Origin of the sequence: Pseudomonas sp. WS 5146, assembly GCF_012985495.1 — a bacterium.
Taxonomy (GTDB): domain Bacteria; phylum Pseudomonadota; class Gammaproteobacteria; order Pseudomonadales; family Pseudomonadaceae; genus Aquipseudomonas; species Aquipseudomonas edaphica.
The window spans coordinates 1-461,373 of record NZ_JAAQWL010000001.1; the positions used below are offsets into that span (position 1 = coordinate 1).

Annotated in this window: 394 protein-coding genes, 1 tRNA gene, 1 other RNA gene, 3 pseudogenes and 1 riboswitch (1 of these 400 only partly in view); of the genes and pseudogenes, 160 read left to right on the plus strand and 239 right to left on the minus strand. The window is 60.0% G+C overall.

Annotated elements, in window-relative coordinates; genetic code table 11:
- Positions 1-56: 56 nt before the first annotated feature.
- Positions 57-161, plus strand: a pseudogene (locus HBO41_RS29430) (Mg chelatase-like protein); the annotation flags it as partial.
- Positions 162-176: 15 nt separating this feature from the next.
- Here the strand turns inward: HBO41_RS29430 and HBO41_RS00005 are convergent.
- Together HBO41_RS00005 and HBO41_RS00010 are read right to left on the minus strand one after the other, a co-directional pair.
- Positions 177-1,391, minus strand: coding sequence for an aldose 1-epimerase family protein (locus HBO41_RS00005; protein ID WP_169984693.1), 1,215 nt, complete (start codon positions 1,389-1,391; stop codon positions 177-179).
- 217 nt (positions 1,392-1,608) lie between these two features.
- Positions 1,609-2,316 (minus strand): endonuclease NucS domain-containing protein, encoded by a 708-nt coding sequence (locus HBO41_RS00010; protein WP_169984695.1) that lies wholly within the window; start codon positions 2,314-2,316, stop codon positions 1,609-1,611.
- 252 nt (positions 2,317-2,568) lie between these two features.
- Between HBO41_RS00010 and HBO41_RS00015 the strand changes: the two are divergent.
- Positions 2,569-2,750 (plus strand): annotated as a pseudogene (locus HBO41_RS00015) (IS5/IS1182 family transposase); the annotation flags it as partial.
- Positions 2,751-2,790: 40 nt separating this feature from the next.
- On the opposite strand, the gene HBO41_RS00020 reads toward HBO41_RS00015, so the two are convergent.
- The 3 genes from HBO41_RS00020 to HBO41_RS00030 form a co-directional block, all read right to left on the minus strand.
- Positions 2,791-4,434 carry an SIR2 family protein gene (locus tag HBO41_RS00020; protein WP_169984697.1) on the minus strand — a complete coding sequence of 548 codons (1,644 nt, stop codon included), beginning with the start codon at positions 4,432-4,434 and terminating at the stop codon, positions 2,791-2,793.
- A 536-nt stretch (positions 4,435-4,970) separates the two neighbouring features.
- Complete coding sequence (locus tag HBO41_RS00025; RefSeq protein ID WP_169985248.1) at positions 4,971-6,191, minus strand: alginate lyase family protein; 1,221 nt, start codon at positions 6,189-6,191, stop codon at positions 4,971-4,973.
- 114 nt (positions 6,192-6,305) lie between these two features.
- Complete coding sequence (locus tag HBO41_RS00030; protein ID WP_169984699.1) at positions 6,306-7,118, minus strand: MipA/OmpV family protein; 813 nt, start codon at positions 7,116-7,118, stop codon at positions 6,306-6,308.
- Between the two features lie 218 nt (positions 7,119-7,336).
- Here HBO41_RS00030 and HBO41_RS00035 point away from each other — a divergent pair, with 218 nt between their 5' ends.
- A complete protein-coding gene (locus HBO41_RS00035; RefSeq protein WP_169984701.1) occupies positions 7,337-8,026 on the plus strand; it encodes a response regulator in 690 nt (229 codons plus the stop codon).
- Between the two features lie 5 nt (positions 8,027-8,031).
- Positions 8,032-9,207: a cell wall metabolism sensor histidine kinase WalK gene (locus HBO41_RS00040; protein WP_169984703.1), complete on the plus strand. Its 1,176-nt coding sequence runs from the start codon at positions 8,032-8,034 to the stop codon at positions 9,205-9,207.
- Positions 9,208-9,737: 530 nt separating this feature from the next.
- Here HBO41_RS00040 and HBO41_RS00045 read toward each other — a convergent pair.
- The gene (locus HBO41_RS00045; RefSeq protein WP_169984705.1) at positions 9,738-10,478 is read right to left on the minus strand and encodes a BPL-N domain-containing protein; all 741 of its coding nucleotides are present in this window, start codon (positions 10,476-10,478) and stop codon (positions 9,738-9,740) included.
- Between the two features lie 125 nt (positions 10,479-10,603).
- Here HBO41_RS00045 and HBO41_RS00050 point away from each other — a divergent pair, with 125 nt between their 5' ends.
- From HBO41_RS00050 to solA, 6 genes are all read left to right on the plus strand, one after another.
- Positions 10,604-11,059 (plus strand): VOC family protein, encoded by a 456-nt coding sequence (locus tag HBO41_RS00050; protein WP_099548977.1) that lies wholly within the window; start codon positions 10,604-10,606, stop codon positions 11,057-11,059.
- 67 nt (positions 11,060-11,126) lie between these two features.
- Positions 11,127-11,753: a LysE family translocator gene (locus HBO41_RS00055; RefSeq protein ID WP_099548976.1), complete on the plus strand. Its 627-nt coding sequence runs from the start codon at positions 11,127-11,129 to the stop codon at positions 11,751-11,753.
- Between the two features lie 9 nt (positions 11,754-11,762).
- Positions 11,763-12,173 (plus strand): hypothetical protein, encoded by a 411-nt coding sequence (locus HBO41_RS00060; RefSeq protein WP_169984707.1) that lies wholly within the window; start codon positions 11,763-11,765, stop codon positions 12,171-12,173.
- 92 nt (positions 12,174-12,265) lie between these two features.
- Positions 12,266-12,616, plus strand: a complete 351-nt coding sequence (locus HBO41_RS00065) for a hypothetical protein (protein WP_169984709.1) — start codon at positions 12,266-12,268, stop codon at positions 12,614-12,616.
- Between the two features lie 173 nt (positions 12,617-12,789).
- Positions 12,790-13,062: a hypothetical protein gene (locus tag HBO41_RS00070; protein ID WP_169984688.1), complete on the plus strand. Its 273-nt coding sequence runs from the start codon at positions 12,790-12,792 to the stop codon at positions 13,060-13,062.
- Between the two features lie 255 nt (positions 13,063-13,317).
- Positions 13,318-14,487, plus strand: coding sequence for an N-methyl-L-tryptophan oxidase (solA, locus tag HBO41_RS00075; RefSeq protein ID WP_169984711.1), 1,170 nt, complete (start codon positions 13,318-13,320; stop codon positions 14,485-14,487).
- 75 nt (positions 14,488-14,562) lie between these two features.
- On the opposite strand, the gene HBO41_RS00080 is transcribed toward solA, so the two are convergent.
- From HBO41_RS00080 to HBO41_RS00110, 7 genes are all read right to left on the minus strand, one after another.
- Positions 14,563-15,189 (minus strand): glutathione S-transferase family protein, encoded by a 627-nt coding sequence (locus tag HBO41_RS00080; RefSeq protein WP_017136952.1) that lies wholly within the window; start codon positions 15,187-15,189, stop codon positions 14,563-14,565.
- A gap of 118 nt (positions 15,190-15,307) precedes the next feature.
- Positions 15,308-21,262, minus strand: a complete 5,955-nt coding sequence (locus tag HBO41_RS00085) for a membrane-targeted effector domain-containing toxin (RefSeq protein WP_169984713.1) — start codon at positions 21,260-21,262, stop codon at positions 15,308-15,310.
- Positions 21,263-21,352: 90 nt separating this feature from the next.
- Positions 21,353-23,410, minus strand: coding sequence for a methyl-accepting chemotaxis protein (locus HBO41_RS00090; RefSeq protein ID WP_169984715.1), 2,058 nt, complete (start codon positions 23,408-23,410; stop codon positions 21,353-21,355).
- A gap of 229 nt (positions 23,411-23,639) precedes the next feature.
- Positions 23,640-23,939, minus strand: coding sequence for a DUF3144 domain-containing protein (locus HBO41_RS00095; RefSeq protein ID WP_017136956.1), 300 nt, complete (start codon positions 23,937-23,939; stop codon positions 23,640-23,642).
- A gap of 93 nt (positions 23,940-24,032) precedes the next feature.
- A complete protein-coding gene (locus tag HBO41_RS00100) occupies positions 24,033-24,578 on the minus strand; it encodes an ATP phosphoribosyltransferase regulatory subunit (protein ID WP_026013702.1) in 546 nt (181 codons plus the stop codon).
- A 292-nt stretch (positions 24,579-24,870) separates the two neighbouring features.
- On the minus strand, positions 24,871-25,566 hold the full coding sequence (locus HBO41_RS00105; RefSeq protein WP_169984717.1) for a tRNA (adenine(22)-N(1))-methyltransferase TrmK: 696 nt from the start codon (positions 25,564-25,566) through the stop codon (positions 24,871-24,873).
- 13 nt (positions 25,567-25,579) lie between these two features.
- Positions 25,580-26,290 (minus strand): FadR/GntR family transcriptional regulator, encoded by a 711-nt coding sequence (locus tag HBO41_RS00110; RefSeq protein ID WP_099548970.1) that lies wholly within the window; start codon positions 26,288-26,290, stop codon positions 25,580-25,582.
- A 350-nt stretch (positions 26,291-26,640) separates the two neighbouring features.
- Between HBO41_RS00110 and HBO41_RS00115 the strand changes: the two genes are divergently transcribed.
- Together HBO41_RS00115 and gudD are read left to right on the plus strand one after the other, a co-directional pair.
- Positions 26,641-28,002: an MFS transporter gene (locus tag HBO41_RS00115; protein WP_017136960.1), complete on the plus strand. Its 1,362-nt coding sequence runs from the start codon at positions 26,641-26,643 to the stop codon at positions 28,000-28,002.
- Positions 28,003-28,020: 18 nt separating this feature from the next.
- Complete coding sequence (gudD, locus tag HBO41_RS00120) at positions 28,021-29,346, plus strand: glucarate dehydratase (RefSeq protein WP_138451478.1); 1,326 nt, start codon at positions 28,021-28,023, stop codon at positions 29,344-29,346.
- Here the strand turns inward: gudD and HBO41_RS00125 are convergent.
- The 4 genes from HBO41_RS00125 to HBO41_RS00140 all read right to left on the minus strand — a co-directional run bounded on the left by HBO41_RS00125 (position 29,315) and on the right by HBO41_RS00140 (position 32,141).
- On the minus strand, positions 29,315-30,265 hold the full coding sequence (locus tag HBO41_RS00125) for a DHH family protein (RefSeq protein ID WP_169984719.1): 951 nt from the start codon (positions 30,263-30,265) through the stop codon (positions 29,315-29,317). The genes gudD and HBO41_RS00125 overlap by 32 nt on opposite strands.
- 134 nt (positions 30,266-30,399) lie before the next feature.
- On the minus strand, positions 30,400-30,774 hold the full coding sequence (locus tag HBO41_RS00130; RefSeq protein ID WP_138451474.1) for an addiction module antidote protein: 375 nt from the start codon (positions 30,772-30,774) through the stop codon (positions 30,400-30,402).
- A gap of 1 nt (position 30,775) precedes the next feature.
- Entirely contained in the window at positions 30,776-31,078 is a 303-nt protein-coding gene (locus tag HBO41_RS00135; RefSeq protein WP_169984721.1) for a type II toxin-antitoxin system RelE/ParE family toxin, read from the minus strand.
- Positions 31,079-31,217: 139 nt separating this feature from the next.
- Positions 31,218-32,141, minus strand: a complete 924-nt coding sequence (locus HBO41_RS00140; protein ID WP_169984723.1) for an ABC transporter substrate-binding protein — start codon at positions 32,139-32,141, stop codon at positions 31,218-31,220.
- Positions 32,142-32,413: 272 nt separating this feature from the next.
- Here HBO41_RS00140 and HBO41_RS00145 point away from each other — a divergent pair, with 272 nt between their 5' ends.
- The gene (locus HBO41_RS00145; protein WP_169984725.1) at positions 32,414-33,655 is read left to right on the plus strand and encodes an acyl-CoA dehydrogenase family protein; all 1,242 of its coding nucleotides are present in this window, start codon (positions 32,414-32,416) and stop codon (positions 33,653-33,655) included.
- 621 nt (positions 33,656-34,276) lie between these two features.
- Positions 34,277-34,600 (plus strand): DUF6124 family protein, encoded by a 324-nt coding sequence (locus HBO41_RS00150; RefSeq protein ID WP_138451181.1) that lies wholly within the window; start codon positions 34,277-34,279, stop codon positions 34,598-34,600.
- A 164-nt stretch (positions 34,601-34,764) separates the two neighbouring features.
- Here HBO41_RS00150 and msrA read toward each other — a convergent pair whose 3' ends face one another.
- From msrA to HBO41_RS00165, 3 genes are all read right to left on the minus strand, one after another.
- Positions 34,765-35,271, minus strand: coding sequence for a peptide-methionine (S)-S-oxide reductase MsrA (msrA, locus tag HBO41_RS00155; protein WP_169984727.1), 507 nt, complete (start codon positions 35,269-35,271; stop codon positions 34,765-34,767).
- 109 nt (positions 35,272-35,380) lie between these two features.
- On the minus strand, positions 35,381-36,715 hold the full coding sequence (locus HBO41_RS00160) for a hypothetical protein (RefSeq protein WP_169984729.1): 1,335 nt from the start codon (positions 36,713-36,715) through the stop codon (positions 35,381-35,383).
- A gap of 94 nt (positions 36,716-36,809) precedes the next feature.
- A complete protein-coding gene (locus HBO41_RS00165) occupies positions 36,810-37,307 on the minus strand; it encodes a hypothetical protein (protein WP_169984731.1) in 498 nt (165 codons plus the stop codon).
- Positions 37,308-37,562: 255 nt separating this feature from the next.
- Between HBO41_RS00165 and HBO41_RS00170 the strand changes: the two genes are divergently transcribed.
- Positions 37,563-38,624 (plus strand): alpha/beta fold hydrolase, encoded by a 1,062-nt coding sequence (locus HBO41_RS00170; protein WP_169984733.1) that lies wholly within the window; start codon positions 37,563-37,565, stop codon positions 38,622-38,624.
- A 132-nt stretch (positions 38,625-38,756) separates the two neighbouring features.
- Here HBO41_RS00170 and cynS read toward each other — a convergent pair whose 3' ends face one another.
- On the minus strand, positions 38,757-39,227 hold the full coding sequence (gene cynS / locus HBO41_RS00175; RefSeq protein ID WP_169984735.1) for a cyanase: 471 nt from the start codon (positions 39,225-39,227) through the stop codon (positions 38,757-38,759).
- Between the two features lie 31 nt (positions 39,228-39,258).
- A complete protein-coding gene (locus tag HBO41_RS00180) occupies positions 39,259-39,900 on the minus strand; it encodes a carbonic anhydrase (protein ID WP_017136973.1) in 642 nt (213 codons plus the stop codon).
- A gap of 111 nt (positions 39,901-40,011) precedes the next feature.
- Here HBO41_RS00180 and cynR point away from each other — a divergent pair, with 111 nt between their 5' ends.
- The gene (gene cynR, locus HBO41_RS00185) at positions 40,012-40,905 is read left to right on the plus strand and encodes a transcriptional regulator CynR (protein ID WP_169985250.1); all 894 of its coding nucleotides are present in this window, start codon (positions 40,012-40,014) and stop codon (positions 40,903-40,905) included.
- Positions 40,906-41,021: 116 nt separating this feature from the next.
- On the opposite strand, the gene HBO41_RS00190 is transcribed toward cynR, so the two are convergent.
- Positions 41,022-41,645, minus strand: a complete 624-nt coding sequence (locus HBO41_RS00190) for a metalloregulator ArsR/SmtB family transcription factor (RefSeq protein WP_205894401.1) — start codon at positions 41,643-41,645, stop codon at positions 41,022-41,024.
- A 95-nt stretch (positions 41,646-41,740) separates the two neighbouring features.
- Here HBO41_RS00190 and HBO41_RS00195 point away from each other — a divergent pair, with 95 nt between their 5' ends.
- On the plus strand, positions 41,741-43,168 hold the full coding sequence (locus HBO41_RS00195; RefSeq protein WP_169984739.1) for an MFS transporter: 1,428 nt from the start codon (positions 41,741-41,743) through the stop codon (positions 43,166-43,168).
- 7 nt (positions 43,169-43,175) lie between these two features.
- On the opposite strand, the gene HBO41_RS00200 is transcribed toward HBO41_RS00195, so the two are convergent.
- Positions 43,176-44,408 (minus strand): NADH:flavin oxidoreductase/NADH oxidase family protein, encoded by a 1,233-nt coding sequence (locus tag HBO41_RS00200; RefSeq protein WP_169984741.1) that lies wholly within the window; start codon positions 44,406-44,408, stop codon positions 43,176-43,178.
- Between the two features lie 72 nt (positions 44,409-44,480).
- On the minus strand, positions 44,481-44,903 hold the full coding sequence (locus HBO41_RS00205; protein WP_017136978.1) for a MerR family transcriptional regulator: 423 nt from the start codon (positions 44,901-44,903) through the stop codon (positions 44,481-44,483).
- A gap of 159 nt (positions 44,904-45,062) precedes the next feature.
- On the opposite strand from HBO41_RS00205, the gene HBO41_RS00210 reads away from it, so the two are divergent.
- Entirely contained in the window at positions 45,063-45,893 is an 831-nt protein-coding gene (locus HBO41_RS00210; protein WP_017136979.1) for an alpha/beta fold hydrolase, read from the plus strand.
- Positions 45,894-46,598: 705 nt separating this feature from the next.
- Here HBO41_RS00210 and HBO41_RS00215 read toward each other — a convergent pair.
- Genes HBO41_RS00215 through HBO41_RS00225 form a run of 3 tightly spaced genes read right to left on the minus strand, consistent with a single transcriptional unit; the run spans position 46,599 to position 49,213 of the window.
- Complete coding sequence (locus HBO41_RS00215; protein WP_017136981.1) at positions 46,599-47,114, minus strand: flavin reductase family protein; 516 nt, start codon at positions 47,112-47,114, stop codon at positions 46,599-46,601.
- A gap of 51 nt (positions 47,115-47,165) precedes the next feature.
- Positions 47,166-48,200, minus strand: a complete 1,035-nt coding sequence (locus tag HBO41_RS00220; RefSeq protein ID WP_169984743.1) for a methionine synthase — start codon at positions 48,198-48,200, stop codon at positions 47,166-47,168.
- Between the two features lie 29 nt (positions 48,201-48,229).
- Positions 48,230-49,213, minus strand: coding sequence for a DUF1852 domain-containing protein (locus tag HBO41_RS00225; protein WP_169984745.1), 984 nt, complete (start codon positions 49,211-49,213; stop codon positions 48,230-48,232).
- A gap of 299 nt (positions 49,214-49,512) precedes the next feature.
- On the opposite strand from HBO41_RS00225, the gene HBO41_RS00230 reads away from it, so the two are divergent.
- On the plus strand, positions 49,513-50,889 hold the full coding sequence (locus HBO41_RS00230) for a PLP-dependent aminotransferase family protein (protein WP_169984747.1): 1,377 nt from the start codon (positions 49,513-49,515) through the stop codon (positions 50,887-50,889).
- On the opposite strand, the gene panB is transcribed toward HBO41_RS00230, so the two are convergent.
- Positions 50,877-51,692 (minus strand): 3-methyl-2-oxobutanoate hydroxymethyltransferase, encoded by an 816-nt coding sequence (gene panB / locus HBO41_RS00235; RefSeq protein WP_017136985.1) that lies wholly within the window; start codon positions 51,690-51,692, stop codon positions 50,877-50,879. The two genes, HBO41_RS00230 and panB, sit on opposite strands and share 13 nt — an antisense overlap.
- A gap of 140 nt (positions 51,693-51,832) precedes the next feature.
- Here panB and HBO41_RS00240 point away from each other — a divergent pair, with 140 nt between their 5' ends.
- A complete protein-coding gene (locus HBO41_RS00240) occupies positions 51,833-52,000 on the plus strand; it encodes a DUF2986 domain-containing protein (protein ID WP_017136986.1) in 168 nt (55 codons plus the stop codon).
- Here HBO41_RS00240 and HBO41_RS00245 read toward each other — a convergent pair.
- From HBO41_RS00245 to HBO41_RS00265, 5 genes are all read right to left on the minus strand, one after another.
- Positions 51,971-52,954 carry a GlxA family transcriptional regulator gene (locus HBO41_RS00245; protein WP_017136987.1) on the minus strand — a complete coding sequence of 328 codons (984 nt, stop codon included), beginning with the start codon at positions 52,952-52,954 and terminating at the stop codon, positions 51,971-51,973. The genes HBO41_RS00240 and HBO41_RS00245 overlap by 30 nt on opposite strands.
- A 4-nt stretch (positions 52,955-52,958) precedes the next feature.
- Positions 52,959-53,501 carry a cysteine hydrolase family protein gene (locus tag HBO41_RS00250; RefSeq protein WP_099548952.1) on the minus strand — a complete coding sequence of 181 codons (543 nt, stop codon included), beginning with the start codon at positions 53,499-53,501 and terminating at the stop codon, positions 52,959-52,961.
- 157 nt (positions 53,502-53,658) lie between these two features.
- Positions 53,659-54,084, minus strand: a complete 426-nt coding sequence (locus HBO41_RS00255) for a VOC family protein (RefSeq protein WP_169984749.1) — start codon at positions 54,082-54,084, stop codon at positions 53,659-53,661.
- Between the two features lie 111 nt (positions 54,085-54,195).
- Positions 54,196-55,071, minus strand: coding sequence for a LysR family transcriptional regulator (locus HBO41_RS00260; protein WP_169984752.1), 876 nt, complete (start codon positions 55,069-55,071; stop codon positions 54,196-54,198).
- Between the two features lie 26 nt (positions 55,072-55,097).
- The gene (locus HBO41_RS00265) at positions 55,098-56,309 is read right to left on the minus strand and encodes a YeeE/YedE family protein (RefSeq protein ID WP_017136992.1); all 1,212 of its coding nucleotides are present in this window, start codon (positions 56,307-56,309) and stop codon (positions 55,098-55,100) included.
- Between the two features lie 239 nt (positions 56,310-56,548).
- Between HBO41_RS00265 and HBO41_RS00270 the strand changes: the two genes are divergently transcribed.
- The 5 genes from HBO41_RS00270 to HBO41_RS00290 are packed head-to-tail and all read left to right on the plus strand — an operon-like array spanning position 56,549 to position 61,533.
- The gene (locus tag HBO41_RS00270) at positions 56,549-57,097 is read left to right on the plus strand and encodes a hypothetical protein (RefSeq protein WP_017136993.1); all 549 of its coding nucleotides are present in this window, start codon (positions 56,549-56,551) and stop codon (positions 57,095-57,097) included.
- Positions 57,084-58,289, plus strand: coding sequence for a DUF6421 family protein (locus tag HBO41_RS00275; RefSeq protein ID WP_169984754.1), 1,206 nt, complete (start codon positions 57,084-57,086; stop codon positions 58,287-58,289). Before HBO41_RS00270 ends, HBO41_RS00275 begins: the two co-directional genes overlap by 14 nt.
- Positions 58,286-59,233: a DMT family transporter gene (locus HBO41_RS00280; RefSeq protein ID WP_169984756.1), complete on the plus strand. Its 948-nt coding sequence runs from the start codon at positions 58,286-58,288 to the stop codon at positions 59,231-59,233. Before HBO41_RS00275 ends, HBO41_RS00280 begins: the two co-directional genes overlap by 4 nt.
- Positions 59,230-60,480: an ATP-grasp domain-containing protein gene (locus HBO41_RS00285; protein ID WP_169984758.1), complete on the plus strand. Its 1,251-nt coding sequence runs from the start codon at positions 59,230-59,232 to the stop codon at positions 60,478-60,480. Before HBO41_RS00280 ends, HBO41_RS00285 begins: the two co-directional genes overlap by 4 nt.
- A gap of 33 nt (positions 60,481-60,513) precedes the next feature.
- Positions 60,514-61,533, plus strand: a complete 1,020-nt coding sequence (locus HBO41_RS00290; RefSeq protein WP_017136997.1) for a branched-chain amino acid aminotransferase — start codon at positions 60,514-60,516, stop codon at positions 61,531-61,533.
- A gap of 85 nt (positions 61,534-61,618) precedes the next feature.
- On the opposite strand, the gene HBO41_RS00295 is transcribed toward HBO41_RS00290, so the two are convergent.
- Together HBO41_RS00295 and HBO41_RS00300 are read right to left on the minus strand one after the other, a co-directional pair.
- Complete coding sequence (locus HBO41_RS00295; protein WP_169984760.1) at positions 61,619-62,485, minus strand: DNA/RNA non-specific endonuclease; 867 nt, start codon at positions 62,483-62,485, stop codon at positions 61,619-61,621.
- A 204-nt stretch (positions 62,486-62,689) separates the two neighbouring features.
- Positions 62,690-63,907: an MFS transporter gene (locus HBO41_RS00300; RefSeq protein ID WP_169984762.1), complete on the minus strand. Its 1,218-nt coding sequence runs from the start codon at positions 63,905-63,907 to the stop codon at positions 62,690-62,692.
- Between the two features lie 121 nt (positions 63,908-64,028).
- Here HBO41_RS00300 and HBO41_RS00305 point away from each other — a divergent pair, with 121 nt between their 5' ends.
- The 5 genes from HBO41_RS00305 to phnX all read left to right on the plus strand — a co-directional run bounded on the left by HBO41_RS00305 (position 64,029) and on the right by phnX (position 69,086).
- Positions 64,029-64,673 carry a TetR/AcrR family transcriptional regulator gene (locus HBO41_RS00305; RefSeq protein ID WP_169984764.1) on the plus strand — a complete coding sequence of 215 codons (645 nt, stop codon included), beginning with the start codon at positions 64,029-64,031 and terminating at the stop codon, positions 64,671-64,673.
- A gap of 112 nt (positions 64,674-64,785) precedes the next feature.
- The gene (psrA, locus tag HBO41_RS00310) at positions 64,786-65,877 is read left to right on the plus strand and encodes an iron-containing alcohol dehydrogenase PsrA (RefSeq protein ID WP_026013707.1); all 1,092 of its coding nucleotides are present in this window, start codon (positions 64,786-64,788) and stop codon (positions 65,875-65,877) included.
- A 103-nt stretch (positions 65,878-65,980) separates the two neighbouring features.
- Positions 65,981-67,276, plus strand: a complete 1,296-nt coding sequence (locus tag HBO41_RS00315; protein WP_017137002.1) for an MFS transporter — start codon at positions 65,981-65,983, stop codon at positions 67,274-67,276.
- Between the two features lie 20 nt (positions 67,277-67,296).
- Positions 67,297-68,169, plus strand: coding sequence for a LysR substrate-binding domain-containing protein (locus tag HBO41_RS00320; protein ID WP_017137003.1), 873 nt, complete (start codon positions 67,297-67,299; stop codon positions 68,167-68,169).
- 89 nt (positions 68,170-68,258) lie between these two features.
- Entirely contained in the window at positions 68,259-69,086 is an 828-nt protein-coding gene (gene phnX, locus HBO41_RS00325; protein ID WP_017137004.1) for a phosphonoacetaldehyde hydrolase, read from the plus strand.
- A gap of 22 nt (positions 69,087-69,108) precedes the next feature.
- Here phnX and HBO41_RS00330 read toward each other — a convergent pair whose 3' ends face one another.
- Positions 69,109-70,032, minus strand: coding sequence for a LysR family transcriptional regulator (locus HBO41_RS00330; protein WP_099548945.1), 924 nt, complete (start codon positions 70,030-70,032; stop codon positions 69,109-69,111).
- A gap of 108 nt (positions 70,033-70,140) precedes the next feature.
- The gene (locus HBO41_RS00335; protein WP_169984766.1) at positions 70,141-71,196 is read right to left on the minus strand and encodes a D-isomer specific 2-hydroxyacid dehydrogenase family protein; all 1,056 of its coding nucleotides are present in this window, start codon (positions 71,194-71,196) and stop codon (positions 70,141-70,143) included.
- A gap of 183 nt (positions 71,197-71,379) precedes the next feature.
- On the opposite strand from HBO41_RS00335, the gene HBO41_RS00340 reads away from it, so the two are divergent.
- Positions 71,380-71,532: a hypothetical protein gene (locus tag HBO41_RS00340; RefSeq protein ID WP_017137007.1), complete on the plus strand. Its 153-nt coding sequence runs from the start codon at positions 71,380-71,382 to the stop codon at positions 71,530-71,532.
- 129 nt (positions 71,533-71,661) lie between these two features.
- Here the strand turns inward: HBO41_RS00340 and HBO41_RS00345 are convergent, their stop codons facing one another.
- From HBO41_RS00345 to HBO41_RS00380, 8 genes are all read right to left on the minus strand, one after another.
- The gene (locus HBO41_RS00345) at positions 71,662-74,496 is read right to left on the minus strand and encodes a TonB-dependent receptor (protein WP_169984768.1); all 2,835 of its coding nucleotides are present in this window, start codon (positions 74,494-74,496) and stop codon (positions 71,662-71,664) included.
- A 96-nt stretch (positions 74,497-74,592) separates the two neighbouring features.
- Positions 74,593-75,558, minus strand: coding sequence for a FecR domain-containing protein (locus HBO41_RS00350; RefSeq protein ID WP_169984770.1), 966 nt, complete (start codon positions 75,556-75,558; stop codon positions 74,593-74,595).
- Positions 75,555-76,061, minus strand: coding sequence for a sigma-70 family RNA polymerase sigma factor (locus HBO41_RS00355; protein WP_017137010.1), 507 nt, complete (start codon positions 76,059-76,061; stop codon positions 75,555-75,557). Before HBO41_RS00355 ends, HBO41_RS00350 begins: the two co-directional genes overlap by 4 nt.
- A gap of 294 nt (positions 76,062-76,355) precedes the next feature.
- Positions 76,356-76,589 carry a hypothetical protein gene (locus HBO41_RS00360; RefSeq protein ID WP_099548941.1) on the minus strand — a complete coding sequence of 78 codons (234 nt, stop codon included), beginning with the start codon at positions 76,587-76,589 and terminating at the stop codon, positions 76,356-76,358.
- A complete protein-coding gene (locus HBO41_RS00365) occupies positions 76,576-91,263 on the minus strand; it encodes a filamentous hemagglutinin N-terminal domain-containing protein (RefSeq protein WP_169984772.1) in 14,688 nt (4,895 codons plus the stop codon). The genes HBO41_RS00360 and HBO41_RS00365 overlap by 14 nt, the downstream gene beginning before the upstream one ends.
- Positions 91,264-91,296: 33 nt before the next feature.
- Positions 91,297-93,018, minus strand: coding sequence for a ShlB/FhaC/HecB family hemolysin secretion/activation protein (locus HBO41_RS00370; protein WP_169984774.1), 1,722 nt, complete (start codon positions 93,016-93,018; stop codon positions 91,297-91,299).
- Positions 93,019-93,232: 214 nt separating this feature from the next.
- Positions 93,233-93,308: transfer RNA gene (locus tag HBO41_RS00375), tRNA-Asn, on the minus strand.
- Between the two features lie 86 nt (positions 93,309-93,394).
- Positions 93,395-94,279, minus strand: a complete 885-nt coding sequence (locus HBO41_RS00380) for a LysR family transcriptional regulator (RefSeq protein ID WP_099548938.1) — start codon at positions 94,277-94,279, stop codon at positions 93,395-93,397.
- A gap of 101 nt (positions 94,280-94,380) precedes the next feature.
- Here HBO41_RS00380 and lldD point away from each other — a divergent pair, with 101 nt between their 5' ends.
- Together lldD and HBO41_RS00390 are read left to right on the plus strand one after the other, a co-directional pair.
- Entirely contained in the window at positions 94,381-95,523 is a 1,143-nt protein-coding gene (lldD, locus tag HBO41_RS00385) for an FMN-dependent L-lactate dehydrogenase LldD (protein ID WP_017137790.1), read from the plus strand.
- Positions 95,524-95,805: 282 nt separating this feature from the next.
- Complete coding sequence (locus tag HBO41_RS00390; RefSeq protein WP_017137791.1) at positions 95,806-96,732, plus strand: GGDEF domain-containing protein; 927 nt, start codon at positions 95,806-95,808, stop codon at positions 96,730-96,732.
- Between the two features lie 21 nt (positions 96,733-96,753).
- On the opposite strand, the gene HBO41_RS00395 is transcribed toward HBO41_RS00390, so the two are convergent.
- The 7 genes from HBO41_RS00395 to HBO41_RS00425 all read right to left on the minus strand — a co-directional run bounded on the left by HBO41_RS00395 (position 96,754) and on the right by HBO41_RS00425 (position 104,615).
- Positions 96,754-97,560 (minus strand): TenA family transcriptional regulator, encoded by an 807-nt coding sequence (locus HBO41_RS00395; RefSeq protein WP_017137792.1) that lies wholly within the window; start codon positions 97,558-97,560, stop codon positions 96,754-96,756.
- Between the two features lie 45 nt (positions 97,561-97,605).
- Positions 97,606-100,080, minus strand: a complete 2,475-nt coding sequence (locus HBO41_RS00400; protein WP_099548937.1) for an EAL domain-containing protein — start codon at positions 100,078-100,080, stop codon at positions 97,606-97,608.
- Positions 100,081-100,145: 65 nt separating this feature from the next.
- Positions 100,146-101,948, minus strand: a complete 1,803-nt coding sequence (locus tag HBO41_RS00405) for an ABC transporter ATP-binding protein (protein WP_017137794.1) — start codon at positions 101,946-101,948, stop codon at positions 100,146-100,148.
- On the minus strand, positions 101,938-102,576 hold the full coding sequence (locus tag HBO41_RS00410) for a DsbA family protein (RefSeq protein ID WP_017137795.1): 639 nt from the start codon (positions 102,574-102,576) through the stop codon (positions 101,938-101,940). Before HBO41_RS00410 ends, HBO41_RS00405 begins: the two co-directional genes overlap by 11 nt.
- A 3-nt stretch (positions 102,577-102,579) precedes the next feature.
- Positions 102,580-103,521 (minus strand): rhodanese-related sulfurtransferase, encoded by a 942-nt coding sequence (locus HBO41_RS00415; protein ID WP_065931357.1) that lies wholly within the window; start codon positions 103,519-103,521, stop codon positions 102,580-102,582.
- Positions 103,522-103,796: 275 nt separating this feature from the next.
- A complete protein-coding gene (locus HBO41_RS00420; RefSeq protein ID WP_099548936.1) occupies positions 103,797-104,090 on the minus strand; it encodes a BolA family transcriptional regulator in 294 nt (97 codons plus the stop codon).
- A 6-nt stretch (positions 104,091-104,096) separates the two neighbouring features.
- Positions 104,097-104,615, minus strand: a complete 519-nt coding sequence (locus HBO41_RS00425) for a DUF2059 domain-containing protein (protein ID WP_017137798.1) — start codon at positions 104,613-104,615, stop codon at positions 104,097-104,099.
- A 320-nt stretch (positions 104,616-104,935) separates the two neighbouring features.
- Here HBO41_RS00425 and HBO41_RS00430 point away from each other — a divergent pair, with 320 nt between their 5' ends.
- Positions 104,936-106,324, plus strand: a complete 1,389-nt coding sequence (locus HBO41_RS00430; protein ID WP_017137799.1) for a class II fumarate hydratase — start codon at positions 104,936-104,938, stop codon at positions 106,322-106,324.
- Positions 106,325-106,432: 108 nt separating this feature from the next.
- On the opposite strand, the gene HBO41_RS00435 is transcribed toward HBO41_RS00430, so the two are convergent.
- The 14 genes from HBO41_RS00435 to HBO41_RS00500 form a co-directional block, all read right to left on the minus strand.
- A complete protein-coding gene (locus tag HBO41_RS00435) occupies positions 106,433-107,389 on the minus strand; it encodes a DMT family transporter (RefSeq protein WP_169984776.1) in 957 nt (318 codons plus the stop codon).
- A gap of 80 nt (positions 107,390-107,469) precedes the next feature.
- Positions 107,470-108,426 carry a fimbrial protein gene (locus tag HBO41_RS00440; RefSeq protein ID WP_017137801.1) on the minus strand — a complete coding sequence of 319 codons (957 nt, stop codon included), beginning with the start codon at positions 108,424-108,426 and terminating at the stop codon, positions 107,470-107,472.
- Between the two features lie 116 nt (positions 108,427-108,542).
- The gene (locus tag HBO41_RS00445) at positions 108,543-109,514 is read right to left on the minus strand and encodes a fimbrial protein (RefSeq protein WP_169984778.1); all 972 of its coding nucleotides are present in this window, start codon (positions 109,512-109,514) and stop codon (positions 108,543-108,545) included.
- A gap of 80 nt (positions 109,515-109,594) precedes the next feature.
- Complete coding sequence (locus tag HBO41_RS00450; protein ID WP_099548934.1) at positions 109,595-110,131, minus strand: fimbrial protein; 537 nt, start codon at positions 110,129-110,131, stop codon at positions 109,595-109,597.
- 11 nt (positions 110,132-110,142) lie between these two features.
- Positions 110,143-110,622: a fimbrial protein gene (locus tag HBO41_RS00455; RefSeq protein ID WP_099548933.1), complete on the minus strand. Its 480-nt coding sequence runs from the start codon at positions 110,620-110,622 to the stop codon at positions 110,143-110,145.
- Positions 110,623-110,635: 13 nt separating this feature from the next.
- Positions 110,636-111,130, minus strand: a complete 495-nt coding sequence (locus HBO41_RS00460) for a fimbrial protein (RefSeq protein ID WP_017137805.1) — start codon at positions 111,128-111,130, stop codon at positions 110,636-110,638.
- A gap of 10 nt (positions 111,131-111,140) precedes the next feature.
- On the minus strand, positions 111,141-111,725 hold the full coding sequence (locus HBO41_RS00465) for a fimbrial protein (protein WP_026013763.1): 585 nt from the start codon (positions 111,723-111,725) through the stop codon (positions 111,141-111,143).
- 21 nt (positions 111,726-111,746) lie between these two features.
- Entirely contained in the window at positions 111,747-112,505 is a 759-nt protein-coding gene (locus HBO41_RS00470) for a fimbria/pilus periplasmic chaperone (RefSeq protein WP_099548932.1), read from the minus strand.
- The gene (locus HBO41_RS00475) at positions 112,502-115,105 is read right to left on the minus strand and encodes an outer membrane usher protein (protein ID WP_169984780.1); all 2,604 of its coding nucleotides are present in this window, start codon (positions 115,103-115,105) and stop codon (positions 112,502-112,504) included. Before HBO41_RS00475 ends, HBO41_RS00470 begins: the two co-directional genes overlap by 4 nt.
- A 20-nt stretch (positions 115,106-115,125) precedes the next feature.
- A complete protein-coding gene (locus tag HBO41_RS00480; RefSeq protein WP_017137809.1) occupies positions 115,126-115,686 on the minus strand; it encodes a fimbrial protein in 561 nt (186 codons plus the stop codon).
- Positions 115,687-115,738: 52 nt separating this feature from the next.
- Entirely contained in the window at positions 115,739-116,260 is a 522-nt protein-coding gene (locus HBO41_RS00485) for a fimbrial protein (RefSeq protein WP_099548931.1), read from the minus strand.
- A gap of 492 nt (positions 116,261-116,752) precedes the next feature.
- Positions 116,753-117,937, minus strand: coding sequence for a thiolase family protein (locus tag HBO41_RS00490; RefSeq protein WP_169984782.1), 1,185 nt, complete (start codon positions 117,935-117,937; stop codon positions 116,753-116,755).
- Between the two features lie 297 nt (positions 117,938-118,234).
- Positions 118,235-119,749: a polyphosphate:AMP phosphotransferase gene (gene pap / locus HBO41_RS00495; RefSeq protein WP_099548929.1), complete on the minus strand. Its 1,515-nt coding sequence runs from the start codon at positions 119,747-119,749 to the stop codon at positions 118,235-118,237.
- Between the two features lie 102 nt (positions 119,750-119,851).
- A complete protein-coding gene (locus HBO41_RS00500) occupies positions 119,852-124,696 on the minus strand; it encodes an NEL-type E3 ubiquitin ligase domain-containing protein (RefSeq protein WP_169984783.1) in 4,845 nt (1,614 codons plus the stop codon).
- 210 nt (positions 124,697-124,906) lie between these two features.
- On the opposite strand from HBO41_RS00500, the gene mnmC reads away from it, so the two are divergent.
- The 5 genes from mnmC (at position 124,907) to HBO41_RS00525 (ending at position 132,249) form a co-directional block, all read left to right on the plus strand.
- Entirely contained in the window at positions 124,907-126,895 is a 1,989-nt protein-coding gene (gene mnmC / locus HBO41_RS00505; RefSeq protein ID WP_099548927.1) for a bifunctional tRNA (5-methylaminomethyl-2-thiouridine)(34)-methyltransferase MnmD/FAD-dependent 5-carboxymethylaminomethyl-2-thiouridine(34) oxidoreductase MnmC, read from the plus strand.
- Between the two features lie 164 nt (positions 126,896-127,059).
- Positions 127,060-128,832 (plus strand): N-acetylglutaminylglutamine amidotransferase, encoded by a 1,773-nt coding sequence (locus tag HBO41_RS00510; RefSeq protein WP_169984785.1) that lies wholly within the window; start codon positions 127,060-127,062, stop codon positions 128,830-128,832.
- Between the two features lie 3 nt (positions 128,833-128,835).
- Positions 128,836-130,581 carry an N-acetylglutaminylglutamine synthetase gene (gene ngg, locus HBO41_RS00515; RefSeq protein WP_017137816.1) on the plus strand — a complete coding sequence of 582 codons (1,746 nt, stop codon included), beginning with the start codon at positions 128,836-128,838 and terminating at the stop codon, positions 130,579-130,581.
- Positions 130,582-130,746: 165 nt separating this feature from the next.
- Positions 130,747-131,931, plus strand: coding sequence for an osmoprotectant NAGGN system M42 family peptidase (locus tag HBO41_RS00520; RefSeq protein WP_017137817.1), 1,185 nt, complete (start codon positions 130,747-130,749; stop codon positions 131,929-131,931).
- 90 nt (positions 131,932-132,021) lie between these two features.
- Positions 132,022-132,249 (plus strand): YheU family protein, encoded by a 228-nt coding sequence (locus tag HBO41_RS00525; RefSeq protein ID WP_003192759.1) that lies wholly within the window; start codon positions 132,022-132,024, stop codon positions 132,247-132,249.
- Between the two features lie 7 nt (positions 132,250-132,256).
- On the opposite strand, the gene csrA is transcribed toward HBO41_RS00525, so the two are convergent.
- On the minus strand, positions 132,257-132,454 hold the full coding sequence (gene csrA, locus HBO41_RS00530; RefSeq protein ID WP_017137818.1) for a carbon storage regulator CsrA: 198 nt from the start codon (positions 132,452-132,454) through the stop codon (positions 132,257-132,259).
- A gap of 249 nt (positions 132,455-132,703) precedes the next feature.
- Entirely contained in the window at positions 132,704-133,519 is an 816-nt protein-coding gene (locus HBO41_RS00535) for an SDR family oxidoreductase (RefSeq protein WP_017137819.1), read from the minus strand.
- 329 nt (positions 133,520-133,848) lie between these two features.
- Here HBO41_RS00535 and HBO41_RS00540 point away from each other — a divergent pair, with 329 nt between their 5' ends.
- Entirely contained in the window at positions 133,849-134,001 is a 153-nt protein-coding gene (locus HBO41_RS00540; protein ID WP_015885095.1) for a DUF3309 family protein, read from the plus strand.
- 56 nt (positions 134,002-134,057) lie between these two features.
- On the opposite strand, the gene HBO41_RS00545 is transcribed toward HBO41_RS00540, so the two are convergent.
- From HBO41_RS00545 to HBO41_RS00565, 5 genes are all read right to left on the minus strand, one after another.
- On the minus strand, positions 134,058-136,145 hold the full coding sequence (locus HBO41_RS00545) for an LTA synthase family protein (RefSeq protein WP_017137820.1): 2,088 nt from the start codon (positions 136,143-136,145) through the stop codon (positions 134,058-134,060).
- Positions 136,146-136,557: 412 nt separating this feature from the next.
- The gene (locus tag HBO41_RS00550; protein WP_003172956.1) at positions 136,558-136,749 is read right to left on the minus strand and encodes a PLDc N-terminal domain-containing protein; all 192 of its coding nucleotides are present in this window, start codon (positions 136,747-136,749) and stop codon (positions 136,558-136,560) included.
- A gap of 67 nt (positions 136,750-136,816) precedes the next feature.
- Entirely contained in the window at positions 136,817-137,347 is a 531-nt protein-coding gene (locus HBO41_RS00555; protein WP_017137821.1) for a hypothetical protein, read from the minus strand.
- A gap of 41 nt (positions 137,348-137,388) precedes the next feature.
- Complete coding sequence (locus HBO41_RS00560; RefSeq protein ID WP_017137822.1) at positions 137,389-137,904, minus strand: ankyrin repeat domain-containing protein; 516 nt, start codon at positions 137,902-137,904, stop codon at positions 137,389-137,391.
- Positions 137,905-138,003: 99 nt separating this feature from the next.
- Positions 138,004-139,830: a long-chain-acyl-CoA synthetase gene (locus HBO41_RS00565; RefSeq protein ID WP_099548924.1), complete on the minus strand. Its 1,827-nt coding sequence runs from the start codon at positions 139,828-139,830 to the stop codon at positions 138,004-138,006.
- 393 nt (positions 139,831-140,223) lie between these two features.
- Between HBO41_RS00565 and HBO41_RS00570 the strand changes: the two genes are divergently transcribed.
- Complete coding sequence (locus tag HBO41_RS00570) at positions 140,224-140,502, plus strand: DUF3509 domain-containing protein (protein ID WP_016970113.1); 279 nt, start codon at positions 140,224-140,226, stop codon at positions 140,500-140,502.
- 62 nt (positions 140,503-140,564) lie between these two features.
- Here HBO41_RS00570 and HBO41_RS00575 read toward each other — a convergent pair whose 3' ends face one another.
- The 4 genes from HBO41_RS00575 to aroC form a co-directional block, all read right to left on the minus strand.
- Complete coding sequence (locus HBO41_RS00575) at positions 140,565-140,834, minus strand: response regulator transcription factor (protein ID WP_017137824.1); 270 nt, start codon at positions 140,832-140,834, stop codon at positions 140,565-140,567.
- A gap of 208 nt (positions 140,835-141,042) precedes the next feature.
- Positions 141,043-141,573 (minus strand): acireductone dioxygenase, encoded by a 531-nt coding sequence (locus HBO41_RS00580; protein ID WP_169984788.1) that lies wholly within the window; start codon positions 141,571-141,573, stop codon positions 141,043-141,045.
- Complete coding sequence (locus HBO41_RS00585; RefSeq protein WP_017137826.1) at positions 141,570-142,733, minus strand: MFS transporter; 1,164 nt, start codon at positions 142,731-142,733, stop codon at positions 141,570-141,572. The genes HBO41_RS00580 and HBO41_RS00585 overlap by 4 nt, the downstream gene beginning before the upstream one ends.
- Before the next feature lie 73 nt (positions 142,734-142,806).
- Positions 142,807-143,898: a chorismate synthase gene (gene aroC, locus HBO41_RS00590; protein WP_099548922.1), complete on the minus strand. Its 1,092-nt coding sequence runs from the start codon at positions 143,896-143,898 to the stop codon at positions 142,807-142,809.
- Positions 143,899-144,041: 143 nt separating this feature from the next.
- On the opposite strand from aroC, the gene HBO41_RS00595 reads away from it, so the two are divergent.
- On the plus strand, positions 144,042-145,004 hold the full coding sequence (locus HBO41_RS00595; RefSeq protein WP_099548921.1) for an alpha/beta hydrolase: 963 nt from the start codon (positions 144,042-144,044) through the stop codon (positions 145,002-145,004).
- Positions 145,005-145,103: 99 nt separating this feature from the next.
- Positions 145,104-145,910 (plus strand): hypothetical protein, encoded by an 807-nt coding sequence (locus HBO41_RS00600; protein WP_138452752.1) that lies wholly within the window; start codon positions 145,104-145,106, stop codon positions 145,908-145,910.
- A 77-nt stretch (positions 145,911-145,987) separates the two neighbouring features.
- Here the strand turns inward: HBO41_RS00600 and prmB are convergent, their stop codons facing one another.
- Positions 145,988-146,896, minus strand: a complete 909-nt coding sequence (gene prmB / locus HBO41_RS00605; RefSeq protein WP_058420625.1) for a 50S ribosomal protein L3 N(5)-glutamine methyltransferase — start codon at positions 146,894-146,896, stop codon at positions 145,988-145,990.
- Positions 146,897-147,135: 239 nt separating this feature from the next.
- Between prmB and HBO41_RS00610 the strand changes: the two genes are divergently transcribed.
- From HBO41_RS00610 to HBO41_RS00630, 5 genes are all read left to right on the plus strand, one after another.
- The gene (locus HBO41_RS00610) at positions 147,136-147,726 is read left to right on the plus strand and encodes a cysteine hydrolase family protein (RefSeq protein ID WP_017137831.1); all 591 of its coding nucleotides are present in this window, start codon (positions 147,136-147,138) and stop codon (positions 147,724-147,726) included.
- Positions 147,727-147,862: 136 nt separating this feature from the next.
- Entirely contained in the window at positions 147,863-148,183 is a 321-nt protein-coding gene (locus HBO41_RS00615; RefSeq protein WP_056861118.1) for a hypothetical protein, read from the plus strand.
- A 75-nt stretch (positions 148,184-148,258) separates the two neighbouring features.
- Complete coding sequence (locus tag HBO41_RS00620) at positions 148,259-148,816, plus strand: Smr/MutS family protein (protein ID WP_017137833.1); 558 nt, start codon at positions 148,259-148,261, stop codon at positions 148,814-148,816.
- 78 nt (positions 148,817-148,894) lie between these two features.
- Positions 148,895-149,440, plus strand: coding sequence for a GTP cyclohydrolase I FolE (folE, locus tag HBO41_RS00625; RefSeq protein ID WP_003442011.1), 546 nt, complete (start codon positions 148,895-148,897; stop codon positions 149,438-149,440).
- A gap of 102 nt (positions 149,441-149,542) precedes the next feature.
- Complete coding sequence (locus HBO41_RS00630) at positions 149,543-149,914, plus strand: glutathione S-transferase N-terminal domain-containing protein (protein ID WP_017137834.1); 372 nt, start codon at positions 149,543-149,545, stop codon at positions 149,912-149,914.
- 138 nt (positions 149,915-150,052) lie between these two features.
- Here HBO41_RS00630 and HBO41_RS00635 read toward each other — a convergent pair whose 3' ends face one another.
- The 3 genes from HBO41_RS00635 to HBO41_RS00645 are packed head-to-tail and all read right to left on the minus strand — an operon-like array spanning position 150,053 to position 152,980.
- On the minus strand, positions 150,053-150,367 hold the full coding sequence (locus HBO41_RS00635; protein WP_017137835.1) for a hypothetical protein: 315 nt from the start codon (positions 150,365-150,367) through the stop codon (positions 150,053-150,055).
- Complete coding sequence (locus HBO41_RS00640) at positions 150,364-151,686, minus strand: acyclic terpene utilization AtuA family protein (RefSeq protein WP_169984790.1); 1,323 nt, start codon at positions 151,684-151,686, stop codon at positions 150,364-150,366. Before HBO41_RS00640 ends, HBO41_RS00635 begins: the two co-directional genes overlap by 4 nt.
- Position 151,687: 1 nt before the next feature.
- Positions 151,688-152,980 (minus strand): CitMHS family transporter, encoded by a 1,293-nt coding sequence (locus tag HBO41_RS00645; protein WP_099548917.1) that lies wholly within the window; start codon positions 152,978-152,980, stop codon positions 151,688-151,690.
- Between the two features lie 111 nt (positions 152,981-153,091).
- Between HBO41_RS00645 and HBO41_RS00650 the strand changes: the two genes are divergently transcribed.
- Entirely contained in the window at positions 153,092-153,988 is an 897-nt protein-coding gene (locus HBO41_RS00650; protein ID WP_099548916.1) for a LysR family transcriptional regulator, read from the plus strand.
- A 65-nt stretch (positions 153,989-154,053) separates the two neighbouring features.
- On the opposite strand, the gene HBO41_RS00655 is transcribed toward HBO41_RS00650, so the two are convergent.
- Positions 154,054-154,656, minus strand: coding sequence for a glutathione S-transferase family protein (locus HBO41_RS00655; RefSeq protein WP_017137839.1), 603 nt, complete (start codon positions 154,654-154,656; stop codon positions 154,054-154,056).
- 10 nt (positions 154,657-154,666) lie between these two features.
- Positions 154,667-155,833, minus strand: a complete 1,167-nt coding sequence (locus HBO41_RS00660) for a PLP-dependent aminotransferase family protein (RefSeq protein ID WP_026013765.1) — start codon at positions 155,831-155,833, stop codon at positions 154,667-154,669.
- Between the two features lie 81 nt (positions 155,834-155,914).
- Between HBO41_RS00660 and HBO41_RS00665 the strand changes: the two genes are divergently transcribed.
- From HBO41_RS00665 to HBO41_RS00675, 3 genes are all read left to right on the plus strand, one after another.
- The gene (locus HBO41_RS00665; RefSeq protein WP_017137841.1) at positions 155,915-156,349 is read left to right on the plus strand and encodes a MarR family winged helix-turn-helix transcriptional regulator; all 435 of its coding nucleotides are present in this window, start codon (positions 155,915-155,917) and stop codon (positions 156,347-156,349) included.
- Between the two features lie 227 nt (positions 156,350-156,576).
- Positions 156,577-157,923: an NCS2 family permease gene (locus tag HBO41_RS00670; protein ID WP_017137842.1), complete on the plus strand. Its 1,347-nt coding sequence runs from the start codon at positions 156,577-156,579 to the stop codon at positions 157,921-157,923.
- Positions 157,924-157,988: 65 nt separating this feature from the next.
- Positions 157,989-158,615, plus strand: a complete 627-nt coding sequence (locus tag HBO41_RS00675) for a LysE family translocator (protein ID WP_017137843.1) — start codon at positions 157,989-157,991, stop codon at positions 158,613-158,615.
- On the opposite strand, the gene HBO41_RS00680 is transcribed toward HBO41_RS00675, so the two are convergent.
- Positions 158,605-163,839, minus strand: coding sequence for a dermonecrotic toxin domain-containing protein (locus tag HBO41_RS00680; protein ID WP_169984792.1), 5,235 nt, complete (start codon positions 163,837-163,839; stop codon positions 158,605-158,607). The two genes, HBO41_RS00675 and HBO41_RS00680, sit on opposite strands and share 11 nt — an antisense overlap.
- Positions 163,840-164,002: 163 nt before the next feature.
- Positions 164,003-164,356, minus strand: coding sequence for a hydroxyisourate hydrolase (uraH, locus tag HBO41_RS00685; RefSeq protein WP_169984794.1), 354 nt, complete (start codon positions 164,354-164,356; stop codon positions 164,003-164,005).
- Between the two features lie 390 nt (positions 164,357-164,746).
- Here uraH and puuE point away from each other — a divergent pair, with 390 nt between their 5' ends.
- The 8 genes from puuE (at position 164,747) to HBO41_RS00725 (ending at position 171,963) form a co-directional block, all read left to right on the plus strand.
- A complete protein-coding gene (puuE, locus tag HBO41_RS00690) occupies positions 164,747-165,673 on the plus strand; it encodes an allantoinase PuuE (protein WP_099548911.1) in 927 nt (308 codons plus the stop codon).
- Entirely contained in the window at positions 165,670-166,185 is a 516-nt protein-coding gene (gene uraD, locus HBO41_RS00695; protein WP_017137847.1) for a 2-oxo-4-hydroxy-4-carboxy-5-ureidoimidazoline decarboxylase, read from the plus strand. The genes puuE and uraD overlap by 4 nt, the downstream gene beginning before the upstream one ends.
- A gap of 41 nt (positions 166,186-166,226) precedes the next feature.
- A complete protein-coding gene (alc, locus tag HBO41_RS00700) occupies positions 166,227-167,222 on the plus strand; it encodes an allantoicase (protein WP_017137848.1) in 996 nt (331 codons plus the stop codon).
- 127 nt (positions 167,223-167,349) lie between these two features.
- A complete protein-coding gene (locus tag HBO41_RS00705; RefSeq protein ID WP_056861103.1) occupies positions 167,350-167,853 on the plus strand; it encodes an ureidoglycolate lyase in 504 nt (167 codons plus the stop codon).
- A gap of 51 nt (positions 167,854-167,904) precedes the next feature.
- Positions 167,905-169,203, plus strand: coding sequence for a urate hydroxylase PuuD (locus HBO41_RS00710; protein WP_017137850.1), 1,299 nt, complete (start codon positions 167,905-167,907; stop codon positions 169,201-169,203).
- A gap of 181 nt (positions 169,204-169,384) precedes the next feature.
- On the plus strand, positions 169,385-170,731 hold the full coding sequence (locus tag HBO41_RS00715; protein WP_099548910.1) for a nucleobase:cation symporter-2 family protein: 1,347 nt from the start codon (positions 169,385-169,387) through the stop codon (positions 170,729-170,731).
- Between the two features lie 53 nt (positions 170,732-170,784).
- On the plus strand, positions 170,785-171,162 hold the full coding sequence (locus HBO41_RS00720; protein WP_157786505.1) for a hypothetical protein: 378 nt from the start codon (positions 170,785-170,787) through the stop codon (positions 171,160-171,162).
- A gap of 15 nt (positions 171,163-171,177) precedes the next feature.
- Entirely contained in the window at positions 171,178-171,963 is a 786-nt protein-coding gene (locus HBO41_RS00725) for an outer membrane protein OmpK (protein WP_017137852.1), read from the plus strand.
- A gap of 109 nt (positions 171,964-172,072) precedes the next feature.
- Here the strand turns inward: HBO41_RS00725 and HBO41_RS00730 are convergent, their stop codons facing one another.
- Both HBO41_RS00730 and HBO41_RS00735 read right to left on the minus strand, forming a co-directional pair.
- Positions 172,073-173,203, minus strand: coding sequence for a patatin-like phospholipase family protein (locus HBO41_RS00730; RefSeq protein ID WP_017137853.1), 1,131 nt, complete (start codon positions 173,201-173,203; stop codon positions 172,073-172,075).
- 30 nt (positions 173,204-173,233) lie between these two features.
- The gene (locus HBO41_RS00735) at positions 173,234-174,169 is read right to left on the minus strand and encodes a lipid A biosynthesis lauroyl acyltransferase (RefSeq protein WP_017137854.1); all 936 of its coding nucleotides are present in this window, start codon (positions 174,167-174,169) and stop codon (positions 173,234-173,236) included.
- Positions 174,170-174,287: 118 nt separating this feature from the next.
- On the opposite strand from HBO41_RS00735, the gene minC reads away from it, so the two are divergent.
- The 8 genes from minC to HBO41_RS00775 all read left to right on the plus strand — a co-directional run bounded on the left by minC (position 174,288) and on the right by HBO41_RS00775 (position 182,500).
- A complete protein-coding gene (gene minC, locus HBO41_RS00740) occupies positions 174,288-175,025 on the plus strand; it encodes a septum site-determining protein MinC (RefSeq protein ID WP_017137855.1) in 738 nt (245 codons plus the stop codon).
- A 200-nt stretch (positions 175,026-175,225) separates the two neighbouring features.
- Positions 175,226-176,038 carry a septum site-determining protein MinD gene (gene minD / locus HBO41_RS00745; RefSeq protein WP_003209098.1) on the plus strand — a complete coding sequence of 271 codons (813 nt, stop codon included), beginning with the start codon at positions 175,226-175,228 and terminating at the stop codon, positions 176,036-176,038.
- Positions 176,039-176,041: 3 nt separating this feature from the next.
- Positions 176,042-176,296, plus strand: coding sequence for a cell division topological specificity factor MinE (minE, locus tag HBO41_RS00750; protein ID WP_003175252.1), 255 nt, complete (start codon positions 176,042-176,044; stop codon positions 176,294-176,296).
- A gap of 95 nt (positions 176,297-176,391) precedes the next feature.
- A complete protein-coding gene (locus tag HBO41_RS00755) occupies positions 176,392-177,027 on the plus strand; it encodes a pseudouridine synthase (RefSeq protein ID WP_017137856.1) in 636 nt (211 codons plus the stop codon).
- A 196-nt stretch (positions 177,028-177,223) separates the two neighbouring features.
- Positions 177,224-178,513: a M18 family aminopeptidase gene (locus HBO41_RS00760; protein WP_138451017.1), complete on the plus strand. Its 1,290-nt coding sequence runs from the start codon at positions 177,224-177,226 to the stop codon at positions 178,511-178,513.
- 209 nt (positions 178,514-178,722) lie between these two features.
- Positions 178,723-178,899: a hypothetical protein gene (locus HBO41_RS00765; RefSeq protein ID WP_017137858.1), complete on the plus strand. Its 177-nt coding sequence runs from the start codon at positions 178,723-178,725 to the stop codon at positions 178,897-178,899.
- A gap of 72 nt (positions 178,900-178,971) precedes the next feature.
- Positions 178,972-181,137, plus strand: a complete 2,166-nt coding sequence (locus HBO41_RS00770; RefSeq protein WP_017137859.1) for a mechanosensitive ion channel family protein — start codon at positions 178,972-178,974, stop codon at positions 181,135-181,137.
- Between the two features lie 16 nt (positions 181,138-181,153).
- On the plus strand, positions 181,154-182,500 hold the full coding sequence (locus tag HBO41_RS00775) for an amidohydrolase (protein WP_169984796.1): 1,347 nt from the start codon (positions 181,154-181,156) through the stop codon (positions 182,498-182,500).
- Between the two features lie 148 nt (positions 182,501-182,648).
- On the opposite strand, the gene HBO41_RS00780 is transcribed toward HBO41_RS00775, so the two are convergent.
- From HBO41_RS00780 to HBO41_RS00800, 5 genes are all read right to left on the minus strand, one after another.
- Complete coding sequence (locus tag HBO41_RS00780) at positions 182,649-182,873, minus strand: MbtH family protein (RefSeq protein ID WP_017137860.1); 225 nt, start codon at positions 182,871-182,873, stop codon at positions 182,649-182,651.
- A gap of 82 nt (positions 182,874-182,955) precedes the next feature.
- Complete coding sequence (locus HBO41_RS00785) at positions 182,956-184,368, minus strand: aspartate aminotransferase family protein (RefSeq protein ID WP_169984798.1); 1,413 nt, start codon at positions 184,366-184,368, stop codon at positions 182,956-182,958.
- A gap of 175 nt (positions 184,369-184,543) precedes the next feature.
- Entirely contained in the window at positions 184,544-185,311 is a 768-nt protein-coding gene (locus HBO41_RS00790; protein WP_017134989.1) for an N-acetylmuramoyl-L-alanine amidase, read from the minus strand.
- Between the two features lie 123 nt (positions 185,312-185,434).
- Positions 185,435-186,757 carry an ATP-binding protein gene (locus HBO41_RS00795; protein ID WP_169984800.1) on the minus strand — a complete coding sequence of 441 codons (1,323 nt, stop codon included), beginning with the start codon at positions 186,755-186,757 and terminating at the stop codon, positions 185,435-185,437.
- Positions 186,757-187,437, minus strand: coding sequence for a response regulator transcription factor (locus HBO41_RS00800; protein WP_017134987.1), 681 nt, complete (start codon positions 187,435-187,437; stop codon positions 186,757-186,759). Before HBO41_RS00800 ends, HBO41_RS00795 begins: the two co-directional genes overlap by 1 nt.
- Positions 187,438-187,600: 163 nt before the next feature.
- Here HBO41_RS00800 and dsbD point away from each other — a divergent pair, with 163 nt between their 5' ends.
- From dsbD to HBO41_RS00820, 4 genes and pseudogenes are all read left to right on the plus strand, one after another.
- Complete coding sequence (gene dsbD / locus HBO41_RS00805; RefSeq protein ID WP_169984801.1) at positions 187,601-189,328, plus strand: protein-disulfide reductase DsbD; 1,728 nt, start codon at positions 187,601-187,603, stop codon at positions 189,326-189,328.
- Entirely contained in the window at positions 189,328-190,179 is an 852-nt protein-coding gene (locus HBO41_RS00810) for a TlpA disulfide reductase family protein (protein ID WP_017134985.1), read from the plus strand. Before dsbD ends, HBO41_RS00810 begins: the two co-directional genes overlap by 1 nt.
- The gene (gene dsbG, locus HBO41_RS00815) at positions 190,155-190,916 is read left to right on the plus strand and encodes a thiol:disulfide interchange protein DsbG (RefSeq protein ID WP_017134984.1); all 762 of its coding nucleotides are present in this window, start codon (positions 190,155-190,157) and stop codon (positions 190,914-190,916) included. Before HBO41_RS00810 ends, dsbG begins: the two co-directional genes overlap by 25 nt.
- 309 nt (positions 190,917-191,225) lie before the next feature.
- Positions 191,226-191,306: pseudogene (locus tag HBO41_RS00820) on the plus strand (thiol:disulfide interchange protein DsbG); the annotation flags it as partial.
- Between the two features lie 117 nt (positions 191,307-191,423).
- On the opposite strand, the gene HBO41_RS00825 reads toward HBO41_RS00820, so the two are convergent.
- The gene (locus HBO41_RS00825) at positions 191,424-204,314 is read right to left on the minus strand and encodes a non-ribosomal peptide synthetase (protein WP_169984802.1); all 12,891 of its coding nucleotides are present in this window, start codon (positions 204,312-204,314) and stop codon (positions 191,424-191,426) included.
- A gap of 51 nt (positions 204,315-204,365) precedes the next feature.
- A complete protein-coding gene (locus HBO41_RS00830) occupies positions 204,366-205,118 on the minus strand; it encodes a thioesterase II family protein (protein WP_017134982.1) in 753 nt (250 codons plus the stop codon).
- Positions 205,119-205,418: 300 nt separating this feature from the next.
- Here HBO41_RS00830 and HBO41_RS00835 point away from each other — a divergent pair, with 300 nt between their 5' ends.
- A complete protein-coding gene (locus tag HBO41_RS00835; RefSeq protein WP_005789991.1) occupies positions 205,419-205,970 on the plus strand; it encodes an RNA polymerase factor sigma-70 in 552 nt (183 codons plus the stop codon).
- Between the two features lie 76 nt (positions 205,971-206,046).
- Here the strand turns inward: HBO41_RS00835 and HBO41_RS00840 are convergent, their stop codons facing one another.
- Both HBO41_RS00840 and HBO41_RS00845 read right to left on the minus strand, forming a co-directional pair.
- Positions 206,047-206,835: an ABC transporter substrate-binding protein gene (locus HBO41_RS00840; RefSeq protein WP_169984803.1), complete on the minus strand. Its 789-nt coding sequence runs from the start codon at positions 206,833-206,835 to the stop codon at positions 206,047-206,049.
- Between the two features lie 93 nt (positions 206,836-206,928).
- Positions 206,929-207,552, minus strand: coding sequence for a TetR/AcrR family transcriptional regulator (locus tag HBO41_RS00845; RefSeq protein ID WP_017134980.1), 624 nt, complete (start codon positions 207,550-207,552; stop codon positions 206,929-206,931).
- Positions 207,553-207,705: 153 nt separating this feature from the next.
- On the opposite strand from HBO41_RS00845, the gene HBO41_RS00850 reads away from it, so the two are divergent.
- From HBO41_RS00850 to HBO41_RS00885, 8 genes are all read left to right on the plus strand, one after another.
- A complete protein-coding gene (locus HBO41_RS00850) occupies positions 207,706-209,484 on the plus strand; it encodes an acyclic terpene utilization AtuA family protein (protein ID WP_169984804.1) in 1,779 nt (592 codons plus the stop codon).
- Positions 209,485-209,496: 12 nt separating this feature from the next.
- Entirely contained in the window at positions 209,497-210,369 is an 873-nt protein-coding gene (locus HBO41_RS00855; protein WP_138448964.1) for an SDR family oxidoreductase, read from the plus strand.
- Between the two features lie 3 nt (positions 210,370-210,372).
- A complete protein-coding gene (gene atuC, locus HBO41_RS00860; RefSeq protein WP_017134977.1) occupies positions 210,373-211,986 on the plus strand; it encodes a geranyl-CoA carboxylase subunit beta in 1,614 nt (537 codons plus the stop codon).
- A gap of 68 nt (positions 211,987-212,054) precedes the next feature.
- Positions 212,055-213,212, plus strand: coding sequence for a citronellyl-CoA dehydrogenase (atuD, locus tag HBO41_RS00865; RefSeq protein ID WP_017134976.1), 1,158 nt, complete (start codon positions 212,055-212,057; stop codon positions 213,210-213,212).
- Positions 213,209-213,970, plus strand: a complete 762-nt coding sequence (locus HBO41_RS00870; RefSeq protein ID WP_099548896.1) for an enoyl-CoA hydratase/isomerase family protein — start codon at positions 213,209-213,211, stop codon at positions 213,968-213,970. Before atuD ends, HBO41_RS00870 begins: the two co-directional genes overlap by 4 nt.
- 126 nt (positions 213,971-214,096) lie before the next feature.
- Positions 214,097-216,013: an acetyl/propionyl/methylcrotonyl-CoA carboxylase subunit alpha gene (locus tag HBO41_RS00875; RefSeq protein ID WP_169984805.1), complete on the plus strand. Its 1,917-nt coding sequence runs from the start codon at positions 214,097-214,099 to the stop codon at positions 216,011-216,013.
- A 74-nt stretch (positions 216,014-216,087) separates the two neighbouring features.
- Positions 216,088-216,630: an exonuclease domain-containing protein gene (locus HBO41_RS00880; protein ID WP_017134973.1), complete on the plus strand. Its 543-nt coding sequence runs from the start codon at positions 216,088-216,090 to the stop codon at positions 216,628-216,630.
- Positions 216,631-216,693: 63 nt separating this feature from the next.
- A complete protein-coding gene (locus HBO41_RS00885; RefSeq protein WP_010566373.1) occupies positions 216,694-216,978 on the plus strand; it encodes a pyrimidine/purine nucleoside phosphorylase in 285 nt (94 codons plus the stop codon).
- Positions 216,979-217,025: 47 nt separating this feature from the next.
- On the opposite strand, the gene HBO41_RS00890 is transcribed toward HBO41_RS00885, so the two are convergent.
- Together HBO41_RS00890 and HBO41_RS00895 are read right to left on the minus strand one after the other, a co-directional pair.
- Positions 217,026-217,832, minus strand: coding sequence for an MOSC domain-containing protein (locus tag HBO41_RS00890; RefSeq protein ID WP_099548894.1), 807 nt, complete (start codon positions 217,830-217,832; stop codon positions 217,026-217,028).
- Between the two features lie 165 nt (positions 217,833-217,997).
- Positions 217,998-218,933 carry a chemotaxis protein CheV gene (locus HBO41_RS00895; RefSeq protein ID WP_017134971.1) on the minus strand — a complete coding sequence of 312 codons (936 nt, stop codon included), beginning with the start codon at positions 218,931-218,933 and terminating at the stop codon, positions 217,998-218,000.
- Between the two features lie 535 nt (positions 218,934-219,468).
- On the opposite strand from HBO41_RS00895, the gene HBO41_RS00900 reads away from it, so the two are divergent.
- The 3 genes from HBO41_RS00900 to HBO41_RS00910 all read left to right on the plus strand — a co-directional run bounded on the left by HBO41_RS00900 (position 219,469) and on the right by HBO41_RS00910 (position 221,848).
- The gene (locus HBO41_RS00900) at positions 219,469-219,918 is read left to right on the plus strand and encodes a hypothetical protein (protein ID WP_169984806.1); all 450 of its coding nucleotides are present in this window, start codon (positions 219,469-219,471) and stop codon (positions 219,916-219,918) included.
- A gap of 380 nt (positions 219,919-220,298) precedes the next feature.
- Positions 220,299-221,192, plus strand: a complete 894-nt coding sequence (locus HBO41_RS00905; RefSeq protein ID WP_026013517.1) for a sensor histidine kinase — start codon at positions 220,299-220,301, stop codon at positions 221,190-221,192.
- Positions 221,189-221,848 (plus strand): response regulator transcription factor, encoded by a 660-nt coding sequence (locus HBO41_RS00910; protein ID WP_099548893.1) that lies wholly within the window; start codon positions 221,189-221,191, stop codon positions 221,846-221,848. Before HBO41_RS00905 ends, HBO41_RS00910 begins: the two co-directional genes overlap by 4 nt.
- On the opposite strand, the gene yegS is transcribed toward HBO41_RS00910, so the two are convergent.
- Positions 221,807-222,727, minus strand: coding sequence for a lipid kinase YegS (yegS, locus tag HBO41_RS00915; protein ID WP_056861072.1), 921 nt, complete (start codon positions 222,725-222,727; stop codon positions 221,807-221,809). The two genes, HBO41_RS00910 and yegS, sit on opposite strands and share 42 nt — an antisense overlap.
- Positions 222,728-222,926: 199 nt before the next feature.
- On the opposite strand from yegS, the gene soxC reads away from it, so the two are divergent.
- Complete coding sequence (gene soxC / locus HBO41_RS00920; protein ID WP_169984807.1) at positions 222,927-224,219, plus strand: sulfite dehydrogenase; 1,293 nt, start codon at positions 222,927-222,929, stop codon at positions 224,217-224,219.
- On the plus strand, positions 224,206-224,790 hold the full coding sequence (locus HBO41_RS00925; RefSeq protein WP_138448975.1) for a c-type cytochrome: 585 nt from the start codon (positions 224,206-224,208) through the stop codon (positions 224,788-224,790). The genes soxC and HBO41_RS00925 overlap by 14 nt, the downstream gene beginning before the upstream one ends.
- Positions 224,791-225,029: 239 nt before the next feature.
- Here the strand turns inward: HBO41_RS00925 and HBO41_RS00930 are convergent, their stop codons facing one another.
- The 14 genes from HBO41_RS00930 to flhA form a co-directional block, all read right to left on the minus strand.
- Positions 225,030-225,422, minus strand: a complete 393-nt coding sequence (locus HBO41_RS00930; protein WP_017134964.1) for a DUF2802 domain-containing protein — start codon at positions 225,420-225,422, stop codon at positions 225,030-225,032.
- Positions 225,423-225,905: a chemotaxis protein CheW gene (locus HBO41_RS00935; RefSeq protein WP_017134963.1), complete on the minus strand. Its 483-nt coding sequence runs from the start codon at positions 225,903-225,905 to the stop codon at positions 225,423-225,425.
- Between the two features lie 62 nt (positions 225,906-225,967).
- Complete coding sequence (locus tag HBO41_RS00940) at positions 225,968-226,753, minus strand: CheW domain-containing protein (RefSeq protein ID WP_099548890.1); 786 nt, start codon at positions 226,751-226,753, stop codon at positions 225,968-225,970.
- Positions 226,753-227,541 (minus strand): ParA family protein, encoded by a 789-nt coding sequence (locus tag HBO41_RS00945; RefSeq protein WP_017134961.1) that lies wholly within the window; start codon positions 227,539-227,541, stop codon positions 226,753-226,755. Before HBO41_RS00945 ends, HBO41_RS00940 begins: the two co-directional genes overlap by 1 nt.
- Before the next feature lie 51 nt (positions 227,542-227,592).
- A complete protein-coding gene (motD, locus tag HBO41_RS00950) occupies positions 227,593-228,480 on the minus strand; it encodes a flagellar motor protein MotD (protein ID WP_169984809.1) in 888 nt (295 codons plus the stop codon).
- Between the two features lie 238 nt (positions 228,481-228,718).
- Positions 228,719-229,459 carry a flagellar motor protein gene (locus HBO41_RS00955; RefSeq protein WP_005790033.1) on the minus strand — a complete coding sequence of 247 codons (741 nt, stop codon included), beginning with the start codon at positions 229,457-229,459 and terminating at the stop codon, positions 228,719-228,721.
- Positions 229,459-230,580 carry a chemotaxis response regulator protein-glutamate methylesterase gene (locus HBO41_RS00960; RefSeq protein WP_169984811.1) on the minus strand — a complete coding sequence of 374 codons (1,122 nt, stop codon included), beginning with the start codon at positions 230,578-230,580 and terminating at the stop codon, positions 229,459-229,461. The genes HBO41_RS00955 and HBO41_RS00960 overlap by 1 nt, the downstream gene beginning before the upstream one ends.
- A 48-nt stretch (positions 230,581-230,628) precedes the next feature.
- Positions 230,629-232,854: a chemotaxis protein CheA gene (locus HBO41_RS00965; protein WP_017134959.1), complete on the minus strand. Its 2,226-nt coding sequence runs from the start codon at positions 232,852-232,854 to the stop codon at positions 230,629-230,631.
- An 11-nt stretch (positions 232,855-232,865) separates the two neighbouring features.
- Positions 232,866-233,654, minus strand: a complete 789-nt coding sequence (locus tag HBO41_RS00970; protein WP_099548887.1) for a protein phosphatase CheZ — start codon at positions 233,652-233,654, stop codon at positions 232,866-232,868.
- An 18-nt stretch (positions 233,655-233,672) separates the two neighbouring features.
- Positions 233,673-234,047, minus strand: a complete 375-nt coding sequence (locus HBO41_RS00975; protein WP_003192908.1) for a chemotaxis response regulator CheY — start codon at positions 234,045-234,047, stop codon at positions 233,673-233,675.
- Positions 234,048-234,215: 168 nt separating this feature from the next.
- Positions 234,216-234,956, minus strand: coding sequence for an RNA polymerase sigma factor FliA (gene fliA / locus HBO41_RS00980; RefSeq protein WP_017134957.1), 741 nt, complete (start codon positions 234,954-234,956; stop codon positions 234,216-234,218).
- Positions 234,953-235,786, minus strand: coding sequence for a flagellar synthesis regulator FleN (fleN, locus tag HBO41_RS00985; RefSeq protein WP_003192912.1), 834 nt, complete (start codon positions 235,784-235,786; stop codon positions 234,953-234,955). The genes fliA and fleN overlap by 4 nt, the downstream gene beginning before the upstream one ends.
- Before the next feature lie 105 nt (positions 235,787-235,891).
- The gene (gene flhF, locus HBO41_RS00990; RefSeq protein ID WP_017134956.1) at positions 235,892-237,208 is read right to left on the minus strand and encodes a flagellar biosynthesis protein FlhF; all 1,317 of its coding nucleotides are present in this window, start codon (positions 237,206-237,208) and stop codon (positions 235,892-235,894) included.
- Positions 237,209-237,219: 11 nt separating this feature from the next.
- Positions 237,220-239,334 (minus strand): flagellar biosynthesis protein FlhA, encoded by a 2,115-nt coding sequence (flhA, locus tag HBO41_RS00995; protein ID WP_032865399.1) that lies wholly within the window; start codon positions 239,332-239,334, stop codon positions 237,220-237,222.
- Positions 239,335-240,205: 871 nt separating this feature from the next.
- On the opposite strand from flhA, the gene HBO41_RS01010 reads away from it, so the two are divergent.
- Complete coding sequence (locus tag HBO41_RS01010) at positions 240,206-240,466, plus strand: DUF6124 family protein (protein WP_169984813.1); 261 nt, start codon at positions 240,206-240,208, stop codon at positions 240,464-240,466.
- Positions 240,467-240,591: 125 nt separating this feature from the next.
- Here the strand turns inward: HBO41_RS01010 and HBO41_RS01015 are convergent, their stop codons facing one another.
- The 39 genes from HBO41_RS01015 to HBO41_RS01205 form a co-directional block, all read right to left on the minus strand.
- The gene (locus HBO41_RS01015; protein WP_169984815.1) at positions 240,592-240,795 is read right to left on the minus strand and encodes a cold-shock protein; all 204 of its coding nucleotides are present in this window, start codon (positions 240,793-240,795) and stop codon (positions 240,592-240,594) included.
- Positions 240,796-241,186: 391 nt separating this feature from the next.
- Complete coding sequence (locus tag HBO41_RS01020; protein WP_017134952.1) at positions 241,187-241,348, minus strand: hypothetical protein; 162 nt, start codon at positions 241,346-241,348, stop codon at positions 241,187-241,189.
- 272 nt (positions 241,349-241,620) lie between these two features.
- Positions 241,621-242,928: a type II toxin-antitoxin system HipA family toxin gene (locus tag HBO41_RS01025; protein ID WP_169984817.1), complete on the minus strand. Its 1,308-nt coding sequence runs from the start codon at positions 242,926-242,928 to the stop codon at positions 241,621-241,623.
- Positions 242,925-243,221, minus strand: coding sequence for a helix-turn-helix domain-containing protein (locus HBO41_RS01030; protein ID WP_099548883.1), 297 nt, complete (start codon positions 243,219-243,221; stop codon positions 242,925-242,927). The genes HBO41_RS01025 and HBO41_RS01030 overlap by 4 nt, the downstream gene beginning before the upstream one ends.
- Positions 243,222-243,575: 354 nt before the next feature.
- Positions 243,576-244,712: a flagellar biosynthesis protein FlhB gene (flhB, locus tag HBO41_RS01035; RefSeq protein WP_056859763.1), complete on the minus strand. Its 1,137-nt coding sequence runs from the start codon at positions 244,710-244,712 to the stop codon at positions 243,576-243,578.
- A gap of 3 nt (positions 244,713-244,715) precedes the next feature.
- A complete protein-coding gene (fliR, locus tag HBO41_RS01040) occupies positions 244,716-245,501 on the minus strand; it encodes a flagellar biosynthetic protein FliR (RefSeq protein WP_017134949.1) in 786 nt (261 codons plus the stop codon).
- A 4-nt stretch (positions 245,502-245,505) separates the two neighbouring features.
- Positions 245,506-245,775: a flagellar biosynthesis protein FliQ gene (gene fliQ, locus HBO41_RS01045; RefSeq protein ID WP_003214552.1), complete on the minus strand. Its 270-nt coding sequence runs from the start codon at positions 245,773-245,775 to the stop codon at positions 245,506-245,508.
- Positions 245,776-245,779: 4 nt separating this feature from the next.
- A complete protein-coding gene (fliP, locus tag HBO41_RS01050) occupies positions 245,780-246,523 on the minus strand; it encodes a flagellar type III secretion system pore protein FliP (RefSeq protein WP_017134948.1) in 744 nt (247 codons plus the stop codon).
- Entirely contained in the window at positions 246,523-246,963 is a 441-nt protein-coding gene (gene fliO, locus HBO41_RS01055; protein ID WP_169984819.1) for a flagellar biosynthetic protein FliO, read from the minus strand. Before fliO ends, fliP begins: the two co-directional genes overlap by 1 nt.
- Position 246,964: 1 nt before the next feature.
- Positions 246,965-247,432 carry a flagellar motor switch protein FliN gene (fliN, locus tag HBO41_RS01060; RefSeq protein ID WP_017134946.1) on the minus strand — a complete coding sequence of 156 codons (468 nt, stop codon included), beginning with the start codon at positions 247,430-247,432 and terminating at the stop codon, positions 246,965-246,967.
- A gap of 45 nt (positions 247,433-247,477) precedes the next feature.
- Complete coding sequence (fliM, locus tag HBO41_RS01065; protein WP_010166091.1) at positions 247,478-248,446, minus strand: flagellar motor switch protein FliM; 969 nt, start codon at positions 248,444-248,446, stop codon at positions 247,478-247,480.
- 9 nt (positions 248,447-248,455) lie between these two features.
- Positions 248,456-248,959, minus strand: coding sequence for a flagellar basal body-associated protein FliL (gene fliL, locus HBO41_RS01070; protein ID WP_017134945.1), 504 nt, complete (start codon positions 248,957-248,959; stop codon positions 248,456-248,458).
- Between the two features lie 222 nt (positions 248,960-249,181).
- Positions 249,182-250,522 (minus strand): flagellar hook-length control protein FliK, encoded by a 1,341-nt coding sequence (locus HBO41_RS01075; protein ID WP_169984821.1) that lies wholly within the window; start codon positions 250,520-250,522, stop codon positions 249,182-249,184.
- Between the two features lie 218 nt (positions 250,523-250,740).
- On the minus strand, positions 250,741-251,085 hold the full coding sequence (locus HBO41_RS01080; protein ID WP_099548879.1) for an Hpt domain-containing protein: 345 nt from the start codon (positions 251,083-251,085) through the stop codon (positions 250,741-250,743).
- Positions 251,086-251,115: 30 nt separating this feature from the next.
- Positions 251,116-252,834 carry a fused response regulator/phosphatase gene (locus tag HBO41_RS01085; protein WP_169984823.1) on the minus strand — a complete coding sequence of 573 codons (1,719 nt, stop codon included), beginning with the start codon at positions 252,832-252,834 and terminating at the stop codon, positions 251,116-251,118.
- Complete coding sequence (locus HBO41_RS01090) at positions 252,831-253,136, minus strand: STAS domain-containing protein (protein WP_017134941.1); 306 nt, start codon at positions 253,134-253,136, stop codon at positions 252,831-252,833. The genes HBO41_RS01085 and HBO41_RS01090 overlap by 4 nt, the downstream gene beginning before the upstream one ends.
- Before the next feature lie 183 nt (positions 253,137-253,319).
- Complete coding sequence (gene fliJ / locus HBO41_RS01095) at positions 253,320-253,769, minus strand: flagellar export protein FliJ (RefSeq protein WP_169984826.1); 450 nt, start codon at positions 253,767-253,769, stop codon at positions 253,320-253,322.
- 3 nt (positions 253,770-253,772) lie between these two features.
- A complete protein-coding gene (fliI, locus tag HBO41_RS01100) occupies positions 253,773-255,131 on the minus strand; it encodes a flagellar protein export ATPase FliI (RefSeq protein WP_017134940.1) in 1,359 nt (452 codons plus the stop codon).
- Positions 255,121-255,885: a flagellar assembly protein FliH gene (fliH, locus tag HBO41_RS01105; protein ID WP_017134939.1), complete on the minus strand. Its 765-nt coding sequence runs from the start codon at positions 255,883-255,885 to the stop codon at positions 255,121-255,123. Before fliH ends, fliI begins: the two co-directional genes overlap by 11 nt.
- 10 nt (positions 255,886-255,895) lie before the next feature.
- Complete coding sequence (gene fliG, locus HBO41_RS01110; protein ID WP_010208743.1) at positions 255,896-256,915, minus strand: flagellar motor switch protein FliG; 1,020 nt, start codon at positions 256,913-256,915, stop codon at positions 255,896-255,898.
- The gene (gene fliF / locus HBO41_RS01115; RefSeq protein WP_017134938.1) at positions 256,908-258,683 is read right to left on the minus strand and encodes a flagellar basal-body MS-ring/collar protein FliF; all 1,776 of its coding nucleotides are present in this window, start codon (positions 258,681-258,683) and stop codon (positions 256,908-256,910) included. The genes fliG and fliF overlap by 8 nt, the downstream gene beginning before the upstream one ends.
- 16 nt (positions 258,684-258,699) lie before the next feature.
- Entirely contained in the window at positions 258,700-259,029 is a 330-nt protein-coding gene (fliE, locus tag HBO41_RS01120; protein WP_017134937.1) for a flagellar hook-basal body complex protein FliE, read from the minus strand.
- A 131-nt stretch (positions 259,030-259,160) separates the two neighbouring features.
- On the minus strand, positions 259,161-260,540 hold the full coding sequence (locus HBO41_RS01125; protein ID WP_099548873.1) for a sigma-54 dependent transcriptional regulator: 1,380 nt from the start codon (positions 260,538-260,540) through the stop codon (positions 259,161-259,163).
- Positions 260,541-260,547: 7 nt separating this feature from the next.
- The gene (locus HBO41_RS01130) at positions 260,548-261,759 is read right to left on the minus strand and encodes a PAS domain-containing sensor histidine kinase (RefSeq protein WP_026013516.1); all 1,212 of its coding nucleotides are present in this window, start codon (positions 261,757-261,759) and stop codon (positions 260,548-260,550) included.
- A 110-nt stretch (positions 261,760-261,869) separates the two neighbouring features.
- Positions 261,870-263,345 carry a sigma-54 dependent transcriptional regulator gene (locus tag HBO41_RS01135; RefSeq protein ID WP_017134934.1) on the minus strand — a complete coding sequence of 492 codons (1,476 nt, stop codon included), beginning with the start codon at positions 263,343-263,345 and terminating at the stop codon, positions 261,870-261,872.
- A 169-nt stretch (positions 263,346-263,514) separates the two neighbouring features.
- Positions 263,515-263,811: a flagellar protein FliT gene (gene fliT, locus HBO41_RS01140; RefSeq protein ID WP_017134933.1), complete on the minus strand. Its 297-nt coding sequence runs from the start codon at positions 263,809-263,811 to the stop codon at positions 263,515-263,517.
- A 23-nt stretch (positions 263,812-263,834) separates the two neighbouring features.
- Positions 263,835-264,224 carry a flagellar export chaperone FliS gene (gene fliS / locus HBO41_RS01145; protein WP_017134932.1) on the minus strand — a complete coding sequence of 130 codons (390 nt, stop codon included), beginning with the start codon at positions 264,222-264,224 and terminating at the stop codon, positions 263,835-263,837.
- Positions 264,225-264,362: 138 nt separating this feature from the next.
- Positions 264,363-265,763: a flagellar filament capping protein FliD gene (gene fliD, locus HBO41_RS01150; protein ID WP_017134931.1), complete on the minus strand. Its 1,401-nt coding sequence runs from the start codon at positions 265,761-265,763 to the stop codon at positions 264,363-264,365.
- Positions 265,764-265,842: 79 nt separating this feature from the next.
- Positions 265,843-266,202 carry a flagellar protein FlaG gene (locus HBO41_RS01155; protein ID WP_017134930.1) on the minus strand — a complete coding sequence of 120 codons (360 nt, stop codon included), beginning with the start codon at positions 266,200-266,202 and terminating at the stop codon, positions 265,843-265,845.
- A gap of 75 nt (positions 266,203-266,277) precedes the next feature.
- Complete coding sequence (locus tag HBO41_RS01160; protein WP_017134929.1) at positions 266,278-267,723, minus strand: flagellin; 1,446 nt, start codon at positions 267,721-267,723, stop codon at positions 266,278-266,280.
- 308 nt (positions 267,724-268,031) lie between these two features.
- Positions 268,032-268,961, minus strand: coding sequence for a ketoacyl-ACP synthase III (locus tag HBO41_RS01165; RefSeq protein WP_017134928.1), 930 nt, complete (start codon positions 268,959-268,961; stop codon positions 268,032-268,034).
- 277 nt (positions 268,962-269,238) lie between these two features.
- A complete protein-coding gene (locus tag HBO41_RS01170; protein WP_017134927.1) occupies positions 269,239-270,822 on the minus strand; it encodes a flagellar hook-associated protein 3 in 1,584 nt (527 codons plus the stop codon).
- Positions 270,823-270,836: 14 nt separating this feature from the next.
- A complete protein-coding gene (gene flgK / locus HBO41_RS01175; RefSeq protein WP_099548870.1) occupies positions 270,837-272,873 on the minus strand; it encodes a flagellar hook-associated protein FlgK in 2,037 nt (678 codons plus the stop codon).
- A 10-nt stretch (positions 272,874-272,883) separates the two neighbouring features.
- Positions 272,884-274,155, minus strand: coding sequence for a flagellar assembly peptidoglycan hydrolase FlgJ (gene flgJ, locus HBO41_RS01180; RefSeq protein ID WP_032865398.1), 1,272 nt, complete (start codon positions 274,153-274,155; stop codon positions 272,884-272,886).
- Positions 274,156-274,159: 4 nt separating this feature from the next.
- Positions 274,160-275,248 carry a flagellar basal body P-ring protein FlgI gene (locus HBO41_RS01185; protein WP_225933067.1) on the minus strand — a complete coding sequence of 363 codons (1,089 nt, stop codon included), beginning with the start codon at positions 275,246-275,248 and terminating at the stop codon, positions 274,160-274,162.
- Positions 275,249-275,275: 27 nt separating this feature from the next.
- Positions 275,276-275,971, minus strand: a complete 696-nt coding sequence (gene flgH, locus HBO41_RS01190) for a flagellar basal body L-ring protein FlgH (protein WP_017134923.1) — start codon at positions 275,969-275,971, stop codon at positions 275,276-275,278.
- Positions 275,972-276,024: 53 nt separating this feature from the next.
- Positions 276,025-276,810, minus strand: a complete 786-nt coding sequence (gene flgG / locus HBO41_RS01195) for a flagellar basal-body rod protein FlgG (RefSeq protein ID WP_056859743.1) — start codon at positions 276,808-276,810, stop codon at positions 276,025-276,027.
- Positions 276,811-276,877: 67 nt separating this feature from the next.
- Positions 276,878-277,618 (minus strand): flagellar basal body rod protein FlgF, encoded by a 741-nt coding sequence (locus tag HBO41_RS01200; protein ID WP_017134921.1) that lies wholly within the window; start codon positions 277,616-277,618, stop codon positions 276,878-276,880.
- Between the two features lie 306 nt (positions 277,619-277,924).
- Positions 277,925-279,490 (minus strand): sigma-54-dependent phenylalanine hydroxylase transcriptional regulator PhhR, encoded by a 1,566-nt coding sequence (locus HBO41_RS01205; protein ID WP_017134920.1) that lies wholly within the window; start codon positions 279,488-279,490, stop codon positions 277,925-277,927.
- 257 nt (positions 279,491-279,747) lie between these two features.
- On the opposite strand from HBO41_RS01205, the gene phhA reads away from it, so the two are divergent.
- The 3 genes from phhA to HBO41_RS01220 all read left to right on the plus strand — a co-directional run bounded on the left by phhA (position 279,748) and on the right by HBO41_RS01220 (position 282,201).
- Positions 279,748-280,554, plus strand: coding sequence for a phenylalanine 4-monooxygenase (gene phhA / locus HBO41_RS01210; protein ID WP_017134919.1), 807 nt, complete (start codon positions 279,748-279,750; stop codon positions 280,552-280,554).
- A gap of 97 nt (positions 280,555-280,651) precedes the next feature.
- Complete coding sequence (locus HBO41_RS01215) at positions 280,652-281,008, plus strand: 4a-hydroxytetrahydrobiopterin dehydratase (RefSeq protein ID WP_017134918.1); 357 nt, start codon at positions 280,652-280,654, stop codon at positions 281,006-281,008.
- A complete protein-coding gene (locus HBO41_RS01220) occupies positions 281,008-282,201 on the plus strand; it encodes an amino acid aminotransferase (RefSeq protein ID WP_169984828.1) in 1,194 nt (397 codons plus the stop codon). Before HBO41_RS01215 ends, HBO41_RS01220 begins: the two co-directional genes overlap by 1 nt.
- Positions 282,202-282,331: 130 nt before the next feature.
- On the opposite strand, the gene HBO41_RS01225 is transcribed toward HBO41_RS01220, so the two are convergent.
- Complete coding sequence (locus HBO41_RS01225; protein WP_017134916.1) at positions 282,332-283,141, minus strand: UDP-2,3-diacylglucosamine diphosphatase; 810 nt, start codon at positions 283,139-283,141, stop codon at positions 282,332-282,334.
- 137 nt (positions 283,142-283,278) lie between these two features.
- On the opposite strand from HBO41_RS01225, the gene HBO41_RS01230 reads away from it, so the two are divergent.
- Positions 283,279-284,028, plus strand: coding sequence for an AraC family transcriptional regulator (locus HBO41_RS01230; protein WP_169984830.1), 750 nt, complete (start codon positions 283,279-283,281; stop codon positions 284,026-284,028).
- 276 nt (positions 284,029-284,304) lie between these two features.
- Positions 284,305-285,189 carry a DMT family transporter gene (locus HBO41_RS01235; protein ID WP_169984832.1) on the plus strand — a complete coding sequence of 295 codons (885 nt, stop codon included), beginning with the start codon at positions 284,305-284,307 and terminating at the stop codon, positions 285,187-285,189.
- A gap of 3 nt (positions 285,190-285,192) precedes the next feature.
- Here the strand turns inward: HBO41_RS01235 and HBO41_RS01240 are convergent, their stop codons facing one another.
- Positions 285,193-285,480, minus strand: a complete 288-nt coding sequence (locus tag HBO41_RS01240; RefSeq protein ID WP_099548866.1) for a SelT/SelW/SelH family protein — start codon at positions 285,478-285,480, stop codon at positions 285,193-285,195.
- Between the two features lie 84 nt (positions 285,481-285,564).
- Between HBO41_RS01240 and HBO41_RS01245 the strand changes: the two genes are divergently transcribed.
- Positions 285,565-287,754, plus strand: a complete 2,190-nt coding sequence (locus HBO41_RS01245; protein ID WP_099548865.1) for a patatin-like phospholipase family protein — start codon at positions 285,565-285,567, stop codon at positions 287,752-287,754.
- Between the two features lie 150 nt (positions 287,755-287,904).
- Here HBO41_RS01245 and HBO41_RS01250 read toward each other — a convergent pair whose 3' ends face one another.
- On the minus strand, positions 287,905-288,339 hold the full coding sequence (locus HBO41_RS01250; protein WP_017134911.1) for a MarR family transcriptional regulator: 435 nt from the start codon (positions 288,337-288,339) through the stop codon (positions 287,905-287,907).
- Positions 288,340-288,460: 121 nt separating this feature from the next.
- Complete coding sequence (recQ, locus tag HBO41_RS01255; protein ID WP_017134910.1) at positions 288,461-290,590, minus strand: DNA helicase RecQ; 2,130 nt, start codon at positions 290,588-290,590, stop codon at positions 288,461-288,463.
- Between the two features lie 276 nt (positions 290,591-290,866).
- Here recQ and HBO41_RS01260 point away from each other — a divergent pair, with 276 nt between their 5' ends.
- The 3 genes from HBO41_RS01260 to HBO41_RS01270 all read left to right on the plus strand — a co-directional run bounded on the left by HBO41_RS01260 (position 290,867) and on the right by HBO41_RS01270 (position 295,448).
- Complete coding sequence (locus HBO41_RS01260) at positions 290,867-291,454, plus strand: YecA family protein (protein ID WP_017134909.1); 588 nt, start codon at positions 290,867-290,869, stop codon at positions 291,452-291,454.
- Between the two features lie 11 nt (positions 291,455-291,465).
- Positions 291,466-291,858 (plus strand): YbaN family protein, encoded by a 393-nt coding sequence (locus tag HBO41_RS01265; protein WP_169984834.1) that lies wholly within the window; start codon positions 291,466-291,468, stop codon positions 291,856-291,858.
- A gap of 119 nt (positions 291,859-291,977) precedes the next feature.
- Positions 291,978-295,448 (plus strand): PAS domain-containing hybrid sensor histidine kinase/response regulator, encoded by a 3,471-nt coding sequence (locus tag HBO41_RS01270; protein ID WP_017134907.1) that lies wholly within the window; start codon positions 291,978-291,980, stop codon positions 295,446-295,448.
- Between the two features lie 35 nt (positions 295,449-295,483).
- Here the strand turns inward: HBO41_RS01270 and rmuC are convergent, their stop codons facing one another.
- Positions 295,484-296,848 carry a DNA recombination protein RmuC gene (gene rmuC / locus HBO41_RS01275; protein WP_163005473.1) on the minus strand — a complete coding sequence of 455 codons (1,365 nt, stop codon included), beginning with the start codon at positions 296,846-296,848 and terminating at the stop codon, positions 295,484-295,486.
- 175 nt (positions 296,849-297,023) lie between these two features.
- Entirely contained in the window at positions 297,024-297,347 is a 324-nt protein-coding gene (locus HBO41_RS01280) for a hypothetical protein (protein ID WP_099548863.1), read from the minus strand.
- A gap of 473 nt (positions 297,348-297,820) precedes the next feature.
- On the opposite strand from HBO41_RS01280, the gene HBO41_RS01285 reads away from it, so the two are divergent.
- From HBO41_RS01285 to HBO41_RS01300, 4 genes are all read left to right on the plus strand, one after another.
- Positions 297,821-298,126 (plus strand): hypothetical protein, encoded by a 306-nt coding sequence (locus HBO41_RS01285; protein ID WP_099548862.1) that lies wholly within the window; start codon positions 297,821-297,823, stop codon positions 298,124-298,126.
- Between the two features lie 440 nt (positions 298,127-298,566).
- Complete coding sequence (locus HBO41_RS01290) at positions 298,567-298,791, plus strand: hypothetical protein (protein WP_005790139.1); 225 nt, start codon at positions 298,567-298,569, stop codon at positions 298,789-298,791.
- A 276-nt stretch (positions 298,792-299,067) separates the two neighbouring features.
- On the plus strand, positions 299,068-299,550 hold the full coding sequence (locus HBO41_RS01295; RefSeq protein WP_169984836.1) for a hypothetical protein: 483 nt from the start codon (positions 299,068-299,070) through the stop codon (positions 299,548-299,550).
- A gap of 146 nt (positions 299,551-299,696) precedes the next feature.
- Positions 299,697-300,971, plus strand: coding sequence for an OmpP1/FadL family transporter (locus HBO41_RS01300; protein WP_017134902.1), 1,275 nt, complete (start codon positions 299,697-299,699; stop codon positions 300,969-300,971).
- Positions 300,972-301,059: 88 nt separating this feature from the next.
- Here HBO41_RS01300 and HBO41_RS01305 read toward each other — a convergent pair whose 3' ends face one another.
- The 13 genes from HBO41_RS01305 to cobO all read right to left on the minus strand — a co-directional run bounded on the left by HBO41_RS01305 (position 301,060) and on the right by cobO (position 312,469).
- Positions 301,060-301,608 (minus strand): glutathione peroxidase, encoded by a 549-nt coding sequence (locus HBO41_RS01305; RefSeq protein ID WP_017134901.1) that lies wholly within the window; start codon positions 301,606-301,608, stop codon positions 301,060-301,062.
- A gap of 149 nt (positions 301,609-301,757) precedes the next feature.
- Positions 301,758-302,957 carry an MFS transporter gene (locus HBO41_RS01310; protein WP_169985254.1) on the minus strand — a complete coding sequence of 400 codons (1,200 nt, stop codon included), beginning with the start codon at positions 302,955-302,957 and terminating at the stop codon, positions 301,758-301,760.
- A gap of 64 nt (positions 302,958-303,021) precedes the next feature.
- Positions 303,022-303,426, minus strand: coding sequence for a MarR family winged helix-turn-helix transcriptional regulator (locus HBO41_RS01315; protein WP_017134898.1), 405 nt, complete (start codon positions 303,424-303,426; stop codon positions 303,022-303,024).
- Between the two features lie 42 nt (positions 303,427-303,468).
- Positions 303,469-304,197, minus strand: a complete 729-nt coding sequence (locus HBO41_RS01320; protein ID WP_169984838.1) for an adenosylcobinamide-GDP ribazoletransferase — start codon at positions 304,195-304,197, stop codon at positions 303,469-303,471.
- A gap of 2 nt (positions 304,198-304,199) precedes the next feature.
- Positions 304,200-304,775, minus strand: coding sequence for an alpha-ribazole phosphatase family protein (gene cobC, locus HBO41_RS01325; RefSeq protein WP_169984840.1), 576 nt, complete (start codon positions 304,773-304,775; stop codon positions 304,200-304,202).
- Positions 304,772-305,827, minus strand: coding sequence for a nicotinate-nucleotide--dimethylbenzimidazole phosphoribosyltransferase (gene cobT / locus HBO41_RS01330; RefSeq protein ID WP_017134895.1), 1,056 nt, complete (start codon positions 305,825-305,827; stop codon positions 304,772-304,774). The genes cobC and cobT overlap by 4 nt, the downstream gene beginning before the upstream one ends.
- A complete protein-coding gene (gene cobU, locus HBO41_RS01335; protein WP_099548861.1) occupies positions 305,824-306,345 on the minus strand; it encodes a bifunctional adenosylcobinamide kinase/adenosylcobinamide-phosphate guanylyltransferase in 522 nt (173 codons plus the stop codon). Before cobU ends, cobT begins: the two co-directional genes overlap by 4 nt.
- Positions 306,346-306,481: 136 nt before the next feature.
- Positions 306,482-307,933: a cobyric acid synthase gene (locus tag HBO41_RS01340; RefSeq protein WP_169984842.1), complete on the minus strand. Its 1,452-nt coding sequence runs from the start codon at positions 307,931-307,933 to the stop codon at positions 306,482-306,484.
- Entirely contained in the window at positions 307,930-308,919 is a 990-nt protein-coding gene (gene cobD, locus HBO41_RS01345) for a threonine-phosphate decarboxylase CobD (RefSeq protein ID WP_017134892.1), read from the minus strand. Before cobD ends, HBO41_RS01340 begins: the two co-directional genes overlap by 4 nt.
- Positions 308,912-309,820: an adenosylcobinamide-phosphate synthase CbiB gene (cbiB, locus tag HBO41_RS01350; RefSeq protein ID WP_017134891.1), complete on the minus strand. Its 909-nt coding sequence runs from the start codon at positions 309,818-309,820 to the stop codon at positions 308,912-308,914. Before cbiB ends, cobD begins: the two co-directional genes overlap by 8 nt.
- Positions 309,817-310,467, minus strand: coding sequence for a 5,6-dimethylbenzimidazole synthase (gene bluB / locus HBO41_RS01355; RefSeq protein ID WP_169984844.1), 651 nt, complete (start codon positions 310,465-310,467; stop codon positions 309,817-309,819). The genes cbiB and bluB overlap by 4 nt, the downstream gene beginning before the upstream one ends.
- The gene (locus HBO41_RS01360) at positions 310,464-311,861 is read right to left on the minus strand and encodes a cobyrinate a,c-diamide synthase (protein WP_099548859.1); all 1,398 of its coding nucleotides are present in this window, start codon (positions 311,859-311,861) and stop codon (positions 310,464-310,466) included. The genes bluB and HBO41_RS01360 overlap by 4 nt, the downstream gene beginning before the upstream one ends.
- A complete protein-coding gene (gene cobO / locus HBO41_RS01365) occupies positions 311,858-312,469 on the minus strand; it encodes a cob(I)yrinic acid a,c-diamide adenosyltransferase (protein WP_010208674.1) in 612 nt (203 codons plus the stop codon). Before cobO ends, HBO41_RS01360 begins: the two co-directional genes overlap by 4 nt.
- A 77-nt stretch (positions 312,470-312,546) precedes the next feature.
- Positions 312,547-312,798: riboswitch (cobalamin riboswitch) on the minus strand.
- Between the two features lie 99 nt (positions 312,799-312,897).
- Between cobO and HBO41_RS01370 the strand changes: the two genes are divergently transcribed.
- Entirely contained in the window at positions 312,898-314,211 is a 1,314-nt protein-coding gene (locus tag HBO41_RS01370; protein ID WP_169984846.1) for a sorbosone dehydrogenase family protein, read from the plus strand.
- A 138-nt stretch (positions 314,212-314,349) separates the two neighbouring features.
- Here HBO41_RS01370 and HBO41_RS01375 read toward each other — a convergent pair whose 3' ends face one another.
- The 5 genes from HBO41_RS01375 to HBO41_RS01395 all read right to left on the minus strand — a co-directional run bounded on the left by HBO41_RS01375 (position 314,350) and on the right by HBO41_RS01395 (position 318,967).
- A complete protein-coding gene (locus HBO41_RS01375; protein WP_017134887.1) occupies positions 314,350-314,889 on the minus strand; it encodes a C40 family peptidase in 540 nt (179 codons plus the stop codon).
- Positions 314,890-315,033: 144 nt separating this feature from the next.
- The gene (locus HBO41_RS01380; RefSeq protein ID WP_017134885.1) at positions 315,034-315,678 is read right to left on the minus strand and encodes a C40 family peptidase; all 645 of its coding nucleotides are present in this window, start codon (positions 315,676-315,678) and stop codon (positions 315,034-315,036) included.
- Positions 315,679-315,891: 213 nt separating this feature from the next.
- On the minus strand, positions 315,892-316,596 hold the full coding sequence (gene hda, locus HBO41_RS01385; RefSeq protein ID WP_017134884.1) for a DnaA regulatory inactivator Hda: 705 nt from the start codon (positions 316,594-316,596) through the stop codon (positions 315,892-315,894).
- Between the two features lie 203 nt (positions 316,597-316,799).
- Entirely contained in the window at positions 316,800-317,873 is a 1,074-nt protein-coding gene (locus tag HBO41_RS01390; RefSeq protein ID WP_026013513.1) for an AI-2E family transporter, read from the minus strand.
- A gap of 53 nt (positions 317,874-317,926) precedes the next feature.
- Positions 317,927-318,967 (minus strand): DUF2066 domain-containing protein, encoded by a 1,041-nt coding sequence (locus HBO41_RS01395; protein WP_017134882.1) that lies wholly within the window; start codon positions 318,965-318,967, stop codon positions 317,927-317,929.
- 355 nt (positions 318,968-319,322) lie between these two features.
- Here HBO41_RS01395 and purM point away from each other — a divergent pair, with 355 nt between their 5' ends.
- The 7 genes from purM to HBO41_RS01430 all read left to right on the plus strand — a co-directional run bounded on the left by purM (position 319,323) and on the right by HBO41_RS01430 (position 327,961).
- Entirely contained in the window at positions 319,323-320,381 is a 1,059-nt protein-coding gene (gene purM, locus HBO41_RS01400) for a phosphoribosylformylglycinamidine cyclo-ligase (RefSeq protein ID WP_017134881.1), read from the plus strand.
- Positions 320,381-321,031, plus strand: coding sequence for a phosphoribosylglycinamide formyltransferase (purN, locus tag HBO41_RS01405; protein ID WP_017134880.1), 651 nt, complete (start codon positions 320,381-320,383; stop codon positions 321,029-321,031). Before purM ends, purN begins: the two co-directional genes overlap by 1 nt.
- An 8-nt stretch (positions 321,032-321,039) precedes the next feature.
- Positions 321,040-321,753, plus strand: a complete 714-nt coding sequence (locus HBO41_RS01410) for a DUF3108 domain-containing protein (RefSeq protein WP_017134879.1) — start codon at positions 321,040-321,042, stop codon at positions 321,751-321,753.
- A 376-nt stretch (positions 321,754-322,129) separates the two neighbouring features.
- Positions 322,130-322,318, plus strand: a complete 189-nt coding sequence (locus HBO41_RS01415) for a hypothetical protein (protein ID WP_017134878.1) — start codon at positions 322,130-322,132, stop codon at positions 322,316-322,318.
- A 384-nt stretch (positions 322,319-322,702) separates the two neighbouring features.
- Entirely contained in the window at positions 322,703-324,628 is a 1,926-nt protein-coding gene (locus HBO41_RS01420) for an IucA/IucC family siderophore biosynthesis protein (RefSeq protein ID WP_099548856.1), read from the plus strand.
- Entirely contained in the window at positions 324,618-325,844 is a 1,227-nt protein-coding gene (locus HBO41_RS01425; RefSeq protein WP_169984847.1) for an MFS transporter, read from the plus strand. Before HBO41_RS01420 ends, HBO41_RS01425 begins: the two co-directional genes overlap by 11 nt.
- On the plus strand, positions 325,841-327,961 hold the full coding sequence (locus HBO41_RS01430) for a TonB-dependent receptor (protein WP_099548854.1): 2,121 nt from the start codon (positions 325,841-325,843) through the stop codon (positions 327,959-327,961). Before HBO41_RS01425 ends, HBO41_RS01430 begins: the two co-directional genes overlap by 4 nt.
- Before the next feature lie 67 nt (positions 327,962-328,028).
- Here HBO41_RS01430 and HBO41_RS01435 read toward each other — a convergent pair whose 3' ends face one another.
- The 8 genes from HBO41_RS01435 to HBO41_RS01470 form a co-directional block, all read right to left on the minus strand.
- The gene (locus HBO41_RS01435) at positions 328,029-328,574 is read right to left on the minus strand and encodes a DUF2058 domain-containing protein (protein ID WP_017134874.1); all 546 of its coding nucleotides are present in this window, start codon (positions 328,572-328,574) and stop codon (positions 328,029-328,031) included.
- A 25-nt stretch (positions 328,575-328,599) separates the two neighbouring features.
- On the minus strand, positions 328,600-329,433 hold the full coding sequence (mazG, locus tag HBO41_RS01440) for a nucleoside triphosphate pyrophosphohydrolase (protein ID WP_017134873.1): 834 nt from the start codon (positions 329,431-329,433) through the stop codon (positions 328,600-328,602).
- Between the two features lie 161 nt (positions 329,434-329,594).
- The gene (gene relA, locus HBO41_RS01445; RefSeq protein WP_017134872.1) at positions 329,595-331,838 is read right to left on the minus strand and encodes a GTP diphosphokinase; all 2,244 of its coding nucleotides are present in this window, start codon (positions 331,836-331,838) and stop codon (positions 329,595-329,597) included.
- Positions 331,839-331,990: 152 nt separating this feature from the next.
- A complete protein-coding gene (rlmD, locus tag HBO41_RS01450) occupies positions 331,991-333,343 on the minus strand; it encodes a 23S rRNA (uracil(1939)-C(5))-methyltransferase RlmD (protein ID WP_169984849.1) in 1,353 nt (450 codons plus the stop codon).
- On the minus strand, positions 333,343-334,245 hold the full coding sequence (gene cysM, locus HBO41_RS01455) for a cysteine synthase CysM (protein WP_017134870.1): 903 nt from the start codon (positions 334,243-334,245) through the stop codon (positions 333,343-333,345). The genes rlmD and cysM overlap by 1 nt, the downstream gene beginning before the upstream one ends.
- A gap of 105 nt (positions 334,246-334,350) precedes the next feature.
- Positions 334,351-340,308 carry an NEL-type E3 ubiquitin ligase domain-containing protein gene (locus tag HBO41_RS01460; RefSeq protein WP_262380122.1) on the minus strand — a complete coding sequence of 1,986 codons (5,958 nt, stop codon included), beginning with the start codon at positions 340,306-340,308 and terminating at the stop codon, positions 334,351-334,353.
- A gap of 98 nt (positions 340,309-340,406) precedes the next feature.
- Positions 340,407-341,006 (minus strand): tRNA-uridine aminocarboxypropyltransferase, encoded by a 600-nt coding sequence (locus HBO41_RS01465; RefSeq protein WP_017134868.1) that lies wholly within the window; start codon positions 341,004-341,006, stop codon positions 340,407-340,409.
- Between the two features lie 6 nt (positions 341,007-341,012).
- Entirely contained in the window at positions 341,013-341,906 is an 894-nt protein-coding gene (locus HBO41_RS01470; protein ID WP_017134867.1) for a LysR family transcriptional regulator, read from the minus strand.
- A 229-nt stretch (positions 341,907-342,135) separates the two neighbouring features.
- Between HBO41_RS01470 and speB the strand changes: the two genes are divergently transcribed.
- The 4 genes from speB to HBO41_RS01490 are packed head-to-tail and all read left to right on the plus strand — an operon-like array spanning position 342,136 to position 346,540.
- Complete coding sequence (gene speB / locus HBO41_RS01475; RefSeq protein WP_017134866.1) at positions 342,136-343,086, plus strand: agmatinase; 951 nt, start codon at positions 342,136-342,138, stop codon at positions 343,084-343,086.
- A complete protein-coding gene (locus tag HBO41_RS01480) occupies positions 343,086-343,505 on the plus strand; it encodes a nuclear transport factor 2 family protein (RefSeq protein ID WP_138448988.1) in 420 nt (139 codons plus the stop codon). The genes speB and HBO41_RS01480 overlap by 1 nt, the downstream gene beginning before the upstream one ends.
- Positions 343,506-343,526: 21 nt before the next feature.
- Positions 343,527-345,128 carry a cytosine permease gene (locus HBO41_RS01485; RefSeq protein WP_169984853.1) on the plus strand — a complete coding sequence of 534 codons (1,602 nt, stop codon included), beginning with the start codon at positions 343,527-343,529 and terminating at the stop codon, positions 345,126-345,128.
- Between the two features lie 29 nt (positions 345,129-345,157).
- A complete protein-coding gene (locus HBO41_RS01490; RefSeq protein ID WP_017134863.1) occupies positions 345,158-346,540 on the plus strand; it encodes a sodium:solute symporter in 1,383 nt (460 codons plus the stop codon).
- Between the two features lie 196 nt (positions 346,541-346,736).
- Here the strand turns inward: HBO41_RS01490 and HBO41_RS29435 are convergent, their stop codons facing one another.
- The gene (locus tag HBO41_RS29435) at positions 346,737-346,859 is read right to left on the minus strand and encodes a PA1414 family protein (RefSeq protein WP_017134862.1); all 123 of its coding nucleotides are present in this window, start codon (positions 346,857-346,859) and stop codon (positions 346,737-346,739) included.
- A gap of 142 nt (positions 346,860-347,001) precedes the next feature.
- Positions 347,002-347,895, minus strand: coding sequence for a putrescine utilization regulator PtrR (gene ptrR / locus HBO41_RS01495; RefSeq protein ID WP_017134861.1), 894 nt, complete (start codon positions 347,893-347,895; stop codon positions 347,002-347,004).
- Positions 347,896-347,999: 104 nt separating this feature from the next.
- On the opposite strand from ptrR, the gene HBO41_RS01500 reads away from it, so the two are divergent.
- Positions 348,000-349,199 carry an MFS transporter gene (locus HBO41_RS01500; RefSeq protein ID WP_169984855.1) on the plus strand — a complete coding sequence of 400 codons (1,200 nt, stop codon included), beginning with the start codon at positions 348,000-348,002 and terminating at the stop codon, positions 349,197-349,199.
- On the opposite strand, the gene HBO41_RS01505 is transcribed toward HBO41_RS01500, so the two are convergent.
- From HBO41_RS01505 to HBO41_RS01515, 3 genes are all read right to left on the minus strand, one after another.
- Complete coding sequence (locus HBO41_RS01505) at positions 349,111-350,553, minus strand: NCS1 family nucleobase:cation symporter-1 (protein ID WP_169984857.1); 1,443 nt, start codon at positions 350,551-350,553, stop codon at positions 349,111-349,113. The genes HBO41_RS01500 and HBO41_RS01505 overlap by 89 nt on opposite strands.
- 198 nt (positions 350,554-350,751) lie before the next feature.
- A complete protein-coding gene (locus tag HBO41_RS01510; protein WP_099548849.1) occupies positions 350,752-351,150 on the minus strand; it encodes a DUF2177 family protein in 399 nt (132 codons plus the stop codon).
- Positions 351,151-351,202: 52 nt separating this feature from the next.
- A complete protein-coding gene (locus HBO41_RS01515) occupies positions 351,203-352,039 on the minus strand; it encodes a S1 RNA-binding domain-containing protein (protein WP_017134857.1) in 837 nt (278 codons plus the stop codon).
- A gap of 324 nt (positions 352,040-352,363) precedes the next feature.
- Here HBO41_RS01515 and HBO41_RS01520 point away from each other — a divergent pair, with 324 nt between their 5' ends.
- From HBO41_RS01520 to HBO41_RS01530, 3 genes are all read left to right on the plus strand, one after another.
- Positions 352,364-352,543 carry a hypothetical protein gene (locus HBO41_RS01520; RefSeq protein ID WP_003193095.1) on the plus strand — a complete coding sequence of 60 codons (180 nt, stop codon included), beginning with the start codon at positions 352,364-352,366 and terminating at the stop codon, positions 352,541-352,543.
- A 207-nt stretch (positions 352,544-352,750) separates the two neighbouring features.
- A complete protein-coding gene (locus tag HBO41_RS01525; RefSeq protein WP_138452598.1) occupies positions 352,751-353,473 on the plus strand; it encodes a TorF family putative porin in 723 nt (240 codons plus the stop codon).
- Between the two features lie 66 nt (positions 353,474-353,539).
- Positions 353,540-354,406 (plus strand): DUF6279 family lipoprotein, encoded by an 867-nt coding sequence (locus HBO41_RS01530; protein WP_169985256.1) that lies wholly within the window; start codon positions 353,540-353,542, stop codon positions 354,404-354,406.
- A gap of 115 nt (positions 354,407-354,521) precedes the next feature.
- Here the strand turns inward: HBO41_RS01530 and HBO41_RS01535 are convergent, their stop codons facing one another.
- Positions 354,522-354,911, minus strand: a complete 390-nt coding sequence (locus HBO41_RS01535) for a hypothetical protein (RefSeq protein ID WP_017134854.1) — start codon at positions 354,909-354,911, stop codon at positions 354,522-354,524.
- A 155-nt stretch (positions 354,912-355,066) separates the two neighbouring features.
- Here HBO41_RS01535 and HBO41_RS01540 point away from each other — a divergent pair, with 155 nt between their 5' ends.
- Positions 355,067-355,342 (plus strand): hypothetical protein, encoded by a 276-nt coding sequence (locus tag HBO41_RS01540; protein WP_099548847.1) that lies wholly within the window; start codon positions 355,067-355,069, stop codon positions 355,340-355,342.
- Between the two features lie 114 nt (positions 355,343-355,456).
- Here HBO41_RS01540 and HBO41_RS01545 read toward each other — a convergent pair whose 3' ends face one another.
- Positions 355,457-356,803: a DEAD/DEAH box helicase gene (locus HBO41_RS01545; protein ID WP_026013512.1), complete on the minus strand. Its 1,347-nt coding sequence runs from the start codon at positions 356,801-356,803 to the stop codon at positions 355,457-355,459.
- A 193-nt stretch (positions 356,804-356,996) separates the two neighbouring features.
- Between HBO41_RS01545 and HBO41_RS01550 the strand changes: the two genes are divergently transcribed.
- The gene (locus tag HBO41_RS01550) at positions 356,997-358,295 is read left to right on the plus strand and encodes a mechanosensitive ion channel family protein (RefSeq protein ID WP_138453987.1); all 1,299 of its coding nucleotides are present in this window, start codon (positions 356,997-356,999) and stop codon (positions 358,293-358,295) included.
- Positions 358,296-358,399: 104 nt separating this feature from the next.
- Here the strand turns inward: HBO41_RS01550 and HBO41_RS01555 are convergent, their stop codons facing one another.
- From HBO41_RS01555 to HBO41_RS01565, 3 genes are all read right to left on the minus strand, one after another.
- Positions 358,400-359,266 (minus strand): carboxylate/amino acid/amine transporter, encoded by an 867-nt coding sequence (locus HBO41_RS01555; protein WP_017134850.1) that lies wholly within the window; start codon positions 359,264-359,266, stop codon positions 358,400-358,402.
- A gap of 203 nt (positions 359,267-359,469) precedes the next feature.
- Complete coding sequence (locus HBO41_RS01560) at positions 359,470-360,069, minus strand: FMN-dependent NADH-azoreductase (RefSeq protein WP_017134849.1); 600 nt, start codon at positions 360,067-360,069, stop codon at positions 359,470-359,472.
- 151 nt (positions 360,070-360,220) lie between these two features.
- Positions 360,221-360,535, minus strand: a complete 315-nt coding sequence (locus HBO41_RS01565) for a 3-phosphoglycerate kinase (protein WP_169984859.1) — start codon at positions 360,533-360,535, stop codon at positions 360,221-360,223.
- Between the two features lie 49 nt (positions 360,536-360,584).
- Here HBO41_RS01565 and HBO41_RS01570 point away from each other — a divergent pair, with 49 nt between their 5' ends.
- The 5 genes from HBO41_RS01570 (at position 360,585) to aqpZ (ending at position 365,791) form a co-directional block, all read left to right on the plus strand.
- Positions 360,585-361,508, plus strand: coding sequence for a LysR family transcriptional regulator (locus HBO41_RS01570; RefSeq protein WP_017134847.1), 924 nt, complete (start codon positions 360,585-360,587; stop codon positions 361,506-361,508).
- A 14-nt stretch (positions 361,509-361,522) separates the two neighbouring features.
- Positions 361,523-362,326 carry an alpha/beta fold hydrolase gene (locus HBO41_RS01575; protein ID WP_017134846.1) on the plus strand — a complete coding sequence of 268 codons (804 nt, stop codon included), beginning with the start codon at positions 361,523-361,525 and terminating at the stop codon, positions 362,324-362,326.
- Between the two features lie 3 nt (positions 362,327-362,329).
- Positions 362,330-362,893, plus strand: a complete 564-nt coding sequence (locus HBO41_RS01580; RefSeq protein ID WP_016979352.1) for a peptidylprolyl isomerase A — start codon at positions 362,330-362,332, stop codon at positions 362,891-362,893.
- 82 nt (positions 362,894-362,975) lie between these two features.
- Entirely contained in the window at positions 362,976-364,808 is a 1,833-nt protein-coding gene (locus HBO41_RS01585) for an ABC transporter ATP-binding protein (protein ID WP_017134845.1), read from the plus strand.
- Between the two features lie 281 nt (positions 364,809-365,089).
- Entirely contained in the window at positions 365,090-365,791 is a 702-nt protein-coding gene (gene aqpZ, locus HBO41_RS01590; protein ID WP_017134844.1) for an aquaporin Z, read from the plus strand.
- Positions 365,792-365,802: 11 nt separating this feature from the next.
- Here aqpZ and HBO41_RS01595 read toward each other — a convergent pair whose 3' ends face one another.
- Entirely contained in the window at positions 365,803-366,927 is a 1,125-nt protein-coding gene (locus HBO41_RS01595; RefSeq protein ID WP_169984861.1) for a GNAT family N-acetyltransferase, read from the minus strand.
- Positions 366,928-367,209: 282 nt separating this feature from the next.
- Here HBO41_RS01595 and HBO41_RS01600 point away from each other — a divergent pair, with 282 nt between their 5' ends.
- Positions 367,210-368,532: a putative porin gene (locus HBO41_RS01600; protein ID WP_017134842.1), complete on the plus strand. Its 1,323-nt coding sequence runs from the start codon at positions 367,210-367,212 to the stop codon at positions 368,530-368,532.
- 120 nt (positions 368,533-368,652) lie between these two features.
- On the opposite strand, the gene HBO41_RS01605 is transcribed toward HBO41_RS01600, so the two are convergent.
- The 5 genes from HBO41_RS01605 to aceK form a co-directional block, all read right to left on the minus strand.
- Positions 368,653-368,886 (minus strand): anti-sigma factor, encoded by a 234-nt coding sequence (locus tag HBO41_RS01605; RefSeq protein ID WP_017134841.1) that lies wholly within the window; start codon positions 368,884-368,886, stop codon positions 368,653-368,655.
- Positions 368,880-369,494 (minus strand): RNA polymerase sigma factor, encoded by a 615-nt coding sequence (locus HBO41_RS01610; protein WP_016973332.1) that lies wholly within the window; start codon positions 369,492-369,494, stop codon positions 368,880-368,882. Before HBO41_RS01610 ends, HBO41_RS01605 begins: the two co-directional genes overlap by 7 nt.
- A gap of 124 nt (positions 369,495-369,618) precedes the next feature.
- Positions 369,619-370,740 (minus strand): beta-ketoacyl-ACP synthase III, encoded by a 1,122-nt coding sequence (locus tag HBO41_RS01615; protein ID WP_169984863.1) that lies wholly within the window; start codon positions 370,738-370,740, stop codon positions 369,619-369,621.
- Positions 370,741-370,996: 256 nt separating this feature from the next.
- A complete protein-coding gene (hrpA, locus tag HBO41_RS01620) occupies positions 370,997-374,908 on the minus strand; it encodes an ATP-dependent RNA helicase HrpA (RefSeq protein ID WP_169984865.1) in 3,912 nt (1,303 codons plus the stop codon).
- A 336-nt stretch (positions 374,909-375,244) separates the two neighbouring features.
- Positions 375,245-376,954, minus strand: a complete 1,710-nt coding sequence (aceK, locus tag HBO41_RS01625; RefSeq protein ID WP_099548841.1) for a bifunctional isocitrate dehydrogenase kinase/phosphatase — start codon at positions 376,952-376,954, stop codon at positions 375,245-375,247.
- A 450-nt stretch (positions 376,955-377,404) separates the two neighbouring features.
- On the opposite strand from aceK, the gene HBO41_RS01630 reads away from it, so the two are divergent.
- From HBO41_RS01630 to cysC, 3 genes are all read left to right on the plus strand, one after another.
- On the plus strand, positions 377,405-378,967 hold the full coding sequence (locus HBO41_RS01630; protein ID WP_371318499.1) for a methyl-accepting chemotaxis protein: 1,563 nt from the start codon (positions 377,405-377,407) through the stop codon (positions 378,965-378,967).
- A gap of 64 nt (positions 378,968-379,031) precedes the next feature.
- Positions 379,032-379,937: a DMT family transporter gene (locus HBO41_RS01635; RefSeq protein ID WP_169984867.1), complete on the plus strand. Its 906-nt coding sequence runs from the start codon at positions 379,032-379,034 to the stop codon at positions 379,935-379,937.
- Between the two features lie 327 nt (positions 379,938-380,264).
- Entirely contained in the window at positions 380,265-380,858 is a 594-nt protein-coding gene (gene cysC / locus HBO41_RS01640; protein WP_169984869.1) for an adenylyl-sulfate kinase, read from the plus strand.
- Between the two features lie 103 nt (positions 380,859-380,961).
- Here cysC and HBO41_RS01645 read toward each other — a convergent pair whose 3' ends face one another.
- The 12 genes from HBO41_RS01645 to HBO41_RS01700 form a co-directional block, all read right to left on the minus strand.
- Positions 380,962-382,017, minus strand: a complete 1,056-nt coding sequence (locus HBO41_RS01645; protein ID WP_138450076.1) for an NAD(P)-dependent oxidoreductase — start codon at positions 382,015-382,017, stop codon at positions 380,962-380,964.
- A gap of 28 nt (positions 382,018-382,045) precedes the next feature.
- Complete coding sequence (locus HBO41_RS01650; protein WP_169984871.1) at positions 382,046-383,416, minus strand: alginate O-acetyltransferase AlgX-related protein; 1,371 nt, start codon at positions 383,414-383,416, stop codon at positions 382,046-382,048.
- A 117-nt stretch (positions 383,417-383,533) separates the two neighbouring features.
- On the minus strand, positions 383,534-384,961 hold the full coding sequence (locus HBO41_RS01655; RefSeq protein WP_169984873.1) for an MBOAT family protein: 1,428 nt from the start codon (positions 384,959-384,961) through the stop codon (positions 383,534-383,536).
- A 71-nt stretch (positions 384,962-385,032) separates the two neighbouring features.
- On the minus strand, positions 385,033-386,883 hold the full coding sequence (locus HBO41_RS01660; RefSeq protein ID WP_169984875.1) for a rhamnan synthesis F family protein: 1,851 nt from the start codon (positions 386,881-386,883) through the stop codon (positions 385,033-385,035).
- A gap of 303 nt (positions 386,884-387,186) precedes the next feature.
- Complete coding sequence (locus tag HBO41_RS01665; protein ID WP_169984878.1) at positions 387,187-388,554, minus strand: sulfotransferase family protein; 1,368 nt, start codon at positions 388,552-388,554, stop codon at positions 387,187-387,189.
- Entirely contained in the window at positions 388,547-389,866 is a 1,320-nt protein-coding gene (locus HBO41_RS01670; protein ID WP_342355873.1) for an ABC transporter ATP-binding protein, read from the minus strand. The genes HBO41_RS01665 and HBO41_RS01670 overlap by 8 nt, the downstream gene beginning before the upstream one ends.
- Before the next feature lie 73 nt (positions 389,867-389,939).
- Entirely contained in the window at positions 389,940-390,812 is an 873-nt protein-coding gene (locus tag HBO41_RS01675; protein ID WP_244972991.1) for an ABC transporter permease, read from the minus strand.
- A 111-nt stretch (positions 390,813-390,923) separates the two neighbouring features.
- Entirely contained in the window at positions 390,924-391,472 is a 549-nt protein-coding gene (gene rfbC / locus HBO41_RS01680) for a dTDP-4-dehydrorhamnose 3,5-epimerase (RefSeq protein ID WP_169984880.1), read from the minus strand.
- Positions 391,473-391,666: 194 nt separating this feature from the next.
- Entirely contained in the window at positions 391,667-392,551 is an 885-nt protein-coding gene (gene rfbA, locus HBO41_RS01685) for a glucose-1-phosphate thymidylyltransferase RfbA (RefSeq protein ID WP_169984882.1), read from the minus strand.
- A 2-nt stretch (positions 392,552-392,553) separates the two neighbouring features.
- Entirely contained in the window at positions 392,554-393,450 is an 897-nt protein-coding gene (rfbD, locus tag HBO41_RS01690) for a dTDP-4-dehydrorhamnose reductase (protein WP_138450057.1), read from the minus strand.
- The gene (rfbB, locus tag HBO41_RS01695; RefSeq protein WP_138450055.1) at positions 393,447-394,517 is read right to left on the minus strand and encodes a dTDP-glucose 4,6-dehydratase; all 1,071 of its coding nucleotides are present in this window, start codon (positions 394,515-394,517) and stop codon (positions 393,447-393,449) included. Before rfbB ends, rfbD begins: the two co-directional genes overlap by 4 nt.
- 4 nt (positions 394,518-394,521) lie before the next feature.
- Complete coding sequence (locus HBO41_RS01700) at positions 394,522-395,496, minus strand: glycosyltransferase family 2 protein (RefSeq protein ID WP_169985262.1); 975 nt, start codon at positions 395,494-395,496, stop codon at positions 394,522-394,524.
- Positions 395,497-396,054: 558 nt separating this feature from the next.
- Here HBO41_RS01700 and HBO41_RS01705 point away from each other — a divergent pair.
- Positions 396,055-397,458 (plus strand): FAD/NAD(P)-binding protein, encoded by a 1,404-nt coding sequence (locus HBO41_RS01705; protein WP_169984884.1) that lies wholly within the window; start codon positions 396,055-396,057, stop codon positions 397,456-397,458.
- A gap of 67 nt (positions 397,459-397,525) precedes the next feature.
- On the opposite strand, the gene HBO41_RS01710 is transcribed toward HBO41_RS01705, so the two are convergent.
- Positions 397,526-398,386 (minus strand): DMT family transporter, encoded by an 861-nt coding sequence (locus HBO41_RS01710; protein WP_169984886.1) that lies wholly within the window; start codon positions 398,384-398,386, stop codon positions 397,526-397,528.
- Positions 398,387-398,807: 421 nt separating this feature from the next.
- On the opposite strand from HBO41_RS01710, the gene HBO41_RS01715 reads away from it, so the two are divergent.
- A complete protein-coding gene (locus HBO41_RS01715; RefSeq protein WP_026013506.1) occupies positions 398,808-399,599 on the plus strand; it encodes a CPBP family intramembrane glutamic endopeptidase in 792 nt (263 codons plus the stop codon).
- A 73-nt stretch (positions 399,600-399,672) separates the two neighbouring features.
- The gene (locus tag HBO41_RS01720) at positions 399,673-401,238 is read left to right on the plus strand and encodes a PAS domain-containing methyl-accepting chemotaxis protein (RefSeq protein ID WP_056861515.1); all 1,566 of its coding nucleotides are present in this window, start codon (positions 399,673-399,675) and stop codon (positions 401,236-401,238) included.
- A gap of 84 nt (positions 401,239-401,322) precedes the next feature.
- Here the strand turns inward: HBO41_RS01720 and HBO41_RS01725 are convergent, their stop codons facing one another.
- The gene (locus tag HBO41_RS01725; RefSeq protein WP_262380126.1) at positions 401,323-402,015 is read right to left on the minus strand and encodes an alpha/beta family hydrolase; all 693 of its coding nucleotides are present in this window, start codon (positions 402,013-402,015) and stop codon (positions 401,323-401,325) included.
- A gap of 79 nt (positions 402,016-402,094) precedes the next feature.
- Here HBO41_RS01725 and ccoN (HBO41_RS01730) point away from each other — a divergent pair, with 79 nt between their 5' ends.
- The 16 genes from ccoN (HBO41_RS01730) (at position 402,095) to hemN (ending at position 416,926) form a co-directional block, all read left to right on the plus strand.
- Positions 402,095-403,519, plus strand: coding sequence for a cytochrome-c oxidase, cbb3-type subunit I (ccoN, locus tag HBO41_RS01730; protein ID WP_099548824.1), 1,425 nt, complete (start codon positions 402,095-402,097; stop codon positions 403,517-403,519).
- A 10-nt stretch (positions 403,520-403,529) separates the two neighbouring features.
- The gene (gene ccoO, locus HBO41_RS01735; RefSeq protein WP_017134815.1) at positions 403,530-404,138 is read left to right on the plus strand and encodes a cytochrome-c oxidase, cbb3-type subunit II; all 609 of its coding nucleotides are present in this window, start codon (positions 403,530-403,532) and stop codon (positions 404,136-404,138) included.
- A 3-nt stretch (positions 404,139-404,141) separates the two neighbouring features.
- Positions 404,142-404,342, plus strand: coding sequence for a cbb3-type cytochrome c oxidase subunit 3 (locus tag HBO41_RS01740; protein WP_017134814.1), 201 nt, complete (start codon positions 404,142-404,144; stop codon positions 404,340-404,342).
- On the plus strand, positions 404,339-405,286 hold the full coding sequence (ccoP, locus tag HBO41_RS01745; protein ID WP_169984888.1) for a cytochrome-c oxidase, cbb3-type subunit III: 948 nt from the start codon (positions 404,339-404,341) through the stop codon (positions 405,284-405,286). Before HBO41_RS01740 ends, ccoP (HBO41_RS01745) begins: the two co-directional genes overlap by 4 nt.
- A 447-nt stretch (positions 405,287-405,733) precedes the next feature.
- On the plus strand, positions 405,734-407,176 hold the full coding sequence (ccoN, locus tag HBO41_RS01750) for a cytochrome-c oxidase, cbb3-type subunit I (RefSeq protein ID WP_099548822.1): 1,443 nt from the start codon (positions 405,734-405,736) through the stop codon (positions 407,174-407,176).
- A complete protein-coding gene (ccoO, locus tag HBO41_RS01755) occupies positions 407,176-407,784 on the plus strand; it encodes a cytochrome-c oxidase, cbb3-type subunit II (RefSeq protein ID WP_053257425.1) in 609 nt (202 codons plus the stop codon). Before ccoN (HBO41_RS01750) ends, ccoO (HBO41_RS01755) begins: the two co-directional genes overlap by 1 nt.
- Before the next feature lie 5 nt (positions 407,785-407,789).
- A complete protein-coding gene (locus tag HBO41_RS01760) occupies positions 407,790-407,975 on the plus strand; it encodes a CcoQ/FixQ family Cbb3-type cytochrome c oxidase assembly chaperone (RefSeq protein WP_005790274.1) in 186 nt (61 codons plus the stop codon).
- Entirely contained in the window at positions 407,972-408,949 is a 978-nt protein-coding gene (ccoP, locus tag HBO41_RS01765; RefSeq protein WP_017134812.1) for a cytochrome-c oxidase, cbb3-type subunit III, read from the plus strand. Before HBO41_RS01760 ends, ccoP (HBO41_RS01765) begins: the two co-directional genes overlap by 4 nt.
- A gap of 170 nt (positions 408,950-409,119) precedes the next feature.
- On the plus strand, positions 409,120-409,374 hold the full coding sequence (locus HBO41_RS01770) for a type II toxin-antitoxin system Phd/YefM family antitoxin (RefSeq protein ID WP_017134811.1): 255 nt from the start codon (positions 409,120-409,122) through the stop codon (positions 409,372-409,374).
- Entirely contained in the window at positions 409,374-409,784 is a 411-nt protein-coding gene (locus tag HBO41_RS01775; RefSeq protein WP_169984890.1) for a type II toxin-antitoxin system VapC family toxin, read from the plus strand. The genes HBO41_RS01770 and HBO41_RS01775 overlap by 1 nt, the downstream gene beginning before the upstream one ends.
- Positions 409,785-409,991: 207 nt before the next feature.
- Entirely contained in the window at positions 409,992-411,407 is a 1,416-nt protein-coding gene (gene ccoG, locus HBO41_RS01780; RefSeq protein ID WP_017134809.1) for a cytochrome c oxidase accessory protein CcoG, read from the plus strand.
- A 17-nt stretch (positions 411,408-411,424) separates the two neighbouring features.
- Positions 411,425-411,964, plus strand: a complete 540-nt coding sequence (locus HBO41_RS01785; protein ID WP_017134808.1) for a FixH family protein — start codon at positions 411,425-411,427, stop codon at positions 411,962-411,964.
- A 114-nt stretch (positions 411,965-412,078) separates the two neighbouring features.
- Positions 412,079-414,529, plus strand: a complete 2,451-nt coding sequence (locus HBO41_RS01790; protein WP_017134807.1) for a heavy metal translocating P-type ATPase — start codon at positions 412,079-412,081, stop codon at positions 414,527-414,529.
- 22 nt (positions 414,530-414,551) lie between these two features.
- Entirely contained in the window at positions 414,552-414,764 is a 213-nt protein-coding gene (ccoS, locus tag HBO41_RS01795) for a cbb3-type cytochrome oxidase assembly protein CcoS (RefSeq protein WP_017134806.1), read from the plus strand.
- On the plus strand, positions 414,757-415,440 hold the full coding sequence (locus HBO41_RS01800; RefSeq protein ID WP_017134805.1) for a sulfite exporter TauE/SafE family protein: 684 nt from the start codon (positions 414,757-414,759) through the stop codon (positions 415,438-415,440). Before ccoS ends, HBO41_RS01800 begins: the two co-directional genes overlap by 8 nt.
- A gap of 103 nt (positions 415,441-415,543) precedes the next feature.
- Complete coding sequence (hemN, locus tag HBO41_RS01805; protein ID WP_138452582.1) at positions 415,544-416,926, plus strand: oxygen-independent coproporphyrinogen III oxidase; 1,383 nt, start codon at positions 415,544-415,546, stop codon at positions 416,924-416,926.
- Positions 416,927-416,931: 5 nt separating this feature from the next.
- On the opposite strand, the gene HBO41_RS01810 is transcribed toward hemN, so the two are convergent.
- On the minus strand, positions 416,932-417,417 hold the full coding sequence (locus HBO41_RS01810) for a hypothetical protein (RefSeq protein ID WP_017134803.1): 486 nt from the start codon (positions 417,415-417,417) through the stop codon (positions 416,932-416,934).
- Between the two features lie 153 nt (positions 417,418-417,570).
- On the opposite strand from HBO41_RS01810, the gene fnr reads away from it, so the two are divergent.
- Together fnr and HBO41_RS01820 are read left to right on the plus strand one after the other, a co-directional pair.
- Positions 417,571-418,305 carry a fumarate/nitrate reduction transcriptional regulator Fnr gene (gene fnr, locus HBO41_RS01815; protein ID WP_056861531.1) on the plus strand — a complete coding sequence of 245 codons (735 nt, stop codon included), beginning with the start codon at positions 417,571-417,573 and terminating at the stop codon, positions 418,303-418,305.
- Between the two features lie 81 nt (positions 418,306-418,386).
- Positions 418,387-418,935 carry an adenine phosphoribosyltransferase gene (locus HBO41_RS01820; protein ID WP_017134800.1) on the plus strand — a complete coding sequence of 183 codons (549 nt, stop codon included), beginning with the start codon at positions 418,387-418,389 and terminating at the stop codon, positions 418,933-418,935.
- A 110-nt stretch (positions 418,936-419,045) separates the two neighbouring features.
- On the opposite strand, the gene HBO41_RS01825 is transcribed toward HBO41_RS01820, so the two are convergent.
- The 5 genes from HBO41_RS01825 to dnaX all read right to left on the minus strand — a co-directional run bounded on the left by HBO41_RS01825 (position 419,046) and on the right by dnaX (position 424,684).
- Complete coding sequence (locus HBO41_RS01825) at positions 419,046-420,194, minus strand: acyl-CoA dehydrogenase family protein (protein WP_169984891.1); 1,149 nt, start codon at positions 420,192-420,194, stop codon at positions 419,046-419,048.
- Between the two features lie 172 nt (positions 420,195-420,366).
- Positions 420,367-420,969 (minus strand): recombination mediator RecR, encoded by a 603-nt coding sequence (gene recR, locus HBO41_RS01830; protein ID WP_169984893.1) that lies wholly within the window; start codon positions 420,967-420,969, stop codon positions 420,367-420,369.
- A 66-nt stretch (positions 420,970-421,035) separates the two neighbouring features.
- Positions 421,036-422,070, minus strand: a complete 1,035-nt coding sequence (locus tag HBO41_RS01835) for an NADP-dependent oxidoreductase (RefSeq protein ID WP_169984895.1) — start codon at positions 422,068-422,070, stop codon at positions 421,036-421,038.
- A 132-nt stretch (positions 422,071-422,202) separates the two neighbouring features.
- Positions 422,203-422,541, minus strand: a complete 339-nt coding sequence (locus HBO41_RS01840; protein WP_003175481.1) for a YbaB/EbfC family nucleoid-associated protein — start codon at positions 422,539-422,541, stop codon at positions 422,203-422,205.
- 46 nt (positions 422,542-422,587) lie between these two features.
- Positions 422,588-424,684, minus strand: a complete 2,097-nt coding sequence (gene dnaX, locus HBO41_RS01845) for a DNA polymerase III subunit gamma/tau (protein ID WP_169984914.1) — start codon at positions 424,682-424,684, stop codon at positions 422,588-422,590.
- A 133-nt stretch (positions 424,685-424,817) separates the two neighbouring features.
- On the opposite strand from dnaX, the gene HBO41_RS01850 reads away from it, so the two are divergent.
- Entirely contained in the window at positions 424,818-425,594 is a 777-nt protein-coding gene (locus tag HBO41_RS01850) for an amino acid ABC transporter substrate-binding protein (RefSeq protein WP_099548816.1), read from the plus strand.
- A gap of 54 nt (positions 425,595-425,648) precedes the next feature.
- A complete protein-coding gene (locus HBO41_RS01855) occupies positions 425,649-426,020 on the plus strand; it encodes a VOC family protein (protein WP_169984917.1) in 372 nt (123 codons plus the stop codon).
- Here HBO41_RS01855 and HBO41_RS01860 read toward each other — a convergent pair.
- Positions 425,934-426,893 carry a DMT family transporter gene (locus tag HBO41_RS01860; protein WP_099548815.1) on the minus strand — a complete coding sequence of 320 codons (960 nt, stop codon included), beginning with the start codon at positions 426,891-426,893 and terminating at the stop codon, positions 425,934-425,936. The genes HBO41_RS01855 and HBO41_RS01860 overlap by 87 nt on opposite strands.
- A 102-nt stretch (positions 426,894-426,995) precedes the next feature.
- Here HBO41_RS01860 and HBO41_RS01865 point away from each other — a divergent pair, with 102 nt between their 5' ends.
- Positions 426,996-427,859 carry a LysR family transcriptional regulator gene (locus HBO41_RS01865; protein WP_017134792.1) on the plus strand — a complete coding sequence of 288 codons (864 nt, stop codon included), beginning with the start codon at positions 426,996-426,998 and terminating at the stop codon, positions 427,857-427,859.
- Here the strand turns inward: HBO41_RS01865 and HBO41_RS01870 are convergent.
- The 3 genes from HBO41_RS01870 to HBO41_RS01880 all read right to left on the minus strand — a co-directional run bounded on the left by HBO41_RS01870 (position 427,856) and on the right by HBO41_RS01880 (position 430,583).
- Positions 427,856-428,449 (minus strand): hypothetical protein, encoded by a 594-nt coding sequence (locus HBO41_RS01870; protein ID WP_169984919.1) that lies wholly within the window; start codon positions 428,447-428,449, stop codon positions 427,856-427,858. The genes HBO41_RS01865 and HBO41_RS01870 overlap by 4 nt on opposite strands.
- A 1-nt stretch (position 428,450) precedes the next feature.
- A complete protein-coding gene (locus HBO41_RS01875) occupies positions 428,451-429,497 on the minus strand; it encodes an N-acetylmuramidase family protein (protein WP_017134790.1) in 1,047 nt (348 codons plus the stop codon).
- Between the two features lie 156 nt (positions 429,498-429,653).
- Positions 429,654-430,583: an N-acetylmuramidase family protein gene (locus HBO41_RS01880; protein ID WP_169984921.1), complete on the minus strand. Its 930-nt coding sequence runs from the start codon at positions 430,581-430,583 to the stop codon at positions 429,654-429,656.
- Between HBO41_RS01880 and HBO41_RS01885 the strand changes: the two genes are divergently transcribed.
- Positions 430,582-430,749: a hypothetical protein gene (locus HBO41_RS01885; RefSeq protein WP_169984923.1), complete on the plus strand. Its 168-nt coding sequence runs from the start codon at positions 430,582-430,584 to the stop codon at positions 430,747-430,749. The two genes, HBO41_RS01880 and HBO41_RS01885, sit on opposite strands and share 2 nt — an antisense overlap.
- A 41-nt stretch (positions 430,750-430,790) precedes the next feature.
- On the opposite strand, the gene ffs is transcribed toward HBO41_RS01885, so the two are convergent.
- From ffs to HBO41_RS01915, 6 genes are all read right to left on the minus strand, one after another.
- Positions 430,791-430,887: signal recognition particle sRNA small type (gene ffs, locus HBO41_RS01890), an RNA gene on the minus strand.
- Positions 430,888-431,127: 240 nt separating this feature from the next.
- Positions 431,128-432,294: a putative zinc-binding metallopeptidase gene (locus HBO41_RS01895; protein WP_017134787.1), complete on the minus strand. Its 1,167-nt coding sequence runs from the start codon at positions 432,292-432,294 to the stop codon at positions 431,128-431,130.
- A gap of 161 nt (positions 432,295-432,455) precedes the next feature.
- Positions 432,456-434,813 (minus strand): NAD-dependent DNA ligase LigA, encoded by a 2,358-nt coding sequence (ligA, locus tag HBO41_RS01900; RefSeq protein WP_169984926.1) that lies wholly within the window; start codon positions 434,811-434,813, stop codon positions 432,456-432,458.
- 87 nt (positions 434,814-434,900) lie between these two features.
- Complete coding sequence (zipA, locus tag HBO41_RS01905; protein WP_017134785.1) at positions 434,901-435,770, minus strand: cell division protein ZipA; 870 nt, start codon at positions 435,768-435,770, stop codon at positions 434,901-434,903.
- Between the two features lie 284 nt (positions 435,771-436,054).
- Positions 436,055-439,543, minus strand: coding sequence for a chromosome segregation protein SMC (gene smc, locus HBO41_RS01910; protein WP_169984936.1), 3,489 nt, complete (start codon positions 439,541-439,543; stop codon positions 436,055-436,057).
- 2 nt (positions 439,544-439,545) lie between these two features.
- Positions 439,546-440,205: a GntR family transcriptional regulator gene (locus HBO41_RS01915; RefSeq protein ID WP_017134783.1), complete on the minus strand. Its 660-nt coding sequence runs from the start codon at positions 440,203-440,205 to the stop codon at positions 439,546-439,548.
- 280 nt (positions 440,206-440,485) lie between these two features.
- On the opposite strand from HBO41_RS01915, the gene xdhA reads away from it, so the two are divergent.
- The 4 genes from xdhA to guaD all read left to right on the plus strand — a co-directional run bounded on the left by xdhA (position 440,486) and on the right by guaD (position 446,594).
- The gene (gene xdhA, locus HBO41_RS01920) at positions 440,486-441,934 is read left to right on the plus strand and encodes a xanthine dehydrogenase small subunit (RefSeq protein ID WP_169984947.1); all 1,449 of its coding nucleotides are present in this window, start codon (positions 440,486-440,488) and stop codon (positions 441,932-441,934) included.
- Entirely contained in the window at positions 441,927-444,314 is a 2,388-nt protein-coding gene (gene xdhB / locus HBO41_RS01925) for a xanthine dehydrogenase molybdopterin binding subunit (protein WP_169984949.1), read from the plus strand. The genes xdhA and xdhB overlap by 8 nt, the downstream gene beginning before the upstream one ends.
- Positions 444,315-444,434: 120 nt before the next feature.
- Positions 444,435-445,274 carry a xanthine dehydrogenase accessory protein XdhC gene (gene xdhC, locus HBO41_RS01930; protein WP_017134780.1) on the plus strand — a complete coding sequence of 280 codons (840 nt, stop codon included), beginning with the start codon at positions 444,435-444,437 and terminating at the stop codon, positions 445,272-445,274.
- Between the two features lie 15 nt (positions 445,275-445,289).
- On the plus strand, positions 445,290-446,594 hold the full coding sequence (gene guaD, locus HBO41_RS01935) for a guanine deaminase (protein WP_169984950.1): 1,305 nt from the start codon (positions 445,290-445,292) through the stop codon (positions 446,592-446,594).
- 171 nt (positions 446,595-446,765) lie between these two features.
- Here the strand turns inward: guaD and HBO41_RS01940 are convergent, their stop codons facing one another.
- Entirely contained in the window at positions 446,766-447,530 is a 765-nt protein-coding gene (locus tag HBO41_RS01940; RefSeq protein ID WP_017134778.1) for a GntR family transcriptional regulator, read from the minus strand.
- Between the two features lie 215 nt (positions 447,531-447,745).
- Between HBO41_RS01940 and HBO41_RS01945 the strand changes: the two genes are divergently transcribed.
- Positions 447,746-448,936: a benzoate/H(+) symporter BenE family transporter gene (locus HBO41_RS01945; RefSeq protein WP_017134777.1), complete on the plus strand. Its 1,191-nt coding sequence runs from the start codon at positions 447,746-447,748 to the stop codon at positions 448,934-448,936.
- A 36-nt stretch (positions 448,937-448,972) separates the two neighbouring features.
- Here the strand turns inward: HBO41_RS01945 and HBO41_RS01950 are convergent, their stop codons facing one another.
- Positions 448,973-449,317 carry a YggL family protein gene (locus HBO41_RS01950; RefSeq protein ID WP_033900540.1) on the minus strand — a complete coding sequence of 115 codons (345 nt, stop codon included), beginning with the start codon at positions 449,315-449,317 and terminating at the stop codon, positions 448,973-448,975.
- Positions 449,318-449,553: 236 nt separating this feature from the next.
- Between HBO41_RS01950 and dacB the strand changes: the two genes are divergently transcribed.
- Complete coding sequence (dacB, locus tag HBO41_RS01955) at positions 449,554-451,014, plus strand: D-alanyl-D-alanine carboxypeptidase/D-alanyl-D-alanine-endopeptidase (RefSeq protein WP_017134775.1); 1,461 nt, start codon at positions 449,554-449,556, stop codon at positions 451,012-451,014.
- Between the two features lie 107 nt (positions 451,015-451,121).
- On the opposite strand, the gene HBO41_RS01960 is transcribed toward dacB, so the two are convergent.
- Positions 451,122-453,506, minus strand: coding sequence for a diguanylate cyclase (locus tag HBO41_RS01960; RefSeq protein WP_169984959.1), 2,385 nt, complete (start codon positions 453,504-453,506; stop codon positions 451,122-451,124).
- A gap of 151 nt (positions 453,507-453,657) precedes the next feature.
- A complete protein-coding gene (rlmKL, locus tag HBO41_RS01965) occupies positions 453,658-455,922 on the minus strand; it encodes a bifunctional 23S rRNA (guanine(2069)-N(7))-methyltransferase RlmK/23S rRNA (guanine(2445)-N(2))-methyltransferase RlmL (RefSeq protein ID WP_017134773.1) in 2,265 nt (754 codons plus the stop codon).
- 532 nt (positions 455,923-456,454) lie between these two features.
- Here rlmKL and rmf point away from each other — a divergent pair.
- The gene (gene rmf, locus HBO41_RS01970; protein WP_002553055.1) at positions 456,455-456,670 is read left to right on the plus strand and encodes a ribosome modulation factor; all 216 of its coding nucleotides are present in this window, start codon (positions 456,455-456,457) and stop codon (positions 456,668-456,670) included.
- A gap of 285 nt (positions 456,671-456,955) precedes the next feature.
- Here rmf and HBO41_RS01980 read toward each other — a convergent pair whose 3' ends face one another.
- The 4 genes from HBO41_RS01980 to sctC form a co-directional block, all read right to left on the minus strand.
- Entirely contained in the window at positions 456,956-457,975 is a 1,020-nt protein-coding gene (locus tag HBO41_RS01980; protein WP_017134772.1) for a quinone-dependent dihydroorotate dehydrogenase, read from the minus strand.
- Positions 457,976-458,060: 85 nt separating this feature from the next.
- Positions 458,061-458,516 carry a transglycosylase SLT domain-containing protein gene (locus HBO41_RS01985; RefSeq protein WP_099548806.1) on the minus strand — a complete coding sequence of 152 codons (456 nt, stop codon included), beginning with the start codon at positions 458,514-458,516 and terminating at the stop codon, positions 458,061-458,063.
- On the minus strand, positions 458,509-458,910 hold the full coding sequence (locus HBO41_RS01990; RefSeq protein ID WP_169984961.1) for a winged helix-turn-helix domain-containing protein: 402 nt from the start codon (positions 458,908-458,910) through the stop codon (positions 458,509-458,511). The genes HBO41_RS01985 and HBO41_RS01990 overlap by 8 nt, the downstream gene beginning before the upstream one ends.
- Positions 458,911-459,116: 206 nt before the next feature.
- Positions 459,117-460,574, minus strand: a complete 1,458-nt coding sequence (gene sctC, locus HBO41_RS01995) for a type III secretion system outer membrane ring subunit SctC (RefSeq protein ID WP_169984963.1) — start codon at positions 460,572-460,574, stop codon at positions 459,117-459,119.
- A 288-nt stretch (positions 460,575-460,862) separates the two neighbouring features.
- Here sctC and HBO41_RS02000 point away from each other — a divergent pair, with 288 nt between their 5' ends.
- Positions 460,863-461,373, plus strand: the beginning of a protein-coding gene (locus HBO41_RS02000; protein WP_017134768.1) for a CmpA/NrtA family ABC transporter substrate-binding protein. 716 nt of this gene lie beyond the right edge of the window; 511 of the gene's 1,227 nt are visible here — the first part of the coding sequence; it begins with the start codon at positions 460,863-460,865; its stop codon lies off the right edge, out of view.

Consider the following 461,373-nt stretch of genomic DNA (forward strand, 5'->3'; position numbering starts at 1 on the left):
ATATCCAGAGCATCAGTGAGCGCTGTCCGATGACATCCGCAGGGCATTGATCTATTGCTGCCAGTCGCAGGCCCAAGGTCACGCGCTCGCGGGCGGACCTTGAACAAGCCAACGGAATCAGACGCGAACACTTGGCCGAAGGGCCGCAATATCGGCCCACAATGTTCCAGCCGGCATCACTCCTTGGTCAGATCAACCAACGGCGTCTGCCGCACTTCAGTCTCCCGCCCATCCTGAATCTCACTCACCTGCTTCAAGGCCTTATCCACCGCTGCCTTATCCGCTAACAAGCTGTAGCTGATGCGGAACTGCTTGTGTTCCTTGGGCCCAATTGTCGGTACCAGGTTCAGTGGGCGCTGGTAACGGCGGTTGTAGGAAAAACTTGTCCCTGGCTCCAGCCCCGTGACATAGCCCTGGCCTTGAGTGTCGGTGTTTTTCCACAGGGAAAACACCGGCAGTGTCTGGGTATTGAAGCCGACCGCAACGCCCAGGCTGCCGGCCTTGTTATGCAACACGGTCAACGTATCGCCCTTGGCATCGGCATACGGCACCACGTTGTAAACCGTTTCGTCGTAGTCCTTGGTCGGTGCGCGGTAGGTTTGCCAGTCGGGCAGATCGCCCTTGGCCTTGTCGTTGAACGGCGACACCTGTTTCACCGGCGCGGCGAAACGAGCGCCCTGCTCCAGGAACGGGGTGCTGAAGTTGCTGTGATACAGCGCCTGGTATTCCTTCGGATAGTCGCCGTTGTTGGTCAGGGTGTCGTTGAGGGCGAACACGACGCTGCCGGGTTCGGTGACCAGTTCGGTCGCGACCGAGAAGTCGACCTTCTTGAACGCCTGTTCTTTCAATTCGCCGCGCAGGGTGATGGCGTACGGTGGTTTTTCATCGATATGCAGGGTGACTTTGTTCGCAGGAATATTGGCGGCGCGACCGTGCAGGGTCAGCAATTCGCCGTTGTCGACGCCGGGGTGGCCGACCCATTCGTAGCCGCAGCGGGCGACCAATTCATTAAAACCTTCCAACCAGCCCAGACCACCGCGGCCATTGAGTTCGATGAAGGACGGATTGACCACTTCCTTGACCGGAGAATCCCAGCCCATGCGCACATTGCCGACCGAGGCCTGCAAGACGTTCATGCCGCGAGTCGGCACTACCGAGAGCTTCATGGTGCCGTTATCGATGTCGACGATGCTGACGCCCTCCTGCCGACCGCCGTGCAAGGTGCGCAGGGTAACGCTGAAGGGCTTGTCGGTATTTATTCCGAGTTGCTGGCTGGTGATCTGCCAGCGCTGGGCGGCTTTGTCGGTGTCGAGCAGAACGTAATCCCAGGCCATGGCGTGGGAGGCAGCGGACAGAGCGCTGAGGGCAACAAGGAGTTTGAGCGGGGTCATGGCGGCAGCCTTTCTTGGAGTTGTGCCATTTTTATAAACTTGATGAAACGTTTCAGCAAGCTAAAAATGGGCTCAACGCCGACGGGGTTGGCTGCGTGCAGTGGGCGTAAGGCAAAAAACAGTAATGTCGCTGATAGCGGTTTGCTGCCCTTCGTTACAGTAGCCGTCAATTGATGGGGCTACGAAGGTTGGGGTTATTCAGTCCTCATAATTCATCTTACATTGGTCCATCTGCTTCAAGGATTTGGTTCAGGCTGAACGCTACTTCATACTCAAACAGCGAAACATTAGGCACTGCCACGATAGCGTGACGTAGGTTTGAGCTGATGGATTTCGCGACAATGACGCCCTTCACAATCTTCCCGTGCGCAAGGTTCTTCTTAATCCAGCCCATGTAGCGGCTGATTTGACCGATGGCACGATCTGCCACACGCCCACGTTTCAGTTCAAAAACCACGAACGCGTCATCTGAATCAAGTGCGAGTATGTCGATTGCCCCAACGTCCGTATGGTATTCGATTCCATCACGACCTTGAGGATCGACATAGAGGCGAAGGGATTTACCTTCTATTTTCAATGACTCGATGTTGTGGGATATGAAGTCGCGTAGCTGCCATTCTAGTTCAAAAACTGTCTCTCGATCTGAATCTGGCGTGTCTTCGTCTCCACGAGCCAGGTCTTCGTCTTCGATGGCTTGGATAGCTGCTTTAGGTATGCCGGGATGCAGGACCAGAACCTGTGTTTCAGTTTCTTCAGTGGCCCATCCAATACGAACGAATGCACGACGAAGCTGTTGAGAATTCGTGTTTGGATCGATAGGTGGCGCTTCATTCGGATTCTGACGGCACCATTCTTTCATCGGATAGAGCGTGTGCCTACCATCTAAATCTACTAAAACAACAGAGTATTTCTTGGGTGGCTGCATCTAGGGGCGTCCATGGCTGATGGCCTGAGACTGGCAGGTTAGCTGGTGGGGGGTAAGAATACCAATGTGGCAACATTGCTCGCCTATAGCCACCGGTAGCAACGCGCAACTGTCAGCTGATCATGGTTACTACTCATGCTGTTCTACGAACGAAAGTTAGTAAGCGAAGCGTCCACTTTTTGCCAGGAGTGTGGAAAACCTCTTCGCGAATCCTTGACATGATTCATCAGGATTTCATCGAAAAGATCGCCCATGAAGCGTTTCATACAAGGTGAACGTCGAGGCCAAAGCACCTTGCCCCCGAAAGTCTAGACGACTACGTCAGCGATACCAGCCCGGTGCGCATGGTCAATGTCTTCGTCAACGAACTTGGCCTGGTCAATTTGGGTTTCGCCGGTGCTGTTCCTGCTGACACTGGTCGGCCCGCCTACAATACACCGTTACCCTCAAAACAGTCGTAGAAGCCGATTTCATTTAAGTAGGGAAGCTTTTCACGATTTGGATGATCCCATCCACGATGGTTTTTGCCATTCGTTGAGATACCTCTGCATCACTCCGCGAATGGACAATGCTGTTCCTGATGTGAATCCACTCGTGCAGTCTAGGGTGCCATTCAGATTGGATAACGCCCAGGCTAACCGCATTTTTAATCATGCCCAGCAACGTCTGGTGATTTGGCCTTGACGCGCTCTCCTCATCCCTGTGGCGCATCACGCTTCGCAATTCACCCTCAAGATAGGTAATCGCCGAAACGATTGCCGCGCGATACTCCCTTACCCTCAGGAGTCGGCGGGCCTCATCCTGTTGAGAGTTACGATCTGATGGAAGCTCTCTTTCTAGGGTTGTGATGAGATCCAAAGCGAAATCTTCTGACTCAGAGGTCAGCAGATCAGGCCGATAAATCACCGTGACGTCCTCCAAAGCAAGGGGCAAGTGCTGGCCTTTCCTCATCACTACTATCAGTTTGAGCGACCTGCCCTTCTCCTTCCTTGACGCCGCTCGACTGTTCGCCATCTTCAGTTCAACCATCGTCCAGTTGGAAGACAGATCGATGACCATGGCAATCGACCGATCGATGAGTGCGTCCAGCTTCGCAATCACCATATCCCCAGGAGAAATAACGCCATCAGCCGTAATCGGGACGAGGTTAATGTCCTCCAGGGCGGGAAATACCTGGTCCTTGTAGAACGGCAGAACGTCCAATGGCAGCGAGAAGAAGCAAAGCCGCGATGGTGCTGACCGTGGAAGCGATAGCTCTTGCATCGCTCGCTCTTCAGTCGGCTTCATCACAGTGAAGGCTTCGTCCCTCAGCAGCTCTCGAAGCTCATCGAACGCGGAGGCCAAGATCTCTCCGTACTTGTCACGCGTACCTGGGAGATTTATCACCTTCACTCCGCGACGCTCGAATCGGGAAATATCAGATTGGTTAGCGCCGACGACAATAGTGTAAGCAAATCGTCTGGTACGTCCCAACCGCTGCGAGACCACATGCCATATCTGCCGGAAATCTGGATCGTCTAGGCTGTAGCCGACTAAGACCGCCGTTTTGGTGATCAGAAGATTGGCTAGGTAGGTTGCAAATAGCGGATAGTTTGTGAGAAAGCCATCGTAGTCAGCTTCGGTGACCACCATCCTTCTTGGATGGTGCAGATCACCATGTAGCTTGAGCAGATTCACCCCCGCCTTGGATGAATTCAGCGACAGCTGCTCCTCTTCAAGGATGGGGTAAACGACGTTGGGCCCGAGCCGATACTCTTGCTCCAGCAGGAAATCGAAGTTCGTTGTGCAGACGATATCGAACGGGATGGAGCAAAAGCTCTTATGCGCCGCCCCTGGCTGCGCTTCGTGTATCAGCAGCACCTGCGTGAGTTTATCCATCAACCGCGCGCGCCCCAGCTCATGCTCGTAGGCTGAGATCGCGTCCAGAGCGCCGCAGGAATTGAAGTCAATCAGATCTTCTTCGAGAAGCTTACCTAGTTCTCCCCAAAGCGGAGGTCTCTGACCTGACGTGACATGGGCATTCAAGGACATGCCCGCCCCGATTATTGGCAGCCATCTGCCGTTTACGAGATCGTCGAGGACAGGCTTGGGGAAGTACTTGAGGTATGTTGTGGTCACTGCTAGATCCCTCTTGAGCGGCGCCGGACAATATTAGTAATGGCATTTTGTCACCATGCCATCTCCTAGGCAAGTCAACGCAGATGCAGACTTTAAAAGAGATATGCCCCCTAAGCAGCCATCTGAACTGCCCCACGTCTCGTCGACGCTTCGGATCCCTTGTGCCCGGTTTCTGATTGTGCCGAACGTCCGCTTTGGGTAGATTTTTGCCCAACGTGACAGGCAGAAATCGGCCGATCTCTGCCTGTCGCGAGGTCCGAAATCCACTCAGAGCAAATACCCAGACATTCAAACCAAACGAGTAGATAATCGACTGCTGTTCCAGCCATTTCCAGTGCTTATGAACAACGAATACTCCCGAGGCAATCCACCGGCAGTACTGCATATAGCCTGTGCAGGCCCACGGCGCCCAACCCCTGTCGGTGTCTTTGTTCTTTGACGCGCCTGCTAACGTTCCTCGTTGACTACGCACCTTTGCGTATTGATAGGTAAAAACGACGCTGTGTAATGCGCAGTGCAACTTTGGTGATATATCTCTACGGCATCAATTGCATCTCCGACAAACCGTATTCCCCCAACGAATACAGCAACGTCCCATACCCCAGTTGCTCGTAGCCACCGTTGTCAGCCCCATAATCCCCGCCCCCTCCTTCCACTTGTACTTTATTTGCCATGGCCTGCACGTTCGGCGCGCTGAGGTCCTTTCGCACGGCGTAGTGGTTGTAAAGTAGTTCCCATATCGGCCGGGTGTCGCCCCGGTGTTTAGTCGAGATGGCCGCCTGTTTGAAACTGCGGCGGATCACGGGAGTAAACGGCACCTCCTGGCCCAGGTTGTACTTGGCCACATACTCGGCGGCTTGCAGCACGCGGTTGTTCTGGTAGCCGAACAGATCGTCGCCCTGGCTCCAGGCCATTTGGCAGAAACTGCCGAGCAACGCGATGTCGAGCATGGCGTGTGCCTGATCACGCCCGCTTTCCTGGACTTGACCCAGGCCACGGCCGTAGATCTTCCACACCGCGTGTTCGATGGCGCCGTTACCCCTGCCGTGCTTGAAGTAGTCGACAGCCTCGTTGTAGAGGTCGCGGCGATCGGTCAGTACGCCGATGGCCAGCATCGAGTTCATGTTGGCTAAATCCCAGCTGGCCCAATGGTGATCAGGCGGGGTGCCATCGTGGTACACCAGAAAGTCATGATTGATTGGGTAGAAGACAGTGAGCATCAGGCTTTGAAAGCGCTGGAAGTCTGCCGGCTCCCACTTCGGATAGGTGCGCAGCAGTTCGGCCGCATTGGCAAGTTGATAACCGTGCAAGCCTGCCGCCAAGGCTTTGACGGGCTTGCCTTTGGTCGCGGTGAGGGTTGAGGACAACCGGTTCAAAATGCTCACCGCCTTGTCGGCATATGCCGGGTCGTTCGAAATTTGCCAGCGCAGGGCCAGTGCATACGCGGTGGCGTTATCGCTGAACAGCACGCTGTGGTTATTCGGTTCTTCTGAAGCGCGGTAAACCACCGGCACCGGGTTGGGCTGCCATGCCAATGAGGCATGGGGGTTGGCGATCAGCTTCTGCCAACCGGCCAGCCACGGCTGGTTATAGTTGGCTAGTTTTTCGCGTATTCGTGAGAAGTCATCCTGAGTCTGGAGCAGCCCAGGATGCACGAACGCTTCGGTATGCAGGGTGGGGGAAGCTCGACTGCCGATACTCATCAATAACGCGCCGAGCAGCACGGCTCTTTTGGATAGGTGCTTCAAACGGATCATCATGTGTTAACCCGGAAGGGTAGAACCTTGCGCGGTCCGAAAAGCCATTCGCTCAGAGTCAGAATCTGCCCCTGGGATAGTTCATCTGGCGCCTGCATACCTGGGATCTTGTTGTTAGAAGGTGTAGTTGATTGCAAACAGGCCCAGGCCTGAGCTTCGGTGTCTTACCAGCGGGCTGTCGCTGGCCTGGTCGTCGTATTGAGTCACCGTAAGGCTGGCCAGCGTTGACCAGTTCGTGTCCAGGGTGTGCTGCCAGTTCAAGCTGGCGGAATAAGCATAGATCCCAGCGTCTGCGGAGTATTTGCTGTAGATCGAGCGTTGGCTCTGTGCCTGTGTGACCCCGAAGAAAGTCTGGTTGTAGCGGCTGTCGCCGGCATGGGCGTCCACGGCCAGACTCAGGGTGTCGCGGCCTGTGTGCAACAGGATGCCTTCCAGGCCAAATCGGTAACGGTTGCCACGGTGTTCGCCGGCCATGCGTATGTCGGCTTCAGCGTTGATCGACAGCCAATCAAGCAGTTGTTGACTGAGGGTAAAGTTGGCGACGGTTGCGCCGTTGATATCGCCCATACCTCTGAGCTCGTCGCCGCCGGGGCTGGTTGTGGTGTCCTTCTGCTTGCGGCCCAGGTCGTAATTGATCGCCGCGCTGGTGCCGAAACCACTGTCGGATTGAAATTGCAGGCCCACGCCGCGAGTGGTGTCGGCAAACAACGCTCCGTGCTGGATGCTGAGCATCGGAAGTACGAGCGGACGATAGCGGTCAGCGCCCATGTAGCGAGGCGTGCCCCCGATGCCAAGGCCCAGGGTAATGGTGGTTTCATCGGCTGCCGGGCTGGCGTCGGCCGAGTGAGCCTGGGGCGCGAGCGCGAAGCACATCAGCGTGGCGGCGCCCAATAGGACCTTGCGGGTAGGGGGAGCGGTGAAGTTCATGGTCAAGCCCTTTGTGCAAAAGAAGACAGCAGTGCGCCCGCCGGCGAGCGATACGGCACCTCTCCCTTATCGAGCTGTTCAGGCACGTTGATAGGCTTGGACAGCGATACAGTGGTCGGCATAGGATCGGCTCGCGAAAGCGGGCGTAGGGCAATACTGGCAGCACACTTTCAATAAACCGTTCGTAAATTATCAAGATTTCATCAAGAGGCTTCTTTGTGTCAGGAAAACGTATTCTCATCGTCGAAGACGACGCCGACAGCGCCAGCATTCTTGAAGCCTACTTGCTCCGGGATGGCTATGAGGTGGCCCTGGCCGAAGACGGCCAGCGCGGGCTCGACCTGCACAAAAGCTGGCAGCCCGACCTTATCTTGCTCGACGTGATGCTGCCGCGTTTGAGTGGTACAGAGGTGTTGTCGGCCGTGCGCCGCAGCAGTGACACGCCTGTGATCATGGTAACGGCCATGGGTGACGAACCGGAAAAGCTGGGTGCCTTGCGCTATGGCGCGGACGACTATGTGGTCAAGCCTTACAGTCCGCGCGAAGTAGTGGCGCGGGTGCACGCAGTGTTGCGGCGCACCACCGGCAACCAACCGGTGGAACACTTACTTCGCCATGAAAACCTGCGAGTGGATATTGTCGCCTTTACCGCGGCCATCGAGCAAGGCGATGAACCACCGCAATGGCTGGACCTGACCCCAACGGAGTTCAAGCTACTGGTGACGTTGCTCAAGACGCCGTCCAAGGCCTTCACCCGCGATGAGTTACTGGAAATCTGCCTGCCCGAAAGCGAAGCCCTGGCCCGCGTTGTCGACACCCACGTGCACAACCTGCGCCGCAAGCTGGAAACCCATGGCATCACCGGCGTACTGGTAACGGTGCGCTCTATCGGCTATCGATTCAGGTAACTCACATGCTTGAGCAACCGCAGGTCAACGACAAACCGATGTGGCGCTGGATCGGCCTACGCATGAGCCTGCTGGCAATTGGCGCAGTGGTAGTGATCTCTGTGTGCATGTGGATCAACGTCACACTGTCGGATTGGTATTTTGTGCAGCATCTTCCGCCGGGGCCACGCGATGAGTTGCTGGCGCTGCGTGCCGAGCCAGGGCTCAATGAGGCACGCTTGCGTCAATTGGTTGCCCAGTACTATCCGCTGGCCTATTTCCAGCCGGCTATCGCCAATCGCGACTGGTTGATACTGATCGGCCTGGTGCTGGCCGCGATCCCCACCATCATAGCCTGCGGCCTTTGGTTTTCGCGGCCATTGTCCAGCCAGTTCTCTGCGATTGCCCAGGGAGCCCGGCGGGTCGCCGGCGGTGATTTCCTTACGCGCCTGCCTGTGCACCGCGATACCCCCGACGAGCTACGACGACTGCTCAGCGACTTCAACAGCATGACCATGCGACTGGAGCGCTATGAACGCGATGTGCGTGAATCCAGCGCGGTCATTGCCCACGAATTGCGCACTCCATTGAACGCCGCCATGGGGCGCGTGCAGGGTATGCTCGATGAGGTGTTCCCCAGCGATGCCACGCAGTTGGGCATGGTCAAACGTCAGCTCGATCAACTCAGAAAACTGGTGGATGACCTGCATCTGTTATCGATGGCCCGTGCTGGCCGGATGGTGCTGGAGCGCAGCGAGTTTTCTCTGGGCGCTCTGGTGGCGGAGCGGTTGGCCTGGTTCCAGCCACAGTTGGATGAGGCTTACGTGCGAACGCAGGTCAGTATTCCCGATGGGCTTCGAATGCACGCCGATCGTGATCGCCTGGGCCAGGTGATCAACATTCTGGTCGATAACTTGCTGCGCTATGCGGCTGGGGGAGGCGAGTTGAATATGACGGCGCGCAGGGTTAACGGGTCGGTGGTGATTGAAGTCGGTGACCGAGGGCCAGGTATCGAAGCCCAGCATCTGGACAGCGTGTTCGACCGCTTCTGGCGGGCAGAACGATCCAGGGCACGTTACTCAGGGGGGAGCGGGCTAGGCTTGTCCATCGCCCGTGCGATCTGCCAGGCCCATGGCGGTACCATTACTGCCCGCAATCTGGCCGAAGGCGGTACGCTGATCAGGACGGAGGTTCCTGTGTAGGTGTTTCTTCCTTGCCTTGCAACCGGCGCTCAACGCGGTGAAGTCGTAATGATCGTAGAGCCGGAAAACTGCCAAGGCTAACAGGGCCTTGCGTGATCAGGGGTGAAGTAATTTCAACGAGAATATCTCGTTGCTGCCGACCGGCAGGAACATGCTATAGCTGGCGTCCCTGCCATTGGCGATGATGTCTCGGGAGGGTGTACTGGGCGGACACTTAGGTCGCGTCGCTTGCGGCTGGCTGTTTCGCTACAAGATCATTGGCAGCTTGGACATCCCAGCGCATGACCAAACGTCATTCGCCGGTGCTGTAGGTAGCCTGGTTGCTGACAAGGGAGAAATACGTGATCTCTCAGGTCCGATTTTCATGGACATGCTTCACATGCTGACATAGCTCGCGGGACCACTTTTGGCCGGAAGCAGTTCACCGCCTACGACGACTTTGGGCCGGTTACAGCCCATAGCGACCGGCAGCTACTGGCCGAAAGCAGCCTTTCCGACGAACATCTACCAAATAAACATAGACACACACATCATTCCCCAACCCTACCCACCAACACCCCAAACAACTCCCCCCGCGGCATCTCACTCACCGCAATCCCCGCATTCTCAAACCACTCCTTCCCCGCCTCCGGATGCGGCCCGCTCAGCACCACCACACCTTTCTCATACCGATACCGCGCCGCCGCCACATCGCCATTGCGATAAGTCGCAATCACCGTATACGGCGCGTGCCCCTTAACCTTGGGAAAGTACGGGCCATCCTGATAGAACACACTGTCCGGCTTGCCATCCCACACCACTCGTACCGCCGCGTCTTCAATCCCGCGCACTTCAAACCCCGGTCGCCCGGCTTCGGAGTCGAGGTCCTGGGGTATCAACCCGAAGTTGCTGTTATCGGCAAGATAAGCACCCATGCATAACCCCAGGTAGCGCCCGCCCTTGGCCACGTAGTCTCGAATGGCGCCCACGCGTGCATCACCGAAGCTGTCGAGCGCAGCCGGAATATCCTGCCCGCCGCCCGGCTGAACATAGAGGTCATAGCGTGCAAGGTTTTGCGGGGTGATGTCGATGGCTTCATCCGCGCCTACAAAGTCGATCTGATAGTTGGGGCTGAGCCGCAGCAAGGCGTTTTTGACGTTCTCGGAACAGTCATCACAGCCCGCCGGGCCTCGGTAGATGGCGACGTGGGTGATGGGCGTTGCGGCCTGTGCCCAGGGTGATTGCAGGGTGGCGAGTACAAAAAATGCGGCAGCGATGGCGGGCAATTTCATGGTTGAGGGCTCGGCGAACAGGGGTTAGGACTGTTCGAAGCCTATATCGAACGCGACTTTCAATTCGTTAACAGTTGTAAATCGGCTACTGTCGCCTGAATCCACACCCGCCAAGAGGGCCTGTAATGGAGCTGAAGTTCAGCCACGTCGACGTACTGGTCGAGAACCTTGAAGAAACCTGCGCTTATTACGCCAAGATCCTCAAGGCCAAAATCTCCAACACCCAGGTGTGGGAACGCGGCGGGCTGCATGTGCGATATGCGGTGGCGTTGATGGGCCTGGAGCGTTTTATGCTGGTGCAGCCGGTGGCGGGCAACTTGCGCGAGCTGTTGGACGCGCACGGTGAGGGCATGATTTATCGGCATTGCTACACCACGCCGGATATCGAGGTGGCCTATGCCGAGTTGATGGCCGAGGGTGTGCAGCCGCAGGATGAAAACGGCCGGCCCTTGAGCCTGGCGGATCTACAGTCGCCGTCCGGCACACGGATCATTTGGTTGCCTAAGCGCTTCGGGCATTTCTCTATCGAGATTCTGGAGGAGAAAGGCTTGGAGGCGTTTATGGTCGCCGCGTTTGCTTGATCGGCGTTGCATTGGCTGCCTACATGAGGATTACTGTAGGCCGCGCCCATCTGCGAGATAACCCGCCATGTTTGAATTCACTGCCCTCGTCACCTACATCGCCGTGGTGCTCGGCCTTTTCCTGATCCCCGGCCCTTCCGTGCTGCTGGTGCTCACCCGCACAATTCAAGGCGGGCGCAAGGTCGGTGTTACGACCGGGCTGGGTGTGGCGTGCGGCGATTTGATTCACACCCTGTGCGCGGCGTTGGGGCTGTCGGCGATTTTGATGACTTCGGCGGCGGCGTTTAACGCGGTGAAGTGGGCTGGCGCGGCGTATCTGATCTACCTGGGCGTGCGCGCGTTCATGGCCAAAACCGGCACGCATGCGCGATTGGAGCTACCGGCGGTGACGCCGCGCCAGGCGTTTTTCCAGGCGATTGGGGCTGAGGTGTTGAACCCGAAAACGGCGATCTTCTTCCTGGCGTTCCTGCCGCAATTTGTACACCCGGAATCGGGTTCGTCGTTGGTGCAGTTTGCCGTGCTGGGCTTGATTTTTTCGGGGCTCAGCGCGGTTTATACGAGTTTGCTGGCACTCTCGATTCGCCCGTTAAGTCGCGGGCTCAAGGGGCTATCCAAGCTGCGTCGGTGGGAAGGCAAGATCATCGGCACGCTGTTTATGGGGCTGGGGCTGAAAGTAGCGTTTCAGCAGCGATAGGCAGGCGCGATGAAATTCCATGGTTTTGCACTCGGGCATATAGAGGTTGAGGTCGAAGGACGCGCCTGTGACCTGCACAATTTCTATGTCGCCAGCGACATCCATTACGCGCTGTCTGAGCGCACGCTGTCGCTCAGGTTTACACGGCGGACCGGGGACTGGGTGCCGCCCGAAGAGCCTCGGGAGATCACCGTCACGTTCCATGGCGTGAGTTTTTTTTCGGCCGAAGGGCGCCATGACAGCCCGATTGAAGACGACACGGTGCTTCACGCCATCGGCATTGTGGCGGCCGATGCCGAGACAGAAACGTTCTACCTCTGCGATACCTTCCCCGCCGACCATCACGTGGTGGTGTGCTTCGCATCGGGTCTGACTTTGCGGCTGCACGCTGTTGAGGCGCGGTGTGACATACAGGTCTAAGGCGATTCACTTCGAACTGATAGGAACAACTGGCTAATCCGTGAATACGGGCCAGATGATGTGATGACTTTTATTGAATCTCAGGATTTTTGATGCCCCCAACCAAACGCGACACCGCCCGCCTCGAACGCCGCCTGGTCGCCACGTTGACCGACGCCTGCGAAACCGCCAAGGCTGAAATCCCGGGCTTCGAGTGGCTGACTCACACGGTCGATTACGCCGCGTTCCCGCAAAGCCTGCGGGTGATTTGGGTGTTCGATACGCGGGCCAATAAGGAGCTGGCCCTGGCAAACGGCGCGGACCAACGTATGCGCGAACTGACGGCTGTTGCGCTGCACGACGCCGAAGTGGCCTCGGTGAAAATCGAGCGCTGCGTGCGCTTTGATTGCGAAGAAGCCTGCAACCTCCAGCATGGCGGTGATTGGCGGGCACGCCTGGCCTGACGCGGCGCTAATGTAGGAGCTGGGTTGCCTGCGATAGCTATGGATATCTACACAACGTTTGAAGGCAGCCAATTTCTCCTGTGGCGAGCAGGCTTGTCGAATCGTCGCACCGCCTGCGTTAGGCTGCGAAGCAGCCCCAAACCCAGACGCTGAGTTCTTTCAGGAAAAATGCAGTGCCTTTACTGGGGCTGCTTCGCAGCCCAACGCAGGGCAAGCCTGCTCGCCACAACAGCCCACCTGCCTACGCGGCGTTCCCGCAAAGCCTGCGGGTGATTTGGGTGTTCGATACGCGGGCCAATAAGGAGCTGGCCCTGGCAAACGGCGCGGACCAACGTATGCGCGAACTGACGGCTGCGGCGCTACAAGACGCCGAGGTGGCCTCGGCGACCAGCGGGCACGCCTGGCCTGACGCGGCGCTAATGTGGGAGCTGGCTTGCCTGCGATAGCTATGGGTATCTACACAACGTTTGAAGGCAGCCAATTTCTCCTGTGGCAAGCCTGCTCGCCACAACAGCCCACCTGCCACAGACTTCGTGTTAACCGGCTATCGCAGTTCAAGCCAGCTCCCACAGGGGATTGCGGGGCGACGAAGATCAACTGTGGGTTTCCTGAACGGGGTACAGGCTACCGCCTTATCCCCCATTGTTTTTTCCCACGCCTTAGCCTCAACTACGCCCTCACCTCACACACGAGTACCCACCTTGGAACGCTATGAATCGCTGGTCATCGGCCTGGGCGCCATGGGTGCCGCCACGGTGTATCAACTGGCAAAAGCCGGTGTAAAAGTCGCCGGCATCGACCGCCACCACCCGCCCCACAGTTTTGGCTCCAGCCATGGCGATACGCGTATTACGCGGCTATCGGTGGGCGAAGGCGCGCAGTACGTGCCCATTGTGCGCCGTTCGCACGCTATCTGGCGTGAGCTTGAGGCGTTGTCGGGGCAGGCGCTGTTTGAGCAGTCGGGGTTGCTGGTGCTCACCTCTCGTGATGACTTTGACCCCAGCGATGCAACCGACTTCACCCTGCGCACCATTGGCCTGGCGCAAACCTACGGCATTGAACATGAGCGGCTGGACGCTGCGCAGATTCGCCAGCGTTTCCCGCAATTTGCCCAAGTGGCGGACAGCGCCATCGGCTATTACGAGCCTGGCGGCGGCTTTGTGCGCCCTGAGCGCTGCATTGATGTGCAACTCACCTTGGCCGAGCAACACGGCGCCACGCTGTACAAGGGCGAGACGGTGACCCACATCAGTTCGGATGTTCATGGCGTGACGGTGACCACCGACCAGCGCACGCTACAGGCCGACAAGCTGGTGGTGAGTGCGGGCAACTGGGCCGGCGAATTACTCGGCGCGCCGTTTGACCGGTTGCTGAGTGTTTATCGGCAACAGCTGTTCTGGTTCGCGCTGGAGCCTGGGGCCGACCTGGTGGGCAAATCCCCCACCTATATCCTCACGCACGAACAAGGTCAGACCCACTATGGGTTCCCGGCGTTGCCCGGCGAAGGCAGCATGAAGCTGGCCACGGCGCAGTCCCACACCACGGCCACGCCTGAAACGCTGGACCGCACGGTCTCGGCGGCGCAAGCCCAGGAGATGTACGAACAGCAGGTAAAGGGCCGTGTCACCGGCGTGTCAGCCAAGGTGCTCAAGGCGGCGGTGTGTGCCTACACCGTCACGCCGGACCACGACTTCATTATCGACGAACACCCCACGTTGCAGCACACCCTGGTGGTGTCGCCGTGCTCGGGGCATGGCTTCAAGCATTCGGCGGCGCTGGGTGAGGCATTTGCGCAGTGGTGCATGCGTGGGTCGAGTGACCTGGACCTGTCGGCGTTTTCGTTAAAGCGCTTCGAGGGCAATAGCGTTTAAGAATGGGGACACAGCCCCGTGGCGAGCGGGCTGGCCCCCCTCGCCACAAGGGGCAATTGTGCCTTCTGGCCTGACCTATTTGGCGAACGCGTATTCCCCGCCCTGCTCCACCGCCTTGCGGTACGCAGGTCGCGCCTGGAAGCGTTGCACCCAGGCCGCCAGGTTTGGATAGGCCTGCAACTTGCCCTGGGCCTTGGCGATTTCACCGATAAAGCTCATCTGAATGTCCGCGCCGCTCAGTTCGTCACCGACCAGATACGGCGTATCCGCGAGCACGTCATTCAGATAGCCCAGGTAGTTGGCCACTTCCGACTCGATACGCGGGTGCAACGGCGCACCGGCTTCACCCAGACGACCGACGTAGAGGTTGAGCATCAGCGGCAGCATGGCCGAGCCTTCGGCAAAATGCAGCCATTGCACATATTTGTCGTAGGTCGCAGAGGCAGGATCAGGTTGCAGGCGGCCTTGACCATGGCGGCGGATCAGGTAGTCGATGATGGCGGCGGATTCGATCAACACCAGGCTGCCATCTTCGATAACCGGGGATTTCCCCAGTGGGTTGATGGCCTTGAGCTCCGGGGGCGCCAGGTTGGTTTTCGGGTCGCGCTGGTAACGCTTGATCTCGTAAGGCAGGCCGAGCTCCTCAAGTAGCCAGAGGATGCGCTGTGAGCGCGAGTTGTTAAGGTGGTGGACGATGATCATGGGAAGCTCCGCAGGATAAGCGTGGGTGTCTGGCCATGAGACTACGCCAGCCCAGTGGAGTGCCCACGATTTATTGTGGCAGCCCCTTCACGAGAGGCTGCCCCTCAAGAGGCTGTGATCAGGCGACGGCGGTCAAACGCACCTCTTTTTTGAGCGCATCCACCAGGCCTTCTATCGTTGCGTACCGCTTGCCTTGCAACAGCGGCCAGCGCTCGATAGACAACTGCCCCAGCTCGTCACTTTTTATCGGGGTGGTAACAATCTCTCCAGTCCTGGAACGGTGAAGCAAACTGGCTTGGGTGGATGAAGCGTACTCGATCAGGAAGTCACCGATGTTTTTCAGGCGCACGCTCGGCAGGGTCGAAGCGGAAACGGCCGTCAACTGCACATCCGTCTTGAGTGCATGAATCAAAAAATCCAAACTTGGGTAACGCTTTGCTTGCAACTGTGGCCACCGCTCAATAAAGAACTGCCCCTTATCGTCAATTTGAACAGGCGTGGAAATGATATCTCCAGTGTTAGAACGATGGAGCACATTGGCTTGGGTCATTGAAGGCCGCTCGATCAGAAAATCGCCGACACTTCTGATCCATGTACGATCCGCTGCAACCATCGGGCGCGGCGCCGGCGTACCGGCCACACCGACATGCACCTTGAAGTCACTGCGCATGGCCGTGCCCGCGGGCGTCTTGACCCCGCGCTCCAGGATTTCCCAGCCTCCTCGGTGCAAAGGCAGTGCATGGTCGGGCGCGACATCGCGTACCGTCAAGCTGACCGCATCCTGCAATTGCGCAATGCCTGGCACACCCTGATAGATGTCGGCGTGAGCGGTGCCCATGAGTGCGACCCACTTATGCGGCCCCAGTGCCGCCTGATCAGCCTTGATCACCTCATTGGCAAAGTAACTGAACACGCTCTGGCGGGCGTTCAAGTCGTGCATGCCTTTGACGTGGTAACTGGCGGTGCAGTCGAGAGCCCGGACGCGGATGCCCGCCTTGTTCGCCGCTTTGACGACGTTGGTGTAGGTGTTTTTTCCCGTGTAACCGCTCCCCATATGGCCGAGGTCCTGCGCCCTCAGATAGCGCTTGAGATTTTCCGGCATTTTCAGCGTGTTATAAAAAACGTCCAGTTCAAGCTGGTGCAGATCGGTAAGCAGGTGTTCCAGATACAAGGTTTTCACACCCTGCTCTTTCAATAGCTTCATGTATTTAATCAGGAACTGTTTACTCGCCTTATCCGCATGCGCTTCAGCAACAATCAGTCCGCGCTTGAGTTTGTACAGTAGCTTGACGAACGCCTCTTCGCTGGCCACCGTACCCAGTTCGACGAAGGTGGACCGTGCCGGGGGCGTGTAAGTGGCAAAGGCGGCTTTGGCGGCCTTCTCCAAACGATTACGGGTGTTCTTGAACCCCTTGAACGCCGCCTCATACAGGTGCCCAATCCCAAAGCCGTAGCGAGTATCCAAGTCACGATGCGAGTGCACCATTTCATCCAGGTGCGCTTTAAACGACGCGGGCAGATCGAACTCACTGTAATGGGACGGTGCAGCGGGCGCCGGCACCGCCCTTGAAGGACCCGCGGTCGGCAACGCTTGCGATGCCGGCGCCATGGTCATCCGGTAATCACCCCGGGACAACGCGGCGGAGGCAGTATCAGGCGAGATGCCCACCGCCTGGCCCGGGGTAACATCCTCCACACGCAGGGCGATGACATTCTGCAAATCGGCCAGCCCCGGCACTTCGTCCGTGCTCCCTATGCGGGTGTGATCAACCAGGGCGATCCAACCATCATCGGGGTCGTTTTGTGAAAGGGCTTTGTGGGAATAGAAGTTCCTGAGTTTGCTGTTGCGAGGGATAAACCGCTCTTGTTCAGACAGCGCCAGCACATGCTCCATATGATAAGAACTCGAGGCGTCCACGCCGTCGATCGCGACCTTGTGCTTGTGGGCTTCAAGCATCAGTTTACGGTAGGTAAAAGGCGCGTCCGCGTCCCAGCCCAAGCCTGAGTCTACCCGCGCCAGATGGTCCTCGACCTGTTTCAAGGCATACGCCACGTCACCCTGGGTTTCGCCGTTGATAATTTTGAGTTTGGTCCGGAAAACATCGGCCGGCAGGTTTTCAACGTACACGCGCTTGAGCCCTTGCGCTTTCAAGGCTGGCAGGTTTTCGATGAGTAATTGCTTACTGGCAACGCTGGTATTGGATGCGCCAATGATCAGCCGCTTCTTGAGTGGAAACAGGGTGGCAAGCGCAGTAGATGGGCTGGAATCCGGTGCCAGCACCGGCAAGCCGCTACGGTCCGGGCGCGCTGGAGGCGAGGCATAAAACGCGTCCGCGTCTTGAGTCAGGTGTTTCATCTGATCGAGATAGCTGTCGCGTAGAGGCTTCAACTGAAGATAGGCCCCGTCACTTATGCCCTGTGCAATGGCGTCGTCCGGAGGGCTGGTAACGATGCGCACATATTCAAGATCGAGCGCGCGCCTGAAGTACTTCCCTTGCTCGGGTGCAATCTCGTAGGGCACCAGTAACTCGTCGACCTCTTCGCGCAGTAGCGTATGGCGCCCGCCTCCCGGAGTCGTGAAGCGCACCCAATGGCCATCGCTGTTCTGGTTGACCACACGTGTGGTTGACTGCATTTGCCCGGTGACTGGGTCACGGCGAAACAGCAGATGCCGCCCCAGGGAGTCCGGTGTGTTTTTGATCCAGAACTGCTCGGAATTGAACATCACAGGTTTCATTCCGGCAGCAATGCCTGGGTCTATATCGTTGATCAGCGTGGCCTGCTTCAGCGCCTTGGTCACCGGCCGCACGCGCAGTGCTTTAAGGGCCGGGCGAAAGTCAAACAGCACAGCGCCGCCCACATTGGCCAGGTAGCCAATGTAGTGTTTCAAGGCTTCGCCCGTGTCACCCTGTTGGTAGGCACTGATAGCGAGCATCGCGTCCTTGAACGCCAGCAAACCACCCAGGCCCAGGCTCAATACGGGAAAAGGGATAGTGGCGATGGCAGTGACCAATTCGACGCACGTCCAAAGAATCCCCGTGATCATCTCCGTGCGATTGACCGTGGTGGCAACTACATCGTCTATTTTGCGCTGCAACACCATGTTGTAAAAATCATTGCGCGGGTCGCTCACGGTGGTGTCCGGGGTTATCCGGTCATAGCGCGCCGGGCTTGGGGTCGTACGGTCAATCGTTTCGGGCAAGCCATTGCGGGCAGTCTTCAGAAACGCTCCGATCCGTACCTGAGATGGGACCGGCACCCGACCCTGCAGGTAGTCCGACACACCGTCGACCTTTTTCAGCCAGTAGTTGAATAGCTTCGCTTCACGAAAACCGATGCCATCGGGTGCGTTGGGGGTGTAGAGCAAAACCGGGTTGCTTGCATGGCTGAACAGGTAGCTGCCTATCACCCAATCGCCGTCAATGCTCAGGCGATGTACCTGATAAGTCGAGCGGATCGCCGCCGCTGTGTCGCCAAGGCTGTCGATCGCACGCTCCAACCAGGTCAAGTCGACTCGGGCGATATGACCGCGCAGGCAGCCATCGAGTGCGGCGTACTTCATCTGCAGTTGTGTGATCGTCAAGGTGGCGTCGCGCCGTTTGGCGTAACCGGGACTGCTCGCGCTTTGCAAGTTGGCGCGCACTTCGTCGGTGTAGCGTTGCCCGATCCATACACCCGTCACCGCCCTTGATACGTTCTGCGGGGTCAAACGGCTCAGGTCCACGCCCACCGGCCCGCTGAACGTGGCCGAAGTGGAGAATTTCGGGTCGATGAACCCGACGTTATCCGTGTAACCGTCCCTGTACAGCCGGGTATAGGAAATGGGCTTCGGCGCACCGCCCAGCAACGGCCAGGGCGCCGACACAAACACGCTATCCGGGTCGATATCATTCTGACGGCGACCAAGCAGCGTGTTCAGGCTGAGTTTGGCTTTATCGTGCAGATAGGCATTGAAGGTAATGAAGTTCGCTTCTGAATCGGGCATGGCGTTATAGACGCGCAAGGCACCTGCGGCATCTTCGGCAAGGCTGGTCAACCGGGTTCGGTCCGCCGCCTGGGCTGAGCGATACCACAGCGGGGTGCTGTATTCGTAGTCGTCCTGCGCTGCGCTTTGCCCATGCATGACCATGGCGTCCAGGCATATCGTGTGGGAGCACACAGGGCCAAATGTCACTTCCTCATGTTCCTTTGCGTCGGGCCTGAAGCCCAAGCCTTTGAGGAACGTGTGCATCTTCGGCCGAAAACGCAGCGGGCATTGCTCCAACAGGTAGTCGCTCATGGTGCGACCCTTTAACCGGGTGTTGTCATCGGCCCAACCGATGATATGCGCCTGGCATTCGAGCTCGGTGGTGAACGCCAGGAACTGTCGCTCACGTGGCGAATCGGGGGTGCACAACAGCAAGCGTCGGATTTGGCCGTTGGCATCTTCCTCGCGCAATAACCACAGGTCTTTGAGTTGCGCGCCATGCAGCAGCACGGTGCGTGCGCACAGGAGCGGGTTCGTACCGGCCCGCAACGTTTCGAACAACCTGTGGTCTGCCGGGCTCAGGTCGCCTCGCAACCGGGCGACAAAGGCAAGCAACACCAGGCGATGATCAAACAGGTCGCGAGTAGCCTGCTTGTAGCCAGTTTCGGCCTGCATTTTTTTTTGCAGCGCGGCATAGTCCAGGCGCGGTTGCAGGCCAGGTTCGCGGAGGATGTGGAGCAGGCTTTGCGCACTCAGAACGGCATGGTCACCTTGCAGTGGCGCGTCGGCATAGGTCAGGGCGGTCGTGGTCAAAAAATCAGAGCCGGGCAACTCGTCGTCGGTATGCAGCCCGTCATAGCTTAATTGCACCAGATTGCGGGTCTGCTCATAGGTGCCGACATTGGCGACGTTGCGTCGGGTGGTGATGTTCAGGTGACGCGGGTCCAGGTCGTAGATTTCCAGCGCTTCGTCCAGATACTCGGTCAACTGGAAACTTGCCAGGGCTTGAGGCGACGCAACAGGCCCCAGCAGCTCGATATAGGTAGCCCGGGCCTGATTGTAATCCTGCATGCAACGACTCAGGGTTTGCTGGTCCGTCGCAGCCGCGTTGCGATACCAATCCGGCAGGCTGTTATAGACGCTGCGCTCGAGTAGCTGTTGGCGCCTGAACGCCAAGCGTGACGACAAGTCTGGCAGCGCTGCTGTCACCGCGTTGTCCAATGCTGACTTGAGCTGCGTTGCCTCGTGCAATGGGTTGTCCAGCAGGCTCAATGCCAGTTCGATGTCCTGGCTGCGCTTGTCGATAATCGCGTTGTAGGTGTGTTCGAACAGTGGCTCGCCGTCAATGGGCAGCAATTGCAAGGGCCAGATATCGACGACATCCAGCGTTTGATAACGTACAGGCAAATGTCGGCAGAACTCCGCTCGACCCGCCGGTAGCGCCAAAGTCGCCTTGAGGCTCTGGTCGAGCTGCACCAGAGAGTCGAAGGCCTCCAGCCCCCTGTTTGGCGTGAACAACAAGACCTGGCCGAGGTTTTCTACCAACGTCAGGTTGTCCACGACTGGGCTGGACTTTCTCGTAAGAACGAAGGCCCCGGCAAATTCCACGGTTTTGTCCTGGTAGCTGAAATTGAGCGAGTACATGCCAGGGCGAAAGGCCGGGCCTCGGGAGCAGTCTTCAACCATGCGCTGTTCGGCAGGGCTTAGCAGGTAATCACGCACATCCAGTTTGGCTTGCTGCTCCAACGCGCCAAGACCAGCCGCCTGGGTGAGGTAGCTCTTGCGGCCTTGAATGCCCACCGTGCTGACTTCGTCAAGGCCTAGCAGGTGCTTGTCCAAGTCGGTTTTGAGTTGAGCAAGCAACGTCTTGCCGGCCGCTTGGGTGAGATCTGCCCCCGTCAATGCCTCGAACAAGCTGCGTGACCTCGCCAGCAGGACGTTGTTGGCGCTGATCAGGGTAGTGTTCAGTTGTTCCAGCGCATGCAGTTCGGCAGGTAATACGACAGGCTCCTGGGTTTGCGTGCGCAGGCTCGGGTCGATTTCAAGCAGGTGTGTACGAATTTCCTGAAACGTCGGTGAGGCGGATGTAGGGCTCGGCGTGCTCATGGGCACGGTCCTCATACTGATGGAATGAACCCTCAGCATGAGACGCAGCCCGAGCGTATCTGCGGTAGATATTGGTGACCTGCCCGCGCCTCAGCCCAATCGAAAGCGCGCCGTGTTATCACTCAGCGCCAGGCTGCCCTTGCGCAAGGTATCCGCCGCCTGATTCACCGCCCGTGCGCCGTCCAGCAAGCGCCCTGCCGCCTGGTCGACCTGCTGGATATTGCCGCTGACCTCATCCGCCGTTGCAGCCTGTTCTTCCACCGCTGCCGCGATCTGCGCCAGGGTGTCGGTGACGTGTTGCACCGCACCGGCAATTTCGCCCAGGCGGGTGCCCAGGCCGGTGACGGATTCGGCGTCGGTCAATGCCTGGTCGCACGCCGCGCCCATCAGGCTGACCGCCTGGCTGACAGTTGCGCGCAAACTGTCCACGGTGCCGGCGATCTGTGCGGTGGACGCCTGGGTGCGTTGCGACAGGCTGCGCACTTCATCGGCCACCACGGCAAACCCACGGCCCTGCTCGCCCGCACGCGCAGCCTCGATGGCCGCGTTGAGCGCCAGCAAGTTGGTCTGTTCGGCGATGCCGCGAATGGTGTCGACCACCGATTGAATCTGCTGGCCCTGCTGGCTGACCTGTTCCAGGGCGTTGGCGGTGTCGGTCAGGCGCTGGTTGAGCTGTTGGATGCTTGCCGTGGTGCGCAGGCTGTCGCGGCTGCTGTCTTCGGCGATGCGCCTTGTGTGCTGCGCGCTGCCCGAGGCCTGTTCGCAACTCTTGGCCACGCCCATGGAGGTGGCGGCCAATTGGGTCGCGGCGGCCGCAATCTGGCTGATTTGGTGTTGCTGGTCTTCCACCTCGGTGAGGGTGCTGCCTGACTGCGCGTTAAGTGTGAGTACGGCAGAACCGAGTTGCTGGGTTTCGTGATTGACGCCCAGCAGGCTGGTGCGCAATTGCACCACGGCAACGTTGAGCGCCCGGCTGATGGCCGCTAATTCATCACGCCCTTCTACCGCCACTTCGACGCACAGGTTACCGTCGCGCAACGACTCGGCCAGCGTGGTGATGCCACTGGCACTGCGGCGGATCGAGGCTTGCAGACAGGTAAACAAGTACAACGCGGCCAGGGCCAGCAGGCTGAACGTCGCCGCCACCGGAATAAAGTGCTGGAGCGAACGCTCGCGGTAGTCACTCAGGCGCGCATCCAGTGAGTTCAGCGACTGGCTGCGCAACGCCCCCAACGCGCCTAACATGCTGTCGACGCTGCGGTCGAAGGCGGCGGTGTCCAATTTGATGGTGCCGCCAAACACGCCTTCATCCAAGGTTTTTAGTTCGTTATCCAGAAGCAGCAGGCTGCTGTCATATTGCGCCGTCCACGGCTCGATCCCAGGATATTGCTTGGCTTTGAGCGAAGCGGCGGCCTTGGCCAATTGGTCACGTGCATCGCCAATACGGCCGCGCAGGTCGCGCATCTGCAAGCGGCTTTGCAAGGTGAACTGCCCCGAAGCGATGGACGACTGGCCGACGCTGGCCGTGCGACCGATGCGCTCGATCAGGTCCGGGGTGTGCTGGGTGGAGATCTGCATCAGCAGGTAGGTTTCCAGCCACGGATCGAGGATCAGGCCAGTATCCAGAGTGATTTGCTCGCGCAAGGTTTGCAGCGCCGTCAACGCAGCAGTGAAACGGTCGTAGCCGTCCGGCCACCAGCCCACGGTGCGCAGGGACTGGGTGTCCATGCCCTTGACCGCCGCCTGCAATGCCTCGAACCGCGCAAGCGTGTCGGCGCTGGCGTTGCGGGCTTTGAGTGCTTCACCCAAGCCTTGCAGGCTTTGCATAATCATCGGGTTGCCTGCATCCACTTTATCCATTGCTGCCTGGGCGGCAGGGGTTGGGGTGTGGAGGATATCCAATGCTTTCCAGCGCGCGGCCAGGTTGCGTTGCGCAGTCAATTGGCCATCGAGCGTGTCCAGGGCCAGCAGTTGGTGCACGCCGGACTGCTCGCTGGTAATCACGTTCAATTTGCCGCGATAGTCCGAGCCAATCATCCAGAGGCTCCCGGCCAGGGGCAGCATGAACAGGAAAAACAGCACCTGGAATTTGCGCGCAAAACCGAAACGGCCGAGCAAATGGATACCGGGTGATAAAAGAGTGTGCATGGCCGACCGCTCCCAAAAACAAGCTGGAAATGACTAGAAGCAAAATGCCATGTCATTGATTAGCTTGGTTCTAGCAAGATACGGGCCGTTGCAGGAGGGGCCGGAGATAGGCGGTGCGGCAATCAAAAAGTGCGCGGGCGTGCGCAAAAATGGGGCAAAAACACTCAATGACGAGAGTGAAACGGTAACTGTGGGCTGCCAAGCACACAGCCCCTCCCCCACCACCCTCTTAATCCGCCACTTTCACCCGCATGTACTGACTGAAATTATTGATGTGATCATCCAGGTTATCCTCAAGCATCATCCTGTACTGATCACAGAAATACTTCAGCATCGCCTCACGGGCCTCGGCCATCTCGGCGCCGGACTTGAAGTTGCGGGCGCTGGCCCAGGCATTGAAGCGCGTGGTGCCGAACATCATCGAGGCGCTGACCTCACCGAGGTTTTCACAGGTCTTGAGCTGCTCGTTCGACAGTTCGATATGCGCATCTGCGCGGTCGTAGAAGGCTTGGTCGGTGGTCTCGGCCATGGCAGGGTTCCTGGGTCAGCAAAAGAAGGCGGCTATTGGAGCATATTCGAGGCCAGCAAAGCAGGCGCCTCCCACTGGGAGACGCCTGGTGCTTCACGCCAACGCCAGCACCAACCGCTCAAGCCCGATACCGAAGCCCGCGCCTTCACGGTAAGCCCCGCCGCCCACGACTTGCTGTTGCGCACCCAATGTCGGGCAGCGCACCTCAAAGCCGTTGCCCTCCAGGTAGTAACTCAGCCCACGTTTCACGGCCAGGTTCAGCGCATAGTCGAGCCCCAGCGTGTCCAGAAACCCAGTACACAGGGCCTGGCTGCGCTGCAACGCCAACCCAGGGTCAGGGCTTAGAATCTCCAGCCCCAGTTGAGTGAACTCACGATAACGGCCGGCTTGCGGCCGCTCATAGCGATAACACCGCGCCACGTAAAAAAACATCGCCGCCGCGCGCCCCTCGAGCAAGTCGGCGTTGCGCTCCTGGAACAGCGCAGTGGCTTCCGGGATCAGGCAGCACTTGCGGCCCGCCTTGTCATCGAAGGCCCACATCTGCCCGATGATTTCACTGCCGCCGGTTTTTTCGATAAACGTGTCCTGGCCCCAAAGAGCCGGCACGATGACTTCTTCAGCGCCCGCTTCGATGAAGATAGCTCCGGAAACGGCCCTCTACTTCACGCATCGTTGCGGCTTCTTTGCCGGTGACCATTCGGGTTCCACGTAGCATTGTCATGGGTTGAATCTCCAGTGTTTGCAGGCAATAAAAAAGGCGCCATAGGCGCCTTGGGTGGGGTTCATTGAGTGATCAGTGGGTCTGGTCAATCAGTGAGCGCAAGCAACCACGGCACCTGAAGGAAGGTCCGTGGGGATGATGGCGGTTGCTTTGCGAAAATTGAGTCATGGGCAGATCCTTGCACAGGCGTAGGAAAAGTTACAAGTCACTTCACGCCAGCAGCTCGGTAATCCACCGCGCCTGCTGGGCAATTTCTTGCAGTTTTTGCTCCGGTACCGCCTGGCGTGCCTGCTCAAAACTGGCCAGGGTCTTGTGCTTCTGGCGCAGCATCCGCTGCCACTTGGCCAGGAACTCCGGGCTGCGGGCTTGCATTTGCAACGGGCCAAAGTACAGCTGCTGATCGGTATAGGTCACGGCGCCTGTGCGCTCGGCCACGATGATCTCGTAGTAAAAGCGGTTTTCCCGCAGCAACTCTTCGCTGAGGATGCGATAGCCGTTGTCCATCAGCCATTGGCGCAAGGGTTGCTCGCCACCATTGGGTTGCAGGACCAGGCGTTCCTGGCCGCTGAGGTGCACCTTGCCGTTGTCGAGGATGTCGCGGATCGTCTCGCCGCCCATGCCACAGACGCTGATCGCGGTGATCCCATCGCCCGGTTCAATCGCCGCCAAGCCATCGGCCAGGCGCACGCTGATGTGTTGCTCCAGGCCATTGTCGCGCACGGTGCGTTGGGCTGCGTAAAAGGGCGTGGTCGCCACTTCCCCCGCCACCGCTGCCGTGATCACGCCACGGCGCATCAAGGCCACCGGCAGGTAGCCGTGGTCCGAGCCGATGTCGGCCAGGCGCGCGCCAGCGGGCACGTTGGCGGCCACGCGCTCCAGGCGCATGGACAATGTGTGTTCGTTCAACGGTGGTTCCTTGTCATTCCCCGGAAAACCGGTCCCGGCTGTTGGTCAGGTGCAGCACCATGGCGGCCCGCGCCGCGTCCGGGTCCTGGCGCTTGATGGCATTGAAGATCGCCTCATGCTCAAGGTTCGCCAACTGCCCCAGCTTGGCGAAGTCGGCCCCGCCGCGTTCGACGCCCTTGACCTGGGTGCGCGGGATCATCGCACTGCCCAGGTGCAGCATGATTTCGGTAAAAAAGGTATTGCCGGTGGCCTCGGCGATCAGTTGATGAAAGCGCTTGTCCTCTTCCACACAGCTGTCGTTGCTGGCCAGCGAGGCCTGGTAATCGTCCAGCGCCTGGCGCATGTGTGCGAGCTGTTCGTCGCTCCTGCGCAGCGCGGCCAAAGCCACCGCTTGCACCTCCAGGCCCAGGCGCAGCTCGAGCATGTTACGCACGCTGGCGACCGTGTCCACATGCAAACGCAAACCTTGCTGGGCGTGCTGCACCAACACAAAGGTGCCGATGCCGTGACGCGTCTCCACCAGCCCCGACGCCTGCAGCTTGGAGATCGCCTCGCGCACCACTGTGCGGCTCACGCCATGCTCCAGCACGATGCTGGACTCGGACGGCAATTTTTCACCGGGTTTGAGCTGGCCCAGCAGGATGCGCTGGGTCAGCGCCTCGACCACACCTTGGGCGAGGTTATTGGAACGTTTACGCACAGGGTTTGCGCTTTCAATGGGCATCACTATGGGTCCACGGGGTTGGCTGAGGGGAGCTTAACACCCTGCCCCGAGTAGGCGCTGGCTTGATTCATAAAGCTCACAACTTGTATGACAACCAACCAGAATGACGCAATGCTCGCTGGCCCTTGCGGGCCGTGCGTGAAGGTAAAGATCGCGATAACTACATCGCCGATCGATCTATACACCCAACAAACGCTAGACAAATAACCAAAACACACAACCAATCAGCAGCCTTATAAGAACAAAAACAGTTGCAGGTGCATTGCGAACTCAAGAAAACCACTTGTATGATGTCTGGCAACAAAACACGCAAACCCGCATAAAAATAAATCAGGGGGAGTTTTTTAATTGTGAACAATTCAAACCACGCATCTGCCGCTCCAGAAAGTGATTCGGTCCTCACGCGCGCCGTGAGCAAAGTGAAGGGCCACGTGCTCCCACTGTTCGTGATCATGTTTATTCTCAACTACATCGACCGGGTCAATATCGGCTTCGTGCGCACACACATGGAGCATGACCTGGGTATCGGCGCGGCCGCCTACGGCTTGGGCGCCGGGTTGTTTTTCATCGGCTACGCGCTCTTTGAAGTGCCCTCCAACATGCTGCTGCAAAAGGTCGGTGCGCGCATCTGGCTGACCCGCATCATGTTCACCTGGGGCATCGTCGCCACGCTGATGGCGTTCATCCAGAACGAAACCCAGTTCTACGTCCTGCGCTTTCTGCTGGGCGTGGCCGAGGCGGGGTTTTTCCCTGGGGTGATTTACTATTTCACGCGCTGGCTGCCCGGCGTGGAGCGCGGTAAAGCCATCGCCATTTTCCTCAGTGGCTCGGCGGTTGCGTCGCTGATCTCCGGCCCGCTGTCGGGAGCACTTCTGCAGATAGAAGGGTTCGGGTTTCACGGCTGGCAATGGATGTTTGCCATCGAAGGCCTGGCTTCAGTGGCGCTGGGCTTTTTTGTGTGGTTCTGGCTCGACTCCAAACCCCACGACGCCCAATGGCTGACCCGCGAAGAACAGGACGCGCTGGTGGGCGCCATTGACCAGGAACAGCGCGAGCGTGAGGCGCTGACCACCATCAAACCGACCATTGCCAAGCTGCTCAAGGACCGCCAGATCCTGCTGTTCTGCGCCTTGTACTTCTGCATCCAGCTGACGATCTACGCCGCGACCTTCTGGCTGCCGAGCATCATCAAGAAGATGGGCGATCTGAGCGACGTGCAGGTCGGCTTCTTCAACTCGATCCCGTGGCTGATCTCGATCATCGCCATGTACGCCTTCGCCGCGCTGTCGGGCAAGTTCAAGTTCCAGCAAGCCTGGGTCGCCGCCGCGCTGTTGATTGCCGCCGCCGGCATGTTCATGTCCACCACCGGCGGGCCGATCTTCGCCTTTGTCGCGATCTGCTTTGCGGCCATCGGGTTCAAGTCCGCGTCCTCGCTGTTCTGGCCAATCCCACAGGGTTACCTGGATGTGCGCATCGCCGCTGCAGTGATCGCGCTGATCAACTCCATCGGCAACCTGGGCGGCTTCGTGGCGCCTACGACCTTCGGCTTTCTGGAGCAGACCACCGGCTCGATCCAGGGCGGCCTGTATGGCCTGGCCGGCACCTCGGTGCTGGCGGCCATCCTGGTGTTTTTTGCCAAGACTTCGCCTTCTGCCGTGCTGGCGCCGCAGAGCGTTGCAGCAACAGGCACCGCTATCAGCAAACCTCTTTAAGCTTATTAGGATCCTGCCATGACCACGCCCGTCGTCACCCATTTCCAAGTCGTTCCCGTCGCCGGCCACGACAGCATGCTGCTGAACCTGAGCGGCGCCCATGGGCCATTTTTTACCCGCAATATCGTGATCCTCAAGGACAGTTCGGGCAACACCGGTGTCGGTGAAGTGCCCGGTGGCGAGCGCATCCGCGAAACCCTGGAGGACGCCCGCAGCCTGGTGATCGGCCAACCCATCGGCCAGTACCAGCGCATCCTCAACCAGATGCGCACCACCTTTGCCTCAAGGGACGCCGCCGGCCGTGGCCTGCAAACCTTCGACCTGCGCATCACCATCCACGCCGTCACCGCCATGGAGGCCGCCCTGCTCGACCTGCTCGGGCAATTCCTCGAAGTGCCCATAGCCGCCCTGCTGGGCGAAGGCCAACAGCGTGACGCAGTAAAAATGCTCGGCTACCTGTTCTACGTCGGTGATCGCACGGCCACCGACCTGGCCTACCGCAACGAGGCGGACGCCGATGACGAGTGGTTCCGCCTGCGCCATGAAAAAGCCCTGACCAGCGAGGCCGTGGTGCGCCTGGCCGAAGCCGCCAAAGCCAAATACGGCTTCAACGACTTCAAGCTCAAAGGCGGCGTATTGAGTGGCGATGAAGAAATCGAAGCGGTGACGGCCTTGGCCGAGCGCTTCCCGGACGCACGCATCACCCTCGACCCGAACGGCGCATGGTCACTGAAAGAAGCGATCCGCCTATGCCGCGATCAACACCACGTGCTGGCCTACGCCGAAGACCCCTGTGGCGCAGAAAACGGCTACTCGGGCCGCGAGGTCATGGCCGAATTCCGCCGTGCCACCGGGCTTAAAACCGCGACCAACATGATCGCCACCGACTGGCGTGAAATGGGCCACGCGATCCAGCTGCAGTCGGTGGATATTCCCCTGGCCGACCCGCACTTCTGGACGATGCAAGGCTCGGTGCGCGTGGCGCAGATGTGCAATGAGTGGGGCCTGACCTGGGGCTCGCACTCCAATAACCACTTTGATATTTCCCTGGCGATGTTCACCCAGGTGGCCGCCGCCGCTCCGGGCGACATCACTGCGATCGACACCCACTGGATCTGGCAGGACGGCCAACGCCTGACCCGGGAACCGCTGAAAATCGAGGGCGGCTACGTCAAGGTGCCGAGCAAACCGGGCCTGGGCGTGGAGATCGATATGGACGCCGTGGCCAAGGCCCACGAACTGTACAAAGGCATGGGCCTTGGGGCGCGGGACGACAGCGTGGCGATGCAGTTTTTGATACCGGGCTGGGCCTTCAACAACAAACGGCCTTGCCTCGTACGCTGAGGTCTTCGCGTGCGGCAGCCAGGGCCAGCTTCACCAGCTCCTTGCGCTGCATCGCACGCCCAAGCACGGCCTGTGTACCTTGCCAATCAAGCGACAGCAGCAGGCTCAGCTTCGGCTGGCTGAGAGAAGGCTCGGCCAACCAATAGCTCTTGCGCTCGCGGATGCTGATAGCGTTCAACAGCCAGTCCTCACCTTGCGCCGCCAGCCATTGCTCAATGGCTGCGTGATGCCGCTGGAGCAACCCCTGCGCATCCCACACCGTCATTTGCGCAATGAGCTGCGGCAGGTTGCGCGTGGCCGTCATGTGTTTCATATCAGCCGCCAGGGCGACCTCAAGGTCGGCTTCGATCGCAGCCTGGCATTCGCTGAAATAACGCTGCGGCCAATCCGCCGTCAGCCCCGCCCGCCGCGCCAGCACCTCGTAGGCCCAGATATCCAGGGATGCGGTCATTTTTCCGGTGAAGTTCAGGGTATTGTCCAGAATCGCCGTGGCCAATAACGCAGCGCTGTGCCGGCTGATCTGCGGCAGCAGGCCGGACCTTTCCCAACGCTGGAAAACCAGCGTTGCCGCGGCACCGATTGGCCGGATATCAGCATCCGCACCCAGCTTCTGCGCCCAGTGGATTTCAAAGCCTGGATGATGGTCAATCACTTCGCACACCTGATCGAGTACCACGACCGGGTCAAAATGATGGTAGTCGGAGACATCCACCAACACGAACTCATCGTCGGCGCCGGGTTGGTAATCGTCCAGCGAGGCCTTCCAACCGAGCACACTGGCGCAAACGCTGAAATTGAGTGGCGCACTGCTGACCCCACGCGCTTGAACACCTTGGTGATTCAGCAGTTCAGCGTAGGCTATGCAACAAGCGTAAGCGTCTATATCCAGATAAGCAGAGCCTGAGGTCACGACCCTCATGATTAAATCTCCTTGAAGTACAACTCAGGCGGGGTCCGGTGCCTTGTGTTTTTTGGCTAGGGAACGTTCGCATCAGCGTGTGACAAGACCATGACTTCAAGGAGAAAGATACTGTGAAAACTGACAGTTGCTGATTATTGTCCGTTGTGCCGCGGCATTTTTTTGCTCGCGCCAGCTGCAACGGGCTGCACAGTCAGCTCAACGCCTAACGCCAGCATCAGCTTCTTGATCGTTTCAAAACGTGTTTTAGAGCCGCCCTTCAGGGTTTTATACAGACTCTCGCGATTGACCCCCGCCGCCTCGGCCACCTTGTTCACACCCTGGGCCTTGGCAACTTCAGCCAGCGCCTTCATGAGGATCTGCGGGTCCTGGGACTTCATGCTTTGTGCCAGATAAGCACTGATGATTTCCGGGCTGTCGAGGAAGCGCGAAGCTTCGTAGACGCTGGTGCCGGATGTATCAAGATCGAGGATCGGCATGTCCTCGGGTTTGAATGTCGAGTTGCTCATTTCATTTACCTCTCAGGGCATCGAGAATCTCTTTTGCCCGCTTTATGCCTCTTTTTTGGTCGGTTTTATCACTGCCCCACAGTATCAGGTAGGCCGTGATGCCCGTGCGTACAAAATAAATCCTGTAGCCAGGCCCGACGAATACACGCATTTCACTCAGGCCGTCACCGGCCGGCTCGCAATCGCCAAAATTGTTTTCTTCGGCGCGGTCCAGGCGAGTCAGCACCGCCGTTTTGCCCCATAGATCCTTCATACCGTCGAGCCATGTATCAAACTCCGGCGTCCTGCCGATCGAATTGGTCAAAGTCTCACCTGTAGCCTACTGGCTACTCCATACTGATGCTAGTGAATTTTTTGTTCCGGCGCCAACCGGAACCAAAAACCCTAGCTCAGCCCCCGTATCAACAGGCGCCCGAGACTATTAGCGCGTGTTTCGTCCGCGTTTAAAGGGCCTGATCAAACATGGGCGTCACGTCATAAGGCTGTTTGAGCATCTGCGCATCGACCAGGAAATCCGCCGTGGCCTGGGCTTCGCCGACAATGGTCGGGGAGATCGGCAGCACCTTGATCGCATCACGCTTGAACCACACCTTGGCAATCTCCGGTGCAGATTGGTTGGCCTTCGACCACGCCTGGGCATACTCATCAACGTGGCTGCTGCTCCACACCCGCGCACGGGTGAGACGCGCCACAAAATCTTTGATAATCGCGCGTTTCTGCGCCAGCGCCGGCTCATACGCAACGATGTAGGTCGGCGCGCTCATCAGGCCCTTGGCATTGCGGATCAGGGTGCTGCCCTCTTTTTCCTGCAACGACACGTAGGGTTCCCAGGTGCCGAAGGCATCGATGTCGCCCTGGCTCAGCGCCAGGCTGGCTTCGGCCGGCAGCAGGTATTTGAAGGTCACGCTGCTGCGCGGCACACCGGCCTCATCCAGAGCCTTGTAGGCCAGTTGCTGGCTCCACGAACCGTTCCAGATCGCCACCGTTTTGCCTTTGAGCTCGGCCACCGAATGGATGCCTTTGCGCGCCACAATGCCCACGCCATCGAGGCTGGTCTGGGTGCTGGCGACCACTTTCACCGGCGCGCCATTGGCGGCGAGGCTGATCACCGGCGTATCGCCGACAATGCCCACGTCCAGCGCGCCACTGGCGACCGCCGAGGCCACCGGGGAGCCGGTATTGAAGCGTTTGAAGTCGATTTGATACGGCAGGTCTTTCAGCTCGCCGGACAGCTCCAGGACGATGCGATTGGAGAAGAACTGGTCACCCACCGTCAGGGTCTGCGGCGCTGCCGCCCACACCGATGGGCCATGCAGTGTCAGCGAGGCCAGGCCCAGCACGGCAAGCAAATTACGACGATTGATCATAGGAGGAATCCACACAGTTAATGGCTGACTCAACCATCTGTGGGCGTGCAGTCTGGCAATGAGAGAAGGGTTTTGGCAGTCGCCGAGCGTGGCGCCCGTAGAAGCTAACGCAATAAAAGCGCCGGGTTTAATACTGTTGTGCACTATCGATAGAACCGCCGAACAGTGGGTTAGCTATTTTTCGTATTAAAAGTTTGCTGCCCACTGAGTTAGGGTGACGCCACCAGACCACTGGACCCCGCGCCTGAAACCCTTTCTGCAAGGTCCATTGCATGTCGACTCCCGTATTGAATATCTGGGGCACTGCGCCCTCCGCCCGTTACGAACAACTGGCCGCTCCGTTTCGCCCGCTGTTTGCGCAGATCCTGGCACACGCTGCCGAGGCGGATCAGACACGCACCAGCCTGTCGACAGTGATCCAACAGCTCAACGCTCTGGGTTTGCCACGCTGGCGATTGCCAGTCAGTTACGGCGGGCAAGGCGCGACCTTCGCTGAACTGCTTGCGCTGCTGACAGAGCTTTCCGCCGCCGACTCCAACATCACCCAGGCACTGCGTGGGCATTTTGGCTTTTGCGAAGACGTGCTATGCGCCAAAGACCGCGACTGGCGCGCCCAATGGCTCGACCGCCTCGGCCAAGGCGCCCTGCTTTCCCCAGGCAGCACCGAAGTCGGCAACCAGGCCCGTGGCGATTTCGGCACCCGCCTGCACCGCCACACCGATGGCACACTGCGCATCAGCGGCAAAAAGTTCTACACCACCGGCGCGCTCTACAGTGACCTGATCAACACCGTGGCCACCGGCGAAGACGGTGTGGTGTACAGCCTGGTGGTCGACCTCAAGGCGCCCGGTGTGCAGATCATCGACGACTGGAATGGCTTCGGCCAACGCCTCACCGCCAGCGGCACCTGCCTCTTCGACAACGCACCGGTGGTGGATGACGATGTGCGCCCCACCACCCAACGCTTCGCCTATGGCCAGTCGTTCTACCAGATCTACCACCTTGCCACCCTGGCCGGCATCGCCCGCCGCGCCGCACTCAGCGGCGCCGCCGAACTCAGCCAGCGCGCCCGCACCTTCACCACCGGCAACGCCGACACCGCAGCCCAGGATGTGCAATTGCTGCAAGTGATTGGCGAAGTCGCCAGCCAAGCCTACGCCGCACAGGCCATCACCCAGCACGCGGCGCAGCGCCTGGATCAGACGGCGCAGTATGTGATTGCGCGAGACCGGCCGCTGCAGGATGACGACTCGCAGGTTGCGTTGGCGGAATTGGAGGTGTGCCTGGCGGTCAATCCCGTGGTGGATGCAACACTGGCGGCGACCACCGGGTTGTTCGATGCATTGGGCGCCAGCGCCACGGCCAGCAACAAGGCGCTGGACCGGTTGTGGCGCAATGCGCGCACGTTGGCGAACCATAACCCGCGGGTGTACAAGTCGCGGATCGTCGGTAATTACCTGGTGAATGGGTTGCTGCCGCCCGCGCAGTGGCGAGTGGGCGTAGCCAAAGCCTAATCAACCACCCAACACAGCACCCGCATGATCGTTCCCACGCTCCGCGTGGGAATGCATCCCGTGACGCTCCGCGTCACATTGCGCAGGCCTTAAAATAGGCGTCGGCGGCTGGACGCGGAGCGTCTGAGGCGGCATTCCCACGCGGAGCATGGGAACGATCAACCCTGTGGGAGCGGGCTTGCCCGCGATGGAGGAGGATCAGTTAACTAATTTATTAACTGACACACCGTAATCGCAGGCAAGCCAGCTCCCACATTTTGTTTGGCGTAAGGCTCATGTCCTACAACGAAGCCTGAAACAGGAAAGTCCGAAGCCACAGCGCCTTGCTCCATTGCCTACGCTTGCGTCAGAATCCGCCGGCTTGTGCGCTGTGGTGGGCGTCTCTAAGGTTGCTCGGTCGCTGACAACTCAGTGATCGGGTTTAGTAGCCCTGGGGTCAATTACACTTGGTGCATGAGCTTCATCTATCAGACGTTCCTGTCTGTGCCTGATGGTGGCTGTGCGTAGGGCGCCTTCGGGCGCGCCGGCTTTGTGTAATTCCCCGGTCTACTAACCTGCGTACAGCTGCCACCCTCTTTGTGTAGTAGCGAAAGGGTGTCGGCTCCATTCAGGAATTACATGATGTTTAAAATAACGCCGAACCCTCCCAGCGAACCGGACCTGAAACTCAATCAGGCCGCGCATCGCGCAATTGATCACTACCTCAATCCAAAAGCCGACCCGGCATTGTCACCACCTTCGCTGTTCAACGTCGCGGCCGATGCCAGCAACGAAACCCTGATCACCAACAGCTACGAAACCTTTTCCTCGGTCACCGCCTTACTGCTCGACCTGTCAGAAGACTTGACCGGAAAACAGCGCGACGTGGCCCTGGCGATTCACCAGTTGAGTGAGTTGGGGGTGTTATTGATGGACAGGCTGCTGGAGCGCGAGGCCGCCGGCTAACGCTGAAGATCGCTGAGCACCAGGCAACACAAGGCTAATGTGGGAGCGGGCTTGCCCGCGATGGCGGAGGATCAGTTAACTCATTTATTGACTGACACACCGTAATCGCAGGCAAGCCAGCTCCCACATTCTGGATTGGCGCAGGGTTCACGTCATGCGAACTCTCAAGCCCGCTTCGGCAATTTCCAGTTCGGCCGAATAAAGTGGCAGGTATACCCATTCGGTATCCGCTCCAGATAATCCTGATGCTCAGGCTCCGCTTCCCAGAACGGCCCTGCCGGCTCTATTTCAGTGACCACTCGACCAGGCCACAGCTTCGACGCATCCACGTCGGCCGCCGTATCTTCGGCAATATCGCGCTGCTGCTCACTCAAGTAATAAATCGCCGACCGATAGCTTGGCCCAGTGTCATTGCCCTGGCGGTTAGGCGTGCTCGGGTCATGGATCTGGAAAAAAAACTCCAGTATCTGCCGATAACTGATCACCGCCGGGTCAAACACAATCTCGATGGCTTCGGCATGGTCGCCGTGGTTGCGATACGTGGCATTCGGCACATCGCCGCCGGTGTAGCCGACGCGCGTTTGCAGCACGCCAGGGTAGCGCCGCAACAGGTCTTGCATGCCCCAGAAGCAGCCGCCGGCAAGGATGGCGGTTTCGGTTGAGTTGGTCATGGTCTGCGCCCTCAGTGGATACGAGGGTAGTTATGGGGCTGGGTTGGCCAATACCAAGGTTAGGCGTCGATTAGTTGCCTCAAAGATTGCGAAATCTCCCGCAGCCCAATCAAGGCCGGTAATTTTGAATCAACTTGAATAGGCTGCTCAGCCAGATCGGGCGCGCATCAGGCTGATCACGATTGCCGGAGAGGGCTTCCAGAATGAAGCTGTTCGGCCTTTGACCGGCAGGTGTATCTGCGATGGAACCGCTCGGTTGCTGGACAACCGCAGTGGGATCGGCCCAGCGGGCTCTACCCGTCTGCGGGTCCAACGAATAGCCGGCAGCCCTGCCTTTTTCGGTAACGCTCCAGACACCATTGTCATTGATAACCAGAGGCTCGAAAGGTGGAAGCTTTTTGTCCTTGTGCACGGTGATCACAATATTGTCGTTGATATCAATCGATGTGTATTGAGCGAATTCATTGCCAAGCGAAGATTGTGTCGCCGCTTCATTGGAGAACTTGATCACCATCTGTTCAAGGAAGGCCATGCCACCATGATGAATAAGTGCGCCCTGCCCGGGATCAAGGAAATGGCGTAGAAAACCTTGGTCAAGACGCGTGCTGTTGATTGCAGTACCGTTCAAGATACGTGACGCGATGGCAGCATCCTTTTCCTTGAAGTTGACCGTGATCATATAGCCTTCTGAGTTGTACCCCTTTCCGTTATTGACGTTGCTAATCGTGCGACCATTGTCGTGTTCACGATAGTGGGCGAGCCAACGAGCCACATTATCAACATAGTCCAGATCAGCACCCTCCGAATCCGCATAAGCGTACATCTGGGACAGTATGTCGCGATCGTCGCGGGTGAGATATTCGTTGCGGTGCCGGTCGTTACGGTTAGTCTTAGGGTCGGCTACCTCGGGTTCTGAACCGTTGAACAGACGGGAGATCATAAGGTCGCGCCTGCTGTCGGGTGCAGGGGCGGAAGACGATGCCCGCGCATTCAGAACAGTCAAGCTATTGGCTTCTTCCCAAGCCGCGCGCCGCTCGTTGAGAGTGAAAGGACCGCCCTCGTCGAGAGCAATAAGCCTCAATTGATCGAGAGAAAGGCCTTTGAATGGGTTGCTGTCAGATCCGTTTAGGAAGTCGGTTGCCTGCTTGGCACGACTGATTAATTCCAGTGAGTCTGTCTTTGGAACTTCGGCGTCGTGCTGAGCCTTGCCCATGAAATAGCCGTCACCCGAAATCGAATCGAGATGCCCGGCCCCTCGGGTTTCAGCGCGTGCTGCCGCTTCACTTAATTGACGGGAAAGGATCGAGACATTGCTCTCACTCGCGGCGCCTGTAAAAGCGCCGGCGGCGTCGTTAGGCAAGACGGGTAATTGGCTATGAGCAGTGACGGGGTTGTCAGCCAACCGGTGGTTAAGCAACGATGTGTAAGGCGCGATATTGATCATGACTTGACCCCACATAAAACAAGCAGTGCTTGCTTTCATAGATGCAGAAGGGAGCCCTGCGACAGGATTGGTCGCAAGGCAACCCAGCCTCTCGTTAGTAGCTATAACGGTAAGTAACTGAATCGTTGCCAGCAGCATTAGCAACGGGTACGCCGGCCCCTTCAACATTATGTCTAATGGTGACACCGGCACCATTACCAAAAGGTAAGTCATTAAAATCAAGCACTACGCCCGATGAATTCGGACTAATCGCTCGGCAATTTTCTTTAACGCTGTTATAGGGGCGAAAGTAACAAAACTCAACCGACTCTCCCACAGTATCTGGATAGTAAGTAGTCGTCCATTCGATCCCCATCAACTTTTTGGGCAGCGCTGCAGTACCGGAAGGAAAGTCGACATTGAGAAGATTGAAAAAGGCGAGTCCAAATCCGCCATTCGACAACACGACAATGGCGGCGGGCTTACTACTTTTATTGATTACACTTTCTTGTGCGTAAGTAACACCCATCGCCAGCAACATCACAAAAATCAATATGCCTGACAACGCTCTACGCAAACCAACACCATACGAAACCGCAAGTAACCTTTTCATCGTTATCACCCTAGAGTTAATAATCAAGTACTCAGCCTGCCGTCGGTACACTCTTTTCCCGCAGTAGGATTCACGCCTCCAACACTGCACGAATAATCAACCGGGGTAAGCCAGCCACTTCCTAAAAACACTAAGGACCGCTCTGTCATACTTAAAAGTAGGAGTGTGTCAGTTACTTCCTAGTCCCGCCTGCCCTCTACTCAAACGGGGTTTTTCCCGTCATGATGCGCCACCTCATCAAGGACGATAAAAACAATGAAAACCGCTCTACGCGCGCTGTTCCTGCTCTGCCTGGCCGCCCCCGCTTTCTCCGACGAAAGCTCGGTCGGTTTCAAAACCACCACCCTGCACGATGCGCACAACAATCGCCCACTGGAGCTGGTGGTGTGGTACCCCGCTACCACCTCAGCCAAACCCACGCTGATCGCCGACAACGCGGTCTTCATCGGCGCCCTCGCCGTGCCCGACGCGCCGCCGGCTGCGGGCGAGCATCCGCTGGTGGTGCTGTCCCACGGTCACGGCGGCAACTGGGGCAATCAGGTGTGGCTGGCCAGTGCATTGGCGCACAAAGGTTACATCGTCGCGGCGGTCAACCACCCCGGCACCACCACCAAGGACCGCAACCCGCAAGCCGCCGCACAGCTATGGCAACGCCCGGCCGACCTGAGCCGCGCTATCGACGCCGTGCTGGCTCAACCGCAACAGTTTGGCGCGGTGGCGAACCAACACATTACTGCTGTCGGCCATTCCCTCGGCGGCTGGACCGTACTGGAAATCGCCGGCGCGCGCTTCGATCCTGACCTGTTCACCCGCGACTGCGCCGCCCACCCGAAGCTGGGCGGTTGCATCGGCTACCATGAGATGAACCCCGCCGCGACACCCGACGGCAAAGCGCGTCTGGCTGCGGACTTGAGCGACAAACGCGTCACCGCCATCGTGTCTCTGGACCTGGGCCTGTCACGCGGCATGACCGACGCCAGCCTGGCGGCATTCAAGGTGCCTGCGCTGGTTATCGCAGGTGGCGTGCCAACCGAGGATATGGACCCCAACCTGGAATCCGCCAACCTGGTCAAGCGCCTGCCAAAAGCTACGACGCAGTACGTGGAAATCAGCGACGCCACGCACTTCAGCTTTATGTCGATCTGCAAACCGGGCGCAATCGCGTTGATTGAGGAACGCTCGCCGGGCGATGGCATGATTTGCCGCGATGGCGAGGGTGGGCGGCCACGGGCGGTGATTCAGCAGCAGGTGGTGGGGTTGATTACCGGGTTTCTGGAGCGGATGGCCCCTAATGAAAAGCCAGGTCTGCACCCATAAAAAGCGCACCGTATACGATGCGCGAATGGATCAAACCCGGTAAATGCACCGCGTAGCAGGATTCAAGGCAGCGCAAATAATGTGGCTGCTACAGCCCGAACGCCTTGCAGCGCCGGGCCGTTACTCAGCTGATCAGAACGGTTTGGTCGGCAGGTACTTGCCATCCAGGGTGATCACGGCGCGGGAGCCACCGTCCGGGTCTTCAACCTTTTTGACGTCCAGCTTGAAGTTGATCGCGCTGATGATGCCGTCGCCAAACTTCTCGTGGACCAGCGCCTTGAGCGTGGTGCCATAGACCTGGATCATTTCGTAGAAGCGGTAGATGGTCGGGTCGGTCGGCACGCCGTTGCCGATGCTGCCGCGCACCGGGATGGTTTGCAGCAGGAGCACGGCATCCGCATCCAGGCCCAGGGTGTCGGCAACGGCTTGAGCGGCACTGGCCGGCAGTGGGTGCTGGCCGAGCAAGGCGGCGGTAACAAAGGCTTCGTGCAGGCCGGTGCCTGCGGCGATCTGCGCGAACGACAGGTCTTTGCGGGCTTTAGCCAAGAGGATGACGTCGGTCAGGGCAAGGCGAGTGGTCTGGCTGATTTGCGACTGGATCATGGGGTTATCTCCGTGGGTAAAAAGGAAGGTGTTAGTAGGAAACGGCACGCGCAGTCGGGTTGTCGGCAAGGGCGACGAACTGGCCGGTGCGGCCATCGAAGGCCTGAATGCACCCACTTTCGATGTCGTAGACCCAGCCGTGCAGCGTCACGCGTTTTTCTTCGAGGGCCAGGCGCACTGAAGGGTGCGTCTGGATATTGGCCAATTGCGCGATGACGTTTTCGCGCACCATGGAGGCGACTTTGGCGTGCTGGTCGACATGCTGGCGGGCCTCGTTGACCACCCGGCCGGAGTCAGCGTAGCGCAACCAGCCGGCCACGGCGGGCATGTGGTCCAGGCATTTGCAGGTGGCGATGGCGGTCATGGCGCCGCAATCGGAATGCCCGCAAATCACGATGTCGCTGACTTGCAGGGCGGCGACGGCGTACTCCACCGAGGCCGACACACCGCCCGGCTCGGGGCCGTAGGACGGCACGATATTGCCGGCGTTGCGGATCACGAACAGGTCGCCCGGCTCGCGCTGCGTGACCAACTCTGGCACCAGGCGGCTGTCGGAGCAGGAGATGAACAGCGCCCGCGGGCTCTGCTGGTTGGCCAGGTCTTTGAACAGGCCGGCACGCTCGGGGAAGGCGTTACGTTGAAACTTCAGGAAACCGTCGATGATGTCTTGCATGGGTGACTCCTTTGGTTCGCGATGCGATGAAGCAAAGGTTACGCAGCCACTTAAATAAGGTAAAAGTCTCATATATGATCAAGATCATCAGATAATCTTATGAGTACAAGCATGCTGGCGCGCCATATCCATTACTTCCTTGCTGTCGCCGAGCATCAGGGCTTTACCAAGGCAGCGACGGCCCTGCATGTCTCGCAGCCGGCGCTGTCGCAGCAAGTGCGGCAGTTGGAAGAAAACCTCGGCGCGCAGTTGTTTGACCGCTCAGGGCGCAAGACCCGTCTGACCGATGCCGGTGAGGTGTACCTGCGCTATGCGCTACGGGCAGCGCAGGAACTGCAGGAAGGCCAGCGTGCAATCCATGACGTGGGTGATTTGAGCCGTGGAACGCTGAGGATTGCAGTCACGCCCACCTTCACCACTTACCTCGTAGGGCCGCTGGTGGAAACCTTTCACCGCCGCTATCCGAACATCACGCTGAACGTGCGCGAGGTCGCCCAGGAGCAGATGGAGAACCAGTTGCTGGCTGACGAGCTGGATGTGGGCATTGCCTTTGATCAAGTGCACGCGCCCGACATCGACAGCTATCCCCTGCTGGTGGAAACCCTGGCGTTGGTGGTCGGCAACCAACACCCGCTGGCAGGCGAGGCAGCCATCGGGTTGCAGGCGCTGAACGGCGAATCGCTGATCTTGCTCAGCAAGGCGTTCGCCACCCGCGAGCAGATCGACCACTACTGCAACCAGCATGGCATCCGCCCGCGCGTGGTGATGGAGGCCAATGTGATCGGCGCACTGATCGAGGTGGTGCGCCGGACCACGCTGTCGACGCTATTGCCGGCCGCGATTGCACGGGCGCATCCCGAGTTGGTCGCGATTGAACTGGGGCCGCAGCGGCTGCAGCGCACAGCGGTGTTGATGCAGCGCAAAGGGGTGTACCAGAGTGCGGCGGCGCGGGCGTTTATCGAGGTGGCCAAGGAGGTGGCGGTCGCACTGGGAGAAGGGAGCTGACGTGCCGAATCGTCGCACCGCTGCGGTGCTACAGGCTGAACGGGCTGTTGTGGCGAGCGGGCTTGCCCCGCGTTTATCGCAGGCAAGCCAGCTCCCACATTTAATCGGCGGCGCGTTCAGTGAATCCGATAAGCACACCGCCGCGCGCCCAACTGAATATGCTCCACGCGCTCGACCTTGGCCTGTAGCACCTGCTCGAACACCTGCAATTCTGCGCGGCAAAACCCTTGGCACGCGGTCGCCGCTGCGCAGATCGGGCAGTGGTTCTCCACCAGGATCAGGGCGCCGTCCGGCTGCTCGCTGCATTGGGCCATATAACCTTCACGTGTGCGCAGTGCCGCAAGCTTTTCGACCCGCGCTTTAAGGCCGCTGACGCCTTGCATCTCACGTTCATACAACGCCAGGGTCTGGCGCTCGCGCACGTCAATCAAACGCTCAATAGCCTCTTCACCAAAGGTCTCGCGCACGGTCTGCAACAGTTGCACGGTGAGTTCGGAATGGGTATCGGGAAAGCGCGCGTGCCCCGTCGCCGTGAGCTGCCAGACCTGGGTCGGGCGCCCTACCCCGCGTACCTCGGAGCGGGCCTCGACCAACCCACTGGCAGCCAGCTTCACCAACTGCTGGCGTGCCGCTTCACCGGTGGTGCCGAGGAACTCACCGGCATCACTGGCCAATTGTGGCCCACGGGTCTTGAGCAGGTGCAGCAAACGCTCCGCCGGCGACACCGGCGAATATTCCAAGTCATCTCTTGACAAAATAAACAGCCTCGTCGCAATATTCAAAGCAATTGCTTGGCAAACTAACCCAAGCCGGACAGCGGCACAAGGAATCGTCGATGCACACCCAAGACAGCAGCTGGAGCGAGTTGCTCCGGGGCAAGAACGCCCCACGTTCTATCGCCCTTTCCGGCGGCATCGCGTTGTATGCCACCAACACTTATATCGCCACGACCATTCTGCCGTCGGTGGTCGCCGAAATCGGCGGGCTGGCGCTGTATGCGTGGAGCACCACGCTGTATGTGGTGGCTTCGATCCTCGGCTCCGCCCTCACTTCCAAGCTGCTGCAACGCACCGGGCCGCGGCTGGCGTATACCGTCGCCACGTTGATCTTTATGGTCGGTGTGCTGATCTGCGCCTTGGCGCCGAGCATGCCGGTGATGCTGGTCGGGCGCTTGATACAGGGGTTGGGCGGCGGCATGTTGCTGGCCTTGTGTTACTCGATGATCCAACTGGTGTTTGAGGAGCGCCTGTGGCCGCGAGCAATGGCGCTGGTGTCAGGCATGTGGGGCGTGGCTACCTTGGTCGGCCCGGCGGTCGGTGGCGTGTTCGCCGAGATGGATGCCTGGCGTTTCGCCTTCGGCGCCATGGTGCCGATAAGCCTTGCCTATATGGTCCTCACCCACCGCGCGCTACCGCCACGCGACGCCACGGCGAGCACGCCGACCCGCTTGCCGGTGCCACAACTGGTGCTGTTGGCTGCCGCCGTGCTGGCCGTGTGCGCAGGCAGCGTTTCGGCGCTGCCGAGCTGGAACCTGCTGGGCATCGCAGTGTGCGCCGTGCTGGTCTATGCACTGGTCCGCCACGAATCCACCGCGACCATACGGCTGCTGCCCAAGGACGCACTGAAGTTCGACGCCCCGCTGTGCGCGCTGTATGCAACCACTTGCCTGCTGGTGATCGGCATGAGCAGCGAGATTTTCATGCCGTATTTTCTGCAACACCTGCATGGTCAATCACCGCTGGTTGCCGGGTACATGGCGGCGCTGATGGCGGCCGGCTGGACCGTGTCGGAAATCCTCAGTTCCAGCTGGAGCGGCCGCAGCGCACAGCGCGCCATCCTCGCGGGGCCGCTGTTTATCGTGGCCGGGCTGGTGCTGCTAGCCGTCACCACGCCAGTGGAAAGCCTGGGTGAATGGGCGCGGCTGGCGCCGATCTGCCTCGGGCTGTTCCTGGTCGGTTTCGGCATCGGCCTGGGCTGGCCGCACCTGCTGACGCGCATCCTGCAAGTGGCGTCGGAGCAGGACAAGGACACGGCCGCCGCGTCGATCACCACCTTGCAGCTGTTCGCCATGGCCCTGGGCGCGGCATTGGCGGGAGTGATTTCCAACGTGGCGGGTATCAACGACGCCACCGGCAATGCCGGCATCGCCAACGCGGCACAGTGGTTGTTTGCCCTGTTTACCCTGGCGCCGGTGCTGGCCTGGGTGATGGCGCGGCGCGCGACGCGGGTGAAGGTTGCGGCGGCGCAACTGACCCCGTCCTGACCACCGCCTACGCGCTACGCTTGGCGATCCAGCGGCGATACTGCCGCGTGCGCAAAGCGTTGGCCAGTTGCTGCTCGATCAATGCGCGTAACGGTGATACGCCGGGATCAGGCTGCTTGCGCTGGCTGAGTTTGCGCAGCTGGAACTTGACCAGCGCCATATTGGCCAAGGAGGCGAAGGCTTTGTTTTTCCAAGTGATCGGCGGCAGTTCGGACGCTGTGTCTTTGCCTTCAAGCCACGCACGCGGCAGTTGCGGATCAATCGCCAACGCGGTGCCGATGCCCACCATGTCCACGCCGCTGTGCACCACGCTTTCAGCCACCGGGCGTCGACGGATACCGCCGGTGACCATCACCGGCATCTTGGCGACCGTCTGGATGTCGTGGGCAAACTCAACAAAATAAGCCTCACGCGCCAGGGTTCGGCCGTCACGCGCGTCCCCCTGCATGGCGGGCGCTTCGTAACTGCCACCGGACAATTCCACCAGGTCCACGCCCAAGTCGTTGAGCCACTCAACCACCTGCTTGGCGTCATCGGCGGTGAACCCGCCGCGCTGGAAATCCGCGGAGTTGAGTTTGACCGCCACCGCGAATTCCCTGCTAACCACCGCCCGTACCGCCTTGACGATATCGAGCAACAGCCGCGCGCGGTTTTCCAGGGAGCCGCCCCACGCGTCTGTGCGTTGATTGCTCAACGGTGAGAGAAACTGACTCAACAAATAACCATGCGCCGCATGAATTTCCACGCCAGTAAAACCGGCTTGTTCGCCCAGGCGAGCGGTGCGCGCAAACCGCTGGATAACCTCGGCAATCACCTCGGCGGTCATCGCCTGGGGTCGGCTGAAGTGTTTGGATAACGTGCCCAGGTCCATGGCAACCGCCGAGGGTGCCCAGGTCTGTTGCCCCAGATTGGCCTGCATCTGGCGCCCGGGATGATTGATCTGCAACCAGAATTGCGCGCCACCTGCGCGCCCCACTTGCGCCCAGCGCTTGAACTTGGCCAGTTGCTGATCATCCTGCAACACCACGCCACCGGGGCCGGTCATGGCGCGGCCGTCAACCATCACGTTGCCGGTGATGATCAGGCCGGCACCGCCATCGGCCCAGGCCTGGTAGAGACGCAGCAAATCGGCGGAAGGCGCCTGGTCGGCGTCTGCCATGTTCTCTTCCATGGCGGCTTTGGCGATGCGGTTGTTGATGGTCGAACCGTTGGGTAATAACAGGGGATCGAACAGATTCATGGAGCAGTCCTCAGTTGGCGTGGGACCACCATAAGATTAAAGCCAACTTTAAGGTCAATGGCTTTTTTCAGGTCAGTGCACGGCTTTCTCGCGCTCATCCTGCAGGCGGTTGAGCAACAACTGCGCATTGTCCGCACACGCCACGCCCTCAGGCTTGCCTTCGATGCCGTCAATCACCCGCAGCAACTGGGCCTTATTCTGCGCCAGGCGTTGCTGCAACACCTCGATTTCCTCGACCTTGCGCTTGAGCCCTCCGAGCAACGCCTCATGCTGCCAGCCGCCAGCGTTCATCGGCAGCAATTGGCGGATTTCTTCCAGGGAAAACCCTGCCGCCTGTGCGCCCGTGATCAGTTGCAACATCCCCGCTGCCTCCGGCGCATAGTCCCGATAACCGTTGGCCTTGCGCGTGACCGACTTGATCAGGCCGCTCGCTTCGTAGAAACGGATGCGCGATGGCGCCAAGCCGCTGAGTTTCGCCAGTTCGCCTATTCTCATGTTCCACTCCGCGCGCACATTGACCTTGAGGCGGACTGTAAACCTCAAGTGATCAGGCAGCCAAGCGTGGCCGCCCATCGGTTGAGCCGCACTTTGTTCAACCGGTCACGATCAACACGTTGCTGTTGATGGCCGATCAATCACTTTGGAGAGATGAACATGGGGTATGTCACTACGCAGGACGGCGTTGAGATCTTTTACAAAGACTGGGGCCCACGCGATGCCCCGGTGGTCTTCTTCCACCACGGCTGGCCACTGAGCGCCGATGACTGGGATGCGCAGATGCTGTTCTTCCTGGCTAACGGTTACCGCGTCGTCGCCCACGACCGCCGCGGCCATGGCCGCTCCAGCCAGGTCTGGGACGGCCACGACATGGACCACTACGCCGACGACGTCGCCGCCGTGGTCAACCACCTTGGTGTACAGGGCGCCGCCCATGTGGGCCACTCCACCGGCGGTGGCGAAGTCATTCACTACATTGCCCGCCACGGCGAAGACCGCGTATCCAAAGCCGCCATCATCAGCGCCGTGCCACCGTTGATGCTGCAAACACCGAGCAATCCAGGCGGCTTGCCCAAGTCGGTGTTCGACGACATGCAGGCGCAGCTCAAAGCCAACCGTGCGCAGTTCTATCGCGACGTACCATCGGGGCCTTTTTATGGCTACAACCGGCCGGGTGCCAAACCGTCGGAAGGCGTGATCCAGAACTGGTGGCGACAAGGCATGATGGGTTGCGCAATCGCCCACTACGACGGGATTGTGGCGTTTTCGCAAACGGACTTTACTGAGGCTTTGCGGCGCATCACGATCCCCGTGCTGGTGATGCACGGCGATGATGACCAGATTGTGCCGTATGAAGATTCCGGGCCGTTGTCGGCAAAACTGTTGAAGAATGGCACGTTGAAGACCTATGCAGGGTTTCCCCATGGGATGCCGACGACGAATGCGGATGTCATCAACGCGGATTTGCTTGAGTTTTTACGAAGCTAAGTCACTCGTTGCTGCGGCGCCGCACAGAGAAGTAGTGGGCGTCGTCGCGCCCGGTTAGATGGTATTTTGCTTGAGTGGATTGATCGGTTGAACACACCGGTGTTCACTCAACGCTACCCAGCCGACCAACGAACCGAGCAAAAAAACAATGAAACACCCCTCACTCGGGAGACAATTCAAAAGAATAGCGGCGTTGATATTAGTGCTTCTCGTCCTTGGGGCATGGATGTTTTACATGGGCTGGGCCTCTCGGGTTGCCAGGCAAACCATCTTGATGGCATGGATTCCTGAATGGACGACCTATGTGGTATTCGGCGTTGTGACAGGCCTCTATTGTGCGTTCAGGCCCGAACGCAATCGCCCGCCCAACAGCACTAATATGTCTTCGACTAACAAGTTTTTAGGGGGCTTCAGCCTTGGATTCGTTTTCCTCCTGAATAGTTATGCCGTGTGCGTCTACATGCTGCCTGGCGAAGTAATCCACTATAAATCCGTCTATGAAATCAGGTTTCCGGGACCGGCTTATGGGAAATATAGTCGTTGCGAGGCGGGCTTATGGATCAAGGATCTACACACTGAGCGCGATATCGAACTGTGCACAACCCGATCAGAACTTGACGATCAAATAAAACGCGGTATGACCGTTGCCTGGGTGACAGCGCGTACGAACACGCTAGGCACTTACATTATTAACCACACCTTTACCTACCCGTGAACCACGCCCTGTGCGGCGATGTTGCAATACTGCCCCTTGAAATACAGCAAGGGCTTCGCCGCAGCCGCTGCTCGCAGACTTAACGCCTTTACTTCACCAATCACGATCAGGTGGTCACCGGCGGCGTGTTCGGCGTGAATTTCGCAATCCAGCCAGTGCAGGCTGCCGGCAATGATCGGATTACCCAAAGGCGAGTGCTGCCATTGCACGCCGTGCCATTTGTCTGTGCCGCGGCGGGCGAATTGGTTGGAAATCCCGGCCTGCTCACCCGACAGGATATTGACCACGAATCGACCGGCCTGGCGAATCTTGGGGTAGCTGGCCGAATTGGACATTACGCTGAATGACACCAGCGGTGGGCTCATCGACACGCTGTAGAACGACTGACACGTGAAGCCGACCGGCTCGTCATCCAGGTGCGAGGTAATCACCGTAATACCGGATGCGTAGTGCCCAAGCGCTTCGCGAAAGCTCAGCGGCTCGACCGTCGTAGTGGGAAATGACATGGTAAATCCTGAACAGGGAGTGCAACTTGGTACACCCCTTCCGATGGTGGCTCAGCGCGCGTTGAGAAGCTCTCTTCGAACGATCTCTGCGCCTGCACTCAACGCATTCAACTTGCCCCTTGCCACGCGGCGAGGCAAGGGCGCCATGCCACAGTTGGTGCACGGATAAAGCTTGTCGGCATCAACAAACTGAAGGGCTTTACGCAGGGTATCGGCCACTTCCTCGGGCGTTTCAATGGCGCGGTTTGCCACATCAATCGCTCCAACCATCACTTTTTTGCCACGAATGAGTTCAATCAGGTCCATGGGGACATGGGAATTATGACATTCCAGCGAAATGATATCGATACTGGACTTCTGTAGCTTGGGAAAGGCTTCTTCATATTGCCGCCACTCCGACCCCAGGGTCTTTTTCCAGTCGGTGTTGGCCTTGATGCCATAGCCATAACAGATATGCACCGCCGTTTCGCATTTAAGGCCTTCAATGGCCCGTTCCAGGGTGGCGACGCCCCAGTCATTCACCTCGTCAAAGAACACGTTAAAGGCCGGTTCATCAAACTGAATAATGTCGACGCCCGCCGCTTCCAGTTCCCGGGCTTCTTCGTTGAGGATCTTGGCGAATTCCCACGCGAGTTTTTCACGGCTTTTATAGTGGTTGTCATACAGCGTATCGATCATGGTCATGGGGCCTGGCAGCGCCCATTTGATCGGCTGGTTGGTTTGCTGGCGCAAGAACCTGGCGTCTTCGACAAACACCGGCTTTTGGCGCGCAACGGCGCCTACGACCGTCGGCACGCTCGCGTCATAGCGATCACGAATCCTGACGGTTTCACGCTTCTCGAAATCAACACCGCTCAGGTGTTCAATAAACGTGGTGACAAAGTGTTGGCGGGTTTGCTCGCCATCACTGACGATATCAATCCCGGCGTCTTGCTGCTCTTGCAATGCCAAGCGCAAGGCATCTTGCTTGCCTTCAATTAATTCGTCACCTTGCAACTTCCAGGGTGACCACAGCGTCTCGGGCTCAGCAAGCCAGGCCGGTTTTGGCAAGCTGCCAGCTGTAGAAGTGGGTAATAACTTTTTCATGACAGGCACAACCTTGTAAGTTTGATGAGTCAAGCGGCGTATTGCGCGGACCACTGTTCAAGCACAGCGTGATAGGGCTTGATGAAATTTTCCTCAACAAACCTGCCCTGCTCAATCGCCAGCCGACCACGTTCTTCTCGATCATAAACAATGCGTGTTAATGAATAATCCTGATGCTTCAAACTGGGTTGGTAGCGTTTTCCGGCGACAGAATTGGCATTGTAAATTTCAGGCCGGTAAATCTTTTGAAAGGTGTCCATCGTGCTAATGGTGCTGATAAGTTCAAGCGTCGTGTAATCACTCAGCACGTCACCGAAAAAATAAAATGCCAAGGGTGCAACACTGTTGGGCGGCATAAAATAGCGCACCTTCAAGCCCATCTTCTTGAAGTACTCATCGGTCAGCGAATACTCATCCTGCTGGTATTCAACGCCCAATACCGGGTGCTGGTTTTCAGTTCGCTGATAGGTCTTGGTATTCGAAACGCTCAAGCAGATGACAGGCAACTTCTTAAAGTGCTGCCTGTACGCCGCTGAATTCACAAAGCACTTGAACAGCTTGCCATGCAAGTCGCCAAAATTATCGGGCGTGCTGAATTCAGCCTGGCCTCTGTTGTGGCCCAACAACACCACGCTAAAGTCATAGTCGCGTACATACGAAGAAAAATTATTGCCGACGATGCCCTCAAGGCGCTCATTGGTTTTGCGGTCCACAATCGTCGTTTTCAACACTTCAATCAGCGGAATGGCCTGCCCATTGCCTTCAACACCGATCTGCATTTGAGCCGAAACAATCTCGAGTTCGAGCGCATACCGATCACCGCCAGCGTTATCCCAATGCGCCAAGGCATTGAAGCGGTTATTAATCATCGTCAAGGTATTGCGCAGGTTTTCCTGACGACGCTCGCCCCTGGCCAAATTAGCAAAGTTAGTGGTGGTGCGCGTGTTTTCGGAGGGGCGATAGTGCTCGTCAAAACAAACACTCTTAATCGTAAATTCAAACGCGTTATCCATGACCACCTGACACCTTAAAAGTTGAGACAGACTTGAGTTCACTGCTTGCCTTTTAGCAACACGCCGACGTTTGACTCAAGTCTTTACAGTTTCAATAATTAAGGTGGAGTGTAGGCTGGCTATAGAGCAAGAGATAATGAAACGATTTCACTAAACCTTTAGCCCTGTTCATGATGGGTTGCCTCAAACCCAATGGGCCGAGCCATGGGCTGTTCAGCCCGAGACGCGCGCAAATAAGATCGCCTTGAGTGATACTGCCAGGCTCTCTTCCCACTCTGTTTTGCGCAGCTCAAAGGACCATGGATAAACCCAAAGACGCCGGTTTTGCCTATCAGACGGTCTACCGTTACCTCGTCGAGTTGATCGACGCCAGCCCGTCGTCAGGCGAACGCAAACTGCCGTCCCTGCGCCAATTGGCCGAGCGCCTTGGCGTATCGGTGTCGACCACCAAGTACGCCTACGCCTTGCTTGAGGATGAAGGGCGGATCTACGCGCGGCCCAAACAGGGTTATTTCACGAGGGCCATGCCTGCACGGGTAACAACTGAAACCAACCTGCTCGACCAGGTGTTTGCCAATGCCCGCCAGCCGGGAATGCTTGCCTTGAGCAGCGATGCACCGGCCATGCTGTTGTCGCTGGAAAACCCGCTGCTGATGCTTGAGCGTGAACTGACTCGCCAGCACCCACGCTCTCTCGCGCCGCTTTACTTACCCTTCGGTGAGCCCGAGTTGCGTGCCGCGTTGGCCGAGCACTACACCCAATCCGCCGACCGCTACTGGCAGGCCGACCAGGTGTATATCGGCGCGGACTTGCACAGCGTGCTGGATGCGGCACTCAATGCCCTGGACCTGTGCGGCACCGTGGCGCTGGTGGAGTCACCGTGTTCGTGGGCGATCCTGCGTCAGTTGCAAGCGGCGAAGATTCGCGTGATCGAAATGCCGCTCGATGCCCACGGGCGTTTCGACCTGGCGGCGCTGGAAGGCGTGCTGATGCGTGAGCCGATTCGCCTGGCGGTGCTGTCGTCGACGGTGAATATCCCCCAGGGCGGGGTGATGCCGGCACAGGACAAGCAGCAGATCTGCGGCTGGCTGGCGGCGCGGGATATCTGGCTGTTCGAAAACGACACTTACGGCGAGTTGTATTTCGAAGCGCAGCCGCCGCGTTATCGCGACTTCGCCGACCTGCAGAAGCTGCTGGTGTTTTCGACCTTCGATAAAGTCATCGGCTCGGAAGCGCCGTATGGCTATGTGGTGTGCCACGGGCACGCGCCGCAATTGCAGCGGGTGTTTCTGGAGCGTGGGTTTCGCCTGTCACCGATCCGGCAAAAGGCGATCGCCAAGCTGCTCACCTCCAAGCGTATCGACGCGCATTTAAAAGCGCTGCGGGCGCTGCTGCTGGAGCGCATGACCGGCATGAAAGCCTTGCTGGAGGAACATTGGCAGGTGATCGCGCCCCAAGGCGGCGCCAGCTTCTGGCTGCAAGCACCGCATGCGGTGGATATGCGTCAGGTATTTGAGCGCCTGCTGGCCCAACGCATCGTCATCGCCCCTGGCGAGCTGTTCAGCCAGCATGGCGCCTGGCCGCAACACCTGCGCCTGACCTACACCCTCGACTGGAGCAAGGATATCGCCCAGGCCGTGAAGCGATTGGCCGAGGCGATCGATCAAAGCCCGTAGCAATGCCGCGCTTCAGGGAAACGGCCATGGCGCACATCGTCGGCAAACCGCTCGCAGGCATCGCGAATCACCGCGCCTACATCTGCGTACTGTTTGACGAAGCGCGGCAGGTGTTCGCCGCCCAGGCCCAACAGGTCTTCGGTCACCAACACTTGGCCATCGCAGGCCGGTGAAGCGCCAATGCCGATGGTGGGCATCTTTGAATCCAGGGTGATCTGCCGCGCGACGCCTTCGGCCACACCTTCGAGCAACAGGCTGAAGGCGCCCGCCTCCAGATTGGCACGGGCATCTGCGGCAATCACTGCGCCGGTTTCGGCCGTGAGCCCTTGGGCCTTGAACCCACCCATCACGTTGACGAACTGCGGCATCAGCCCCACATGGGCCATCACCGGAATGCCGCGCGCCACCAGAAACTCGACGGTGCCCGCCAACGCCACGTTGGCCTCCAGCTTCAGCGCATCGCAACCAGTGCGCGCCAGCACTTGGGCGCAGTTGCGAAACGCTTGCTCGTTGGATTCCTGATAACTGCCAAAGGGCATGTCGGCAATGACGCAGGCCAGGCGCGTGCTGTCGACCACGGCGCGGGTGTGGCCGATGATTTCTTCCAGCTGCATGCTCAAGGTCGAGGCCCGGCCGTAGCCGACCATCGCCGTGGAATCACCCACCAGAATGAAGTCGACCAGCGGGTCGATCAGCTTGGCGATGGCGCTGGAGTACGCGGTGAGGGAGACGATTTTCTGCTGGCCCTTCATGGCGACCAGTTGCGGGACGGTGAGGCGTTTGGTGCGGGTGTGGAGGCTCATCGGTGTTTTCCGTTTGTGCTGAATTCACGGCCCGATTATTGGTAAAACCCCAGGGTGTTCAATGCACAGATTGACGCTAAAAAGCGACCCAGGTTTTTAACCTGATATCATCCGGGCCTTCACCCATCAGGCACCGACACATGAACCGCCAGAAAAAACTCAAGCAGCTCTTCAAGGCTAAAGCCAAGAAGGCCAGCGCCAAACTGGCGCCGAAAAGCAAAGACAAGTACATCAGCAAGGCAGACCGCGCCAAACTCGAAGCCGAGGCCGATCAAGCCTCAACCAGCGGCGCCGACACGCCCGCTTGAAGGCGTCCCCACCTCATATTTGCTCCAGATACGCCGCAGGTGCCGGGCTGACCCAAAGCCTGCGCGCTCGGCGACGGTTTCCATGTCCAGGCTCGACGCCATGAGCAGTTCACGGGCCACGGTGATACGCAGCGTGTGCAGGTAATCCAGCGGGCTGATGCCAACGTGTTCGTGGAACAGCCGCGCCAGGTGTCGGCTGCTGGTGCACGCCAGTTCGGCCATGCGTGTGACGGTCCAGGCTTCACAGGGCGCCGCGGTGATGGCGTCCTGCACACGGTGCACGGCCGGGTGCAGGTGGTTGCGACCGGTGATCCAGGCTGAGAGCTGCGGGTCGGCGCCGCTGCGACGCATGTACACCACCATGTCGCGCGCCACACTGCAGGCCAGGCGTGGCCCGGCCAACTCGGCGAGCAGGTGCAGCATCAGGTCGATGCCCGCCGTGACACCGGCGCTGCAACTGACCGGGCCGTCCGTGACATACAGCCGGTTTTCCAGCACGCGGGCCTTGGGCGCCAGGGCCTGCAATGCCTCGCACAGCGCGTGGTGGGTGGTGCACTGGCGGCCATCGAGCAACCCCGCGCGGGCGGCACTTAATGCGCCGGCGCACACGCAAACCAGCCGCTGGCCCGACGCTGCAAACACGCTTTGCAGCCATTGGGTCAAGGTGTCGCTGGCCGACTCGAACGCCTGCTGCTGCGCCTTGCTCACCTTTGACGTGGAGCCGACCAACACCACCAGCGTGCCGGGCGCCAGGCTTGGCGGCAGGGGCGCCAAGCCGGCCAGCGGCAAGCCAATCGAGGTTTGCAGGGACGGCACCGGGCTGACGTACTGCAAGTCGAAGTCGAGAGCCGCAGGGTCCTCGCTCTGCGCGGCCAGGCGCAGCACCTCGGCGGGGCCGGCCAAGTCCAGCATCAGCACATTGGGCAACAGCACGAACAGCACCGGCACGCTCACGGGTTCAACGCTCCAGCGCCTGGGCGACGGTGACGATGCGCGCAAAGCGCTCTTCCAGCACCAGTTCGGTACGCTCACGAATCTCGGCGGCGCTGTATTCGCGGCCACTGCGTGCGTGGGCCATCGGGAAGGTCAGGGTCGCCTCGCTGACAAAATCCACTGCAAAACCGCTGTCCGACGCCTGCCGGGTGGTGGTTTCGCAGCACTGTTCGGTGCGGATGCCACTGATGATCAGCGCGCTCACGCCCATCTCCGTAAGCCGTGCAGCCAAAGGCGTGCCGGCGAAGGCGCTGTGAAAGCGCTTGTGGATGATCAGGTCGGGGTTGATCGACAACTCACTCAAGGTTTTGACATTGCCCGATGCCATCGAAAAGTGCCCTTGGTCTTCAACATGGAAGACTTGTATCACCGGGATGCCCTGTTGAACACACCCATCGATCAGCGCTTGCTGTTTTTCCAGGAACAACGGCAGGTCATTTTCGGACCAGTAAGCAGAATGACGGAACGAATGCTGCACATCGATAACGATAAGGGCTTTGCGGCTCATGACGGGTCCTTGTGGCTTGCATCACAGTGGTTGATGCAGCCATGGTAAGCACCCGCGCCGATGAGCGACAGGCAGGTGCCGGACCACTTGAGGACCGATTCAGACATACCGGCTCAGCGGCGCAAATCACCCTGGGACGTTTGCGCACGGTGAGCAATTACTTAGCGAACAGCTGGCTCATGTCCTTGAACGCCTTAAACTCCAGGGCGTTGCCGCACGGGTCGAACAGGAACATGGTGGCCTGCTCGCCTACCTCACCCTTGAAGCGGATGTAGGGTTCGATCACAAACTCGGTCTCCCGCGCGCGCAGCCGATCGGCCAAGGCTTCCCACTGGTCCCACTGCAGGATGATGCCGAAATGCGGCACCGGCACAGCGTGGCCGTCCACCGGATTGGAGTGCACCGATTCCTGGGATTGCGTCTTGGGGTGCTCGTGAATCACCAGTTGGTGGCCGTAGAAATCGAAGTCGACCCATTGCGCACTGGAGCGACCTTCCGAAAGGCCAAACACATCGCCGTAGAAGTGACGCGCGGCGGCCAGGTCGTAGACGGGAATCGCTAGGTGAAAGGGAGAAAGGCTCACGGTGGCTACCTGCAGGTTCTGTTTGGTTAGAACCCGATTCTTCACCAGAAAGCCCCACGGATAAAGCGGATATCCTTCGCCCTGAGCCTCAATAATTTCGATGCTCGCGCCCTACTTCGGCGCATCCAGCACTTCGATGACGCACGCCCTGAATAATTCGAAGAGCGGCAATTGGCGCTGGGTGTACTTGGTCAGCAGCACGATTTCACGGTAGAACGTGAGCTTGTCCAATCGCAAAACCCGCACGTCACTGCCGTGTTCCAGCCACAGGCCGGCCAGGGGCACCAGCGACACGCCGAGGCCGCTGCGTACCATCTTGACGATGGCGTCCAGCTCGTCGAGTTCCAGCGCTTGCCGGGTCTGGATCTTGTGTTCCTTGAGAAACTGCGTGACCTGGCGCCCGCCGAACGAGCCACGGTCATACCGCACGAAGGGTTGCTCGCGCAGGATCTGCAGCGGGTCGTCGCCCTGCACGTCCTTGGCGGTAATCAGCACAAAGGGTTCGCGGGCGATCACTTCGATATTCAGGTCTTTGGGCAGGTTGAACGGCGGGTGGATCATGATCGCCAGGTCCAGCTCACCGGCATCCACCTGGCTGAGCAGGTTGAGCGAAACGCCGGGCACCAGGCTGACCTCGATAAACGGCGCGCGGCGTTTAAGCGCGACCAGCGCCTGGGGCAGGAGGCCGGTTTGCACACTGCCGATGGCGCCGATGCGCAGCGAGCCGTGAAAGTTGTTGGCGCTGTCGGGCGCGCCCATGCGCGAGAAAATATCGAGGATCTCCTCCGCCAGCGGCACCGCGCGCTGCCCGGCCGCATTGAGCGTGGCGGAGCGACCGGTGCGGTCGAACAGCTTGACGCCCAGGGCGTCCTCGAGGTGTTTGATCTGCGCACTCACCGCCGATTGCGTCAGCCCCACCTGCTGCCCGGCGGCGGCAAAGGTGCCACGGCGGGCAGCGCTTACGAAGGTTCTCAGTTCTCTGATCATGGGCCTGCCTTGTAGGTCGTTGGGCTTCAGCAACCGCTCAAGGCCACCTGCGGTCGCTCGCCTGCGAAGAAGAACGGCCGCAGGCGCACACCGACGCTGTTACCGATAAACGCTGCCACCAACCACACCCAGCCATGCAGGCTGCCGGAGGCGATGCCGCTGAAGTACGCGCCGATGTTGCAGCCGTAGGCCAGGCGCGAGCCATAGCCCAGCAGCAAACCACCGATCACTGCGGCCACCAGCGAGCGTGCCGGGATTTTCAGGCTTGGGGCAAAACGCCCGGCCAGGCCCGCAGCCAACAGCGCGCCGAGGACGATGCCGATGTCCATCACGCTGGTGATGTCTTCCCACACGGGCGCTGCCAGGGCTTTGGCATTGCCCGGCATTTGCCAGAACGCCCAACTGGCCACGTCCACACCCAAGCCGCTGGCCACTTTGGCGCCCCATAGCGCGAACGCCGAGGTAATGCCCCATGGCCGCCCGGCCAGCGCCAGCGTCGCATAGTTAAGCAGCGCCAAACCGATTGCCCCCCACACCAATGGCCAAGGCCCGCGCAGGAAGCGGCGCAGGCCGATGTGCTCGCTGCTCACGCCGGGTTCAAGCTGGCCGTGACGGCCCTTCTCCAAACGCACGGTGACCAGTGCGATGACCGCGAACACGGCCAGGCTCAGAATCATGGCCGGCAACACGCCGAAGCTCTTGACGATGGACACCGCCGGGAACGCCGGCAACGCGAACCACCAATCCACATGGTGCGTGGCAATCAGCGAACCGCAGATAAAAAACAGCAGCGTCACCAGCATGCGCGCATTGCCGCCGCCCACGGTGAACAGCGTGCCGGACGCACAACCGCCGCCCAACTGCATGCCGATACCAAAGATAAACGCCCCGAACACCACCGACACCCCAGCCGGTGCCACCAGCCCGACCACCGGCTGCCCGAACAACGTGCCCGCTCCCAGCGCCGGGAAGAACAGCAACACCGCCACTGCCAGCATGACCATCTGTGCGCGCAAACCGGCGCCGCGCCGATCATTGATAAATACGCGCCAGGCCGACGTGAATCCGAAAGCGGCGTGGTACAGGGTCAAGCCCAATGCGGCACCGACCACCAGCAACAGCACCTGGCGCGAGCCGACGCTGTTTTGCAGGAATACGGCACCGGCCACCAGGATGATAAAAGCCGCCAACGGCGCGATAGGCTTGCGCGCGGGGGTCAGGGAAAGGGAGGTGCTCATGGGCTTTCTCGGATTTGATCGGGGGGGAAGTTTGGCGGTGAGTATAAACCCTGACAGGGTCGGCCTTTGCAGGAATTCAGACGGCCAGGCAACGCCTGCGAAGGTGGCAACGTTTAGTTTCGCCGGGTGTATTGCTTGAACAAAAAACCTACAGTAACCTCCGCCAAGGCAGCCACCAATGGGTGGCAGGAATGGATTCTGGCCCGCTGTCCGCTGGGCTCTGACAAGGAAGTTAAAGCATGCACACGGCTATCAGTCCGACCATCTATACGCTCGGCCCCGAGGGTACCAATTGCGCCACCGCCGCGCAGTGGTGGCTTGATTCTCGTGAAGCGCGCAATGGCACGCAGCGAATTGTTCTGCATGAGACGCTTGAGCAAGCCTTTGATGAGTTGTCCGGAAAACAGGACGGCTATCTTTTAAGCTGCGCCGCGTACCCCGATTTGCATACGCTGATTTTTACCCGCCTGGGCGATATGGAGCTGTGCGACAGCTTCATCATGCCGACCCACTCCATGGTGCTTGCGAGCCGTACCAGCGCCGACCAGATAAAGAGTGTGGCAACCCATCCCGCGCCCCAATCCCTGGTGGCAAGCCACTACCGCAAAGTGTTCGCCAACAGCAATGCCGATGCCGCCGTGCTGTGCAGCACTGGCCAGGCAGATGCGTGCGTGACCACCGTGGTCGCGGCAGACCTGCATGAGCTGAACATCATTGAGGATTTCGGCCAGGTGCCGATGGCCTTTCTGGTCCATTCGCTGAAGCGAGCCGACCATGCAAAAGCCTGATCCGCTGTCGACCCTGGTCAATATCGTCGATGAAGTGCGTGCCCGCCAGGAACTGGATGGCAGCATCAAGGCGCCGAACGTAGCCGACCATGCCCTCATCAACCGCTTGATCACCGAGCTCGACCGGCACGCCGCAATCATCGACGGGCTGTCTGCGCCGCTGTTGACGGCGACCCTGGAAGACCTGGGCAACTGGCTGAAGAATGGCCTGGATCAACGGCCTCTATTCGATAAAACTCTCGCCAGTTTCAGCACCCCTGCACCCGGCGACGCCTTGTTTCTACTGGCCCCCATGCGCGCGACCAACGGCCCTGACCCCGAAGGCTTTCGGCTGGAGCTGGTCACCGGCTACCGCAGTGAAACCCCTTACCTGGCAAAGGCCGCGCAGTACACCGAGCAGTACGTGGCACCGTTTCAATGCATCAAGCTGGGAGCGGCCTCGAAGGGGTTCCTGCAAGGCAATTGCATAGTGCTGTTTCCAGAGTCCGTGGCGACGGCAGCCAAGGTCGATAAACAAACCTTCGCGCTGTTCTTCTTCAGCAAGTTTCTGCGTATCTACAACGAACAGACACTCGTCGAGGCAGACCGTCTGTTCGGGCGCCAAAGCCCGTTCCTGTTCGGCCAATTGAGCAGCCGCCAGATGTCTGAGCCAGACATGTACGACGCGCGTTGCCTGTGGGGTTATTACCATGACTATGCGCACCACACCGGGCCACGCCCATTGGACAAAAACCTGTACATAAAGCTGAACTGGTTTACCGGCCTGCTGGAAGAAACCAAGTGTGACCTGATTACGGTGCGCCTGGTGCTGGAACACCGTCCGGACTTTTGGCGTGAAATCGCCGAGTTCATTCTGCTCGAGCGCATGTTCCGCTACCCCAAGGGCTCGGACCAGCACATGACGTTCGATGCTGGCACCGGGATTTTGCTCTTTGAGATGCTGATCAATGCCAAGGCATTGGTCGAAACCGAGCACGGCCACCTCAGCTTTGACAGCGAGCGTCTTGACCAAAAGCTTGTGTCGATGATTGCCGATATCGAGGCCCTCGAAGCACTCGACGACGAGACCTACCTGGCGGGTGCCAAAGCCTATGTGCAGCAGCATCTGGGCACACCGCAAACCCCACTGGCACGTTTCAATTTCCCGGCCACGCACTACGCACGCCGCGTGCTGGCCGAGTGCCCCCAATGAATGCATTGAAGGTCCGTCTGCTGCTGTTCACCGTGGCCATTCTCGCGTTGTTCTCGATCAGTTGGCTGCTCTCGAAAAACCTGCTCGGTAGCATTTCGGTGATGCATGCCGTTGGGCTCAGGCTGTGGGCCACAACCGCCGCCTTATGGTTGATCGTGGCGTTCGGCACGCGACCGCCGCTGTCATCCAAGCCGCTGCTCGCCAGGATGCCGGGGTTTTTCATCCTGTCGATCCTGGGGTTCTCGCTCTATTTTGTCTGCAGCTTCGGCGCCTTGAAAACGCTGAAAGCCAGCGACCTGACCATGGTCCTGGCGACGATTCCGGGCATTACCTACCTGCTGGGCCTGCTGACACGCAGCCTGGGGTTTTCCTGGCTCAAACTGGCGGGTGTGGTGATCGTCAGTGTCGCGGCGCTGGCGTTCAATACCCACACCGGCGACGTTGGCGCAGTCAGCCCATCAGGCATTGCGCTGGCCCTGGTCGCGGCGCTTTCCTACGCCGTTTATGGCCTGCTGTCCAAGCGCTACCTCAAGGATTTGCCACTGATCAACTCGCTGGCCTGGGTCACGCTGATCGCCGCGGCGTGCTTTGTGCCGCTGTTCATTCTCGACCCCGCGCCCTTGTTGCGCCTGAACCTTGAGGATGCGCTCAAAGTGCTGATCCTGGGGGCTGCCTGCTCGGCGCCGGTGTATGTGTTGTACCAGAAGGTTTTGGCCGAGGGCGGCGTGCTGTATGCCAATGCGATTGGCTTGCTGGCACCGTTCGCCGTGGTCACCGGTGAGTGGTTGATCGGCTCCGGCACGACCTTGGGTGCAGTAAAAATCGTCGCGATGATTGCGGTCATGGTGGGGATCACCCTGTTATTCATGGATGCATCAGGCGCCTCGGGCTGGACGTTCAAGCGTCGTCCCCCAAACCAACCGGTTAGTGAGGAAATAAAATGAAAAAGCTGGCGTTGGTTTGCCACCGCAGTGCCAAGTTGTCCTTTGTATTTGAGGCCGCAGAAGCGGCAGGTATTGAACTGGTACTGATTTACGACACGACCGAAAGCGCCCCCGCGCACTTGCCGGCAGTCACGTCGACCTGGCAGCTGCCGGTTTTCGACGAGCCGCAGGTGGCGTTGGAAGCGTTCGCGGCCGGCGTGCAAGAGAGAGGGATTGGCGGGGTGATGACGGTTCGCGAAGAAGCGATCATCTGGACGGCACTGGCGGCGCAAAAAATCGGTACCCCTGGCATCGATCCGCATGTGGCGGCGCTGGCCCGCAACAAGTACCTGATGCGCCAGGCCTTTGCCGAGGCAGGCTTGAGGTCGCCGGGCTTTTGCTACATCGATAACCCGCACGACCTGTCGCAAACCCGCGCCCTGGGGTTGCCACTGGTGATCAAGCCGCTCTCCGGCTGGTCGAGCACCGGTGTGATGCTGGCCAAAACGGCCGAAGAGCTTCCTGCCCTCGTCAACGCGGTCTGGGAGGTCCAGAGCAAGGACCTGGCTCGTTTCTATGACCAGGACAAAGCCGCAGGCCTGGTTGTTGAACAGTATTTGCCGGGTAAAGAATTCGTTGTGGAGTGCTTTGTCGATATCGAAGGGGTGCATGTCCTGGCAGTGGGCGACAAGGGCCAACCCGAAGGGCCCTGGTTTGAAGAAACGATCTACCGCCAGCGTCGAGATATCGACGACCCTTTGATCATGGCCCTGTGTGAGACCGCGCGCGCCGGGGTCAAGGCACTGGGCATTACCATGGGCGCCGCCCATGTGGAGCTGCGCCTGGATGCCAACCAGCAAGCGTATGTGATTGAAATCGGCGCACGCATAGGGGGCTCGGGGGTCTCGCACTTTGTGGTGGAACAGAGCACCGGCGTGTCGTTCGCCGCACTGTGCATGAAGGCCGCCCTGGGTTTGCCCACCCCGGCACTGCCCGATGTGCTGCCGGCCGCCAAAGTGGCAGCAAACTACATCATTCCTCTGCGCGGCGATGGCCGTTTCAACGGTTTCAGCGGGCTGGAAAAGGTCGCGGAGCACCCTGAAACCGCCCGGATCGTGACTTTTTTCGAGGCAGGGCATCTTTCACCACCACCTCCCGCGTTTGGCGGCTACCCAGGGTTCATCTTCTCGGTACATGCCTCGGATGAGGCGGCGAGCGCTTACCACCAATGGCTTGATGCTTCCTTGAGCATCAACTGGAACCAATAAATACCACCCGTAGCCGGGTTCGGGAGTCGTGATATGGAACATCCGCAACTGGATTGGAATAACCTGGGTTTCAGCTACAGGAAAACCGACCTTCGTTACATCGCACATTGGCGTGACGGTCAGTGGCAGGAAGGTGCACTGACCGAAGATAACCAGCTGCATATCAGCGAAGGCTCAACCGCGTTGCATTATGGCCAGCAGTGTTTTGAGGGGATGAAGGCCTACCGTTGCAAGGATGGTTCGATCAACCTGTTTCGCCCCGATCAGAATGCTGCCCGTATGCAGCGCAGTTGCTCACGGCTGCTGATGCCGCCCGTCTCGACCGCGCAATTCATTGATGCCTGCAAGCAGGTGATCAAGGCCAACGAACGCTTCCTGCCGCCCTACGGAACAGGCAGCTCGCTGTATCTACGACCTTTCGTCATCGGTGTGGGCGATAACATCGGTGTGCGTACCGCGCCGGAGTTTATCTTCTGCGTGTTTTGCATCCCGGTCGGCGCGTTGTTCAAAGGCGTGTTGCAACCGAGCAACTTCATCATTTCGGACTACGACCGCGCCGCCCCCAATGGCACCGGCGCCGCCAAGGTCGGCGGAAACTACGCGGCCAGCCTGCTACCCGGTACCGAGGCACGGCAGGCGGGTTTTGCCGACTGCATTTACCTCGACCCGCTGACCCATAAAAAAATCGAAGAAGTCGGCTCGGCGAATTTCTTTGCCATCACCCATGACAACACATTTGTGACCCCGCGTTCGCCTTCAGTATTGCCTGGCATCACCCGCGCCTCGTTGATCGAGCTTGCGCAAAGCCGTCTGGGGCTCAAGGCGGTGGAAGAGGATGTGTATATCGACAACCTGGCGGCGTACAAGGAAGCCGGCGCGTGCGGCACCGCGGCGGTTATCACACCGATTGGCGGTATCCGCTACAACGATCACCTGCATGTATTCCACAGTGAACATGAAGCCGGCCCGATGACCCAACGTTTGTTCAATGAGTTGACGGGCATCCAGAACGGCGACGTTGAAGCGCCGGCAGGCTGGATCGAAAAAGTCTAAAGCCCTGAGGCGCTCGCTGTGCCGACACCCCGTGGGTGTCAGTACAACGGGCCGATCAAGCGTCAGACAGACCGGCCGAAAGGGCTCATGTCCGCCCCTCTGAACCGGTAACCGGCAAATTGCCAAGCAACTTGAGCCCGGTGCTTTTCACAAAGGTGTCGTAGTCCATCGGCTTCTGGATACGGGTTTCGGCGTTGGGCAGCACATAGGCCCAGGCACGTTTGGACGAAGCGTCGTACACCAGCTTGAACAGGCGTGTCGGCACCCACACCTTGTTGTCGCCGATGGTGCTGTAGCCGGCATCAAACAACGGGCCGGTGAACACAAACACATTACCGCCTGCACGTACCGCGAACTTGCGCACGTCGGCCTCGACCTTGCTCCAGATCTTGCGGTTATTGGTGGGGTCTTGCGGCACCATGTTCGACAAGGCGAAGGACTGCGCCATGGCATTTGCACTTGGCGCATCGGCGGCTGGGGACTGGTGGCCGCGGTCCACCGCCGGGTGCTGGCTGCGGTAGTCGCTCAGCTCGGCGCGGGCGCCTTTGGGAATGCGCGGATCGGGATAAAACTGGTTGGTGCGCTCTTCACCCTTGGCGTCTTTCAACTGTGCGGCGTTCAAACGCTCGACCACCACCAAAGGCGTCTTGCTGGTTTGCGAGTAGAGCACCGCAAAGTGATCCGAACACAGCGCCATGGGTTTCATCGAGGCGGGTACAGTGGCCGTGTTGATCGGCGTGGCGCCAGGAAACAGGTCCGCGCAGCCGTCGAAGGAGAGCTGTTTTTCTTGACGGGAATAGAGACCAAGGGCCGCGCTTTGGCTGATGGAGCTTGAGCGCGAAGTGTGTTCATGGGCCGGTGGTTTGATCAGGTCCAGCAGGCTGCGGGCCTGCGCGCCGGGCGAGAGCAGAACACACGCCGACAGGCCGACTGCAATAATGCGTAAGTGCATGTTTTATATCTTAAAGTGAGGAGCCTAATGGACCCTCACTTTAAACTTTAGTGCGACGCCTGACGGATCGAATTCCAGGCCACCTGCGCCAGGCTCCCCACCTCGTTAAAGCACGCCAGCGCTTCACGCAGGATGCTGCGCCTGCCGGAGAAGCAACTTGCCGAACTGGCAGGCGGCACCATGACCGTGAAGCTCGCTTAGCGCCTAGTGCCCCGCCACCGCAGGCCCATCGGCTGACCGCCGTCCCGGTTTGAAGCCATGGGCATGCGCCGTGCAGGCAATCACCAACGCCACCAGCAGCAACAGCGCCATTGCCCATGGAAATGAGGCGGCGCCCCACGTCTCCAGCAACACGCCACCGACCACGCCGCTGGCCGCAATGGCGCTGTTCCACGCCACCACGTTCAGCGACAGCGCCACGTCCGCGCCCTCTCCAGCGGCATCGGCCAACGCGGTTTGCAGCAGTGTCGCGGCGCCACCAAAACTCAGGCCCCACACGGCCACGCCGAGGTAGATCACCTGCGGCACGCTGCCCAAAAAGCCGAACACCAGGGTTACCGCCGCAAACGTCACCAGGCTTGCCAGCACCGTCTTACGCAACAACGGCTCGACCAGCTTGGCCGTCAACCAGATCCCCACCAACGCGGCAATGCCGAACACCAGCAAGACTAAATCCACACGTTCAGCCAAGCCTGCACGCGCCACAAACGGGGCAATGTAGGTGTACAAAATGTTGTGCGCCAACATCCAACTGATCACCACCGCCAGCACCGGCCGCACGCCGGGCGTGGTCAGCACTTGGCCCAGGGACAGCCGCTGGTGCGCAGGCTGCGGTGGATAGTCCGGGACTTTCACCAGCACCCACACGATCAGCAGCAGCGTCAGCGCCGACATCAGGCCGAACGTCGTACGCCAGCCCACCAGGCTGCCCAGCCAAGTGCCCAGCGGCACACCCAGCGACAACGCAATCGGCGTACCCACCATGGCCAGTGCCAGCGCCCGGCCCTGTTGATGCGGCGCAACCATGCGCCGGGCATAACCGGCCAGCAGGCTCCAGGCCAGCCCTGCCGCCACGCCGGCAAAGAACCGCGCCACCAGGGTTACGCCGTACTGGGACGACAGCGCGGTGATGGAGTTAAACAGCAGAAAGCCGACGATAGTCAGCAGCAACACGTTGCGCCGCCGCCAGCCACGGGTGGCAATGGTCATGGGAATCACCGCCAGCACCGACCCCAGCGCGTAGGCCGTGACCATCTGCCCGGCCATCGACGGCGAAATCGCCAGGCCGTCGCTGATCAACGGCAACAGCCCTGCGGGCAGGGTTTCGGTGACGATGCAGATAAAGCCGGTCATGGCCAGGGCGAGCAAGGCGCCAATGGGCAGACGGTCGGATACCGCGGATAGGCTGAGTGAGGGTGTCACGGGAGACTCCTTGAGATGACTTAGATACTGATCGATATAAATGTTGCGTGCACACACAGCTCGTTGTCAACGACTTATGTATCGACTAGTATTTATCTCGCTTACCCAGAGGATTCCCGACATGGCACAAATGGGCCGCCCGCGTAATTTCGACCGAGACCAGGCCGTGGAACAGGCCATGCACCTGTTTTGGCAGCACGGTTACGACGCCACCTCCCTCGCCCAGCTCAAGGCCGGGTTGGGTGGCGGTATCTCCGCGCCGAGTTTTTACGCCGCATTCGGCTCCAAAGAAGCGCTGTTCGATGAATGCGTGCAGCGTTATCTGGCCACCTACGCCCAGGTCACCGAATGCCTGTGGGATGAGGCTTTGCCCCCGTGTAAGGCCATCGAAACCGCGCTGCGCCAGTCGGCGCGCATGCAGTGTGAAGACGGGCACCCCAAAGGCTGCATGGTGGCGCTGGGCGTGATGAGCGCACCCAGCCCGGAGAATGCGCGGGTCGCGGATGCGCTGACGCAATCACGCGTGCGCACCCGGGCCGGGATTGTGGCCTGCATTGAGCGCGGGATACGTCTTGGGCAATTGCCGGGCACCACGCAGGCAGCGTCGATGGCGACGGTATTTGACAGTTTCTTGCAGGGCGTTTCGATTCTGGCGCGCGATAACGTGCCGCATGTGGCTATCGACGCGGCGATCACTCAACTCCTGCTGACATGGGATGTTGCAGCCTCAACCGTCGCACCGCGCACCCACTTCAATCACGCCTGAACCGGCCCGTTATCGGCCCAGCCGATGCACACCCGCGAATTATCGATTTGAGCCTTTGTTGAAGCGCCCCGACTATGGGGCCACTTCCAACAACAAAAACAAAGGACTCGCCATGACTGCCCGATTTCACAACCCAGTAGACACGCGTTTCGGCTGCGGCAGCCTGCTCGAGCTTGCCGACATCACCCAAGGCCAGACCGTGGCGCTGGTGACCTTTCCCGAAGCGCGTGGGCTGGGCCTGGTGGAACGCATCCAGGACCTGCTCGGCGACCGCCTGGTGTACCTCATCGAAGACGTGCAGCCCAACCCCGACGTGGCGCAACTGCGCGATACCTATGAACGTTTCTGGCAGGTAGCCGGCGACTGTGATGCGGTGATTGCCGTGGGCGGCGGCAGCGCGATCGACACGGCCAAAGCGCTGATTGTGGGCACCGAGTCCGGCCGTTTCGATGAGTTGCTGGCGTTGCTGGCCACGGGCAAACCCTTTGTGCCTGCGCGCAGCAAAATCCTGATTGCCGCGCCCACCACGGCGGGAACCGGCAGTGAAGTCACGCCTTGGGCCACCATTTGGGACTCGGCGAGCCTGAAAAAGTACTCGCTGCACCTGGCGTGTACCTGGCCGAAGGTGGCGATCATCGACCCACAATTGATGCTCACCGTGCCCGCCGGCGTCACCGTCTCCACCGGGCTGGACGCCTTGTCCCATGCGTTGGAAGCGGTATGGAACATCAATGCCAACCCCATCTCGGATACGTTCGCCATTTCGGCCATCGAAGACATCCTCGAATGCCTGCCGTTGCTGCGGCGTGACCTGGCCAATCAGGAACTGCGCTCGCGCATGGCGTTGGCGGCCCTTAAAGCCGGGTTGGCGTTCTCCAACACCAAGACCGCCCTCGCCCATTCCATCTCCTACGAAATGACCCTGCACCACGGCCTGCCGCATGGCATTGCCTGCTCGTTCACGCTGCCGCTGGTGCTGGGCCTGGCCTGGGGTCGCAACGCAGCGCGTGACCGAACCCTTCAGCGGATTTTCGGCAGCGACTTGCAGCACGCCCAACACAGGCTGCGCGACTTTCTGCACAGCCTTGAGGTGAAGACGGAGTTTGCCGACTACGGTGTAACAGCCTCCCAGGCCGAAGCCATGATCAACTTCGCCCTGCAGGGCGCACGCGGCAAAAACTTCATCGGTGCCCACGCCGCCTGAAGCCAGCCGTTTACCCCTGTAGCGACGATTTCCTGCCGCACCCTCGCAAGAGTGCGCCCACCGACACCACTCGGTGGGAACCAACAATAAAAAGGAAAAGATCATGAACCGTGCCCAAGCCTTGCCTGGCCTTACCGTGAAAACCGCCTCGTTTCGAGTCGCCCAATGGCGAATGCTGCTGGCAGCGATGTTCTGCTACCTGTTTTTCTACACTGGCCGGCAAACCTTCGGTTTTGCCATCCCCGGCATCCAGGCCGAGTTCGGCTTGACCAAGGAAACCCTCGGCTGGGCCTCTGCGGCCATGCTGTGGGCCTACGCTATCGGCCAGGCCATCAACGGCAACCTTGCCGATAAGTTTGGCGGGCGGCGCATCATGACCCTCGGCGCGGTGCTGTCGTGCGCCGCCAACTGGGTGACCAGCTTTGCCGGCGGTTTTGCCAGCCTGATCCTGCCCTGGGGCCTCAATGGCTATTTTCAGGCCCTGGGCTGGGCGCCCGGCAGCCGGCTGATCTCCAACTGGTGGAGCGCGGGCGAGCGCGGCAAGGTCTACGGCTTTTATGTCTTCGCCGCCGGTTGCGCCTCGATCCTGTCCTACGTCACATCGATTATCGTGCTTGAAGTGCTGCAACTGGAATGGCGCTGGATCTTCCGCTTGCCGGTGCTGCTGATGCTCGCCGGCGGCATCATCTTTTACCTGGTGGCCCGCGAACGCCCACAGGACATGGGTTTCGAAGCCCTTGCCGATACCGGCGTGGCCAATGCCGAAGACAAGAACCATGAGGTGGCGCACGGCGCCGTCGAAAGCTCGTTACAGCGCTACAAGGCGGTGCTGAAAAATGCCCGCCTGATCATCGCAGCCGTGTCCCTGGGGTTTCAGAACGCTGCGCGCTACGGCTTGATCGTGTGGGTGCCGGTGCACTTCCTGGGCGCCAACTGGAAAAGCGGCGACAGCCTGGTCGACCCCAAGTGGATCACCGTTGCCTTGCCCGTTGGCATGGCCATCGGCGCCTTGAGCAATGGCTGGGTGTCGGACAAGCTGTTCGGCTCAAAACGCTACCTGGCGATCATGCTGTACATGGTCCTCGGTGCCGCCACCAGCCTGTGGATGTGGAGCCTGCCGCCGCATAGCGCCATCGGCCTGGTCGCGTTGTTTCTGTGTGGCTTTTTCGTCTATGGCCCGGCGTCGAGTTTCTGGGCTCTGTGCCCGGACCTGGTCGGCGCCAAGCGCGCCGGGACCGCGACCGGTGTGATGAATTTCTCGTCCTACCTGTTTGCCGGGCTGGCGGAACCGCTGATCGGCAGTATGCTCGACAGTACCGGCAATACGTCGCTGATCTTTCTGGTGGTGACGACTGCCTGCCTGAGCAGCGCGGTGGTCGCACTGTTCATCAGACGCTGAGCCAGCCACAGGACCTTTGCATGTACCAGTACCACAAGTGGCTGCGCTCCTTTCATGCGGTGGCGAAGACCGGCAGTTTCACCCTTGCCGCCGAGTTCCTGAGTGTTGGGCAGCCGACCGTCAGCGAACAGGTGAATGCCCTGGAAAGGAAGTTCTCCGTTGAGTTGTTCCACCGGCGCGGGCGTTTTGTCGAAATGAGCGCCGCGGGCCACCAGCTGTATGCGATCACCCAGGGCCTGTTCGGGCAAGAGGATGAAGCCGTGCAATTGCTGCAGAGTTTCAAGCAACGCAAGCTCGGCATGTTACGCCTGGGGGCGGTGTCGCCGCCGATTGCGATGAACCTGACGTACGAGCTGATGCAACGTCACCCGGATATCGAGCTGGAAACCTCCTTCTCACCCGAAAAGGAAACCCTGGACCGGCTGTTCAATTTTGATATCGATGTGGCGATCCTGGCGCTGTCCGAATTCGACCAGCGCTTCGACACGCAGCTTTACCACCGTTACCCGATCATTGCCGTGGTGCGCAACGACCATCCTTGGGCCAGCCAGAAGGAGGTGCATGTGGAGCAGATCAGTCAGGAGAAATGGGTGATGCGTGAAAAAAGCTCGCGCACCCGCCAACTGGTGGAGGAAAGCTGCACACGCCTGGGTGTCTCGCTTAATTGTGTGATGCAACTCAACAGCCGCGAAGCCATCGTGCATGCGATCGCCAAGGGTATCGGTATCGGTTTTGTATCGGCGGTCGAATACGCCGAAACGCCCGGTACGACCCCGATTACCTTTGTAAATCACCCGTTTTCCATCGACTACCACCTGTGTTGCCTGGGCATCCGACGCAATCGACCCATGATCGCCGAACTGTTCGACTCAAGCCCCACACCGACCACCTGAATACCCCACACGCTTGACCCTTGAACTGGCCGCCTACCTCTCGCACGCGAAAGGGACGGCCTCCCTGTACCCGCAACTGGAGATTGACCATGCATTACCAACAACCCAAGCAACTGCAAGCTGTCGTCCTCGACTGGGCAGGCACCGTGGTGGATTTCGGCTCGTTTGCCCCCACCCAGATTTTCGTCGAAGCCTTTGCCGAGTTTGGCGTGGCGGTGTCACTGGAGGAGGCGCGCGGCCCCATGGGCATGGGCAAGTGGGACCACATCCGTACGCTGTGCAACCAGCCGCAAATTGCCGAACGCTACCGCGCCGTGTTTGATCGCCTGCCGACCGATGAGGACGTCACCGCGCTGTATGAACGCTTCATGCCCCTGCAAATCGAAAAGATTGCACTGCATTCGGCGGTGATCCCCGGCGCCCTGGAAGCCATTGCAGCCCTGCGCAGCAAAGGCCTCAAAATCGGCTCGTGCTCGGGCTACCCGGCAGTGGTCATGGCCAAAGTCGTGGAGCTGGCCCGCCAGAACGGCTACGTCGCCGACCACGTGGTGGCCACCGATGAAGTGCCCAACGGCCGCCCGTACCCGGCGCAGGCGTTGGCCAATGTGATCGCGCTGGGCATCAGCGACGTCGCGGCGTGCGTCAAGGTCGATGACACCTGGCCGGGTATTCTCGAAGGGCGCAGCGCCGGCATGTGGACGGTGGCACTCACATGCTCCGGCAATGCCCTGGGCCTGACCTACGAGCAGTTCAAGGCGCTGCCGGCGCAGAAACTTGCCGAAGAACGTACACGCATCGGCCAGCTGTTCGAAGGCGCCCGCCCGCATTACCTGATCGACACCATCGTCGATCTGGCGGCGGTGGTTGAAGACATCAACGCCCGCCTGGCACGCGGGGAAACACCCCAAGGCGTCTGACCGGTTCGGGGCACGCCTGCTGTTAAAGCGTGCCCCATTCGTCCCGACATGCCAGCAAAAAATCCACAAACGCCCGCACCCGATGCGGCACATAGCGCCCATGGGGATACAGCAAGGTGAAGGGCCGTGAACGCCCGCCAAACGGCTTCAGCACTTCAACCAGGCTGCCGTCGGCCAATTCACGCTCAACGATAAACTTGTAGGTCTGAAACAACCCCGCGCCGTGTTTGGCCAGGGTTACGCCGCCCAGCACATCATGGGCAATGCTGTAACCGGCCTCTCCGGCAAACTCCTGCTCCTGGCCTTGCAGCTGGAACAGCCAGGGGATGCGCCGGCCATTGCTGGGCAGTTCAAACTGAATGCACTCATGCAATGGCAGATCGTCCAGCGTCTGCGGTGTGCCGACGCGCTGCAAGTACGCAGGCGCAGCGATAACCACCAACTCAGCATCTTCCAGCAGCCGCGCGATCAGCGACGAATCCGGCTGGGCGCGCACGCGAATGGCCAGGTCATAACCTTCGGCAACGAAGTCGATATTGCGGTTGCTGATGTGGATATCCACAGTGACTTGCGGGTACTGCGCACGGAACCTGGGCAGCAGCGGCAGCAAGCGGTGATGCGCGTAGGTGGTCGGCACACTGATGCGCAAGCGCCCGGACGGCACCGCCTGCGCGCCCATCACCTGTTGCTGGGCCTCCACCAGTTGCGTCAGCGCCTGGCGGCACTGCTCGTAAAATGTGCGGCCGCTGTCGGTGAGGCGAATGCTGCGCGTGGTGCGCACAAACAAGCGCGAGCCCAGGCGTTCTTCCAGGCGCGAAATACTGCGGCTGACGGCGGCCGGGGTAACGCCCGCAGCCTGCGCAGCAGCGGTAAAACTGCCGGCCTCGACAGCGAGGCAGAACAGTTCGATGCTGCCCAGCTGCAAATCTTCGAAATGGCGTTTCATGATTGATTACATCGGCTCACTATCCGACGTCATTCTTACCAGCCTCTTGGCCTTTAATACAGCGCTCCGGGCGAGAATGAGTCATCGGCCTTCCTTGTGTCCGGCAGGTTAACGCACGATGGCGGCGGCACTGAATGCGTGGATCTTGTCGACGATCTGGCGTGATGCCGTCCGGATTGCCGTGGTGGTATTGCCGGCAATGTGCGGCGTCAATTGCGCATTGGCAATAGCGGTCAATGGCGAGTCGAAGCGGTCTTTCTCCAGGGCAAAGGTATCGATGGCCACCGCTTTGATATGCCTGGGAAACTCGCCCATGAAGGCGGCCAACTGGTGTTCGTCGACGATCCCGCCGCGCGCGGTATTGATGAGGATTGAGCCCTGGCGCATCTGCCGGAACTCGGCAGTGCCGAACAAGCCTCGGGTCTGCGGGGTGAGCGGTACGTGGATCGAGACGATGTCCGCCTCGGCCAGTAACGGTTCAAGACCCGCCCGTCGTTCAAGCCCAAGGCTGCGCGCCACCGCTTCGGTAAAGCGTTCGGACCCGGTGGCGATCACCTTGATGCCCAGCGCCGCAGCCTTGCGCGCCACCTGCCGGGCAATGCTGCCGGTGCCCACCAGCCCAAGCGTCAGTTCGGCGTATTCGCAGGCAGGTGCCAAGGTGCCTTTTGCCCAATGGCCGTTGTGCGTTTCGGCGTTGTAGTCATCCAGGTCGCGCGACAGATACAGCGCCTGGGCCACGACGTATTCGGCAACAGCGGCCGCGTTTGAGCCCGGCGTGTTAAGGATCGCCACGCCACACTGCTCGCACGCCAGCCGGTCAATATGATTGACCCCTGCGCCAGCCTGGGCAACGGCGCGCAGTGGCGTGGCCAACGCCGGCGAGGTGGCAGCGTGGATCAGGCCGGCGCCCAAGGGGATGTTCAGGCGCGTCTTGAACACGCTGTAGCCGCCAGCCTGACTCACGGCGGCAATAAAGCCAGGCTCGTCATGGCAGTTGATCTCGGCATAGTGAATGCGCGTGCCGTAGTGCTGCCGAATGCGCTCTTTGTCCGCGAAATAATACAGGTTGAGGGTGACACCCAGACCCAGCTCAAGAAAGCGATCGACTTCCTCAAACAGTAACGGCGGCCCGGGGGCATCCAGTATCAGGGTGGTAAATGCCATACAGTTGATTCTCCTGGAGGGTAGCGCCTGCCGATACCCAGGTTGCCCTGGGGATAGGGGTTAATTGATCGTTCCCACGCTCCGCGTGGGAATGCCGCCCCGGACGCTCTGCGTCCAGCGCTTGAAGGCGTGACGCGGAGCGTCACCGGATGCATTCCCACGCAGAGCGTGGGAACGATCACTGTGAAAAAAGCCAACACGGTGCTGATCACGCGCCACTATACCTTCACCAAGCCGGATGCCCTGTGCTCCCCGCAAGAGTTCGCGGCGATGAAGCCGGCGATTGAAGGCATGGTCAATGATTTGAAAAGCCAGATCATTGTGCAGGCGATGTAAGCTACTGAGAGCTAGGAACGGGCGCTGCCTGCCAGTGGGCGAGCGTGAACGACGAACACCGTCACTTGTGGCGAGCAGGCTTGCCACGGTGAAGGTGTCCAGCCTTAACCGATGGGCGTCGCCTGGCCCTTAGAACTTCGCCTGCACGCCCAACCGTAATGTACGCCCCGGCGCCGGCATGAAGCTTTGCGCCAGCGGGTCCAGGTAGTAGCGGTCGGTGACGTTCTGCAGCGATACATTCAGGCTCGCGTCCTCCTGCAACTTATAGTTGAGGAACAGATCCACCAGTGCCACTTCGCGGTAGTTCAGTTGCGGCGTGGTGGCGCCGGTCTGCCAAGGTTTGTCGGCGGTGACGGTGGGGCCGCTGGTGTAGGTAATACGTGTGCCGAGCGTAAGGCTTTGGTCAAAGAAGCGCAGGCCAGTGGTCAGGTTGCCAGCAAGCCGGGGTGGGTTCTGGGTGTTGGTGTAGGAACCCATGAAGCTGCCCGGCGTGCAGTTCGGGGTGTCGGCGGTTTTCTGGTAGCTGTTGCTGGTAGCACGCAGTGTGGCGGCGAAGGCCGCGTCGCAGGTTTCGGTTTTCAAGTAGTAGGTGGACGACAGGTCGGCGAACACGCGCCCGGCATCGTAGCGGGCTTGCAGTTCCAGCCCGCTGGTCTTGTAGCTGTCGGTGTTGCTGAAACGCATCTGGCCCCAGGTGCCTGGGCTTGGGTCGTAGTAGCGGGTGATGTAGTTCTTGATGGTGTTGTTGAAGTAGGCGAGCTTGATCGCCGCCGCGTCATCCTCGACCAACAGCCCTTTGCGCAACGTGCTGGCGCCGACCTCCCAGTTGCTTGAGCGCTCGGGTTTCAAGCCCTTGCCGGGCAGGGTTTGCAGCACGCCCTGGCTGGTTTCAAACAACGAGGGCATGCGAAACCCCTGGGTGTAGGAGGCATACACAAAGGTGTCCGGCAGCACTTCGATATTGATGCCCAGCGCCGGCGAAAATGCCCCGCCGCTGTTGCTGGCCTTGCCGGAATAGTCATAGCCGCTCACCACGTCACCGACCTGGGACGGGTAAACCGTCGAATCGATCACGCCAAAGTCGTTGTAGCGCACGCCTTCGAAGGGGAAGTTGGTGTTCTGGAACACGATGCCGTTGTTCAGGCGCGGATCAGTGGCGTTGGTGTACTCGCCGTTCTGGTCCGGGAACCACATCATGTTGCCGGAATTGTTGCCGTTGTAGACGCGCAGGTAGCGCAGGTCACGCTCCTCCCGTCGCGCGGTGGCATTGGCAATATGGTCTTTGCTGCGGTAGTGGGTATAACGGCCGCCACCCCATAAGGTCAGGCGGTCCACCGGCTTGTATTCGAGTTTGCCATTGAAGCTGTATTCCTGCCGCGAGCCTTCGCGCAGCATGCGGTTGGCGTTGATATCGTGCTGGGTGGTGGCGACGCCTTTTTGCGGGCGCAGTTCTTCGAGCTGGAACGAGCTGCCGAGGTCGAGCTTCAGATCACCGTAGTCGGTCGCCCAGCGTGAGGTGTTGGCCAGCCCGCCGCCGATGCGCTGGTTTGCCTGGCGGCTCCAGGCGCGGTCGGAGCGATAAGCCTGGGACGCAGGTGCGGCCACCGAGGTGAGCTGGCTGGTTTGGGCGTCGGTCATCCACAGGTCGGCGGTCAGGTCCACCAGCGGGTTGCCCGAGGGCAGGTAGTTGTAGCGAGCGGTGTAGGTGTCGATCCTGGTATGGCCCAGCGGGTACTGATAGATGCCGCCGGTGCCGAAACGGAAGATATCCGACGGCATGATCTCGCCAATGCGCCCGTCATAACGACGATAGCCCAGGTCGAAGGTATGGCCGTCCGCCGGGCGCAGGGTGGTCTTGAGCAGGAACGATTCGGTCTTCGCCGAGGAGTTGAGCACTTCTTCGCCGGCGTTGTAGGTAGTGGCGACGCTGGTGTCTTCATCGCCCCAACGGTTGTAGGTGCGGTAGCGGTCCTGGCCTTTTTTACCGGCAAAATAATTGCCCTGATTGCGCTTGGCGTAGGCCGCCACCACGTCGAAAAACTCATGGGTGTAGGCAAACGCGGCGCTGCCGGCTTCGGCCTGCGAGCCGAACAGCCCGCCGCGGCTCTGGTGCGGCTCAGCATACAGGTCCTGGGTTTTGGAGTGCGGGTCGCGGGAAGCCGGGGCGACGCCGTTGTTCCAAACATCGCCCTTGAGGCGCAGGCCGATGTTCTGGCCGTCCTTGAGGATGTCGCCAACGCCCAGGGTGCGCATCTTTACCGTGCCGCCAATGGCGCTGGAGGTCAGGCTGGGGCCTTTGTCGATGGTGATGTCGCTGATCAAGTCCGGGTCGATATAACTGCGCTGCTGAGTACCGGCATAGCCGCGATACACATCCAGCGCCTGCTGCGAACCGTCCACCGTAACCGCCACCCGGCTCTGGCCCTGGATACCACGAATATTCACATCCAAACCGCCGCCATTGCGGCTGTCGCCCACCTGCACGCCGGGCTGGCCCTTGAGCACATCACCCACCGACACCACGCCAAAACGTTGCATGTCTTCGCCGGAGATATACACCGACGAACGCGGCGCGCGGTAGACCTCCTCTTCGTCGAGATTTTCGCCCGTCACTTTTTGCGTCGGCAGCTGCACGGCCTCCTGGCGCAGGCGCAACACATAGCCACCATCGGCCTGGCGCTGATAGTCCAGGCCGGTGCCCGAGAGCACCTGGGCCAAGCCGTTCTCAGTGTTGAATTCGCCCTGCAGCCCCTGGCTTTTCCTACCCGCCGTGAGCAGCGAACTGCCCGCCATGCTGATCCCGGCTTCGGCACCAAAGCGCGACAGCACCTGGTCCAGCGGCCCGGCGCTGATGCTGTACGGGCGTTCACCGGCGGCCAACACCAGCTCACCGCACAACGGTTGCAGGCCGAGAAACAACAAGCTGAACGTATGACGACGCAAGACACTAACGGGGGAAATCATGCAAGGCTCCTAGGGATCGAAACCCACCTGTGCCGGTGGGTAATACCTAAAGGCCAAGCCAGATCGAAAAAACTATCGCGTCGGCGAAAAAAAACTTTACGCGGGCACCACCGTCACCCAATAACGGCTTCTTCGCTCGATGCGCACCGGCAAGGTTTTGGCCACCAGGGCCAGCGCGGCATCGGTGTCGTCCAACTGGAAACTGCCGGTGATGCGCAGCGCCGCCACCGCTTCACTGCAACGCAGCAAGCCTGGGCGATAGCGCGAGAGTTCGGCGAGCAATTGATCCAGGCGCATGCGTTCGGCAGGCAGGATGCCGTGCATCCAGGCCTGGGCCAGCAACAAGTCAACCGGGCTTGGGCGCCCGATTGCGTAGTCGTCAACGTTTATCTGCCAGCCAGCCTGCAACGGCACGGGCGTCGGCTGATGCCGCGCACTCACTTGCACCCGCCCGCGCAAAACAGTCACCTGCGTGCTCTGATGATCATGGCGCACCAACAGGTTGGCACCCTGGCTATAAAGCAGCGCGTTCGGGGTTTGCAGTTGTAACGAGGCAGACCCCGCTGGCGTATCGAGTGCCAGCTCGCCCTCGACCAACTGCACACTGCGTTGGCCTACGCTCACGTCCAGGTTGACCGCACTGGCGGTGTTCAGCCACAGCGAACTGCCGTCCGCCAGGGTCCAGTGTCGGCGCTCGCCGGTGCGGGTGCGATAACTCGCCAGCGCCGCGCGTACCCGCGTGGAGTCCGCACCTTGCCAGGCAACGCCGCCGAGCAGCCCCAGCGCCAACAGGCACTTGAGCACCTGACGACGGCGCTGAGGATCGGTCCCGGCCGCCTGCAATGCCTGGCGTGCCGTGACGTCGGCCAACACATTGGCGCCTGGTTGCAACAACAGCGGCAAGCTGCTGACCCGCTGCCAGGCGTACTCATGCGCGGGGTTGGCCTGGCGCCATTGCTGCAAAGCCTGATGGTCGGCGGCATTCATCAAGCCGGACTGTAAGCGCACCAGCCACTCGATGGCACTGTCGCGCACTTGCGGGTCAACCGCCACACTGCTCATTCAAACCGGCTCGCATAGCAGACACTGAATGCCTTACCCATGGCGCGCTGCACCTGGGCCACCGTCAGGCTTAATTGTTTGGCGATCTGCGGATAGGTCAGGCCATCGAGCTGCGACAAGAAGAAAATCTGCCGCACCCGCCCCGACAAACCGACCAGCAGCGAATCCAGCTGCAACAGCGTTTCGATCATCAGATGCCGCTCTTCCGGCGAAGGCTCCTCAGCCACCGACCGCGCCGCCAGCGCTTCCAGATAAGCCCGCTCGATGGCTTGGCGACGCCAACGGTTGATCAGCAAGCCGTTGGCGATGGTGGCCAGAAATGCCATGGGCTGGCGTAATTCACGCACGTCCTCTTGGGAGCGCAGCACGCGGATAAAGGTGTCATGTGCGAGGTCTTCGGCATCGGCCGTGTGCCCCAGCCGTCGATGCAACCAGCCTCGGAGCCAGCTGTGGTGATTGGCGTACAGCTGGGCGACGGGCGAGGGGGTGCTGTCGTGCTGCATTTCAGATCCACACTAATGATAATGGTTCTCATTTTATGGTCTGAGGAGAGGGGTTGTATAGAGGAAAAGTTGCGACGATCAGCCAAATCCAATGGCAAAAAAGCCTGCATTTCTGCAGGCTTTTCTCTATCTGGCTCCACGACCTGCAACGGAGCCACGAAAAACGTGCTGCAGACACTGAATCAATGCACCGCGTGACTATCAGCTATCGAGCAACCTTTATGCCTCACTTAACTTCCTGACCAACGTAGCCGCCATTAGCTTCAACGTTCTCTTGCTCACAGGCGCATCTCACTAACGCCTAAAGATGATTGATTTTGCGAAATCTGCATACTTATAAAACCAACTCAACGCAAACAAAATCGAAAATGGCATTCCCAACCATACAAATACCACATCAAATTCCACCTCAAACCCTGCGGAAATAAACAGGACTGGCAACAATGCCAGCAGGCAGCCTATGGAAAGCATTACGACTAAAATACCCGCCGCCATTATCGCCGAAGACATCAACTTACTTACCGTCACCCTTAGCCTCCTCGTAAAAGCCGTAGCCCTTATAACCCACTCCGCCGACATACACACCCAGCGCAGTACCAAATGGCGTTTTCGTACCTAACAGCGGAATGATAAAATTATTATCCATCTTCGGAACCAAAACCCCGAAGATCGAACCCTTCCTCAACCCATCCGAAGCCCCCATCACGAGAGGGACTTTCCCAAAGCCAGCACCGGCGGAAAGTAACGTATCCGCCCCTTGGTAGACCAATGGACCATAGCCACCTGGAATCAAGTCAAACGCCGACTTAACAGGGTTGTAGCTCTTAGGCTCATCCCCCCAGAAATGGTTGTACATCCCCGTGGTTCCTTCCAAGACATTACCTGCTCCAAACGCACTCATGGGAGCGCCCACGAAGCAGCCCGCAGCAGTGGCGCATAGCGTAACGCCTGCACTCACGGTCATGCCACCCAACCCCGCTGTGACTGCACTTTTTCCGACTGGGATTACATCGGACGTTGTTCCGTCAGCCAGACGATCAAAAAAACTATAGTTAAACAGCCCTTTTTCTTGCTGCACTTGCGCCCACGTAAGTTCATTACTGAGTCCAGCCATATCTGACTCCGTAAGGTATTTATTACGGTACTCTTCGCCGCCTCGTTCAAACTCCGCCCAGCATTTCGTCAGAAAACAGGTCGCTTTTTCGAGATTTTCTTTTTTGAAATCTCCTTTTTCAGTCTCTTGCTGTATAGCGTCAATTTCATCTTTATGTGCAGAACGATTGTAGAGGGTAGCATTTTTCGCAATCCATCCACCTTTCTCGATGGACTTCGCATCAGCATCTTTTTGCGAAGCTGCCGCCAGAACACCGACTATTTGAGAACTCATAGCTAGCAGATTCTTATCACCGCTAACCAACGAATCCAAGTGAACTACAGCCGCTTCGTTAATACCCGCCGCCAGCGCGCCGGTCTTGAAGTCTCCACCGGTGGCCTGGGCAAGTAACCCACCAACCATCGCATGCACCAATATCTTCGGCGGGTAGCCATCAGTCAGTTTGCCCTTGGTGTAATCCCCCACAGCATTGAAGCTTGCCGCTGCCAACGTGTTGAACAAAGCGCCTTTGAGTGCATCACCAAAGTCACCACCTTGCCCGAGCGCTTTGCTCAGCAGCGTCGACGTGCCGTTCTGCAAGGCTTGGTTCGCCGCAAACTGCCCAACGCCGGTCCAGGTGTTGAGGGCTGGCGAAGTGATAACAGCTCCCGTGCCTGGATTGGTCTGCGTGCCTGTCCAACCATCGAAAAGACCCGCCGTCAGGCCTGCCGTTACACCCGATATCACGTAGCCCTTCATTGCATCCGACGAGGTGACGTCCTTGAACACCGCCCCAAGATTGCCCCGGTTATTGATAACGCTGACGCTTGCATTAGTCGCTGCACTTGAAGCAACCGCACCCACCGCCGCTCCCGTAGCACCACCACCCGCCGCAGCCGCAGCCATCGGCCCTACGACCGCAGCCATCACGATCGCGATAATGATCTGCGACGCAGGACCAAGCCCGGAATTGCTGTATTTGAAGCTGTCGTGGATCTCCTTGACTTGATGCCAATCTACATCGCCACGCTTTTCCGCTTCCTTTATCCATGCCAATTGCGGGTCAGCTTTGACCATTGCATCAATGGACTGACTAACGGTTTGCTGATTGACCTGCGTCACATCAATTTTCAAACCATCCACCGCTTTGATCGCAATAGCGCCTGCAGCGGCCATTTGCGTTTGACGCACGGTTTCGTCGGTATTGCCTTTGCCTTTGGATGACACCCAAAAAGCGTTGTTATTGGACTTCTCGTGGCTTTCCTGATGAAGGTCCTTCACACCTTCGAACGTCACACTACCGCCACTGGCAATGGTCAGATCATTGCCACTTTCCAACTTCGCCGCCTGGTACTTCTGGTCACCCTGGCTTTGAATCGTAAGGTCGCCACCGGTTTTTATTTCACTGCCGATGTTGGTGACTTTAGTCACTTCGTCACGCTGGGTTTTCTTAGAGCCCCAACTCCCCTTCTTCTTCATGTCATACAGCGAATAATCGCTGTCTTCAGCCGACAGCAAGCCCAGGTTGCCGCCCGCGACCAGATAAGCCTCATCCCCCGCACTAATGCGGCTGGCGGTCATTAGCAGGTCCTTACCCGCACCAAGCGTTACATCCCCACCCGCATTCAGCGTGGTCGACACCTGGCTCACATGATCTTCCTGACGCTTCTCCTTTTTGCTCTTTCTAGAGGAATGTTCCTCATCCGCCGCCGAAGCCAGAATCAAATCAGCGCCTGCACTCATGCTGATATCGCGTTTCGCATCGATTTGGCTGGCAATCGCCGTGATATCCCGGCCCGCCTTCACGTTGATATCGCGCCCCGCCTCAACGCTTGAGCCATGTTGCGTGGCGCTGCTCGTTTGCAGACGCTTGCCCATGTCCATCGCGTTTTGCTCTTCGGCGGACACGAAGCTCACATCGCGCCCGGCGACGATCGTCATGTCACGACCGCTTTGCAAACCACTGCCTGCGCTGGTTACGTTTTGCCCCGCCTTGATACTCAGATCATTCGCCGCCTCAACCCGCGCAGCGCTATCCACATAATCGCGATGCTGCGAGTACCCTGCCCCTTTGTCATCCCAACCGGTCACGCTGCGTTCGTTGATCACATCGCCATTAATGGCGGTCAACGTCACATCACGCCCTTTGATGATGCCTCCGGCTTTGTTGACGATATTGTTGCCCGCCAGCAGGTCCAGGCGGTTGCCTGCTTCGATCAGCCCGCTGTTGGTCATGTCGTTGGCGGCCTTGGCCGACAGGTTGTTGGTGGCCCGCAGGGTGCCGGCGTTAACCAGGTTTTCGCCGGCAATCAGGTTCAGGTCGTTACCCGCGATCAAGGCTCCGGTGGGTGCAAGACGGTTGTTGGCCTGGGCCAGATACAGCACCGGCACCAGGACTTTTTCACCGTTCACTTCGTGCTCTTCCAGCCACACGATGTCATGCGTCAACGCCGCGACCTGTTGCGAGGTGAGGCTGACGCCCATCGACAGGTTCAGTTGCTGCTTGCTGCTGATGGCGTTGTCCATCAGGTACTTGAACAGTTTTTCGTCGGTGGTCTGGCCGTCGATAAAGCGTTGGCCGGTGCGTGCTTGCACGGCCTGCTGAATCAAGCGCTGTTCGTAGAGGCCATCGCCCAGGCGCTTCCAGCTTTCGTCCGGGTTGTAGCCCACGCCTTGCAGCAGGTAGTCCGAGCTCATGAATTGCTTGAGGTCGGTGAGTACCGGGTTGGTTTCGATCAGGTATTTGTGCGGTTGCGATACGGCACGACTTTCCGGCAGCCCCTGGACGCGGCTGATGGTTTGGCTGGCCAATGCCGTGGGTTGGCTGACCTGCGGTGGCTGTACGTTACCGACAACGGGTACGTCGTGGGCCGCCGGGGTAAGGCCCGGCAGTTGGGTATCCGGCGGTGCGATCGCAGCAACGTCTGCACTGCGCGCAACGGTCGACAAGCCCGGCACACGCAGATCAGGGAGAGCCCCGTCAGATGACGTATGCACAACCCTATCGCCTGGCGTTACGGCAGGCAGGTCGATGCCCGGCCGCGAACCATCGACCGCAGGCTGGGGGACACCCGTAGGATTGCGGGCGTCAATGCCATCGACGCGGGTGATGTCTACGCCACTGGTGCGACCCGGTGGCAGGGGCTGCACATCGGCGCTGCCCACGGCGCCGGTATCAATGGCACTGGCAACCGCGTTGACGACACCGGCTTCACGAGCAGCCACGGCAACTTGGCGCGTGTTGGTGGTCACTTGCGCCGCGCCACCCACCTGAATCACACGTTCGTGGGCGCCAGGCAGGGCTTGTTGGCGTTGGCTTGGGTCCAGGCTGGCGCTGCCCAGCGTCCAATCCTGATTACCAGCACCTGCCTGCCCCGTAGTGCCACTTTGGCCACTTAAACGAAACAATCCGTTCTGCCCGCTGGGCAAACCGAAGCCCGGCAGGGTCAAGGGGTTGACCTGCTGTTGGGCAAGGTCGGGCGGCAATTGTGCATTGAGCACTACCACCCGGGTTTTGTTGGCGCCTACGCCGGTGTCCAGCGAACGGCCATCAACCGCCAGCGCGGTCTTGATCACGTTGATGTTGTTGATGCTTTTACTGGCGGTGAGCGCAGCGTTGCCACCGGCCTGAATAATCGCCGGGGCCACCACCTGGGTGCCGCCTTGTACCGCGATGGGCTGGTTGATGCCGGGAAACAGCGACGGGCTGAACCGCGTCATCAAGGCCGCAAACGCCGCCTCATCCACCGGCGAACCCTGCGGGTGCGCACGGTTATAGGCCTGCACCGCGGCGACCATCTGGTTGTATTGGCCTTTGGAGATTTTGGTAATGCCGCCGTACTCCTGGCTCTGGGAGCCGGAACCACCGGTGGCCGCCAGGTTCAGAATGTTCTCGCCGCTGATCGACAGATCGTTAGCAGCCGACACCACGCTATAGCGGTTGGTGAAGTTCTGACCGGTAATCACCATGTTGCGCCCCGAACTGATCGTGGCGGAAGGCGAGTTCGCTTCGATCACACTCTCAACCGTGCGGCTCAGGGACACCGCCGGGCGCCGGTCGCTCCAACCGCCGCTGCAATGCTGGGTGCAACGGATGCTCACGCCCACCGAGGTCAGCTGCTGGTTGAGGGTGAATTTCTCGCGCTCGTTGACCACGTCATTGGCCGACAGTCTGAGGTCGCCCACACTCTCGATGCTGGCAGAAACGTTACGCACACTCTGCGCCAGAGTGCCAGCGGCTACGCCGGCCACCGTAAGGTTGCCCAGGCTGTAGATATCCGAATAGTTGTTGGTCAGGCTGCCGAGGTTGAAGGTCGAATCCTGGCCACTGAACAGGAAGCCACGTGCGCCGATGCCGCTGGCGGCGTGGTCGTTGAGCAGGCTTTGTGCCGTCAGCACCAGGTTCTGTGAAGCCCCCAACGTGCCGGTGTTAACGATGCTGCCGGCGTTGATGCGCAGGTCGCTGCTGGAGGTCAAACGCCCCCGGTTGAGCAGTTGGCCCCCGGTGGTCAGTTGGGAAGCGCCGCCGCCTGCCACACTGGCGGCTTCATTCACGGTTATCTGCGCGGCACTCAAGCCCAGGTTGCCCAGGCTGCTGTAGCGCCCATTGCCGCCATAACTGCCGGCCAGCGTCAGATTGGCCGTGCCGTCACTGGCGATCAGGCCATCGTTATTCCAGTTGCCGCCGTTGCCCGTCAGGCTGTCGGAGGCGAGTAACTGGCCACTGGCGGTCTGGTTCAAGGTATTGACGTTGACCGTCAGGCGCCCGGCCTGGATCACGCTGCTGTTGGTCCAGCTGTCTGCGGCCAGGGTCAGGCCACCACGGGTCACCAGGTTGCCGCCGGCATTGATCAGGTTGGCGGTGGCGATATCAAAAGTGCCGGTGCCGCCGTGCAGCAGACTGCCGCCCTGGTTCAGGAAGCTGCCGGCATTCAGGGTCAGGTCAGCGTTGGAGGTTTCCAGTCGTCCATTGCGGTTATCGAACGCACCGCCGAGCTGGAAATTGGTTTTGCCGCTACGGCCCAGCGCGCGCAGTTGCCCGCCTTGGTTGTCGACACTGGCGCCTGTCACGCTCAGGGAGCTATCGCTTTCAATCACACCGCTGCGGTTGATCAACGCGCCACCAGCGCTCAGCTCAACCGCGCGACCTGCAATTTGCCCGGCGCTGTTGTCCAGCTGTGCACCACTGACTCGCATCAAGCCGGTGGCATACACCCCGCCGTTGGCATTGGCGAAGTAGTTGGCATTGACCACTGCATCGCTGGTCTGCGCAGCGATGAAGCCGTTCTGGTTGTCGAGGCGGTTGGCAGTCAGGTTCAGGCTATGGGCCTGGAGTGTGCCACCCTGGTTATTGAGGTCACCGCTGACGCCCAGGCTCAGGCCGGTCTGGCCCTGCACCTTGCCCTTGGCGTTGTTCAATCCCACTGCGTTCAATTGCACGTCGGCGTCCTGGCTATAGATCAGGCCGTCGTTAGTGTTTTGCACGATGCCGGTGCTGGTGATCGCGACACGATCCTTACTGGCAAGGGTGCCGCCGCCACTGTTGTTCAGGCTACCGGCGAACAGCGTCAGCAGGCTTTGGCTGATGATTCTGCCCTTGGCGTCGTTGTTGACCTGCATCGCCCGCTGCAGCAGCAGTGGGCCGGAACTGGCAATGCTGCCGCCGCTGTTGTTGAGGGTGCCGAGCAGGTTGAGGGTCAGGCGACCGTTGGTGGCCAACGTGCCGCTGTTGTTGTTCAGGTCGGTGCCGGTGACGGTCATCGCTTGTTGGGCGTTGATCGTGCTTTGGTTGGTCAGTGTTACCGCCTGCAGATCCAGCGTGGTGCCGCTTTCGATCAAACCGCCATCGGCGTTGGTCAGCGCACCGGTCACGATAAGCGTTTGCCCATCGCCACTGGAAAGTACGCCTTTGCCACTGTTATCCAGGCTGGCGGCACTAACGCCCAAGCGGCCCTGGCTAACCAGCGCGCCTTCGTTGTTGTTTTGCAACGCGCCGCTCAGGCGCACATCGATTGCACCGCTGCGGCTGGAGAGCGTGCCGTTGTTACGGTTATCGAGGTTGCCACCACTGACGTTCAGACCTTGCCAGCCGGACAGCAGGCCTCTGGCGGTGTTGTTCATGGTGTCCGCGTTGACAGTCAGCACTTGGCTGCTGATCAGCTTGCCGGCGCGGTTGTCCAGGTTGCGCGCCGTCAAAGCGAAGCTTTGCAGGCTGGAGATTTCACCGCCCTGGTTATTAAGGTCGCCCAGGTTTTTCAGGGTCAGCGGGCCGTTAGTCAGCAGCAGACCGTTGCGGTTGTCCAAATCACTGTTGTTGAGGTCCAGGGTCATTCCCTGCTCACCCACAACGCGACCGCCCGCCAGGGCCAGAGCGTTGAGGCTCGCGGTCAACACACCTTTGGCCGAGACCTCACCGCCGTTGCCGGTGTCGAGGCCGGCGGCGTTGAGATTCAGGGTTTGCTTGGCACTGATCAAGCCTTGGTCCTGGTTGTTCAGCAGGCCATCACTGGTCAGTTGCAAGTCGCTGCGGCTATTCAAAGTGCCGCCTCGGTTGTCGACGGAGCCTGCGTGAGCGTCGAGGCTGGCGGCGCCGATCAGGCCTTTGAGGTTGGCCAGGGCTTGATTGACGCGCAGGGTCAGGCCCTGATTACTCAGCAGCTTGCCGTTGCTGTTATCCAGACTTTGCGCGGCCAAGGTAAAGGCTTGGGCGCTGGAGATTTCACCGTTCTGATTATTGATGCTGTTGAGGTTGTTAAGCGTCAGCGGGCCAATAGCGTTGATCAATCCGCCTTGGTTCTTCAGTTGGCCGTTGTTCAGGTCGAGACTCAAGCCAGCGTTGCTGAACAGCTTACCGCCCTGCTGATCCAGCCCGGTGACGCTGGCGGTCAGCGTCTTGGCGCTGCCGATGCTGCCGCCGTTGGTCAACTGTGCGGTGGTCAGGGCCAGGGTGTCGCCGCTGTTGAGGCGGCCGGTTTGGTTGTTCAGCTCGCCTGTGCTGACCGTGACCGGGCCTTTGCCGCTGATGATGCCTTGCTGGTTGCCAAGATTGGCGCTTTGCAGTGTCAGGCCGCCGTCGGTGACCAGTTTGCCTTCGCTGTTGTTGAGGCTGTCGGTGACGGCGACGCTCAAACCATTGGCGCTGGACAGGCTGCCTTTGCTGTTATTCAGGCTGCGGGCTTTGACGGCCAATGCGTCTTCGCTGCTAAGCACACCCTGGCTGTTATCGAAATCACCGGCGAGATCCAGCTTCAGCGATTGCTGGCTGAGCAGCTTGCCGCCGTTGTTGTCCAGCATGGAGCCGGTCAGCGTCAGGCGCTCGCCGTTGAGTTCGCCGAGGGTGCGGTTGATGACCTGATCGACTGCAAGGCTTAACGTACCGCCTGCGAACACCACACCTTTGTCGCTGTTGTTGAGCTGCTGACCGGTGACGCTGACGTCGGCGTTGCCGGTCAATTCGCCGGTGCGGTTGTCGAGCGTCTGCACGTCAAGTTTCAGCGCTTTTGTGGCGCCTACCAGACCGTTGCGGTTATCAAGGTTTGCGCCGCGCAGGTTGAGCTCGTCGGTGCTGATCAGTTTGCCGTTTTGGTTATCGAGGTTGCTGGCGCTGATCGTCGCAAGCGCCTTGCCCGCGATCTCGCCATTGCGGTTGTCCAGCGTTGCGCTGGTCAGCAACAAGGCACCGTCGGCGATCACGCTGCCGCGTTGGTTATCGAACAATTGGCTGGCGCTGAGGGTGACATCGCCACGCCCGCTGAGCACGCCTTCGGTATTGTCCAGGCGAGTGCTGCGCACATCCAGGCTGGCGGCGTTGAGATGGCCTTTGAGGTTGGCCAGCAGTTGGTCGACACGCAGGGTCAGTGCCTGGTTGCTGATCAGTTTACCGTTGCTGTTATCCAGGTTTTTTGCGACCAAGGTAAAAGCGTTCTGGCTGGAGATTTCGCCGTCGCGGTTGTTGATATTGGCGAGGTTGTTCAGTGTCAGCAGCGGTGCGTTGATCACACCCGCGTTGACCAGTGCGCCGTGGTGCAGGTCAAGGTTGAGTTGTGTGGTGCTGACCAGTTCGGCGCCGTCCAATTGCGTCAGGCCGGTGACGCTGGCATTCATTGCGCCGACGCTGGCGATATGCCCGCTGTTGGTGAGCTGGGTGGCGCTGAGGTCGAGCTTGTCGGCGCTGATCACACGGCCGTCGATGCCGTTGGTGAACTGTCCGGTGTTAACGGTTGCCAGGCCTTGGCTTTTGAGCAGGCCGTTGGTGTTATCCAGGCTGGCACTGGTCAGTGTGAGGTTTTGGGCGCTTTCGACGGTGCCGCCTTGGTTGATTAGCGCCGCTGCACTCACAAGGGTCAACGGTCCTGCGCTGGAAATTTTGCCGCTGGTGTTGTCAATACGCTGGCCTGCCAGCGCCATCGAGCCTTCGCTGGTGAGCTTGCCGCCTGTGTTGTCCAGGCCTGCCTTCAGTTGAAGCGCCAAAGCACGCTGAGCGCCAACAGTGCCATCGGTGTTATCTACTGCAGTGCCGGTAAGCCGAGCGTCCTGGGCAAAGATCAAACCTTTGGCCTGATTGATCACCTCGGCCATCGCCAATTCAAGCGCAGTGCCGGCCAACAACTTGCCTGCACTGTTATCCAGGCGTTGTCCGCTGAAATCGACACTCTGCTGGCTGGAGATTTCCCCGCTGCGATTGTCGGTGCTGCCTGCCTTGAGTTTCAGCACTTTTGTCGCGGCGAGCAAACCGCCGTTCTGGTTATCCACGGTGGCAGCGTTGAGACTCAGATTACCCTTCGCGACCAACTGACCGCCCTGCTGATTCAGCACGCCAATCGTGGCGTCCAGATCATCCTGGCTGGCGATGCGCCCTTTGGCGTTTTCAACGGTATCGAGGGCCAGGCGTACCGGGCCAATCGCGCTGGTCAGGCCGTTCTGGTTGTTCAAGGACTGGCCGTCGAGTGCCAGCGCCTGCTTGCTGTTAAGCACACCTTCACGGTTGTCGAGCTGGCCGACGTGCAGGTTCAGCCCCTGATTGGCGCGCACCGCGCCGCCACGGTTATCCAGGCTATTGCTGCGCAGGGTCAGCAGGTTCTGTCCGGACAGGCGACCGGTGCGGTTGTCCACACTCCCAGCCTGGATGTCCATCACGCCTTTGGCGAGCACGGCACCTTTGGCTTGGTTATCGAGCAGGCCGTCGACTTTCACCGTCAGGCTGCCATCGGTCGCCAGACTGCCGGACTGGCTGTTATCCAGGCTGGCCGCGGTCACGTTCAAACGCTGGCCGGCGCCCAAGGTGCCGGCCTGGTTGAACAGTGCACCGCGGGCGGTCAAGTCAAGGCTGATGTCGCCCATCACATGACCGTCGTTGCGGTTATTCAGGGTCATCGCGTTGACCACTGTGGCGCCGCCGCTGGAGACTTCGCCGTCGTCGTTATGCAGGTCAGCCGCCAACGTTAACGCGAGGTCTTTGGAACTGCTGAATACGCCGTGGGTGTTATCCAGTCGCCCAGCTTGAGCAGCCAGGCCAGCCGCAGAAATGACGCCCTTGAGGTTGATCAGCGCTTGGTCGACTTTGAGGGTCAGCGCCTGATCACTGAGCACATGGCCGTTGCTGTTATCCAGACTTTGTGCGGCCAGGGTGAAGGCACGCTCGCTGGAAATTTCGCCGTACTGGTTGGCGACCGTGGAGAGGTTTTTCAACAGCAACTGACCCGGCGCATGGATCAAGCCACCGGTGTTATCAAGAGCGCCGTGATTCATGTCCAGGCTCACGTCGCTGGTGCTGTAGAGCTGCCCACCGTTGCGTTGGTCCAGGCCCGCGAGGCTGGCGGTAAGTGCCTTGTTACTGGCGATATGGCCGTCAAAACGGTTGTCCACGTTCCCTGCCGTCAGCGCCAGGCGATCAGCACTGGTCAGGCGCCCGCCACTCTGGTTATTCAACGCGCCGGTCGTGATGCGCACAGCGCCGTCACCGATCATTTTGCCGCCGCGGTTGTCGATGCTGGCGCTGCTCACGGTCAACGCCATCGCGCTGAGCAGCTCGCCGCTGCGGTTGGTCAGTACGCCGCTGGCGGTCAGATCCAAAGCCGCACCGCTGCTGAGGCGGCCGCTGTCGTTGTTCAGTGTGGCGGTTTGCAGGGTCAGGCTCTTGTCACTGCGTACGGTGCCTTGCTGATTGTTCAGTTGGTCCAGTTTCAGGCTCAGTGCGCCGTTCGCTAAAAGTCGACCTTTGTTGCTGTTGTCGAACTGCCTGCCGTTGAACGACAGGTCGGTGAGGCTGGAGACTTCGCCGCCCTGGTTATTCAGGCTATCAACTTTCACCACCAGCGACTGGCGAGCGTTGAGCAAGCCACCCTCGCGGTTATCCAGTTGCGTGGCGCTTACCTGCATCGGCCCGGCTGCCGTTACGCTACCGCCACGGTTATCGAATTGCTCAATCGCCAAGGCCGCCTGCTGACCGCTGACAAACCGACCGCCACGGTTGATCGCGATGCCGCGGGTAGTGACGTTAAGCAAGCGGTCACCCTGCAACAGTCCCTGGCTGTTATCCAGGCTCATGCTGCTCAAGGTGGTGGTAGCACCGATGACTTCACCGTGGTGATTGTCCAGGGCAGTGTCGACGGACAGTGCCAGATCATCGCGGACGTTCAGCTTGCCTTCGGCGTTAACCAGGCTGTTTGCGTGCAGGTCCAACCCCGTGGCAGCGACCAAGCCTTGGGTGTTGTCCAGCGCACCGGCAACACGCACCACAAGGCCTTGCTCGCTGAGCAATTTGCCGCCCCGGTTATCGAGGCTGCCTGCGGTAAACGCCAGGGCCTGGGCGCTGGAAATTTCCCCGGCCTGGTTATCGACACTGCTTAAGTTGCTCAGTAGCAGCGTGCCCGGCGCGTGAATCAAGCCGCCTTGGTTATTCAGGTGGCCGTGGTTCAGGTCAAGGTTTGCACCCGCTTGGCTGTGGATATTGCCTTTGGCACTATTGTCCAGGCTTGCCGCACTCACCAGCAACGGGCCGGTTGCGCTGAACAGCCCGGCCTGGTTCAGCAGGTGCGCGCTGATCAACGCGCCAAGGCGACCGTCGCTGGTCAGCTTACCGCCACTGTTGTCCAAGCGCGTAGCGGTGATGTCCAGCGCCTGCCCGGCGAACAGCGTGCCCTGGCGATTGTCGATCAAGCCTGAGCTGTTGAGCGAGAGCATCGCGTCGCCTTGCAGCAGGCCCTCGCGGTTATCCAGCGACGCACTGTTGACCGACGCCGTGCGCGCCAATAGCTTGCCACTGCGGTTATCCAATGCTCCGTCGATCTGTGCGATCAGGCCATCACCCGCGCTGAGCGTGCCGCCTTGGTTAGTCAGGCTGGCGGCGCGTACATCCAGCGTTTTAGCCGAGATCAAGCCTTGCGTGTTATCCAGTGCGTGGGCGATACGCAGGGCCAAACCCTGCTCGCTGAGGAGCTTGGCGTGCTGGTTATTCAGGGTATCGGCGGCCAGGGTAAACGCCTGGGCGCTGGAAATTTCGCCGCCTTGGTTATCGACGCTGGCGAGGTTGCTCAGCAGTAATTGGCCAGGGGCGTTGATCGTGCCGCCCTGGTTATTCAAATGCCCATTATTGAGGTTGAGGCTTACGTCACCCTGGCCGAAGAATCGACCATCGTTGTGCTGATCAAGACCACTGATACCAGCATTCAGCATTTGGCCCGCGCTGATGCGGCCGCCCTCACTGTTATCCACTTGGCCGGCGTTCAAATTAAATGCGACGTCACCGCGCAAGGTGCCACGCTGGTTGTTCAGCGGGCCGCTTGATTGCACGGTGAGGTTACGGGCGACGAGACTGCCCTGTTGGTTATCAAGGCTACCCAGGCTGAGGCGTACATCACCTTTGGCGGCAAACAGACCGGTCTGGTTGAGCAATTGCCCGGCAATCACCGCGACCAACACGCCGTCGCTGGTGAGCGTGCCTGCGCTGTTGTCCAGGCGGGATGCATTGAGGGTAAACGTTGCACCTGCCGCCAATGTACCGCGCTGATTGGACACCACGCCGCTGCTGAGCACCAGGGAACGATCACCTTGCAGGCGGCCACTGTTGTTGTTTAATTCACCCGTGGTGGACGCCAGGTCGGTGGCCAGCAACTCGCCGCCGCGGTTGTCCAGCAGGCCTGCGGTGTTCGCCGTCAGTTGATTAAATGCGCGGAGCTTGCCGCCCTGGTTGTTCAGCCTGGCGGCGTTGACGTCGAGGTTCGACGCCGAAACCAGGCCCAACGCATTGTTCATTGCACCGGCGATACGCAGGGTCAGGCCTTGGTCACTGAGCACTTTTCCGGCGCCGCTGTCGAGGCTGTTGGCGGCCAGGAGGAATGACTGCGCGCTGGAGATTTCCCCTTGGCGGTTATCGACCGTGTTGAGGTTGTTAAGGGTCAATTGACCGCCGGCGTTGATCAGGCCGTTGCGGTTATCCCAGTGACCTTGGTTGAGGCTCAACGTCAGTGAGCCTTGGCCGTTGAGCGAGCCCTTTTGGCTGTTGTCGAGGGCGCCAGTATTAACCTGTGCCGCCTGACGCGATGCAATTCGCCCGCCCTGGTTATTGATCAGCCCCGTCGCATTCAGGCTCAGCGATTGGCCGGCCGAGACCAGGCCGGCGACGTTATCCAGTTCATTCAGTTGCAGCGTGACCTGCGCCTGGCTCGACAGCTCGCCGTTGCGGTTGATCAGTTGCCCGATACCCGCCGTGAGGTTGCCGGTGCTGGTGACCAAACCACCTTGGCTGTTGAGCAGTTGCCCGGCGGTGATCCCAAGGCTGCCTGCGCTGAGGAGGCGGCCCTGGTTCTGGTTGTCGATCTGCGTGGCCGTCAACTGTGCGTCGCGCCGGGCACTCAAGGTGCCACCCTGGTTGGCCAGTTCGCCGGTATTGACGCTGAGGTCGCGGCTGGCGATCACGGTTTTGCCGGTGTTGTCGATGGCCTGCGCGGTCAAGCGCACATCGCCCTGGGCATTGCGGCTGTTATCGGCGTTGACGCCTGCTTCGATGATCCCGTTGTTGGTCAAGCGGCCGCCGGCGTCCAGCGCGATGCTGTCCTTGGCGGCCAGGGTTTGTTGCGTGGTGAGCGCACCTTGGGTGTTTACCGACAGATCAGTACCGGCGTAGACCGCCGCCTTGGCTTGCAAGCTGGCCGCTTTGACGGCGACAGAGGTGCCTGCCGTGGTTGTGCCCATGACCACATTGCCCGCAGCATCAATCTGGATATCACCGCCGGCGACCATGTCGCCCGACAGCTTCACGCCCACACCGGCCTCGGTGCCGATCAGCTTGACCGCGCCCACATACATGCCGCCCAACGCCGACGAGTCAATCGCCAGGTCTGGCGCCTGGCTGCCATCTGCCGCCCGTGCGGTGGCATTCAAGGTGCGTGCGTCCACATCGTTGCGCCCGGCGACAATGGTGAGTTTTTTCGCCTGGATCTGCGCATTGATGGTGGTAGCGCGGGTGATGATTTCGAACTGGTCGACATTGGTCGCGTTGAGGCCCGCGCCTTCGATGGCGACGTTGCCTTGATCGACTTGATAGCGGCTGATCTGGCCGTTTTCGATCACCGCTTTACCGGTGGTCAGCGTGACTTGCGGCGTGTTGATAAAGCCGCAACCGTTGCAACTGATGCCATACGGGTTGGCGACAATCACATGGGCCGACTGCCCCGCCACTTCGGTGTAGCCGCGCAGTTGGCTGGGGCTCCCGCCGTTGACTTCGTTGAGGATGATATTGGCAGCGGTGCCGCGCAGGTTCGGGTTGCCGACGATGATGCCACCCAGTTGTGTGGCCTGGGTGCGGTCGGTCGCGTTGTTGAGGATGACGCCGTTGGCACCGACGTTATAGTCATGAAATTGGTTGTGCGAGAGGCCATTGGCATTCGGTGCGGCGATATTGACGATGGGCACGCCATTGCCCGCCTGCGCGAGGCCTGTGCCCGGTGCACTGACCACAATGCCGTCGGCCTGGGCCAGCAACGGGTGCCAGAACATCGCGTTGGCCAGGATCAACGCCAACCCGCGTTTAGGCAGCCCCAAAAAGTGGGAACGGCTTTTTACGGCAGCAGAAGGCTGGCGCGCGAGGAAAGCGAACTGGCGAACGTCCATGTTGTGTCTCGATACCCGAAGGCGGTAAAAAAATTAAAGGAAAAAATCCATACGGAAATAGATCGGCGCTTCACGCTCTGTGATAGCGGCCGGTCGTTCCAAAGAGTGGGCAAAGGTCACGCTGGCGGCGACGTTTTTGCCACGGGCAAACAGCTCCACCGAGTTGCTGCTCATGCGCCCATGCTGCTCGGCGTTGTAACGGTCGCGGCTGATCACGCCCTGGTCATAACCGAGGCTGGTGCCGTATTCGCTGAACACCGGTTGCAGCCAGGCCCAGGTCACCGGGCGGCTCCAGCGCAGGTCGTTGCGCCAGTAGCCGCCGCTGTCGCCGGACAGCATCTGGTCCTTGTAGCCACGGATCGACGACTGCCCACCCAGGCTCATGCGCTGCGGGCTGAACAGCACATCTTCGCTGTGCTGGCCGGTCATCAAACTGCTGAAGCTCAAGGACTCGCCCCACAGCTTGAACGGGTACAGGTAGCTGACGGTGGCCGTGTATTTGCGGTAGCGCGCATCGGCCTGGCCGTTCCGGGGGTGGTGATTGGCCTGGGCGTCAAAGGCACCGATGCCGTCTTGCATGCCGAGGTCGATGTTGAGAAATGCACTGCCGATACGTCGGCCGTGGTTGATGCCGAACTGGGCTTCGCTGAGGCGGTTGCTGCTCAGCGCCAGCTTGCTGTCTTCAATGAAGTTGTTGGTGCTCAGGTAGGCGACGCCGGTGCTCAGGGAGGTTTTGCTCAAGGCGTCGCGGTGAACGACACGCTCCAGGCGCAACTGGTGGCTCTGGCTGTCGCCGGTCTGCTTGAACTTGAAGTTGTTGGCCTCGGCCCGAGAGCGGTATTCGCTTTCGGTGTAGCTGTAGGTGAGGTTCCACCAGCCGAAGGGCAAGCTGTAGTTGAGCATCGAATTGCGCGAGGTTTTCTGGTGATCGCTAACCGCATCGTGGCCGCCACGCAACGAAAGTTGGTCGGCCAGGCCCAGCGGGTTGTCCCAGTCGAGGCTGGCGCCCCACTGTTGTTCGCCGGTGCTGCGCTGGCCGCCGTTGTGCCGCGACAGGCCGACACGCCAGGGCTTTTGCGGGGTGTTTTTGACCAGTACATCACTGCCGCCCACGGCCTTGCCCGGCGCCAGTTCCATCTGCGCCTGGTTCGAGGGCAAACGGTTTAGCTGATCGACCATCTGCTCGATTTCACGCAGGTTGAGCAACTCGCCTTGTTTGCCGGGAAAGCTCATCGCCAGTTGACGGTCGGTGATGCCGCTGCTTTCGGCGCCTTTCAGGCTTTCGAGTTTGCCCTCGACTACCTGGATTTTGAGGTTGCCGCTGGAAAGGTCTTGCTGTGGCAGATAAGCGCGGCTAGTGACCAGGCCCTTGGCCAGGTAGCGGTCGGTGATGACCTTGAGCACTTCGTTGAGCTGCGGCACGCCGAGGCATTGGCCGATGTAAGGTTTGATCAGCGCGTTGCGCTCGTCTACGGACAGGGCGTCGGCGCCTGCGAGCTCGATGGTTTTGATCGGGAAGCAACGGGTGTCGGCAGGCGTCGCCGGAGCTGCAGGGGCGGCGGATTTACCGGGCAGATCCTTGAGTTCTTCGAGGCGCCGCTGCTGCTCTTCGAGCAGGCGGTCCTGACGGTCGCGGATCAGGTCGGTGATGCCGGGGGTGTTCTGCGGGGCGGCGGCGTGCGCTAATCCGGCGGTGCCCAGGCAGAAAAAAACGGACAGCAGGCAAAACCTGGTCCGGCGTTCCAAACGCCACATGTCTAGATCCCTCTACATAGCGTTGTGCTATCAATGGGCGGCGATTCTAGGATGGCACTTTGATGGCGTCAATAAAATGTACAAATTTGTTTCAAAAGTGAAACAAATCAGGCTCAGCTTGAAAATTATGTTTTTTTAAAATCATGCACTTAACAAAAATTTCAAAAAATCCAAGGCAAAAAAAAGCCTGCATCTCTGCAGGCTTTTCTCTATCTGGCTCCACGACCTGGACTCGAACCAGGGACCCAATGATTAACAGTCATTTGCTCTACCAACTGAGCTATCGCGGAATGCGCCGTATGTTACTGATTAAAAAGAAGAAGTCAAGCATTGAGGAGCATTTTGACGAATTCCTGCAAATTACGGCCGCAGCCCGCTACACCGGGCTGGCCATTTCCTTGGCCAGATCCAGCCACGCACGCGCCGCCGGTGGCAGGTGTGCGCTGGCCCGCCAGGCCAGGGCGATATGCCAGTCGGTGTGTGGTTCGTCCAACGCAATCAAGGCGATACCCGCGTGTTGATGTTTTAGCGCGAGCATGCGCGGCAGAAACGCAACGCCCAGCCCGGCTGAGACCAGGTCAACGATAAAGTCGATTTGCCCGCTGCGCGCGGTCACTCGGGGCGTGACGCCTTTGCGCTCACACGCGGCGAGGATCTTGGCGTTCAGGGCGAAGCCGGCTTCGAACAAGATGAACGGTGAATCGGCCAGGTCGGTGAAGTCGATGTGTTTGCGCTGGGCCAGTGGGTGGCTGATGGGCAATACCGCCATCAGCGGTTCATTGCGCACTGGCTGGTAGTCGAAGGCTTCGTCCACCGGCAACAGCAGTGCGGCAAGGTCGACCTCCCCTGCTTCCAGACATTCGCGCAGTTTTTTGCTGCCGTATTCGGTGAGTTCGATCTCGATCTCCGGGTAGCGGCTGCGGTATGCCGCGAACATAGCGGCAAACAGCACGCCGCAGCCCACCGGCGGCAGGCCGATGCGCAGCACGCCGCGCTTGAGGCCGCGCAGGTCGTTGATCTCGGCCACCAGGTCGTTGTGCTCGGCGAGGAGTACCAGGGCGCGGCGGTAGGCAATTTCGCCGGCGGCCGTCAGCTCGTTACGGTGGCCCAGGCGATTGAGCAGCGGCGTGCCGAGCTCGTCTTCGAGGGTCTTGACCGCCTTGCTCACGGTGGATTGAGTCAGGGCCACCACCTCAGCCGCCTGGGAGAAACCGCCCTGGCGCACCACTTCGACAAAGGCCCGCACGGTTCTCAGGTTCATCGGTATTCCTATAGCGACTGGGTATTAGTAATAAAAGTTGTTTTTATCATGCCAGCTTTTTGCTTATGGTGGTGCGACCCAGCTCTGTGGAGAACCCGTTCATGATCATCTCGTCCGCCGCCGACTACCGTGCAGCCGCCAAACGCAAGCTGCCGCGCTTTCTGTTCGATTACATCGACGGCGGCGCCTACGCCGAGCACACCCTGCGCGCCAACAGTTCGGACCTGGCCGAGATCAGCCTGCGCCAGCGCATCCTGCGCAATGTCGACAACCTGAGCCTCAAGACCACGCTGTTCGGCCAGGAGCTGGCCATGCCAGTGATTCTCAGCCCCGTGGGCCTGACCGGCATGTACGCGCGACGTGGTGAGGTGCAGGCGGCCAAGGCGGCGGCCAACAAGGGCATCCCGTTCTGCCTGTCGACGGTGTCGGTGTGCCCGATTGAAGAGGTGGCGTCGCAAAGCCCGCAGTCGATCTGGTTCCAGCTCTATGTGCTCAAGGACCGCGGCTTTATGCGCAATGCGCTGGAGCGCGCCCAGGCAGCGGGCGTGACCACGCTGGTATTCACCGTCGATATGCCCACACCCGGCGCGCGTTACCGTGATGCGCATTCGGGCATGTCCGGGCCGTATGCGGCGCAGCGCCGGATGCTGCAGGCGGTGTGCAAGCCGCAATGGGCCTTCGATGTGGGCCTGATGGGCCGCCCTCATGATCTGGGCAATATCTCCAAATACCTCGGCAAGCCCACCCACCTGGAAGACTACATCGGCTGGCTGGCGAATAATTTCGACCCATCGATCAGTTGGAAAGACCTGGAGTGGATCCGTGAGTTCTGGAAAGGCCCGATGATCATCAAGGGCATCCTTGACCCCCAGGATGCCAAGGACGCGGTGAGTTTCGGTGCCGACGGCATCGTGGTCTCCAACCACGGCGGGCGCCAACTGGATGGCGTGTTGTCGACCGCCAAAGCCTTGCCGCCGATTGCCGAGGCCGTGGGCGATGATCTCACGGTGCTGGTGGACTCCGGCATTCGCTCCGGACTCGACGTAGTACGCATGCTCGCCCTGGGCGCCAAGGGTTGCCTGCTGGGACGTTCGACCGTGTATGCGCTGGCCGCCGCCGGCCAGTCCGGGGTGGAAAACCTGCTGGATATCTTCGCCAAGGAGATGCGCGTGGCCATGACCTTGACCGGCGTCACCTCGATTGACCAGATTGACCACTCCACCTTGGTTCAAACAGCCAAATAACTGACGTCACTGCACAACGACTGTGTTGAGTTTTTTAAAACAGTCGTTGATTTATAAGGCGTTTTTGTAAGTTAAACAAAGTGGCATGAATCTCGCTCTAACCCCTTTCAAGCAGGTTAAGCGATGACAAGACGTGTGGCAGGGCCCAGGGGTTATAACCCATGGCAAAGCGGTTTAAACTGTTTCCAATGTTTTACGGAACTGAAGGAACAGTAAGACGCTTGGCATTTGCCGCTCTCGTGCAGCCTGTAAGACAGTTAAGTGCTTAGAGGCCGTCAGCTTATGAAATCACCGACCCAGACCAACGCAATTGACTTCGACAGTGCCAAATTGCAACGCCTGGGGTTTGGTCAGCCGTCCCTGCTTCCACGTCGCCCCACCACACTTGCGCAACTTCGTCAGCAACTGAACCAGCAGTTGCAAACCAGCCTTGAGCCGGAGCGCATTCTGGCGCTGTTCTTTCGCGAAGTTCAGCGGCTGGTGCCGTTGGACGCGCTGCAATATCGCCATGAGGCCAGCGACTTGCGCCTGGAGTTTGGCCATCGCGGGCATCACTCGGTGAGCTACACCTTGAGCCATGAAGGCGAGCATCTGGGCGAGTTGATATTCCGGCGCAACCAGCGTTTGCTGGACGACGAGTTGGCGCAACTTGAGTCACTGCTGTCGACGTTGCTGTACCCGATGCGTAACGCCCTGCTCTACCGCGCCGCCACCCGCAGCGCCCTGCGTGACCCGCTGACCGAAACCGGCAACCGCATTGCGATGGACCAGACGCTGCAACGGGAAATCGACATGGCCCGGCGGCACCTGAGCCCGCTGTCTTTGTTGATGCTGGACATTGACCATTTCAAGAAAATCAACGACACCCACGGCCATGCAGCGGGCGACATCGTATTGCGCGCTGTCGCCGACTCGATCAAAAGCCAGTTGCGCAATGTGGACATGGTGTTTCGCTTTGGCGGGGAAGAGTTTCTGATCCTGCTGTCGAACACCGGCCGGGACGCGGCAGGTATGGTCGGCGAACGCCTGCGTCGGGCGGCAGAGGCTCAGGACTATTGGGCCGATGGCAAGCGAATTGAACTGACGGTGAGCCTGGGTTGCTCGACCCTGTTGGCCGCCGAGTCGGCAGAAAGCCTGTTGCGGCGGGCCGATAACGCCCTGTACGTGGCCAAGCGCGAAGGCCGCAACCGCTTGGCAATGGCGGGGTAAAACCCCGCCATCACGCTTACATCACGCCTCGCTGGCGGCGCGAACCTGACGTTCACGAACAACTGCTGGCGCCTTTGCTTTTTCGTTCTCCAACCGCATGCAACTTTCCAAAAACAGGTACATGTAGTCGTAGCTCTTGCACACCGCCTGACGCAGTTCTACCTGCAAGGCTTTGCTCGGGTTCATCCCGGCCAGGGTGCAGATGATTTCCAGGGCTTCCCAAGGATGGGCATCGTCGTATTGCGCGTGCATCTTCAACCACTTCATGGCGCGTTTACGGTCTTCTTCAGGGAAGGCGGCCGCATACACGCCGGTCGAACACACCACGGCAGACCACTCCCCAGTCGCCCCCTCAATCGCGTAGTTGGTCGCGGCAATCGCCACGATCAACGAATCGGCCGAGCTGGTGTGCCAGCACCAGTGACTCAGTGCGTGCAACTCCGGTGGTACGTTCTGCGCTTGCAACTCTTCCAGGCTTACACCGTGGGCGCGCGCCCAGTGCACCCAATAGTCGGCGTGGTTGAGTTCCACGCGAATATTGCGCATCAGCCACCGGCGCGCCATATCCTCCCCAGGATGACGGGCAAACTTGGTCTTGGTGAGGTTCTGTGCCATGTACAAGGCAAACTGTTCAACCACTGGCCAGCCACCGATCAGGTAGTGGCGCATGGTCTTGGCGCTGAGCGTGTTATCACGCATGCGCTGGTACAGTTCGTGTTCGACAACCCGGCGCTTGCTCTCGCTACAGTCCTGGATCAGTTGTTGCGCCCAGGCTGGGTAACTCGAGGCTTCCATAAGCGGGCCGGTTCGGTTGAAGGTGTCGATCACTGTAGGGCTCCTTTTCTAGTGTGATTGTACAGACCGTCGAATGCTTCAGCGGAATGTGCCGGGCGCCTTTAGCAACAGTGGCTGCGGCCGCACGGGTCGGCACTGCAGACTATCAAAGGTAAACAATTGCGGACGTTCGATCAGGTAGCCCTGAGCATAATCCACACCGATCTCAAGTAAAGCTTGCTCGATCAGCGGTGTTTCAACAAATTCGGCAATTGTGCGCTTACCCATGACGTGGCCGATGTGGTTGATCACTTCGACCATGGCACGGTTAATCGGGTCGTCCAGCATATCCTTTACGAAACTCCCGTCGATCTTCAGGAAGTCTACAGGTAAATGTTTAAGATAAGCGAACGAGGACATTCCGGCACAAAAGTCATCAAGTGAAAAATGGCAACCTAAGGCCTTGAGTTCATTAATAAAGCGGATTGCACTGCCCAAATTGGCAATAGCGCTGGTCTCTGTTATTTCAAAACAAATCATTTCCGGCGGAATGCTGTAAGCCTCGAATTTCTCACGTAAAAACCCGAGAAAATCATCATCGCCAATAGTTATGCCTGACAGATTAATCGCACACATAGCCATAGGACGGCCTGCACGCTCTTGCATACAACGGGCGATAATCTTAAAGACGTTTTCCACGACCCAACGATCCAGCGAAGTCATCAAACCGTAACGTTCTGCAGCCGGAATAAAACTGTCCGGCAAGATGATCCGACCCGCCTCGTCGTGCAGGCGCAGGAGTATCTCAATATGACCATTACCACCATCGGTATGGCCCAACGGCGAGATTTCCTGGGCGTAGAGGCAAAAACGATCTTCCTCCAGGGCCATGTGCAGGCGTTGTACCCAGGCCATTTCGCCAAAACGCATGGACAATTCCGAATCATCGGCATGGTAGACCTGCACCCGGTTACGGCCCTTTTCCTTGGCCATATAACAGGCCATATCAGCGGCGCGCAGCGAAGTTTCCAGGGTGGTCGGCGATTGCGAGATATGCACCAGACCAATGCTCACGGTGGTCATGAACGGCCGGCCCTTCCACACAAAATGCAGGCTTTGCACGGTATGGCGCAGGCTTTCAGCGATCTTTTCCGCCACCGCTGCCGGGCAGTTCTCCAACAGGATGCCGAATTCGTCGCCGCCCAGGCGCGCCAGGGTGTCGCCTTCGCGCAGGTCCGATTGCAGCAACGCACAGATATGCCGCAGCAGCTCATCGCCCGCCGCATGCCCGCAAGTGTCGTTGACCAGCTTGAACTGGTCGAGGTCGAGGAACATCAAGGCATGCCGCCCGCTTTGCTGGCGCGCTACCTGTTGCAGCACCTGCTCCAGCCGGAACTCGAATTCGCGGCGGTTGGCCAGGCCAGTCAAGGCATCGTGGGTCGCCTGCCACGACAGGTTGGCGATGTACTGGCGCTCCTGGGTCATGTCGTGCAACACCAGCACCGCGCCGCTGACCTTGCCGGCGTTGCGGATCGGGGCACCTACCAGGGTGACTGACACCGTGCTGCCGTCCACGCGCTGGATCAGCTTGGAATGCTCGCTGCCACCGCTGAGTTCACCCTTGATAATGTGTTCAATCAGGGCGAAGCCATCGGGCTCGGCGTTCTCATCAAGCAGGTTGAACAACGCCGCCAGCGGCAACCCTTGGGCCTGCGCGTTCTTCCAATGGGTCAGCGCCTCGGCCGCCGGGTTCATGTAGGCAATGGCGCCGTCGACATCCGTGGTGATCACGCCGTCGCCAATCGACTCCAGGGTGATCTGCGCCCGCTCCTTCTCGGCTTGCAACGCGGTGGCGAAGGCGTGGCGCTGGGTCAGCAGTTTGTGGGTACGCAGCAGTGCCAGCACGATCAACCCCAGGGCGGTGGCCAGGTTGGTGATCAGCAACAGGCGCAGGATCATCCGCGAACCTTCGCCCAAGGCATCGCTGAAGGCCTTGGCGGCTGGCGTCACGCCGTCGTTGATGGCGATGATGCGCGTCTTCCAGCCAGCAATGTCGCCAGGGCTGACCTGATCACTGCGGATCGCCCGGTGCATCGCCTGGGCCAGGTCATCCAGTTGCACCAGGTAACCATCGCCCACGGTCCACAGCTCGATGGCTTTTTCCAGGTAGCTGAAATGGCGAAAATTGAGGTACAGCCAGATCAGATTGGACACGTCATCGGGGTGGTTGCCGCCCTTGAGGATGCCCAGGCGCGCGGCCGCAAGGTCGGGCGTGGGACGGTCCAGCGCGACGCGCAGCTCATGGCCGCCCTGGGGCACCGCGATGGCTTGCCGGTATTTGAGGAACGTCGCTTCGTCGCGGTTATCGGCGTAAAGGCTCAGATAGTAGATGGCGTCTTTCTGGCCCTTGGACCACAAGCTCTCGCCTGCTACATAGCCGCGCACCGCTGACAGCATGTAGAGGCTGACGCAGCCCAGCAATGCCTGGAACAGCACGACGGCGATAAAGGGCCAGACAATGCCCAACAACCGAGGCTTGCTTAACGTCGCTGCGAGAGTACGCTTTTGCTTCATGAGATCCCTTGCACATGCACTGCTTGATACGCACGCGAGAATCCGCTCTCGATAGCTCAGCCAAATCAACGCACTTGTTGCAGATGCCCGTAGAGCTTGGCGTATAACCCTCCATCGGCAATCAACTGCTGATGGTCGCCATCTTCGGCGATATGCCCGCCATCAAACACCAGTACCCGGTCGGCCTGTTTCACCGCAGAAAGCCTGTGGGCGATGATCAGTGTAGTACGCCCACTGAGAAACCGCGCCAGCGCCTGGTGCAGGTTGTACTCGGTGGCTGCGTCCAGGGCCGAGGTGGCCTCGTCCAGTATTACCACTTTGGGCTCGGCCAGCACCATGCGTGCAATCGCCAGGCGTTGGCGTTGCCCACCGGAAAAACGCACCCCCGAGCGCCCCACCACACTGTCCAGGCCCAAGGGCAGTGCCTTGACGGTAGCATCCAACTGGGCGATTTCCAGTGCCTGCCAACAGGCTTGGTCACTGCGGGCGCGGCCCATGGTCAAGTTGGCGCGCACGGTGTCGTTGAACAGCGCCGGGTGTTGCAGCACCACTGCGACGTTTTCGCGGATGGTCGCCAGGCCGATTTCCTGCTGGGTAGCACCGCCGAAACGGATACTGCCGGCTTGTGGGGTATAGAGCCCCAACAGCAGTTGCACCAGGGTACTTTTGCCGCCGCCGCTGGCGCCGACAATCGCGACCTTCTCGCCGGGTGCGATAGCCAGGTTCAACTGGTTGAGTACCAACTCTTCGCCATAGCCGAAGTTGAGGCCGCGCACCTCGATGCCGACGGTCTCACGCCCGGTGAACGGGTCTTCGCCGCCGGCATATTGCGGCTCGTCGGCCCGCGCCAGCAGCTCGTTGATCCGCGTCAGCGCACCACCCGCCGCGTAGTAGGCATATTGCAGGTTCAGCAGCTGCTCCACCGGGCCGATCATGAACCACAGGTAGCTGAACACTGCGAGCATCTGGCCGATGGACAGGTCGGAAAACAACACCGTGAGCATCGCCGCCGCACGGAAGATGTCGATGCCGAACTGGAACAACAAGCCACTGGCGCGGCTGGAGGCATCGGTTTTCCATTGCGAATGGATCGCGTAGTCGCGCACTTCCTTGGCGCGCTGGCCCAGGCGCCCGAGGAAAAAGCCTTGGCGATTGCCGGCGCGCACTTCCTGGATGGCGTCGAGGGTTTCGGTCAGCGCCTGGGTGAAGCGCGAAGTGCTGTCGTTCTCGAGCTTCTTCAGGTGTTTGACGCGTTTGCCCAACTGCACCGTAGCGTAGATCACCAAGGGGTTGAACAACAGGATCAACAGTGCCAGTTGCCAATGCATCCACACCAGAATCGCCGAGGTGCCGACCAGCGTGAGCATGGCCACCAGGAAGCGGCTGAGAGTCTCGCCGACAAACTTGTCCAGGGTGTCCAGGTCGGTGACCAGATGCGTGGTCACCGTGCCACTGCCCAGGCTTTCGTATTCGCCCAGGGAAATCCGCTTAAGCCGTTCGATCAGGCGCACGCGGATGCGGTACACAATGTCCTTGGCCAGCCGCGCAAACAACCGCGCCTGCACCACGTTAAACACCAGCGCACCGCAGCGCAGGCATAAGGTCACCAACAGCATCAGGCCGATATAACCGGCGGCCTTCTGCCAACCCAGTGGCAACGCGTGGTTCATCACCTTGAGCGCAGCATCGCCGTGGCCCAGCAGCACTTCGTCCACCAGCAACGGCAACAGCAAAGGGATGGGCACGCTGCACAGGGTCGCCAGCACGGCAACGCCATTGGCGATCCACAGGGATTTCTTGTGACGCAGGGCCAGGCGGCGAACTTCCGCCCAAGTCAGTCGGTCGGTGCGTTTGGGCTCATCCTGCACAGGTGGCACGCTCCAGCCATCGGGCCAGCAAGGGCGACAGCTCGGATAACGGCTGATAACCGTTGGTCAGCAACGCCAGCTGGCCATTACGCTCGGCCAGCAGCGTCGGGAAACCGGCGATGCCCAAGTCCTGCACCCAGGTAAAGTCAGCCGCCGTCGCCGCATGTTGCTCGGCGCGGTCGAAGGCGCCGGCAAACTCGATGCGCGGAATGCCCGCCTGCTCGGCCAGCTCCACCAGCACGCTGGCGAGGGTCACATCGCGGCCCTCGACATAAAACGCACGCTGGATCAGCCCCAGCAGTGTCCAGGCGCAATCGGGCGCCAGGCTGCGCGCGGTGACGATGGCGCGGCACGCAGGCTCGGTGTCATAGACAAACCCGTCGGGCAACGCGCCTTCGCGCTTGAACGGCTGGCCGGTGGCGTCGGTAACGGCCTGCCAGTGCTCAAGGATATAGCGCCGCGTAGTCGGCTCGAGTGCCGCGCCGCTGCCGGTGCGCAAACCGCCCACCACCAGGTGCACATCCACGCCGGCCACCTGGGCCTGCTCAACCAGCGCCTGCGCCACCGGGGCAAAGCCCCAGCACCAGGAACACATCGGGTCCATCACATAGAGCAGGCGCGCGGGCATGGGTCAGGCCTCGGAAGGGGTTTGCTTGTAGTTGAAGCCAATCGGGTGCGGCATGTTGCGGGCCTTGGCCAGTTCGATCTGCTTTTGCCGGTCGATGGCGCTGCGACGGGTCTTCTCCGGCAGCTTATCCCAGCAATGCGGGCAACTGATGCCAGCCACATAATGCTCGGACGCGCGGTCTTCTACGCTGACCGGTGTGCGACAGGCATGACATTGATCGTAGTCGCCTTCGCTCAGGTCGTGACGCACGGTCACGCGATTGTCGAACACAAAGCAGTCGCCCTGCCATTTGGTTTCTGCCTGCGGCACCTCTTCGAGGTACTTCAGAATCCCGCCTTTAAGGTGGTAAACCTCGTCGAAACCTTCGCTGAGCATGTAGCTGGAAGCCTTCTCGCAACGAATGCCGCCGGTGCAGAACATCGCGACTTTCTTGTGCTTGGCCGGGTCGAAGTTGGCTTTGATATAGTCAGGAAATTCGCGAAAACTGGTGGTTTTCGGGTCGATTGCGCCTTCAAAGGTGCCGATCGACACTTCGTAGTCGTTGCGCGTGTCGATCAACAGCACTTCAGGGTCGCTGATCAACGCGTTCCAGTCCTGCGGGTCGACGTAGGTGCCGACCTTTTTGTTCGGGTCAACGCCTTCGACGCCCAGGGTCACGATCTCTTTTTTGAGCTTGACCTTGGTGCGGTAGAACGGCTGATCGTCGCAGTACGACTCTTTGTGGTCGATGTCGTCCATGCGTGGGTCGTTCTTGAGCCAGGCCATAAGACCATCAATGCCTTCACGGCTGCCGGAAACGGTGCCGTTGATGCCTTCTTCGGCGATCAGCAAGGTGCCTTTGATACCGTTATCGACCATTGCCTGCAGCAGTGGCTCGCGCAGGGCGACGTAATCTTCGAGGGTGACGAACTTATACAGTGCCGCCACGACAATCGGTTGAGTCATGGGTGTTCTCTCCAGGTGGCTACCCTCGTAAGGGGTGAACCGGATGCAAAAAAAACGCGCCGGCTAAGCGGCGCGTTGCGGATTCTAACAAAATTGGCGACGTTTATGGGCCGCCTCTTTACTGTGGCGAGGGAGCTTGCTCCCGCTGGGCTGCGAAGCGGCCCCGATAAGGCGATTGTGACCTTTCACAAAGATCGCAGTGATGGGCATCTGGGCTGCTGCGCAGCCCAACGGGAGCAAGCTCCCTCACCACATAACGCCCATGCGCCACAGTGTCAGTGCCCGCCGGCGCAGGTCGGCGAGGCCGGGGCTGCGTCGATTTTCGCCCATTCGTCAGGCGTGTAGGTATGCAGCGCCAACGCATGGAATTCGCTCATCAGGTCAGCCAGGGTGGCATAGACCTTCTGATGGCGCTTTACCCGGTTGAGCCCCTCGAACTGCTGGCTGACCAGCACGGCCTTGAAGTGGGTCTGCAACCCACGGCTGTGCATATGGCTTTCATCCAGCACGCTCAAGTATTCCGGGCTCAGGGCGACGAGTGCCGATTCGATACGCTGTTGCATGGTCATTCCTGTTTACTTCTTCTTGGCCGGGGCCGGGGCTTTTGGCGTCAGCTCGTTGGTCATGTCTTCGAGCAGCTTGTTCACCACAGGTACCGCGCTTTCCAGCTTGGCCTGGGTCATCTGGGCCGATTGCTGGGTCAGTTGCGGCATTTTTTCCAGGACTTTCTTGCCCAGCGGCGACTGGTAGAAGGCTACCAGGTCCTTGAGCTCGGATTCGCTGAAGTTGGTGGTGTAGAGCTTGACCATGTCCGGCTTCAGCTTCGGCCAGCCGATGGCCTGGTCCAGCGCAGCATTGGCCTTGGCCTGGTAGCTGTCGAGTACGGACTGCTTGGCGGCAGGTGCCTTGGTCTGGGCGAAACGCTGGGCAAACATTTGCTGCACTTGCATGTACACCGGGGTACCCAGCTTGTCAGCGTGGGCCAGGGTCAGGAAGGCTTCGGCACTGGCGTTATGGCTGGCGGTATCGGCAAAAACCTGGCCGCTGGCGCAAACCAGAGCAACCGCGGTACAGATGGCACGAAGACGAGTCATCGAGTTTCCTTTCTAGCAGGCGAGGTAAGACCCCAAGGGCGACCATTCTGCGCCTAAAAAACCTTGCGGCTCAACCCCAGGCCTTGTTCAGCCTGGTTTTGCGGGGGCACGGGGCTGGGATCTGCCTTTCTATGCGAGCCGGCTTGTCGAATCGTCGCACCGCTGCGATGCAAGCACCGCGGTTTATCAGTGACAACCCGTTGACGCCATCACAGGCGGCCTGAACCGCATGGGAATACCCTCGATGAAAAGTCTTTTATGGAACCCCACCAACGGATCACAGCCTAAACTGCGCAAACGAACCTGAAGGAGTGTGCCCGATGAGCCGTATCGAAACCGACAGCCTGGGAGACGTCCAAGTCCCGGATGACGCTTACTGGGGCGCCCAGACCCAACGCTCGCTGGTGAACTTCGCCATCGGCGAGCAACGCATGCCGCTGGCGGTGTTGCACGCGCTGGCCCTGATCAAGAAAGCCGCAGCACGGGTCAACGACCGCAACGGCGACTTGCCCGCCGACATCGCCCGCCTGATCGAACAGGCCGCCGATGAAGTGCTCGATGGCCAGCACGACGACCAGTTCCCGCTGGTGGTATGGCAGACCGGCAGCGGCACCCAAAGCAATATGAACGCCAATGAAGTGATCGCCGGCCGCGCCAACGAGCTGTCGGGCAAGGCCCGTGGCGGCAAAAGCCCGGTGCATCCCAATGACCATGTGAACCGCTCGCAAAGCTCCAACGACTGCTTTCCCACGGCCATGAGCATTGCGGCGGTGCAGGCGGTTCATCAACGCCTGTTCCCGGCGATCGCCACGCTTTCTGGCGGTTTGGCCGAGCTGGCTGCACGCCATATGAAACTGGTGAAAACCGGCCGCACCCATATGATGGATGCCACGCCGATCACCTTCGGCCAGGAAGTCTCGGCCTTTATCGCCCAACTCGACTACGCCGAGCGCGCCATCCGTAGCGCCCTGCCCGCTGTGTGCGAGCTGGCCCAGGGCGGCACCGCCGTGGGCACCGGGCTCAATTCGCCGCATGGCTTTGGTGAGGCGATCGCCTCCGAGCTGGCGGCCTTGTCCGGCTTGCCGTTCGTTACCGCCCCCAACAAGTTCGCCGCCCTCTCCGGCCATGAACCGCTGGTCACCCTGCACGGCGCACTGAAGACCCTGGCGGTGGCGCTGATGAAGCTCGCCAACGACCTGCGCCTGCTGGGTTCCGGCCCACGCGCAGGCCTGGCCGAGGTCAAGCTGCCAGCCAATGAGCCGGGCAGCTCGATCATGCCCGGCAAGGTCAACCCCACCCAGTGCGAAGCGCTGTCGATGCTGGCCTGCCAAGTGCTGGGCAATGACGTGACCATCGGCATCGCCGCCAGTCAAGGGCACTTGCAGCTGAACGTGTACAAGCCGGTGATCATCCACAACCTGCTCGAATCGATCCGCCTGCTGGCCGACGGCTGCAACAACTTCCAGGAGCACTGCATCGCAGGCCTTGAGCCGGATGCCGAGCAAATGGCCGAGCACCTGGAGCGCGGCTTGATGCTGGTCACGGCGCTCAACCCGCATATCGGCTACGACAAGTCGGCGCAGATTGCCAAGAAGGCGTACGCCGAAGGCTTGACGCTACGCCAGGCGGCGCTGGACCTGGGTTATCTGACTGATGAAGAGTTCGATCAGTGGGTGCGCCCGGAGAACATGCTGGAAGCCGGCCACTGAGAGAACTGGCGACTCGGTGAGTCAGTTAAAGCTGGCTGGGGCTGCTGTGCAGCCCAACGCAGGGCAAGCCTGCTCGCCACAGTGAGAGTGTTCGTCCTTAATAAGGTATTAAGATGCCATACGCACCCGCCGGGCCTTGAGCCCGGCGAGCAGCGACGGCGCCAGTGCTACCGTCGCTGAACCCAGCATCACCACCAATGCCCCTATATAGCCCACGGCATTGATCTCTTCTGCCTGCACATAGTCCGGCCACAGCCACGCCGCCACCGCCACCGCCACAAAGGTCACCAACGGCGTCAGCGCCAGAGTCGCACTGACGCGCGAGGCCTCCCAATGCGCCAGTGCTTCGGCAAACGCACCATAGGCCACCAGTGTGTTCATGCAGCACGCAAGCAGCAACCAGCCTTGCAGCGGACTCAATTGCAACGCCTCCAGCGGATGTGCCCATGGCGTGAGCAACAGGGCGCACGACAAGTAGATCACCATCATCACCTGCAGCGAATTCCACACCGTCAGCAATTGCTTCTGGCCCAGGGCATAGAACACCCAGATGGTGGTAGCCAGCAGGATCGTCAACACGCCCGCCGTGTAGGTGCCCATGGAGGTCAGCAGCTCAGCCAGGCGCTGGTTGAAGAACAGACCAAAGCCCAAGATCAGCACCACCAGCCCCATGCCCTGCCCCAGGCTGAAACGCTCCTTGAACACGAACACACTGGCGATCATCAAAAAAATCGGCCCCATCTGCACCACCAATTGCGCGGTGCCGGGGCTGAGCATTTTCAGGCCCACCAGGTACAACACGTAGTTGCCCACCAAACCACACACGGCCATCGCCACCAGCCAGCCGCCCCTGGGACCAAGCACCTTGCGACTGGGCAAGCGTTTGCTCAGCGCCAGGTAGATAAACAGGCAACTGCCGGCCACCACCAGGCGAAACCAGGTGACGGTGATCGGGTCCATCACCTGCAACACTTGCTTGAGTTTGATCGGCAGAATGCCCCAGAGAAACGCAGTCAGCAGGGTCAGGCCAAAACCATAGACCCAGCGACCGGAAGAGATGTGCATGAGCGCCCCAAAATGCCAGAGGTGGAGGAGCTGGCATTCTAGGGCGAGGCGTTGTGCTTTGGGTATCGATCATTTGGGGGTCAGGGCACCCCCATCACCAACACACCACTGCCGCTGATGGCGCCAGGCGTCGGCAGTGAACCATTGCGCCGCACCAGCGAAAACGTCACATCATCGCCGCCCACACTGTTGGTGATGCGGGTGAGGAATGAGCCGTTGACAGACACTGCAGCACCGCCGCGCAACAACGCCGTGCCCACATCGGGATTGCTCATGATCAGCAGGCGCGGGTCGAACGCGGAACGGGTGCCTTTGTAGGTAATGGTGATCGGTGTGTTGATCCCACCGTCGGGGCACGAGTAGGTCAGCCTGCGGTTACTGACGACGGAGGATGTCAACGGGTCGGAACCTATGGCGCGTTGGTGGACGTCGCCGAAGTTGATCTCGATCGGGTTGTTATTGTTGATGGTGCAGGTGGAGGGCGAGACGGTGAAGTTGTTGGCCGCCGTGTAGGTCACCGTGAGCTGTGGCCGGGTGCCGTCGTAATTGTTCGAGCTGGTCAGGCGCAACAGGCCGAGGTTGTCACCGATACGAACATCGAACGGGTTGGACGGATAATTACGCAGCAAAATGTAGGGGGTGACATTGATCGGGTAAAACACTCCGTTGTTGGGGATGTTCGCAATCCCTATGCCGGACGGCACCGGCGTGTTTCGAAAAGCGCCGTTGATGCGTAAACCGGTGCCTTCGCCGGCAAATTTTGGTCCGGGAGTCCAGGCCGTACCTGCGGCGCTTCCACTGACCCAAAAGTCCGTATGCCAAGCGGGGCCTCCGCTATAGGTAAACCGACACTCCAGCCTTGCACCTTCGAGCATGAGCCTCGTGCGATCTGCAGCCAGGGTGACCGTCACCGGCACCTGCAGGTTGGGGTTGCCATTCTGCCAAGCCCCGCCGTTAACACGGCAATCGACGGCGTGCGCGGTTGTGGTAAAACCCGCCAGGGCGAGAAGCGCCAGCGCGCCATAAAGTGATTTCATTTTGACTTCTCGTGATTTTTCTACCCAGGCGCCGTCCGAGGAATATTCAGCCCCCTGTTCGCGCCGCCCGTTAGAGTGTTGGGGTTAGTAGGGTTGGCTGCCGGCGAGCTTGGGCCTTATGGCACACCCATTACGAGCACACCACTGCCGCTTATGGCGCCTGCGGTCGGCAAGGAGCCATTGCGCCGCACCAGCGAAAAGGTCACATCGTCTGCTCCCACACTGTTAGTGATACGGGTCAGGAACGAGCCGTTCACCGGCACCGCAGTACCGGCATGCACCATGGCCGTGCCCACATCCGGGTTACTCATCATCAACAGCCGTGCATCGAAGGCCGAGCGGGTGCCTTTGTAGGTGATGGTGATGGGCGTGGTAATGCCGCCGTCCGGGCATGAGTAAGTGAGCCTGCGGTTGCTGACGACGGAAGAGGTCAACGGGTCGGTGCCGATTGCCCGCTGATGGACGGTACCGAAGTTGATCTCGATCGGATTGTTATTGTTGATGGTGCAGGTGGATGGGGAGATGGAGAAGTTGTTGGCGGCCGTGTACGTGAGCGCGAGCGTTGAGCTGCCGGAGTTATAGTTATTTGTCTGGTCCAGGTTTAACCTTCCGAGGACGTCTCCTAATCGAACGTCGATAGGATTGGTCGGATTGTTACGCACCAAAATATAAGGTGTGACATCGACCGGCACGCCGATGCCGTTGTTAGGCATGGTCGTCGTTCGGATACCATTCGGGACCGGGGTATTTTGATAGCTGCCGTTGATGCGTAAGCCGGTGCCTTGGCTGGTGAACTTCGGGCCTGGCACCCAGGCCGGCCCCACTCTTGCGGACGTAGCCCAGTAGTCCGTATACCAAGGCTGGCTACCGCCAAAACCCGAGAACCGGCACTCTAACCTTGCCCCTTCGAGCATGATACGAGTTCTGTCTGCGCTCAGTTGAACTGTGACGGGAACTTGCAGGTTTAAAGTCCCACCCGCACCTACAAATATCCAAGCCCCGCCGTTCACACGACAATCAGTTGCACTCGCAGCCGTAGTCATTCCCATCAGTACAAGAAGCACAATGGCTCCATAGCGCTGTTTCATTTTTTAATCTCTCGCGGCTTTTATCTACCCGAATGTCGCCCGCCGGGCACTCGGCTCACGTCGTGAAGAGGACGTAGCCGCTACGGATAGTCCAACGTAAAAGTAGAGGTCACCGTGTACGCACCGTGCCCAATGGTTTGATCTCTTATCGCCGTCGGCTCGCCCTGCACATAGGCCTTGAGTTCGATCACATTGTTACCATCGCTCAGCACCTGCTCATCGCTGACGGCATTCAAGGGCAACGGCTTGTCGCTCAGCGTCTCAATACCAACGCCAATCCCCGAGGCACCACTGCCACCGTCCAGCGCGAGCAAGCCTGGAAGTTCGCCATTTTCGGCACCGCCGAAGGTGATGGTCACGGTGTTGCCAATGGTGGTGTCACACTCTTCCAAGTGCAGTTGGAACCGCTTGCCCACGGTTCGCGTGTTGATATAAAGGTGCTTGCTGGTGACGTCCCAGAGCTCCAGCGTGATGGCCTCATCGCCAGGGCGGATGGTGCAGGCCTCTTCCACCAGGTTGCCCTTGAACATCAGGTTGTCCGCGCCGTGCCCCAGGGGGATCAGGCCGACGGTGAGCAATAACGCCAACCCGCCTTTTTGCACAATTTGGTCTCGCATCGACTCAACTCCTACTGGTATTCGGCCAACAACGTGGCCACCGCCGTAAACCGCGCGGGCGTCAAAATGGTGCCTGGCTGCTGCACGGGCACCACCTCCAATGTCGGCGGTGACGACAGGGTGATGTCCAGTGGCGTATTAAGTGGAAGTGGCAGGTTATTCTGGAAAATCCGAATGCCCAGTGCCGGCACACTGGTCTGTACCGCTGCACCGTCAAATGAGGTGGCTGTGCCGTTGACGCTCAATTTGAGCTCCCACGGCAGCGTGTCGGTGCCACAGTTGATGGCATAACCGACGCCCCGGCGGTATTTCACACCATCGACGCGTTTTACCCCCACATCGCCAAAATCCACCTCAATGGTGTTGCCGCCGTCAATGGTGCAGGGCGGCGGTTCATTCAGCGTGCCGCTGAACGTCAGGTTGGCCGACGCACCACTGCAAAGGCCGATGGAACACAAGGTAAGCAACACGCGTTGCTGCCAAAATGTCATTGAGCATTCCTCGTCATTGGTAATCGACCACCAGGGTTGCCACAGCATCAAATGCCCCGCCGCTCAGCGTGCTGCCCACGCGTTTGACGGGCACCGCCTGTACCGCCGGGAAGTTGGGATAGGTAAAATTCACGGCCGTATTCAACGGCCAGTCAGCGCCATTCACGAACAGCTTGACCCCAAGGTCGGCCTTGCGGGTCGACAGCACGCGGCTGTCAAACCCGGCGCCGGTGCCTTTGAGTTCCAGGGTCAGGGCGTTGCTGAACGGCGAATTACAGGTGACGGTATAGGGCACGTCACGACGGTAATTAACCCCGTCTACCCGTGACGTCTGCAGGTCATTGCCGAACGGCACATCCAGGGTTGCGCCACTGTTAATCACGCAAGGCGGCGGCGCGATGATGACCGCGCGGATGGTCAGGCTGGTGTCGGCCTGCACGCATTGGCTGACAGGCCACAGTAAACCGCCACCGATAAGAATGGCCCACGGGCCGATTGAGTTAGCCATCGCTCTGCCCTTACTCATAGTTGAGCCTGAATTCCACCACGGCCCTGAAAGCCCCACTGCTCAACGGCGCCGAGGTGCGCGTAGGCCGAACATTCCAGGTCTGGGTATTGCGGCCCACGGGCAGAATCAACGGTTCGCCCTTTGAGCCCAGCTGTACATCCCGGCCAAGGGGATCGGTCAATTGCAGGCCCATCCCGGTGATGCCCTGGACTTTGACCAACCGTGGATCATCGGCGTCGGCCGGCGCGACAAACGCCACCGACAACACCGGTTGGTAAGCACTCCATGTCAGGTTGCCCGTGCGTTCGTTGCGCACGCGACCGGCGGTGCGCATGCAGTCGGTAAAACGCAGTTGAAAAGCCTTGGCGGGCGCCTGATCACCAGGCCGTTGCAAATGGCTGGTCGACACCGCGTCCAGGTCCACCGTCTGGTGCAATGAGGTCATATCCAGACTGCAAGGCGACTCATTCATGGCCCCGAGGACATTCAACATTCCACTCATCCCTTCGATATCTTCGTCATCGTCGGCGGCGTGCGCGCCCATCGCCAAGACCCATAACAGGCAGCCCAAGACCTTCACACTTTGCGACTTCATGATGTTCTCCAGCAGCATTACTCATTTCGGCGCTGAGGCCTGCGCGTTGACCTGGCACGTATTGCCATTGCAGGTGAACGCCAGGAGTGGACGGCCGCCGTAATCATTTACATAGGCCAGATAAGGTGACGTACCCAGTGCCTTGGCACTGGGGCCCAGGGTCAGCGCGTCCTTGGGGGGAACCATCACCGGCGCAAAGCCCGGCACGGTTTTGCCGTCTTTGCTGGCACGTGCATCCACCAGGGTCACGTAGTACGGCGTCGGGTTATGGACCCGGTAGTGGTCGCCTTCGCGGGTCAGGGTCAGTTTCTGCTGCCAGGGGTTGGACAGGTCTTGCTGGCTCGGCGCAATCGCATCCGGGCGGTAGAACAACTTGATGCGGGTTTGCAGGGCAATTTGCAGGGTGTTGGATTTATCACTGCGCGGCGGGATTTCGCGCAAATTGAAGTAATAGACCGTCTCGCGGTCCTGCGGCAATGACTTGGCGGCCGGCAGCGCCTGGACTTTCACCTGGCTTTGTTTGCCGGGTTCCAGGCGCTGGACCGGCGGCAGCACGATCAAGGGTGAGTTGATTTTTTTACCGGTTTCATCCTCGATCCAACCCTGGGCCAGGTACGGCAGCTGAGTATTGTTGTTGGTGATGTTCACGCTGGTGGCATCTTTGCCGCCATCGAAAATCACCCGGGTACGATCCAGGCCAACCGCGGCGCTGGCGCCCTGGCTCAAGCCTAGGGCCAGCAGCGCGAACGCTGGGAAGGTGAGGCGCATATCAAGCTTCATGAGGCTGTGTTCTCCGTGTCGGTAAGCTCCCCGGTCAGCGTGGCTGGCTCGGGCAGGGATGGGGCAGCGGCAACTCTCTGGCAGCGCAGCTGCAGGGCGTGCGTCAAGCCATCGACGGGCAGAACGGTGGGGAGCGTGAGGATGCATTGCTCGTTGCCGCCCCAACTGACGACCATCTGCTCGCCGGCCTGCAGGCCGCTGAGGTAGACATTGCCGCCGTCATTCACGATGCCGGTGTCCTGTTGCTTGAGGTTCTTCACCGTGGCGCCAAAGGGCGGCGAACTGCCATCCGGCAGGCGCAGAATCGCCATGGCTTTTTCACCGGCAATCACGCTCAGCGAGCGATAACCAATCGCCCCTTCGGTGAGCGTCAACTGCGTGACCGATTGAGTGGCTTCGACCGTGCTCGGCAAGCGCTCCAGGTCCACGCTGGCTGCCGTACGCTGATAGCTGCTGATATCGGAAATAACCGCTTTGCCGAAGGCATTGCTACGGGTCGGCGAGCCGTAACCGCGCACCGGCACGTCGGGTACACCGCCGGTGTCGAGCATCAGGCGCGTGCCGCCGGTACTGGTGGTACGGTGCAAGGCCGCGCCATATTGCGTGACCGTGCCACCGCCACGCGCCGACACACCCAGGCTGCTGTAGCCGCCCTCTTGCGTGCTGGCGCTGACGTCGATATCGGCCTGGTCGCCCATATGGCTCAAGTAACCGCTGGCGGACGAATCGCTGGCACTGAGCTGATAGCTGTTGCGCTCATCGAGACGATCGCTGTAGCGCGTCGCAAAGTTGTTCCTGCCGGCGGTGCGGCTGGCGTCCATCGACAATGTGCCGGTGCGCCCCAGCGGCAGGCTGACCGTGACGGCCATGCCGTTGTCTTTGTAGTTGTATTCCTGGGTGCGGTACATGTTCAGGGACAGGCTCATGTTCTTGACCGTGCCCACGTTGAAGTAGCGCGACAGCGACAGGTTCCAGCGCTGGGTGTCGGGCCTATCCCAGTAGGTTTGCTTGTTGTAGCTGGCGTAGACGGTGGCGCCCAGGTCACGAAACTGCTTGTTGACCGTGACCGTGTACAGCGCCTTGCTGCCACCAATCGGCTTCCAGCCCTCATTCGGGTCACGGTAATCACCACGCCCGCCGAGTTCACCGTTCAGCCCGTAATACCGGGCATCCAGGTATTCACTCATGCTCAAGAAGTTTTTCTCGGAGAACCGGTAACCGGCGAAGGTCACCTGGCTGTCGTACTGCTCAAAGTTCTTGGAGTATTGAAGGCGGTAGGATTTACCCGAGAGCGTCTCGTTCCACACCTCGGCGTGAGACTGCGTCACATCCAGCGAGACCGCGCCGAACGCCAGCAAGTCGCGCCCCGCCCCCACGGACAACGCCCGATAGTTGTTATCGGTCATGCCGCCGCCAAATAACGACCAGCCATTGCTGATGCCCCAGGAAAACTCCCCGGTGCCGAAAAAGTCGCCGTCACCGCCATGCTGAAGGTTGGACGGGCGCCCGGATGCCAGCTTGTAACGCACTTGCCCCGGGCGGGTAAGGTAAGGAACCCCGGCCGTATCCATCTGGAAGCTGTGGACCGAGCCGTCCTGTTCTTCCACCCGCACATCGAGCTTGCCCGTCACTGCATCCTGCAAGTCTTGAATACGAAAAGGCCCCGCCGCTACCAGGGTTTCGTAAAGCACGCGGCCCTGTTGGCTGATGATGACTTTGGCATTGGTCTTGGCCACCCCGACCACTTCCGGCGCATACCCACGCAGGTTGGGCGGTAACTGGCTTTCATCCGAGTTGAGCGCGGCACCGGTAAAGCGGAAACTGTCGAACAGGTCCGAATACAGGTAGTTCTCGCCCACCACCAAACGTGCCTTCAGCGCAGGAATGGCGCGGTACGCGTAGTAGCGACTCCACTCCAGCTTTTGCGGCCCGGCCGCTTCCTGGCGGCCACGCTCGACGCGCCCCTGCCAATCGGCCCGCAACCGCCAGGCGCCGGCATTGGCGCCAACGGTGCCGTTGCCACTGAGGTTATTGCGGTTACCATCGCCGCGCTGGTAGTTGGACTGCGCCGTCAGACTGTAGTCAACCAACAACCCCGGTACCCCTTCGTCCCACCGCGAGGGCGGGTCCCAGTTGATGGCACTGTATTCGAGGTAGGCCTGGGGCAGATTGATGCTCAGCGTGGACGTGGCCAGGTCGCCACTGACCTCGGTGCCTGGCAAGCTTTGAACATCAAGGCATTCGCCGCCCTTCCACCAGGCAAGTTTGTCGGCATCCGCCGCTTTTAGCCCCAACTGTTCCACCAGGCTGCGAGATAAACACGCCTGACTGCCTTTGGGATCATTATCGGGGTGATAGAACGCCACCGATTGTTCGGCAATTGGCTGGCCGTTGATGTGCACGACCATCGAGTACGTGCCGGGCAAAATAAACCCGCTGCGCGCAAATTGAGACAAGTCAATGTTGGTGCGATCAATCAAGTCAAGAACGTCGGTATTAAACTCGATATCACCGGCACCCAATGCAGTTCCCGCCAGAGACATCAGCCCGCCAAACAGACTCGGGCGCAGCGTGTTTTTGATCTTCGCTGTATTCAACATGAAAGCCTGTCCATCAATGTTCAAAAGTATTCCAACTTGAACCGCACTGCGGCACTGTGGGCGCCCACTACCAGTGGCAATCCATTGCCAACCAGATAAAACCTGTAGTTAAGTGTCATATCGCCCTCCGACAGTGGCGTAGGCGACATTCGCTGCCCGGGAATACTCTCTTCGCCGGCCGCGTCCACAATGTGCAGGGCAACCCCCTGGGAGCCACCGAACACAGCAAAGGAAAGCCCAGCCCGGTCGGTCGGCCCATCAAACGTCACCCGCATGTGCTCCCAGTCAGGCAGGGTTGCCCCTGGGCGCGACGGGTCCGGACGTGTCAGTGAGCAGTTGACCAAACGCAACTGAAACGGGTGATCTTCTCCCCGCGTGTTGCGCAACAGCCTGCCAACTGGCTCCGACGGCATTTCGATGGTTTGATCGATACTGCTCAGCTCCAGCCCGCAGGCTGAGTCCACGACTTCTCCGCCCAACAGGACGACGCCTTCACCCTGCGAAGCGTCCTGGGCCAGAGCGTAAGGGCAGATCAACGTCGTCAATGAAGAGGCGATAGCCAAACGTAGGAATGTTTTCACCTGGATCTCCCGTCAGCGTCCCCCCGCCACACGTGGTGGCGGGGGGAAAAACTTACTGATAAGCCAAGGTAAAGTTGGTTACTGCGCTGAAATCGCCAGGAATGATCGGGTCCGTGGCGGCACCTTGCACATAAGCGCCGAACTCCAGGGTGTTGTTGCCGGTGGAGATGACTTGCGGGGTGGTAGGAACACCCAGCTCAACAGGTGCGCCACCGTGGGTCATCATGATGCCCACGCCGCCAGCGCCGCCGACCGTACCGATCGCACCTGGAACCACGCTCGACGGTGCGCCGGTGAAGGTCGTGGTCACGGTGTTATCGGTCAGGCCGGACAGGTCGCAGCCTTCCAGTTCAATCAGCACGCGGCGCGCTTCAGACTTGCCGCCCGATTCCAGTTGGTGTTTGGCAATCGCCCCCAGGCGAACGGTCTGATCCACAGAGTCAGGCTTGATGGAGCAAGCACCCGAATGCACCGACCCCAGAAACGTGACGGTCCCATCCGCTGCCTGCGCAACAGAGATCGAGCCGGCCAACAGACCGATAGACAACAGCGCAGCTTTCATTTTGGTATTCATCTACAGATTCCCACTTATTAACAAGTGTCATTAAAGAAGCCCGGCCACAGGTCGGTGCAGGGCTGATTAAACGAGCGGTTATAACCCGTGCTGTTAAGCCGATGATTCCTGAGTTTTTCCAACTTGTTGTATTGCAATCCAGGAATCAGCTCAACGCCGGGCAATTCTCCACTTCACACTTGAGCAAGTAAGCCGTCTGTTTCCGCAAACCAAGTAGCCGCAGTACGCCAAAGCGCGCAGGAAAAACATGGCTATTTGCCAAAACTTTAAAACTGGCTGAAGGAAAAGGACTACATGCAGATTAATGAGAACAATTCAAATCAGACCGTCTCTGTAAGATGGGGATTACGCGCATTAAAAAATAACCGTGTTTACGGACTTTGAGCAACTAATCAAACAAGCAGAGAAGTACCTGATTATTACCAAACAGCGAATGCGCAAAGGGGGAGCACGCTCCCCCTTTTGTATGGATAGGTGTGAGCTGTCGATTGACTAACGCACCGCCTCAAACAATCCGGTAGCGCCCATGCCACCGCCCACGCACATGGTGACGATGCCGTAGCGCAGGTTACGTCGCTGCAACTCACGCACCAGGTGCCCGACCTGCCGCGACCCGGTCATGCCGAACGGGTGGCCAATGGAGATCGAGCCACCGTTGACGTTGTATTTGCTATTGTCGATTTCCAGGCGATTGCGAGCATAGAGGCACTGCGAGGCAAACGCTTCGTTAAGCTCCCACAGGTCGATATCCGCCACCTGCAAACCCTTGGCCTTGAGCAATTTGGGTACCGAGAACACCGGGCCGATGCCCATCTCGTCCGGCTCGCAACCGGCCACGGTAAAGCCACGGAAAAACGCCTTGGGTTTGAGTCCCAATTGCAGGGCTTTTTCCAGGCTCATCACCAAGGTCATCGAAGCGCCATCGGACAACTGCGAAGAGTTGCCCGCCGTCACCGAACCGTCTTCGGCAAACACCGGCTTGAGGCCATTGAGGCTGGCCAGTGTGGTGTCCGGGCGGTTGCAGTCGTCACGGTCGACCACGCCATCGAGCACCTGCACCTCGCCGGTGTTTTTGTCTTCGACCCTGTACTTGACGGCCATCGGCACGATTTCATCGTTGAACAAGCCGTCGGCCTGGGCCTGGGCGGTACGTTGCTGGCTTTGCAGGGCGTACAGGTCCTGTTCTTCGCGGCTGACGTTATAGCGGCGCGCGACGATCTCGGCAGTCTGGCCCATGGGGAAGTAGATGCCCGGCACCTGCTCTTTGAGCAGCGGGTTGATCAGGTTATCGGTGTTGACACTTTTCATGGTCAGGCTGATGGACTCGACACCACCGGCAACGATGATATCGCTGCAACCCGAGGCGATCTGGTTGGCCGCAATCGCAATCGCCTGCAAGCCCGAGGAACAGAACCGGTTGAGGGTCATGCCCGCCGTCCCGGTGCCCAGTTGCGAGAGCACCGCCACGTTGCGCCCGATGTTGTAGCCCTGGGCACCTTCGTTGGAGCCGGCGCCGACGATGCAATCCTCGACCGTCGCCGGGTCGACGCCATTACGCGCCAGCAGCGCGTTGACGCAATGGGCCGCCATGTCATCCGGGCGCGTCTGGTTGAACTTGCCACGAAAGGACTTGGCCAGGCCGGTTCGCACGCTGTCGACGATCACTACTTCACGCATGGGCTACCTCGATCTTGTGGTTGGGAGATGGACCGAGCATAGAGGCCGGCCTGCCCAACCGCGACGATCATTCACCTGGCATATACAAAAGCATGACCGCCTGAACGAGGCTTCTGTGGCGAGCAGGCTTGCTCGCGCTGGGCTGCGCAGCGGCCCCAAAACCTGCCAAATGAGGTCTGCCTGAGAGAACGCGCTGCCTGGGTCGGGGGCTGCTGCGCAGCCCAACGCAGGGCAAGCCTGCTCGCCACAGAAGCGTCGCTCACCACGGGAGCCTCACCACAGGAGGTGCCGCCAGCTTTATTTCTTTTTCTTCTTATCGTGCTTGTCGGTCTTGTCGAACGCTTCTTCCAGCGCGCGGTTGATGGTGCGCAGCACCTTGACCCGCGCCCAGCGTTTGTCGTTGGCTTCCACCAGGGTCCAGGGCGACACTTCGGTGCTGGTGCGGTCGACCATGTCACCCACCGCCGCCCGGTAGTCATCCCACTTGTCGCGGTTGCGCCAGTCGTCTTCGGTGATTTTGAAGCGTTTGAAGGGAATTTCCTCACGGGCCTGGAAGCGCTCCAACTGTGTATCTTTGTCGATCGCCAGCCAGAACTTGACCACGATCACGCCCGCATCGCGCAGTTGCTCCTCGAAGTCATTGATCTCGCCATAGGCACGCATCCAGTCCGTCGGGGTGCAGAAGCCTTCGATGCGTTCCACCAATACGCGGCCGTACCACGAGCGGTCGAACACGGTGAACATGCCGCGAGCCGGAATCTTCTGCCAAAAGCGCCATAGATACGGCTGGGCGCGCTCGTCTTCACTCGGCGCGGCAATCGGCACGATATGGTACTGGCGCGGGTCCAGCGCTGCCGCCACGCGGCGGATCGCGCCGCCCTTGCCCGCCGCATCATTGCCTTCAAACACGGTGATCAATGCGTGCTTGCGCATGCGCTTGTCGCGCATCAAGCCAGAGAAGCGCGCCTGCTCGGTAATCAGTTGCTCTTCGTAATCATCTTTTTCCAGGCGCTGGGTCAAATCGAGGCTGTCGAGCAGGCCCTTCTTGTCCACGGAGGCAATCAAAGGCGCCGGGTTCATGCCGCTGGCCTTGCCCTTGGGCAGCTTCAAGGCGTTTTGCAGGCTTTCGAGCAGGATCTTGCCCACCGTGAGGCTGCGGTAATTCGCATCCACGCCTTCGATCACATGCCACGGCGCGTAGTCACGGCTGGTGCGGCGCAGGATGCGCTCGCCGAAATGCACAAACTTGTCGTAGGTTTTGGACTGCTGCCAGTCCAGCGGGCTGATGCGCCAGCTGTGCAGCGGGTCGTCGGCCAGCGCCTTGAGGCGTGCCTTCATCTGTTTCTTGGACAGGTGGAACCAGAACTTAAAGATCAGCGCGCCTTCATCACAGAGCATCTTTTCCAGGCGCTCGGCACCGGCGATGGCCTGGTCCAGGCGCGCGTCCTTGATCTGGCCATGCACGCGGCTTTGCAGCATCTGGCTGTACCAGTTGCCGAAAAAGATGCCCATGCGCCCCTTGGCCGGCAGCTGACGCCAATAGCGCCACGCCGGTGGGCGCGCCAGTTCTTCGTCAGTCTGCTGGTCAAAGGTGCGCACTTCGATCAGCCGTGGGTCCATCCATTCATTGAGCAGCTTGACGGTTTCGCCCTTGCCCGCGCCCTCGATGCCATTGATCAGGATGATCACCGGGAAGCGCTTCTGCTGTTGCAGTTCGTACTGTACTTCCAGCAAGGCTTCACGCAGGGCCGGCACTTCGGCGTCGTACGTGTCTTTATCGATGGCGTGACCGATTTCGGCGGATTCGAACATGGGCAGCTCCATTTCAAGATGGCTCAAGACTAGCGGATTGGGCACCACGCCACTCAAAGAATTCCAAAACAGTTGCCATGGATCAATCGCCGTCCCCTATGGCTAGTTCCCTGGCAGATGGCAAATGCCAAGGTCATGCTGCCTCAACATCTGCTGTGTGAGCCGCTCTACCACTTCGGTAATGGCCTGCCGGCGAGGCGAACGCAGGGCCTCCATTTGCTCAAGGTACTGCGCGTCGGTGAGATTCTGGCTGTTCTCAAAAAGTGCTTGCTGCTGCGTATCAAAGGGCTCTGTCGCCGACTCGAACGCACCGGAAAATTGCTGCTTGAGGTGGGTTTTCCAGAACGCCAGCTGTGAAATAAAACGCAAGAACGTGGGGGACAGCTCTGCCGTGCGCACTTGGGAGTGCGCCACCTCCAGACTGTCGCTGGTCACATTGGCAAATTCTCCATATTGAATGTGCTTGGGCTGCCCCGGTAGCTGCAGGGTTTTGGCCAACCCTACCCGGAATGCCAGGCTGACTTCCAGCGGGTCCACGGACGCGTTTTCGACAGCGTAGGTGGCCGCAATTTTCTCCAGCTCGCTGAGGCGAAACAACCCTCGGCCCAAGTTCAACAGCGCCCCGGAATTGCCTTTTACACGACCGGCCTGCTGCGTTGCCTTCTCGACCTCCTTGAGCACCTCCATCTGACTGAAAATCTGCGCGGCGTCGTCTGCGCAGTTCGCCGGATGAGCCGCCAGTTGAAAGACCTGCTCGCGCAGATCGGTACTGTCGTGGGTCGACTGCAACACGTCCCAGACCCGCCGGGTCAAGTCCTCGTGCACATGACGATTGTCGGCAGTACCGGACAGCTCAGCCAGCAAGTGGAACAACGGCGTCGAGTCCGGGTCATCCCGCAGGTTGGCCCACACGGTAGATTTGTGGGCCTCTCGGGCGGCCACCTCGTCCGGCAACCACAATGCCCTGGCCTTCAGTTCGGTCATGCGTGGCTGATCGTCCTCTACAAACCCCATGCCAATTCCCACTTCGTCACGGTAACGCGTAAGCGCGGTTATCGTGGTACTGGAGAGCGGGTTGCCGCCCAGGTCAATCGACTGGCTGAAACTGCGTGACACCGTAAACAACCACTCAGGCAACACGGTGATCACGTTATCGCGCAGGTCCACTTGCTCCAGGTGAGCCAGGCGCCCAAGCCCTGCGGGTAAGTCGACGATTTTGGTGTCCTGCAACAACAGGGTGTGCAGGTCACGCATCCGGCTGACATCCACCAACTTGTCCAGCGGGTTGTGGCTCAGATCCAGCAGGCGCAACGTATTCAGGTCTGCCAGTTTCAGTCGGGTGTATTCGGTGAGCACAAGACGGTTGCGGGGCATCGACAAACTTTCCAGGTCGAGCATTCGCGAAAATACCTCCGGCAAGCGGGTCAGGCGGTTACGCCCCAGTTTCAAATGCTGCACGCCTTTAAAGCACTTCAGGAAATAGGCGACGTCATCGCCCAGTCGCATGTTCCTGAGTGACAACTGCCGAACATGGTCGAAACGTATGTCGGCTGGCAGCGTCGGCAGTGAGCCAACGCGCATCCCATCCAGGTTCAAACTGGCAACGGACGTCTGATGCTCATCCAGAGCAAAGCTTTGACGCCGCCAACACGCTTCAATGCGCTCAGCCACCTGCTGGCGGCTAGTACGAACGTCACTCAGGCCCGGCTGTGTCTCCATGCCCTGGATATCGGTTTTCCAATGCTTGAGCAGCGCGCGCAAATGACCGAGTTCTGCCTTCAAACGTTTGACCGCCTTGGCCCGGGCCAGATGGTCAGCGCCCAACGTCATCAATAGCGAAGACACTTGAGCCTCACTGAACAATGGGTACAAACGCTTTACCTTACGCACCAGTGCGGCTGGATGAACCAACGGCCCCGTCGGCAAATCGGCCATTTCACAGCTCACCCCCTGCGACGCCGGTTCGCTGACCTGGCTGGAAAAAGCCTCGGCAGCCAGTTCCCGATCGCCTTTCGCTTGCGAGGCACTCATGTATCGCAAACGCCAAATGTTACTGGCGTCCTTCAGCGGCAATCCCAATGCCACTCGCTGGCCATCCATCAGCGTTGCATCGATCGCCTCGAACAGGCCCTCCGGCCCGGCATAAGGTCCACCGAGACTGCGGCCGTTGTCGTTGAACGCTTCAAACCCTGCGTTCGACCTGACTACTACTCGCCGCACACCAGCGTCTTTGAACGCGCCCAAGGCCAACAAGTCGCCTTGAGGCGAGTCCTGGCGCAACTCAAGCCGCAGCTCTGCCCCCCACCCCGCCAAGCGCGGCATTGTCCGAACGGCGATGAGCGCAGTATCCAGGCTGGCCAACTCTGGCTGCTCAAACCCCATCAAGGCGCGGTCCAGGCGTTGTGCCTCAAGAGGACGTTGCACTGACTCGGCCAACGCCATGGGAACCCGTTGATTATCGCGCAGGGACTCACGCTGCACGGTGGTCGTTTCGGCCATCAATTCGCGCATCAGCGTGCAGGGCAATTGCGGGTAGGTGCGCCTGAGCAACGCCCATTCCGGCGGTACGGGCCCATCATAGGTCTGATACAACTGCTCAAACAGCGGCTTGCGATCAGCCTTCAGATGCGCGAGCAACTGACGCGCCAGCACGGTGTGCGCCTGATCGGCGTCTACGCCCTCTCCCAACAAGCCGGTCTTTTGAGCGTCATCCAGCCCGGACAACAGCACTTCAAACACTTTCCCCTCACTGAGCATCGGCTCGGTGATCGTCAAACGCAGGCCTGCATCGTAAGGTTCGCTGGCAGGGTAACGCGCCTTGACACTGCGCTTTGCATCCAGCACCTCAAAATAGCGCCCGGCGGGCCACCCCGGTAACAGGGGCAAGGCATGCATCTGCAAGGTCGAGTTTTCAATGTTGGGGGAAGCACCGCTTTCCAACTGCCAGTTCAAATCGCGAATGGACTGATCGAGCCTGAAACGTTCGTACAGATCGCGAAAGCGTGCGGGAAACGGCAGACACTCCTGGGCCTGATAGACGCCCCAATCATCGGGCAAATCCATAATGGCCTTGATCTGTAGAAGTTTGCGAGGAGGGAGCGAAGAGCCGGGACCTGTCGGTTTCAACCGCGAAAAAAGATACTCCGGGTTCTCCCACTCGTCGGGCTTCTCGAACGCAAAACGCCAGCTACCTTCACCGTTATGCAGCAATTTCGGGCGATAAGCCGTCTGCCGCACCGGGTGGCTGGCCCGCCATTGATCCAGTCTCGCGTCGAACGCGATCCGGTGGATACAGTCATTGACCTTGACGTACGAATGCCCCTCCACCTTGTAGATTCCCGACGCGTCGGCAACCTGCTCGTCGCCAAGGCGCTGATCATGGACGTATTGCGTGGTATCCGGACGCCACAGCCGCTGGTTGCCCACAGCGGGGTTTATCACCTCGAATTTACGGAAAAAACCATTCAGATTAAGGCCGGTACGCTGCATGGCCGAACCGACAACCTTGCTCCCTGCCGCGAACAACACCATCGACGTGATGTTTTGCGCGATCACTGCCAACTGCTGGAACGCCTCATTCTTATCACCACGGCGCCAGTCTTCAATGCCCTCATAGAGTTCGCCGAGCATCTGGCCTACCGCCACGGCTGTCATCAATAACCCCAGCTCCGGGACGACAAACCCTGCGAGGTTGAGCACCGTCAAACCGGCGTCCAGATACGTCTGCAAGCGCTGCTCACGGACGTCCTCATCGACCTCGGCCACCGGCACCGCCAGGGCCCGTGCATCGGCTTGCAGCTTTGCGGCGTAAGTGTCGAAAAAGTGCCGCGCCAGGCTGGCCGTAATGGGGTTGGCGTCCAGCGCCCCCAGGCTCTGGGCTTGATCGAAACGGGTGAAGAACCCAACCCGGTCCCCCTGGCTCAGGTAACGCGTAAAGAAGGCACGGTACGCGGCCAGTGCAAGCTTGCGCTTGAGGTAGACCTGAAAGTCGTCAAGCGAGGCATACTCAAAGAATGGCCGTTCCGGTTCATTGGGCATGTACACCACGCAAGGCGCTTGCGGGTATTGCGCAATCGAGCGAGCGGAAAATACCAGAATGCTCCACAGGCATCCGCCCTGGGTATTGAGCCCTTGCCAAATGACCGGGCGCCCGTCGTACAGCACCCCTTCGGCCTGGGCCTGGGACGGCGTCAATTGGCGGTCCAGCAATGTGCACAACATCGCGTAGGTGCCTTGGGTAATGTCCCCTCGCATCAAGGCAATATGGGCGTCGACTTTTACGTCCAGGATTTTCATCCGGCCGATATCGGTCGCTACATTATTGAGGTAAGGCTTATCACCTGCCGGGTCGCTGTCAAGTTCAAGCACGTCACTGATGTGCTGCTGATACAAGCGGCCAAGATCCAGGGCGCGACACCCCTGCGCAAACTCGAGGGGTGTAATGCCAATGACTTCACGATCAGCAGACCCCGACTGCAACAGCGACCCGACGGGAAAGTGCTGCGCCCGGGCTTCATCCTCTGAGAAATTCTGCATCGCCACATGCAGCAGGCTGTCCTGCACCAACCTCACCGTCTTCACATACTTCAATGGCAAGACCTCTTTCTCGTATTCGTTTACAGCACGAATAAAAAGATCTTTTTTGGGGTCCACAACCCGTTGCCATCGCGTAGAGCAGTATTGCTTGAGCCGCTCACTGCAAAACTCATCCAGCGCCTGCAATGGCTTCAATCGCTCGGCGACGGCTGCCTGGGCATCTGCAACCTGCAGGGCATCTTTAGTCAATGCATCCAGCACGCCGGGCGGCGCGTTGACCATCCAGCCAGGCAGTTGCTTTTGCAGCACCTGAGCTTTGTCCAGATCGCCCGTCATTTCCAGCAAGGCCGCTTGCAGCTGGCTCTGGGTCAATTGGCTCAGTTTATTGTTCAAATCATCCTGGGTGCGCATCAGCAATATCCTTTATTGCCTATCAATCAAGGAATGACGATACCGCAGCAATCTGCCCAGGATTAGCGCTGATTGTTGATGGCTTGGAGGCTGCGCACAGCAGTTTTTTCCATGCAAAATCTATTGGGTTACCACCCGCAATCAGCCCTCTGCCCCGTGATCGGCTAGAATGGCCGCCTTGCCTTTGTCTGCTTTTTTTATGAGTCGCCCATGAACCCCATCACCCACGCCCAGCTCGATTGGGATGACCAAGGTCGACCGCACTCGCGGGTCTTCGATGATGTGTACTTCTCCGACAAGTCGGGCCTTGAAGAAACCCGCTATGTGTTCCTTGAACAGAACCGCTTGCAGGCGCGCTTTGCGGCCCTGCCGGTGGGTGGGCGACTGGTCATTGGCGAGACCGGCTTCGGCACGGGTTTGAATTTTCTCTGCGCCTGGCAACTGTTTGAACAGCACGCCGTGGCCGGTGCGCGACTGCACTTCGTCAGTGTGGAAAAGTACCCTCTGAGCCACACCGACCTGCAACGCGCCCTGGCCCTTTGGCCGGAACTCAGTGCCTTCGCCGAGCAACTGTTGGCTCAGTACATTGCGATCCATCAAGGCTTCCAGCGCCTGGTGCTGGATAACGGCCGGGTGACCCTGACGCTGTTGATCGGCGACGCCCTGGAGCAATTGCCGCAACTGGACGCGCAAATCGACGCATGGTTTCTCGACGGTTTTGCCCCGGCCAAGAACCCCGACATGTGGACCGCTGAGTTGTTCGCCGAACTGGCGCGCCTGGCGGCACCGGGTTCGACCATCAGCACCTTCACCAGCACCGGCTGGGTACGCCGGTTGATCAATGCCGCCGGGTTCAAGATGAAACGCACACCGGGCATCGGCCATAAATGGGAAATACTGCGCGGTGAGTTCCTCGGCTGGCCCGAAGATACGCCACCGCCGGCCACACCCAAACCCTGGTTTGCGCGCCCGGCAGGCATCGAAGGCGAACGCCACGCCATGGTCATCGGCGGCGGCCTGGCCGGTTGCGCCACCGCCGCCAGCCTGGCCGCTCGCGGTTGGCGCGTGAGCTTGCTGGAACGTCACGCCGCCCTGGCCCAGGAAGCATCGGGCAACCCGCAGGGCGTGCTGTACCTCAAGCTGTCGGCCCATGGCACAGCATTGTCGCAGCTGATACTCAGCGGTTTCGGCCACACCCGGCGCCTGCTGGAGCACTTGCAGCGCGGCGTTGACTGGGACGGTTGCGGTGTCCTGCAACTGGCGTTTGACGCCAAGGAAGCCCAACGCCAGGCGCAACTGGCCGAGGCCTTCGCACCGGATCTGTTGCACCTGCTGGGCCGCGATCAGGCTCAACAACAGGCCGGCATACAATTGGCCCAGGGCGGGCTGTTTTTCCCCGAAGGTGGCTGGGTGCATCCACCGGCGCTGTGCCAATGGCAAGCCACGCATCCGCTTATCAAGGTGCTTACCCATCACGAGGCGCTGGAGCTGCACCGCGTCGACGAGCAGTGGCAAGCCCGTGACGGCGATGACGTACTGGCAAGCGCCAACGTGGTAGTGCTGGCCGGTGCAGCCGAAATCAAGCGATTCCCGCATAGTGCGGGCTTGCCGCTCAAGCGCATTCGCGGGCAGATCACACGTTTGGCGCAAACTCCCGCGAGTGCGGCATTGGCCACCGTGGTGTGCGCCGAAGGTTATGTGGCACCGGCGCGCCTTGGCGAACACACATTGGGCGCCAGTTTTGATTTCAACAATGAAGACCTCACCCCCACCCTCGCCGAGCACACGGGCAACCTTGCGATGCTGCGGGAGATTTCCGAAGACCTGCTGCTGCGTCTTGGCGCTGACTCACTAAACGCCGAACACTTGCAAGGCCGCGCCGCCTTTCGTTGCACCAGCCCTGACTACCTGCCAATCGTCGGCCCCTTGGCCGAAAGCGCTGCGTTCCAACAGGCTTATGCCGTACTGGGCAAAGACGCCCGGCAAGTCCCGGATACGCCCTGCCCGTGGTTGCCGGGCCTGTATATCAACAGCGGCCACGGCTCACGCGGGCTGATCACCGCGCCCCTGTGCGGCGAACTGCTGGCCGCCTGGTTGAGCGACGAACCGCTGCCGGTGCCGGCAAGCGTGGCCGAAGCCTGCCACCCGAACCGGTTTGCCTTGCGCGCGCTGGTTCGAGGAAAACCGGCGACACGCTGATCGCGGTGAGGGAAGAAACGACGCCGTCGCGAGCATCGCGGCTATTTGCCTTATAACTTATCGGTCTAAAACTCCACGCATAGCACTGGGTCAGTTTCTGGGTACGCGCCCTGTCGGGCGTATCGAGTATTGCCCTCCCCAACGGAAAAACCGGTAAGGAATTTATGTGTGGACTAGCTGGCGAGTTACGCTTTGATCATCAACCTGCCGACCTGGCAGCCGTAGAGAGAATCACCCATCACCTTGCCCCGCGAGGCCCGGACGCCTGGGGCTTCCATGCCCAAGGGCCGATTGCCCTGGGCCACCGCCGCCTGAAGATCATGGACCTGTCGGACGGCTCCGCCCAACCGATGGTCGACGCCCAGCTGGGGCTGTCTCTGGCGTTCAATGGTGCAATCTATAATTTCCCGGAATTGCGTGAAGAGCTGGAAGCCCTGGGCTACGCCTTCTATTCCGGCGGTGACACCGAAGTGCTGCTCAAGGGCTATCACGCCTGGGGCGAAGCCTTGCTGCCCAAGCTCAATGGCATGTTTGCCTTTGCCATCTGGGAGCGTGACGCGCAGCGCCTGTTTATCGCCCGTGACCGTCTGGGTGTGAAGCCGTTGTACCTGTCGCGCACCGGCCAGCGCCTGCGTTTTGCCTCAGCGCTGCCGGCCCTGCTCAAGGGCGGCGATATCAACCCGATCCTGGATCCGGTCGCACTCAACCACTACCTCAATTTCCACGCCGTGGTGCCTGCACCGCGCACTTTGCTGGCAGGCATCGAAAAGCTGCCGCCGGCAAGCTGGATGCGCATCGACGCCAACGGCACCACCGAGCAGAAAACCTGGTGGACCCTGCCTTACGGCCCGCACGAGGATGAAAAAAACCTCAGCCTCGAAGACTGGACCGACCGCGTGCTCGACAGCACCCGCGAAGCCGTGGCGATCCGCCAACGTGCGGCCGTGGATGTCGGCGTGCTGCTCTCGGGCGGTGTCGATTCGAGCATGCTGGTGGGCCTGCTGCGGGAAGTCGGCGTGCAGGATTTGTCGACCTTCTCCATCGGTTTTGAAGACGCCGGTGGCGAACGTGGCGACGAGTTCCAGTATTCGGATTTGATCGCTAAACACTACGGCACCCGTCACCACCAGTTGCGCATCGCCGAAAGCGAAATCATCGAGCAACTGCCCGCAGCGTTCCGTGCCATGAGCGAGCCGATGGTCAGCCATGACTGCATCGCCTTCTACCTGTTGTCGCGGGAAGTGGCCAAACATTGCAAAGTGGTGCAAAGCGGCCAGGGCGCGGATGAACTGTTCGCCGGTTACCACTGGTACCCGCAGGTGGACGGCGCCAACGACCCGTATGCCGCCTACCGAGACGCATTTTTCGACCGCAGCTACGACGACTATGCCGCCACCGTCGCGCCAAAATGGCTGACCGCCAACGACGCCGCCGGTGACTTCGTGCGCGAACATTTCGCCATGCCCGGCGCGGACGCCGCCGTGGACAAGGCCTTGCGTCTGGACAGCACGGTGATGCTGGTGGACGACCCGGTCAAACGCGTCGACAACATGACCATGGCCTGGGGCCTGGAGGCGCGCACGCCGTTCCTGGACTACCGCCTGGTAGAACTGTCAGCCCGTGTACCAGGCAAATTCAAATTGCCCGATGGCGGCAAGCAGGTGCTCAAAGAAGCCGCGCGCCGAGTCATCCCCAGCGAAGTCATCGACCGCAAGAAAGGCTACTTCCCGGTGCCGGGCCTCAAGCATTTGCAGGGCGATACCTTGAACTGGGTGCGCGATTTGCTGATGGACCCAAGCCAGGATCGCGGCCTGTTCAACCCGGCCATGCTTGACCGCCTGCTGACCGACCCGCAAGGCCAACTGACGCCGCTGCGCGGCTCCAAACTATGGCAGCTGGCGGCGCTGAACCTGTGGCTCAGCGAACAAGGAATCTGATCGATGAAACCTCTTGCAGCGGCTTACAGCCAACGCTTGCTCAAGGGCCAGGCGCCGACCTACGAGCGCCTGCAGGCGCGCCTGGCTGAAGACGGCAGCCCACTGGGCGCCGAGCCGATTGCCGTGCATTGCGGCTGGGGCCGGTTATTGATCGGGCATACCTTTCCGGACCCGGCCAGCCTGGCCCAGGAACTGCTCAATGAACAGGCGGGCGAGCGCGACATCGCGCTGTACGTGGCGGCGCCCCAGCAAATCCTCGGGATTGACCCGCAGCAGTTGTTCCTCGACCCCTCCGACACCTTGCGCCTGTGGTTCAGCGATTACCGCCCCGCTACGCGGGTATTTCGCGGCTTTCGCATTCGCCGCGTGCAAACCGACGCCGATTGGCAGGCGGTCAACCAACTCTACCAAGGCCGTGGCATGTTGCCCGTCGACGCCAAGCGCCTGACACCACGCCATCAAGGCGGCCCGGTGTATTGGCTGGCCGAGGATGAAGACAGCGGCGCGGTGATCGGCAGCGTGATGGGCCTGAACCATCAAAAAGCCTTCCACGACCCGGAAAACGGTTGCAGCCTGTGGTGCCTGGCGGTCGACCCGCAGTGCACGCGCCCCGGTGTGGGCGAGGTGCTGGTGCGCCACCTGGTAGAGCACTTTATGAGCCGTGGCCTGAGCTATCTCGACCTGTCGGTGCTGCACGATAACCGTCAGGCCAAAAGCCTCTACGCCAAGCTCGGTTTTCGCGCGCTGACCACCTTTGCGATCAAGCGCAAGAACGGCATCAACCAGCCGCTGTTTCTCGGCCCCGGCCCGCAGGCAGGCTTTAACCCGTATGCGCGCATCATTGTCGAAGAAGCCCATCGACGTGGCATTGATGTGCAAGTGGATGACGCCGACGCCGGCCTGTTCACCCTCAGCCACGGCGGGCGCCGTGTGCGTTGCCGCGAGTCGTTGAGCGACCTGACCAGCGCCATCAGCATGACCCTGTGCCAGGACAAGAGCCTGACCCACAAGACGCTCAGCGCAGCGGGGTTGAAACTGCCGTCGCAACAATTGGCCGGCAGTGCCGACGACAACCTGGAGTTTCTCGACGAGCATCAGCGCATCGTGGTCAAGCCGCTCGATGGCGAACAAGGCCAAGGCGTGGCAGTGGATCTGCAGACCATCGAGGAGGTGCAAAAAGCCATCGAGACGGCGCGTCAATTCGACAGCCGTGTGCTGCTCGAAAGTTTCCACGAAGGCCTCGACCTGCGCATCCTGGTGATCGGCTTTGAGGTAGTTGCCGCTGCAATTCGGCGCCCGGCCGAGGTTACCGGTGATGGTCAGCACTCTATCGGTGCTTTGATCGAAGCCCAGAGCCGTCGCCGCCAGGCGGCCACCGATGGTGAAAGCAAAATCCCGCTGGACGCCGAAACCCAACGCACGTTGCACGCCGCCGGTTACGACTACAGCAGCATCTTGCCCCGTGGCCAAACCTTGGCGGTGCGCCGTACCGCCAACCTGCATACCGGCGGTTGCCTGGAAGACGTCACCGCGATCCTGCACCCGACATTGGTAGACGCCGCCGTGCGCGCCGCCCGTGCATTGGACATTCCCATGGTCGGCCTGGACCTGATGGTGCCCGCCGCCGACCAGCCCGAGTATGTGTTTATCGAAGCCAACGAACGCGCCGGGCTGGCTAATCACGAACCGCAACCGACAGCGGAGAAGTTTGTGGATTTGTTGTTTCCGCACAGTCAGCCGACGGCTTGAGTGATGTGTTGCCTGGACTGGCGCCATCGCGGGCAAGCCCGCTCCCACAGTTTGATCGCGTTCCAATGTGGGAGCCGGGCTTGCCCGCGATGAGGCCGGCACAGCCTATGAACCTCTCAGTACCTCATCGAAACCATCGATGCCCTCAACTCATCAGGAGTTTCCATGACCCGAACCATCCCCGAACCGGATCTCAACTACCTGCAGAAAGTGCTGCTGGAAATGCTTGCCATCCCCAGCCCCACGGGGTTCACCGACACCATCGTGCGCTACGTCGCCGAGCGCCTGGAAGAGCTGGGCATTCCCTTTGAAATGACCCGGCGCGGTACCATTCGCGCCACGCTAAAGGGCCAGAAAAACAGCCCCGACCGCGCTGTTTCCGCGCACTTGGACACCATCGGCGCCGCCGTGCGGGCGATCAAAGACAACGGCCGCTTGACGCTCGCACCGGTGGGCTGCTGGTCGAGCCGTTTTGCCGAAGGCAGCCGCGTCAGCCTGTTTACCGACAACGGCGTGATCCGTGGCAGCGTGCTGCCGTTGATGGCCTCCGGGCACGCGTTCAACACCGCCGTAGATGAAATGCCGGTGAGCTGGGACCACGTGGAACTGCGCCTGGACGCCTACTGCGCCACCCGCGCCGATTGCGACTCGTTAGGCATCAGCATCGGTGACTACGTGGCGTTCGACCCACTGCCGGAATTCACCGAGAGCGGGCATATCAGCGCCCGCCATCTGGACGATAAAGCCGGTGTGGCCGCCCTGCTTGCCGCACTCAAGGCGATTGTCGACAGCGGCGAACCGTTATTGATCGACTGCCACCCGCTGTTCACCATCACCGAAGAAACCGGCAGTGGCGCGGCCGCCGCCCTGCCCTGGGATGTCAGTGAATTTGTCGGTATCGACATCGCCCCGGTCGCGCCCGGCCAGCACTCCAGCGAACACGCGGTGAGTGTGGCGATGCAGGATTCCGGCGGGCCGTATGACTATCACCTGTCCCGTCACTTGCTGCGCCTGGCCTCGGAGAATGAACTGCCGGTGCGCCGCGACCTGTTTCGCTATTACTTCAGCGACGCCCACTCGGCAGTCACCGCCGGCCACGATATTCGCACCGCGCTGCTGGCGTTTGGCTGCGATGCGACCCATGGCTATGAGCGCACACACATTGACAGCCTGGCCGCACTCAGCCGCCTGTTGGGCGCTTATATCCTCAGCCCGCCGGTGTTCGCCAGCGACGCGCAACCGGCCCAGGGTTCGCTGGACAGGTTCAGTCATCAGATCGAGCACGAAACGCAAATGGAGAGCGACACCCGCGTGCCGTCGGTGGACAGCCTGGTCGGACAGAAGTCCTGACACTGGCAACTACTGGTAACTGATGGTAACTGCTGGTAACAAGGGCCCCCGGCGCAGTAGCATCGCCGGGTTCCTACCTCCGAGGCTTGTATGCTGATTCCCTACGACGCGCTTGAAGTCGACACCCTGACCCGCCTCATCGAAGACTTCGTCACCCGCGACGGCACCGACAATGGCGACGACACGCCCCTGGAAACCCGCGTACTGCGCGTGCGCCAAGCGCTGACCAAGGGCCAGGCCCTGATCGTGTTCGACCCGGAGAGCGAGCAATGCCAGTTGATGCTCAAGCACGACGTGCCCAAGCATCTGTTTGACTGAGCAGGGTTCAGCGGTTGGGTTCGGCGTGGGTTTCTGTGGCCTGGCGTTCGAGGATCTTGCGATACACCTCGGCCCGATGGACATTCACACCCACCGGGGCGTCGATGCCGAATTTCACTTGGGTACCGTTGAGTTCGAGGATGTGCAGGGCGATGTCATCGCCGATGGAGATGACTTCGCCCACAGCGCGGCTTAAGACCAGCATGGCGGTTGTCCTTTTGGAGTGACAGGACCTTGACCATGCGCGATTGGATTTGGCGCAGCAATGGCTTGCAGTAAAATCAGGAAAGGCCTACGTAGCCCGGTAATTTTTCTGACAGACAAGCCCCGGTTTCTGATCGTTCCCACGCTCCGCGTGGTAACGCATCCGGTGACGCTCCGCGTCACGCCTTCAAAAGCGGGACGCGGAGCGTCCGGGGCGGCATTCCCACGCGGAGCGTGGGAACGATCATCATCAGCCCTTGGTTGCCTGGGCCTTGGCGCGCATCTTGTCGGCCATCAGCGTCATCTCGTCATACAGCAACTGCGGGTTCTTTTGCTTCAACGCCCACGCCATGCGCCCCTGCTCGTGGGGCAAAATCATGAACTCCCCTTCTGCCACCCGCTGATAAATGTAATCGGCAATATCCGCCGCCGAAATCGGTGAACTCTCCAGCAACTTGCCGACCTGCGCCTTCATCGCAGGCGTCGGCCCACGGAATGAATCCAGCAGGTTGGTCTGGAAAAACGACGGGCATACCACATGCACACCGACTTCCTGCTGCTTGAGTTCCACCAGCAAACTCTCCGACAACGCCACCACACCGGCCTTGGCCACGTTGTAATTGCTCATCGCCGGCCCCTGCATCAGCGCAGCCATGGACGCGATGTTGATAATCCGCCCTTTGCTCTTTTCCAGCAGCGGCAGGAACGCCTTGCAGCCCTTGACCACGCCCATCAAGTTGATCGCAATCTGCCAGTCCCAATCTTCCAGGGACAATTCGGCAAAAAAACCACCCGAGGCCACGCCAGCGTTATTGACGATCACATCAATGCCGCCCAGCTTCACTTCGCAAGCCTGGGCAAAGGCGGTGAGCTGGCTGTAGTCACGCACGTCGCAGCGCTGGATAAAGCCATCGCCACCGGCCTCGCGCACCAGCTTCAGGGTTTCCTGCAAGCCTGGCTCGCTGACGTCCGACAAGGCCAACTGCCAACCCTCGCGTGCCCAGCGCAGCGCGATTTCGCGACCCAGGCCGGATCCGGCGCCAGTGATCATCATGCGATTTTGCATAGGTAAGTAGCCTTGTAGTTCACGGAAGAAGTGATCGGCAGTGTAGCGAAGGTTTTTCCTGCACCCACGCACCATCCAATTGATGAATGCCTCAGGCAAACCGCCAGCCAGGTAGCAGCCCGGCTTATAGCGTAAGTTCAATCTTTTTCAACTAAGTGCCCATTATTGCGAACGCATTAAAAGAAATAAGCCAGTGTGCGAAATGCTTTAAGAAACTATGGAATTTTCTCCACAACGGCACAGTCGGAGTTGTTAAGGCGTCCGTAAATAAACCCACGGGCCTGTCGTTAAACAACCGGTCTTTTCAGAAGGCCTACAAGGAAAAAAACATGAGCCTGATTCTGATCATAATTCTGATCCTGCTGCTGGTCGGCGGCCTGCCGGTGTTCCCGCACTCTCGTAACTGGGGCTATGGGCCGTCGGGTATTCTGGGTGTGGTACTGGTGGTACTGTTGGTGCTGTTGCTACTCGGCCGGATATAAAATCCGGACAAAAAAAAGAGGCCTTCTAGAAGGCCTCTTTTTTTATGCCCGGATTATTAGTCCGGCTTGCCGTCGATCACACCGGCGGTGTTATCCAACAGGCTCTTGGTGGCCGTCTGCAGGAACGACTCAAGTTTCTGTTTCAGCGCGGCTTCGTCCGGCGATTCAGGAATCACCTTACCGGTCGGGTTAGCGCCCAGTTCGTATTCCCACAGTTTCGGTGGCATCTCTTTAGGCAGTACCAGGATGCGGTCAGCAGTGACCAGGGCGACGGTCTGGTCGCTGCCCGACGGTTTGATCACGCCAAAGCCCTTGTCGCCTTCCGGCAGGTTCAACAAGTCGCGGCCCCAGCACTGGTGCAAGGTGTCGCCACCCAGGCGGCCCATGATGGTCGGCACGATGTCGATCTGGGTACCCACGGTGTGGTCACGCTCGCCGAACTTCTCCTGCATGCCCGGTGCAATCATCAGCATCGGTACGTTGAAGCGGCCCAGGTCCATCTCGGTGATCTGCTGTTCATTACCAAAACCGTGGTCACCCACGATCACGAACAGGGTTTCCTTGAAGTACGGCTCTTTACGCGCCTTTTCAAAGAACTGGCCCAAGGCCCAGTCGGAGTAACGCATGGCCGTCAAATGCTCGTTGAGGCTGCCACGGTCGGTGACTTTCTCGACCGGCAAGGGCGTCGGCAACGCATACGGCGTGTGGTTGGACAGGGTTTGCAGCAGGGCGTAGAACGGCTTGCCGCCTTCGCGGGCCTTCAATTCTTCCAGGCCACGGTTGAACATGTCCTGGTCGGACACGCCCCACGTCGGGTCGGAGAACACCGGGTTAACGAAGTCGTTGCGCCCGATGAAGTTGGTCATGCCCTGGTTGCTGAAGAAGCCCGACTGGTTGTCCCAGGCGAAATCGCCGTTGTAGACATACACGTCGTCAAACTTGCGCGCGCTGAGCAACTGCGGCAGGCCCGACAGCTTGTGGCTGCCTTCCGGGGTCTGCATCAGGTATTCGAAACCCGGCAGGTTCGGGAAGCACGCCATGGTGGCGAACATACCCTGATGGGTGTGGGTGCCGTTGGAGAAGAAACGGTCGAACAACAGGCCTTCCTTGGACAGTTTGTCGAAGTACGGCGTGATGTTGCCTGGGCGGCCCAGTGCGCCGACCGAGTGACCGGCGAAGCTTTCCATCAGGATCACCACGACGTTCTTGATCGGCAGGGTTTTCTCGGCCGGTGGCGTGTAGTCACGGCGCACGGCGGCGGTGTCGGTATCCACCAGTTTCTCTTGCGGCAACACCAGCATGTCACGCACGGTCTGGGTAGCCTGCGGCTGGTCCAGCGTGGCTTTCCAGATATTCGAGCGCTCTTCGGAGAAGCGCGACTTGGCTGCGGCGATCAACGACAGGGTGCCGTTCAAGCCCAACTGGTTGGCGAAGTTCGAGTCGGTGGTGTAGACATCACCCCAGCGCAGCGGCGGGCCTTGGCGCAGGGTGCCACGAATGGCGACCACGGCGATCAGCAGGCACACCACGAACACCGCAATGCGGCTGTACCACGGAGCAACCTGGCGAGTGCCGACGGTGCCGCCGCTGAACGGACCACGTGGGCGTGTCGCACGGTCGGCGCCCTTGAAGGCGATGCTCAGGATCAGCGTGCCTACGGCCCAGGCCAGCAGGTAGCGCACCACCGGGAAACCGTACCAGAGCATGCTCATCACGGTTTTCGGGTCTTCCTTCACGTATTGGAAGACCAGGCCGTTGAGCCGCTGGTGAAACTCGCGGTAGAAGTCCATCTCCATCAGGCCCAGGAACAGGGCAATGCTGGACGCGATGGTCAGCCAAAAACGGAAGAACCCGCGCGCCGCCATGGCCCGTACGCTGAACAAGGCCAGCAGCAGCGGAACCAGTGCGTACATCACAAAGCGGATGTCGAAGCGCGTGCCGTTGACGAAGGCTTCGAGGAAGGTCGAGGCCGGCGTGTCGAGGATCATCTCGCGGTTGTAGACCAGCAGCGCCAGGCGCAGCAGGGAGAACATCACCATCATGACCAGCGCGCAAAGCAGCGTGTATGCCAGATGGGATTTGACGGTCGGTTGCAGCAAGCGATTAGAAGCTCGCTGCTGACTCAGGGCGTCCGGGTTTGCCATGTCGTTCTAGGACCCATTGGAAGTTTAAGTTTCGAAATTATGCAGTGGCGTCCGTCCCTCGCCCAGGCTGGCTGGGGTAGGCGGTTAACGCGGTGGCGCAAATGGTGCCCGATCAATGGCATCAACGCTATTAATTACTGAACGTGCGCCGTGGCCCGGCCTTTAATGGTACGTGAGTTAGAGCCTTGGGAGAGCCGTAAAACCGCCGAATTGTCTTGGAAAAGATGTGAAAATTGTGTGCAGCGAATAGTTTCGACACACAAAATCCTGAGTACGCTGGAAACCAATGTGGGAGCGGGTTTGCCCGCGATTGCAGTGTGTCAGTCAAAACATCTGATACTGATACACCGCTATCGCGGGCAAGCCCGCTCCCACATTGACTGTGCCCACTCTAGATGGAGTGGGCGAACGATCAGATCCGCACGTTACCGCGCGGCCCGGCAATCGCCCAGATAATCAGGCCCAGTACCGGCAGCAACAGGATCAGCAGGATCCACAGCACTTTGGCGCCGGTGCTGGCGCCACTTTTGAACACGTTGATGATCGCCCAGATATCCAGCGCCAGGATGATCAGGCCGATAAGACCGTTGAAAGTGGAACCCATGGTGTCGCTCCTAAGTGAGGGCATGCACTTGTAGGATAGTCAGCGTTTGCCTGGGTTCCGTTTTATTTCAGACGTGCACAGCGACTTTCAAGGCTTCCAGTGACGGCTCGGCCTTGATCCCCACTTCGGCGCACAGTTGCAACACGCGCGGCAGGTCATTGCCGTACACCAGCACCGCCTGGATCTCGTCATCGAGCAATTGGCTGAAGTTAAGCAACACATAGCCGCCATCTTCGGGGCTCAACGCGCTCATCTGGATCTGGATGCGGTTCAGCGCGGTGAGGTCTTCGGTCTTGGCCAACTGCTTGGGCTTGAGGTTGAACGCCACGCCCGGGCCGAACGAGGCGACGATCTGCGCGAACAGATCGCCATAGGTGTCGGCCTGGAACAGCACCGTGTCCGGCAGGCTGCCAACCACTACCCACTCACCCAGAGGGATAGGGAACGTGTCGTCGTAGTTGATATCCGGGTTCGCCGCCAGAAACGCCACCGGGTCCGCGTAGGCTTGGGCGGCTTCTGTGGCGATGCGCGCCACCTCGTCCTCGCCCATGACGCCGGCGCTGATTTTGCTGATAAGTTCGACGAGGGCGGTTTGCATGGGAAGGTCCTGTGGCGGGCTGGTTTTTGAGGGCGCGTAGCCTACACCAGTTTCTGCAACCGTGCCGCCGTATCCGCCGCGCCCATGGTTTGCGCGGCAGCCAGCGCGGTCGCGCCCTGGGCATCGACGGCCTTGGGGTTGGCGCCCTGGCCGAGCAGGTAGTCGACCATTTCAACGCGGTTGAACATAGCGGCCAGCATCAGCGCTGTGCGCCCGTCCGGGGAGGTTGCATCCACCGGCGCGCCGCCGTCGATCAACGCCTTCACCACCGGCAGGTTGCCTTTGAACGCTGCACCGGCGATCGGCAGCTGATTTTTGTCGTTGGCAATCAGTGGGTCGGCTTTGAACTCGAGCAACACTTTTACCGCTTCGACATGGCCGTGGTAGGCAGCGAGCATCAATAAGGTGTCGCCGTTGTGATTACGAAAATTGGCCGGCAAGCCTTTGGCCAGCAGCGCAGCCAGCATCGCTGCATCGCCTTTGCGGGCCACATCAAAAACCTGCTCGGCGAATTCGGCGGCTTCATCGTCGGTCATTTGTTTGGGCTGGTCTGACATGCGGGGGCTCCTTGTCTGCGAATGTGTATAAGGCGCTCAGTGTCGCGAGGGAGTTCCCCGCTGTCATGGCTTTTTTGTCAAAAGCATTCATAGCCAGAATCAATAACGGAACTGCCCGCCCTGGATCTGCGCCAGTAATAGCCCGGTGACCGGTACATAACTGTCGGAGCCGGGCAGCCACGCGTACACCGGGTCGTTACCGGCCTTGTCCGGGTCGAAGGCTTCCTCCTTGAGCTTGACCTTCTGGTATTTGAAGGTGCCAGTGGTTTCCATCTTGACCTTGATGCGCAAAAACAACGGCACCGCATAGTGCGGCAACTGGCCGTGGGCAAACTGCAACAGCTCACGCATGTCCAGGGCCGCCAAGGACTCGCTTGGCGTGATGGCGACCATGCCTGCGCGGCCATTGGTGTTCTCGATCTCGACGCCATAGGCCACCACTTCGGCGATCTGCGGGTGCTGCAGCAACACGTTTTCCACTTCGGTGGTGGAGACGTTTTCGCCCTTCCAACGGTACGTATCGCCCAGTCGGTCGACAAATTGCGCATGGCCAAAGCCAATACTGCGTAGCAAGTCGCCAGTATTGAAGTAGCGGTCACCCTTCTCGAACACGTCCGTGAGCACCACCTTGCGGTTCTTTTCCGGGTCGGTGTAGCCGTCGAACGGCGACTTTTCATCGATCCTGGCCAGCAGCAAGCCCTGCCCGCCAGTTTGCACCTTACGCAGGAAACCATCGCTGCCACGCAGCGGCTCACCGGTTTCGTGGGAGTACTCCACCAGCGCCCAATGCTGCAGGCAAAAGCCGATGGTGTTATCGAAATTCAGCACATTGGTAAAACCGATGTTGCCGTCGCTGGCGGCATACAGCTCGCAGATGTGCTCGACGCCATAACGCTGCTTGAACTGCGCCCAGACACCGGGACGCAAGCCATTGCCGACCATCTTGGTGACTTTATTGTCGCGATCCTGCGCACTGGGCGGTTGGTCCAGCAGGTAGCGGCACAGTTCACCGACATACCCCAGGGTGGTTGCGTTGAATTTGCGCGCATCGTCCCAGAACTGGCTGGCGCTGAATTTACGCCGGATGGCGAAACCCGATGCGCCGATAATCGCCGAACCCCAGCACACGCACAGGCCCGTGGCGTGGTACAGCGGCAAAGTGCAATACAGAACGTCGTGCGGCCCCATGTCGAGGGCGATGCTGCCGAAACTCACCGCCGTCTTGGTCCAGCGCCCGTGCTTCATGATGCCGGCCTTGGGCAAACCGGTAGTGCCGGAGGTGTAGATATAGAAGCAGGGGTCGTTGAAGAAGATTTGTCCGCTGCTGGCAGGGTTGTCCACCGGGCTGTCAGCGCTGGCGGCCATCAGGTCGGTGTAGCCCTGCGGCACCGCGTTTGAGGACTGATCCGCCACAAACCAGCTGCGTTCGGCCGCAATCGACACTTGCTCGCGCACCGCCGCATAGGCGTCTACCAATTCTGCACCTGCCACGATCGCCGCCGGGTTCACCAGGTTCAGGCTGTGCACCAGCGCCGCCTGGGTTTGCGCGGTGTTGAGCATGGCGCAGATACCGCCCAGCTTGGCCACGGCCAGTACGCTGAGGAGCAGTTCCGGGCGATTTTCAATAAACAGCGCGACCACATCACCCTTGCCGATGCCCTGCGCTTGAAGGTAATGAGCCATGCGATTGGCGCGCTGGTTGGCTTCGCGGTAGCTGAGCACGCTGTCGCCGTACAACAACGCCGCGCCGTCGGGGTTGCGCAACGCAGCCTGTTCAAAGTGCCAACCGAGGCCGCAAGGCTGCGCGGGGTCGGTGACATTCGCGGCACGCATGCCACGCACTACGCGTGGCAAAGCTCGAACAATCGCAGGCACCTTACGTAAGAGCTTGCCCCACGTGATCATGTCGTCTTGCTGATGGCTCATGGCGGAACGTCCTTTTTCTTATTCTTCGTATGATCCAGACATAGCGGCAGCCCTGTAGGCAGATGCCGAATGCCATGCGGGAAAATACGCCTGCCATTCTTTGACTGTACATGCGGGATTTGAAAAGTTTTGTATCCCGAGTCGGCTTCCACCGAAAAGGAATTTTGCCCAACCGAGGCGGTCTTTGTCTTCGAGGCTGACCTGAAACAGCTGGCGCGAATAACGCAAAATGCAGGATGCACGATGGCCATTCATGCAAATTGCACGAAACCGAAAATCTGTAAAATTTTTAACTAATTGATTTATAACGACTTTTTCAGATATCCAATACTGGCACAATCACTGCACCTATCTCTCCATGCTTGCCAACTTGAGCCAACGGAGCTGATAGACATGAGCCTGATCCAAGATAAATTCGCTTCTGTATTCTCCCAATACGACGTCACCACTCAGCCACGTCCAGACGGCGGTATCCTGCTGACCCTGCGCAACAGCGAAGGCAAACAGGTCAAGCGTTCGATCTCGTATCAACAGCTGCACACCGCTGACCAACTGACCTGGGTGATCAGCGCGATCCGCCGCGACCTGGCCGAACAAGCCAGTGAGCTGCCACAGATTTCGATGCTGCAAAGCCAGAACCGCTTTGCCCTGCCGACCTACCACTCGGCATAAACCAGCGATAACCAAAAAGGGCCGCGACGCTTACAGGCGTCGCGGCCCTTTTTTGTGTGGCTTCAGCACAAGCCTTGTCGGCTGGCCTCATTCATCGCCTGTACGCGGTTGGTGACTTCCAGCTTGCCGTAGATATTGCGCAGATGGAATTTCACCGTGGCTTCAGAGGTTGCCCGGATCTGACTGATTTCCCAGACGGTCTTGCCTTCCGAGGCCCAGCGCAAAATTTCCAGCTCTGTCGGGGTGAGGGGCTTGCCGCCCAGGCTCAGACGTCTTCTAACGGTCATCGGCGCGTCCACCGGCGTGCGACACGACTGTTCTGGGCCACTCATTGTGCTCTCTCCTTTTGTAGTGGATGCCCTATCACCTTTCGGATTCCTGCTATTGACAGGTGATATAAACATCGAGTCTGCAGAGAGTTACATAACGAATGGATTGAAAGCACAGGGCGCAGCAGAAACAGCTACGCCTTACAGATAATCAGGCTTATTCCCACAACAACTTCCAACTTGCCTGGGTTGAACATTTAAATATCTGTGCTTAGTCGTCCAAGCCCGGGAAGCCATCGGCAATAGTATCGCCGGTGAGTTGAGGCTCACAGCCTTTAGCTGTGTTGAACAAACGCAAGGTGACAAAGTGCGGGTTCTCGCCCATGTCGAACCAATGCGGCACGCCGGCCGGAATCACCAGCAGGTCATTTTTCTCACAACGTACGGCATACACATAGTCGCCCACGTGCACGTTGAACAGGCCCTGGCCTGCGACGAAGAAACGCACTTCGTCTTCGCTGTAGCGGCGTTCACTGAGGAATTGCGCACGCAGTTCAATGTTCTGTGCCAGATCGCCCGCCGCCCTAAGCACCTCCACGGCGGCGTAGCCAAGGGCGTCGATCTGCGGCTGGTACGCGGCGATCATGTCTGCGTCGCTGGCGCCCTTCTCAATCGGCGCCGGCTGCCAGCGCGCAAAACGCACACCGTGGTCGGCCAGCGTCGAGACGATATCGTCGAAATGGGTCAGGACCTTGTTCGGGGTATCCGGTGTGGCGGCAGCGTAAACAGCGACATAACTCATTGCTCGGTTCCTGTAGTCGGTTCTTGCAATCGAAGGCCAATGATAATGGCGGCGGCCAGGGCGGCGACGCTGGCGATGCTGAAGGTCAGGGTCGGCCCCAACAGGTTCCAGCTGTAGCCGGCGTAAAGGGCGCCCAACGCGCCCCCGGTGCCGGCCAGCGCGGCATACAGCGCCTGGCCCTGGCCTTGTTGTCTGGCGCCGAAACTGCGTTGTACAAAGGCGATGGCGGCCGCATGAAAGCTGGCGAACGTGGCGGCGTGCAGCACTTGCGCCAGCAGCAATACCCAGAAGATTTCAGCGAATGACCCCAGCAGCAACCAGCGGATAGCCGCCAACACGAAACTGGCCAGCAGCACCCGCCGCACCGAAAAACGCGTCAGGATCCGGCTCATGGCCAGGAACATCAGCACCTCCGCGACCACACCCAGCGCCCACAGCATGCCGATCACGCCACGGCTATAACCCAAATGTTCAAGGTGCAGGGTCAGGAAGGTGTAATACGGGCCATGGCTCATTTGCATCAAGGCCACGCAGGCATAAAACGCCAGTACGCCGGGGCTGCGCAATTGCTTGAGGAAACCGTCACCGGCCAGGCGATTGCCCTGGACGGCGGGCTGCGCGTTCGGCACCCACAGGCTGGCGCCAATAATGCCGGCCATGATCACCACGACCACCACCGGGTAAATGTCCAGGCTCAGCCCGTCGAACAGGCGGCCCATGATCACCACGGTGAGGATAAAACCGATGGAGCCCCACAGGCGGATCTGGCTGTAGCGCGCGGTTTGCTTTTGCAGGTGCGCAAGCGTGATCACTTCAAACTGCGGCAACACCGCGTGCCAGAAGAACGCATGCAGTGCCATCACCAGGGCCAGCCAGGCGTAGGTTTTGCTGAAGAAGATCAGCGAGAAACTCGCCAGGGTACACACCGCGCCAAAACGCACGATGGCCAGGCGCCGGCCGGTGTAGTCGCCGAGCCAGCCCCACAGGTTGGGCGCCACGCAGCGCATCAGCATGGGGATGGCCACCAGCTCGCCGATACGCGCGCTGGAGAACCCCAGGTGGTCGAAGTACAGCGCCAGGAACGGCGCCGTCGCCCCGAGCAGGGCGAAGTAGAAGAGGTAGAAGCTGGAGAGGCGCCAGTATGGGAGGCTTTGCGTCATATTGTGGGGGGCTGCTGCGCAGCCCAGCGGGAGCAAGCTCCCTCGCCACAGCAAGCTCGCTCGCCACACACCGTCACAGCTGGCCCAACACCGGCGTACTCACCTGCACATCGGCGTTTTGCCCACGGTTGCGCAGCAGGTGGTCCATCAACACGATGGCCATCATCGCCTCGGCAATCGGCGTGGCGCGGATGCCCACGCACGGGTCGTGGCGGCCCTTGGTGATCACGTCCACCGGGTTGCCATGCACATCGATCGAACGGCCCGGCGTGGTGATGCTCGACGTGGCCTTGAGCGCCAGGTGCGCAACAATCGGCTGGCCGGAGGAAATACCGCCGAGGATGCCGCCCGCGTTATTGCTGAGGAAACCTTGCGGCGTCATTTCATCGCGATGCTCGGTGCCGCGCTGGGCGACACAGGCAAAACCGGCGCCGATCTCCACGCCCTTGACCGCATTGATGCTCATCAGCGCGTGGGCCAGCTCGGCGTCGAGGCGGTCGAAGATCGGCTCGCCCAGGCCCGGTTTGACGCCTTCGGCGACCACGGTAATCCTGGCACCCACCGAATCCTGATCGCGGCGCAACTGGTCCATATAGGCTTCCAGTTCCGGCACCTTGTCCGGGTCGGGGCTGAAGAAGGCGTTGTCGTCGACGCTGTCCCAGGTCTTGAACGGGATCTCAATCGGGCCCAATTGGCTCATGTAGCCACGGATCACGATGCCCTGGGTGGCCAGGTATTTCTTGGCGATGGCACCGGCGGCCACGCGCATGGCGGTTTCACGCGCCGAGCTGCGGCCACCGCCACGGTAGTCGCGCTCACCGTATTTGTGGTGGTAGGTGTAGTCGGCGTGGGCCGGGCGGAACAGGTCCTTGATCGCCGAGTAGTCCTTGGACTTCTGGTCGGTGTTGCGGATCAACAGGCCAATGGCGCAGCCGGTGGTGCGACCTTCGAACACGCCGGAAAGAATCTCGACTTCGTCGGGCTCCTGGCGCTGGGTAGTATGGCGGCTGGTGCCGGGCTTGCGGCGGTCGAGGTCACGCTGCAGGTCTTCCAGAGACAACTCGAGGCCTGGCGGGCAGCCGTCGACAATGGCGACCAACGCCGGGCCATGGCTTTCGCCCGCGGTGGTGACAGTGAACAGCTTGCCGAAGGTATTGCCGGACATGCAGGGCGCTCCGTGAAATCAGTTGAATCAACTCAACCGTAATAACTTAAGGCAGCCAGTATACGCAGGCTAACCGAGTAGTTCATCCTCGAAACCTTACCGGTAGACGTTGGTCCAACCGGCACCTTCCTGATGATGGCGTGATGATGCTGCGAGTTTTGCTTTTGACCCTTACCCTGTTTTCCAGCCTTGGCTTCGCCGCCTCCCCCGTCGTGCTGCAACGGCCGATCAGCCTGGACACCGGCAGCGGCGAGCTGTTTGGTTCGCTTCTGCTGCCAAAATCCGACAAGCCCGTGCCCGTGGTGCTGATCATCGCCGGCTCCGGCCCCACCGACCGCAACGGCAACAGCGCCGATGGTGCGCGCAACGACAGCCTCAAGCGCCTGGCCTGGGTGCTGGCGCGCAATAACATCGCCAGCGTGCGCTACGACAAACGCGGCGTGGCCGCGAGCCTGGCCGCCACCCCCGACGAACGCAACCTCACCCTGGACGCCTATGTGGCCGATGCGGTGGCCTGGGGCAAGCTGCTCAAGGCCGACAGCCGCATGGGCCAGTTGATCGTGCTGGGCCATAGCGAAGGTGCGCTGGTCGCCACCCTCGCCGCGCCGCAACTCGACCCGGCCGGGGTTATTTCGCTGTCCGGCAGCGCCCGGCCGGTGGACCAGGTGATCCGCCAGCAACTGGCCGATCATCTGCCCCCTGCCCTGTTGCTGCGCAGCAATGAAATTCTCGACCACCTTAAGGCCGGCCAAGTGGATGCCGATGTACCGCGCCCGCTGGAAGGCATTTTCCGCCCCAGTGTGCAGCCGTACCTGATCAGCCTGTTTCGTGCCGACCCGTCGGCCGCCTTCGCCAAACTGAACATGCCGGCTCTGATCATCCAGGGCACCAACGATATCCAGGTCGGCGTGGCGGATGCCCAGCAGTTGCAAGCGGCCAAGCCCGACGCGCAACTGAGCGTGATTCAAGGCATGAACCACGTGATGCGCATCGTGCCCAAGGATGTAAAGGAACAGCTTGAGTCGTACAACGACCCCAAACTGCCCCTCGCCGCCGAGCTGGGCCAACGCATCGTGCGCTTTATCGACGGACTTCAACCCCGTTAAGCGATTATTTGCCTCCAGTCCTGAATAAAACGGCCGATAAGCCCAGAGTCGACAGTAAAAAGACTGTCGGCTCGCCGGGCTTGGACAGGATCGCGCCGCATGACTACCACCGAAGCAACACCCGAATCTACCGCCGACACCCCGGCCGAAAAACCCGAGGCTGTCGAGGCCGCGGCCCTGCCGTGGGCGGACGTTCAGGCCGAACACTTCAAGATGCTGCGCCTGGCGCCCCTGGCCACTGATCGTGCCACCGGCGCACGGCCGCTGCGGTTCGTACAGTTTGGCTATACCGAACGCCATGACAAGAAACACAGCCTGTTACGCATGGTGATCCAGTTGCCCGGCCAACGTGTGCGCCGCGAGCAGAACCACCTGGATATCTGGGTCGATCACGAGACGCACCGTGTGCACTTCGGCCCGGGTAACAGCCTGGAAATTGAACCGGCCAACCGTGGCCTGGGACGCTTTCTGGTGGCACAGGCCGCCGCGTGGGCGAAAAAGAAGTGGTCACATTACCGCGTAGACGGCGTGGACCTCGCCAACAAGGATGCACTCAACGAAGCCACGCGCCTGCGTCGCGATCATTTCCTGCGCATCCAGGGTTTTGATGTGGCCTACGCCGATGTGCAGCACCTCAAAGGGAACGTGCAACCCGGCAAAGTCAGCGAAGTGCTGGACAGCTGGAACACCGAGAAGGTGCAGTACGTGGAGATCCTCGAAGCTGCGCAAATGCTGCAGCAGGCCGAGCAGAACCTGGCCGAGCAGGAAGTGAAGCTGCGCAAGGAAGAAGAAAAGGTCACCAAGTTCAAGCGCGAGGACAGTGGGCTGCGCTTTACCATTACGTGCCTGGTGGCGTTTACGGTGTTTCAGGCAGGGCTGTTGATCTGGATTGCGACACACCGCTGAAAGGTTGGAATGCATTCCAAATGTGGGAGCTGGCTTGTCGGCTCCCACACTGATCGCGTTCCTATTGCGGAATGAAGTTAAACCCGCGCCGCAAACACCGCCTGATGCGCCCGGCACTGCTCAGCCGTCAGCATGAACACACCGTGCCCGCCGCGCTGGAAGTCCAGCCAGGCAAAGTCGACTTCCGGGTACAGCGCCTCGACGTGCACTTGGCTGTTGCCGACTTCAACAATCAGCAAGCCCTTCTCGGTCAGGTGGTCGGCGGCCTCGGCCAGCATGCGTCGCACCAGGTTCAGACCATCGTCGCCGCAGGCCAGGCCCAGCTCCGGCTCGTGCTGGTACTCATCCGGCATGTCGGCGAAGTCTTCGGCATCCACGTACGGCGGGTTGGACACGATCAAGTCAAAACGCTGGCCCGGCAGGCCATCGAAGCCGTCGCCCTGCACGGTGTAGACGCGTTCATCGACACCATGACGCTCAATGTTCTGGTTAGCCACTTCCAAGGCTTCGAAGGACAAGTCGCCCAGCACCACTTCGGCGTCCTGGAACTCGTAGGCACAGGCGATGCCGATGCAACCGGAGCCGGTGCACAGGTCGAGGATGCGCGCCGGCGGCTGGGCCAGCCATGGCTCGAAGCGGTTTTCGATCAACTCGCCAATCGGTGAACGCGGGATCAACACGCGCTCATCGACGATAAACGACATGCCGCAGAACCAGGCTTCCTTCAACAGGTAGGCGGTAGGGACACGCTCGTGGATACGCTTGTGCAGCAAACGCTGCACATGGGCGACTTCCTCTTCTTCGAGGTTGCAGTCCAGGTAGCTGTCGGCAATTTCCCAAGGCAGGTGCAAGGCGCCGAGCACCAATTGCCGGGCTTCGTCCCAGGCATTGTCGGTGCCATGCCCAAAAAACAGGTCTTCCCCATGGAAACGGCTGACAGCCCAACGGATGTGGTCGCGCAACGTGCGCAGGCGGGAGGTAATCACGGGGGCAAGCTCCTGGAAAAAACGACTGGCGATTCTAACAGCCTTCGCCTGTACCGACGATGTACGAAAACCCTTCACCATCTGTCGGAAATCATTCAAATTGCCATCATTGCGCTGATCAAGCCCACCTCTTGACATGGCTGCACGTCAACAACGGCGTACCTTACGATGGTAGCGATTCACAGAACCGCTCAGCCAGTGGACAATGTGACAAAAGCCCCCCTCACAGGAGCCCCAGAATGTCCGTTCCAAAGACGATGTTTCAACTCAGCGGTCGCGGTTACGCAGCAGCCAACCTGAACCATGCGACCCTCGTGATCATCGACGCCCAGAAGGAATACCTCAGCGGCCCACTCGCCCTGTCCGGCATGGACGCGGCGGTCGACAACATCAAGCAGCTTGTGACAGCCGCGCGTAATGCCGGGCGCCCGATCGTGCATGTACGTCACCTTGGCACCGTCGGTGGCCTGTTCGACCCGCAGGGCGAGCGCGGCGAATTCATTCCTGGCCTGGAACCCCAAGGCGATGAAACCATCATCGGCAAACTGCTGCCCAGCGCGTTCCATGGCACCGGCCTGGAGAAACACCTGCAAGACCTCGGCTCCCTGGACTTGATCGTCTGCGGTTTCATGAGCCACTCCAGTGTCAGCACCAGCGTGCGCGCCGCCAAGAACCTGGGCTTTCGCTGCACCCTGGTGGAAGACGCCTGCGCCACCCGTGACCTGCCTTACAAAGGTGGCATCCTGAGCGCCGAGCACGTACAGCAAACTGAAATGGCCATCATGGCCGACAACTTCGCCACCCTCGCGTTGACCAAAGATCTGATCTGATCGCCCTTGAGATGAGCGGCGTATTTATTGCCCCGCTCATCCGCAAAGCCCTCACATTTGGCGCATTTACCGCTGCTGTCGGAACAACCTGTGTATCTTCCGGTCGAAGGGCCGATACCCTGGAGGAAAGGTCGGAATGAAGATATCCGATGGTTTTGACGCTCGTCGCTTGCGCCCCAAAGGCCCGAGCAATTGGCGTCTGCGCCTGGTAGCCGGCTTTGCCGCGTTGCTGGCCATTGTAGGTTTGCTGTTGGCCGGCGCTGGTGGCGCCGGCCTGTTTGGTCATTCGCCGGCCCTTGGCGAGTTGAATGCCAGCCCCGGCGGTTCGGCTATCCTGTTGGTGATCGGACTGCTGGTGCTGTGGTTGGGTGTGTGGTTATGGCGTCGTAGCCGTCGGAAAATGCGTCAGCCGCTGTCACTGAACATCGCTTCGCACTTGATGAAAAAGCACGACTGATGGCGCTTGGATAGCGTTTCCTGCGCCCTGGCCGCCGCGATTTAGGTAAACTGCCCGCCCTTCGCGGAGGCTGACATGCAAGACGACGATTTTTCCCTGTTCAAAAACGAGCTGCGCGGCGTCAAGCCGATCAAGCATGATCGTGCCGACACCGGTAAACCCAAGGCCGACCGGGCGCAGATCGCCAAGTTGCGCCAGGCCGCGACCGTGCGCACCGACGCCACCACGGTGGATGGCCTGTCGGACCAGTTCGTGATCGACGTAGGCCCCGAAGACGAGCTGATGTGGGCTCGCGACGGCGTGCAGGAAAGCCAGATGCGCAAGCTCAAGATCGGCCAGATCCCGTTCGAAGGCAGCCTCGACCTGCACGGCATGAACGTGGAAAAAGCCCGCGAAACCCTTTGGGCCTTCCTGGCCGAAGCGACCAAATTCGAAATCCGCTGCGTGCGCGTCACCCACGGCAAGGCCGTGCGCCTGGACGGCAAGCGTCCCATGATCAAGAGCCACGTCAATACCTGGCTGCGCCAGCATGCCCAGGTACTCGGTTTTACCTCCTGCCAGGCCCGCCACGGCGGCGCCGGTGCGGTGTATGTGATGCTCAAGCGCACCATGATGGAAGGGCGCGACGAGTAACAAGTGCCATCGTCAGGCTTGCAGCGATGTGCCCGCCACCGTAACCTTGCGCTTTGCGAAAATCCCACAGGTAGTTTCATGTCCCTGGAACAGAATTACACCGCGATCCTCGGCCAGCTCGGCGAGGACGTTTCCCGCGAGGGCCTGCTCGACACGCCAAAGCGTGCCGCCAAGGCGATGCAGTACCTTTGCCGCGGCTATGAACAGACGCTGGAAGAAGTCACCAACGGTGCCTTGTTCAGCTCCGACAACAGCGAAATGGTGCTGGTCAAGGACATCGAGTTGTACTCGCTGTGCGAACACCACCTGCTGCCGTTTATCGGCAAGGCGCATGTGGCGTATATCCCGAGCGGCAAAGTGCTGGGCCTGTCGAAGGTTGCGCGGATTGTCGACATGTATGCGCGCCGCCTGCAGATCCAGGAAAACCTCAGCCGCCAGATCGCCGATGCAGTGATGCAAGTGACTGGCGCCCTGGGCGTGGCGGTGGTGATCGAAGCCAAGCACATGTGCATGATGATGCGCGGTGTGGAGAAACAGAATTCGTCGATGATCACTTCGGTGATGCTGGGTGAGTTCCGCGAAAACGCGGCCACCCGCAGCGAATTCCTCAGCCTGATCAAGTAACAGGCTGCGTAAGGAAAAGCCGGCGTTCATCGCCGGTTTTTTTTCGCCCGCGAAATTCAGGTAAGCTGCGGCCCCTTCTTCATGGGCAAGAGGTTTTCAGCCATGTTCGTCAAAGCACTTCGAGTGGGTCTCGGCCAAATCATCATCGCGGGCGACTTCCTGACCCGCCCGCGCAAAAAGCAGCGTTCTGCCGAGCAACAGGCACAGGTCAACGCGGCGGCCAAGGAACTGACGCTGTATCAGTTTCACGCCTGCCCGTTTTGCGTGAAGACTCGCCGCACCCTGCACCGCCTGAATGTGCCGGTGGCGCTCAAGGACGCGAAAAACAACGAACAGGATCGCCAGACCCTGCTGGAGCAAGGCGGCAAGATCAAAGTGCCGTGCCTGCGTATCGAAGAGAATGGCCAGACCACCTGGATGTATGATTCCAAGGTAATCATTGATTACCTCGACAAGCGGTTTGCCGCGGTCTGACAGCCGCTGAAGAACCCAAGTGGGAGCTGGCTTGTGTGGGAGCTGGCTTGCCTGCGATGCAGGCACCTCGGTGATTCAGGTAGACTGAGTTGATGCTATCGCAGGCAAGCCAGCTCCCACATTTGTTTGGCTGTGTAATTAAGTCAGTATTACCAGATCCAATAAGGCCGACCCCAGGCACTTGCCATGGGCGTCCAGCGCCAGCGAGCGGGTCACGCCGCCGCGCAGGATCCCCGGCAGCACGAAGTTCAGCGCCTGCACGTTGGGCAATTCATAACGCCGCACCGGCGCTGCGCCCGGCTCACGCAAGCCGGCAAAAAACGTGGCGACGCGCTCGGGCGTGAGCTGTTCGCACAGCAACGGATAATCCTCGGCGCGGTAGGCGATGATCGAGATGTTCGAAGTGTCGCCCTTATCGCCGGTACGGGAATGGGCCAGTGTGTGCAGTTTCATGCTTCGATCCTCGGGTTGACCACGCTGCGGGGCAGCAATAACGACGCTACTGCCACCACCTGGCGCACACTTTTACTCGCGCCGCCGCCGCCCGACGGACCATTGGTGTAGAGGGTCTCCACTTCATTGCCAACCCGCACCGCTTCGCTGCGATTTTCACAACGGGCGGCCACGCGCAGACGCACTTCCCAGGGCTCGACGCTGCTGCGTGGGCCGTGCAATGAATCCATGCCAATCAGCTCGGCGCGTAGCTCTTGCATCTTTACGCCCATCAGTTCCAGGCGCTTGAGTACGATATCCCGCGCCAACTCAGCCCGTGCGACCGCGCCTGGGCCGCCGTAGGACATCTGCCCTTCACCGATCCATCCGTCCAGGTAACCCACGCTGACCTTTAACTGTTCAGGCCGAGCGCGACCACTGGCGTTTTGGACACGGACGCGATCCACGCCCTCCTCCACAAAGCTCACTTGAGAAAAGTCTGCCGTCACGTCCGGCGTGAGATAAGCCGCCGGGTCGTGTACTTCGTAGATCATCTGCTCGGTGCACGTCGCACGGCTGACCTGCCCGCCTGAGCCCGCCACCTTGGTGATCACAGCCTCGCCATCGGCATCGATTTCAGCCAACGGGAAACCCAGGCGTGCCAGCTCATCCACATCCTTGAAACCGGGATCGGCAAAATAACCGCCGCTGACCTGGCCCGCGCATTCCAGCAAATGCCCGACCAACGTGCCGCGCCCCAGCCGCTGCCAGTCGTCCGCAGCCCAGCCGAACTCAAACATCTGCGGTGCCAAAAACAGCGACGGGTCGGCCACGCGCCCGGTGATCACCACATCGGCATCGGCGCGCAAGGCTTCAAGGATGCCGTCGACGCCCAGGTAGGCGTTAGCGGATATCAGCCGCTCGCCCAAAGAGCCAACGGTCTGGCCGTTATCCAGGCGTTGCTCGGGCTGTAAAACATCCAGCACGTCATCGCCTACCACCGCCACGACCTTGAGGTCCTGGCCCAACTCGTTGGCAATGCGCCGCACTTCAACGGCCGCCGCCACGGGGTTGGCCGCGCCCATATTGGTAATTACCCGCAGGCGACGGTGGCCCTTCAAGCCAACAAATGGCAACACCCGGCGCATACGCTCGCTCAGCAGTGGGTCGTAACCGCCCTGCGGGTCGCTGATACGCGCCTGTTGCGCCAGGGCAATGGTGCGTTCGGCCAGGCATTCGAACACCAGGTAATCCAGGTCGCCCTGTTCGGCCAGTTCCACGGCAGGCTCGATACGGTCGCCGGAGTAGCCGGCGCCGGAACCGATGCGCAAGGTTTTCATCTCAAATCACTCCCAGGAGCAATGCGGTCAGGGTCATCAACACCGACGCAGCAAACAGAAACGGAATAGTGAAGCGCTGGTGATCGGCCAGTTCGATCTTGCACAGGCCCACCAGCAGGAAGGTCGCAGGCGTCAGCGGGCTGACCGGGAAACCGGTGGTGTGTACGCCCAGCAACGAGGCCTGGGCCACTTGCAGCGGGTCGACGCCCAGGGCTTTGCCGACCTCGGCGATCACCGGCATCACGCCGAAATAGTAGGAATCGGGGTCAAACAACATGCTCAACGGCATGGAAATAAAGCCCACCACCGCCGGGATCAACTTGCCGTGGCCGGCGGGAATCTGTGCGACCGCCACCTCGGCAATCGCCTTGAGCATGCCAGTGCCTTGCATGATGCCGGTGAACACGCCAGCGGCGAGCAGGATACTGGCCATGGTCAGGGCGGTTTTCGCATGGGCATCGATGCGCGCCCGTTGGGCATCCACATTCGGGTAGTTGATGCACAGCGCCACCACGGTGCCGAGCATAAACATCACCACCGGGTCGACCCAGCCGGCAATCATCACCACCATTACCAGCACGGTCAGCAACAGGTTGACCCAGAACAGCCGTGGGCGCCGCAGCTTGATGTCCTCGTCGCTGAGCACCCGTTGCGGTACCGCCTCCACCGAGGAACCGGCGCCCAGGCCCAGGCGTTTTTCTTCACGACGGCCCAGCCACCAGGCGCAGGCAAACACGAAGACCAGGCCGACAATCTGCACCGGGATCAGCGGCTGGAACAGGTCGGCCACCGGCACATGCAAGGCCGCCGACGAGCGCAGCACCGGGCCGGTCCACGGCAGGAAATTGACCCCGGCGGCCATGGCGCAGACACACGCGAGGATACGTTTGTCGATGCCCAACCGCGTATACAGCGGCAGCATCGCCGGCACCGTCACCAGAAACGTCACCGCCCCGGAGCCGTCCAGGTGCACCAGCAGCGCGAGGGTCGCGGTGCCGACCACAATCCGTGTAGGACGCGTGCCGACCGTGCGCAGGATGCGATCAATGATCGGGTCGAGCATACCGGCGTCGGTCATGATCCCGAAAAACAGAATCGCGAACACAAACATGCCCACCACTGGGGCGACGTTCTTGATTCCGGTAATGATAAAGGCGCTGGTTTGCAGGCCGAAACCGCCGAGCAGTGCGGCGATGATCGGCAAGGCGATCAGCGCCACCAGTGGCGACAGGCGTTTGCTCATGACGGCAGCGAGCAGGCACAGGATGGTGATGACACCCAGGGTTGCGAGCATGGGTTACTCCAGAGCGGCCTTGGTGGCCGGTTATTGTTTTCCCTGGAGTATTGGAAGCAGGTTAGTCTTTGTAAATTGGAATATTCGGCCTGGCACGTTCGGAAAAACAAAATGAAGAACAGCATCCAACATATACAAGCCTTTCTCGCCGTAGCCCGCACCGGCAGTTTCACCAAGGCCGCCAATGAGTTGCACTTGTCGCCCTCAGCCCTGACGGTACAGGTGCAACAACTCGAAGACTGGCTCGGCGTCGCGCTGCTCGATCGCAGCCCGCGCCACGTAAGCATCACCGCCGCAGGCGAAGACGCGCGCGGCCCCATGGAAAAACTGTTGCTGGACCTGGACAACATCGTCACTGGCTCGCGCGACCTCGCCGCCCTGCGCCGCGGCGTGGTCACCATCGCCGCACTGCCCTCGGTATGCGCCGGCGCCCTGCCGCCGGCCTTGCGCCTGTTTCGCGAACGCTTTGCCGGCATCGAAGTACGTTTGCATGACCTGGTCGCCCATCGCATTCATGCACAGGTGCGCGAAGGCGTGGTGGACTTTGGCATCGGCGTGCGTGCCCGGCTGAGCCACGGCCTGGAATTTTTGCCGGTGCTCAATGATCGGTTGTGTGCGTTTGTGCCACTGGGCCATCCCCTCGCCCACCATCGCCAACTGACCTTGGAGCAATTGGCGGACCAGCCGATCATCCTCACCGGGCGCGACAGCAGTGTGCGTGAGCAGGTGGACGCGTTGTTTGATCAGACACGGCTGACAATGAATGCCGGCATGGAAGCCAACTACATGTCGACGGTACTGGCGTTGGTGCGCCAGGGGCTGGGCATCAGCGTGTTGCCGGAGTCGGCGGCGGACAGCCTGGAGGGGTTGAAGCGCATCAATATTGACCATCCCGGCGTGAACCGCGAGATCGGGTTGATCAGTCGCAGCGGGATGGGCCTCAGCCCGGCGGCGCAGCGTTGCTTTGAGCTGCTGAGTGATGAGCTGTCTGGCACAACATCGAACTGAAACTGGACACTATCAATGTGGGAGCTCCCACACAAGCCAGCTCCCACATTTTTGACCGCGTGAACTCAATCAAGCATCGCTACATGTTTTGGATGGCTCGCCACCCGCGCCAGCCACGCCTGCACACCCGGATAAGCGTCCAGCTCAAACCCACCCTCCTCGGCCACATGGGTATAGGCATACAACGCCACATCGGCGATGGAGAATTGATCGCCCACCAGATACGGGGTCAGTTGCAGTTGGCGCTCCATGACCTTGAGGGCCTTGTAGCCACCTTTGTGCAGCTTCTTGTATTCCTCAAGACGGTCTGCGGGCAAGCCCAGGTAAAACTGGATAAACCGCGCCACCGCAATATACGGTTCATGGCTGTACTGCTCGAAAAACTGCCACTGCAACACTTGCGTGCGCAGGCGTGGCTCGGACGGCAAAAATTCGCTGCCATCGGCCAGGAAGTTGAGAATCGCGTTGGACTCCCACAGGCAAGTGCCGTCTTCAAGTTCCAGCACCGGGATCTTGCCATTGGGGTTCTTGGCCAGGAACTCGGCAGTCTGGGTGTCGCCCTTGAGGATGTCGACATCGATCCATTGGTACGGGATGCCCAGCAGGTTGAGCATCAATTTGACCTTGTAGCAGTTGCCCGACTTGTAATCGCCATAAACCTTGTACATGGGGCTCCCCTTATGCCGCTTGCGCGTGCTGTGCTTGACGGACCACCGCGGCCAGGCGTTTGAGACCTTCGTCCAGACGGGCCGGGTCGATATGGCTGAAATTGAGGCGCAACGAACCCAAGTGTTGATCGGGCTCGGAAAAGAACGGTTCACCGGGCATGAACGCCACGTCCTGATCCAATGCTTGCGCCAACAAGGTGCGGGTGTCGAGGGGTTGTTTCAAGGTCAGCCAGAAGAATAATCCACCTTGAGGCACTTGCCAGTCGGCCAGGTCGCCAAAGTGGCGCTCCAGAGCCGACTGAAAGGCATCGCGACGCTCGCGGTAAAAGTCGCGTAACTGCGCCAGGTGTTGCTGGTATTTTTGCGTGCCGATCCACTGCATCGCTTGCCACTGGCCGATGCGGTTGGTGTGCAGGTCGGCCGATTGCTTGAGCTTGAGCAGGTGCGGGAACAAATCCTCGCTGGCGATCAGGTAACCGACGCGCAACCCCGGCAACAGGGTCTTGGAGACAGTGCCGGTGTAGATCCAGCTGGCTTTTTTCAACCGCCCGGCGATGGGCTGCGCACTGGCGCCGTCGAATGTCAGCTCGCGGTAGGGCTCGTCTTCGATCAGGGTTACGCCGAATTCATCGAGCAAGGCGGCCACGGCTGCGCGCTTGGTCTCGCTGTAGCGCACGGCCGAGGGGTTCTGGAAGGTCGGGATGAGGTAGATGAACGCCGGGCGATGGCGTTCGAGGCTGGCGCGCAGCGCGGCCAGGTTCGGGCCGTCGGCCTCCAGTTGCACGGTGAGGCAATCGGCGCCGAACAATTGGAAAATTTGCAGTGCAGCCAGGTAGGTCGGGCCTTCCAGCAAGACTTCAGTGCCCTTGTCGATGTACAGCTTGGCCGCCAGGTCGAGGGTTTGCTGGGAACCGCTGACCACCAGCACCTGACTGGCCTGGCACGGTAAGCCCAAGGCGCGGGCCTCGGCGGCGAGCAGTTCACGCAATTGCGGCTCGCCTTCGCTCATACCGTATTGGCCGATGTTCAGTGGCAGTTCATCCCAATTCAGTACCGGCAACATGGCTTCGGCGGGCAGGCCACCGGCGAACGACATCACTTGCGGGCGCTGGGCCGCCGCAAGAATTTCACGGATCAAGGAGCTTTTGAGGCGCGTAACACGTTCAGAGAAGGCCATAGGGTCACCGGTAGCGAAGTCGGGGGCAAATACGTCAAACTGGTTGACCGAAATTACGACGACTCGCGTGGATACGTCAATATGCTTGACCTTAAAAACCAGGGCAGCCAACAACAAGCCATGGAAGCCTTTTTCTTCGGCTACCAGGCTTTTACCGCCAAGGCCGACGAAATGCTCGAGCGCCGCGGCCTGAGCCGCGTGCATCAGCGCATCGTATTTTTTATCGCGCGTTACCCCGCCTTGAGCGTGAAGCAGCTGCTGGAGTTGCTTGGGGTGAGCAAGCAGGCGCTGAACATTCCATTGCGCCAATTGCAGGAAATGCACCTGGTCGACAGCGTTGCCTCCGAGGCCGACAAGCGCAAACGCCTGCTGGAACTGACGGAAGAAGGCCAGCGTTTTGAGCAGTCGTTGCGCCGCGAACAGGTGAAGCTGTTGCAGCGTGCTTTCAGTGAAGCCGGTGAAGACGCCGTGGCAGGCTGGCTAGCCGTGAACCAGGCCCTCGCCGGCCAACCTTAACCCTATGCCACAACAAGCCGAAGAAACGCCCGCGCATCAGCCTTTCATCCCCTTTCGCAAACAAAATAGAAAACATTATTTGCTTTATTTGTATACAAAAGCATAATTCGCTTCGTGCGAGTTCCTGACCTATTGGTCAACAAAACCCGCCAGTACCTCAAAGCGCTGCTGCCCACCTCTGTGACCGGCGCTGGAAATAACAATAAAACTCTTGAGGAGTACTTGCTGTGGATAGCCAAAAAACCGAAGCCCCTACGCTGGACCTCGCCCCACCGCAAGGCGGCTGGCTGGAACGCCTGTTCAAACTGCGCTTGCATGGCACCACAGTGAGAACCGAACTGATTGCCGGCCTCACCACCTTTATCACCATGGCCTATATCATCTTCGTCAACCCCAACATCATGGCCGACGCCGGTATCGATCACGGTGCGGCGTTCGTCGCCACCTGCATCGCCGCCGCGCTGGGCTGCCTGCTGATGGGGCTGTACGCCAACTGGCCGGTAGGTTTGGCACCGGGTATGGGCCTGAATGCGTTTTTCACCTACACCGTGGTCGGCACCATGGGCTACCACTGGGAAACCGCGCTGGGCGCAGTGTTTATTTCCGGCGTGCTGTTCATGGGCCTGACACTGTCGCGCGTGCGTGAATGGCTGCTCAACAGCATCCCTGTGAGCTTGCGTCATGCCATGGGCGCAGGCGTCGGTTTGTTCCTTGGGGTGATCGGCCTGAAGACCGCCGGCATTATCGTCGACAGCCCGGCCACCTTGATCAAGCTCGGTTCGCTGCACGAGCCTGCGCCATTGCTGGCGGCCGTGTGCTTCCTGTTGATTGCGATCCTCAGCTATCACCGGGTATTCGGCGCGATCCTGATCAGCATCATCGCCGTGACCCTCGCCGGTTGGGGCCTGGGCCTGGTGCACTACAACGGCATTCTCTCAACCCCACCGAGCCTGGCGCCGACATGGATGGCCATGGACATAAAAGGTGTATTCAATGTAAGTATGATAAGCGTGGTATTTGCTTTTCTCTTTGTACACATGTTCGACACCGCGGGTACACTGATGGGCGTCGCGCAACGGGCCGGACTGGTCAACGCCGATGGCAAGATCGATAACCTGTCCCGTGCGCTGAAGGCCGACAGTGCCTCCAGCGTATTTGGCGCCATGGTCGGTGTGCCGCCGGTGACCAGCTATGTGGAAAGCGCGGCGGGTGTGGCCGCAGGTGGTCGCACCGGGCTGACCGCCGTAACCGTGGGCATCCTGTTCGTGGCCGCGATGTTTTTTGCGCCACTGGCGGGAATGATTCCGGCGTATGCCACCGCCGGTGCGCTGATTTACGTGGCGATGCTGATGATGGCGAGCATGGCCCATATCAACTGGGATGAGGCCACCGACAGCATTCCGGCGATTGTCACCGCGATCATGATGCCGTTGACCTTCTCGGTCGCCGACGGGATTGCCTTGGGCTTTATCACTTACGTGGCGCTCAAGGCAGGCACCGGCAAGTACCGTGAGATTTCTGTCAGCCTGTGGGTGCTGTGCGCGATCTTTATCGCCAAGTTCATCTTCCTGTAGTTCGGGAACGGCTGAAAAACCGCCTCACCTTCGGGTGGGGCTTTTGCATAGAGGGAGAAATGTAGATGAACCTGGATACCTGGCTGTTGTTCAGTGGTGCGGCACTGGTGGTGATCCTGATCCCCGGGCCGTTGTCGCTGTTGATGATCAGCAATAGCCTCAACTACGGCCTGCGCCGTTCGTACCCGGCGTTCCTGGGCGGAGTGTTTGCCTCGATCTGCCTGTTGAGCGCCTCGGCTCTGGGCCTGGGCGCATTGTTGCTGGCCTCCGAGCAGTTGTTCAGCGCCTTGAAAATCATCGGCGCGCTGTACCTGTTCTATCTGGCCTGGCAGAGCTGGCAGCAATCGCGGCTGCCGACCCATGGCGCGCAAGTGCCACAGACACCGGCGGTGCCGCGTTTTCGCGCGCTGTTTGGCCGGGCCTTTGTGCTGGGTGCCAGTAACCCCAAGGACATCCTGTTCTTCGCCGCCTTCCTGCCGCAGTTTCTCAGCAGCCAACAGCCGTTTCTGCCGCAACTGCTGATCATGATCGCGACCTGGACCGTACTCGACTTGCTCTGCAAGCTGGCTTACGGCCTCGGCGCCCACGGTGCCGCGCGTTACCTGCGCAGCGGCGCGGGCCAGAGCTGGTTCAATCGCGTCAGTGCCACGCTATTTGGCGGGGCGGCAACCGCAGCGCTGCTCAAGGGTTAAACGGCGCGACTTTGGCAAAATACACACTGGCGGGCTCTCCATAACGAACTTGCCACTGAATGCCTGCAACGATCCGAACCAGACGGTTTTGTGTCATGGCTTGATCAATGGCGGCAAACTCCGCCGAGAATGGCGACTGCGAACCGATACGCTCGCGAAACCAAGCCTCGGAGAGCTGCGGGGCCACCCTGGAACGCAGGCTGACGTTGCGATTATCGACCCAATTATTCAGCACAAAGTAAACCGAACTCGAATGCGGATGGGTGCAGTAAAAGTCCCTCGTACTGGCCCCGCCATGCCGCCTTGGAATGCTCCTGACGGTGAATCCATATCTTTCGAGTATCTGCCTGACAGCTGTGTGAACAGCTCGCGAACGAAGTACGCCGTTGCCGCGGCTGCGCCTGAGCAACGAGGGATCAAGGTGTAAGGGCGGCGTGAAATCCAGCCGCGTGCCTCCCGGCGCTACCCCATCGATCCCTATGTTAATGGTGAGGGCACCCGGCTCGCCCGCAGGCCGTAGCATTCTCAGCAGATCGGGCAGGCGGTCCGGGTTTCCCGGGGCCGTCCAACGGTCGAGTGTCGCCCTGATATTGAGTAAGTGCGTGGCCGTCACCCTGGGGCCGGTGTCCGCCAACTCAGTGAGCCGGTCGGCGACAAACCGCCTGCTGCCCGGGGTCATAGCAGGAAACGCCCGCCCCACCGTGACGTCCAGGCGTTCATTAAACAGCACTTGATGGGGCGTCCACAGCCCATTGGCACCCAGGGTCGCCGGTATCGGCTGCTCAGCAGCAGCCACGCCCAGCCAGCGCTCTATATCCACGGATGCCCTGAACGAAACATCCTGGTTTCTCATTATAAAGACGATGCTCGAAGACGACGCGTTTGTACCCTGGGGCAACAACCGATAGTAATCAGGCCCTAGTCGCAAGAGATCAAAAGCCGCCGCACCCGGCGTTGCAGCCACCCGGTATATATTGCGGCCCAGGGGCGGTACTTCGATCAGTGCGTCACTGCGCCGAAAACCCCACGCCTGCCAGGCACTGGTGGGCACAGGCAACGCGCGCAAGTTCGCTTCCAGGCCCGTACGCGAAGGCGGTGACCAATCCGCTGCGCTCCTGGTGGGCGCCCAAGGTTGCCATACGCCTGAACTCGGCCCGGGCACCGGTGCATCGGCCCCTAACTGCCACTCGTGGGGCTGCTCGATGTTTAAAATCAGTTCATCTTGCCCTTCTCCCTGGCTCTTTTTCAGTCGCAGTCCCCATTCGTTCTCACGCTGATATACCGGGTAAATATCTTTACCCTCACGAATAAACTGCCGGCCATCTTTCGCGTACCGCCCTTTAGCGCCCGGCCCCGCCAATTCAATGGCCCCATCCAGTCCATCAGGGGACTGGAAGTGCTCCAGCAGGTGACGTGGCTTGATCGGTGACGGTTTCAGGCCTGCGCGGGTACCGAGCGTGCCCCCTTGATGGCGATGCAAGCGGCCTAAAGCGACACGCGACACGCGCGCGCCTTTCGCGGAAGGGCCAAAGGATGTCAGCACGTCGAAGAACGCAAGCATCGTCAAGAACGCCACATCCACAGCATCATGGGCAGACCCGCTGTGATGATAGCGCCGCGCTGCAAGCAGCATTTCATACAGGCTGATGCCAACACCCAGTACCGGGACAAAGCCCAGCAGCCCGCGAATCGTCGCGTCGTGCTGCTCGCCCAAACGCTGCTCGCGGTATTGCTCCAGCGCCTGGGAAGACTGGGATTGGGCTTGGGTACGCCGTTGCAGATCGAACACCTTGGCGTGGGCCAACAACGCCATGGCATTGCCACAGGTGGTGGGCGCAGCCGCTAACCAATGTTCAGGCTGCGACTCGATTTGCTCCTTGATCAATGCCTCGATGCTTTCATTGTCCACCGCCGGTTTTTTGTGCGGGGCCAAAAAAAACTCCACAAGCATGGCAACAAAACGATATAGACCGGGTTGACCCGGCTCAAGCGAATGAGGCCTGCGGGGTTGCACCCCTGGGTCTTTATCGGGGTAGCCGGCCAGCGCCTGCGCCTCCCAGCCTGGCGCCACCTGGCGCGCCAACGCCTTCTGGTTTTCGGGGAGTGCGCCGATAAGATTCAACGCCTTTTCTGCTTCGTCCAGGCTGGCATACGCAACAATCACCCGGCTTGCCGCAGCCATGGGCCAATACACCACACAGAGCTTTGATAACCTGTCATGAATGAACAATAAGCCAGCAATGTGCCGATCATGTTCTGGGGTGGCGTCCATCAGGCGCAGAACCGCCAACTCTACGTCGAACCCATCTTTTTTCAGGTCACTTGCCGACCCAGCGGCCATCGCCAGGGTAAACAGACGCTGCGCTTTATCACTCAAACCTTGCTGGACCGCAGAGTACAGCTGCATCTGAGCGCGTTGTCGCAAAGCCCTATAGACCAAAGCCTGTGAGAGCCCAGGAGACGTGGCCGGAGTAGACGTCGGCGGATAAAATGCCTTGAGGATCCGCTTGTCGTACTCGCCCCCAAGATCGAGCGATGACAGGGTGTTGATCAGGTAACGCACGCTCAAGCGCTCTTTCCAGGCGGGGTCCAGCCAGCGTGCGCGATTCAATCGCCAGCGGGTCCAGGGTGCCTTGGGGTCGAGGTTATGCAACGCCAATTGCAGCAGGCTGAAAGTGGTGCGCTGCGAGCTGACGACCTTTTTTGTATCGCGATCGCCTATCGCGCACTGACTCGACCAGCCACACAATTGGGAGCTGACATCATCGGGCAAATCTATCAGGGGTTTGTCGATATCCAGTTGCGGGTAAAACCCGTCCCGAGTCAATCGCGCAATCAAGCCATTGCGGGCGAATGACTCCAAGTCCGGTAAGTCCCGCCACAGTTTGTTCTCCACCGCAAAGGCATTCATCAGGTAACGGCGTGACAATCGTTTGTAGTGTCTTCGACTACCGGTTGAGGCAATGCCCAACCACGAGGGGAGTTTTTTCGCCTGAGTGGCTGCCATCTGCAACAGGTTGATATTGGCCAAGGCCAGTGTGCGAGCATCATTGGCGGGTACTTGCAGGCACTCGAACAACTCCTGGGCCAGTAACATTCGGCTCAACTGCGGATCGCTCACCTCACTGAACAACCGAACACCCCTGCCCACACGTTTGTTCAACGCCGCGTAACGTTGCATTAGCTTAATGAACAAGTCTTTGAGCATCGTGCGCTTGATGGCCTCGTAACTCACTACCAATGGCGCATCCTTGGGCAACGCCTGGACCCAGCCCCGCGCAGCCACACGGTGATCACGCTCGATGCAGCGCCACAACACGGAGCCATCGCGGCTTTTCAGGCTGGCTTGAAGCCCCTTGGCGAACGCGTTCACGTTGTCAAAGGGCACAAGCCCGCCATACAGACCCGTCACGTATAACAATACTGAGTGTGGGCCACTCGGGTGAGCCAGGGCCTGGTGGGTGGTCACGAGCAGAGCCCCCAGCAGCGGGTACAACTGGCCGGACTCACTGCCGACCGTTACTTGCAATACACAGGTATCAGCAGCACTGTCGCCAGGCACCCAAGACTCACTCAATACCGTATTCAATCGCTCCAGATGCACGGAAGGCATCAGGTTCAACTGTTGCTGCATCTGGGCTTCCAGAAGCAAAGCCCGGCGCAGGGCAGTCCCCACCAATGAGCCGCGATTAGACGTGCCCAAAGGCTGTTCAAGCCAGAACGCCTTTTCAAACATGCGCTCGTGCGGGGCACGGGCCAATTGACTCACGGTGCTCACTTGTTCCTGCCATCGCTGATCGAGGTTCAAAAAGTCTTGATAGGGTGCAGTGCTTTTGCCCACATCCGTCGGATCCAGCAGGGCCATCAAGCCTTTTTCGTAACGTTTGAGTTGCGCTTCACGGGTCTTGAGGGCGAGGTCCGGCGTCAAACTTGCACACACAATCTCACCGCTGCGGCGCTGATGATCCCACTCCGGCAAGGCGTCCAGGCTGTTTCCCAGCAGGAGGCTGCATGCCAGCCGGCGACGGCCTTTTTCGATGAATTTGAGGAAGCGTTTCACCTCAGGAGCGTTGAATTGCCCCACACCTTGAACGCCCACAGCCGCAGGGTTGATTGACAATGCACAGGCCACCTCGTTATCCCACTGCGCCTCCAGCAGCTCGGTCGCACTGGCAAGCAACACGTCTTCCTGGTGTACACCCATAAGCTGAAGGGTAAACGCCTGAGGCGTAACACTGGGTGTGTTACACAGCTCATGCCAACGGCGCAGTGGCAAACACTGCCATAGCACCTGGCTCAAAGGGCCGTTGACCAGCGCAGGCAGATCACATTGCATTCGATACCAGGAACTGAACTCGTAAAACTCACGAATCAGACCCGGCAGATAAATCACATGGGGCGTGTCCCCCGCGATGTCATCACGATAAATATGCAAAGCGCCCGGAACAGGAACCAGTGCCCGATTTGTGCCAGGCCACGCCACCCTGCTCACTTGAATATTCGCCCACTCACCTGCGGCGCGACGGCGCGCATCGGCACCCGGGATCTCCATGACTTTACGGACCATGGCATAGCCGCGGTCCGAGAGCTGGTAAACGCGATGGGCCAGCAGTGCATGCTCGGCGAACAAGGATTTTCGTAACTGGACCCAACGCTGCTTGCGCGTCAGCCAGGAGCCATAGGCCAGTTGCTGCCAATAGTCTCGTTCAGCCTTCTCAACCTGACCGAGCAGCGCCAACCCCTTCACACGTACCAACGCATCCCAAGCGGTAAACGGCAACGTCCGTGCCGGTTCGTCCTTGATACGCAATGTAGTGAACTGGTTAATGTCCAGCGGCACATCCGGATCAATGAGAAGTGCCAAGCCTTTTTCGGTCAGGCTGTAGACCTTCTGGGGCAAAGGCGGCGGCCGGAACTCGGTAAACAACAGCGTATCGGGGTCCAGCGCAAAGGCCTTGCGTAATGCGCCCCGGATAATGCCCAAGACTCTCGGCGCACGCCCAATCAAGTCTTTTAGGAGTTTTACCGCCTCTCTGGCCCTGGCTTGGGCTTCGTACAGGCGATTGATTTCAAGACTGGGCTGCGTGACCGCGTTAAGCCGTCGGGTCAGGAGTGTGCGAATCGCCGCATCACGCTGCGCGTCCGAGGTTTGCGGGTCATCAAAATTAAGCGTTTGCGCCGCAGCAGCCTCAGCGGCCAACCAGGCGGTGGTGTCGGTACTCATGGCGGACTGTTCCATACAGAAAAGCCGAGCCTAGGTACCTCGACCGCCCCAGGTGCGTTACATACTTGGGCGGCCCGTGAGCCATTCAGAATAAAAAAAGCCCGCAGTGTGGGCGGGCAAAAAACCAACGAAGAGCTTTGGGGGTGTGAAGCGAGGTGACGACTCAGCTACCGCGATAGGTGGAGTAGCTGTAAGGCGAAATCAGTAAAGGCACATGGTAGTGATCCTGTTCGGCGCTGATGCCAAAACGCAGCACGACGACGTCGAGAAACGCCGGTTCCGGCAATTGCACACCACGAGCGCGGTAGTAGTCGCCGGCGCTGAATTGCAGTTGGTAAACACCACTGCGGTAGTCGTCACCTTGCAGCAGCGGCGCATCGCAACGGCCGTCGCTGTTGGTGGTGGCAGTGGCAACCCGTTCCAGCTGCGCGCCGTCGACGCGGTACAGCTCGACCTTGATATCGCTACCGGGGCAGCCGTGTGCGGCGTCCAAAACGTGTGTGGTCAAACGTCCCATGGCGTCTTCGCGCCTCCTGAAGTCAGTAAAAGAGAAACCTGCACTTTTTCAGGGCATCGAAAAAGCCGGCGATGGCTGATTAAGACACTTTTTAAAAAAATTGTACACAATAAAAATCACAAAGCTTTGGATCTTCCCGTCGGTATTGCTCGATGAGTCAATTCGTGAGTAAACCTTGCTTTTAAACGACCTTTTGTCCATTAACTGACCAGTCAGGCAAGTTTCTTGCTACAGCATCTGAACCCGGCGATGCAGAAAAAATGCAGAAATGTAGGCTTACAAAGTGACAGATAAGTTGTATACAATCACTCATCGCTGTGACGCCACCCAGTCTTTTCACTGCCCGGCCGCCACACACACTTGCTATCACGAACAAGAAGGAAGACTGCAGTGAGCGCTGACTACCCACGCGACCTGATCGGTTACGGCAGTAACCCTCCTCACCCCCACTGGCCGGGCAAGGCACGCATTGCGCTGTCGTTCGTACTCAACTACGAAGAAGGCGGTGAGCGCAACATTTTGCACGGTGATAAAGAGTCCGAAGCCTTCCTCTCGGAAATGGTCTCGGCCCAGCCGCTGCAAGGCGCCCGCAACATGAGCATGGAGTCGCTGTACGAGTACGGCAGCCGTGCGGGTGTGTGGCGCATCCTCAAGCTGTTTAAAGAATTCGATATCCCGCTGACCATCTTCGCCGTCGCCATGGCCGCCCAGCGCCACCCGGATGTGATCCGCGCAATGGTCGACGCCGGCCACGAGATCTGCAGCCACGGCTACCGCTGGATCGACTACCAGTACATGGACGAGGCCCAGGAGCGCGAGCACATGCTCGAAGCCATCCGCATCCTCACCGAACTGACCGGCGAGCGCCCATTGGGTTGGTACACCGGCCGCACTGGCCCCAATACGCGTCGGCTGGTGATGGAGGAAGGCGGTTTCCTGTACGACTGCGACACCTATGACGACGACCTGCCCTACTGGGAGCCGAACAACCCGACCGGCAAGCCGCATTTGGTGATCCCTTATACCCTGGACACCAACGACATGCGCTTCACCCAGGTGCAGGGTTTCAACAAGGGCGATGACTTTTTCGAGTACCTCAAGGACGCGTTCGACGTGTTGTATGCCGAAGGGGCCGAGGCGCCGAAGATGCTTTCCATCGGCCTGCACTGCCGCCTGATCGGCCGCCCTGCACGCCTGGCTTCGTTGAAACGGTTTATCGAATACGCCAAAGGCCATGAACAGGTGTGGTTCACCCGTCGCGTTGACATCGCCCGTCACTGGCACGAAACCCACCCGCACACGGGAGCGGCGAAATGACTGCGTTCCAGACCCTGAAGCCATCGACCCTGAGCCGCGATGAATTTGTCGCCGCTTTCGCCGATATCTACGAACACTCGCCATGGGTGGCCGAAAAGGCCTTCGACCTGGGCCAGGACAGCTCGGTCGACCAGATCGAAACCCTGCACCAGCGCATGAGCGATATCCTGTTAAGCGCCGATCATGCCAGCCAATTGGCCCTGATCAACGCTCACCCGGACCTGGCCGGCAAAGCTGCCGTCCAGGGCCAACTGACCCAAGCCAGCACCGATGAGCAAGCTGGCGCGGGGATTCACCAATGCACGGCCGAAGAGTTCTCGCGCTTCACCGAGCTGAACGATGCCTACAAGGCCAAGTTCAAGTTTCCCTTCATCATGGCGGTAAAAGGCAGCAACCGGCATCAGATCCTCGCTGCGTTCGAAACGCGCATTCACAATTCGGCAGACGCCGAGTTCAAATGCGCGCTGGCCGAGATCAACAAGATCGCGTTGTTCCGTTTACTGACCCTCTAACAGACCATCCCCAGCCACTCTATCTAAGGCAGACAAGAAGAATGAAAGCTTACGCCGTACCTTTCGAAAAGTTCGTCAACCTGGCCGATGCCCGCCTGGGCACCAAGATCATCTCGGTGACCGATGACTGGTTCGCTGACGCCAACCGCCTGTTCCAGCCGACCCCGGCCGTGTGGAAGGAGGGCGTTTTCGATGACAACGGCAAGTGGATGGACGGCTGGGAGTCACGCCGCAAGCGCTTCGAAGGCTACGACAGCGCGGTGATCCGCCTCGGCGTACCCGGCTCGATCAAGGGCGTGGACATCGACACTTCATTCTTCACCGGCAACTTCCCGCCATCGGCCTCCCTGGAAGCCTGCTTCCTGGCCTCGGGCGAGCCGGACGCCAACACCCAGTGGGTGGAAGTGCTGTCGGCCGTGGAGCTGCAAGGCAACAGCCACCACTACCACGAGATCAACAACGACCAGGCGTTCAGCCACCTGCGTTTCAACATCTACCCGGACGGCGGTGTGGCCCGTCTGCGTGTGTACGGCGTGCCGTTCCGCGACTGGTCCTCGGTGGGCGACAACGAACAGGTCGACCTGGCAGCGGCCCTCAACGGCGGTCGCGCCCTGGCGTGCTCCGACGAACACTTCGGCCGCATGAGCAACATCCTCAACCCGGGCCGTGGCATCAACATGGGCGACGGCTGGGAAACCGCCCGTCGTCGTACGCCAGGCAATGACTGGGTGATCGTCGCCCTGGGCCACCCCGGCGAGATCGAGAAAATCGTGGTCGACACCCTGCACTTCAAAGGCAACTACCCGGACACCTGCTCGATCCAGGGCGCGTTCGTGAAGGGCGGCACCGACAGCCAGATCGAAACCCAATCGCTGTTCTGGCGCGAGCTGCTGCCGGCGCAGAAACTGGAAATGCACGCTGAACACACGTTTGCCGAGCAGATCAAGGCACTGGGGCCGATTACCCACATCCGCCTGAACGTGTTCCCGGATGGTGGTGTGAGCCGCCTGCGGGTCCTCGGTAAAGTCGCTAAATAAGCGGTGAGCCCATCGCAGGCAAGCCAGCTCCCACATTTGAATGTATTCACAGATCAAAATGTGGGAGCCGGGCTTGCCCGCGATAGCAATAGAACAAACAACACAGAATCCGGATAAGAAGACAGCCATGCGCACACTAGTGATCGAACCCCTGACCAAAGAAGCCTTCGCCCCTTTCGGAGACGTTATCGAAACCGATGGCAGCGATCACTTCATGATCAATAACGGGTCGACCATGCGCTTTCACAAGCTGGCCACGGTAGAAACCGCCCAGCCTGAAGACAACGCAATCATCAGCATCTTCCGCGCCGATGCGCAGGACATGCCGCTGACCGTGTGTATGCTGGAAAGACACCCGCTGGGCAGCCAGGCCTTCATCCCGCTGCTCGGCAACCCCTTTCTGATCGTGGTCGCGCCACTTGGCGATGAACCTGTATCGGGCTTGGTCCGCGCCTTCGTCACCAACGGCAGGCAGGGCATTAATTACCATCGCGGCGTCTGGCACCACCCGGTGCTGACGATCGAAAAGCGGGATGACTTCCTGGTGGTTGATCGCAGTGGCACAGGCAATAACTGCGATGAGCATTTTTTCAAAGAGGATGAGCGGTTGATCCTCGCCCCCCACCAATAAGAGAAGGTCTGATCACCCGACAACAAGGGTGACAGGCGAGAGGTAAAGACTGTGGAAGCACATTTGATGGAATGGCTGAACCTTAGCGTGCGCTGGGTTCACATGATCACTGGCGTCGCGTGGATCGGCGCTTCCTTCTATTTTGTCTGGCTGGAAAACAACCTTAATCGCGTCAATCCCAAAGACGGCCTGGCCGGTGACTTATGGGCGATTCACGGTGGCGGTATCTACCACCTGGAAAAATACAAACTGGCCCCGCCGACCATGCCGGACAACCTGCATTGGTTCAAATGGGAAGCCTATTTCACCTGGATGTCGGGCATCGCGCTGCTGTGCGTAGTGTTCTACGCCAACCCGACCTTGTACCTGCTGGCCCCGGGCAGCAGCCTCAGTGGCCCCGAAGGCGTACTGCTGGGCATTGGCTCACTGTTCGTCGGCTGGTTCATCTATTCCTTTCTGTGCGATTCGGCGCTGGGCAAACGCCCTGCCCTGCTCGGCTTTATCCTGTTTGTACTGTTGATTGCGGCCGCTTACGGCTTCAGCAAGGTCTTCAGCGGTCGCGGTGCTTACCTGCACGTAGGTGCGGTGATCGGCACCATCATGGTCGGTAACGTATTCCGCATCATCATGCCCGCCCAGCGCGCGCTGGTAGCGGCCATCGCCGAGAACCGCACACCTGACCCGGCGCTGCCGGCCAAGGGTCTGCTGCGTTCGCGTCACAACAACTACTTCACCTTGCCGGTGCTGTTCATCATGATCAGCAACCACTTCCCGAGCACCTACGGCAGCCAATACAACTGGCTGATCCTGGCGGGTATCGCGGTGGCAGCGGTGTTGGTGCGTCACTACTTCAACACACGGCATAACAGCCAGAAGTATGCGTGGACGTTGCCGGTGGGCGCATTGGCGATGATTTGCCTGGCGTATGTGACCGGTCCTAAACCTGTTTCGACTGCGCCTGACGTGGCCAAGGCACCCGCGGCCATCGAGTACCAGCCATTGCCGGAAACCGCATTGGGCGGTGGCTTGAAACCTGCTGCGCCAGCCGCACCCGCTGCAGAACCTGCTGCGGCACCGGCCCAGGCGACGATTGATTTCGACAAGGTGCATGGCGTGATCCAGGAACGCTGCGCCGTGTGCCATTCGGCCAAGCCCACCAGCCCGCTGTTCAGCACCGCACCGGCAGGCGTGATGTTCGATACCCCGGCGCAGATTCAGCAGCAGGCGGCGCGTATTCAAGCGCAGGCCGTGGCCAGCCAGATCATGCCGCTGGGCAACATCACCCAGATGACCCAGCAGGAACGGGATTTGATTGGCACCTGGATCAACCAGGGGGCGCGCACTAACTGACAGCCTGAGTAACACAAATCCAAAATGTGGGAGCTGGCTTGCCTGCGATAGCGGTGCATCAGCCACCAGATGAGTTGCTGAGCCACCGCCATCGCAGGCAAGCCAGCTCCCACAGGGATTTGTGGTGATTTACAGAGTGCGTTCCAAACAACACAAAAATAAAAAAGATCCGAGGTGTTGCATGACCGAGTTAGTCGAACCGCAGATTCCCGCCGCACCCGCCATGGTGCGGCTGCCCCTCTTGCAACTGATTCTGGTAGGCCTGCAACACGTCTTGCTGATGTACGGCGGCGCCGTCGCCGTCCCCCTGATCATTGGCCAGGCCGCAGGCTTGAGCCGTGAAGAAATCGCCTTTCTGATCAACGCCGATCTGCTCGTGGCTGGCATTGCCACCATGGTGCAGTCATTCGGCATCGGCCCGGTGGGCATTCGCATGCCGGTGATGATGGGCGCCAGTTTCGCCGCCGTCGGCAGCATGGTGGCCATGGCCGGCATGCCTGGCATCGGCCTGCAGGGCATCTTCGGCGCGACCATCGCTGCCGGTTTTTTCGGCATGCTGATCGCGCCGTTCATGTCCAAGGTCGTGCGGTTTTTCCCGCCCTTGGTGACCGGCACCGTGATCACTGCCATCGGCCTGTCGCTGTTCCCCGTGGCCGTGAACTGGGCCGGTGGCGGCAGTGCCGCCGCCACCTTCGGCTCGCCGGTTTACCTGGCGATTGCCGCGCTGGTACTGGCCACCATCTTACTGATCAACCGTTTCATGCGCGGCTTCTGGGTAAATATCTCGGTGCTGATCGGCATGGCGCTCGGCTATGGCTTGTGCGGCCTGCTCGGCATGGTCGACCTCGGCGGCCTGTCCCAGGCACCGTGGGTGCAAGTGGTGACGCCACTGCATTTCGGCATGCCCAAGTTCGAGTTGGCACCGATCCTGTCGATGTGCCTGGTGGTGGTGATCATCTTCGTCGAGTCCACCGGGATGTTTCTTGCGCTGGGCAAAATCACCGGCCAGGAGGTCACGCCAAGGATGCTGCGCCGTGGCCTGTTGTGTGACGCTGGCGCCTCATTTTTCGCCGGTTTCTTCAATACGTTTACTCACTCCTCATTCGCCCAGAATATCGGCCTGGTGCAGATGACCGGCGTGCGTTGCCGCTCGGTGACGATCATGGCCGGGGCGTTCCTGATTGTGCTGAGCCTGCTGCCCAAAGCCGCCTTTTTGGTGGCATCGATTCCACCGGCAGTATTGGGCGGCGCCGCCATTGCCATGTTCGGCATGGTCGCGGCGACGGGCATCAAGATCCTGCAGGAGGCCGACATTGCCGACCGCCGCAACCAGTTGCTGGTGGCAGTCAGCATCGGCATGGGCCTGATCCCGGTGGTGCGCCCGGAATTCTTCGCGCAATTGCCCCTGTGGATGAGTCCGATTACCCACAGTGGAATCGCCATGGCCACCCTCAGCGCCTTGTCGCTGAACATCCTGTTCAACATCCTCGGCGGTTCGGAACGCCCCGCGGTCGCCCACACGCATTGATTTGGCCTGTTAGCAAACAACAACAAAAATAATAACCAACAGGAAATACCCACATGCACCCTATTCACCTGGGGCCGGCCACAAGCCGCGCCCCATTCTCGCCCCCTGCGCTCTCTAACAGCGCACTTGAGCCAAGGCCTGGGAGCCAGTATTCTCCGCGCCCGCTCGAATCGACTCAAAAAAAAACAGCGAATGTAAAAGCTGACTGCAGGGCCAACTTATCCTGGCCCAATGTCTGCGGCCAACGTGCAGAAAAAAACCTCCGGATTCGACTGCATCAAGTGCAGCCGAAGGCCTTTTATTGGCTTTTTAAACACCTTGGCGCAGCTCTTGCTAAAAGCATTAAAGCTGACCAAACAGACGATTTTTGCAGCGAACCAAAAGGCGCCACACCAGAGCGCCTGCGTAGAAAAACAACCATAAAACTTTGACTCGGGAGCAACCGAATGAAACCTATGTTCAAAGGCCTGATGCTGGCAGGATCCCTGCTGGCCGGCGGCCAAGCCGTGGCAGGCGATTTGTTGCAGTGGCAGAACAACAGCCTGACGTACCTGTGGGGCAAGAACTTCACCGTTAACCCGCAGATCCAGCAAACCGTCACCTTCGAGCACGCCGATGCGTGGAAGTACGGCGACAACTTCCTGTTCGTCGACCGCATCTTTTACAACGGCAAGGAAGACGGCAACGTCGGCCCAAGCACCTACTACGGCGAGTTCAGCCCACGGTTGTCGTTCGGCAAGATCTTCGACAAAGACCTCTCGTTCGGCCCGATCAAAGATGTGCTGCTGGCCTTCACTTACGAGTTCGGCGAAGGCGATAACGAGTCGTACCTGCTGGGCCCGGGCTTTGACCTGAACATCCCTGGCTTCGACTACTTCCAGTTGAACTTCTACCAGCGCCAGACCGAAGGCAACCGCCCGGGCGATGGCGTGTGGCAGATCACGCCGGTGTGGTCGTACACCATTCCCGTGGGCAACTCCAACGTGCTGATCGACGGCTTCATGGACTGGGTGGTGGACAACGACAGGAACGCCCGTGGCACTTACCACGCCAACCTGCACTTCAACCCACAGGTCAAGTACGACTTGGGCAAGGCGCTGCATTGGGGCGAGAAGCAGCTGTATGTCGGCTTCGAATATGACTACTGGAAGAACAAGTACGGGATCGAAGATTCCGGCGCGTTCAAGACTAACCAGGACACGGCGAGCTTCCTGGTCAAGTATCACTTCTGATTGAGCAACACCAATCCCCTGTGGGAGCTGGCTTGCCTGCGATAGCGATCTGTCAGCCAACATAGTTGGCACAGGAATACCGCTATCGCAGGCAAGCCAGCTCCCACATTTAGTTCACTGTCAGCCCAAGGAATTTGGACAATTCCTCGCGCTTGGCAAGTGCGTCCTTGCGCCCCAGCTCAATCAACTCGCTGCAATACCCCGCCTCGAACAACAAGTAACTCAACACCCCCGCCCCACTGGTCTTGGTCGCCCCCGGACCGCGCAAGAACAGACGCAACGCCGCCGGCAATTCCTGCCGATGCCGCGCCGCGATTTCATCGATCGGCTGGCTGGGCGCAATCACCAGCACCTCTACCGGCGCCAGCCCCGGCGCAACATGGCTGAATTGGTTCAGACGCTCCAACAGCTCAATATCGCTTTCCAGGCTGTCAATAAACGTGCTGTTAAGCATATGCCCACCAATCTGCGCCAAGGTCGGCTCCTGGCCAGTGTAAGTACGTTGCACCGAAGGTTCATTGCCACGCGGGTTGCCGCTCACGCCCACCACCAGCACCCGGCTGGCACCCAGGTGCAAGGCCGGGCTGATGGGCGCGGATTGGCGCACGGCACCGTCACCAAAATATTCCTGGTCGAGTTTGACCGGCGCAAACAGCAAGGGGATCGCGGAGCTGGCCAGCAAGTGCTCAACCGTCAGTTGGGTCGGCACACCGATGCGCCGATGGCGCAGCCAGGCATCGATCTTACCGCCGCCCTGATAGAAGGTCACCGCTTGCCCGGACTCATAACCAAAGGCCGTGACCGCGACTGCATGCAGATGCTTGTTGCGGATCGCCTCATCAATGCCGTGCAGGTGCAGTTTGTCGTTGAGCAAGTCGCGCAACGGCGCACTGTTGAGCAACGCCACCGGCACCTGGGCACCCAGGCCCAACAGGCTATGGATAAAGAAACGGCTGGCCTGGTGCACCACGCCCGGCCAATCGCTGCGCAGCACCAGATGGCTGCGAAAGCCCTGCCAGAAGGCGGTAAGGCGTTGGATGGCCGCAGTGAAATCCGTGGCGCCACTGGCCAGGCTCACCGCATTGATCGCGCCGGCGGAGGTGCCGACAATCACCGGAAAAGGATTCGGCGCCCCCGGCGGCAGCAACTCGGCAATCGCCGCCAGTACGCCCACCTGATACGCCGCTCGCGCCCCGCCACCGGAAAGAATCAAGCCTGTGACCGGTTCAGCTGGGCGCATTGCGTCACTCCATAGCGGAAAAAGTGCGGGTTACCGGCGGCGCGGTTCGTACAGCTTAGCCTCGCCGGGCGGGCGGCTCTTGAAGCGCCGGTGCGTCCACAGGTACTGCTCGGGGCATTCGCGCACCGAGGCTTCGACCCACTGGTTGATGCGCAGGCAGTCAACCTCGTCGCTCTCACCGGGGAAGTCGGTCAGCGGCGGGTGGATCACCAGGCGATAACCGCTGCCATCGGCCAGGCGCTCCTGGGTGAAGGGCATCACCAGCGCCTTGCCCAGCCGCGCAAACTTGCTGGTGGCGGTCACGGTAGCGGCCTGGATGCCGAACAGCGGAACAAAAATGCTTTGCTTGGCGCCGTAGTCTTGATCCGGCGCATACCAGATGGCGCGGCCCGAACGCAGCAGCTTGAGCATGCCGCGCACGTCGTCGCGCTCTACCGCCAGGGAATCGAGGTTGTGCCGCTCACGGCCACGGCGCTGGATGAAGTCGAACAGCGGGTTGCCGTGCTCGCGGTACATGCCATCAATGGTGTGCTTCTGCCCGAGCAGGGCCGCGCCAATTTCCAGGGTGGTGAAGTGCAACGCCATCAGGATCACACCCTTGCCATCCAGATGCGCCTGCTTCAAATGCTCAAGCCCTTCGACATGGGCCAGGCGTGCCAGGCGCGATTTGGGCCACCACCAGCTCATGGCCATCTCGAAGAAGGCGATGCCGGTGGACGCGAAGTTTTCCTTGAGCAGCCGTTTACGCTCCTTGGCGGATTTTTCCGGGAAGCACAGCTCGAGGTTGCGCGCGGCGATGCGGCGGCGATCAGCAGCCACACGGTACATGCCGGCACCAAGTAATCGACCAATGGTCAGCAATGCACGGTAGGGCAACTGGGTAATCAGCCACAGCAGGCCGAGTCCCAGCCATAACAGCCAAAAGCGCGGGTGAAAAAATACAGCTCGAAAACGCGGGCGATCCATTACAGATTCCGGTAAAGACAAGGGCCGCGCATTCTACAACGTTCGACTCGGCTTGCGGCCCGTGGTTGTTATCGTTATAAGTCTCGACACTTTTCGTGACAAGCCGCTTTTGCCGACCATGAGCCAAACCGAACCGCTAGACCAAGATCCCGTGTTCCAGCTGAAAGGCAGCATGCTCGCCATCACCGTGCTGGAACTGGCCCGCAACGACCTCGACGCCCTGGACCGCCAGCTCGCCGCCAAGGTCGCCCTGGCGCCGAACTTCTTCAACAATGCCCCGCTGGTACTGGCCCTGGACAAACTCCCGGCCGGCCAAGGCGCGATTGATTTGCCCGGCTTGATGCGCGTCTGCCGCTCCCACGGCTTGCGCACCCTGGCCATACGCGCCAGCCGTATCGAAGACATTGCCGCGGCCATCGCAATTGAACTGCCCGTATTGCCACCCTCCGGTGCCCGCGAGCGCCCGCTCGAACCGCTGGAAGGTGAAGTGAAGAAAAAACCGGAAAAACCGCCGGAACCTGCGGTCAAGCCTACAAAGATCATCACCTCCCCCGTACGCGGCGGGCAGCAGATTTACGCCCAGGGTGGCGATCTGGTGGTGATCTCCTCGGTTAGCCCCGGGGCGGAACTTCTGGCCGATGGCAACATCCATGTATACGGCCCTATGCGCGGACGTGCCCTCGCCGGCATCAAGGGCGATACCAAGGCGCGGATTTTTTGCCAGCAGTTGAGCGCTGAGCTAGTGTCCATCGCAGGCCAGTACAAGGTTTCAGAAGATTTGCGCCGTGATCCGCTGTGGGGGGCCGGGGTGCAGGTCAGCCTGTCGGGCGATGTGTTGAACATCATCCGTCTTTAACGGATACTGCCGCATTTTCCAAGCATCTCTAGACTCTGATAGCAAAGCGAAACCGGCAAGACTTGTGTAGGAATAATTGGAAGTTGGCGTTTCCCTGCGGAAATCACATCTTTTTCCTACAAAGGCTGTCCGCCTGCAGCGAGTTCCAAGAGATGTTTTTCAGGGGCTGAAAAGTCCTTTTTCCTTAGGGGTGAAACACCTTGGCCAAGATTCTCGTGGTTACATCCGGCAAGGGTGGTGTGGGTAAGACCACCACCAGCGCCGCTATCGGTACCGGCCTCGCTCTGCGCGGCCACAAAACAGTCATCGTCGACTTCGACGTCGGTTTGCGTAACCTCGACCTGATCATGGGCTGCGAACGCCGCGTGGTGTACGACTTCGTCAACGTGGTGAACGGCGAAGCCAACCTGCAACAGGCCCTGATCAAGGACAAGCGCCTTGAGAACCTGTACGTGCTGGCCGCCAGCCAGACCCGTGACAAAGACGCGCTGACCAAAGAAGGCGTAGGCAAAGTCCTGGCCGAGCTTAAAGAAACCTTCGAATACGTGGTGTGCGACTCGCCGGCCGGTATCGAAACCGGTGCTCACCTGGCGATGTACTTCGCCGATGAAGCCATCGTCGTCACCAACCCGGAAGTCTCCTCGGTACGTGACTCGGACCGCATGCTCGGCCTGTTGGCCAGCAAGTCCCAGCGTGCCGAAAAAGGTGAAGACCCGATCAAGGAGCACTTGCTGCTCACCCGTTACAACCCTGAGCGCGTCAGCAACGGCGAAATGCTCGGCGTTGAAGACGTGAAGGAAATCCTCGCAGTGACCCTGCTGGGCGTGATCCCCGAATCCCAGGCGGTCCTCAAGGCTTCCAACCAAGGTGTTCCGGTGATTCTTGATGACCAGAGCGACGCCGGCCAGGCGTACAGCGATGCAGTTGATCGCTTGCTGGGCAAGACCGTGGAACATCGCTTCCTCGATGTTAAGAAGAAGGGATTCTTCGAGCGTATCTTTGGAGGCAACTAAATAATGAAATTTCTCGACTTCTTTCGCGCCAACAAAAAGCCAAGTACCGCGTCGGTAGCGAAAGAGCGTCTACAGATCATCGTGGCGCACGAACGCGGCCAACGCAGTACCCCGGACTACCTGCCAGCCTTGCAGAAGGAACTGGTCGAGGTGATCCGCAAGTACGTCAATATCGGCAACGATGACGTGCATGTCGCCCTGGAAAACGACGGCAGCTGCTCGATTCTGGAACTCAATATCACCCTGCCTGATCGTTAATCGAAAAGGCGGCCGCCACGGCGGCTCGATCACCTTGATCCCGTTTGGGAACCGGGTGGCCGAGCCGCCGTTGGCGTTTGTTACGAGGCTGTTTAATGCCGCTGTCCACTATTCATATCCTGCATCAGGACGCCGCCGTCCTGGTGGTGAACAAGCCGACCCTGTTGCTCTCGGTGCCTGGCCGCGCCGATGACAACAAAGACTGCCTGATCACCCGCCTGCAGGAAAACGGCTACCCCGAAGCCCGCATCGTGCATCGCCTGGACTGGGAAACCTCGGGGATCATCCTGCTCGCGCGGGACGCCGACAGTCACCGCGAACTGTCGCGGCAGTTTCATGACCGCGAAACCGAAAAAGCCTACACCGCCTTGGCCTGGGGCCAGCCGGCGCTGGACAGCGGCAGCATTGACCTGCCTTTGCGCTACGACCCGCCGACCAAGCCGCGCCACGTAGTCGACTATGAGTTTGGCAAAAACGCACTGACCTTCTGGAAAGTGCTGGAGCGTTGTGGCGATTGGTGCCGCGTGGAACTCACGCCGATCACCGGGCGTTCGCACCAGTTGCGGGTGCATATGCTGTCGATCGGCCATCCGCTGCTCGGTGATGGCTTGTACGCCCATGAACAAGCCCTGGCCGCCTGGCCACGCCTGTGCCTGCATGCGAGCATGTTGAGCTTTACGCACCCGCAAAGCGGCGAGCGGCTGCGCTTTGAGTGCCCTGCACCTTTTTAAGCTGAAAATACAGTCAAATGTGGGAGCTGGCTTGCCTGCGATAGCGATCTGTCTGTGCCAAATATATTGGCTTACACACCGCTATCGCAGGCAAGCCAGCTCCCACATTGGCCTTGCAGGGTTTTCAAGCGAGTAGCTTCACTTCAAATGTGGAGCCAATACGGTAAACTCCGCGCATTGCTGTCTGGAGCTATTTATGCGCGAAGCGTTGAATCAAGGCCTGATCGACTTCCTCAAGGCCTCCCCTACTCCTTTTCATGCCACTGCCGCCCTCGCCCAGCGCCTGGAAGCGGCCGGTTACCAGCGTCTCGACGAGCGCGAAACCTGGGCCACCGAGGCCAACGGGCGCTATTACGTCACCCGTAACGATTCCTCGATCATCGCCTTCAAGCTCGGTAAGCATGCGCCGCTGCAAGACGGCATCCGTATGGTCGGCGCCCACACCGACAGCCCCTGCCTGCGGGTCAAGCCCCAGCCGGAGCTGCAACGCCAGGGCTTCTGGCAGTTGGGCGTGGAAGTCTACGGCGGCGCGCTGCTGGCGCCGTGGTTCGACCGCGACCTGTCGCTGGCCGGCCGCGTGACCTTCCGCCGCGACGGCAAGGTCGAGAGCCAACTGATCGACTTCAAGTTGCCGATTGCCATCATCCCCAACCTGGCTATTCACCTGAACCGTGAAGCCAACCAGGGCTGGGCGATCAATGCACAGACCGAGCTGCCGCCGATCCTTGCGCAGTTTGCCGGTGACGAGCGGGTGGACTTCCGCGCCGTGCTCACTGAGCAACTCGCCCGCGAACACGGCCTGAACGCCGATGTGGTGCTCGACTACGAGCTGAGTTTCTACGACACGCAAAGCGCTGCGGTGATCGGCCTCAATGGCGATTTCATCGCCGGTGCGCGCCTGGACAACCTGCTGTCGTGCTACGCCGGCCTGCAAGCCTTGCTCACCAGCGAAAACGACGAAACCTGCGTGCTGGTGTGCAACGACCACGAAGAAGTCGGCTCCTGTTCGGCCTGCGGCGCGGATGGCCCGATGCTGGAACAGACCCTGCGCCGTCTTCTACCGGAAGGTGAGGAATTCGTACGCACCATTCAGAAATCACTGTTGGTCTCGGCAGACAATGCCCACGGCGTGCACCCTAACTACGCCGAGAAACACGACGCCAACCACGGCCCCAAACTCAACGCCGGCCCGGTGATCAAGGTCAACAGCAACCAGCGCTACGCCACCAACAGCGAAACCGCCGGGTTCTTCCGCCACCTGTGCATGGCCCAGGAAGTGCCGGTGCAGAGCTTTGTAGTGCGCAGCGACATGGGCTGCGGCTCGACCATCGGCCCGATCACCGCCAGCCACCTGGGCGTGCGCACCGTGGATATCGGCTTGCCGACGTTTGCCATGCACTCGATTCGTGAGCTGTGTGGCAGCCATGATCTGGCGCACCTGGTGAAGGTGTTGGGTGCGTTTTATGCGAGCCGCGATTTGCCCTGACCTCAGGGGCTGAATGCGGTCAAAACTGTGGGAGCGGGCTTGCTCGCGAAAGCGGAGTGTCAGTCAATTCATCTGTAACTGGCACACCGCATTCGCGAGCAAGCCCGCTCCCACAGTTGGTTTTGCATAAACCTGACCCATATCACTCCAACTTCCCACAATCCGGCCTAGACTTGTCAGTATTCCCACTCCGACAAGGCCGTCGCCCCATGATCTCCATGTCTTCGTTCCACGCCATGCTCATTCCCATCATCATCGGCATGATCCTGCTCGCGACCGGCTTCAACTTTCGCGACAAGCCGGTGGGTGTGTTTGGTATGTGGGTCGGTATGCTGTTGATCCTCGGCACTGTGGTTTACAAGATCCTTGCCAAACTGGCGGAATAACAAATGCACTCGCATTGGGCATAGCGGCCTCGTACACTCGGTCAATTCGTCGTTTTCAAGGTTGACCGCCTCGTGCTTTCCCGTCTCTTTGCCCTGCCCTGCTATTTTCTGATCGCCCTGCTCACGCTGCTGCCCCTTGCGCCAGCGCAAGCCGTGAGCCTGCCCGGCCTGCTGGGCAGCACCAACAAGACCCAGCCTCAGGCCGATGTGCCGCTGGGCCAGTCGCTGGACGAGGTGATCAAGACCCTGGAAAACGACCAGCAGCGCACCCAACTGCTGAGCGACCTGAAGAAGCTGCGCGAAGCCACGCAAAAAGCCCAGCCCGCTGCCGAACAAGGCGTGCTCGGCTTGATCGGCAGCACCCTGGCCGAGCTTGAAGCCCAGTTTTCCGGGGCCGACAGCCCGTTGGGGCGCTGGTCCAACGAGATCGACCTGGCCCAGGAAGAACTCACGGCACTGATGCTGCCGGCCACCGAATGGCTGCCGATCATTTTTGGTTTTGCCGTGATCCTGGCAGTGTGGAGCCTGCTGGCCGCCGCGCTGATCTGGCTCAGCCACCGTGTGCGTGAACGTTTCGGCCTGCCCGAAGAACTGCCGCAACACCCGCGTACCTGGGACATGGTGCGCTTCGCCCTGCGTAAACTGGGGCCGTGGCTGATTGCGTTGATCATCACGGTTTACCTCAGCTATGCACTGCCTTCGTCCCTGGGCAAATCCCTGGCGATGGTGCTGGCCTATGCGCTGGTGATCGGCACCTGTTTCTCGGCAATCTGCGTGATTGCCTTCTCGGTTCTCGACGGCCCACACCGTCACCGGGCCTTGTATATCCTGCGCCACCAGGCCTTCCGTCCGCTGTGGTGGATCGGCAGTTTTGCCGCCTTCGGTGAAGCCTTGAGCGACCCAAGGCTGGTTGCGGCGCTTGGCCAGCATCTGGCCCACACCGCCGCGACCGTCGCCAATGTGATGGCCGCGCTGTCCACCGGCGTGTTTATCCTGCGCTTCCGCCGCCCGATCGCGCACCTGATCCGCAACCAACCGCTGTCGCGCCGCCTTACACGCCGTGCCCTCACCGACACGCTCTCGATCATCGGCTCCTTCTGGTACATCCCGGCGTTGTTGCTGGTGGGCATCTCGCTGTTCGCCACCTTCCTGTCGGCCGGCGACACCAGCACCGCGCTGCGCCAGTCGCTGCTGTGCACGGTATTGCTGGTGTTGTGCATGGTGATCAACGGGTTGGTGCGCCGCCATGCGCTCAAGCCGCAACGTGGGCACAAGCGCCACGCGCTGTACTCCGAGCGCCTGAAAAGCTTCGTCTACACCCTGGCCCATCTGGTGGTGTGGCTGGTATTCATCGAGCTGGGCCTGCGCGTGTGGGGCTTGTCGATGATTCGCTTCACCGAAGGTGACGGCCATGAAGTCAGCGTCAAGCTGTTCGGCCTGGGCGGCACGCTGCTGTTTGCCTGGCTGATCTGGATCCTCAGCGACACCGCGATCCACCATGCCCTCACCCGCTCGCGCAAAGGCCTGGCCAATGCGCGTGCGCAGACCATGATGCCGCTGATCCGCAACGTGCTGTTCGTGACCATTTTTATCATCGCCGCCATCGTCGCCCTGGCGAACATGGGCATGAACGTCACGCCGCTGCTGGCCGGTGCCGGTGTGATCGGTATCGCCATCGGTTTTGGCGCACAGTCGCTGGTCGCGGACTTGATCACCGGCCTGTTCATCATCATCGAAGACTCCCTGGCGATTGATGACTACGTGGATGTCGGCGGCCACCTCGGCACTGTCGAAGGCCTGACCATCCGCACCGTGCGCCTGCGCGACATCGACGGCATCGTGCACACCATCCCGTTCAGCGAAATCAAGAGCATCAAGAACTACTCGCGGGAGTTCGGCTACGCGATCTTCCGGGTGGCGATCCCCTTCAACATGGAGATCGACGACGCCATCAAGCTGATGCGTGATGTCGGCCAGAAAATGCGCAACGACCCGCTGCAACGCCGCAACATCTGGTCGCCGCTGGAGATTCAAGGTGTGGAAAGCTTTGAGTCCGGCAGCGCGATCCTGCGGGCGCGCTTCAAGACCGCGCCGATCAAGCAGTGGGAAGTGTCGCGGGCGTTCAACCTGTCACTCAAGCGTCATCTGGATGAAGCCGGGCTGGACCTGGCAACACCGCGCTTGAGCGTGCAGGTGGTGACCGCCGGTACGGTGCAGGAGAAAGATCAACAACAATAAACAAGGAGAGGTCTGTATGCGTTTAAACGGTCTGACACACCAATGGGTTTTCGGCATGCTGTGCGGGCTCGCCAGCAGCGCGGTGATTGCCGCCAGCAGCGGCCAGGATGCTGCCCGGGAAGAAATCGCCGCCCAGGCCAAAATCCTCGAACCGGCGTTGCTGGAAACCCGCCGCGATATTCACGCCCACCCCGAGTTGGGCAATACCGAAACCCGCACCGCCGAACTGGTCGCCAAACAACTGCGCGACCTGGGCCTTGACGTCAAAACCGGCGTGGCCCGCACCGGCGTGGTCGCCATCTTGAAAGGCGCGCTGCCCGGCCCGACCGTGGCCCTGCGTGCCGACATGGATGCGCTGCCGGTCAAGGAAGTCGCCGACTTGCCCTTTGCCTCCAAAGCCAAAGGCACCTACCTGGGCAAGGAAGTCGACGTGATGCACGCCTGCGGCCACGATGCTCACACGGCAATCCTACTGAGCACCGCGAAAATCCTCAGCGGCATGCGTGAGCGCCTGCCCGGCACCGTGGTGTTTTATTTCCAGCCGGCCGAAGAAGGCCCGAGCGACTTTATCCCCGACGGCAAAAACACCTGGGGCGCGAAAATGATGGTGCAGGAAGGTGTGATGAAAGCGCCCAAGCCGGACGCGGTGTTCGGCCTGCATGTCTGGGCCGGTGTGCCTGCCGGGCAGATCGCCTATCGGCCTGGCCCGACCCTGGCCAGCTCCGATGACCTGCGCATCAAGATCCTCGGCAAACAGACCCACGCCGGCCGCCCGTGGGACGGCATCGACCCGATCACCGTCGGCGCGCAGACCATTGTCGGTTTGCAGACCGTGGTGAGTCGGCGCACCGACATCTCGTCGTTTCCGTCGGTGGTGAGCATCGGCACCATCAACGGCGGCACCCGCTACAACATCATCCCCGAGTCGGTGGACATGAGCGGCACCATCCGTTCCTACGACTACGGTATTCGCCAGAAACTGCACGCGGACGTGCGCCAGACGGTGGAGAAAATCGCCGAAAGCGGTGGCGCCAAGGCCGAAGTCACGATCATCGAAAAATACGACCCGACCATCAACAACCCGGCACTCACCGAAAAAATGCTGCCAAGCCTGCGTTGGGCGGCCAAGGATGATGTGGTGCAAGGCCCACTGGTGGGCGGCGCCGAGGACTTCTCGTTTTACGCCAAGGAAGCGCCGGGGTTGTTTGTGTTTCTGGGGGTGACGCCGAGGGATCAGGACATGAGCAAAGCGGCGCCGAACCATAATCCGGGGTTCTTTGTGGATGAGTCGGCGTTGGTGGTGGGGGTGCGGACGCTGGCGTCGTTGGCGACGGATTATCTGTATACCAACACAAAGCAGTAGCGAAGCGCTTTCTGTGGCGAGCGAGCTTGCTCGCGCTGGACCGGGCTGGCGCTCCAGTGCGAAGCACTCCCGTTTTTGGGGCTGCTCCGCAGCCCAGCGGGAGCAAGCTCCCTCGCCACAGGAAGCCCGCTCACAGTGCTCCGACGTGTCAGCCAGCCAGCGCAGCGCCATCCATCTTCTGGCGCAGGCTCAACGGGCGCATGTCGGTCCAGACTTCCTCAATGTAAGCCAGGCATTCTTTCTTCAGGCCGCTCTTGCCCACGGTGCGCCAGCCTTCGGGCACCACTTTGTAGTCGGGCCAGATGGAATACTGTTCTTCGTGGTTGACCACTACCTGAAACAGGATGTCGTCGCGGTCAAATACTGAGGTCATTGCTGTTCTCCATCGCTAAAAAACTGGCTGCGCACCACGCGCAGCACTGATATCTGTAGAAACGTACCAGGCCCGCTAAAAATTAGAGGCTGGCGACGGCTGCCACCAGCGCACGCCCGAAGATCTCGGCCACGCGGTCGACTTCGGCGGCGGTGATCACCAGCGGCGGCAGGAAGCGCACCACGCTGCCGTGCCGGCCGCCCAGCTCCAGGATCAGGCCACGCTTGAGGCATTCGCGCTGCACCAGCGGTGCCAGTTGGCGATGCACCGGCGGGTGGCCCTGGATATCGGGCGTGCCGTTGGGGTCGACCAGCTCAACGCCCAGCATCAGCCCACGCCCACGAATATCGCCCAGGTGCGGGAAGTCGCGCTGCAGGATGCGCAGGTGCTCAGCCAGGCGCTCGCCCATGGCCGCCGCATGGCCGGCCAGGTCGTGTTCCTTGAGGTAGCGCATCACCGCCGAGCCCGCCGCCATCGCCATCTGGTTACCCCGGAAAGTCCCGGCATGGGCACCCGGCAGCCAGGTGTCGAGCCAGTCGCGATACACCACCACCGCCAGCGGCAAGCTGCCGCCGATGGCCTTGGACATCACCACCACGTCCGGGATGATGCCGGCGTGTTCAAAGGCAAACATCTTGCCGGTACGACCGAAACCGCTCTGGATTTCATCCACGATCAAGGCCACACCGGCCTGCTCGGTGATGCGTCGCAGGCCGCGCAACCAGTCGAGATCGGCCGGGATCACACCGCCCTCGCCCTGCACCACCTCGACAATCACCGCCGCCGGCAACAGCACGCCGGCTTCCGGGTCGTTGAGCAGGTTTTCCAGGTAATGCAGGTTGACCCGCACGCCTTCTGCGCCGCCCAGCCCGAATGGGCAGCGGTAGTCATAGGGGTACGGCAAGAATTGCACGCCATTACCCAGCAGAGCGCCCAAGGGCTTTTTCGGCCCCAGGCTGCCCATCAGGCTCAGCGCGCCCTGGCTCATGCCGTGGTAACCGCCCTGGAACGACAGCACCGTGCTGCGACCCGTGGCAGTGCGCACCAGCTTCAGCGCGGCTTCCACCGCGTCAGTGCCGGTGGGGCCGCAAAACTGAATTTTCGCTTCTTGCGCAAGCTTTGCCGGCAGCAGGCCGAACAGGTCCTGGACGAACTGGTCCTTGACCGGCGTGGTCAGGTCGAGCGTGTGCAGTGGCAGCTCGTCGCTCAGCACCTGCCGGATGGCTGCGATCACCACCGGGTGGTTGTGGCCCAATGCCAAGGTGCCAGCACCGGCTAGGCAGTCGATGAAGCTACGGCCTTCGACGTCTTCCACGTAGATGCCCTTGGCCCGCTTGAGCGCCAGCGGGATACGCCGAGGGTAGCTGCGGGCATTGGATTCCTGCTGACGCTGGCGGGCCAGCAGTGGGGTTTCTTCGAAGTGGTAGAGCGTTTCCACCGGTGCTGCGCCTGCATGCACCGGTGCGTCTTCGATACGGCTGGTAGCGACTGACATCTCTCGATCCCTCAATACGCGGGTAGGGGTGACCAAACGGGCGATCCGCGTATGTGCGGATTTCATGTTCTGGAGACGCACCAGCGCTGGGGGGATTTAGGCTTGTTGTGGTTTTTGGTCGACTGCGGGACGCAGAGCGTCCAGGGCGGCATTCCCACGCAGAGCGTGGGAAGGATCAAATCCCTCGATAGCGATCATTCAACGCATACAAAATCGCACACGTCTCCCCATCCAGCACCCCGCAATAATCGCGCGGCCGAAAGTGCATCTGAAACGCCCGCGTCCTCCATTCAAACGCCTGCCGGTTCCAGGCCGGTTTATACCCGCACCGCTGAAATGCCCGCTCCACCTCTACTTCCGGCGGCAACCCAAGACAAAACCGTCGCTGGTACATCCTGCGCGTAGTCTCATCAAACCAGGCGCCGATCCCGGCCTCGAACAAGTACCGCCAAGGCAACCGAGGCCCCGGATCACTCTTGCGCCAATACGCCACATCCGAATGCCCGAGCACATCCAGAGGCCCCACCTGCGGATAACGCCCAAGCATGTCGCGAACCAACGCGATCAACGTATCAACCTGCTCCCGGCCATATTCGGGGAAGGTAAAGACCCCGGCATCATCGCGCGCCAAATTGACGATCTCGATGCCGATCGCACGGCTGTTGAGGTTATCCAGCCCGCCCCAATGGCTAACCCCGGCATGCCAGGCCCGTTTGTCCTCGTCCACCAGGCGAAACACCCGCAGTTCGTCATAACCGGCAGCGCCATAGCTGGGCTCATCAGGGTCAGGAAGCAAATAGTGAGCGCTGACGCCACCTTGTGTCAGGGTACGCAAAGACGACGCAAAGGGCGCCGCGGTGTAATGCAGGATCACCTGCCGCACAGCCTCGCCATTGCGTTGATTAAAATCTTTAGCGGGGAAACTGCTGTCGATCACCAACATAAGAACCGTCCTTTTCAATACAGGCTGAGTCATTCAGCCCGTTCAAACGCAAAAAAATTACCGCCATCCTGAAGGGATCAATGTCAGGCGGGCGGTAATTATTCAGTGCTTGAAGAAAAGTCCTCAGCGTCGCAACGGCATCCCCAGATCGACCCGCAGGCCATCCGGTTGGCTGTCGAATTTCAGCGAGCAGGAGCAGCGCTGCACGATGGCCTGCACGATCGCCAGGCCCAAGCCACAACCCTCGCTGCTGCCATTGCGCCAGAAACGTTGGGTCAGGTATTGCAAGTCTTCGGCAGAAATCTGCTTGCCATGGTCGCGCACGCGAAATACCACGGTGTCGGCGCTGGTGAACACGCTCAGCTCAACGCGAGTGTCACCCGGCGTATGGCGCAGCGCGTTATCCAACAGGTTACGCAAGGCCGCTACCGCCAGGGCCACCGGAATTTCCACCGGCGCTTGCGTGAGGTTGTCCGCCAGGATCAGGTCGATGCGGCGGTTATCGCCGGCATTGGCATCCTGAATCGCCAGCCGCGCCACTTGTTCGGCGCTTGATTGCAAGCCATCGTCAAACGACAAGCTGCCCTCGACCCGCGCCAGCAGCAGCAATTGCTCCAGGGTGCGATGCAAGCGGTCGGCGCCCTCTTCGGCGTGGGCCAGGGACTGGTCGCGGGCGGCGCCGTCGGTCATGCGGGCCACTTGCAGGTGGGTCTTGATCGCCGTCAGCGGGCTGCGCAGTTCGTGGGCGGCATCGCCGGTGAGTCGGCGCTCGCGCTCGATGGTCTTGGCAATGCGCTGCAACAGTTGGTTCTGGGTGTCGAGCAGCGGCTTCAACTCGCTGGGCAGTGGGTGAATCTGCAGCGGTTCGAGGGAGTCGGCACTGCGGCGCATCAGGGCATCGCGCATGCGGTTAAGTGGCAACAGGCTTTGGCCGATGCCCAGCCACAGCAGGCACAGGCAGCCCAGCAGGGCTACGCCCACCGGCACCGAGGCCGCCAACAGGATCGACAGGTTCAGCGCCTCACGCTCCACCTGGCGGTCAGCGGTGGTGATCAGCAGGTCGCCACGGGACAACGTGAAGCTGCGCCAGCCCACACCGTCGATAATCTGGTCGCGAAAGCCACTTTTGCGCGACTCCAGGCCTTCATCCGGGGTCATGTGGCTGCGCGCCAGGATTTCCCCGCGCAGGGAGCTGACCTGGCAGGCCATGCCGCCTGGCACGTTCAGTTGTTCAGTGCGCAAATGCGTAGGCGCGCCGCTCACACTGGCCAGGCCCGGCATCTGCTCGGTCAGCCCGGCCACCATGCGCGCCGATGCCACCAGACGCTGGTCGAGGGAAAACATCATCTGGTTGCGCAGATCGTTGAGCATCCAGGCGGCTGCCAGAATCCAGATCAGCACAAAAGCGGCGCCCAACTTGAACGTCAGGCGCAGGCGCAAACTCATCACGACGCGTCCTCTCCCCCATCCGCCGTGCCCAGGCGATAACCCAGGCCGCGCACGGTTTCGACGATGCCGTTGCCCAATTTGCGCCGCAGGTGGTGGATGTGCACGTTGAGAGCGTTGCTTTCCAGTTCGTCGTTGAAGCCGTAGACGCTGTCTTTAAGCTGTTCGCTGGACAGCACACGGCCCTTGTTATGCAACAGGGCTTGCAACAAGGCTTGCTCGCGGCGCGACAGGTCGACCGGCTGGCCAGCCAGGAAGGTTTCGCGGCTGCTGGGGTCGTAGGCCAGTTGGCCATGTTCGATCAGGTTGACCCGGCGCCCCGCCACGCGGCGCAACAGGGTTTGCAGGCGTGCGGCAAGTTCACGCAGGTCGAAGGGTTTGAGCAGGTAGTCGTCGGCACCGGCTTGCAGGCCGTCGACACGGTTGGTGACTGAATCGCGCGCGGTAAGGATCAGCACCGGGATTTCCAGGCCCTGGCTGCGCTGTTGTTGCAACAACTTGAGGCCGTCTTCATCGGGCAGGCCGAGGTCGAGCACCATGATGTCGAACGTGGCGGCCTTGAGCATCGCGCGTGCGGCGGCGGCCGAGGCCACGCGCTCGACGGTAAAGCCCTGGGCGCCAAGCCCGGCCACGATGCCGCTGGCGATCAGTTCGTCGTCTTCACAGACCAGTACGTGCATGGTTAACCCTTCATGAAAGATGGGGGAATTAAAGGTTGGGCGGATTAAGCGCCGATTATGCCGTGAAAACCGGCAGGCTCAGTTTAGAATAGCGCCCGGTTAATCATCGGTTAATCAACGCCACACATTGTGTGCCTAACTTGCATCAAACTAAGGCTTGACCATGCGGTATCTGTTTACCTTTCTGCTGGTGTTATTCGCAGGGTTCGCCCAGGCCGCGCCGGGCAATCCATTCGAGAGCAAACCCGACTTCCTGCCGGTGGGCAAAGCGTTCACCTTTACCTCCGAGCGCCTTGAAAGCGGCGAAACCCAGCTGTATTGGCAGATTGCCGATGGTTATTACCTTTATCAGCAACGCATGAAGTTCGACGGGCTGGCGGAAAAACCCGTGCTGCCGCAAGGCGAAGCCCACAGCGATGAATTCTTCGGCGAACAGCAAGTGTACCGCCAGGGCCTGGAAGTGAAGATCCCGGCGGGCGCCACCGGCCAGCTCAAGCTCGGCTGGCAGGGCTGCGCCGATGCCGGCCTGTGCTACCCGCCGCAATCGATCACTGTAGACCTGGGCGGCAACCCGGCTGTTGCGGCGACCGCACAAGCCCAGGACCAAAGCCTGGCCAGCGGCCTCCAACAGCGCAGCCTGGGTTGGAGCCTGCTGGTGTTCTTCGGCCTGGGCCTGCTGCTGGCATTTGCCCCGTGCTCGCTGCCGATGCTGCCGATCCTCGCGGGTTTGGTGGTCGGCAGCGGCGCCAGCCCCCGCCGTGGCTTTGCCCTGGCCAGCAGCTATGTGGTGTGTATGGCGCTGGTGTATGCGGCGCTCGGCGTACTGGCCGCGCTGCTGGGCGGCAACCTTGCCGCCCTTCTGCAAACGCCGTGGATCCTTGGCAGCTTCGCCGCGCTGTTTGTGATCCTGGCCCTGCCGATGTTCGGCTTCTTTGAACTGCAACTGCCGACCTTCCTGCGTGATCGCCTGGACAACGTCAGCCGCCAGCAAAGCGGTGGCAGCCTGGTCGGCGCCGGTATTCTCGGTGCGCTGTCCGGCCTGTTGGTCGGCCCGTGCATGACCGCGCCACTGGCGGGTGCCCTGCTGTATATCGCCCAGAGCGGCAACGCGCTGCACGGCGGCCTGATCCTGTTCGCCATGGGCATCGGCATCGGTATTCCGCTGTTGCTGCTGGTGACCGTAGGCAACCGTTTCCTGCCCAAGCCGGGCACCTGGATGAACGTGCTCAAGGGCATCTTCGGCTTCCTGTTCCTCGGCACTGCCGTGCTGATGATCCGCCCGGTGGTCGGCGAAAGCCTGTGGCTCGGCCTGTGGGGCGCCTTGGCGCTGGTGATGGCCTACTGCGGCTGGACACTTGCCCGCGAATACGGGCTGGCGGCCAAGGTATTCGGCGCCGGCTCGCTGGTGCTGGGCCTGTGGGGCGCGCTGCTGGTAGTGGGCGCGGCCGGTGGCAGTGACGACCTGTGGCAACCGTTGAAGGTTTACAGCGGCTCCAAGGTTGGCGCTGCACCCAGCGCCCACGATGCGTTCATGACCATCAACGACCCAGCCGTGCTGCAAAGCCAGCTCGACAGCGCCAAGGCCCAGGGCCAGTGGGTGCTGGTGGACTACTACGCCGACTGGTGCGTGTCATGCAAGATCATGGAAAAACAAGTTTTCGGCCAACCCCAGGTGATGGACGCGCTTAAAGACGTGCGCCTGTTGCGCCTGGACGTCACCGCCGACAACGCCGCCAGCCGCGAGCTGCTCGGGCGCTACAAGGTGCCGGGGCCACCGAGCTTCGTGTGGATCGGCCCGGACGGTGAAGAACGTCGCGCCCAACGCATCACCGGCGAAGTGGATGCCGCCGCCTTCCTGCAACGCTGGACGCAAACCCGAGACGCGCGCTGATGCTGACCCTGACCATCGGTACGTTCGCCATCGCCCTGAATCACATCCTGCTGATCAGCGCGCTGATTCTCGCCACGCTGGTGGGTTGGCGCGTGGCCAAGCGTGGCGGTGAAAACCCCGAATCGGTGCTGTTCAGCCTGTTTTTGCTGGGCATGCTGGTGGCACGCTTAAGCTTTGTACTGATGTACTGGAGCGACTACAGCCACGACCCATTGCAGATAGTCGACCTGCGCGACGGCGGCTTCCTGCCCTGGCCCGGCGTGATTGCACTGGTGCTGGGCGCCGTGTTCTACGGCTGGCGCCGTCCGGCCATGCGCACACCGCTGAGTGCCGGGGTAGTCACGGGCCTGGTGTTCTGGGGCCTGACCAGTGTGTCCCTGAGCCTCTACGACAAGGGCGCACAATTGCCGGACATTACCTTGCGCAACGCCAATGGCGACGTGGTGCAACTGGCCGACTACAAAGGCGGGCCGCTGGTGATCAACCTCTGGGCCACCTGGTGCCCGCCGTGCCGCCGCGAGATGCCGGTGCTGGAGCGTGCGCAACACCAACGCCCGGACGTGACCTTCCTGTTCGTCAACCAGGCCGAAAGCATGCAAAGCGTCAGCACCTTTCTCGCCACCCAGGGCCTGACCCTCGACAACGTGCTGTTTGATGCGAGTGGCCGCCTTGGCCAGGCCGTGGGTTCGATGGCCTTGCCGACAACCCTGTTCTACCAAGCCGATGGGCGCCTGATCAACAGCCACCTGGGCGAGTTGTCCCAGGCCAGCCTGGCCCGTGCCATGGAACCCTTCGACACTGCCCCTGCTGCCACAAGGAAACCGACATGCCAAGACTCCGCCACCTGCTGACCCTGCTGCCGCTGACGCTTGCGGCCACACTGGCCCAGGCCGAAGACTGGCCGGCGCCGATCAAACAGATCGAAGCCAAGGGTGCCAAGATCCTCGGCAAGTTCGACGCGCCCAGCGGCCTCACCGGCTACGCCGCGCAATACCAGAACCGTGGCATGGCGCTGTACCTGACCGCGGACGGCAAAAGTGTGCTGGCCGGCAACCTGTACGACGCCCAGGGCAATGACCTGAGCAACGCGCCACTGGAAAAACTGGTGTACGCGCCGATGGCCAAGGAAGTCTGGGCCAAGATGGAACACAGCAACTGGATCCAGGACGGCGACAAAAACGCGCCGCGCACCGTCTACCTGTTCAGTGACCCCAACTGCCCGTACTGCAACATGTTCTGGGAACAGGCACGTCCGTGGGTCAAGGCCGGCAAGGTGCAATTGCGCCACATCATGGTCGGCATCATTCGCGAAGACAGCCCAGGCAAATCCGCCGCGCTGCTGGCCGCCAAAGACCCGCAAAAAGCCCTGGAAGAACACGAAGCCGCCGGCAAGGGCAGCAAATTGCAGGCATTGGACAAGATTCCGGCGGATATCGAAGCCAAGCTCGATGCCAACATGAAGTTGATGGAAGAGCTGGAACTGTCGGCAACGCCAGCGATTTTCTATCTGGATGACAAGGGTGGCTTGCAGCAACAGCAAGGCGCGCCGTCGCCGGACAAGCTGGTGAAGATTCTCGGGCCTAAATAGCCCATCAGATCGCTCCCTACGCTCTGCGTGGGAATGCCTCAGGTGACGCTCTGCGTCACGCTTTGGGACGCAGAGCGTCCCGGGCTGCATTCCCACGCAGAGCGTGGGAATGATCAGTGAAGGGTGGCTTGCAGCAACAGCAAGGCGCGCCGTCGCCGGACAAGCTGGTGAAGATTCTCGGGCCTAAATAGCCCATCAGATCGCTCCCTACGCTCTGCGTGGGAATGCCTCAGGTGACGCTCTGCGTCACGCTTTGGGACGCAGAGCGTCCTGGGCTGCATTCCCACGCAGAGCGTGGGAACGATCAGTCTGGATGACAAGGGTGGCTTGCAGCAACAGCAAGGCGCGCCGTCGCCGGACAAGCTGGTGAAGATTCTCGGCCCTAAATAGCCCATCAGATCGTTCCCTACGCTCTGCGTGGGAATGCCTCAGGTGACGCTCTGCGTCACGCTTTGGGACGCAGAGCGTCCTGGGCTGCATTCACACGCAGAGCGTGGGAACGATCAGTTACAAACCCTCCAGCTCCGCCATCAGATCACTCAACCGATCGACCTTCTCTGCACTGATCTCATTGGCCTCCAGGCCGTCGATATACTCGGCCAACTCCGCCACCGTGCTGCATTCGAACATCGCCCGCAGCGGCACATCCCGTTGCAGGGTTTTCTGCACCCGCGAAGCAATCTGCGTGGCCAGCAATGAATGCCCCCCCAGCTCGAAGAAGTTGTCCTGCACGCCTACCCTTTCGACCTTCAACACCTCAGCCCAAATCGCTGCCAGGGTAGCTTCCAGTTCGTTGCGTGGCGCCAGGTAATCCTGACTGTGCAACTGGCCAATCTCCAGGGCCGGCAGAGCGTTGCGGTCCAGCTTGCCGTTGGCGTTCAGCGGCAGGCGGTCAAGCCATAACCAGTGCAGCGGCACCATGTATTCCGGCAGCTCCGCGCGCAGGCGTTGCTTGATGCGGTCCAGGCGCTCGCCTGGATTCAGCGCTGCATCCGTCGCCACCAGGTAACCCACCAAATGCTTGCCGTTGACGCCTTCCTGCACACCCACCGCCGCATCCCGCACATCCGGCTGCTCATGCAGGCGCGCTTCGATTTCACCCAGTTCGATGCGGTAACCGCGAATCTTCACCTGATGGTCGATACGCCCGACATATTCCAGCACACCATCACTGCGCCGACGCGCCAGGTCGCCGGTGCGGTATAGCCGCTCGCCCGGCGCGCCGAACGGGTTCGGCACAAACACCTGGGCGGTGCGCAATGGGTCGCTGACATAACCACGCCCTACGCCCCTGCCTGCCACACACAACTCGCCCACCGCACCTTGCGGCACCAGCGCCAGCGCACCATCAAGCAGGTACAAGCGGTTGTTGTCGGTTGGCGTGCCAATCGGCAGGTACGTGCCACGGGTCGACGCCAGGTCAACGCGGAAGAACGCCACATCATCCGAGCACTCCGCCGGGCCATAAGCGTTGACCAAGCCGATCTCGGGGTAACGCAGCAACCACTGGTGCGCCAGCTCCGGCGGCATGGCTTCACCCGTCGGCAGCATCCAGCGCAAGTCGTCCAGGCTCATGCGTTCTTGAGCGAGCATGCCCTGGATCAGCGACGGCACGCTCTCCAGCACGGTAATACCTTGGGCCTGCACGTGCGCCAACAAACCCTGCGGGTCATGGGCGATGGTGTTCGGCACAATATCCACCCGCGCGCCAAACAGCGGCGCGGTGAGGAACTGCCACACAGAAATATCGAAGCTCTGCGAAGCGGTCTGCGCGATCACATCTGTCTCGCTCAGTTGCAGATACGGCACCTTGCTCAACTGGTTATTGAGCATGCCGCGCTGTTCCACCATCACACCTTTGGGCAAACCCGTGGAGCCGGAGGTGTAGATCACATAGGCGAGGTTATCCGGCGCGCTGTAGATGCCGGGGTTTTCGCCACGGCCGGGCACTTCTTCCCATACCAGCAACTGGCAGTCGGTGCCGTCCAGCAATTCAATCGCCTGCTCGCGGCACGCCTCGGTGCACACCAGCAACGGTGTGCGGCTCAGGTCGATGATGCGGTTCAGCCGCTGGCTTGGCAGGCCTGGGTCCAGCGGCAGGTAACCGGCACCAGCCTTGAAGCTGCCGATGATCATGCCGAGCAAATCCAGGTTACGCTCGGCCAGCAGCGCCACCGGCTGATCCAGCCCGACACCAGCCTCGATCAGCGCGTAGCCCAAGCCGTTGCTGCGACGGTTCAATTCATCGTAGGTCCATTGCTGGTCGAGGCAACTGGCAGCGATGCGCTGCGGATGTTGTGCCACCTGCACTTCGAACAACTCGACATAGCTGCGTTCCAGCGGGTAGTCATGCTCGCTCTGGTTACAGCCGTCGACCAGGAACGCCCGCTCCTGCTCGCCGATCAGCGGCAAGTCCGCCATGTCGCCATGGAAGCCCTGCACCAACGCCAGCAGCAGGCGCTTGAACTCGCCCAGCATGCCTTGCACGGTGGTTTCATCGAAATAACGCTGGTCGTAGGACAGGTGCAAGCCGAGGTCATCGCCCGGATAACACACGGCCGTCAGCGGGAAGTTGGTGTGGGTGCGGCCGGAGTCCGAGGTGGCATTCAGGCTTTGCGCACGGTCCAGCACCGAGACTTCCACCGGTGCGTTTTCAAACACGAACAGGCTGTCGAACAGCGGTTGGCCTTTAGGCAATTCGCTGTGTTCCTGGATAGTCACCAGCGGCAGGTATTCGTATTCGCGCAGTTGCATATTGCTGTCGAGCAAGCCGCTCAGCCACTGACGCACACCGCAAGTCTGGTCGTCTTCCGGCAGTTTCACCCGCAGCGCGATGCTGTTGATGAACAGGCCGACAGTGCGTTGCATCTCGGGCATCTCCACCGGCCGCCCGGCGACGGTGACGCCAAACAGCACATCACGATCACCGCTCAAACGCCGCAGCACCAAGGCCCACGCCGCTTGAGCGAAGGTGTTGACGGTGAGTTGATGGGCCTGGGCCAATTCGCGCAATTGCGCACCGTCGCGGGCATCCAGGCGGGTGTAGCAATCGCCTACCACCATGCCGCCGCTGTGGCCTGCGTGTTCGCGCAGGAACGGCCGGTCGCTCGGGATCGGCGTGGTGCGCTCGAACCCTTGCAGGTTCTGTTGCCACCACTGGCGCGCTTCATTGAGGTTCTGGCGTTGCAGCCAGGCGATGTAATCGCGGTAGCGCGGCGGCGTGGCCAATTGTGTATCGCGGCCCTCGCCCAAGGCCATGTAGATGTCGAAGAAATCATTCATCAGCAACGAGCGGCACCAGGCATCGATCAGGATGTGGTGGTTGCTCATCATGAACCAGTAGCGCGCCTCGCCCACGCGGATCAGCCGCAGGTGGAACGGCGCCTGGTTGAGCAGATCAAAACCGGCCTCGCGCTCGGCCTTGAGCAAGGCTTGCAGGCGCGGCTCCTGCTCGGATTCGGGGTCATGGCTCCAATCCAGATACTCAATCGGCGTGCTGCCCGGCTTGTGGATCACCTGCAGCATGTCCTCGCCGACGTTCCAGCAGAACGACGCACGCAAGGCTTCATGCCGGGCGATCACCGCCTGCCAGGCCTGGGCGAAACGCTCGGGGTCGAGGGCGCTGTTGATGCGGTAGCGGTCCTGCATGTAGTAGAGGCCGGTGCCCGGCTCCAGCAAGGTGTGCAGCAGCAGGCCTTCCTGCATTGGCGTCAGCGGGTAGACGTCTTCGATGACGTTGGCCGGCACCGGCAGGCTGTCGAGCTGCGATTGAGTCAGGTGCGCCAACGGGAAGTCAGACGGCGTAAGGCCACCCGCCTCGTCGTTGAGGCAATGCGCGATCAGGCTTTGCAGCTCGCTCAAGTACCCATCCGCCAGTTCACGGATGGTCTGTGGGTCATGGCGCTCACGGCTGAAGGTCCAGCGCAGCAGCAACTCACCGCCGTACACCTGGCTGTCGACACTCAGCTCGTTGGGCAGCGGCGCATCCGGGTCGTGGGCCAGGCCCGCCGATTCATCCAGCGGGTGGAACAGTGCATCGGCGCCGAAGCTCTGGTCGAACTGGCCGAGGTAGTTGAAGGTGATCTGCGCCGTTGGCAATGCGGCCATGGCCTGCTTGCACTGATCGTCCGCCAGGTAACGCAGCACGCCATAACCCAGGCCTTTGTGCGGCACGCCGCGCAGTTGTTCCTTGATGGCCTTGATCGAGTCGCCCTGCCCGGCTTGCGGTGTCAGGCGCAACGGGTAAGCACTGGTGAACCAGCCGACGCTGCGGGTCAGGTCGATTTCATCGAACAGGGTTTCACGGCCATGGCCTTCCAGTTGGATCAAGGTCGAGGCGTGCCCCGTCCAGCGGCACAGCACGCGGGCCAAGGCGGTCAGCAGCAGGTCGTTGACTTGGGTGCGATACGCGCTCGGCGCCTGTTGCAGCAACTGCCGCGTGTGTTCGACACCCAGGCGCACGCTGACGGTTTCAGCCTCGCGGTTGCGCAGTGAACCCTGTGGACGCTCCACCGGCAACGCCACTGCCGGACCGGCCAGTTGCTCTTGCCACAGGCTCAATTCTTCGCGCAGGGACTCGCTACCGGCATAAGCGCGCAAGCGCGCAGCCCAATCGCGCAATGCGCTGGTCTTGGCCGGCAGGCTGACGGACTGGCCGTCGCTCAACTGGCGGTAAACCGTTTGCAGGTCCTCCAGCACTACGCGCCACGACACGCCGTCTACCACCAGGTGATGAATCACGATCAGCAGGCGTTGCTGGCCTTGCGGGCCGTCCACCAGCAAGGCGCGCAACAGCGGGCCATGCTCAAGGTCGAGGCTGCGTTGGGTGTCAGTGAACAGCTCAGTGCAGGCCTGCATATCGCGCACTTGCGCCTGCATCAGCACACCGCCTTGGGGCACGGCCAGGTGCTCGGCATGCCAGTGTGCGTCGCGCGTGGAGAAGCTCAGGCGCAAGGCGTCGTGATGCTCCAGCACCGCCAGCAGTGCTTGCTCCAGGCGATGGGGCTCCAGCAATTGCAGCGGCTTGAGCAGCAATGCCTGGTTCCAGTGCTGACGGTTGGAGATCTCGGTATCAAAGAACCAATGCTGGATCGGCGTCAGGCCCGAGCTGCCGGTGAGCAGCCCCTGCTCGGCTGTCACTTGCTCGGAGCGCGTAGCCACAGCGGCCAGGGTTTGCACGGTCTGGTGCTGGAACAAATCCCGTGGGCTGAAATGAATCCCGGCCTGCCGCGCACGGCTGACCACCTGGATCGACAGGATCGAGTCACCGCCCAATTCAAAGAAGTTATCGTCCAGGCCGACTTGCTGCACGTTCAACACCGCGCACCAAATGGCCGCCAGGTTTTGCTCCAGCTCATTGCGTGGCGCCACATAGGTTTGGCGATTGGCCGCAGGATCCGGCTGCGGCAAGGCGCGGCGGTCGAGCTTGCCGTTGGCGGTCAGCGGCATGCTGTCGAGCACGATCAGGTGCGCGGGCACCATGTAGTCCGGCAGTTGCGCCTTGAGGTGCGCCTTGAGTGCATCACGCAAGGCGGCAGGGTCGGCGTCGCTGACCAGATACGCCGCCAGCTGTTTACCACTGGGTGAATCCAGCGCCAGCACCACTGCTTCGCGCACGGCTGCGTGCTCCAGCAAGCGCGTTTCGATTTCACCCAGCTCGATGCGGAAACCGCGAATCTTCACTTGATGGTCGATACGGCCCAGGTACTCCACCAACCCATCGGCGCGTTGGCGCACCAGGTCGCCGGTGCGGTACAAACGGCCGCCATCGGCAGCAAACGGATCGGCGACAAACCGCTCGGCCGTCATGCCAGGACGTTCGTGATAACCCTGGGCCAGACCGGCCCCGCCGACATACAGCTCACCGGTCGCGCCTTGGGGCACCAGCGCCAGGTCGGCGTCGAGAATATAGGCCACGCGAGCGCCGATGATGCTGCCGATCGGCACGCTGGCGGCGCCTTCTTCCAACACGTGCGGCGCCAGGCTGGCCAGCGGCATCACCACGGTTTCGGTCGGGCCATAGGCGTTGAAAAATAGCTCGGGCTGGAACACCGCACGAATCCGCTGCAAGTGTTCGCCGGTCAGCGCCTCGCCGCCGGTGATGCACATGCGCACCGGCAAAGTCTGTTGCCGGGTCGCCAGCCATTGCGCCAATTGGCTGCCGTAGCTTGGCGTGAAGCCGAGGATATTGATGCCATGGGCACGGATCAGTGCGCAGATTTCTTCGGCATCCCATTGGCCTTGGGCGCGCAACACCACCTGCGCACCGCTGAGCAGCGGCACCAGTAGACGCTCGGTGGCGGCGTCGAAGTTGATGGAGTAGAAGTGCAGCTCGCAATCATCCGCGCGCATGCCAAAGCGCTCGATCACCGCCTGGCAATGCATGGCGATTTCACCGTGGGACACCACCACGCCCTTCGGCTTGCCCGTGGAGCCGGAGGTGTAGATCAGGTACGCCTGATGTTGCGGCAGGCTGATAAAGGGCGGCTCGGCGGCAGGGTAATTGGCCAACACCGGCAAGTCATCTTCCAGGCACCAGCACGCGACCGTCGCCGGCAATTCGCCAAGGGCTTCGAACATCGCCGCATCACTGAGCAGCAGGCCGATGCCACTGTCTTCGATCATGTAGTGCAGGCGGTCGAGCGGGTATTCCGGGTCCAGCGGCACATAAGCGCCGCCAGCCTTGAGGATCGCCAGCAGGCCGATGACCATTTCCAGCGAGCGCGGCAGCGCCAGGCCGACCCGCACCTGCGGGCCAACGCCGCGCTCACGCAGCATCCAGGCCAGGCGGTTGGCGCGCTCATCCAGTTCGCGATAACTGAGCGTGACCCCGGCAAAGGTCAACGCCGCTGCATCGGGGCGGGCCAATGCTTGTTGGCTGAACAGCGGGTGAATGCACTGATCCAGGCGGTGTTCACCCGCCTCGATACCCAGGCTGCTCTGCAAGGCGCGCTGCTCAGTGGCCGTCAGCAAGGGCAACTCGCTCAGACGCTGTTGCGGGTTGGCGATCAACGCTTCCAACAGGTTTTGCCAATGTGCGGCCATCCGCGCAATACGCGGCTCGTCGAACAGATCGGTGCTGTAGGTCAGGCAGCAACCCAGCCGATGGTCGAGGTCGGTGACTTCCAGGTTGAGATCGAACTTGGTCGCCCGCGCATCGTTGACCAGGTATTCGACGGTCATGCCCGCCAGTTGGCGGCTCTGCTGGAATTCCCAGCGCTGCACGTTGCACATCACCTGGAACAGCGGGTTATATGCCGCGCTGCGCGATGGTTGCAGGGCTTCCACCAGATGATCGAATGGCAGGTCCTGGTGAGACTGGCCTTCGATCACGGTATGGCGCACCTGCTCTAACAACTCGGCCACATTCATCTGCCCATTGAGCTGGCAACGCAGCACCTGGGTGTTGAGGAATGCGCCGATCAGCCCTTCGCTTTCCGGGCGAATGCGGTTGGCCACCGGCGCGCCGATGCGCAGGTCGGTCTGGCCGCTGTAGCGGTAGAGCAGCACCGCCAGGGTGGCGGTCATGGTCATGAACAACGTCAGGCCACGTTCGGCGTTAAAGGCGCGCACGCGAGCGGCCAAGTCATCGCTCAGATCAAAACGGTACAACTCGCCCTGATGGCTTTGCACCGGTGGCCGTGGGCGGTCGGCGGGCAGTTCGAGCAAAGGATGCTCATGGCCCAGTTGCGCAGTCCAGTAGTCCAGTTGGCGTTGGCGCTCGCCAGCCTCCAGCCACTGGCGCTGCCACACGCTGTAGTCGAGGTATTGCACCGCCAGCGGCGCCAGCGGCGAGTCGCGTTCGTCGATAAACGCCTCGTACAGCGCGCCGAGCTCACGGGCGAAGATGTCCATGGCCCAGCCTTCGGTGACGATATGGTGCAGGGTCAGCACGAAGTAGTGCTCTTGCTCGCCGGCCTTGACCACGCAGGCCCGCAACAGCGGCCCGGTTTCCAGGTTGAACGGCGTGTGAGCTTCCTGATCGGCGAAATCTTGCAGGCGCTGCTGACGCTCGGTTTCATTGAGCGCCGAGAAATCCTGCCAGCCCATGCGCATACCGGTTTGCGGTGAGACCTTTTGGTACGCCACGCCATCGACGCTCGGGAAGGTGGTGCGCAGGGTTTCGTGACGCATGATCAAGGCTTGCAACGCCGCCTCAAAACGCCCCACATCCAGCACGCCGCGCAGACGCGCCATGCCGCCGACGTTGTAGGCCGGGCTGTCGGGCTCCATCTGCCAGAGGAACCACATGCGCTGCTGGGAATAAGACAGCGGCACCGGCGCGCTGCGGTCGACCCGGGCGATAGCGGTTTGCTGATTGCGTTGGCCCGAAGCCTGGATCGCGCCCACTTGCTCGGCAAACGCACCCAGCTCGCTGGCTTCGAACAAGCTGCGCAACGGCAACTCGACGTCGCAGGCCTGGCGGGTGCGGGAGATGATTTGCGTGGCCAGCAACGAGTGGCCGCCGAGGGCAAAAAAGTCGTCGCGCAGGCCGATACGTGGCAAGCCCAGCACTTCGCGCCAGATCGCGGCAATCTGCTGCTGCAGCGGCGTTGCAGGCTCAATGTGTTCACGGGTTTGCCACACCGGTTCGGGCAAGGCGCGGCGGTCGAGTTTACCGCTGGGGCTCAGGGGCATGGCGTCCAGACGCATCAGCAAGGCGGGCACCATGTACTCCGGCAGCTCAGAGGCCAAGGCGGTTTTTACCTCCTGCTCGGTAAGCTTCGCAGGCGCGGTGTAGTAGCCGATCAGTTGTGCATCACGCACCAGCACCACGGCTTGGGCGATGCCGTCCAGCGCCAGCATCCGTGCTTCGATTTCTTCAGGCTCCACACGGAACCCACGCAGTTTGACCTGTTGATCAAGGCGGCCCAGGTATTCGAGCACGCCATCTGCGCTCCAACGCACACGGTCACCGGTGCGGTACAGGCGTGTGCCGGGTGCGCCCAACGGGTCAGCCACAAAACGCTCGGCGGTCAGCCCGGCGCGGCCAAGATAACCGCGCGCCAGGCCGATGCCGCCGATGCACAGTTCGCCCGGCACACCGGCCGGTAATGGGTTGAGTTGCTCATCCAGCACGCGGCAGATCACATTGCCCAGCGGCCGGCCGATGGGCGAGCGTTCGCCATCCGCAACCTGGCAATGCCAGTGGGTCACGTTGATCGCGGTTTCAGTCGGGCCATACCGGTTGTGCAGTTGCACCGCCGGCAGCTGCGCCAATACGCGGTTACGCAGCTCGGCAGGCAAGGCTTCACCGCCGGAGAACAGACGCCGCAGGCTGGTGCATTCAGTCACCAACGGCTCATCGATAAACAGCTGCAGCAGCGGCGGCACAAAGTGCAGCGTGGTCACGCCGTGTTCCTGTACCAGCTGCGCAATGCGGTGCGGATCGCGATGTTCGCCAGGGCCGGCCAGCACCAGGCGGCAGCCGCTGATCAGTGGCCAGAAGCACTCCCACACCGACACGTCGAAACTGATCGGCGCCTTTTGCATCAGCACATCGGTGTCGTTGAGTTGATAGGTGGCCTGCATCCACTGCAAGCGCTCGGCCAGGGCCGCATGGGTATTGCCCACACCTTTGGGCTGGCCGGTGGAGCCGGAGGTGTAGATGACGTAGGCGAGGTTGTCGCCATTCAAGTGCAGGCCCGGCGCCTGGGTCGGCCAGCTGTCCAGGTGCAAGCTGTCCATGGCGATCACGCACACGCCTTCGGTGGCCGGCAGCAGTTCAAGCAGTGAGGTTTGGCTCAGCAGCAGGTGCACGCCGCTGTCCTTGAGCATGTAGGCCAGGCGGTCGGCGGGGTAATCCGGATCGAGCGGCACATAGGCGCCACCGGCCTTGATGATTGCCAGCAGACCGATCAGCAATTGCGGCGAACGCTCGGCGGCGATGGCCACGCACACATCCGGGCCGACGCCCTTGTCACGCAGGTAGTGGGCCAGGCGGTTGGCCTGGGTGTGCAGTTGGGCGAAGGTCAGGCTGCTGCCTTGCCAGACCAGTGCGGTGTGGTCCGAGGTGTGCTGGCTGAGCAGCTCGGGCAGCCACTGCCGGGCCGGGGCACACGGGGCTTCGCTCCATGGCTGCTGCTCGTCTGTGTGCATCAGCTTGAGGTCGCCGATGGCTTGCTCCGGCTGCTCGCACACCGCGTGCAGCAGGCTGATGAAGTGCTCGGCGAGGCGCTGGATGGTCGCGCTGTCGAACAGCTCATCGGCGTAGTCGAACGCCAGGCTCAAACGCCCGTTGCGGTCTTCTTCAGTGTGCAGTTGCAGGTCGAACTTGGCTTCGCGACTGTGCCATGGCAGCTCATCCGCAAGCATGCCCGGCAAGCGGCGCAAGGCGCTCAAGTCGCGCTGCTGGTGGTTGAACATAACCTGGAACAGGCCTTGTTCGCGGGCCTGGGGGAAGGCTTCCAGCAGTTGTTCGAAGGGCAGGTCCTGGTGAGCCTGGGCGCCCAGCGCAGCCTGGCGCGTGGCAGCCAACAGCTGATTGAATGGCAGGCGCCCGTCCAGCTCAACGCGCAACACCAAGGTGTTGATGAAGAAGCCAATCAGGCCTTGGGTTTCCTGGCGTGGGCGATTGGCGTTGGGCACGCCGATACGGATATCGCGCTGGCCGCTGTAGCGGTAGAGCAGGCTCTGGAACGCCGCCAGCAACAGCATGAACGGTGTGGACTCATGGGCTTGAGCGGCCTGGCGAATGGCTTCGCTGAGCGCTGCGTTCAAGCGCACGCTATGGCGCGAGGCACTGTGGGTGTGCTGCGCAGAGCGTGGATGGTCGGTGGCCAGGCTCAGGGCCGGGTGCTCATCACCCAGTTGCGCCTGCCAATAGGCCAATTGCCGCTGGCCTTCCCCTTCGGCCAGCCATTGACGCTGCCAACTGCCGTAGTCGGCGTATTGCAGGGCCAGTGGCGGCAGTTCCAGGGGTTGGCCTTGGGTTGCGGCGGCATACAGACGCGAGAATTCGTCGATCAGAATGTTCAGCGACCAACCGTCGGCGATGATGTGATGCAAGGTCACCAGCAGTTGGTGATCTTCATCGTCCAGGCGCACCAGCGTCACCCACAGCAACGGGCCTTTTTCCAGGTCGAACCGGGTGCGCGCTTCGTCTTCGCGGATCTGCTGCGCGCGGGCTTCGCGTTCGGCGCTTGGCAGGTCGCTGAGGTCGATCACTTGCAGCTCGAAACCGGTGTTGGCCTCGACGCGCTGGAAGGCTTGGCCATCGCGTTCATAGAAGCGCGTGCGCAGGGCTTCGTGGCGCTGGATCAACTGCTGGAAGCTCGTGCGCACGGCATCTTCGTCCAGCTCGCCGCGCAACCGCAGGGCGCCGGGGATGGTGTAGGCGCTGCTGTGCGGGTCCAGTTGCCAGGTGATCCACAGGCGGTTCTGTGCCAGGGATTGCGGCAAGTCTGCCTGGCGTGACAAGGCCTGGATCGCGCCTTGGGCAACGCCGCCGTCTTGCTGCAATTGCGCCACATTGGCGGCGAACGCCGAAAGCGTCGGCGCCTCGAACAGCAGGCGCAGGTTCAGCTCCAGGCCCAGGCTTTCACGCAGGCGCGCGACCACCTGGGTGGCGGTGATGGAGTTGCCGCCGAGCAGGAAGAAGTGGTCATCGGCCGCCACGGTTGCGACCTGCAACTGCTCGCACCAGATCGCTGCAATCTGCTTTTGCAGCTCGGATTCAAGCAGCGCGTCACTGGCCTGGGCTTGCAGATTCGGGAACTGCGCATAGCTGTCGAGGCTGCCATCGGCATGACGAAGCGCGCAGGCCGAACGCTGCACCTTGCCGCTGGAGGTCTTGGGCAAGGCGCCGGGGTTGAGCAGTACCACCACGCTCGGGGCTTCTTGATAGGCCTCGGCCACCGCCTGGCGAATCGCCTTGATCAAGGCCTCCGGCGGCAGGATTTTCTGCACGCTGCGGCTGATTTCTGCGGCGATGCCGATGCCTTCCAGACCTTGGTGATTCACGGCAAACGCCGCTACCCGACCCTTGCGCACCACTTCGACTTCGCGCTCGACGGTCTGCTCGATGTCCTGCGGATACAGGTTGTGGCCGCGCACGATCAGCAGGTCTTTGAGGCGACCGGTGATGTACACCTCGCCGTCGCGGATAAAGCCCAGGTCGCCGGTGCGCAGCCAGGTGCGCCCCGCGTGTTGTACAAAGGTTTTGGCGCTGGCCTCGGGGTTGCGCCAGTAGCCGTGGGCGATGCTGGGGCCGGCGGCCCAGAGTTCGCCGACACGGTTGTCGGGCAATTCGGTGAGGGTGTGCGGATCGGCGATCAGCACCGCGTGTTCCGGCTGGCTCGTGCCGCAACTCATGATCGCGCTGCCCTGCCCCGGTTCAGCGCGGTTGGCGGCCAGCGCCTGCTCATCCACACGCAACGCGGGGATGCCTTGACCACGGGTGCCACCGGCGACAAACAACGTCGCCTCGGCCAGCCCGTAGGAGGCGAAGAAATTATTCGAGGTGAAACCACAAACGGCAAACTTCTCGGCGAAACGTTCCAGGGTGTCGAGGCGGATCGGCTCGGAGCCCGAATACGCCACGCGCCATTTGCTCAAATCCAGGCGTTCCAGCGCGGTTTCACTGACCCGCTCACTGCACAGCCGATAGGCGAAATCCGGCCCGCCGCTGATGGTGCCACCGTATTCGCTGATCGCTTCCAGCCAGCGCAATGGGCGGCCGAGGAAGTACGCCGGCGACATCAACACACAGGGCACGCCACTGAAGATCGGTTGCAGCAAGCCGCCGATCAGGCCCATGTCGTGGTACAGCGGCAGCCAGCTGACGATCACATCATCCGGGTGCAGATCAATGCCGAAGCCGCGACGGATCAGCACTTCGTTGGCCACCAGGTTGCCGTGGCTGACTTGCACGCCTTTAGGCAGTGCGGTGGAGCCGGAGGTGTATTGCAGGAAGGCGATGTCGTCCGCTTGCAGCGCGGGCTCGACCCAATTGCCGGCGGTCTGCAGGGTATCGACGCTCAATACCGGCGGCGCGTTCTCGATCTGCGCCAGGCCGTCGGCGAGGCTGGCGATGGTCAGCAGCAGGCGCGGCTCGGCATCGCTGATGATCGACAGCAGCCGCTCCTGATGATGGCGCTTGGTCGACTCCGGCGGATAGGCCGGCACGGCGATGACCCCGGCGTACAGGCAACCAAAGAACGCCGCGACGTAATCCGGGCCGCTGGGGAACAACAGCACCGCACGGTCGCCCAATGCCGCATTGGCCTGCAAGGCGGCGGCGATGGTGCGGGCGCGCTGGTCTAGGTCGCGGTAACTGAGCACAACGCTGTCGGCGGCGGATTCGGCAAGGAAGCGCAGGGCCACCTGGTCCGGGGTCTGCGCGGCGCGGTGTTGAAGGGACTGGACCAGGGTGCGGGGAAGTTCGAAGGCGTCCATCATGGGGTTCCTGCCTGAAATCGGCTTACGGGAAAATCGGGAATTAGGGCCGTGCTAAACGGCAGCCAGTTGGCGCGCCGCATCATTGCGCCAGCGGGCCAAGTGCTCGTCGGCATAGCGACGCAGGCAGCGCAGCACCGCGCTTTCGTGCTGCACGAGGAAGAAGTGGTGGCCGTCGAACATATCCAGGGAGAAGCCGCTGGCGGCATCCAGTTGCCAGTCGAGCAACTGGTCGGCGCGCACACTGTCCTGCTTGCCGCCAAACACATGGATCGGCATGCCCAGTGGCGCGCGCTCGCCATAGGTGAAGCTGCCGCACAGCAGGAAGTCGGCGCGCAGAATCGGCAGCATCAACTGCATCAATTCCGGGTTGCACAGCGCCTCTTCGGCGGTGCCCTGCAGTTCGCGCAGGCGGGCGATCAGTTGTTCATCGGTCTTTTCGATGGCGTATTCGCTCACATCGCGGCGCGCCGGGCCGGCGGTACCGGAAGCAAATAACGCCAGCGGCGCAGGCAGATTGCGTGCTTTCAATGCATGCGCCAGTTCAAATGCCAGCAGGCCGCCCAGGCTGTGGCCGAACAAGGCATAGGGGCTGCCCAGGTCACGACCGATCTCGTCGGCAAGCTGCGCGGCCAAGGTTTTGATATCGCGCTGCAACGGCTCATCCATGCGCATGCCGCGACCCGGCAATTCCAGCGGGCACACCTGCAACCAGTCAGGCAGAGCCCGGCGCCAGCGTGCATAAACCATCGCGCTGGCCCCCGAATAGGGCAGGCAGAACAGGCGCAATCGCGTGGAAACGCTCATTGATCGCGGTCTCCAAACTGAAAAACGCTGCCTGCACGATAAAAACCCATTTCGCCCTCCTGCGGGTGCTGATCCTTGGCCGTTGGCTAACGGGCCTGTCACCCAGAAGAACGGACGGCCCGGGCAAATAATTAGTCGCCGGGAGCGAGGGAGGCGTAGTTCACAGCGAACAAGAAAGCATAAGATTAGTTCGTCTTCTCATTTGACAATCATTATCATTAAGAATAATTTGTTGCCCGATGTGTAGGAGGCCTCAGCAAGGACGCCCTCCCCTAACTCTTTCGCGACAAGGTGATTTCCATGACGGAACAAGTATCCACAGGCAGGTGCGACTCACCCCTTTTGCAGGCATTCGTCGACAATCGACTTATTTTGGTGAAGATCGCCGCCCGGATTACCGGTTGCCGCTCGCGCGCCGAAGACGTCGTGCAGGACGCCTACTTTCGGCTGCAATCAGCGCCGACCATCACCTCGTCGTTCAAGGCTCAATTGAGTTATCTGTTCCAGATCGTGCGCAACCTGGCGATCGACCACTACCGCAAGCAGGCCCTGGAGCTCAAATATTCGGGGACGGAAGAGGAAGGCTTGAATGTGGTCATTCACGGCGCTTCACCGGAAACTTCGCATATCAACTTCAACACCCTGGAAAACATCGCTGACGCCCTGACGGAGTTGCCCCAGCGCACCCGCTATGCGTTCGAGATGTACCGCCTGCACGGCGTGCCGCAAAAGGACATCGCCAAGGAGCTGGGCGTTTCCCCAACCCTGGTGAACTTCATGATTCGCGATGCGCTGGTGCATTGCCGCAAGGTGTCGGGCAGCCATAGCGATACGTTTGCGCGCAGGGTGTGAAGCTGTAGAGATATGTGGCGAGCAGGCTTGCCCCAACAAGCCAGGTGGCCACAACAGGCCTGCTCAACGCAGATAATCAGGGCACCGGCCTCACATCAATGCGATACGGCTCGAAGATCTTCAACATCTCCCCGCTCTCACGCAGGTGCTTGAGCAACTCGGCGAACGCCGCGCCGGTGATCGGCGCTTTGGGCCGTACCAGCGCGTAGTGGTGATACACCTGGTCAATCCGCTCCGAGACCAGGAACTGCCCGGCCATGTCCGCATTACGCACCATGAAGTCGCTCAGGTACGAACGCGTGACCAGCGCAATATCGGCACGCCCGCGCGCCACCATCAGCAGGTTGCTGTCATGGGAGTAGGTCAATGTGGCGTTGAAGTGTTCGGCCATGTTCTTGGGGTCGGGGTTGAAACCGGCAAAGGCGTAGTGATAACCGCTGAACACTGCAAGGCGCTTACCGGCGAGGTCGGTGAAATAGCTTTGGTCGCGGCCGGGCTTACGTTGGGTGACGAAGATTTCTGCATCTTCCAACCCCATGTCGACACTGGTGTGGGGAATATCCTGCCAACCCCAGTCGGGGTTTTCGAAGATGGCCATGTCGACCCGACCTTGCTCGAAATCACGAAAGCGCCGTGGAATCGAAGTCGGCACCAACACAAACTGGTAGTCGGTTTGCGCAGCGTTCAGGGCTTCGACCAGTTGCGGCAACAAACCGGTATCAGCGCCCTGCTCGGGCCGAACGGTGTAGGGCGGGAAGTGCGCGGCGCCGATCCTGACCAATTGCGCGGCCGACGCCGGCAGCCACCACGCAGTGCCCAGTGCCCATATAGTCAGTCCTGCAGCCAGCCGCCATGGCGAAAACATTGAGGCACACACCGTTTAACACTCTGATGGCAATAAGCTAGGCGTTTTTGTCAGGGGAGACAACTTTCCGTCGGCAAATTAATAGCTTGCGCCTCAATCAGCTTTAAGCACCATCAACAGCGCCTCCTCGGCCAACTGCTCGAGGGTCAGGCTGCCTTCGGCGCGAAACCAGGTGGTGGTCCAGGACAAGGCGCCGGTCAGGAAGCGTCGAGTGATAAACACATCGCCCCGGATGTAACCCGCCGCCTTGGCCTCGCCCAGCACCTGCAGCCAGATATCCTCATACACATCGCGCAACGCCAGCACCTGGGCCTGGCCCTCGGCTGACAGCGAACGCCACTCGTAGACCAACACCGCCATCGCCTCACCACTGCCGCCCATGATCGACTGCAACTCGCAGCGGATCAGCGCCAGCACGCGCTCACGCACGTTGCTGGCCTCTTCAAGTGATGCGCGCATCATCGCGGTGTTGTAGTGGATGGTTTCCTCCATCACGGCACGCAGGATCTCGTCCTTGCTCTTGAAGTGATGAAAGATACTGCCGGACTGAATACCCACGGCACTCGCTAGGTCACGCACGGTCGTGCGCTCGAAACCCTTGTTGCGAAACAGGTGAGCCGCGGTTTGCAGCAACTTGCCCCGGGCACTGTCGGGGTCGGTCAACTGGCCGCCGTCGACCATGGTGCGCATCACCCGCAGGGCTTTTTGCTCATCCATGCTGCTCTCCTTCATCTCTACTGACGTCTTGGGCGGCAATTTAGGCCGTGGCCGCCAGCCAAGCAAGCGCTTGGGCAAAACTTATATCAACCGTTTACAAACCAAGCGCTTGCTTGGTAGTCTCGACACCAGCCATCAGAGGAAGGATTTCTCATGAGCAAGACGGTTCGTATCGGCTGCGCCAGCGCCTTCTGGGGCGACACCTGCACGGCTGCCGCCCAATTGGTGCACGGCGGCGCCCTGGATTACCTGGTGTTCGACTACCTGGCGGAAGTCACCATGTCGATCCTTGCCGGTGCGCGGATGAAAGATCCCCAGGCCGGTTACGCCACGGATTTTGTCGAGGTGCTCACGCCGTTGCTGGGGGAGATCCAGCGCCAGGGCATCCGCGTGGTCAGCAACGCCGGCGGCATCCACCCGCACGCCTGCGCCGCCGCCCTGCAAGCGGCCTGCGACAAGGCCAGTGTGCCGCTGAAAATCGCCGTACTGCTGGGCGACGACCTGCAACCTCAACTCAAGCAATTGCACAACATTACCGATATGTTCAACGGCGCGCCCCTGCCGCCGATGTGCGTTTCGGCCAACGCCTACCTCGGCGCACCCGGCATTGCTCAGGCACTGGCGCTGGGCGCCGATATTGTGATTACCGGGCGCGTGGTCGACAGCGCCGTGGTCAGCGCCGCCTTGGTGCATGAATTCAACTGGTCGTGGCAGGACTACGACCGCCTCGCTCAAGCTGCGCTCGCCGGGCATATCATCGAATGCGGCGCGCAGTGCAGCGGCGGTAACTTCACTGATTGGCGTGATGTACCGGACTACGAGCACATCGGTTTTCCCATCGTCGAAGTCAGCGCCGACGGCCAATTTACCGTGAATAAAGTCGCCGGCACCGGTGGGCTGATCAGCGAACTCAGCGTGGCCGAACAGTTGCTGTATGAAATCGGCGACCCGCGCGCGTATTTACTGCCCGATGTGATCTGCGATTTCAGCCAGGTCAACCTGCAGCAACAAGGCCAAAACTGCGTGCGCCTGCACGGCGCCAAGGGTTTACCGCCCACCGATCAGTACAAGGTCAGCGCCACTTACCCCGACGGTTTCCGTTGCACCGCCAGTTGCCTGATTGCCGGGATCGACGCGGTGGCCAAGGCCGAGCGAGTCAGCCAGGCGATCATCAACAAGACCTCGGAACTGTTCAGCCAACGCGGCTGGGCGCCTTACACCGAGGTAAACATTGAACTGCTCGGCAGCGAAGCCACCTACGGTGCCCACGCCCAGCGCCAGGATTGCCGCGAGGTGGTGGTGAAATTGGCGGTACGCCACCCCAGCAAGCAGGCCTTGGTGCTGTTCGCCCGCGAGATCGCCCAGGCGGCGACCGGCATGGCACCCGGCTTGACCGGCATTGTCGGCGGGCGACCGACCGTGTACCCGCTGATCCGGCTGTTTTCATTCCTGGTCGACAAATCATCCTGCGCACCGCAGGTCGACTTCCAAGGCGCGCGGCACACCGTTGCGTTGCCTTCATCAGCGCCGATGCGCACACCCGCCGCGCCGATTGATCCACCCAAACCCGAAGGCCGCGCGGACGCCAGTGTGCCCCTGGTGAAACTGGCCGTGGCGCGCTCCGGCGACAAGGGCAACCACAGCAATATCGGCGTAATCGCCCGCCACCCCGACTACCTGCCTTGGATCGCCGAAGCGCTGACCCCGGAGGTGATCGTCGACTGGATGAGCCACGTGCTCGACCCACTTCACGGCCGTGTCGAGCGCTGGTACTTGCCCGGCAGCCACAGCTTGAATTTCCTGCTGGAAAACGCCTTGGGCCGCGGCGGCATCGCCAGCCTGCGCATCGACCCGCAAGGCAAGGCCTTCGCCCAACAATTGCTGGAAATCCCCATCGCCGTGCCGCAACACATAGCCGATCAACTCTCCTAAAGGACCGTCGCCGTGGCCTTCGACTCGATCTTCAAAGCCGACCTGTTCCAGGGGCAAACCGTGATAGTCACTGGCGGCGGCAGTGGCATTGGCCGCTGCACTGCCCATGAACTGGCGGCCCTTGGTGCCAGTGTGATACTGGTGGGGCGCAAGCCGCAAAAGCTGCAACAGGTGGCCGCCGAAATCGCCGAAGACGGCGGCACCGCGCACTGGCTGGCCTGCGATATTCGCGATGAAGAAGCAGTGACAGCGCTGGTCACGCAGATCATCCGCGAGCATGGGCCGATCCATGGGTTGGTGAACAACGCCGGCGGTCAATACCCGTCGCCACTGGCTTCGATCAATCAAAAAGGCTTTGAAACCGTACTGCGCACCAACCTGGTCGGCGGTTTCCTGATGGCCCGTGAAGTGTTCAACCAGTCGATGAACAAGCACGGCGGCGCCATCGTCAACATGCTCGCCGACATGTGGGGCGGCATGCCCGGCATGGGCCACTCGGGTGCTGCACGCTCAGGCATGGACAACTTTACCAAGACCGCCGCTTTCGAATGGGGTTACGCCGGTGTACGCGTCAACGCCGTGGCGCCGGGCTGGATTGCGTCCAGCGGCATGGACACCTACGAAGGCGCGTTCAAGGCAGTGATCCCCACCCTGCGTGAGCACGTGCCGCTCAAGCGCATCGGCACCGAATCGGAAGTCAGCGCGGCCATCGTGTTTTTGCTCAGCCCCGCCGCCGCGTTTATCAGCGGTAGCACCTTGCGCATCGACGGCGCTGCCAGCCTGGGCAGCCGCGCCTGGCCGCTGCACAAGGCGCAGCCGCCGAGCGAGCCGTTCAACGGTTTCCACCGCGCCTATTTACCCGATGTGCTGAAGACGGAGCACTGAACCATGCCGGTGATTGAAAGCCTGATCGACGCCCACAGCCCACAGTTCGCGCACAACCGTGAAGCCATGCTGGCAAGCATCCAACAGTTGCGCCAACTGGAGCACAACCTGCTCGCCAAAGCACAGGAAGCCAAACCCAAGTTCGACAAACGCGGCCAGTTGTTGCCCCGCGAGCGCCTCAACCTGCTGCTGGACCCCGGCGCGCCGTTTCTGGAATTGGCCAGCCTGGCCGGCTACAAACTCCACGATGACAAAGACGGCAGCGCGGCCGGAGGCGGCTTGATCGCCGGTATCGGCTACGTCAGCGGCGTACGCATGCTGGTGGTGGCCAACAACAGCGCGATCAAGGGCGGCACCATTTCGCCGTCCGGCCTGAAAAAATCCCTGCGTCTGCAACAGATCGCCATGGAAAACAAACTGCCGGTGGTGACCCTGGCGGAAAGCGGCGGTGCCAACCTCAATTACGCCGCCGAGATTTTCGTCGAAGGCGCACGCAGCTTCGCCAACCAGGCGCGCATGTCGGCCATGGGCTTGCCGCAGATCACCGTGGTACACGGCTCGGCCACGGCGGGCGGCGCGTATCAACCGGGGCTGTCGGATTACGTGGTGGTGGTGCGCGGCAAGGCCAAGCTGTTTTTGGCCGGGCCGCCGCTGCTCAAGGCCGCCACCGGCGAAGTCGCGACTGATGAAGAGCTGGGCGGCGCCGAGATGCACGCGCAAACCGCCGGCACGGCCGAGTACCTGGCGGAAAACGATGCCGATGGCGTGCGCATCGTGCGCGAAATCGTCAGCCTGCTGCCGTGGGATGATCGCCTGCCACCCGCTCCACAACGGGCTTACAAGGAGCCGCTGTATCCTATCGACGAGTTGCTGGGGTTGATCCCCGATGACCCGAAAAAACCCTACGACGTGCGCGAAATCCTCGCACGCCTGGCCGACGGCTCGCACTTTCTGGAGTTCAAAGGCGAGTTCGACGCCCACACCGTCTGCGGCCACTTGCATATCCAGGGCCGCGCCGTCGGTGTGATCGGCAACAACGGCCCCATCACCCCCAAGGGTGCGAGCAAGGCGGCGCAATTTATCCAACTGTGCGACCAGAGCCGCACGCCGCTGCTGTTCCTGCACAACACCACCGGCTTTATGGTCGGCACCGAGTCGGAGCAACAAGGCGTGATCAAGCACGGCGCGAAGATGATCCAGGCGGTGGCCAATGCGCGGGTGCCTAAACTCACGGTGGTGGTCGGCGGCTCTTATGGCGCGGGCAACTATGCAATGTGCGGCCGTGGCCTGGACCCGCGTTTTATCTTCGCCTGGCCCAACAGCCGCACGGCGGTGATGGGCGGCGCGCAGGCGGGCAAGGTGCTGCGCATCGTGACTGAGGCCAAGCAATTGAAGGACGGTCTGGTGCCCGACCCCAAGGTGCTGGACATGCTCGAACAGGTCACCGCGCAGAAACTCGACAGCCAGTCCACCGCCCTCTATGGCAGCGCCAACCTGTGGGACGACGGGCTGATAGATCCACGCGATACCCGCACGCTATTGGGGTTCTTGCTGGATATCTGCCACGAGGCCGAGGTGCGCCAACTGCAGCCCAACAGCTTTGGTGTAGCGCGCTGATCGTTCCCACGCTCCGCGTGGTAACGCAGCCAAGGACGCTCCGCGTCCCAACAAGGAGAACAACAACAATGATCTTCACCCAGGAACACCAGGAACTGCGCCGCACCGTGCGTGCCTTCGTCGACCGCGAGATCAACCCGCACGTGGACGAGTGGGAAAAAGCCGGGCGCTTCCCCATTCACGAAATTTTCCGCAAGGCCGGCGACCTCGGCCTGCTGGGCATTTCCAAGCCGGAACAATTCGGCGGCATGGGCCTGGACTACAGCTACTCCATTGTCGCCGCTGAAGAATTCGGCACCATCCGCTGCGGCGGCATCCCCATGTCCATCGGCGTGCAAACCGACATGTGCACGCCCGCCCTCGCCCGCTTCGGCTCCGATGAACTGCGCGACGAATTCCTGCGCCCGGCCATCAGCGGCGAGCAAGTGGGTTGCATCGGCGTCTCGGAAACCGGCGCCGGCTCCGACGTGGCGGGGCTTAAAACCCACGCGCGCAAGGACGGCGGCGACTACGTGATCAACGGCAGCAAAATGTGGATCACCAACTCGCCCAGCGCCGACTTTATCTGCCTGCTGGCCAACACCTCCGACGACAAGCCGCATATCAACAAATCACTGATCATGGTGCCAATGACCACCCCTGGCATCAGCGTCAGCCCGCCGCTGGAAAAGCTCGGCATGCACAGCTCCGAGACCGCCCAAGTATTTTTCGACGGTGTGCGCGTGCCGCAACGCAACCGCATCGGCCACGAAGGCGCAGGGTTCATGATGCAAATGCTGCAGTTCCAGGAAGAACGCCTGTTCGGCGCGGCCAATATGATCAAGGGCCTGGAGCACTGTATCGACAGCACCATCGAATACTGCAAAGAGCGCCAGACCTTCGGCAAGGCGCTGATCGACAACCAGGTGATCCACTTTCGCCTGGCCGAGCTGTCCACCGAAATCGAATGCCTGCGCGCGCTGGTCTACCAGGCCACCGAGCAATACATCAAAGGCCAGGATGTGACCCGCCTGGCCTCCATGGCCAAACTCAAGGCCGGGCGCCTGGGCCGTGAGGTCAGCGACAGCTGCCTGCAATACTGGGGCGGCATGGGCTTTATGTGGGACAACCCGGTGGCCCGCGCCTACCGTGATGTGCGGCTGGTGTCGATTGGCGGCGGCGCCGACGAAATCATGCTGGGCATCATCTGCAAATTGATGGGCACCCTGCCCGGGAAAAAATCATGAACACCCTGCTGCTCGAGCCGCACAACGGCGTGCTGCACATCACCCTCAACCGCCCCGCCAGCCGTAATGCGATGAGCCTGGAGATGGTCAACGAACTGCGGTCGGTATTGGCACAATTGGACAGCCAGGTGCGCGCCGTGGTGATCAGCGGCGCCGGTGGGCACTTCTGTGCCGGGGCGGATGTGAAAGACATGGTCATGGCGGGCGGGCAGTTGCCGGCGCTGAACCGAGCCTTCGGCACCCTGCTGCAAGCCGTCGAAGCCGTGCCGCAAGTGGTGATCGTGGTGCTGCAAGGCGCGGTGCTGGGCGGCGGCTTTGGGCTGGCGTGCGTGAGTGATATCGCGATTGCCGACCACCAGGCGCAGTTCGGGTTACCTGAGACCAGCCTGGGCTTGTTGCCGGCGCAGATTGCGCCGTTTGTGGTCAAGCGCATTGGCTTGACCCAGGCACGTCGACTGGCGCTGACGGCGGCGCGCTTTGATGGGGTTGAGGCTGAGCGGTTGGGCGTGGTGCATTACGTCGAGCGCGATGCACAAGCATTGGCGGAACGATTGGATGAGGTGCTGGGGCAGGTGTTGCGCTGTGCGCCGGGGGCGAATGCGCGGACTAAAGCGCTGTTGCTCGCCAGTGTGGAACAACCGGTGGGCCCGCTGTTGGATCAGGCCGCGCAGTGGTTTGCCGAGGCGGTGACGAGTGAGGAAGGGATTGAGGGGACGCAGGCGTTTGTACAGAAGCGTAAGCCTGGGTGGTCTCGATGACGCCATCGCAGGCAAGCCAGCTCCCACAAGGGGAATGCATTTCAAACTGTGGGAGCTGGCTTGTCGGGTCGCCGCATCGCTGCGATAGGGGCCGAACATTCACCCAATGTACCAAGGGATAAACCCATGCCTGCATTCACCAAAATCCTGATCGCCAACCGCGGCGAAATCGCCTGCCGCATACAGCGCACCGCCCAAACCCTGGGCTATCGCACCGTCGCCGTCTTCAGCGACGCCGACGCCCAGGCCCTGCACGTGCAAATGGCCGACGAAGCCGTCCACATCGGCCCCGCGCCGGTTAACCAGTCGTACCTCAACATCCCGGCCATCCTCGACGCCGCCAGACGCACAGGCGCCGACGCCATCCACCCCGGCTACGGCTTCCTCTCCGAAAACGCTGGATTCGCCCAAGCCTGCCTGGACGCCGGCCTCACCTTCATCGGCCCCAGCGTTGCCGCCATCGAGCTGATGGGCAGCAAACGCCAGTCCAAACTCGCCATGCTCGACGCGGGTGTGCCGTGCATCGCCGGTTACCAAGGCAATGCCCAGGATGACGCGACCTTGCAGCAAGAAGCCAACCGTATCGGCTACCCGCTGATGATCAAAGCCAGTGCCGGCGGTGGCGGGCGTGGCATGCGCCTGGTCCACGACGGCAGCCAACTGCTCGATCAACTGCGTACCGCACGCTCCGAAGCCCTCAACGCGTTTGGCAGCGACGAACTGATCCTCGAACAAGCTTTGATCGACCCGCGCCACGTTGAAATCCAACTGTTCGGCGACAGCCACAGCAACCTCATTTACCTGGGCGAACGCGACTGCTCGATCCAGCGCCGCCACCAGAAAGTCATCGAAGAAGCGCCCTGCCCGGTGATGACACCTGCGCTGCGCCAAGCCATGGGCGAAGCTGCGCTGAAGGCTGGGCGTGCGGTCAATTACGTCGGCGCCGGCACCGTCGAATTTCTGCTCGACCGCAACGGCCACTTCTACTTCCTGGAAATGAACACCCGTCTGCAAGTGGAGCACCCCGTTACCGAACTGATCACGGGGTTGGACTTGGTTGAGTTGCAACTGAACATCGCCGCTGGCGAACCGCTGCCCTTGCAACAGGCCGACGTGACCCTGACCGGCCACGCCATGGAAGTGCGCCTGTACGCCGAAGACCCGGCCCAGGGCTTTTTGCCGCAAACCGGCGATGTGCTGCGCTGGGAGCCGGCTGCCCGGGTACGCATCGACCACGGCGTGCTTGAGGGCCAACGCATCAGCCCGTTCTATGACGCCATGCTGGGCAAAATCATCGCCCACGGCGCCACCCGCGAAGAGGCCCGGCGCAAATTGCTGCGCGCAGTGCAAGACACCGTGTTACTGGGCGTCACCACCAACCAGGGTTTGCTGGTGGACCTGCTCGGGCAAGCGGACTTTATCGCAGGCGAGTTCAGTACCGGGTTTATCGCCAAACACTTCAATGACATCCCACGTCACGCCGCGACAAAGGAGCAGGTCGCGCTGGCCGCCGCACTGTTTTACCAACACAGCGCCAACACCCACCGCCAAGGCTTGTCGGGATGGCGCAACAAGGCCGCCTGGCGCTATCGCCTGGCGGTGAACGACGAGGTGCAGGACCTCGACGTCAACGTATTGGACGGCAATCATCTGCAAGCCAACGGCATCGAGATCCATGACCTGACCACCGACGGCCGCTGGGCCACACTGGTGATCGACGGCATTCGCCGTCGCCTGCCCTACCATCTGGACGACACTCAGCTCTGGCTGCCGGGCGTGAAGATCATCAACCGCACCCAACACGTCGCCAGCCGCCGGGCCGACGCCAGCACCGGCATCGTCAAGGCACCGATGGACGGCGCGATTGTCGATATCCGCGTAAGCGCCGGTGAAAGCGTCAGCAAAGGCCAACTGCTGCTGGTGCTCGAAGCCATGAAAATGGAACATCCGCTGACGGCCGGCATCGACGGTGTGATCAAGGGTGTGCAGGTTGTCGCAGGAGATCAAGTGCGCAATCGCCAGGTTTTGCTGGAGATCGAATAACACCCTAGGCGGAACTACACGGCCCAGCTACGCTCTATCCCCATCAGGAAAGGACGAGTACGGGAACCTGCACGATGCCCCATTGGCTGATTATTGACCTTGAAGCCACAACGGATGAAGGCGGCTGGCCCGTGACGGAGATGGAAGTCATCGAGATCGGCGCCAGCCTCGTGAACCGCCAGGGCCGCGAACTGGATCACTTCCAGCGCTTTGTGCGGCCGCTGCGTCGCCCCTTGCTGACGCCGTTCTGTCGCCAACTCACGCATATCACCCAGGCCAACATCGACGCGGCGGCGCCGATCACCGAGGTGTGGCCCTTGTTTGAGCGTTGGCTGGGCCAACATCAAGCGCGCCTGGAAGGCTGGGCCAGCTGGGGCGACTACGACCGCGCGCAGCTTGAACTTGAATGGCAACGCCATGGCCTGACCAGCGCGCTCGCCCAGACCGCGCATGTGAACCTCAAGCAGCGTTTCGCCAAGGCCCGGCGGCTGGACAAGCCCTTGGGGCTCAACGGTGCGCTGCAATTGGCGGGGATGCAGTTCCATGGCCAGCAACATCGGGCATTGGAAGACGCGCGCAACACCGCACGCCTGCTGCCGTTGATTTTGCCGGTCTAGGCAGCACCACCGGCCTTGGGCATACTGGCCGACCTTTCCAGACCCTTTTCCGAGGATTCACCCATGTTCAAAGTCAACGAGTACTTCGACGGCACCGTCAAGTCGATCGCTTTCGGCACCGCAGAGGGCCCTGCGACCATCGGCGTGATGGCACCGGGTGAATACGAATTCGGCACCGCCCAGCGTGAAATCATGCACGTGGTGTCCGGCGCCCTGTCCGTCAAGCTGCCAGACGCCAACGCCTGGGAAACCTTCGCGGCCGGCAGCCAGTTCAACGTGCCGGCCAACAGCAAGTTCCAACTGAAGGTTGCCGTAGACACCGCTTACCTGTGCGAATACCGCGGCTAAGGGTTACAGCGCAAAAAAATGCCCGTCTCGCAGGAGACGGGCATTTTTTATTCCAGGATCGTCACGGGCATTCCGACGGCTAATTCACCGCTGCCATCGTTGACCAGGTTCTGGCCGAACATCACGTCACCGCCCTGCTCACGGTAGGTCTTGAGTGTCGCCAGCGGCTCACGGTCGGCGCTGCGCTCGCCGCTGGCCGGGTCGATGGTGGTGAGGATGCAGCGCGAGCACGACTTGACCACGCGAAACTCCACGTCGCCGATACGCACGCGTTTCCAACCGTCTTCGGCGAAGGCCTCGCTGCCTTCAATCACTAGATTGGGACGGAAACGCAGCATTTCCATCGGCCGGCCGATGCGCTGGGACAAGTCGTCCAACGAGGCCTGGCCGATCAGCAGCAAGGGGAAACCATCGGCAAAACCGACCTGATCGTCGTCCTTGCCATAACCGGCCTCGGTAGTACGTGCACGTGCCAGCGGCACCTGCACCAGCCGCGTGGGCTTGCCGATAAATTCGCTGACCCAGGCTGCCGCCGCATCGCCGGCATCCGGCACACGCAAGGTGTCGCGCCAAATAGTTACACCGCGCAACTCGGCATCGCTGCCCGGCAGCGCCACGTCCAGCGTGGCAAAGCCAGGCGAATTCAGGGTCAGGCCACCGGCGCTGTTCCACAACGCCGACAACTGGCTCATCTTCGCCACCGCCCGCTGGGTCAGGAATCGGCCACTGGCTTCGTCCACCAGCATCCAGCGTCGATCCCCATCCAGCCCGAGTTTATCCAGGCCGATGTGCTGCAAGGCTTCGGCCTTGCCAGACTTCAAGGGGTAACGGTACAGCGCGCTGAGACGAAGCATGGGCCTGCATTCCTGAGGGGGACAAAGCGCCACCCTATAGGACGGGACTTCCAGAATCAAAGGTCGCTGGAGCTCTTGTGACCGGTAAGCTTACTGTGGCGAGCCTGCTCGCCACAACAAGCCTGCCTGCCATCACAAGACTGCCTGCCACAATAGGCCGCCTGCTCAGGCGGGCACTTCGTCCAACATCAAGCGTTGGCGCACCACATCCACCAGCTTGTCGGGCTGAAATTTGGACAGGAAGTTGTCGCAACCGACCTTCTTGACCATTGAGTCGTTGAAGCTGCCCGACAGCGAGGTGTGCAGCACCACATAAAGGCCACGCAGGCGCGGGTCGTTGCGGATTTCGGTGGTCAGGCGGTAGCCGTCCATCTCGGGCATTTCGGCGTCGGTGAAGATCATCAGCAATTTGTCGGTCATGACCTGGCCGCTGTCGGCCCAGGCCTTGAGCATGTTCAGCGCCTTGAGGCCGTCGCTGGCAATGTGCATCTTCACGCCGAGTTGCCCCAGGGTGTCGCGCAGTTGCGAGAGGGCCACGTTGGAATCGTCCACCAGCAGCACTTCGCGGCCACGGGCACGTTCCAGCACCGGGTCTTCAAGTTTTTCCCGCGAGACTTTGGCGTTGTACGGCACGATTTCGGCGAGGACTTTTTCCACGTCGATGATTTCCACCAACTGGTCATCGACCTTGCTGATGGCCGTGAGGTAATGCTGGCGCCCGGCGCTGGCCGGTGGCGGCAGGATGGCTTCCCAGTTCATGTTGACGATGCGGTCCACACCGCCCACCAGGAAGGCCTGCACCGAACGGTTGTACTCGGTGACGATAATCGTGCTGTTCGGCCCCGGCACCAGCGGGCGCATGCCGATGGCCTGTGACAGGTCAATGACCGGCAGGGTCTGGCCACGCAGGTTGACCACGCCGCATACAAACGGGTGACGCTGGGGCATCAGGGTCAACTTGGGCAGTTGCAGGACTTCCTGAACCTTGAACACGTTGATCGCAAACAATTGCCGACCGGCCAGGCGAAACATGAGGATCTCCAGGCGATTCTCACCCACCAGTTGCGTGCGTTGATCTACCGTGTCGAGAATGCCGGCCATTAAAAGCTCCTGATGTGGGATTGTGCAGCTCACTTAAGGGTGGTTATCGGCGGCAAGCGCCAGACCTTGACCCCGGTAAAATGCCATGTAAATACATTGATGTCACACTGACATCATGGTTTACTGCAATCCGCTCTCCAGACGGCAGTACAGCGACCTTGCGCGACATTCAAATCGACGTAGGGTTCCGCTGTGTAAGGGATTCCCCTATGCACAATCAGGCCCGACCTGATATTCGCGATATCTAATAGCCATTAATGTGACGCCATTCTCATTGCATGAATGGAGTCAGGCTTTTGTTTGCCATCCCAAGCCCTCGGCCCACGGGTCTTCCAGACTTATACGTGGCGGCAACCAAAGTTGTGCAAATGACCCGAATGACCAGGGCCTTCCACGGCGACTCTGATCATTCAAGTAACGGTCCTACTGAAATTTCAGAAGCAGGCTACAGATCTCAGTCATATTTCAGCGGTAGTTTTACGCCATTCACCCGGTGCGACATCTCATCACCCGACCTTATGTTGCGGAGACTTGCATGATGAATAGCGCAAACGAATGGCAGACTGCACTTCCCGAGTTTCTGCTGGAAGCCGAAAAGCTTTTGGCCAAGTCAGAAGAGTGCCTGCACCATTTACATCTGATTCGCAACGACAGCGATGCCATCGACTGCATGAAAACCAGCCTGGCCAAGCTGGCGGAAAAAGCCGAAGGCCTGGCCCTGCAGGCGATCAGCGAGTTTTCCCGACATATCCAATACCTGATCGCCAACGCCGCAAGCCCCATGGAGCTGCACGACCAGGCGCTGAGTGCCCTGCATGACTGCCTGACGCTGCTGGCCTGGCAACTGGAGCTGATCGACATCCGCACCGGCGAACTGACGCTGGATGACAGCGAACAAACCACACTGATCGCGACCGTCACTTTGCAGATCCCGCAGAAAGACTTCACGCATAAACCACAACAGCGCGTACATCACGCGTCCTGAGTACTGACAGGTCGTATTTGATCGTCGAGTTATCTAAAAACGACCGTACATTCAACGGTCGACAATGATGCGTGGGCGATATATATCAATTAGCCATCAACGCAATATCGATACAAACAAACCAAATTAATATAACTATGCTGAGTAAACCGCTGGCTCTTTGAACTACGGAGTCAGGTTCCTCGGCGTTTGGCGCAGATTAGGCGGCACCGGGTAAGGCGCCAGGCGACCGACGGTAATAGTGGTGGTACTATGCCCCGTTCGAAGTGACTCAACTTCATCATGTATAAAAAAACGTTCCAGCACCGTATTCCACACAGAGCCCTGTCAGCCGCAGTGACCGGTCTTCCCGCAGCGAACCTTCATTGGCTCCATCCGCTATGTACGCCAGCCTAAAGTCACTCATCGCAAGGTCCGTGTCCCGCAGCAATGCTCGCCGCCTGGCCCTCGCCCTGTGCCTTTGCTCGCTGTTGGTCAGTCTGTGGGCCTACACACGCTCAGCTCCCCTGCCTTTGTTGATAGTGCTGCTCAACCTGGCCACCCTGGTGGTGGTGGGGCTGCAGCAGTGGCGCTCGCGCAAGTCGATAAAATTCCAGCCGCAGGAACTGGCCGACCGCCTGCTGCAGGTCCAGGAAAACGAACGCCACCGCCTCAGCCGCGAACTGCATGACGATATCGGCCAACTGCTGACCGCCGCCAAACTGCAAAGCGAATGGCTCAAGCGTCGCCTGCCCGACGACCTGCAAAGCCAATGCACGGTGTTATGCAATACCTTGAACGAAACCCTGGCCAAAGTGCGCGACGTGTCCGCCATCCTCAACCCCCGCCAGTTGGCCAGCCTGGGCCTTGAGGCGAGCCTGCGCGCGCACTTGCTCAAGACCCTGGAAAACACCTCGGTGCACTGGAGCCTGGAATGCCAGCAGCGCCTGACCGGCATCCCGGAAGAAATGGCCGTGGCCGCCTTTCGCATCACCCAGGAAGCGGTGACCAATATGTTGCGCCATGCCCAGGCGCAGAATTTGCTGGTACGCCTGCAACGCCTGCCCGAAGGCCTGTCGCTGATGATCTGCGATGACGGCCTGGGCTTTTCACCGGCGACCAACCCAGGCCTTGAAGGCCAACGAGGCATGGCCGGCATGACCGAGCGCATCGACCAACTGGGCGGTGCATTGTCTGTCAGCAGCCAGCCAGGCAAAGGCACACGCATCGACGCGCTTTTTCCCTGGGCGCCCCGCGCCCTCGAACGGGCCAATTCCCCTAAGGTTCTCGAGTGACTTGCAACTTACTCCTGGTGGATGACCACGCACTGATCCGGGCCGGCGTACGCGCGCTGATCCAGGATATCCAAGGCTACAGCGTGATCGGCGAGGCCAGCGATGGCGCGCAATTGCTGGAGACATTCAGCGCGCTGCAGCCAGATATCGTGCTGCTCGACCTGTCGATGAAATACACCGGCGGCCTCGACGCCCTTCAGCAACTCAAGGCGGCCTACCCCAAAAGCAAGGTGCTGATCCTGTCGATGCACACCGACCCGGAGCTGATCATGCGCGCGCTGGAGTCCGGCGCCCATGGCTACCTGCTCAAGGACACCACCGCCAGCGAGCTGGAACATGCCCTGCTGGCCTTGCGTAACAACGAGCGCTACCTGAGCCCTGCGATTGCCCACACGGTGATCAACCAGGCGCTGATCCGCAGCCAGGGGCCTGTCTCCTCCGCCGCCGACAACCATAACCTTACGGCGCGCCAGCTGGAGATCCTGCGTTTGATCGTGCGCGGCAAGTCCACCCGGGAAATCGCCCATGGCCTGGGCTTGAGTATCAAGACAGTGGAAGCGCATCGCTCGCAGATCATGAAACGCCTGCAGATCTTCGACGTGGCGGGCCTGGTGTTATTCGCCGTTCGCGAGCAGATCATCAGCCTGGACGACTAACGGCGAGCCCAGCGGCAAGTGCACGCGCAGGGCCTTGGGCAGCGCGGAAAAACGCAGGTCATCGCCTTTCAATGGCTCGCCATCAAGGTTGATATACAGCCCTTCGGCCACTTTGATCTCGACCCATGGCAGGCGCGCGCGGACAAACATATTGTCCAGGCCCCAGCCGTCACTCATCAGGGTCATCAGCGTGCCGACCACTTCCTGGGGCGCCGGCAAAATACTGATATCAAGCAAGCCATCATCGGCCAGCGCGCCAGGGCACAGCACATGCCCACCGCCCGCCTGGCGGCCGTTGCCGATGCCCAGTGCAAGCAAATCGCCCTTCCAGTGAAAGCCCGGCCCTTCCAGCTCGCCATACGCCGCCTTCAACTCGCTGAAACGCGACAGCCCGGTGAACAGATACGCCGCGCCGCCCAGCACTTTTTTCAGGTCTTCAGAGGTATTGGCGGTGACCTGGCTGCCAAAGCCGCCGGTGGCCATATTGAGGAACATCTGCCCACCGGCCTGACCGAGGTCGATGGCCCTGGGCGGCACATCCAGCAGCGCCAGCGCGCGTTCAGGCTCCAGCGGCACACCGGCGGCGCGGGCAAAGTCGTTGGCGGTGCCCAGCGGCATCAACACCAGGCTGGCGTCGGTCTTGGCCAAGGCCATGGCCTCGGCTACATCACGCAACGTGCCGTCGCCACCACCGGCGATCAAGTGGGTATAACCGTCGGCCAAGGCTTCATTGACCAGGCGCTGGGCATCGCCGCCCTCCCACGTCACCCGTACCGCCAGCTCCCAACCCTGCTCGCGCCGGGCCTGCACGGCAGCGCGCACGTCCTCATTGAGGGCTTGCTTGCCGTGCAGGATCAACAGTGCTTTGGGGGTGGTCATGGGGGCATTCTCCTGGGTTCAAGGGTTCCTGAAGGATGTGGACCTTTGAGGAGAAGAAAAAAGCCATCCGCTTGAAAATTAATTCGTCGCCGGGTTACATCAATTTCAAAGCCTGCGATTAAAAACCGACTACATTAAAACCCATGGTGCAGCGTGAACCGCTGGTGAGTCGCCAAAATTTTTGCTCAGGAGAGCCAGAATGAAAGACGACTCAACAGACGATAAACCCGCAATCGCCGCGCCCCTGGCTCGCCGGGACTTCCTCGGCAAAACCAGCCTGCTGGTTGGCAGCGCCGCGCTCGGGGTTGCTTTTGGCCCGTTGGCGCGCGCGGCACAATCTCCCGGATCAGCCGATGAACAACTGGAAGTGCCGGCCTGGACAAAAACCTTGGGCGGCCCCACCGGTGTGCCCTACGGTAAACCGTCCAGCTTTGAGACGGATGCGGTGCGCAATCTCTACCCCGGGCTTACCGAGCGCATGTCGGCTTACAGTACTTCGCCCCTGCAGGAACTGGACGGCATCATTACGCCCAACGGGCTGTTTTTTGAACGCCATCACGCCGGCGTGCCAGCGATTGATCCGGCCAGGCACTTCCTGGTGATTCATGGGCTGACCGACACAGCGCTGCTGTTCACCCTCGATGAGCTACGCCAGTTTCCCGCCGTCTCGCGCATCCACTTCATCGAATGCTCGGGCAACCCTTCATTCCTGCCGCCCTGGGGCAAAACCGCCGCTGAAGTCGCGGGCCTGGTCAGCTGTGCCGAGTGGATCGGCGTGCCGCTGAAAACCTTGCTGCACGCGGCTGGCCTTAAGCCAGGGGCGAAATGGGTTGTGGCTGAAGGCGCCGATGGCGCTGCCATGACCCGCAGCCTGCCGCTCGAAAAATGCCTGGATGACGTGTTGGTCGCCTACAGCCAAAACGGCGAAAGGCTGCGCCCCGAGCAAGGTTACCCCCTGCGTCTTATCGTTCCGGGTTATGAAGGCAATACCCACATCAAGTGGCTGCGCCGCCTGCATGTCACCGATGCCCCGGCGTACAGCCGTGAAGAAACGGCCAAATACACCGACTTGATGCCAGATGGGCGAGCCAGGAAGTTCTCCTTCGTGATGGAGTGCAAGTCACTCATCACGGCCCCGTCCGGCACCCAGACACTCACCCGCAAAGGCCCGCATGAAATACGCGGGATCGCCTGGAGCGGCAACGGAAAAATCACCCGCGTGGACGTGTCCGTCGACGGCGGGAACAACTGGTATGCGGCCACGCTGCAGGAGCCGGTGCTGAACAAATGCCTGACGGTGTTTCGCGCGCCCTTCCAATGGCTGGGCAAAGAAATGCTCATCATGAGCCGCGCCATCGACGAGACCGGCTACGTGCAACCCAGCCTGGAACAATTGAAAGCCGTGCGCGGGGACTTCTCGTTCTACCACAACAATGCAATCCAGCCCTGGCGCATCAACGCCAATGGGGAGGTGAGCAATGGCCGTGCATAACCTTACCGCCATGGCATTGGGGCTACTGAGCATGGGCGTGGTCGCATGCGCATCGACGGCTGCGCAATCCGGCTTGGGGCAGCCGGTGACAGAGCACTACATCGCCCGCTGGAACATCGACGTCGCTCCCGATGGCAAGAGCCTGCCCGCCGGACAAGGCACGGTCATGGAAGGCGAAAAGGTCTATCAAACCAGCTGCCTTGGCTGCCACGGCGCCAACCTGGAGGGCGGCACTGGCCCGGCACTAATGGGCGGCGCAGGCTCGCTCCCCACATCCAAACCGGTCAAAACTGTCGGCAGTTATTGGCCCTACGCAACCACCCTGTTCGACTATGTAAGGCGCACCATGCCCTTCCAGCAACCACAGTCGTTGAGCAATGATCAGGTGTACGCAGTGGTGGGTTATATCCTGAACAAAAACGAGATAGTGGAAGCGAACGCCACGGTGGATGCTGCCACCCTCACTCATCTGAAGATGCCCAATCGCGACGGCTTCTACGTCGACGACAGGCCGGATGTGCGTGTGGAGCCTTGCTATAAGGATTGTATCGGTAGCCCGAAAGCACATTGATGCGCTTTTGATCCAACCACTCCGGTCGGCTTTCGATCTCAAGCGCAGATCAAAAGACCGCTGATTTCGCCAGCGAAAAGGATGTAATGGCCAGAGCAACAGAACAATACTCGGTCAACTGTGGGAGCTGGCTTGCCTGCGATGCAGGCACTTGGGTACATCAGGTACACCGAGTTGATGCCATCGCAGGCAAGCCAGCTCCCACATTTCGACCGCGGTGTCTCAGAGGATCGCCGCAATCAGCTCTTGTGCAACTTGCTCATCAACTGCGCCTCAGCCTGGGTCAACCCACACGACTGCGTCAGCTCATCCACCGTCGCCCCCATGCCGACCAATTTGGCCGCCTGGGCAAACGACAGGCTTGAAGGATCACGCTGCTCAATCTGCGCCAACTTATCCGGCAACGGCCCAAGAATCGCGCGCAGTTCATGCACTTCATCCCCGACCTTCACCGCACTCTGCTGGAAGTGATCCACACGCTTGACCAAATCCAGAATCCGTCGGTCACGCACAGCATCGCGCTCGGCCTGCTGCACGGCCAGTTCCCGTTGCTGGCGCATATAGCGCAGCAGGAATGCCAACGTCCCGGCCCACAACAGGGCCAGGACAATCACCGCCGCATCAAGGAACAATCAGATGCTCTCCAGTTCCGACCATTCTTCTTCGCTCATCATCTTGTCCAGCTCAACCAGAATCAACAGCTCGTTGTTCTTGTTGCACACGCCCTGGATGAACTTGGCCGACTCTTCGTTACCGACGTTCGGCGCGGTTTCCACTTCCGATTGGCGCAGGTAAACCACTTCAGCCACGCTGTCGACCATGATACCGACCACTTGCTTGTCGGCTTCGATGATCACGATACGCGTGTTGTCGTTGACTTCAGTAGGCATCAGGCCAAAACGCTGGCGGGTATCGATCACCGTCACCACGTTGCCACGCAGGTTGATGATGCCCAGCACGTAGCTCGGCGCGCCTGGAACCGGGGCGATTTCGGTGTAGCGCAGCACTTCCTGCACGCGCATCACGTTAATGCCGTAGGTTTCATTGTCCAGTTTGAAGGTAACCCATTGCAGGATCGGATCATCCAAACCTTGTGCGGATGCTGACTTGTTCATACCCCTGACCCCTTCAGTGTGTGCTTCTTCGACCGCGCAACCGCACGGCCCTTATTGTTCAATCAACTGCGTTTGTTCTGTGGCATCGTCTTGACCGCCCCACTGGCGATCAACTCGGCCAGTTCGGCGACGTCGAGCAACGCGCACATATGTTCAATCACGGTGCCCGCCAGCCAAGGCCGCTGGCCCCGGTGGCTGCGCCACTTGATTTCATTGGGGTCCAGGCGCAACGAGCGGCTGACTTGATGCACCGCCAGCCCCCACTCGTAGCCCTGCACCGAGATCACGTATTGCAAGCCCTGGCGAAAATCATCGCGGTAGCGGTCGGGCATCACCCAGCGCGCCGTATCCAGCACCTTGAGGTTGCCGGCCTGGCTGGGCAGGATGCCGAGGAACCACTCCGGTTGCCCGAACAGCGGCGTCAGCTCCTGGCCTTCCAGCGAGTAGATCGACCCCAGGCACACCAGCGGCACCGCCAGGGTCAACCCGGCGACGTCGAACAGCAGGCACTCGAACGGCTCGGCCGCCCACGATGGGCGACCGTCACCCGTGACCGGCGGCGGCGTGATGCTCGGCGGCAGGTGCACATCGACCACCGGTTCAACCACCACGGGCGTGACCACCACGGGCGCAGGCACAATCGGCACCACCACGTGGGCATCACGAGCCTGTTCTTCCAGCACCGCTAACTGAAATTCATCCAGGGTGCTTTCGGGTTCGACTACGGCCGGTTCAAGGACCAGAATCGGCTCGGGCAATTCTTCTGCCGTCGCATCCTGCAACAAGGCGTCCAGGTAGGATTCCAGTGCCAGTTGCGGCCGGGTCTTAAGCTCAACGGGACGGTTCATCACGCCACCTGCGCCACAAGTTGCTGGGACAGCAGATGTTTAAGCAACGCACGGTAAGCCAGTACGCCACGGCTCTTGCCGTCGAACTGCGACGGCGTGAGCCCGGCGCGGCTGGCGTCACGCAAGCGCGTGTCCACCGGAATGTAGCCGTTCCAGATCGTTTCCGGGTAAGCATCGCGCAACACCCGCAAGGTGCCCAGCGACGCTTGGGTACGACGGTCGAACAGTGTAGGCACGATGCTGAACGGCAGCGCCTGTTTGCGCGAACGGTTGATCATCGCCAAGGTGCTGACCATACGCTCCAGGCCTTTGACCGCCAGGTGTTCGGTCTGTACCGGGATCACCAACTGCTGGCTGGCCGCCAAGGCGTTGACCATCAGCACGCCCAGCAACGGTGGGCTGTCGATGATCGCGTAGTCGAAGTCCTGCCACAGTTGCGCCAGGGTCTTGGCGATCACCAGGCCCAGGCCGCTCTGCCCCGGCGACTGGCGCTCAAGGGTCGCCAGCGCGGTACTCGACGGCAACAGCGAAATGCTCTCGTTGCTGGTGGGCAGCAGCAATTGCCCGGGCAAATCTGCCGGTACGCTGCCCTTGTGCAGGAACAGGTCGTAACAGCTGTGCTCCAGCGCATCCGGGTCATAGCCGAAATAACTGGTCATCGAGCCGTGCGGGTCCAGGTCGACCACGACCACACGCTTGCCCGCCTCGGCCAGCAAGCCGGCCAAGGCGATGGACGTGGTGGTCTTGCCGACTCCACCCTTTTGATTGGCAACTGCCCAGACTCTCATTCAGTTGGTTCCTCCCGGTAGGCTAAGGCGCGACCGAGACATTACATAACATTATTGAGCCGGTGACGGAGAATTGACGGTGCTCTGACGAACCGGCGGCTTAACGGTTGGCGGTGCAGTTTGTGTGCCAGCCCGCTTCAAGGCTGCATCCGGTGTTGCGTTGGCAGTACCGGTGCCGGTCAGGCTGCGGCGCACATCCAGGTTACGTGACACCACCAGCACCACACGGCGGTTGCGCGCGCGGCCTTCGGCAGTGGCGTTATTGGCCACCGGTTGGAACTCACCGTAACCCACCGACGCCAGGCGCCCAGGGTTCACGCCCTGCATCGCGAGCATGCGTACGATGCTTGAGGCCCGTGCCGATGACAGCTCCCAATTGGTCGGGTATTGCGCGGTGCTGATCGGGAAATTATCGGTAAAGCCTTCGACGTGGATCGGGTTCTCAAACGGTTTGAGAATCGCCGCCACCTTATCGATGATGGTAAACGCCTGATCGCTCGGCAACGCATCGGCGCTGGCGAACAGCAGGCTGGAATTAAGCTCGATCTCCACCCACAACTCATTGCCGCGCACGGTCATCTGGTTGGATTTGATCAAGTCGCCAAACGCGGCACTGATGTCATCGGCGATGCTTTTGAGCGGGTCGCTGGTGCCACCGATGCCGGCGGCGGTTTCGTCACTGTCATTGACCAGCGGCTTGGCCGGCGTCACGGTCTTGGGCCGCTCCTCGCCAATCGGGATCGGCTTGAGCGAGCGGTCGGTGTCGTTGAATACGCCCACCAGCGCCTGGGAAATAATCTTGTACTTGCCCTCGTTGATCGACGAGATGGAGTACATCACCACAAAAAACGCGAACAGCAAGGTGATGAAGTCGGCGTAGGACACCAGCCAGCGTTCATGGTTGACGTGCTCTTCAGGCTCGCGGCGACGACGGCTCACAGGCAGATACCTCCCTGGCCCCTATTGAGCGCTTCACTGGTGCCCGCTTCATTGTGGCGAGCGAGCTTGCTCGCGCTGGGGCGCGAAGCGGACCCACTCCAGGCAATGCGTTTGTTCAGGCAGGTTGCGGTGTATGGTTTTGGGGCTGCTTCGCAGCCCAGCGTGAGCAAGCTCACTCGCCACAACAAGTTCGCTCGCCACATAACGCTCACTGGCCACAGGTCGATGTGCATGGGCATTAATCCATGAAGCCCTGGAGCTTCAATTCGATGGAGCGCGGGTTCTCGCCCTCGGCAATCGACAAGATGCCTTCCAGCAGCATTTCGCGGTAACGCGATTGACGCATGGCGATCGACTTGAGTTTGCTGGCCACCGGCAACAACACCAGGTTGGCACTCGCCACGCCGTAAATGGTGGCGACAAACGCCACGGCAATGCCGCTACCCAGCTGCGACGGGTCGGCCAGGTTGCCCATCACGTGGATCAGGCCCATCACGGCACCGATGATGCCGATGGTCGGCGCGTAGCCGCCCATGCTTTCAAAGACTTTGGCGGCGTTGATGTCGCGGCTTTCCTGGGTGTAGAAATCCACCTCAAGGATGCTGCGAATCGCCTCGGGTTCGGCGCCATCGACCAGCAGTTGCAGGCCTTTGCGCGCATAGCTGTCGGGCTCGGCATCGGCCACGCCTTCCAGGCCCAGCAGGCCTTCCTTGCGCGCGGTGAGGCTCCAGTTGACCACACGGTCGATGCCGCCGGGCAGGTCCACGCGCGGCGGGAAGATAATCCACACCAGAATCTGCATGGCGCGCTTGAACGAACTCAGCGGCGACTGCAACAGCGCCGCGCCCACAGTACCGCCAATCACGATCAGCGCCGCCGGGCCATTGGCCAAGGCGCCGAGGTGGCCGCCTTCCAGGTAGTTGCCGCCGATAATCGCGACAAACGCCATGGTGATGCCAATCAGGCTCAAGACATCCATCAGAGGCAGGCCTCCACCAGATGTTTGCCAATGTCGTCCAGACTATAAACCGCGTCAGCCAGGTCCGCCTTGACGATGGCCATGGGCATGCCATAAATCACGCAGCTGGCTTCGTCCTGCGCCCAGATCGCGCTGCCACCCTGCTTGAGCAGGCGTGCGCCTTCACGGCCGTCGGCACCCATGCCGGTGAGTACCACCGCCAGAACTTTGTCGCCGTAGGACTTGGCCGCCGAGCCGAAGGTGATATCCACGCACGGCTTGTAGTTCAAGCGCTCGTCGCCCGGCAGGATTTTGATCGCGCCACGGCCGTCGACCATCATCTGCTTGCCGCCCGGTGCCAGCAGTGCCAGGCCAGGACGCAGGATGTCACCATCCTCGGCTTCCTTGACGCTGATGCGGCACAGCTTGTCCAGGCGCTCGGCAAAGGCCTTGGTGAAGGCGGCGGGCATGTGCTGGATCAACACGATCGGCGCCGGAAAGTTGGCCGGCAGTTGGGTCAATACGCGCTGCAAGGCCACCGGGCCGCCGGTAGACGTACCAATGGCGACCAGCTTGTAGGCTTTGCGCTTGGGCGCAGGCGAATGCGCGCTCGGTGCCGGGGCCCGCACCGGCGCCACTGCGGGCCGGGCTATCGGGGCCGGGGCCGGGCGAGCAAACGTCGAGGTGCTCGGCGTCGGCGCGGCAACTGGCGCAGGCGCAGGCGCACTGAACAGGCTGCGACGGTTACTGCGCGAAATGCTGTGCACCTTCTCGCACAGCATCTGCTTGACCTTGTCGGGGTTGCGCGAGATGTCTTCGAAATTCTTCGGCAGGAAGTCCACCGCACCCGCGTCCAGCGCGTCGAGGGTCACCCGGGCGCCTTCGTGGGTCAGCGAGGAGAACATCAACACCGGGGTCGGGCAGCGCTGCATGATGTGCCGGACTGCGGTGATGCCATCCATCATCGGCATCTCGTAGTCCATGGTGATCACGTCCGGTTTCAACGCAATGGCTTGATCAATCGCCTCTTTACCGTTGGTGGCCGTGCCGACCACCTGGATGGTTGGATCGGCGGAAAGAATTTCCGAGACGCGGCGGCGGAAGAAACCCGAATCGTCCACCACCAGGACCTTGACTGCCATAAATACTCCGTTAGGCGGGGCGGGCACTACCGCCCTGCCCCACCAGAATCAAATACGCCGAGCGGCGTAACGCTTGAGCATGCTCGGAACATCAAGAATCAGCGCGATCCGACCGTCACCGGTGATGGTCGCACCCGACATGCCTGGGGTTCCCTGCAGCATTTTGCCCAAAGGCTTGATGACCACTTCTTCCTGGCCCACCAGTTGATCGACCACAAAGCCGATGCGCTGGGTGCCCACGGACAGAATCACCACATGGCCCTCGCGCTGCTCTTCATGCTTGGCCGAAGCCACCAGCCAGCGCTTGAGGTAGAACAGTGGCAACGCCTTGTCGCGCACGATCACCACTTCCTGGCCGTCCACCACGTTGGTGCGTGACAGGTCGAGGTGGAAGATCTCGTTGACGTTGACCAGCGGGAAGGCGAACGCCTGGTTGCCCAGCATCACCATCAGGGTCGGCATGATCGCCAAGGTCAACGGCACCTTGATCACGATCTTGGAGCCCTGGCCCTTGGTCGAGTAAATATTGATCGAGCCGTTGAGCTGGCTGATCTTGGTCTTCACCACGTCCATGCCCACGCCACGGCCGGACACATCGGAAATCTCGGTTTTGGTCGAGAAGCCCGGCGCGAAGATCAGGTTGTAGCATTCGGTGTCGGTCAGGCGGTCGGCGGCGTCCTTGTCCATCACGCCGCGCTTGACCGCGATATTACGCAGAATCGCCGGGTCCATGCCTTTGCCGTCATCGGTGATCGACAGCAGGATATGGTCGCCTTCCTGCTCGGCCGCCAGAATCACCTTGCCGTTACGCGACTTGCCCGAGGCTTCGCGTTCTTCCGGGGTTTCGACGCCATGGTCGACGGCGTTGCGCACCAAGTGGACCAGCGGGTCGGCCAGGGCCTCGACAAGGTTTTTGTCGAGGTCGGTTTCTTCACCCACCAGTTCCAGGTTGATTTCTTTCTTGAGCTGGCGCGCGAGGTCGCGAACCAGGCGCGGGAAACGGCCGAAGACTTTCTTGATCGGCTGCATGCGCGTTTTCATTACGGCGGTCTGCAAGTCTGCGGTGACCACGTCGAGGTTCGACACGGCCTTTTGCATGGCTTCATCGCCGCTGTTCAGGCCCAGGCGCACCAGGCGGTTACGCACCAGCACCAGTTCGCCGACCATGTTCATGATGTCGTCCAGGCGCGCGGTATCAACCCGCACGGTGGTTTCGGCTTCACTGGCAGGCTTTTCGGCTACCGGCGCCGCTGCGGCACGCGCAGGTGCGGCAGCCGGTGCCGGTGCGGGCTTGGCAGCCACAGGCGCGGCGGCTTTGGCTGGCGCAGGTTTGGCAGCCACAGGCGTTGCAGTCGCTGCTGCAGCCGGGGCCACTTCAGAGAACTTGCCTTTGCCATGCAACTCGTCGAGCAGCGCTTCGAATTCGTGATCGGAGATCAGGCCGTCAGCGCCAGGCTCAACGCTGGCAGGCGCGGCGCTGGCGGCAGGTGCGGCCGCGATGGCGGCGACTTCCGGCAAGGCTTCGGCGGCAAACGTGCCCTTGCCATGCAGTTGGTCGAGCAGTGCTTCGAATTCGTCGTCGGTAATGTCGGTGGCGCTTGTAGATGTGGCAGACGCAGCAGGCGCTGCCGACTCAGCAGCAGGTGCCACGGCGTCCGGCGCAAACTGGCCTTTACCGTGCAACTGGTCGAGCAGGGATTCGAACTCTGCGTCGGTAATGTCTTCGCTGGTCGGCACGGCAGGCGCAGCCACCGCTTGCGGTGCTTCAGCTTCGGCTTTCACCGCGCTCAGGGAGTTGAGCAGCTGTTCGAACTCGCTGTCGGTCACATCCGGCTCGGCTTCAACCTCAGGCTCAGGCGCGGCGACCGGCGCAACCGAGGTATCGGCAGGTTCGGCCAGGCGTGCCAGCGCAGCCAGCAGCTCCGGCGTGGCGGCCGTGATCGGCGCACGCTCGCGCACCTCGCTGAACATGCCGTTGACCGCATCCAATGCTTCGAGAATCACGTCCATCAGTTCCGAGTCGACGTGACGCTCACCCTTGCGCAGGATGTCGAACACGTTCTCGGCGATGTGACAGCACTCCACCAGCTCATGGAGCTGGAGGAAGCCGGCGCCCCCTTTTACAGTGTGAAAACCGCGAAAAATTGCATTGAGCAGGTTCGCATCATCCGGTCGGCTTTCCAGCTCGACCAGTTGTTCGGACAGTTGCTCTAAAATTTCGCCGGCCTCTACAAGGAAATCCTGAAGGATTTCTTCATCGGCGCCGAAGCTCATGTGGGTGCTCCTTAGAAGCCTAAACTGGATAACAGGTCATCTACGTCATCCTGACCTGACACAACGTCTTCACGTTTATCGGCATGAATCTGCGGACCTTCACCCTTGGCGAGATGTTTTTGTGGATCTTTTTCCGAGAGGATCGCTGCGCGGTCATGTTCGATGCCGGCAAAACGGTCGACCTGGCCGGCCATCAGCACCAATTTGAGCAAGTTGCTTTCCACTTCGGTGACCAGTTGGGTCACGCGCTTGATCACTTGACCGGTGAGGTCCTGGTAATCCTGGGCCAGCAGAATGTCATTGAGGTTGCTGGCCACCGTGCGGTTTTCCTGTTCGGTGCGCGACAGAAAGCCCTCAACCCGACGCGCCAACTCACGAAACTCCTCAGCCCCCACTTCCCGGCGCATGAAGCGGCCCCAGTCAACGCTGAGCGCCTGAGCTTCGGTGGCCATGCCATTGACCAAGGGCGTGGCGTTTTCCACCAGATCCATGGTGCGGTTGGCCGCCGCCTCAGTCAGCCGGACCACATAGGACAGGCGTTCGGTGGCATCGGTGATCTGCGAGATTTCTTCGGCCTGGGGCATGTGCGGGTCAATCTGAAAATTGACGATTGCACTGTGCAGCTCGCGTGTGAGCTTGCCCACTTCCTGATACAGGCCGCGGTCACGGGTCTGGTTAAGCTCATGGATCAACTGCACCGCGTCGCCGAACTGGCCTTTTTCAAGGCTGTCGACCAACTGGTGAGCATGCTTTTTCAGGGTCGATTCAAAATCGCCCTGTGACGTTTCTTTATGCTCCATAGCTCCCCCGTGGTGACATCAGCCGTGGATGCGTTCGAAGATTTTTTCGATCTTCTCTTTCAAGGCCAATGCAGTGAATGGCTTGACCACGTAACCGTTAACCCCGGCTTGGGCGGCTTCGATGATCTGTTCACGCTTGGCTTCGGCGGTCACCATCAACACAGGCAAGCTGCGCAGTTTTTCATCGGCGCGCACGTGACGCAGCAAGTCGATACCGGTCATGCCCGGCATGTTCCAGTCGGTTACCAGAAAGTCGATGCTCCCGCTGTTGAGGATCGGAATCGCCGTCAGGCCGTCATCCGCCTCGACCGTGTTGGTGAACCCAAGGTCACGCAACAGGTTTTTTATGATCCGCCGCATCGTTGAGAAGTCATCAACGATGAGGATTTTCATGTTCTTGTCCAATTCGACCTCCAAGCAGTCTTAAACGCGCCCAGCACCTGGACGCGCCATTTCAATCAACAGGCGTTACACAAAAAGGACTGCCCAGGGCACCACGGCACGAACCCGCAAAAGCGTAGAGCCTTTGCGGTAGCGTCTGCAGTGTCCCCACACTGCCTGTCAGCGCGCGCGCCACTCTCCCAATCGCCCCCGCAAGCGGGCGGCGCACTGGCTATGCAGCTGGCTGACACGCGATTCGCTGACCCCCAGGACCTCACCGATTTCCTTGAGGTTCAGCTCTTCGTCGTAGTACAGCGCCAACACCAGTCGCTCACGCTCCGGCAAATTGGCAATCGCCTCCGCCAACGCGCTCTGGAAACGTTCGTCTTCCAGGTCGCGCGACGGTTCCAGATGTGCACTCGCGCCGTCCTCGTGCAGCCCTTCGTGTTCGCCGTCCTGCAAAAGGTCGTCGAAACTGAACAGGCGGCTGCCCAAGGTATCGTTCAAAATCCCGTAGTAATCGTCGAGACTCAATTGGAGTTCGGCCGCAACTTCATGATCTTTAGCGTCACGACCGGTTTTTGCTTCAATTGCACGAATTGCGTCACTGACCATACGCGTATTGCGGTGTACCGAACGCGGCGCCCAATCCCCTTTACGCACTTCATCGAGCATCGCACCGCGTATGCGAATACCCGCATACGTCTCGAAACTCGCGCCCTTGCTCGCGTCGTATTTGGTCGACACTTCGAGCAGGCCGATCATGCCGGCCTGGATCAAGTCCTCAACCTGCACACTGGCAGGCAGGCGTGCCAGCAAGTGATAGGCAATGCGCTTGACCAAGGGCGCATAGCGCTCGATCAGTTCGCCCTGACTGTCACGTGCCGACTTTTTGTAAAGGTTGTAGCCGCTGGATGTCATAGCACAGGTCCCGCGCTCGTCTGATGCACCAATCGCTCGACGAAAAACTCCAGATGCCCCCGAGGGTTGGCAGGCAACGGCCAAGTATCGACCTTCTGAGCAATAGCCTTGAACGCCAATGCGCACTTCGAACGAGGGAACGCTTCATAGACTGCACGCTGCTTTTGCACAGCCTTGCGCACACACTCGTCATAAGGAACTGCGCCCACGTATTGTAAGGCGACATCGAGGAAGCGATCCGTGACCTTGGTCAACTTGGCAAACAGATTTCGCCCTTCCTGCGGGCTTTGGGCCATGTTGGCCAGCACGCGGAAGCGGTTCATGCCGTAGTCACGGTTAAGCAGTTTGATCAGGGCATAGGCGTCGGTGATCGACGTGGGTTCGTCGCACACCACCAGCAGCACTTCTTGCGCGGCGCGCACGAAGCTGACCACGGACTCGCCGATCCCGGCGGCGGTGTCGATCACCAGCACATCGAGGTTGTCGCCGATGTCGCTGAACGCCTGAATCAGGCCGGCATGCTGCGCCGGGCTCAGGTGCACCATGCTCTGGGTGCCTGAGGCAGCCGGCACGATGCGAATGCCACCGGGGCCTTGCAGCAGCACATCGCGCAGCTCACAACGGCCTTCGATCACATCGGCAAGGGTGTGTTTGGGTGTCAGCCCCAGCAGAACGTCCACGTTCGCCAGGCCCAGGTCAGCATCCAGCAGCATGACGCGACGGCCAAGCTCTGCCAGGGCCAGGGACAAATTCACTGACACGTTAGTTTTCCCGACGCCACCTTTGCCGCCGGTCACCGCGATCACCTGTACGGGATGCATGCTGCCCATTTTATTTCTTTACCTTGTCTTGCTTAGACGCAGGCTACATGGCTTGGCCGCGTGAATCGCTTGCAGACCATCGATGTAGATACATTTCACGGTGTTCATCCTGCCTCACCCCACCCGCTTAGCCGGGTTGTGGTAAAGGTCGGCGAACATATCGGCCATCGCTTCCTCGCTAGGCTCTTCTTGCATTTGCACGCTGACAGCACGGCTGACCAACTGATGACGGCGCGGCAGATGCAAATCATCCGGGATCCGCGGCCCGTCGGTCAGGTAGGCAACCGGTAACTCATGACTGATCGCCAGGCTCAACACCTCGCCCAGGCTCGCAGTTTCGTCGAGCTTGGTGAGAATGCAACCGGCCAGGCCACAGCGTTTGTAGCTGTGGTAGGCAGCGGTAAGAACCTGTTTCTGGCTGGTGGTTGCAAGCACCAGGTAATTTTTCGACTTGATGCCACGCCCGGCCAGGCTTTCAAGCTGCATGCGCAGTGCCGGGTCGCTGGCTTGCAGGCCGGCCGTGTCGATCAACACCACGCGCTTGCGCAGCAGTGGGTCGAGTGCATTGGCCAGCGACTGGCCCGGGTCGACGTGGGTCACCGTCACATTGAGGATGCGGCCCAGGGTCTTGAGCTGCTCCTGGGCGCCGATGCGATAGCTGTCCATGCTCACCAGCGCGATGTTCTGCGCGCCGTACTTGAGCACATAACGCGCGGCCAGCTTGGCCAGGGTGGTGGTCTTGCCCATGCCGGCGGGGCCGACCATGGCAATCACACCGCCCTCTTCCAGCGGTTCGATTTCCGGCGTGGCGATCATGCGCGCCAGGTGCGCCAGCAACATGCGCCAGGCTTGGCGCGGTTCTTCGACTTCAGCCGTCAGTGCAAGCAAATCGCGCGACAACGGGCCGGACAGGCCGATGCGTTGCAGGCGACGCCACAGGTTGGCCTGGTGCGGTTTACTGCCTTGCAGCTGCGTCCACGCCAACGAGCCCAACTGCACTTCGAGCAACTCACGCAGGCCATTGAGTTCAAAACGCATCGAGTCGAGCGCGCGCTGGTCGACAGCGGCGGCCGGGGCTGGCGCTGCAGGGCGTGGCGGTTCTTTGAAGGTCGGTTCTACCAACGGCTCGGCGGCGGTCAGCGGCAAGCCGGCGAACAATTGGCGATTGGTGCTGGCATCGCTGTCGCCACGCATGCTCAATTCAGCCTGGGCCGAGACAATGCGCGAAGCGGTCTTGCGCAGTTCGTCTTCGAGTTCCATGTTCGGCACGCGCGGCGCCAGCGCCGACGGGGTGTAATCCAGGGCAGCCGTCAGCTCGACACCGCCGGCAATGCGACGGTTTCCAATAATCGCGGCATCGGCGCCCAGCTCATCACGTACCAGTTTCATGGCCTGACGCATATCGGCGGCGAAAAAACGCTTAACTTGCATAACCCACTACCTCAGCCGTTGGGCCCTACTGTCGCGACGATAGTCACTTGCTTATTGTCAGGAATTTCCTGATAAGCCAAAACGTGCAAATTCGGAACTGCCAGGCGACCAAACCGCGACAACATCGCTCGAACCGGGCCTGCCACCAGCAGAATCACCGGGTGGCCCGCCATTTCCTGACGCTGGGCGGCTTCGATCAACGAACGCTGCAGTTTCTCAGCCATGCTTGGCTCCAGCAGAACGCCCTCTTCCTGGCCAAGTCCGGCCTTCTGAATACTATTGAGCAATATTTGTTCCAACCTTGGTTCCAAGGTGATCACAGGCAGCTCAGACTCAATGCCTACAATGCTTTGCACGATGGCGCGGGACAACCCGACACGCACCGCGGCCACCAAAGCGGCAGTATCTTGACTCTTGGCGGCATTGTTGGCGATGGCCTCGGCAATGCTGCGAATGTCGCGCACCGGCACCTGTTCGGCGAGCAAGGCTTGCAGCACCTTGAGCAACTGCGACAGCGACAGCACGCCGGGTACCAGTTCTTCGGCCAGTTTCGGCGAGGCTTTGGCCAGCAAACCCATCAATTGCTGGACTTCCTCGTGGCCGATCAGCTCATGGGAGTGCTTGTAGAGGATCTGGTTGAGGTGGGTGGCGACCACGGTGCTGGCGTCGACCACGGTGTAACCGAGCGATTGTGCCTGGCTGCGCTGGCTGACTTCGATCCATACCGCTTCCAGGCCAAAAGCCGGATCTTTGGCGGTAATGCCATTAAGCGTGCCGAACACCTGGCCAGGGTTGATCGCCAACTCACGATCCGGGTAGATCTCGGCTTCGGCCAGGATCACGCCCATCAGGGTCAGGCGGTAGGCGCTGGGGGCCAAATCAAGGTTGTCGCGGATGTGCACGGTGGGCATCAAGAAGCCCAGGTCCTGGGACAGCTTCTTGCGCACACCCTTGATCCGCGCGAGCAGTTGGCCACCCTGGTTACGGTCCACCAGCGGAATCAGGCGGTAGCCGACTTCCAGGCCGATCATGTCGATCGGGGTCACGTCATCCCAGCCCAGCTCCTTGGTTTCCTGGGCGCGGGCCGGGGATGGCAGCAAGTCTTGCTGGCGGGCGATTTCCTGCTGGGCCTGGACCTTGACCGCATTTTGCTTGCGCCAGAACAGGTAGGCACCACCGGCGGCCATGGCCGCCATGCTCAGGAACGACACGTGCGGCATGCCCGGCACGATGCCCATGATCGCCATGATGCCGGCGGCCACGGCCAGCGCCTTGGGCGAGGCGAACATCTGGCGGCTGATCTGCTTGCCCATGTCTTCGGAGCCCGAAGCACGGGTGACCATGATGGCTGCAGCTGTGGATAACAACAGTGATGGCAATTGCGCCACTAAACCGTCACCAATGGTCAGCAAGGCGTAGACCTTGCCCGCATCGCCGAAGGTCATGCCGTGCTGGAAGATCCCGACCGCGATGCCACCGATCAGGTTGATAAACAGGATCAACAGGCCGGCGATGGCGTCGCCGCGCACGAATTTACTCGCGCCGTCCATGGAGCCATAGAATTCGGCTTCCTGGGCGACTTCCAGGCGACGGGATTTGGCTTGGTTCTGGTCGATCAGGCCGGCGTTGAGGTCAGCGTCGATCGCCATTTGCTTGCCGGGCATGGCGTCGAGGGTAAAACGCGCGCTCACCTCGGAAATCCGCCCGGCGCCCTTGGTCACCACCACGAAGTTGATGATCATCAAAATCGCGAACACCACGATACCGACCACATAGTTACCGCCGATCACCACCTCACCAAAGGCCTGGATCACCTTACCGGCGGCGGCGTGGCCGTCCTGGCCGTGGAGCATCACCACCCGTGTGGATGCCACGTTGAGCGCTAGGCGCAGCAGGGTCGCGATCAGCAAAATGGTCGGGAATACGGCGAAATCCAGCGGCCGCAGGGCATACACGCAGACCAGCAGCACCACCACCGACAGCGCAATGTTGAAGGTGAAAAACACGTCGAGCAGGAACGGCGGCATTGGCAACATCATCATTGCCAGCATCACCAGCAACAACAACGGCACACCCAGGTTGCCCCGCGACAAATCAGTCAGGGTGCCACGGGCCGTGTTGAGCATTTGAGAGCGATCTACCACCGGTATTCCTCGTGTTCCTTGAAGCAAAGTTTTGACGCGGGAGAGCGTCCTGGAGGCGGTATTGCAAGAAGCCTTCCAACTTTGGTTTCAGGGCGACGATCGTCGAGCGGTCACCGGTTCAAATGTGGGAGCTGGATGGGGGTGTGATGATCGTTCCCACGCGCAGCAAAGGAATGCAGCCAGGGACGCTCCGCGTCCCGACTTGAGCCCGGCGCAACGGTGACGCAGAGCGTCACGGGAGGCATTCCCACGCGGGAGCGTGGGAACGATCTTCAGCGGGCTTGCTCGCGAAGGCGGTGGTTCAGTTAGAACAGTTTTGGCTGACACACCGCTTTCGCGAGCAAGCCCGCTCCCACAGCTGGATGGGGGTGTACCTGTTGTAAAGATCGTTCCCACGCTCTGCGTGGGAATGCAGCCAGGGACGCTCCGCGTCCCGACTTGAGCCTTGCGCAACGGTGACGCAGAGCGTCACAGGAGGCATTCCCACGCGGGAGCGTGGGAACGATCTTCAACCAGCTCCCACAGTTGGATGGGTGTGTACCTGTTGTTACTGAGGAAATTTCCGACAAGGTTTTCGGGTTGCCCCTAGGAACCGGGCTCCCTAGTCTCCGTACACCGCTGCAAATGCAGTGGTCGGGCGTCGCGGCCCGGTTTACTACGGAGTAAAAGCACCATCTCCCTTTCAGTCGACGCTTTTTTATCGTCTACTGTGCGGCGCTATGGCGGCTGTGCGCGGGATACCTTCGGGTATGCCGGGTTGCTCCTAGACCGGTCCGCGAACCTGCGTACAGCTGCCACCTTCAATCGCGTCGCGGCGATCAGTGGCGGCTCCACTTTCGCAAGGAGCTTCACAATGATCAAACCCACCCCAAATCCCCCACCCAGCGTAATCCTCACCCTTATCGACGGCATCAGCACCGAAGACCTGCTGGTCAACCTCACCGAAACCCTGGCATCCGCCCACGCCCTGACCTGCGACGTCGCCTTTGACCTGGAAGGAACACAGCGAGAAGGTGCGCTGGGTATTGCGCAGTTGATTGAGGTGGGACGGTTGTTGGCTGAGCGACTGCTGGATGACAGGGAGCCGTCACCAGCGACGATCGTCGAGGGGTGACCCGTTCAAATGTGGGAGCTGGCTTGCCTGCGATTGCGGTGTGCCAGGCACTGAAGGGCCAGCTGTAAGTCAGTGATGATCGTTCCCACTCTCCCGCGTGGGAACGATCAATGATCTTCAAATCCTCACGCTGGTCGCACGTTCTGAGCTTGGGGCCCTTTCGCTCCCTGCCCTATCTCGAACTCCACTTTTTGATTTTCCTCGAGTGTCTTGAAGCCTTCAGCTGAAATTGCAGAAAAATGAACAAAAAGATCAGGCCCGCCACCATCCTGGGTAATAAACCCAAAACCCTTCTCCGCGTTAAACCACTTCACTTTACCCGTTGCCATTGCCGTTCTCCTGACATCCCATTCAAAAATCCGCACCAGGCTCCCCAATAAGCCTGATACAAAACGCAAACACACCCTTTGGCCGGTGAATCCTGGCGAACTGTACCCGCTGGCCTTCTCTCCACCGGGTACACGCTGAACTCAAGCGGTCCAAACACACCGGTTCATCATCGCCATCCAACGCAATCAGCCCTTCACCGGTCTTGCGGTTATAAACCTTGATCGTCCCCGTCACCGCTTCCATCACCCTTCCCCTGCATCTCGTTACTACTTGCGTACAGTGCCTGGCACCATCAAACCGCGAGAACGCAGAGCTGACTACTGTCAGAGTTGACAGGTAGACGGGGATTAACGACCAGTGGTAGTGATTGTTTGCTGAGCAGGCGGGGGGTTATTTTTTTCGTTTGCGGGATTTGCGCGCCTTGGGCGGCGCATCGATTTCGCTGCAGGGATTGCCCGTTGCCTGAACGGGTACTGCATTGCCTTCGCGGTCGCGGGCGACAAAACCAATGCCCTTGACGGCGTCAAACCACCTGACCGTAGCCCTGTCCATGACCGCTCTCCCGAGCCGCGCATGACGGCGCACCTCGCCGCTCTATGTAACAGTGAAGGCGGTGCAATGGATACTGTCAAAGTTGACAGGTAACGCTGAACTTTAGACAGATGGCAGCGCTGGTTGTTATGCCGCCAAGGGCTCCGCCCGCCGTGCCTGCACCGCAGCCAGTCCGGCAAGTTCGGACAAGGGAGCAACCGAAGGGGTTGCCCAAGCAGGGTGCGGAGCTTCAAGGCTGGTGTTCAAACGTTCCGATTCTCACCTACGAGGTGTCAGCGCCTGGTAGGTCGTATCAGTTTGAAGTAGTCATGGTCTTGTTCCAGAACAGCTTTGTAACCGGCGCCTGCTTTGAGGGGAATCCTTACACTTTTGAAAATGTCATCCCATTGGGCAAATGCGGCTAGCGTTTGCTCAATGTAGTCGTTCGGCTTGAGGTACTTGTAGTCTGCGCACAGCTCCTGAATCAGCCTCCGGATTGCCTTCCCTCGACCGTTATATGCCGTTGTGTGTTCACCCCGAGCCTCCGAGAAAGTCAGGTCGTATGCCGGCGCGAGCGTCCACCTTGCTTCGTCGCCAGGCTTCTCTGGCTCACGCCCGATGAACGCGAAGTTCTTGGTGTGATCGTCGTAGTTGTGAAACAGTGCATTGAAAACCATCACCCTGGCCATTTTTTCGACCTCTGCGGCACTACGCGTCAGCATGTTTGTGAGCTTCAGTAGCCCGCTGTAGTCCATGGATGGCAGTTTGTACGTAGCGTACATAAGCGCAGAAACCGTGATCATGTGAAGCTTTTTATCGCGCTGCCGGTCAAAGCGCTTTGTTGCGAAGAAGCCCTCGCGACTACCGTCATGCATGGTCATGTTCAGGACAGTCGACTCAGCCATTTCGACACCTGCGTCCCTGGCCATCAGGTAGTAAGCATACTCAATTGCGCCGGTTTCAACCGGCTCATCTGGTGCCCTGAATTTGACTATCCAGTGATCATAGCCCGGCAGAATTGGCCCAAAAGCGGACGTTGCATGCTGCCCATCAGGAGACATTGCGACAATCGCTTTAGGGCGGGCACCACCAGGCGATCCCCCTGCAAGCCTGAGCTTGGTAAGCACTGCCGAAGTGTCTCCTGACAGGACTTCCACGGAATTCTCGAAGAGCTCTGCAAGGTTAATTGTCCCCCTCAGCTCTCCTCTTTCCGCTTTTGGATGGTACTCAAACGCTCCCATGGCTCTGTCGCCCATGTAAGCGAGCCGATCCAGGGCAGTAACTGTGTAAGCAGTTCCCTCACCGAATGTGGCATTAAGGAATCTGTCCATCAGCAGCATGCCCCAGCCGTCTGGAAGAGAGTCCGCAAAGGGGCCGTGCAATCCTTCGAACAGTTCAGGAGCACGAGCAAGCTGGGGTTTGTCGTCAAACTTCATCGTGAACGGCGACAGGTTGAAGCCTGTAGCGAGCCATACCGGGTCGTAAGTGAAAAAAATCCCAACCCCCTCCTCCCTGTACAGATCACCGACTTTCACACCGCTTTTGGTGACCTCAAGGGATTCGAAACGCTTCAGCTTCGGATAATCCTGGCGCGGTTTCATTTAGAACCCCGTTTGCGCTTTGAGTTTTTCAGCTCTGTGAGGGAGTTCGGCTGCGAAGGTTTAAACAGAGTCGTTAGCGGAGTCAGCTCATCGAGCGCGGTGGCGAGCAGAATCATCGATTCGAGAGTAATAGAACCTGCAGTCTCGAACCGCTGGATCGACGACTCCGATACCCCTGAAAGCTCTGCCAAGGTCTTCCTCGTGAGGTTTTTCGATAGCCGTAGCTTTTTTGCATTTTTCCCCACATCGCGAGCGATCTCTGCGGGGGAGCTGAGCAAATGCATGAAGGACATGGCAGGCCTCGTTTAATTTTTACTAATGGCTAAATCTGACTTATTAAGGGCATGAAATCAGCATTATTAGTCAGTTTTGACCATTATAGTGCTATTGGCGTGCGCGAGGAAAAATCATATACCTTGCTAACAGTCAGATATGACTATTTATATGGAAAAATTCGCTTTAATAGGTCAGTTATGACTAATTATATTTTCCCTGCGCACAACTCAAACTTTGGTTGTCCGTGAGGCTCCCTATCCATTGGGGTTTAGATCATGCGCCGAACGGCGCGCTGCAAGCTCGGCGCACGGGCAGGAAAAAACGCGAGGTCGGAGCCGGGCTTGCCTGCGATGGCGTCGGTGCAGGACGACTCAGGAATCGCGGCGCAGCTCCGGCGGAATCGGCAGGTCCTTGAGCGGGTCTGGCCGCTTGCCCTTGCCCGCGCGGTATTGGCGGATCTGGTACACGTAGGCCAACACCTGCGCCACGGCCAGGTACAGGCCAGCGGGGATCTCCTGGTCGAGGTCGGTGGAGTAGAAGATCGACCGCGCCAGCTCCGGCGATTCCAGCAGCAGAATGTCGTTGGCCACGGCGATTTCGCGAATCTTCAGCGCGGTAAAGTCGCTGCCCTTGGCCAGCAACATCGGCGCGCCGCCCTTCTCCGGGTCGTACTTGAGCGCCACGGCGTAGTGGGTCGGGTTGGTGATGACCACGTCGGCATCCGGCACCGCCGCCATCATCTTGCGCTGGGACATTTCGCGCTGCAGTTGGCGAATCCGCTGTTTGACCTCGGGGCGACCTTCCTGGTCCTTGTGCTCGTCACGCACTTCCTGCTTGGTCATCAGCAGTTTCTTGTGGCTTTCCCACAGCTGAATCGGCGCGTCCACGGCGGCGATGATGATCAGCCCGCAGGCCATCCACAGCGCACTCCAGCCCACCACCTGCACACTGTGAATAATTGCGGACTCCAGCGGCTCATGGGCGATGCGCAGCAAGTCGTCGATGTCGGAGGACAACACCGTCAACGCCACAAACAGGATCAGGATAAATTTCGCCAGCGCCTTGAGCAGTTCCACCAGCGCCTTGGTGGAAAACATACGCTTAAGCCCAGGCCCAGGGTTCATGCGGCTGAACTTGGGCGCCATGCTGCCGGCGGCAAACAGCCAGCCACCCAAGGAAACCGGCCCGATCAGCGCCGCCAGCAACAGGGTGATAAGCACCGGCTGCACTGCCAGAATCGCGATCTTGCCCGAGTGCAACAGGTACTGGCCCATGGCGCCGGGGCTCAGCAGCACTTCGCGCGGCAGCGAAAAGTTGAGCTTCATCAACTCCATCAGGTCCAGCGCCAGGCCACCGCCGTAGATCAGCAGGCCCCCGGCACCGGCGAGCATCACCGCCAGGGTATTGAGTTCTTTGGAGCGGGCAATCTCGCCCTTTTCCCTGGAGTCCTTTTTACGTTTCTCCGTGGGGTCTTCTGTTTTGTCCTGGCCACTCTCGCTCTCGGCCATGGCTCAACGCGCCCGTGCCAGATCACGTAAAAACTGCAAGGCGTCGGTGGCCAGCGGTTGATACTGATTGAGAATGTCGGCCATGCCGATCCAGAAAATCCCCATGCCCAACACCAGGGTCAGCGGGAAACCAATCGAGAAAATGTTCAGCTGCGGCGCCGCGCGAGTCATCACGCCAAACGCGATGTTGACCACCAGCAGCGCAGTAATCGCCGGCAACACCAGCAACAACGAGGCGCCCAATACCCAACTCATGCGGCCGACCAATTCCCAGAAGTGATTGACCACCAGCCCCGAGCCCACCGGCAAGGTGGTGAAGCTTTCGGTCATGACCTCGAACACCACCAGATGGCCGTTCATCGCCAGGAAAATCAAGGTCACCAGCATGGTCAGGAACTGCCCGATCACCGCCACCGACACACCATTGGTGGGGTCGACCATGGACGCGAAGCCCATGCCCATCTGGATCGAGATAATTTGCCCGGCGATTACAAAGGCCTGGAAGAACAACGTCAGCGAGAAGCCCATCAGCGCGCCGATCAATATCTGCTCGGCAATCAGCAACAACGCACTGAGGTCCAGGGCATTCACCGGCGGCATCGGCGGCAAACCGGGCACGATGACCACGGTAATGGCGAAGGCAAAATACAGGCGGATGCGCCTCGGCACCAAGGTGGTCCCGAACACCGGCATGGTCATCAGCACTGCCGTGACGCGAAACATCGGCAAAATGAAAGACGCCACCCAGGTGCTGATCTGGGTGTCGGTCAAGGCCAGCACAGATTGCATCCGGTCAGCCGATCAACTGCGGAATACTGCCGTACAGCTGCAGGATGTATTCCATAAAGGTTTGCACCAGCCACGGGCCGGCGACGATCAGGGTGATCAGCATCACCAGCAAACGCGGGAGGAAGCTCAAGGTTTGTTCGTTGATCTGGGTCGCGGCCTGGAACATCGCCACCAGCAGGCCCACCAACAGGCTCGGCACCACCAGCACGGCGACCATCATGGTGGTCAGCCACAGCGCTTCACGGAACAGGTCGACCGCTACTTCTGGCGTCATGTCACTACACCCCGCCGAAACTGCTGGCCAGGGTGCCGATAATCAGCGCCCAGCCGTCCACCAGCACAAACAGCATGATCTTGAACGGCAACGAAATAATCAGCGGCGACAGCATCATCATCCCCATGGCCATCAGCACGCTCGCCACCACCAGGTCGATGATCAGGAACGGGATAAAGATCATGAAGCCGATCTGGAACGCGGTTTTCAATTCGGAAGTGACGAAGGCCGGCACCAGGATGGTCAGCGGCGCCTGATCCGGCGTGGCAATGTCGGTGCGCTTGGACAGGCGCATAAACAGCTCCAGGTCGCTGGAGCGGGTTTGCGAGAGCATGAAGTCCTTGATCGGGCCTTGGGCTTTGTCGATCGCATCCTGGGCCGTAAGTTTCTCGGCCAGATAGGGCTGCAAGGCTTGCTGGTTCACCTTGTCGAACACCGGCGCCATGATGAACAAGGTCAAGAACAGCGCCATGCCGGTGAGGATCTGGTTCGACGGTGTCTGCTGCAGGCCCAGGGCCTGACGCAGAATCGAGAACACGATGATAATCCGCGTAAAGCTGGTCATCAGCATGACAAACGCCGGGATAAAACTCAGCGCGGTCATGATCAGCAAAATCTGCAGGCTGACCGAGTATTCCTGGGCGCCGGCCGCGTTGGTGCCCAGGGTGATCGCCGGGATCGACAACGGGTCGGCTGCCAACGCCAGCGGCGCGGCCAGCAACAGCATGAGCGTCAATAAAACGCGCATTACTTCTTATCCTTCTGATCCTTGCCCAGCAACTCCATCAGGCGCTGGGCGAATTCCGGCGTGGCGGTCTCGGTCCTGGTCGCTTCCACCGGCGTCTTGAGTACGTGCAACGGGGTGATGCGGCCGGGCGTGATACCCAGCAGGATTTGCTCTTCGCCCACCTGCACCAGCACCAGCCGATCACGCGGGCCGAGGGCGCGCGAGCCGATCATCTCGATCACCTGGCCATTGCCCGGCCCGATGCGCTGCACGCGGCGCATCAGCCAGGCGAGCACGAAGATCAGACCGACTACCAGCAACAACCCAAGCACCAGCTGGGTCAACTGGCCGCCGATACCACTGCTGACCACAGGTGCCGCAGCCGCCGCTTGGGCGACCGGCTCAGCCGCCAGGGCGCTCAATGGCAGCGCCAGAAACAGTCCCGCCATCGAATACTTCATCTCAGCGCAACTTCTTGATGCGTTCGCTTGGGCTGATCACGTCCGTCAGGCGGATGCCGAACTTCTCGTTGACCACCACCACCTCGCCATGGGCGATCAGGGTGCCGTTGACCAGCACGTCCAGCGGCTCACCGGCCAGGCGGTCGAGCTCGATCACCGAACCCTGGTTGAGTTGCAGCAGGTTGCGGATGTTGATTTCGGTGCTGCCGACTTCCATGGAGATCGACACCGGAATGTCGAGAATCACATCCAGGTTCGGGCCGTCGAGGGTCACCGGGTCGTTGTTTTTCGGCACGCTGCCGAATTCTTCCATCGGCAGGCGTTTGCCGGCCGGCGCCATGGCGGCGTCGGCGGCCAGCAGCGCGTCGATGTCGTCCTGGCCGACATCGCCGGTTTCTTCCAGGGCCGCAGCCCATTCGTCAGCCAGGGCCTGGTCTTCGGCGGAAGTGTTTTCGTGTTCGGTAGCCATTACATGTCCTCGGCGCAGCAAAAATTCATCGATAGAAGGGGCAGATCAGCGACGGTTGATCGGTTCGATCACTTGCAACGCCAGGTTGCCCTTGTGGGAACCGAGCTTGACCTTGAACGACGGCACGCCATTGGCGCGCATGATCAGCTCTTCCGGCAACTCCACGGGGATCACGTCCCCCGGTTGCATGTGCAAAATATCGCGCAAACGCAGCTGGCGACGGGCCACAGTGGCGCTCAAAGGCACGTCGACGTCCAGCAGGTCTTCGCGCAGGGCCTTGACCCAGCGTTCGTCCTGGTCGTCGAGGTCGGACTGGAAACCGGCGTCGAGCATTTCGCGCACCGGCTCGATCATCGAGTACGGCATGGTCACGTGCAGGTCGCCGCCACCGCCATCAAGCTCGATGTGGAAGGTGGAGACCACAATGGCTTCGCTGGGGCCGACGATGTTGGCCATGGCCGGGTTCACTTCCGAGTTGATGTACTCGAAATTGACTTCCATGATCGCCTGCCAGGCTTCCTTCAAGTCGATGAAGGCTTGCTCCAGCACCATGCGCACCACACGCAATTCGGTAGGGGTGAATTCACGCCCTTCGATCTTGGCGTGGCGGCCGTCGCCGCCGAAGAAGTTGTCCACCAGCTTGAACACCAGCTTGGCGTCGAGGATGAACAGCGCGGTACCGCGCAACGGTTTGATCTTGACCAGGTTGAGGCTGGTGGGCACATACAGCGAATGCACGTACTCGCCGAACTTCATCACCTGCACGCCGCCTACCGCTACGTCTGCCGAGCGGCGCAGCATGTTGAACATGCTGATACGGGTGTAACGGGCGAAACGCTCATTGATCATCTCCAGGGTCGGCATGCGCCCACGGACGATGCGATCCTGGCTGGTGAGGTCATAACTTTTGACGCTGCCGGGTTCGGCAGCCATTTCGGTCTGTACCAGACCATCGTCGACGCCATGCAACAGCGCGTCGATTTCATCCTGGGACAGCAGGTCTTGCACGGCCATGTCGTGATCCTACTGCAATACGAAGTTAGTGAAGAGCGCCTGCTCGACCACGACTTTGCCGAGCTCTTTCTGGGCCACTTCCTGCACGCTGGCAGTGACCTTCTGGCGCAGCATTTCCTGGCCGACCGGGGTGGCCAGGCTGTCGAAGCTCTGCCCGGAGAACAGCATCACCAGGTTGTTGCGGATCACCGGCATATGCACTTTAAGCGCATCCAGGTCCGCCTGGTTACGCGCCAGCAAGGTGATGCTCACCTGCAGGTAGCGTTGGCGACCGTTCTGATTGTAGTTGGCGACAAAGGCCGGCAGCATCGGCTCGAAGATTGCCGGTTGCTTGACGTTAGTGGCGGTTTCGGCGGCGGGAGCCGGTTTGCTCGCGCTGCTGTGCATGATGTACCACGTGCCGCCAATCGAGGCGCCAATGGCCAGGAGCAGGCCCAGCACAATCAGCAGGATCAGCTTGAGCTTGCCTTTGCCTGCGGGTGGGGTTGCTGCTGCGTCGTCACTCTTCGCCATGCCAATAATCCGTCACTATTCGGGGATTCATAGATCTACGGGAAGGCAAGAGCAAGTGTTATGCCAGAGTTGTCTGACTAACCGGGGAACGGCGAACACCCAAAATCAAATGTGGGAGCTGGCTTGCCTGCGATAGCGGTGGATCAGCTCACATCTCTGTGCCTGATACAGCGCCATCGCAGGCAAGCCAGCTCCCACATTGACCGCGTTTTTTGGCTCAAGTCAGGCGTAGTAATCGACGGCGCTGGAGCCGATCACGGTCTGGCTCACCGGCGCGACCGCCGCCGCCACTTCAGCAGCGTCACCCGCATCGCCGCCATCACCACGCCCACCACTGCCGCTTATGCCGCGGGCCTGATTCTGCTGCTGTTGCTCCTGGCCCTGACCCTGCCAGCCACGCGACTGGTCGGAGACGTTGACGTCGACCTGCCCCATGCCTTGCTGGGCAAACATCTCGCGCAAACGGCCGGACTGGCTTTCCAGTGCTTCACGTACCACGGCGTGGCCGCTCATGAAGTTGACCTGGGCTTGCTGGTCGGCGGTCATATTGACCTTGATATCCAGGCGCCCCAGTTCAGCCGGTTGCAACTGAATCTCCGCCGACTTGAGGTTGGCGCTGGACAGGTACATCACGCGGTTGACCACCTCTTCGGTCCAGCCGCTCTGGTGCATGGCCAATGGCGCATTGGCCACGGGCGGCAAGGCGTTCGCGGTTTTCGGCGTGGCAGCCTGGGTCAGCGCGGCCAGGCGGTTGGCGAAATCATCCACCCGCGTGTCGCTGCCGGCGTCTTTCAAATCCTTGAGGCCACCTTCGATCAGCCCACTGAAGGCCTTGTCGCCGCCCTGGTCAGTGCTGTCTTTGGTGGCTTGCTGGTCGACCATGCTGGCAAGACCTGCGGCAAAGTTCTGCGCGGCGGTTGGCTGGTCCTGAGTGGTGGTCGGCGCGGCTTTCTGTGGCGTCTGGCTGCTGGCCGACACATGGCCGCCCTGCTCCATGGCCAAGCGCACGGCCGGCATCGAATCCAGCGGATCGGCTTCAGGGTCGAAAGCCGGTTGCTTGGCGTCATCGGTGGCTGCAAGCGGCGCCGCGACCACCGGCTGGGCCGTGTCGTCATGGGTGGCTACCGGCGCGGGCGTTGGCACCGGAACAGGCACCGGCGCAACAACGGCGACCAATGCCGGGTCGACCACCGGATCAGCCGGGGGCTGCTGCGCCACGGCCGGGTCGACGGGCTTGTCGTCATCACTGCTGGCGCTGTCGTCAGCCTTGGCCGGCTTGGCAGGCAAGGGATTGCCGCTATCGGCAACCGCTGGCGTGCTGGCGGCAGGCTTGTCGTTGTTGGCGACCGGCTTGGTGTTGGTATCCGAAGGCTTGTCACGCGAGATTTTGACCGGAGTGTCATCGGTCTTCAGCGTGGGCTTGGGGCTTTGGTTGGCAAACACTTGAGCGAAACCAGGGCCCTTGTCCCGTGGGTCCGCGGCCGCTACAGGCGGTGTGGCGGCCGGCGCTTGAGGCTTGGCCGCAGCGGCAGCCTGAAGGAGCGAATTGGGGGCGACTGGCATAGTTAAAGGTCTCCACTGCATTGGGGGTCGGGGATGCAGTATCGGGAGATAGAGCAAGAGTCGGGCCAGGTTTGGTTTTTTGACGGTAGATCCATTGTGCTCTGTGGGAGCTGGCTTGCCTGCGATGCAGACACCTCGGTGTATCAGGCAAAACCAGTCGATGCCATCGCAGGCAAGCCAGCTCCCACATTTGGCCGAGACCGGCTTGGCGACTCAATTCAAAGCTGAAAGCGCTGCCTTTCCGACTCATACAGCGGCCGCACCAACGCAAACTCATGATCAATCTGATCAACCAGCGCACCCAAGTCCGCCGACAACTCGACGGACTCCACCTCCAGCCGCTGACACAACTGCGCCAACCGCACCGCCCCAAGGTTGCCACTGCTGCCCTTGAAGCTATGGGCAATCCGGCCCAACGCCTTGGCGTCACCACGCGACTTGCGCAACGCATCGATACGCTTTTGCGAATCGTCCAGAAAGGTATCCAGCAATTTCGGATATTCGCTTTCCATCACTTCCTGCAGGCCCGTCAGCACATCAGGGTCCAGATGAATCTCAAGCACTTGTTCGCTCCTTGATCAAGAATCGGCGGATTATGCCAGAGCCCCCCAGCAAAACTCCACGCACACACTGCGCCCGCCATCGGTCCAGCGTACATCGCTGCTCAGTTGCCGTACCAGGCTCAGCCCCCGGCCAGACAAACGGTCGATATCCAGCGGCCGCGCCAGCACCTGTTCCACGTCAAACCCTGGGCCACTGTCTTCGATGCGCAGCGTCATTTTGCCGCCCGTGGCAGTCGGCACCACCTGCACATGTACCCGCACATAACCGCTGTTCAACTGCGTCAGGCGCTCATTGCGCTGGCGGTAATACTCGGCAAATCCTTGGGCATCGCGCTTGAGTCGCGAATCCAGGCCCAGCACGCCATGCTCCAGCGCATTGGAATACAACTCGGCCATCACGCTGTACAGCGCCCCGCTTTGCCCACGCAGGCCATGAATCTCCAGCAGCAATTGCAACAGGTACGGCAACGGGTTGTAGCTTTTGAGCGTTCGCGCACGAAACTCGAAGCTCACCGACCAATCCAACGGGCACGACTGGCCACTGTCGGCATACAGCGGCTCAGCCGCCCGCGACGGCTGGCCAGGCTGCAAGGTGATCTCCACCATGCTGACATCATCGCGCGCCTCACCCCGGAACACCGCCAGGGCCTGCTCAATCTCCTCAAACAAGCGGTCAGGCTTGCGATTGCTGGCAAATACCTGCTGCAAACGCGCCGCGCCAAATAACTGTTCACTGGCGTTGGCGGTATCCAGCACCCCATCGGACAACAAGAACACCCGGTCGCCCAAGGCCATGGGCCAGACTTCGGTGCTGTCATCAAACGCCTGTGCCGAAAGCACACCCAGCGGCAGGTGCCGGGATAACAAAGGCGTACGCTTGCCGGTGGCGATCTCATGCACATAGCCGTCGGGCATGCCGCCGTTCCATACCTCCACCACGCGCCGCTGGGTACTCAGGCACACCAGCGTGGCGCAGCAGAACATGTCCACCGGCAAGATGCGCTTGAGCTTGGCATTCATCTCGCGCAGGGTCTGCGCCAGGCCGTAACCCTTGGCGGTCATGCCGTAGAAGACTTCCGCCAGCGGCATGGCGCCCACTGCGGCCGGCAGGCCATGGCCGGTGAAGTCACCGAGCAGCACATGCATGTCGCCGGACGGCGTGTACGCCGCCAGCAACAGGTCGCCGTTGAACAGCGCATAGGGCGATTGCAGGTAACGAATGTTCGGCGCCGCATTGATGCAACCCGAATGCGCTACCTTGTCGAACACCGCCTTGGCCGCGCGTTGCTCATGCAACAGGTAATCGTGGTGCCGGGCGATCTGGTCGCGCTGACGCAATACCGTGGCCTGCAGGCGCCGCAGACGGTCCATGGCATTGATCTTGGCGGCCAGGATCAGCGGGTTGTAGGGTTTGGGCAGGAAATCATCGCCACCGGCATCCAGGCATTGGGCCAGGGCTTCGCTTTCGCGCAGCGAGGTGAGGAAGATGATCGGCACCAGCGCCTCACCCGCCAACTGTTTGATCCGCCGCGCCGCTTCAAAACCGTCCATCACCGGCATAAGGGCGTCCATCAACACCAGTTGCGGGCGCTCACGGGTAAACACCTCGACGGCTTGCGCGCCATTGGTGGCGGTGAGCACCTGGTGGCCCTGACGCCGAATGATGGTCGACAGCAACAATAAATCGGCGGCGCTGTCTTCGGCGATCAGGATCGTCAGTGGCTCAAGGACCGGGGCCAAGGTGCTCAACTGATGTCGAACAGTTTGTCGAAGTTGGAGATGCCGAGGATCTTGCGCACATCGGAGTTGCTGTTGATGACCTGCACTTCGGCCTCATCGCCACCGGCATGGTCCCGCAGCAGCAGGAGCATGCCGAGCGCCGAGCTGTCCAGATAGGTGGCTTCTTTCAGATCTACCACGTAGATGTCGGGCACCTTGTAGAACCGCTCGTAGGCATCGCGAAAGGTCTGGTGGCTTCCGAAATCGAATCGGCCTCTTACTTTAATCGTCAACTTCGTCCCATCCAGGGATACTTCTGACTCGACTGACATGTGACTGCTTCCTTGTCATTGGCAATGTGCAACAAGGTTTAGCAGCTGAACCGGATCTGGGCAACACCGAGCACTCAATGTGGGAGCTGGCTTGCCTGCGATGCAGGCGACGAGGTGTATCAGTGATACAGCGGTGATGCTATCGCAGGCAAGCCAGCTCCCACAGTAGGCAAGTGGAAACTGTTAGTACTGTGACTGGCGGGGAAGGCGCTGTGACAGCTCATCGAGCAGCTTCTGCTCACGCTTGTCCTCAATCGCCCGCGCTTCGTCGATATAACGCTGCACCAGCTTGCGCAAGCCTTCAACGCGGGCAAACGCCGCCTGCCAACTTTCACGGGCTTTATCAAGATTGTTCTGGTGCCAGGCCAGGCTCTGGCGCTGCTGGCCCACAGCGGTTTCCAACTGGTTGAGAAAGCCCTGGTAGCCCATCAACCACTGGCCGGAGACGCCCTTGCTGCCACGCTCGATCCACTGCTGCTGATATTCGCCGCGAAAGCGCTCCAGGTCGCCCAGCTTGCTTTCCGCCAGGCGCACCTGACCCTGGAAGTAACCCAGGCGTTGCACGGCGGTTTTTTCGGCCTTTTCGGCCATGTCCACCACTGGGCCCAGGCGCGAAGAACGGGTGCTGGCCATGGCTTAACCGCCCGGCGCCGGAGCGAAGATCGAGCCCAGGTGAGCTTCGCTTTCGCCCATGCTGATCTTGTCGTTGAGCCCCTGGCGCAGGTAGCTCACCAGTTGCGGTTGCAGCGCGATGGCCAGGTCGGTTTCGCGATCACCACCGGCCACGTAGGCGCCGACGCTGATCAGGTCGCGGCTCTGCTGGTAGCGCGACCACAGTTGTTTGAAGTGCTGCGCACGCGCCATGTGCTCCGGGGTGACCACCGCCGGCATCACCCGGCTGATCGAGGCTTCGATGTCGATGGCCGGGTAGTGCCCTTCCTCGGCCAGGCGCCGCGACAGCACGATGTGGCCATCGAGCACGCCCCGCGCCGAGTCGGCAATCGGGTCTTGCTGGTCATCGCCTTCGGACAACACGGTGTAGAACGCGGTGATCGAACCACCACCGGCCTCGGCATTACCGGCGCGCTCCACCAGCTTGGGCAGCTTGGCGAACACTGAAGGCGGGTAGCCTTTGGTGGCGGGCGGTTCGCCGATGGCCAAGGCGATTTCCCGCTGGGCCTGGGCGAAACGTGTGAGCGAGTCCATCAGCAACAGGACATTCTTGCCCTTGTCGCGAAAATATTCGGCGATACGCGTGCAGTACATGGCGGCGCGCAGGCGCATCAGCGGCGCATCATCCGCAGGCGACGCGACTACCACCGAGCGTTTGAGGCCTTCTTCACCGAGGCTGTGCTCGATGAACTCTTTCACTTCACGGCCGCGCTCGCCGATCAGCCCGACCACAATAATGTCGGCCTCGGTAAAACGCGTCATCATGCCCAGCAACACCGACTTACCCACGCCCGTACCGGCAAACAGGCCCAGACGCTGGCCGCGACCGACCGTCAATAAACCGTTGATGCTGCGAATGCCCACGTCCAGCGGCACACTAATGGGGTTGCGGTTGAGCGGGTTGATGGTCGGGCCGTCCATCGGCACCCAGTCTTCGGCCTTCATGCCGCCCTTGCCGTCGAGTGCGCGGCCGGCGCCGTCGAGCACGCGGCCGAGCATGCTCATGCCCATCGGCAGGCGGCCGGTGTCGGCCAACGGCACCACGCGGGCGCCAGGGGCGATGCCCGCCAGGCTGCCGACCGGCATGAGGAAAATCTTGCTGCCGGAAAAGCCCATCACCTCGGCTTCGACCTGCACCGGGTGGTAGCTGTCGTCGTTGATCACCAGGCAGCGGCTGCCCATGGCGGCGCGCAGGCCTTCGGCTTCGAGGGTCAGGCCGACCATGCGCAGCAGGCGCCCTTCGAGGATCGGCTGGCCGGGCAACTCCGTGGCCTCGGCGTAGCCACCCAGGCGCTTGGCGAAGCTGGTGCGATCAAGGCGCATCGGTGGCGTCCAGGTCCACACTCAGGTCAGGCTCGGCCGGGTGCAGGGCTTGTTCATGCAGTTGATCAAACAGCTTGGCCATGATCTGGCTGATGCGGGTTTCCACCGTGGCATCGATGCGGCTGTGTTCGGTTTCGACGCGGCAGCCACCGGGTTGCAGGTTGGCGTCCTCGACGATGCGCCAGGTTTCTTCATGGCGCTCGCGCAGGGCTTTGACCTGTTCGAAATCCTGCGGGTTGATGTACAGGCGCACATTGCCCACGCCCAACGGCAGCAGCTTGAGGGCTTCGCGCATGACGCTTTCGATATGGCTGGAATCGAGCACCAGCTCGCGCTGGATGACCTGCCGGGCAATGTGCTCGACCAGGCCGACCATGGCTTTTTCGATCTGCGTATCCTGCTCGGCAATCGGGTCGAACAGCGTACCCATCAGCCGCTCAAGGCTGGCGAGTTTGACGCCGAGCGCCTCTTCGGCTTCCTGGCGTACTTTGAGGGTAGTGCTGCGAAAGCCGTCTTTTTCGCCGGCCGCAAAGCCTTCGTTGTAGGCTTCCTGGCGGATGGCTTCCAACTCTTCAAGGGTCAGTGGCTGGACTTCATCCAGTGGCACTTCTTCCATCTCTACCGGCGTTTCAACCAACGGCTCGGGCTCAGGTTCCGGCACATGTGGATCGAAGCTGGGCAGCGACCAGATGTCGAACCCGCCGACATCCCGCGCGCGAATCAGATCGCTGGGCGTCTCATCTTTGTTCGACATGGGACGCGCCTTAGATCATTTCTTCGCCGCCCTTCCCACCGAGAACGATTTCTCCGGCTTCGGCCATACGGCGGGCAATGGTGAGGATTTCTTTCTGCGCGGTTTCGACGTCGCTGACGCGCACCGGGCCTTTGGCTTCGAGGTCGTCGCGCAACAGCTCGGACGCACGCTTGGACATGTTCTTGAAAATCTTCTCTTTGACGTTTTCGTCCGAGCCTTTGAGGGCCAGCACCAGCACGTCGGAGGAGACTTCGCGCAGCAACGCCTGGATGCCACGGTCATCGACATCGGAGAGGTTGTTGAACACGAACATGAGGTCTTCGATCTGGCCGGACAGGGTGTCGTCGATCTCGCGGATCGAGTCCATCAACTGGCCTTCGACCGAGCTGTCGAGGAAGTTCATGATGTCGGCCGCACGCTTGATGCCGCCCAAGGTGGTGCGCGAAGCGTTCGAGTTGCCAGAGAACTGCTTCTCCAGAATCGTGTTGAGTTCTTTCAGGGCCGCCGGCTGCACGGTGTTCAGCGACGACACGCGCAGGATGATATCCAGGCGTACTTTATGGTCGAAGTGGCCGAGCACTTCACCGGCCTGGTCCGGGTCGAGGTAAGCGACGACGATGGCCTGGATCTGCGGGTGCTCGTAGCGGATCACGTCGGCCACCGCGCGCGGCTCCATCCACTTGAGGCTGTCCAGGCCACTGGTGTTGCCACCCAGCAGGATGCGGTCGATCAGGCCGTTGGCCTTGTCTTCGCCAAGTGCCGAGGTGAGCATCTTGCGGATATAGCTGTCGGAGCCGACGCCCAGGCTGGTCTGGTCGCCGACGATCTCGACGAACTCACTCATCACCTGCTCGACTTGCTCGCGGTGCACATTGCGCATCTGCGCCATGGCCACGCCCACGCGCTGGACCTCTTTAGGCCCCATGTGGCGCAGCACTTGGGCAGCGTCGGTTTCACCCAGGGACAGCAACAGGACTGCGGCTTTGTCGACCTTGGTGAGCTTGGCAACAGCGGCTCGATTATCACTCATCTGCGTTGATCCACTCTTTCACGACCTGGGCCACACGGCCCGGGTCTTCTGCTACCAGACTCTTGATTGCGTTCAGCTGAGCGTCATAGCCTTCGCTCGGGCTTGGCAACAGGATGCTTTGCGGGCCGCCGAGGCTGACGCGGTCGTTGGCCAGTTCGCCGTCCAGGCCGCCCATGCCACCCAACTCGACGTCGCCACCGGCCAAGGCCAGCTGTTTCTTGCCGTTGCCGGTGATGTTGTTGAGCACCGGGCGCAGCACGCCAAACACCAGCACCAGAATGAACAACACACCCAGCACTTGTTTAACGATGTCCCAGAACCACGGCTGCGTGTAGAACGCAGGGTCGGCGATCACTTCGGCGCGCTCGGCGGAGAACGGCATGTTGATCACGCTGACGCTGTCACCCCGGCTGGCGTCGAAGCCGACGGCGTCCTGCACCAGGCGCGTGAAACGGGCCAATTCATCGGTGCTCCAAGGCGCACGGGTGACGGCGCCGTCAGCCGGGTTGACCTTGACCTGATCATCGACCACTACCGACACCGACAGGCGATTGATCTTGCCCTGCTGCTGCTTGGTGTGGCTGATGGAACGGTCGAGTTCGAAGTTCTTGGTCGACTGGTTACGCTTGTCCGCCGGGTACGGCGCGAGCATCGGCTGGCCGGTGGCCGGGTCCATGATCTGCTGGCCGTTGGCGTCCAACAATGGCTGCCCTGGCTGGATCGCGCCAGCCGTAGCGGCCGCGCCACCGGTGGTTTGTGGTGCAGTCGCCGGAGCCGGTGGCTGGTTGCTCAGGGCACCCGGCACACCTTGCGGGCCATTGCTGGCGGTGCGTTGTTCGCTGGTGGACTGCTCGCTGCGCAGCGCCGGTTGGTCGGGGTTGAACTGTTCGGAGGTCGACTCGACCGCGCTGAAATCCACGTCGGCGGACACTTCAGCCTTGTAGCGATCGTTGCCCAACACCGGTTGCAGGATGTTGTGCACGCGCTGGGTCAGCATGCTTTCCATGCGACGGCTGTAGTCGAACTGCTTGCCGGCCTGGGTCAGCGCGGAGTTCTCGGCCTGGTCGGACAGCAGGTTGCCCTTCTGGTCGACCACGGTGATTTGCGACTTGCTCAATTCGGGAACGCTGGTGGCCACCAGGTTGATGATCGCCAGTACCTGGCCAGGCTCCAGGGAGCGGCCGGAAAACAGTTCAACCAACACCGAAGCACTGGGCTTGCGTTCGTCACGCACGAACACCGAGCTTTTCGGGATCGCCAGGTGCACGCGGGCGCCCTTGACGTTGTTCAGGCTGCTGATGGTGCGCGCCAGCTCGCCTTCCAGGCCACGCCGATAACGGGTGGCTTCCATGAACTGGCTGGTGCCCAGGCCCTGGTCCTTGTCGAGGATTTCAAAACCGATATTGCTGTCAGACGGCGTTACGCCGGCTGCAGCCAGCTTCATGCGCGCACGGGCCACGTCATCAGCCTTGACCAGCAAGGCGCCGGAGTTGGGCTCCACGGTGTAGGCGATGTCGGCGGCGGCCAGGGTTTCCATGATCTGCTTGGAATCCATGCCGGCCAGGCTGCCGTACAGCGGGCGGTAATCAGGTTGTTGCGACCACAACACCACGGCAAAACCAATCGCCACACTGGCGGCCAGGCCGACCATCAGGCCCACCTGACGCAGCATGGTCATTTCCGAGAGGTTTTCCAGGAACGACAGGCCAAACAGCGGCGGCTTGCCGTCTGCCTTGGCGGGTACGTTGTCGGAGACTGCTTCTGCCATGACTTAAATCTCGTCCTTAAACCGGCATCTGCATGATGTCTTGATAAGCCTGAACCAGCTTGTTACGCACTTGGGTCAAGGCTTGAAAGGAAACGCTGGCCTTTTGCGAGGCGACCATCACATCGGTGAGGTCCACGCCGCTCTTGCCGATCTCGAAGGCGGTGGCCAACTGACTGGAGGCTTGCTGGGTGTCGCTGACTTTGTTGATTGCCTGACCGAGCATGTCGGCAAAACTGCTTTGGCCCAATTCCGGCGCTGGCGCGACGGATTTCGGTTGAGCCATGGCATCCATTTGCATGGAGCGCATATCCAACATCAACCGATTGAACTCAATACCCTGGCTCATGACCTTCTCTCTCCGACGACCCGCAATTTTTTGACACTACGCAGCGGTTACTACGGGTGGTAGCAACAAGGGTGCCAGCTCCGTGGCAATTCGTAAGAAAAGGCGACAAACCCTGTCAGCCCAAGAATTTTTCAGGTGGCGAAAAGGTAGGCTTCCACGTCCATCCCGGCGTCGCGCATCTGCGCCAGCTTGTAGCGCAGGGTGCGCGGGCTGATGCCCAGGCGCTCAGCGGCCTCTTTGCGGCGGCCGCGCTCGGCACGCAAGGTGTCGATGATCATCTGGAATTCGCGGCGGCGCAGGTCGTCGCCCAGGGCACCGCCGGACTCGGTTTCGGCAGCCGCCACAGGTGCGGGCGCCAGGCTCGGCAACGGCGCGCTGCCATTGCCCATGGCCAGGCAGAAGTCTTGCGGCTGGATCAAGCCGCCCTGCTGCAAAATCAGCGCGCGCTGGATGGCGTTGTCCAATTCGCGCACGTTGCCGGGCCATGGGTAGCTGATCAGGCAAGCCTGGGCCTCAGCCGACAACCGCGCCTGGGCGTGCTTCATTTTTTTGACGTGGTTGTTCAGCAGGCGCTCGGCCAGCGGGATGATATCCGCCGGGCGCTCGCGCAACGGGCGCCAGGCCAGCGGGAATACGGATAGCCGGTAGAACAGGTCTTCACGAAAGCGCCCCGCCGCCACTTCGCCCGCGAGGTCGCGGTTGGTGGTGGCAACCACGCGGATATCCAGCTGGATCGGCTTGCGTGCGCCCACACGCTCAACCTCACGCTCCTGCAATACCCGCAGCAGCTTGGCTTGCAGGCCCAGGGGCATTTCCGAGATTTCGTCGAGCAGGATGGTGCCGCCGTCGGCCTGTTCGAACTTGCCGGCCTGGGCCGCGATGGCGCCGGTGAACGAGCCTTTTTCATGGCCGAACAAGGTGGCTTCAAGCATGTTGTCGGGGATGGCCGCACAGTTGATCGCGATAAAGGGTTGTTTGGCGCGGCTCGATTGCTGGTGGATATACCGCGCCAGCACTTCTTTACCGGTGCCGGACTCGCCGGAGATCAGCACGGTGGAATCGCTACGCGCCACACGCGCTGCCAGTTCCAGCAACTGTGCGCTGGCCGGCTCAAAGGCAATAGGGCCTTCGCCTTCAGCATTCGAAACAACGCCGAGTGCATGCCGGGCAACCAGCTCGATCAGGGCTTTGGGTTCAAAGGGTTTGACCAGGTAATCCGCCGCGCCCTGGCGCATGGCGTCCACCGCCCGCTCCACGGCGCCATGGGCGGTCATCAGCAACACCGGCAGTTGTGGCTGGCGCGCGCGCAGCAGGCCGAGCAACTGGTGGCCGTCCATGCCGGGCATGTTGACGTCACTGACCACCAGGCTGAAAGACTCCTGCTCGACCGCCTCCAAGGCTTCCTCGGCAGAACCGACCGCCCGGTAGTCATGGCCCGCCAACAGCAGCGTGTCAGCCAATGCTTCACGCAGGGCACGATCGTCTTCGACCAATAAAACCTTGATAGCCATAGTCCTTTTACTCCGCGCTTACCGTGCTGGAAAACAGCGGCAAGGTCATCAATGCACAGGTGCCACGCCCCAACCGGGAGTGCAGCTGCAATTCTCCCTGATGCGCGCGTGCCACGGCCTTGACCACGGTCAGGCCGAGGCCGGTGCCGTTGGTCTTGGTGGTAAAAAACGGTTCGCCCAGGCGTTGCAGCACACACGGCTCAATGCCGCTGCCGCTGTCGCTGATACACAGGCGCAGGGTTTGCTCGCGGGTGTACAGGTGCACCTTGAGCCGCGCCCCGGGCAGGCTTGCCTGGGTGGCGTTTTCGATCAGGTTGAGCAAAGCGCCGACCAGGGTGTCGCGGTTGCACAGCAACTCGCCCTGGTGGCTGTCGCACTGCCAACGCACCTGGGCGTCCTGGATATGGGTGGCCGCCGCCGCTTGCAGCGACTGCATCAACATAGCGGGCGTAACGCGGTCGGTCAGCGGCAATTCGCCGCGGGCAAACACCAGCATGTCGCGCACCTGGTGCTCCAACTCGTGCAGACGCTCTTTGAGGCGGCCAGCAAAACGTTGGTGGGTGGCGGCCGGCAATTGCTCATCAGTCAAATGACTGGCGTAGATCAGCGCCGCCGACAACGGCGTGCGGATCTGATGCGCCAAAGAAGCAACCATCCGCCCCAACGATGACAAGCGCTCATGACGCGCCAGTTGGTCTTGCAGGTGACGGGTTTCCGTCAGGTCGTTGAGCAGCACCAGTTGGCCGGGCTCGGCGTCCAGGGAGCGGGTGGCGATGGACAGACGCCGGCCGTCCTTGAGGGAGATTTCGTGGCCGTCGTCTTCACGCGGAGCGAAGCAGCGGGCGATGACTTCCCGCCACAACTCGCCTTCCAGCGGCAGGCCGAGCATGTCGACGGCAGCCGGGTTGGCTTCACGCACGCGGCCCTGGTCATCAATGACGATCACGCCACCGGGCAGCAGCGACAGCAGGTTTTGCAGACGGTTGGCCAGGCGCTCTTTCTCGGCCAGCTCTTGCATGCGCTGGGCACTGACCACCGCCAGCTCGCCTTTAAGCTCGGAAACCCGCGCCTCCAGCAAGCTGTAAGAGTCAGTCAGTTGGCTCGACATCTGGCTGAACTGCGAGAACGCCTGCTCAAGACCCTGCCGGGTAAGCGGCTCTGCAGACGGAACGAGGCCCGGGATAGCAGGGGCTGTAGAAAGTTGGGCGGCGTGGGGCATCATGCTCTCTCGCTTGGCTGACCGTCAGTTAAACGGAACGTTGCGAGGGCTATAGCAATACCCGTGCCGAAAAAAAACTACTGATATTTCAGTAGCTTAAAAAACAGGCGTCAATCATCCGCCTGTTCATCCCCTTCCCGGCGGCTCATACCGTACTTGCGCATCTTCTCAACCAAGGTGGTTCGACGGATACGCAAGCGCTCGGCGGCACGGGCGACAATGCCGTTGGCATCGTCCAGCGCCTGCTGGATCAGGCCTTGTTCGAGGCTACCGAGGTAGTCCTTCAAGTCCAGGCCTTCGGGCGGCAGCATGGCGGTGGAGCCGAAGTCCGGCGTGTGGCCGTTGATGGCCACGCGCTCTTCGAGGTCGGTGCGCAGGCTGTCGACCAGTTGCTCGTCTTCGTCGTCGACGTAGCGAAATTTCTTCGGCAACTCGACCACGCCGATCACACCGTAGGGGTGCATGATCGCCATGCGCTCCACCAGGTTGGCCAGCTCACGCACGTTGCCCGGCCAGCCGTGGCGGCACAGGGACATGATCGCGGCGGAGTTGAAGCGAATCGAACCGCGCTTTTCGTGCTCCATGCGCGAGATCAACTCGTTCATCAGCAACGGGATGTCTTCCACGCGTTCGCGCAGCGGGGCCATCTCGATGGGGAATACGTTGAGGCGGTAGTACAGGTCTTCGCGGAAGCTGCCGACCTCGATCATGCTTTCGAGGTTTTTGTGGGTGGCCGCGATGATGCGCACGTCGACGCTCTGGGTCTTGTTGCTGCCCACGCGCTCGAAGGTGCGTTCCTGCAACACGCGCAACAGCTTGACCTGCATCGGCAGCGGCATGTCGCCGATTTCGTCGAGGAACAAGGTGCCGCCGTTGGCCAGCTCAAAACGCCCGGCACGGCTGGTGATCGCCCCGGTAAAGGCGCCCTTCTCGTGGCCGAACAGTTCGCTTTCGAGCAGCTCTGCCGGGATCGCCCCGCAGTTGACCGGCACGAATGGCCCGTCGCGGCGCTTGGAGTGGTAGTGCAGGTTGCGGGCAACCACTTCCTTGCCGGTGCCGGATTCGCCAAGGATCAGCACGCTGGCGTCGGTGTCGGCGACTTGCTGCATCATCTGGCGCACATGCTGGATCGCACGGCTGGTGCCGACGAGGCTGCGGAACAGGTTGGGTTCACGGTGACGGCCGCGCTCGCGGGCCTGGTCATACATCTCGCGATAGACCTGGGCACGGTGCAGCGAATCGAGCAATTTGCTGTAGCTGGGCGGCATTTCCAGGGTTGAAAGCACGCGGCGACGCTGGTCTTCCGGCAGGTCCACGGAAGAAATATCGCCCATCAGCAACACCGGAAGGAACTCATCCCAGGTCGACAGTGTCTTTAACAGGCCCAAAATGGCGCCAGGAGCATTTACCGTCCCGATCAGCACACAGATAACTTCACGGCTCGACGACAAAGAGCTGACCGCCTGCTGCCAGTCATGGCTGCCGCAGGGTAAATTTTCTTCACCGAGAAAATTTAAAATCACCGCTAAATCGCGGCGGCGGACGCTATCGTCATCAATCAGCAGAATTTTGGTTTCACGCCACATGCAATAGCAACTTCCCTAGTAAAACTTCCTGCCCCAGAGTGAGGGCAATCGAGACGCCTGTAGGACTTCATACCTTACTGACGCCTGAAATCTGAAAACAGCACTAGTTAAGTCAAAAATACGAGCACAGTCAAATATATGACGCGCTGTTCGGATTAACTGAGCCAGTTCAGCCGAACAGATGGTAAACCTTTGACGCACTTTGCGCGCGGTTGATCTGCGACATCTCTTCGAAAATCGCCTGGCGCTCGCCGGTCGTCACCTCCAGCAACTGCTGATACACCGCCAGCAAACTCTCCAGCTTCTCCCGCAGCGCATCCTCGTCCACCGGCGCGTTATTGAGCGCCTCGTCGATGACCGCGCGGCACCCCATGTCCAGTTCGCCGATGGCGTCCCAGTTACGTTGCGCCAATGCGTCGACCAAGGCTTCGCGGGTCTCGTCAATCCGTTGCAGGGCGTGGCTCATGACATCATCCTCAGGCCAAAGGCCTACAGTGTTGCAATACCGTCCCAGCCTTCCTTGAGCGTAATCATCAGGCCGGCTACTTCATCGATCATGCTGACATCGCTCTTGCTGTTGGCTTCAAGCAAACGCGTGGTCATGTAGGCATACAGGTTATCGAGTTGCTGCAACGCGGCCGGATCATCGGTTTTTTCCGGGTTCAGGCCATCACGCAGGCCGATCAGGATGTCGATCGCCTTGCCCAGCAGCAAACCCTTCTGCGCGATATCACCACGAGCCATGGCGCCCTTGGCCTGAGCCATGCGGTCCAGCGCGCCTTCCATCAGCATCTGCACCAGACGGTGTGGGCTGGCTTCGGAGACCTGGGCATGGGAATTGACCTTCTGGTATTGGCGAAGGGCTCTCATGGGATTCATGTTTCTACCTCGTGACAGGCAACAGCTAAATTAGGATGGGCTCTGACTAATATGTCGACGGGATGACAAAAAACTTTAATCCGGCGATCTGCTCAAGGCCGTGCCCGGTGCAGGAGCACCGGGCGGCGCCAGCCGGAATCAACTGTCCGAATTCGACTTGTTCAGCGCGTTGAGCGTGGTCATGACACTGGAGCGCTGGCTGGTGAGCTGGGCGACCAGGTTGTTCATGGTGGTGTACTTGGCGGTCAGGCTGGTCTTGAGGGCAGCCATACGCGCGGTCAGGGTGTCCTGCTGGTTTTGCAGGTCCTTGAGGTTGTTCGACAGCGTGGTCGAACGGGTAGCCAGTACACCGGTGTTGCTCAGGGCAAAGCTGTCGGTCGCGGTTTTCATGCGGGCGAGCAGGCCTTTGTCACCGTTGAAGATACCGCCGATATCGGTGGGGTTGGTGGCGACGGCCGCGCTGAAGATTTTGTCGTCAATGCTCAGCTTGCCGGTGGTCTGATCGGTGTTTACACCAAACTGAGCCAGGGACTTCAACGTGCCCGAGCCACCCAACGCGTTCAGCTCGCTACGCAGCGCCTGCTGCAGGGAGCGCATGGTGGCATCGCCAGTCAGCGCAGAAGGCGTGGTCGAGCCATCGGCATTGGTGGTGACTTTGGTTTCGGTGCCGATCGCGGTCATCAAGGCGTTATAAGTGTCGACGAAGCCTTTAACCGAACTTTTGAGGGTGTCGTTGCTGCGGGTGACCGTGATGGTCGAGGCGATACGCTTGGACGGGTCGGTGACACCAGTTGGCAACGGCGACACAGCCGTCAGCTTGATGCTCACACCACTGATTGCTTCAGTCAGGGTATTGCTCTTGGACTCTTGTGAAGTACCGTCAATGGTGTACTTCGCGTTTTGCGGTGGGTCACCCACCACCGCGGCCCCAGCTTGCAGGCCAGAGTTACCGCCCAAGGTAATGTCGGTACCAGCGCCGGTATTGGTCGAGGTCACGACCAGACGTGAACCGGTGGAGTCAGTCAGGATGTTGGCACTCAGACCCGCGCTGCTGTACTGCGCGTTGATCGAGTCACGCACCTGCTGCAAGGTTGCGCCCGGTGGAACACTCACCCCGTAACTCTGACCAGACTGGGAAATTTCCAGGGTCGTAGCGGCAGTGCCGGCATTGACGACAGTCTTGGCCCCACCTGGGTAATTTTGGGTAGCGATCTTCGAGGCAGTCGCCAACTGGTTGACCACCAGCTGATAACTGCCGGCCGAAGCACCAGCGCCCAAAGTGACCGTGGACACGTTGGCATCCGAGGTGGTCGCCGTCAGGCCACCAATACTGGCGTCCTTGGCCATGTTGTCCATGGCGCCACGAAACGCATCCAATGCCGCTTGAATCTTGCCGATCGAGGACAGTTGGGCGGTCTGCGTCTGCGTCTGTTTGTTGATCTGCGACTGCTTGGGCGCTTGTTCAGCGTTCACCAAGGCCGTAACGATCGACTCGGTATTAATCCCCGTAACCGGGCCGCTTACCGTGATATCACCCATGACACTTCTCCTGATCGGGGCTGGCGCTTTATTGACGGACGACGCCTCAAGCAGCTACAGCAACAAAATTCATGCCAGCTCAGACTTTCGCGTCAAACAACACGTTGCTGGCGTCGTGAAGGCTTTGTGCGAGTTTCAATGCAGTTTCCGACGGGATCTGACGAATGACTTCGCCACTGTCGGTTGCAATCACCTTGACCACCACCTGATGGGTGGAGTCATCGATGGAAAATTCCAGGTTGCGCTGGGCAGCCTGAACGAAGTTGCGAATATCCGTAACGGCCTGTTCGAGGTCGGACGGTTTCGAGTCTTGCTGGGGTTGAACCGTGGCCAGCGCGGGGTCTACCTTGGTTTTCTGCAGGCCGTTGTTCACGGGGGCAGGCGCGCTCTGCGGCGCCACTGCCGGATAAGACAGGTTCAGCTTCACACTCATGTCCATGTCCAATCTCCTCATCACGCAAAAGACGAAAGGGCACGTAAACGCGCCCTTCCGTCATTCATCTGCCGATGGCTATTACTGAAGCAGCTTCAGTACAGCGGATGGCAGTTGGTTGGCCTGGGACAGGATCGCAGTGGAAGCCTGTTGCAGGGTTTGTTGCTTGGTCAGCTGAGCAGTTTCAGCAGCGTAGTCAACGTCCTGGATCTGACCGCGAGCGGCGCTGGAGTTGTCGGCAATGCTCTGCAGGTTGGCAACGGTGTTGTCGAAACGGTTCTGAACAGCACCCAGGCCGGCACGCTGGGAGTCGATGTCGGAGATCGCTTGAGTGATCACGTCGATCGAGTTCTGTGCGTTGGCAGCAGTGGTGATGTCAGTGTTGTTAACGGTGGTTTTGGTGGAGTTGGCAGCAGTACCAGCGGCTGCGAACAGACCGGTCACACCTGCACCGCTCAGCGAGTAGCTGCTGGAGGAGTTCAGGGAAACAGCACCAGTAGCGATGATCGCGGTGTTAGCCAGAGCAACGGCAGTACCGGCGGTACCAGTACCGTCCAGGGTAGCAACCTTGACACCTGCGATAGCACCGGCGTCACCAGCGTTGAAGGTCAGGTTCTCACCGGTGTCGGACTTGACCGACAAGGCTTGGGTGGTCGAATCGTAGTTGACGCTGATGCCCAGCTTGGCAGCGTTGGACTTCAGTTGGTCAGCCAGGTCGGAAGTGCTGGTCACACCAGTGAACTGCACTGCAGTACCGCTGCCCACTTGCAGGGTGAAGTTGGCGCTGGCCGGAGTAGCAGCAGCAATGGCAGTGGCGTCAACGGTGAACTGTGCAGTGGTGCTGGCAGTAGCAGCCAGGCCGCCTACAGCGCCGTTCATCTGAGCAGCGATCTGCTTGGCGGAAGCGCCGGCAGCGATGGTCAGGGCCTTGGACTGGCCACCACCGGTAACGGTGATTGCGCCGCCGGCAACGCCTGTTGCACTTGGAGCAACGCCTTGGCTTTTCAGCTGCTGCGAACCAATGTTGTTGGCTGCAACGTTACCGATGCTCATGTCGATGGTCTGGTTGGCGTTGGCGCCGACCTGGAACGACGTAGTACCGAAAGAACCGTCCAGCAGGTTCTTGCCACCGAAGGTGGTGGTGGTAGCGATACGGGTCAATTCAGCAGTCAGGGCTGCGTATTGAGCCTGGTTCGACTTACGGTCTTCAGCGCTTGGCGAGCCGTTAGCGGATTGCAGTGCCAGGGTACGCATGCTTTGCAGGATGTTGGTGGACTGCTGCATTGCGCCTTCAGCGGTCTGAGCAATCGAGCTGCCGTCGTTGGCGTTTTTGATTGCAACGCCCAGGCCGTTGATCTGGCTGGTCAGACGGTTGGAGATTTGCAGGCCGGCCGCATCGTCTTTGGCGCTGTTGATACGCAGGCCGGAGGACAGACGCTGCATGGAGGTTTGCAGGGCGCCGGAAGCCTTGTTCAGGTTGTTCTGAACGGTCAACGAAGCAAGGTTGGTGTTTACTGTTAAAGCCATGACGAAATCCTCGTGGGTGGTGTACTGCGGCTTCCGGCCCTGGCAACCGCCGGGTGTGGCCTAGAGAACCTTCGTAATAGTTATCGTCGTGAAAGCAGGTTGCTTGAGGACTTTTTTGATTTTTTTTACTAGCACGGGGCCACCCTTTGTAATTCAAGGGCTTAAAGCGGCTGAAAAGTCCTGAATTCATGGGCCGCTGACATCTTGGGGCTGCTGCGCAGCCCAACGCGGGGCAAGCCCGCTCGCCACAATAAAAAACGCCCAGGCTTTTTGAGCCTGGGCGTTTTTGTGCGCAGCCTATTAGAGCGTTACGGGCGATAGAGAATCGCCGAGCCCCACGACAGGCCCACGCCGAAACCGCTGATGGCAACGCGCTTCCAGTCGGCGTCCATCATGTGCTTTTCCAGCAGCAACGGAATGCTCGACGACACGGTGTTGCCGGTCTCGACCATGTCCTTGATGAACTTCTCTACCGGGGCCTCTTCGAAACGCCGGGCAACCGCGTCGACAATCGCCGCACTGCCCTGGTGGATGCAGAATGCGTCGATTTCGTCAGCTTTGAGGTCCGACTCATTGAGCAGCTCGTGCAAATGTGCCGGCACCTTGAGCAAGGCAAAGTTGAACACCTGGCGGCCGTTCATGAAAAACACGCCATCACTTACCTTCAAATGCGGCGCGCCGGAACCGTCGGTGCCGAACTTGGACTTGCCCAGCAACCACGGCGCGTCTTCACCCATCCAGGTGGCGGTGGCGGCATCGCCGAACAGCATGGTGGTGTTGCGATCTTCCGGGTCGACGATCTTCGAATACGGGTCGGCGGTGATCAACAGGCCATTTTTCAGGCCGGTGGCTTCCATGAAGCCCTTCATCGCATAGATGCCGTAGACGTAGCCCGAGCAGCCCAGGGAAATATCAAACGCAGCCACGTGGGTGGGCAGGCCCAGCTTGTCCTGGACGATGGCGGCGGTGTGGGGCAAACCCTCTTCGTCGCCGTTTTGCGTCACAACGATTAGCGCGTCGATGGATTCGCGCTTCAAATCCGGGTTGGCCGCAAACAAGGCGTTGACTGCCTCGACACACAGATCAGAGGTTTCCTGCGCAGCATCCTTGCGCGGCAGGAACGCCGAACCGATCTTGCCGATGATGAAATCTTCATCCTTGGCGAATTTGGCGCCCTGGGCGTAGTTATCAACCCCGTCTGCCGGCACGTAACTGGCGATGCTTTTTATGCCAATCATTGTGGCTTCCCAATACTAAATAGCTGGATAACACCCCTCGGGCTTGGCCGGGAGCGCTGACAATAAAGGGGATAACCCCATGAAAATATCGCTGAAAGCCGCCGCGTAAAGACTCGCAAGCGACTTATCCTTTTCACACGATACAGTGAAGATGCCCTTTATGACTCACAGGTCACTCAATTTTGTGCGCTTTATGCAAAACCCGGCAACATTCACGGCACCAGAAACGACAACGGCCCACCCTGTTGCCAGGGTGGGCCGTGTGTAGGACTGCCGATTACATGCGGCTGAACAGGCTCAACTGGGAGATTTTCACAAAGGCCAGTTGCGAGGCTTGCAGCATGGTTTGCTGCAAGGTCAGGTCAATGGCGGCCTGCCCCATATCGACGTTGGCCAATGAGGACATGGTCGATGTGTTGGCCAGGCCCAGGCTGGTGTTTTCCTGGCCTTGGATATCCAGGGCATTCTGGCGCGCACCGATGGAGCCGCGCACCTGGTTGATCTGTGCGTCGGCATTCGACAGGTTGCCGATGGTGGTGTTAAGCACATCCTTGAGCTTGTTCATAGCCACCGGGTCGCCATCGGCCGGGGTCTCCAGCGCCTTGCGCAGCTGGCCCAAGGTATCCAGGGCGTTCATGTTCTTGTTGCTGGTGGCACTGAGCGAAAACTGATCACCGGCCCCCGGCGTACCGCTTACATCGAAAGTTACCCCGGCGGCGGTGATCGATGTCGCGCCGGTGGCCATGGTACCTGTGGCAATCGATTTGCTGTCGGCCGTATAGGGCTGGGCATAAACCTCGTAGGCATTGCCGCTGGTGAACTTGATCACCGCCCCCGAGTTGGGAAAGGTACTGGCGTAGGCCGCCTGATCCGTGACGCGGCCACCGGTCAGCTGCGCCGTGGACGGATTGCTCGCCGTACGCGAACTGCTGAAGGTGTCCGGCTTGCTTTCCAGCGTAAACGCCTTGCCCGCCACCAACGCATCAGACGGCGCACCCGTGGCAACATCCGGCCCCAGGTTCAGGCTGATATCGAACTTCACGCCGCGCAGGTTAACGCTGGAAGCGCCTTCCTTGGTGGCATCAAAGGTGCCGTTACCGGTGATCTCCGAGGTAACGTCATTGCCGTCCTTGTCGGTCACGCTGTACTGGGTGCTGCTGGCGAAGGTCAGCTTATACGGCTGGCCGTCGGCAAAACTCTTGGTGTACGCGGTGCCGGACGTGACCAGGCCTGCCGAGATCGCGACTTTGCCGTCATTCACAGCCGGTGGCAAAATCGAGGTCTGCGTGCGACCGGTATTGGAGGAGCTCTCCAGCAGGGTCTTGCCGGTATCACCCATGGCGACCGTCAGGTTGCTCGAGACCTGCAGGCTCAGCGGTGTTTCGTCGCCCTGATAAGTGTAGGTACCATCGTTATTGCGACTGTAGGGCGGCGTATCGGTCTTGGCCCCAGAGAACATGTAGTTGCCACTGGAATCCTTGGAGTTGAGCAGGCCCAACACATGGTCCTCAAGCGCACCGACCTGGGCGGCAATCGCCTTGCGATCATCATTGCTGAGCTTAAGGTTACCGGCCTGCAACGCCAGACCGCTGGCGGTTTGCATAGCCAGGCTGATGCTGGCAAGCACGCTTTCTTCATTATTCAGCGAGTTCTGCAAAGTCGTAATGTTGCCGTTGTACTGCCCCAGCATGTCTTTCTGCTGCTGCAACATCAGCAATTGGGCAGCAGCCACCGGGTCATCGGACGCGGTTTGCACACGCACACCGGAACTCGCCTGGTCCTGGGCCTTCACCACACCCGAATAGTTGTCCTGATACTTGCTGGAGCTGGTGTCGAAATACTGCTGTGTAGAGATACGCATCGTTCCAGACTCCTTTAAAGGGCGTTGATCAGTGTGCTGAAGGTTTCCTGCGCAGCCTTGATGATCTGCGACGACGCGGTGTAGTACTGCTGGAACTTGATCATGTCGCCCGCTTCCTCATCCAGGTTGACCTGGGACACCGAGTTGCTGGCCGCCTTGTTCGCCGCCAGCAAGGCGCCGGTGGCGGTGCTGTCGGTGTTGGCCTGGGCGGCCTTGGAGCCAACCTGGGACACCAGCCGGCTGTTGGCACTGACCAGGCTGACACCCGCATTCCCGTCCACCGCACCCACCGTGGCCTTGGTCTGCAACCCCAGCAGTTCCTGGGCGTTACGGCCATCGGAGGTGGCGCCGCTGTTGAACGAAAAGGTGGTGCTGTCGCCGTTGGCCGGCGAACCGGACACGGTGGTGTCAAAGCTGAAGCTTTTGCCGGGGATCAACGCACCGCCGGCATCACGCATCGGCACGTTCACACTGATCTTGTTGCCCTGGCCCGGAATGATGGTGCCGGTGCCGATCGGGTTGCCCTGGGCATCACTGATCGCATAGGACTGGGTGCCGTCCGCCGCCGGCTTGCCGAACACCATTTTCACCGGCATCGAGTTTTCGATCCCGGTTCGCAATTGCGCAGTCGCGGCGCCGCCGTCGATATCGATCGGCACGGTCAAGGTCGGCTGGGTGAACGTACCGGTGCCGGTATTGGTCTTGCTGGCATTGCCGGCCAAGGGCGCGGCGAAGGCGAGTTTGTTCGGGTCTTTGAGGTCGACACTGATGCCGCTGGCGCCATTGGCCGTCGGGCTGACCTTGAAGCTGTCGCCGGCCGCCACCGGTCCCTTGCCGTTCAAGGCCAGGGTGAAGCCGTCAATCACCGGCGGTGGCGTGGTGGTGGTGTCGAACGAGCCCATGGCTTTGCCGTCGGAGCGCACCACGTTGTATTGATTGCCGCTGGTGAAGGTCACCTTGTAGTCGAAGGTCGACAGCTTGCTGCTGTCGGCAATCGTCACGTTCAGGTTGCCCGAGCCTGCACTGTTACCGGCGGCCGCCTGGCTACGCTGGGAAATCGCCGCAGCGCTGTTGATGTCGCCAAACAGCGAGGAGCCGAAATCGCTGTTCAGGTCCAGGCCCTGGCCCAACTGGCTGTTAACGCTGTCGGCCGTGGCAATGGCGATGCGCCCCAGGTCGTTGATGGCCGGCATCAGCGCATCGCTGCGATAACGCAACAGGCCGCCAATGCTGCCGCCACTGACCACATTGCCGATGTCCATCGGCGTGTCGCCCATGTTCAGCTGGATGGTGTACTGGCTATTGTCGTTCTTGCTCGGCACTGCCGAAATGGTATTGGCAACGCTGCCTTCTACCAGCGATTGGCCGGTGCCGGTGGTGATGCTGAACTGGCCGTTCTTTTCGGTGGCCGTCACGCCGATCAGCTCATTGAGCGAACGCACCGCCTCATTGCGCGCATCCAGCAGGTTGGCCGGCGCACTGGTCGAAGAACCCTGGGCCGTGGCAATTTGGCTGTTGAGCGAGGCAATCGACGAAGTCAGTTTGTTGACCTGGTCACTCATGGTCTGCAACTGACCGTTGATGCTTTCTTTCTGCTGGGTCAACTGCGTGGAAATCGCATTAAAGCGGTTGCTCAAGGTCTGGGCGTTGGTGATCAGCAACTGCCGCGCAGACACGTCGCTGGGCGTTGCCGCGGCGTTCTGCAGAGAGGCAAAAAACGCGCTGAGCACGGCCGACATACCCGTGGACTTGTCCGACAGGGTCTTGTCGATGGCGGCGGCCTGGCCCGCGTAGGCGTTGGCATCGCTGTTAAGAGCGGTGCTGCTCTGGTAGGCAGCGCCCAAGAAGTCGTTATAAATGCGGCGCACATCCGCAAGCGTTGTACCACTGCCGATAAACACGCCGCCATACTGGTTGCTGGCGTTGGCGTTCTGGGTGGTCTGCTGGCGCGAGTATCCCGGGGTATTGACGTTGGCAATGTTGTTACTCAAGACCGACAACGAGCCTTGAGCGGCATTGAGTCCTGACATCCCGATACTGAGCAAACTCATGATTCAGACCTTATAAATGTGTGGTTGCGCCAGCGGCAGCGAAATTCTGGTAACTGTTCATCGTTTTGGCGATCTGCGAAATCTTGCTGGCGTAGTCCGGGTCGGTTGCATATCCGGCTTTTTGCAACTCGCGTACAAACTGTTCCGGGTTGTCGGCTGATTTCACAACTTCTTTATAGCGATCATTGCTTTGCAGCAATGTCACGAGGTCGTGGAAGCTGTCCTGGTAGGAGTTGTAGGAGCGAAATTGCGCCGTTTCCTTGACCATCGACCCATCACGAAACTCGCTGGTGATTGCACGCGCCTGGCCGCCCTGCCAGCTCTGCCCGGCCTTGATGCCGAACAGGTTGTGGCTGCTGCTGCCGTCCTCGGCGCGCATCACCGATTTACCCCAGCCGGTTTCCAGCGCGGCCTGGGCCACCAGGTACTTGGGATCCACGCCGATGCGCGCGGCGGCCGCCTTGGCCATCGGCAGCATGGTGGCGACAAATTCATCCTGCGAGCTGAAGGCTTTTTTCGCCGGCGCCAGCGGTGGCTGGGCAATCGCTCGGCCATAAACCTGCATGCGCCCGCTCGGCACGGCAAAGTTGCGCGCGGTGCTGTTGACCACGTTATCGGTGGCGGCGCTGTTACGCAGTGGCGCACTCGCGGCCTGCGTGGCGGGCTGAGTGCTCGGCACGATGCCGGCCAGCAGGCGGTCGGTCAGCTTGCTCGGCAACGCCATGCGGCGCTGGTTCATCAGTTCCATGTCGTTGGTGTGCGCACTGGCGCCTTGCGGCTCTGCAACGCGGTAAGCCCACAACGGCCGCTGGCCATTGGAGCGCCCCAACGGGCCATTAGCCAGGGTGCCGGCGCCGATTTCAGTCGGCACATCAACCTTCTTGGCCTTGACCGGCTCGGCCGCCGCCGGGCCTTGCAAGGTCGAGGACTGCGCCTCGACCGGCTTGTTCTTCTGCATCTGGCGCATCAGCACGTCAGCCAAACCGATACCGCCGCCTTCGCGGGACATCGAGACCGCCAACTGCTGGTCGTACATTTCCTGGTACTGCTTGGCAGCCGGGGTGTTCAGCGGGTTGTCCTTGCCCAGCGCCTCGGTGGCCGAACGCATGGACTTGAGCATCTCGCTCAGGAACAGCGACTCGAACTCCTGCGCCACTTTGCGCATGTTGCCTTCGCTGTTCTTGTCGGCGCCGACCTTGAGCTGGTTCAGCCGGTTGAGGTCGGAGTAAGACCCCGAATCCGCCGTGCTGGTGAACCCGCTTTTGTGCATATCCATGGCCATGGCCTTAGATCACGATCAGGTCGGCTTGCAAGGCGCCGGCCTGTTTCAAAGCTTCGAGAATCGCCATCAAGTCGCCGGGCGCTGCGCCCACCTGGTTCACCGCGCGAACAATTTCATCCAGGGTGGTGCCGGGGCCGAATTTGAACATCGGCTTGGCTTCTTGCTGGGCATTGACCCGCGAGCGCGGTACCACTGCCGTCTGGCCATTGGACAGCGGCCCAGGCTGGCTGACGATAGGGTCTTCGGTGATGGTCACGGTCAGGCTGCCGTGGGTGACCGCTGCTGGCGACACCTTGACGTTCTGGCCGATCACGATGGTGCCGGTGCGCGAGTTGATGATGACTTTGGCAACTGCCTGGCCCGGGTCGACTTCAAGGTTTTCCAGGATCGACAGGTAGTCGACACGCTGGCTTGGGTCGAGCGGCGCCGTCACACGGATCGAGCCGCCGTCGATGGCTTGTGCTACGCCAGGGCCGAGCATGTCGTTGATCTTGTCGACCACACGCTTGGCGGTGGTGAAGTCCGAGCGGTTGAGGTTCAGGGTCAGGCTGTTGCCCTGGTTGAAACCGCTGGGCACGGTGCGCTCAACCGTGGCGCCACCGGGAATGCGACCGGCCGATGGCACGTTCACGGTGATTTTCGAGCCGTCACGGCCCTCGGCGTCAAAACCGCCGACCACCAGGTTGCCCTGGGCAATGGCGTAGACGTTGCCGTCGATACCTTTGAGCGGCGTCATCAGCAAGGTGCCGCCACGCAGGCTTTTCGAGTTACCGATGGAGGACACGGTGATATCCACCACCTGGCCCGGCTTGGAGAACGCCGGCAAGTCGGCACTGATCGACACGGCCGCGACGTTCTTGAGCTGCACGTTGCCCGACCCAGGCGGCACCTTGATGCCGAACTGCGAGAGCATATTGTTGAAGGTCTGCAGGGTAAACGGCGTCTGGGTGGTCTGGTCACCTGTCCCGTTGAGCCCCACTACCAGGCCGTAGCCGATCAATTGGTTGGAGCGCACGCCGGAAATACTGGCGATGTCTTTCAACCGCTCGGCGTGTGCCCCAGCGCTCAAGGCCAGCAATAACGCGGCAGCCATCAGCTGTTTGAGGTTCAAAATGGCCACCTAGAAAGGGAACAGCGGGCTAAGGAAGAAACGGTCGAACCAGCCCGGCTGACTCGCATCAGCAAACGAACCCGTACCCGAGTAGGTAATGCGTGCATCGGCAATGCGCGTGGACGGCACGGTGTTGTCGGTGGAAATATCATCGGCACGCACCATGCCCGCGATACGCACCAGCTCGTCGCCGGTGTTGAGGGTCATCCACTTTTCACCGCGTACGGCGATGATGCCGTTGGGCAATACATCCGCCACCGTTACGGTGATCGAACCGGTCAGGCTGTTGCCCTGCCCCGCCGCGCTCTTGCCATTGGTGGCACGGTCGCCGCTGTAACCGGCGTTGAGGCTCAGGTCGCCATCGCCCAAAGGGTTATTGGTGGTCAGGCCGCCACCAAACAGCGAGGTCAGGCCGATGCCGGTCTTGCTGGTCTTGCCGATCTGCGAGTTGGCATTCTTGCTGGCCTGGGTCTTCTCGTTCAACGTGATAGTGATGATGTCACCCACACGGAAGGCCTTGCGGTCGCTGTACAGGTTCTGTTCGAAACCGGCCTGGTAAATCGAGCCATTGTTGGCCGCCGCCGGCAACGGCGTGCGCGGCAACACCGGCGCGTAGTACGGGTCATTGGGTTTTGGCGTCGGGGCGACACAGCCCGCGAGCACGGCGATCCCACTCAATGCCAGAACAGAAACATAGCGATTCATGACCCTTACCTCACGGTGTTGCAGGCGCCGCAAAAGGCGCCCCATAGACTTGATTACAGATTCTGCGTTACGAACGAAAGCATCTGGTCGGCGGTGGAAATCACCTTGGAGTTCATCTCGTAGGCGCGTTGGGTGGTGATCATGTTGACCATCTCCTCAACCGTGCTGACGTTGGAGGTTTCCAGGGTTTGCTGCAGGGTGGTACCGAAGCCGTTGAGACCTGGCGTGCCGATTTGCGGCGCGCCGCTGGAGGCGGTTTCCAGGAACAGGTTGTTACCCATGGCCTGCAGGCCGGCCGGGTTGATGAAGTCGGCGGTTTGCAGGTTGCCGATCACTTGCGACGCCGGGTTGCCGGCCACGGTGATGGACACGGTGCCGTCGGTGCCGACGGTAAAGGTCTTGGCATCGGCTGGAACCACCACAGCCGGCTCCAGCGCGAAGCCGTTGGCGGTGACGATCTGGCCATTGGAGTCCAGGTGAAAAGTACCGTCACGGGTGTAGGAAGTAGTGCCATCCGGCTGCAGGATCTGGAAGAAACCCCGGCCGTTGATGGCCATGTCCAGCGGCTGGTTGGTTTGCTGCAGGTTACCGGCGCTGAAGTTCTTCTGGGTGCCGACGATCTGCACACCGGTACCCAGTTGCAGGCCCGACGGCAGTTCGCTGTCCTGGGTCGACTGGGCGCCTGGCTGGCGCTTGATCTGATAAAGCAAGTCCTGGAACTCGGCGCGATCACGTTTGAACCCCGTGGTCGACACGTTCGCCAAGTTGTTGGAGATGGTGGTCAGGTTGGTGTCCTGCGCGGCCAAACCTGTTTTGGCAACCCATAGAGCCGGAAGCATAGTGTTCTCCTTCGTGCGCCTGTTTGTTGGCGCTGTGCTGCAAAATTAGTCTTCAGTAAACCGGCAATCAGCTCATCGACAGAACGCGGGTCATGGCCTGGTCGTCTTCTTTAGCGCTGTTCATCATCTTGATGTGCAGTTCGAACTGCTTGGAGAGCGACAGCACGGCGGTCATTTCTTCCACCGCATTGACGTTGCTCGCCTGCAGGAAACCCGAGGTCAGCCGCACGTTCGCGTCGGCCTGGGCCGGTTTGCCATCCTTGGTATGGATGGCGCCATCCAGGCCCTTGGTCATGTTCTTGAGGTCGGGCTGGACCAGCTTGATGCGGTCCACTTCAGCCATCACGCGTGGGCCTTCGCCCATGGCGCGGATGCTGATGGTGCCGTCGGCGCCCACTTCGATTTTCTGCTCAGGCGGCACGGCAATCGGGCCACCGTTGCCCATCACCGGCATGCCGTTGCCGGCACGCAACACGCCCAACGCATCCACATTCATGCTGGCGCTGCGCACGTAGGCTTCGCCGCCATCCGGGGTTTGCACGGCCATCCAGCCGTCACCGCTGACCGCCACATCGAGGTCGCGACCGGTTTCAATCATGGCGCCCTGGGAGAAGTCGGTGCCCGGCCGTTCGGTCATGGCGAATGCCCGCGCCGGAAAGCTGTCACCGAACACCGGCATCGAACGCGCCTGCTCCAGGTCCCGTTGGAAACCGTTGGTGGAAATGTTCGCCAGATTGTTGGCATGGGCCTTTTGCGCCAGTGCATTCTGGCTGGCGCCGGTCATTGCCACATAAAGGTACTTGTCCACGCTCTATCCTCTTTCTGACGGACGCTTGCCGCCCACCGTTGCTCTGATGAGGCTTAAGCAATTTGCGAACCAACTTTTGAAAATAGATTGAAGTCCATGTACGGCGGGGGTTTGCGGGCAGGCTTAGAGATTAGGTGGCAGGGATAGAGTCGAAAAAACGGCGGACTACTGCCGCCTGCGGCAAGCACCGGTCTTAAGGACGACAAAGATCAACTGTGGGAGCTGGCTTGCCTGCGATAGCGGTGTATCAGCGACACATGAGCCAACTGACCCACCGTCATCGCAGGCAAGCCAGCTCCCACAGGTTTAACCGCGTTCATTCTTCAGAATTTCGTAATCACGCAACTTATTCGCGATCGTGGTGTGCGACACGCCTAGGCGCTTACCCAACTGCCGACTGCTCGGGTGCTCGGCGTACAAAGCCTCCAGCACCGCCTTTTCAAACCGCCCAACGATGTTCTCCAACCCGCCTTCCAGGGAAAAATCCCCAAGGGGCTGGCGCACCCCATAATCCGGCAGGCGAATATGCTCAGCCTTGACCATGCCGCCGTCGCACAACGACACCGCCTGAAACAACACGTTTTCCAACTGCCGCACATTGCCCGGCCAATGGTAGTGACTGAGCCGGTCCATCGCCGCCGGCGCCAGCTTGGGCAGCGGGCAACCAATCTGTCGGCTGGCCTGGTCCAGAAAGTGCTCAACCAGCGGCGCCAGGCCATCCAGGCATTCACGCAGCGGCGGGATATGCAGCGACAGCACGTTGAGCCGGTGATACAGGTCCTGACGGAATTCGCCACGGGCGCAGAGTTCCGACAGGTCCACCTGGGTGGCGCAGATCACCCGCACATCGAGGTACACCTCTTCATCACTGCCCACCCGGCGAAAGCAGCCGTCCTGCAAAAAGCGCAGCAATTTCACCTGCAAGCGTGCGCTCATTTCCCCCACGCCATCGAGAAACAACGTACCGCCCGCCGTCAGCTCCAGCAGGCCCAACTTGCCCTCGGCCCGCGCCCCTTCAAATGCGCCGGGGCCGTAGCCGAACAGCTCGGTCTCGGCCATCGACTCCGGCAGGCCCGCGCAATTGAGCGCCATCAAGGGCGATTGCCCGCGCGGACTGGCCAAGTGGCAAGCGCGTGCCAGCAACTCTTTGCCGGTGCCGGTTTCGCCTTCTATTAATAGCGGCGCATCCAGCGGCGCCATGCGCCGGGCTTCGCGCACCACCGCGGCCATGACCCTGGAGCTTTGGAAAATACTGTCGAAGCCGCGCAGCTCTTGCTTGCGCACATTGTAGATACGCTCGCCCACACGGTCGGCACGGTGCAGGGTCAGCACGGCACCGGCCATGGCCTCGCTGTCGTCGTGTTCGGAAGACTGCAGCGGCGCGATGTCCGCCAAAAACACGTCACCCTTGACCTTGACCCGCAAGCCGTTGATGCGCGATTTGCTCGCACGCACCAACTCCGGCAGGTCGAAATCCTCGGCATAACGCGACAGCGGAATGCCCGGCACCTCGTCCACCCGCACCCCGAGCAACTGCGCCGCCGCGCGGTTGGCGGCGACGATGGAGCCGCCCATATCAATCGACAACACCGGAAACTCCAGGGCGCCGAGCAGCGCATTGAGCTCCATATGCCGACGTTCGCTGGGCATCAGCCCTACCCTTTTAACGCCAAATACCCCGGCAATTGCTTCGAATTGCGGGCGCAGCGCCTGGAACTGCATGTTCACAAGGTTGGGGCAAAACAGGTAAATGGCGTTGCCATGTTCACCGCCTACCTCGCCTTTGGCGACGTTGACGCCGTATTCCACCAGCAGGTTGAGAATGTCCCGCAGGATGCCGATACGGTTCTGGCAGTGCACTTTAATACGCATGAAAAAGCCCAAATGGTGGGAAAGCGCCGGGTCTTTTTGCCGCTGGGCGCAGATAGTCGTCAAGATTATGTGACAGCTTGTGACCTTTTCCCAGCCCAAGACAACGAGAGGCCGGCATACCGTAACGAAAACTTTACGAATGACGGTAATTTTTCCTACGCGCAAGCACCGGAGCCCGATGGAATCCGTCGCCTTCCGGGTTATCAATAGGCTCATCGCAGGACATAACAAGAACGAATGCCTAGCAGGAGAGCCGTATGAAGCAGACGCACTACGTGGCCCGCGAGCCCGATGCGCAAGGTTTTATCCACTACCCGCCGGAAGAACACGCGGTGTGGAACACCCTGATCACGCGCCAATTGAAAGTGATCGAAGGACGCGCCTGCCAGGAATACCTGGACGGCATCGACAAGCTCGGCCTGCCCCTGGACCGCATCCCGCAACTGGGTGAGATCAACAAGGTGTTGGCCGAAACCACCGGCTGGCAAGTTGCCCGCGTCCCCGCACTGATCCCCTTCCAGACCTTCTTTGAATTGCTCGCCAGCAAGCAATTTCCGGTGGCGACCTTTATTCGCACCCGCGAAGAACTGGACTACCTGCAAGAGCCGGATATTTTCCACGAGATCTTTGGCCACTGCCCGCTGCTGACCAACCCATGGTTTGCCGAGTTCACCCACACTTACGGCAAGCTCGGCCTCGCGGCCACCAAAGAGCAACGCGTGTACCTGGCGCGCCTGTACTGGATGACCATCGAATTCGGTTTGGTGGACACGCCGCAAGGTCGACGCATCTACGGTGGCGGCATCTTGTCGTCGCCTAAAGAAAGCGTGTATTGCCTGTCGGATGAACCCGAACACCAGGCCTTCGACCCGCTGGAAGCAATGCGTACGCCGTATCGCATCGACATCCTGCAACCGCTGTACTTCGTACTGCCCGAGCTTAAGCGCCTGTTTGAAGTGGCGCAGGAAGACATCATGGGCATGGTCGAGCGCGGTATGCAGTTGGGTCTGCATGCGCCGCTCTTCACCCCAAAGGCAGTGCCGCCCAAACCCGAAGCTGCTTGAACCTTACATTTTGAGGCCAGGTGAATCTGTTCCCTGGCCTCGCGTTGCTTTAGGGTAACGCCCACTGATCTCAATCTTTCGAATTCAGGACACCCCCATGACCACCTTGAACCAAGCCCACTGCGAAGCCTGCCGCGCCGATGCCCCACAAGTCAGCGACGAAGAGCTGCCGGTACTGATAAAGCAGATTCCCGACTGGAACATCGAAGTACGCGACGGCGTGATGCAGCTGGAAAAGGTTTTCCTGTTCAAGAACTTCAAATTCGCCCTGGCCTTTACCAACGCCATGGGTGAAATCTCCGAAGCCGAAGGCCATCACCCGGGCCTGCTCACCGAGTGGGGCAAAGTCACCGTGACCTGGTGGAGCCACTCGATCAAAGGCCTGCACCGCAACGACTTCATCATGGCCGCGCGCACCGACGAAGTGGCCAAGGACGCCGAGGGCCGCAAGTAATGCATTTTGATGCCATTGGCCGCGTGCCCGGGGACCCGATCCTCGGGCTGATGGACCTGTATGCTCAGGACGCCAACCCGAACAAGTTCGACCTGGGCGTGGGTGTGTATAAGGACGACCAGGGCCTGACGCCGATTCCGCACTCGGTAAAACTGGCCGAACAGCGCCTGGTGGACACGCAAACCACCAAGACCTATATCGGCGGCCATGGCAATGCGGCCTTCGGTTCGCTGATCAGTGAGCTGGTGCTGGGCGCCGATTCAGCGCTGATTCGCGAACGTCGCGCCGGTGCTACGCAAACCCCTGGCGGCACCGGCGCGCTACGCCTGGGTGCCGACTTTATCGCGCAAAACTTGCCCGGCCGCGGCGTGTGGCTGAGCAACCCGACCTGGCCGATCCACGAAACCATCTTCGCCAAGGCCGGGCTCAAGGTCAGCCATTACCCGTATGTGGGCGCGGATAACCGCCTGGACGTGGCCGCGATGCTCGCAACGCTGGCCACCGTGCCCACAGGCGACGTGGTGTTGTTGCATGCCTGCTGCCATAACCCGACCGGTTTTGACTTGTCCCAGGACGACTGGCGCCAGGTGTTGCACATCGTGCGCGAACGGCAATTGCTGCCATTGATCGACTTCGCCTACCAGGGCTTTGGCGACGGCCTGGAGCAGGACGCCTGGGCGGTACGGTTGTTTGCCGCCGAGCTGCCGGAAGTGCTGGTCACCAGTTCCTGCTCGAAGAACTTCGGCCTGTACAGCGACCGTGTCGGCGCGCTGATCGTGTGCGCGGCAGACGCCGAGAAGCTCACGGACGTGCGCAGCCAACTGGCGAATATCGCGCGCAACCTGTGGTCGACGCCGCCGGATCATGGCGCCGCAGTGGTAGCGACCATCCTGGGCGACGCCGAGCTGAAAAAGCGCTGGAGCGATGAAGTCGAGGCCATGCGTTCACGCATTGCCCAACTGCGCTCCGGGCTGGTGGAGGCGCTGGCGCCCCACGGGCTGGCCGAGAAGTTTGCGCATATAGGTGCGCAGCGCGGGATGTTTTCCTATACCGGTTTGAGTGCTGAGCAGGTCAAGCAACTGCGCGAGAAGCACAGCGTGTATATGGTCAGTTCGGGGCGGGCGAATGTGGCGGGTATTGACGCGACACGCCTGGCATTACTGGCCGAGGCCATCGCCGACGTCTCGAAATAACTGAAGAAATCCAATCAAATTGTGGGAGCTGGCTTGCCTGCGATTACGGTGTGTCAGTCACTGAATAAGTTGACTGAACAACCGCCATCGCAGGCAAGCCAGCTCCCACATTTTTGACCGTGCGAACCTTCTAGCCCGCAACCATCTCAGCCTTGAGCAGCGCCTCTTTAGCCTGCGCATCCGCCAACCGATACAACTCGATACTGCCATCCCAGTGCTCGATCAACGCGGTGCACGACTCCACCCAATCCCCGCAATTGAGGTAGTCCACCTCGCCCACCTTGCGAATCTCGGCATGGTGAATATGCCCGCACACCACGCCATGCAGCTCGCGTTTGGTCACTTCGTGGGCGATCGCTTCTTCGAAATCGCTGATAAAACTCACCGCCGTCTTGACCTTGTGTTTCAGGTACGCCGACAGCGACCAGTAACCATAGCCATACCGCGCACGCCAGTGATTGAGCCAGCGGTTGAGCGTGAGGGTGAACTCATAGGCCGAATCGCCCAGGAACGCCAGCCAACGGTGGTATCGGGTGATCACATCAAATTGATCACCATGAATCACCAGGAGATGGCGGCCATCGGCAGTGACGTGCACGGCCTCGTCCACCAGCTGGATATTGCCCAGGATCAGCTTGGAGTAGCGGCGCAGGAATTCGTCGTGGTTGCCGGTGACGTAGATCACCTCGGTGCCGCGCTTGGCCATGGTCAGCAGGCGGCGGATCACATTAGTATGAGCCTGAGGCCAGTACATGCCGCCGCGCATTTTCCAGCCGTCGATGATATCGCCGACCAGATAGACCTTGTCGGCGTGGTAGCCCTTGAGGAACTGTGACAGGTGCTCGGCCTGGCAATCCCGGGTGCCCAAGTGCACGTCGGAGATCCACAGGGTACGAACCCGTTGTTTGCGGCTGGGTTTGGCGAACTCGGCACTGGTCATGGGCATCCCTCGACGGTGTTTTCGCGAGCTTGCGCCCAGGCGGTTAATAGCCCATGACAACTGTGCGTCATTCTGATGACAGCGATCAAAGCCCTTGAAGCGTTGTAGACTGCGGGCCTGCTGCCCAGGAGACCGCGATGAGACCGACCCTCACGCTGCGCCACTACATTGAAGAGCCGCTCGCCCACAGCCATGACCACGCCCAACTGGTGTTCGGGTTGTCGGGGCACCTGGACCTGGAAGTCGATGGCCTTGGCAGCCAGGTGCACGCCAGCAGCGTGATGGTGCTGCCCTTCTCGGCCCACCATGCCTGCGGCAGTCGCGACGGCAGCCGCTGCCTGGTGCTGGATGTGCCCGACGAGCATTGGGTGGCGCAGTCCTTGGGCGAGCACGCCGACACCAGTCGCCGCCTGCTCGATCAACCGGCGCGACTGACACTGGACGCCCGGCAAAGCCAGTTGGTGCAATGGCTGGCACACAGCCCGGTGGATGACCCGCTGATCGCCCAGCAAGGCGCGGTGTTGCTGCTGGCCAGTCTCAATCATCCGCTGGCCCAACCGCTACCGGGCAAGCGTTTGCCGTATGCCGCGTTCAATGCGCACATCGAACGCCATGCTGCGCACCCGTTGCAGGTGGCCGATCTGGCGCGTATTGCCGATCTCTCGGTAGCGCGCCTGCATGCGCGCTTTATGGCCGAGTGCGGGCAAACCCCCATGGACTACCTGCGCGGCCGTCGTCTGCACATGGCGCTGAAGCTCCTGCGCGAGACGCCACTGCCCGTTGGCGAAATTGCCGAGCGCGTCGGCTACGCCTCGCAAAGTGCCTTCTCTGCCGCCATGTTGCGTGAGTTTGGCGCCTCACCGGGCACCTTACGCCGCTCATCGTAATCATCAACGCTGACCGCCCAGGCGGCTGATCCCAACCGCGAATACCGTCACGGTGGCGAGCGGGCTTGTTCTGCGTTGGACTGCGCAGCCGGGCCATTTTTGGGGTCGCTTCGCAACCCAACGCAGGGCAAGCCTGCTCGCCACAGGTTATTCGTTGCCTAATGGGATGATTATGATGAGAGGCTGGCGCTAAGATTCGCGAGGTCCGCGACAGACACCGGCGCCCTCGAACCTCTAGACTGCGATTCTGTCACCCCCGTTGTTTCAAGGATCGCAATGACTCCCCGCTCAGCCCTTGGCGCCCTGCATATCGGCGCACTGATGTTTGGCCTCACTGGTGTTTTCGGCAAGCTGGCAGCCGCCTCGCCGGCCATCATTGTGTTTGGCCGCGCCGCCTTTGCCGTAATCGCCCTGGCGATCTTTGCGCGATTTGCCAGCAACACCACCTGGAAAACCCTGGAGATGCGCGACTGGCGTCGCCTCGTGGTCAGTGGCGTGCTGCTGGCGGCGCATTGGGTGACCTTCTTCATTGCCGTCAAAGTCGCCGGGGTGGCCGTCGCCACCCTTGGCTTCACCGCGTTCCCGGCCTTTACCGTGATGCTTGAAGGGCTGATCTTCCGTGAGCGCATTCGCGCCAACGAAGTGTTGCTGGTTGCGCTGGTCACGGTGGGCCTGGTGTTGGTCACGCCAGACTTCGACCTCGCCAGCCAAGCCACGGGCGGCCTGCTGTGGGGGATTCTCTCGGGCCTGTTGTTCTCGCTGCTGTCGCTGAACAACCGCGCCAGCTCCGGGCGCATTCCGGCGGTGCAGGCTGCGCTGTGCCAGAACGTGGTGGTCGCGGCGTGCCTGCTGCCAGTCGCAGCACCGGGCCTGGCGGATGTACGTGCGATTGACTGGCTGTGGATCGGTCTGCTCGGGGTGTTCTGCACCGGCCTGGCCCATAGCTTGTTTGTCGCCAGCCTCGCGGTGATCAAGGCGCGCACCGCGTCCGTGGTGTTCGCCATGGAGCCGGTCTATGGCATCACCGCGGCCTGGCTGCTGTTTGCCGAAACCCCGACCTTGCGCATGCTGCTGGGCGGCGTGCTGATCATTGTCGCCATCGTGCTCTCAGGCTTGATGGGCAGTGCCAGCCAGGCCAAACAGCTGGCAGCCACCGCGTAGCCTTCAGGCTTGGCGGTCGTTGTGCCCCAGGTCGCGCTGCGGGTCGATCTGGTCGCGCACGCGCTGCTTGAGTACCTTGGCCTCTGGAAAGCCGCCGTCGGCCTTGCGCTCCCAAATCTGCACACCGTCGCAGGTGATGCGAAACGCCCCGCCGGTGGCTGGCTCAAGCGCCACACGGCCCAAGTCATCGGCAAATGTACTCAACAATTCCTGGGCCAGCCACGCCGCGCGCAACAGCCATTGGCATTGGGTGCAATAGGTGATGACGATCTCGGGTTTGCTGGCAGACATAATTAGAGAAGTTCCTGACATATCGGGCACGGACGATCGAGTGACTATAATACCGGCCTTTATCGCCCAGCCTCGAGATTCATGATGCGCCGCCTGTTGTCCTGCCTGTTTCTGTGCCTGCTTCCCCTGATCGCTGATGCCGTCGAAAGCCCACGCCCCAAGATCGGCCTGGTGCTGTCCGGCGGTGCCGCCCGTGGCCTTGCGCATATTGGCGTGCTCAAGGCCCTGGAGGAGCAAGGTATCCATATCGATGCTATCGCCGGCACCAGCATGGGCGCGGTGATTGGCGGCCTGTACGCCTCGGGCTACAAGATCGATGAACTGGAAAAGCTCGCGCTCAATATCGACTGGCAGCAGGCATTGTCCGACGCCCCGCCGCGCGAAGATGTGCCGTTTCGGCGCAAACAGGATGACCGCGATTTCCTCGTCAAACAAAAACTCAGCTTTCGCGATGACGGCAGCCTTGGCCTGCCGCTCGGCGTGATCCAGGGCCAGAACCTGGCGCTGCTGCTGGAAAGCATGTTCGCCCACTCCAGCAATACGCGTAACTTCGACAAGCTGCCAATCCCGTTCCGCGCTGTGGCCACCGACATCACCACCGGCGAAAAAGTGGTGTTCAGCAAGGGTCACTTGCCCCAGGTGATCCGTGCGAGCATGTCGATCCCGGCAGTGTTCGCTCCGGTGGAACTGGACGGACGGCTGTTGGTGGACGGCGGCATGACCGACAACATCCCACTGGATGTGGCGCGCGAAATGGGCGTCGACATCGCTATCGTCGTGGACATCGGCACGCCGCTGCGTTCACGCAAGCAACTGGCGACGGTCGTGGATGTGCTCAACCAGTCCATCACCCTGATGACCCGGCGCAACTCAGAAGAACAACTCAAGGCCCTGCATCCCAAGGATGTGCTGATCCAGCCACCGCTGGCCGCCTACGGCGTGACGGACTTCGGCCGCGCCAAGGACATGATCGACGCCGGCTACCGCGCCACCCGCGCCCTCGACGTGCGCCTGGCGCATTTGCGCCCCGCCGAACCGATCGACCCGCAATTGGTTGAGGCCCGCACCCCGGGCGAACGCACGCCGGTGATCACCGCCATCAAGGTGGAGAACGACTCGAAAGTCAGTGACGACGTAATTCGCTACTACATCCGCCAAACCCTGGGCGAGCCGCTGAACCTGGGCCGCCTGCAAACCGACATGGGCACGTTGTACGGCCTGGATTACTTCGAGCAGGTGCAATACCGCGTGGTGAAAAAGGGCCAGGACAATACCCTGGTCATCAGCGCGCGCGGCAAACGCAGCGGCACCGACTATTTGCGCCTGGGCCTGAACCTGTCGGATGACATGCGCGGCGCCAGCGCTTACAACCTCGGCGCCAGTTACCGCATGAACGGCATCAACCGCCTTGGCGCCGAATGGCTGACGCGCGTGCAGATTGGTGATCGCCAAGAGCTGTACAGCGAGTTCTACCAGCCACTGGATGTGGGCTCGCGCTATTTCGTCGCGCCTTATATCAGTGCCCAGGCGCAGAACGTCGACCTGGTGCTGGACAGCGACCCTATCGCCGAATATCGCCTGGAGCGCTACGGTTTTGGTTTGAACGTGGGGCGCCAGATTGGCAATAGCGGCGAGATCCGCTTCGGCGTCGGTGAAGCCTGGGGCAAGGCAGATGTGCGTGTTGGCGAGCGCGACTTGCCGAGTGTGAGCTTCAATGAGGGTTTCTATGAGCTCAAGTACTCGTTCGATTCGCTGGATAACGTGTACTTCCCCCATACCGGCGAAGACATCGGCCTGGCCTTCCGAGAGTTCGAGCCCGGCCTGGGTTCGGACCAGCGCTACCGACAGTGGGAGTTCAAGCTGGACAAGGCCATGAGCCACGGCCCGGACACCTTGATACTCGGCGGTCGTTATGGGCGCACGCTGGATAAATCCGACGTGGTGGTTTCCAGCTTTCTGCTCGGCGGTGCGCGGCAATTATCAGGCTTTCGCGAAGACTCAATCTCGGGGCAGAACATCGCCCTGATGCGTGCTGTGTACTACCGCCGCCTGACGCCGCGCTCATACCTGCCGCTGGATTTCCCGCTGTACCTCGGCGCCTCGGTGGAACGCGGCCGGGCGTGGAACAACGATAACCAGTTTGACAGCGGGTACATCAATGCCGCGAGTATTTTCCTCGGTTTTGATACGCCGTTAGGGCCGCTGAATTTCAGCTATGGGTTCAATGATGACAAGCAGCAGGCGGTGTACCTGAACCTGGGGCAGACGTTCTAGCTGGATGCCAGGCTACTGTGGCGAGGGAGCTTGCTCCCGCTGGGGTGCGAAGCGCCCCCAATGCGGTGAATGCGATCATTCAGGTGCAACGAGGTTGATGGCTTTGGGGCTGCTACGCAGCCCAGCGGGAGCAAGCTCCCTCGCCACACCTCAGGACTTTTCCAGGTTCGCCAGAATGTGCCCATGCACGCGCATGCACACGCGCAAATCTTCTTCATCCACGCCCACGAACAACTCATGGCGCAAGGCCGTGGCGATGGTTTCGATCTGATCAATCAACGGACGGGCGGTGTCGCACAACAGAATGCGTTTGGCGCGACGATCCTCCAGCACCGCCTGGCGCTGCACCAGGCCCTGGCCTTCAAGGCTGTCGAGCAGGCGCGCCAGGGTCGGACCTTCTACGCCGACGCTTTGCGCCAGTTCACGCTGGGTGGGCGCATCTACAAAACGGGCCAGGTGCAACAGCACCAGCCAACGCGCCTGGGACAAGCCCAGCCCCGCCAAACGGCGGTCGAGTTCGGCGCGCCAGCCTCGGGACATTTGCGCCAACTGCATGCCAAAGCGGTGTTGTTCGGTTAACGGCATAAAAAACTCATGATTTAGACTGAAAATAGAATGTGGCTAATTATTAGTCAGCTAAGCATGAGCCATGCCAGGAGGCAAGTGGTGCTATGTACTGATTCGTTACATTGTCGTAATTGGCACATTAAATTTCGAATTCAGACTGCAAAGCGGCACGTACGCAATACAAAACCCCCTCAGGAACACGCCCGGTAAACAGCGGTGCGATCTCCGTGACAGGTGGCAATTCGCCTTCTCCGTCGAGGAAGGCATCCTGGATTTCACCGAGCAAATCTTCCGGTAAATCAAGGGCCTGCTCCAACGACAACTGTTGCTTGCCGATGGATTCAGCCAGCAAGGTGTAGACGTTTTTTTCCGAGCATTGCAGCTGGCCGGCGATCTGGATCGGGGTCATGCCGGCACGTGCCAGGCTGATCAGTTCATGGCGGATGTCGGCGACTTCCTTGGGCGCCTCGGCCTGGCCGCCGAGCACCTCGAGGAAGGCCTGGCCGTAGCGTTCCAGCTTGCGCGCACCCACGCCGCTGACCTTGGCCATCTCGGCCATGCTGGTCGGTTGCTCGCGCAACATCTCCAGCAACGTGGAGTCGGGAAAGATGACGTAAGGCGGCACGCTGTGTTCCTGCGCCAGTTTGCGCCGCAGGGTGCGCAAGGCTTCCCACTGTTCGCGTTCTTCGCCACGCACCAATTGGCTGGCCGGGCTGGTGCTGCTGCTTTTTGCGGTGGTTTGCGGCTTAAGGTCGCGGCGCAGCTCCAGGCTCACCTCGCCCTTGAGCAATGGCCGGCAACTGTCGTTCAGGCGCAAGCCGCCGTAGCCTTCGATGTCGATGTCCACCAGGTTGCGCGCGACCATCTGCCGGAACAACGAACGCCATTCGCCTTCGGCGCGCGCCTTGCCGACGCCGTACACCGAGAGTTTTTCGTGGCCGAAGCTGCGCACTTTCTCGTTGTCCTTGCCCAGCAATACGTCCACCAGATGCCCCACGCCGTAGCGCTGGCCGGTACGGTAGATGGCCGACAACGCCTGGCGCGCCGGCTCGGTAGCGTCCCAGGTCTGTACGCCATCGGTGCAATTGTCACAGTGCCCGCATGGCTCGGGCATGTCCTCGTCGAAATACGCCAGCAGCGTCTGTCGGCGGCAGCGGGTCTCTTCGCACAGCGAGAGCATGGCATCGAGCTTGTGTTGTTCCAGGCGTTTGTGGCGCTCGTCGCCTTCGGAGTTCTGCAACATCTGCTTGAGCATCACCACGTCTTGCAGGCCGTAGACCATCCAGGCATCCGCCGGCAGGCCATCACGGCCGGCGCGACCGGTTTCCTGGTAGTAGGCCTCAAGGGACTTTGGCAGGTCCATGTGTGCAACAAAACGCACGTTGGATTTGTCGATGCCCATGCCGAACGCGATGGTGGCCACCATGATCAGGCCTTCCTCGTTGAGGAAGCGCTTCTGATGGGCAGAGCGCGTGTCATTGGGCAGCCCCGCGTGATACGGCAGCGCCGGGTAGCCTTGCTCGCAGAGAAACGCGGCCACTTCATCGACCTTCTTGCGCGACAGGCAATACACGATGCCTGCGTCGCTGCGCCGCTCGGACAGGAACGCCAGCAACTGCTTGCGCGGTTGTTCCTTGGGCACGATGCGGTAAAAAATATTCGGCCGGTCGAAGCTCGACAGAAAGCGCTCGGCGTTCTGCAGATGCAGGCGCTCGACGATTTCTTCGCGGGTGCGTTTGTCGGCGGTAGCAGTCAGGGCGATGCGCGGCACGTCGGGGAACAATTCCGCCAGTTGGCCCAGTTGCAGGTATTCGCGACGGAAATCGTGGCCCCATTGCGACACGCAGTGGGCTTCGTCGATGGCGAACAACGCAATTTCCAGGCTCTGCAGGAAGGCCAGCATGCGCGGCTGCACCAAACGCTCAGGCGCCAGGTAGAGCATCTTCACTTCGCCGCGCTTGATGCGCGCTGCCAGCTCGCGCTGCTGCTCGGCACTCAAGGTGGAGTTCAAGGCGGCGGCGGCGACACCGAGTTCTTCTAGGGTGGCGACCTGATCGTCCATCAACGCGATCAGCGGCGACACCACCACGGCCAAGCCATTGCGCAACAGCGCCGGCACCTGAAAGCACAGCGACTTGCCGCCGCCGGTAGGCATCAGGACCAGGGCATCACCGCCACTGGCCACGCGCTCAATGATCGCACCCTGGCGGCCACGAAAACTGTCGTAGCCGAAGATGTCCTTGAGGACGCGTTGAGCCTGTTCGAGCATGTAAAACTCCAAAATGGTGCCGAAATCCCTCTGTACAGGCTGGCCGAAAAAACACCGCTTCACGGGAAATAATCCGTAAGCGAAGTTTTCGCGGATTGGCGCTTGGCCTGCAGGGGCATCACAAAACGCGGCAGTATACCCGAGCGTTACCTGGCAAAGGGCGCCACTGACGAATAGTCACCCCGCTCCAGAACCCGGCAAATATGCCTTGCAGCTGGCCTGGACGCTCAAGAAAGCCTAGAATTGCGCATCGTTTATTCCCAAGGTAGCCCTTCAATGTCCTTCGCTGAGCAACTAACCCGCCTGCAAGCCTTCCTCGACGCCGATGAGCTGCATGACGAGGCGCTGGACTACGTGGCCGCTCACGGCTACCTGACCGCCCTGTCGATCTGCGCCGACGTCGTGCCCGACCGTGAATGGATCGACGCGCTGTTCGCCGAAGAACCGCACTACGCCGACGCCGCCCAACGCGAAGAAATCGAATCCACCCTGCTGGCCCTCAAGGCCCACATTGGTCGCCAACTGGCTTCCGATGAGGAATTCGAGCTGCCGTGCGAGCTGGACCTGGGCGAGGAGCCGGATGACTCCGACCTGCGCGGCTGGTGCATCGGCTTCATGGAAGGTGTGTTCCTGCGCGAAGCCGCCTGGTTCGAAACTGCCGAGGAAGAAGTCAGCGAAATGCTGCTGCCGATCATGGTCGGTTCGGGCCTGTTCGACGACCAGCCGGAATTCTCCGACATCGCCGCCGATGCCAACCTGATGGACGACATGATCGTACAGATCCCGGAAGCCCTCACCGCCTTGTACCTGCTGTGCAATGCGCCTGACGAAAAACCGGCGATCCTCAAGCCACGTCACCACTGAGTCGGTTGCCCATGACGCCCATGGGCAAGCGCTCACTGCTCCTGCGCTACGTGCTGCTGGCCATCGGCTGGCTGAGCGTAGCGCTGGGAGTGATCGGTATCTTCCTGCCGGTATTGCCGACCACGCCCTTCCTGCTACTCGCAGCCGCCTGCTTCGCCCGAAGCTCCCCGCGCTTCTACCAATGGCTGGTGGAACACCCGCGCCTGGGGCCGTGGATCAAAGACTATCTGGACGGCAATGGCATTCCGCTCAAGGGCAAGGTCTACGCCATCGGCCTGATGTGGCTGAGCATTGGTTTTTCCTGCTACCTGGTGCCGCTGCCTTGGGCACGTGGGTTTATGCTGACCAGTGCAGTGCTGGTGAGCATTTACATCTTGCGTCAGAAAACCCTGCCACCGCGTTGAACACGCGCTGCGACATTCGATCCCACACGACCTTGGTCGACACTGACTAACCCCCAGCATCATGCGAGACTGTCCCACCGGGCTCGGAATGCCCGGGTGTTCTTATGCTCGGAGTTACCATGACGCTGTCCAGCGGGCTGATCGCCGCCGTTGCCCTGGCCTATATGGCCATTATGTTTGCCATCGCCTTTTACGGTGATCGCCGCCACGCGCCGCTACCGCCACGAATACGTGCCTGGGTATACAGCCTGTCGCTGGCCGTTTACTGCACCAGTTGGACCTTCTTCGGCGCCGTAGGCCAGGCCGCCGAGCAGCTGTGGGCGTTTTTACCGATCTACCTGGGACCTGTCCTGCTGCTGGTGCTGGCACCTTGGGTGTTGCAGAAGATGATTCTGATCAGCAAACAGGAAAACATCACCTCCATTGCCGACTTTATCGCCGCACGCTACGGCAAATCCCAATCGTTGGCGGTGGTGGTGGCGCTGATCTGCCTGGTCGGCGTGCTGCCCTATATCGCTCTGCAACTCAAAGGCATCGTGCTGGGCGTGAACCTGTTGATCGGTTCCGGCCCCGACACCACCGGCACCCGCGCCCAGGACACCGCGTTGATCGTGTCGCTGGTATTGGCGCTGTTCACCATTGTGTTCGGTACCCGCAACCTCGATGCCACCGAACACCACCGTGGCATGGTGCTGGCGATCGCGTTTGAATCCCTGGTCAAGCTGTTCGCCTTTCTGGCGGTAGGCGCATTCGTGACCTTCGGCCTATACGATGGTTTTGGCGATCTGTTCAGCCAGGCCATGCTCGCCCCGCGCCTTGAAGAATACTGGACAGAAACCATTAACTGGCCATCGATGGTGGTGCAGACTGGCGTAGCGATGATGGCGATTATCTGCCTGCCCCGGCAGTTTCACGTCACCGTGGTAGAGAACATCGACCCGCAGGATTTACGCCTGGCCAAGTGGGTGTTCCCGGCGTACCTGATCCTCGCCGCGCTGTTCGTCATCCCTATCGCCCTCGGCGGCAAAATGCTCTTGCCCGCCTCGGTATTGCCGGACTCCTACGTGATCAGCCTGCCCATGGCCGAAGCGCACCCGGCCCTTGCCGTGCTGGCGTTTATCGGCGGCGCCTCGGCGGCCACCGGCATGGTGATTGTGGCGAGCATTGCCTTGTCGACCATGGTCTCCAACGACATGTTGCTGCCGTGGCTGTTGCGCCGCTCCAGCGCAGAGCGGCCGTTCGAAGTGTTCCGCCACTGGATGCTGTCGGTGCGCCGCGTCAGCATTGTGATCATCCTGTTGCTGGCCTACGTGAGTTACCGCCTGCTCGGCTCCAGCGCGAGCCTGGCAACCATCGGCCAGATCGCGTTCGCCGCCGTTACCCAACTGGCGCCAGCGATGCTTGGCGCGTTGTATTGGAAGCAGGCCAACCGACGAGGCGTATTTGCCGGCTTGGCGGCTGGCACTTTCTTGTGGTTCTACACCTTGGTCCTGCCGGTGACGGCGAAAAGCCTGGGGTGGTCGTTGAGCCTTTTCCCCGGCCTGACGTGGATGCATTCGCACCCCTTTGGTTTCACCGTCACCTCGTTGACCCTGGGTACTGTGTTTTCTCTTGCGGGCAATTTCACGCTGTTTGTGTGGGTCTCGATGCTGTCACGCACACGGGTATCCGAGCATTGGCAGGCCGGGCGCTTTATCGGCCAGGAAATCAGCCAGCGCGCCAATGCGCGCTCGATGCTGTCGGTGCAAATCAGCGACCTGCTCAGCCTCGCGGCACGTTTTGTCGGCAAGGAACGCGCCGAGCAGAGCTTTATCCGATTTGCCTATCGCCAAGGCAAAGGCTTCAACCCCAACCAGAATGCCGATAACGACTGGATCGCCCACACCGAACGCCTGCTGGCCGGCGTACTCGGCGCCTCTTCGACACGCGCAGTGGTAAAAGCCGCGATTGAAGGCCGGGAGATGCAGCTGGAGGACGTAGTACGCATCGCCGACGAAGCCTCCGAGGTGTTGCAATTCAACCGCGCATTACTGCAAGGCGCGATCGAAAACATCACCCAAGGCATCAGTGTCGTCGACCAGTCCCTCAAGCTGGTGGCCTGGAACCGCCGCTACCTGGAGCTGTTCAACTACCCTGAAGGCCTGATCAGCGTGGGCCGGCCGATTGCCGACATTATTCGCTACAACGCCGAGCGCGGCCTGTGTGGGCCGGGTGAGGCCCAGGTGCACGTCGCGCGCCGCCTGCATTGGATGCGCCAAGGCCGCGCGCACACCTCCGAACGTTTATTCCCGAATGGCCGCGTGATTGAGCTGATCGGCAACCCGATGCCCGGCGGTGGGTTTGTCATGAGCTTTACCGACATCACTGCGTTCCGGGAGGCCGAGCAGGCGCTGACCGAGGCCAACGAAGGCCTTGAGCAACGGGTGACCGAGCGTACCCATGAGCTTTCCCAGCTCAATGTCGCTTTGACCGACGCCAAGGGCGTGGCCGAATCCGCCAGCCAGTCTAAGACCCGCTTCCTTGCGGCTGTCAGCCACGACCTGATGCAACCCTTGAACGCTGCACGCCTGTTCTCCGCAGCCCTTTCCCACCAGCACGACGGCCTGTCTGCCGACGCGCGGCAATTGGTGCAACATTTGGACAGCTCGCTGCGCTCGGCCGAAGACTTGATCAGCGACTTGTTGGATATTTCACGCTTGGAAAACGGCAAGATCAACCCGCAGCGGCAGCCCTTTGTGCTCAACGAGCTGTTCGACACCCTCGGCGCCGAATTCAAGGCGCTGGCTCAGGAGCAGAACCTGCGCTTCCGCCTGCGCGGCAGCCGGTTGCGGATAGACAGTGACATCAAGTTGCTCAGGCGGATTCTGCAGAATTTTCTCACCAACGCGTTCCGCTATGCCGACGGCCCCGTGCTTTTGGGCGTGCGCAGGCGCAAGGACGAATTGTGCCTGGAAGTGTGGGACCGTGGCCCTGGCATCCCGCTGGATAAACAGAAGGTCATCTTTGAAGAGTTCAAGCGCCTGGACAGCCACCAGACCCGCGCCGAGAAGGGTCTGGGCCTGGGTTTGGCAATCGCTGACGGCCTGTGCCGCGTGCTCGGGCATACGTTGAGCGTGCGCTCGTGGCCGGGCAAAGGCAGCGTGTTCAGCGTGCGCGTGCCGCTGGCGCGTAACCAGGCCAGCCCGCAGGCCAAGATCGCGCCAGACAATGGGCTGCCATTAAGCGGCGCGCAGGTGCTGTGTGTGGATAACGAGGAAAGCATCCTGATCGGCATGCGCAGCCTGCTGACGCGCTGGGGCTGCGAAGTGTGGACGGCCACCGACCAGGCGCAGTGCGCGGCACTGCTGGCCGAGGGCGTGCGCCCGCAACTGGCGTTGGTGGATTACCACCTGGACCACGGCGAGACGGGCACGGAGCTGATGGGCTGGCTGCGGGCGCAGTTGGCAGAACCGATTCCCGGGGTGGTGATCAGTGCCGATGGGCGACCGGAGATGGTGGCCGAGGTGCATGCGGCAGGGTTGGATTACTTGGCCAAGCCGGTGAAGCCGGCGGCGTTGCGGGCGCTGTTGAGTCGGCATTTGCCGCTTTAAACAGAGTGTACTCGGCCCCACATTTTGGATTGCATTTACTCAGGCAGATGCGCCACACCGTCTGAATCGGTCATCGCCCGTTCAAGCAAATCCGCTGGCAGACTTTTACTCGCACGCGCACCCAGCAACCGCAATTGCTCGGTACGGCTGACCAGATTCCCACGCCCATCTGTCAGCTTGTTACGCGCCGCGCTGTAAGCCTTATCCAACTGTTGTAGGCGGTTGCCCACTTCATCCAGGTCCTGGATGAACAGCACGAATTTGTCGTACAGCCAGCCGGCCCGTTCGGCAATTTCCCGCGCATTCTGGCTTTGGCGCTCCTGCTTCCACAGGCTGTCGATCACTCGCAGGGTAGCCAGCAAGGTCGTGGGGCTGACAATCACGATATGGCGGTCAAACGCCTCCTGAAACAGGTTCGGCTCGGCCTGCAGGGCGGCGGAAAATGCGGCCTCGATGGGCACGAACAGCAACACGAAATCCAGGCTGTGCAGCCCTTCCAGACGCTTGTAATCCTTGCCGGCCAAGCCTTTGACGTGGTTACGCAGGGACAGCACATGCTGCTTGAGGGCCGCCTGGCCAATCACCTCATCATCTGCCGCGACGTATTGCTGATAGGCCGTGAGGCTGACCTTGGAATCGACCACCACCTGCTTGTCGCCCGGCAACATGATCAGCACGTCCGGCTGGAAGCGCTCGCCGTCCGGCCCTTTGAGGCTCACCTGGGTCTGGTACTCGCGGCCCTTCTCCAGCCCGGCATGTTCCAGTACCCGTTCAAGAATCAGCTCGCCCCAGTTGCCCTGGGTCTTCTGGCCCTTGAGGGCACGGGTCAGGTTGGTGGCTTCGTCTGACAGGCGCAGGTTCAATTGCTGCAGACGCTCAAGCTCTTTAGCCAGGGAAAAACGCTCGCGGGCTTCGTTCTGATAGCTTTCTTCCACACGCTTTTCGAAGGACTGGATGCGTTCCTTCAGTGGGTCAAGCAACTGGCCCAGGCGCTCCTGGCTGGTTTCGGCGAAACGCTGCTCACGCTCATCGAAGATCTTCCCGGCCAGCTCGGCAAACTGCGCGCGCAACTCATCGCGCGAACCTTGCAGGTCGGCGAGGCGTTGTTGATGACTGTCCTGTTGTTCACGCAATTCAGCGCGCAAGGCAGCTGACAGCGCATCGAGGCGGCGCAGCTCGGTTTCCTTGGCGCTGCGGTCGAGGTTCCAGGCATGGGCGGCATCGCGGGCGTTATCGCGGTCGATTTGCAGCAGTTCGACTTCGCGGCGCATGGCGGCCAGGTCGGCCTGTTTCGCGGCATTGGCCTGGCTGAGGTCGCTGATTTCATCGCGGCTGGCGTCCAGTTGCGCGGCCAGCCCTTCCTGGGCCAGTTGCGCGGTTGCCAGGCGCTCTTCGAGCAGCTCCCAACCGGTCATGCGCGCGGTCAGTCGACGTTGAATCTGCCAGCACAGGGCCAATAAAGGCACTGCTGCACCCGCCAGACCCAAGGCAATACTGGTCCAGTCAAAAACCATAGCCATTTCTGCCATCACCGAAAAGGAGCAAGGTTAACCAAGCATGGGGCTCGAGGACAGCTCAGTCTTCGACCTGCCCCAACTCGCGCAGGGCGCGGCGGTCGCCAGCGCGAGCCGCCAGGCGCAGCAGGTCGTGGCCAATGCGGCGGTCGCGGGCGTTGCCGCACTCGCGGCACATCAACTGGCCCAGCCGACTTTGAGCGGCGACCACGCCATCGCGGGCCGGCTGCTTGAGCAAGCGTCCGGCGAAGTGCTTGATGTTGGCGTTATGCCCCAGCCGCGGGCTGTCGAGCAGCCACAAGGCAACCTTCAACGAAAATCGCTTGGGTGTGGTAACAGTTTGAGGGGTATCGGTAACAGAGGGTGATACTGAGCGAAACTTCATAAAGCACTGTGGGACAGATTGGAAGGCGCGCCACTCTACTCTTTTTTTCGCGCAGGTAAAGCTGGATAAATCCTACACGCCCGTTCTAGAGCAAGCGCTCGGGACAATCCACAGAAGCTGTGGATAACTCAGTGGACAACCCACCTTGAACCCGCTCAAAGCCCCATGAAACGGGGGCCGCAGTCAAACTGACGATTTTTTCACCAATAAAAAAAAGCGATGTTTTTCATTGACTTAAATTTTCGTTGCAGGCAAACGACGGCACTTGCGGGCAGTTGACAGAGTGGTTACACACCGCGCAACGAATGTGCACAAGTACCCATCCACTGGTTATATCGCCGACACCTTTTGCTTCAATCTGTCCGAAAATGTTACCGCCACAGAGCAACCAGCCTGCAAAACAGAGCACTTTTCAAAACCGCCCGCGCTCGCCACACTGCTGCACCAACGATGTCACTCTCCTGTAGGCGCAGATGAAAGGAATCCTGTTGTTCGCCGTGTTGCTGCTCGCCATCTGCGCGACATCATTGGGAATCAATGCAGCTTTGCCCTCGCCTGACGGGGCGTTGTTTGCCATCGCCATCCTGTTATCAGCGGCCTTTACTGCGGTAAGCCTGTGCATCGAGCTGGGTGAAGGCCGGATCAATGACATGCGCGACGTGATGAAGGTGATCGAAACCGGCCGCTCCTGGCGCCTGACCCTCGCGGCCTACGTGCTGGGCTGCTCGCTGGCGGCCGCCGTAACAGTGCTGGTCTATCGTGGCTTTCTAGGCAGCTGATAAAAGTTTTTTGCTCAGCCGCTTCCCTTCCCGGTTTCGATCCGTTACTATCCGCGGCGTTAGTACCAAGCTGAAAGTCAATTCTGGTCGAACAACTCCCCTGAACAACACGGGACCGACCACCTCGATGGTTTCCAGGTATCACTTGCGACGACACTGCCTTTGAACATGCAAAGGGTGCCGCGAAGTCTCAATACTCTGACCGAACCAACCTGCAAATTGATCAGGATCTTCACCCCGGGCCCAGAACCTTTGCCCCTGTTGTGCTGCCTGCCCTCCTAAGTACCTACCTGCCAGCCCAAGCGCGCCAACTTAATAGCGCTTCAAACTGGCTGCTTTGTTCCAGTCGGTTCTTCGTTTGATCAATGGTGATCAACGTTACTGGAACGTTTTAACGCTGCACGGTTCTTATCCGTGTCATTTGTAGGAACACCAATAATATGAACGCTCAAATCCACACTCAGGATGCCATTCGCACCCTCACCAACGCTTTTGCACCAATGAACTGCCTGATCATGGCCGCTCGCAAAGGCTGCTTCAGCTTCACCCTGGTCAACGAACACGGCATCGCTCGTCACAGCGAACGCCTGTACCCCGATCAATACTCCAGCGCAGAGCCGCTGCAGGCCGTGATCGAGCGTACCCGTCAGGCACTGACTGCCTGATCGACCCGAGTCGCTGAAACACAAAAACCCTGTTTAAAAAGCAGGGTTTTTTATTGCCTGAAATTCGGCATTGAAACATTTTCGCTAAGTTCAAATAGATATAAACGTTATAACTAAATGAAGAAGATGTTTTAAAAACAGTCCTTTACATCATAAATATGACACTACACTTCAACTCAAGCGGCTTGATCCGCTTGCGACGGGCCTGAGATCCGATTCACAGCTGCCAAGCCCCCTCTCAGGCACCGTCGACCACTTTCATGGACCGAGGCTTGTATGGGTATCGCCGCCAGCGAATTGTGTCGTTATGTGATCCGGCCGACGTTGATTTACCTCGGCCGCCATGATGCGACAGCCGAAGCCCTGCTGCTGGGCATTGCTGCCAGCCAGTCGGAACTCGGCTCGGCCCTGCACGACCGGCGTGGCCACGGCCTATACAGCATCACCGAACCGCGCCACCGCGCCCTTTGGGACCATTACCTGGCGCGCGACCCCGAGCGCGCCAGCCTGGTACGCGGCCTGGCCAGTCAGCACGCATTCCTCAGTGCGCCCCAGCTTGAGTTAACCGTCAATCTGCGTTACGCCACCGCCATCGCATGGCTGCTGGTGGAGCAGCACAGCCCTGCCCTGCCGCAGCCGGGCGATGTACTGGCAATGGCACGTATCTGGAAAGAAATTTTTCACCCACAAGGTCGGCTGCGGGACTTCACCCAAGCCTGGCAGACCTGTGTTTCACCCATGAATCAGGTCACTTGTTGACCAGGCGTTTTGCAAGATTCGGCTAAAAACCCCGATTTTGGTCGGATTGTCCTACAAAACCGCTCTATCTCCTGCATTACAGCCTATAGCGCTAACCTAAATTTATTGTTACTTTCCGCAGCGGTGATCACCACGGAGTTCTAATAATGAAAAAAGTAATGCTCAAGACCACACTTAGCCTCGCCGTTGCCATGGCCTCCACCCAACTGTTCGCGAGCGGCTTTGCCCTCAACGAGCAAAGCATCAGTGGGATGGGTACAGGTTTCGCCGGGCGCTCTTCATCTGCCGATGATGCAAGCACTGTCGCTGGCAACCCTGCCGGCATGTCACGCCTCAAGCGCGATCAAATCACTGCCGGTGTCGCAGCTATCGACGCCAAGACCGATATCAAAAACACCAGCGGTGGCCCACCCGGCAGCAGCAACGACGGTGACATGGTTCCTTTTACCAAAGTCCCGATGTTGTTTGCCGTGAAAAAAGCGACCGATGACCTGGCGTTCGGCCTGGGCGTGTATGCGCCGTTCGGCCTGATCACCAACTACGAAGACAGCTTCGGCGGCCGTTACTACGGCAAGAAGAGTGACGTTAAAGTCGTCACCCTCCAGCCGACTGTCAGCTACGCCTTCAACGAATACGTGTCCGTGGGTATCGGCCCGACGTTCAACAAGATCAGCGGTAACCTGACCTCGTCGACGCCGCTGGCGCAAACCTTCGGCCGCAATGATGGCCTGGTGGACATCAAGGGCGATGACACCGCATGGGGCTACAAAGTCGGTATCCTGGTGACGCCATGGGCGAGCACCAACATCGGCCTGACGTACACCTCCAAGGTTTCCTACAACCTGTCGGGTCACACCGATATTTCCGGCCGTGGTTTTGGTCCGTTCAACGGCGGGCGTTTTGACGCCAAGTTGAACATCACCACCCCAGAATCCTACGACATGTCCATCACCCACAAGCTGGATGACCAATGGACGTTGTATGCGGGTACCACATGGACCCGTTGGAGCCGCCTGAAAGAAATCACCGTCAACAACTCGGGCGTTTCGCCTGCACTGGGTGGCGCGGCTGGCCCGATCGGTCGCATCAACGAGCCACAGAACTGGCATGACACCTGGGCCTCGGCCATCGGTGCTTCGTTCCAGGTCAACAAACAGTGGGTACTGCGCACCGGCTTCTCGGTTGACCAATCGCCTACCAACAACACCGACCGTTCGGTGCGTATCCCGACTGGCGACCGTAAGGCTGTCAGCTTTGGTGCCGGCTTCAGCCCTACCGAAGACTGGACGATCGACGCTGCCGTCTCCTACCTGTGGGAAGAAGAAGTCAACGTCAACCGTACCGGCAAGGGCAACGCCTACAACGCCGAGTACAAAAACAGCGCTTGGGGTTACGGCCTGGGTGCGACTTACAAGTTCTGATTCACTGCGAGCCTGACCGGCTCGCCAGCTGAATCTAAAAAAGCCCCGCTCTCCTGCACAGGAGGCGGGGCTTTTTAATCGCCGACGATCAGGGTTTGGAAGCCAAGGCTTCTTCCACTGCCTTGATCAAGTCCGGGCTGTCCGGCTTGGTCAAACTGGAGAAGTTGGCAATTACCTTGCCTTGGCGGTCGACCACGTACTTGTAGAAATTCCATTTCGGCGCGCTGGTCTGCTGCGCCAGCACCTTGAACAGGTGTACCGCGTCCGGTCCTTTGACTTTTTGCGGTTCGGTCATGGTGAAGGTCACGCCGTAATTCACGTAACAGACCTTGGCGGTCTCTTCACCGGTCTTGGCTTCCTGCTTGAAGTCATCGGACGGCACGCCAATCACTTCCAGCCCCTGGCCCTTGTAGCGCTGGTACAAGGCTTCGAGGCCTTTGAACTGTGGTGCGAACCCGCAGAAGCTGGCGGTGTTGACGATAACCAGGGGTTTGCCGGCAAAGCGCTGGCACAAATCGATGGATTCCTTGGCGCGCAGCTTGGGCAATTGGCCCTCAAGCAACGGTGGGCAATCAGCGGCCATGGCAACACTGCCAATGGCCATCAGGACGGGTACTGCAAGCCAGCGCATCTGCATGTCGTGAGTCCTTAACATTTCCAGACCACGAACTTAACAGATCGACATACCCAGTTGCATCAACGCCAGCCCACCACGCTGCCAGCCCCACCAGGCCAGCAGCATCAGCACGACCAGCGCCGCTACCGTCAAACACCGTGCCGTCACACTCATGCCGCCTCCATCTGCGCCTGCAAGCGCGCCACCGGCCGCTCGCGCACCGGCCAGTTCAGCGCGGCGGCGAGCACGCTCAGCAGAATCGCCACCTGCCAGATCAAATCGTAGTTGCCGGTTCGATCATAGACCACCCCGCCCAACCAGCCGCCGAGGAACGACCCGATTTGGTGGAACAGGAACACGATCCCACCGAGCATCGAGAGGTTTCGCACACCAAACAAGGTTGCGACGGTGCCATTAGTCAGCGGCACCGTAGACAGCCACAAAAAGCCCATGGCCATGCCAAACAGGTAGGCAGTGATTTCGGTGACCGGCGCCCACAGGAACAACACAATGACGACCGCACGCAGCAGGTACAGGCCGGTGAGCAAGCGCGGCTTGGACATGCGCCCACCGAGCCAGCCGGCGGTGTAGGTGCCGAATACATTAAACAGACCGATCAAGGCCAGCACCGTGGTGCCCACCGTGGCCGGCAAATGCTGATCGACCAAGTAGGCCGGCAGGTGCACGCCGATAAACACCACCTGGAAACCGCACACAAAAAAGCCGAATGCCAGCAACCAGAAGCCGGAATGGGAACAGGCTTCCTTCAAGGCTTCACGCAAGGTTTGCTGGCCAGTCACCACCGGCAGCGGCTTGTCCTTGAGCATCGCCACCAGCGGCAGAATCAGCGCCACCATCAGCCCCAGCGCCAACAAGGCGGCCGACCAGCCCAGCCAGCCGATCAAGCCCAATGTGCCAGGCACCATGGCGAACTGACCAAAAGAGCCTGCGGCGCTGGCGATGCCCATGGCCATGCTGCGTTTTTCCGGCGGTACGGTGCGGCCCACCACGCCGAGAATCACCGAAAACGAGGTGCCCGACAGGCCGATACCAATCAGCAAGCCGGCACTTAGTGACAATGACCACGCCGAATCGGACATGCCCATCAACACCAGGCCCACGGCGTACAGTACGCCGCCGACGAACACCGTTTTGGTCGCGCCGAAACGGTCGGCCAGGGCGCCGGTGAACGGCTGCGCAAGGCCCCAAATCAGATTCTGCAGCGCGATGGCGAAGGCAAACGTCTCGCGCCCCCAGCCAAATTCGTTGCTCATCGGCGCCAGGAACAGGCCGAAACCGTGCCGCACGCCCAAGGACAACGCCAGGATCAGCGCACTCCCCACAAGGATCCAACCACTGGTGCGCCACATCGAGGTCATGTTCTTATTCTCCGCTCGCGGGTATATACCCGCTTGTAATCGAACAAACCCGCGCTCAGGCGAGTTCATCCAGCAAGGCCAGCAAGGTTTCGCGCTTTTCGGCGCCTAACTGATCAATCAATTTTTGCTGCGCCGCTTCCCACGCCGGCAACGCCGCAGCCAGCCGTTCTTCGCCGGCTTGCGTCAACAGCACCAGGCGGTTGCGCAAGTCATCACCCTCGACCAACTGCACCAGGCCTTCGCCTTCCAGCACCCGCAAGTTGCGCCCCAAGGTGCTGCGATCCAGGCCCATGGCGTCGGCTAGGCTGGAAATGCTCGGTTGGTCGAGACGCTGCAAGTTGCACAGCAAAGAATACTGGGCGACGTTGATCCCGAAGCCGTCGAGAGCGCCGTCGTAATGCCTGCTGACGCCACGGGCGGCACGTCGCAGGTTGGTGCATAAACATTGGGAGGCAAGCATGGAACGTGTATATACCCGCGATTAAGGAAATGCAAGAAAGTGTTACAGAGCCAAACCGATCAACACCGCGACTTCCAGCAACTCCAGGAGTGCGCCAGCTGTGTCGCCGGTGGTGCCACCCAGCCGGTTGACCATCAATTGGCGCAGGCCGATAAAACACAGCGCCGTCAGCAGAACAGCCATGCCGCCGCTGAAACCGCCGATCAGGATGCAGGCCAGGCCACTGAGGATCAGCACCTGTTGGCCGACAACCCGCGGTAAATGGTCCGACAGCGCCTGACCCAAACCGCCTGCACGCACATAGCGCGTGGTAAGGAACAGCGCCAGCATCGACGCCCGCCCGATCAACGGCGCCAGGATCAATGCCGCGTCATTACGTTGCTCGATCAACGCCACCAGCGCGGTGAACTTGAGCAACAGCACCAAGCCCAGGGTAACCACCGCAATCGGCCCGCTGCGCGGGTCTTTCATGATGGTCAGGGTGCGCTCGCGGTCGCCAAAACCACCGAGCCAGGCATCGGCGCTGTCCGCCAGGCCGTCCAGGTGCAGGCCACCGCTAAGCAACACCCACGCGGTCAGCAATAAGGCGGCATGCAGCAACAACGGCGCGCCCATCAATACGCTGTTCAGCGCCCATAACAGCACGCCGAACAACAGCCCGACCACGGGATAAAACAGCAGCGAACGCCCCAACTCTTGTGGCTGCGGCATGCCCGGCAAACGAATCGGCAGGCTGCTGAGAAATTGCAGGGCGATCCAGAATGGCAGCATCGTCAGGTTCCTTCTTTCAACACACCATCGTCAGCCACATGCAGGCTGAACAGCCCACCATGGCCGACCTCGACATTCAACAACTGCTCGCGCGGCAAACCTCGCGCTCGCGCCAATAGCAGACGCATCACACCACCGTGGCTGATCAGCAACACGCGCTCACCGGCGTAAGCCTGGTGCAAGCGCGAGACGGCGCTGAGGACACGGTGTGAAAAGTCGCTGACCGGCTCGCCCTCAGGCGGTGTGAAGCTGTAGGGGTCGGCCCAGAACAGGCCGAGCCCTTCGGCGTCGGTTTCCATCAGCGCCGCTGCGCTATGCCCTTCCCAGGCGCCGAAGTGCAATTCCTGCAGGTCTTTTTCCAGGCTCACCGGCACATCGAGGCGTGCGCCCAACTCTTGGGCGAACATCGCGCAACGTTGCAGCGGCGAGCTGACCAGGCGGTCCCAAGGGCCCTGCTCTGCTACGGCGGCGCGCATCTGCGCCCAGCCCTTGTCGGTGAGCGCGTCGTCGAGGCTGCCGCGCAGGCCGCCGCCCAGCTCGGTTTCGCCGTGGCGCAGCAGGTCCAGGTGCAAGGTCATGCCGGGCGGTCTGCCACGGCCGCTTCGGCGAATGTCGCCATTTGCCCGTGCAGCGCACACGCAAGGCGCAGCAACGGCACCGCCAGCGCCGCACCACTGCCCTCGCCCAGGCGCAGGCCGAGTTGCAGCAAGGGTTCGGCGTTGAGGCTTTGCAGTACGTGACGATGGCCCGGCTCGGCGCCACCATGGCCGAATACCAGCCATTCTCGACACGCCGGGTTCAGGCGCGTGGCGACCAGTGCGGCGACGGTGCAGATAAACCCGTCCACCAGCACGACGATGCCTTCTTGTGCGCAGGCCAGGTAGGCACCGACCAGCGCGGCAATTTCAAACCCGCCGAGGTTGAACAGGGTGTGCAATGCGTCATCGCGCTGTCCGGCATGCAGCGCCAGTGCGCGCTCGATAACTGCCACTTTGTGGCTGACGCCCTGGGCGTTCAAACCGGTGCCCGGGCCTGTAAGGTCGCTGACCTTGCAATCGAGCAGCGCACAGGCCAAGGCGCTGGCGGCGGTGGTATTACCGATGCCCATTTCACCGCCGATAAACAGCTGGGCGCCACCGGCCAAAGCGCGCCGAGCGCTATCGCGACCGGCTTGCAGCGCCAGGCAGCCCTGAGCTTCAGTCATGGCTGGGCCGTTGACGAAATTCGCCGTGCCCGCGCCGATGTTCAGGTGACGCACTCCGGGCAGGTTCAGCGAGGGCGTCACCGTACCGAGGTCGACCACTTCCAGCTGCGCATCCAGCTGACGTGCCAACACACTGATGGCTGCGCCGCCAGTGACGAAGTTGTGCAACATTTGCCCGGTCACTTCCTGGGGAAACGCCGACACGCCTTCTGCGACGACGCCATGGTCACCGGCAAAAATGGCGATCCACACCTGGTCCACCAACGGTTTGACCTGGCCTTGCAGGCCGGCCAGTTGCACCGCTACAGCTTCGAGCTGGCCGAGCGAACCGGCCGGTTTAGTCAGCTGTTGTTGGCGCGCCAGCGCTTGTTCGTACGCTGAGGCGTCGACAGCCTTACAAGGGTTGAGCCACCAGGTGTCAGTCATAACGCAGTACCTTTCAAAGTCAGGGGCAGGCCGGCAACCGTCAGGACAACACGCTGACACCGCTCGGCCAAGGCTTGATGCAGCCAACCGGCTTCATCCACATAGCGGCGAGTCAATTCGCCCAGCGGCACGACACCCATTCCGGTCTCGTTGCTGACAAAAATGATTTCACCCGGCAGTGCAGCCAGGGTTTGCAGCAATTGATCGCGCTCCAGCGCCAGGCGCGCCGGGTCTTCGAGCATCAGCAGGTTGGTAAGCCACAGGGTCAGGCAGTCCACCAGCAGGCAGCGATCGGCAGCGGCGTTTTCGCGCAGTACGCGGGCCAGCTCGATGGGTTCTTCAATCAGGCCCCAATGATCGGGACGCCGCGCACGGTGATGCGCGACGCGCGCGCTCATCTCGCCATCCAGCGGCTGGCTGGTGGCGATGTAGATGACGGGCAAGGTGCTGTCGCTGGCAAGTTTTTCGGCCAGGCGGCTTTTGCCGGAGCGGGCACCGCCGAGGATTAATTGATGCATGGGGTGGCACCTTGTTCGGCGGGTGGAGAGGTTGAAGTGTGCCGCGGCAAGTGGGGTGAGTCAGATAGGCATGCAGTGGCTGAGCCATGGCCATCGCAGGCAAGCCAGCTCCCACATTTGGACTGGGTGTACACCGTCAGAGCCCGCATAGCTTGCGCAACAACGTGGTATCCAGGTGGTTCTCCACCAGGTCCGCCAAACGCTCGATATCGCGCTCGCGCAAGGCGTGGTAATCCACCTCCTGCACGTCCTGCAACCCAGCCCAGCGCAACAAGGCGCTGCACGCCGCGGGGCTTTCGAACAGGCCATGCAGGTAGGTGCCGAGAATCTGCCCGTCGGCACTCTGGGCGCCGTCACTGCGGCCGTCATCCAACCGCACGGCGGCGTTCGCCAGCGCTTCACCGCAAGTCACGCCGGCGTGGATCTCATAACCACTGACCTCGGCATCTTCCAGCAACAAGCGCCCACGCACATTGCGCAGCTGCTTCTCTTCCTCCAGCGTCGTACTGAACGCCAACAGCCCCAAGCCTTCACTGGAGCCAGCCGGCCCTTCCAGCCCGAGCGGGTCATGCAGCTGCTCGCCGAGCATCTGCAAGCCGCCGCAAATCCCCAGCACCTTGCCGCCATAACGCAAGTGCCGCACCACGGCAGTGTCCCAGCCGTTGGCGCGCAAATAGGCCAAGTCACTGCGCACGCTTTTGGAGCCCGGCAGGATAATCAGGTCGGCAGGCGGAATCGGCTGGCCCGGCCCGACAAACTGCAAATCCACCTGCGGGTGCAGGCGCAGCGGGTCGAAATCGGTGTGGTTGCTGATGCGCGGCAATACCGGCACCACCACCTTGAGCACTTGGGCGGCCTTGTCGATCTGGCGCTGGTCGATGCCGTCTTCGGCTTCCAGGTGCAGGTCCATCACGTAGGGCAGTACGCCCACCACTGGCTTGCCGGTGCGCGCTTCCAACCAGTCGAGGCCAGGCTGCAGCAAGGCGATGTCGCCGCGAAAACGGTTGATAATGAAGCCCTTGACCCGCGCCTGTTCGGTTGGCGAAAGCAATTCCAGAGTGCCGACCAGATGGGCGAACACGCCGCCGCGATTGATGTCGGCAATCAGTAGCACCGGGCAATCCACAGCCTCGGCAAAACCCATATTGGCAATGTCATTGGCGCGCAGATTGATCTCGGCGGGCGACCCCGCGCCTTCCACCATCACCACCGGGTAAGCCGCGCTCAGCCGTGTGTGAGAGGCTAGCACCGCCTGCATCGCGATGGCTTTATAGTCGTGATAGGCCACGGCGTTCATGCTGGTCACGGCGCGGCCATGGATGATGACTTGGGAGCCGGTGTCGCTGTTGGGTTTGAGCAGCACCGGGTTCATGTCAGTGTGTGGCGCCAGGTTGGCGGCCTGGGCTTGCACCGCCTGGGCGCGGCCGATCTCGCCACCTTCAGCGGTCACGGCACTGTTGAGCGCCATGTTCTGCGGCTTGAACGGCGCCACCGCGATGCCTTGGCGCACCAGCCAGCGACACAGCGCGGTCACCAGGGTACTTTTGCCCGCGTCGGAGGTGGTGCCTTGCACCATCAGCGTACTCATGGTGCTTCCTTGTAGACAGCCAGGGCTTCGTCGAGTCGCAGCCAATCTGCCTCGGTATCGGGCAAGCCAAAGCGCAGGCTGCTGTCGTGGACAAACAGGCGCAGCAGAATGCCGCGCTGGGCCATGAATTCATGCATGCGTTCGGCGTGCGGGGTGATCAGCCACTGGAACAGGGCGCAGCCACCGTGGGGTTGAAAGCCGTGGCGTTCGAGCAGGTCAAACAAGCGCCGGCCCGCTTCGACACAGCGCTCACGCTGACGAACCTGCCCGGCGGTATCACGCAGGCACACTTGCCCGAGCACGCGGGTCGGCCCGCTGACGGCCCACGGCCCAACCTGCTCGGCCAACAGCCGCAGCAACCGGCGCTCAGCCAGCACGAAGCCCAGGCGCACACCGGCCAGGCCGAAAAATTTGCCGAACGAGCGCAATACAATCAGGCCGACATGATGGGTGTGGCTGGCCAGGCTGAGCTCTGGTGTGACGTCCATGAATGCCTCGTCCACCACCAGCCAACCGCCGCGTTGGGCCAGCCGCGCGTGCCAGTCCAGCAGGCGTTGCGGGCTCAGGCTAAGGCCGGTGGGGTTGTTGGGGTTAACCACCACCAGCACGTCAAGGCTGTCGAGAAAGAAGTCGACTTCCTGCTCCTGCACTTCGCGCACCACATACCCGGCGCGGCGCCAGGCTTCGGCGTGCTCGGCGTAACAGGGCGACAACACGCCAACCTTGCCGGAGCGGCGCAGACGCGGCAGCAGCTGGATCGCGGCCTGGGAGCCCGGCACCGGCAGCAGGTGGGCGGCACCGTAATAGTCGCAGGCGGCCTTTTCCAGGCCGTCGTCGGCTTCCGGCAAACGCGCCCAGGCGCGCAGCGGGATGTCCGGGATCGACCAGGGCCAGGGCGCGAGGCCGCTGGACAGGTCAAGCCAATCGGCCTCGGCAATCCCGTATTCAATCACCGCCTTACGCAGGCGCCCACCGTGCTCAAGCATACAATTGCGCCCCCGCGCAGAGGATCAACAGCCATAACCAAACGCCACGCTGCACCAGTTGCCAGCCACGGTCGATGGCGTCGGCATCGGCGGCCGGGCCTTCGCCCAACTGCGGACGCTGATGCAGCTCGCCGTGATAGATCGCCGCGCCACCCAGCTCGACGCCCAGGGCGCCCGCCCCGGCCGCCATCACCGGACCCGCGTTGGGACTGTCCCAGGTGGGGCCTTGGGTGCGCCAGCATCTGAGCGCCAAGCGAGTTTTGCCTAAAACGGCGTAGGTCAGCGCCACCAGCCGTGCAGGAATATAGTTGAGTACATCGTCGATCTTGGCGGCTGCCCAGCCGAAGCGCTCGAAGCGTTCGTTGCGATAGCCCCACATGGCGTCGAGGGTATTGCTCAGGCGGTACAGCACCACGCCCGGCACACCGGCGACCACAAACCAGAACAACGCGGCGAATACCGCGTCGCTGCCGTTCTCCAGCACTGACTCGGTGGCGGCGCGGGCGACTTCGGTGCTGTCCAGCTCGCTGGTCTGGCGACTGACCAGATAACTCACACGTTTGCGCGCTTCATCCAGGTCACCGCTGCGCAACGCCTGCGCAACCGGGATCACATGTTCACCCAGGCTGCGCATGCCGAGCGCCAGGTACAGCGCCAGGATTTCCAGGACCCAGCCGATATAGGGCGCCCACGATAACGCGGTCGCCAGCAGTGTCAGCGGCACCACGGCGATAAACCATGCGGTCACGCCGTGGCTGCGCCAGCCACGGCCACCGGTGTTGAAACGTTGCTCGATGCGCCCGGCGAAATTGCCGAACGCCACCAGCGGATGCCAGCGCCTGGGTTCACCCAGCAGCGCATCCAGCGCCACCGCAGCGACACACAGCAAGGCCACACTCATTGACTCACTCCCCACACATTCTCATACAACATGTCACTCAGCGGCCGTGGTTCGGTCCAGCCTTCGAGTTGCAACATCGGTGCCGGGTAGAACTCGGCCACCGGGCCCAGGCACAACACGGCCAGGGGTTTGGCGCCGGGCGGCAGGCCCAGCAGGTCGGCCAGGGCTTGTGGCTCAAACAGCGAGACCCAGCCCATACCAATGCCCTCGACACGGGCGGCCAGCCAGAGATTCTGGATCGCGCAGGACAGCGACGCCATGTCCATCTCCGGCAAGGTGCGCCGGCCAAAAATATGGCGCTCGCGGTCGTCCATCAATGCGGCCACCAATACTTCGGCGCAGTCGTGGATGCCTTCGACCTTGAGCTTCATGAATTCGTCGGAGCGCTCGCCCAGGGCTTCGGCGGTGCGCACGCGTTCTTCCTCCACCAATTGCTGAATATTCCCACGCAGTTGACGGTCGCTGATGCGGATAAACCGCCAGGGTTGCATCAAGCCCACGCTGGGCGCCTGGTGTGCGGCCTGGAGCAGGCGGTGCAGCAATTCGGGCGCGACCGTGCCGCCGGTGAAGTGGCGCATGTCGCGGCGTTCAGCGATGGCGCGGTAGACGGCGTCGCGGTCGGCTTGGGGATAGGCGTTGTCCGTCATGGCCCTATCGCGGGCAAGCCCGCTCCCACATTTGCAATGCATTCCCCTGTGGGAGCTGGCTTGTCGGGTCGCCGCATCGCTGCGATAGCGGTCTCAATGCTCGGCGCGAAGAGTGCGGCCACCGCCGTTGGATTCGACGGAAAATAAAAGTGCACATATGAAGCCGTCATCCGCCCCTGCCGATACACCGCCTCCGCCCCGCGCCCGCCATTGGGGCTCAGGCCGCGGGCAATCGGCTGCCATTCGGTGCTGGTCAGGGAATGGTGATAGGTATGGCCGCGCAGCACGCCTTCGGGCAACTCGACACTTTGCAGGGCCAGGGCGGCAAGTTTCTTTTGCATCACCGCATCGCCTTGCAGCAGGCCGACCAGTTCGGCACGGGCGCCGTCCACATCGGTGAGCGAATCCAGCAGGTAGAGCATGCCGCCACATTCAGCCAACAGTGGTTTGCCAGCCGCATGATGGGTGCGAATAGCCGCAAGCATCCGGGTGTTTTCAGACAGTGCCTGGTGATGCAATTCGGGATAGCCGCCGGGCAAGTACAGGCTGTCGGCGTCGGGCAATTGGTGATCATGGATCGGCGAGAAAAACTTCAACTCAGCGCCCATTGCCCGCAACAGATCCAGGCTGGCGCCGTAGGTAAAAGCGAAGGCTTCATCACGGGCTACGGCAATACGCACACCGGCCAACAGCGGCTCAGCCTCAATCAGTTGCGGCGCGGCGAACGTCACCGGCGGCGGCAACGCCACTTCGCAGCTGCTGCCCAGCGCCTGGGCTGCGGCGTCCAGGCGCGCATCGAGGTCATTGAGTTCACTGGCTTGCACCAGGCCCAGGTGACGACTCGGTAATTCAATCCCCGTTTCACGGGACAACGCGCCATACCAGCGCAGGCCTTCGGTGAGGCTGCCCTCGAGCAGCTGCGCATGACGCAGGGTGCCGACACGGTTGGCCAGCACACCGGCGAACGGCAAGTCCGGCTGGTAGCGCGCCAGGCCCAAGGCCAAGGCACCAAAGGTCTGGGCCATGGCGGTGCCATCAATGACCCCGAGCACCGGCACACCAAAGTGCCGCGCCAGGTCGGCGCTCGACGGTGTGCCGTCAAACAGCCCCATTACGCCTTCGATGAGAATAAGGTCAGCCTCGCCGGCTGCTTCCCACAGCAAGCGGCGACTTTCTTGCTCGCCCACCATCCACATGTCCAACTGATACACCGGCGCACCGCTGGCGCGCTCGTGGATCATCGGGTCGAGAAAATCCGGCCCGCATTTGAACACGCGCACCTTGCGCCCCAGGTTGCGGTGCAAGCGGGCGAGCGCGGCGGTGACGGTGGTTTTGCCCTGGCCGGACGCCGGTGCGGCGATCAATACGGCTGGGCAATGACGGGGCTGATTCAAAGTTCGACGCCCTTCTGTGCCTTGATACCGGCTTGGAACGCGTGCTTGAGCATGCCCATTTCGGTGACGGTGTCGCCCATTTCGATCAGTTCAGGCTTGGCGCCACGGCCAGTCACCACAACGTGCTGCATGGGTGGGCGGGCCTGCAGGTCGCTGAGCACCTGGTCCAGATCGAGGTAGCCGTGCTTGAGGGCGATGTTCAACTCGTCCAGCACCACCAGGCCGATGGACGGGTCTTGCAGCAATTCGCGGGAAACTGCCCAGGCGGCTTCGGCGGCGGCGATGTCGCGCTGGCGGTCCTGGGTTTCCCAGGTGAAGCCTTCGCCCATTACATGGAAACGCACTTGCTCGGGGAAACGCCGGAAGAACAACTCTTCGCCGGTGCTGTTACGCCCCTTGATGAACTGCACCACGCCGCACTGCATGCCGTGGCCCATGGCGCGGGCGAGCATGCCGAATGCCGAGCTGCTTTTGCCTTTGCCGTTACCGGTCAGCACCAGCAGCAAGCCGCATTCGTTTGGGGAATTGGCGATACGCTCGTCGATCACGGCTTTTTTGCGCAGCATGCGCGCCAGGTGGCGTTCGTCGCGGTCGGGGGAATCAGTCATGGCAGCTCTCCGTTGGGGCTGGACAAAAACGGCGGGCAGGAAAAAGAAAAACAGACAGCCAAGCATCGCCCACCGTGATGCTGTTGGATGATCCAGGCCGGTCTCCGGGCTCATGAGTGGCGCTCTGCTGATAGCGCGAGCAGGCCAACGGCGCGCCTTCCCATATCACGCGGATACAGTGGCAAAAGGCACCGTTTTGACTCATTTACCGTTGCGGGGGCAGCACCGGAATTGCGGCTGCGCTGTGTACAAACGCGCTCACTCACCGGCTTCCCTGTTTCACTCTGTCGGCACATGGGCCACAGAGCACCTGGAACAAGCCGCGAAGGTTAGTGGGTTGGGGGTGGAGCGTCAATTAAAGCTGGCCTTGCACTTGAACCATCCGACTGCCGCGCTTCTCTACCTTTACAGGTATTAAGGAGAAAACCATGCACAAAACCAGACTCGCCTTACTGATCATGCTGGCAGGCACCCTCGCCGCCTGCGGTGAAAGCTCTACCCTGCAGGTCTCGGACGGCACCGGGCCATCGCCCAAGCTGCCGGAGCCGAACAAAACCCTGATCCCCACCGTAAACATCGCCCCGGCGATCGGCTGGCCGGAGGGTGCCAAGCCGACAGCCGCTGCCGGGACTCAAGTAGCGGCATTTGCCGAAGGCCTGGATCACCCGCGCTGGCTCTACGTTTTGCCTAACGGGGATGTGCTGGTAGCCGAAACCAATTCGCCACCCAAACCGGATGACGCCACGGGCATTCGTGGCTGGGTGATGGAGAAGGTCATGGGCCGCGCGGGCGCGGGCGTGCCGAGCCCGAACCGCATCACACTGCTGCGCGATGCCGACCATGATGGCGTGGCCGAGACGCGCACGGTGTTTCTGGAGAACCTCAATTCACCGTTTGGCATGACCCTGGTGGGTAACGACCTGTACGTCGCCGATTCGGACAAGCTGCTGCGCTTCCCTTACCAGCCGGGTGAAACCGCGATCAAGGAGGCCGGTACCAAGGTGGTCGACCTGCCGGGCGGCAGTATCAACCACCACTGGACCAAAAATGTGGTGGCCAGCAAGGACGGCAGCAAGTTGTATGTGAGTGTCGGCTCCAACAGCAATGTCGGTGAGAACGGCCTGGCGGCGGAGGAAGGCCGAGCGGCGATCTGGGAGGTCGACCGCGCCACGGGCCAGCACCGTATCTTTGCCTCCGGTTTGCGCAACCCCAATGGCATGGCCTGGGAACCGCAGAGCGGCAAGCTGTGGACGGCGGTCAACGAGCGCGATGAAATCGGCAGCGACCTGGTGCCGGACTACATCACCTCGGTCAAGGATGGCGCGTTTTATGGCTGGCCCTTCAGTTACTACGGCCAACATGTGGACGTGCGGGTCTCACCGCAAAACCCCGACCTGGTCGCCAAGGCCATCGCCCCGGACTATGCCGTGGGGCCGCATACCGCGTCCCTTGGGTTGACGTTTGCCGAGGGCAGTAAACTCCCGGCACAGTTCAGCAACGGCGCTTTTATTGGCCAGCATGGTTCGTGGAACCGCAAACCGCACAGTGGCTACAAGGTGATCTTCGTGCCGTTCGAGGGCGGGCAACCCAAGGGGCAGCCGGTGGACGTGCTGACCGGGTTTCTCAATAAAGACGAAAAAGCCATGGGCCGGCCGGTGGGCGTGGTGATTGATCAGCAAGGGGATTTGCTGGTGGCCGATGATGTGGGGAATAAGGTGTGGCGGGTGTCGGCGGTTAAGTAACTGCCTTGTATGGGGCCCATGTGGGAGCTGGCTTGCCTGCGATGGAATCGCCTCGGTTTAACTGACAGACCGAGCCGCCTGAATCGCAGGCAAGCCAGCTCCCACACAAGCCGGCTCAGACACTTGGGCCCGAGTGGCTTAAGGATTACGCGCCAGGCTTGCCGGCAACACGCGCTTGGCGCTCAGGTAGGCATTCTGCCAATAGGCCTTGGACAAGGTGTCCAACTTCACCGTACCGCCCGTTTGCGGGGCATGTACGAATCGCCCCTCACCCACGTAGATACCTGCGTGGCTTACCCGCGAGCCGCCACCGGTGGCGAAGAAGATCAAGTCGCCGGTTTGCAGGTTGTTCTCGCTCACATCCTGAGCGCGCATCACGATCAGTTCGCGGGTGGTGCGCGGCAGGCTGATGCCGGCGGCGTCACGGTACACAAAGCCGATCAGGCCGCTGCAATCGAACCCGGAGTCCGGGGTGTTGCCGCCCCAACGGTAAGGCGTGCCGACCAGGCCCAGCGCACGGAAGAGCACGTCTTCGGCAGCTGGCGAGAAATTTTGGGTCGAATAGTTGAACACCGGCCTGGGCTTGACCGCGACAGGCGCAGGCGGCGGTGGACGGCTTGCGCAGGCGCTGAGGAGCGCGGCGCAAACAAGAAGAATGAGGCGGGCTGAGGTCGACATGGGCAGAACAATCCTGATCTGGATGCGGCTTTCGCTGCCGAACGCTGAAAACCAGAACGCGCAAGCAAAGCTCGCGCGAACGGATTACAACAATGTCCAGGGATTCTAGCGCTTACGCGTCAAACTTCAAGTATCACTTTAACTTTACTTACTAGCGGTAACCGTAGTCGGGGCCATGGCGAGGGCGCGCTTGGCTTCGATGAAGGTTTTGCTCCAGTAGCTGTCACCCAGGTTGTCGACTCGAACACCGCCACTGCGACGGCTGCTGGAGTGGATAAACTGGTTATCGCCCAAGTAGATACCGGCGTGGCTTACACGACCACGGCCTGCCGTACTAAAGAAAAGCAGATCACCGGGCTTGAGGTTGTTGCGTGCGACCAACGGTGCATCCACGTTGATCATTTCGCGTGTCGAGCGTGGCAAATTCATGCCGGCTTCTTCACGGAACAGGTAGCCGATAAAGCCGCTGCAGTCGAAACCGGCTTCAGAGGTACCGCCGAAACGGTAACGGGTACCGATCAGGGACATGCCGCGTTCGAGGATGCTGTCGGCCAGAACGGGAAGCTGGTAAGGCTTGTTGCCGGCGAAGGCAGCCAGTTCTTTCTCAGTAGCCTGCTCTTCTTTATAAAGAGCTTCTTCATAGACAGTAGAAGACTGCGCTGCAACGAACTTTGCCTGATTTTGAACCTGTGGTTTTTGCTGCTCAGCCACGTTTTGAGTGTGGGTGGCGCAACCAAACAACAGGGTAACGAGTGCGAGAGGCACGAGGGGTGCGAAGCGATTTAGCATGGGCACGACCGTGGCTGATGTGTAAAGAAGTCGAGACTATGCCCTCTATCACATCGATTTGCAAATTCAATCGTGATCTATGTGACTTCTGGTTTGGACTATGACATCTAAGCCCTTAACACCCTATTCATGCCTGTTGCGTGGCCAAACCGGCCCAAACGCAGGTTTTCTGGCGCCTGGAAGTTGCCGAAAACCCCACTGGACAAGGGCTGGCTACCAGCCGAGGGTTTCCTTGAGAAACGGAATGGTCAGCTTGCGCTGGGCCTGCAGCGAGGCCTGATCGAGCTGTTCGAGCAAATCGAACAACGCGCTCATGCTGCGGGTGCCACGGGTAAGGATAAAGTGCCCGACCTCATCGGTCAGGTGCAGGCCACGACGCGATGCACGCAATTGCAGGGCACGCAGCTTGTCTTCGTCGGAGAGTGGGCGCATTTGAAAGATGAGCGCCAGGGTCAGGCGTGACTTGAGATCAGCCAGTTTCACCGGCAGCTCACGCGGCGAGGTGGACGCAGCAATCAACAAGCGCCGGCCGCTGTCACGCAGGCGGTTGAACAGGTGAAACAGCGCCTCTTCCCAATCTGCCTTGCCGGCGATGGCCTGCAGGTCATCCAGACACACCAGTTCGTATTGCTCAAGGTGGTCGAAGATGCCGATGCCACGGTCCATCAGCTCAGCCAGCGGCAAGTAAACCGCCGGCTCGCCCATCTGCTCGAAGCGCAGGCACGCGGCCTGCAACAGGTGGGTACGCCCCACGCCGTGTTTGCCCCACAGATAGATCAGGCTTTCAGTCCACCCGGCGTCGGCTTCGCAGAGTCGCTCGACATAGCCGAGTGCAGCGGCATTGGCGCCTGGGTAGTAATTGATAAAGGTGGCGTCGTCACGCAGACGCACACCCAAGGGCAGCTGAATCGGTTTCATGCTGACTGAACGGCTCCAAACGAACCGTTAGTGGCCTCTGTGTAAAGTTTGCAAAGTTTATACCCGTGAAGCCGGGCGCACAATGCAGCAGACCACAAGCAAAATCAAAGGTTTGCGTTAACTTGGGGCGATTTGCGCAATTTGTTTGACACCCCGCCCCAGAAACAACAAACCCGGCTTAGGCCGGGTTTGTTGCGAAACGGTTACAGGTCCGGGTCTTCAACCCCGGTATACGCATCCGAATCCTTATATAGATCATGGACGTGACGCACCAACACCATGATCACCGCCGCCACCGGCAGCGCAAGCAAGATGCCAGTAAAGCCAAACAGCTCACCACCCGCCAGGATCGCAAAGATCACCGCTACCGGGTGCAAGCCAATGCGGTCACCCACCAGCAACGGCGTCAGTACCATGCCTTCCAAAGCCTGGCCGACCATGAATACCGCCACGATCCCAAGCATCGGGTACAGGTCGCCGCCAAACTGGAACAGCCCGGCCACCAGCGCGGCGCCGATGCCAATCACAAAGCCCATGTACGGCACGATGGCGGCCAAGCCGGCGATCAAGCCGATCAACAGTCCCAGCTCCAAACCAATCGCCATCAAGCCGGCGGCATAGATGATCCCCAGCGCCAGCATTACCAGCAACTGACCGCGTACAAACGCGCCGAGCACCTCATGGCACTCTTGTGCCAGGGAAACGATGCGCTCTTCGTTATTGCGTGGCAGCAGGCTGCGGATCTTGGCCATCATGATGTCCCAGTCACGCAGCAGGTAGAACGCCACCACCGGGATCAGCACCAGGTTGGTCAGCCAGCCGATCAATGCAAGGCTGGAGGCCGTGGCCTGACTGAGCACCACACCGACAATGTCGGTGGTCTGGCCCATATGCTCACTGATCGCGGCCTTGACCTTGTCGAACTTCCAGAAGCCATCCGCCAGCCCCAGCTTGGCCTGAGCCCACGGCATCGCCGTGTGCTGCAACCAGTCGAGCATTTGCGGCGCCAGCTCATAGAGACGGAACAGCTGCTTGGCCAGCATCGGCACCAACACCAACACCAGCACCGTGATAATCAATGTGAACAGCGCAAACACCGTCACCACACCCCAGGTGCGCGACATGCCGATTTTCTCCAGTCGATCCACCACGGGATCGAACAGGTAGGCGAGCAGCAACGCCACCAGGAACGGCGTCAGGATCGAATGCAGCAAGAACACAAAAACGCACAGCAGGACAACCCCACCAAGCCACACCCAACGACGCGTATCCGCCATAAACCACTCCATCTATCATTTGTTTCCTTCTATCTATATAGAAGGAAGATCACCTACCAACGAAAACGTAACTGCGCCTGGGGCTCCGGGGCAGCCGGCGGCTGCGTACCATCGGCCACCGGCGGTTGAACCGGCGCTTCGCCCGCAGGCACTTCCTGCAACTTGGCCAGGCTCAACTGAGTGCGCAACTGATCGGCACTGCCGTTGACCCGATACACAATGCGATTGCCATCCACCCGCTGTGGCTGAGCGCCAAAGGGTTCAAGCAGATGGCCCAAGGCGGCATAGCGCTCCAGATTCATGCCCTGCACTTCGAGCAGCTGTTCGGTGCTCACACCTGGTTTGACGGCAAAACGCGGTGCCAGTTTTTGACTGACCGCCAACATCACGGCATCGGCCACCGCGCCAGTGTCAGCGCCCTGGGCGGTGCCCTGCTCGCTTTTGTCGCCCAGCCACAGGCGCCATTTGGCCTGCCACTGGCTGCCTTCCTGGCGCGCGTGCACGGCCAGCAACGCGTCGGCGCCGTAGCGTTCGGAGGCGGCGCGCAAGGGCGTGGCATCGGCACTTTCCAGATTCGGTGCAGTGGCGACGACCTGCTCATCCAGGTCACCCAAGGGCAAACGCAACGGCAAGCCGCGGTGTTGTGCGGCACGGCGCAGTGCACCGGCTATCGCCTGGCCATCACCGACCAGGCTGCTGCCGTCAGTGGAATCGTTGAGCCACCAGCCGAGGATCGACGGCCGATTGCTGCCCCAGATCGACAGGCCGGCCTCACGCAATGCGCGATCAGTGCTCACAGGGTCGAAGTCTACTTGCAGGCTTTCCGGCGGGCCGGCGTCGTAGCCGTATTGGCTGATGATTTGCTGCGGGTCTTTGCGAATCGCCGCCAGGCCTGGGCCGTCGGCAGCCTTGGCATCGCCGGTCAGGCGGATCACCAGGGTTTGCACCGCGCGCTGGGTGGCCTGGTCACGCTCTTGGGGCGACTGGCTGGCAACCGGTTCAAGTACTTGATAAAGGCCATTGAGGGTTTCGGCATGACTCGCCAGGCTGACCAACGACAAGCAGCCTACAAAGAAGAAATTACACAGACGCATGGAAGATTCCCGAACGACAAATTTAGCGGCTGGAACAGACCGCGTGAACTCGGCTTGGCAAGGCTGTGACCACAGCAGCCGGTAAAACATTCACAGGGTCATGGCAGTTTTTGTACTGTCATAACGATAGCGGGTTAAAGGCTATACCTTAATACACGCCATTACCGGCACGTTTAGCATTTTTTTAACCGGCTTTTTTAACCTATATGGCCCTGCCCGTCGGCCCGAGGATGGCCGCTGCCCCTCAAGCCTGATAAAATCGCGCGCCTTCGCAGACCGTCAGCGGCTGGGCCTTTTACCAAAAGCGCCTGCCGGCTCGGTCGTTACCCAGAAATCCCCCCTAAAGGCCTGGATCATGAGCAAGCAACCCTCCCTGAGCTACAAGGACGCCGGTGTAGACATCGACGCCGGTGAAGCATTGGTCGAACGCATCAAGAGCGTCGCCAAGCGCACTGCGCGCCCCGAAGTCATGGGCGGCCTGGGCGGTTTTGGCGCCCTCTGCGAAATCCCGGCCGGCTACAAGCAGCCTGTGCTGGTGTCCGGCACCGACGGCGTGGGCACCAAGCTGCGCCTGGCGCTGAACCTGAACAAGCACGACACCATCGGCATTGACCTGGTTGCCATGTGCGTCAACGACCTGGTGGTGTGTGGCGCAGAGCCGCTGTTCTTCCTCGACTACTACGCCACCGGCAAGCTGAACGTGGACACCGCTGCTCAAGTGGTCACCGGCATCGGCGCCGGCTGCGAGCTGTCGGGTTGCTCTCTGGTCGGCGGCGAAACCGCTGAAATGCCAGGCATGTACGAAGGTGAAGACTACGACCTGGCCGGTTTCTGCGTCGGTGTTGTCGAAAAAGCTGAAATCATCGACGGTTCCAAAGTCGCAGCCGGTGACGCCCTGCTCGCCCTGCCATCGTCCGGCCCGCACTCCAACGGCTACTCGCTGATCCGCAAGATCATCGAAGTGTCCGGCGCCGACATCGAGAATACCCAGCTCGACGGCCAGCCGCTGACCGACCTGCTGATGGCCCCGACCCGCATCTACGTGAAGCCTTTGCTCAAGCTGATCAAGGACACCGGCGCCGTCAAAGCCATGGCCCACATCACCGGTGGTGGCCTGCTGGACAACATCCCGCGCGTGCTGCCTAAAGGCGCACAGGCGATTGTCGACGTGGCAAGCTGGACGCGTCCTGCCGTGTTCGACTGGCTGCAAGCGCAAGGCAATGTCAACGAAACCGAAATGCACCGCGTGCTGAACTGCGGCGTAGGCATGGTTATCTGCGTGGCTCAAGAGCACGTTGAAACCGCGCTGAACGTACTGCGTGAAGCGGGCGAGCAGCCTTGGGTTATCGGCCAGATCGCAACCGCTCCAGAAGGCGCGGCCCAGGTTGAACTGAAGAACCTCAAGGCTCACTGATGCCTGAGACCTGTGATGTCGTGGTGCTGCTCTCCGGCACCGGCAGTAACTTGCAGGCCCTGATCGACAGCACGCGCACCGGCGATAGCCCGGTGCGCATCGCTGCGGTGATCTCCAACCGCAGCGACGCCTACGGCCTGCAACGCGCCAGGGACGCGGGTATCGACACCCGCTCCCTGGATCACAAGGCTTTCGAAGGTCGCGAGGCCTTCGACAGCGCCTTGATCGAACTGATCGACGCCTTCAATCCCAAACTCGTGGTGCTTGCCGGTTTCATGCGCATCCTCAGCGCCGATTTCGTGCGGCACTACCAAGGGCGCCTGCTCAATATTCACCCGTCCCTGCTGCCCAAATACAAAGGGTTACACACACACCAACGCGCCCTTGAGGCCGGCGACACGGAGCATGGCTGCAGCGTGCACTTTGTCACCGAGGAACTCGATGGCGGGCCTCTGGTCGTACAGGCAGTGGTTCCGGTAGAGTCTGCAGATTCGGCGCAGACACTTGCGCAACGGGTTCACACCCAGGAACACAGGATTTACCCGCTGGCTGTTCGCTGGTTTGCCGAGGGACGATTGATTCTCGGCGAACAGGGTGCATTATTGGACGGTCAGTTACTCGCGGCCAGCGGCCACTTGATTCGAACCTAGGAGATTTTATGCGTCGCGCCCTGCTCTTCGCTTTTGCGCTGTTCGCCTTGCCCGCTGTGCAAGCAGCAGACCTTCACCCGTTCTCCGCCAGCTACACCGCCGACTGGAAGCAGTTGCCCATGAGCGGCTCGGCCGAGCGCAGCCTGGTCAAGAATGACAATGGCTCGTGGACCTTGAATTTCAAGGCGTCCATGATGATCGCCAGCCTCACCGAGACCAGTGTTATCCGTCTCGACAAAGATGCCCTGCAGCCCGTGAGCTACAGCTTCGAACGTGGCGGCCTGGGTAAGTCGAAGAAGATCAACCTGGACTTCGACCAGACGGCCAAGAAAGTCACCGGCTTTGAAAACAAAGACCCGGTCAACGTCGCCCTGCAAAGCGGCATGCTCGACAAGTCGACTTACCAGTTGGCACTGCAACGCGATGTGGCGGCCGGCAAGAAGAGCATGAGCTACATCGTCGTTGAAGGCACCGACACCGACACCTACGACTTCCGCGTAATCGGCCCGGAAAAAGTCCAGACCAAGGTCGGCGCCATCGATGCGATCAAGGTTGAACGTGTACGTGACCCGACGCAAAGCAAGCGCATCACCCAGATGTGGTTTGCCAAGGACCTGGGCGGCATTTTGGTAGCCTTGCGCCAGGTGGAAACCGACGGCAAGGAATACAACATCATGCTGCAGGACGGTACCGTTGATGGCCAGGCTATCAAAGGTAGCTGATACCGTGATGTGATTAAAAAGAGCCTCGCTGAATGCGGGGCTTTTTTTCGCCTGGAGGTTTTGTGTTGAAACCACTACCGCTATCGCAGGCAAGCCAGCTCCCACAGGTGAATGCATTTCAAATGTGGGAGCTGGCTTGCCTGCGATAGGGCCAACACGGTCACCACAAGACTTTAAGCCCATCCGAACATGAAACTTTTGTCATAAAACTCAGCACCCTGCGACGCAATGTCGCGATTTGCGTGGCCTGCAGCACTGTTGCATTTCCTGCAATAAATAGTTGCGCGCAAAATCGGTTTACTTAGCAAGCTAACAAAACATATAAAAGAGACCTGCGACGACTTGCCGCAGATCAACCAGAGATTGGAGCAAGCAGATGACTGTAAAAGTAACTGAACGCGACGATGCACACATGTCCCACGAAGCACTGGGCCATGGGATTCACATCTGGGATGTACATCAACAAGACCAACTGGTCGGCATGTTCCACAACGAGAACGAAGCCCACAATTATAAAAACGAGCTCGAATCTCTTGAGATGAAACGCCAGGCTGAAGGCTCCTGAAACTCTGAAATCTGCCAGTCACCCAGCCCCACACAGCAGCTGGTGTGCCTACACACAAAAACCCCGCCTTTGAGCGGGGTTTTTCGTTTCTAACAGCCACCGTTTTCCTGTGTTCTGCCACGACCGCATGAAAGCAGATACACCCTACAGAACCCCAGGCTTCGTACTACAAGTCACCTCAAAGACACTGAACCAGCCTGACTTAGCCCCTTCAACCCTGATTCCAGACCTGCATGGTCGCTCTCTCCGGCTTCGAACCGCCCTCCTTTCGCCCCTGAATAATCGTTTCCGCAAAAAGCGTAACAACAAATAGACATTTGGTAATGATTCTCGATAGTATCCGTTCGCTTTTCACTCAGCCCTACGGATAAGGAGTTCGATTTGATGCACGGACAGGTCGCCACACCGGAAAAACTACTGCTGGAACGCTGGGGTGAAGCACTCTCCACTCGCCAATTCCTGGCTAAGCACGTCACGCTTGATGCCCTGATCGATACCCTCGCACCTGCCGCCGAACGCAGCTTCCAGCGCCTGATCCAAGCCCTGTTCCGTGAAGGCCTGCTCAACCCCACCACACGCACTTATGACGAACACAATCGCTGCTGGCTGGAGCTACCCGACCACACCCGCCTATGTTTTGATCACCTGCGCCCAGGCCGCATGGCCAGCTGGGATTTGCGCGGCACGGTGAGTGTCCTGCGCGCTGGCCAGCCCGAACAGAAAATCCGATTCCCCTCGCAGTTGCTGACATTACTCAACAGCAGCCTCGAATCATCTGCCGCCCCAGACGTCTTGAGCCGCCTCAACCGGGAGATAGACGACAGCTTTATCAACGATACGCTGTGCCTCGCCTTCCACGAGCAGTGGACCCTCGAGCTGCACGCCGCAATGGCCCCCGCGCATCAAAACAATTTGCTCAGCTACCTCAAGAACAACCCAAGCGTTTCCAACCCGACATCAGTACTCGAGCAGTGGGGCACCTTGGGCCATCCATGGCACCCCAACTACAAGACGAAGTTGGGCTTGGGTACAGAGCAGGTGATTGAATTCTCGCCGGAGTTCGAGGCGCGCTTTCCGGTATTACTCTGCGCGCTGCACCGCCAGTTCGCCCATGTCGAAAGCCTGGCCGGTACTGCAGATTACTGGCAGTGGTGGCAAAACCACTTCCCGCAGGCCGCCCGCCAACTGACAGCGCACTTAAGCGCTCAAGGCCTTGAGGCTGGCGACTACCTGCCGATGCCCGCTCACCCTTGGCAAGCTCGCCAAGAGCTGCCGCAACTGTTCGCCAATGAAATCGGTGACAGGCTGCTGGTGCTGACCGACATCGTCGCGTTCACCGCCCACCCCACCATGTCATTCAGGACCGTGTTGCCTGAAGGCCGGTACGACGCGCCAATGGTTAAACTTCCCGTGTCGCTGCGCTTGACCAGTGTGCAGCGCACCGTGTCGCCACGCTCCGCGCGCATGGGGCCACGGATCAGCCATTTACTGCAAACCATCCTGGCACGCGAACCGCAGATTCAACCTATTCTCAGCATCGTGCCCGAACGACTCGGCGTGCATTTCCAACCACAACCTGCCAATGACGAGCACTCCCGGCACCTGGCCGTCCTGTACCGTGACAACCCGCAGAGCCTGCTCGAACCGGGCGAAATGGCCATTCCGGTAGGCAGCCTGTTTGCCATTGATCAGCATGGGCAACCCTTGCTCAAGCAGTGGGTACGCCTGAGCAAAGGCGCTGATGACGCGCAGGCCATGCAGGCGTTTTTTAAAGACTATGCATCGATTGCAGTGCCGGCACTGCTGGGCATGTACTTGCGTTATGGCGTGGCCTTCGAGGCCCATCAGCAGAACTCCTTTATGGTCATGGGCACAAACGGGCAAGCAAACCGCCTGTTGCTGCGTGATTTCGGTGATATCCGCATCGACCGCAAGACCTTGCATGCCCATGGTCTGGACATCGAACTGCACGACCCGAAGATGACCTTGTACGACGATGCCGGCTTCGTGCGCGACAAGTTGCTGCACACCGTGTTCATGTGTCACTTGGGCGAACTGGTATTGCTCAGTGCGCGCCATTTCGATATTCCGGAGGGGCTGCTGTGGGACGAGCTGTCAGCCCAGGTCCGCGAGTGTTTCGATAATTTGCGCAGCCAGGTCGAACCCCAACGTTGGCAGACCGAACGTGCCGCGCTGCTGGAGCAGGACTGGCCAGCCAAGTCGTTTATGCGCATGCGCCTGATGGAAAGCCACGCCGATATCGTCGGACGCCTGCCGAACCCGCTGAGCACTGCCGCCAATGTCGGCTAACAACACTGCATTGCGCCTGTTGGTGGTGATTCAGTTGGTGTCGATGGGCGCCATGGAGATGAGCGGCCCCTTCTGGCCGTTGCAGATCCAGAAACTGCTGGGCGTTGCCAACGCCCAGTACACCGGCCTGCTGTCATCGCTGGTGTATGCCGGGCCGATGATGGCGGCGATGATCCTCACGCCAATGTGGGGGCGCCTGGGTGATCGTACCGGCCACAAGCCGATGATCATTCGCGCGCTGCTGGCCCTGGCGGTATGCCAGGCGCTGGCCGCTGTCACCACCGACCCGTGGCTGCTGGTGGTCATCCGCGTGGCGCAAGGCGCGCTGGCAGGTTTTATTGCAGCGGCCCAAGCCTATGCGCTGGCGTACTGCGCCGAAGGTGGGCGCGGGCACATTCTGGCGCGGCTGCAATCGGCCACCGCCGTGGGCTCGCTGGCCGGGCCGGTGCTGGGTGGCTGGCTGATGGATATTTCCGGTTTCGCGTTGCTGTGCTACAGCGCCACGGCGGTCTGCCTGCTGTGCGCGCTGATCAGCCTGTTTCTACCCAGCGATGCGCCGCGCTCAAGACCGGTACGCGCCTCAACGCCTACGGCACTGCCCAAAGGCTGGCTCGGCGCAATGCTCGCCATCATCGTGCTGATCCAGGCCGCCAAGATGATGCCCCAGCCGTTTTATGCCCTGTACGTCGCCGATGTTCTGCACGCTCCTGCCTGGCTGATCGGCGCCAGCTACGCCGCCAGCGCACTGACGCTCGCGCTGTCCGCGCCGCTGTGGGGCCGGCTGTTTGACCGACACCCGGCGGCGCACACGCTGCGCATCATCGAATGGGTCACGTGGCTTTGCGCCCTGACGCTGGCCTTCACGGCGATGGCCGGCGAATGGCTGGGGTTCCTCGCCAGCCGGCTGCTGTGGGGCGTGTGGCAAGGCGCGCTGCTGCCGGTCGCCTACACGTTGATCGCCAACACCGTTGCACCCAGCCAGCAGGGGTTTGCCTTGGGCCTGGGCAATAGCGCCGCAAAAGGTGGCGCGTTGTGCGGTGCGCTGTTGGGAGGCGTCGGCATGGCAATGGTGGGCTTGGCGCACAGCTTTTGGCTGGTGGCACTGACCTATGCCTTGGCGGCCCTGGGTATCCGCGCCATCCGTTCGTTCACCCGAACACCTGAGACTACCGATTTTTCTGTCAATACTTCTAATAACTCAAAGGCAAGATCATGAACAAATCACAATGGGCCGTCCTGCTGCCCCTGCTCGGTTCGATAAGCGCGCCTGTCTGGGCCGATCAACCTGAAGACGCGCCAGCGGCGGCTACCAACCTGCAATTGCAGGCGACGGTCGTTTCGGCCACTCGCAGTGAAACCAGCATTGCCGCGATCCCAGGCTCGGTGCAGGTCATCGACGAAGCACAGATCCGCCAGCAGACAGCAGCAGGACGCCGGGTTGCCGATATCCTCGGGCAACTGGTCCCGGGCATAGCACCCTCCAGCGGTGGCATGAGCAACTTCGGCCAAACGCTGCGCGGGCGCAACACGCTGATCCTGATTGATGGCGTGTCCCAGAACGCCACGCGTGACAACTTCCGCCAGCTCAACAGCGTGGCACCGGAAAGCATCGAGCGCATCGAAGTGATTTCCGGCGCCAGCAGCGTCTACGGAGCCGGCGCCTCAGGCGGCATCATCAACATCATTACCAAGCGCAACAAAGGCGAAGACCTGGCCTTCAGCAGCAAGATCGGCATGACCGCCGGTAACAATTTCAGCCACAAGGGGTTTTCCTACGAAGCCTTCCAAAGTGCCACCGGCCGCAAAGGCCCGGTGGACTGGTACGTGTCGGGCAATACGGTGCAACGCAACGACCAGTTCGACGGTAACGGCAAACGCATTCCCCAGGACACGTCCCAGGGCAGCAACATGGACACCGACACCTACGACCTGCAAGGTCGCTTCGGCTACGAGCTGGATGACGACAAGAAGATCAGCCTGTCGCTGCAAGACTATAAAGATGAACAGGACACCCGCTACACCAAGAACCCACGCATCACCAGCACTGCCGTCGCGGTAAAAGGCCTGGACCTGGATGACCAACCCTTCACCCACAACCAGGCGGTCAACCTCAATTACGCCGACAAGGACTTCTACGGCCAGGGCTTGCAGGTCGAAAGTTACTGGCGGCGTGCCGATGCACTGTTCTTCCCGGACCTGTCTCGCGGTCGTGCCGGGGTGTCCGACAACAACAGTGTGCAAGACGTCTATGGTGTGCGGGCAGCGATTGATACACAAATGCCGGACATCGGCTCGGCGACCGGTAATCTGGTCTGGGGCGCCGACTATGACCATGAAACCTCGCGCCAACGCGGCGACCAATACCGGGTCAACGGCCTGAGCTATACCAAGACCGGCACCACCTTTGAGATGGGCCCGGACATCGCAACCAGCACCAAAGCCATTTTTGGTCAGCTGTCCTACGATATCGATGACTGGACCTTACGTGGCGGCATCCGTCGTGAGTGGATCGAAAGCGAAGTGTCCGACAGCATTGCCTACGGCGAGATCGTGCAGACCGGCAACCGCGCCACACTGCCGGGCGGCACCCTCAAATACGATGACACGCTCTACAACCTGGGTGCGGTGTACCACCTGAATGAAAACCAGGATGTGTTCGTCAATTTCAGCCAGGGGTTTTCCCTGCCGGATATCCAGCGCTTCCTGCGGGACGTCAACAGCAAATACGACATCCAGGACCTGAACGCCCAAGCCCTCAAGGTCGACAGTTACGAGCTGGGCTGGCGTGGCAACTGGGACAAGTGGCTGGCCAACGTCACCGCGTATGAGAACACCTCGGACGTCACCCAGTTTTATGATGCCAATGACCGTGTGTTGCGCCTGATCAACCAGAAAGAGCGCGTGCGCGGCATCGAAACCAGCCTGACCTACAACGTCACCGATCAATGGTCGGTAGGCGGCACGTACGCCTACGCCAAAGGCGAGACCCAGCAAAACGGCAAATGGATCGACCTGCCCGCCACACGTATCTCGCCCGCCAAGACCACCGCCTTCGTCGGTTATGACCGTGGCGACTACAGCCTGCGCCTGCAAGGCATGCAACTGGCCGACTATGACGCCGCGGCCAAAGACAACAACGGCCGCGATATCAAAGGTTATACGCTGGTCGATCTGCTCGGTTCGGTCAGGTTGCCGGTCGGTCGCCTGGAAGGCGCGATCTACAACCTCAGTAATCGCAATTACCAGAACATGTTTGCCCAGGCCAACGCCCGTGCGCCGTATCCGAACGCTGAAGGGCGTACCTTCAGCGTGAGTTATGCAGTGGATTGGTGATCGGCTGAAGCTGCGCGTTAAAAACACAAACCCCGCCTTTTGAGCGGGGTTTGTTGTTTTTAACGCCTTACCACATCAGATCATCCGGGATCTGGTAGGCCGCGTATGGATCGTCCTCATCCGGCACCTGGCTTTCGGTGAGGATATTGAGCTGCACGATACGCTCTGGTGCGCGCTCCTGGATCTTCAGCGCCGCTTCACGCGGGATCACCTCGTAGCCGCCACCGTGGTGCACGATCGCCAGGGAGCCGTTGCTCAGTTTGTTGCGCATCAACGTGTTGACCGACAGGCGCTTGACCTTCTTGTCATCCACGAAGTTGTAGTAGTCCTCGGTAGTCAGCTTGGGCAGGCGCGAGGTTTCGATCAGTTGTTTAACCTGAGCCGTGCGGGCCTTGGCCTCGGCTTTTTCCTGCTGCTGGCGGTTCAGTTCCTGGTCGCGCTTGACCTTTTCGGCATGCGCTTCGGCGGCCAGGCGCGCCTGGGTGTCATCAGCCTCGATCTGGCCCTTGTGGACCAGGCGCTGCTGCTTCTGTTTGTCTTTGCCGACCTGCTTGGCCTGCTTTTGGTTGACCAGACCTGCTTTGAGCAACTGGTCGCGAAGGGAAAGGCTCATGGTGCTTACTCACTTAGGCAACTGCTCAACCGCAGCTGGACACATTCTTTTCCTGGCGTTTGGCTTCGCCCCACAGGGCGTCCAACTCTTCGAGGGTGCAATCTTCTATGGGTTTGTGCGTATCGCGCAATGCCTGTTCGATAAATCGGAAACGTCGTTCGAACTTGGCGTTGGCGCCACGCAGCGCGGTTTCCGGGTCGACCTTGAGGTGACGGGCCAGGTTGACCGCCGCAAACAACAGGTCACCGACCTCATCGGCGATCGCCACCGAATCGTTATCAGCCATGGCTTCGAGCACTTCATCCAGCTCTTCACGCACGTTGTCGACCACCGGCAAGGCAGCCGGCCAGTCGAAACCTACCTGGCTGGCGCGCTTTTGCAATTTGGCGGCGCGGGATAACGCGGGCAAGGCCGCAGGTACGTCATCGAGCAGGGACAATTGCTCGGGTGCGTCGGATTTTTCTGCGCGCTCCTCGGCCTTGATCTGCTCCCAGCGTTCTTTAACCTGTTCTTCGCTTAACTGGGGAATATCCAGCGGCGCGTACAAATCACCCGTCGGGAATACGTGCGGATGGCGACGAACCAGCTTGCGCGTAATGCTGTCGATTACCCCGGCAAATTCAAAGCGCCCTTCTTCCCGCGCCAGCTGGCTGTAATACACCACCTGGAACAACAGGTCGCCCAACTCGCCTTGCAGATGATCGAAGTCGCCGCGCTCGATGGCATCGGCAACCTCGTAGGCTTCTTCAAGGGTGTGCGGCACGATGGTCGCGTAGGTTTGCTTGATGTCCCACGGGCACCCGTATTGCGGGTCGCGCAGGCGATTCATCAGGTGCAGCAGGTCTTCAAGTGAATACATCGGTCAATCTCTGCCCATTGTCTGGAACCGCTGAAGATCTAATGTGGGAGCTGGCTTGCCTGCGATAGCCTCGACTCGGTCTATCAGACAGACCGAGTCGCCTGCATCGCGGGCAAGCCCGGCTCCCACAGAAAGCAGCCCACAGATATTTTCAGACCGCATCAAGGTGTGCGATTACGCCGCGTCTCGATGATGTTCGGCAACTGGGAAATCCGCCCCAGCAACCGCCCCAACGCGTCCAGCCCCGGGATCTCGATGGTCAGGGACATCAACGCGGTGTTGTCCTCTTTGTTCGAGCGGGTGTTGACCGCCAGCACGTTGATGCGCTCGTTGAGCAGCACTTGCGACACGTCACGCAGCAAACCGGAACGGTCGTAGGCACGGATGATGATGTCCACCGGATACGTGAGCACCGGCACCGGGCCCCAACTGACCTGGATGATGCGCTCGGGCTCGCGCCCTCCCAGTTGCAGCACCGAGGCGCAATCCTGGCGGTGAATGCTCACGCCACGCCCCTGGGTGATGTAGCCGACGATGGCATCGCCCGGCAATGGCTGGCAGCAGCCGGCCATTTGCGTCATCAGGTTGCCCACGCCCTGGATCTGGATATCACCGCGCTTGCCAGGCTTGTAGCCGGTGGCTTTGCGTGGGATCAGTTCCAACTGCTCGCTGCCGCGCTCCGGCTCGACCAGTTGCTGGGCCAGATTGACCAATTGCGCCAGGCGCAAGTCGCCAGCACCGAGGGCGGCGAACATGTCTTCGGCGATCTTCATGTTGGCTTTTTCGGCCAATTTGTCGAAGTCCACCTGTGGCAGGCCCAGGCGCGCCAATTCGCGTTCAAGCAAGGTCTTGCCGGCCGCGACGTTCTGGTCGCGTGCCTGCAACTTGAACCAGTGAACGATCTTCGCCCGCGCCCGCGATGTGGTGATGTAGCCCAGGTTCGGGTTCAGCCAGTCGCGGCTCGGCGTGCCGTGCTTGCTGGTGATGATCTCGACCTGTTCACCGGTTTGCAGGCTGTAGTTGAGCGGCACGATGCGCCCGTTGATCTTGGCGCCCCGGCAGTTGTGGCCGATTTCGGTGTGTACGCGATAGGCGAAGTCCAGCGGCGTGGCGCCCTTGGGCAAGTCGATGGCGTGGCCGTCGGGGGTGAAGATATAGACCCGGTCCGGCTCGATATCCACCCGCAGCTGCTCGGCCAGGCCGCCGATATCGCCCAGTTCTTCGTGCCATTCCAGCACTTGGCGCAACCAGGAGATCTTCTCTTCGTACTGGTTGGACCCGGCCTTGACGTCCGTGCCCTTGTAACGCCAGTGCGCGCAAACTCCAAGCTCGGCCTCTTCGTGCATGGCGTGGGTGCGGATCTGCACTTCCAGCACCTTGCCCTCAGGGCCGATCACGGCGGTGTGCAGCGAGCGATAGCCGTTTTCCTTGGGGTTGGCGATGTAGTCGTCGAATTCCTTGGGGATGTGCCGCCACAACGTGTGCACGATGCCCAGCGCGGTGTAGCAGTCGCGCATTTCCGGCACCAGTACGCGCACGGCGCGCACGTCGTAGATCTGGCTGAAGGCCAGGCCCTTGCGCTGCATTTTGCGCCAAATGGAATAGATGTGCTTGGCGCGGCCGCTGATGTCGGCGTCGACGCCGGTGGCTTGCAACTCGGAACGCAGCTGGCCCATCACGTCGGTGATAAAGCGCTCACGGTCGAGCCGCCGCTCGTGCAACAGCGTGGCAATTTGTTTGTATTGGTCGGGTTCGAGGTAGCGGAAGGACAAATCCTCCAGCTCCCACTTGATATGGCCGATGCCCAAGCGGTGCGCCAGCGGCGCGTAGATGTCGAACACCTCGCGGGCCACGCGGTTGCGCTTTTCGTCGTCGGCGGTCTTCACCGCACGGATCGCGCAGGTACGTTCGGCCAGCTTGATCAGCGCGACGCGCACGTCGTCGACCATGGCCACCAGCATTTTGCGCAGGTTTTCGACCTGGCCCTGGGTGCCCAGCACCATGGACTGACGCGGGCTGAGGCTGGCGCTGATGGCGGCCATGCGCAGCACGCCGTCGATCAGCTTGGCCACCACCGCGCCGAAACGCTGGCTGACCGTCGGCAACGGGATATGCCCTTCACGCACGCCACGATAAAGCACGGCGGCGATCAGCGAATCCTGGTCCAGCTTGAGATCGGCGAGGATCTCGGCGATTTCCAACCCGGTGCGAAAGCTTGAAGTGCCTTCGGCCCACAGGTTCTTGGCCGCATTGTCTTGCTGTTCAGACTCACGAGCGAACTCGCAGGCTGCTTTCAAGGCTTCACGGTCCAGTGCCGGGTCGACACTGACGGCATGATCCAGCCATGCCTCGAGATTGATACTGCCGTCGGTGTTGATCGGCTGGTGTGCTCTCACCTGTACCATCTTGCTTACCTTCCCTACGACGCACCTTGGATGCGCCAAAAATCATCGCTGACCTGCTGCGTAACCCTAGCGGTGCAACCATTAGGCTAGGTACCACTCCCTGACAGGTCACGGCCCAGGAGACGACAGGCCAGTCGGATTAAACGGGCATCCTAGCCCGCTTCAAATAACGCCATGGCCTCGACATGCGCTGTTTGCGGAAACATGTCGAGGATCCCGGCACGTTTTAGCCGGTAGCCTTGCTTGACCAACTCAACCGTGTCCCGCGCCAGCGTGGCCGGGTTGCAGGACACATACACCAAGCGCTTGGCCCCCAGGGTGGCGAGCTTGCGCACAACCTCCAGGGCACCGTCACGGGGTGGGTCCAAGAGTACCGCAGAAAAGCCCTGTTTGGCCCACTCCGCGTCGGTCAAAGGCTGAGACAGATCGGCCTGAAAAAACTGCACATTATGCAAATTGTTGCTGACGGCGTTCTGCGCCGCCCGCTCGACCATGGCTTGCACGCCCTCTACCGCCACCACTTCGCGCACCTGTTTGGCCAGTGGCAGGGCAAAGTTGCCCAGCCCGCAAAACAGGTCCAGCACCCGTTCTTCGGCCTTTGGCGCCAACCACTCCAGGGCCTGGGCGACCATCGCATCGTTGACTCCGGCGTTGACCTGGACAAAATCTCCCGGACGGTAAGCCAGTTCCAGATCCCACGCCGCCAGTCTAAAACCAAGCGCCTGACCCGTCTCTACCGGCTCCGGCTGGCCCTCGCCATGCAGCCACAATTGGGCGTCATGGAAGGTGCAAAATTCTTTCAATACCTGCAGGTCCGCTTCGGACAGCGGCGCCATGTGCCGCAGCAACACGGTAATCGACGAACCACTGAACAACTCCACATGCCCCAACGCCTGTGGTTTGCTCAGGCGGCGCAGCATGTTCGGCAAACGCTGCATGATCGGTTGCAAGGCTTGTACCAGCACCGGGCAATCATCGACAGCGACGATATCCTGGCTGGCCACGGCGCGAAAACCCACCTCAAGCTGTTTGGCCTTGGCATCCCAGCGCACCGCCACACGGGCGCGGCGACGGTAGCCGAACTCCGGCCCGCTCAACGGTGCCGCCCACTGTTGCGGTTCTACACCGGCCACACGGGTCAGTTGCTCGGCGAGCATGCGCTGTTTCAGGGCAAGTTGTTCGTCATGGGGCAGGTGCTGCACGCTGCAACCGCCACAGCGGCCGAAGTGCGCGCACGGTGCCGGGCGACGCAGCTCGCTGGCCTTGAACACACGCTCGGTACGCGCCTCGACGATTTTGCCGTGGGCGCCCAACACCCGCGCTTCGACTTCTTCGCCGGCCAGCGCGCCATTGACGAACCAGGTGCGGCCTTCAAAGAACACAATGCCGCGGCCATCGTTAGCCAGGCGCTCGATGGTCAGGCGTTGCTTCTTGCCCACCGGAATCTGCGGGGCGCGGCTGCCGCCCGTCGGCTGAAAGCGCAGGCCTCTCTCGTGCTTGGCCATCAGTTGGGTTCGTCGAAGATGCCGGTCGACAGGTAGCGGTCGCCTCGGTCACAGATGATCGCGACGATCACCGCGTTTTCAACTTCTTTGGACAGACGCAACATACCGGCCACAGCGCCACCGGAGGACACGCCACAGAAGATGCCTTCTTCACGCGCCAGACGGCGGGTGGTGTCTTCGGCTTCACGTTGGGCCATGTCGATGATGCGGTCCACGCGCGTCGCGTTGTAGATCTTGGGCAGGTACTCTTCAGGCCAACGACGGATACCGGGAATGGCCGCGCCTTCCATCGGTTGCAGGCCGACGATCTGGATCGCCGGGTTCTGCTCCTTGAGGTAGCGCGAGTTACCCATGATGGTGCCGGTGGTGCCCATGGAACTGACGAAATGGGTGATGCTGCCTTGGGTCTGGCGCCAGATTTCCGGGCCGGTGCTGGTGTAGTGTGCCTCGGGGTTATCGCCGTTGGCGAACTGGTCGAGCACCACGCCACGGCCTTCGGCGGCCATGCGCTCAGCGAGGTCACGCGCGCCTTCCATGCCTTCTTCCTGGGTGACCAGGATGAGTTGGGCGCCATAGGCGGTCATCGCCGCCTTGCGCTCGGCACTGCCGTTGTCGGGCATGATCAAGACCATCTTGTAACCCTTGATCGCCGCGGCCATGGCCAGGGCGATGCCGGTGTTACCCGAGGTGGCTTCGATCAGGGTGTCGCCCGGCTTGATCTGCCCACGCAGCTCGGCGCGGGTGATCATCGACAACGCCGGGCGGTCCTTGACGGAACCGGCCGGGTTGTTGCCTTCGAGCTTGAGCAGCAAGGTATTGCTGGTTTCACCCGCCATGCGTTGCAAGCGGACCAGGGGCGTGTTGCCGACGCAATCGGCGATTGTAGGGTACTGCAAGGTCATGGCGTATTCGCAATCCAGACTGCGGGGGCGAACATCATACCGGGAAAGGCCGGCGGGCCATATCACGCAAAGTGTGGTGCTTATTCAATACAGATATAAGCGCAGTCAGTCGCTGCCGACAAATGCCGCCCATTCCTGCGCCGTCAACTGCAGAACGAGGTCATTCTTGGCTGAGAGCATTGCCACAGCAATCTCGCCCCCCTTGATAAGGTAGGCATTTTCGCTCAAATCCCCGACTTGGACTTGCTCTAAAGCCTGCTGATACCGCTCATCGTACGGGCTTCGCGCCGCCTCAAACATTAAAGGGTATTTGAGCTCCAGAAACGTCACCCAATATTCTTTATCCTTGAGTAAATCCGGCCAATTGATTCGAGCCTCATCACGAATAATGGCCAGGCGATATTCATTCAACACCTGCGGATCAATTTCCACGACGGGTGTAGAAAAACGCATCGTGAGCGGCAGGGGTAGATTCAGATCCTGCGCCAAGGCGAGCCGACAACCCAGCAAGAACATACTGTGTTCAACGCCTGAATGGGCTGGAAAGTCTAAAGTAGCCCGCTGCTTGATGGACGCGATCCGATTAGATCCTCGGTAATAATTCAAAAAGTCTGCTGCCACGGCTTGACTGCCTGGTGCCAGCATCTGCAACGGCAACACTGCAAGCTCCAGATCATTCAGGCACAGCAGCCAGCCATCAGCCTGGGCCCGGATGTACTCCATGGGCTGCTCAAACAAAACCCGTTCAATGTGTGTGTCATGGGTGGCGCAGTCAATCAATTGCCAGACTCTGCGGCTGATGTCCTCGCGCAATGCTCGATACTTGGCAGCTAAAAATGGCGGATAGGCGGCAAAAACCCCTAGCAGCACGCGAAAGTTCTGGGAATTACGATTCGCATCGATCAAAGACCAAAGCGCTCGACGTTGCGCTGTCTCGCCGGCGGGAATCGATATCAACCAGGGGTCAACGGAAGACAACACCGTGAGTGAAGCGTCCGACACGCCGAAATGAACATTCTGGTAACCCGGTCTTTGTTGGTATTGGCGGATCACCTCCAATGTGCTCGCAACCAACTCGTTGCCCTGCAAATCCATTGCACGATGGACATTGAGGTTCAGGCCCAGATCCATTTCGGTCAGTACATGAAGCTGATTGTCGCGCAGATCGAAGGTACTCAGACGTCGCAGAGTCACCGCGCCCCGGGGCAACTGATGGATGTGTGTATTCTTGAGGTTGAGGACTTCCAACGCCTTCAGACGATACAGGTTCAGCCGGCTGCCTTGCCCCAGAGGGTTATAGGACAGGTCCAGCCAGGTCAGGCGTGTCAACTCTTTCAGACCCAGAACATCCTGCAAATTGGGCCGAATACGATTGTTCGACAAATTCAGTTGCTGCAAATACCGCAGCTCTGACAACCCTTGAGGCAGATGATCCAACAGGTTGCCATCAACAGAGAGACTGCGCAGAAACCCAAAGCACCGGAGGAACTCTGTCGGCAGTGTTTGCAACTGATTGTTCCTCAAGCTCAGCAGATCGACGTGGGAAAAGCTCGCAGTCGTCACAGGCAGGTCATTCAGGGCAAGGTCGTCGAGGTAAAGCTCATAGGGCATACCACGTACGGACTCCTGTCGGCTCCAGCAACGTCGAATACGTTCAGAGGCTTGAAGGTGTGCGCTCAAGTTCACACTATCGCCCAGCAAGCACCATCGCTCCAGGCTGGCATTCAAGGCCTCCTGTTCAGAAAAAAGTTGATTGATGGCGGACTGTCGCTCCGCGAAGGATTCCCCCAGGTTGAGGACTCTCTCACTCGCCTCTGCATCGGTCTTGGTCGGAAACAACTTGCGCCACTGCGCCACCTGCGCAGCCGCTACGCCACCTGAACCGCCATCGCCGCTCAGCGGATAACCAATACGCCCATCACTGAGCCGTTGCGGCGGGTTAAACCAGGGGCGTGGCTCCATACCGAGCAGCTTTTCAATATTAAACCGGGAGTCGCCGAGCGCTGGCTGGGTTTCCAGTCGCCGCGCAATTTCCTGTGTCAGTTCTTCAACACCCGTCACATGGGTGTAGCCCAAGGCCTGGCGCTCCGCCGTCGGCAGTGCATTTAACAAAACCACCAGAAACTCACCGTAGCCGCCTATCGGTTGGCGCCCGCCGTTGATTTGCACCGTGTACGCCTGGTACTGACCGTCCTGCACCTCCAGCACACGCTTATGCGGCGAGTCAGTGGCGCCGATGCTGTCAATCAGACGCCCTCTTTCCCACACCTCGACCCGCAGGTTCTTTGGCCATCCATTGATGTCCGACAGTGTCCGCAGGATTAATTTCGCGCTGTCTTCATCACCGGTGATAGGCATATGTACCCCCTCCAAGGCGCGCGCCTTGCGCAGAGAATGCAACCACCAACGCACGAGTGGCGTAAGCGTCAACGGCACGCGACCGGCCTCCAGACTACTTCGCTCAGCAGGCGTGGACTGACTCACCAAGTCTTGGGCAATGACCGCAGTCAAACCGGGAAAATCGCGCTGCAGCACTTGCGCCAGAGGGTCGGACGACTGCGCGCTTTTATGACACAACGCCTTGAAAAAAAGCCGCTCCATCCTGGGTTTATTGGTCATAACCTTGGCCTCCAGCACGGACACCTGGTCCGCCCTGCTGACTCCGGCGCGCCCGACCAGTGCATCGGCATTGGCCGGCCCAATCTCTCCCAGCAGCTCATCAAGGAAATCGCGCCCCAACGCGGTGCCCTCAAGCGTCTCCATACCTTCCAGGTGCGTCTTGAGCCGCTGATGAATCGTGAAGCGCTCGACGGTCTCTCTCAAGATAGCGGGAGGCCGTTCATTACGTGCGTGCATCCGGCGCAGGATGTCCGGCGTCACTCCACTTATCTGCTGGATCTGCACAATGGCATCCGGCGTCAACGCACGAAACGATGGCCCCAGGCGATAAAACGGCTTCTGCCCGTCCCAGGTCAGCGGGTTCTCCCATTCGTGGCGCCAGGCGCCCGCGCCATTGTGGGTCAGCACGGGTGCATAGGCCTGCTCCAGCAATGGGTGTTGAATACGCCAGGGGACCAGCCCTTGCCCCTGGATGACTTTGAAATAATTTCCCTCGATAAACACGAAGCGATCGTTGCCCGGGCTGTAAAGGCCGAGCGCGTCAGGCTCGGGCACCATATTTGACGTCTCGACAACGCTGGCGTATTGCCCGATCTCACGGCGTGCCGGATAAAACCTGCCATCGGCCGTACGGTTATTGAGCAAGGCCTGGGCGACTGTGTGCCGGAACTGAGAGGCAGCGCCCTGCTCGTCCCACCCCAACCGTAACAGGTCGGTTTCAGAGATTTGGCTCACGACCGTTTGATATAAATCATCGGTTTCGGTCGACCTTGGTTTGGGGGATTGAATGTCAAACAACGAGAACTGTCCGCGCCCGTGATCGATCACGACGATGGTTTTGTCCAGCGGTCCCCGTGAAACATAAGGTATCGCTTGCGCTTCAGGGCTGATGACGAGTACCTGGCCGGTCAGGTCGCGCAGTGCTTGGACGGCAAACTCCGTAGCCCAGTTCTGAATTTTCTGACTGAAGCGCCGAGGATGGAGTACGCCGTCAACCATGGTTTCTGCGCGTGCCACCTGACGGGCAGAGCGCAGCGCGGTGTAAAGCGCTTCGGGTTGCAGTTGCGATTGCAGGAGTTGTGCCTGCTGATGTTCCGACAACGGATTTCGGCGCAGCACTTCCAGCAACCGTGCCCGGCTCAATCCGGGGTGCAAGGTATGTAACTGCTCAATCACGGGGTGCGGCGGGGTAGCGCTGGCAACGCTGTCAGGCAGTAATCGAAGCACTGATGCTGGTGCGCCCGTGGCCGCGGATCGACTGGTATCGGCATACACCGTGAGTGCCTCAAACAGATCAATGCGCAACGCGTCGGCTTTATCGGCAAGTTGCTCGACCAACGTCGACCTGCGCGATAAAAAAACGTCGGGTAGCAAATCGACAATAGCCTGGGGCAAATGAGCGCTGATCCGGCGTGGCGTTGAATAAGCGAACAGTCCGCTTTCCAACACGGTGACCGTGACCACTGCCGTGGTCTTGTGATCCGCACGTTTGCTATAGCGCCGTACTTCCACGCCTTGCGGGTTTTGAATGCTCAAGGATGTGCTTTTCGGCCAATCCTTATGCTGGGTGAGTAGCGGAGCGAGAATCTCAACGGCACCGACCGCCTCGGGAAGGTTAGCGTCGGCCCCCTTGGCAGCCCAGTCGATCAGCTTGTCGACGTTAAACCGATTCACCGCCTCAACCAGCGATGCCGAGGGCGGTGCTCCATCCCATACCTGGTCCAGGTCGGCTCGCGAGCTATTACTGAGGCTGACGATCCGCTCTAACGTTTGTGTGGGTACGTCGGTGGCGCCCATCATTTTTTCAACCAGTTGGCCGCCTGTCTGACTCTTGCGCTCAGTGGTCGTCATCAGTCTGCTTTGCTGGGCCAGCCGGCTATACAACGCTTGATGCCGGCGCCTGACCGTCGGGGCCAAACGTCGGTGCAAAAACCTGCTGCTGAGCAAGTCAGCGATATCTATCGCCAATTGCACCAAGTTTGCGCGGCTATCCTCTTGCAGCGCCTGTAAAAATGTCAGCCCTATTGAAGTGAACAGGGCGAACGCTCTCAACCGCCCCAGGCCTTTCAAAGGCCCTGGCACCGGGATCAACAGCAGGTTGATGATTTCACCGAACAGCGTCTGGGAAAACTCAAGCAAGGTGGCCATGGCGCCCGGCGTTTCATGCGCCAATACCTTGAGGTTGGCTCGGCAACGCTCGATGTAAAAACGATAGAGGCTGACTGTCGGCGCGTTGTAAACGCTATCGCGCTTGTAGCCGATGTGGTTGACCTGGGTAAGCCTGCTTGCACGCCCGCACAACCGGTATAAGAACTGCGCAAATGCATTGAGCTCCTCCGGCCTGCTTTCTTTCGCCGGCCTGGCGTTCAAGCGCGCGTAGTCTGACAGCGACATGGACTGATACAACCACCCCATTTCCTTTCGCGCATGAAACGCCTTGAAGCCGACATAAAATTCGTTGGCAGCCTCCGAAAACTTGTCGTAGTGCTTGAGGGCACCGCCAGGCCGGTCGGGGAAATAGCTGAACGCGCCTTTGCATCCTTTGACCGAGAAAATCACATAAGGAATGCTCAGGTAGTCACCTCTTGGCAGGTCCGTGTATACGCCAAGCAGGCCATAGCGTTCGGTCCCATTGATATTGTTCGGGCCATAGGGAATGAACAGTTTCACTTCTTGAGTGACATCCCAAGGCGACTCGCCTGACAACGCACCCACCACAGCGTGGTATTTTTCCCGGTCAACCCGGCTTCGGTCGGTGGTCCTCAAGGCCTCTATCAACGCGAATTCAAGTTCTGCAGTTGCCAGCGCCAACACCTGCGCCCCCAATAGCGTAGAGCTCTGCAGCGCGCTGTCCAGGCGCGTGCGCAATTGGGTGCCAAGATTGAGTTCGCGCACCAGCTCGATGAAATCCGCCGCGCTGATTCCGACATTCGAATCCAGATAGCTGGCCTCCTTCAGGCTGACATGCCCCGGAAAGCCCCACCCCGACAAACCGCTGTAGTTCATGCAGGCGGCCTCCCACAGGGTGACGCTGGACAGGCCCTCGCTGTCCACGCGGTCATCTATCGCGCGTGGAACTCGCAGGGTTGGGTTGTTTGGCGTCGATGTATCAGCCGGTTTCACATAGCGGGTATGGATACGCGCAACCTTGGGATCAACCTCTTTGCCGGCCAGTGCTTTCAGCCTTGCAGTCAGGCTCGCCAACAAGGTGGTTTCAAGGTCCGCGCCGAGTTGCTTGATAGCCGCTTCGAATGTGGTTTGTGCGCTGACGTAGGCCTTTTGCAAACGTATGTAGTCTTGCTGCTCTTGCTCATCAAGGCCGCCGAAAAAGCGCTCAAGTGTCTTGCGCAAAGGTAACAAGACGCGTGTTATGGACCACTCTGCGCCAGTCATCAACGGCCCTTGGGCTTGTTGTTCCTGGATATACGCAGACAACGTATCCATGGGTCGAAGTGGGAGTGTCTCTTCAGGCTCTGTCATTTTTCCCTCAAAGGGTGTGATAAATGACGAGCCTAATCAGCGGCGCTTACGCCAGGCGGTAGCTATGTAGCCTCTACGTGATTACGCTGGTAGACCGCCTCGCCCATGGCGGCAATCTGGCCTTCGATCAACGCATCGAAAGGCTTGAGCAACGCGTCAAATGAAGCCGGGGCTTCGAGTACCTGCAACGCTTGCACGATTGCTTCCACCGTCGACAAAGCGCCCGGGCCGGGTGCCTTGCGTAACCGATAACGCGACACGCGCTCGCCCGCCAGGGCCACGCGCGGCAAAGCCGCCAACAGCGGGTTGAGGTGCAGCAGCTTGCGCGCCTTGCGCCAAGTGCCATCGGGCACCACCAGCAACAGCGGTTGATCGCTCGGCGTATAGGTTTGCAACGGCTCAGCATCGTCCGCCGGGAACAGCAGGCGTGCCTGATAACCCGGCGGGCTCAACAGCATGGCCAGGTCATCAAACACCTCGCCCACCACCAACTGCGCATTGTTCAAGCCCAGTGCCGCCAAGCGCGCAGTATTGAGCGCGTGATTGACCTCACTCGGGTGCTGCAACAGCAAGATGCGGGTGCGGCTGTCGAGGCTGGGGATCAGCGCGCACAGACAGTGAGTAACGGGCCTGAGGCAGCGAGGGCATTGGGGTCTGGACATGGTTTATCAGGCCTGGTTGAGCTGCGCTTTGAGCAGATCGCGGAAAGTCTGGATCAGCGGTTCGCGACTGCGGCCACGGCGCATGATCATGGAAAACGGCGCCTGGTAGCCGAAGGTTGCCGGCAACAAAACGCGCAAGTCACCCTTGTCGGCCCAGGCCTGGGCGTAGTGCTCGGGCAGGTAGCCGATATAGGCGCCGGACAGCACCAGGATCAACTGGGCTTCCATACTTTCCACGGTGGCCGCGCTGTGTTTGAAACCATGCCGCGCCAGTTCGGCCTGGCTCCAATAGCCACGGCCGACCATGCGTTGCTGGGTGATCACTTGTTCGGGGATACGCCGCTCGTTGAACAGCGGGTGGCGCGTGCTGCAATACAGCCAGTGCTGTTCGCGATACAGCGGCATGTAGATCAGCCCGCTCATGCGGTTGGAGAACGCGCCGATGGCCAGGTCCAGGCGATTGTCCTGCACGCCCAGTTGCAGCTCGTAAGGGCTCATCACCGACAGATGCAGATGCACGGCCGGGTGTTCGAGGCTGTAGGCGCCGATCACTTCGGCGAACGGCAAGGCCTTGTCGCTGACGGTGGAGTCCAGCACGCCCAGCTTGAGGGTGCCGCGCAGCTCGCCTTTGAGGGCGGCGGCGTATTGCTCGAAGCCTTCGAGTTCACCTAAGAGACGCAAGGTTTCCTGATGGAACAGCTCGCCTTTGCTGGTCAGGCTGAATCCACCCCGGCCGCGATGGCACAGCACCAGGCCCAAGGCCGATTCGAGTTGGCTCATGTAGGTGCTGATGGCCGACGTCGACAGGTTGAGTTCGTGCTGGGCATTGGCAAAACCCTGGTGGCGCACGACGCTGACGAAGATGCGCAGGAGTTTCAGGTCGGGCAAGGCGTTGGCCATTTGTTCTCCGCGGAACACAAAAATCCTGTGGGGGCTGGCTTGCCTGCGATAGCAACAGTGAAATCAACGCCGCCATCGCAGGCAAGCCAGCGCCCACATTTGGACCCAGTTTACCCCAAGCATTAGTTTAGAAAAATCTGAACTAAGTATTTGCCTCTGCCGATTCTTCCCGCCACGGGCTTTTCGCAGAATCGGCCCCTAATAAACAAAACAACGATGAGGCACTCCCGTGGACAAGATTTTCCACCAACCACTGGGCGGCAACGAAATGCCGCGCTTCGCCGGCATCGCCACCATGATGCGACTTCCCCACCTGCAAACGGCCAAAGGCCTGGATGCTGCCTTTATCGGCGTGCCTCTGGATATCGGCACGTCGCTGCGCGCCGGCACCCGCTTCGGGCCGCGTGAAATCCGCGCTGAATCAGTGATGATCCGCCCTTACAACATGGCCACCGGCGCCGCACCGTTCGACTCGCTGTCGGTTGCCGACATTGGCGATGTGGCGATCAACACCTTCAACCTGCTCGACGCCGTGCGCATCATCGAAGAAGCCTACGACGAGATCCTTGAGCACGACGTGATCCCGATGACATTGGGCGGTGACCACACCATCACCCTGCCGATCCTGCGCGCTATCCACAAAAAGCACGGCAAGGTCGGGCTGGTGCACATCGATGCCCACGCTGACGTCAACGACCATATGTTCGGTGAGAAAATCGCCCACGGCACCACCTTCCGCCGCGCCGTGGAAGAAGGCCTGCTCGATTGCGACCGCGTCGTACAAATCGGCCTGCGCGCCCAGGGCTACACGGCCGAAGACTTCAACTGGAGCCGCAAACAGGGCTTCCGTGTGGTCCAGGCCGAAGAATGCTGGCACCACTCCCTCGCGCCGCTGATGGCCGAAGTGCGCGAAAAAGTCGGCGGCGGCCCGGTGTACCTGAGCTTTGATATCGACGGCATCGACCCCGCCTGGGCGCCCGGCACCGGCACACCGGAAATCGGCGGGCTGACCACTATTCAGGCGATCGAGATCATCCGTGGTTGCCAGGGCCTCGACCTGGTTGGTTGTGATCTGGTAGAAGTTTCGCCGCCTTACGACACCACCGGCAACACCTCGCTGCTCGGCGCCAACCTGCTGTACGAGATGCTCTGCGTACTGCCCGGCGTGGCGCACCGCTGATGAGCGCCCATGAGGTGCTGAAAGCCGCCGCCGACCTGGTGGCGGCCTTCGCCGCTAATGACCGCGAGGCTTACTTTGGCGCGTTCACGGCCGATGCCAGCTTCGTGTTTTACACCCTGCCCCAGCCTCTGCTCAGTCGCGATGCCTACCAGGCGTTGTGGGACAGCTGGCGCGCGGACGAGGGGTTTGAAGTGCTGTCCTGCAGCTCAAGCAATGCCGCTGTCAGCCTGCAGGGTGACGCGGCGATTTTTATTCATGACGTGGCCACCGAGCTGCGCATGAACGGGGAGCAATTTTTTAGCCAGGAGCGCGAGACCATTGTCTTCAAACGGCAAGCGTCTCACCTAAAACAACAAGGCCTGTGGCTGGCCTGTCACGAACATTTGTCCGCTATGCCGGAAGGGCTGCCGCCCCCTTAGCCAATGTGATCGGAGCTGATCATGAATAATAAAAACAACGAAAACAGTATTCGCAGAATAGAAACCAACGGGGTCGAACAGATCCCGGACCACGAACGTACCGCCAGACCCAAGGATCTGTTTCGCCTGATCTTCGGCGGTGCCAACACCTTTGCCACCGCCGTGCTGGGCTCGTTTCCGGTGCTGTTCGGTTTGTCGTTCCAGGCTGGGGTCTGGGCAATTGTGCTGGGCGTGTTGGTGGGCGCGCTGATCCTGGCGCCCATGGGCCTGTTCGGGCCGATCAATGGCACCAACAACGCCGTGTCTTCCGGTGCGCACTTTGGTGTGCATGGGCGGATTGTCGGCTCGTTTCTGTCGCTGCTGACGGCGATTGCCTTCTTCTCACTGTCGGTGTGGAGTTCGGGTGATGCGCTGGTCGGTGGTGCGAAACGCCTGATTGGCCTGCCGGAAACCGACCTGACGCTGGGCTTGGCCTACGGCCTGTTTGCCTTGCTGGTGCTGACCGTGTGCATCTACGGCTTTCGCTTCATGCTGTGGGTCAACCGCATTGCGGTGTGGGCGGCGAGCCTGCTGTTTCTGCTGGGCATCTTCGCGTTCGCACCAGCGTTCGACAGCCACTTCGCCGGCAGCGTCGCCATGGGCCAGGCTGGTTTCTGGGCTGCCTTCATCGGCTCGGCGCTGGTGGCCATGAGCAACCCGATTTCCTTCGGCGCGTTCCTGGGTGACTGGTCGCGCTACATCCCGCGTGAGACGCCGAAAATGCGCATCATGCTGGCGGTCGTGCTGGCGCAGATCGCCACCTTGATTCCGTTCCTGTTCGGCCTCGCCACCGCGACCATCGTGGCGATCAAGGCGCCGGACTATATCGCGGCCAACAACTATGTCGGCGGTTTGCTGGCCGTATCACCGAGCTGGTTCTTCCTGCCGGTGTGCCTGATCGCGGTGATCGGCGGCATGTCCACCGGCACCACCTCGCTGTATGGCACCGGGCTGGACATGTCCAGCGTGTTCCCGCGCTTGCTGTCGCGGGTCAAGGCCACGTTGCTGATCGGGGTGATGTCGATTGCCTTCATCTTTATCGGACGTTTCGCCGCCAACCTGGTGCAGAGCGTGTCGACCTTCGCCGTGCTGATCATCACCTGCACCACGCCGTGGATGGTGATGATGATCATCGGCCTGATCGTGCGCCGCGGTTTCTACTGCCCGGATGACTTGCAGGTGTTCACTCGCGGTGAGACCGGCGGGCGCTACTGGTTCAGCCACGGCTGGAACTGGCGCGGCCTGGGCGCCTGGGTCCCGAGCGCACTGGTGGGCCTGTGCTTCGTCAACCTGCCGGGGCAGTTTGTCGGGCCGCTGGGCAACCTGGCCGATGGCATCGATATCAGCCTGCCGGTGACGCTGGGGCTGGCGTCGGTGGTGTACCTGACCTTGCTTCGTGCGTTCCCGGAGCCGGCCGAAGTCTATGGCCCGGCCGTTGTGGCGAGGGAGCTTGCTCCCGATGGGGTGCGGAGCGGCCCTAAAAAAGCCGGCTCCAGCTTCGCTGTCGAACGGGAGCAAGCTCCCTCGCCACAGCAAGCTCCCTCGCCACAGCAAGTGCCCTTCCTGCAGAAAACCTCTCAATAGCCTAAAAAAATAAACGGAGAACCGCCGTCATGGCTTTGGATTTATTCGTCGTACTCATCTACGCCGCCGGCATGCTCGTGCTCGGCTATTACGGCATGCGCCGTGCCAAGACCCACGAAGACTACTTGGTGGCCGGTCGTAACCTGGGCCCGTCGCTGTACATGGGCACCATGGCCGCCACCGTATTGGGCGGTGCATCCACCGTCGGCACCGTGCGCCTGGGTTATGTGCATGGCATTTCCGGCTTCTGGCTGTGCGCCGCACTGGGCGCAGGGATCATTGCGCTGAACCTGTTCCTGGCCAAGCCGCTGCTCAAGTTGAAGATCTTCACCGTCACCCAGGTGCTGGAAAAACGTTACAACCCGATGGCCCGCCAAGCGAGTGCGGTGATCATGCTGGCCTACGCGCTGATGATCGGCGTGACCTCGATCCTGGCCATCGGCACCGTGCTGCAAGTGCTGTTCGGCCTGCCGTTCTGGGTGTCGGTGCTGCTCGGCGGTGGCGTGGTGGTGGTGTATTCGACCATCGGCGGCATGTGGTCGCTGACCCTTACCGATATCGTGCAGTTCGTGATCAAGACCGTCGGCCTGATGTTTATTCTGCTGCCGATCTGCCTGTACCGCGTCGGCGGCTGGGATCAACTGGTGGCCAAGCTGCCGGCGTCGAATTTCAGCTTCACCGAAATCGGCTGGGACACGATCATCACCTACTTCATGATCTACTTCTTCGGCATCCTGATCGGCCAGGACATCTGGCAACGCGTGTTCACCGCCCGCGACGAAAAAGTCGCCCAGTACGCAGGCACGTTCGCCGGTTTCTACTGCATCCTCTACGGCCTGGCCTGTGCCCTGATTGGCATGGCCGCGCATGTGCTGCTGCCGAACCTGGACAACGTCAACAACGCCTTCGCCGCCATCGTCAAAGCCTCGCTGCCAGACGGCATCCGTGGCCTGGTGATCGCCGCCGCACTGGCCGCGATGATGTCCACCGCCAGCGCCGGCCTGCTCGCCGCTTCCACCGTACTGACCGAAGACCTGCTGCCACGCCTGCGTGGCGGCAAGCAGTCGAGCCTGAGCATCAACCGTCTGTTTACGATGCTGACCGGTATCGCCGTGCTGGGTATCGCGCTGGTGGTCAACGACGTGATCAGCGCCCTGACCCTGGCCTACAACTTGCTGGTGGGCGGCATGCTGATCCCGCTGATGGGCGCAATTTTCTGGAAGCGCGCCACCACCTCCGGCGCCATTGCATCCATGACATTGGGCTTTGTGACGGCGCTGGTGTTTATGTTCAAAGACGGCTTGGACGCGAATACGCCGATCTACTACAGCCTGGCGGTTGGGCTGGTGAGTTTTGTATTGGTGAGCTTGTTGTCACGTCGGCCAGAGGCTTCGGTGGCCAGGGCCATTTGACAGGTAACAGGATTTAAAGCGGTTTCTTCAGCGGGCGCGACGTCGGATGTCGCGCCCGTTTTTTTGCCTTGCACAAAACGACTGTGGGAGCGGGCTTGCCCGCGATAACTGTGTGTCAGTCAACTTTAAATCGACTGATACACCGCTATCGCGGGCAAGCCCGCTCCCACATTCTAAAACCTGTTGCTAACTGAGCTTAGCGGCGACGCGGACGACGCTGCTCGTCATCCGTGCGAATCGGTATCGGCTGCAGTGGCGGTTCAATCAGGCCCAGCGCAACGCCGAGGTCGTGGAGCCAGTTTTGAATTTTCTCTTTCATGGTTGCCCCCTTTGAGGGTAATGCGGCTAGGCGGGAGTTCTGTCGCCTTTTCCTACAGTGATAGTAGCTCTAAGTCTTACGTAATGCTTGAACGAAACCACAACGAACTATTACAGGATTGATCTGAATCCTGACAGATCGTTCAAGCAATCGCGCGCGCGTCTTGCAGGAAATCGGCCTTGCCCTCTTGTTGCAGATCGATCCATGCATTGAGGTTAGCGCCGAGCATGCCCTTGCGCCACATTAACCAGGTAGTAGCAGTGGCAAAAGGCCCGGTCAACGGATGAACGGACACGCTGTCCTTGCCTGGCAGGCTGTCGAGCATCGATTCTGACATCAATGCCACGCCGGAACCGGCGATCACGCAGGCGAGCATGCCTTGGTAAGACTCGATCTCGATGGCACGCCCCATGGCCACACGCTCGTGGGAAAACCAGGTTTCCAGGCGCGCACGGTAGGCGCAACTGCGTCGGAAGGTGAACACCGAGCGGCCGGCGACGTCCTGGGGGCCACGCACGGGCGGGTGATCCGCCTCGCAAATGATCACCAGGCGCTCTTCGCACAGCGGCACGCCGTCCAGCGTCGCGATCGTTATCGGGCCATCCACAAAGGCCGCGTCCAGACGCCCGGTGATCAAGCCCTCTAGCAACTCGCCGCTGGGCGCCGATTGCACCTGGAGGTTCACCATCGGATACGCCTTGTGATAGCGCGCCAACAGTTTGGGCAAATGCACTGCGGCCGTGCTGTACATGCTGCCCAATACAAAATCGCCCGCCGGCTGCCCTCCTTGCACCGCGCCGTGGGCTTCATCATGCAGCGCCAGCAGTCGAGTGCTGTAGTCCAGCAACACTTTGCCTGCGGGAGAAAGCTGCAAGCGCTGGCGTTCGCGCACGAACAACTCGACGCCCAGTTGCTCCTCCATTTGCTTGAGCCGTGTCGACAGATTCGAGGGCACGCGATGCAGGCGCTCAGCCGCGCGGGTGATGGAGCCCTCTTCCGCCACGGCCTGGAAGATGCGCAATTGACTGAACTCCATACCTTTCTCCAAAACTGAACAAGTTACTCACTATTATTCATTTTTACAGAAAGTCAATCCGCTTTAGCCTACAGGTCATTCGCTTCCCCGTAGGAAACCTGCACATGTCACCGCTGATTCGCTTAACCGCCAGCTTTATCGCCCTGATGATGGCCATGGGCATTGGCCGCTTCGCCCTCACCCCGCAGATGCCGCATTTGCTCAGCGAGGGGCAGATTGACCTGACGGGCGCGGGCCTGATTGCCGCCGCCAACTACCTGGGCTATTTCGTCGGCGCGGTGGACTCGATCTTCGCCCGCAGCCATCACCACATAAAAGCGCGTTTGTATGGCGGGCTGTGGCTGTGCGTGCTGCTGACCCTGGGGTCGTACTGGGCGCATGGCTTCTGGCCGCATTTGCTGCTGCGCTTTGGTACCGGCGTGGCGAGCGCCTGGGCGCTGGTAATGATCACCAGTTTGAGCCAGCCGCTGGCGATTGCCGCCGGGCGTCCGCGTTTGGGGGCATTGGTGTTTGCCGGGCCGGGCTTGGGGATTCTGCTGACCGGGTTGCTGGCACTGGGCTCCAATCTACTGGGCGAAGACTCTGCGACCTTGTGGCTGGTCTATGGCGTAGTGGCATTGGTTATGTTGTTAGGCATTCTGCCCTTTTTACCGAAACCGACCGCCGCGGTGACCCATGCCACTAGCGCGGGCAGCAACGCCAGCATCGCGCACCTGTGCTGGATCTACTTCTTGTATGGCCTGGGCTACATCATCCCCGCAACCTTCTTGTCGCAGATGGCCAGCGCGCAGTTCCACGGCGCGTGGCAAGCCGACCTGTTCTGGCCGTGCTTTGGCCTGGCGGCGGCGCTGGGTGTGGTGGTGGCGAGCCTGCGTCGCAAGGACCCGAACACCACCCGCCGCTGGTTGATGACGACTTTGTGGCTGCAAGCGGCCGGGGTATTCGCCTGCCTGCTGGGCAATGGCTGGGGCCTGGCCCTGGGAGTGTTGCTGTGTGGTGCGCCGTTCCTGGCATGCATGCAACTGGTGATGGCGCGTTTGCGCGAGGTGGCGCCCCACGGCTACCAGCGCAGCACCGGGTTGCTCACCGCCAGCTTTGCCATTGGCCAATTGTGCGGCCCGTTGCTGGCCTCGGTGAGCAGCCACTTAAGCGGCGGCCTGCAACCGGCGCTGGTGATCGCCGGCTGTGGCTTGGTGGTGGCGGGCGCGGTGTTGGTCAACCGGCAACCAGCGACGTCGGCGCACGAACCTGCTCGCGCCGCGCCAGCACCAGGAAAAACAGCCCTCCCAGGAAGCACCCGGTAAACCAGGCAAAGTTGGCCATGTCCTGCAACGCGGGCGTGAAGGTGATAGCGACGCCCACCAGCGTTGCAGGCACCAAGGCTTTGACGGCGGTCCAGTTCACGCCGCCGTCGTAGTAATAACGGCCGTTGGGGCTGTCGTCGAACAGGGCATCCACGTCGATTTTCTGCTTTTTGATCAGGTAAAAATCCACAATCAAAATCCCGAACAGCGGGCCGATAAACGCAGCGAGAATGTCCAGGGTGTAGTGGATCATCAGCGGGTTGTTGAACAGGTTCCACGGCGTGATAAAGATTGAGGCCACAGCCGCGATCATGCCACCTGCGCGCCAACTGATCTTGCTCGGCGCGACGTTGGCGAAATCAAACGCGGGTGACACGAAGTTGGCGACAATGTTGATGCCGATGGTGGCGGTCACGAAGGCAAAGGCGCCGAGCAGCACGGCCATGCTGTTGTCGATGCGCGAAACCGTAGCGATTGGGTCATGCAACATTTCGCCAAACACCGGCAAAGTGCCCGAAACGATGACGACAGTCACCAGCGAGAACGCCAGAAAGTTAACCGGCAACCCCCAGAAATTGCCGCGTCGCACGTCGTGCATGCTGCGGCAGTAGCGGCTGAAATCACCGAAATTGAGCGTAGGCCCGGAGAAGTACGACACCACCAGCGCCGTCGCCACAATCACTTGGCCAAATGCCTGCCAGCCCGACAGGGATTTTTCCGCCAGGGTGAAACTGATGTTCGCCCAACCCGCCTTCCACACGATCCAGCCGGCCAGGGCAAACATTACCGCATAGACCACTGGCCCCGCCCAGTCGATAAAACGGCGGATGGACTCCATGCCGGCCCAGAATACGGCTGCCTGCAGCGTCCATAAGCTGAGGAAGCCAAACCAGCCCAGGTAAGACAGGCCCGCAAAGTGCGGCTCTGCATACACCGCCATCTGTGGGAAAAAGCGCAGCACTACGATAATCAAGGCACTCGACGCCAAGTACGTCTGGATGCCGTACCAGGCCACGGCGATCAAACCGCGAATCACCGCCGGAATATTCGCCCCAAACACGCCAAATGCCAGCCGGCAGATGACCGGGTATGGCACCGCCGCTTGCTGGCTCGGCTTGGCCACCAGGTTGGCAATCAACTGCACGATGCAAATGCCGGTGAGCAAGGCGATCAACACCTGCCAACTGGCCAACCCGAGGGCAAACAGGCTGGCGGCGAACACGTAGCCGCCGACGCTGTGCACGTCGCTCATCCAGAAGGCGAAAATGTTGTACCAGGTCCATTTCTGCGGCAGCGGCCCGAGGTCCTGGTTGTACAGGCGCGGGCTGTAGCCTTTGGGCAATTGTTCGGTCATCGCTTGGCTCCTCGAAATACCGGCCTGCGCTGCCGTAACGGTGTGCATACGGGAGGCGGCCTGGTTTGTATACGAGGTATTCAGCAGAATATGTGCCAATGGCACACAATCCCTCTGAAACGGTGTTCCAAAGAGATTTATGAAGGCTTGTTGGCGGGGGTTATGCTCAGCAACGGTGCACGTCAATCCTGTACACAATCAATGCCGCACCCGATGTGCACACAAATAGCCGACACTGCAACAGACGGCCGTCAGGAAGGTGCCCCAGGCCATGTCCATCAGGGCCAGCCCGGCTGACCAACCTTGCAATGTGGCCCAGTTGCTCAGGTCATACGTGCCGTAGGCCACCAGGCCGAGCAGAGCGCCAAGGCCTGCTGCACGTTGCCAGCTGCCGCTGGGCAAAACCACTAACACCACACAACCGAGGGCATACAGCAGATAAAACAGCACAGCAGGCAGCAAGCGAGGCTGATCAAGCATCAGCGAGCCGAGCAGGGATCTGTAGGTCTGGCCCATGAAAACGCCGAGCCAGAGGCCGTCGAGCACCAGAAACGCGAGTAAAGTGCCGAGGTAAGCGAAGCGTATTTTGCGGGTCATGGTTGCAGCCTCCATAGGCGCCGAGCGGCACCTACAGAAGAGCAAAACGCGATCAGCTTAGTTCAATGCGATCGGCGTGAATCACAATCTGGCCCTGCTTGTAGAGCGCACCAATGGCTTTCTTGAAGTTGCCTTTGCTGACACCGAACAAATTGCTGATCACCGCCGGGTCGCTCTTGTCGCTGACCGGCAGGGTGCCGTTGTTTTCACGCAACTTGGCGAGGATCTTCGAGTTCAGGCTCGAGGCCGCTTCCTGGCCAACCGGTTGCAGGCTCAGGCTGATGTTGCCATCGGCGCGAATCTCTTTAATGAAGCCTTTCTCTTCCTTGCCCGGGCGCAGGAACTTGAACACTTCGTTCTTGTGGATCAGGCCCCAGTGCTTGTTGTTGATGATCGCCTTGAAACCCATGTCGGTGGCTTCGGCCACCAGCAGGTCGACTTCCTGGCCCACCTGGTAGTTGGCAGGTGTCTTATCCAGGTAGCGGTCAAGTCGCGCGGTGGCGGTGATGCGTTTGGTGTGCTTGTCGAGGTAGACGTGCACCACGCAGTATTCACCTGCGGTCAGCTGGCGTTTTTCTTCCGAATACGGCAGCAACAGGTCTTTTGGCAAACCCCAGTCGAGGAATACGCCGATGCTGTTGACTTCGACGACTTTCAAACTGGCGAATTCGCCGACTTGAACTTTCGGCTTTTCAGTCGTCGCGATAAGTTTGTCATCGCTGTCCAGATAAATGAAAACGTTAAGCCAGTCTTCATCTTCACTGGGAATATCTTTGGGGATATACCGATTAGGCAAGAGGATTTCGCCATCTTGCGCACCATCCAGGTACAAACCAAAGTTAGTGTGTTTAACCACTTGCAAGCTGTTGTAGCGCCCGACTAAAGCCATTTCCAGATACCTTCGTTACGTGGGCGGCATTCTACCCGAGTTGCGCCCGCCACGCGCGTGCGCCTGAAAAATCGCGGGCTGGCGTGGCCTCGTAATGGCACCGCCCCGCTCGTCTGATCAATCGATCGAATTTTACCCGCGGGCAGCAGCCGAATAAACCCTGTGGTTTCGAGTTAAAACAGTAAGTTAGGGGCTTATTTCAAGGTCAAATTTTGGCCGATTACAGCGGCTTTGGTTATTCCCAGAGGATATTTGCCAAGCAATTGTCAAGTATTTCCTGTACGATGCCTGGCCAAGTTAATTTTCTACAGGTTAGTGGCCGCCATGCGCGTAAAAGCATCCAACAGCAAAGCAAAGCCAGCTCCCGCCGTTGAAACCAGCGAATCGATCAACAGCCAAATTGCTGCTTTCCTCAAGTCCGGCGGCGAAATCCAGCAAATTGCCAAGGGCGTGAGCGGCCAGACTTTCGGCCCGTCCAAGCAGATCAGCCTGGGCAAAAAGTAATACCCGCGCGTCGCATCTAGCTCCTAAGCGTCTTGCCTTCCAAGGCGCCAGGACTAGAGTCTGAAACACCCTCCTGCTACATCTCCTGATGCGCTAATCGACGAACGGGGCTCACCGCGAAGCATTCGCCGGTATGCTTGCACCCGTCTAGCACGGGCATCTGTCCGATTTTTTCATTACTGCTCCTCGCTTTTCATGGAGTGAAGCATGCTCAAGCCCTGCTTGTTTCTCATCGCAGCCCTTACAGCAAGCCCCCTCGCATACGCGCAGATTTTTCAGCGTGAACTGGGTGACTTCGACCTCAAATTAGGCACCACGCCCAGCCGCAGCATGGCCCAGGGTTTGGTCAAGCCCACCTCGCCGGGCAGCGATTCCTTCCACGGCGGCCTGGACCTGAGCCACGACAGCGGCCTGTATTTCGGCCAGTTTTCGCCCAATATGGGCCTGTCCTCGGCCAACAACCTTGAAGTCGACTCCTACATGGGCTTCAAGCGCCCCTTCGACCAGACCCTCGGCTACGAAGTCGGTATGATCCACTACAGCTACCCCAAGCTCAGCCCGCTCGACAGCCAGGAGTTCTACGGCGGCTTGAACCTGCTGGGCAATCGCTTCGGCGTGTCGTTCAGCAACGATCCGGATCGCCAGGACAGCACGCTGTTTGCCGACCTCGGCGGTACACAGCCCTTCGGCATCGGCGTCAGCATGAAGTACACCACTCACCAGCTCGGCACTCCAACTGCGGTGGAAGGCGGCACCATCAGCAACTTCAGCGACTGGTCAGTGCAGTTCTCCCGCGCATGGAAAGGCGTTGACCTGGACCTGATCTATAGCGGCTCCAGCCTCAGCGGTGGAGACTGCTCGGCCTACTCCGGACACAATTCGCAATGCGACGGCCTGTTGACCTTGAAGGCCGCGCGGTCGTTTTATTGATGGGCTGAACTGTCGCGCCTCGCACAGGCTCACATGCATGAACCCTCCCTGCGCAAGGACACGCCCATGCTGCGTCGGCTCAAATTACTGGTGGTATTACTGACGTTGAGCCTGGTGCTCGCCGGCTGCAATCGCGTGGGCCTGGCCTACCGCAACCTTGATGTGATCATCCCCTGGACGCTCAACGACTACCTGGACATGAACGCCGGGCAAAAGAGCTGGTTCAATGACACACTCAAGGAACATCTGGCCTGGCACTGCACCACTCAACTGCCGGGCTACCTGGACTGGCTTGATCGCCTGCAACAAATGGTCGACAACAACCAGATCACCGACGCCGCGCTGCAAGCGCGCACCACGGAAGCCAAACAGGCCATCGCCGAGGTGGCCCGTGAGATCACCCCGTCAGCCATCCAGTTGCTGCAGGGCCTGGATGATCAACAAGTCAAAGACATGGGAGATGCGCTGGCCAAAGACCTGCGCAAGCGCCAGGACGAATACCTCAAACCGCCACTGGCTCAGCAGATCAAAGAGCGCGCCGAGCGCATGAGCAAACGCCTGGTTGCGTGGATGGGGCCGTTGAGCCCCAGCCAGCAGAACCGAGTGACGGCGTGGTCAATCGCGCTGGGTGAACAGAATCAGGAATGGATCGGTAATCGCGCCCATTGGCAGGCGCAATTTATCGACGCCTTGCAGCAGCGTCACAGCGCTGACTTCCCACAGAAAATCCAACAGCTGCTGGTGGATCGCGAGAGCCTGTGGACCCCGCAATACCGCACCGCCTATGCGCAAACCGAAGCCGCTGCGCGCAGCCTGATCATCGACCTGATGGCCGAAAGCACGGCGCAGCAGCGCCAGATACTCACACAAAAAATCGGCAAGGTTCGCAGTGACTTCCAGGCCCTCAAATGCCTCAAGGCAGCCTCGATTTAAAAATGTGGAAGCGGGCTTGCTCGCGAATGCGGTGAATCAGTCGATGAATCTATTGACTGACACACTGTATTCGCGAGCAAGCCCGCTCCCACATTGTGGTCTGGGGTGTGCCCTTTTACGCAATCTGCGCCTTGGAAGCCACCTCAGCAAACGTCGCCGGGTCCAGCGCGTCTGCCTGCTCGTCCAGCACTTGGCGCGGGTGATCGTTGCCGGGGATTGAGCTGTCGATCAGGGCCAGCAGTTGCGCACCTAGCGCTGTGAGGATGAAGTTCTCACCATTGCCGCCCTCTTCTTCCGGGCGCGATTCAATGAAACCGCGCTTGAACAACAGCGCTTCGTAATCGGCGGCGGTCTTTTTCAACGCGTCCAGGTTACCGGTGGATTCGCCCGCCGTGGCCTTCTCGGCGGCTTCCTGCTCGGCGTATTTGCGCGGCGCAAAGCTGCCTTCGCCGTTCTGCACTTCATGCAGTAGACGTTCGATCAGATCCCAGTTGTAAGTCGTCATCCTGATTACTCCCGCGGGCAGATTAAAAAGTGGCCCGTCATAGGTAGTGACATGACCTGACACTGGCCGTTCATCCCAATAGACGAGCGTCATTTCTCTGAACTTTCCAGACGTTCGCGCCCTCAACTGAACACCACTGCCAAGGAGGTCCGACCATGAAAACCCTGATGAACCTGGCCATCGCCGCCGCCCTGCTGAGCGCCCTGCCCGCCTGGGCCTGCACGCCGGAAGAGGCCACGGCCAAACGCGAACAACTGGCCAGGGAAGTGACCAAACTGACCCAGCAAAACCCGGCCAGGGCCAAGGAAATCAACGATGAGTTGCAACACATGAACCTGGAGACTGCCAGCGCGGATCTGCCGGACAAGTGCCAACTGATCGACCAGCGCCTCAAGGAGCTGGACGAGGCGGCCGCCAAAGCAAAAAATTAACCACCACAACGGGACGCGGAGCGCCCCTGGCGGCATTCCCACGCAGAGCGTAGGAACGATCAACTGAGGGCATAAAAAAACCGGACAGCGTCCGGTTTTTTTATATCAGCGGCCTTATTCGGCAGCTGGCGCTTCTGGCTTGCGGCGCTTGAGCGGCGCCATGCCGTCCTTGCTGACGAGCGACAGGTTGTCGGTCTTCGGCCGGTTGGCAATCTTGCGCTTGGTTGGCGACTTGGCGCCGGTTTTCTTCTTGTCACCCTTGGCGTCGGTCTTTTTCTTCTTCACGCCAACGGCTTTGCCCGACGCCTTGACCTTCTTCGGCCCGGTGTAGGTGCCTTTGACTTCCTTGATGGTGCGGCGCTCGAACGACTGCTTGAGGTAGCGTTCGATACTCGACATCAGGTTCCAGTCGCCGTGGCAGATCAGCGAGATCGCCAGACCATCATTGCCGGCACGCCCGGTCCGGCCAATACGGTGTACGTATTCGTCGCCGCTGCGCGGCATGTCGAAGTTGATGACCATGTCCAGGCCATCCACGTCCAGGCCTCGGGCGGCAACATCGGTGGCGACCAGGATCTTCACGCCGCCGGCCTTGAGGCGGTCGATGGCCAGCTTGCGGTCCTTCTGATCTTTTTCGCCGTGCAGCACGAACGCCTTGTATTCCTGAGCCACCAGGCGACCGTAGATACGGTCGGCTGCTGCACGGGTATTGGTGAAGACGATGGCCTTCTGATAGGTCTCGTTGGCCAATAACCAGTTCAGGATCTGTTCTTTGTGTACGTTGTGGTCGGCCATCACGATCTGCTGACGCGTGGTCGCGTTGAGGTCGCTGACGTTATTGACCTGCAAGTGCTCAGGGTTGTTCAGCACCTTGGCAACCATATCGCGCAGGGTCGAACCGCCGGTGGTGGCGGAGAACAGCATGGTCTGCTGGCGATTGACGCACTCGGCCACAAGGCGCTGCACATCGTCGGCAAAGCCCATGTCGAGCATGCGGTCGGCTTCGTCGAGCACCAGCACTTCGACTTCCTTGAGGTCGAGGTTGCCGGCGTTGAGTTGCTCGATCATCCGGCCTGGGGTGCCGATCAGGATGTCGGGCACCTTGCGCAGCATGGCGGCCTGGACCTTGAAGTCTTCACCGCCGGTGATGATGCCGGACTTGATGAAGGTGAACTGCGAAAAGCGCTCCACTTCTTTCAAGGTCTGCTGCGCCAGTTCGCGGGTTGGCAGCAGGATCAGGGTCTTGATGCTCACGCGGACTTTGGCCGGGCCGATCAGGCGGTTCAGCACCGGCAGGACGAAAGCGGCGGTTTTACCGCTGCCGGTTTGTGCCGTCACCCGCAGGTCACGCCCTTGGAGCGCGAGCGGGATGGCCGCTGCTTGCACAGGCGTAGGCTCGACAAATTTAAGCTCGGCCACGGCTTTGAGCAGGCGTTCGTGCAGGGCGAATTGGGAAAACACGGGTGCTACCTCGAAGAAATACAAAATATCAGCTGCATAGGGTAACGGTTTCGGGCGCTCAAACCGAGTTTCTTTACGCGAACGAGGCTAATCAGCTGCTTTTTTGTCAGCAGATTTGTCCGCAAAACCAACTTTGTTGCACATAAATGCTCTAATCGACCCGTGTTGTCTTACAGAAGAATCGGTTTTACCCATGGATATCAAACAGCTCTGGCTCAACGTCCAAGACCTTTGGGGCGCCCTCGATGAACACCCGCTGCTGCATGCCAGCCTGGGTTTGCTGATACTGCTGGTAGTCGCCCTATTGGTCGGACGGGTAGCACGCTACCTCATCCTCCACGCCGTCAAACTGCTCGGCCGGCAACCGGCGCTGCACTGGCTCAATGACCTGCGGCATAACAAAGTCTTCCACCGCCTGGCGCAAATGACGCCCTCGCTGGTGATCCAGTTCGGCCTGTACCTGGTACCCGACCTGAGCAAGACCGCCACCCTGTTTATCGGCAATGTGGCGCTGGCGTTCACCATCCTGTTCATGACGCTGGCCGTGAGCGCCCTGCTCAACGCCTTGCTGGATATCTACGCGCGCACCGAACATGCCCGCACCCGCTCGATCAAGGGCTATGTGCAGTTGGCAAAGATGGTGCTGTTCGTGTTCGCCGCGATCATCATCGTCGCTACCTTGATCGACCGTTCGCCGCTGTTGCTGCTCTCGGGTCTGGGTGCAATGTCAGCGGTGATTTTGTTGGTGTACAAGGACACGCTGCTGTCGTTTGTGGCCAGCGTGCAGCTGACCAGCAACGACATGCTGCGGGTCGGCGACTGGATCGAGATGCCTCAGGTCGGCGCCGACGGTGACGTGGTGGATATCACCCTGCACACGGTCAAGGTGCAGAACTTCGACAAAACCATTGTCTCGATCCCCACTTGGCGCCTGATGTCCGAGTCGTTCAAAAACTGGCGCGGCATGCAGGCTTCCGGCGGGCGCCGCATCAAACGCAGCCTGTATATCGACGCCAGCGGCGTGCGCTTTTTGCGCGACGACGAAGAAGTACGCATGACCCAGGTACACCTGCTCACCGACTACATCAGCCGCAAGCAGGCCGAACTCAAGGCCTGGAACGCAGCTCAGGGCCATAGTGCGCAACTGTCGGCCAACCGCCGCCGCATGACCAACCTCGGCACCTTCCGCGCCTACGCCCTGGCGTACCTGAAAAGCCACCCGGACATCCAGCCGAACATGACCTGCATGGTGCGCCAGATGCAAACCACCGCCCAAGGCGTGCCGCTGGAAATCTACTGCTTCACCCGCACCACGGCGTGGGCCGATTACGAGCGCATCCAGGGCGATATCTTTGATTATTTGCTGGCGGTGTTGCCGGAGTTTGGCTTGAGCCTGTATCAGCAGCCGAGTGGCAATGATTTGCGCGCGGGGATGGTGCCGGCGGTGTTGGGGGCCAGCCATTTGCCAGCCCTGGAAAACGAATCTGCCTGACGCCATCCATTCCCTGTGGGAGCGGGCTTGCCCGCGATAGCGGTGTATCAGTCGAAATATTTGCCGACTGACACCCCCTATCGCGGGCCGCTCCCACATCTGGATCAGCTTATGACCGGCACCTTGCGCACACCCAAGCGACTGATCCACACCGCCCCCAGAATCACCAAACCTCCCAACGCCAAGCGCCCCAACGGCTCGTGCTGATTCCAGATCAGCAAGTTGAGCAACAACCCCACCGGCACATGCAGGTTGTTCATCACCGCCAATGTACCGCCGTTGACCAGGCAGGCGCCTTTGTTCCACCAGTACATGCCCAGCGCAGTGCTGACCAGCCCAAGGAACACCAGTACGCCCCATTGCAGCGGCGCTTCGGGCAAAAAGTTGCTTTTCCCGAACAGCAGAAATGCCGGCAGCACCACGATCAAGGCGCCCAGGTAGAAGTAGCCGAAGCGCCGGTAGTGCGGCAGGTCGCTCGGATAACGCGCCACCAGGTGCTTGTACATCACCTGCCCGGCGGCGTAGGTGAAGTTGGCCAGTTGCAGCAGCAAGAAGCCCATCAGGAAGTTCGGCGTGATCTGGTCGAAGCGAATCACCGCCGCGCCGCCCACGGCAACCAGCGCAGCAATCAGCGCCCAAGAGTTGAATCGGCGGTTAAGCGCGTCTTCGATCAGGGTCACGTGCAACGGCGTGAGGATGGTGAACAGCAACACTTCCGGCACCGTAAGTACGCGAAAGCTCAAGTAAAGGCATACATAGGTCACGCCGAACTGCAGCGCACCGATCAGCAACATGCCGCGCATGAAGGGTGGCGCCACCGAACGCCAACGGGTCAGCGGGATGAAGATCAACCCGGCCAATACCACGCGCACCAGCACGGCGAAGTAGCTGTCGACGTGACCGGCGAGGTATTCGCCGATCAAGCTGAAGGAAAATGCCTGAATCAGGGTGACAACCAGTAAGTAGCCCATGCGCGCCTCGTTTCGAATGGGCGGGACATTAAAGGTTTTCGCCGTTTACTGAAACTCAAGGCAAAAAAAACCCGACCTCGCTAAAGCGGCAGTCGGGCAGGAGCACTCAGGAGCAACAAGTGCAAAGGGAGGTTCGATACGCGTACTTGAAGGGTTTGCGTGGAGCGATATAAACACCACGCGATTATGTGACGATTAAAACGTCAGGCGACCTGTGCCAGCAGCGCTTTGGCGTGGTTGATGCCCTTCTCCTGGAAGTCACCGCTCAAGTTCACGCCTTCGGCATGAATGAAGGTGACGTCATGAATCCCGATAAAGGCCATGACCTGGCGCAGGTACGGCTCCTGATGGTCGGAGCTGGCGCCGGTGTGGATGCCACCGCGTGCGGTCAGCACAATAGCGCGCTTGCCGGTCAGCAAACCCTGCGGGCCGGTGGCGGTGTACTTGAAGGTCACACCGGCACGCAACACGTGGTCCAGCCAGGCTTTGAGGGTGCTGGGAATGGCGAAGTTGTACATCGGCGCGGCCATCACCAGCACATCGGCGGCGAGCAATTCGTCGGTCAGTTCGTTGGAGCGGTCCAGGGACGCCTGCTCGACGCGGCTGCGCTGGTCGGCGGGTTTCATCCAGCCGCCGAGCAGGTTGGCGTCCAGGTGCGGAACCGGGTTGAGGGCCACATCACGCACAGTGATTTGATCCGCCGGGTGGGCGGCCTGCCATTGGCTGATGAACTGTTGAGTCAGCTGGCGGGAGATCGAATCCTGCTGGCGGGCGCTGCTTTCGATGATCAGAACATTGGACATGGCTGGGTAGGCTCCATCTGTAAATGCTGTAAGACGATGGAGTGAAGATTAAACAGAGCCAATTCGATAAAAAAGCGTAAAAAACTGCTATAACCCATCTATAAATTTGTTTATAAGCGGAGTATTGCTGTGGGCATGCTCCGCTGCCGGTTTATTTTGGGGTGCAGGTCAGTGCGATACGCATTTTGATAATGGCGCGGCTGAAATTCACCGTGGTGTTGGTGGTTTTCCCCGCCGCAACTGTGACCTTGCGAGTACGCGGGGCTTCCGGGCCGTTGGTAAAACGCACCTTGCACTCCGCATCATTTGAGCCGTAATTGGTCAGTCGGATCGAACTAATATTGCTGTCGACATCCGAGGCGCTGTAATCGATCTTCACACCCTGAATGTCTTTCGTCACATCGGTGCTGAATGCAAACGCGCTCATCGGCAGCAGCGCCAGCAACACACAACAGAATTTTCTCATTCGGCAGTCTCCAATAAGGACCGCCAGCTTAGGACAAGAGGAGCTCATCTTGAAAGCGCCCCGCGTTACCCTCGATCAATGGCGCACGCTGCAGGCTGTGGTCGACCACGGTGGCTTCGCCCAGGCGGCTGAAGCACTGCACCGTTCGCAGTCCTCGGTGAGCTACACCGTGGCCCGCATGCAAGACCAGCTCGGCGTGCCATTGCTGCGCATCGACGGACGCAAGGCCGTGCTCACCGAGGCCGGTGAAGTGCTGTTGCGCCGCTCGCGGCAACTGGTCAAAAACGCCAGCCAACTGGAAGACCTCGCCCATCATATGGAACAGGGCTGGGAAGCCGAAGTACGCCTGGTGGTGGACGCCGCCTACCCGAATGCACGCCTGGTGCGCGCCCTCACCGCCTTTATGCCGCAGAGCCGTGGCTGCCGCGTGCGCCTGCGTGAGGAGGTGCTGTCGGGCGTTGAAGAGCTGTTGATGGATGGCATGGCGGACCTGGCCATCAGCGGCTTCATCATTCCAGGCTACCTGGGCACCGAAATGAGCGACGTGGAATTTATCGCTGTGGCCCACCCCGACCACTCACTGCATCGCCTGAACCGCGAGTTGAGCTTCCAGGACCTGGAAAGCCAGATGCAAGTGGTGATCCGTGACTCTGGCCGCCAGCAGCCGCGCGACGTCGGCTGGCTCGGCGCCGAACAGCGCTGGACCGTCGGCAGCTTGCCCACCGCCGCCACCTTCGTCAGCAGCGGCCTGGGCTTCGCCTGGTTGCCCCGACACCTGATCGAACGCGAACTCAAGGATGGCCTGCTCAAGCAGCTGCCATTGGAAAAGGGCGGCAGCCGCAACCCGACGTTCTACCTGTACTCGAACAAAGACAAACCCCTGGGGCCGGCCACGCAGATTCTTATCGATTTGTTGCGCACCTTCGACACCGCTCCCCTGGACGCACCTTTCGCCGCCCCCCAGCAAGCCTGAGACGGAGTTCACCCATGGCCTGGTTCGACCACGAAGGCTGCAGCCTGCATTACGAGGAATACGGTCACGGCGCTCCGCTGATCCTGATCCACGGCCTGGGCTCCAGCAGCCAGGATTGGGAACTGCAGATTCCGGTCCTGGCCCGGCATTACCGCCTGATCGTGGTGGATATACGCGGTCACGGTCGCTCCGACAAACCCCGCGAACGCTACAGCATCCAGGGTTTTACCTTCGATCTGGTGGCGTTGATCGAACACCTGAACCTGCCGCCCGCCCATGTGGTGGGTTTATCCATGGGCGGCATGATCGCATTCCAGCTGGCCGTGGACGACCCCGCTCAGGTCAAGAGCCTGTGCATCGTCAACAGCGCGCCCGAGGTCAAGGTGCGCAGCGCCGATGATTACTGGCAATGGGCCAAGCGCTGGAGCCTGGCGCGCGTGCTCAGCCTTGCCACCATCGGCAAAGCGCTGGGCGATCGGCTGTTCCCCAAACCCGAGCAAGCCGACCTGCGGCGCAAAATGGCCGAACGCTGGGCAAAAAACGACAAACGTGCTTATCTCGCCAGCTTCGATGCGATTGTCGGCTGGGGCGTGCAGGAACAACTTTCCAGAATTACCTGTCCTACCCTGGTCATCAGCGCCGACCACGACTACACCCCCGTGGCGCAGAAAGAAAACTATGTAAAACTGCTGCCCGATGCGCGGCTGGTGGTAATCGAAGATTCCCGCCATGCCACGCCCTTGGATCAACCCGAAGTCTTTAACGCTACCTTGCTCGATTTTCTAAAGACAGTCGAAACCACTACCCAGGATCACTGACCCATGCTGAAAAAAATCGCCTTCTTTGCCGGCTCCGTATTGTTCGCAGCCAACCTGATGGCTGCTGAGCCTGCCAAGGCCCCTCACGTCCTGATCACCACCACCAATGGCGACATTGAAATCGAACTGGACCCGGTCAAGGCGCCGATCAGTACCAAGAACTTCCTGGCCTATGTCGACAAAGGCTTCTACACCAACACCATTTTCCACCGCGTGATCCCGGGTTTCATGGTCCAGGGCGGCGGTTTCACCGCGCAGATGTCGCAGAAGCCGACCGAAGCACCGATCAAGAACGAAGCCAGCAACGGCCTGCATAACGTTCGCGGCACCTTGTCGATGGCACGTACCAACGATCCAAATTCGGCCACCAGCCAATTCTTCATCAACGTGGCTGACAATGCCTTCCTCGACCCAGGCCGTGATGCGGGCTATGCCGTGTTCGCCAAAGTGGTTAAGGGCATGGACGTTGTCGACGTCATCGTCAACTCGCAAACCACTACCAAGCAAGGCATGCAGAACGTGCCAATCGATCCTGTTGTGATCAAGTCGGCCAAGCGCATCGACTGAGGTCCGCAGCAAGCTCCGCACGCGGCCCACAACGCCGCGTGCGCATTTGAAAGGAGAGCCCGCAACGCGGGCGTCAGACTGAATGCTCTATCGTCGCTTTGAACAACTGATCGACATTTTCCGCGACGCTCCCAGCGCCGCCCCTCCTGATAAAGTCCTGCCCTTCTACCTCTACTACCTGCGCCAGGTGTGGCCAAGTTTTGCCGCCTTGCTGGTGGTCGGCCTGATCGGCGCGTTGATCGAAGTGGCATTGTTCAGCTACCTGAGCCGCATTATCGATTTGGCCCAAGGCACGCCGCCCGCCAACTTCTTCCAGATTCACAGCGCCGAGCTGATCTGGATGGCCGTGGTTGCCCTGCTGCTGCGCCCGATCTTCAATGGCCTGCATGACTTACTGGTGCACCAGACCATCAACCCCGGCATGACCAGCCTGATCCGCTGGCAGAACCATAGCTACGTACTCAAGCAGAGCTTGAACTTCTTCCAGAACGATTTCGCCGGGCGCATTGCCCAGCGCATCATGCAAACCGGCAACTCCTTGCGCGATTCGGCAGTGGCGACCGCGGAAGCCATCTGGCATGTGTCGATCTACGCCATCAGCGCCCTGGTGCTGTTTGCCGAGGCGGACTGGCGCCTGATGATCCCGCTGATCACCTGGATCATTCTTTACAGCCTGGCGTTGCGTTACTTCGTGCCTCGCGTGAAAGAACGCTCGGTGATTTCCTCCGAGGCGCGCTCCAAATTGATGGGCCGCATTGTCGACGGCTACACCAACATCACCACCTTGAAGCTGTTCGCCCATACGCAAAATGAGCAGGAATACGCCAAGGAAGCGATCATCGAGCAGACCGAAAAAACCCAGTTGGCCGCGCGCGTGCTCACCAGCATGGACGTGGTGATCTGCACCTTGAACGGCGTGCTGATCGTCACCACCACCGGCCTGGCGTTGTGGCTGTGGACGCAGTCACTGATTTCGGTGGGCGCCATCGCCCTCGCCACAGGCCTGGTGATCCGTATCGTCAACATGTCCGGCTGGATCATGTGGGTGGTCAACGGCATCTTCGAAAACATCGGCATGGTGCAGGACGGCCTGAAAACCATCGCTGCACCGCTGGCAGTGACCGACCGCGACAATGCCCCGCGCCTGAACGTGCCGCACGGCGAAGTGCGTTTCGAGCAGGTGGATTTCCACTATGGCAAAAAGAGCGGGATCATTGGCGGCCTGAACCTTCAGATCAAGGCCGGTGAGAAAATCGGCCTGATCGGCCCCTCCGGTGCGGGCAAATCAACCCTGGTCAACTTGCTGCTGCGCCTGTACGACCTGCAAGGCGGGCGCATCCTGATCGACGGCCAGAACATCGCCGAAGTCGCCCAGGAGTCCTTGCGTGCACAGATCGGCATGATCACCCAGGACACCTCGCTGCTGCACCGCTCGATCCGTGACAACTTGCTGTACGGCAAGCCGGATGCCACCGATGAGGAACTCAACGCCGCCATCCACAAAGCCCGCGCCGATGAATTCATCCCGCTGCTGTCGGATGCCGAAGGGCGCACAGGGCTGGATGCGCACGTGGGCGAGCGCGGGGTGAAACTCTCGGGCGGGCAACGTCAGCGCATTGCCATTGCGCGGGTGCTGCTCAAGGACGCGCCGCTTCTGATCATGGACGAGGCCACCTCGGCACTCGATTCGGAAGTGGAAGCGGCGATTCAGGAAAGCCTGGAGACCTTAATGCAAGGCAAGACGGTGATTGCGATTGCGCACCGATTGTCGACCATTGCGCGCATGGACCGGCTGGTAGTGCTGGAGAAAGGCCAGATTGCCGAGACCGGCAGCCATGCCGAACTGCTGGCCCATGGCGGCTTGTATGCCAGGTTGTGGCAGCACCAAACGGGTGGGTTCGTCGGCATCGATTAAAAACACACCGCAAAACAGTGTGGGAGCTGGCTTGCCTGCGATAGCGCACTGTCAGTACCGAATTGGTTATCTGGCACACCGCAATCGCAGGCAAGCCAGCTCCCACCTTTAATCAGCGCCAAGCCCCTAATCCACGGGCCCCTGGCGCTTTTTTTATGGCCTGGATTTGTATCAAAAGCGTGCTGTAATCAGTGCAGTGCCTAGAGGGGCGCTGAAGTAAATCTGCAGGGAGCATCACTGATTTGCTGATTCGGTAGAGCTATCTATCAAGGACGTGTCGCATGTCTTTGTTCAAACGTTCAATCACAGAGGGGTTAGGTACGTTTTGGCTGGTGTTGGGCGGTTGCGGGAGTGCGGTGTTGGCCGCAGCGTTTCCCGCCGTCGGGATCGGGTTCCTCGGTGTGGCCCTGGCCTTCGGGCTGACGGTGCTGACCATGGCGTTTGCCATCGGGCATATCAGCGGGTGCCACCTCAACCCGGCAGTGTCAGTGGGGCTGGTCGTGGGCGGGCGGTTTCCGGCCAGGGAGTTACCGGCTTACATCGTCGCGCAGGTAATCGGCGCCACTGTCGCCGCTGCGCTGTTGTACTTCATTGCCAGTGGCAAGCCGGGGTTCGAACTGGCGTCGGGCCTGGCCTCCAACGGCTACGGCGAGCATTCGCCGGGTGGCTACTCGATGGCTGCGGGGTTTGTCTGTGAGCTGGTGATGACGGCGATGTTCGTGCTGATCATCCTCGGCGCCACCGACCGTCGTGCTCCGCCGGGTCTTGCACCCATCGCCATCGGCCTGGCCTTGACCTTGATCCACTTGATCTCCATTCCCGTGACCAACACTTCGGTCAACCCGGCCCGCAGTACCGGCCCGGCACTGATCGTCGGCGGATGGGCGATCCAGCAGTTGTGGATGTTCTGGCTGGCGCCGATCCTCGGTGCTGTAATCGGCGGCGTGACCTATCGATGGCTGGGCAAGGAGCAGCCAGCCTGAGGCAAACGGGTTCAGCCCTGCCGATAAGGCAGGGCTGCCCTTGCCTCTTCGGCATACGCCAGAATCCCAACCCGCTCGCGCTCCAGAAAGTCTTCCACGGCATTCTTCAAACCCGGATGGCGCAGGTAGTGCCATGACCGTGTGATCACCGGTTCAAAGCCGCGAATCAACTTGTGTTCGCCCTGGGCGCCAGCGTCAAAACGTTGCAGGCCGTGGGCGATGGCGTAGTCCATACCTTGGTAGAAGCAGGTTTCGAAGTGCAGGCGGTCGAACTCCGCCAGGCAGCCCCAGTAGCGGCCATAGAAACTGTCGCCACCGATCAGGCTGAAGGCCATGGCCACCGGGCGTGCGCCTTGTTTGGCCAGCACCACGCGGATCGCCTCGGGCATGCGTTCGGCCAGCAGGCTGAAAAAGGCGCGGGTCAGGTAGGGTGACTGGCGACGCACCGCGTAGGTGTTGGCGTAACAGGCGTAGACAAAATCCCACTGCGCCTCGCTTAACTCGTGGCCTTGCAACCATTCAAAATCGATGCCCTGCCCCGCCACTTGCTCGCGCTCTTTGCGCATTTGTTTGCGCTTGCGTGAACTCAAGGCATCGAGGAAGTCCTGGAAGTCGCGATAGCCGCGGTTTTGCCAATGGAACTGGCAGCCCAGGCGCTGCAACCAACCCGTCTGCCCAGCTAATGCGGCATCGGCCAACGGGTCGGTGAAGTTGATATGGGCACTGGAGAGCCCTTCGATTTCCAGATACCCGGGCAAGCTACCCAGCAGTTCAACCCCGTCCTCGGCATTCCTGGCCAACAAACGTGGGCCACTCACCGGACTGAACGGCACCGCCGTCAGCAACTTGGGGTAGTACTCGATGCCCGCGCGCGCGCACGCATCCGCCCAGCCATGATCAAACACGTACTCGCCGTAGGAGTGCCACTTGCGGTAGCTGGGCAGGGCCGCCACCAGCCGCTCGCCTTCCCAATGCAGCAAATGCTCGGGCTGCCAACCGGACTGCGGGCCCAGGCTGGCGCTGTCTTCCAGGGCACTCAGAAAGGCGTGCCGCACAAAGGGTTGGGCCTGCGGCACCAGGGCATCCCAGACTTGCGGGGCGATTGCAGACAGCTTGTCCAGGCGTTGCAGCGGCATCGGCATCCTCACTGTTTCTTGGCGTGAAAGCCTGGCGAGTATCGCCTATCGCGGCGCCAGGCACACCTCGAAACGAGCGCGACAAACCTAGAAACAATTAGTTCCAGATTAAATAATTTGTCATCTAGGTGAAATCACTTAGCCACTACTCCGTCATAAACGATCGCGATACTGACGCCTGTTTTTAGAGCGCCTGGTTCTACCAGGCGGCTATTTTCCGTCCGTCATCGGTCGGTTGTGTCCTGGATGGTTTGCCATCCCTCCTCACTTTCGGAGATTGATATGCGTCTTGCTTCCACTAAAACTGCGGCGGCCCTGTGTGGCGGCCTGTTGCTGGCCCTGAGCGTTCCGGCCAGCGCTGCAGTCGACGCTAAATTGCTCGACATGCTCAAGGCCAACGGCCAGATCACCGCTGCGCAGTACACCGAACTGCAAACGGAATTAGCCAAGGACCAGAAAGAAAAGCAGATCGCACAGCAAGCTCAACAAGAGACCAACGAGCAGATCGCGGCCACCGCGAAAAAAACCAACGACCTCAGCGTCTTCGATCAGAAGCTGGCCTGGGCCGCACGCACTCAGCTCAAGGGTGATGTGCGCTTCCGTCAGGAAACCGTGAAGATCCAGGGCGAATCCAACAACGGCGGCCGCGACAAAGACCGTCAGCGCATCCGTGCCCGCCTGGGTGCCTACACCGAAATCAACTCCCAGGTCGACACCGGCATCCGCGTAGCCACCGGCAGCAGCGACGACGCGCGCTCCACCAACCAGGACCAGGACAACTACTTCGACAAGAAGTCGATCTGGCTGGACCTGGGCTACATCGACTACCACCCGGACCAGATCAAGAACCTGCACGTGATCGGCGGCAAGATGCTGCAGCCGTGGGTAAACATGGGCGACGTGATCTGGGATAGCGACATCAACCCTGAAGGCCTGGCCGTCACCTACAAGTACCCATTGGGCGGCAGCGCCGAGCTGTTCGGCAGCCTGGGTAACTACAACCTCAAGGACAACGTAGACGGCGACGGCGTGCAATTTCGCCACGACCTGCGCCTGACCTCCGGCCAGTTGGGCACGCGCTTCTCGCTCACCGACAACCTGAAAATGACCCTGGGCGGCAGCGTCTACGCCTACCAGAACGACAAGGACAGCCGCTGCACAACCACCACCACGCCATGCGCGCTGGCGGTCAACGGCAACTCGGCCAACAACGAATTCCGCCTGTATGAAGGCTTTGCCCAAGCCGACATCGGCGGCCTGGCCGTGCCTTTGGCGTTCTACGGCCAGTACGTGAAAAACAACGATGCGGTGACCGACCAGGACACCGCCTGGTTGATCGGTGCCAAATCCAAGGTGTTCGGTTTCAACCTGGACTACAACTACCGCGATACGCAACGTGATGCAGTGGTTGGCGCCTTCACCGATTCGGACTTCGCCAACGGCACCACCGGTTCGCGCGGTCACAAGCTCAAAGTCAGCTACGACATCGACAAGAACTTCGCCCTCGGCGCCACGTACTTCCTGACCAAGGCTGACTACGCCAGCCGCACGCAGCGTGATGCCAACACCAACACCTTGCAGTTGGATGCTGAAGCCAAGTTCTAAATGTGCATGCAATAACCCTTGGGCCAGGACGGCCCGAGGGGGTTTCAACAGCCTTGCGTGGGTGGGTCGATCCCCATCATCCGTTAGACTCACCCACGCGAGCCTGCCTCTTTCCCACCGTTACTGATCTTTGAGCCTTTCGGCCACCAGCCGATCAGCCAGTGCATCAGCGTCCTTTACCGGCTCCTCCGGCATGATCTTCAAAGTCGCCTGCATCAGGCGCATCTGACGAATAAATCGCCGGCAGTTGGGGCAGAACATCAAGTGATGACGCACCAGCAAACGCTCTCGAAAGGTCAATTGCCCATCGAGGTAGTCACTGGACCGCGCCACTTGTTCCTTACAGGTCAACATTCGCCCGTTTCCTCAAAATGCTCCACCGTGGCGAAGACTTTAAGCCGTGCTCGATGCAACAGCACACGGACATTGGAGAGCGAGAGGGTCAGAAGATTACAAATCTCCTCCAACTCCAGGCCCTGACGTTCACGCAACACCAGTACGCTGCTTTGCAGCTCCGACAAGCTCAGGATTGTATGCTCCAGGCATTTGCGCAGTTCATCCTCGGTCAGCAAGGCTTCCGGGGTGTCCTGGTGCCAGGCGTAAGGCGCAACGGCCCAGTGGCCGTCGTCGGGGACGAAGCGGTCATCGCCAATGGTGCCGTGGGGCGAAGGCAAATCGTCGAGCAATACTTCCCGGCGATTCTGTTTGTAGCGGCCCTTGGCAGAATTGGCGGTGATGGTCAGCAGCCAGGTTTTGAGGCTGGAGCGCCCTTCGAACTTGGCCAGGTTGCGTACCACTGACAACCAGGCGTCTTGCACCACTTCATCGGCGTGGCGCTGGCCGACAATGGCATAGGCAACCGCGCGCATGGCGCTCTGGTAGGTGGTGACCAGTTCCTTGTAGGCCCGCTGCTCGCCCTTGAGCAGCCGTTCAAGCAGGTGCGCGTCGTCCGCTGCTGCCATTCAAACCTCGATCTTGCCTTGGAAATAGGATCAATGTGGGAGCTGGCTTGCCTGCGATGCAGGCACCTCGGTGGATCAGTCACACCACAGTGATGCCATCGCAGGCAAGCCAGCTCCCACAAGATTAGCGCTTGCGCAGGATCACGCTGCCGATCGAGTAACCCGCACCGAACGAGCTGAGCACTGCAACCGAGCCCTTGGGCAGATCGTCCTGATAGGTGTGAAACGCGATCACCGAGCCCGCCGAGCTGGTATTGGCGTATGTATCAAGGATCACCGGCGCTTCTTCCACCGAGGCTTCGCGGCCCAGCAGCTTCTTCACAATCAGGTGGTTCATGCTCAGGTTGGCCTGGTGCAGCCAGAAGCGCTTCACGTCGGTCACGCTCAGTTGGTTTTCTTGCAGGTGTACACCGATCAACTCGGCAACCATCGGGCAGACATCACGGAAGACTTTGCGGCCTTCCTGCACGAACAGCTTGTCCGGCGCGCCGATGCCTTCTTCGGCGGTACGGTTGAGGAAACCGAAGTTGTTACGGATGTTATTGGAAAACTTGGTCAGCAGCTTGGTGCTGACCACGTCGAACTGGTGCTCGGAGGTCGCCAGATCAGCACGCTCAAGAATCACCGCCGTGGCCGCATCACCGAAGATGAAATGGCTGTCGCGGTCGCGAAAATTCAAGTGGCCGGTGCAGACTTCCGGGTTGACCATCAGGATCGCCCGGGCCTGGCCCAGTTGGATGCTGTTGGCAGCGTTCTGGATGCCGAAGGTGGCCGAGGAACATGCCACGTTCATGTCGAAGCCGAAACCCAGGATGCCCAGGGCTTCCTGGACTTCAATGGCGATGGCCGGGTAGGCGCGCTGCAGGTTGGAGCAGGCGACGATCACGCCATCGATGTCGGCGGCGGTCTTGCCGGCGCGCTGCAGGGCTTGTTCGGCGGCGCCGACGGCCATCTGGCAGAGTACCGACCACTCGTCGTTGCTGCGCTCGGGCAAGCACGGGGCCATGCGCTGTGGGTCAAGGATGCCGTCCTTGTCCATCACAAAGCGGCTCTTGATGCCCGACGCTTTCTCGATAAAGGCGGCGCTGGACTCGGTCAATGCCTGCACGTCACCGCGCTCGATGGCGGCAGCGTTGTCTGAATTGAACTGTTGCACGTAAGCATTGAAAGACTGCACCAGCTCTTCGTTGGAGATGCTGTTGGCCGGGGTGTACAGGCCAGTGCCGCTGATGACGACGTTATGCACGGTCGTTCCTCTAAATCTGTCAGGCAGAGAAGATATTGGTACCGTCGTACCAAACTTTAATTCGTTCGATACCCTCCAGCGGGCATCAAACTGGCAACGCTTTATCCCATCGCACCACAGTGTTTCGCGGCGTTACCGGTCTTTATGACTGCGAAGTTTGCCACAACCTCGCGCATTTGGCGCCATCCCCAGGATTAACCCCCGCAATCCACTGTGGGAGCTGGCTTGGGCGTTGCCTGGAGGATCGAGGAAGAACTCAGGCCTCGACCAGGCTCCACTGTTTGCTCAAACGCTTATCGGAAATCGGCACCTTGGTGCCCAACTGCTGGGCAAACAGCGACACCCTGTATTCCTCCAACCACCAGCGGTAAAGTTCCAGCTGCGGGTCACGCTTGCCTTCCTGGGCGTGTTTGCTCAGGCGGTTCTGGTACTGCGCCCACAGGCCGCCCAACTCCGAGCTCCAGACCCGATCTTTTTGCACCTGGCTTGGCAACTTCTCCAGGCGCAGCTCGATGGCCTTGAGAAAGCGCGGCAATTCCTTGAACCACTGCGCCGGGGTTTCGCGCACAAAACCGGGATACACCAGGTTGCTGAGTTGCTGTTTGATGTCGTTCAACGCCACCGCCTGGGCCAGGTCGATCTTGCCTTTGAAGCGTTTCTGCAAGCCATGCCAGAGTTTCAGCACGTCCAGGGTCAAGCGCGCCAGGCGTTCGGCGTGTTCGGTCCAACTGCCGCGCTTGCGTTCGGCCAACGCAGCCAGACCCGCGCCGTCACGCGGCAGGCTGGCTTCGCCTTCGAGCACGCAGGTGTCGAGGCTGGCCAACAGAATATCTTCCACCAGCGCATCAATGCGCCCCAGCTCGCGGTACATCAGGCCCAGCTCAGTCAACCCAGGCAATTTGCCGCGCAGGAATTTTGCCGGTTCCGCCAGTTGCTGCATGAGCAGGCGCTGCAAGGCGCGGCGGTGCTGAAACTCGGCTTCGGCGGCAGTGGAGAAACGCCCTTCCTTGACCGTGCCGTTTTCTTCGACCAGTGCCGGATACACCGTCATCGACAGGCCAGCAATCTTTTGCTGGGTCTTTTCCGCCACGGCGGCAAACACCTTGGCTTCCACCGGCTGTTGGCTTTTCGCGGTTTGCGGTACAGCCAATGCGGCCTGGCTGGCCTCGGCGAAACGTGCGGTCAGCTCGGCCAGGTCGCGGCCTTCGCCCAGGAACTTGCCCTGGCCGTCAACCACCTCCAGGTTCATCTTCAGGTGGCTTTCCACCTGCTGCGCCGCCTCGGCCCAGGCTTCATCGCTGACCCGCGCGCCGGTCATGCGCAGCAATTCGCGGCCCAGCGCCTGGGGCAACGAGCCCTGGCCAAATTCGATACGTTGCAGGGCGGCCTTGACGAAATCCGGCACCGGCACAAAGTTCTTGCGCAGCGCCTTGGGCAAGTTGCGCACCAGCGCAATGCACTTGGCTTCGATCACACCCGGCACCAGCCACTCCAGGCGCTCAGGCGGCAACGCCGGCAACAGCGGCGCCGGTACGCGCAGGGTTACGCCGTCGCGGGGGTGGTTGGGTTCAAAGTGGTAACTCAGGGCCAGTTCCAGGTCGCCCAGGTGCAGGGTGTCGGGGTAATGCGCGGCGGTGACTTCACTGGCCTCGCGGGCCAGCACGTCTTCTTCACGCATGATCAGCAGTTGCGGGTCTTTCTGGCTGTTGACCTTGTACCAACTGTCGAACGTGGCGGTCTGGTGGATCTCTGCCGGCAAGCGCGCGTCATAAAAGGCGTACAGGGTTTCTTCATCCGCCAGAATGTCGCGACGACGGGCCTTGGCCTCCAGTTCATCGAGCTGTTCCAGCAGTTGCTGGTTGGCCGTGAGGCACTTGGCGCGGGATTGAATCTCGCCGCGTACCAACCCTTCACGAATAAACAACTCGCGGGACACCACCGGGTCAATCGGCCCGTAATGTACCGGCCGGCGCCCGACCACAATCAGCCCGAACAGGGTGATCTGCTCAAACGCCACCACTTGGCCGCGCTTCTTTTCCCAGTGCGGTTCGAAGTGGTTTTTCTTGATCAGGTGCCCGGCCAGCGGCTCGATCCAGTCGGCATCGATCTTGGCGACCATGCGCGCATACAGCTTGGTGGTTTCCACCAGTTCGGCGGTCATCAGCCATTGCGGACGTTTTTTACCGATGCCCGAAGATGGGTGAATCCAGAAGCGCCGCTGCCGTGCGCCGAGGTAATCGCCGTCTTCGGTTTTCTGGCCGATCTGGCTGAGTAAACCGGACAGCACCGCCTTGTGCAGTTTCGCAAAGTCGGCCGGCTCCTTGTTGACCGTCAGCTGCATATCGCGGCAGATCAGGCTCAACTGGCGATGGGAGTCACGCCACTCGCGCAGGCGCAGGTAATTCAGGAAGTTCTTGCGGCACCAGTTGCGCAATGGGCTGGCGGTCAGTGCCTGGCGCTGTTCTTCAAAGCCGCGCCACAGATTGACCAGCCCGGCGAAGTCCGAATCTGCATCCTTCCATTGCGCGTGGGCCTGGTCGGCGGCTTGCTGGCGCTCCGGCGGACGCTCGCGTGGGTCCTGGATCGACATGGCACTGGCCACAATCAACACTTCCTGCAAACTGCCAAGCTTGGCCGCTTCGAGCAGCATGCGGCCCATGCGCGGGTCCACCGGCAAGCGCGCCAGTTGGCGGCCCAGCGGCGTGAGCTGGCTGTTGCGGTCGACTGCCGAGAGTTCTTGCAGCAGGTTGAAACCGTCGCTGATCGCCTTGCCATCCGGCGGTTCGATAAACGGGAAGTCGGTGATTTCGCCCAGGCGCAGGTGCAGCATCTGCAGGATCACCGCGGCGAGGTTGGTGCGCAGGATCTCCGGGTCGGTAAATTCCGGACGGCCGATAAAATCTTCTTCGCTGTACAAGCGAATGCAAATGCCCGGCTCAACCCGGCCGCAGCGGCCTTTACGCTGGTTGGCACTGGCCTGCGAAATCGCCTCGATCGGCAGGCGCTGCACCTTGGCGCGGTAGCTGTAGCGGCTGATGCGCGCGGTGCCGCTGTCGATCACATAACGGATGCCCGGCACGGTCAGCGAGGTTTCCGCAACGTTGGTCGCCAACACCACGCGGCGGCCTGGGTGGGACTGGAAAATCCGCTGCTGTTCGGCCGGCGACAGGCGCGCGTACAGCGGCAGAATTTCAGTGTGTTTGAGCTGGGCCTTGCGCAGCATGTCGGCGGCGTCGCGAATTTCGCGTTCGCCCGGCAAAAACACCAGCACATCGCCGGGGCTGCGGCGTTCGCTGCGCTCATAGGCGGCAATTTCGTCGAGGGTGGCGAGGATCGCCTGGTCGACCGTCAAGTCATCCTCGACGCGGTTGCCCTCCTCGTCCTGCTCCAGCGTCAACGGGCGATACCAGGTGTCGACCGGGAACGTGCGGCCCGAGACCTCGACAATCGGCGCATCGTCGAAGTGCTTGGAAAAGCGTTCCAGGTCGATGGTCGCCGAGGTGATGATGACTTTCAGGTCCGGGCGGCGCGGCAGCAGGGTTTTCAGGTAGCCGAGCAGGAAGTCGATGTTCAGGCTGCGTTCGTGGGCTTCGTCGACGATGATGGTGTCGTAGCGTTCCAGATAACGGTCGTTCTGGGTTTCCGCCAGCAAAATGCCGTCGGTCATCAGCTTGATCAGCGTGTTGGAATCGCTCTGGTCTTCAAAACGCACCTGATAGCCGACCAGCGCGCCCAATGGCGTGGCCAGCTCTTCGGCAACCCGGCTGGCGACGCTGCGCGCAGCAATCCGGCGCGGCTGGGTGTGGCCGATCAGGCCGTACTGGCCGCGCCCAATCTCCAGGCAGATCTTCGGCAACTGGGTGGTTTTACCCGAACCGGTTTCGCCGGCAATGATCAGCACCTGATGCTTGTTTAGCGCCTCTTTGATCTCGTCACGCTTGGCCGCGATCGGCAGGCTGTCGTCATAGCGAATCACTGGCAGGCTGGCACGCCGCGCGGTGACTTGGGCGCAGGACGCCTGCATACGCGTGACCCACTGCGCCAGCTTCTCCTCGTCGGGCTTCTTGCGCAGCTCAAGCAACTGGCGCCGCAAGCGGTGGCGGTCGGCGAGCATGGCGTGATCGAGGTTTTTGAGCAGTTGGTCGATAGCGGGCGCTTGGTCAGTCATCAGGTACTTTGCAGGTCGTCTATTTATGCACGGCCGACAAGTGTGGCAGAAAAGCGGCTGATCTGGCAGACGGCTAAGTAAACCGGATCAAATGTGGGAGCAACTGTCTTAACCCACGCTCCTCTGTGGCGAGCAGGCTTGTCCTGCGCTGGGCTGCGCAGCAGCCCCATTGTAGACACCGAGATACTCCTGAAAGAACTCTGAGTCTGTTTTTGGGGCCGCTGCGCAGCCCAACGCAGGGCAAGCCTGCTCGCCACAACAGCCCACTTCGCACAGACGTTGTTAAAAATTCCTATGGCTATCGGGAGCAAGCCTCCTCCCAAACGGTATATGCGTTTACAGCGGGTCTTTGCGCCGATACGGAAACACATCAATCACCTTGCCGGCGCGAATCGCTTCCTGCAGGCCTTTCCAGTAGTCGGCGTTGTACAACTCACCATGCAACTCGTCGAACAGCTTGCGCTGGCCGGCGTCGGCGAACAGGAACGGCGGGAACTCTTCCGGGAACACGTCCAGCGGGCCGATGGAGTACCAGGGCTCCGAGGCCATTTCATCTTCAGGCGTGCGCGGCGCGGGGATGTGGCGGAAATTGGCTTCGGTGAGAAAGCAGATCTCGTCATAGTCATAGAACACCACACGACCGTGGCGGGTGACGCCGAAGTTCTTCAGCAGCATGTCGCCGGGGAAGATGTTCGCCGCCGCCAGTTGCTTGATCGCCAGGCCATAGTCTTCCAGGGCTTCGCGCACCTGGGCGGGGTTGGCGTTGTCCAGGTAGAGGTTGAGCGGGGTCATGCGCCGCTCGGTCCAGCAGTGGCGAATCAGTACCGTATCGCCCTCCACCTGCACCGTGCCGGCGGCGACTTCCAGTAACTCGGCCAGGCATTCGGGCTCGAATTTGCTCAAGGGAAAACGGAAATCGGCAAACTCCTGGGTGTCGGCCATGCGCCCCACACGGTCAACACTTTTGACCAGCCGGTACTTCTCGATCACCGTGGCGCGGTTGACGTTCTTCGACGGCGAAAAACGGTCCTTGATGATCTTGAACACGGTGTTGAAGCCCGGCAGCGTGAACACACTCATGACCATGCCGCGCACGCCGGGCGCCATGATGAATTGATCATCGGTGGTCGCCAGGTGGTTGATCAACGCGCGGTAAAATTCCGACTTGCCATGTTTGTAAAACCCGATCGAGGTGTACAACTCGGCAATGTGCTTGCCCGGCAGGATGCGCTTGAGAAAGCCGATAAACTCGGCCGGCACCGGCACATCGACCATGAAGTAGGAGCGCGTGAAGGAGAAGATGATCGACACATCGGCTTCGTCGGTGATCAGCGCATCGATCTGGATGCCGCGCCCTTCGCGGTGCAACAACGGGATCACCAGTGGCCACTGCTCGTCGCGGGTAAAAATGCGCCCAACCAGATAGGCGCCTTTATTCCGGTAAAGCACCGACGAAAACAGCTCGATGCTCAGCTGCGGGTCTTTGCACACCCAATCCGGCAGGTTTTCGCGCAACTGCGCCTGGAGGCGGCGCAGGTCGCCGTCGAGGTCGGCGTAGGCTTCGCTGAAGCGGTAATCGGCGAAGATCTGCGCCAGCGTCGCCGCCAGGTCGCCCGCAGGCTTATAGGTACGCGTTTGCGCCGCACGTGCCCGGCGCAGGCTGGGCCGCGTGGTGTGGATGAACATGCAGCCGTCGCTGATCAGGTCATGGCTGAACAGCCCGCAAAAGATCGAGTTGTACCAGGTCTCGGACAGCTCATCGTCAAAACGCAGGTCGATCAGGCCGATGTACGCGCTTTTGACCAATGGCCACTCGTCCACTGCCAGCAACGCCGCCTCATCGAAGTGGGCACGCAGACGCGCCGTGACTTCAGCGACCTTCTCTTCATACAAATTGATCCGCGCCGCCGATGCCGCCTGCCCTTGCTGCCACTGAGCCTTTTCGAAACGCTCGCGGGCGCCGTCGGTGATCTGGCGAAAATGCTCACGGTAATCGTCGAAGCCATCGAGGATCATGCGGGCAATGGCAGGGGCGGATGGCGACATGCGGGAAACCTCGAACGGGTATCTGGATGCCTGAGCTTAGCCAGTGAATCGAGGCAGGAGAAGGATGATTTGCACGGCCTGACTGTACAACATCATGCAATTTGTACATTTATTTTCAGTTTTCACCAATCGACCGTACGGTCAGCAAAAACACCATAAAGTCGCGCCGCCCACCGCTACAGGCCTGGAGCTGCGGGGCTTGACGCTCATTGCCAGGAAACCGCGCAAACCTGTGAGTTCTCAACGTATGTAACACCCTTGATACCACTTAGGGGAAACCCCGATTACCACCTTGATGGCACTTTGATATATAGCGCGCCCTTCCCAACCTAACAAGGTCTGAAGACCGACCCGGGAACCGGTTCAAATCGCCTAAGGAGCACTAAGATGTCATTGAGGAATATGCCGATCGGTCTGCGCGCCAGCCTGAGTTTTGGGGTGTTGGCCAGCATGCTGGTGATCGTCGGAATGTTTGGCCTGGGGCAGATGGCCAAGCTGCGCGAAAGCGCGTTGGTGATTGAAGAATCGTGGATGCCGAGCATCGAGAATATCCACGACGCTGCCGCCTGCATCGCCAGCATCCGCCTGGAGTCGATGCGCATGGCGACCACCGACGAATCACGGATCCGCGACAACAGCAAAAGCCTGATCGCCAACCAGCGCAGCGAACTCAACACCCTGCTGGAGCACCACGCAGACCTGCTCAGCGGCGACGACGAACGCGCCATGCTCAAGCAGCTCAACATCAATGTGAACACTTACAACAGTATCGTCAGCCAGATGGTGGAGCTGGTCGACAAGGATCAACAGCAAGACGCCATCGACCTGCTCAGCACGCGCCTCGGCCCGCAGGGCACGCTCCTGAATAAAAGCCTGGAGGACATGATTACCTTCAACCAAAAAGGCGTGGAAACCGCAGCAGACGCGGCGGCGCAGATGTATACCAGCGCGCAGTGGGTGGTCGGCCTGATCATTGTGTGCGCGCTGATCGCGACCTTGTTGCTCGCCTGGCTGCTGACCCGCAGCATCACCGCCCCGCTCGGCCAGGCCCTGGCCGTGGCGCGCACCATTGCCGGTGGTGATTTGAGCCAGCCCGTCGTGGTCAAAGGCAGCGACGAACCGGCGCAACTGTTGACGGCCCTGGCCACCATGCAGGACCAGTTGCGCACCACCCTCCATGGCATCAGCGAGTCGGCGCAGCAACTGGCGTCCGCAGCCGAAGAGATGAGTTCGGTGATGGAGCAGAGCACCCGTGGCTTGCAAGCGCAGAACGATGAGATCGAACAGGCCGCCACCGCCGTCAACGAGATGAGTGCGGCAGTGGACGAAGTCGCGGCCAATGCGGTGTCCAGCGCCGAGGCATCCAAGGCCTCCGACGAAGACAGCAAGCACGGTCATTACCAGATCAGCGAAACCATCAGCTCGATCCAGAACCTGGTGGACGAAGTGCTCGGCGCCTCGAACAAGGCCGAAGGGTTGGCCGTGCAAGCCCAGGACATCAGCAAAGTGCTGGAAGTGATCCGCGGCATCGCCGGGCAAACCAACCTGCTGGCGCTGAATGCCGCCATCGAAGCCGCCCGCGCAGGTGAGGCCGGGCGTGGGTTTGCAGTGGTGGCCGACGAGGTGCGCTCGCTGGCGCAACGCACCCAGGACTCCACCGAAGAAATCGAGCAGATGATCAACGGCATCCAGCAAGGTACCCAAGGCACCGTCGAAGCGCTCAACAGCAGCGCCGAGCACGCCGGCCAGACCTTGCAGCGGGCCAACAACGCCGGCAGCGCCCTGGAAAAAATCACCGCCGCCATCTCGCAAATCAGTGAACGCAACCTGGTGATCGCCAGCGCCGCCGAGCAACAGGCCCTGGTGGCCCGCGATGTCGACCGCAGCCTGGTGAACATCCGCGACCTGTCGACCCAGACCGCCGCCGGTGCCACCCAGACCTCGGCGGCCAGCCACGAATTGTCGCGCCTGGCGGTGGACCTCAACGGCATGGTCACGCGGTTTGTCCTGTAATTAGCGATTGTGTCGCGCAGGCCACTGGGCAACACTCGCCGCCTTATTGATGTAGGAGTGTTCCGTGAGACCTGTCGACACCCTGTACCTGTTGGGGCTGGCTGCCATTTGGGGCGCCAGCTTCCTGTTCATGCGCATCATTGCGCCGGAAATCGGCACGGTGCCGACTGCGTTTTTTCGCGTGTCGATTGCTGCCGCCGGGTTGCTGGTGATCCTCACGATGATGCGCGTGAACTGGGACTTCCAGGGCAAGTTCAAGACCGTGCTGCTGCTCGGCGTGATCAACTCCGGGATTCCCGCCACCATGTACTCCGTGGCGGCCCAGGTGCTGCCGGCAGGCTACTCGGCGATCTTCAACGCCACCACGCCGTTGATGGGCGTGTTGATTGGTGGGCTGTTCTTCAGTGAACGCCTGACCCCTTCGAAAATCGCAGGTGTGTGTTTGGGCCTGTTTGGCGTAGGAGTCCTGACCCGTGCCGGGCCGGTAGCCTTTGATCTGGACTTGTTGATGGGCGCACTAGCCTGCCTGCTGGCCACCACGTGCTACGGCTTTGCCGGTTTCCTTGCGCGGCGCTGGCTCGATCAACGTGGCGGCCTGGACAGCCGGCTTGCGGCGTTGGGCAGCATGCTCGGCGCTACCCTGTTCTTACTGCCGTTCTTTGCCTACAGCGCCATCAGCCATCCACCAGCGAACTGGGGTGGTTGGCAGGTATGGTCTTCGTTGCTGGGGTTGGGGCTGGTGTGTACGGCGTTTGCCTACATCCTGTACTTCCGTTTGCTGTCGTCCATTGGGCCGGTGAAGTCGATGACGGTGACGTTTATGATTCCGCCGTTTGGGGTGTTGTGGGGGGCGTTGTTGCTGGGGGAGCCGTTGTCGATGGCGCATTTGTATGGGGGGGTGTTGATTGGGGGGGCGTTGTGGTTGGTGTTGCGGGTGGGGAAATCGGGTACAGCGGCTATAAAGCGGTAATTTCGCAGGCGCGCTAACCAAAGGGCTGGCCGTGTAACGTTAACCCCCCATGTTTACTGCACCGCAAACGCTCACATATAAAACCGGCGCGCGCCGCAATGGTGCAGCCGCCTATTGTAGCTTCGCGGTTACACGATTTTACTGCGCTGCGTCAGAATTGAACTAGAAATGGAATTGAGCGTCCAACTAGCATCCGCTACACTCGCCGCCCAGCCTGAGTGCAGCATTCGACATGAACGTCAACGTCTCGATCAAAGTCATGGGCATGAAAATTAAGCAACAAAAAATATACGATTATTATTTATATGCTGTTGCACACGAGATCACATGACTAAAAATCTAACTTCCCCCCCACAAGCCGTTACCGCGGAGCGCAGGACGGCCCTCAAGGGACAGCGACCAATGGTAGTATGGCTCACAGGTCTCAGCGGCGCTGGCAAATCAACAATTGCCAATGCACTCGAAGTCGCACTTACCGACCGCGGCCGTCATACTTATTTACTGGACGGCGACAATGTCAGATTAGGGCTGTGCCAGGACCTCGGTTTTAGCGACGCTGACCGAGAAGAAAATATTAGAAGAATTTCAGAAGTGGCTAGGCTGTTTTTAGACGCCGGGCTGATTGTGATTTCCGCCTTTATATCCCCCTTTCTTCGAGACAGGGCGCTGGCGAAGAGTGTCATTGGCGATAAAAACTTTATTGAAGTATTCATCGATACGCCTCTGACTGAGTGTGAACGACGCGACCCCAAAGGTTTGTATAGAAAAGCCAGGGAAGGATTAATAAAGAACTTTACAGGAATTGATTCCGCGTATGAATCACCTGTCAATCCACACGTAAGAGTCAATACACTGGAAGAAGATCTGGATTCCACTGTTGCGCGCATCATTGATATGTTGGACGCAGAACTAACTAACTAACTAACTAACTAACGCCGCTTGGTTATATAGCAACTGCACAGCGTACTCAATATTACAGGGGAGGATGATCACTCGATCACCCTCCCCTTTACGTCAAGACGTCTTAGCGTTTGCCGGTGTCAATCCAATTGCACAAAATGCGTACACCTTCTCCAACCATTACGTTTGGAGTCCACTCAAGTACCTGCTTGCTCTCCTCAATCGTGCATGATGCGTGACGAACGTCACCGTGGCGATACGCCCCAGTGATATGAGGTGCAGGAGCGCCGTAGTGATCAGCAATGATCTGAGCCAACTTGGCGACGCTGGTGGCTTCACCCGAACCGACATCATAAGGTTCACGTGTGCCTTCAGTGTGCAAAGTCGCTGCGAAGATCGCGTTCGCCACATCGTCGATGAATACGAAGTCACGAATGATTTCACCGTCTTCATACACTGGAATGCTTTTGCCATCTTTCGCCATCTGAGCGAAAAGCGAGACGATGCCGGTGTAAGGGTTGGACAATGATTGGCCTGGACCATACACATTCTGCAACCGCAGCATGACTGGGGTTACACCCAATGCCAAACACCAGGAGCTGAGAATATGCTCTTGCGCAAGTTTGGTAGAACCATACACGCTGGTAGGGTCTGGGCGAGTAGTGTGCGAGTTGAAAGGCAGCGTTTTCAGGCCCTCAAAATCCCACTCCGCACGCTCCAGTTGCTCACGTGAACGCTGGCCTGGGTAAACCAGCGAGCCATCAGCGGCCTTCCATGCGCCTTCACCGTAAACAGCACGGCTGGAGGTCAACACGATACGTTTAGGCAGTGCTTCATGACGCACTAGCGCGTCAAGCATCTGAGTAGTCCCGGTTACGTTAACGTGCGCGTGGCGGCTCGCTTCCATCAGCGACTGGCCAGTACCTGTCTCAGCCGCCAGGTGAATGACTACGTCAGGAGCAAAATCTTTTAAAACAACATCCCAGTCTTCAGGAGAGGTAACGTCGCCTTTGACAAACTCTACACGCGAGTCCAGCGCCGCTGGACGCTCGGCGGTAGGGTGGACCTGAGGGTGAAGATTATCGAATGCAACCACTCGGCTGAACGTCTCAGCCAACAGGGGCGACAGCGCACACCCGATGAAGCCCGCACCGCCGGTAACTAGACATGTTTTGCTCATTAGAAACTCCGGATCTTGATTCAAAAAATTACTTCGCACCCATTGCAGACGGACTTTTTCCGGTCAGCGTGAAGTGAATAGAGCCATCGAGACTCAAAAAATCAATCTTATCGACATTTACAGTGGATGGCAGGCTGAAATAGAGCTGATTATCGCCCTTCGCATAGCGCTCAGAGTACTCAACTGGATGACCGTCGCTCGTTGATTGGACCTTGAGCGTTCCCGGCGTTTTAGCGGTTAGCACGACACGCAGGATTCGCTCTCCTTTCGCATTCGTCACCCACGAAATACTTGGTGCTTCACTGTCAGAAACGACACTCAACGCGCTCCCGGCAAACTCTATCGCTCCCCCCTCCGAGACGGTCAGATCATATGCATTTGCAGAATGCCATAGATAACCTTCGCTCAGAATGTTATCAAGATGGCGTTCGGTCATGACGTAAAGGACGACATCTGGCTTGTACTTTTCTACCAGAGCAGGCACGTTCGGGGCGTTATTTTGATCATCAATATTATGACGAACCTGAATAGTCTCGTAGAAAGCAGCCTGGAGATAAGGCGACAAAGAATCACCCATGGAATCACGCATCACCAGCGCTTTCAATTTATTATTTGCAGACTCATTCCTCGTATTTCTAGGTAATTCAAGCAGCCCTGTATGCGTGTCACCTGACACCGGAACATTGACCCCATCGTTGCCCAAAATTAGAAAATCAGGCAGTGGGGACTTAAACTTTGGTACCGTCCAGGGGTTCGGGGCTGGCAAGCTGATCATAGCCGCAAACTCACTCGCATAATTTGGCTTCACGTCAACTCCGTCAATCTCCGGGACATAGAGGCCTTGGAGTTTAGGGTCGAGCGCCGCCAGTGAGTGACTGGTTTCCTTCCATGCAGCCCAGGCACCAAAATCCGTCCAATGACTGTTAAATGGTGAATAGGTGTCAGCGGTAGAGCGCGCTTGACGTAACGCGGGCCTTACATCAACAAGCGGGAGAGGCTCTTTTACACTTAACAACTGATCAAATATATGCGGACCTATATGCCCTTGCGACCACTTAGGCATCTTTTCCGGATAAATCGACCACTTGGCCGGTGCAATCAAAAACAACATCGGTATATTCCGATGCGCAAGCCATTGTTGCTGTCCACCGATCGCGCTGGTCCATGCATCAATGTCATTAGCATTGTAATAACGACGTCCAAGCGCTTGAGCCATATTATTATTGAAAATATCACCCAGAAAAATCCATCCATCACTACCTACAACGGCGACAGCTTTGTTGTTAGTAGTTCCCAGGGAATAGAGAAAACTGGAGTAGCCTTCTACAGCTTTGTTCCAGAGCGGCGTGGTACGCCGAATCCCATCCCTTTGATTACCCCACTCGCCGGGATTCTTCATGACCACCTTCATAGCGGGCACAAATTGAGGCGACAAAACAACCGCTATGCCAGGTACGCATAGCGCGATGATAAATAATCCAATGATGACCTTAGGGGAAAATATTGAACGCATATATTAAAACCGAAAGTAAAGGAAAGGACTGTACGCACCTGATAGCACTTTCATACTAGCCAGTACAAACAGTGCGCTCAGGCCAAGCAAACCTGCGCATAACTGTTGGTTCGAAGACAAGCGATCACGCAACCACCTATAGACAGGAAAGCTCAGTAGCGCCCCGACGCCTAACGCCAATCCCAACGCTGGACTCATGTATTCAGCCAGCACATAATTTTCTGGGCCAGTTCGCAAGCCTACCATCAACGCCATCATATGGAATGCGTGGTCAAACGTTTCGGATCGAAACAACACCCAACCGAAAACTACTACTGCCAGGGTATAAACCCAACGCAGCGGGCTGGGAATACCGCGATTTTCCATATTGGTAAAGCGCTCTATGACAATAAAGAATCCATGCCATAACCCCCACGCCACGAATGTCCAAGAAGCACCATGCCATAAACCGGTTAGAATAAAAACGGCTAACAAATTAACATAGGTACCTACCGCCCCCGTACGGTTCCCCCCCAAAGGAACATAGACATAGTCGCGAAACCAGCCTGACAACGTTATGTGCCAGCGTCGCCAGAAATCACGTATTGACGTTGATTTATAGGGGTAATTAAAGTTTTCCGGAAAACGGAACCCCATCATCAAGCCCATTCCGATCGCCATATCAGAGTAAGCTGAAAAATCAAAATATATCTGCAATGTATAGCTGGCAGCGCCCAACCACGCTGTTCCAAAATTCAACTCGGAAGCAGGGAGCGAGAAAATTGCATCCGCAGTCACCGCAAAGGTATCGGCAAGTAATACTTTTTTCGCGAAACCGATAACGAACCGGGTAATCCCTTCTACAACCATGTCAGGATTAACCGAACGGTCTGGAAGCTCCGCAGCAATATCCCTATAGCGAACAATCGGACCAGCAATTAACTGAGGGAAAAGGGATTTGAAAGTACCGAATATAAGCAGACTTTTAGTGGCCTGAATCGTCCCTCTGTACACATCAACCAGATAACTAATACCCTGAAAAACAAAAAAACTAATACCTAATGGCAGCAGGACAGAAACTACAGGCACAACCGACGGATGACCAAACTTCGCTGAAATCAAGTTTATATTTTCAGTAATAAACCCGACATACTTAAAATAGCCAAGTACGGACAGATTGAAAAACAACCCTACGATAAGTAGACGTCTGGCCATTGCACTTACTTGTTTTCCATCCTCCACCTCGCGAAAACGATCAATTAAATAACCTATCGCAAAATTACCCACAATTGCAGCGATAAGAATCCACAGACCTTTAGCATCACCGAGATAGTAGAAATATAAACTCGCCGTGAGTATGAGAATATTTCTGAAACGGTGGCCCACAAGCTTATACGCAATTAAAAATGCGGGCAGGAAAAGGAAAATGAACAGATATGAGCTGAAAACCATATATCTACTTCCAATTAGCAATGGCCAGCAGGCCAAACCAGTTTATTATTAAAGCTACGCTTTCCAACGCTTTATCGCCGGCTTGACGCCCACTTATACGCTCTTCTCAACACAGACCCCAATCGTGGGTATCTGAACATAATTGAACGTTTCAACGACATAATGACACCTGTCGTAATGTAAGTTATCTGAGACGTTTTAGACAGCTGCATTGTTTGCATCTGCTCGCGCAAGCTTCCTGTCGAAAAACAGCTGGATAGCGCTTGCAACTTATATTCCAATTTTACATAATTTTTTGACGCTTGCTTAGGCGTCAAAATGCATCGACTAAGAAAGCCAGCATCTTGGGCACAATAGGTAATCAATCGCTCCAAAACATGGGGGAGATCACCATCGCCATAGTGCGCTTCGTCAAAATCCTTCCAGCTCCATTCATGCTGGAATAATTTTTTGAGGGCCTCTGGGCGAAACCAATACATTGAGCCATACGTCGCTATCGGTGTTTCATGATCTATAGGCACTTTGAAGTTGAGTTCGCGAGCCAGATTGATTGCTCGGTCTCTGTTCAGAAACCAGCCATGCCCTAGCGTCGGGTAACCAATATGTACAACCGGTGGCATGGCTACGCCTATCCACGGCTGACTTTCAAACATATCGATGACATTTCGCACATAAGCAGGACTTGCCAGCAAGTTCTCACATAAATGCCGTTTGAACATGGCACTTTTCGAATAACCATCTTGTGGCGACTTCTTGCTATGCAACCTGCAAATCAGATCATAGCCACCTGCCAAAACAACTTCACGACACGTAATCAGCAGCGCTGATGTGTCACGGCCAAAGTTCGATTCGCAAACCAACACAGTGCATTTAAGGTCAGGAAAAGCAGAGAAAAACGTGTCTATCTCTACTTTCTTCTCTGCGGTGTCAGTTGTGATATAAATTGAGAACGGTGCTGGTATATTTTTAATATATCCAAGCATCTCATCCAGCATATCGACATAATAGACATGGGCAATAACAGCTATTTTTTTCGAAACACTAACGTGATTTTCCGACTCTACCTGAGACTCCGACAGAACACTCAGTACTTCAAGGTTCGAGTAAAGCGTCCTTAGCGGCGTAGTACGTATCAAGTTCTTCCAGATTAGACTCACATCATAATCGGACTTTTCACTTATCAAATCCAGCGCACGTTTAACGTCAATCGCTTCGCTTTCAATGAAAACGGGGTCATGAAAAAAAGGACGCCTTTTTAAAATGGGAGAGCGACGCTCGATCGCCAAGTCCATCTCGGAGAAAATAGGATGATCTGTATTGTATGTTTCAGGACCAATGGAAACTGCATAATTAAAACCTAGATCGCTGAAGTGCTTAGTAAACCTGGCCTCATGTTTTAATATGGAGTCCTCGTAAGAGTTTATCATTGGCATATCAGTCCAATACCGATAAAACCCGTCCGAATTCAACATATTTTTACGAACAGCAATGAAATGCGACTGTATGTGATAATGAAGGGTGCCGGTGCCGTTGAACGGGTTGGGAGTAATTTCCTGATGTGACGATACCCCCCAGAAATCTATTCCCGGCTTATTCATCTCTTCAAACAATTCAGCAAAGGGAAAAATGGGGCCAAAGAAGGTGTAGTTTAAAAAGATTGCCTCGTCATACTGTCGAAGCTGATCCCAACCAAAAGTCTCAATAGCTTCTTTATAGGCCCAGACATCAAAGCCTTTATTGACACGACAATGCACAACATCGACTAAGGAATTTATTTTTATTAGCGAATCTGGTGAAATGCTAGAGTTCGAAACAAAAAATATTGTTTCGACATGCGCGCGAAGCATACGAAGTTTATAGATAATATAGTCATCTACAATCCCATCATTATCATAAAACAGGTAAAACGCAACTCTACGCATTATTAGTCAAGCTCCATAAATTTTACTTATGTAAATGCACTAACTCTTTCCCTAGCAGACGCCAACTTCAAAAGTAACGCCCCCTCCCCTAAGTGAAAGAGTTTCACATCACACCTAAACAACACTCAAATAAAACCAATCAATGTCTTTTAACACCGAGATTTTTCATAAATCCCTATAGCGTTTTTTAGACATTCTATAGGCAGCGAACAAAAAAGAAAACCGAACACTCAGCCGTGTCTGGGGACTCCCTTTCAATCGTATTCGCGGCCACATGAACATCATCGTAAACGTTTGTTGGTACTATTCATTTTTTACAATCCTGCTTAAAAAAGTCCTGATCAGCCACGCTTTCTGTCTTGTAAGTCTTTTTAGCTCAGCATAACTGGCTTGCGTCTCTAGCAAAATCTGATGAGCGCTTTCCTCCCGAGCCTGCAACGCACTCATGTCAGCAAAAAGCTTGCCCGTCGTAATCTCGAGCTCTGCCAATTCTCGCTTAAGCCTCGAGAGTTCAGCTTCCTGCATACCGATTAAGTCATGCTGCTTACTCAGCTCGCTTTCTTGGGACACCTGCAAGGCGTTGTAGTACCCCTTAAGCTCATCTAACTCTGCCTGATGAGAGAGACATACGCTTTCATTGTGTCTGCGCAAATCTTCCAACTGAACCTGCTGAGCGATTTGCAAGCTGTCATTTTTAACTTTAAGCTCATCCAATTCGAATTGCTTAGCCTGCAAGGCGTTTTTACTCTCGTTGCTTAGTTCGTCGAACTGAATTTTTTGTGCCAAAGCAATATTTGAATAATGCTCGGCAACTTTATGAACAAGGTCATGCATTGGCCGATGAAAAAAAGCCAGCATCGCTGAGAAAGAAGAGTTCATAGCCTCCAGCGCTGTCCAATAGCCCTCTTTCATCTCATGGCAAATCATATATGTTTTTTCGGCGAAAGAAAATTCGCCTCTCCCCTCATCATATGAAAGAGAGTAATCATGGTGGCGATTTTCTGAATTTAAGTAGAGGTCCACCTCTGACCTAATAGAATCAGATGAATTAGGCCAAACAATCTCTAGTTCAGCCGCAATTCGATTAACGTGAGCTTCCCAATCAGTTAAGAGATGATCATATGTTATGAGCGCACGTGGTATCTGACGGCTTGCCTTCTCCGCCTCGAAAAAATACTCAAGCCACAAAGTCTTCGTATGATCCGCAGACCACTGCCCATCACCTACCATTGTCGCGATGGAATTGACGACCTCATCAGGATGGCGTGTAACAAGCACAGCTTTTGGACTAATGCACAATCCCTCTAAGACCCTTAGCCACAACGGTAAAAAGCGGCACATCCTGGGTTCTTTAACTATCCAGATTGTTTCGCCACGATAATCTCGTTTAATTAACGCCTCTAGCTCTCGATGCGCTTGTTGAGTCTCGGAAAAGTCAACCCAGCCATCAGGCATTTCGCCAATATCAAACCAGCTCCGTCCCAGTGAGGATAATAAGCGCTCGTGAATGGCTAATGCATCTGCACTTTCAAAGAACCCTTTGGGATTCGCATCAGCTGCTGGCAAAAGATTCTCAGACAGCACTGCACCATGCAAATTTAATACGCGCGTCACAGCAGAGGTGCCGCTGCGAGGCATTCCAAGCACTAAAATAGCCGTAGAGTTATGCATTCCCGTCGCCCGACACCGTACTCAAAGTAACTTTCAAATCGGGCGAAGAAACCATTTCTACAAGCCCAGTGGACAACCGATCGGGGTCTGAAAAGACTCTAAACATCTCAGCATCTATTTGCCGATCCAAAAACTGCTCTTGACCGTCTACCAACCCGAGCACACCAGCATTCAAAAAGTAAGTAGCCGGCGGCAGCCTGCATTCAAAATCAAATTTTACTTTAACACGAGCGCCCATCGGTATTGTTTCGATGGTGTCTCGCGGCGCAGCGCTCACAGCACCACTTAACTCCAATCCGGATGTTGTCTTAATCATCATGCCAAATCTCACTTGAAAAGCGAGAGCGGTAAAATCGACAGTATAGACATATTTATAGGACTCACCCGACCGAAGCACATTAACCTTTCGCCCTTCGGATGTTTCAATATGAACATCAAGAATTGAAGCACCATAAGAATTGTAACTAATCTTGCTCAGGGATTTCATACCCTCTTCATAGAACGCTTCTTCCCGTGGAGGAAGGTTACTTTTGGCACTGGCCACTAACGCGGAATCGGCCTTGTCCGCCTCGGTCACAAATGCGTCTTCAGCAACATCGTCTTCAACTAACTGTTTTTTTAGATCCTCGCGCAATACAGCTACAGTGTCGGCTGGCGAGTAAATTAACTTATGATATTTTGAAACCACCGACTTTGGAGAGCCCTGGGCAATCAGTTCTCCCTGATCAAGAAGAATCGCACGATCACACAGCTCGGTCACGATACCTGCAGAGTGTGAAACAAATAATATCGTTGACCCATTATCACGCAAGTTCTGAATACGGGCGAAACATTTTCGCTGGAAAGCCTCGTCTCCCACAGCCAGAGCTTCATCGATAATCAGCAAATCAGGGGTCACATTAATAGCAACAGAAAATGCTAGCCGAATGTACATACCGCTGGAATAACTTTTTACCGGCTGATTTATGAAATCGCCTATGCCGGCAAACTCTGTGATGGATTCGAAACGTGCGTCTATCTCTTCTCGACTCAGACCAAGGACAGAGCCATTCAGGTAAATATTTTCTCGCCCGGTGAAATCAGGATTGAAACCTGCTCCCAACTCAAGCAGCGCGGCGATTCTCCCATTGACCTGCACCGTTCCGGAAGTGGGAAATAAAGTTCCACAAATAAGCTGCAGCAATGTTGATTTGCCCGACCCGTTGCGCCCTACGATCCCAAATGTTTCTCCACGCTTCACTTCAAAACTTACATCCCTGAGTGCGCGAAACTCTCGATACCACTTATGCTTTTCAGCGGATGGCGTCAGCATTTGGAGCAGACGGTGGTGGGGCTTCTCGTATACCGGGAAGAACTTACTGAGCCCCTTAACACTTACTATCAAGTCAGAGCACATCGCCGAAGCCTCTACGTGTTGCTGAAAACCATGCATACCCAACCAGTGCGAACACCACACTAACAAGTGTATATATCAACAATCCCGACCAATTGGGCATCTCGCCCCATAGCGCGACCGCACGCGCCTGATCTATGACAAACGTCAATGGATTAATAGAAAAAACAAATTGATACTTTTCAGGCACAGCGCTGGGAGGAACTACTGCCGAAGATGTAAATAATAATGCAGTAGAAAGAACGCCCGTAACCTGACTTATATCTCTAATATAAACACCCAGCGCAGAGAGAAACCAACCTAATCCTACCATTAGAATTACCAGCGGCAGCAAAATCAAAGGCAGAAATATAAACCCCAATGAAAACGACTGATCAACCACTAACCTCAACACAATCAACACCACTATATTCATCAATGTATGAAATAGCGCAGATATAATTAAAGGCCAAGGGAGAATTTCGACAGGAAATATTACTTTCTTTACATAACTAGCGTTATTGGTTACCAATGTGGGTGCGCGCGTAAAACACTCGGCAAAAAAACCATGAACAATCAGACCCACAAACAAAATGATCGCAAAGCTATCTCTTGTATCTGTTGGTTGCGGCCAACGACTATTCAGTATGCTTCCAAATGCAAAGGCGTACACCAATAGCATTAGGAAAGGACTGATGATCGACCAGAACAGACCAAAACTTGCCCCTCGATACCGACCCAACACTTCGCGCTTGCTCAGCTCAGCTATTAGAGCTCGGTTCCGCATTATCGAAATTACAGGCGCCACCAGAAAATTTACTAGCCTTTTCATAAAATCGACCATAATGACAACGTGAAACTTCTGAATAAATTTGTTTTCATCCAACCTCCAGCGCTCATATCAAAACTTCAAAATGATCAGAATGCTAATAAACCACAGACTAAAAAAGCAAGAGGCCCAAACAATACAAACTTAGGCCTTTCACTTATCACTCTGTCATTTGAAGGTTTTCGCGTCTTTCAGCAAGAGACCTTCCAAATCTTTCTTTGATAACTGAGGTTCAAAACCTTCTGGCCACTTTATGCTGATCTGCGGATCATCCCAAGCGATACAACCTTCACACTCGGGAGCATAGTAATTAGTGGTTTTATATAAAAATTCCGCAGTATCACTCAACGTCAAGAAACCATGAGCAAATCCAGCAGGTATCCATAATTGCCTTTTATTCTCGGCTGACAGTATCTCGCCCACCCACTGACCAAACGTTGGAGAGTGCTCACGAATATCGACTGCTACATCAAATACAGCGCCTTCAACTACCCTGACAAGTTTACCTTGGGCTTTAGGTTCAAGCTGATAATGAAGACCTCGCAAGACATGCTTAATCGATCGACTATGGTTATCTTGAACAAAAACGTTATCCAGTCCCGTGGCATCCTTGAATGCGTTGGCATTGAAGCTTTCAAAGAAAAAACCCCTGTCATCACCGAACACCTTGGGTTCGAATAACACCACGTCTGGAATTGCAAGTTTTGTTGATTTCATAAAGATCCTGTGACTCCGCTTACGACGCTTGGCTGGCAGATGGCGGATACTCACGCTGCCGGTTTTTTACGACTCGCGAGACTGCTGGCATCATCAAAAACCGCTAGCCCTAATTAAAAAAAGAACCCGAAGACTCTCATAAAAGCCCTGGGTTCAGAGATAGGCTCTACCTTTAGATAGGAACTTTATTCCCATCAATAGATTTTTTCATGCAGCAAGCGCATAAGATATTGACCATACCCATTTTTCAACAAAGGTGCGGCGAGCTTTTCCAACTGCTCAGCATCAATCCACTTCTGACGGAACGCAATCTCTTCAGGGCAAGCAACTTTCAGGCCCTGACGGTGCTCCAGCGTTGCTATAAAATGACTTGCCTCAAGCAGCGAATCGTGTGTGCCCGTGTCAAGCCAAGCGTAGCCTCGCCCCATGATTTCAACAGAGAGCTGACCTTGCTCCATATAGACCCGATTGAGGTCGGTAATCTCCAACTCGCCACGCGGGGACGGCTTAATACTCTTCGCTATGTCGACAACCTGCTGATCATAGAAATAAAGCCCGGTGACGGCATAGTTAGACTTAGGATGAACCGGCTTTTCTTCGAGACTGATCGCTTTACCTTGACCATCAAACTCAACAACGCCATAACGCTCCGGATCATTGACATGATAGGCAAACACGCTCGCGCCTTCTTGCCGTACCATGGCACTCAGCAACAGTTCGTTGAAATGATGCCCATGGTAGATGTTATCGCCCAGCACCAACGCCGATGGGTCATTACCGATAAAATCTTCACCAATAATGAACGCTTGGGCCAAACCATCCGGAGAGGCTTGAACAGCATAAGAAATGTTCAAACCCCAGTTGCTGCCATCGCCCAGCAACTGTTCGAAACGCGGAGTATCCTGCGGTGTAGAAATGATCAGAATATCGCGAATACCCGCTAGCATCAGTGTCGTCAGCGGGTAGTAAATCATTGGCTTGTCATACACCGGCAACAGCTGCTTGGAGATAGCCAGTGTCGCTGGGTGAAGACGCGTGCCCGAGCCGCCGGCCAGGATGATCCCTTTACGTTTAAGCATGTTCATTTCTCTAGTGTTTCCATCAGCATCCGTGCCACACCGGATTGCCATTCTGGCAAGCACAATGAGAAGGCATTTTGCAGTTTTTGGGTGTTCAATCTGGAGTTGTTAGGACGTTTGGCGGGAGTAGGATAAGCCTCAGTCGCTATCGCGCCAACTTGCGCAGGAGCGACTTTAAGTTCCACGCCAGCTGCTTGGGCCTGTTCAAGCACAAAGCGCGCGTAACGGCACCATGTAGTCTCTCCTCCAGCCGCAAGATGATAAATTCCACCAAGTTCTGGTTGAAGCCTCATTGCACGAATGCTGTGCGCCGTCACATCAGCCAACAGATCAGCACCGGTCGGGGTGCCGAATTGATCGTCGATCACGTTCAGGCTGTCACGCTCCGTGGCCAGGCGCAGCATCGTCTTGGCGAAGTTATTACCTCGAGCTGCATAGACCCAACTGGTGCGGAAAATCAGGTGTGCGCAACCGCTGTCCTGAATCGCTTGCTCGCCTTGAAGCTTGGTAGTGCCGTAGACACTCAGCGGCCCCACTGAGTCGCTTTCCTGCCAAGGCGTATCACCATTGCCAGCGAACACATAGTCAGTGGAATAGTGCACCAACAAGGCATTGAGCTTGAGGGCCTCGGCTGCCAATACCGCGGGAGCTTCTGCGTTGACGCGCAGTGCCTGGGCGGGCTCACTTTCGGCCTTGTCGACGGCGGTGTAAGCCGCCGCGTTGACGATGACGTCAGGCGCAAACCGCTGCACGGTCGCCGCCAGGCCTTCAAGATCGTTCAGGTCACCACAGTAGTCCTGGCTTTTGGAATCCAGCGCCAGGACTTGGCCCAATGGCGCCAGGCTGCGCTGAAGTTCCCAGCCGACCTGACCATTTTTACCCAGCAGTAGAATCTTCATGCCGAACGCTCAGTGTAGTTTTTCTCAACCCATTCACGGTAAGCGCCGGACTGGATGTTGCTCACCCAGTCTTGATTATCCAGGTACCAATGAACGGTTTTGCGAATACCCGTCTCAAAGGTTTCCGCCGGTTTCCAGCCCAATTCGCGCTCAAGCTTGCGAGCGTCGATAGCGTAACGACGGTCGTGGCCAGGACGATCCGTCACGTACGCGATTTGTTCGTTGTACGGTTTGCCATCCGCGCGAGGGCGCAACTCATCAAGCAAGGCGCAAACGATGTGCACGATGTCGAGGTTAGGCTTTTCGTTCCAGCCGCCCACGTTATAGACCTCACCCACAGTACCGGCTTCCAGCACTCGGCGGATGGCGCTGCAGTGGTCTTTTACGTACAGCCAGTCACGAATTTGCTGGCCGTCGCCGTACACCGGCAGCGCTTTGCCAGCCAGTGCGTTGACGATCATCAGCGGAATCAGTTTTTCCGGGAAATGGTAAGGACCATAGTTGTTCGAGCAATTGGTCGTCAGCACCGGCAGACCATAGGTATGGTGATAGGCACGGACCAAATGGTCGCTCGCGGCCTTGCTCGCCGAGTAAGGGCTGTTTGGCTCGTACTGGTGAGTTTCGGTAAACGCCGGATCGTCCTTGGCCAGGGAGCCGTAGACTTCGTCAGTCGAAACATGCAGGAAGCGGAAGGATTGCTGGGCATCGGCATCCAGACCTTTCCAGTAGGTACGCACTGCTTCCAACAGACGGAAGGTACCAACGACGTTCGTCTCGATGAAGTCTTCCGGGCCATGAATGGAGCGGTCGACGTGCGACTCGGCAGCGAAGTTCAGGATCGCGCGCGGCTGGTGCTCTGCGAGCAAGCGCTGGACCAGTTGGGTATCGGCGATATCGCCCTGTACGAACACATGGCGCTTGTCACCCTCGATCGAGCTGAGGTTCTCCAGGTTGCCGGCATACGTCAGCTTATCCAGGTTAATGACCGGCTCATCTGTCTGAGCTACCCAGTCCAATACAAAGTTTGCACCGATAAAGCCCGCACCGCCGGTTACTAAGATAGTCATTGAGTCAGATCTTTTTCAGTAATGTTGCAAAAATTAGCCCGAGGTTCCCCATGAACGTCTGCCGATACAAACCGGCGGACCAGAACCCCAGCACTCGTCTAAATAACGTTTGACTGCGTGCACCTTTAAAGCGCGCAAGCGTCGTTCGATGTTCTTCACAAAGACGATGCTCCATAGCTTCGAGGGCACGAATGTTCTGTTCGTTCCACTCGTAAAAACGTCCTTGAAAGATCATCCGCAGCCGAACCAGGCGTGCTGCCCAGCTGGAGTTGCTGCCAATCAGATTTTCATCATGCTGGCGGTACTGCATTCTAGGTTTGGGATCGTAGCGTACGACGCCTCCCGCCCCCGTAACGAGTTGATACGCCCACCAATCATGGGACGGAACTACTACATCCGGGCCAGCCTCGATGAGGAGTTCACGAGCAGCCTGATTGAAAACCATAGTATTTCCGCCCGCGATGCTTTGAACGAGCGCATTCGAGAAGTGCGGAGGCAGAGAAAAAAGTGGTGAGAAACCGAGTGCAACCCCCGATTCACTGACCAACTGCGTGCGACCACAATAAAGCGCCGGTACATCCGAAGGCTGGCTCTGAAGCCACTCAACGGCTACCTGCAGCTTCTCATCATTCCAGATATCGTCCTGATCACACCAGGCAAAATAATCTGCCTGGATATCGGCACGACACGTAAGCGAGAGGAAATTGGCGACAAAGCCTTTTTGAGGGCCGGGTACCACTCTTAACCGGTCGCTACCCCAACGATTGCAGTACGCCTGAAAAATCCTGGATGCGCCATCTTTGGAGTCGTCATCGGAAATGACCAGGGACCAATTGCGATGACTCTGCCGTTCAATGGAGTCGAGCTGGTCCGCAAGGAAAGCTTCACCATTGTATGAGCACATCAATACCGCGACGTTTGCCAGGCAAACATCGTTCGGCAGAGCATTGGAAAGGCTACGCGATGCGAAAATAGACACAATATCCCTATGCGAACGTACGACATATCCTGCAGGGAGGTAGGATACAGGCCACAATAAGGTCGGAATTATTACAGTATTGGCCTGTAAGATCAATCTTACGCGTGACCAATGGTCGACCGCCTTACGTCCACCAAAGCGCTCTACCATGAGGCGTTGCACCTCTAACGTGCACTGTGCAATTTTTGCTTGATCAGCCGACAGCTTCAGTTCAAGGCCGACAACCGCAGCACGCTCAAGTTCCAACACCACCCCAACTTGTCAGACGGCTGATTGCAACCCATTGCACCACAAGCTCCAAACCTGCCCCACTCACAGCCGGTCAACGACACAACAGGCATAATGCGCGACACTTCAACCGTGAATACCGACTGATCTATATCAACGAACACTGAATAGCCAAAGTTGAGTACTGGATGACGAACCCGATCCACTTCATCATCCCGCTTACAACAAACCCTCGATCGTTCCTACAAACACTCACCGGCTCTGATTCAAAAAGAGCAATAGAACTACTTTGTCAATTGAAATATGAGCGGCGTTGAAACTGGAGCTGGAATGAATACCAAGACCCTCGCGATTATCGGCGCAGGCTTCTGCGGCTCGACGCTGGCCGTGCACCTGTTGCGCCACCCGCCGGTTGCTGCGATGAAAATCCTGTTGATCAGCCGGCCGGGCAGCATGGCTCGGGGTGTCGCATACAGCACTCAGGCCCGTGCGCATGTGCTCAATGTGCCAGCAGGCCGGATGAATGCGCTGGCCGGTGAAGACGATAGCTTTTATGACTACGTAAAACGCAGCCATCCCGACGCCACTCCTGCGCTCTTCGCAGAGCGGCGCCTTTACGGTGATTACCTGCAGGCGCTGCTGCAACAGGCATCCGACAACGCGGCGCCCGGCTGCCAATTGCAGGAAGTGATTGGGGAAGTGGTCAAGATAATCCCTCAGCCAAATGCTCAGGGTGGCCTGCTGTTGATGGATAACGGCGAACATCTGCAGGCCGACGCCATCGTTTTGAGCATTGGCAGTTGTGCACGCCAAGCGCCTTCCATTGCTCCCGAATATCGACCGTTCTATGAAAGCCCAGGCTATGTACACGACCCATGGCAACCTGGCGCACTCGATCGTATCGACACAAACGACCCGGTCTTCCTGATCGGTAGCGGGCTGACGATGCTGGATGTGGTACTCGACCTGCGCGACCGTGGGCACACCGGCTCTATTCAAGCTGTGTCACGCCGTGGCCTGCTGCCGCAGCCCCACCGCGAATTGAACGCGCACCCCGACTACGACGAAGGGCTGGCACAGCACATGCTCACCGATTGCAGGGTGCGTCACTATGTACGCGCAGTGCGTGATGCGATTCGCCAGCATGCACAAGCTGGCGGAGACTGGCGAGATATCATCGGCGGGCTAAGATCTGCCACCCGGCAACTGTGGCACGCCTTGCCACTAAATGAACGCCTGCGATTCCTGCGGCATGTACGCCCCTACTGGGATGCCCATCGCCATCGTTGCGCCCCACAACCGGGAGCACGCATGCAGGAGGAACTGGCCAGTGGCAAACTCACGCTTGTGGCCGGTCGCATCGTCGGCTACGCCTCAAACCCCGGCAGTGTGAGCGTTTCTGTACGTCGTCGCGGCACCCGCATCGAAGAACAACTGGAAGTCAAAGCAGTGATCAATTGCACGACTCCAGCGCTGGACCTGCGCCAATTGGACGACCCACTGCTCAAGTCCCTGCGTGCTGATGGCCTGCTGGTGCCTGACGCACTCGGCACCGGCATGGCTATCGCACCGTCCGGCGCACTGCTTGATTGCAATGCAGCACCCTCAGACTGGCTGTACTACGTCGGCCCCTTCCTCCAGGCGCGCGACTGGGAGGCCACCGCAGTCCCGGAACTGCGCGAGTACGTGAAACAGATGGCACAGACTTTGGCCACGCCCCTCACCCGAGCATGAATCGCTCGCTGACAGGCGCTCGCTTTGGCGAGCCCCGTCAGCGCCGACTCAGTGGTCAGTGTCGGACTCAGCTTCTACGAAACACAAACCCCAACCCGACAATGATCAACCCCATCCCCAGCACGCTCAACAGCGCAAGCCGATTGCCAAAGATCAGGTAATCCATAACCGCCGTTACCGCCGGCACCAGGTAAAACAGGCTGGTGACATTCACCAGATTGCCACGCGCGATCAGTCGATACAGCAGCAGCGTCGCCAGCAACGACACCACCAGGCCCATCCACAGCACCGGCAGGTAAAAGCTCGCGCTTTGCTCAAAGCGGAACGGCTGGAACGGCACAAACACCGCGCACAGCAGCAGCCCTGCCACGTACTGCACCGGCAGTGTGCCCAACGGATTGTCGGTGATGCGTTTTTGCATGATCGAACCCAGCGTCATGCTGGCCAGCGCCAGCAAGCCGAACAACATCCCGGCCAGGGACATACCCGACAGCCCGATGCCCTGATAGACCACCATGATCAACCCCGCCAACCCCAGCCCAAGGCCGAATAACCGGCTTAACGAGCGCTGACGCTCCATCAGCACCACCGTGAGGATCGGCTGCACGCCCATGATGGTGGCCATCATTCCTGGCGTGACTCTGAGGTCCAGGGCCAGCAGGTAGAAAATCTGATACGCGCCCAACAACACCAGGCCGGTCGCCGCCGCATACAGCATGGGTTTGCCGGGGCGCGGCAGTTTCAGCTTGAGCATTGGCACCAGGATGACCAGGCCCGCCAGGGCGATGGCAAAACGGATCAATAAGAAGGCAAAGGGTGAAGCGTGGGCCAGGCCCCACTTGGAGAAAATCGCCCCGCTGCTCCACAGCAGGACAAACAGGCTCGTCGAGGCCGCCGCGGCCACGGATTGTTTCGAAAGAACAGACATGGTTACCACCTGTCATCAGGCAAAAAAAGCCGATTCAGCAGACGCTGAGATTCAATAGGTTTTTTTCAGGCGGGCAGACGGGAACAGCAATTTGCTGATCAGCCCGAAATGCCAACACCCGGCGGTGATACGACTGCGTACACCGGCGTGCTACTGACAGGTGGGGGATAGTGACTGATCTGCGCAGGCTGCTTATTCGCGCACGGCACGACCACAGCGTTGACCGCTGAATCGACTACCGCTATGCGCTGGAAAGCTGGCATGTGCTGATCTTTTTGAAGGGATTGAGACCTGCGGACTATAACCAGCTGCCAAGCGATTTTGCAATCACTTCACCCAGGCGTTTTGCGTGGAAGAGTTTTCATGCCTGCAACGAAAGTCGGTCGCTATAATGCCGGCCAGTTTTTTTCAAGGATTTCACATGATTGCTCTGCCCTGGCTGTACCTGCTGCTTCTTTCCATTGGCTATGTACTGGCCTTGACCTACGGGCAACTGGGCATGCTGGCGGCGGTTTCCGTAGTCATGCTGCTGATTGCGGGTTACGCCGTGCGCCAGCAACGCAATCCTTGGGCGCGTTACCTCGGACACGGCTTGTTTATCGTGCTGGCGCTGGGCCTGGCGATGCATTGGTTGCCAGGTTTCTACAACGGCCGCGGGATCGCGCCTCAACGCTTTACGCCTGATTCGGTGCCATTTTCGATGTACCTCAACCAGGACAAACCGTTGATCGGCTTCTGGCTGCTGCTGGCCTGCCCCTGGATCGTGGCACGCAGGTCATTGCGCCTGTCGATCTGCGTGACTGCGCTGGCGTTGACCCTGACAGCCGTTGCAGCGTTGGGCGGCGCAATGTTGCTGGGGATGATCAGTTGGGCGCCCAAATGGCCGGAACAGGCGTGGTTGTGGGTATTGAACAACCTGCTACTGGTGACCCTGGTTGAAGAGGCGTTGTTTCGTGGCTACATCCAGGGCGGCCTGAGCGAGCGCTTCAAACACCTGCCTTATGGCGAGAATGTGGCGCTGCTGCTGGCCTCGCTGCTATTCGGTTTGATGCACCTGGGCGCAGGTTGGCATTGGGTATTACTGGCAAGCATCGCCGGGGTCGGTTATGGCCTGGCCTATCGCTTTGGAGGGTTGGGCGCGGCAATCGCCACGCACTTCGGGCTGAACCTGCTTCACTTCGGGCTGTTTACCTACCCGATGCTGGCCGGCTGATTATTGCAAAAATAAGTTAAATAAAAGCCCGCAAGCGCCGATAACCCCTGAAAGCCTTGCGGATTGAACAACCATGCGTAATAACCAACCCGTTACCCAGCGCGAACGTACCTTCCCCGCTCAGCAACGGTTGATCTCCACCACAGACGCCAAAGGTGTAATCACCTACTGCAACGATGCTTTCGTCGAAATCAGTGGGTTCACCCGCGACGAACTGGTCCGAGCGCCGCACAACCTGGTGCGTCACCCGGATGTTCCGTCGGCTGTGTTCGCGCACATGTGGTCCACGCTCAAACAAGGCTTGCCATGGATGGGCATCGTCAAGAACCGCTGCAAGACCGGCGATCACTACTGGGTTAACGCCTATGTGACGCCAGTCTTCGACGGCAACCAGGTGATCGGCTACGAATCGGTGCGCATCAAGCCCACCGCCGAGCAGATCCGCCGGGCCGAAGCGCTCTATCAACGCATCAACCAGGGCAAGTCCGCCGTGCCGCAGCGCGACAAGTGGCTGCCGGTGTTGCAGGACTGGCTGCCGTTTATCCTGGTCAGCCAGCTGAGCTTTATGATTGGTGCATCGCTCAATTCCCACTGGGGTTTTGCCCTGGCGGCGGGCCTGTCGGTGCCACTGGGCCTGCTGGGCCTGAGCTGGCAGCAGCGCGGCCTCAAGCGTTTGCTGCGTTTGGCCGAGCAGACCACGTCTGACCCGTTGATCGCGCAGATGTACACCGACAGCCGAGGCGCGCAGGCGCGGCTGGAGATGTCGATTCTCAGCCAGGAAGCGCGGCTGAAGACCTGTCTTACACGCTTGCAAGACACGGCTGAACACCTGAACGACCAAGCTGCGCAGTCCAATACCTTGGCGCATAACAGCTCCAGCGGCCTGGAACGCCAACGCGTGGAAACCGAGCAGGTGGCCACGGCGGTCAACCAGATGGCAGCGACCACTCAGGAAGTCGCCAGCCATGTACAGCGCACGGCGGACGCCACTCAGGAAGCCAATCGCCTGACCGGTCGCGGCCGCGATATCGCCGGGGAAACCCGCGAGGCGATCCAGCGTCTGTCGGTGGCCGTGGGCGAGACGGGTGTGACCGTCACCCAACTGGCCAAGGACAGCGATGAAATCGGCGGTGTGGTCGATGTAATCAAAGGCATTGCCGACCAGACCAACCTGCTGGCACTGAACGCGGCCATCGAAGCGGCGCGCGCCGGTGAGATGGGCCGAGGTTTTGCGGTGGTGGCTGACGAAGTTCGCCAACTGGCGCAGCGCACTGCCGAGTCCACCGGGCAGATCCATACGCTGATCGCCAAGCTGCAACACACCGCAGCGGCGGCCGTGCAAACCATGGACGCCGGGCATCGCCAGGCCGAAGAAGGTGTGGCGCGGGTGATGGAGGCGGATCAGGCGCTGGTGGGCATCAGTGAGGCGGTGGCCAATATCACCGACATGACGACGCAAATCGCTGCCGCTACCGAAGAGCAAAGCGCAGTAGCCGAAGAGATCAGCCGTAACATCAGCACGATTGCGCTGTTGGCGGATCAGACCTCGGAACAGGCGATGAACTCGGCGCAGTTGAGTGAGGAGCTGACGCACACCGCCAATACCCAGTATTCGCTGGTAGAACGTTTTAACCGGTAAATCGCTATCGCAGGCAAGCCAGCTCCCACATTTGAAGGTATTCACAATTCAAAATGTGGGAGCTGGCTTGCCTGCGATGGGGCCCTAACAGGCGCCCAAAAACCCAGCCACCTTCACCGCAGCCGCCTCCAAATGCTGCTCATGACCAAACCCCGAAGCCTTCAACGGCTTCAAATCATGATCCCCCGCCACCAGCCACATCACCTCGATGCTGGGTGACAGCGCATACCCTTCCACCGCCGCCCGATTACCCAGCGCATCGCGCTCGCCCTGCACAATCAACGTCGGCGTCTTCAACCCGGCCAGATGTTCGACTCGAGGTTTTTCCGGCTTGCCCACCGCATAAAACGGATAACCCAAACACACCAGCGCGTCAGCCCCCAGCTCATCGGCCAACAAACTGGCCATGCGCCCCCCCATGGACTTGCCGCCAACCGCCAGCTTCCCAGCGACATGACGTCGCACCTCGGCATACACCTCGCGCCAGCATTCGAGCAGTTTCGGCGCCGGGTTCGGCGGGCGTTTACCGCCGTCCACGCGGCGTTGAGCCATGTACGGGAACTCGAAGCGCAACACGTTCACACCATGCCCGGCAAGGCGTGCAGCCATGTCGCCCATGAAGGCTGAGTCCATCGGTGCACCGGCGCCGTGGGCCAGGATCAGTGTCGCCGGCGCACGCGCGATAGACCCCGTCGCGGCATTCCACAACCAGCCATGTTCCCGTACACACTGCGCCCATTGATCCCCGTCAATACTGGCCTTGTGCTCTTTGCCCATGCTTGCCTCGCTTTTTAGTCTGCCTATAACTCCAGCCCAAGTGCCGCATTTGCTTGGGTTGAACCGTGGATGGGGAACCATGAACACTACTTTAAGTACCGCCTATAACTACAAGGTGGTCCGCCAATTCGCCATTATGACGGTGGTGTGGGGCATCGTCGGCATGGGGCTCGGGGTTTTTCTCGCCGCCCAATTGGTATGGCCTGCGCTCAACTTCGATTTACCCTGGACCAGCTTCGGCCGTTTGCGCCCGCTGCACACCAACGCGGTGATCTTTGCCTTTGGTGGCTGCGCGCTGTTCGCCAGCTCGTTTTACTCGGTGCAACGCACCTGCCAAACCCAGCTGTTCGCGCCAAAAATCGCCGCGTTCTGCTTCTGGGGCTGGCAGCTTGTGATTGTGCTGGCCGCTATCAGCCTGCCACTGGGCTACACCACATCCAAGGAGTACGCCGAGCTGGAATGGCCGATCGCCATTCTTATCGCCGTGGTCTGGGTCGCCTACGGTGTGGTGTTCTTCGGCACGGTGATGAAGCGCAAGACCAAGCACATCTATGTCGGCAACTGGTTCTTCGGTGCGTTTATCATCACCGTGGCCATTCTGCACATCGTCAACCACGCGTCCCTGCCAGTGAGTTGGACCAAGTCCTACTCGGCCTATGGTGGTGCGACGGATGCGATGGTGCAGTGGTGGTACGGGCATAACGCGGTAGGCTTTTTCCTCACCGCAGGCTTCCTGGGGATGATGTACTACTTCGTACCCAAACAGGCCGAGCGTCCGGTGTATTCCTATCGCTTGTCCATCGTGCACTTCTGGGCGCTGATTACCCTGTACATCTGGGCCGGCCCCCACCACTTGCACTACACCGCGCTGCCGGACTGGGCACAGTCGCTGGGCATGGTGATGTCACTGGTACTGCTGGCACCCAGCTGGGGCGGCATGATCAACGGCATGATGACCCTCTCGGGCGCCTGGCATAAGTTGCGCAGCGACCCGATTCTGCGCTTCCTCGTGGTCTCCCTGGCCTTCTACGGCATGTCGACCTTCGAAGGGCCGATGATGGCCATCAAGACGGTCAACGCCCTCTCCCACTACACCGACTGGACCATCGGCCACGTACACGCCGGGGCGCTGGGTTGGGTAGCGATGATTTCCATCGGCGCGCTGTACCACATGATCCCGAAAGTCTTTGGCCGCGAGCAGATGTACAGCCTCGGCCTGATCAACGCGCACTTCTGGCTGGCCACCATCGGCACCGTGCTCTACATCGCTTCGATGTGGGTCAACGGCATCGCCCAGGGCCTGATGTGGCGTGCGGTCAACGAAGACGGCACCTTGACCTACTCCTTCGTCGAAACCCTGGTGGCCAGCCACCCTGGCTTCATCGTGCGGCTGGTGGGCGGTGCGATCTTCCTCAGCGGCATGTTGCTGATGGCCTACAACACCTGGCGCACCGTGCGTTCGGCGCAACCTGTCGAAGCCACTACCACTGCGCAGCTGGCCTGAGGAGTCGATGATGAAACACGAAACGATTGAAAAGAACGTCGGCCTGTTGATGCTGCTCATGGTGCTTGCCGTGAGCATCGGCGGCCTGACCCAGATCGTCCCGCTGTTCTTCCAGGACGTCACCAACAAACCGGTGGAAGGCATGAAGCCCTACACCGCGCTGCAGCTTGAAGGCCGCGACATCTACATCCGCGAAGGCTGTGTGCAGTGCCACTCGCAGATGATCCGCCCGTTCCGCGCCGAAACCGAACGCTACGGCCACTACTCGGTAGCCGGTGAAAGCGTGTGGGACCACCCGTTCCTGTGGGGTTCCAAGCGCACCGGGCCGGACCTGGCACGCGTTGGCGCACGTTACTCGGACGACTGGCACCGCGCGCACTTGTACAACCCGCGCAACGTGGTGCCGGAGTCGAAAATGCCAGCCTACCCATGGCTGGTCACGGCCCCGGTCGACAGCAGCCACACCGAGACCAAGTTGAAGGTGATGCGCACCCTCGGCGTGCCGTACACCGACGACGACATCAGTGGCGCCGTCGCCAGCCTCAAGGGCAAGACCGAGATGGACGCGCTGGTTTCGTACCTGCAAGTGCTCGGCACTGCCATCAAGAGCAAGAGGTGAGCCATGGGATTTGAATTCGATGCGGGCACCATCCGCGGCCTTGGCACGCTGGTGGTCGCCATCGCCTTTATCGGCCTGTCGCTGTGGGTGTTCAACAACCGGCGCAATGCGGACTTCGAGCAGGCCCGCCTGCTCCCGTTTGCCGATGAACCTTCTCCATCCGACGCTCAAGAAGAGCCTGCAACAAGGAGCACCCGCCCATGACTACCTTCTGGAGTACATGGATCTGCGTACTGACCCTCGGCAGCCTGATCGGCCTGACCTGGCTACTGATCGGCACCCGCAAGGGCGAGACCAAGGGCAGCGTGGACCAGACCATGGGCCACGCCTTCGACGGTATCGAGGAATACGACAACCCGCTGCCCCAGTGGTGGTTCATGCTGTTCGCCGGCACCCTGGTGTTTGCCGTCGGCTACCTGATCCTCTACCCGGGCCTTGGCAACTGGAAAGGCGTGTTGCCGGGCTATGAAGACGGCTGGACCCAGACCAAGGAATGGGACAAGGAAATGGCCAAGGCTGATGCCAAGTTCGGGCCGATCTTCGCCAAATTCTCGGCCATGTCGGTGGAAGAAGTGGCCAAAGACCCGCAGGCGCTGAAAATGGGTGGGCGCCTGTTCGCCTCCAACTGCGCGGTGTGCCACGGCTCGGATGCCAAGGGCGCGTATGGTTTCCCGAATCTGGCGGACAACCTCTGGCGCTGGGGCGGCTCGGCTGAGGCGATCAAGGCCACGATCATGAGCGGGCGCCATGCGGCGATGCCGGCCTGGGGTGAAATCCTCGGTGAGGACGGCGTGAAGAACGTCGCCGCCTATGTGCGTCATGACTTGGCCAAGCTGCCATTGCCGGCTGACAACACGGCCGACCTGGTAGCCGGCCAAGCCGCGTTCAACACCACCTGCGTGGCGTGCCACGGCCCACAAGGCCACGGCATGGAAGCCATGGGCGCGCCGAACCTGACCGAGCCTGCCGGCTTCATCTACGGCACCAGCCTGGCCCAGTTGCAGCAGACCATCCGCCATGGTCGCCAAGGGCAGATGCCGGCGCAGGATGTACTGCAAGGCAATGACAAGGTGCACCTGCTGGCAGCCTATGTGTACAGCTTGTCCCACACCGCTGATGGCGCAACGCCAGAAAGCCAACCTGAGTAACTGCTGAATGCCTCCCCCTGATCAGGGGAGGCCCGCTTAACTGTGGCGAGGGAGCTTGCTCCCGCTGGGCTGCGAAGCGGCCCCAAAATCCTGGGAGCGCTACGCACTCCAGCGCGAGCAAGCTCCCTCGCCACAGGTTCACCTCGCGGCCAAGTGTCGCACCCTTCCCAAGTCCAACTTTCCCCTCCTCACTTTCGGGTCTACGCTTATTCCCACAGTGGACCAATCCTGGCCTACGCGACGGTATTCGTTGCGCCCCTGAAAATTCCTGTCCACTTGATCAGCTTTCCATTTCCGATTTTGTCCCTACGTAAAACATGGAAAGGGCGCAGAATCTGGCTCGGAACGCATTGATACAGGTCAGTCATTGCGTTGCAATGGCCCCTCGCTTTCTACATACTTGCGGCCGATTTTACCTATAAAAAACCTAAACCGTGGAACCTTAGAATGAGCACAGCAATCAGTCCGACTGCTTATAACTATAAGGTCGTCCGCCAGTTCGCCATCATGACGGTGGTCTGGGGGATCCTTGGCATGGGGCTCGGGGTGTTTATCGCCTCGCAACTGGTGTGGCCGGAATTGAATTTCGGTTTGCCCTGGACGACCTTCGGCCGCCTGCGCCCGCTGCACACCAACCTGGTGATTTTCGCCTTCGGTGGTTGTGCGTTATTTGCCACTTCCTACTATGTCGTGCAGCGAACCTGCCAGACGCGACTGATCTCCGATGGCCTCGCCGCCTTCACCTTCTGGGGCTGGCAAGCCGTAATCCTCGGCGCCATCATCACCCTGCCGCTGGGCTACACCACCACCAAGGAATACGCCGAGCTGGAATGGCCGATCGCGATTTTGCTCGCCATCGTCTGGGTGACCTACGCCCTGGTGTTCTTCGGCACCATCGTCAAGCGCAAGACCAAGCACATCTATGTCGGTAACTGGTTCTACGGTGCCTTCATCCTGGTGACGGCGATGCTGCACATCGTCAACCACGCTTCCCTGCCGGTGAGCTGGTTCAAGTCCTACTCGGCCTATGCCGGGGCGACCGATGCGATGATTCAGTGGTGGTATGGCCACAACGCCGTGGGGTTCTTCCTCACCACCGGTTTCCTGGGGATGATGTACTACTTCGTACCCAAGCAGGCCGAACGCCCGATCTACTCGTATCGCCTGTCCATCGTGCACTTCTGGGCGTTGATCACCCTGTACATCTGGGCCGGTCCTCACCACCTGCACTACACCGCGCTGCCGGATTGGGCGCAATCGCTGGGCATGGCGATGTCGATCATCCTGCTGGCGCCAAGCTGGGGCGGCATGATCAACGGCATGATGACCCTGTCGGGCGCCTGGCATAAGCTGCGCACCGACCCGATCCTGCGTTTTCTGGTGGTGTCGCTGGCGTTCTACGGCATGTCGACCTTCGAAGGGCCGATGATGGCGATCAAGACGGTCAACTCCCTGTCCCACTACACCGACTGGACCATCGGCCATGTACACGCCGGCGCGCTCGGCTGGGTGGCGATGATCTCCATCGGCGCGCTGTACCACATGATCCCCAAACTGTTCGGCCGCCCACAGATGCACAGCGTTGGCCTGATCAACACCCACTTCTGGCTGGCCACCATCGGCACCGTGCTCTACATCGCCTCCATGTGGGTCAACGGCATCACCCAGGGCCTGATGTGGCGTGCGATCAACGATGACGGCACCCTCACCTACTCCTTCGTCGAAGCGCTGCAAGCCAGCCACCCGGGCTACATCGTCCGCGCCATCGGTGGTGCGTTCTTTGCCAGCGGCATGCTGTTCATGGCCTACAACGTCTGGCGCACCGTGCGTGCTTCCGACCCGGTAGAAGCCGAAGCCGCCACCAAGATCGCCGTTGTGGGAGCTCACTGATGAAGCATGAAGTAGTCGAGAAGAACATCGGCCTGCTGGCCTTCTTCATGGTCATCGCCGTGAGCATCGGCGGCCTGACCCAGATCGTTCCGCTGTTTTTCCAGGACGTGACCAACAAACCCGTAGAAGGCATGAAGCCGCGCCCAGCGCTTGAAGTTGAAGGCCGTGACGTGTTCATCGCCAACGGCTGTGTGGGTTGCCATTCGCAAATGATCCGTCCGTTCCGTGCCGAAACCGAACGCTACGGCCACTACTCGGTTGCCGGGGAAAGCGTCTGGGACCACCCGTTCCTGTGGGGCTCCAAACGGACCGGCCCGGACCTGGCCCGTGTCGGTGGTCGTTACTCCGATGACTGGCAGCGTGCGCACTTGTACAACCCGCGCAACGTGGTGCCTGAGTCGAAAATGCCGGCGTACCCGTTCCTGGTGGAAAACAAGCTCGACGGCAAGGACACCGCCAAGAAACTCGAAGTCTTGCGCACCCTGGGCGTGCCCTACACCGATGAAGACATCGCCGGTGCAGCCGCTGCCGTGAAGGGCAAGACCGAAATGGACGCACTGGTGGCCTACCTGCAAGGCCTTGGCACCATCATCAAAAGCAAACGGTGATCTTCATGGATATCGGGATGATTCGTGGCCTGGGCACCGTTGTGGTGATGGTGGCCTTTGTCGGCCTGGCGCTGTGGGTGTTCAGCCCGCGCCGCAAGTCGGAGTTTGACGACGCGACCATGCTGCCCTTTGCAGATGATCCCGAGGCCATCAAGCACGTCGAGCAAGCTTCTAGGAGTAACAAAGAATGACTACGTTCTGGAGTCTGTACGTCACAGTCCTCAGTCTGGGTACCATTTTCGCCCTGACCTGGCTGCTGCTGTCGACCCGCAAGGGCCAGCGCACCGAGCAGACGGACGAGACCGTCGGCCACTCGTTCGACGGCATCGAGGAGTACGACAACCCGCTGCCCAAATGGTGGTTCATGCTGTTTGTCGGCACCATCATCTTCGCCCTCGGCTACCTGGCGCTGTACCCCGGCCTTGGCAACTGGAAAGGCCTGCTGCCGGGCTATAACTACCTCGACAACGACAAGCAAACCCCTTTCGCCAACGGCCAGACCGGCTGGACCGGCGTGCACGAATGGGAAAAGGAAATGGCCAAATCGGACGCCAAGTTCGGCCCGATCTTCGCCAAATTCGCTGCAATGCCGATTGAAGACGTCGCCAAAGACCCGCAAGCCTTGAAGATGGGTGGCCGCCTGTTCGCCTCCAACTGCTCGGTGTGCCACGGCTCCGACGCCAAGGGCGCCTACGGCTTCCCTAACCTGACCGACGCCGACTGGCGCTGGGGCGGCGAACCAGCCACCATCAAGGAAACCATCATGAAAGGCCGCCATGCGGTGATGCCGGCCTGGGCCGATGTCATTGGCGAACAAGGCGTGGCCGACGTGGCGGGCTTTGTGGTGACTAACCTCGATGGCCGCAAACTGCCGGAAGGCGCCAAGGCCGACGTGGCCAACGGCGCGAAACTGTTCGCCGCCAACTGCGTGGCCTGCCACGGCCCGGCCGGTAAAGGCACGCCAGCAATGGGCGCGCCGGACCTGACCCACCCGGGTGCATTCATCTACGGCTCAAGCTTCGCGCAATTGCAGCAGACCATTCGTTATGGCCGTCAGGGCCAGATGCCGGCGCAGGAGTTGCTGCAAGGCAATGACAAGGTGCACTTGCTGGCAGCGTATGTTTACAGCCTGTCCCATGGGGATAAGCAGGCTGAGGAGCAGTAAGCTCTCGGCAAACGACAAAGCCCCGCAGTGCGGGGCTTTTTTTATGCCGGGCTGGTTTTCTGCCGGGCTGGGGCGATTGCAGCGCATGACCATTCGGAACCTTGCACTTGCTGCGCGCCGACGCAAAGTAGTAACGTTACTACATTAAATTTGCCGAAGGGGAATACCCCATGACCATCACTACCATTTCCAGCCGTGAATTCAATCAAGACACAAGTGGTGCCAAAAAAGCCGCCAGTAAAGGTCCGGTTTTTATCACCGATCGCGGCAAGCCTGCCCATGTACTGCTAAGCATTGAGGACTACCAGAAACTGACAGGTTTGAACGTCGACATCGTTGACCTGTTGGTGATGCCGGAAGCGGCCGAAATCGACTTCGAAACCGAACGCGCCGTGATCACCCACCGACCTGTGGACCTCTCTTGATGTATCTACTCGACACCAACGTAATCTCCGAACTTCGCAAACCCCAGGCCGACGCTAGAGTAGTAGCCTGGGCAAAAAGTGTTATCGCTCCGCGCATGTTCATCTCGGCCATTACGCTGAAGGAATTGGAAACCAGTGTACTGCGCATGGAACGCCGAGACCCGGTTCAGGGGAAAGTGTTACGAACATGGCTCAAACTCCACGTGATGCCAGCGTTCGATGCCAGGATACTGCCGGTTGATGCCGCCGTTGCGCTGCGTTGTGCCGATCTGCATGTGCCGGACCAGGCCAACGAAAGTGACGCGTTGATTGCCGCAACGGCTCTGGTGCACGGGCTCACCGTGGTGACGCGCAACGTCAGTGACTTCATGTCCAGTGGTGTGCCTCTGATCAATCCATGGGACGAATGACCTGCCTACCGGCAAAAACCGGCCATACTTCACAAGTCAATTGATCCAGATCACGTACACCATCAATTGATTTCCCCCAACGCGACCAAAGGTCGCACCCTTTACACAGCACCGGAGGCGTATCATTACGCCACTGCAACACCCTGTTTTTGACCCCGGTTGGCACGTACTGGCCGAGGCAAATCTCCACCGCCGTGGGATGCAATGATGAGCAACCAGATACCGGTACATGACGTTACCCCGCCTGCCAAAAACGCCAGCAGCACTGTCGACCTCTACGCCTCGCGCGAGAAAATCTACACCCGCGCCTTTACCGGCCTGTTCCGCAACTTGCGCATGGTCGGTGGCGCCGCTCTGTTCTTGTTGTACTTCGGCACCGTGTGGCTGAACTGGGGTGGCCACCAGGCCGTCTGGTGGAACCTGCCGGAACGCAAATTCTTCATTTTTGGCGCCACTTTCTGGCCTCAGGATTTCATCCTGCTCTCGGGCATTCTTATTGTGGCGGCGTTCGGCCTGTTCTTTATCACCGTGTATGCCGGGCGTGTGTGGTGCGGCTATACCTGCCCGCAAAGCGTATGGACATGGATCTTCATGTGGTGCGAAAAGGTCACCGAAGGCGACCGCAACCAGCGCATCAAGCTCGACAAGGCGCCCATGGGCGCGAACAAATTCCTGCGCAAGTTCAGCAAGCACACGCTGTGGCTGCTGATTGGCTTTGTCACCGGCATGACCTTCGTCGGCTACTTCTCGCCCATCCGCGAGCTGGTGTTCGACTTCTTCACCGGCCAGGCCGATGGCTGGTCGTATTTCTGGGTCGGGTTCTTCACCCTGGCCACCTACGGTAACGCCGGTTGGCTGCGTGAGCAGGTGTGCATCTACATGTGCCCGTATGCGCGTTTCCAGAGCGTGATGTTCGACAAAGACACCCTGATTGTTTCCTACGACCCGCGCCGTGGCGAAGTGCGTGGCCCGCGCAAAAAAGGCATCGACTACAAGGCCCAGGGGTTGGGCGATTGCATTGACTGCACGATGTGCGTGCAGGTGTGCCCCACCGGCATCGACATCCGTGACGGCCTGCAAATCGAGTGCATCGGTTGCGCCGCGTGTATCGACGCCTGCGACAACATCATGGACAAAATGGACTACCCGCGCGGCCTGATCAGCTACACCACCGAGCACAACCTGTCCGGGCAGAAAACCCATAAGTTGCGCCCGCGCCTGATCGGTTATGCCTTGGTGCTGCTGGCGATGATCGGCCTGTTGGCCGGTGCATTTTTCATGCGCTCGCTGGTGGGCTTCGACGTCAGCAAAGACCGCGTGCTCTACCGCGAAAACGCCGAAGGCCGCATCGAAAACGTCTACAGCCTGAAAATCATGAACAAGGACCAGCGCGACCACACTTACGTGCTCGATGCCTCGGGCCTGCCGGATCTCAAGCTGCAAGGCCGACGCGAGATCAAGGTCGCCGCCGGGGAGATCTTCACGATGCCGGTAGAGCTGTCCAGCGCCCCTGAGCAACTGCCATCGAGCACCAACGAGGTGAAATTCATCCTCAAGGATGCCGACGACGACAGCGTCCACATTGAAGCCAAGAGCCGATTCATCGGCCCACAAGTCCGCTAATAACAGAGAGCACAACAATGCCCGCAGCTACTGCCGCAAGCCCTTGGTACAAGCACCTCTGGCCCTGGATCATCATTGGGATCCTGGCCTGCTCGGTGACCTTGACCCTGTCAATGGTGACCATTGCGGTGAAGAACCCGGACAACCTGGTCAACGACAACTACTACGAGGCCGGCAAAGGCATCAACCGCTCCCTGGACCGTGAGCGGCTGGCCCAGACCCTGCAACTGCGCGGCAAATTGCACTTGGACGAGTTGACCGGTGAAGTCGAGTTGCAACTGACGGGCTACAGCAACCCGAACACTCTGGAACTGAACCTGATTTCCCCGACCCAGCCGCAGAAGGATCGCAAGATCAACCTGACCCGCAGTGACAGCGAACCCGGCCGCTACATCGGCCAGGTCACCGACAAGGTAGAGGGTCGGCGCTTCGTGGAATTGCTCGGCGTGGAGGGCGACAAGACCTGGCGCCTGTTCGAAGAAGAAGAGGTCAGCCACGACAAGGACTTGCTGCTGGGTGATGAACCGTTGCAGGGTGCCGAAGACCTGAAAAAGTAAACACATGCGCTTCGCGCATCGCGGGCAAGCCCGCTCCCACAGTGGATCGCGGTCTCCTGTGGGAGCCGGGCTTGCCCGCGATGAGGCCCTCCCAGCCGATATAGATTTCACACCATGACCAGCCCAACCCCCTGCTACCACTGCGCCCTGCCCGTCCCGCCCGGCAGCCGGTTCACCGCCGAAATCCTCGGCGAGCGCCGCGAACTCTGCTGCCCGGGCTGTCAGGCAGTGGCCGAGGCGATTGTGGCCGGCGGGTTGCAAAGCTATTACCAGCACCGCAGCGAAGCCTCGGCCAACCCCGAGGCGCTGCCGGTGCAACTGGTCGACGAACTGGCGCTGTACGACCGCGCCGACGTGCAAAAACCCTTTGTGCGCCACGAAGGCGATCTGGCCGAAACCACCCTATTGATGGAAGGCATCAGCTGCGCGGCCTGTGGCTGGCTGATCGAAAAACACTTGCGCAGCCTGCCCGCCGTGGCCGAGGCGCGGCTGAACCTGTCCAACCATCGCCTGCACGTGCGCTGGGCCGATGGGCAATTGCCGCTGAGCCAGGTGCTCAGCGAACTGCGCCATATCGGCTACGCCGCCCACCCTTACCAGGCCGATCGCGCCGCCGAGCAATTGGCCAGCGAAAACCGCCGGGCCTTGCGCCAGCTGGGCGTGGCGGGGTTGTTGTGGTTCCAGGCAATGATGGCGACCATGGCGACCTGGCCGGAATTCAATATTGACCTGAGCCCGGAGTTGCACGTGATCCTGCGCTGGGTGGCGATGTTTCTGACTACGCCCATCGTGTTCTACAGCTGTGCGCCGTTCTTCAAAGGCGCCCTGCGCGACCTGCGCACGCGCCACCTGACCATGGATGTGTCGGTGTCCCTGGCGATTGGCGGCGCGTACCTGGCGGGCATCTGGACCGCCATAACTGGCACTGGCGAGTTGTACTTCGACGCGGTGGGCATGTTCGCGCTGTTCCTGCTCGCCGGGCGCTACCTGGAGCGTCGGGCACGTGAGCGTACGGCCGCCGCCACCGCGCAGTTGGTCAACCTGCTGCCGGCGTCATGCTTACGCCTCAAAAGTGATGGTCAGAGCGAGCGCATCCTGCTCAGCGAACTGGCCGTAGGCGATCGCGTACTGGTGCATCCCGGCGCCGTGCTGCCGGCCGATGGGCTGATTCTTGATGGCCAGTCGAGCATTGACGAGTCCCTGCTCACCGGCGAATACCTGCCGCAGCCGCGCAACGTCGGCGACGCGGTTACCGCCGGCACGCTCAACGTCGAAGGCGCGCTGACCGTCGAGGTGCGCGCCTTGGGGCATGACACCCGCCTGTCTGCCATCGTGCGCCTGCTGGAACGTGCCCAGGCCGAGAAACCGCGCCTGGCGCAAATCGCCGACCGTGCTGCTCAATGGTTTCTGCTGTGCTCGCTGATCGCGGCCGCGCTGATCGGCCTGCTGTGGTGGGAACTGGACGCGTCACGCGCATTCTGGATTGTGCTGGCGATGCTGGTGGCAACCTGCCCTTGCGCGTTGTCGCTGGCGACACCGACCGCCCTCACCGCCGCCACCGGCACATTGCACAAACTCGGGCTGTTACTCACTCGTGGGCACGTGCTGGAAGGCTTGAACCAGATCGACACGGTGATTTTCGACAAGACCGGCACCCTGACCGAAGGCCGCCTGGCCCTGCGTGCCATCCGCCCGTTGGGCACGTTGAACAGCGACGACTGCCTGGGCCTCGCCGCCGCGCTGGAAAACCGCTCCGAGCACCCGATTGCCCGCGCCTTCGGGCGTGCGCCGCTGGCCGCCGAGGAAGTCCTGAGTTTCCCAGGCTTAGGCCTGGAAGGTCGTGTGGGCGAGCATCAATTGCGCATCGGCCAGCCGGGCTTTGTGTGCCAATTAAGCGGCTGCGCGATTCCCGCCTCGCCGGACGAAGCAGGCCAATGGTTGCTGCTGGGCGATCGTGAAGGCGCCCTCGCCTGGTTCGTGCTCGATGACCGCCTGCGCAGCGATGCGCCCGCCCTGCTGGCCGCGTGCAAAGCGCGAGGTTGGCGTACGCTGTTGCTGTCGGGTGACAGCTCGCCGATGGTCGCCAGTGTCGCGCTTGAGTTGGGGATTGACGAGGCCAAGGGCGGCTTGCGCCCCGACGACAAACTGCAGGTGCTGCACCAGTTGCACCAGCAAGGCCGCAAGGTGCTGATGCTTGGCGACGGCGTCAACGATGTGCCTGTGCTCGCCGCCGCCGATATCAGCGTGGCGATGGGCTCAGCCACCGACTTGGCAAAAACCAGTGCCGATGCCGTGCTGCTGTCCAACCGTCTCGACGCGCTGGTGCAGGCGTTTACCCTGGCGCGGCGCACGCGGCGGGTAATCATTGAAAACCTGCTGTGGGCCGGGCTGTACAATGGCCTTATGCTGCCGTTTGCCGCCCTCGGTTGGATCACCCCGATCTGGGCCGCGATCGGCATGTCCCTCAGCTCGTTGACCGTGGTGCTCAACGCCTTGCGCCTGACTCGCCTGCCGAGCACGCAGGCAAACAGTGCCACCTTAGTAACCCGCCCGCTGCCGGCTTGAGCCGCGTGGGCATGGAGTACCGATGCCAGCTCTCTACGTGATGATTCCGGCGGCGCTGCTGTTAGTCGGCGTGGCCATTTACATTTTCTTCTGGGCGGTGGACAGCGGCCAGTACGACGACCTCGACGGCCCGGCCCACAGCGTGCTGTTCGACGACCAGGACCCGAACCACCTGGCGGGCGTCGACGAAGCCAACCGGGCCGAGCAACCGCCCAAAGACCCACCCCATGCTTGAGTTGGCGCCATTGCTGGTCTCGGCCTTGATCCTCGGGCTACTGGGCGGCGGCCATTGCCTGGGCATGTGCGGCGGGCTGATGGGCGCGCTGACGCTGGCAATCCCCAAAGAACAACGCAGCCGCCGTTTTCGCCTGCTGCTCGCCTATAACCTGGGGCGCATCCTCAGCTACGCCGCTGCCGGGTTATTGATCGGCCTGGCCGGCTGGGCGGTGGCCAACAGCCCGGCGGCGATGTTCATGCGCGTGCTCGCCGGGTTGTTGCTGATCAGCATGGGTTTGTACCTGGCCGGTTGGTGGAGCGGCCTCACCCGTATCGAAAGCCTGGGGCGCGGCCTGTGGCGCTACGTACAGCCGGTCGCCAACCGTTTGCTGCCGGTATCCAGCCTGCCACGCGCATTGCTGCTGGGCGCGCTGTGGGGCTGGTTGCCGTGCGGGTTGGTCTACAGCACGCTGTTATGGGCGGCGAGCCAGGGTAATGCGCTGGACAGCGCAATGCTGATGCTCGCCTTTGGGCTTGGAACCTGGCCAGTACTGCTGGCGACTGGCTTGGCGGCGGAACGTGTCACGGCGGTGCTGCGCAAACGCAGCGTGCGTGTGGCCGGTGGCGTGCTGGTTATGCTCTTCGGCGTTTGGACGTTGCCAGGCCCGCATCAACACTGGCTAATGGGCCATTAAATCGCCATGTGGCATAGCGCCGCTCCCCGTTGATGCAAATCAAGATGGTACCTGCGGTGCGCCCCTAGACTCGGCTCACTAGCCAATCCCGGGGACCGCCCGCATGCTCGACGCCATTCGTTGGGACACAGATCTGATTCACCGCTACGACTTGGCGGGGCCGCGCTACACGTCCTACCCCACCGCCGTACAATTCGATAGCCAGGTCGGCACCTTCGACCTGCTCCACGCCCTGCGCGACAGCCGCAAGGCCGTACGGCCCTTGTCGCTGTATGTGCATGTGCCGTTCTGCGCAAACATTTGCTACTACTGCGCCTGCAACAAGGTCATCACCAAGGACCGTGGCCGAGCCCAGGCCTACCTGCAACGCCTGGAGCAGGAAATCCAGCTGGTCGCCTGTCACCTCGACCCGAAACAGCCCGTGGAACAGTTGCATTTCGGCGGCGGCACGCCGACTTTTCTCAGCCACGACGAACTGCGCCAGGTGATGACCCGCCTGCGCCAGCACTTCAATTTGCTCAATGATGATTCCGGCGACTACGGCATCGAGATCGACCCGCGTGAAGCCGACTGGGCGACCATGGGGCTGCTGCGTGAACTGGGCTTTAACCGCGTGAGCATCGGCCTGCAAGACCTTGACCCCGAGGTGCAGCGTGCGGTCAACCGCCTGCAAAGCCTGGAAGAAACCCGTGCGGTGATCGATGCGGCGCGCACCCTGCAATTTCGCTCGATCAATATTGATTTGATCTACGGCCTGCCCAAGCAGACGCCGCTGAATTTTGCGCGCACCGTCGAAGAGGTGATCAACCTGCAACCGGATCGCCTGTCGGTCTTCAACTACGCGCACCTGCCCGAGCGCTTTATGCCGCAGCGGCGCATTAATGCCGACGATTTGCCCTCGCCGGAAGAAAAACTGCTGATGCTGCAAACCACCATCGAGCAGTTGACCCGTGCCGGCTACCGCTACATCGGCATGGACCACTTTGCCCTGCCGGATGACGAACTGGCCGTGGCCCAGGAAGAAGGCACGCTGCAGCGTAACTTCCAGGGCTACACCACCCACGGGCATTGCGATTTGATTGGGCTGGGCGTGTCGGCGATCAGCCAGATCGGCGACCTGTATTGCCAGAACAGCAGTGACCTCAATCACTACCAGAACGCACTGGCCGGCGCGCAACTGGCCACCAGCCGTGGCCTGGTCTGCACCACGGATGATCGTTTGCGCCGGGAAGTGATTCAGCAGTTGATCTGCAATTTCAGCCTGGCATTCGAGCGGATCGAACAGGCCTATAACATCGATTTTCGCGGCTATTTCGACGAACTCTGGCCACAGCTGGAGACAATGGCCGCCGACGGCCTGATCGAACTGGATGCCCACGGCATTCGCGTTTTACCGGCCGGGCGCTTGCTGGTGCGCTCGGTGTGCATGGTGTTCGATGCCTACCTGGAGCACCAGAACAGGCAGCGATTCTCGCGGGTGATCTAAGGGCTTTATTTCGCCATCAGGCTCATGGCTTCCATCTGAGCTTCAGGCGACTCATCTTTCAGCGATTTGGCCAGTTGTGATTGGGCGGTCATTAAACCGGCCTGTATCGTCGCCACGTCGCCCTGCAAACCCGCCACTTTGGCTTGGCGTGCTTGCGGGGTCAACGTGGTGTCATTCATGACTGCCGAGAGCTGAGCCATCTTTTCGGCAAGCTGCTTTTTCAGCTCGCGGATCATCTTCAGCAACTGTTTGATGTTGTCTTTCAGATTGCTTTCATCAATATCGCTATTGGAGGATTTCTCAGCCGAAGCCATGCCCATCCCCGCGCCGGAAATGACCACCTTCACACCTTCAGCCGCATTAGGTTCGGCGGGCTTGTCCTCGGTGGCGGCCTTGGGCGCGGCGTCTTTATCCCTGGCCGCATCGGCGGCCTTCCAGACCGATACCGTTGCAACGTTGATCGATGGGTTTGAGACAGTGCTGACTGACATGATCTGAGCTCCAGCTCATAGAGAGACACCTGTGTATCGGCACCGATACAAAGAGCTTTATACCGTTGCTGCTTTTTTGTACACGCTGGCCTCAGCCACCCTCGGTGCGTTACCCTTACGTCTTATGTGTGTTTTCCCACAAGGATTTAAGAAATGTCCGAGCCAGTTAAACTGCGCGCTCACAGCCAGGCTCACTGCAAGGATTGCAGCCTGGCCCCCCTCTGCCTGCCACTTTCGTTGAATTTGGAAGACATGGAAGCGCTGGACGAAATCGTTAAACGCGGCCGACCGCTGAAAAAAGGCGAGTTTCTGTTTCGCCAGGGCGACAAATTCGATTCTGTCTATGCAGTTCGCTCCGGCGCATTGAAGACCTTCAGCCTGAGCGACGGCGGCGAAGAGCAGATCACCGGCTTCCACCTGCCCAGCGAACTGGTCGGGCTGTCTGGCATGGACACCGAGATTCACCCGGTGTCGGCCCAGGCCCTGGAGACGACCTCGGTGTGCGAAATCCCTTTCGAACGCCTGGATGAATTGGCCCTGCAGCTGCCGCAACTGCGCCGCCAATTGATGCGGGTGATGAGCCGCGAGATCCGTGACGACCAACAGATGATGTTGCTGCTGTCGAAGAAAACCGCCGACGAGCGCATCGCCACGTTTTTGGTCAACCTGTCGGCACGCTTCCGTGCCCGTGGGTTCTCGGCCAACCAGTTCCGCCTGAGCATGTCGCGCAACGAAATCGGCAATTACCTGGGCCTGGCGGTGGAAACCGTGTCCCGCGTGTTTACCCGTTTCCAGCAAAACGAACTGATTGCCGCCGAAGGCAAGGAAGTGCATATCCTCGACCCGATCCAGCTGTGCGCGCTGGCCGGGGGCTCGCTGGAAGTCTGAGACAGACACTTGCGGCCGCGCCAATCGGCAGGGCCGCAGGTATACTTCGAGTCCGTTTTCCGCTCCCAGGACTCTTCGACGATGACCTTCGATTCGTTCGACATCAAATCCCTGATCCGCCCCGTCATCGACTTCCCCAAGCCTGGGGTGATCTTTCGTGACATTACCCCGCTGTTCCAATCGCCCCGCGCCCTGCGCCTGGTGGCCGACAGTTTTGCCCAGCGTTACGTCGAGGCCGACTTTACCCACATCGGCGCGATGGATGCCCGTGGCTTCCTGATCGGTTCGATCATCGCCTACCAATTGAACAAACCACTGATCCTGTTCCGCAAACAGGGCAAGCTGCCCGCTGACGTGCTGGCCGAGGGTTACCAGACCGAATACGGCGAAGCCTTTCTCGAAGTACACGCCGACAGCCTGTGTGACGGCGACTCGGTGCTGATGTTCGATGACCTGATCGCCACTGGCGGCACCTTGATTGCCGCGGCGAACCTGGTGCGACGTATGGGCGCGAAGATCTTCGAAGCGGCGGCGATCATTGATCTGCCTGAGCTGGGTGGTTCGCAACGCCTGCAGGATATGGGCATTCCGACGTTTTGCCTGACGCAGTTTGGGTTGACCGAAGTTTAAAAGTTGCCTGGGCCGGCGCTATCGCAGGCAAGCCAGCTCCCACATTTTGATTTGCATTCCAAGTGTGGGAGCGGGCTTGCTCGCGAAGAGGCCCTCAAGGACACCCCGCATCACAACCCCATCTGCTTGCTGATGATCTCGTTCATCACCTCACGCGTGCCCCCGCCGATAGACAGAATGCGGTTATCCCGATACAGCCGTTCCACCAGGCTGCCACGCATATACCCCTGCCCACCCAGTATCTGCACCGCGTCATAGGTCACCCGATCCGCGGTATCAGTGGCCAGGTTCTTGGCCATGGAAATCTCCTTGATCACACTCTTGCCGGCCGCCATCTTCGCCGCCTGGCGGTAGGTGAACTCGCGGGAGACTTCCACTGCGGTGGCCATTTCCGCCAGCCGATGCTTGAGCACCTGGAATTTGCCGATGGGTTTGCCGAAGGCTTCGCGCTGGCTCGCCCACTTGAGGCTTTCTTCCAGGGCGAGCTGCGCAGTCATGTTCGCCATCAGCGCCAGCGCCAGGCGCTCGCTCTGGAAATTGCCCATGATGCAGGCAAAGCCCATGTTCTCGACGCCGATCAAGTTGCCTGCGGGCACGCGGCAATCGTCGAAGAACAACTCAGCCGTGTCCGACGCCCACCAGCCCATTTTCTTCAACGGTTGGCCGACGGTGAAACCTGGCGTGTGCTTTTCGATCAGCAACAGGCTGATACCGCCAAAGCCCGGCCCGCCGGTGCGTACGGCTACCGTATAGAAGTCGGCGCGGATGCCGCTGGTGATAAAGGTTTTGCTGCCGCTGACGCGATAAAAGTCGCCATCGCGAAGGGCGCGGGTTTGCAGGTTGGCTACATCGGAGCCGCCACCGGGCTCGGTGACGGCCAGGGCGATGATCTTCTCACCGGTCAGCACTTGAGGCGCAACGCGCTCACGCACCTCGGGGCGCGCCCATTTGACTACCGGCGGCAAGCCGATATCCAGCGAACCCAGGCCCGCGACCACGCCACCCGAACCGCAACGCATCAACTCTTCGCTGGCGGCGACCTTGGCGAACAGGTCGCCTTCATGGCTGCCGCCCAGGCTTTCGGGATAGCCGATGCCCAGGATCCCCGCCGCGCCCGCCTTGAGGTACAGCTCACGGGGAAAGCTCTCGCCCTCCTCCCATTGCTCGATGCCCGGCAACATCTCGCGCTCGACGAAACGGCGCACGCTGTCACGGACCAATTGGTGGCTGGGGTCGAAGTAGTCCTGATAGGCAGACATCGGCAAGCTCCACGGTGAGGTGGAGAGAACTTACCAAGCGCTTGCTTGGTTATCAAGATATCCCTGACAACACAAAACCACTGTGGGAGCTGGCTTGCCTGCGATAGCGGAGTGTCAGGCGACATCAATGCCACTGATCCACCGTTATCGCAGGCAAGCCAGCTCCCACATTTTAGAGCGTGATCGGCTTGCGACCGGCAAAAGAGTGCGCCAACGTGCCGCCATCCATCAATTCCAGCTCGCCACCCAACGGCACGCCATGGGCGATACGCGAGGTGATCAAGCCTTTGTTGGTCAGCAATTGGGCGATGTAATGCGCCGTCGCCTCGCCTTCCACCGTCGGGTTGGTTGCCAGGATCACCTCGGTAAACGTGCCCTGCTCTTCAATGCGCGTCACCAGTTGCGGAATGCCAATGGCTTCCGGCCCCAGGCCGTCCAGCGGCGAAAGATGCCCCTTGAGCACAAAGTAGCGCCCGCGATAGCCGGTCTGCTCGACGGCGTACACGTCCATCGGCCCTTCAACGACGCACAGTAAAGTGTCGTCGCGACGTGGGTCGGCGCATTGCGGGCACAGGTCTTCTTCGGTCAGGGTGCGGCACTGGCGGCAGTGGCCCACGCCGGTCATGGCCTGGCTCAAGGCCTGGGCCAACCGCGTGCCGCCGCTGCGATCACGCTCCAGCAGTTGCAGCGCCATACGCTGGGCGGTTTTCTGGCCCACACCCGGCAAAGTGCGCAGGGCGTCGATCAGTTGGCGAATCAGGGGGCTGAAGCTCATGGGCGAAGGGTCCGACAAAACAACGAGACGCGGTTTATACCCGCGCCTCGGATTAGCGTCAAATGCTCAATCCTGTGCGACGCGCACCACCAACTTGCCGAAGTTGCGCCCCTCGAGCAAACCGATAAAGGCTTCGGGTGCCTGTTCCAGGCCATCGACCACGTCTTCGCGGAACTTGATCTTGCCGTCGCGCACCCACGGCGCCATGGCGCTGAGGAATTCGGGCTGGCGATCGCCATAATCGTCGAACACGATAAAACCCTGGATGCGCACGCGCTTGGTCAACAAGGTACGTTGCAGTGCTGGCAGCCGATCAGGACCGCTGGGGGCTTCATGGGCGTTGTAACCGGCGATCAGGCCGCACAGCGGAATGCGTGCCTTGGGGTTGAGCAGCGGCAGCACGGCGTCGAAGACTTTGCCGCCGACGTTTTCAAAGTAGATATCCACGCCTTTGAAACAGGCCAACGCCAGCTCATGGGCAAAATCGGCGCTCTTGTGGTCGATACAGGCGTCAAAGCCCAGCTCATCGACCACGTAGCGGCACTTGTCCGCGCCGCCGGCAATACCCACCACGCGCAAACCCTTGAGCTTGGCCACCTGCCCGACCACCGAACCCACCGCGCCGGAGGCAGCCGCCACCACCAGGGTTTCGCCGGCCTTGGGTTGGCCGATATCCATCAGGCCCATGTACGCGGTCATGCCAGGCATACCCAATACACCCAGCGCCATCGAGGGGCTGGCCAGGCCTTTGGGCAGCGGGATCAGGTTGTTTCCGTCTGAGATGCTATGGCTTTGCCAGCCGGTGGAACCCACCACAAGATCACCCACCGCGAATTTCGGGTTACGCGATTGCTCGATACGGCTGACAGCACCACCGATCATCACTTCGTCGATTTCCACCGGAGCTGCGTAGGACGGCGCGTCACTCATGCGCCCACGCATGTAGGGATCGAGGGACAGGTACAGGGTTTTGAGCAGCACCTGGCCATCTGCCAATTCCGGCAGGTTCACGCGTTCCAGGCGAAAGTTTTCCGGTGTCGGCGCGCCTTGCGGGCGCGAGACCAGGACAATGCGCTGGTTAAGAATGGGTTCTTGAGGCATGAGGGGCTCCTTTAACGAATCTTTCGGTATAGGGTGCAGACCCTGCTTGCCATGCCAGGGTTCGATCGGATTAGCACAAACAAAAATGCCAGGCGCGATGCCTGGCATTTGAGTCTAGCTAACGCTGCACGATCAAAACGGCAGTTTCATGCCCGGCGGCAGTTGCATGCCAGCGGTCACGCCACCCATTTTTTCCTGGCTGTTGGCTTCGATCTTGCGCACGGCGTCGTTGACGGCCGCGGCGAACAGCGCTTCGAGCATTTCCAGGTCATCTTCGCCGACGCCAGGCAATACGCTTGGGTCGATGCTCACGCGCTTGATGTCGTGACGACCGGTCATCACCACGCTGACCATATCGCCACCGGCTTTACCGGTGACTTCGGCGTTGGCCAGTTCTTCCTGCATCTTGGCCATCTTTTCCTGCATCTGCTGCGCCTGCTTCATCAGGCCGGCCATGCCACCTTTCATCATGGGAATCACCTCAAAGTACGTGGATCAATCAATTAGTAGCCCGGTTTTATGACGCTTGGGGCACCGGGGCTTCGACAGGTTCAATAGTATCGTGACGCACCACCGCACCGAACTGTTGCATCAACTGTTGGATGAGCGGATCGCCATGGATCGAGTCTTCAGCCTCGCGCTGACGGTTGATGCGCTTACGGGTCGCCGCCTGGGCCGGGGTTTCCTGCTCAGGCTTGATCAGTTCGATGGCGATGGTCAACGTGCGTTCATGGTACTGGTTGAGCGCATCGTTGAGTCGGCGTTGCTGAGTGGCGTTGAACAAGGCGCTGTGGGCCGGGTCCAGGTGCAACAGCCAGTGGTCGCCCTCGATGGAGATCAAGGTGCAGTTGGCGGCGATGCTGCCGGTCATGCCGGAGATCGGCAATTTTGGAAACAACTCCAACCATTGCAACGCCAGGCCAGTGGCCGGGGCCGCAGCGGGTTCCGCTTCGGGCTCGGGGGCCGGTTCGGCGGTGTGCTCGCTGGCCAGGTCGTCCAGGTAGCTGTAGGCCGAATCCATGTCCGGCTCGATGTAATCTTCGTCCAGCGGCGGCTCGTCATCAAGGTCGATGCCCGGCGTGGCAGCGTCCACCTGCGCGACAGTCGGCTCGGCAACCGGTGCCGACACCCATTCCGGCGCGTCCGGCACCGCACTGTCCGGAGTCGGCGTGGGCATCGGCGTCAGCTCGGGCTGCTCGCCGGTGGTTTCCAGCACGGGCTCCACGGCGGGCACTTGCTCGACTTCAGGTTCAGGCTCAGGCTCAGCTTCTGCGTCGACCGGATCGTTCCAAGGCAGGTCAACCACCGGCGCGGGAGCAGGTTCAGGCTCAACCACGGGCGCAGGTTCGACCACTGGCGCGGCAACCGCAGGCTCGGGAGCTGGCGCAGGTGCAGGTGCAGCCGGCGCAGGTTCAGGTGCAGCAACTACTGGCGCGACTACCGCCGCGCCAGCCACTGGTTTGGCGGAATCAACTGTGGCCTGGCTGATCCCCACTGGCTTTAGCGGCTGTCTCGGTGCGCCCGCCGAGTCGGCGGGCCGGAAGGCCAGCATCCGCAGCAAGACCATTTCAAAGCCGCCACGCGGGTCTGGCGCCAAGGGCAAATCGCGGCGGCCGATCAGGCCCATCTGGTAGTAGAACTGTACATCTTCGGCTGGCAACGCCTGGGCCAGCGCCAATACGCGGTCGCGGTCGCCATGGCCGTTGTCGACACCTTCGGGCAACGCCTGGGCGATGGCCACGCGGTGCAGCACATTGAGGATTTCCGAGAGTACGCCGTTCCAGTCCGGGCCTTGCTCCGACAAGTGGCGCACGGCTTCGAGCAACGCCTTGGCGTCACCTTCGATCAGCGCGTGCAACACGTCGAACACCTGGCCGTGGTCCAGCGTGCCGAGCATGGCGCGTACATCCGCGGCCATGACCTTGCCTTCACCGAAGGCGATGGCCTGGTCGGTGAGGCTCATGGCGTCACGCATCGAACCATCGGCGGCGCGGCCGAGCAGCCACAACGCGTCGTCTTCGAACGGCACGTTCTCGACGCCGAGCACATGGGTCAAATGCTCGACCACGCGCTCGGGCGTCATGTTTTTCAGGGAGAACTGCAGGCACCGCGACAAAATCGTTGCAGGAAGTTTCTGCGGGTCGGTGGTGGCCAGGATGAACTTAACGTAGGGCGGCGGCTCTTCCAGGGTTTTCAACAGGGCGTTGAAGGAATGGCTGGAGAGCATGTGCACTTCGTCGATCAGGTAGACCTTGAAGCGCCCACGGCTCGGCGCGTACTGCACGTTGTCGAGCAGCTCGCGGGTGTCTTCGACCTTGGTGCGGCTCGCGGCATCGATCTCGATCAGGTCGACAAAACGCCCTTCGTCGATCTCGCGGCATACCGAACAGGTGCCACAAGGCGTCGACGTGATGCCGGTTTCACAGTTCAGGCACTTGGCAATAATGCGCGCGATAGTGGTCTTGCCGACCCCGCGAGTACCGGTGAACAGGTAGGCGTGGTGCAGCCGTTGGCTGTCCAAGGCATTGATCAGAGCCTTGAGCACATGGGTCTGGCCGACCATTTCGCGGAACGAGCGCGGGCGCCATTTACGTGCAAGAACCTGATAACTCATCGAAAACCGTCGCAACTGGGAAGCGGAAGCCGGTAATGCTAGCGGAGCAAGGGGGAAATTGCATCCGGCACGCTCGTCTAATCTGACTAAGCTTGCCTGACTGGCCCCACAAAGGCCTGAACCCGGAGAGTGTATGCGTGTAGTCCTGGGCGCTTTATGGATGATTTCCGTTGCTTGTCTGGCGGCGCCCGCACCGTTGCGTTTTTCGGTTTCCGACAGCTGGGCAATGCCCATGGCACAGATAGAGGGTGACCAGCCCACACAGGGCATTTTGTATGACTTGATGTTGAGCCTGGCCACCCAGGTCGGGCGGCCAGCCGAGTTCCACGTGCTGGCCCGGGCGCGACTCGCCGGTGCCATGGCACGCGCAGAGGTCGATGTGCGCTGCTATGTCGCCCAGGATTGGCTCGGCGAATTGTCCGGCGACTACAGCTGGAGCGTACCCTTGATGGTGCAGCGCAATGTGTTGGCCAGTGTCCACGCACCGCCCGTTCAGGTGGCCAGGTTGGCACCGCAGGCCATTGGCACGGTGCTCAACTACCGCTATGTCGTCCTCGAACCGCTGTTCGCCAGTGGCCAATTGACCCGCGACGATTCGCGCAGCGAGGAGTTGGTGCTGCACAAGCTGGTGGCCGCGCGTTTCGAATACGCCGTGATCAACGAATGGACCCTGGACCGTTTCAACCTGAAAGTGCCCCCAAGCCTGCGGCTGCACAACGTCGCGGTGATCGACGAACAAAACCTGGGCTGCATCGTGCGCAATGACCCGAGCGTGCCGGTGCAACGGATCTTGCGCACGCTGCTGCGGATGAAAATGTCGGGCGAGATCGATGACCTGATCAAACTATACACCGGGGAGAACGCGCGACCGCTGCGCACTCCTGACAAGAACGCTCCTGACAAGAACTGACAGGGCCGTCCCCTAGACTGGGCTCACTTAACCGCCCGTAATCAAGGAGCCTGCATGCACACCGTCGCCCATTACTTCCTGCTCTACGTCGACAGCCCGGCCACCAGCGCCAACTTCTATAGCCGCCTGCTGGGCAAGCCGCCGGTGGAACTGAACCCGACGTTCGCCCTGTTCATTCTCGACAACGGCGTCAAGCTGGGGCTGTGGTCGCGTCACACCGTAGAGCCTGCGGCTCAGTTTACCGGCGGAGGCGGTGAGGTAGGTTTTTCGCTGAGGGACCCAGCCGCCGTAGACGCCCTTTACGCTCAATGGGTAGAGCGCGGCGCGACCATCATTCAGTCACCGACCCACCTTGACTTCGGCTACACCTTTGTCGCCGAGGACCTCGACGGCCACCGCCTGCGCGCGTTCAGCCTGAGCGATTGAGCGCCAGCGCCCTTCAAGGCTGATGGCGGCGACACTGGCCAGCACGATCACCGCGCCCAATATCACTTGCAGGGCAATGTGCTCGCCCAGCAGCGTCGCCGCCATCAGCATGGCCACCGGCGGAATCAGGTACATCGCCACCGAGGCGCGGCTGACGTCCACGTGCTTGAGCACATAGCCCCAGGCCAGGTAGGCCAGGGCGCTGGGGAAAATCCCCAATACCAGCACCGACAGATTCTCCGGCATTGGCGCCTGGGCCACCGCAGCCGGCAAGCCCGGCAGGTTCACGCACAGCATCAAGGTGCCCGCCCACACCATGTAACACGCCATGGTCAGCGGGCTGTAGCGATGGGCGTAGTGTTTCTGGATGACGAAATACACGCTCCACGACACGGCTGCCAGCAAGATCAGCAAGCCGCGCGGGTCGATATCACCGACGCCATGATCACCCCAGATCACCACCAGCACACCCAGCAAGCCGAGCAAGACGCAGCCCCAACGCCAGAGGCTGACCCGTTCCTTCAAACAGAAAAACGCGATCACCACACTGAACAGCGGCACCGACTGCGCCAGTACACTCGATGCCGCCGCCGTCACCCACTGTTGCCCGTAGTTGAGGCTGGTGTGGTGCAGGAACACGCCGAAAAAACCCAACACCAGCAACCACGGCAGATCCCGCACACGCGGGCAGCCGATGCCTACCGCCAAGGCGATGCCGCCCATGAACACCGAGGCGATCAGAAACCTCAGCAACGCCAACTGGCCAGGGCTGTAGCTGTGCAGCCCCATGTGCACGCCAATCGGCGAATAGGCCCAACAGAGAATCACGCCAGCGATGACTAGCGTAAGCTTTACGGGTGACGGGGCATTCATCGACGGCATCCAGATACTGAGAAGGAATACCGTCAGTCTTGAGCCGCGCAAGGCGCAGGACAATTAAGCGTTTCTGACTTCTGAAATCATTGGAACTGAGCAATGGAACTGGCCCAACTGAAAATGGTGCGCGCCGTGGCACAAACCGGCAGCGTGGCCCAGGCCGCGCTGCAACTGCACTGCGTGCCGTCCAACATCACCACGCGCATCAAGCAGCTGGAAAGCGAGTTGGGCACACCGCTGTTTATTCGCGCAGGCCGTGGGTTGGCCATCAGTGCCGCCGGGGAAATCTTCCTCGATTACTGCGAGCGCATCCTGGCCCTGGTGGATGAGTCCAAACGCGCAGTGGATGCCAACGCCATCCCGCGCGGCACGCTGCGCATCGGTGCGGTGGAATCCAGCGCCAGCGGCCGCCTGCCGCCGCTGCTGGCCGAATACCACCGGCGCTACCCGGACGTCAGCCTGGAACTGGTCACCGGCGCCTGGGCGCAACTGCTCGACGACCTGCAACACCATCGCCTCGATGTGGCGCTGGTGGCCTCGGGCGGCAAGCGCGCCAAGCTCGAACACAGTGTGGTCTACAGCGAACGCCTGGTGCTGATCGCCAGCGCCTCCAGCGCGCCGATCAACAGTGCCGAAGACTTGGCAGGCCGCACCTTGCTGGTGTGGCCGCCCGGTTGTCCGTATCGCGCGGCGCTGGAGAACTGGATCAAACCGCACGCCTTCAAACCAAGCATCGCCAGCTATGCCAGTTGGGGCACCATCATTGGTTGCGTCAGTGCAGGGATTGGCGTGGCGTTGGCGCCGGAAGGCATCCTGGCCCGCTACGAGCAGGCCAATCAACTGGCCTCCTACCGGTTCGAGGAGTTGCAGGCCGTGGACAACCTGCTGTTCTGGCACACGGACACCCAGCGCCACCTGGCGCGGGATGCGTTTGCCGGGCTGCTGCGGGAGACGTTTGGCTAGTTGGCTTGCGGCGCCGCCAAGCGTGCGTACTGGTCCTGGCTGATCCAACCGGTGTAGGTATGCTCTTTGGCATTGGTGAACTCGACCTTGGCCCAGCCGTCCTTGAACGCCAGCACGCCGACCACATCGTCCTTGACGATATACGCGCGTTTGGCCGCTTCAGCGCCTGGTTTTTTCAGCAGGTAAGCCTTGTCGGCCGTCACGGTCACCAGGCCGATCCATTGCTTGCTGGCCGTTTGGGCCAGGTCCAGGCCGGTGGCTATTTCCGGCATCAGCACGCTGATGCAACCGGGATGCTCGCGCCCCTGCTCCACCGTCAAGGTCACGCCGTCGGAGGACGCTGCGACGCTGCCAGGGTAGGCCTTGTCTAGCCAGGTGGTGAGCGCTTCAGGCTGGCCTTGCAGGTAAAACGTGCAGCTGCGGGTCACACCCTCGCCCAGTTCTTCTGCGTAGTAGCCTTCGACCTGATGCTCAGGGGTGACCGCCAGCATCAATCCCTCGTATTTACCAGAATGCAGCTCAGCGGCACCTGCCAACGCGGGCACCAAGGCGCACAACGACAACACACTCATCGCTAGAAAACGGCTCATCTTATTTCTTCCCTTCCAATGCTTCGTAGGCCTTTTTGATACGGCTGTCGTAGTCACCGTAATCCTTGCCGTTATAGTTACGCGCCATGGCCACGTAGTCTTTATCTTTCATGGCCTTGATCAGGGCCGGGCTCTGGCTGCAAAAACCAATAAACGCTTTTAATTGGTTACCGGCATTGACCTTCAGGGCGGCAGCAAATTCAAACACCGTCTTGTAACCGCAGGAGGTGTAGTTGAACCCCATTATTTGAAACATGCCCCAGGACGCCGACATCAATGCCGCCTCCTGGTCCAGCGCAAACGCTGTGGCCATGGTCTCCCAGGCTTTGGTCTGGTCCTTGTTATTGACCTGCCACTGCGGCCCGGCCTTTCTCACGTAGATATAAGACAGCAGCGGGTGCGCCTGATCGTAGATGTGCTTGGTGTACTTGCGAAACAAGTGGCCTTCAAAGGCAATCACCGGCAACTTGGCCGGCCCGAACCCGGAACGCCCGCCGGATTCGACCGTGGCGAAAGCCTTGATGATATTCACCGAAATGCCGCTGCCCAACTGGGTGGCAGCGCTTTGAAAGTCGGTATCGGTCAGCGTCATGCCACCATCGCACGTGGCCTGGAGCATCAACTGGCGGTTACGCCGCTCGGCCTCGATGGTCGCGCGCATGCGCTCCAGGTACACATTGACCGTGGCCTGTACCGCATCGCCGCCGTTATTGCCAAACGCGTTGAGAAAGCTCGGAATGCGCATCGTCGGAAACGCCTTCACCGGCACTTTGACCGCCTCTTCTATCAGGCTATTGAAGGTTCGGCCGGTCGGGTCGATCACGCCATCAGGATGCGCATACTTGAGGTGCCGGAACTGATACTGGCTGATGCACTGCACCAATTGCCCATCGCACTTACCGTTTTCGGCCAGCGCAAAACCCATCTTGGGAATGATCAGATTAAATAGATACTGGATGCACTGAACATCGGCAGGCAAGTTGCGCGCTTTACCCGGCGCGCCCACTGAAGCACTGATAAGACGGGGCAACCCTTGCAGGCTTTTCATCATGGACATCCTTGTTAGTTCAAGAAGTGATAGCACTTCAATATCAGCACCGCACACCTGTCATAACTTGAAACAAGTGGCTGGCGGAAACTAACAAGATGATTTTGGGTTGTCCAGTGGGCCACCTCAACGATGTGAGGCAGCCAGCAGGTGCGGCTATTTTTTCCGTTCCAGCGCCTCGAAGGCTTTTTGGATACGCCTGTCGTAGTCGCCATAGCTTGAGCCATTGTAATTGCGCGCCATGCCGGCAAAGTCCTTGCTTTTCATCGCTCTGAGCAAGGCTGGATTCTTGCGGAAAAAGCCGCAGAACGCCATCAATTGCTGGCCGGCGTTAAGCTTCAGTGCAGCCACAAACTCGAACACGTTCTTGTAACCACAGGCAGCAAAATTAAAGCCCATGACCTGGAACATACCGTAGGACGCCGACATCAGCGCTGCTGCCTGGTCCAACGTATAAGCATCGACCAGAGTCCGCCACGCAATCGCCTGGGTTTTATTGTTGGCTTTCCATTGCGGGCCAGCATTGACCAAAAAGGGGTAGGACAAAAAGGGGTAGGTCCTGTCGTACTTATGTTGAGTGTACTTGCGAAAGATATGGCCCTCGAAGGCGATAACCGGCATGTTGGCCGGCCCGAACCCGGATCGCCCACCAGACTCAACGGCGGCGAACGCCTTGATCAGGTTCACCGAAATACCGTTGCCCAGCGCTGCAGCCGCGCGCTGAAAATCAGCCTCGGTCAGGGCGATTTGACCGTCACAGGTGGGCCTGGTGACTAACGACTGGTCGGGAAGAACAACGGCATTGGCTTTGCCTGCATCGTCGACCAAGCTATTGAACGTCCGACCGCCCGGGTCAATCACCCCATCAGGTTTGCTGACCTTGAGACGATTCGCCTGATAGTCGCTGATGCGCCGCAACAACAGCGGGCCGCACTTTCCGTCCTCCACAAGGCGCGAAGCGGATTCTGGCGTGATCAGATTAAACAGATGCTGGATAAAGCGAACATCAGCAAGCACATTCTGCGCCTTGCCTGGGGCGCCGACTGAAGCACTGAGCGTTCTGGGTAAAACGGGAAGGCTGGGCATGGCAATCATCCTTGTTGATCAAAGGAGTGCCATCACTTCTTTACTACTCCAGCACAGGGTCGCTTACATGAATGACGCTAGCAGGCCGCTGAAAGTTTTCCAGCACAACGCCGTCATCGCTGCGCAAAAAATGGCAGATGAGCGAGTAAAACAATGTTTGATTTGAAACAGGAAGGGTAGAAACAAAGGAGAGCGTTATGGAGGCAACCCCACCAGCCACACCCCGGCACACAATGTTCCCGCTGTGGCTGCTGCCTTCCGGCTCTGACCAGGTTCACGGGTAATCGTTGCGGGGGGACCGATGGGGTCACCATAACGACGCTGGCCTCTCGGCAAGCCGCGCCATTGTACCGATCTCATCGGAACTTACAACCGTTGTTCCGGATTAAAAATATGAAGGGGCTCAAGCACTTGTCCACAACCTCGATAACCTGCCAGAACCTTGTGGGAGCCGGGCTTGCCCGCGATTGCGGTGCATCAGTTGGGGCATTCACTGGATGATGCACCGCAATCGCAGGCAAGCCAGCTCCCACATAGGGGCGGATTACTGTGCTTGTACGACTTCGTCGGCCCTGCCGCCCTCCTCCTGAATCACCAAGTGAATGAAGTGCAGCTTGGCGATCACGGCCGGCGGCAACACAAAGGGGTAGAAATCCGGCTGGCCCATGCTGCGCGACAGTTCGTTGAGCATGCCGGCCAGTTCGATCCAGGCGTTGACGAACGACAGGAAGGCCGGGCCGCCAGGGTGTTCGGGGTCGTAGAGCGTGGTCAACGGGAAGGGTTGGTAATCCAGGTCCATCTCGCGGGCACTCATGCCAAAGCCCAGTGCGGTGTCGACGGCGTCCATCATGTGCAGGTAGTGAGCCCAGGTTTCGGCCCAGTCCTCCCACGGGTGCATGGTCGCGTAGGCGCTGACACAGGTTTGCTGCCAGTCGGCGCGCGGGCCGTTCTGGTAGTGCTGCTCGAGTGCCTCGGCGTAACTGGCGCGTTCGTCGCCGAACAGGCTACGAAACGATTCAAGCCAATGGCTGTTGGCAATCAGCCGATCCCAATAGTAATGGCCGACCTCATGGCGAAAGTGGCCGAGCAACGTGCGATACGGCTCGCGCATTTGCACACGGACTTTCTCGCGATGGGCGTCGTCCGCTTCCTTGATATCGAGGGTGATCAGGCCGTTGGCGTGGCCGGTGGTGGGTGCGTTGCCTTCAAGGTCAATGCCGACGAAATCGAAGGCCAGGCCGCTGTTTTCGTCAACACTTTTGGGCACCACTTGCAGGCCCAGGCTGATCAGTTGCGCCACCAACCGGCGCTTGGCGGTTTCGACTTTGCGCCAGCGTTCGGGGTTTTCCGGCACCGATAAGTCGGGAATAGTGCGGTTCAGGCTGCACGCCACGCACAGCGTTGCGGTGCTGTGGGCAGGAATCAGCCAGTTGCAGGCGGCCGGGGTGTCGAGGTTGGCGCAGCGGCGGAAGGTGCCGGCGTCAAGGTTATCGTCCTGTAGCCATGTGCCATCGACCGGGCCGGGCTGTAGCGACGACAGCCGGCTTTGCTGGGGCTGATAGCCCAACAGCGCAGAACAGACCAGGCACTGGCTGTTGCGAAAGAACAGCGACTGGCCGCACCGGCACTGCCACACCTTGCTGCTGCGCGAGGATCCGGCCATGAACGGTGCGGCGATGCGCGTGCTGAGTTGCTCGAAGTAGCGGAACATGGCGATCTCTCCCTGGGTGACCAAGACTAGATCATTTACCGTGAAGGATCGTTCCCACGCTCTGCGTGGGAATGCCTGCGGTGACGCTCTGCGTCACGAGGTTCAAGAGCCGACGCAGAGCGTCCAGGGCTGCATTCCCACGCGGAGCGTGGGAACGATCGTCAGACGCTGATGTTGTGTTTGGCCAGGAAAGCGACGAAGGCCTCTTCGTCCAGCACCTTGAGGCCCAGCTCGGTGGCCTTGGCCAACTTGGAACCCGCGCCTGGCCCGGCAACCACGCAGTGAGTCTTGGCCGAGACGGAACCTGCCACCTTGGCGCCCAGGCTTTCGAGCTTGTCCTTGGCCACATCACGGCTCATCAGCTCAAGAGAGCCGGTCAGCACCCAGGTATGCCCCGCTTCCGGCAAGCCTTCGACGACCTTCTTCTCGCTCTGCCAGTGCATACCGAAGTCCTTGAGCTGCTGCTCGATGGCCAGGGCACGGTGGGCATTGTCCGGGTTATCAAAAAACTCGCGCACCGCCTTGGCCTGCTTCTCGGGCAACGCCTGGCGCATATCCAGCCAGTCGGCCTTGATCACGCCTTCGAGGCTGACGAACTTGTCGGCCAGTTTTTGCGCGGCGCCAGGCCCTACGCTGGGCACGTGCAGCTTATCGAGCAGGCCGCCGAGGGTGGTGCTGGCGGCAAACTCGGCGCTCAGGTCGCCCTGATCCTGCAATTGCAGGCCGCATTCATCCGGCGACAGCAGCGCGCCAATCACCTCCTGGTTATGGCTGTCTTCAAAGAAGCTGTGAATCTCGTGGGCGACTTCAAGGCCCACGTCCGGCAAGTACGTCAGCACTTCCGGCAAGGCCTGCTGCACGCGCTCCAGGGACGCCAGCGAGCGCGCGAGCACCTTGGCCGTCTCTTCGCCCACGTCCGGAATGCCCAAGGCGTAGATAAACCGCGCCAGGGTTGGAGTCTTGCTGTTTTCGATGGCGGCAATCAGCTTCTTGCTGGAAATATCGGCAAAGCCTTCCAGGTCGATGATCTGCTCGTATTTGAGCTTGTAGAGGTCAGCCGGCGAGCCGATAAGCTTTTCATCCACCAACTGCTCGATGGTCTTGTCGCCCAGGCCGTCAATGTCCATGGCGCGGCGCGACACAAAATGGATGATCGCCTGCTTGAGCTGCGCGCCACAGGCCAGGCGCCCGACGCAGCGGTAAACCGCGCCTTCGCTGACGGTTTCCTTGCCCTTGCTCCGCTTGACCAGTTGCGTGCGCTCCACATGGGAGCCGCACACCGGGCAGCTTTGCGGAATGTGCACGGCGCGGGCGTTTTCCGGACGGCGCTCGGTGACCACCGAGACGACTTGCGGGATCACATCACCGGCACGGCGAATGATCACGGTGTCACCGATCATCAGGCCCAGGCGCGCGACTTCGTCCATGTTGTGCAATGTGGCATTGGACACGGTGACTCCGGCGACCTTGACCGGCTTCAAGCGCGCCACCGGCGTTACCGCACCGGTGCGGCCAACCTGGAATTCCACGTCGAGCAGTTCGGTCAGCTCTTCCATGGCCGGGAATTTATGCGCGATGGCCCAGCGTGGTTCGCGGGCGCGGAAGCCCAGCTCACGTTGCGAAGCAATGCTGTTGACCTTGAACACCACGCCGTCAATCTCATACGGCAGGCTGTTACGCCGCTCGCAGATATCGCGGTAGTACGCCAGGCAATCCTGAATGCCCTTGGCCAGCTTCAGCTCATGGCTGATGGGCATGCCCCACTTCTGCAGTTGCTGCAGGTTACCGATATGGGTGTCACTGATGTCGGTAGTCACGCCGTAGCAGCAAAACTCCAGCGGGCGGCTGGCGGTGATCTTCGAGTCCAGCTGGCGCAAGCTGCCCGCGGCGGCGTTACGCGGGTTGGCGAAGGTCTTGCCGCCCACTTCCAGTTGCGAGGCATTAAGGCGCTCGAAGCCAGCCTTGGACATGAACACTTCGCCGCGCACTTCCAGGGTCGCCGGCCAGCCGCTGCCGTGCAGTTTCAACGGGATATTGCGCACCGTGCGCACGTTGACGCTGATGTCTTCACCGGTGGTGCCATCGCCGCGCGTGGCACCGCGCACCAGCTCGCCGTCCTGATACAACAGGCTGACCGCCAGGCCGTCCAGCTTGGGCTCGCAGCTGTATTCCACCGCTGCGCCGCCGCCAAACAGATCGCCCACCGGCAGGTCGAGACCTTCGGTCACCCGGCGATCAAATTCGAGCATGGTGGTTTCATCAAAGGCGTTGCCCAGGCTGAGCATCGGAATCTCGTGCTTGACCTGGGTGAACGCCGACAGCGCCGCACTGCCAACCCGCTGCGTCGGCGAATCACGCGTCACCAAATCCGGGTGCTCGGCTTCCAGAGCCTTTAGCTCATGGAATAACCGGTCGTACTCGGCGTCCGGAATGCTCGGCTCGTCGAGGACGTGGTAGCGGTAATTGTGCTGATCCAGTTCAGCGCGCAGTTCGAGAATGCGGGTGTGGGCGGCGGTCATGGGTGTTCTCTCATAAAGCAAAAGAGCAGCCGAAGCTGCTCAATATGTTAGTGCACGGATTCTACAGGCAACGCTTAAGATCGAACCTCAGCGTTTCTGTGTCAGGGCGCGACGCTCGAACTCGACGATGCGCTGACGGTAATGCTCGATGGTCTGGGCAGTGAGCACGCTGCGTTGGTCGTCCTTGAGCTCGCCGTTGAGCTCTTGGGACAGTTTGCGCGCAGCAGCCACCATCACGTCGAACGCTTGTTTCGGGTGACGCGGGCCTGGCAAACCGAGGAAGAAGCTCACCGCCGGGGTGCTGAACAAGTCGATATCGTCCAGATCGAAAGTGCCCGGCTTGACCGCGTTGGCCATGGAGAACAGCACTTCGCCGTTACCGGCCATGCTTTCGTGGCGGTGGAAAATATCCATCTCGCCAAAGCGCAGGCCGCTTTCGAGGATATTCTGCAAGAGTGCCGGGCCTTTGAAGCCGGCGGCGTCACGGCAGATCACGCTGATCACCAAGACTTCTTCGGCAGCAGGCTGGTCGTTGACCGATTGGCGCGGCGCACTGGATGCCTTGCCGATATTTTCATCCGGGAAATCGTCGTCGCGGCTGCTGAAGCTCGGGCCTTCGTCGACGTCGAGGTTCAGGTCGCCCTGATGCGGCTCGGCGACGGCGGCACTGGCGCGCTTGCCACGCTTGGACGACGGTTCGCGGGCTTCACGCACCGGCGCACTCATCGACGGCAAGTCGTGCTCGTCCAGTTGTGGTTCTTTATGGTTATCCAGCACACGAGGCGGCCCCAGCAGCTCGGCGCTGCCGTCGTCGTCGGGCAAGTTGGACAGGTTACGGTCCAAACGGAATTTGAGCTTGCCCTTGCCACCGCGCATGCGGCGCCAGCCATCAAAAAGAATACCGGCAATGACAATAATGCCGATGACGATCAGCCACTCGCGCAGACCGATTTCCATGTAATCCCGTGCCTCTAATAAAAAATGCTGAAAAATAAGGGGTTTAGCAACGTCCAAACCGCTTTAAAACGTGGCGCCAACTCTATGTTCTGACTGACGTTTTGCCCACGCATACGAGGAATTGACAATAAACTAGCACGACCTTCGATAACTTTACACAGTTGGCGCGAAATGTATCGGTTTGCCATCTTTCGGCGACATGGGAGATCTCTTACGCAAGCCGCCAACTGTGAGCTACACACTGCAAGCTATAGCCTCACACACTTGCAGCTTGCAACTCGCCGCTAGGCGTCCACCATCGCCATCGCTTCTTCGACATCCACCGCCACCAACCGCGAACAACCCGGCTCATGCATCGTCACGCCCATCAACTGGTCGGCCATTTCCATAGCGATCTTGTTGTGGGTGATATAGATGAACTGCACGGTCTGGGACATCTCTTTAACCAACCGAGCGTAGCGTCCAACGTTAGCGTCATCCAGCGGCGCGTCAACTTCGTCGAGCATGCAAAACGGCGCCGGGTTCAACTTGAAGATCGCAAATACCAGGGCCAATGCCGTGAGTGCCTTTTCGCCACCGGACAACAAATGGATGGTGCTGTTCTTCTTGCCCGGGGGCCGCGCCATAATCGTCACCCCTGTATCGAGTAGATCTTCGCCCGTCAGTTCCAAGTAGGCGCTGCCGCCACCGAAAACTTTCGGGAATAACGCCTGTAAACCGCCATTAATCTGATCAAAGGTATCTTTGAAGCGATTACGGGTTTCCTTGTCGATCTTGCGGATCACGTTCTCCAGAGTGTCCAGCGCTTCGACCAGGTCGGCGTCTTGAGCATCCAGATAACGTTTACGCTCGGACTGTTGCTGGTATTCGTCGATGGCCGCCAAGTTGATCGCGCCCAGGCGCTGGATACGCGCGGCGATGCGCTCAAGTTCTTCTTCAGCGTCTTTTTCATTGGCCTGGGCGGTCAATGTATTGAGCACGCCGTGCAAGTCATAGCCGTCTTCAAGCAACTGGTCTTGCAGGGTTTTGCGGCGCACGGTCAGGGCTTGCCATTCCATGCGTTGCTGTTCGAGTTGGCCGCGAATCAGCTGGGATTGCTGCTCGGCCTGGGTCCGGCGTTTCTCGGCGTCGCGCAGTTCGCGGTCTGCGTCTTCCAGGGCGATTTGCGCGGTCTTGAGTTCTTCATCAACGGTCATGCGCTTGTCGAGCAACTCTTCGAGCTTAAGGCGCAACTCTTCCAGCGGCGCCTCGCCCTCCTCCAGGTTGAGGCTCAGTTGCTCGCGCTTTTCGGTGAGGCGTTCGGACTGCATCTCCAAACGCTCAAGCGCCTGGCGCGTGGAGGTGTGCTGGGCCTGCAACGAGCCCAGGCGCACGGCCAATTGGTGGGCGTGATCCTTGTGCTGACGGGCTTCCTGGCGCACGCGATCGAGGCGCTCACGCAGGCTGTCGCGCTGGGCCAGCAGCAGTTCGCGCTGCTCGGTATCCAGCGCCATGCTGTCGAGGGCTTCCTGCAAGTGCAGGCGCGCTTCGCCGATCTGCTCGTGTTCGAGGGCGCGCTGCTCGCCCATCTCGGCCACTTCTTCGTCAAGGCGGGTGCGGCGCAGGGTCAGTTGCTCGGCCTTGGCCTTGCTCGCCGACAGTTGGGCTTTCAATTCGCCTTGCTGGCGCGCTTCGTCCTGCAAGAGGCGGCGCAGGTGTTCGCGGCCAGTCTCTTGTTGGCGCTGAGTGGCACGCAGGGTTTGCAGTTCGGTTTCCAGGCTTTCGAGGGTGGCCTCGCGTTCTTCGCGTTCGGCGCTCAGGTTGACGATTTCCTGGCCACGGGCCAATACGCCGCTCTCGGCCTCACTGGCGCGACGCACGCGCAGGAAGTGCCGGCCAACCCAGTAACCGTCTCGGCTGATCAGGCTTTCACCGGCGCCCAATTGGCCACGCTGGGACAAGGCTTGCTCCAATGATTCAACCGGTTTGACCTGGCCCAGCCACGGCGCCAGATCGATCGCGGCCTCAACCTTGTCGAGCAAACTGCCCGGCACTCGCGTGCCATCGACGGCGGGGCTGAGCAAACGCAAATCGCCCTGGGCAAAACCGGCCAGGTCGAAACCGCCAAAATCATCCACCAGTACGGCTTGCAGGTCGGCACCCAACACGGTCTCGACCGCCAACTCCCAACCCGCTTCGACTTTCAAGCCTTCGGCCAGGCGCGGACGCTCGGCCAGGTGCTGGTCACGCAGCCATTCGGCGGTGCCGGTGCCTGGGTCCAGCGCGGCCTGCTGCAAGGCTTCAAGCGACGCCAAGCGCCCGTTCAGCCGCTGCAAATCGCCCTGGGCCTGCTGCTGGGCCTGGCTCGCCTGTTGCAGTTGCTGACGCAATTGCTCCAGGCGCTCCACTTGCTGTTCTTCGCTGGCCTCGAGTTCTTCCAGGGTCATTTCGCTTTCGGCCAGTTGTTCGCTCAACGCCATGATCGCCGCGTCTTCCGGGTCGGCGGCGAGCAACGCGCGCTCCTCCTGCATGCGGCGCTGGCGCTCGGCCAGGCGCTCCATGCTGGTTTCCAGTTGCTGGATGCGCGATTGCTGCACCTCAGCCTGGCGGCGCGGCTCGGCGGATTGCAGGTTGAAAGCGTCCCACTGTTCCTGCCAGCCGTGCATGGTGGTTTCGGCTTCTTCCAGGGCGGCCGCGGCCTCTTCGGCGGCGGCGCTGGTGATTTCCTGCTCGGGCGTGAGCATGTCCAGCTCTTCGCCCAACGTCAGCAGCAACGTACGGTCGTGGCCCAGGTGCGACTCGGTTTCCAGCCGCGCGCGTTCGGCTTCTTTCAAATCGTCCTGCAACTGGCGCAGGCGCTGCTGGCCGTGTTGGATGCTCTGTTCGACCCGAGCAATATCGCCGCCTACCGAGTAGAACCGCCCCTGCACCAGATTGAAGCGCTCGGACAGGTCATGGTGACCGTCACGCAAGCGCTCGATGCTCGCGTCGGCATTACGCTGCTCGGCCACCAGCGCTTCGAAGCTGATTTCCTGGGTGCCAATGATCGCTTCGCGCTGGCCGACCTGATCATTCAGCGCCTGCCAGCGCAGGGCCGAGAGCTGCGCCTTGAGCTGGCGCTCCTCGCCCTTGTATTCCTGGTACTTCTCGGCCGCCTGGGCCTGGCGGTGCAGGCGTTCGAGTTGACGCTCCAGCTCTTCGCGCAGGTCGGTGAGGCGGGCAAGGTTTTCGTGGGTGCGGCGGATACGGTTTTCGGTCTCGCGGCGGCGCTCCTTGTACTTGGAGATGCCGGCCGCTTCTTCGATAAAGTTGCGCAGGTCTTCGGGCTTGGCTTCGATCAGCTTGGAGATCATGCCCTGCTCGATGATCGAATAGCTGCGCGGGCCTAAGCCGGTGCCAAGGAAAATATCGGTGATATCGCGTCGACGGCATTTGGTGCCGTTGAGGAAGTAACTGTTCTGGCTGTCGCGCGTCACTTTGCGTCGAATCGAGATTTCCGCGTAGGCCGCGTATTCGCCGATCAAGGTGCCATCGGAGTTATCGAACACCAGTTCGATGCTGGCCTGGCTCACCGGCTTGCGGCTGGTGGAGCCATTGAAGATGACGTCGGTCATCGACTCGCCACGCAGGTTTTTTGCCGAGCTCTCGCCCATCACCCAACGTACGGCGTCGATGATGTTCGACTTGCCGCAGCCATTGGGCCCGACCACCGCCGCCATGTTACTGGGGAAGTTCACCGTGGTCGGGTCGACGAAGGATTTGAACCCCGCCAGTTTGATGCACTTGAGCCGCACGTTTAGGCGCCCGCCAACGCAGCGATGACCAACGAGCTGCTGCGCTCGCAGTAGGCCGACAGTACCTGGCGGATCTGCGGCAGATCACGGGCGAGCACCGCCGCGAGCAGCTGCTCGAACAGTGCCAGGTACTCACTCATCTCCGCCTTGCGCTGGTCCAGGGCCAGGTAATAGGCACGGTTCATCGCCGGCTGCAGGTTTTCGACGGTTTCCTGCAAGTACGGGTTGTTGGCGAAGGGGTACGCGGCGCGCATCACACTGAAGCTTTCTTCGACGAAGGCACGCACGTCCTCACGTTCGAAACTGGTCATCAGGCGTTGCTGGATCTGCAGGAACGGCGCCATGTCAGCCTGGACCTTCCAGCCCTCAGCCACCGAATTGCCGAGCAGGATGTACAACTCGCCCATCAGCGTGCACAGGCTCTGCACCTTGTGCGCGGTGAGTTCGGTGACGTGGGCGCCACGGCGCGGCAGGATCGCGATCAGGTGGCGGCGCTCGAGGATCAACAAAGCTTCACGCACGGAACCACGGCTGACATTGAGTGCCAGCGTGACTTTCTGTTCCTGGATCCGCTCCCCAGGCTTGAGATCGCCGCGAATGATACGTTCGGCGAGGTGGTGAGCAATTTGCTCGGCGAGACTGTCCGGCGCCTTGAACGTCATGTTTTCCCTTCAAAATCTTCTATCGGTACAAGCGCGGCAGTGTAGCGCATTGGCTGGCTGATGGCGCTACGCCCACAGGCGCGAATTTGGCATGAAATAAGCAGCGATGAAAAGCCAAAAGCCAGCAAAAACACCGGTTCCAGAAGACTGGACCATAATTAAAAGTGTTGCGATCGCAATTTCTTGACCTTCCGGTCAGAAAATCGTTGACCGAAAAGTCAGACATGACTAGATTCGGCGCAAAGCGGTTAACAACAATAATGAGTCTGCGAGGCCTTCCGTGATCCAGTTTTTACTTAACCAGGAACTCCGTAGCGAGCACGCCCTGGACCCCAACCTGACCGTGCTCAACTATTTGCGCGAGCATTTGGGCAAATCCGGCACCAAGGAAGGCTGCGCCAGCGGCGATTGCGGTGCATGCACCGTGGTGGTCGGCGAATTGCACACCGACACTCAAGGCGCGGAGCAGATCCGCTATCGCAGCCTCAATTCCTGCCTGACGTTTGTGTCGTCATTGCACGGCAAACAGCTGATCAGCGTCGAAGACCTCAAGCATCAAGGCCAACTGCACAGCGTGCAACAGGCCATGGTCGAGTGCCACGGCTCGCAATGCGGCTTTTGCACCCCAGGCTTTGTGATGTCGCTGTTTGCCCTGCAAAAGAACAGCGACGCCCCCAATAGCCAGAAAGCCCATGAAGCCCTGGCCGGTAACCTGTGCCGTTGCACCGGTTATCGACCGATCCTCGCCGCCGCCGAACAGGCCTGCTGCAACAAGCCGGCTGATCAGTTCGACAGCCGCCAGGCCGAGACCATCGCCCGTCTCAAAGCCATCGCGCCCACGCAAACCGGTGAACTCAACAGCGGCGACAAACGCTGTCTGGTGCCGCTCACCGTTGCCGATCTGGCCGATCTCTACGACGCCTATCCGCAGGCGCGCTTGCTGGCGGGCGGCACTGACCTGGCACTGGAAGTCACGCAGTTCCACCGTGTGCTGCCGGTGATGATCTACGTGGGCAACATTGAAGAGATGAAGCGCATCGAGTCGTTCGACGACCGCCTGGAAATCGGCGCGGCTACACCGCTGTCCGACTGCTACAGCGCGCTGCACCACGAATACCCGGACTTCGGCGATTTGCTGCACCGCTTCGCTTCGCTGCAAATCCGCAACCAGGGCACGCTGGGCGGCAATATCGGCAATGCGTCGCCCATCGGCGATTCGCCACCACTGCTGATCGCGCTCGGCGCGCAGATCATGCTGTGCAAGGGCGACACCCGTCGCACCCTGGCGCTGGAAGATTACTTTATCGACTACCGTGTCACTGCGCGCCAGGACAGCGAGTTTATCGAGAAGATCATCGTGCCCAAGGGCCACGCGCTGTTCCGCGCCTACAAGGTTTCCAAGCGCCTGGACGATGATATTTCCGCCGTGTGCGCCGCCTTCAACCTGAAGCTCGACAACGGTGTGATCAGCGACGCCCGCGTGGCGTTCGGTGGCATGGCCGCCACGCCCAAACGCGCGAAAAGCTGCGAAACCGTATTGGTCGGCGCCACCTGGAACGCCGCCACGGTGGAGAAAGCCTGCGCCGCCCTCGCCCAGGATTTCACCCCGCTGTCAGACTTCCGCGCCAGCAAGGAATACCGCCTGCTCAGCGCGCAGAATCTGCTGCGCAAATACTTCATCGAACTGCAAACACCGCACATCGAGACTCGGGTGACCGCTTATGTCTAACCATCACGCCGTCGTTAAAACCCAGGCCGAACTCGCCGAGCTGTTTGCCCAGGACCTGACCACCGGGGTCGGCCGCAGCGTCAAGCATGACAGCGCCGCCAAGCATGTCAGCGGTGAAGCGCAGTACATCGATGATCGCCTGGAATTTCCTAACCAGTTGCACCTGTACGCGCGTATGTCCGACCACGCCCATGCGCGCATCATCAGCATCGACACCGCGCCCTGCTACGCCTTTGACGGCGTGCGTATCGTCATCACCCATGAAGATGTGCCGGGCCTCAAAGACATTGGTCCATTGATGCCCGGCGACCCGTTACTGGCCATCGACACCGTGCAGTTTGTCGGCCAAGTGGTGCTGGCCGTGGCCGCCCGCGACCTGGAAACCGCGCGCAAAGCGGCCATGGCGGCGGTGATCGAATACGAAGACCTGGAGCCGGTGCTGGACGTGGTCGAGGCCTTTCGCAAGAAGCACTTTGTGCTCGACAGCCACACCCACCAACGCGGTGATTCGGCGGGCGCACTGGCCACCGCGAAAAACCGTATCCAGGGCACCCTGCATATCGGCGGCCAGGAACACTTCTACCTGGAAACCCAGATTTCCTCGGTAATGCCCACCGAAGACGGCGGCATGATCGTCTACTGCTCCACGCAAAACCCCACCGAAGTGCAAAAGCTGGTGGCCGAAGTGCTCGACGTGTCGATGAATAAAATCGTCGTGGACATGCGCCGCATGGGCGGGGGTTTTGGCGGCAAGGAAACCCAGGCCGCCAGCCCCGCGTGCCTGTGCGCGGTGGTCGCGCGCCTGACCGGCCAGCCGACCAAGATGCGCCTGCCGCGTGTCGAAGACATGCTGATGACCGGCAAGCGCCACCCGTTCTATATCGAATACGACGTGGGCTTTGACGACAACGGCCGCCTGCACGGCATCAATCTGGACCTGGCAGGTAACTGCGGCTGTTCGCCGGACCTGTCCAACTCGATTGTCGACCGCGCCATGTTCCACTCCGACAACTCGTATTACCTGGGCGACGCCACCGTCAACGGCCACCGCTGCAAGACCAACACCGCGTCCAACACAGCGTATCGCGGCTTTGGCGGCCCGCAAGGCATGGTTGCCATCGAAGAAGTCATGGACGCCATTGCGCGTCATCTGGCGCTGGACCCGTTGGCGGTGCGCAAGGCCAATTACTACGGCAAGACCGAGCGCAACGTCACCCACTACTACCAGACCGTCGAGCACAACATGCTCGAAGAAATGACCGCCGAGCTTGAAGCCAGCAGCCAGTACGCCGAGCGTCGCGAGGCGATCCGCCTGTACAACGCCCACAGCCCGATTCTGAAAAAAGGCCTGGCGCTGACGCCGGTGAAATTCGGTATTTCGTTTACCGCCAGTTTCCTCAACCAGGCTGGCGCGTTAATCCACATTTACACCGACGGCAGCATCCACCTGAACCACGGCGGCACCGAGATGGGCCAGGGCTTGAACATCAAGGTCGCGCAGGTGGTGGCTGAAATATTCCAGGTCGAGATCGACCGCGTGCAGATCACCGCCACCAACACCGACAAGGTGCCCAACACCTCGCCGACCGCCGCCTCCAGCGGTGCCGACTTGAACGGCAAGGCCGCGCAGAACGCTGCCGAAACCATCAAGCAGCGCCTGGTGGAATTTGCCGCGCGCAAGTACGACGTGAGTGAAGCGGACGTGGAGTTCCACAATGGCCACGTGCGCGTGCGCGATCAGATCCTGACTTTTGAGGCGTTGATCCAGCAGGCGTATTTCGCTCAGGTTTCGCTGTCGAGCACCGGCTTTTACAAAACCCCAAAAATCTTTTACGACCGCAGCCAGGCACGTGGCCGGCCGTTCTATTACTTCGCGTTCGGCGCGGCCTGCTGCGAAGTGATCGTCGACACCCTGACCGGCGAATACAAGATGTTGCGCACCGACATCCTCCACGATGTGGGCGCCTCGCTGAACCCGGCCATCGACATCGGCCAGGTCGAAGGCGGCTTTATCCAGGGCATGGGCTGGCTGACCATGGAAGAGCTGGTGTGGAACAACAAGGGCAAGCTGATGACCAACGGCCCGGCCAGCTACAAGATCCCGGCCGTGGCGGACATGCCACTGGATTTGCGTGTGAAGCTGGTGGAAAACCGCAAAAACCCGGAAGACACGGTGTTCCACTCCAAGGCCGTGGGCGAGCCGCCGTTTATGCTCGGGATTGCTTCGTGGTGTGCGATCAAGGATGCCGTGGCAAGCTTGGGTGACTATCGCCATCAGCCGAAGATTGATGCGCCGGCGACGCCGGAGCGAGTGTTGTGGGGCTGTGAGCAGATGCGGCAGTTGAGCGCTGCAAAAACCGTTGAGACTGAACTGGCTTGATCGTTCCCACGCTCTGCGTGGGAATGCCGCCTTGGACGCTGTGCGTCCGCTGTTGTGACGCAGAGCGTCACGGTATGCATTCCCACGCGGAGCGTGGGAACGATCTGACTGGAGGTGACTATGAACAACTGGATCAGCGCCCTCGCCGACCTGCAGAACCAGGGTGAACCCTGCGTGCTGGTGACCATCATCGAAGAGCTCGGCTCCACGCCGCGCAACGCCGGCTCAAAAATGGTCATCAGCGCCGCGCACACCTTCGACACCATCGGCGGCGGGCACCTGGAATACAAGGCGATGCAGATCGCCCGTGACATGCTGGTGCGTGGCCAGCAGAACACCCATCTGGAGCGCTTCAGCCTCGGCGCCAGCCTGGGCCAGTGCTGCGGCGGCGTGACGGTGTTGCTGTTCGAACCCATGGGCCAGGTGCAGGCGCAGATCGCGGTATTTGGCGCCGGCCATGTCGGCCGCGCGCTGGTGCCGTTGTTGGCAAGCCTGCCGTGTCGGGTGCGCTGGATTGATTCGCGTGATCAGGAGTTTCCAGAACACATCCCTCAGGGCGTGCGTAAAATCATCAGCGAAGAGCCGGTCGACGAAATTGCCGACCTGCCGGTGGGCAGTTACTGCATCGTGATGACCCACAACCACGCGCTGGACCTGGAACTGACTGCCGCCCTGCTCAAGCGCAATGACTTTGCCTATTTCGGCCTGATCGGTTCAAAGACCAAGCGGGTCAAGTTCGAACACCGCCTGCGAGATCGCGGCTTCGACACCGCGCAACTGCAACGCATGCGCTGCCCCATGGGCCTCACCGAGGTGAAGGGCAAACTGCCGGTGGAGATCGCCATCTCCATCGCCGGCGAAATCATCGCCACCTATAACGCGAATTTCGGCCAGCACAGTGCGAGCGCCGAACCTATTGCCAAACTGCTGCCGGCCTCGCGTCGCAGCCAAGCTATCTAACACATTGAGATCACCATGCCTTTGACTCGCAAAGCCTACCGCGCCGCCATTTTGCACAGCATCGCCGACCCCGCCGAAGTGGGGATCGAAGCCTCTTATGAGTATTTCGAAGACGGCCTGCTGGTGATCGATAACGGCCAGATCAGCGCCCTGGGCCACGCCAGCGATTTGCTGCCAACCCTGCCCGCCGACATCGACGTGACCCATTATCAGGATGCGCTGATCACGCCCGGCCTGATCGACACCCATATCCACCTGCCGCAAACCGGCATGGTTGGTGCCTATGGCGAGCAGTTGCTGGATTGGCTCAACACCTACACCTTCCCGTGTGAAAGCCAGTTCGCCGACAAGGCCCACGCCGAGGAAGTCGCGGGTATCTTTATCAAGGAACTGCTGCGCAATGGCACCACCACCGCGTTGGTGTTTGGCAGCGTGCACCCGCAGTCGGTGAACGCGTTCTTTGAAGCCGCCGAGAAACTCGACCTGCGCATGATCGCCGGCAAGGTGATGATGGACCGCAACGCGCCGGACTACCTGACCGACACCGCCGAATCCGGCTACCAGGAAAGCAAGGCGCTGATCGAACGCTGGCACGGCAAGGGCCGCTTGCACTATGCCGTCACGCCACGTTTTGCGCCGACCAGCACCCCGGAGCAACTGGCGCTGGCCGGGCAACTGCTGGGCGAATACCCGGACCTGTACATGCAGACGCACATCAGCGAGAACAAGCAGGAAGTCGAGTGGGTAAAAGCGCTGTTCCCGGAGCGCAATGGCTATCTGGATGTGTACGACCACTACAAACTACTGGGCGAGCGCTCGGTGTTTGCCCACGGCGTACACCTGTGTGATGACGAGTGCGCACGGCTGGCGGAGACGGGTTCAGCCGTGGCGTTCTGCCCGACCTCGAACCTATTCCTCGGCAGTGGCTTGTTCAACTTGCCGATGGCCGAGAAGCACAAGCTGAATGTCGGCCTGGGCACTGACGTGGGCGGTGGCACCAGCTTCTCGCTGCTGCAAACCCTGAACGAAGCCTACAAGGTCATGCAATTGCAGGGCGCGCGTTTGAGCCCGTTCAAGTCGCTGTACCTGGCCACCTTGGGCGGTGCGCGGGCACTGCGTCTGGAAGACAAGATCGGCACATTGCAGCCGGGCACGGATGCGGACTTTTTGGTGCTGGACTACAACGCTACGCCGCTGCTCAGCTATCGCTTGAAGCAGGCCAATAACATTGCCGAGACGTTGTTTGTGTTGATGACGTTGGGGGATGACCGGACGGTGTTGCAGACGTATGCAGCGGGTCAGTTGGTGCACCAGCGCTAATTTCAGCAACACCACAAAACAAATGTGGGAGCTGGGCTTGTGTGGGAGCTGGCTTGCCTGCGATAGCATCACCGCGGTGTACCTGATACACCTCGGTGCCTGCATCGCAGGCAAGCCAGCTCCCACACAAGCCCGGCTCCCACATTTTTAGTCCCAGGCGAACCTGGAACATCACAGTTTGACTGAAGAACGCCCTGGCTTCTTGGTCTGCAGCAAATGCGAGAACACCGCGTGCAAATCATCCGACGCGCTTTCCTCGTCGAGGTTGAGCTTGCTGTCGATGTGATCCATATGGTGCATCATCAAATTCACTGCCAGCGTCGCGTCGCGTGCTTCGATCGCATCGATCAGTTGGGTGTGCTCATCGTAGGAACAGTGCGAGCGGTTGCCGCTTTCGTACTGGGCGATGATCAACGAGGTCTGCGACACCAGGCTGCGCTGGAAGCTGATCAGCGGTGCATTCTTCGCCGCTTCGGCGAGCTTCAAGTGGAATTCGCCGGAAAGACGGATACCGGCACCGCGATCCCCCCGTGAGAAGCTGTCGCGCTCGTCGTTGACCATCTGGCGCAGTTCGGCCAATTGCTCGGCCGTGGCGTGCTGCACCGCAAGCTCAGTGATCGCCCGCTCCACCAGCCGCCGGGCGAGAAATACTTGGCGCGCCTCTTCTACACTCGGGCTTGCCACCACCGCACCGCGATTGGGCCGCAGCAGTACCACGCCTTCATGGGCCAGGCGCGACAGCGCGCGGCGGATGATGGTGCGGCTGACGCCGAAGATTTCGCCCAGTGCTTCTTCACTCAATTTGGTACCGGGCGCCAGGCGCTGTTCGAGGATCGCCTCGAAGATATGCGCGTAGACGATATCGTCCTGGGTTCCGCTGCGACCAGCCTTGCCGGCTCGCGGTTGTTTCTTGAGAGGTTGCAACTGTTCGTTCATGGGCACTCGGGGTTTGGAGAACGGCGGCGAATTAACGGTAATACGTCAACAGCGTGTTGCTGGCAAGTATCACCTAAAAACAGGGCACATTGTACACAACCCAGTGCGCCAACACACTGTACGGCTATTTGCGGCGGCGGCTGTATTGCAATGAGTGGTTACGTTTGAGTTTAGGCTTGAATTCGCTTTTTCCCAGGTAAAAGGAACACCTCTCCATGACCGACGCCACTCAAGCGCCCTTGCGCCCATTGGCCGACACTTCTGCGTCGGCCGTCGTCGCCGGCTTCATTGCCATGATGACCGGCTACACCAGTTCCCTGGTGCTGATGTTCCAGGCCGGCCAGGCAGCCGGTTTGACCACGGCGCAGATTTCTTCGTGGATCTGGGCGATCTCCATCGGCATGGCGGTGTGCAGCATCGGCCTGTCGTTGCGCTATCGCACGCCGATCACCATTGCCTGGTCCACGCCCGGCGCCGCGCTGCTGATCACAAGCCTGGGTGGTGTAAGTTACGGCGAGGCCATCGGCGCCTATATCACCTGCGCGGTGCTGGTCACGCTCTGCGGGCTGACCGGCAGCTTTGAAAAACTGGTCAAGCGCATCCCCGCCTCATTGGCGGCCGCCTTGCTGGCGGGGATTCTGTTCAAGATCGGCAGCGAGATTTTTGTCGCCGCGCAACATCGCACTGGCCTGGTGCTGGGGATGTTTTTCACCTATCTGATCATCAAGCGCCTGTCGCCGCGTTATGCAGTACTGGCCGCGCTGGTAATCGGCACCCTGTTGTCAGGGCTGATGGGTTTGCTGGACTTCAGCGGTTTCCACCTGGAAGTGGCAACACCGGTGTGGACCACGCCGCACTTCTCGCTGGCGGCGACCATCAGCATCGGTATCCCGTTGTTTGTGGTGGCAATGACCTCACAAAACATGCCCGGCGTCGCCGTGTTGCGCGCTGACGGCTATACCGTACCCGCCTCGCCGTTGATCACCGCAACAGGGCTGGCCTCGCTGGTGCTGGCGCCCTTTGGCTCCCACGGCATCAACCTGGCGGCCATCAGTGCAGCCATCTGCACCGGGCCACATGCCCATGAAGACCGCAACAAGCGCTACACCGCGGCCGTCTGGTGCGGGGTGTTCTACGGGATCGCCGGGGTGTTCGGCGCCACCTTGGCGGCGTTATTCGCAGCGTTGCCCAAGGAACTGGTGCTGTCGATTGCGGCCCTGGCGTTGTTTGGCTCGATCATCAATGGTTTGAGTATCGCCATGAATGAGCCCAAGGAGCGGGAAGCGGCGCTGATCACCTTTATGGTCACCGCGTCTGGCTTGACGCTGTTTTCCATCGGCTCGGCGTTCTGGGGGATTGTGGCGGGGGTGTTGACGCTGTTGATTCTGAATTGGCGCAAGGCATAAAAAAACGGCGACCCGAGGGTCGCCGTTTTTTTAGTATCACTTAGCCGCGTTGATCGGCTTTTCCGGATACCACACGTCCAGCAGTGGGCTGACTTCAGCGCTTTTCAGCTCGCTGCGGCCTTTGAGCCAGCTTTCAACAGCTACGCGTTGCTCTTCGTTGACCGAGCCACGCTTCTGCAGGCAAACCAGACCGAAGTCATCGCCGCCGACATAGCCCAGACCGTTGGCTTCCATGGCTTCTTTGATGAATGCTTCGAGGAAAGCATCGGTAGCTTCTTCACTCAGGTCTTCTTTGAAGTCCAGGTTCAGTTCGAAACCCAGCTCTTGAAATTCATCAACGCACAGTTTTTTGCGCAGACGCTGGGAACGGTTAGTCGCCATTGGAACAATCCTCTTAAGTAATAACGGCCGGCACTTTAGCAGTTTAAGCCGACCTTTGCCCGACTCTATGGGACGGGCGGCCATTGGTCTGCAAAAAAACCCGAAATACCCGCTATCGTTCAGCTACAACTGGATCCACCTTGGGGCATAATGCCGACACTTTCGTGACCAATGAGGGATTTTCTTCCATACCCCTCACCTTTTTCACCCTTCTCAGCAGTAGGGTTTTATTCCTTATGATCAACTCTTTTCGTTCAGTACTCTTTGCCGGTTTTCTTCTACCTCTGGCTTTTTCCGTCACCGCCGCGCCGATCAACAACAGCCTGCCGCCAAATGTTCAGCAGGCACTGCAGAAAGCCAAAATACCCAATACTTCGCTGTCGTTGGTGATGCTGCCCCTCACCGGGCCCGGCACGCCGACCGTGTTCAACGCTGATGTTTCGGTTAACCCGGCCTCCACCATGAAGCTGGTCACCACCTACGCAGCCCTGGAAATGCTCGGCCCCAACCACCAGTGGAAGACCGAGTTCTACACCGACGGCACCCTCAGCGGTGGCGTGTTGCGCGGCAACCTCTACCTCAAGGGCGGCGGCGACCCCAAGCTGAATATGGAAAAACTCTGGCTGTTGATGCGCGACCTGCGCGCCAATGGCGTACAGCAAGTCACTGGCGACCTGGTGCTGGACCGCAGTTTCTTCAATCAGCCGCAATTGCCTGAATTCAATGACGACGGCAACGACGAGAACAAGCCGTTCCTGGTCAAGCCGGACGCCCTGCTGGTCAACCTCAAGGCCCTGCGCTTTGTCACCCGCAATGACTCGGGCCGGGTGATCGTCTCGGTCGAGCCGCCGATTGCGAGCATCCGCATCGACAACCAGGTCAAAGTCTCCAACGCCAAGCAATGCACCGGCGATGTGCGCTACAGCCCGGTGACCGCCGCCGATGGCAGCGTGACCGTGACGGTCAGCGGCCAGTTGGGCGATGGGTGCAGCTCGCAGACCTACCTGTCGCTGCTCGACCACGCCACCTACACCGCCGGCGCCGTGCGTGCGATCTGGCAGGAGTTGGGCGGTACCATCCAGGGCCGTGATATCCAGGCACCAGTGCCCAAGGACGCTAAAGTGCTGGCTCGTGCGTTCTCGCCGGACCTGGCGGAAATCATCCGTGACATCAACAAATACAGTAACAACACCATGGCCCAGCAGTTGTTCCTGAGCCTGGGCGCGCAGTTCCGCAACGACGCCGATGGCGACGACGCCAAGGCCGCGCAACGCGTGGTGCGTCAGTGGCTGGCGAAAAAAGGCATCACCGCGCCGCACCTGGTGATGGAGAACGGCTCCGGCCTGTCCCGCGCCGAACGCGTCAGCGCCCGCGAAATGGCGGCCATGCTGCAAGCGGCGTGGAAAGGCCCGTACTCGGCGGAATACATCAGTTCGCTGCCGATTGCCGGCACCGACGGCACCATGCGCAAACGCCTGAAAACCACGGCTCTGCGCGGTGAGGCTCACGTCAAGACCGGCACCTTGAACACCGTGCGCGCCATTGCCGGGTTCAGCCGCGACAACAATGGCAACACCTGGGTGGTGGTGGCGATACTCAACGATTCGAAGCCATGGGGGGCTTCTTCGGTGCTCGATCAGGTGCTGCTGGACCTGTATCGCCAGCCGAAGCTGACAGCCGCAGCGCCCGTCTTGTAACTGATCGTTCCCATGCTCCGCGTGGGAACGCAGCCTGGGACGCTCTGCGTCCCAAAGCGTGACGCAGAGCGTCACAAGAGGCATTCCCACGCAGAGCGTGGGAACGATCAGGCGCGCAAGCGCTCGGCCTCCACCCGGTCACGGCCCGCCTGCTTGGCCACATACACCGCCGAGTCCGCGCGCAGCAGCAGCCCGTCAATCCCTTCATCGATCCGCCAACTGGCCACACCGAAACTGGCGGTCACCACGCCCACCACCTCCATCGGTTCGGTGCGCAGCGACTGCCACAACTCCATCGCCAGGCTATAAGCCTGCTCGGCATCGATATGCGGGCACAGCACCACAAACTCTTCGCCGCCCAAACGACAAAACACATCCGTGCGGCGCAGGCGCCGGCCGATGCGTTTGCACACTTCCTGCAACACCCCATCGCCCACCGCATGCCCGTGCTGGTCATTGATGCGCTTGAAGTGATCAATATCGAGCATGATCAACGACAATGTGCCCTTGGTTCGGTTGAGCCGCAGCATCTCGGCCTTGAGGCGATCCTGAAAATAACGGCGGTTATGAATGCCCGTCAGCGAGTCGGTAATCGACAGCGCACGCAGCTCCTCTTCGACCCGCTTCAGATCGGAGATATCCGACACGTAGCCATGCCACAACGTGCCACCGCCGGTTAACTCCTCCGGCGTGGCTTCGCCGCGAATCCAGCGCAGGCCGCGTTGCGGCAACACCACCCGGTACTCTTCGCGCCAATGGCTCAACTGCAGCGCTGACAGACGAATCGACAGGCGCACACGCTCCACGTCTTGCGGATGAATGCGTTCGAACACCTTGTCCGCGTCTTGCTGCAGTACGCCCGTGTCGATTTCATAGATATCGCGCATACCATCGCTGGCATAGATGAAACGCCCCTTCCCCTTGGGTTCGAGGGTGAACTGAAAAATCCCGCCAGGCACGTGGGCACTGAGCTTTTTGAGTAGTCGGTCGCGCGCGGCCAACGCCTCGTAGGCGCGTTTTTGTTCGGTCACATCCATGTAGATCGCCAGGTGCCCGATCCACAGGCCGTAGTCGTCCAGCAATACGGTTGTGAGCATATTCACCGTCAGGTAGCGGCCATCCTCGCGCAATAATGTCCACTCGCGCGCCTCGTGCAGATTGTCCGGGCTTTCCACCAGCATCGCCTGGCTCGCCGGAATACGCTTGCCCAAGGCCACGCTCAAACTGGCCGCGCGCGCTTCGAGTTCCAGGGCCAGATGCAGGCTTTCCAAGGTCAGTCGCCCCACCACCGCCTCGGATTTGAACCCGAGCATTTTCTCGGCACCGGCATTGAAGGTGTTGATCACACCCCGCAGGTCAGTGGCAATGATCGCAACATGGGTGGCGGCGTTCAGCACACTGCGCAATTGCCCGTGGGCTGCGCGAAGCTCCTGCTCACGCAGGTGCAACTGCTGCGTGCGTTGTTCCACCAGCTTGAGCGCGCGCTGGCGCTGGCTGACCAACACATACAGCAACGCACTGAGCAGCAGACTGAGGAGCACGCCCATGGCCAGTATGGTGTGCATCGACGAGTGATTGGCCTGGTCGAACACCTGGCTGGCGCGAACGCTCAAGGCATACACATGGTCGCCGAGGGTGAGACGACGCGTGGCAACAAGGCCGCTGTCGCCCACCGCGTTGCTGGACGCGTACAGCACGCGCTGCTGCGTGTCGGAAGTGTCGACGATCTGCATCACCAGGTTGTCGCGGCTGGGCTTGGGCAAACCATCGGCGACCAGTTGGCGCATGCTGATCACTGCCATCACATAACCATGGGGCTCGGTGTCGACGGGTTTGCTCACGGGCGCCACCAACAAGACGCCGGCGGCATAAGCCGGTTCTACGCCCACCAACTGCATGGGCTGGGACACCGCAGGCCGGCCGCTTTTCTGCACCCGCTCAAGCACCGAACGACGCAGTGGCTGGGCCAACAGATCGAACCCCAAGGGCGAACCCAGCAAGCTTTGGGTCTGGCTGTACAGCACCGGCACATACTCGTCGCGCTCGGGCGCCGGCGCCAGTTCACCCGAAGTGTTCAATTCTCTAATGGCGAAAGGTGTACCACGCTGACGCGAGATTTCCTGTTCAAAAGCGTTGCGCTGTTCGCGAAATATACGCGGCGCCCAGGCATAGGCGCGGGCGCGCAGAAGCAAAGGCTTGGCGAAACCATCGAACTCGGCGCGGGACACGTCACTGGAATTGACGAAGAAACGCTGCAGGCTGGCCAGGCGTTGCTCCTGGTCTTCGAACCGCTCCTGAAGGCGGGTGTAGCGCTCGTTGACCAATAACTGGAAACGCTGGCGCACTTGCTGTTTGTAGAGGTCGGCGGCCGCCCAGGCGACGATGACCGTCAGCGCTCCACCTGCCAATAACACCACCAATGCCACCAGCCAAGCCGACGCCTGCTCACTGATAAAGCCTAGTATTTTCGGGCGAACGGCTTGCATCGGCATAGGCAACACTCACAACGCCAGCGTGCGGGGGGTGTCACTTTGGCTAGGCGTTAAGTTATAACCATGAGGCCGGTGTTTGACCAGTGCAAAAAAGCCGCAAGCCCGGAATATTCCGGGCTTGCGGCTTTTTGGTGCAGCTTGAGTGTGGCGATCAGCGAGCGGTGATTTTCCAGGCCCGGTGAATCTTCGCGTTACGTGCGAAGTCCGGGTCCAGGGTTTTGTCGCTGATTTCCTCGACCGCGTAGCGCTCGCTGAGGTTGTCCTCCAGCACGAACTTGCGGAAGTTGTTCGAGAAGTACAGCACGCCGCCAGGCGCCAGGCGCGCCATGGCCAGGTCGAGCAACTGCACGTGGTCACGCTGTACGTCGAAGATGCCTTCCATGCGCTTGGAGTTGGAGAAGGTCGGCGGGTCGATGAAGATCAGGTCGAACTCATCACGGCTCGCCTCCAGCCAGGCCATCACATCACCTTGCTCCAGGCGGTTCTTGTCAGAGAAACCGTTAAGGGAGAAGTTGCGACGCGCCCAGTCCAGGTAAGTCTTGGACAAGTCGACGCTGGTGGTGCTGCGCGCGCCGCCCTTGGCTGCGTGCACACTCGCGGTGGCGGTGTAGCAATACAGGTTGAGGAAACGCTTGCCGGCCGCTTCCTTCTGGATGCGCATGCGCATCGGGCGATGGTCGAGGAACAGGCCGGTATCCAGATAGTCGGTGAGGTTGACCAGCAGCTTCACGCCGCCTTCGCTGACTTCGGTGAACTTGCCTTGGGCGCTTTGACGTTCGTACTGCTTGGTGCCGCTCTGACGTTCGCGACGCTTGACCACCACGCGGCTTTTGTCGACGTTCAGCGCCTGGGGAATCGCGGCCAGCGCATCGAACATACGCGCAGAGGCTTTTTCCGGGTCGATGGATTTAGGCGCGGCATATTCCTGCACATGCACCCAATCGTGGTACAGGTCGATGGCCATGGAGTATTCCGGCATATCAGCGTCGTACACACGGTAGCAGTCCACACCTTCGCGCTTGGCCCATTTGCCCAACTGCTTGAGGTTCTTTTGCAGGCGGTTGGCGAACATCTGCCCGCCTTCGCTCAGGCGCGCCTGCTCAACCACCGGGGCTGGAGCCGGCTTGATCGGGTTGCCGTTCTTGTTGTACTGGCGCTCGACCGGCTCGGTCGGGGCTTGATCGTAAGCGGCTTGCTCACGCTCGGCCTGACGCTGCTCCGGGGTGCGGCGCTCGCCAGTGACGAACTGGTCCGGGTTGACCTTGATCAGCAGCAACTTGCACGGCAACGCGCCGTTCCAGAATGAATACTGTTTGTGGCTGCGGATGCCCATGCGCTTGCCCAGGTCCGGCGCGCCGGTGAACACCGCCGCTTCCCAGCCCATGCAGGCCTGGCGCAAGCGCTCGCCGAGGTTCTGGTAGAGGTACAACAGGCTGGCTTCGTCACCGAGACGCTCGCCGTAGGGCGGGTTGCAGATCACTAGGCCTTTCTGGTTCTGGTCCGGGCGCGGCTCGAACGTGCCGACTTCGCCCTGGTACACCTTGATCCAGTGGCTTAAGCCTGCGCGTTCGATGTTGTTACGGGCGGGCTGGATCAGACGCGGGTCAGCCTCATAGCCACGCACCCACAATGGCGGCTTGTTCATGCCAATGGCAGCACGCTCGGTGGCCTCGGTGTGCAGCTTCTTCCACAGCGCCGGTACGTGACCGAGCCAGGTGGTGAAGCCCCACAGCTCACGATTCAGGTTGGGCGCCATGTCGGCGGCGATCATTGCGCCTTCCACCAGGAAGGTGCCCACACCACACATCGGGTCCGTCAGCGCGCCGCCTTCGGCCGCAATACGCGGCCAGCCGGCGCGAATCAGGATCGCGGCTGCGAGGTTTTCCTTCAACGGTGCGGCGCCCTGCTGCAGGCGATAACCGCGCTGGTGCAGGCTGTGACCGGACAGGTCCAGGGAAAGGATGGCTTCGCCACGGTCCAGGCGCAGGTGAATGCGCAGGTCCGGGTTGATCTTGTCGATGGACGGGCGTTCGCCGGTCGGGGTGCGCAGCTTGTCGACAATCGCATCCTTGACCTTCAGCGCGCCGAAGTGGGTGTTGTCGATGCCCGAGCCGTGGCCACTGAATTCAACGGCCAGGGTGCCGTCCGGGACCATGTGGTCGGCCCATTCGATATCCAGCACGCCGTGGTAGAGGTCCTCGGCGTCCTTCATCGGGAAGCGCTTGAGCACCAGCAGCACGCGGTTGGCGAGGCGCGACCAGAGACACAGGCGGTAGGCGGTTTCCATGTCGGCCATGCCGCGCACGGCCGAGGTGTGCTCGCGGGCTTCCTCAAGGCCAAGCCCGACGGCTTCCTCGATCAGCAGGCCTTCGAGGCCCTTGGGGCAGGTGAGGAAGAGTTCAAAACGGTCCGACATGGGGCATTCCAGGCTTTTCAGCAATAAATGAACGGGCGACGCATCGCCGGCTCGGTTTTCAATCAAGCACTTTTCTTGAAGAGTGCTCGCGTGGCACGAATGTGCCGTTCCACCCCGGCTACCGGGCGTTTGGGCCTGAATTGCCGGGGCAGATAAATAAATCATCGCAACAAAAAGAAATATTCCGACCCTTCGTCGAATAATAACCGACTGCAACAGGCGGGCATTCTCACTAAAGGATTAAACCCATCCTCTATGCAGGGCACATCATAGCTGGGTTTGCCTATTAAATGGGGCGAAAAGCCATCCCAGCTTATGGCTATAGCATCGTTATCGTTACGTGCTTATGACAAAACGATCATTGAATCCATGTGACCTATTGGTTAGAACTCAACACAGGTTGGCGCCGTAACGACGCCGACACATAGGCTCGCCACGCCGGCAGCGAGCCCACCAACGGCAGGAAAACCCTGCCCGGCCCCACGCGGGGCCGAAGGATATCTAGACAGTCAACAAGTGAGGGAAACACCCTATGAGAAGACTTAAGCGTGATCCGTTGGAAAGAGCATTTTTACGCGGATATCAATATGGCGTTCATGGTAAATCCCGTGAGCTTTGCCCATTTACTCTACCGTCGGTACGCCAAGCCTGGATCAACGGCTGGCGAGAAGGACGCGGCGACAACTGGGACGGTATGACTGGCACTGCGGGAATCCACAGACTCAACGAACTTCACGCCGTCGGCTGACACGGGGCACTTAATCCGACAACCACCTTGAAGATTTTGTAACGACTTAACCACGCACGTCCTATCCGGGCGGCGGGCTTCGGCCCAGGGGGCTCCTTTTGGAGCCCTTTTTAATGCTCAGGAATTGGCTGATCTACTGATCGTTCCCACGCTCTGCGTGGGAATGCCGCCCAGGACGCTCCGCGTCCCGTTTTGAAGTTGTGACGCAGAGCGTCACTTGATGCATTCCCACGCAGAGCGTGGGAACGATCTAAAGAGCGTGGGAACGATCTATTGGCTGATCTATCAGCGCAAAGCCGCGATGGCATCCACCGACTCGCGAATCAACGCCGGGCCTTTGTAGATAAAGCCGGAATAGAGTTGCACCAGGCTGGCGCCGGCAGCGATCTTCTCGGCTGCGTGCTTGCCTTCGGTGATGCCGCCCACGGCGATGATCGGCAAGCGCCCCGCCAGTTCAGCGGCCAGTACCTTGACGATATGGGTGCTCTGGTCCCGCACCGGCGCGCCCGACAGGCCGCCCGCTTCGTCACCATGCGCCAGCCCTTCAACGCCGACGCGGCTTAAGGTGGTGTTGGTAGCGATCACCGCATCCATGCCCGAATCCACCAGGGCCTGGGCGACCAGCACGGTTTCTTCATCGCTCATGTCCGGGGCAATCTTGATGGCCAACGGCACGCGCTTGCCATGGCGCACGGCCAGGTCTTCCTGGCGCTGGCGCAAGGCTTCGAGCAATTGCTTGAGGGAATCACCAAACTGCAGGCTGCGCAGGCCTGGCGTGTTGGGCGAACTGACGTTGACCGTGACGTAGCTGGCGTGGGCGTAGACCTTGTCCAGGCAGGTCAGGTAATCATCCACGGCGCGCTCGACCGGCGTGTCGAAGTTCTTGCCGATATTGATGCCGAGAATGCCTTTGTACTTCGCGGCTTGAACCCGCGACAGCAAGTTATCAACGCCCAGGTTGTTGAAGCCCATGCGATTGATGATTGCCTCGGCTTCGGGCAAACGGAAGATACGCGGCTTCGGGTTACCCGGTTGTGGCCGTGGCGTCACGGTGCCGATCTCGACAAAGCCGAAACCCAGTTGCGCAAAACCGTCGATGGCCGCGCCGTTCTTGTCCAGACCCGCAGCCAGCCCGACCGGGTTGGGAAAATCGAGCCCCATCACCGAAACCGGCATTTTTGCCGGTGCCTTGCATACCAGACCATTGAGCCCCAGGCGGCCACCGGCACCGATCAAGTCCAGGGACAGATCGTGGGAGGTTTCCGGGGAGAGTTTGAACAACAGCTGGCGGGCCAGGGTATACATGGGCGGGCTAGACTCGGATGGCGGCGAAAGGTGGCGCGATTATAGCCGGGGTGGCACGCCGGGTGCGAGGCGTGCCGTCCATTCGTCACTGGCGATGTGCAACCAACGCTTCATACTGCGCCCAGATTTTTTCTGCATAACGCAGGCGTAATGCCTCACGCTCGGGTGCCGGCCCGGCATTATAGGACCCCACGGCTGTCCAGTTGTAACCGAAGCGCTGGATGAAGTCGGCCAGGATCGAAGCCCCCACCTCGATCGATAAACACGGCTCAGTCAGCAACCTTTCCTCGGTAATCCCCTGCTTGGCCAGACGAGGCAAGTGCATGCTGTTGATCTGCATCAGGCCAATGTCTCGCGAACCATCGCTATTACCCGGGTTCATCGCGCCCGCGCGTGCGCCCGACTCCACCACAGCAATGGCTTTCAACAGCTCCGGCTCAATGTCATACCGGCCGGCGACTTCCTCCCAACAACTGGCCCAGGCCGGGTAGCTGCCCATCAGCAGGCACAGCAGCAAGCCTTTGCGCAAACGCTTAATCATGGTTCACCTGGCCACAGGCCGAACAGATGCGAGGCACACACGCCTGCCCGGGCAGCCGTTGGGTGTGTTGCCGAACGGTGACAGCACAGGTAAAGCGATACCCCCTGCCATAGATCGTCTTGATAAAGCCTTTGTCTTCTCTCAAGTGCTTGCGCAATTCATAGATACAACGGGTGAGCGACTCTTCCGCAACCTCGCCACGGGACCAGGCCTGCTCGAGTAAACGGTCCTTGGTCATCAGCACACCACCGGATGCCAACAGCAACCGCAGCACCTGCCACTCCTTGGGTGGCAGCTGAATATCCACACCCTCACCCGTTAACCGGCCATCAACATGCAAGGTCCATCCGGCAAAAAACCACGAGGCTGCCAGCCCTTCATTCGCGAGGGTCATATTCACCTCTGTACCTGATCTACTGACATTGATTACCTTGTTTCCAGAAACGGTCGATACGCCAACCCCGCGACTATAGAAAGTCGGCCCCTGAACAACGCTAGGGAAAAGCCCATGTAATCGAGGCTTTGTGTGCGTATCGCGTAGGACTTTTCGCCATTACCGGCAACAAACACTCAGGAAAGCGTTGATAGGCGTTCAGAAAGTTATTGGATGTCAGAGGCTTCGCGGTTTTCGCGCACAAATGCGCGTTGCACACGCTCATATTGACTTTGCGTCAGCGGCGGCGGCCCGATAGCACCCGCCAGCATCCGCGGCTCTGCGCCAACCGCCCGGGCCTGGATCACAAACAGCCGTACCTCGGCGCGCCGAGCGGAACCCACCCCGCCCTCACGCTCAAACGCGCCCAGCCACAGTCGCTTGCCCTGAGGCACGCGCACCACCGTGTTGATTCCCACCCGCCCTACTGCCCCGACCGAGCCTGGCTCGAGTTTGCTGTCCAGTTGACGGCCATCCTCAAGGGTCAGCTGCATTTCAATCTGATTCGCTGCCGCAAAGCGTGGTAGCACGCTGGCTTCGGTGCCATACCCAACGGGCTCCCACTTGCCGCTGTCAGCACCAGGCTTGGGCAGGTAAAAAGTATGGTTGTCCTGGAAAACCGCTGGAACATTCTCTTGGGTAAGCAGCACGGGGAACGCGGTGATCCTGGCTTTGCGTCGCCGCTCAAGAACACCGAGCTGTGCCATCAAACGGCTGTCATCCAAGGGCTCCAGCACCCGCGTCACGGAGGCTCCGGTGCCGGTTTCCTGAGCCCAGGCCACGCCCATCTTGTCGAGTTCTCTACGGTCTACATCGATCTGCCACAGCGACACTTCGATTGGTCGCTTGGGCTTGTCCAACTCCGCCACCAGTTCCTCTATCACCTTGACCTGATCAGGCTTGCCCTTGATCAGCAAGCTGTTGGAGTCCGGGTAGGCCATCACCAACAGGCTCTTGTCAGCCAGCAAACCCGGAGGGCGCTGCCTGGCATCCTTCTGCTCGATAGCCAGCAGGTTCTCGATCATCGTGGCCATGCCCGGTACATTGACCTTGTCGTCACCCATGACGTACTGACGGTCTGCCACATGGGTGTTGAACACCTGCACCACACCGAAGGCCTGTTTACCGACACGCACTTCGGTGCGCGGCCTGTCCATCAGTTGGGCCAGGTGCAACACCTGGTTCACATAATTAGGTGGCCCGGACACATAGAACGTGCGCGCGCCGCTCTCTCTGAGCGGATAACGTGATTCATCAAGCCCCGAACGGCGCATGAACCCGCGCAACCTGTCGACCGGAATGTGCCGCAGCGCAACCGCCGAGCTTTTTGCTTCGCTGGCGTCATACAGGTAAAGCACCTGCCCGTCGCTGTACCAGATCAGGCCCTGCTGCTCGGCGACGGTTGCGAGGGTCTGCTGCGCAGCCTCCAGATCGAAGGTGCCGCAAATGCGTTTACGCGCCGCTTCGCGGCTGACAACGACGGGCACCCCCAAAGAATGCGACAACGCACTGAAAAAGGTATGCAGGCTTTCATCCCGGGCTTCGTAGCTTGCGCCCCAGGCGCAGGCATTGGCCCACAGCAACGCACCGCACAGCAGCCAGCGGCATAGCCAGGGAGAGCTCATCGGTGATAGCTCATCAGGGTCGGTGAATCGATAGGCAACTTGGGTGTTCCTGGCAGTCGGGCGCAAAGAAGCGGCCATACTGAAAGGCACTCGAGTTTCAATCTTGATGGAAAGGTGACGGCAGGCTCCATCCGCCGCCCCGTGGCATGTGCCTTGCTACGGACTCTGCATCAAAGCCCGCGCCAACGTCGGAGCAGGCTTACAGACAAAGGCGTCGTTACCCGGCAATGGCTTGTACTGCCATGCGAAGGAGCGATGCTTTTTTTTTGACAGAAAAGGTAGGTGTTGATGAACGACTCGGTCGGCAACAGCCCGGTGAACACCCCACTGGCGTGGGTCAACGGCAGTGACGCCCCGGAAAAGAGCAGCCTGGACCTGGGTTTCATGGCACTCACCGACTGCGCTTCATTGGTGGTCGCCGCCACCCAGGGATTTGCCCAACCCTACGGCCTGACGCTGAACCTCAAGCGCCAATCCTCCTGGGCCAGCCTGCGCGACAAACTGGTCAGCGGTGAACTGGACGCCGCCCACAGCCTGTACGGGTTGATCTATGCCGTACACCTGGGCATTGGCGGCGTGGCGCCCACCGACATGGCGGTACTGATGGGGCTCAACCAGAACGGCCAGAGCATCAACCTGTCCCACGGCCTGCAACAGCAGGGCGTGACCACTCCTGAGGCACTCGACCGCCACGTGCACCAAAGCCGAACAAAGCTGACGTTCGCCCAGACATTTCCCACAGGCACCCATGCCATGTGGCTGTATTACTGGCTGGCGAGCCAAGGCATTCACCCGTTGC

Excerpts from the sequence above, each read along its gene's own strand:
- HBO41_RS01550 (WP_138453987.1), top strand. The coding sequence starts at position 356,997 with ATGGATATCAAACAGCTCTGGCTCAACGTCCAAGACCTTTGGGGCGCC.
- HBO41_RS00430 (WP_017137799.1), top strand. The coding sequence starts at position 104,936 with ATGAGCCGTATCGAAACCGACAGCCTGGGAGACGTCCAAGTCCCGGAT.
- HBO41_RS00680 (WP_169984792.1), bottom strand. The coding sequence starts at position 163,839 with ATGAGTACCGACACCACCGCCTGGTTGGCCGCTGAGGCTGCTGCGGCG.
- HBO41_RS00825 (WP_169984802.1), bottom strand. The coding sequence starts at position 204,314 with ATGATGGACGCCTTCGAACTTCCCCGCACCCTGGTCCAGTCCCTTCAA.
- HBO41_RS01020 (WP_017134952.1), bottom strand. The coding sequence starts at position 241,348 with ATGGACAGGGCTACGGTCAGGTGGTTTGACGCCGTCAAGGGCATTGGT.
- HBO41_RS00225 (WP_169984745.1), bottom strand. The coding sequence starts at position 49,213 with ATGGATAACGCGTTTGAATTTACGATTAAGAGTGTTTGTTTTGACGAG.
- HBO41_RS01940 (WP_017134778.1), bottom strand. The coding sequence starts at position 447,530 with ATGAACGAACAGTTGCAACCTCTCAAGAAACAACCGCGAGCCGGCAAG.
- HBO41_RS00125 (WP_169984719.1), bottom strand. The coding sequence starts at position 30,265 with ATGAGGGTCGTGACCTCAGGCTCTGCTTATCTGGATATAGACGCTTAC.
- HBO41_RS00095 (WP_017136956.1), bottom strand. The coding sequence starts at position 23,939 with ATGGCCGAGACCACCGACCAAGCCTTCTACGACCGCGCAGATGCGCAT.
- HBO41_RS00620 (WP_017137833.1), top strand. The coding sequence starts at position 148,259 with ATGCAAGACGACGATTTTTCCCTGTTCAAAAACGAGCTGCGCGGCGTC.
- HBO41_RS00800 (WP_017134987.1), bottom strand. The coding sequence starts at position 187,437 with ATGCACGTACTGGTCTGTGAAGACGACGAACTGATCGCCAGCGGCATC.
- HBO41_RS01860 (WP_099548815.1), bottom strand. The coding sequence starts at position 426,893 with ATGAATGCCCCGTCACCCGTAAAGCTTACGCTAGTCATCGCTGGCGTG.
- HBO41_RS00970 (WP_099548887.1), bottom strand. The coding sequence starts at position 233,654 with ATGGAGCATAAAGAAACGTCACAGGGCGATTTTGAATCGACCCTGAAA.
- rlmD (WP_169984849.1), bottom strand. The coding sequence starts at position 333,343 with ATGGCCAAGCACGAGAGAGGCCTGCGCTTTCAGCCGACGGGCGGCAGC.
- HBO41_RS01425 (WP_169984847.1), top strand. The coding sequence starts at position 324,618 with ATGTCGGCTAACAACACTGCATTGCGCCTGTTGGTGGTGATTCAGTTG.
- HBO41_RS00090 (WP_169984715.1), bottom strand. The coding sequence starts at position 23,410 with ATGCACACTCTTTTATCACCCGGTATCCATTTGCTCGGCCGTTTCGGT.
- sctC (WP_169984963.1), bottom strand. The coding sequence starts at position 460,574 with ATGAGCTCTCCCTGGCTATGCCGCTGGCTGCTGTGCGGTGCGTTGCTG.
- HBO41_RS00945 (WP_017134961.1), bottom strand. The coding sequence starts at position 227,541 with ATGAGAGTCTGGGCAGTTGCCAATCAAAAGGGTGGAGTCGGCAAGACC.
- cysM (WP_017134870.1), bottom strand. The coding sequence starts at position 334,245 with ATGACCTTGCAGTACCCTACAATCGCCGATTGCGTCGGCAACACGCCC.
- HBO41_RS00455 (WP_099548933.1), bottom strand. The coding sequence starts at position 110,622 with ATGACATTTTGGCAGCAACGCGTGTTGCTTACCTTGTGTTCCATCGGC.
- HBO41_RS00180 (WP_017136973.1), bottom strand. The coding sequence starts at position 39,900 with ATGCAAGACATCATCGACGGTTTCCTGAAGTTTCAACGTAACGCCTTC.
- HBO41_RS00540 (WP_015885095.1), top strand. The coding sequence starts at position 133,849 with ATGAGCCTGATTCTGATCATAATTCTGATCCTGCTGCTGGTCGGCGGC.
- HBO41_RS00390 (WP_017137791.1), top strand. The coding sequence starts at position 95,806 with ATGAAATCACCGACCCAGACCAACGCAATTGACTTCGACAGTGCCAAA.
- HBO41_RS00320 (WP_017137003.1), top strand. The coding sequence starts at position 67,297 with ATGTACCAGTACCACAAGTGGCTGCGCTCCTTTCATGCGGTGGCGAAG.
- HBO41_RS01580 (WP_016979352.1), top strand. The coding sequence starts at position 362,330 with ATGCTGAAAAAAATCGCCTTCTTTGCCGGCTCCGTATTGTTCGCAGCC.
- HBO41_RS00660 (WP_026013765.1), bottom strand. The coding sequence starts at position 155,833 with ATGGCCTTCTCTGAACGTGTTACGCGCCTCAAAAGCTCCTTGATCCGT.
- HBO41_RS01655 (WP_169984873.1), bottom strand. The coding sequence starts at position 384,961 with ATGGTTTTCAGCTCATATCTGTTCATTTTCCTTTTCCTGCCCGCATTT.
- HBO41_RS01720 (WP_056861515.1), top strand. The coding sequence starts at position 399,673 with ATGCGTAATAACCAACCCGTTACCCAGCGCGAACGTACCTTCCCCGCT.
- HBO41_RS01160 (WP_017134929.1), bottom strand. The coding sequence starts at position 267,723 with ATGGCTTTAACAGTAAACACCAACCTTGCTTCGTTGACCGTTCAGAAC.
- cobT (WP_017134895.1), bottom strand. The coding sequence starts at position 305,827 with ATGACTGACACCTGGTGGCTCAACCCTTGTAAGGCTGTCGACGCCTCA.
- HBO41_RS01875 (WP_017134790.1), bottom strand. The coding sequence starts at position 429,497 with ATGAAAAGCCTGCAAGGGTTGCCCCGTCTTATCAGTGCTTCAGTGGGC.
- HBO41_RS01220 (WP_169984828.1), top strand. The coding sequence starts at position 281,008 with ATGCATTTTGATGCCATTGGCCGCGTGCCCGGGGACCCGATCCTCGGG.
- HBO41_RS01500 (WP_169984855.1), top strand. The coding sequence starts at position 348,000 with ATGTCACCGCTGATTCGCTTAACCGCCAGCTTTATCGCCCTGATGATG.
- HBO41_RS01510 (WP_099548849.1), bottom strand. The coding sequence starts at position 351,150 with ATGACCCGCAAAATACGCTTCGCTTACCTCGGCACTTTACTCGCGTTT.
- fliT (WP_017134933.1), bottom strand. The coding sequence starts at position 263,811 with ATGAGCCACGCCCTGCAACGGATTGACGAGACCCGCGAAGCCTTGGTC.
- HBO41_RS00315 (WP_017137002.1), top strand. The coding sequence starts at position 65,981 with ATGAACCGTGCCCAAGCCTTGCCTGGCCTTACCGTGAAAACCGCCTCG.
- HBO41_RS00425 (WP_017137798.1), bottom strand. The coding sequence starts at position 104,615 with ATGACTCGTCTTCGTGCCATCTGTACCGCGGTTGCTCTGGTTTGCGCC.
- HBO41_RS00145 (WP_169984725.1), top strand. The coding sequence starts at position 32,414 with ATGTCGACTCCCGTATTGAATATCTGGGGCACTGCGCCCTCCGCCCGT.
- HBO41_RS00150 (WP_138451181.1), top strand. The coding sequence starts at position 34,277 with ATGTTTAAAATAACGCCGAACCCTCCCAGCGAACCGGACCTGAAACTC.
- HBO41_RS00350 (WP_169984770.1), bottom strand. The coding sequence starts at position 75,558 with ATGAGCAGTGTGGCGGTTGACCCGCAAGTGCGCGACAGTGCCATCGAG.
- HBO41_RS01295 (WP_169984836.1), top strand. The coding sequence starts at position 299,068 with ATGGGTATCGCCGCCAGCGAATTGTGTCGTTATGTGATCCGGCCGACG.
- HBO41_RS01660 (WP_169984875.1), bottom strand. The coding sequence starts at position 386,883 with ATGCGTAGAGTTGCGTTTTACCTGTTTTATGATAATGATGGGATTGTA.
- HBO41_RS01340 (WP_169984842.1), bottom strand. The coding sequence starts at position 307,933 with ATGAGTACGCTGATGGTGCAAGGCACCACCTCCGACGCGGGCAAAAGT.
- fliQ (WP_003214552.1), bottom strand. The coding sequence starts at position 245,775 with ATGACGCCAGAAGTAGCGGTCGACCTGTTCCGTGAAGCGCTGTGGCTG.
- aroC (WP_099548922.1), bottom strand. The coding sequence starts at position 143,898 with ATGTCCGGCAATACCTTCGGCAAGCTGTTCACTGTCACCACCGCGGGC.
- HBO41_RS00010 (WP_169984695.1), bottom strand. The coding sequence starts at position 2,316 with ATGCAGCCACCCAAGAAATACTCTGTTGTTTTAGTAGATTTAGATGGT.
- HBO41_RS01650 (WP_169984871.1), bottom strand. The coding sequence starts at position 383,416 with ATGAAGAATCCCGGCGAGTGGGGTAATCAAAGGGATGGGATTCGGCGT.
- pap (WP_099548929.1), bottom strand. The coding sequence starts at position 119,749 with ATGTTCGAATCCGCCGAAATCGGTCACGCCATCGATAAAGACACGTAC.
- cobU (WP_099548861.1), bottom strand. The coding sequence starts at position 306,345 with ATGCATCAATTAATCCTCGGCGGTGCCCGCTCCGGCAAAAGCCGCCTG.
- HBO41_RS01185 (WP_225933067.1), bottom strand. The coding sequence starts at position 275,248 with ATGGCTGCCGCGTTATTGCTGGCCTTGAGCGCTGGGGCACACGCCGAG.
- HBO41_RS00585 (WP_017137826.1), bottom strand. The coding sequence starts at position 142,733 with ATGACGCAAAGCCTCCCATACTGGCGCCTCTCCAGCTTCTACCTCTTC.
- HBO41_RS01305 (WP_017134901.1), bottom strand. The coding sequence starts at position 301,608 with ATGCAGATGCGCTGGCTTGCAGTACCCGTCCTGATGGCCATTGGCAGT.
- HBO41_RS01490 (WP_017134863.1), top strand. The coding sequence starts at position 345,158 with ATGGCTTTGGATTTATTCGTCGTACTCATCTACGCCGCCGGCATGCTC.
- HBO41_RS00065 (WP_169984709.1), top strand. The coding sequence starts at position 12,266 with ATGCCCCCAACCAAACGCGACACCGCCCGCCTCGAACGCCGCCTGGTC.
- HBO41_RS00875 (WP_169984805.1), top strand. The coding sequence starts at position 214,097 with ATGCCTGCATTCACCAAAATCCTGATCGCCAACCGCGGCGAAATCGCC.
- flhF (WP_017134956.1), bottom strand. The coding sequence starts at position 237,208 with ATGCAAGTTAAGCGTTTTTTCGCCGCCGATATGCGTCAGGCCATGAAA.
- HBO41_RS00880 (WP_017134973.1), top strand. The coding sequence starts at position 216,088 with ATGCCCCATTGGCTGATTATTGACCTTGAAGCCACAACGGATGAAGGC.
- psrA (WP_026013707.1), top strand. The coding sequence starts at position 64,786 with ATGACTGCCCGATTTCACAACCCAGTAGACACGCGTTTCGGCTGCGGC.
- HBO41_RS00640 (WP_169984790.1), bottom strand. The coding sequence starts at position 151,686 with ATGAAAACCTTGCGCATCGGTTCCGGCGCCGGCTACTCCGGCGACCGT.
- HBO41_RS01465 (WP_017134868.1), bottom strand. The coding sequence starts at position 341,006 with ATGTCCAGACCCCAATGCCCTCGCTGCCTCAGGCCCGTTACTCACTGT.
- HBO41_RS00230 (WP_169984747.1), top strand. The coding sequence starts at position 49,513 with ATGGATAAACCCAAAGACGCCGGTTTTGCCTATCAGACGGTCTACCGT.
- HBO41_RS01520 (WP_003193095.1), top strand. The coding sequence starts at position 352,364 with ATGCGCGTAAAAGCATCCAACAGCAAAGCAAAGCCAGCTCCCGCCGTT.
- HBO41_RS01310 (WP_169985254.1), bottom strand. The coding sequence starts at position 302,957 with ATGTGGCGCACCAGTGGTTGGATCCTTGTGGGGAGTGCGCTGATCCTG.
- HBO41_RS00535 (WP_017137819.1), bottom strand. The coding sequence starts at position 133,519 with ATGCAAAATCGCATGATGATCACTGGCGCCGGATCCGGCCTGGGTCGC.
- HBO41_RS01835 (WP_169984895.1), bottom strand. The coding sequence starts at position 422,070 with ATGCCTCAAGAACCCATTCTTAACCAGCGCATTGTCCTGGTCTCGCGC.
- HBO41_RS01170 (WP_017134927.1), bottom strand. The coding sequence starts at position 270,822 with ATGCGTATCTCTACACAGCAGTATTTCGACACCAGCTCCAGCAAGTAT.
- HBO41_RS01470 (WP_017134867.1), bottom strand. The coding sequence starts at position 341,906 with ATGGCCAACGCCTTGCCCGACCTGAAACTCCTGCGCATCTTCGTCAGC.
- HBO41_RS01025 (WP_169984817.1), bottom strand. The coding sequence starts at position 242,928 with ATGAAACCGCGCCAGGATTATCCGAAGCTGAAGCGTTTCGAATCCCTT.
- HBO41_RS01435 (WP_017134874.1), bottom strand. The coding sequence starts at position 328,574 with ATGAGCCTTTCCCTTCGCGACCAGTTGCTCAAAGCAGGTCTGGTCAAC.
- cobO (WP_010208674.1), bottom strand. The coding sequence starts at position 312,469 with ATGACTGATTCCCCCGACCGCGACGAACGCCACCTGGCGCGCATGCTG.
- HBO41_RS00550 (WP_003172956.1), bottom strand. The coding sequence starts at position 136,749 with ATGGGTTCCACTTTCAACGGTCTTATCGGCCTGATCATCCTGGCGCTG.
- ccoN (WP_099548822.1), top strand. The coding sequence starts at position 405,734 with ATGAGCACAGCAATCAGTCCGACTGCTTATAACTATAAGGTCGTCCGC.
- fliE (WP_017134937.1), bottom strand. The coding sequence starts at position 259,029 with ATGAGCCAGGGTATTGAGTTCAATCGGTTGATGTTGGATATGCGCTCC.
- dsbD (WP_169984801.1), top strand. The coding sequence starts at position 187,601 with ATGCGGTATCTGTTTACCTTTCTGCTGGTGTTATTCGCAGGGTTCGCC.
- HBO41_RS00005 (WP_169984693.1), bottom strand. The coding sequence starts at position 1,391 with ATGACCCCGCTCAAACTCCTTGTTGCCCTCAGCGCTCTGTCCGCTGCC.
- HBO41_RS00790 (WP_017134989.1), bottom strand. The coding sequence starts at position 185,311 with ATGTTGGTGATCGACAGCAGTTTCCCCGCTAAAGATTTTAATCAACGC.
- HBO41_RS01505 (WP_169984857.1), bottom strand. The coding sequence starts at position 350,553 with ATGACCGAACAATTGCCCAAAGGCTACAGCCCGCGCCTGTACAACCAG.
- HBO41_RS01630 (WP_371318499.1), top strand. The coding sequence starts at position 377,405 with ATGCTGGTGATCGTCGGAATGTTTGGCCTGGGGCAGATGGCCAAGCTG.
- HBO41_RS00560 (WP_017137822.1), bottom strand. The coding sequence starts at position 137,904 with ATGTCAGACCAGCCCAAACAAATGACCGACGATGAAGCCGCCGAATTC.
- fliG (WP_010208743.1), bottom strand. The coding sequence starts at position 256,915 with ATGAGTGATAATCGAGCCGCTGTTGCCAAGCTCACCAAGGTCGACAAA.
- fleN (WP_003192912.1), bottom strand. The coding sequence starts at position 235,786 with ATGGGCAGCATGCATCCCGTACAGGTGATCGCGGTGACCGGCGGCAAA.
- aceK (WP_099548841.1), bottom strand. The coding sequence starts at position 376,954 with ATGTCGCCATCCGCCCCTGCCATTGCCCGCATGATCCTCGATGGCTTC.
- HBO41_RS00675 (WP_017137843.1), top strand. The coding sequence starts at position 157,989 with ATGAACCTGGATACCTGGCTGTTGTTCAGTGGTGCGGCACTGGTGGTG.
- HBO41_RS01395 (WP_017134882.1), bottom strand. The coding sequence starts at position 318,967 with ATGCGTCTGTGTAATTTCTTCTTTGTAGGCTGCTTGTCGTTGGTCAGC.
- HBO41_RS01885 (WP_169984923.1), top strand. The coding sequence starts at position 430,582 with ATGGCAATCATCCTTGTTGATCAAAGGAGTGCCATCACTTCTTTACTA.
- flhB (WP_056859763.1), bottom strand. The coding sequence starts at position 244,712 with ATGGCCGAGAGCGAGAGTGGCCAGGACAAAACAGAAGACCCCACGGAG.
- HBO41_RS00265 (WP_017136992.1), bottom strand. The coding sequence starts at position 56,309 with ATGAGCACCTCCCTTTCCCTGACCCCCGCGCGCAAGCCTATCGCGCCG.
- HBO41_RS01710 (WP_169984886.1), bottom strand. The coding sequence starts at position 398,386 with ATGTCTGTTCTTTCGAAACAATCCGTGGCCGCGGCGGCCTCGACGAGC.
- HBO41_RS00475 (WP_169984780.1), bottom strand. The coding sequence starts at position 115,105 with ATGTTGAATACAGCGAAGATCAAAAACACGCTGCGCCCGAGTCTGTTT.
- HBO41_RS00025 (WP_169985248.1), bottom strand. The coding sequence starts at position 6,191 with ATGATCCGTTTGAAGCACCTATCCAAAAGAGCCGTGCTGCTCGGCGCG.
- HBO41_RS01420 (WP_099548856.1), top strand. The coding sequence starts at position 322,703 with ATGCACGGACAGGTCGCCACACCGGAAAAACTACTGCTGGAACGCTGG.
- fliS (WP_017134932.1), bottom strand. The coding sequence starts at position 264,224 with ATGAATCCCATGAGAGCCCTTCGCCAATACCAGAAGGTCAATTCCCAT.
- fliN (WP_017134946.1), bottom strand. The coding sequence starts at position 247,432 with ATGGCTACCGAACACGAAAACACTTCCGCCGAAGACCAGGCCCTGGCT.
- HBO41_RS01715 (WP_026013506.1), top strand. The coding sequence starts at position 398,808 with ATGATTGCTCTGCCCTGGCTGTACCTGCTGCTTCTTTCCATTGGCTAT.
- uraH (WP_169984794.1), bottom strand. The coding sequence starts at position 164,356 with ATGGGACGTTTGACCACACACGTTTTGGACGCCGCACACGGCTGCCCC.
- HBO41_RS01460 (WP_262380122.1), bottom strand. The coding sequence starts at position 340,308 with ATGGATACGTTGTCTGCGTATATCCAGGAACAACAAGCCCAAGGGCCG.
- atuD (WP_017134976.1), top strand. The coding sequence starts at position 212,055 with ATGATCTTCACCCAGGAACACCAGGAACTGCGCCGCACCGTGCGTGCC.
- lldD (WP_017137790.1), top strand. The coding sequence starts at position 94,381 with ATGATCATCTCGTCCGCCGCCGACTACCGTGCAGCCGCCAAACGCAAG.
- cobC (WP_169984840.1), bottom strand. The coding sequence starts at position 304,775 with ATGACCTTGCACCTGGACCTGCTGCGCCACGGCGAAACCGAGCTGGGC.
- HBO41_RS00445 (WP_169984778.1), bottom strand. The coding sequence starts at position 109,514 with ATGAAACAGCGCTATGGAGCCATTGTGCTTCTTGTACTGATGGGAATG.
- HBO41_RS00055 (WP_099548976.1), top strand. The coding sequence starts at position 11,127 with ATGTTTGAATTCACTGCCCTCGTCACCTACATCGCCGTGGTGCTCGGC.
- dacB (WP_017134775.1), top strand. The coding sequence starts at position 449,554 with ATGATCAACTCTTTTCGTTCAGTACTCTTTGCCGGTTTTCTTCTACCT.
- HBO41_RS00565 (WP_099548924.1), bottom strand. The coding sequence starts at position 139,830 with ATGAGCCATCAGCAAGACGACATGATCACGTGGGGCAAGCTCTTACGT.
- HBO41_RS00730 (WP_017137853.1), bottom strand. The coding sequence starts at position 173,203 with ATGCGCCCAGCTGAACCGGTCACAGGCTTGATTCTTTCCGGTGGCGGG.
- HBO41_RS00500 (WP_169984783.1), bottom strand. The coding sequence starts at position 124,696 with ATGCGCACCCAGGATGATTTGAACAATAAACTGAGCCAATTGACCCAG.
- HBO41_RS00650 (WP_099548916.1), top strand. The coding sequence starts at position 153,092 with ATGAAGAACAGCATCCAACATATACAAGCCTTTCTCGCCGTAGCCCGC.
- HBO41_RS00195 (WP_169984739.1), top strand. The coding sequence starts at position 41,741 with ATGCACACCCAAGACAGCAGCTGGAGCGAGTTGCTCCGGGGCAAGAAC.
- atuC (WP_017134977.1), top strand. The coding sequence starts at position 210,373 with ATGCCGGTGATTGAAAGCCTGATCGACGCCCACAGCCCACAGTTCGCG.
- HBO41_RS00365 (WP_169984772.1), bottom strand. The coding sequence starts at position 91,263 with ATGGACGTTCGCCAGTTCGCTTTCCTCGCGCGCCAGCCTTCTGCTGCC.
- ccoO (WP_053257425.1), top strand. The coding sequence starts at position 407,176 with ATGAAGCATGAAGTAGTCGAGAAGAACATCGGCCTGCTGGCCTTCTTC.
- HBO41_RS00760 (WP_138451017.1), top strand. The coding sequence starts at position 177,224 with ATGCGCGAAGCGTTGAATCAAGGCCTGATCGACTTCCTCAAGGCCTCC.
- HBO41_RS01260 (WP_017134909.1), top strand. The coding sequence starts at position 290,867 with ATGTCCTTCGCTGAGCAACTAACCCGCCTGCAAGCCTTCCTCGACGCC.
- HBO41_RS00510 (WP_169984785.1), top strand. The coding sequence starts at position 127,060 with ATGTGTGGACTAGCTGGCGAGTTACGCTTTGATCATCAACCTGCCGAC.
- fliF (WP_017134938.1), bottom strand. The coding sequence starts at position 258,683 with ATGGCAGAAGCAGTCTCCGACAACGTACCCGCCAAGGCAGACGGCAAG.
- HBO41_RS00140 (WP_169984723.1), bottom strand. The coding sequence starts at position 32,141 with ATGATCAATCGTCGTAATTTGCTTGCCGTGCTGGGCCTGGCCTCGCTG.
- HBO41_RS00215 (WP_017136981.1), bottom strand. The coding sequence starts at position 47,114 with ATGTCATTTCCCACTACGACGGTCGAGCCGCTGAGCTTTCGCGAAGCG.
- HBO41_RS01135 (WP_017134934.1), bottom strand. The coding sequence starts at position 263,345 with ATGTGGCGTGAAACCAAAATTCTGCTGATTGATGACGATAGCGTCCGC.
- HBO41_RS01810 (WP_017134803.1), bottom strand. The coding sequence starts at position 417,417 with ATGTCAGTCAGCACTGTCTCAAACCCATCGATCAACGTTGCAACGGTA.
- HBO41_RS01290 (WP_005790139.1), top strand. The coding sequence starts at position 298,567 with ATGAACGCTCAAATCCACACTCAGGATGCCATTCGCACCCTCACCAAC.
- HBO41_RS01555 (WP_017134850.1), bottom strand. The coding sequence starts at position 359,266 with ATGGGCTACTTACTGGTTGTCACCCTGATTCAGGCATTTTCCTTCAGC.
- minC (WP_017137855.1), top strand. The coding sequence starts at position 174,288 with ATGAGCCAAACCGAACCGCTAGACCAAGATCCCGTGTTCCAGCTGAAA.
- fliH (WP_017134939.1), bottom strand. The coding sequence starts at position 255,885 with ATGTCGAACAAAGATGAGACGCCCAGCGATCTGATTCGCGCGCGGGAT.
- HBO41_RS01270 (WP_017134907.1), top strand. The coding sequence starts at position 291,978 with ATGACGCTGTCCAGCGGGCTGATCGCCGCCGTTGCCCTGGCCTATATG.
- hrpA (WP_169984865.1), bottom strand. The coding sequence starts at position 374,908 with ATGACTGACCAAGCGCCCGCTATCGACCAACTGCTCAAAAACCTCGAT.
- HBO41_RS00305 (WP_169984764.1), top strand. The coding sequence starts at position 64,029 with ATGGCACAAATGGGCCGCCCGCGTAATTTCGACCGAGACCAGGCCGTG.
- phnX (WP_017137004.1), top strand. The coding sequence starts at position 68,259 with ATGCATTACCAACAACCCAAGCAACTGCAAGCTGTCGTCCTCGACTGG.
- HBO41_RS00615 (WP_056861118.1), top strand. The coding sequence starts at position 147,863 with ATGAAGATATCCGATGGTTTTGACGCTCGTCGCTTGCGCCCCAAAGGC.
- HBO41_RS00720 (WP_157786505.1), top strand. The coding sequence starts at position 170,785 with ATGCACCCTATTCACCTGGGGCCGGCCACAAGCCGCGCCCCATTCTCG.
- HBO41_RS00060 (WP_169984707.1), top strand. The coding sequence starts at position 11,763 with ATGAAATTCCATGGTTTTGCACTCGGGCATATAGAGGTTGAGGTCGAA.
- fnr (WP_056861531.1), top strand. The coding sequence starts at position 417,571 with ATGTCCGAGCCAGTTAAACTGCGCGCTCACAGCCAGGCTCACTGCAAG.
- HBO41_RS00450 (WP_099548934.1), bottom strand. The coding sequence starts at position 110,131 with ATGCGAGACCAAATTGTGCAAAAAGGCGGGTTGGCGTTATTGCTCACC.
- rfbC (WP_169984880.1), bottom strand. The coding sequence starts at position 391,472 with ATGAAATCAACAAAACTTGCAATTCCAGACGTGGTGTTATTCGAACCC.
- rfbB (WP_138450055.1), bottom strand. The coding sequence starts at position 394,517 with ATGACTATCTTAGTAACCGGCGGTGCGGGCTTTATCGGTGCAAACTTT.
- HBO41_RS01800 (WP_017134805.1), top strand. The coding sequence starts at position 414,757 with ATGCTTGAGTTGGCGCCATTGCTGGTCTCGGCCTTGATCCTCGGGCTA.
- HBO41_RS00835 (WP_005789991.1), top strand. The coding sequence starts at position 205,419 with ATGACGGAACAAGTATCCACAGGCAGGTGCGACTCACCCCTTTTGCAG.
- HBO41_RS01525 (WP_138452598.1), top strand. The coding sequence starts at position 352,751 with ATGCTCAAGCCCTGCTTGTTTCTCATCGCAGCCCTTACAGCAAGCCCC.
- HBO41_RS01760 (WP_005790274.1), top strand. The coding sequence starts at position 407,790 with ATGGATATCGGGATGATTCGTGGCCTGGGCACCGTTGTGGTGATGGTG.
- HBO41_RS01600 (WP_017134842.1), top strand. The coding sequence starts at position 367,210 with ATGCGTCTTGCTTCCACTAAAACTGCGGCGGCCCTGTGTGGCGGCCTG.
- HBO41_RS00345 (WP_169984768.1), bottom strand. The coding sequence starts at position 74,496 with ATGATTTCCCCCGTTAGTGTCTTGCGTCGTCATACGTTCAGCTTGTTG.
- HBO41_RS00170 (WP_169984733.1), top strand. The coding sequence starts at position 37,563 with ATGAAAACCGCTCTACGCGCGCTGTTCCTGCTCTGCCTGGCCGCCCCC.
- HBO41_RS00870 (WP_099548896.1), top strand. The coding sequence starts at position 213,209 with ATGAACACCCTGCTGCTCGAGCCGCACAACGGCGTGCTGCACATCACC.
- rlmKL (WP_017134773.1), bottom strand. The coding sequence starts at position 455,922 with ATGTCGGACCGTTTTGAACTCTTCCTCACCTGCCCCAAGGGCCTCGAA.
- HBO41_RS00810 (WP_017134985.1), top strand. The coding sequence starts at position 189,328 with ATGCTGACCCTGACCATCGGTACGTTCGCCATCGCCCTGAATCACATC.
- HBO41_RS01915 (WP_017134783.1), bottom strand. The coding sequence starts at position 440,205 with ATGACGTTCAAGGCGCCGGACAGTCTCGCCGAGCAAATTGCTCACCAC.
- HBO41_RS00370 (WP_169984774.1), bottom strand. The coding sequence starts at position 93,018 with ATGTGGCGTTTGGAACGCCGGACCAGGTTTTGCCTGCTGTCCGTTTTT.
- HBO41_RS00435 (WP_169984776.1), bottom strand. The coding sequence starts at position 107,389 with ATGCACATCTCTTCCGGTCGCTGGGTCTATGGTTTTGGCCTGACCCTG.
- rmf (WP_002553055.1), top strand. The coding sequence starts at position 456,455 with ATGAGAAGACTTAAGCGTGATCCGTTGGAAAGAGCATTTTTACGCGGA.
- HBO41_RS00355 (WP_017137010.1), bottom strand. The coding sequence starts at position 76,061 with ATGCAGCACGACAGCACCCCCTCGCCCGTCGCCCAGCTGTACGCCAAT.
- HBO41_RS00900 (WP_169984806.1), top strand. The coding sequence starts at position 219,469 with ATGATGAATAGCGCAAACGAATGGCAGACTGCACTTCCCGAGTTTCTG.
- HBO41_RS01485 (WP_169984853.1), top strand. The coding sequence starts at position 343,527 with ATGAATAATAAAAACAACGAAAACAGTATTCGCAGAATAGAAACCAAC.
- HBO41_RS00635 (WP_017137835.1), bottom strand. The coding sequence starts at position 150,367 with ATGAAACTGCACACACTGGCCCATTCCCGTACCGGCGATAAGGGCGAC.
- fliR (WP_017134949.1), bottom strand. The coding sequence starts at position 245,501 with ATGCAATCTGTGCTGGCCTTGACCGACACCCAGATCAGCACCTGGGTG.
- HBO41_RS01775 (WP_169984890.1), top strand. The coding sequence starts at position 409,374 with ATGTATCTACTCGACACCAACGTAATCTCCGAACTTCGCAAACCCCAG.
- fliI (WP_017134940.1), bottom strand. The coding sequence starts at position 255,131 with ATGCGCCTTGATCGCACCAGCTTCGCCAAGCGCCTGGGTGGCTACGCC.
- HBO41_RS01230 (WP_169984830.1), top strand. The coding sequence starts at position 283,279 with ATGAGACCGACCCTCACGCTGCGCCACTACATTGAAGAGCCGCTCGCC.
- HBO41_RS01410 (WP_017134879.1), top strand. The coding sequence starts at position 321,040 with ATGCGTCGCGCCCTGCTCTTCGCTTTTGCGCTGTTCGCCTTGCCCGCT.
- HBO41_RS00580 (WP_169984788.1), bottom strand. The coding sequence starts at position 141,573 with ATGAGTTATGTCGCTGTTTACGCTGCCGCCACACCGGATACCCCGAAC.
- folE (WP_003442011.1), top strand. The coding sequence starts at position 148,895 with ATGTCCCTGGAACAGAATTACACCGCGATCCTCGGCCAGCTCGGCGAG.
- HBO41_RS01375 (WP_017134887.1), bottom strand. The coding sequence starts at position 314,889 with ATGTCGACCTCAGCCCGCCTCATTCTTCTTGTTTGCGCCGCGCTCCTC.
- HBO41_RS00220 (WP_169984743.1), bottom strand. The coding sequence starts at position 48,200 with ATGAAAAAGTTATTACCCACTTCTACAGCTGGCAGCTTGCCAAAACCG.
- HBO41_RS01235 (WP_169984832.1), top strand. The coding sequence starts at position 284,305 with ATGACTCCCCGCTCAGCCCTTGGCGCCCTGCATATCGGCGCACTGATG.
- HBO41_RS00555 (WP_017137821.1), bottom strand. The coding sequence starts at position 137,347 with ATGCAAACCGCCCTCGTCGAACTTATCAGCAAAATCAGCGCCGGCGTC.
- HBO41_RS01480 (WP_138448988.1), top strand. The coding sequence starts at position 343,086 with ATGAGCGCCCATGAGGTGCTGAAAGCCGCCGCCGACCTGGTGGCGGCC.
- HBO41_RS01595 (WP_169984861.1), bottom strand. The coding sequence starts at position 366,927 with ATGCCGCTGCAACGCCTGGACAAGCTGTCTGCAATCGCCCCGCAAGTC.
- ccoO (WP_017134815.1), top strand. The coding sequence starts at position 403,530 with ATGAAACACGAAACGATTGAAAAGAACGTCGGCCTGTTGATGCTGCTC.
- HBO41_RS00935 (WP_017134963.1), bottom strand. The coding sequence starts at position 225,905 with ATGAACAAGTCAGCATCCGCACAAGGTTTGGATGATCCGATCCTGCAA.
- csrA (WP_017137818.1), bottom strand. The coding sequence starts at position 132,454 with ATGCTGGTCTTAAGCCGCGCTGTGGGCGAAGTCATCTCCATCGGCGAT.
- HBO41_RS01950 (WP_033900540.1), bottom strand. The coding sequence starts at position 449,317 with ATGGCGACTAACCGTTCCCAGCGTCTGCGCAAAAAACTGTGCGTTGAT.
- HBO41_RS01945 (WP_017134777.1), top strand. The coding sequence starts at position 447,746 with ATGACCGACGCCACTCAAGCGCCCTTGCGCCCATTGGCCGACACTTCT.
- flgG (WP_056859743.1), bottom strand. The coding sequence starts at position 276,810 with ATGCTTCCGGCTCTATGGGTTGCCAAAACAGGTTTGGCCGCGCAGGAC.
- HBO41_RS00470 (WP_099548932.1), bottom strand. The coding sequence starts at position 112,505 with ATGAAGCTTGATATGCGCCTCACCTTCCCAGCGTTCGCGCTGCTGGCC.
- HBO41_RS01205 (WP_017134920.1), bottom strand. The coding sequence starts at position 279,490 with ATGCGTATTAAAGTGCACTGCCAGAACCGTATCGGCATCCTGCGGGAC.
- HBO41_RS00205 (WP_017136978.1), bottom strand. The coding sequence starts at position 44,903 with ATGAGAATAGGCGAACTGGCGAAACTCAGCGGCTTGGCGCCATCGCGC.
- HBO41_RS00270 (WP_017136993.1), top strand. The coding sequence starts at position 56,549 with ATGCACACGGCTATCAGTCCGACCATCTATACGCTCGGCCCCGAGGGT.
- HBO41_RS00765 (WP_017137858.1), top strand. The coding sequence starts at position 178,723 with ATGATCTCCATGTCTTCGTTCCACGCCATGCTCATTCCCATCATCATC.
- ccoG (WP_017134809.1), top strand. The coding sequence starts at position 409,992 with ATGAGCAACCAGATACCGGTACATGACGTTACCCCGCCTGCCAAAAAC.
- HBO41_RS00595 (WP_099548921.1), top strand. The coding sequence starts at position 144,042 with ATGATGCTGCGAGTTTTGCTTTTGACCCTTACCCTGTTTTCCAGCCTT.
- gudD (WP_138451478.1), top strand. The coding sequence starts at position 28,021 with ATGACCACGCCCGTCGTCACCCATTTCCAAGTCGTTCCCGTCGCCGGC.
- HBO41_RS00735 (WP_017137854.1), bottom strand. The coding sequence starts at position 174,169 with ATGGATCGCCCGCGTTTTCGAGCTGTATTTTTTCACCCGCGCTTTTGG.
- HBO41_RS00940 (WP_099548890.1), bottom strand. The coding sequence starts at position 226,753 with ATGAACCGTCCCGTTGAGCTTAAGACCCGGCCGCAACTGGCACTGGAA.
- HBO41_RS01030 (WP_099548883.1), bottom strand. The coding sequence starts at position 243,221 with ATGTCCTTCATGCATTTGCTCAGCTCCCCCGCAGAGATCGCTCGCGAT.
- HBO41_RS01985 (WP_099548806.1), bottom strand. The coding sequence starts at position 458,516 with ATGATTAAGCGTTTGCGCAAAGGCTTGCTGCTGTGCCTGCTGATGGGC.
- HBO41_RS00440 (WP_017137801.1), bottom strand. The coding sequence starts at position 108,426 with ATGAAATCACTTTATGGCGCGCTGGCGCTTCTCGCCCTGGCGGGTTTT.
- fliD (WP_017134931.1), bottom strand. The coding sequence starts at position 265,763 with ATGGGTGATATCACGGTAAGCGGCCCGGTTACGGGGATTAATACCGAG.
- HBO41_RS01665 (WP_169984878.1), bottom strand. The coding sequence starts at position 388,554 with ATGCATAACTCTACGGCTATTTTAGTGCTTGGAATGCCTCGCAGCGGC.
- HBO41_RS01380 (WP_017134885.1), bottom strand. The coding sequence starts at position 315,678 with ATGCTAAATCGCTTCGCACCCCTCGTGCCTCTCGCACTCGTTACCCTG.
- HBO41_RS00630 (WP_017137834.1), top strand. The coding sequence starts at position 149,543 with ATGTTCGTCAAAGCACTTCGAGTGGGTCTCGGCCAAATCATCATCGCG.
- HBO41_RS01820 (WP_017134800.1), top strand. The coding sequence starts at position 418,387 with ATGACCTTCGATTCGTTCGACATCAAATCCCTGATCCGCCCCGTCATC.
- HBO41_RS00610 (WP_017137831.1), top strand. The coding sequence starts at position 147,136 with ATGTCCGTTCCAAAGACGATGTTTCAACTCAGCGGTCGCGGTTACGCA.
- HBO41_RS00415 (WP_065931357.1), bottom strand. The coding sequence starts at position 103,521 with ATGACTCAACCGATTGTCGTGGCGGCACTGTATAAGTTCGTCACCCTC.
- HBO41_RS01215 (WP_017134918.1), top strand. The coding sequence starts at position 280,652 with ATGACCACCTTGAACCAAGCCCACTGCGAAGCCTGCCGCGCCGATGCC.
- HBO41_RS01320 (WP_169984838.1), bottom strand. The coding sequence starts at position 304,197 with ATGCTGCCATTCTGGATCGCCCTGCAATTTCTCAGCAGCCTGCCGATT.
- HBO41_RS01895 (WP_017134787.1), bottom strand. The coding sequence starts at position 432,294 with ATGTTCCGCTACTTCGAGCAACTCAGCACGCGCATCGCCGCACCGTTC.
- dnaX (WP_169984914.1), bottom strand. The coding sequence starts at position 424,684 with ATGAGTTATCAGGTTCTTGCACGTAAATGGCGCCCGCGCTCGTTCCGC.
- HBO41_RS00905 (WP_026013517.1), top strand. The coding sequence starts at position 220,299 with ATGTACGCCAGCCTAAAGTCACTCATCGCAAGGTCCGTGTCCCGCAGC.
- fliO (WP_169984819.1), bottom strand. The coding sequence starts at position 246,963 with ATGAAGTATTCGATGGCGGGACTGTTTCTGGCGCTGCCATTGAGCGCC.
- HBO41_RS29435 (WP_017134862.1), bottom strand. The coding sequence starts at position 346,859 with ATGAAAGAGAAAATTCAAAACTGGCTCCACGACCTCGGCGTTGCGCTG.
- HBO41_RS01740 (WP_017134814.1), top strand. The coding sequence starts at position 404,142 with ATGGGATTTGAATTCGATGCGGGCACCATCCGCGGCCTTGGCACGCTG.
- HBO41_RS00260 (WP_169984752.1), bottom strand. The coding sequence starts at position 55,071 with ATGATCAGAGAACTGAGAACCTTCGTAAGCGCTGCCCGCCGTGGCACC.
- msrA (WP_169984727.1), bottom strand. The coding sequence starts at position 35,271 with ATGACCAACTCAACCGAAACCGCCATCCTTGCCGGCGGCTGCTTCTGG.
- mnmC (WP_099548927.1), top strand. The coding sequence starts at position 124,907 with ATGAACCCCATCACCCACGCCCAGCTCGATTGGGATGACCAAGGTCGA.
- HBO41_RS01250 (WP_017134911.1), bottom strand. The coding sequence starts at position 288,339 with ATGCCGTTAACCGAACAACACCGCTTTGGCATGCAGTTGGCGCAAATG.
- HBO41_RS01540 (WP_099548847.1), top strand. The coding sequence starts at position 355,067 with ATGAAAACCCTGATGAACCTGGCCATCGCCGCCGCCCTGCTGAGCGCC.
- relA (WP_017134872.1), bottom strand. The coding sequence starts at position 331,838 with ATGGTACAGGTGAGAGCACACCAGCCGATCAACACCGACGGCAGTATC.
- fliL (WP_017134945.1), bottom strand. The coding sequence starts at position 248,959 with ATGGCGAAGAGTGACGACGCAGCAGCAACCCCACCCGCAGGCAAAGGC.
- cbiB (WP_017134891.1), bottom strand. The coding sequence starts at position 309,820 with ATGAGTGTGGCCTTGCTGTGTGTCGCTGCGGTGGCGCTGGATGCGCTG.
- HBO41_RS00655 (WP_017137839.1), bottom strand. The coding sequence starts at position 154,656 with ATGTACAAGGTTTATGGCGATTACAAGTCGGGCAACTGCTACAAGGTC.
- HBO41_RS00955 (WP_005790033.1), bottom strand. The coding sequence starts at position 229,459 with ATGGATGTCTTGAGCCTGATTGGCATCACCATGGCGTTTGTCGCGATT.
- ccoP (WP_017134812.1), top strand. The coding sequence starts at position 407,972 with ATGACTACGTTCTGGAGTCTGTACGTCACAGTCCTCAGTCTGGGTACC.
- HBO41_RS00420 (WP_099548936.1), bottom strand. The coding sequence starts at position 104,090 with ATGACCATGCAACAGCGTATCGAATCGGCACTCGTCGCCCTGAGCCCG.
- HBO41_RS00200 (WP_169984741.1), bottom strand. The coding sequence starts at position 44,408 with ATGAATCTGTTCGATCCCCTGTTATTACCCAACGGTTCGACCATCAAC.
- HBO41_RS00570 (WP_016970113.1), top strand. The coding sequence starts at position 140,224 with ATGAGCCTGATCCAAGATAAATTCGCTTCTGTATTCTCCCAATACGAC.
- ngg (WP_017137816.1), top strand. The coding sequence starts at position 128,836 with ATGAAACCTCTTGCAGCGGCTTACAGCCAACGCTTGCTCAAGGGCCAG.
- HBO41_RS00965 (WP_017134959.1), bottom strand. The coding sequence starts at position 232,854 with ATGAGCTTCGGCGCCGATGAAGAAATCCTTCAGGATTTCCTTGTAGAG.
- HBO41_RS01960 (WP_169984959.1), bottom strand. The coding sequence starts at position 453,506 with ATGCCGATGCAAGCCGTTCGCCCGAAAATACTAGGCTTTATCAGTGAG.
- cysC (WP_169984869.1), top strand. The coding sequence starts at position 380,265 with ATGACTAAAAATCTAACTTCCCCCCCACAAGCCGTTACCGCGGAGCGC.
- recQ (WP_017134910.1), bottom strand. The coding sequence starts at position 290,590 with ATGCTCGAACAGGCTCAACGCGTCCTCAAGGACATCTTCGGCTACGAC.
- ccoS (WP_017134806.1), top strand. The coding sequence starts at position 414,552 with ATGCCAGCTCTCTACGTGATGATTCCGGCGGCGCTGCTGTTAGTCGGC.
- HBO41_RS01280 (WP_099548863.1), bottom strand. The coding sequence starts at position 297,347 with ATGAAGTTTCGCTCAGTATCACCCTCTGTTACCGATACCCCTCAAACT.
- HBO41_RS00085 (WP_169984713.1), bottom strand. The coding sequence starts at position 21,262 with ATGAGCACGCCGAGCCCTACATCCGCCTCACCGACGTTTCAGGAAATT.
- hda (WP_017134884.1), bottom strand. The coding sequence starts at position 316,596 with ATGAAACCGATTCAGCTGCCCTTGGGTGTGCGTCTGCGTGACGACGCC.
- HBO41_RS00490 (WP_169984782.1), bottom strand. The coding sequence starts at position 117,937 with ATGCGTGAAGTAGTGATCGTCGACAGCGTGCGAACCGGCCTGGCCAAG.
- HBO41_RS01880 (WP_169984921.1), bottom strand. The coding sequence starts at position 430,583 with ATGCCCAGCCTTCCCGTTTTACCCAGAACGCTCAGTGCTTCAGTCGGC.
- HBO41_RS00275 (WP_169984754.1), top strand. The coding sequence starts at position 57,084 with ATGCAAAAGCCTGATCCGCTGTCGACCCTGGTCAATATCGTCGATGAA.
- xdhC (WP_017134780.1), top strand. The coding sequence starts at position 444,435 with ATGAACAACTGGATCAGCGCCCTCGCCGACCTGCAGAACCAGGGTGAA.
- HBO41_RS01390 (WP_026013513.1), bottom strand. The coding sequence starts at position 317,873 with ATGGCGGATACGCGTCGTTGGGTGTGGCTTGGTGGGGTTGTCCTGCTG.
- HBO41_RS01790 (WP_017134807.1), top strand. The coding sequence starts at position 412,079 with ATGACCAGCCCAACCCCCTGCTACCACTGCGCCCTGCCCGTCCCGCCC.
- HBO41_RS00040 (WP_169984703.1), top strand. The coding sequence starts at position 8,032 with ATGCTTGAGCAACCGCAGGTCAACGACAAACCGATGTGGCGCTGGATC.
- HBO41_RS00545 (WP_017137820.1), bottom strand. The coding sequence starts at position 136,145 with ATGGCAAACCCGGACGCCCTGAGTCAGCAGCGAGCTTCTAATCGCTTG.
- HBO41_RS00290 (WP_017136997.1), top strand. The coding sequence starts at position 60,514 with ATGGAACATCCGCAACTGGATTGGAATAACCTGGGTTTCAGCTACAGG.
- dsbG (WP_017134984.1), top strand. The coding sequence starts at position 190,155 with ATGCCAAGACTCCGCCACCTGCTGACCCTGCTGCCGCTGACGCTTGCG.
- HBO41_RS01015 (WP_169984815.1), bottom strand. The coding sequence starts at position 240,795 with ATGGCAACGGGTAAAGTGAAGTGGTTTAACGCGGAGAAGGGTTTTGGG.
- HBO41_RS00280 (WP_169984756.1), top strand. The coding sequence starts at position 58,286 with ATGAATGCATTGAAGGTCCGTCTGCTGCTGTTCACCGTGGCCATTCTC.
- HBO41_RS00080 (WP_017136952.1), bottom strand. The coding sequence starts at position 15,189 with ATGATCATCGTCCACCACCTTAACAACTCGCGCTCACAGCGCATCCTC.
- HBO41_RS01605 (WP_017134841.1), bottom strand. The coding sequence starts at position 368,886 with ATGTTGACCTGTAAGGAACAAGTGGCGCGGTCCAGTGACTACCTCGAT.
- HBO41_RS00785 (WP_169984798.1), bottom strand. The coding sequence starts at position 184,368 with ATGTCAGTCGCTACCAGCCGTATCGAAGACGCACCGGTGCATGCAGGC.
- HBO41_RS01010 (WP_169984813.1), top strand. The coding sequence starts at position 240,206 with ATGATCAAACCCACCCCAAATCCCCCACCCAGCGTAATCCTCACCCTT.
- HBO41_RS01530 (WP_169985256.1), top strand. The coding sequence starts at position 353,540 with ATGCTGCGTCGGCTCAAATTACTGGTGGTATTACTGACGTTGAGCCTG.
- HBO41_RS01265 (WP_169984834.1), top strand. The coding sequence starts at position 291,466 with ATGACGCCCATGGGCAAGCGCTCACTGCTCCTGCGCTACGTGCTGCTG.
- phhA (WP_017134919.1), top strand. The coding sequence starts at position 279,748 with ATGAAGCAGACGCACTACGTGGCCCGCGAGCCCGATGCGCAAGGTTTT.
- HBO41_RS00925 (WP_138448975.1), top strand. The coding sequence starts at position 224,206 with ATGGCCGTGCATAACCTTACCGCCATGGCATTGGGGCTACTGAGCATG.
- HBO41_RS01090 (WP_017134941.1), bottom strand. The coding sequence starts at position 253,136 with ATGTCAGTCGAGTCAGAAGTATCCCTGGATGGGACGAAGTTGACGATT.
- HBO41_RS01770 (WP_017134811.1), top strand. The coding sequence starts at position 409,120 with ATGACCATCACTACCATTTCCAGCCGTGAATTCAATCAAGACACAAGT.
- HBO41_RS01225 (WP_017134916.1), bottom strand. The coding sequence starts at position 283,141 with ATGACCAGTGCCGAGTTCGCCAAACCCAGCCGCAAACAACGGGTTCGT.
- HBO41_RS00715 (WP_099548910.1), top strand. The coding sequence starts at position 169,385 with ATGACCGAGTTAGTCGAACCGCAGATTCCCGCCGCACCCGCCATGGTG.
- HBO41_RS00380 (WP_099548938.1), bottom strand. The coding sequence starts at position 94,279 with ATGAACCTGAGAACCGTGCGGGCCTTTGTCGAAGTGGTGCGCCAGGGC.
- cynS (WP_169984735.1), bottom strand. The coding sequence starts at position 39,227 with ATGATCCAGTCGCAAATCAGCCAGACCACTCGCCTTGCCCTGACCGAC.
- HBO41_RS00250 (WP_099548952.1), bottom strand. The coding sequence starts at position 53,501 with ATGAGCCGCAAAGCCCTTATCGTTATCGATGTGCAGCATTCGTTCCGT.
- HBO41_RS01870 (WP_169984919.1), bottom strand. The coding sequence starts at position 428,449 with ATGAGCCGTTTTCTAGCGATGAGTGTGTTGTCGTTGTGCGCCTTGGTG.
- HBO41_RS01865 (WP_017134792.1), top strand. The coding sequence starts at position 426,996 with ATGGAACTGGCCCAACTGAAAATGGTGCGCGCCGTGGCACAAACCGGC.
- HBO41_RS00460 (WP_017137805.1), bottom strand. The coding sequence starts at position 111,130 with ATGGCTAACTCAATCGGCCCGTGGGCCATTCTTATCGGTGGCGGTTTA.
- flgH (WP_017134923.1), bottom strand. The coding sequence starts at position 275,971 with ATGAATCGCTATGTTTCTGTTCTGGCATTGAGTGGGATCGCCGTGCTC.
- ccoP (WP_169984888.1), top strand. The coding sequence starts at position 404,339 with ATGACTACCTTCTGGAGTACATGGATCTGCGTACTGACCCTCGGCAGC.
- HBO41_RS01610 (WP_016973332.1), bottom strand. The coding sequence starts at position 369,494 with ATGGCAGCAGCGGACGACGCGCACCTGCTTGAACGGCTGCTCAAGGGC.
- HBO41_RS00665 (WP_017137841.1), top strand. The coding sequence starts at position 155,915 with ATGCTTGACCTTAAAAACCAGGGCAGCCAACAACAAGCCATGGAAGCC.
- fliM (WP_010166091.1), bottom strand. The coding sequence starts at position 248,446 with ATGGCCGTGCAAGACCTGCTGTCCCAGGATGAAATCGACGCGCTGTTG.
- HBO41_RS01300 (WP_017134902.1), top strand. The coding sequence starts at position 299,697 with ATGAAAAAAGTAATGCTCAAGACCACACTTAGCCTCGCCGTTGCCATG.
- HBO41_RS00030 (WP_169984699.1), bottom strand. The coding sequence starts at position 7,118 with ATGAACTTCACCGCTCCCCCTACCCGCAAGGTCCTATTGGGCGCCGCC.
- alc (WP_017137848.1), top strand. The coding sequence starts at position 166,227 with ATGAAAGCTTACGCCGTACCTTTCGAAAAGTTCGTCAACCTGGCCGAT.
- HBO41_RS00335 (WP_169984766.1), bottom strand. The coding sequence starts at position 71,196 with ATGGCATTTACCACCCTGATACTGGATGCCCCCGGGCCGCCGTTACTG.
- HBO41_RS00130 (WP_138451474.1), bottom strand. The coding sequence starts at position 30,774 with ATGAGCAACTCGACATTCAAACCCGAGGACATGCCGATCCTCGATCTT.
- HBO41_RS01315 (WP_017134898.1), bottom strand. The coding sequence starts at position 303,426 with ATGCTTGCCTCCCAATGTTTATGCACCAACCTGCGACGTGCCGCCCGT.
- HBO41_RS01155 (WP_017134930.1), bottom strand. The coding sequence starts at position 266,202 with ATGGACATGAGTGTGAAGCTGAACCTGTCTTATCCGGCAGTGGCGCCG.
- HBO41_RS01245 (WP_099548865.1), top strand. The coding sequence starts at position 285,565 with ATGCGCCGCCTGTTGTCCTGCCTGTTTCTGTGCCTGCTTCCCCTGATC.
- HBO41_RS01585 (WP_017134845.1), top strand. The coding sequence starts at position 362,976 with ATGCTCTATCGTCGCTTTGAACAACTGATCGACATTTTCCGCGACGCT.
- HBO41_RS00160 (WP_169984729.1), bottom strand. The coding sequence starts at position 36,715 with ATGATCAATATCGCGCCTTACACATCGTTGCTTAACCACCGGTTGGCT.
- fliA (WP_017134957.1), bottom strand. The coding sequence starts at position 234,956 with ATGACATCCAGCGGCTACAACCTTTACAAAAAGTCGGCACGTGACAGT.
- rfbA (WP_169984882.1), bottom strand. The coding sequence starts at position 392,551 with ATGCTTAAACGTAAAGGGATCATCCTGGCCGGCGGCTCGGGCACGCGT.
- ccoN (WP_099548824.1), top strand. The coding sequence starts at position 402,095 with ATGAACACTACTTTAAGTACCGCCTATAACTACAAGGTGGTCCGCCAA.
- flgK (WP_099548870.1), bottom strand. The coding sequence starts at position 272,873 with ATGAGTTTGCTCAGTATCGGGATGTCAGGACTCAATGCCGCTCAAGGC.
- HBO41_RS01575 (WP_017134846.1), top strand. The coding sequence starts at position 361,523 with ATGGCCTGGTTCGACCACGAAGGCTGCAGCCTGCATTACGAGGAATAC.
- HBO41_RS00575 (WP_017137824.1), bottom strand. The coding sequence starts at position 140,834 with ATGAGTGGCCCAGAACAGTCGTGTCGCACGCCGGTGGACGCGCCGATG.
- fliJ (WP_169984826.1), bottom strand. The coding sequence starts at position 253,769 with ATGGCCAGCACCCGTTCTTCGCGCCTGGGCCCAGTGGTGGACATGGCC.
- HBO41_RS00165 (WP_169984731.1), bottom strand. The coding sequence starts at position 37,307 with ATGAAAAGGTTACTTGCGGTTTCGTATGGTGTTGGTTTGCGTAGAGCG.
- HBO41_RS01535 (WP_017134854.1), bottom strand. The coding sequence starts at position 354,911 with ATGACGACTTACAACTGGGATCTGATCGAACGTCTACTGCATGAAGTG.
- HBO41_RS00410 (WP_017137795.1), bottom strand. The coding sequence starts at position 102,576 with ATGCCCGCGCGCCTGCTCTATGTGATGGACCCGATGTGTTCCTGGTGC.
- HBO41_RS00830 (WP_017134982.1), bottom strand. The coding sequence starts at position 205,118 with ATGAGCGTTTCCACGCGATTGCGCCTGTTCTGCCTGCCCTATTCGGGG.
- HBO41_RS00110 (WP_099548970.1), bottom strand. The coding sequence starts at position 26,290 with ATGCCCATTGAAAGCGCAAACCCTGTGCGTAAACGTTCCAATAACCTC.
- aqpZ (WP_017134844.1), top strand. The coding sequence starts at position 365,090 with ATGTCTTTGTTCAAACGTTCAATCACAGAGGGGTTAGGTACGTTTTGG.
- HBO41_RS00285 (WP_169984758.1), top strand. The coding sequence starts at position 59,230 with ATGAAAAAGCTGGCGTTGGTTTGCCACCGCAGTGCCAAGTTGTCCTTT.
- HBO41_RS00485 (WP_099548931.1), bottom strand. The coding sequence starts at position 116,260 with ATGAATACCAAAATGAAAGCTGCGCTGTTGTCTATCGGTCTGTTGGCC.
- HBO41_RS01240 (WP_099548866.1), bottom strand. The coding sequence starts at position 285,480 with ATGTCTGCCAGCAAACCCGAGATCGTCATCACCTATTGCACCCAATGC.
- HBO41_RS00850 (WP_169984804.1), top strand. The coding sequence starts at position 207,706 with ATGAGCAAGACGGTTCGTATCGGCTGCGCCAGCGCCTTCTGGGGCGAC.
- HBO41_RS00045 (WP_169984705.1), bottom strand. The coding sequence starts at position 10,478 with ATGAAATTGCCCGCCATCGCTGCCGCATTTTTTGTACTCGCCACCCTG.
- HBO41_RS00780 (WP_017137860.1), bottom strand. The coding sequence starts at position 182,873 with ATGACCTCAGTATTTGACCGCGACGACATCCTGTTTCAGGTAGTGGTC.
- flgJ (WP_032865398.1), bottom strand. The coding sequence starts at position 274,155 with ATGGCCATGGATATGCACAAAAGCGGGTTCACCAGCACGGCGGATTCG.
- HBO41_RS01285 (WP_099548862.1), top strand. The coding sequence starts at position 297,821 with ATGAAAGGAATCCTGTTGTTCGCCGTGTTGCTGCTCGCCATCTGCGCG.
- mazG (WP_017134873.1), bottom strand. The coding sequence starts at position 329,433 with ATGTATTCACTTGAAGACCTGCTGCACCTGATGAATCGCCTGCGCGAC.
- uraD (WP_017137847.1), top strand. The coding sequence starts at position 165,670 with ATGACTGCGTTCCAGACCCTGAAGCCATCGACCCTGAGCCGCGATGAA.
- HBO41_RS00210 (WP_017136979.1), top strand. The coding sequence starts at position 45,063 with ATGGGGTATGTCACTACGCAGGACGGCGTTGAGATCTTTTACAAAGAC.
- HBO41_RS00845 (WP_017134980.1), bottom strand. The coding sequence starts at position 207,552 with ATGGATGAGCAAAAAGCCCTGCGGGTGATGCGCACCATGGTCGACGGC.
- flhA (WP_032865399.1), bottom strand. The coding sequence starts at position 239,334 with ATGCTCAACACGGCCCGTGGCACCCTGACTGATTTGTCGCGGGGCAAC.
- HBO41_RS01430 (WP_099548854.1), top strand. The coding sequence starts at position 325,841 with ATGAACAAATCACAATGGGCCGTCCTGCTGCCCCTGCTCGGTTCGATA.
- ptrR (WP_017134861.1), bottom strand. The coding sequence starts at position 347,895 with ATGGAGTTCAGTCAATTGCGCATCTTCCAGGCCGTGGCGGAAGAGGGC.
- HBO41_RS01560 (WP_017134849.1), bottom strand. The coding sequence starts at position 360,069 with ATGTCCAATGTTCTGATCATCGAAAGCAGCGCCCGCCAGCAGGATTCG.
- HBO41_RS01370 (WP_169984846.1), top strand. The coding sequence starts at position 312,898 with ATGCACAAAACCAGACTCGCCTTACTGATCATGCTGGCAGGCACCCTC.
- ligA (WP_169984926.1), bottom strand. The coding sequence starts at position 434,813 with ATGACCGCCGCCCACACCCGCATTCTCGAACTGCGCGCTGAACTGGAT.
- HBO41_RS00895 (WP_017134971.1), bottom strand. The coding sequence starts at position 218,933 with ATGGCCGGCATTCTCGACACGGTAGATCAACGCACGCAACTGGTGGGT.
- purM (WP_017134881.1), top strand. The coding sequence starts at position 319,323 with ATGAGCAAGCAACCCTCCCTGAGCTACAAGGACGCCGGTGTAGACATC.
- HBO41_RS00840 (WP_169984803.1), bottom strand. The coding sequence starts at position 206,835 with ATGTTTTCGCCATGGCGGCTGGCTGCAGGACTGACTATATGGGCACTG.
- HBO41_RS00775 (WP_169984796.1), top strand. The coding sequence starts at position 181,154 with ATGCGTTTAAACGGTCTGACACACCAATGGGTTTTCGGCATGCTGTGC.
- HBO41_RS00525 (WP_003192759.1), top strand. The coding sequence starts at position 132,022 with ATGCTGATTCCCTACGACGCGCTTGAAGTCGACACCCTGACCCGCCTC.
- HBO41_RS00890 (WP_099548894.1), bottom strand. The coding sequence starts at position 217,832 with ATGCTTCGTCTCAGCGCGCTGTACCGTTACCCCTTGAAGTCTGGCAAG.
- HBO41_RS00240 (WP_017136986.1), top strand. The coding sequence starts at position 51,833 with ATGAACCGCCAGAAAAAACTCAAGCAGCTCTTCAAGGCTAAAGCCAAG.
- HBO41_RS01990 (WP_169984961.1), bottom strand. The coding sequence starts at position 458,910 with ATGACCCTCGCGAATGAAGGGCTGGCAGCCTCGTGGTTTTTTGCCGGA.
- recR (WP_169984893.1), bottom strand. The coding sequence starts at position 420,969 with ATGAGCTTCAGCCCCCTGATTCGCCAACTGATCGACGCCCTGCGCACT.
- zipA (WP_017134785.1), bottom strand. The coding sequence starts at position 435,770 with ATGGAAATCGGTCTGCGCGAGTGGCTGATCGTCATCGGCATTATTGTC.
- hemN (WP_138452582.1), top strand. The coding sequence starts at position 415,544 with ATGCTCGACGCCATTCGTTGGGACACAGATCTGATTCACCGCTACGAC.
- yegS (WP_056861072.1), bottom strand. The coding sequence starts at position 222,727 with ATGACCACCCCCAAAGCACTGTTGATCCTGCACGGCAAGCAAGCCCTC.
- HBO41_RS01565 (WP_169984859.1), bottom strand. The coding sequence starts at position 360,535 with ATGAGAAAATTCTGTTGTGTGTTGCTGGCGCTGCTGCCGATGAGCGCG.
- xdhB (WP_169984949.1), top strand. The coding sequence starts at position 441,927 with ATGTCTAACCATCACGCCGTCGTTAAAACCCAGGCCGAACTCGCCGAG.
- minE (WP_003175252.1), top strand. The coding sequence starts at position 176,042 with ATGAAATTTCTCGACTTCTTTCGCGCCAACAAAAAGCCAAGTACCGCG.
- bluB (WP_169984844.1), bottom strand. The coding sequence starts at position 310,467 with ATGACGGACAACGCCTATCCCCAAGCCGACCGCGACGCCGTCTACCGC.
- HBO41_RS00295 (WP_169984760.1), bottom strand. The coding sequence starts at position 62,485 with ATGCACTTACGCATTATTGCAGTCGGCCTGTCGGCGTGTGTTCTGCTC.
- HBO41_RS01130 (WP_026013516.1), bottom strand. The coding sequence starts at position 261,759 with ATGCCCCACGCCGCCCAACTTTCTACAGCCCCTGCTATCCCGGGCCTC.
- HBO41_RS00050 (WP_099548977.1), top strand. The coding sequence starts at position 10,604 with ATGGAGCTGAAGTTCAGCCACGTCGACGTACTGGTCGAGAACCTTGAA.
- HBO41_RS01515 (WP_017134857.1), bottom strand. The coding sequence starts at position 352,039 with ATGGCTTTAGTCGGGCGCTACAACAGCTTGCAAGTGGTTAAACACACT.
- HBO41_RS01165 (WP_017134928.1), bottom strand. The coding sequence starts at position 268,961 with ATGATTGGCATAAAAAGCATCGCCAGTTACGTGCCGGCAGACGGGGTT.
- HBO41_RS01670 (WP_342355873.1), bottom strand. The coding sequence starts at position 389,866 with ATGCTGACGCCATCCGCTGAAAAGCATAAGTGGTATCGAGAGTTTCGC.
- rfbD (WP_138450057.1), bottom strand. The coding sequence starts at position 393,450 with ATGAAGATTCTACTGCTGGGTAAAAATGGTCAGGTCGGCTGGGAACTT.
- HBO41_RS00960 (WP_169984811.1), bottom strand. The coding sequence starts at position 230,580 with ATGGCAGTCAAGGTCCTGGTGGTGGACGATTCGGGTTTCTTCCGCCGC.
- HBO41_RS01725 (WP_262380126.1), bottom strand. The coding sequence starts at position 402,015 with ATGGGCAAAGAGCACAAGGCCAGTATTGACGGGGATCAATGGGCGCAG.
- fliP (WP_017134948.1), bottom strand. The coding sequence starts at position 246,523 with ATGCGCGTTTTATTGACGCTCATGCTGTTGCTGGCCGCGCCGCTGGCG.
- HBO41_RS00795 (WP_169984800.1), bottom strand. The coding sequence starts at position 186,757 with ATGAGTTTGCGCCTGCGCCTGACGTTCAAGTTGGGCGCCGCTTTTGTG.
- HBO41_RS00975 (WP_003192908.1), bottom strand. The coding sequence starts at position 234,047 with ATGAAAATCCTCATCGTTGATGACTTCTCAACGATGCGGCGGATCATA.
- HBO41_RS00755 (WP_017137856.1), top strand. The coding sequence starts at position 176,392 with ATGCCGCTGTCCACTATTCATATCCTGCATCAGGACGCCGCCGTCCTG.
- HBO41_RS01980 (WP_017134772.1), bottom strand. The coding sequence starts at position 457,975 with ATGTATACCCTGGCCCGCCAGCTGTTGTTCAAACTCTCCCCGGAAACC.
- HBO41_RS01705 (WP_169984884.1), top strand. The coding sequence starts at position 396,055 with ATGAATACCAAGACCCTCGCGATTATCGGCGCAGGCTTCTGCGGCTCG.
- HBO41_RS01415 (WP_017134878.1), top strand. The coding sequence starts at position 322,130 with ATGACTGTAAAAGTAACTGAACGCGACGATGCACACATGTCCCACGAA.
- HBO41_RS00725 (WP_017137852.1), top strand. The coding sequence starts at position 171,178 with ATGAAACCTATGTTCAAAGGCCTGATGCTGGCAGGATCCCTGCTGGCC.
- guaD (WP_169984950.1), top strand. The coding sequence starts at position 445,290 with ATGCCTTTGACTCGCAAAGCCTACCGCGCCGCCATTTTGCACAGCATC.
- HBO41_RS01785 (WP_017134808.1), top strand. The coding sequence starts at position 411,425 with ATGCCCGCAGCTACTGCCGCAAGCCCTTGGTACAAGCACCTCTGGCCC.
- cynR (WP_169985250.1), top strand. The coding sequence starts at position 40,012 with ATGCTGGCGCGCCATATCCATTACTTCCTTGCTGTCGCCGAGCATCAG.
- HBO41_RS00520 (WP_017137817.1), top strand. The coding sequence starts at position 130,747 with ATGACCCGAACCATCCCCGAACCGGATCTCAACTACCTGCAGAAAGTG.
- HBO41_RS01645 (WP_138450076.1), bottom strand. The coding sequence starts at position 382,017 with ATGAGCAAAACATGTCTAGTTACCGGCGGTGCGGGCTTCATCGGGTGT.
- panB (WP_017136985.1), bottom strand. The coding sequence starts at position 51,692 with ATGAGCCTCCACACCCGCACCAAACGCCTCACCGTCCCGCAACTGGTC.
- purN (WP_017134880.1), top strand. The coding sequence starts at position 320,381 with ATGCCTGAGACCTGTGATGTCGTGGTGCTGCTCTCCGGCACCGGCAGT.
- HBO41_RS00885 (WP_010566373.1), top strand. The coding sequence starts at position 216,694 with ATGTTCAAAGTCAACGAGTACTTCGACGGCACCGTCAAGTCGATCGCT.
- HBO41_RS01825 (WP_169984891.1), bottom strand. The coding sequence starts at position 420,194 with ATGTCTGCCTATCAGGACTACTTCGACCCCAGCCACCAATTGGTCCGT.
- HBO41_RS01840 (WP_003175481.1), bottom strand. The coding sequence starts at position 422,541 with ATGATGAAAGGTGGCATGGCCGGCCTGATGAAGCAGGCGCAGCAGATG.
- HBO41_RS00400 (WP_099548937.1), bottom strand. The coding sequence starts at position 100,080 with ATGAAGCAAAAGCGTACTCTCGCAGCGACGTTAAGCAAGCCTCGGTTG.
- HBO41_RS01850 (WP_099548816.1), top strand. The coding sequence starts at position 424,818 with ATGCGTGTAGTCCTGGGCGCTTTATGGATGATTTCCGTTGCTTGTCTG.
- HBO41_RS00645 (WP_099548917.1), bottom strand. The coding sequence starts at position 152,980 with ATGCTCGCAACCCTGGGTGTCATCACCATCCTGTGCCTGCTCGCTGCC.
- HBO41_RS00600 (WP_138452752.1), top strand. The coding sequence starts at position 145,104 with ATGACTACCACCGAAGCAACACCCGAATCTACCGCCGACACCCCGGCC.
- soxC (WP_169984807.1), top strand. The coding sequence starts at position 222,927 with ATGAAAGACGACTCAACAGACGATAAACCCGCAATCGCCGCGCCCCTG.
- HBO41_RS00705 (WP_056861103.1), top strand. The coding sequence starts at position 167,350 with ATGCGCACACTAGTGATCGAACCCCTGACCAAAGAAGCCTTCGCCCCT.
- HBO41_RS01125 (WP_099548873.1), bottom strand. The coding sequence starts at position 260,540 with ATGGCTATCAAGGTTTTATTGGTCGAAGACGATCGTGCCCTGCGTGAA.
- HBO41_RS01855 (WP_169984917.1), top strand. The coding sequence starts at position 425,649 with ATGCACACCGTCGCCCATTACTTCCTGCTCTACGTCGACAGCCCGGCC.
- HBO41_RS00465 (WP_026013763.1), bottom strand. The coding sequence starts at position 111,725 with ATGAAGTCGCAAAGTGTGAAGGTCTTGGGCTGCCTGTTATGGGTCTTG.
- cobD (WP_017134892.1), bottom strand. The coding sequence starts at position 308,919 with ATGCTTGAGCACGGTGGGCGCCTGCGTAAGGCGGTGATTGAATACGGG.
- HBO41_RS00330 (WP_099548945.1), bottom strand. The coding sequence starts at position 70,032 with ATGAAACGCCATTTCGAAGATTTGCAGCTGGGCAGCATCGAACTGTTC.
- HBO41_RS01075 (WP_169984821.1), bottom strand. The coding sequence starts at position 250,522 with ATGCCAGTCGCCCCCAATTCGCTCCTTCAGGCTGCCGCTGCGGCCAAG.